453 protein-coding genes, 8 tRNA genes and 2 pseudogenes (2 of these 463 only partly in view) are annotated in these 441,978 nt (G+C 67.3%); 209 read left to right on the top strand and 254 right to left on the bottom strand.

The window, feature by feature from the left end:
* The 5 genes from NGM07_RS04315 to NGM07_RS04335 form a co-directional block, all read left to right on the top strand.
* Positions 1-164: the 3' portion of a putative glycosyltransferase family protein gene (locus NGM07_RS04315; RefSeq protein WP_253517611.1), read on the top strand. Its footprint begins 1,633 nt before the window's first position; the window shows 164 of its 1,797 coding nt (coding positions 1,634-1,797); the start codon falls outside the window, past its left edge; its stop codon occupies positions 162-164.
* 66 nt (positions 165-230) lie between these two features.
* On the top strand, positions 231-1,694 hold the full coding sequence (locus tag NGM07_RS04320) for an oligosaccharide flippase family protein (protein WP_253517613.1): 1,464 nt from the start codon (positions 231-233) through the stop codon (positions 1,692-1,694).
* Between the two features lie 570 nt (positions 1,695-2,264).
* The gene (locus tag NGM07_RS04325; protein WP_253517616.1) at positions 2,265-3,848 is read left to right on the top strand and encodes an alkaline phosphatase family protein; all 1,584 of its coding nucleotides are present in this window, start codon (positions 2,265-2,267) and stop codon (positions 3,846-3,848) included.
* A gap of 18 nt (positions 3,849-3,866) precedes the next feature.
* Positions 3,867-4,838 (top strand): NAD-dependent epimerase/dehydratase family protein, encoded by a 972-nt coding sequence (locus tag NGM07_RS04330; RefSeq protein WP_253517617.1) that lies wholly within the window; start codon positions 3,867-3,869, stop codon positions 4,836-4,838.
* Positions 4,839-4,910: 72 nt separating this feature from the next.
* A complete protein-coding gene (locus tag NGM07_RS04335) occupies positions 4,911-5,354 on the top strand; it encodes a hypothetical protein (RefSeq protein WP_253517619.1) in 444 nt (147 codons plus the stop codon).
* 133 nt (positions 5,355-5,487) lie between these two features.
* On the opposite strand, the gene NGM07_RS04340 is transcribed toward NGM07_RS04335, so the two are convergent.
* The 6 genes from NGM07_RS04340 to NGM07_RS04365 form a co-directional block, all read right to left on the bottom strand.
* Positions 5,488-6,354 carry a CheF family chemotaxis protein gene (locus tag NGM07_RS04340; RefSeq protein WP_253517621.1) on the bottom strand — a complete coding sequence of 289 codons (867 nt, stop codon included), beginning with the start codon at positions 6,352-6,354 and terminating at the stop codon, positions 5,488-5,490.
* 111 nt (positions 6,355-6,465) lie between these two features.
* Positions 6,466-8,223, bottom strand: a complete 1,758-nt coding sequence (locus NGM07_RS04345) for a methyl-accepting chemotaxis protein (RefSeq protein WP_253517623.1) — start codon at positions 8,221-8,223, stop codon at positions 6,466-6,468.
* 240 nt (positions 8,224-8,463) lie between these two features.
* Positions 8,464-9,684, bottom strand: a complete 1,221-nt coding sequence (locus NGM07_RS04350) for a HEAT repeat domain-containing protein (RefSeq protein WP_253517624.1) — start codon at positions 9,682-9,684, stop codon at positions 8,464-8,466.
* Positions 9,685-9,759: 75 nt separating this feature from the next.
* On the bottom strand, positions 9,760-10,434 hold the full coding sequence (locus NGM07_RS04355; RefSeq protein ID WP_253517626.1) for a flagellin: 675 nt from the start codon (positions 10,432-10,434) through the stop codon (positions 9,760-9,762).
* Between the two features lie 188 nt (positions 10,435-10,622).
* Positions 10,623-10,898, bottom strand: coding sequence for a DUF7521 family protein (locus tag NGM07_RS04360; RefSeq protein WP_253517628.1), 276 nt, complete (start codon positions 10,896-10,898; stop codon positions 10,623-10,625).
* An 81-nt stretch (positions 10,899-10,979) separates the two neighbouring features.
* Positions 10,980-11,321, bottom strand: a complete 342-nt coding sequence (locus NGM07_RS04365) for an ArsR/SmtB family transcription factor (protein WP_253517630.1) — start codon at positions 11,319-11,321, stop codon at positions 10,980-10,982.
* A gap of 221 nt (positions 11,322-11,542) precedes the next feature.
* Between NGM07_RS04365 and NGM07_RS04370 the strand changes: the two genes are divergently transcribed.
* Positions 11,543-11,956 carry a chemotaxis protein CheW gene (locus NGM07_RS04370; RefSeq protein ID WP_253517632.1) on the top strand — a complete coding sequence of 138 codons (414 nt, stop codon included), beginning with the start codon at positions 11,543-11,545 and terminating at the stop codon, positions 11,954-11,956.
* Between the two features lie 335 nt (positions 11,957-12,291).
* Here NGM07_RS04370 and glmU read toward each other — a convergent pair whose 3' ends face one another.
* Complete coding sequence (gene glmU / locus NGM07_RS04375) at positions 12,292-13,488, bottom strand: bifunctional sugar-1-phosphate nucleotidylyltransferase/acetyltransferase (RefSeq protein WP_253517634.1); 1,197 nt, start codon at positions 13,486-13,488, stop codon at positions 12,292-12,294.
* Positions 13,489-13,875: 387 nt separating this feature from the next.
* Between glmU and glmS (NGM07_RS04380) the strand changes: the two genes are divergently transcribed.
* On the top strand, positions 13,876-15,699 hold the full coding sequence (glmS, locus tag NGM07_RS04380) for a glutamine--fructose-6-phosphate transaminase (isomerizing) (RefSeq protein WP_253517636.1): 1,824 nt from the start codon (positions 13,876-13,878) through the stop codon (positions 15,697-15,699).
* A 78-nt stretch (positions 15,700-15,777) separates the two neighbouring features.
* Entirely contained in the window at positions 15,778-16,725 is a 948-nt protein-coding gene (locus NGM07_RS04385; RefSeq protein WP_253517638.1) for a polysaccharide deacetylase family protein, read from the top strand.
* 139 nt (positions 16,726-16,864) lie between these two features.
* Here the strand turns inward: NGM07_RS04385 and NGM07_RS04390 are convergent, their stop codons facing one another.
* From NGM07_RS04390 to NGM07_RS04405, 4 genes and pseudogenes are all read right to left on the bottom strand, one after another.
* Positions 16,865-17,359, bottom strand: a complete 495-nt coding sequence (locus NGM07_RS04390; protein ID WP_253517639.1) for a response regulator — start codon at positions 17,357-17,359, stop codon at positions 16,865-16,867.
* Positions 17,343-17,783 (bottom strand): annotated as a pseudogene (locus NGM07_RS04395) (ATPase domain-containing protein); the annotation flags it as partial. The gene NGM07_RS04390 and the pseudogene NGM07_RS04395, both read right to left, overlap by 17 nt.
* A gap of 143 nt (positions 17,784-17,926) precedes the next feature.
* Positions 17,927-20,224: a hybrid sensor histidine kinase/response regulator gene (locus NGM07_RS04400; RefSeq protein ID WP_253517642.1), complete on the bottom strand. Its 2,298-nt coding sequence runs from the start codon at positions 20,222-20,224 to the stop codon at positions 17,927-17,929.
* Positions 20,225-20,493: 269 nt separating this feature from the next.
* Positions 20,494-21,390: a CheF family chemotaxis protein gene (locus NGM07_RS04405; RefSeq protein ID WP_253517644.1), complete on the bottom strand. Its 897-nt coding sequence runs from the start codon at positions 21,388-21,390 to the stop codon at positions 20,494-20,496.
* A gap of 193 nt (positions 21,391-21,583) precedes the next feature.
* Between NGM07_RS04405 and NGM07_RS04410 the strand changes: the two genes are divergently transcribed.
* Positions 21,584-22,606 carry a lysylphosphatidylglycerol synthase transmembrane domain-containing protein gene (locus NGM07_RS04410; RefSeq protein ID WP_253517646.1) on the top strand — a complete coding sequence of 341 codons (1,023 nt, stop codon included), beginning with the start codon at positions 21,584-21,586 and terminating at the stop codon, positions 22,604-22,606.
* A gap of 351 nt (positions 22,607-22,957) precedes the next feature.
* Here NGM07_RS04410 and arlJ read toward each other — a convergent pair whose 3' ends face one another.
* From arlJ to NGM07_RS04485, 15 genes are all read right to left on the bottom strand, one after another.
* Positions 22,958-24,706: an archaellar assembly protein ArlJ/FlaJ gene (gene arlJ / locus NGM07_RS04415; RefSeq protein ID WP_253517648.1), complete on the bottom strand. Its 1,749-nt coding sequence runs from the start codon at positions 24,704-24,706 to the stop codon at positions 22,958-22,960.
* Positions 24,707-24,914: 208 nt separating this feature from the next.
* Positions 24,915-26,696 (bottom strand): archaellum flagellar ATPase motor FlaI, encoded by a 1,782-nt coding sequence (gene flaI / locus NGM07_RS04420; protein ID WP_253517649.1) that lies wholly within the window; start codon positions 26,694-26,696, stop codon positions 24,915-24,917.
* A gap of 12 nt (positions 26,697-26,708) precedes the next feature.
* Positions 26,709-27,476, bottom strand: coding sequence for an archaellum protein ArlH (gene arlH, locus NGM07_RS04425; protein ID WP_253517651.1), 768 nt, complete (start codon positions 27,474-27,476; stop codon positions 26,709-26,711).
* Positions 27,473-27,925, bottom strand: a complete 453-nt coding sequence (gene arlG / locus NGM07_RS04430) for an archaellum stator protein ArlG (protein WP_253517653.1) — start codon at positions 27,923-27,925, stop codon at positions 27,473-27,475. The genes arlH and arlG overlap by 4 nt, the downstream gene beginning before the upstream one ends.
* Positions 27,926-28,366: an archaellum stator protein ArlF gene (gene arlF, locus NGM07_RS04435; RefSeq protein WP_253517655.1), complete on the bottom strand. Its 441-nt coding sequence runs from the start codon at positions 28,364-28,366 to the stop codon at positions 27,926-27,928.
* A complete protein-coding gene (locus NGM07_RS04440; protein WP_253517657.1) occupies positions 28,350-29,717 on the bottom strand; it encodes a FlaD/FlaE family flagellar protein in 1,368 nt (455 codons plus the stop codon). Before NGM07_RS04440 ends, arlF begins: the two co-directional genes overlap by 17 nt.
* A gap of 131 nt (positions 29,718-29,848) precedes the next feature.
* Entirely contained in the window at positions 29,849-30,673 is an 825-nt protein-coding gene (locus NGM07_RS04445) for a CheR family methyltransferase (RefSeq protein WP_253517659.1), read from the bottom strand.
* Positions 30,670-31,176, bottom strand: coding sequence for a chemotaxis protein CheD (locus NGM07_RS04450; RefSeq protein ID WP_253517660.1), 507 nt, complete (start codon positions 31,174-31,176; stop codon positions 30,670-30,672). Before NGM07_RS04450 ends, NGM07_RS04445 begins: the two co-directional genes overlap by 4 nt.
* On the bottom strand, positions 31,173-32,387 hold the full coding sequence (locus tag NGM07_RS04455; protein ID WP_253517662.1) for a chemotaxis protein CheC: 1,215 nt from the start codon (positions 32,385-32,387) through the stop codon (positions 31,173-31,175). Before NGM07_RS04455 ends, NGM07_RS04450 begins: the two co-directional genes overlap by 4 nt.
* Positions 32,388-32,391: 4 nt before the next feature.
* A complete protein-coding gene (locus NGM07_RS04460) occupies positions 32,392-33,003 on the bottom strand; it encodes a chemotaxis protein CheC (RefSeq protein ID WP_253517664.1) in 612 nt (203 codons plus the stop codon).
* Entirely contained in the window at positions 33,000-35,096 is a 2,097-nt protein-coding gene (gene cheA / locus NGM07_RS04465; protein ID WP_253517665.1) for a chemotaxis protein CheA, read from the bottom strand. Before cheA ends, NGM07_RS04460 begins: the two co-directional genes overlap by 4 nt.
* A gap of 6 nt (positions 35,097-35,102) precedes the next feature.
* Positions 35,103-36,149, bottom strand: coding sequence for a chemotaxis-specific protein-glutamate methyltransferase CheB (gene cheB / locus NGM07_RS04470; RefSeq protein ID WP_253517667.1), 1,047 nt, complete (start codon positions 36,147-36,149; stop codon positions 35,103-35,105).
* Entirely contained in the window at positions 36,146-36,508 is a 363-nt protein-coding gene (gene cheY / locus NGM07_RS04475) for a chemotaxis protein CheY (protein ID WP_253517669.1), read from the bottom strand. Before cheY ends, cheB begins: the two co-directional genes overlap by 4 nt.
* Before the next feature lie 148 nt (positions 36,509-36,656).
* The gene (locus NGM07_RS04480) at positions 36,657-37,223 is read right to left on the bottom strand and encodes a chemotaxis protein CheW (protein WP_253517671.1); all 567 of its coding nucleotides are present in this window, start codon (positions 37,221-37,223) and stop codon (positions 36,657-36,659) included.
* Between the two features lie 107 nt (positions 37,224-37,330).
* A complete protein-coding gene (locus NGM07_RS04485) occupies positions 37,331-37,993 on the bottom strand; it encodes a DUF7500 family protein (protein WP_253517673.1) in 663 nt (220 codons plus the stop codon).
* Positions 37,994-38,383: 390 nt separating this feature from the next.
* Between NGM07_RS04485 and NGM07_RS04490 the strand changes: the two genes are divergently transcribed.
* The 3 genes from NGM07_RS04490 to NGM07_RS04500 all read left to right on the top strand — a co-directional run bounded on the left by NGM07_RS04490 (position 38,384) and on the right by NGM07_RS04500 (position 40,121).
* On the top strand, positions 38,384-38,614 hold the full coding sequence (locus NGM07_RS04490) for a TrmB family transcriptional regulator (protein ID WP_253517674.1): 231 nt from the start codon (positions 38,384-38,386) through the stop codon (positions 38,612-38,614).
* Between the two features lie 229 nt (positions 38,615-38,843).
* On the top strand, positions 38,844-39,704 hold the full coding sequence (locus NGM07_RS04495; protein ID WP_253517676.1) for a ubiquinol-cytochrome c reductase iron-sulfur subunit: 861 nt from the start codon (positions 38,844-38,846) through the stop codon (positions 39,702-39,704).
* 198 nt (positions 39,705-39,902) lie between these two features.
* Positions 39,903-40,121, top strand: a complete 219-nt coding sequence (locus NGM07_RS04500) for a hypothetical protein (protein ID WP_253517677.1) — start codon at positions 39,903-39,905, stop codon at positions 40,119-40,121.
* A gap of 228 nt (positions 40,122-40,349) precedes the next feature.
* Here NGM07_RS04500 and NGM07_RS04505 read toward each other — a convergent pair whose 3' ends face one another.
* From NGM07_RS04505 to NGM07_RS04520, 4 genes are all read right to left on the bottom strand, one after another.
* On the bottom strand, positions 40,350-40,856 hold the full coding sequence (locus NGM07_RS04505; protein WP_253517680.1) for a hypothetical protein: 507 nt from the start codon (positions 40,854-40,856) through the stop codon (positions 40,350-40,352).
* Between the two features lie 144 nt (positions 40,857-41,000).
* A tRNA-Thr gene (locus NGM07_RS04510) sits at positions 41,001-41,074 on the bottom strand.
* Positions 41,075-41,091: 17 nt separating this feature from the next.
* The gene (locus NGM07_RS04515; RefSeq protein WP_253517683.1) at positions 41,092-41,607 is read right to left on the bottom strand and encodes a GNAT family N-acetyltransferase; all 516 of its coding nucleotides are present in this window, start codon (positions 41,605-41,607) and stop codon (positions 41,092-41,094) included.
* Positions 41,608-42,831 (bottom strand): phosphoglycerate kinase, encoded by a 1,224-nt coding sequence (locus tag NGM07_RS04520; protein ID WP_253517686.1) that lies wholly within the window; start codon positions 42,829-42,831, stop codon positions 41,608-41,610.
* Between the two features lie 145 nt (positions 42,832-42,976).
* Here NGM07_RS04520 and NGM07_RS04525 point away from each other — a divergent pair, with 145 nt between their 5' ends.
* The 3 genes from NGM07_RS04525 to NGM07_RS04535 all read left to right on the top strand — a co-directional run bounded on the left by NGM07_RS04525 (position 42,977) and on the right by NGM07_RS04535 (position 46,106).
* Positions 42,977-44,239, top strand: coding sequence for an ABC transporter substrate-binding protein (locus tag NGM07_RS04525; RefSeq protein ID WP_253517688.1), 1,263 nt, complete (start codon positions 42,977-42,979; stop codon positions 44,237-44,239).
* Positions 44,240-44,370: 131 nt separating this feature from the next.
* Complete coding sequence (locus NGM07_RS04530) at positions 44,371-45,729, top strand: ABC transporter substrate-binding protein (RefSeq protein WP_253517691.1); 1,359 nt, start codon at positions 44,371-44,373, stop codon at positions 45,727-45,729.
* Positions 45,730-45,827: 98 nt separating this feature from the next.
* Positions 45,828-46,106, top strand: a complete 279-nt coding sequence (locus NGM07_RS04535; protein ID WP_253517694.1) for a hypothetical protein — start codon at positions 45,828-45,830, stop codon at positions 46,104-46,106.
* Positions 46,107-46,223: 117 nt separating this feature from the next.
* Here the strand turns inward: NGM07_RS04535 and NGM07_RS04540 are convergent, their stop codons facing one another.
* The 6 genes from NGM07_RS04540 to NGM07_RS04565 form a co-directional block, all read right to left on the bottom strand.
* On the bottom strand, positions 46,224-46,964 hold the full coding sequence (locus tag NGM07_RS04540) for an ABC transporter ATP-binding protein (protein WP_253517696.1): 741 nt from the start codon (positions 46,962-46,964) through the stop codon (positions 46,224-46,226).
* A gap of 3 nt (positions 46,965-46,967) precedes the next feature.
* Positions 46,968-48,008 (bottom strand): ABC transporter ATP-binding protein, encoded by a 1,041-nt coding sequence (locus NGM07_RS04545; RefSeq protein WP_382194677.1) that lies wholly within the window; start codon positions 48,006-48,008, stop codon positions 46,968-46,970.
* Positions 48,005-49,906 (bottom strand): branched-chain amino acid ABC transporter permease, encoded by a 1,902-nt coding sequence (locus NGM07_RS04550; RefSeq protein ID WP_253517698.1) that lies wholly within the window; start codon positions 49,904-49,906, stop codon positions 48,005-48,007. Before NGM07_RS04550 ends, NGM07_RS04545 begins: the two co-directional genes overlap by 4 nt.
* Position 49,907: 1 nt before the next feature.
* On the bottom strand, positions 49,908-51,314 hold the full coding sequence (locus tag NGM07_RS04555; protein WP_253517700.1) for a branched-chain amino acid ABC transporter permease: 1,407 nt from the start codon (positions 51,312-51,314) through the stop codon (positions 49,908-49,910).
* A gap of 174 nt (positions 51,315-51,488) precedes the next feature.
* Positions 51,489-52,124 (bottom strand): CBS domain-containing protein, encoded by a 636-nt coding sequence (locus NGM07_RS04560; RefSeq protein WP_253517702.1) that lies wholly within the window; start codon positions 52,122-52,124, stop codon positions 51,489-51,491.
* Between the two features lie 358 nt (positions 52,125-52,482).
* Positions 52,483-53,244, bottom strand: coding sequence for a GTP cyclohydrolase III (locus tag NGM07_RS04565; RefSeq protein ID WP_253517704.1), 762 nt, complete (start codon positions 53,242-53,244; stop codon positions 52,483-52,485).
* 292 nt (positions 53,245-53,536) lie between these two features.
* Here NGM07_RS04565 and NGM07_RS04570 point away from each other — a divergent pair, with 292 nt between their 5' ends.
* Positions 53,537-53,731 carry a cold-shock protein gene (locus tag NGM07_RS04570; protein WP_253517706.1) on the top strand — a complete coding sequence of 65 codons (195 nt, stop codon included), beginning with the start codon at positions 53,537-53,539 and terminating at the stop codon, positions 53,729-53,731.
* A 135-nt stretch (positions 53,732-53,866) separates the two neighbouring features.
* Positions 53,867-54,637 (top strand): uridine kinase, encoded by a 771-nt coding sequence (gene udk, locus NGM07_RS04575; RefSeq protein ID WP_253517707.1) that lies wholly within the window; start codon positions 53,867-53,869, stop codon positions 54,635-54,637.
* Between the two features lie 45 nt (positions 54,638-54,682).
* Here udk and NGM07_RS04580 read toward each other — a convergent pair whose 3' ends face one another.
* Entirely contained in the window at positions 54,683-55,003 is a 321-nt protein-coding gene (locus NGM07_RS04580; RefSeq protein ID WP_253517709.1) for a DUF5785 family protein, read from the bottom strand.
* 126 nt (positions 55,004-55,129) lie between these two features.
* Between NGM07_RS04580 and NGM07_RS04585 the strand changes: the two genes are divergently transcribed.
* Complete coding sequence (locus tag NGM07_RS04585) at positions 55,130-55,345, top strand: hypothetical protein (RefSeq protein ID WP_253517711.1); 216 nt, start codon at positions 55,130-55,132, stop codon at positions 55,343-55,345.
* A 472-nt stretch (positions 55,346-55,817) separates the two neighbouring features.
* Here NGM07_RS04585 and mct read toward each other — a convergent pair whose 3' ends face one another.
* Positions 55,818-56,996 carry a succinyl-CoA:mesaconate CoA-transferase gene (gene mct, locus NGM07_RS04590; protein ID WP_253517714.1) on the bottom strand — a complete coding sequence of 393 codons (1,179 nt, stop codon included), beginning with the start codon at positions 56,994-56,996 and terminating at the stop codon, positions 55,818-55,820.
* A gap of 151 nt (positions 56,997-57,147) precedes the next feature.
* Between mct and glmS (NGM07_RS04595) the strand changes: the two genes are divergently transcribed.
* The 8 genes from glmS (NGM07_RS04595) to sugE all read left to right on the top strand — a co-directional run bounded on the left by glmS (NGM07_RS04595) (position 57,148) and on the right by sugE (position 64,586).
* Positions 57,148-57,588, top strand: coding sequence for a methylaspartate mutase subunit S (glmS, locus tag NGM07_RS04595; protein WP_253517717.1), 441 nt, complete (start codon positions 57,148-57,150; stop codon positions 57,586-57,588).
* A gap of 17 nt (positions 57,589-57,605) precedes the next feature.
* The gene (locus NGM07_RS04600) at positions 57,606-59,039 is read left to right on the top strand and encodes a methylaspartate mutase subunit E (RefSeq protein ID WP_253517719.1); all 1,434 of its coding nucleotides are present in this window, start codon (positions 57,606-57,608) and stop codon (positions 59,037-59,039) included.
* Positions 59,036-60,412 carry a methylaspartate ammonia-lyase gene (locus tag NGM07_RS04605; protein WP_253517722.1) on the top strand — a complete coding sequence of 459 codons (1,377 nt, stop codon included), beginning with the start codon at positions 59,036-59,038 and terminating at the stop codon, positions 60,410-60,412. The genes NGM07_RS04600 and NGM07_RS04605 overlap by 4 nt, the downstream gene beginning before the upstream one ends.
* Complete coding sequence (mch, locus tag NGM07_RS04610) at positions 60,405-61,571, top strand: 2-methylfumaryl-CoA hydratase (protein WP_253517724.1); 1,167 nt, start codon at positions 60,405-60,407, stop codon at positions 61,569-61,571. Before NGM07_RS04605 ends, mch begins: the two co-directional genes overlap by 8 nt.
* A gap of 29 nt (positions 61,572-61,600) precedes the next feature.
* Positions 61,601-62,638, top strand: a complete 1,038-nt coding sequence (citE, locus tag NGM07_RS04615; protein WP_253517725.1) for an L-malyl-CoA/beta-methylmalyl-CoA lyase — start codon at positions 61,601-61,603, stop codon at positions 62,636-62,638.
* 67 nt (positions 62,639-62,705) lie between these two features.
* Complete coding sequence (locus NGM07_RS04620; protein WP_253517727.1) at positions 62,706-63,170, top strand: hypothetical protein; 465 nt, start codon at positions 62,706-62,708, stop codon at positions 63,168-63,170.
* Positions 63,171-63,251: 81 nt separating this feature from the next.
* The gene (locus NGM07_RS04625) at positions 63,252-64,184 is read left to right on the top strand and encodes a hypothetical protein (protein WP_253517728.1); all 933 of its coding nucleotides are present in this window, start codon (positions 63,252-63,254) and stop codon (positions 64,182-64,184) included.
* 81 nt (positions 64,185-64,265) lie between these two features.
* Positions 64,266-64,586: a quaternary ammonium compound efflux SMR transporter SugE gene (sugE, locus tag NGM07_RS04630; RefSeq protein ID WP_253517730.1), complete on the top strand. Its 321-nt coding sequence runs from the start codon at positions 64,266-64,268 to the stop codon at positions 64,584-64,586.
* A 33-nt stretch (positions 64,587-64,619) separates the two neighbouring features.
* Here the strand turns inward: sugE and NGM07_RS04635 are convergent.
* Positions 64,620-64,702 (bottom strand) — tRNA-Ser (locus NGM07_RS04635).
* Positions 64,703-64,837: 135 nt separating this feature from the next.
* Here NGM07_RS04635 and NGM07_RS04640 point away from each other — a divergent pair.
* Positions 64,838-65,341, top strand: a complete 504-nt coding sequence (locus NGM07_RS04640) for a hypothetical protein (protein ID WP_253517731.1) — start codon at positions 64,838-64,840, stop codon at positions 65,339-65,341.
* Here NGM07_RS04640 and NGM07_RS04645 read toward each other — a convergent pair whose 3' ends face one another.
* Both NGM07_RS04645 and NGM07_RS04650 read right to left on the bottom strand, forming a co-directional pair.
* Positions 65,342-66,343 (bottom strand): twin-arginine translocation signal domain-containing protein, encoded by a 1,002-nt coding sequence (locus NGM07_RS04645; protein WP_253517733.1) that lies wholly within the window; start codon positions 66,341-66,343, stop codon positions 65,342-65,344. It lies immediately after the preceding gene.
* 186 nt (positions 66,344-66,529) lie between these two features.
* Positions 66,530-67,285, bottom strand: a complete 756-nt coding sequence (locus NGM07_RS04650; protein WP_253517735.1) for a TIGR04282 family arsenosugar biosynthesis glycosyltransferase — start codon at positions 67,283-67,285, stop codon at positions 66,530-66,532.
* Between the two features lie 633 nt (positions 67,286-67,918).
* On the opposite strand from NGM07_RS04650, the gene NGM07_RS04655 reads away from it, so the two are divergent.
* On the top strand, positions 67,919-68,119 hold the full coding sequence (locus NGM07_RS04655; RefSeq protein WP_253517737.1) for a hypothetical protein: 201 nt from the start codon (positions 67,919-67,921) through the stop codon (positions 68,117-68,119).
* Between the two features lie 23 nt (positions 68,120-68,142).
* Here NGM07_RS04655 and NGM07_RS04660 read toward each other — a convergent pair whose 3' ends face one another.
* The 3 genes from NGM07_RS04660 to NGM07_RS04670 form a co-directional block, all read right to left on the bottom strand.
* Positions 68,143-68,775: a uracil-DNA glycosylase gene (locus NGM07_RS04660; protein WP_253517740.1), complete on the bottom strand. Its 633-nt coding sequence runs from the start codon at positions 68,773-68,775 to the stop codon at positions 68,143-68,145.
* A gap of 91 nt (positions 68,776-68,866) precedes the next feature.
* Complete coding sequence (locus NGM07_RS04665) at positions 68,867-69,796, bottom strand: DUF7504 family protein (RefSeq protein ID WP_253517742.1); 930 nt, start codon at positions 69,794-69,796, stop codon at positions 68,867-68,869.
* Between the two features lie 2 nt (positions 69,797-69,798).
* Positions 69,799-70,146 carry a HalOD1 output domain-containing protein gene (locus NGM07_RS04670; RefSeq protein WP_253517745.1) on the bottom strand — a complete coding sequence of 116 codons (348 nt, stop codon included), beginning with the start codon at positions 70,144-70,146 and terminating at the stop codon, positions 69,799-69,801.
* A gap of 233 nt (positions 70,147-70,379) precedes the next feature.
* On the opposite strand from NGM07_RS04670, the gene NGM07_RS25290 reads away from it, so the two are divergent.
* The gene (locus tag NGM07_RS25290) at positions 70,380-70,514 is read left to right on the top strand and encodes a DUF7503 family protein (protein ID WP_256524712.1); all 135 of its coding nucleotides are present in this window, start codon (positions 70,380-70,382) and stop codon (positions 70,512-70,514) included.
* Here the strand turns inward: NGM07_RS25290 and NGM07_RS04675 are convergent.
* Complete coding sequence (locus NGM07_RS04675; protein ID WP_253517748.1) at positions 70,511-72,709, bottom strand: hypothetical protein; 2,199 nt, start codon at positions 72,707-72,709, stop codon at positions 70,511-70,513. The two genes, NGM07_RS25290 and NGM07_RS04675, sit on opposite strands and share 4 nt — an antisense overlap.
* 296 nt (positions 72,710-73,005) lie before the next feature.
* On the opposite strand from NGM07_RS04675, the gene NGM07_RS04680 reads away from it, so the two are divergent.
* The 3 genes from NGM07_RS04680 to NGM07_RS04690 all read left to right on the top strand — a co-directional run bounded on the left by NGM07_RS04680 (position 73,006) and on the right by NGM07_RS04690 (position 76,470).
* A complete protein-coding gene (locus NGM07_RS04680; protein ID WP_253517750.1) occupies positions 73,006-73,620 on the top strand; it encodes a twin-arginine translocation signal domain-containing protein in 615 nt (204 codons plus the stop codon).
* A 118-nt stretch (positions 73,621-73,738) separates the two neighbouring features.
* Complete coding sequence (locus tag NGM07_RS04685) at positions 73,739-74,416, top strand: DUF7504 family protein (protein WP_253517753.1); 678 nt, start codon at positions 73,739-73,741, stop codon at positions 74,414-74,416.
* Between the two features lie 2 nt (positions 74,417-74,418).
* Positions 74,419-76,470, top strand: a complete 2,052-nt coding sequence (locus tag NGM07_RS04690) for a hypothetical protein (RefSeq protein WP_253517755.1) — start codon at positions 74,419-74,421, stop codon at positions 76,468-76,470.
* 1 nt (position 76,471) lies between these two features.
* Here NGM07_RS04690 and NGM07_RS25295 read toward each other — a convergent pair whose 3' ends face one another.
* The 7 genes from NGM07_RS25295 to NGM07_RS04720 all read right to left on the bottom strand — a co-directional run bounded on the left by NGM07_RS25295 (position 76,472) and on the right by NGM07_RS04720 (position 82,494).
* Complete coding sequence (locus tag NGM07_RS25295) at positions 76,472-76,606, bottom strand: hypothetical protein (RefSeq protein WP_256524715.1); 135 nt, start codon at positions 76,604-76,606, stop codon at positions 76,472-76,474.
* Positions 76,607-76,760: 154 nt separating this feature from the next.
* On the bottom strand, positions 76,761-77,912 hold the full coding sequence (gene aroC, locus NGM07_RS04695; protein WP_253517757.1) for a chorismate synthase: 1,152 nt from the start codon (positions 77,910-77,912) through the stop codon (positions 76,761-76,763).
* Between the two features lie 606 nt (positions 77,913-78,518).
* A complete protein-coding gene (locus tag NGM07_RS04700) occupies positions 78,519-79,820 on the bottom strand; it encodes an alkaline phosphatase family protein (protein ID WP_253517760.1) in 1,302 nt (433 codons plus the stop codon).
* An 84-nt stretch (positions 79,821-79,904) separates the two neighbouring features.
* Positions 79,905-81,206 carry a 3-phosphoshikimate 1-carboxyvinyltransferase gene (gene aroA / locus NGM07_RS04705; protein WP_253517762.1) on the bottom strand — a complete coding sequence of 434 codons (1,302 nt, stop codon included), beginning with the start codon at positions 81,204-81,206 and terminating at the stop codon, positions 79,905-79,907.
* Between the two features lie 92 nt (positions 81,207-81,298).
* Complete coding sequence (locus NGM07_RS04710) at positions 81,299-81,748, bottom strand: universal stress protein (protein ID WP_253517765.1); 450 nt, start codon at positions 81,746-81,748, stop codon at positions 81,299-81,301.
* A gap of 66 nt (positions 81,749-81,814) precedes the next feature.
* A complete protein-coding gene (locus NGM07_RS04715) occupies positions 81,815-82,201 on the bottom strand; it encodes a hypothetical protein (protein WP_253517766.1) in 387 nt (128 codons plus the stop codon).
* Positions 82,198-82,494 (bottom strand): DUF8066 domain-containing protein, encoded by a 297-nt coding sequence (locus tag NGM07_RS04720; RefSeq protein WP_253517769.1) that lies wholly within the window; start codon positions 82,492-82,494, stop codon positions 82,198-82,200. Before NGM07_RS04720 ends, NGM07_RS04715 begins: the two co-directional genes overlap by 4 nt.
* Positions 82,495-82,655: 161 nt before the next feature.
* Between NGM07_RS04720 and NGM07_RS04725 the strand changes: the two genes are divergently transcribed.
* Both NGM07_RS04725 and NGM07_RS04730 read left to right on the top strand, forming a co-directional pair.
* A complete protein-coding gene (locus NGM07_RS04725; RefSeq protein WP_253517771.1) occupies positions 82,656-83,834 on the top strand; it encodes a M24 family metallopeptidase in 1,179 nt (392 codons plus the stop codon).
* Between the two features lie 550 nt (positions 83,835-84,384).
* Positions 84,385-85,170 (top strand): aldo/keto reductase, encoded by a 786-nt coding sequence (locus NGM07_RS04730; RefSeq protein ID WP_253520153.1) that lies wholly within the window; start codon positions 84,385-84,387, stop codon positions 85,168-85,170.
* Positions 85,171-85,321: 151 nt separating this feature from the next.
* Here NGM07_RS04730 and NGM07_RS04735 read toward each other — a convergent pair whose 3' ends face one another.
* A complete protein-coding gene (locus NGM07_RS04735) occupies positions 85,322-86,380 on the bottom strand; it encodes a lipid II:glycine glycyltransferase FemX (RefSeq protein WP_253517774.1) in 1,059 nt (352 codons plus the stop codon).
* 243 nt (positions 86,381-86,623) lie between these two features.
* On the opposite strand from NGM07_RS04735, the gene NGM07_RS04740 reads away from it, so the two are divergent.
* From NGM07_RS04740 to NGM07_RS04760, 5 genes are all read left to right on the top strand, one after another.
* Entirely contained in the window at positions 86,624-87,010 is a 387-nt protein-coding gene (locus NGM07_RS04740; protein WP_253517776.1) for an SPW repeat domain-containing protein, read from the top strand.
* Positions 87,011-87,066: 56 nt separating this feature from the next.
* Positions 87,067-87,834, top strand: a complete 768-nt coding sequence (locus tag NGM07_RS04745) for a prephenate dehydrogenase/arogenate dehydrogenase family protein (protein WP_253517779.1) — start codon at positions 87,067-87,069, stop codon at positions 87,832-87,834.
* Positions 87,831-89,333 carry a small ribosomal subunit Rsm22 family protein gene (locus tag NGM07_RS04750; protein ID WP_253517781.1) on the top strand — a complete coding sequence of 501 codons (1,503 nt, stop codon included), beginning with the start codon at positions 87,831-87,833 and terminating at the stop codon, positions 89,331-89,333. Before NGM07_RS04745 ends, NGM07_RS04750 begins: the two co-directional genes overlap by 4 nt.
* 108 nt (positions 89,334-89,441) lie before the next feature.
* Positions 89,442-89,630 (top strand): M48 family metalloprotease, encoded by a 189-nt coding sequence (locus NGM07_RS04755; RefSeq protein WP_253517783.1) that lies wholly within the window; start codon positions 89,442-89,444, stop codon positions 89,628-89,630.
* Positions 89,631-89,763: 133 nt separating this feature from the next.
* A complete protein-coding gene (locus NGM07_RS04760) occupies positions 89,764-91,050 on the top strand; it encodes a carboxylate--amine ligase (protein WP_253517786.1) in 1,287 nt (428 codons plus the stop codon).
* 67 nt (positions 91,051-91,117) lie between these two features.
* On the opposite strand, the gene NGM07_RS04765 is transcribed toward NGM07_RS04760, so the two are convergent.
* Positions 91,118-91,813, bottom strand: coding sequence for a class I SAM-dependent methyltransferase (locus tag NGM07_RS04765; protein ID WP_253517788.1), 696 nt, complete (start codon positions 91,811-91,813; stop codon positions 91,118-91,120).
* A 197-nt stretch (positions 91,814-92,010) separates the two neighbouring features.
* Between NGM07_RS04765 and NGM07_RS04770 the strand changes: the two genes are divergently transcribed.
* The 4 genes from NGM07_RS04770 (at position 92,011) to NGM07_RS04785 (ending at position 96,379) form a co-directional block, all read left to right on the top strand.
* Positions 92,011-93,372, top strand: coding sequence for an LLM class flavin-dependent oxidoreductase (locus NGM07_RS04770; protein ID WP_253517790.1), 1,362 nt, complete (start codon positions 92,011-92,013; stop codon positions 93,370-93,372).
* Positions 93,373-93,453: 81 nt separating this feature from the next.
* Positions 93,454-94,785 (top strand): serpin family protein, encoded by a 1,332-nt coding sequence (locus tag NGM07_RS04775; protein ID WP_253517792.1) that lies wholly within the window; start codon positions 93,454-93,456, stop codon positions 94,783-94,785.
* A gap of 362 nt (positions 94,786-95,147) precedes the next feature.
* A complete protein-coding gene (gene surE / locus NGM07_RS04780; RefSeq protein WP_253517794.1) occupies positions 95,148-95,966 on the top strand; it encodes a 5'/3'-nucleotidase SurE in 819 nt (272 codons plus the stop codon).
* Between the two features lie 167 nt (positions 95,967-96,133).
* The gene (locus NGM07_RS04785) at positions 96,134-96,379 is read left to right on the top strand and encodes a DUF7127 family protein (RefSeq protein WP_253517796.1); all 246 of its coding nucleotides are present in this window, start codon (positions 96,134-96,136) and stop codon (positions 96,377-96,379) included.
* A gap of 114 nt (positions 96,380-96,493) precedes the next feature.
* On the opposite strand, the gene NGM07_RS04790 is transcribed toward NGM07_RS04785, so the two are convergent.
* From NGM07_RS04790 to NGM07_RS04810, 5 genes are all read right to left on the bottom strand, one after another.
* Positions 96,494-97,042 carry a DUF2238 domain-containing protein gene (locus NGM07_RS04790; protein ID WP_253517798.1) on the bottom strand — a complete coding sequence of 183 codons (549 nt, stop codon included), beginning with the start codon at positions 97,040-97,042 and terminating at the stop codon, positions 96,494-96,496.
* 183 nt (positions 97,043-97,225) lie between these two features.
* Positions 97,226-98,290 carry a sodium:calcium antiporter gene (locus tag NGM07_RS04795; RefSeq protein ID WP_253517799.1) on the bottom strand — a complete coding sequence of 355 codons (1,065 nt, stop codon included), beginning with the start codon at positions 98,288-98,290 and terminating at the stop codon, positions 97,226-97,228.
* Between the two features lie 183 nt (positions 98,291-98,473).
* Entirely contained in the window at positions 98,474-99,310 is an 837-nt protein-coding gene (locus NGM07_RS04800) for an alpha/beta fold hydrolase (protein WP_253517801.1), read from the bottom strand.
* A gap of 138 nt (positions 99,311-99,448) precedes the next feature.
* Positions 99,449-100,021 (bottom strand): putative glycolipid-binding domain-containing protein, encoded by a 573-nt coding sequence (locus NGM07_RS04805; protein ID WP_253517803.1) that lies wholly within the window; start codon positions 100,019-100,021, stop codon positions 99,449-99,451.
* A gap of 111 nt (positions 100,022-100,132) precedes the next feature.
* A complete protein-coding gene (locus tag NGM07_RS04810) occupies positions 100,133-100,771 on the bottom strand; it encodes an FkbM family methyltransferase (protein WP_253517804.1) in 639 nt (212 codons plus the stop codon).
* A gap of 152 nt (positions 100,772-100,923) precedes the next feature.
* Between NGM07_RS04810 and NGM07_RS04815 the strand changes: the two genes are divergently transcribed.
* Both NGM07_RS04815 and NGM07_RS04820 read left to right on the top strand, forming a co-directional pair.
* Complete coding sequence (locus NGM07_RS04815; protein ID WP_253517806.1) at positions 100,924-101,352, top strand: ester cyclase; 429 nt, start codon at positions 100,924-100,926, stop codon at positions 101,350-101,352.
* 122 nt (positions 101,353-101,474) lie between these two features.
* Positions 101,475-101,909, top strand: a complete 435-nt coding sequence (locus tag NGM07_RS04820; protein ID WP_253517808.1) for a GNAT family N-acetyltransferase — start codon at positions 101,475-101,477, stop codon at positions 101,907-101,909.
* A gap of 802 nt (positions 101,910-102,711) precedes the next feature.
* Here the strand turns inward: NGM07_RS04820 and NGM07_RS04825 are convergent.
* On the bottom strand, positions 102,712-103,035 hold the full coding sequence (locus tag NGM07_RS04825; RefSeq protein ID WP_253517810.1) for a hypothetical protein: 324 nt from the start codon (positions 103,033-103,035) through the stop codon (positions 102,712-102,714).
* A gap of 179 nt (positions 103,036-103,214) precedes the next feature.
* Positions 103,215-103,847, bottom strand: coding sequence for a LysE family translocator (locus NGM07_RS04830; protein ID WP_253517811.1), 633 nt, complete (start codon positions 103,845-103,847; stop codon positions 103,215-103,217).
* A gap of 280 nt (positions 103,848-104,127) precedes the next feature.
* On the opposite strand from NGM07_RS04830, the gene NGM07_RS04835 reads away from it, so the two are divergent.
* On the top strand, positions 104,128-104,790 hold the full coding sequence (locus NGM07_RS04835; protein ID WP_253517813.1) for an ATP-binding protein: 663 nt from the start codon (positions 104,128-104,130) through the stop codon (positions 104,788-104,790).
* A gap of 29 nt (positions 104,791-104,819) precedes the next feature.
* Here the strand turns inward: NGM07_RS04835 and NGM07_RS04840 are convergent, their stop codons facing one another.
* Both NGM07_RS04840 and NGM07_RS04845 read right to left on the bottom strand, forming a co-directional pair.
* Positions 104,820-105,125 (bottom strand): chorismate mutase, encoded by a 306-nt coding sequence (locus NGM07_RS04840; protein WP_253517814.1) that lies wholly within the window; start codon positions 105,123-105,125, stop codon positions 104,820-104,822.
* Positions 105,083-105,946: a shikimate kinase gene (locus NGM07_RS04845; protein WP_253517816.1), complete on the bottom strand. Its 864-nt coding sequence runs from the start codon at positions 105,944-105,946 to the stop codon at positions 105,083-105,085. The genes NGM07_RS04840 and NGM07_RS04845 overlap by 43 nt, the downstream gene beginning before the upstream one ends.
* A 118-nt stretch (positions 105,947-106,064) precedes the next feature.
* Between NGM07_RS04845 and NGM07_RS04850 the strand changes: the two genes are divergently transcribed.
* Together NGM07_RS04850 and NGM07_RS04855 are read left to right on the top strand one after the other, a co-directional pair.
* Entirely contained in the window at positions 106,065-106,493 is a 429-nt protein-coding gene (locus NGM07_RS04850) for a DUF5796 family protein (RefSeq protein WP_253517817.1), read from the top strand.
* Between the two features lie 11 nt (positions 106,494-106,504).
* Positions 106,505-106,753, top strand: coding sequence for a DUF7508 domain-containing protein (locus tag NGM07_RS04855; protein WP_253517819.1), 249 nt, complete (start codon positions 106,505-106,507; stop codon positions 106,751-106,753).
* A 75-nt stretch (positions 106,754-106,828) separates the two neighbouring features.
* Here the strand turns inward: NGM07_RS04855 and NGM07_RS25300 are convergent, their stop codons facing one another.
* Positions 106,829-106,963 carry a DUF7128 family protein gene (locus NGM07_RS25300; RefSeq protein WP_256524729.1) on the bottom strand — a complete coding sequence of 45 codons (135 nt, stop codon included), beginning with the start codon at positions 106,961-106,963 and terminating at the stop codon, positions 106,829-106,831.
* Between the two features lie 203 nt (positions 106,964-107,166).
* Between NGM07_RS25300 and NGM07_RS04860 the strand changes: the two genes are divergently transcribed.
* Together NGM07_RS04860 and NGM07_RS04865 are read left to right on the top strand one after the other, a co-directional pair.
* Positions 107,167-109,356, top strand: a complete 2,190-nt coding sequence (locus tag NGM07_RS04860) for a CDC48 family AAA ATPase (protein ID WP_253517822.1) — start codon at positions 107,167-107,169, stop codon at positions 109,354-109,356.
* 127 nt (positions 109,357-109,483) lie between these two features.
* Positions 109,484-110,716, top strand: coding sequence for a CBS domain-containing protein (locus NGM07_RS04865; RefSeq protein WP_253517824.1), 1,233 nt, complete (start codon positions 109,484-109,486; stop codon positions 110,714-110,716).
* Positions 110,717-110,775: 59 nt separating this feature from the next.
* Here NGM07_RS04865 and NGM07_RS04870 read toward each other — a convergent pair whose 3' ends face one another.
* From NGM07_RS04870 to NGM07_RS04880, 3 genes are all read right to left on the bottom strand, one after another.
* Positions 110,776-110,946, bottom strand: a complete 171-nt coding sequence (locus NGM07_RS04870) for a hypothetical protein (RefSeq protein ID WP_253517827.1) — start codon at positions 110,944-110,946, stop codon at positions 110,776-110,778.
* A gap of 196 nt (positions 110,947-111,142) precedes the next feature.
* Complete coding sequence (locus NGM07_RS04875) at positions 111,143-112,462, bottom strand: MFS transporter (protein ID WP_253517829.1); 1,320 nt, start codon at positions 112,460-112,462, stop codon at positions 111,143-111,145.
* Between the two features lie 103 nt (positions 112,463-112,565).
* The gene (locus NGM07_RS04880) at positions 112,566-112,802 is read right to left on the bottom strand and encodes an amphi-Trp domain-containing protein (RefSeq protein ID WP_253517832.1); all 237 of its coding nucleotides are present in this window, start codon (positions 112,800-112,802) and stop codon (positions 112,566-112,568) included.
* A gap of 324 nt (positions 112,803-113,126) precedes the next feature.
* Here NGM07_RS04880 and NGM07_RS04885 point away from each other — a divergent pair, with 324 nt between their 5' ends.
* Positions 113,127-114,131 carry a twin-arginine translocation signal domain-containing protein gene (locus NGM07_RS04885; RefSeq protein ID WP_253517834.1) on the top strand — a complete coding sequence of 335 codons (1,005 nt, stop codon included), beginning with the start codon at positions 113,127-113,129 and terminating at the stop codon, positions 114,129-114,131.
* A 12-nt stretch (positions 114,132-114,143) separates the two neighbouring features.
* Here the strand turns inward: NGM07_RS04885 and NGM07_RS04890 are convergent, their stop codons facing one another.
* The 6 genes from NGM07_RS04890 to NGM07_RS04915 form a co-directional block, all read right to left on the bottom strand.
* Positions 114,144-114,941, bottom strand: a complete 798-nt coding sequence (locus NGM07_RS04890; RefSeq protein ID WP_253517836.1) for a YihY/virulence factor BrkB family protein — start codon at positions 114,939-114,941, stop codon at positions 114,144-114,146.
* A 142-nt stretch (positions 114,942-115,083) separates the two neighbouring features.
* Positions 115,084-115,743 carry a hypothetical protein gene (locus NGM07_RS04895; protein ID WP_253517837.1) on the bottom strand — a complete coding sequence of 220 codons (660 nt, stop codon included), beginning with the start codon at positions 115,741-115,743 and terminating at the stop codon, positions 115,084-115,086.
* Positions 115,744-115,980: 237 nt separating this feature from the next.
* Positions 115,981-118,836, bottom strand: coding sequence for a DEAD/DEAH box helicase (locus NGM07_RS04900; RefSeq protein WP_253517839.1), 2,856 nt, complete (start codon positions 118,834-118,836; stop codon positions 115,981-115,983).
* Between the two features lie 94 nt (positions 118,837-118,930).
* Positions 118,931-119,581: a ribonuclease HI family protein gene (locus tag NGM07_RS04905; RefSeq protein WP_253517841.1), complete on the bottom strand. Its 651-nt coding sequence runs from the start codon at positions 119,579-119,581 to the stop codon at positions 118,931-118,933.
* Between the two features lie 270 nt (positions 119,582-119,851).
* On the bottom strand, positions 119,852-120,871 hold the full coding sequence (locus tag NGM07_RS04910; RefSeq protein ID WP_253517843.1) for a dienelactone hydrolase family protein: 1,020 nt from the start codon (positions 120,869-120,871) through the stop codon (positions 119,852-119,854).
* A gap of 275 nt (positions 120,872-121,146) precedes the next feature.
* Positions 121,147-121,347, bottom strand: a complete 201-nt coding sequence (locus NGM07_RS04915; RefSeq protein WP_253517845.1) for a hypothetical protein — start codon at positions 121,345-121,347, stop codon at positions 121,147-121,149.
* Between the two features lie 205 nt (positions 121,348-121,552).
* Here NGM07_RS04915 and NGM07_RS04920 point away from each other — a divergent pair, with 205 nt between their 5' ends.
* From NGM07_RS04920 to NGM07_RS04930, 3 genes are all read left to right on the top strand, one after another.
* The gene (locus NGM07_RS04920; protein ID WP_253517847.1) at positions 121,553-121,804 is read left to right on the top strand and encodes a hypothetical protein; all 252 of its coding nucleotides are present in this window, start codon (positions 121,553-121,555) and stop codon (positions 121,802-121,804) included.
* Between the two features lie 62 nt (positions 121,805-121,866).
* The gene (locus tag NGM07_RS04925; RefSeq protein WP_253517848.1) at positions 121,867-122,340 is read left to right on the top strand and encodes a DUF6141 family protein; all 474 of its coding nucleotides are present in this window, start codon (positions 121,867-121,869) and stop codon (positions 122,338-122,340) included.
* Positions 122,341-122,426: 86 nt separating this feature from the next.
* Entirely contained in the window at positions 122,427-122,771 is a 345-nt protein-coding gene (locus tag NGM07_RS04930; RefSeq protein ID WP_253517850.1) for a hypothetical protein, read from the top strand.
* Between the two features lie 19 nt (positions 122,772-122,790).
* On the opposite strand, the gene NGM07_RS04935 is transcribed toward NGM07_RS04930, so the two are convergent.
* From NGM07_RS04935 to NGM07_RS04950, 4 genes are read right to left on the bottom strand one after another with little or no spacing between them, the layout of a single operon-like run.
* Complete coding sequence (locus NGM07_RS04935; RefSeq protein WP_253517852.1) at positions 122,791-123,537, bottom strand: metallophosphoesterase; 747 nt, start codon at positions 123,535-123,537, stop codon at positions 122,791-122,793.
* Complete coding sequence (locus NGM07_RS04940; protein ID WP_253517853.1) at positions 123,537-125,513, bottom strand: hypothetical protein; 1,977 nt, start codon at positions 125,511-125,513, stop codon at positions 123,537-123,539. Before NGM07_RS04940 ends, NGM07_RS04935 begins: the two co-directional genes overlap by 1 nt.
* The gene (locus NGM07_RS04945; protein WP_253517855.1) at positions 125,510-126,775 is read right to left on the bottom strand and encodes a Single-stranded DNA binding protein; all 1,266 of its coding nucleotides are present in this window, start codon (positions 126,773-126,775) and stop codon (positions 125,510-125,512) included. The genes NGM07_RS04940 and NGM07_RS04945 overlap by 4 nt, the downstream gene beginning before the upstream one ends.
* A gap of 37 nt (positions 126,776-126,812) precedes the next feature.
* Positions 126,813-128,138: an arylsulfotransferase family protein gene (locus NGM07_RS04950; protein ID WP_253517857.1), complete on the bottom strand. Its 1,326-nt coding sequence runs from the start codon at positions 128,136-128,138 to the stop codon at positions 126,813-126,815.
* Between the two features lie 73 nt (positions 128,139-128,211).
* Between NGM07_RS04950 and NGM07_RS04955 the strand changes: the two genes are divergently transcribed.
* Positions 128,212-128,874, top strand: a complete 663-nt coding sequence (locus tag NGM07_RS04955) for a 2,5-diamino-6-(ribosylamino)-4(3H)-pyrimidinone 5'-phosphate reductase (protein ID WP_253517859.1) — start codon at positions 128,212-128,214, stop codon at positions 128,872-128,874.
* Positions 128,875-128,978: 104 nt separating this feature from the next.
* On the opposite strand, the gene NGM07_RS04960 is transcribed toward NGM07_RS04955, so the two are convergent.
* Positions 128,979-129,272 (bottom strand): DUF7545 family protein, encoded by a 294-nt coding sequence (locus NGM07_RS04960; RefSeq protein ID WP_253517861.1) that lies wholly within the window; start codon positions 129,270-129,272, stop codon positions 128,979-128,981.
* 54 nt (positions 129,273-129,326) lie between these two features.
* Here NGM07_RS04960 and NGM07_RS04965 point away from each other — a divergent pair, with 54 nt between their 5' ends.
* Positions 129,327-129,770 (top strand): DUF7979 domain-containing protein, encoded by a 444-nt coding sequence (locus NGM07_RS04965; protein ID WP_253517863.1) that lies wholly within the window; start codon positions 129,327-129,329, stop codon positions 129,768-129,770.
* On the opposite strand, the gene trxB is transcribed toward NGM07_RS04965, so the two are convergent.
* Positions 129,767-131,086: a thioredoxin-disulfide reductase gene (trxB, locus tag NGM07_RS04970; RefSeq protein WP_253517867.1), complete on the bottom strand. Its 1,320-nt coding sequence runs from the start codon at positions 131,084-131,086 to the stop codon at positions 129,767-129,769. The genes NGM07_RS04965 and trxB overlap by 4 nt on opposite strands.
* Positions 131,087-131,284: 198 nt before the next feature.
* Here trxB and NGM07_RS04975 point away from each other — a divergent pair, with 198 nt between their 5' ends.
* Entirely contained in the window at positions 131,285-131,569 is a 285-nt protein-coding gene (locus NGM07_RS04975; protein WP_253517870.1) for a DUF357 domain-containing protein, read from the top strand.
* A gap of 140 nt (positions 131,570-131,709) precedes the next feature.
* Here NGM07_RS04975 and NGM07_RS04980 read toward each other — a convergent pair whose 3' ends face one another.
* The gene (locus NGM07_RS04980) at positions 131,710-132,627 is read right to left on the bottom strand and encodes a hypothetical protein (protein WP_253517873.1); all 918 of its coding nucleotides are present in this window, start codon (positions 132,625-132,627) and stop codon (positions 131,710-131,712) included.
* A gap of 54 nt (positions 132,628-132,681) precedes the next feature.
* Complete coding sequence (locus NGM07_RS04985) at positions 132,682-133,887, bottom strand: putative manganese transporter (RefSeq protein WP_253517876.1); 1,206 nt, start codon at positions 133,885-133,887, stop codon at positions 132,682-132,684.
* Positions 133,888-134,072: 185 nt separating this feature from the next.
* On the opposite strand from NGM07_RS04985, the gene NGM07_RS04990 reads away from it, so the two are divergent.
* Entirely contained in the window at positions 134,073-134,252 is a 180-nt protein-coding gene (locus NGM07_RS04990) for a DUF7836 family putative zinc-binding protein (protein ID WP_253517879.1), read from the top strand.
* Here the strand turns inward: NGM07_RS04990 and NGM07_RS04995 are convergent, their stop codons facing one another.
* Positions 134,253-134,660: a translation initiation factor IF-2 subunit beta gene (locus tag NGM07_RS04995; RefSeq protein WP_253517882.1), complete on the bottom strand. Its 408-nt coding sequence runs from the start codon at positions 134,658-134,660 to the stop codon at positions 134,253-134,255. It lies immediately after the preceding gene.
* Positions 134,661-134,919: 259 nt separating this feature from the next.
* Here NGM07_RS04995 and NGM07_RS05000 point away from each other — a divergent pair, with 259 nt between their 5' ends.
* The gene (locus tag NGM07_RS05000; RefSeq protein ID WP_253517885.1) at positions 134,920-135,159 is read left to right on the top strand and encodes a UPF0058 family protein; all 240 of its coding nucleotides are present in this window, start codon (positions 134,920-134,922) and stop codon (positions 135,157-135,159) included.
* Positions 135,160-135,804: 645 nt separating this feature from the next.
* Here the strand turns inward: NGM07_RS05000 and NGM07_RS05005 are convergent.
* The gene (locus NGM07_RS05005; protein ID WP_253517887.1) at positions 135,805-136,248 is read right to left on the bottom strand and encodes a DUF555 domain-containing protein; all 444 of its coding nucleotides are present in this window, start codon (positions 136,246-136,248) and stop codon (positions 135,805-135,807) included.
* Positions 136,249-136,334: 86 nt separating this feature from the next.
* Between NGM07_RS05005 and NGM07_RS05010 the strand changes: the two genes are divergently transcribed.
* The 3 genes from NGM07_RS05010 (at position 136,335) to NGM07_RS05020 (ending at position 138,156) form a co-directional block, all read left to right on the top strand.
* Positions 136,335-137,219, top strand: a complete 885-nt coding sequence (locus NGM07_RS05010; protein WP_253517890.1) for a DNA-3-methyladenine glycosylase family protein — start codon at positions 136,335-136,337, stop codon at positions 137,217-137,219.
* Positions 137,220-137,321: 102 nt separating this feature from the next.
* The gene (locus NGM07_RS05015; protein WP_253517893.1) at positions 137,322-137,630 is read left to right on the top strand and encodes an acylphosphatase; all 309 of its coding nucleotides are present in this window, start codon (positions 137,322-137,324) and stop codon (positions 137,628-137,630) included.
* A 91-nt stretch (positions 137,631-137,721) separates the two neighbouring features.
* The gene (locus NGM07_RS05020; protein ID WP_253517896.1) at positions 137,722-138,156 is read left to right on the top strand and encodes a hypothetical protein; all 435 of its coding nucleotides are present in this window, start codon (positions 137,722-137,724) and stop codon (positions 138,154-138,156) included.
* Between the two features lie 133 nt (positions 138,157-138,289).
* On the opposite strand, the gene NGM07_RS05025 is transcribed toward NGM07_RS05020, so the two are convergent.
* Positions 138,290-139,654, bottom strand: coding sequence for a hypothetical protein (locus NGM07_RS05025; RefSeq protein ID WP_253517898.1), 1,365 nt, complete (start codon positions 139,652-139,654; stop codon positions 138,290-138,292).
* A 178-nt stretch (positions 139,655-139,832) separates the two neighbouring features.
* On the opposite strand from NGM07_RS05025, the gene NGM07_RS05030 reads away from it, so the two are divergent.
* The 3 genes from NGM07_RS05030 (at position 139,833) to NGM07_RS05040 (ending at position 142,273) form a co-directional block, all read left to right on the top strand.
* Positions 139,833-141,275 (top strand): NAD(P)H-hydrate epimerase, encoded by a 1,443-nt coding sequence (locus NGM07_RS05030; protein WP_253517901.1) that lies wholly within the window; start codon positions 139,833-139,835, stop codon positions 141,273-141,275.
* A complete protein-coding gene (gene moaC, locus NGM07_RS05035; RefSeq protein WP_253517904.1) occupies positions 141,268-141,810 on the top strand; it encodes a cyclic pyranopterin monophosphate synthase MoaC in 543 nt (180 codons plus the stop codon). The genes NGM07_RS05030 and moaC overlap by 8 nt, the downstream gene beginning before the upstream one ends.
* Positions 141,811-141,871: 61 nt before the next feature.
* Positions 141,872-142,273 (top strand): VOC family protein, encoded by a 402-nt coding sequence (locus tag NGM07_RS05040; protein WP_253517906.1) that lies wholly within the window; start codon positions 141,872-141,874, stop codon positions 142,271-142,273.
* A gap of 42 nt (positions 142,274-142,315) precedes the next feature.
* Here the strand turns inward: NGM07_RS05040 and hflX are convergent, their stop codons facing one another.
* A complete protein-coding gene (gene hflX / locus NGM07_RS05045; protein ID WP_253517909.1) occupies positions 142,316-143,611 on the bottom strand; it encodes a GTPase HflX in 1,296 nt (431 codons plus the stop codon).
* Positions 143,608-143,964 (bottom strand): DUF2209 family protein, encoded by a 357-nt coding sequence (locus tag NGM07_RS05050; protein ID WP_253517912.1) that lies wholly within the window; start codon positions 143,962-143,964, stop codon positions 143,608-143,610. Before NGM07_RS05050 ends, hflX begins: the two co-directional genes overlap by 4 nt.
* Before the next feature lie 234 nt (positions 143,965-144,198).
* Between NGM07_RS05050 and NGM07_RS05055 the strand changes: the two genes are divergently transcribed.
* Positions 144,199-144,519, top strand: coding sequence for an FUN14 domain-containing protein (locus NGM07_RS05055; RefSeq protein ID WP_253517915.1), 321 nt, complete (start codon positions 144,199-144,201; stop codon positions 144,517-144,519).
* A 90-nt stretch (positions 144,520-144,609) separates the two neighbouring features.
* Here the strand turns inward: NGM07_RS05055 and NGM07_RS25410 are convergent, their stop codons facing one another.
* The 3 genes from NGM07_RS25410 to gvpA are packed head-to-tail and all read right to left on the bottom strand — an operon-like array spanning position 144,610 to position 146,534.
* Positions 144,610-145,257, bottom strand: coding sequence for a gas vesicle protein GvpO (locus NGM07_RS25410; protein ID WP_303657242.1), 648 nt, complete (start codon positions 145,255-145,257; stop codon positions 144,610-144,612).
* A gap of 41 nt (positions 145,258-145,298) precedes the next feature.
* Positions 145,299-146,270: a gas vesicle protein GvpN gene (gene gvpN, locus NGM07_RS05070; protein ID WP_253517918.1), complete on the bottom strand. Its 972-nt coding sequence runs from the start codon at positions 146,268-146,270 to the stop codon at positions 145,299-145,301.
* Positions 146,271-146,534 carry a gas vesicle protein GvpA gene (gvpA, locus tag NGM07_RS05075; protein WP_253517921.1) on the bottom strand — a complete coding sequence of 88 codons (264 nt, stop codon included), beginning with the start codon at positions 146,532-146,534 and terminating at the stop codon, positions 146,271-146,273.
* 182 nt (positions 146,535-146,716) lie between these two features.
* Here gvpA and NGM07_RS05080 point away from each other — a divergent pair, with 182 nt between their 5' ends.
* Genes NGM07_RS05080 through gvpM form a run of 8 tightly spaced genes read left to right on the top strand, consistent with a single transcriptional unit; the run spans position 146,717 to position 150,967 of the window.
* Positions 146,717-147,358, top strand: coding sequence for a GvpL/GvpF family gas vesicle protein (locus tag NGM07_RS05080; protein WP_253517923.1), 642 nt, complete (start codon positions 146,717-146,719; stop codon positions 147,356-147,358).
* On the top strand, positions 147,358-147,612 hold the full coding sequence (gvpG, locus tag NGM07_RS05085) for a gas vesicle protein GvpG (RefSeq protein WP_253517926.1): 255 nt from the start codon (positions 147,358-147,360) through the stop codon (positions 147,610-147,612). Before NGM07_RS05080 ends, gvpG begins: the two co-directional genes overlap by 1 nt.
* Positions 147,612-148,250: a gas vesicle protein GvpH gene (gene gvpH / locus NGM07_RS05090; RefSeq protein WP_253517929.1), complete on the top strand. Its 639-nt coding sequence runs from the start codon at positions 147,612-147,614 to the stop codon at positions 148,248-148,250. The genes gvpG and gvpH overlap by 1 nt, the downstream gene beginning before the upstream one ends.
* Positions 148,247-149,125: a hypothetical protein gene (locus NGM07_RS05095; RefSeq protein ID WP_253517931.1), complete on the top strand. Its 879-nt coding sequence runs from the start codon at positions 148,247-148,249 to the stop codon at positions 149,123-149,125. The genes gvpH and NGM07_RS05095 overlap by 4 nt, the downstream gene beginning before the upstream one ends.
* 5 nt (positions 149,126-149,130) lie before the next feature.
* Entirely contained in the window at positions 149,131-149,463 is a 333-nt protein-coding gene (gene gvpJ, locus NGM07_RS05100) for a gas vesicle protein GvpJ (RefSeq protein WP_382194482.1), read from the top strand.
* Entirely contained in the window at positions 149,450-149,809 is a 360-nt protein-coding gene (gene gvpK, locus NGM07_RS05105; protein ID WP_253517934.1) for a gas vesicle protein GvpK, read from the top strand. Before gvpJ ends, gvpK begins: the two co-directional genes overlap by 14 nt.
* Positions 149,806-150,612 (top strand): gas vesicle protein GvpL, encoded by an 807-nt coding sequence (gene gvpL, locus NGM07_RS05110; protein ID WP_253517937.1) that lies wholly within the window; start codon positions 149,806-149,808, stop codon positions 150,610-150,612. The genes gvpK and gvpL overlap by 4 nt, the downstream gene beginning before the upstream one ends.
* A 16-nt stretch (positions 150,613-150,628) precedes the next feature.
* A complete protein-coding gene (gene gvpM / locus NGM07_RS05115) occupies positions 150,629-150,967 on the top strand; it encodes a gas vesicle protein GvpM (RefSeq protein WP_253517940.1) in 339 nt (112 codons plus the stop codon).
* 49 nt (positions 150,968-151,016) lie between these two features.
* Here the strand turns inward: gvpM and NGM07_RS05120 are convergent, their stop codons facing one another.
* The 4 genes from NGM07_RS05120 to NGM07_RS05135 form a co-directional block, all read right to left on the bottom strand.
* Positions 151,017-152,060: a DUF7972 family membrane protein gene (locus tag NGM07_RS05120; protein ID WP_253517943.1), complete on the bottom strand. Its 1,044-nt coding sequence runs from the start codon at positions 152,058-152,060 to the stop codon at positions 151,017-151,019.
* Between the two features lie 99 nt (positions 152,061-152,159).
* Positions 152,160-152,885 (bottom strand): ribosome assembly factor SBDS, encoded by a 726-nt coding sequence (locus NGM07_RS05125; RefSeq protein WP_253517945.1) that lies wholly within the window; start codon positions 152,883-152,885, stop codon positions 152,160-152,162.
* Positions 152,886-153,429: 544 nt separating this feature from the next.
* A complete protein-coding gene (locus NGM07_RS05130; RefSeq protein WP_253517948.1) occupies positions 153,430-153,879 on the bottom strand; it encodes a UPF0179 family protein in 450 nt (149 codons plus the stop codon).
* Positions 153,880-153,904: 25 nt separating this feature from the next.
* Positions 153,905-154,375, bottom strand: coding sequence for a DUF5820 family protein (locus NGM07_RS05135; protein WP_368410231.1), 471 nt, complete (start codon positions 154,373-154,375; stop codon positions 153,905-153,907).
* 682 nt (positions 154,376-155,057) lie between these two features.
* On the opposite strand from NGM07_RS05135, the gene NGM07_RS05140 reads away from it, so the two are divergent.
* From NGM07_RS05140 to NGM07_RS05160, 5 genes are all read left to right on the top strand, one after another.
* Complete coding sequence (locus NGM07_RS05140; RefSeq protein ID WP_253517950.1) at positions 155,058-157,121, top strand: PrkA family serine protein kinase; 2,064 nt, start codon at positions 155,058-155,060, stop codon at positions 157,119-157,121.
* A 2-nt stretch (positions 157,122-157,123) separates the two neighbouring features.
* Positions 157,124-159,418, top strand: coding sequence for a PrkA family serine protein kinase (locus NGM07_RS05145; RefSeq protein WP_253517952.1), 2,295 nt, complete (start codon positions 157,124-157,126; stop codon positions 159,416-159,418).
* Positions 159,419-159,494: 76 nt separating this feature from the next.
* Positions 159,495-160,805 carry a YeaH/YhbH family protein gene (locus NGM07_RS05150; protein ID WP_253517954.1) on the top strand — a complete coding sequence of 437 codons (1,311 nt, stop codon included), beginning with the start codon at positions 159,495-159,497 and terminating at the stop codon, positions 160,803-160,805.
* A 1-nt stretch (position 160,806) separates the two neighbouring features.
* Positions 160,807-162,801 (top strand): SpoVR family protein, encoded by a 1,995-nt coding sequence (locus tag NGM07_RS05155; RefSeq protein ID WP_253517955.1) that lies wholly within the window; start codon positions 160,807-160,809, stop codon positions 162,799-162,801.
* Positions 162,802-163,316: 515 nt separating this feature from the next.
* Positions 163,317-163,712 carry a secondary thiamine-phosphate synthase enzyme YjbQ gene (locus NGM07_RS05160; RefSeq protein ID WP_253517957.1) on the top strand — a complete coding sequence of 132 codons (396 nt, stop codon included), beginning with the start codon at positions 163,317-163,319 and terminating at the stop codon, positions 163,710-163,712.
* A 43-nt stretch (positions 163,713-163,755) separates the two neighbouring features.
* Here NGM07_RS05160 and NGM07_RS05165 read toward each other — a convergent pair whose 3' ends face one another.
* A complete protein-coding gene (locus NGM07_RS05165) occupies positions 163,756-165,258 on the bottom strand; it encodes a right-handed parallel beta-helix repeat-containing protein (RefSeq protein ID WP_253517959.1) in 1,503 nt (500 codons plus the stop codon).
* A gap of 237 nt (positions 165,259-165,495) precedes the next feature.
* On the opposite strand from NGM07_RS05165, the gene NGM07_RS05170 reads away from it, so the two are divergent.
* The 3 genes from NGM07_RS05170 to NGM07_RS05180 all read left to right on the top strand — a co-directional run bounded on the left by NGM07_RS05170 (position 165,496) and on the right by NGM07_RS05180 (position 166,819).
* Positions 165,496-165,753: a hypothetical protein gene (locus tag NGM07_RS05170; protein WP_253517961.1), complete on the top strand. Its 258-nt coding sequence runs from the start codon at positions 165,496-165,498 to the stop codon at positions 165,751-165,753.
* Positions 165,754-165,962: 209 nt separating this feature from the next.
* Complete coding sequence (locus tag NGM07_RS05175; RefSeq protein WP_253517962.1) at positions 165,963-166,334, top strand: DUF7344 domain-containing protein; 372 nt, start codon at positions 165,963-165,965, stop codon at positions 166,332-166,334.
* A 149-nt stretch (positions 166,335-166,483) separates the two neighbouring features.
* Positions 166,484-166,819 (top strand): DUF8070 family membrane protein, encoded by a 336-nt coding sequence (locus tag NGM07_RS05180; RefSeq protein ID WP_253517964.1) that lies wholly within the window; start codon positions 166,484-166,486, stop codon positions 166,817-166,819.
* 119 nt (positions 166,820-166,938) lie between these two features.
* Here the strand turns inward: NGM07_RS05180 and NGM07_RS05185 are convergent.
* Together NGM07_RS05185 and NGM07_RS05190 are read right to left on the bottom strand one after the other, a co-directional pair.
* A tRNA-Glu gene (locus NGM07_RS05185) sits at positions 166,939-167,013 on the bottom strand.
* A 116-nt stretch (positions 167,014-167,129) separates the two neighbouring features.
* Positions 167,130-169,109, bottom strand: coding sequence for a 3-hydroxyacyl-CoA dehydrogenase/enoyl-CoA hydratase family protein (locus NGM07_RS05190; RefSeq protein WP_253517965.1), 1,980 nt, complete (start codon positions 169,107-169,109; stop codon positions 167,130-167,132).
* A gap of 115 nt (positions 169,110-169,224) precedes the next feature.
* On the opposite strand from NGM07_RS05190, the gene NGM07_RS05195 reads away from it, so the two are divergent.
* From NGM07_RS05195 to NGM07_RS05210, 4 genes are all read left to right on the top strand, one after another.
* Complete coding sequence (locus NGM07_RS05195; protein WP_253517968.1) at positions 169,225-170,376, top strand: acyl-CoA dehydrogenase family protein; 1,152 nt, start codon at positions 169,225-169,227, stop codon at positions 170,374-170,376.
* Between the two features lie 438 nt (positions 170,377-170,814).
* Positions 170,815-172,335 carry a S8 family peptidase gene (locus NGM07_RS05200; protein WP_253517971.1) on the top strand — a complete coding sequence of 507 codons (1,521 nt, stop codon included), beginning with the start codon at positions 170,815-170,817 and terminating at the stop codon, positions 172,333-172,335.
* A 131-nt stretch (positions 172,336-172,466) separates the two neighbouring features.
* Complete coding sequence (locus NGM07_RS05205; RefSeq protein ID WP_253517973.1) at positions 172,467-173,456, top strand: WD40/YVTN/BNR-like repeat-containing protein; 990 nt, start codon at positions 172,467-172,469, stop codon at positions 173,454-173,456.
* Between the two features lie 190 nt (positions 173,457-173,646).
* Positions 173,647-174,315: a DNA methyltransferase gene (locus NGM07_RS05210; RefSeq protein WP_253517975.1), complete on the top strand. Its 669-nt coding sequence runs from the start codon at positions 173,647-173,649 to the stop codon at positions 174,313-174,315.
* Positions 174,316-174,334: 19 nt separating this feature from the next.
* Here the strand turns inward: NGM07_RS05210 and NGM07_RS05215 are convergent, their stop codons facing one another.
* Positions 174,335-175,705 carry an NAD(P)/FAD-dependent oxidoreductase gene (locus NGM07_RS05215; protein ID WP_253517977.1) on the bottom strand — a complete coding sequence of 457 codons (1,371 nt, stop codon included), beginning with the start codon at positions 175,703-175,705 and terminating at the stop codon, positions 174,335-174,337.
* A 181-nt stretch (positions 175,706-175,886) separates the two neighbouring features.
* Here NGM07_RS05215 and NGM07_RS05220 point away from each other — a divergent pair, with 181 nt between their 5' ends.
* From NGM07_RS05220 to NGM07_RS05230, 3 genes are all read left to right on the top strand, one after another.
* Positions 175,887-177,893 (top strand): serine hydrolase domain-containing protein, encoded by a 2,007-nt coding sequence (locus NGM07_RS05220; protein ID WP_253517979.1) that lies wholly within the window; start codon positions 175,887-175,889, stop codon positions 177,891-177,893.
* A gap of 90 nt (positions 177,894-177,983) precedes the next feature.
* A complete protein-coding gene (locus tag NGM07_RS05225; protein ID WP_253517981.1) occupies positions 177,984-178,778 on the top strand; it encodes an enoyl-CoA hydratase/isomerase family protein in 795 nt (264 codons plus the stop codon).
* Between the two features lie 70 nt (positions 178,779-178,848).
* Positions 178,849-179,811 (top strand): D-2-hydroxyacid dehydrogenase, encoded by a 963-nt coding sequence (locus NGM07_RS05230; RefSeq protein WP_253517982.1) that lies wholly within the window; start codon positions 178,849-178,851, stop codon positions 179,809-179,811.
* Between the two features lie 309 nt (positions 179,812-180,120).
* Here the strand turns inward: NGM07_RS05230 and asd are convergent, their stop codons facing one another.
* The 7 genes from asd to NGM07_RS05265 form a co-directional block, all read right to left on the bottom strand.
* Complete coding sequence (asd, locus tag NGM07_RS05235) at positions 180,121-181,155, bottom strand: aspartate-semialdehyde dehydrogenase (protein WP_253517984.1); 1,035 nt, start codon at positions 181,153-181,155, stop codon at positions 180,121-180,123.
* A gap of 536 nt (positions 181,156-181,691) precedes the next feature.
* Positions 181,692-181,865 (bottom strand): 30S ribosomal protein S17e, encoded by a 174-nt coding sequence (locus NGM07_RS05240; RefSeq protein WP_253517986.1) that lies wholly within the window; start codon positions 181,863-181,865, stop codon positions 181,692-181,694.
* 116 nt (positions 181,866-181,981) lie between these two features.
* A complete protein-coding gene (locus NGM07_RS05245) occupies positions 181,982-182,584 on the bottom strand; it encodes a DUF447 domain-containing protein (protein ID WP_253517988.1) in 603 nt (200 codons plus the stop codon).
* Positions 182,581-183,453 carry a triphosphoribosyl-dephospho-CoA synthase gene (locus NGM07_RS05250; RefSeq protein ID WP_253517990.1) on the bottom strand — a complete coding sequence of 291 codons (873 nt, stop codon included), beginning with the start codon at positions 183,451-183,453 and terminating at the stop codon, positions 182,581-182,583. Before NGM07_RS05250 ends, NGM07_RS05245 begins: the two co-directional genes overlap by 4 nt.
* A complete protein-coding gene (locus tag NGM07_RS05255; protein WP_253517993.1) occupies positions 183,450-184,211 on the bottom strand; it encodes a tRNA-dihydrouridine synthase in 762 nt (253 codons plus the stop codon). Before NGM07_RS05255 ends, NGM07_RS05250 begins: the two co-directional genes overlap by 4 nt.
* Complete coding sequence (cofD, locus tag NGM07_RS05260; RefSeq protein WP_253517996.1) at positions 184,212-185,204, bottom strand: 2-phospho-L-lactate transferase; 993 nt, start codon at positions 185,202-185,204, stop codon at positions 184,212-184,214.
* Positions 185,205-185,267: 63 nt separating this feature from the next.
* A complete protein-coding gene (locus tag NGM07_RS05265) occupies positions 185,268-186,491 on the bottom strand; it encodes a DUF7537 family lipoprotein (protein ID WP_253517999.1) in 1,224 nt (407 codons plus the stop codon).
* 131 nt (positions 186,492-186,622) lie between these two features.
* Between NGM07_RS05265 and NGM07_RS05270 the strand changes: the two genes are divergently transcribed.
* From NGM07_RS05270 to NGM07_RS05285, 4 genes are all read left to right on the top strand, one after another.
* Positions 186,623-187,846: an HD domain-containing protein gene (locus NGM07_RS05270; RefSeq protein ID WP_253518002.1), complete on the top strand. Its 1,224-nt coding sequence runs from the start codon at positions 186,623-186,625 to the stop codon at positions 187,844-187,846.
* A gap of 64 nt (positions 187,847-187,910) precedes the next feature.
* Entirely contained in the window at positions 187,911-188,675 is a 765-nt protein-coding gene (locus tag NGM07_RS05275) for an HpcH/HpaI aldolase family protein (protein ID WP_253518005.1), read from the top strand.
* Between the two features lie 292 nt (positions 188,676-188,967).
* On the top strand, positions 188,968-189,981 hold the full coding sequence (locus NGM07_RS05280; RefSeq protein ID WP_253518008.1) for an amidohydrolase family protein: 1,014 nt from the start codon (positions 188,968-188,970) through the stop codon (positions 189,979-189,981).
* Between the two features lie 74 nt (positions 189,982-190,055).
* Positions 190,056-190,550, top strand: a complete 495-nt coding sequence (locus NGM07_RS05285) for a universal stress protein (RefSeq protein WP_253518011.1) — start codon at positions 190,056-190,058, stop codon at positions 190,548-190,550.
* Between the two features lies 1 nt (position 190,551).
* Here NGM07_RS05285 and NGM07_RS05290 read toward each other — a convergent pair whose 3' ends face one another.
* The 3 genes from NGM07_RS05290 to NGM07_RS05300 form a co-directional block, all read right to left on the bottom strand.
* Positions 190,552-191,589, bottom strand: coding sequence for a biotin--[acetyl-CoA-carboxylase] ligase (locus tag NGM07_RS05290; protein WP_253518014.1), 1,038 nt, complete (start codon positions 191,587-191,589; stop codon positions 190,552-190,554).
* Between the two features lie 96 nt (positions 191,590-191,685).
* The gene (locus NGM07_RS05295; protein ID WP_253518017.1) at positions 191,686-192,045 is read right to left on the bottom strand and encodes a DUF7344 domain-containing protein; all 360 of its coding nucleotides are present in this window, start codon (positions 192,043-192,045) and stop codon (positions 191,686-191,688) included.
* 283 nt (positions 192,046-192,328) lie between these two features.
* Positions 192,329-194,167 carry an acetyl-CoA carboxylase biotin carboxylase subunit gene (locus NGM07_RS05300; RefSeq protein WP_253518019.1) on the bottom strand — a complete coding sequence of 613 codons (1,839 nt, stop codon included), beginning with the start codon at positions 194,165-194,167 and terminating at the stop codon, positions 192,329-192,331.
* Positions 194,168-194,432: 265 nt separating this feature from the next.
* On the opposite strand from NGM07_RS05300, the gene NGM07_RS05305 reads away from it, so the two are divergent.
* The 3 genes from NGM07_RS05305 (at position 194,433) to NGM07_RS05315 (ending at position 196,758) form a co-directional block, all read left to right on the top strand.
* Positions 194,433-194,990 (top strand): hypothetical protein, encoded by a 558-nt coding sequence (locus NGM07_RS05305; RefSeq protein ID WP_253518021.1) that lies wholly within the window; start codon positions 194,433-194,435, stop codon positions 194,988-194,990.
* A 164-nt stretch (positions 194,991-195,154) separates the two neighbouring features.
* Positions 195,155-195,688 (top strand): GNAT family N-acetyltransferase, encoded by a 534-nt coding sequence (locus NGM07_RS05310; RefSeq protein WP_253518023.1) that lies wholly within the window; start codon positions 195,155-195,157, stop codon positions 195,686-195,688.
* A gap of 248 nt (positions 195,689-195,936) precedes the next feature.
* Complete coding sequence (locus NGM07_RS05315) at positions 195,937-196,758, top strand: class I SAM-dependent methyltransferase (protein WP_253518025.1); 822 nt, start codon at positions 195,937-195,939, stop codon at positions 196,756-196,758.
* A gap of 60 nt (positions 196,759-196,818) precedes the next feature.
* Here the strand turns inward: NGM07_RS05315 and NGM07_RS05320 are convergent, their stop codons facing one another.
* From NGM07_RS05320 to NGM07_RS05330, 3 genes are all read right to left on the bottom strand, one after another.
* Positions 196,819-197,499, bottom strand: coding sequence for a PepSY domain-containing protein (locus NGM07_RS05320; RefSeq protein WP_253518027.1), 681 nt, complete (start codon positions 197,497-197,499; stop codon positions 196,819-196,821).
* 88 nt (positions 197,500-197,587) lie between these two features.
* Positions 197,588-198,649, bottom strand: coding sequence for a CDP-glycerol glycerophosphotransferase family protein (locus tag NGM07_RS05325; RefSeq protein WP_253518029.1), 1,062 nt, complete (start codon positions 198,647-198,649; stop codon positions 197,588-197,590).
* A 166-nt stretch (positions 198,650-198,815) separates the two neighbouring features.
* The gene (locus NGM07_RS05330) at positions 198,816-199,475 is read right to left on the bottom strand and encodes a helix-turn-helix domain-containing protein (RefSeq protein ID WP_253518031.1); all 660 of its coding nucleotides are present in this window, start codon (positions 199,473-199,475) and stop codon (positions 198,816-198,818) included.
* An 82-nt stretch (positions 199,476-199,557) separates the two neighbouring features.
* On the opposite strand from NGM07_RS05330, the gene NGM07_RS05335 reads away from it, so the two are divergent.
* On the top strand, positions 199,558-201,030 hold the full coding sequence (locus tag NGM07_RS05335) for a cytochrome P450 (protein WP_253518034.1): 1,473 nt from the start codon (positions 199,558-199,560) through the stop codon (positions 201,028-201,030).
* Positions 201,031-201,064: 34 nt separating this feature from the next.
* Here NGM07_RS05335 and NGM07_RS25435 read toward each other — a convergent pair whose 3' ends face one another.
* Positions 201,065-201,382: a DUF8022 family protein gene (locus NGM07_RS25435; protein WP_368410232.1), complete on the bottom strand. Its 318-nt coding sequence runs from the start codon at positions 201,380-201,382 to the stop codon at positions 201,065-201,067.
* A complete protein-coding gene (locus tag NGM07_RS05345) occupies positions 201,363-202,907 on the bottom strand; it encodes an acyl-CoA carboxylase subunit beta (protein WP_368410233.1) in 1,545 nt (514 codons plus the stop codon). Before NGM07_RS05345 ends, NGM07_RS25435 begins: the two co-directional genes overlap by 20 nt.
* A gap of 271 nt (positions 202,908-203,178) precedes the next feature.
* Between NGM07_RS05345 and NGM07_RS05350 the strand changes: the two genes are divergently transcribed.
* Entirely contained in the window at positions 203,179-204,096 is a 918-nt protein-coding gene (locus NGM07_RS05350; RefSeq protein WP_253518039.1) for a universal stress protein, read from the top strand.
* Between the two features lie 69 nt (positions 204,097-204,165).
* On the opposite strand, the gene NGM07_RS05355 is transcribed toward NGM07_RS05350, so the two are convergent.
* The 5 genes from NGM07_RS05355 to NGM07_RS05375 form a co-directional block, all read right to left on the bottom strand.
* Positions 204,166-205,503 (bottom strand): sodium-dependent transporter, encoded by a 1,338-nt coding sequence (locus tag NGM07_RS05355; RefSeq protein ID WP_253518041.1) that lies wholly within the window; start codon positions 205,501-205,503, stop codon positions 204,166-204,168.
* Positions 205,504-205,674: 171 nt separating this feature from the next.
* A complete protein-coding gene (locus NGM07_RS05360; RefSeq protein ID WP_253518044.1) occupies positions 205,675-207,012 on the bottom strand; it encodes a sodium-dependent transporter in 1,338 nt (445 codons plus the stop codon).
* Positions 207,013-207,253: 241 nt separating this feature from the next.
* Positions 207,254-208,006, bottom strand: coding sequence for an SDR family NAD(P)-dependent oxidoreductase (locus tag NGM07_RS05365; RefSeq protein WP_253518046.1), 753 nt, complete (start codon positions 208,004-208,006; stop codon positions 207,254-207,256).
* A gap of 84 nt (positions 208,007-208,090) precedes the next feature.
* The gene (locus NGM07_RS05370; RefSeq protein WP_253518049.1) at positions 208,091-209,023 is read right to left on the bottom strand and encodes a mechanosensitive ion channel family protein; all 933 of its coding nucleotides are present in this window, start codon (positions 209,021-209,023) and stop codon (positions 208,091-208,093) included.
* Positions 209,024-209,163: 140 nt separating this feature from the next.
* Positions 209,164-210,120 (bottom strand): NADPH:quinone reductase, encoded by a 957-nt coding sequence (locus NGM07_RS05375; protein WP_253518052.1) that lies wholly within the window; start codon positions 210,118-210,120, stop codon positions 209,164-209,166.
* Between the two features lie 221 nt (positions 210,121-210,341).
* Between NGM07_RS05375 and NGM07_RS05380 the strand changes: the two genes are divergently transcribed.
* Positions 210,342-213,047 (top strand): integrin alpha, encoded by a 2,706-nt coding sequence (locus NGM07_RS05380; RefSeq protein ID WP_253518055.1) that lies wholly within the window; start codon positions 210,342-210,344, stop codon positions 213,045-213,047.
* A gap of 19 nt (positions 213,048-213,066) precedes the next feature.
* Here NGM07_RS05380 and NGM07_RS05385 read toward each other — a convergent pair whose 3' ends face one another.
* From NGM07_RS05385 to NGM07_RS05395, 3 genes are all read right to left on the bottom strand, one after another.
* Positions 213,067-213,867, bottom strand: a complete 801-nt coding sequence (locus NGM07_RS05385) for a sugar phosphate isomerase/epimerase family protein (RefSeq protein ID WP_253518057.1) — start codon at positions 213,865-213,867, stop codon at positions 213,067-213,069.
* Complete coding sequence (locus NGM07_RS05390) at positions 213,864-215,480, bottom strand: HAD-IIA family hydrolase (protein ID WP_253518059.1); 1,617 nt, start codon at positions 215,478-215,480, stop codon at positions 213,864-213,866. Before NGM07_RS05390 ends, NGM07_RS05385 begins: the two co-directional genes overlap by 4 nt.
* A gap of 128 nt (positions 215,481-215,608) precedes the next feature.
* Complete coding sequence (locus tag NGM07_RS05395) at positions 215,609-216,508, bottom strand: glycerophosphodiester phosphodiesterase (protein WP_253518062.1); 900 nt, start codon at positions 216,506-216,508, stop codon at positions 215,609-215,611.
* 306 nt (positions 216,509-216,814) lie between these two features.
* Here NGM07_RS05395 and NGM07_RS05400 point away from each other — a divergent pair, with 306 nt between their 5' ends.
* Positions 216,815-217,483, top strand: a complete 669-nt coding sequence (locus tag NGM07_RS05400; RefSeq protein ID WP_253518064.1) for a hypothetical protein — start codon at positions 216,815-216,817, stop codon at positions 217,481-217,483.
* 39 nt (positions 217,484-217,522) lie between these two features.
* Here the strand turns inward: NGM07_RS05400 and NGM07_RS05405 are convergent, their stop codons facing one another.
* Complete coding sequence (locus NGM07_RS05405) at positions 217,523-218,800, bottom strand: CDP-glycerol glycerophosphotransferase family protein (protein ID WP_253518067.1); 1,278 nt, start codon at positions 218,798-218,800, stop codon at positions 217,523-217,525.
* 205 nt (positions 218,801-219,005) lie between these two features.
* On the opposite strand from NGM07_RS05405, the gene NGM07_RS05410 reads away from it, so the two are divergent.
* The 3 genes from NGM07_RS05410 (at position 219,006) to NGM07_RS05420 (ending at position 220,792) form a co-directional block, all read left to right on the top strand.
* Positions 219,006-220,199: a redox-regulated ATPase YchF gene (locus NGM07_RS05410; RefSeq protein ID WP_253518070.1), complete on the top strand. Its 1,194-nt coding sequence runs from the start codon at positions 219,006-219,008 to the stop codon at positions 220,197-220,199.
* A gap of 120 nt (positions 220,200-220,319) precedes the next feature.
* Positions 220,320-220,517, top strand: coding sequence for a hypothetical protein (locus tag NGM07_RS05415; RefSeq protein WP_253518072.1), 198 nt, complete (start codon positions 220,320-220,322; stop codon positions 220,515-220,517).
* 74 nt (positions 220,518-220,591) lie between these two features.
* Positions 220,592-220,792: a hypothetical protein gene (locus tag NGM07_RS05420; RefSeq protein ID WP_253518074.1), complete on the top strand. Its 201-nt coding sequence runs from the start codon at positions 220,592-220,594 to the stop codon at positions 220,790-220,792.
* Between the two features lie 161 nt (positions 220,793-220,953).
* On the opposite strand, the gene NGM07_RS05425 is transcribed toward NGM07_RS05420, so the two are convergent.
* Together NGM07_RS05425 and NGM07_RS05430 are read right to left on the bottom strand one after the other, a co-directional pair.
* Positions 220,954-221,337: a DUF7344 domain-containing protein gene (locus tag NGM07_RS05425; RefSeq protein WP_253518076.1), complete on the bottom strand. Its 384-nt coding sequence runs from the start codon at positions 221,335-221,337 to the stop codon at positions 220,954-220,956.
* Between the two features lie 94 nt (positions 221,338-221,431).
* The gene (locus NGM07_RS05430; protein WP_253518078.1) at positions 221,432-222,091 is read right to left on the bottom strand and encodes a helix-turn-helix domain-containing protein; all 660 of its coding nucleotides are present in this window, start codon (positions 222,089-222,091) and stop codon (positions 221,432-221,434) included.
* Between the two features lie 151 nt (positions 222,092-222,242).
* On the opposite strand from NGM07_RS05430, the gene NGM07_RS05435 reads away from it, so the two are divergent.
* The 5 genes from NGM07_RS05435 (at position 222,243) to sucD (ending at position 227,864) form a co-directional block, all read left to right on the top strand.
* Complete coding sequence (locus tag NGM07_RS05435) at positions 222,243-223,028, top strand: helix-turn-helix transcriptional regulator (protein ID WP_253518080.1); 786 nt, start codon at positions 222,243-222,245, stop codon at positions 223,026-223,028.
* A gap of 178 nt (positions 223,029-223,206) precedes the next feature.
* Positions 223,207-224,292, top strand: a complete 1,086-nt coding sequence (locus NGM07_RS05440; protein WP_253518082.1) for a class I SAM-dependent methyltransferase — start codon at positions 223,207-223,209, stop codon at positions 224,290-224,292.
* Between the two features lie 49 nt (positions 224,293-224,341).
* Entirely contained in the window at positions 224,342-225,688 is a 1,347-nt protein-coding gene (locus NGM07_RS05445) for an FAD-dependent oxidoreductase (RefSeq protein WP_253518083.1), read from the top strand.
* A gap of 164 nt (positions 225,689-225,852) precedes the next feature.
* Entirely contained in the window at positions 225,853-226,998 is a 1,146-nt protein-coding gene (gene sucC / locus NGM07_RS05450) for an ADP-forming succinate--CoA ligase subunit beta (RefSeq protein ID WP_253518085.1), read from the top strand.
* Positions 226,995-227,864 (top strand): succinate--CoA ligase subunit alpha, encoded by an 870-nt coding sequence (sucD, locus tag NGM07_RS05455; RefSeq protein ID WP_253518088.1) that lies wholly within the window; start codon positions 226,995-226,997, stop codon positions 227,862-227,864. The genes sucC and sucD overlap by 4 nt, the downstream gene beginning before the upstream one ends.
* Positions 227,865-227,977: 113 nt before the next feature.
* On the opposite strand, the gene NGM07_RS05460 is transcribed toward sucD, so the two are convergent.
* From NGM07_RS05460 to NGM07_RS05475, 4 genes are all read right to left on the bottom strand, one after another.
* Positions 227,978-228,280 (bottom strand): hypothetical protein, encoded by a 303-nt coding sequence (locus NGM07_RS05460; protein ID WP_253518089.1) that lies wholly within the window; start codon positions 228,278-228,280, stop codon positions 227,978-227,980.
* Positions 228,281-228,335: 55 nt separating this feature from the next.
* On the bottom strand, positions 228,336-228,743 hold the full coding sequence (locus NGM07_RS05465) for a hypothetical protein (RefSeq protein WP_253518092.1): 408 nt from the start codon (positions 228,741-228,743) through the stop codon (positions 228,336-228,338).
* Between the two features lie 138 nt (positions 228,744-228,881).
* The gene (locus tag NGM07_RS05470; protein ID WP_253518094.1) at positions 228,882-229,214 is read right to left on the bottom strand and encodes a DUF7344 domain-containing protein; all 333 of its coding nucleotides are present in this window, start codon (positions 229,212-229,214) and stop codon (positions 228,882-228,884) included.
* 340 nt (positions 229,215-229,554) lie between these two features.
* Positions 229,555-229,791 carry a DUF7511 domain-containing protein gene (locus tag NGM07_RS05475; protein ID WP_253518098.1) on the bottom strand — a complete coding sequence of 79 codons (237 nt, stop codon included), beginning with the start codon at positions 229,789-229,791 and terminating at the stop codon, positions 229,555-229,557.
* Positions 229,792-230,294: 503 nt separating this feature from the next.
* On the opposite strand from NGM07_RS05475, the gene NGM07_RS05480 reads away from it, so the two are divergent.
* The 3 genes from NGM07_RS05480 to NGM07_RS05490 all read left to right on the top strand — a co-directional run bounded on the left by NGM07_RS05480 (position 230,295) and on the right by NGM07_RS05490 (position 232,141).
* A complete protein-coding gene (locus NGM07_RS05480) occupies positions 230,295-231,182 on the top strand; it encodes a hypothetical protein (protein ID WP_253518101.1) in 888 nt (295 codons plus the stop codon).
* Between the two features lie 102 nt (positions 231,183-231,284).
* Positions 231,285-231,875: a mechanosensitive ion channel domain-containing protein gene (locus NGM07_RS05485; RefSeq protein ID WP_368410276.1), complete on the top strand. Its 591-nt coding sequence runs from the start codon at positions 231,285-231,287 to the stop codon at positions 231,873-231,875.
* Between the two features lie 101 nt (positions 231,876-231,976).
* Positions 231,977-232,141, top strand: a complete 165-nt coding sequence (locus tag NGM07_RS05490; protein WP_253518106.1) for a hypothetical protein — start codon at positions 231,977-231,979, stop codon at positions 232,139-232,141.
* A gap of 137 nt (positions 232,142-232,278) precedes the next feature.
* Here NGM07_RS05490 and NGM07_RS05495 read toward each other — a convergent pair whose 3' ends face one another.
* Complete coding sequence (locus tag NGM07_RS05495) at positions 232,279-233,037, bottom strand: hypothetical protein (protein WP_253518109.1); 759 nt, start codon at positions 233,035-233,037, stop codon at positions 232,279-232,281.
* Between the two features lie 218 nt (positions 233,038-233,255).
* Positions 233,256-233,402: a hypothetical protein gene (locus NGM07_RS05500; protein ID WP_253518112.1), complete on the bottom strand. Its 147-nt coding sequence runs from the start codon at positions 233,400-233,402 to the stop codon at positions 233,256-233,258.
* A gap of 223 nt (positions 233,403-233,625) precedes the next feature.
* Here NGM07_RS05500 and NGM07_RS05505 point away from each other — a divergent pair, with 223 nt between their 5' ends.
* Positions 233,626-233,772: a hypothetical protein gene (locus NGM07_RS05505; RefSeq protein ID WP_253518115.1), complete on the top strand. Its 147-nt coding sequence runs from the start codon at positions 233,626-233,628 to the stop codon at positions 233,770-233,772.
* 127 nt (positions 233,773-233,899) lie between these two features.
* Here NGM07_RS05505 and NGM07_RS05510 read toward each other — a convergent pair whose 3' ends face one another.
* Complete coding sequence (locus NGM07_RS05510; RefSeq protein WP_253518117.1) at positions 233,900-234,916, bottom strand: hypothetical protein; 1,017 nt, start codon at positions 234,914-234,916, stop codon at positions 233,900-233,902.
* A 580-nt stretch (positions 234,917-235,496) separates the two neighbouring features.
* Between NGM07_RS05510 and NGM07_RS05515 the strand changes: the two genes are divergently transcribed.
* Entirely contained in the window at positions 235,497-236,333 is an 837-nt protein-coding gene (locus NGM07_RS05515) for a hypothetical protein (protein ID WP_253518120.1), read from the top strand.
* A gap of 279 nt (positions 236,334-236,612) precedes the next feature.
* On the opposite strand, the gene NGM07_RS05520 is transcribed toward NGM07_RS05515, so the two are convergent.
* Together NGM07_RS05520 and NGM07_RS05525 are read right to left on the bottom strand one after the other, a co-directional pair.
* Positions 236,613-236,687 (bottom strand) — tRNA-Val (locus tag NGM07_RS05520).
* 75 nt (positions 236,688-236,762) lie between these two features.
* Positions 236,763-236,996, bottom strand: coding sequence for a DUF7553 family protein (locus tag NGM07_RS05525; protein ID WP_253518123.1), 234 nt, complete (start codon positions 236,994-236,996; stop codon positions 236,763-236,765).
* A 195-nt stretch (positions 236,997-237,191) separates the two neighbouring features.
* Between NGM07_RS05525 and NGM07_RS05530 the strand changes: the two genes are divergently transcribed.
* Positions 237,192-238,160, top strand: a complete 969-nt coding sequence (locus NGM07_RS05530; RefSeq protein WP_253518126.1) for an MBL fold metallo-hydrolase — start codon at positions 237,192-237,194, stop codon at positions 238,158-238,160.
* Positions 238,157-239,884: an adenine deaminase C-terminal domain-containing protein gene (locus NGM07_RS05535; RefSeq protein ID WP_253518129.1), complete on the top strand. Its 1,728-nt coding sequence runs from the start codon at positions 238,157-238,159 to the stop codon at positions 239,882-239,884. Before NGM07_RS05530 ends, NGM07_RS05535 begins: the two co-directional genes overlap by 4 nt.
* A 2-nt stretch (positions 239,885-239,886) precedes the next feature.
* Here NGM07_RS05535 and NGM07_RS05540 read toward each other — a convergent pair whose 3' ends face one another.
* The gene (locus tag NGM07_RS05540) at positions 239,887-240,219 is read right to left on the bottom strand and encodes a hypothetical protein (RefSeq protein WP_253518131.1); all 333 of its coding nucleotides are present in this window, start codon (positions 240,217-240,219) and stop codon (positions 239,887-239,889) included.
* Between the two features lie 140 nt (positions 240,220-240,359).
* Here NGM07_RS05540 and NGM07_RS05545 point away from each other — a divergent pair, with 140 nt between their 5' ends.
* Positions 240,360-241,220 (top strand): NmrA/HSCARG family protein, encoded by an 861-nt coding sequence (locus tag NGM07_RS05545; protein ID WP_253518134.1) that lies wholly within the window; start codon positions 240,360-240,362, stop codon positions 241,218-241,220.
* A 185-nt stretch (positions 241,221-241,405) separates the two neighbouring features.
* Here NGM07_RS05545 and NGM07_RS05550 read toward each other — a convergent pair whose 3' ends face one another.
* Positions 241,406-241,720 carry a hypothetical protein gene (locus NGM07_RS05550; RefSeq protein ID WP_253518137.1) on the bottom strand — a complete coding sequence of 105 codons (315 nt, stop codon included), beginning with the start codon at positions 241,718-241,720 and terminating at the stop codon, positions 241,406-241,408.
* Positions 241,721-241,890: 170 nt separating this feature from the next.
* Between NGM07_RS05550 and NGM07_RS05555 the strand changes: the two genes are divergently transcribed.
* Positions 241,891-242,961 carry a M20/M25/M40 family metallo-hydrolase gene (locus tag NGM07_RS05555; RefSeq protein WP_253518140.1) on the top strand — a complete coding sequence of 357 codons (1,071 nt, stop codon included), beginning with the start codon at positions 241,891-241,893 and terminating at the stop codon, positions 242,959-242,961.
* Between the two features lie 67 nt (positions 242,962-243,028).
* On the top strand, positions 243,029-244,267 hold the full coding sequence (locus NGM07_RS05560; RefSeq protein WP_253518143.1) for a lactate racemase domain-containing protein: 1,239 nt from the start codon (positions 243,029-243,031) through the stop codon (positions 244,265-244,267).
* 51 nt (positions 244,268-244,318) lie between these two features.
* Here NGM07_RS05560 and NGM07_RS05565 read toward each other — a convergent pair whose 3' ends face one another.
* The 3 genes from NGM07_RS05565 to NGM07_RS05575 form a co-directional block, all read right to left on the bottom strand.
* Positions 244,319-245,941, bottom strand: coding sequence for an SLC13 family permease (locus NGM07_RS05565; RefSeq protein WP_253518145.1), 1,623 nt, complete (start codon positions 245,939-245,941; stop codon positions 244,319-244,321).
* Between the two features lie 79 nt (positions 245,942-246,020).
* A complete protein-coding gene (locus NGM07_RS05570) occupies positions 246,021-246,266 on the bottom strand; it encodes a DUF8599 family protein (RefSeq protein ID WP_253518147.1) in 246 nt (81 codons plus the stop codon).
* Positions 246,267-246,330: 64 nt separating this feature from the next.
* Positions 246,331-249,099: an ATP-dependent helicase gene (locus NGM07_RS05575; protein ID WP_253518148.1), complete on the bottom strand. Its 2,769-nt coding sequence runs from the start codon at positions 249,097-249,099 to the stop codon at positions 246,331-246,333.
* Positions 249,100-249,664: 565 nt separating this feature from the next.
* Here NGM07_RS05575 and NGM07_RS05580 point away from each other — a divergent pair.
* The 4 genes from NGM07_RS05580 to NGM07_RS05595 all read left to right on the top strand — a co-directional run bounded on the left by NGM07_RS05580 (position 249,665) and on the right by NGM07_RS05595 (position 251,788).
* A complete protein-coding gene (locus NGM07_RS05580) occupies positions 249,665-250,408 on the top strand; it encodes an MBL fold metallo-hydrolase (protein WP_253518150.1) in 744 nt (247 codons plus the stop codon).
* 218 nt (positions 250,409-250,626) lie between these two features.
* On the top strand, positions 250,627-250,971 hold the full coding sequence (locus NGM07_RS05585) for an ArsR/SmtB family transcription factor (protein ID WP_253518152.1): 345 nt from the start codon (positions 250,627-250,629) through the stop codon (positions 250,969-250,971).
* Positions 250,968-251,276 (top strand): DUF7521 family protein, encoded by a 309-nt coding sequence (locus NGM07_RS05590; RefSeq protein WP_253518154.1) that lies wholly within the window; start codon positions 250,968-250,970, stop codon positions 251,274-251,276. The genes NGM07_RS05585 and NGM07_RS05590 overlap by 4 nt, the downstream gene beginning before the upstream one ends.
* Positions 251,277-251,494: 218 nt before the next feature.
* Positions 251,495-251,788 (top strand): helix-turn-helix transcriptional regulator, encoded by a 294-nt coding sequence (locus tag NGM07_RS05595; RefSeq protein WP_253518156.1) that lies wholly within the window; start codon positions 251,495-251,497, stop codon positions 251,786-251,788.
* 64 nt (positions 251,789-251,852) lie between these two features.
* Here NGM07_RS05595 and NGM07_RS05600 read toward each other — a convergent pair whose 3' ends face one another.
* Entirely contained in the window at positions 251,853-252,002 is a 150-nt protein-coding gene (locus tag NGM07_RS05600) for a hypothetical protein (protein WP_253518159.1), read from the bottom strand.
* Positions 252,003-252,131: 129 nt separating this feature from the next.
* On the opposite strand from NGM07_RS05600, the gene NGM07_RS05605 reads away from it, so the two are divergent.
* Both NGM07_RS05605 and NGM07_RS05610 read left to right on the top strand, forming a co-directional pair.
* The gene (locus NGM07_RS05605) at positions 252,132-252,425 is read left to right on the top strand and encodes a hypothetical protein (RefSeq protein ID WP_253518162.1); all 294 of its coding nucleotides are present in this window, start codon (positions 252,132-252,134) and stop codon (positions 252,423-252,425) included.
* Between the two features lie 4 nt (positions 252,426-252,429).
* Entirely contained in the window at positions 252,430-253,269 is an 840-nt protein-coding gene (locus NGM07_RS05610; protein ID WP_253518164.1) for a beta-keto acid cleavage family enzyme, read from the top strand.
* 22 nt (positions 253,270-253,291) lie between these two features.
* Here NGM07_RS05610 and NGM07_RS05615 read toward each other — a convergent pair whose 3' ends face one another.
* From NGM07_RS05615 to NGM07_RS05625, 3 genes are all read right to left on the bottom strand, one after another.
* Positions 253,292-253,903, bottom strand: a complete 612-nt coding sequence (locus tag NGM07_RS05615; protein ID WP_253518167.1) for a DUF8173 domain-containing protein — start codon at positions 253,901-253,903, stop codon at positions 253,292-253,294.
* 67 nt (positions 253,904-253,970) lie between these two features.
* Positions 253,971-254,396: a DUF8215 family protein gene (locus NGM07_RS05620; RefSeq protein WP_253518168.1), complete on the bottom strand. Its 426-nt coding sequence runs from the start codon at positions 254,394-254,396 to the stop codon at positions 253,971-253,973.
* Between the two features lie 6 nt (positions 254,397-254,402).
* The gene (locus NGM07_RS05625; protein WP_253518171.1) at positions 254,403-255,470 is read right to left on the bottom strand and encodes an mRNA surveillance protein pelota; all 1,068 of its coding nucleotides are present in this window, start codon (positions 255,468-255,470) and stop codon (positions 254,403-254,405) included.
* Between the two features lie 125 nt (positions 255,471-255,595).
* Here NGM07_RS05625 and NGM07_RS05630 point away from each other — a divergent pair, with 125 nt between their 5' ends.
* Positions 255,596-256,294: a DUF4013 domain-containing protein gene (locus tag NGM07_RS05630; RefSeq protein WP_253518172.1), complete on the top strand. Its 699-nt coding sequence runs from the start codon at positions 255,596-255,598 to the stop codon at positions 256,292-256,294.
* A gap of 130 nt (positions 256,295-256,424) precedes the next feature.
* Entirely contained in the window at positions 256,425-258,071 is a 1,647-nt protein-coding gene (locus NGM07_RS05635; RefSeq protein WP_253518175.1) for a methyl-accepting chemotaxis protein, read from the top strand.
* A gap of 49 nt (positions 258,072-258,120) precedes the next feature.
* Here the strand turns inward: NGM07_RS05635 and NGM07_RS05640 are convergent, their stop codons facing one another.
* The 12 genes from NGM07_RS05640 to NGM07_RS05695 form a co-directional block, all read right to left on the bottom strand.
* The gene (locus tag NGM07_RS05640; protein WP_253518178.1) at positions 258,121-258,846 is read right to left on the bottom strand and encodes a class I SAM-dependent methyltransferase; all 726 of its coding nucleotides are present in this window, start codon (positions 258,844-258,846) and stop codon (positions 258,121-258,123) included.
* Between the two features lie 49 nt (positions 258,847-258,895).
* Entirely contained in the window at positions 258,896-259,627 is a 732-nt protein-coding gene (locus NGM07_RS05645) for a DUF4013 domain-containing protein (protein WP_253518180.1), read from the bottom strand.
* Between the two features lie 395 nt (positions 259,628-260,022).
* Positions 260,023-260,712 carry a DUF4013 domain-containing protein gene (locus NGM07_RS05650; RefSeq protein ID WP_253518182.1) on the bottom strand — a complete coding sequence of 230 codons (690 nt, stop codon included), beginning with the start codon at positions 260,710-260,712 and terminating at the stop codon, positions 260,023-260,025.
* A gap of 122 nt (positions 260,713-260,834) precedes the next feature.
* Complete coding sequence (locus NGM07_RS05655; protein WP_253518185.1) at positions 260,835-261,869, bottom strand: sodium:calcium antiporter; 1,035 nt, start codon at positions 261,867-261,869, stop codon at positions 260,835-260,837.
* Between the two features lie 105 nt (positions 261,870-261,974).
* Positions 261,975-264,095, bottom strand: coding sequence for a ribosome rescue protein RqcH (gene rqcH / locus NGM07_RS05660; RefSeq protein WP_253518188.1), 2,121 nt, complete (start codon positions 264,093-264,095; stop codon positions 261,975-261,977).
* Positions 264,096-264,649: 554 nt separating this feature from the next.
* Entirely contained in the window at positions 264,650-265,519 is an 870-nt protein-coding gene (locus NGM07_RS05665; protein WP_253518190.1) for an MBL fold metallo-hydrolase, read from the bottom strand.
* A gap of 84 nt (positions 265,520-265,603) precedes the next feature.
* Positions 265,604-267,241, bottom strand: coding sequence for a Coenzyme F420 hydrogenase/dehydrogenase, beta subunit C-terminal domain (locus NGM07_RS05670; RefSeq protein ID WP_253518193.1), 1,638 nt, complete (start codon positions 267,239-267,241; stop codon positions 265,604-265,606).
* Complete coding sequence (locus tag NGM07_RS05675; protein ID WP_253518195.1) at positions 267,234-268,940, bottom strand: nitrite/sulfite reductase; 1,707 nt, start codon at positions 268,938-268,940, stop codon at positions 267,234-267,236. Before NGM07_RS05675 ends, NGM07_RS05670 begins: the two co-directional genes overlap by 8 nt.
* 316 nt (positions 268,941-269,256) lie before the next feature.
* Positions 269,257-269,613, bottom strand: coding sequence for a hypothetical protein (locus NGM07_RS05680; RefSeq protein ID WP_253518198.1), 357 nt, complete (start codon positions 269,611-269,613; stop codon positions 269,257-269,259).
* Between the two features lie 196 nt (positions 269,614-269,809).
* Positions 269,810-270,040, bottom strand: a complete 231-nt coding sequence (locus tag NGM07_RS05685) for a hypothetical protein (protein WP_253518201.1) — start codon at positions 270,038-270,040, stop codon at positions 269,810-269,812.
* A 95-nt stretch (positions 270,041-270,135) separates the two neighbouring features.
* Positions 270,136-271,791, bottom strand: coding sequence for a tRNA uridine(34) 5-carboxymethylaminomethyl modification radical SAM/GNAT enzyme Elp3 (locus NGM07_RS05690; RefSeq protein ID WP_253518203.1), 1,656 nt, complete (start codon positions 271,789-271,791; stop codon positions 270,136-270,138).
* A gap of 341 nt (positions 271,792-272,132) precedes the next feature.
* Complete coding sequence (locus NGM07_RS05695) at positions 272,133-272,771, bottom strand: phosphoesterase (protein WP_253518206.1); 639 nt, start codon at positions 272,769-272,771, stop codon at positions 272,133-272,135.
* A 146-nt stretch (positions 272,772-272,917) separates the two neighbouring features.
* Here NGM07_RS05695 and NGM07_RS05700 point away from each other — a divergent pair, with 146 nt between their 5' ends.
* The gene (locus tag NGM07_RS05700) at positions 272,918-274,213 is read left to right on the top strand and encodes an MFS transporter (RefSeq protein WP_253518209.1); all 1,296 of its coding nucleotides are present in this window, start codon (positions 272,918-272,920) and stop codon (positions 274,211-274,213) included.
* 98 nt (positions 274,214-274,311) lie between these two features.
* Here the strand turns inward: NGM07_RS05700 and NGM07_RS05705 are convergent, their stop codons facing one another.
* The 9 genes from NGM07_RS05705 to NGM07_RS05745 all read right to left on the bottom strand — a co-directional run bounded on the left by NGM07_RS05705 (position 274,312) and on the right by NGM07_RS05745 (position 282,737).
* A complete protein-coding gene (locus tag NGM07_RS05705) occupies positions 274,312-276,438 on the bottom strand; it encodes a DHH family phosphoesterase (RefSeq protein WP_253518212.1) in 2,127 nt (708 codons plus the stop codon).
* 238 nt (positions 276,439-276,676) lie between these two features.
* Positions 276,677-276,886, bottom strand: a complete 210-nt coding sequence (locus tag NGM07_RS05710) for a hypothetical protein (protein ID WP_253518215.1) — start codon at positions 276,884-276,886, stop codon at positions 276,677-276,679.
* 88 nt (positions 276,887-276,974) lie between these two features.
* Positions 276,975-277,238: a hypothetical protein gene (locus tag NGM07_RS05715; protein WP_253518218.1), complete on the bottom strand. Its 264-nt coding sequence runs from the start codon at positions 277,236-277,238 to the stop codon at positions 276,975-276,977.
* Between the two features lie 316 nt (positions 277,239-277,554).
* A complete protein-coding gene (locus NGM07_RS05720) occupies positions 277,555-278,175 on the bottom strand; it encodes a YIP1 family protein (protein ID WP_253518220.1) in 621 nt (206 codons plus the stop codon).
* 7 nt (positions 278,176-278,182) lie between these two features.
* Positions 278,183-278,767, bottom strand: a complete 585-nt coding sequence (locus NGM07_RS05725; protein ID WP_253518222.1) for a thymidine kinase — start codon at positions 278,765-278,767, stop codon at positions 278,183-278,185.
* A 438-nt stretch (positions 278,768-279,205) separates the two neighbouring features.
* Positions 279,206-279,823 (bottom strand): NADPH-dependent FMN reductase, encoded by a 618-nt coding sequence (locus NGM07_RS05730; RefSeq protein WP_253518224.1) that lies wholly within the window; start codon positions 279,821-279,823, stop codon positions 279,206-279,208.
* 174 nt (positions 279,824-279,997) lie between these two features.
* The gene (locus NGM07_RS05735) at positions 279,998-281,314 is read right to left on the bottom strand and encodes a hydroxyacid-oxoacid transhydrogenase (protein WP_253518227.1); all 1,317 of its coding nucleotides are present in this window, start codon (positions 281,312-281,314) and stop codon (positions 279,998-280,000) included.
* 135 nt (positions 281,315-281,449) lie between these two features.
* Positions 281,450-282,373 carry an HhH-GPD family protein gene (locus NGM07_RS05740; RefSeq protein ID WP_253518229.1) on the bottom strand — a complete coding sequence of 308 codons (924 nt, stop codon included), beginning with the start codon at positions 282,371-282,373 and terminating at the stop codon, positions 281,450-281,452.
* Between the two features lie 82 nt (positions 282,374-282,455).
* Complete coding sequence (locus NGM07_RS05745; protein WP_253518232.1) at positions 282,456-282,737, bottom strand: YgaP family membrane protein; 282 nt, start codon at positions 282,735-282,737, stop codon at positions 282,456-282,458.
* Positions 282,738-282,894: 157 nt separating this feature from the next.
* On the opposite strand from NGM07_RS05745, the gene NGM07_RS05750 reads away from it, so the two are divergent.
* Positions 282,895-283,143, top strand: coding sequence for a hypothetical protein (locus tag NGM07_RS05750; protein WP_253518234.1), 249 nt, complete (start codon positions 282,895-282,897; stop codon positions 283,141-283,143).
* 86 nt (positions 283,144-283,229) lie between these two features.
* Positions 283,230-283,559, top strand: a complete 330-nt coding sequence (locus NGM07_RS05755) for a ribbon-helix-helix protein (RefSeq protein ID WP_253518236.1) — start codon at positions 283,230-283,232, stop codon at positions 283,557-283,559.
* Between the two features lie 102 nt (positions 283,560-283,661).
* On the opposite strand, the gene NGM07_RS05760 is transcribed toward NGM07_RS05755, so the two are convergent.
* Entirely contained in the window at positions 283,662-283,904 is a 243-nt protein-coding gene (locus tag NGM07_RS05760) for a hypothetical protein (RefSeq protein WP_253518238.1), read from the bottom strand.
* A 153-nt stretch (positions 283,905-284,057) separates the two neighbouring features.
* Between NGM07_RS05760 and NGM07_RS05765 the strand changes: the two genes are divergently transcribed.
* The 3 genes from NGM07_RS05765 (at position 284,058) to NGM07_RS05775 (ending at position 286,519) form a co-directional block, all read left to right on the top strand.
* Entirely contained in the window at positions 284,058-284,768 is a 711-nt protein-coding gene (locus tag NGM07_RS05765) for an RNase P subunit p30 family protein (RefSeq protein WP_253518240.1), read from the top strand.
* Positions 284,752-285,363 (top strand): class I SAM-dependent methyltransferase, encoded by a 612-nt coding sequence (locus NGM07_RS05770; RefSeq protein ID WP_253518241.1) that lies wholly within the window; start codon positions 284,752-284,754, stop codon positions 285,361-285,363. Before NGM07_RS05765 ends, NGM07_RS05770 begins: the two co-directional genes overlap by 17 nt.
* Before the next feature lie 133 nt (positions 285,364-285,496).
* Positions 285,497-286,519, top strand: coding sequence for an NAD(P)/FAD-dependent oxidoreductase (locus tag NGM07_RS05775; protein WP_253518243.1), 1,023 nt, complete (start codon positions 285,497-285,499; stop codon positions 286,517-286,519).
* A 50-nt stretch (positions 286,520-286,569) separates the two neighbouring features.
* Here the strand turns inward: NGM07_RS05775 and NGM07_RS05780 are convergent, their stop codons facing one another.
* Positions 286,570-286,728 (bottom strand): ribbon-helix-helix protein, CopG family, encoded by a 159-nt coding sequence (locus NGM07_RS05780; RefSeq protein WP_253518245.1) that lies wholly within the window; start codon positions 286,726-286,728, stop codon positions 286,570-286,572.
* A gap of 420 nt (positions 286,729-287,148) precedes the next feature.
* Between NGM07_RS05780 and NGM07_RS05785 the strand changes: the two genes are divergently transcribed.
* Together NGM07_RS05785 and psmA (NGM07_RS05790) are read left to right on the top strand one after the other, a co-directional pair.
* Entirely contained in the window at positions 287,149-287,628 is a 480-nt protein-coding gene (locus NGM07_RS05785; protein WP_253518248.1) for an Rpp14/Pop5 family protein, read from the top strand.
* A 4-nt stretch (positions 287,629-287,632) separates the two neighbouring features.
* Positions 287,633-288,397, top strand: a complete 765-nt coding sequence (gene psmA / locus NGM07_RS05790; protein WP_253518251.1) for an archaeal proteasome endopeptidase complex subunit alpha — start codon at positions 287,633-287,635, stop codon at positions 288,395-288,397.
* Positions 288,398-288,588: 191 nt separating this feature from the next.
* Here psmA (NGM07_RS05790) and NGM07_RS05795 read toward each other — a convergent pair whose 3' ends face one another.
* The 3 genes from NGM07_RS05795 to NGM07_RS05805 all read right to left on the bottom strand — a co-directional run bounded on the left by NGM07_RS05795 (position 288,589) and on the right by NGM07_RS05805 (position 290,867).
* On the bottom strand, positions 288,589-289,386 hold the full coding sequence (locus NGM07_RS05795) for a M14 family metallopeptidase (RefSeq protein ID WP_253518254.1): 798 nt from the start codon (positions 289,384-289,386) through the stop codon (positions 288,589-288,591).
* Positions 289,387-289,463: 77 nt separating this feature from the next.
* The gene (locus NGM07_RS05800; RefSeq protein WP_253518257.1) at positions 289,464-290,147 is read right to left on the bottom strand and encodes a DUF7344 domain-containing protein; all 684 of its coding nucleotides are present in this window, start codon (positions 290,145-290,147) and stop codon (positions 289,464-289,466) included.
* A 234-nt stretch (positions 290,148-290,381) separates the two neighbouring features.
* Positions 290,382-290,867 (bottom strand): DUF309 domain-containing protein, encoded by a 486-nt coding sequence (locus tag NGM07_RS05805; protein WP_253518260.1) that lies wholly within the window; start codon positions 290,865-290,867, stop codon positions 290,382-290,384.
* A gap of 87 nt (positions 290,868-290,954) precedes the next feature.
* Here NGM07_RS05805 and NGM07_RS05810 point away from each other — a divergent pair, with 87 nt between their 5' ends.
* Positions 290,955-291,743, top strand: coding sequence for a PHP domain-containing protein (locus tag NGM07_RS05810; RefSeq protein WP_253518263.1), 789 nt, complete (start codon positions 290,955-290,957; stop codon positions 291,741-291,743).
* Between the two features lie 24 nt (positions 291,744-291,767).
* Here the strand turns inward: NGM07_RS05810 and NGM07_RS05815 are convergent, their stop codons facing one another.
* Together NGM07_RS05815 and NGM07_RS05820 are read right to left on the bottom strand one after the other, a co-directional pair.
* Positions 291,768-293,567, bottom strand: a complete 1,800-nt coding sequence (locus tag NGM07_RS05815) for a S9 family peptidase (RefSeq protein ID WP_253518265.1) — start codon at positions 293,565-293,567, stop codon at positions 291,768-291,770.
* A 199-nt stretch (positions 293,568-293,766) separates the two neighbouring features.
* A tRNA-Leu gene (locus NGM07_RS05820) sits at positions 293,767-293,850 on the bottom strand.
* 228 nt (positions 293,851-294,078) lie between these two features.
* On the opposite strand from NGM07_RS05820, the gene NGM07_RS05825 reads away from it, so the two are divergent.
* Entirely contained in the window at positions 294,079-295,713 is a 1,635-nt protein-coding gene (locus tag NGM07_RS05825) for a sensor histidine kinase (protein WP_253518267.1), read from the top strand.
* Between the two features lie 192 nt (positions 295,714-295,905).
* On the opposite strand, the gene NGM07_RS05830 is transcribed toward NGM07_RS05825, so the two are convergent.
* Positions 295,906-296,265: a HalOD1 output domain-containing protein gene (locus NGM07_RS05830; RefSeq protein WP_253518269.1), complete on the bottom strand. Its 360-nt coding sequence runs from the start codon at positions 296,263-296,265 to the stop codon at positions 295,906-295,908.
* A gap of 198 nt (positions 296,266-296,463) precedes the next feature.
* Here NGM07_RS05830 and NGM07_RS05835 point away from each other — a divergent pair, with 198 nt between their 5' ends.
* The 3 genes from NGM07_RS05835 to NGM07_RS05845 all read left to right on the top strand — a co-directional run bounded on the left by NGM07_RS05835 (position 296,464) and on the right by NGM07_RS05845 (position 299,132).
* Entirely contained in the window at positions 296,464-297,255 is a 792-nt protein-coding gene (locus tag NGM07_RS05835) for an inositol monophosphatase family protein (protein WP_253518271.1), read from the top strand.
* A 119-nt stretch (positions 297,256-297,374) separates the two neighbouring features.
* Positions 297,375-297,836, top strand: a complete 462-nt coding sequence (locus NGM07_RS05840; protein WP_253518273.1) for an Lrp/AsnC family transcriptional regulator — start codon at positions 297,375-297,377, stop codon at positions 297,834-297,836.
* Positions 297,837-298,001: 165 nt separating this feature from the next.
* Positions 298,002-299,132 (top strand): DUF63 family protein, encoded by a 1,131-nt coding sequence (locus tag NGM07_RS05845; RefSeq protein WP_253518274.1) that lies wholly within the window; start codon positions 298,002-298,004, stop codon positions 299,130-299,132.
* 14 nt (positions 299,133-299,146) lie between these two features.
* Here NGM07_RS05845 and NGM07_RS05850 read toward each other — a convergent pair whose 3' ends face one another.
* The 3 genes from NGM07_RS05850 to tbsP all read right to left on the bottom strand — a co-directional run bounded on the left by NGM07_RS05850 (position 299,147) and on the right by tbsP (position 302,287).
* Complete coding sequence (locus tag NGM07_RS05850) at positions 299,147-299,320, bottom strand: hypothetical protein (RefSeq protein ID WP_253518276.1); 174 nt, start codon at positions 299,318-299,320, stop codon at positions 299,147-299,149.
* Between the two features lie 207 nt (positions 299,321-299,527).
* On the bottom strand, positions 299,528-301,303 hold the full coding sequence (locus tag NGM07_RS05855) for a YcaO-like family protein (protein ID WP_253518278.1): 1,776 nt from the start codon (positions 301,301-301,303) through the stop codon (positions 299,528-299,530).
* 159 nt (positions 301,304-301,462) lie between these two features.
* A complete protein-coding gene (gene tbsP / locus NGM07_RS05860) occupies positions 301,463-302,287 on the bottom strand; it encodes a transcriptional regulator TbsP (RefSeq protein ID WP_253518279.1) in 825 nt (274 codons plus the stop codon).
* Positions 302,288-302,603: 316 nt separating this feature from the next.
* Here tbsP and NGM07_RS25305 point away from each other — a divergent pair, with 316 nt between their 5' ends.
* On the top strand, positions 302,604-302,738 hold the full coding sequence (locus NGM07_RS25305) for a hypothetical protein (RefSeq protein ID WP_256524825.1): 135 nt from the start codon (positions 302,604-302,606) through the stop codon (positions 302,736-302,738).
* 28 nt (positions 302,739-302,766) lie between these two features.
* On the opposite strand, the gene NGM07_RS05865 is transcribed toward NGM07_RS25305, so the two are convergent.
* Positions 302,767-304,878, bottom strand: a complete 2,112-nt coding sequence (locus NGM07_RS05865) for a hypothetical protein (protein WP_253518282.1) — start codon at positions 304,876-304,878, stop codon at positions 302,767-302,769.
* A 105-nt stretch (positions 304,879-304,983) separates the two neighbouring features.
* Here NGM07_RS05865 and glyA point away from each other — a divergent pair, with 105 nt between their 5' ends.
* A complete protein-coding gene (gene glyA, locus NGM07_RS05870) occupies positions 304,984-306,231 on the top strand; it encodes a serine hydroxymethyltransferase (RefSeq protein WP_253518285.1) in 1,248 nt (415 codons plus the stop codon).
* A gap of 205 nt (positions 306,232-306,436) precedes the next feature.
* Positions 306,437-307,330 carry a bifunctional methylenetetrahydrofolate dehydrogenase/methenyltetrahydrofolate cyclohydrolase gene (locus NGM07_RS05875; RefSeq protein WP_253518287.1) on the top strand — a complete coding sequence of 298 codons (894 nt, stop codon included), beginning with the start codon at positions 306,437-306,439 and terminating at the stop codon, positions 307,328-307,330.
* A gap of 19 nt (positions 307,331-307,349) precedes the next feature.
* Here the strand turns inward: NGM07_RS05875 and NGM07_RS05880 are convergent, their stop codons facing one another.
* Both NGM07_RS05880 and NGM07_RS05885 read right to left on the bottom strand, forming a co-directional pair.
* Positions 307,350-307,727, bottom strand: coding sequence for a hypothetical protein (locus tag NGM07_RS05880; protein ID WP_253518290.1), 378 nt, complete (start codon positions 307,725-307,727; stop codon positions 307,350-307,352).
* 60 nt (positions 307,728-307,787) lie between these two features.
* Entirely contained in the window at positions 307,788-308,507 is a 720-nt protein-coding gene (locus NGM07_RS05885; protein WP_253518293.1) for a DUF7117 family protein, read from the bottom strand.
* A 178-nt stretch (positions 308,508-308,685) separates the two neighbouring features.
* On the opposite strand from NGM07_RS05885, the gene NGM07_RS05890 reads away from it, so the two are divergent.
* The 4 genes from NGM07_RS05890 to NGM07_RS05905 all read left to right on the top strand — a co-directional run bounded on the left by NGM07_RS05890 (position 308,686) and on the right by NGM07_RS05905 (position 310,894).
* Positions 308,686-308,937 (top strand): hypothetical protein, encoded by a 252-nt coding sequence (locus NGM07_RS05890; RefSeq protein WP_253518295.1) that lies wholly within the window; start codon positions 308,686-308,688, stop codon positions 308,935-308,937.
* A gap of 236 nt (positions 308,938-309,173) precedes the next feature.
* On the top strand, positions 309,174-309,602 hold the full coding sequence (locus tag NGM07_RS05895; protein ID WP_253518298.1) for a DUF7528 family protein: 429 nt from the start codon (positions 309,174-309,176) through the stop codon (positions 309,600-309,602).
* Between the two features lie 46 nt (positions 309,603-309,648).
* A complete protein-coding gene (locus NGM07_RS05900; RefSeq protein ID WP_253518301.1) occupies positions 309,649-310,656 on the top strand; it encodes a DUF1028 domain-containing protein in 1,008 nt (335 codons plus the stop codon).
* A 91-nt stretch (positions 310,657-310,747) separates the two neighbouring features.
* A complete protein-coding gene (locus NGM07_RS05905) occupies positions 310,748-310,894 on the top strand; it encodes a DUF8555 family protein (protein WP_253518304.1) in 147 nt (48 codons plus the stop codon).
* Positions 310,895-311,249: 355 nt separating this feature from the next.
* Here the strand turns inward: NGM07_RS05905 and NGM07_RS05910 are convergent, their stop codons facing one another.
* The gene (locus NGM07_RS05910) at positions 311,250-311,543 is read right to left on the bottom strand and encodes an amphi-Trp domain-containing protein (protein ID WP_253518306.1); all 294 of its coding nucleotides are present in this window, start codon (positions 311,541-311,543) and stop codon (positions 311,250-311,252) included.
* A gap of 204 nt (positions 311,544-311,747) precedes the next feature.
* Here NGM07_RS05910 and NGM07_RS05915 point away from each other — a divergent pair, with 204 nt between their 5' ends.
* On the top strand, positions 311,748-312,035 hold the full coding sequence (locus NGM07_RS05915) for a helix-turn-helix transcriptional regulator (protein ID WP_253518309.1): 288 nt from the start codon (positions 311,748-311,750) through the stop codon (positions 312,033-312,035).
* Positions 312,036-312,356: 321 nt separating this feature from the next.
* Here NGM07_RS05915 and NGM07_RS05920 read toward each other — a convergent pair whose 3' ends face one another.
* Positions 312,357-313,616, bottom strand: a complete 1,260-nt coding sequence (locus NGM07_RS05920) for an AI-2E family transporter (protein ID WP_253518312.1) — start codon at positions 313,614-313,616, stop codon at positions 312,357-312,359.
* Positions 313,617-313,765: 149 nt separating this feature from the next.
* Between NGM07_RS05920 and NGM07_RS05925 the strand changes: the two genes are divergently transcribed.
* The 3 genes from NGM07_RS05925 (at position 313,766) to NGM07_RS05935 (ending at position 317,318) form a co-directional block, all read left to right on the top strand.
* Positions 313,766-315,031: an MgtC/SapB family protein gene (locus NGM07_RS05925; RefSeq protein WP_253518315.1), complete on the top strand. Its 1,266-nt coding sequence runs from the start codon at positions 313,766-313,768 to the stop codon at positions 315,029-315,031.
* A 157-nt stretch (positions 315,032-315,188) separates the two neighbouring features.
* Positions 315,189-316,520: a class-III pyridoxal-phosphate-dependent aminotransferase gene (locus NGM07_RS05930; RefSeq protein WP_253518318.1), complete on the top strand. Its 1,332-nt coding sequence runs from the start codon at positions 315,189-315,191 to the stop codon at positions 316,518-316,520.
* A gap of 345 nt (positions 316,521-316,865) precedes the next feature.
* Complete coding sequence (locus NGM07_RS05935; protein WP_253518321.1) at positions 316,866-317,318, top strand: hypothetical protein; 453 nt, start codon at positions 316,866-316,868, stop codon at positions 317,316-317,318.
* Between the two features lie 20 nt (positions 317,319-317,338).
* Here NGM07_RS05935 and NGM07_RS05940 read toward each other — a convergent pair whose 3' ends face one another.
* On the bottom strand, positions 317,339-317,893 hold the full coding sequence (locus NGM07_RS05940) for a GNAT family N-acetyltransferase (RefSeq protein ID WP_253518323.1): 555 nt from the start codon (positions 317,891-317,893) through the stop codon (positions 317,339-317,341).
* A 141-nt stretch (positions 317,894-318,034) separates the two neighbouring features.
* On the opposite strand from NGM07_RS05940, the gene NGM07_RS05945 reads away from it, so the two are divergent.
* From NGM07_RS05945 to NGM07_RS05960, 4 genes are all read left to right on the top strand, one after another.
* Entirely contained in the window at positions 318,035-319,231 is a 1,197-nt protein-coding gene (locus NGM07_RS05945) for an alanine--tRNA ligase-related protein (RefSeq protein ID WP_253518325.1), read from the top strand.
* A gap of 545 nt (positions 319,232-319,776) precedes the next feature.
* Positions 319,777-320,904: an acyl-CoA dehydrogenase family protein gene (locus NGM07_RS05950; RefSeq protein WP_253518327.1), complete on the top strand. Its 1,128-nt coding sequence runs from the start codon at positions 319,777-319,779 to the stop codon at positions 320,902-320,904.
* Positions 320,905-320,955: 51 nt separating this feature from the next.
* Complete coding sequence (locus tag NGM07_RS05955; RefSeq protein WP_253518329.1) at positions 320,956-321,360, top strand: hypothetical protein; 405 nt, start codon at positions 320,956-320,958, stop codon at positions 321,358-321,360.
* Between the two features lie 121 nt (positions 321,361-321,481).
* Positions 321,482-321,982, top strand: coding sequence for an HAD family hydrolase (locus NGM07_RS05960; RefSeq protein WP_253520157.1), 501 nt, complete (start codon positions 321,482-321,484; stop codon positions 321,980-321,982).
* Positions 321,983-322,057: 75 nt separating this feature from the next.
* Here NGM07_RS05960 and NGM07_RS05965 read toward each other — a convergent pair whose 3' ends face one another.
* Positions 322,058-322,231 (bottom strand): hypothetical protein, encoded by a 174-nt coding sequence (locus NGM07_RS05965; RefSeq protein ID WP_253518331.1) that lies wholly within the window; start codon positions 322,229-322,231, stop codon positions 322,058-322,060.
* Between the two features lie 90 nt (positions 322,232-322,321).
* On the bottom strand, positions 322,322-322,564 hold the full coding sequence (locus NGM07_RS05970) for a DUF5822 domain-containing protein (protein WP_253518333.1): 243 nt from the start codon (positions 322,562-322,564) through the stop codon (positions 322,322-322,324).
* A gap of 110 nt (positions 322,565-322,674) precedes the next feature.
* Here NGM07_RS05970 and panB point away from each other — a divergent pair, with 110 nt between their 5' ends.
* On the top strand, positions 322,675-323,490 hold the full coding sequence (gene panB, locus NGM07_RS05975) for a 3-methyl-2-oxobutanoate hydroxymethyltransferase (protein WP_253518335.1): 816 nt from the start codon (positions 322,675-322,677) through the stop codon (positions 323,488-323,490).
* A gap of 7 nt (positions 323,491-323,497) precedes the next feature.
* Here panB and NGM07_RS05980 read toward each other — a convergent pair.
* Positions 323,498-324,279: pseudogene (locus NGM07_RS05980) on the bottom strand (alpha/beta fold hydrolase).
* A 298-nt stretch (positions 324,280-324,577) separates the two neighbouring features.
* Here NGM07_RS05980 and NGM07_RS05985 point away from each other — a divergent pair.
* Both NGM07_RS05985 and NGM07_RS05990 read left to right on the top strand, forming a co-directional pair.
* On the top strand, positions 324,578-324,826 hold the full coding sequence (locus NGM07_RS05985) for a DUF7127 family protein (RefSeq protein ID WP_253518340.1): 249 nt from the start codon (positions 324,578-324,580) through the stop codon (positions 324,824-324,826).
* The gene (locus tag NGM07_RS05990; protein WP_253518343.1) at positions 324,823-327,087 is read left to right on the top strand and encodes a CDC48 family AAA ATPase; all 2,265 of its coding nucleotides are present in this window, start codon (positions 324,823-324,825) and stop codon (positions 327,085-327,087) included. Before NGM07_RS05985 ends, NGM07_RS05990 begins: the two co-directional genes overlap by 4 nt.
* 247 nt (positions 327,088-327,334) lie before the next feature.
* Here NGM07_RS05990 and NGM07_RS05995 read toward each other — a convergent pair whose 3' ends face one another.
* The 4 genes from NGM07_RS05995 to NGM07_RS06010 form a co-directional block, all read right to left on the bottom strand.
* Positions 327,335-328,306 carry a hypothetical protein gene (locus NGM07_RS05995; RefSeq protein ID WP_253518345.1) on the bottom strand — a complete coding sequence of 324 codons (972 nt, stop codon included), beginning with the start codon at positions 328,304-328,306 and terminating at the stop codon, positions 327,335-327,337.
* Between the two features lie 10 nt (positions 328,307-328,316).
* The gene (gene priS / locus NGM07_RS06000; protein ID WP_253518348.1) at positions 328,317-329,492 is read right to left on the bottom strand and encodes a DNA primase small subunit PriS; all 1,176 of its coding nucleotides are present in this window, start codon (positions 329,490-329,492) and stop codon (positions 328,317-328,319) included.
* 224 nt (positions 329,493-329,716) lie between these two features.
* On the bottom strand, positions 329,717-330,622 hold the full coding sequence (locus NGM07_RS06005) for a site-2 protease family protein (RefSeq protein WP_253518350.1): 906 nt from the start codon (positions 330,620-330,622) through the stop codon (positions 329,717-329,719).
* A 114-nt stretch (positions 330,623-330,736) separates the two neighbouring features.
* Positions 330,737-331,234 carry a GNAT family N-acetyltransferase gene (locus NGM07_RS06010; RefSeq protein WP_253518352.1) on the bottom strand — a complete coding sequence of 166 codons (498 nt, stop codon included), beginning with the start codon at positions 331,232-331,234 and terminating at the stop codon, positions 330,737-330,739.
* Positions 331,235-331,384: 150 nt separating this feature from the next.
* Here NGM07_RS06010 and NGM07_RS06015 point away from each other — a divergent pair, with 150 nt between their 5' ends.
* The 5 genes from NGM07_RS06015 to NGM07_RS06035 all read left to right on the top strand — a co-directional run bounded on the left by NGM07_RS06015 (position 331,385) and on the right by NGM07_RS06035 (position 335,042).
* Positions 331,385-331,795, top strand: coding sequence for an archease (locus tag NGM07_RS06015; RefSeq protein WP_253518353.1), 411 nt, complete (start codon positions 331,385-331,387; stop codon positions 331,793-331,795).
* A 661-nt stretch (positions 331,796-332,456) separates the two neighbouring features.
* Positions 332,457-333,914, top strand: coding sequence for an RtcB family protein (locus NGM07_RS06020; RefSeq protein WP_253518355.1), 1,458 nt, complete (start codon positions 332,457-332,459; stop codon positions 333,912-333,914).
* Positions 333,915-334,041: 127 nt separating this feature from the next.
* Positions 334,042-334,215 (top strand): hypothetical protein, encoded by a 174-nt coding sequence (locus tag NGM07_RS06025; RefSeq protein WP_253518357.1) that lies wholly within the window; start codon positions 334,042-334,044, stop codon positions 334,213-334,215.
* 240 nt (positions 334,216-334,455) lie between these two features.
* On the top strand, positions 334,456-334,716 hold the full coding sequence (locus NGM07_RS06030) for a hypothetical protein (RefSeq protein ID WP_253518359.1): 261 nt from the start codon (positions 334,456-334,458) through the stop codon (positions 334,714-334,716).
* Between the two features lie 131 nt (positions 334,717-334,847).
* Positions 334,848-335,042: a DUF8015 family protein gene (locus NGM07_RS06035; protein ID WP_253518362.1), complete on the top strand. Its 195-nt coding sequence runs from the start codon at positions 334,848-334,850 to the stop codon at positions 335,040-335,042.
* A gap of 182 nt (positions 335,043-335,224) precedes the next feature.
* Here NGM07_RS06035 and NGM07_RS06040 read toward each other — a convergent pair whose 3' ends face one another.
* Positions 335,225-335,572, bottom strand: a complete 348-nt coding sequence (locus NGM07_RS06040) for a DUF7969 family protein (protein ID WP_253518365.1) — start codon at positions 335,570-335,572, stop codon at positions 335,225-335,227.
* Between the two features lie 203 nt (positions 335,573-335,775).
* Here NGM07_RS06040 and NGM07_RS06045 point away from each other — a divergent pair, with 203 nt between their 5' ends.
* Positions 335,776-336,627: an eIF2B alpha/beta/delta subunit family protein gene (locus NGM07_RS06045; RefSeq protein ID WP_253518368.1), complete on the top strand. Its 852-nt coding sequence runs from the start codon at positions 335,776-335,778 to the stop codon at positions 336,625-336,627.
* Between the two features lie 64 nt (positions 336,628-336,691).
* Here the strand turns inward: NGM07_RS06045 and NGM07_RS06050 are convergent, their stop codons facing one another.
* Entirely contained in the window at positions 336,692-337,909 is a 1,218-nt protein-coding gene (locus NGM07_RS06050; protein WP_253518371.1) for an ABC transporter substrate-binding protein, read from the bottom strand.
* A 167-nt stretch (positions 337,910-338,076) separates the two neighbouring features.
* Between NGM07_RS06050 and NGM07_RS06055 the strand changes: the two genes are divergently transcribed.
* Complete coding sequence (locus NGM07_RS06055; RefSeq protein WP_253518374.1) at positions 338,077-338,535, top strand: hypothetical protein; 459 nt, start codon at positions 338,077-338,079, stop codon at positions 338,533-338,535.
* 65 nt (positions 338,536-338,600) lie between these two features.
* Here NGM07_RS06055 and NGM07_RS06060 read toward each other — a convergent pair whose 3' ends face one another.
* The 3 genes from NGM07_RS06060 to NGM07_RS06070 all read right to left on the bottom strand — a co-directional run bounded on the left by NGM07_RS06060 (position 338,601) and on the right by NGM07_RS06070 (position 340,536).
* Positions 338,601-338,822: a hypothetical protein gene (locus NGM07_RS06060; RefSeq protein WP_253518377.1), complete on the bottom strand. Its 222-nt coding sequence runs from the start codon at positions 338,820-338,822 to the stop codon at positions 338,601-338,603.
* A 106-nt stretch (positions 338,823-338,928) separates the two neighbouring features.
* Positions 338,929-340,032: a Gfo/Idh/MocA family protein gene (locus NGM07_RS06065; protein WP_253518379.1), complete on the bottom strand. Its 1,104-nt coding sequence runs from the start codon at positions 340,030-340,032 to the stop codon at positions 338,929-338,931.
* Positions 340,033-340,149: 117 nt separating this feature from the next.
* Positions 340,150-340,536, bottom strand: a complete 387-nt coding sequence (locus NGM07_RS06070; RefSeq protein ID WP_253518381.1) for a DUF7522 family protein — start codon at positions 340,534-340,536, stop codon at positions 340,150-340,152.
* Between the two features lie 150 nt (positions 340,537-340,686).
* On the opposite strand from NGM07_RS06070, the gene NGM07_RS06075 reads away from it, so the two are divergent.
* Entirely contained in the window at positions 340,687-341,118 is a 432-nt protein-coding gene (locus tag NGM07_RS06075; protein ID WP_253518383.1) for an NUDIX hydrolase, read from the top strand.
* A gap of 22 nt (positions 341,119-341,140) precedes the next feature.
* Here the strand turns inward: NGM07_RS06075 and NGM07_RS06080 are convergent, their stop codons facing one another.
* Together NGM07_RS06080 and NGM07_RS06085 are read right to left on the bottom strand one after the other, a co-directional pair.
* Entirely contained in the window at positions 341,141-342,109 is a 969-nt protein-coding gene (locus NGM07_RS06080) for a sugar phosphate isomerase/epimerase family protein (RefSeq protein ID WP_253518385.1), read from the bottom strand.
* Between the two features lie 105 nt (positions 342,110-342,214).
* Positions 342,215-342,712, bottom strand: coding sequence for a helix-turn-helix domain-containing protein (locus NGM07_RS06085; RefSeq protein WP_253518387.1), 498 nt, complete (start codon positions 342,710-342,712; stop codon positions 342,215-342,217).
* 167 nt (positions 342,713-342,879) lie between these two features.
* Here NGM07_RS06085 and NGM07_RS06090 point away from each other — a divergent pair, with 167 nt between their 5' ends.
* From NGM07_RS06090 to NGM07_RS06105, 4 genes are all read left to right on the top strand, one after another.
* Positions 342,880-343,386, top strand: a complete 507-nt coding sequence (locus NGM07_RS06090) for a DUF7344 domain-containing protein (protein ID WP_253518390.1) — start codon at positions 342,880-342,882, stop codon at positions 343,384-343,386.
* Positions 343,387-343,398: 12 nt separating this feature from the next.
* Entirely contained in the window at positions 343,399-344,100 is a 702-nt protein-coding gene (locus NGM07_RS06095; protein WP_253518392.1) for a DICT sensory domain-containing protein, read from the top strand.
* Positions 344,101-344,224: 124 nt separating this feature from the next.
* Complete coding sequence (locus NGM07_RS06100) at positions 344,225-344,626, top strand: acyl-CoA thioesterase (RefSeq protein ID WP_253518394.1); 402 nt, start codon at positions 344,225-344,227, stop codon at positions 344,624-344,626.
* Positions 344,627-344,761: 135 nt separating this feature from the next.
* Positions 344,762-345,061, top strand: coding sequence for a hypothetical protein (locus tag NGM07_RS06105; protein ID WP_253518396.1), 300 nt, complete (start codon positions 344,762-344,764; stop codon positions 345,059-345,061).
* A 142-nt stretch (positions 345,062-345,203) separates the two neighbouring features.
* Here NGM07_RS06105 and NGM07_RS06110 read toward each other — a convergent pair.
* A tRNA-Leu gene (locus tag NGM07_RS06110) sits at positions 345,204-345,288 on the bottom strand.
* Between the two features lie 205 nt (positions 345,289-345,493).
* Here NGM07_RS06110 and NGM07_RS06115 point away from each other — a divergent pair.
* A complete protein-coding gene (locus tag NGM07_RS06115) occupies positions 345,494-346,051 on the top strand; it encodes a DUF420 domain-containing protein (protein ID WP_253518397.1) in 558 nt (185 codons plus the stop codon).
* Positions 346,052-346,100: 49 nt separating this feature from the next.
* Here the strand turns inward: NGM07_RS06115 and NGM07_RS06120 are convergent, their stop codons facing one another.
* From NGM07_RS06120 to NGM07_RS06145, 6 genes are all read right to left on the bottom strand, one after another.
* Positions 346,101-346,319 (bottom strand): hypothetical protein, encoded by a 219-nt coding sequence (locus NGM07_RS06120; RefSeq protein WP_253518399.1) that lies wholly within the window; start codon positions 346,317-346,319, stop codon positions 346,101-346,103.
* 209 nt (positions 346,320-346,528) lie between these two features.
* Complete coding sequence (locus NGM07_RS06125) at positions 346,529-347,206, bottom strand: hypothetical protein (protein ID WP_253518401.1); 678 nt, start codon at positions 347,204-347,206, stop codon at positions 346,529-346,531.
* Between the two features lie 134 nt (positions 347,207-347,340).
* Positions 347,341-348,813, bottom strand: coding sequence for an amidophosphoribosyltransferase (gene purF, locus NGM07_RS06130; protein ID WP_253518402.1), 1,473 nt, complete (start codon positions 348,811-348,813; stop codon positions 347,341-347,343).
* A 437-nt stretch (positions 348,814-349,250) separates the two neighbouring features.
* A complete protein-coding gene (locus NGM07_RS06135; RefSeq protein ID WP_253518404.1) occupies positions 349,251-349,424 on the bottom strand; it encodes a 50S ribosomal protein L37e in 174 nt (57 codons plus the stop codon).
* The gene (locus NGM07_RS06140) at positions 349,421-349,612 is read right to left on the bottom strand and encodes an LSM domain-containing protein (protein ID WP_253518406.1); all 192 of its coding nucleotides are present in this window, start codon (positions 349,610-349,612) and stop codon (positions 349,421-349,423) included. Before NGM07_RS06140 ends, NGM07_RS06135 begins: the two co-directional genes overlap by 4 nt.
* 177 nt (positions 349,613-349,789) lie before the next feature.
* On the bottom strand, positions 349,790-352,435 hold the full coding sequence (locus tag NGM07_RS06145; protein WP_253518409.1) for an AAA domain-containing protein: 2,646 nt from the start codon (positions 352,433-352,435) through the stop codon (positions 349,790-349,792).
* A gap of 317 nt (positions 352,436-352,752) precedes the next feature.
* On the opposite strand from NGM07_RS06145, the gene NGM07_RS06150 reads away from it, so the two are divergent.
* Positions 352,753-352,899: a hypothetical protein gene (locus tag NGM07_RS06150; protein ID WP_253518412.1), complete on the top strand. Its 147-nt coding sequence runs from the start codon at positions 352,753-352,755 to the stop codon at positions 352,897-352,899.
* Here NGM07_RS06150 and NGM07_RS06155 read toward each other — a convergent pair.
* The gene (locus NGM07_RS06155) at positions 352,896-354,125 is read right to left on the bottom strand and encodes a Cdc6/Cdc18 family protein (RefSeq protein WP_253518415.1); all 1,230 of its coding nucleotides are present in this window, start codon (positions 354,123-354,125) and stop codon (positions 352,896-352,898) included. The two genes, NGM07_RS06150 and NGM07_RS06155, sit on opposite strands and share 4 nt — an antisense overlap.
* A gap of 997 nt (positions 354,126-355,122) precedes the next feature.
* Between NGM07_RS06155 and NGM07_RS06160 the strand changes: the two genes are divergently transcribed.
* Positions 355,123-356,076, top strand: a complete 954-nt coding sequence (locus NGM07_RS06160) for a zinc-dependent metalloprotease (protein ID WP_253518418.1) — start codon at positions 355,123-355,125, stop codon at positions 356,074-356,076.
* 134 nt (positions 356,077-356,210) lie between these two features.
* On the opposite strand, the gene NGM07_RS06165 is transcribed toward NGM07_RS06160, so the two are convergent.
* Entirely contained in the window at positions 356,211-356,396 is a 186-nt protein-coding gene (locus tag NGM07_RS06165; RefSeq protein WP_253518421.1) for a DUF8527 family protein, read from the bottom strand.
* A gap of 253 nt (positions 356,397-356,649) precedes the next feature.
* Between NGM07_RS06165 and NGM07_RS06170 the strand changes: the two genes are divergently transcribed.
* Positions 356,650-357,462, top strand: coding sequence for a hypothetical protein (locus tag NGM07_RS06170; protein ID WP_253518424.1), 813 nt, complete (start codon positions 356,650-356,652; stop codon positions 357,460-357,462).
* Positions 357,463-357,614: 152 nt separating this feature from the next.
* Here NGM07_RS06170 and NGM07_RS25310 read toward each other — a convergent pair whose 3' ends face one another.
* The 4 genes from NGM07_RS25310 to NGM07_RS06185 all read right to left on the bottom strand — a co-directional run bounded on the left by NGM07_RS25310 (position 357,615) and on the right by NGM07_RS06185 (position 359,348).
* Complete coding sequence (locus NGM07_RS25310; RefSeq protein WP_256524847.1) at positions 357,615-357,749, bottom strand: hypothetical protein; 135 nt, start codon at positions 357,747-357,749, stop codon at positions 357,615-357,617.
* 67 nt (positions 357,750-357,816) lie between these two features.
* A complete protein-coding gene (locus NGM07_RS06175) occupies positions 357,817-358,368 on the bottom strand; it encodes a hypothetical protein (RefSeq protein ID WP_253518427.1) in 552 nt (183 codons plus the stop codon).
* 126 nt (positions 358,369-358,494) lie between these two features.
* Positions 358,495-359,028 (bottom strand): cob(I)yrinic acid a,c-diamide adenosyltransferase, encoded by a 534-nt coding sequence (locus NGM07_RS06180; protein WP_253518430.1) that lies wholly within the window; start codon positions 359,026-359,028, stop codon positions 358,495-358,497.
* 74 nt (positions 359,029-359,102) lie between these two features.
* Complete coding sequence (locus tag NGM07_RS06185) at positions 359,103-359,348, bottom strand: glutaredoxin family protein (RefSeq protein ID WP_253518433.1); 246 nt, start codon at positions 359,346-359,348, stop codon at positions 359,103-359,105.
* A 300-nt stretch (positions 359,349-359,648) separates the two neighbouring features.
* On the opposite strand from NGM07_RS06185, the gene NGM07_RS06190 reads away from it, so the two are divergent.
* From NGM07_RS06190 to NGM07_RS06200, 3 genes are all read left to right on the top strand, one after another.
* Positions 359,649-359,816 (top strand): DUF7838 family putative zinc beta-ribbon protein, encoded by a 168-nt coding sequence (locus NGM07_RS06190; protein WP_253518435.1) that lies wholly within the window; start codon positions 359,649-359,651, stop codon positions 359,814-359,816.
* Between the two features lie 985 nt (positions 359,817-360,801).
* Positions 360,802-362,730 (top strand): threonine--tRNA ligase, encoded by a 1,929-nt coding sequence (gene thrS, locus NGM07_RS06195; protein WP_253518437.1) that lies wholly within the window; start codon positions 360,802-360,804, stop codon positions 362,728-362,730.
* Between the two features lie 139 nt (positions 362,731-362,869).
* Positions 362,870-363,226 (top strand): response regulator, encoded by a 357-nt coding sequence (locus NGM07_RS06200; protein WP_253518439.1) that lies wholly within the window; start codon positions 362,870-362,872, stop codon positions 363,224-363,226.
* A 76-nt stretch (positions 363,227-363,302) separates the two neighbouring features.
* On the opposite strand, the gene NGM07_RS06205 is transcribed toward NGM07_RS06200, so the two are convergent.
* The 6 genes from NGM07_RS06205 to NGM07_RS06230 all read right to left on the bottom strand — a co-directional run bounded on the left by NGM07_RS06205 (position 363,303) and on the right by NGM07_RS06230 (position 369,205).
* Complete coding sequence (locus tag NGM07_RS06205) at positions 363,303-364,151, bottom strand: class I SAM-dependent methyltransferase (protein WP_253518441.1); 849 nt, start codon at positions 364,149-364,151, stop codon at positions 363,303-363,305.
* 190 nt (positions 364,152-364,341) lie between these two features.
* Positions 364,342-365,796 carry an aminomethyl-transferring glycine dehydrogenase subunit GcvPB gene (gene gcvPB, locus NGM07_RS06210; RefSeq protein WP_253518443.1) on the bottom strand — a complete coding sequence of 485 codons (1,455 nt, stop codon included), beginning with the start codon at positions 365,794-365,796 and terminating at the stop codon, positions 364,342-364,344.
* Complete coding sequence (gcvPA, locus tag NGM07_RS06215) at positions 365,797-367,140, bottom strand: aminomethyl-transferring glycine dehydrogenase subunit GcvPA (protein ID WP_253518444.1); 1,344 nt, start codon at positions 367,138-367,140, stop codon at positions 365,797-365,799. It lies immediately after the preceding gene.
* A gap of 305 nt (positions 367,141-367,445) precedes the next feature.
* Positions 367,446-367,829, bottom strand: coding sequence for a glycine cleavage system protein GcvH (gene gcvH, locus NGM07_RS06220; RefSeq protein WP_253518446.1), 384 nt, complete (start codon positions 367,827-367,829; stop codon positions 367,446-367,448).
* A 2-nt stretch (positions 367,830-367,831) separates the two neighbouring features.
* Positions 367,832-368,923 (bottom strand): glycine cleavage system aminomethyltransferase GcvT, encoded by a 1,092-nt coding sequence (gcvT, locus tag NGM07_RS06225; protein WP_253518448.1) that lies wholly within the window; start codon positions 368,921-368,923, stop codon positions 367,832-367,834.
* A gap of 102 nt (positions 368,924-369,025) precedes the next feature.
* Positions 369,026-369,205 carry a hypothetical protein gene (locus tag NGM07_RS06230; RefSeq protein WP_253518450.1) on the bottom strand — a complete coding sequence of 60 codons (180 nt, stop codon included), beginning with the start codon at positions 369,203-369,205 and terminating at the stop codon, positions 369,026-369,028.
* 257 nt (positions 369,206-369,462) lie between these two features.
* On the opposite strand from NGM07_RS06230, the gene NGM07_RS06235 reads away from it, so the two are divergent.
* Positions 369,463-369,909, top strand: coding sequence for a hypothetical protein (locus tag NGM07_RS06235; protein ID WP_253518451.1), 447 nt, complete (start codon positions 369,463-369,465; stop codon positions 369,907-369,909).
* Here the strand turns inward: NGM07_RS06235 and NGM07_RS06240 are convergent.
* From NGM07_RS06240 to NGM07_RS06250, 3 genes are all read right to left on the bottom strand, one after another.
* Entirely contained in the window at positions 369,885-370,166 is a 282-nt protein-coding gene (locus NGM07_RS06240; protein WP_253518453.1) for a hypothetical protein, read from the bottom strand. The two genes, NGM07_RS06235 and NGM07_RS06240, sit on opposite strands and share 25 nt — an antisense overlap.
* 137 nt (positions 370,167-370,303) lie before the next feature.
* Positions 370,304-372,010, bottom strand: a complete 1,707-nt coding sequence (locus NGM07_RS06245) for a Na+/H+ antiporter (RefSeq protein WP_253518455.1) — start codon at positions 372,008-372,010, stop codon at positions 370,304-370,306.
* Between the two features lie 255 nt (positions 372,011-372,265).
* Positions 372,266-373,846 (bottom strand): S8 family peptidase, encoded by a 1,581-nt coding sequence (locus tag NGM07_RS06250; RefSeq protein ID WP_253518457.1) that lies wholly within the window; start codon positions 373,844-373,846, stop codon positions 372,266-372,268.
* A gap of 227 nt (positions 373,847-374,073) precedes the next feature.
* On the opposite strand from NGM07_RS06250, the gene NGM07_RS06255 reads away from it, so the two are divergent.
* On the top strand, positions 374,074-374,517 hold the full coding sequence (locus tag NGM07_RS06255; protein WP_253518459.1) for an NYN domain-containing protein: 444 nt from the start codon (positions 374,074-374,076) through the stop codon (positions 374,515-374,517).
* 36 nt (positions 374,518-374,553) lie between these two features.
* Here NGM07_RS06255 and NGM07_RS06260 read toward each other — a convergent pair whose 3' ends face one another.
* Positions 374,554-375,033 (bottom strand): DUF8009 family protein, encoded by a 480-nt coding sequence (locus tag NGM07_RS06260; protein WP_253518461.1) that lies wholly within the window; start codon positions 375,031-375,033, stop codon positions 374,554-374,556.
* Between the two features lie 361 nt (positions 375,034-375,394).
* Here NGM07_RS06260 and NGM07_RS06265 point away from each other — a divergent pair, with 361 nt between their 5' ends.
* The 6 genes from NGM07_RS06265 (at position 375,395) to NGM07_RS06290 (ending at position 383,674) form a co-directional block, all read left to right on the top strand.
* A complete protein-coding gene (locus tag NGM07_RS06265; RefSeq protein ID WP_253518463.1) occupies positions 375,395-376,639 on the top strand; it encodes a right-handed parallel beta-helix repeat-containing protein in 1,245 nt (414 codons plus the stop codon).
* A gap of 253 nt (positions 376,640-376,892) precedes the next feature.
* Entirely contained in the window at positions 376,893-377,744 is an 852-nt protein-coding gene (locus tag NGM07_RS06270; RefSeq protein WP_253518466.1) for a TatD family hydrolase, read from the top strand.
* Positions 377,745-377,804: 60 nt separating this feature from the next.
* Complete coding sequence (locus tag NGM07_RS06275) at positions 377,805-378,386, top strand: DUF2150 family protein (protein ID WP_253518469.1); 582 nt, start codon at positions 377,805-377,807, stop codon at positions 378,384-378,386.
* A gap of 65 nt (positions 378,387-378,451) precedes the next feature.
* A complete protein-coding gene (locus NGM07_RS06280) occupies positions 378,452-380,509 on the top strand; it encodes a hypothetical protein (protein WP_253518471.1) in 2,058 nt (685 codons plus the stop codon).
* Between the two features lie 75 nt (positions 380,510-380,584).
* Complete coding sequence (gene hmgB / locus NGM07_RS06285) at positions 380,585-381,922, top strand: hydroxymethylglutaryl-CoA synthase (protein ID WP_253518473.1); 1,338 nt, start codon at positions 380,585-380,587, stop codon at positions 381,920-381,922.
* A gap of 600 nt (positions 381,923-382,522) precedes the next feature.
* The gene (locus tag NGM07_RS06290) at positions 382,523-383,674 is read left to right on the top strand and encodes a DUF7351 domain-containing protein (RefSeq protein ID WP_253518476.1); all 1,152 of its coding nucleotides are present in this window, start codon (positions 382,523-382,525) and stop codon (positions 383,672-383,674) included.
* Between the two features lie 4 nt (positions 383,675-383,678).
* On the opposite strand, the gene psmA (NGM07_RS06295) is transcribed toward NGM07_RS06290, so the two are convergent.
* The 3 genes from psmA (NGM07_RS06295) to NGM07_RS06305 form a co-directional block, all read right to left on the bottom strand.
* Complete coding sequence (gene psmA / locus NGM07_RS06295; RefSeq protein ID WP_253518479.1) at positions 383,679-384,422, bottom strand: archaeal proteasome endopeptidase complex subunit alpha; 744 nt, start codon at positions 384,420-384,422, stop codon at positions 383,679-383,681.
* Positions 384,422-385,120 (bottom strand): Ntn hydrolase family protein, encoded by a 699-nt coding sequence (locus NGM07_RS06300; RefSeq protein WP_253518482.1) that lies wholly within the window; start codon positions 385,118-385,120, stop codon positions 384,422-384,424. Before NGM07_RS06300 ends, psmA (NGM07_RS06295) begins: the two co-directional genes overlap by 1 nt.
* A gap of 116 nt (positions 385,121-385,236) precedes the next feature.
* A complete protein-coding gene (locus tag NGM07_RS06305; RefSeq protein WP_253518485.1) occupies positions 385,237-385,950 on the bottom strand; it encodes a helix-turn-helix domain-containing protein in 714 nt (237 codons plus the stop codon).
* A gap of 106 nt (positions 385,951-386,056) precedes the next feature.
* On the opposite strand from NGM07_RS06305, the gene NGM07_RS06310 reads away from it, so the two are divergent.
* Together NGM07_RS06310 and NGM07_RS06315 are read left to right on the top strand one after the other, a co-directional pair.
* A complete protein-coding gene (locus tag NGM07_RS06310; RefSeq protein ID WP_253518488.1) occupies positions 386,057-386,767 on the top strand; it encodes a metal-dependent hydrolase in 711 nt (236 codons plus the stop codon).
* A 25-nt stretch (positions 386,768-386,792) separates the two neighbouring features.
* Positions 386,793-387,422, top strand: coding sequence for a GNAT family N-acetyltransferase (locus tag NGM07_RS06315; RefSeq protein WP_382195835.1), 630 nt, complete (start codon positions 386,793-386,795; stop codon positions 387,420-387,422).
* Here NGM07_RS06315 and NGM07_RS06320 read toward each other — a convergent pair.
* From NGM07_RS06320 to ppc, 4 genes are all read right to left on the bottom strand, one after another.
* Positions 387,401-387,610: a restriction endonuclease subunit S domain-containing protein gene (locus tag NGM07_RS06320; protein WP_253518491.1), complete on the bottom strand. Its 210-nt coding sequence runs from the start codon at positions 387,608-387,610 to the stop codon at positions 387,401-387,403. The genes NGM07_RS06315 and NGM07_RS06320 overlap by 22 nt on opposite strands.
* Before the next feature lie 262 nt (positions 387,611-387,872).
* Complete coding sequence (locus NGM07_RS06325) at positions 387,873-388,529, bottom strand: hypothetical protein (RefSeq protein ID WP_253518493.1); 657 nt, start codon at positions 388,527-388,529, stop codon at positions 387,873-387,875.
* Positions 388,530-388,606: 77 nt separating this feature from the next.
* Complete coding sequence (locus NGM07_RS06330) at positions 388,607-389,272, bottom strand: twin-arginine translocation signal domain-containing protein (protein WP_253518495.1); 666 nt, start codon at positions 389,270-389,272, stop codon at positions 388,607-388,609.
* Between the two features lie 113 nt (positions 389,273-389,385).
* Positions 389,386-392,079: a phosphoenolpyruvate carboxylase gene (gene ppc, locus NGM07_RS06335; protein WP_253518497.1), complete on the bottom strand. Its 2,694-nt coding sequence runs from the start codon at positions 392,077-392,079 to the stop codon at positions 389,386-389,388.
* 137 nt (positions 392,080-392,216) lie between these two features.
* Between ppc and NGM07_RS06340 the strand changes: the two genes are divergently transcribed.
* Positions 392,217-392,603 (top strand): DCC1-like thiol-disulfide oxidoreductase family protein, encoded by a 387-nt coding sequence (locus NGM07_RS06340; RefSeq protein WP_253518499.1) that lies wholly within the window; start codon positions 392,217-392,219, stop codon positions 392,601-392,603.
* A 9-nt stretch (positions 392,604-392,612) separates the two neighbouring features.
* Here the strand turns inward: NGM07_RS06340 and NGM07_RS06345 are convergent, their stop codons facing one another.
* The 5 genes from NGM07_RS06345 to NGM07_RS06365 form a co-directional block, all read right to left on the bottom strand.
* Positions 392,613-393,749: an MFS transporter gene (locus NGM07_RS06345; RefSeq protein WP_368410278.1), complete on the bottom strand. Its 1,137-nt coding sequence runs from the start codon at positions 393,747-393,749 to the stop codon at positions 392,613-392,615.
* Between the two features lie 247 nt (positions 393,750-393,996).
* A complete protein-coding gene (locus NGM07_RS06350; RefSeq protein WP_253518504.1) occupies positions 393,997-394,320 on the bottom strand; it encodes a transcription factor S in 324 nt (107 codons plus the stop codon).
* Between the two features lie 101 nt (positions 394,321-394,421).
* The gene (locus NGM07_RS06355) at positions 394,422-394,943 is read right to left on the bottom strand and encodes a DedA family protein (protein ID WP_253518507.1); all 522 of its coding nucleotides are present in this window, start codon (positions 394,941-394,943) and stop codon (positions 394,422-394,424) included.
* A gap of 82 nt (positions 394,944-395,025) precedes the next feature.
* Positions 395,026-395,601, bottom strand: coding sequence for a DUF8135 domain-containing protein (locus NGM07_RS06360; protein WP_253518509.1), 576 nt, complete (start codon positions 395,599-395,601; stop codon positions 395,026-395,028).
* A complete protein-coding gene (locus NGM07_RS06365) occupies positions 395,598-396,482 on the bottom strand; it encodes a hypothetical protein (protein ID WP_253518511.1) in 885 nt (294 codons plus the stop codon). Before NGM07_RS06365 ends, NGM07_RS06360 begins: the two co-directional genes overlap by 4 nt.
* A gap of 347 nt (positions 396,483-396,829) precedes the next feature.
* On the opposite strand from NGM07_RS06365, the gene NGM07_RS06370 reads away from it, so the two are divergent.
* Both NGM07_RS06370 and NGM07_RS06375 read left to right on the top strand, forming a co-directional pair.
* Positions 396,830-399,055: a CDC48 family AAA ATPase gene (locus NGM07_RS06370; protein WP_253518513.1), complete on the top strand. Its 2,226-nt coding sequence runs from the start codon at positions 396,830-396,832 to the stop codon at positions 399,053-399,055.
* Between the two features lie 207 nt (positions 399,056-399,262).
* On the top strand, positions 399,263-400,105 hold the full coding sequence (locus tag NGM07_RS06375) for a DUF502 domain-containing protein (RefSeq protein ID WP_253518515.1): 843 nt from the start codon (positions 399,263-399,265) through the stop codon (positions 400,103-400,105).
* Positions 400,106-400,322: 217 nt separating this feature from the next.
* Here NGM07_RS06375 and phoU (NGM07_RS06380) read toward each other — a convergent pair whose 3' ends face one another.
* The 6 genes from phoU (NGM07_RS06380) to NGM07_RS06405 all read right to left on the bottom strand — a co-directional run bounded on the left by phoU (NGM07_RS06380) (position 400,323) and on the right by NGM07_RS06405 (position 406,726).
* Positions 400,323-401,000 carry a phosphate signaling complex protein PhoU gene (phoU, locus tag NGM07_RS06380; protein WP_253518517.1) on the bottom strand — a complete coding sequence of 226 codons (678 nt, stop codon included), beginning with the start codon at positions 400,998-401,000 and terminating at the stop codon, positions 400,323-400,325.
* 71 nt (positions 401,001-401,071) lie between these two features.
* Complete coding sequence (gene phoU, locus NGM07_RS06385) at positions 401,072-401,752, bottom strand: phosphate signaling complex protein PhoU (RefSeq protein ID WP_253518519.1); 681 nt, start codon at positions 401,750-401,752, stop codon at positions 401,072-401,074.
* A gap of 267 nt (positions 401,753-402,019) precedes the next feature.
* A complete protein-coding gene (gene pstB / locus NGM07_RS06390) occupies positions 402,020-402,934 on the bottom strand; it encodes a phosphate ABC transporter ATP-binding protein PstB (protein WP_253518521.1) in 915 nt (304 codons plus the stop codon).
* Complete coding sequence (gene pstA / locus NGM07_RS06395; protein WP_253518524.1) at positions 402,931-404,553, bottom strand: phosphate ABC transporter permease PstA; 1,623 nt, start codon at positions 404,551-404,553, stop codon at positions 402,931-402,933. The genes pstB and pstA overlap by 4 nt, the downstream gene beginning before the upstream one ends.
* Positions 404,550-405,623 (bottom strand): phosphate ABC transporter permease subunit PstC, encoded by a 1,074-nt coding sequence (pstC, locus tag NGM07_RS06400; RefSeq protein ID WP_253518527.1) that lies wholly within the window; start codon positions 405,621-405,623, stop codon positions 404,550-404,552. Before pstC ends, pstA begins: the two co-directional genes overlap by 4 nt.
* The gene (locus NGM07_RS06405; protein WP_253518530.1) at positions 405,620-406,726 is read right to left on the bottom strand and encodes a PstS family phosphate ABC transporter substrate-binding protein; all 1,107 of its coding nucleotides are present in this window, start codon (positions 406,724-406,726) and stop codon (positions 405,620-405,622) included. The genes pstC and NGM07_RS06405 overlap by 4 nt, the downstream gene beginning before the upstream one ends.
* A gap of 269 nt (positions 406,727-406,995) precedes the next feature.
* Between NGM07_RS06405 and NGM07_RS06410 the strand changes: the two genes are divergently transcribed.
* Entirely contained in the window at positions 406,996-407,994 is a 999-nt protein-coding gene (locus NGM07_RS06410; RefSeq protein WP_253518533.1) for a phosphate uptake regulator PhoU, read from the top strand.
* A 63-nt stretch (positions 407,995-408,057) separates the two neighbouring features.
* Here the strand turns inward: NGM07_RS06410 and NGM07_RS06415 are convergent, their stop codons facing one another.
* Positions 408,058-409,200, bottom strand: a complete 1,143-nt coding sequence (locus NGM07_RS06415) for a CBS domain-containing protein (protein WP_253518536.1) — start codon at positions 409,198-409,200, stop codon at positions 408,058-408,060.
* Between the two features lie 107 nt (positions 409,201-409,307).
* On the opposite strand from NGM07_RS06415, the gene NGM07_RS06420 reads away from it, so the two are divergent.
* The 5 genes from NGM07_RS06420 (at position 409,308) to NGM07_RS06440 (ending at position 411,985) form a co-directional block, all read left to right on the top strand.
* Positions 409,308-409,643 (top strand): lycopene cyclase domain-containing protein, encoded by a 336-nt coding sequence (locus NGM07_RS06420; RefSeq protein WP_253518539.1) that lies wholly within the window; start codon positions 409,308-409,310, stop codon positions 409,641-409,643.
* A 160-nt stretch (positions 409,644-409,803) separates the two neighbouring features.
* Positions 409,804-410,472 carry a DUF7344 domain-containing protein gene (locus NGM07_RS06425; protein ID WP_253518541.1) on the top strand — a complete coding sequence of 223 codons (669 nt, stop codon included), beginning with the start codon at positions 409,804-409,806 and terminating at the stop codon, positions 410,470-410,472.
* A gap of 3 nt (positions 410,473-410,475) precedes the next feature.
* On the top strand, positions 410,476-411,096 hold the full coding sequence (locus NGM07_RS06430; protein WP_253518544.1) for a DUF7504 family protein: 621 nt from the start codon (positions 410,476-410,478) through the stop codon (positions 411,094-411,096).
* Between the two features lie 130 nt (positions 411,097-411,226).
* Positions 411,227-411,709: a hypothetical protein gene (locus NGM07_RS06435; RefSeq protein WP_253518546.1), complete on the top strand. Its 483-nt coding sequence runs from the start codon at positions 411,227-411,229 to the stop codon at positions 411,707-411,709.
* A gap of 105 nt (positions 411,710-411,814) precedes the next feature.
* A complete protein-coding gene (locus NGM07_RS06440; RefSeq protein ID WP_253518548.1) occupies positions 411,815-411,985 on the top strand; it encodes a hypothetical protein in 171 nt (56 codons plus the stop codon).
* A gap of 138 nt (positions 411,986-412,123) precedes the next feature.
* On the opposite strand, the gene NGM07_RS06445 is transcribed toward NGM07_RS06440, so the two are convergent.
* Positions 412,124-412,197, bottom strand: a tRNA-Val gene (locus NGM07_RS06445).
* A gap of 255 nt (positions 412,198-412,452) precedes the next feature.
* Here NGM07_RS06445 and trpD point away from each other — a divergent pair.
* From trpD to trpG, 4 genes are read left to right on the top strand one after another with little or no spacing between them, the layout of a single operon-like run.
* A complete protein-coding gene (trpD, locus tag NGM07_RS06450; RefSeq protein ID WP_253518550.1) occupies positions 412,453-413,457 on the top strand; it encodes an anthranilate phosphoribosyltransferase in 1,005 nt (334 codons plus the stop codon).
* On the top strand, positions 413,454-414,104 hold the full coding sequence (locus tag NGM07_RS06455) for a phosphoribosylanthranilate isomerase (RefSeq protein ID WP_253518552.1): 651 nt from the start codon (positions 413,454-413,456) through the stop codon (positions 414,102-414,104). Before trpD ends, NGM07_RS06455 begins: the two co-directional genes overlap by 4 nt.
* Positions 414,101-415,759 (top strand): anthranilate synthase component I, encoded by a 1,659-nt coding sequence (trpE, locus tag NGM07_RS06460; protein WP_253518554.1) that lies wholly within the window; start codon positions 414,101-414,103, stop codon positions 415,757-415,759. Before NGM07_RS06455 ends, trpE begins: the two co-directional genes overlap by 4 nt.
* Positions 415,756-416,337: an anthranilate synthase component II gene (gene trpG, locus NGM07_RS06465; RefSeq protein WP_253518556.1), complete on the top strand. Its 582-nt coding sequence runs from the start codon at positions 415,756-415,758 to the stop codon at positions 416,335-416,337. The genes trpE and trpG overlap by 4 nt, the downstream gene beginning before the upstream one ends.
* 130 nt (positions 416,338-416,467) lie before the next feature.
* On the opposite strand, the gene NGM07_RS06470 is transcribed toward trpG, so the two are convergent.
* The gene (locus tag NGM07_RS06470; protein ID WP_253518558.1) at positions 416,468-416,854 is read right to left on the bottom strand and encodes a hypothetical protein; all 387 of its coding nucleotides are present in this window, start codon (positions 416,852-416,854) and stop codon (positions 416,468-416,470) included.
* 41 nt (positions 416,855-416,895) lie between these two features.
* Positions 416,896-417,075 carry a DUF8029 family protein gene (locus NGM07_RS06475; RefSeq protein ID WP_253518560.1) on the bottom strand — a complete coding sequence of 60 codons (180 nt, stop codon included), beginning with the start codon at positions 417,073-417,075 and terminating at the stop codon, positions 416,896-416,898.
* A gap of 428 nt (positions 417,076-417,503) precedes the next feature.
* On the opposite strand from NGM07_RS06475, the gene NGM07_RS06480 reads away from it, so the two are divergent.
* The 3 genes from NGM07_RS06480 to NGM07_RS25440 all read left to right on the top strand — a co-directional run bounded on the left by NGM07_RS06480 (position 417,504) and on the right by NGM07_RS25440 (position 422,304).
* The gene (locus NGM07_RS06480) at positions 417,504-420,611 is read left to right on the top strand and encodes an adenosylcobalamin-dependent ribonucleoside-diphosphate reductase (RefSeq protein WP_253518561.1); all 3,108 of its coding nucleotides are present in this window, start codon (positions 417,504-417,506) and stop codon (positions 420,609-420,611) included.
* Between the two features lie 207 nt (positions 420,612-420,818).
* On the top strand, positions 420,819-422,099 hold the full coding sequence (locus NGM07_RS06485; RefSeq protein WP_253518563.1) for an aryl-sulfate sulfotransferase: 1,281 nt from the start codon (positions 420,819-420,821) through the stop codon (positions 422,097-422,099).
* 40 nt (positions 422,100-422,139) lie between these two features.
* On the top strand, positions 422,140-422,304 hold the full coding sequence (locus NGM07_RS25440; protein ID WP_253520260.1) for an HVO_2523 family zinc finger protein: 165 nt from the start codon (positions 422,140-422,142) through the stop codon (positions 422,302-422,304).
* Here NGM07_RS25440 and NGM07_RS06495 read toward each other — a convergent pair whose 3' ends face one another.
* The 6 genes from NGM07_RS06495 to NGM07_RS06520 form a co-directional block, all read right to left on the bottom strand.
* On the bottom strand, positions 422,305-422,592 hold the full coding sequence (locus tag NGM07_RS06495) for a DUF8036 family membrane protein (protein WP_253518565.1): 288 nt from the start codon (positions 422,590-422,592) through the stop codon (positions 422,305-422,307).
* Positions 422,589-422,732, bottom strand: a complete 144-nt coding sequence (locus NGM07_RS06500) for a hypothetical protein (protein WP_253518567.1) — start codon at positions 422,730-422,732, stop codon at positions 422,589-422,591. The genes NGM07_RS06495 and NGM07_RS06500 overlap by 4 nt, the downstream gene beginning before the upstream one ends.
* A complete protein-coding gene (locus NGM07_RS06505; RefSeq protein ID WP_253518569.1) occupies positions 422,729-423,004 on the bottom strand; it encodes an ArsR/SmtB family transcription factor in 276 nt (91 codons plus the stop codon). The genes NGM07_RS06500 and NGM07_RS06505 overlap by 4 nt, the downstream gene beginning before the upstream one ends.
* 41 nt (positions 423,005-423,045) lie before the next feature.
* On the bottom strand, positions 423,046-424,626 hold the full coding sequence (locus tag NGM07_RS06510) for a molybdopterin-dependent oxidoreductase (RefSeq protein ID WP_253518571.1): 1,581 nt from the start codon (positions 424,624-424,626) through the stop codon (positions 423,046-423,048).
* A 1-nt stretch (position 424,627) separates the two neighbouring features.
* Complete coding sequence (locus tag NGM07_RS06515) at positions 424,628-425,263, bottom strand: PGF-CTERM sorting domain-containing protein (protein WP_253518573.1); 636 nt, start codon at positions 425,261-425,263, stop codon at positions 424,628-424,630.
* 153 nt (positions 425,264-425,416) lie between these two features.
* Positions 425,417-426,073: a TVP38/TMEM64 family protein gene (locus NGM07_RS06520; RefSeq protein WP_253518574.1), complete on the bottom strand. Its 657-nt coding sequence runs from the start codon at positions 426,071-426,073 to the stop codon at positions 425,417-425,419.
* A 265-nt stretch (positions 426,074-426,338) separates the two neighbouring features.
* Here NGM07_RS06520 and NGM07_RS06525 point away from each other — a divergent pair, with 265 nt between their 5' ends.
* Positions 426,339-426,683, top strand: a complete 345-nt coding sequence (locus tag NGM07_RS06525) for a DUF5830 family protein (protein WP_253520159.1) — start codon at positions 426,339-426,341, stop codon at positions 426,681-426,683.
* A gap of 18 nt (positions 426,684-426,701) precedes the next feature.
* Here NGM07_RS06525 and NGM07_RS06530 read toward each other — a convergent pair whose 3' ends face one another.
* Positions 426,702-428,018: a DUF7115 domain-containing protein gene (locus tag NGM07_RS06530; RefSeq protein WP_253518576.1), complete on the bottom strand. Its 1,317-nt coding sequence runs from the start codon at positions 428,016-428,018 to the stop codon at positions 426,702-426,704.
* A gap of 171 nt (positions 428,019-428,189) precedes the next feature.
* On the opposite strand from NGM07_RS06530, the gene NGM07_RS06535 reads away from it, so the two are divergent.
* The 3 genes from NGM07_RS06535 to NGM07_RS06545 all read left to right on the top strand — a co-directional run bounded on the left by NGM07_RS06535 (position 428,190) and on the right by NGM07_RS06545 (position 430,296).
* Positions 428,190-428,340: transfer RNA gene (locus tag NGM07_RS06535), tRNA-Met, on the top strand.
* Between the two features lie 502 nt (positions 428,341-428,842).
* Positions 428,843-429,139, top strand: a complete 297-nt coding sequence (locus NGM07_RS06540) for a DUF8028 family protein (RefSeq protein ID WP_253518578.1) — start codon at positions 428,843-428,845, stop codon at positions 429,137-429,139.
* A gap of 188 nt (positions 429,140-429,327) precedes the next feature.
* A complete protein-coding gene (locus tag NGM07_RS06545; RefSeq protein ID WP_253518581.1) occupies positions 429,328-430,296 on the top strand; it encodes an aldo/keto reductase in 969 nt (322 codons plus the stop codon).
* A 315-nt stretch (positions 430,297-430,611) separates the two neighbouring features.
* Here the strand turns inward: NGM07_RS06545 and NGM07_RS06550 are convergent, their stop codons facing one another.
* The 4 genes from NGM07_RS06550 to NGM07_RS06565 form a co-directional block, all read right to left on the bottom strand.
* Positions 430,612-430,845 (bottom strand): hypothetical protein, encoded by a 234-nt coding sequence (locus tag NGM07_RS06550; protein WP_253518583.1) that lies wholly within the window; start codon positions 430,843-430,845, stop codon positions 430,612-430,614.
* 87 nt (positions 430,846-430,932) lie between these two features.
* Positions 430,933-431,859, bottom strand: a complete 927-nt coding sequence (locus NGM07_RS06555; protein WP_253518586.1) for a DMT family transporter — start codon at positions 431,857-431,859, stop codon at positions 430,933-430,935.
* 73 nt (positions 431,860-431,932) lie between these two features.
* Positions 431,933-432,439, bottom strand: coding sequence for a CBS domain-containing protein (locus tag NGM07_RS06560; protein ID WP_253518588.1), 507 nt, complete (start codon positions 432,437-432,439; stop codon positions 431,933-431,935).
* A gap of 310 nt (positions 432,440-432,749) precedes the next feature.
* Positions 432,750-433,382: a ribonuclease HI gene (locus tag NGM07_RS06565; RefSeq protein ID WP_253518590.1), complete on the bottom strand. Its 633-nt coding sequence runs from the start codon at positions 433,380-433,382 to the stop codon at positions 432,750-432,752.
* A 389-nt stretch (positions 433,383-433,771) separates the two neighbouring features.
* Here NGM07_RS06565 and NGM07_RS06570 point away from each other — a divergent pair, with 389 nt between their 5' ends.
* Positions 433,772-434,176: a DUF7344 domain-containing protein gene (locus NGM07_RS06570; RefSeq protein WP_253518592.1), complete on the top strand. Its 405-nt coding sequence runs from the start codon at positions 433,772-433,774 to the stop codon at positions 434,174-434,176.
* 161 nt (positions 434,177-434,337) lie between these two features.
* On the opposite strand, the gene NGM07_RS06575 is transcribed toward NGM07_RS06570, so the two are convergent.
* Positions 434,338-436,596: an NADP-dependent malic enzyme gene (locus tag NGM07_RS06575; protein WP_253518594.1), complete on the bottom strand. Its 2,259-nt coding sequence runs from the start codon at positions 436,594-436,596 to the stop codon at positions 434,338-434,340.
* Between the two features lie 160 nt (positions 436,597-436,756).
* Positions 436,757-437,863, bottom strand: coding sequence for a M24 family metallopeptidase (locus NGM07_RS06580; RefSeq protein ID WP_253518596.1), 1,107 nt, complete (start codon positions 437,861-437,863; stop codon positions 436,757-436,759).
* A 134-nt stretch (positions 437,864-437,997) separates the two neighbouring features.
* On the opposite strand from NGM07_RS06580, the gene larC reads away from it, so the two are divergent.
* On the top strand, positions 437,998-439,362 hold the full coding sequence (larC, locus tag NGM07_RS06585) for a nickel pincer cofactor biosynthesis protein LarC (protein WP_253518599.1): 1,365 nt from the start codon (positions 437,998-438,000) through the stop codon (positions 439,360-439,362).
* Here larC and NGM07_RS06590 read toward each other — a convergent pair.
* Positions 439,359-440,189, bottom strand: coding sequence for a hypothetical protein (locus tag NGM07_RS06590; protein ID WP_253518602.1), 831 nt, complete (start codon positions 440,187-440,189; stop codon positions 439,359-439,361). The genes larC and NGM07_RS06590 overlap by 4 nt on opposite strands.
* A 118-nt stretch (positions 440,190-440,307) precedes the next feature.
* Here NGM07_RS06590 and radB point away from each other — a divergent pair, with 118 nt between their 5' ends.
* Positions 440,308-441,003 (top strand): DNA repair and recombination protein RadB, encoded by a 696-nt coding sequence (gene radB, locus NGM07_RS06595; protein ID WP_253518605.1) that lies wholly within the window; start codon positions 440,308-440,310, stop codon positions 441,001-441,003.
* 30 nt (positions 441,004-441,033) lie between these two features.
* On the opposite strand, the gene NGM07_RS06600 is transcribed toward radB, so the two are convergent.
* Both NGM07_RS06600 and NGM07_RS06605 read right to left on the bottom strand, forming a co-directional pair.
* Entirely contained in the window at positions 441,034-441,405 is a 372-nt protein-coding gene (locus tag NGM07_RS06600) for a 30S ribosomal protein S8e (RefSeq protein WP_253518608.1), read from the bottom strand.
* Between the two features lie 446 nt (positions 441,406-441,851).
* Positions 441,852-441,978: the 3' end of a DUF7344 domain-containing protein gene (locus NGM07_RS06605; RefSeq protein ID WP_253518611.1), read on the bottom strand. The gene runs 287 nt beyond the window's last position; only the last 127 of its 414 coding nucleotides appear in the window; its start codon lies beyond the right edge, outside the window; the stop codon is at positions 441,852-441,854.

Below are 441,978 nucleotides of genomic sequence, written 5' to 3' on the forward strand. Positions count from 1 at the left end.
GGTACCTCGCGTACACCGACGCGACCCGCCAGCACGAAATCCAGGTGTACGAGGGCCTGCGGTTCCCGAAGTACGGCTTCCGATCGCTCGACGCGACGCCGGGGGTCAACCGGGTGCAGGCCAACCGGGGTTTCCAGCTGTACCGAATCAACCGAACGGCGTAACACCGACGACGTGACGACCGTAGACCGACGAAAAATGGACGAAAATCGACACACGGAGGACGAAACGTGGACGTAAAACGAATCTCGCGCGGACTCAAGGCGACGGTCGGGGCGCGGACGCTCCACATGGTCGCCAGCGGCCTGCTGACGCTGGTACTGACCAGGTTCCTGATCAGCCAGTCCGAGTACGGCCTGCTCGGGTCGGCCGTCGCGGTGCTCGGGGTCGCCCAGCTGTTCGGCGACCTCGGCATCGGGAAGGCGGCGGCCCGCTACGTCACCGAGTACCGCGAGAAGGACCCCGGACAGGTGCCCCACGTCCTGCGGGCCGCGGTGGCGTTCCGCGTCGTCGCGGTGGTGCTCGTCGGCGGGGCGTTCCTGGCGTTCGGCGATGCGATCGCCGAACTCGTCGGCCAGCCCGCGATCGCGCCGCTGCTCCGAATCGGTGCGGGCTACGTCGCGGTCCACTCGCTGTTCACCTTCTCGATGGTCCTGTTCCAGGGGTACAACCGGGTCGACTACAGCGCGGCCATCCGGGCGGTCGGCACCGTCGGCCGCCTCCTGCTGGCGGTCGCAGGAGTCTTCCTCCTCGGCGGCGCGGTGGGGGCGATGACCGGCTACGTGGTCGGCTACGGCGTCGGCGCGGCCGCCGGCCTCGGTCTGCTCTACGTCAAGTGCTACCGCGGAACCGAACGCGCCGACCGGGCCGAGGCGGGACTGGCCCGCCGCGTGTTGCGCTACAGCGTGCCGCTGACCGCGACCCGGGGTGCGAACGTCCTCGACAAGCGGGTCGACACCATCCTGGTCGGCTACTTCATGAACCCGGTCGCGGTCGGCTACTACTACCTCGCCAAGCAGGTCGTCGGGTTCATCCAGACGCCCGCGGCCTCGCTCGGGTTCACCATCTCGCCGACCTACGGCGAGGAGAAGGCCGGCGGCGACACCGAGCGGGCGGCCCGCCTCTACGAGACGACGCTCCGGCACGTCCTGTTGCTGTACGTGCCGGCGGGCGCGGGCATGGTGCTGACCGCCAAGCCCGCGCTCAGGCTCATCTTCGGCGAGCAGTGGGTGCCGGCCGCGCCCGTCCTCCAGGTGTTCGCGGGCTTCGTCGTCCTCCAGGCCATCGCGTACATCACCAGCGACGCGCTCGACTTCCTCGGCCGGGCGACCGAGCGCGCCTACGCGAAGGGCGCGACGTCGATAGCCAACTTCCTGCTGAACCTCGTGCTGATTCCGGAGTACGGCGTGGTCGGGGCGGCCGCCGCCACGGTGGTCACCTTCGGCGCCTACGTCGCGGTGAACCTCTGGGTCATCCACAGCGAACTCGACCTCTCGGTCGACCGCATCACCCGCCACCTCGGCGCCGTCGTCGCGGTCACCGCGGCGATGTCGGTGGCGGTGTGGGCCGCGCTCACCACCGCACCGAGTCCGGTCGCGGTCGTGCTGGCGATACCGCTCGGCATCGCGGTCTGGGCCGCCCTGTCGGTGTTCGGCGGCCTGCTCGACCCCGACCGCGTGTCGGCGATCCTCTGACCGGACGACCCTCGGCGTCGGCGTCCGCGACGTCGACACCGACACCTCTTCTCGCAACTCGCTTCGTAGCCACTGTACTCGGCCCGTCGCTTCGACGGTCGACTCCGCGACCAGCGCGCCGACAATCGACGACGACGGTGACGAGCGACTGCGACGCCGACAACGCAGTCCCCGGACACGCCGGTGAGAGAGACGACCGATATTCAGCGAGCGCGAGGACCGCGACCTCGCGTTGAGTCGGCCGAGGGCGCTCGTCCTGACGAGCGCCCTCGGCCGACCGTCGCGGTTCGGCGTCGAGTTCTCGGCCGGCCGAGACGCGGCGACCGCGCCGCGTGTACAACGTACATGCGGCACGGCACACCGAAAGCGGTGCCTAGCGACCGGCCGAGAGCGGACCGAGGGTCGGGACCGGCGCGGCCGCGCCGGTCCCGACCCGACACCGTGACAGCTTTTGGCGCACGATTTCGGCGGAAGGCGCGGCCTACGCCCCCGAAGACGGGCCATAACAAAGGACGACACCGCCCTCACGTCGAACAACGACGGACGGCACCGCCGTCCGTATGATACATCATGACGACGGAAACAACCGACGCAGACCGGGCGTTCGTTCTCGGACTCGACGGGGTACCGTGGTATCTCATCGAGGAGTGGGTGGAAGACGGAAAGCTACCGAACTTCTCCCGCCTCGTCGAAGAGGGCGCGGCCGGGCCGCTGGAGAGCACGATGCCGCCGACCACCGCGCTGGCGTGGCCGACCATCGCCACCGGCACCTGGGCCGACAAGCACGGCGTCTACTCCTTCCGGGACGTGCAGTCGGACTACACCAACCGGATGAACACCAGCAACGACCTCAAACAGCCCGAACTCTGGGACGTGCTCTCGCCCGCCGTCGTCGGCAACGTCCCGATGACCTACCCCGCCGACGAGATAGACGGCAAGATGGTGACGGGGATGATGACCCCCGAGATCGGCGAGGGGTTCACCCACCCGCCGGAACTCCGCGAGGAGATCGAGGAGAAGATTCCCAATTACGACGTCGGCCTGTCGTGGGACGAGTACCACGGCCGACAGGACGAGTTCCTCGCCGACCTCGCCGACCTGCTCACCGCCCGGCGCAAACTGCTCCGACAGTTGATGGAAACCGACGACTGGCGGCTCTTCTTCTTCGTGTTCACCGCCCCGGACCGCCTCCAACACCTCATCTGGGACGACGACGTGCTGCTGGGCCACTACCGCGAACTCGACGACATCCTCGGGGAGGTCCTCGACTACGTCGAGGAGCGGGACGCCAACCTCTTCGTCGTCTCGGACCACGGCTTCGGCCCGGTCGAAACCTACGTCCACACCAACACCTTCCTCGAACGCGAGGGCTTCCTCTCGCGGAAGGGCGGCTCCTCGCGCGGAGCCCTCGAAAAACTCGGCCTGACCAAGGACAAGGTCCGCGGCGCCATCAACGCGATGGGCATCAACGAGAAGGCGCTGTACGACCACCTGCCCGACTCCATCGTCGAGTCACTGGCCTCCTCGGTGCCCGGCACCCACGAACTCTTCGACGTCGACTTCGAGGAAACCGTCGCGTTCACCCACGGCTCCGGCGACCTCTACATCAACGACACCGAGCGCTTCGACAGCGGAATCGTCGAACCGGAGGACGTCCCCGAGGTCAAGGCCCGGGTGCGCGAGCGCCTCGAAGCGCTCCAGGACCCCCAGACCGGCGAAACCATCCTGAACGTCTACGACGGCGACGAACTCTTCGTGACCGACCCCGAGTCGCCCGACCTCGTGGTCCGGGCGGTCGACGGCTACCTCGTCGGCAACTCGCTCACCGACCGCGTGTTCCGCGACAGCGAGATGGACGCGACCCACCGTAGCGAGGGCGTCTTCTTCGCGTGGGGGCCGAACGTGGGCGCGGAGACGACCCCCGAAGACGCCACCGTCGCCGACGTCGCCCCGACCCTCCTCCACAGTCTCGGGGAGGCGGTTCCGGACCACGCCGACGGCCGGGTACTCTCGGAGGTGTTCGACGACGACTCGAAGGCCGCCCGCCGGGCGGTTTCGCGCCGGGCGTACGACACCGCCGGCCCGGAGGACGCGGTGGAAGCCGACTTCGACGACGTCGAGTCGCGCCTCCAAGGCCTGGGCTATATGGAGTGACCCCCCGAGATGGCTACCATGGAAGACGACCTTCGCCAGCGCGACCCGCCCGCCGTCGAGGCCATCGACCACGACGTCTCGAACCAGTCGGTCCTCGTCACGGGCGGTGCGGGGTTCGTCGGCAGCCACATCGCCCGGGCGCTGGTCGGCGATAACGAGGTCCGGGTGCTCGACGACTGCTCGGGCGGGGCGGCGGAGAACGTCCCCGACGACGCCGAACTCGTCGAGGGCGACGTCCGGAACCCCGAGACGGTCGCCGACGCGATGGACGGTGCGGACCTCGTCTTCCACGAGGCCGCGCTTGTCAGCGTCGAGGAGTCGGTGAACGACCCCCGAAAGAGCCACACCACCAACGCCACGGCGACGCTGGAGGTGCTCGAACGCGCTCGCGCCGAGGACGCCCGCGTCGTGCTGGCGTCCTCGGCGGCCGTCTACGGCCACCCCGAGTCGGTTCCCGTCGCCGAGGGCGACGCGAAGGAACCGACCTCGCCGTACGGCATCGACAAACTCGCGCTCGACCACTACGCCCGGCGGTACCACGACCTCTACGGACTGGAAACCGTTCCGCTTCGGTACTTCAACGTCTACGGTCCGGGCCAGAACCCCGAGTACAGCGCGGTCGTGAACGTCTTCTTCCGGCAGGCCGCCGAGGGCGGCCCGCTCACCATCGAGGGCGACGGCCAACAGACCCGCGACTTCGTCCACGTCAGCGACGTCGTCCGAGCGAACCTGCTCGCGGCGACCACCGACCGCGTGGGCGAACCGTTCAACGTCGGCACCGGGCACAGCGTCACCGTCGAGGAACTCGCCGAGACGGTGGTCGAGGTGACGAACTCGGACGCTGAGATAACCCACGTCGACCCCCGTCCGGGCGACATCGACCACAGCGAGGCCGACATCTCGAAGGCCGAAGATGCGCTCGGCTACGAACCGACGGTGTCGCTGGAGGCGGGACTGCGGGCGCTGGCCGAGGAGAAGGGTCTGCGGTAATCGGGGCGAGGAAGCCACGAGAATCGTTTCAGCCATCGAATAGCTTTTCTCGTTGCCGAAAGACGAGGCGGTATGAACCGCCGCGCCCTCCTTCGAGCCACCGCCGGAGCGTTTGGAGTCGCTCTCGCCGGATGCGCCGCGACCGGCGGCGACAGACCGACGCCGACGACGGTCGCACCGGTCGCCTCGGACCTCGTCCGCTCGGGGATCGGTCCGTTCCCTCACGGAATATCGGTTTCCAATCCCGGCGACGACTCGGTTTCGGTCACCGTTCGAGTCTCCCGCGACGACGACCTGCTCTACCGGAAGACCCACCGCGTCCCGCCGGGGGACACCGAACGGACGGTCGCCGGAATCACCGAAGGGAGTTTTCCGGAGGGAAATCGGACCGTCCGAATCGAATTCGCGTCGGGCGACCGGACGAGAGGGGTGACGGTCGAGGTGCACGACTGCTTGGGGGACGTAATCTGTTCGGTCGGGTCGGACGGACTCGACGTTATATACTCTATCTGTTGAAAACGGAACTCCGAAAACCGACGCCGAAGTCGGTTACTCGGGGGTTCCCTCTACTTTCGAAAACGCCGAGTCCGCGTTTCCTCCGTTCCGACGGAGGATGCGCAAGAAGCGCCCTCACGTTCCCCGGCGCAGGTCACTTCTCGTTGATGGACTCGCTGGCGATGTTGCGCCCGCGAGTCTTCAGACTCACTTCGCGGCGCTTTCGCACCTCTTCGAGGACGTCGACCTCGATGAGTCGCTCGAAGATGCTCTCGACTTCGTCGACGTCCATGCCGAGGAAGTCGGGAATCTCGAACGACGAAACCCCCGAGTACAGCGCCATCAGCACCTCCTTCTCGACCTCGCTCAGTTCGACGCCGCCCTTGCTCTTTCGCTCGCCCTTCCGGAGCAGCGTCTCCAGCAACGAACACCGCCGGGTCTGACCCGAGATGTACGTCTGGACGCTCGTGTCGCCCTGGGTGTGTTCGACCTCCAGGACGGTCCGCTGCTCGCCCTTGACCGTCCGGGTCCCCCGGTCGACCCCGCCGATGTCGTCGAGTTCGATGCCGACGAACGTGCCGCTGGCGATGGCGACGTTCACCATCCCCTCCGAGATCTTGATGCGCGCCTTCTCCCAGTCGGTGTTCTGCACCACGCCCCCTTCGACCGCCGGGTGCTTGGTGAGGATCATCTGCTGGTTGAGGAGCGCGCCGTAGACGTCGGTTTCGAACTCGTCGATGTCGACGCTCGTCGACAGCAGGACGACGTTGCGGCCGAACTCGATGCTCAGGTAGTCGGAGACGCTGGTGACCGCCTGGTTGACGTCGTACCGACCCTTGATGCCGTTGACGTCCGAGAGCGGAATCGACCGCTTGCCCTCGTTGCCCGCGAGCACGAGTCGCTTGTTCGACAGTAGAATGCGGCCGCTGGTCCAGTCGGGGTCGTTCAGCTTCCGGCCCTTCTTGACGACCTGCAGGAACTTTCCCTGCGTGTCAGTTATCTTGTACTCGCCTTCGCTCATGCGTAGTGTTCGTCGCCGGTCCCGTTCGGGCGACGGCGACGGTCGGATGGTAGTCTGTTCGAAACGGTCGTAGCGGGGAGGGACATGGCAGAGATTGGAGACGGTAGGTGGTCAGGCGTTGCGCATGTCGTCCACGCGGGACGACAGTTCGTCGATGGCCTCGGTCTGCTGGCGGGCCGCGTCCACGATGTCGGTCGTCGCCTCTTCGACCTCGCGGGTCCGGTCGCGGACGTCCTCGACGGTCGCCGTGACCTGCTCGACGTTCGCGGCCTGTTCGTCGTTGGCCTGCGCGACCTCTGTCACGCCGGTCGCGGCCTCCTCGACCGCGTCGGCGATCTCTTCGAGCGCCACCAGCGCGTCCTCGATCTCGTCGCCGGCGGTCTTGACCTGCTCGTTGGACTCCTCGACCGCGACGACCGTCTCGTTGGCCTGCGACTGGATGTCCTCGATGCGGGTCGCGATCTCCTCGGTGTGCTCGCGAGTCTCGTTCGCCAACTGCTTGACCTCGTCGGCGACGACCTCGAAGCCGCTGCCGGCCTCGCCCGCGCGGGCGGCCTCGATGTTGGCGTTGAGCGCGAGCAGATTCGTCTGGTCGGCGACCTCCGCGATGACCTCGACCACGTCCTCGATCTCGTTCATCTGGGACTCGAGTTCGGTCACGGTTCCCACCAGGTCCTCGCTCATCTCGATGACCTCGTCGGTCGCCTCGCGGGCGCCGGTGCTGGATTCGAGACCGCTGTCGGCCGACGCCTTGGCCTGCTCGGCCGCGGAGGCCACCTGGTCGGAACTGGCGGCGACCTCCTGCATGCTCGCCGAGAAGTTCTCCATCTGCGTGGCGACCTCCGACAGCTGATCGGTCTGTTCGTCCACGCGGCGTTCGATGACGCGGGCCGATTCGGCGGCGTTCTCCACCGAGCCTTCGAGGTTGTCGGTCTGGTCGGCGACGCGCTCGGTCAACCGCTCGAACCGCTCGCCCATGGCGTTCACCTGGTCGACGACTTCGACCAGCGAGTCGTCGACGACGCCGTACTCGTCGTCGTACGTCGCCCGTGCGGAGAGGTTGCCCGTCTCCATCGCGGTCAGCGTATCGATGAGTTCCTCGACGAGCGCGGTGACGCCCTCCTGCCGGCGCACGTCTTCGGTGCGGTCGCGGATGGTTTCGACGACGGCGACCAACTCGCCGCCGTCGTACACCGGCATCGCCGAGAAGTCGATTTCTCGCTCCTTGCCGTTGGCGTCGACCATCGTACTGCTGTCGACGTACAGCGTTCGGTCGGCGTCGGCGCGTTCGACGCCGAACTCGCGGTCTGCGGTTTCGGGCGCCTCCGCCACCTTGTCGGCGAGCGTCTGCACCCGACGACCGTCGGGGTAGAACGCCTCGCTGACGTGGGTCGTGCCCAGCGCATCCTCGGCGGGGACGCCGGTCAGCTCTTCGAGCGCGGCGTTCCACGCCGCGACCTCCTCTCGCTGGGTGTCGAGCATGAACACCGGGACGCCCACGCCGTCGAGCAACTCGTCGTCGTCGACGTTGAGTTCGCCCTCGTCGTCGCCGCCGACGCCGTACACGTCGAGACCCGCCTCCATGTCGGTGAACGTCGCCGACACCGACGACTGTAGCTCGCGTTCGGCGCGCTGGAGCTCCGACGCGACCGCATCGTTACCCGACCCGAGTCGGGCTTCGAGCTGTTCGAACGTCTCGGCGACGAGCGTCTGGACCCCCGCGCCGTAGGTGGCGGCGAACGTCGCCGGGGAGACGCCCGCGGTGGCGTGTCGCTTCCCGAGTTCCGGGGCGTCGGTGACCGCCTCATCCGGGTCGTTGACCGCGTGGCCGAGGTGGACCGCCTGCGCCTGCTGGAGGTCTTCGCTCACGTCGACTCCTCGATACGTTTCGGATAACATCGAAAGGGTGACGGTTCCGCTCGACGAGACGGATACCGTCTCTGTCTGCATACCGCCGTCGAACGTCACGCTCCGCTGGCGTTCGGCGTGACCGTCACCGGTTCGTAATCCGGATAGAACTTTCAGTAGCCTGTCCCTGACCATCTCTGCCGGAAAGAAACACTAACCCGATATAAAACTTTACGCGAATTTCACGCGCGATAACTCCGGTCAGTCGCGTCCACCGAGCTTCGAGAGCGCCGAAAACGCCCGCTTTCGCACCTGCTCGTCGTCGGTCCGATCGATGAGCGTACTGAGGCGATCGCGGGCGCGCTCCCCGCCCACCTTTCCGAGGGCGAACGCCGCCTTCGCCCGTGCGTCGGCGCTCACCTCGGGGTCGTCGAGCAGATCGAGCATGGCGTCCTCGGCCACCTCCCCGCCGACTTCGGTGATGCTCGTCGCGGCGAACTGGGCGGTCATCGCGTCGTCGTCGTCCAGCACCTCCGCGAGGGCACCGACCGCGGCCTCGCGGTTGCGCGCGCCGGCGACCCGTCCGAGTAGCCACGTCGCGTTGCGTCGCTGGTGAGGTTGACTGCCCTGTTCGAGGATGTCCACCAGTGAGTCGACCACGCTCCGGTGGTCGGTGTGGCTGAGCTTCTCGACCATCGTCTCTCGGAGCTTGTGGCTCGCCTCGGCCGGGGCGTTCGAGAGCAGTTCGATGAGTGAGAACACCGCCGCCCGACGGACCGCCTCGTTCGGGTCCGACAGTAGCGATATCAGCGCGTCCAACGGTTTGACGCTCCCGAAGTTACCTAGCGAGTTGGCGGCGATGCGCCGCACCGTCTCGCTGTCGTCGTCCAGTAGTCCCAGGAGCGCCGACAGCGCCTCGCCGCCGCCGATACGCCCGAGCGAGTCTGCCGCTTCCCGACGAACGTCGGCGCTGTCGTCGTTCAGTGCCCCCCGAAGTCCCGAGACGGCTCGCGGATCGCCGATGCGTCCGAGGGCGCGCGCCGCCCGCGCACGGACCCGAGGGTCCGGGTCGCCCAGTCGTTCGACCAGCGCCTTCGTCCCATTCTTGCTCCCGATGCGGCCGAGCGCGTTCGCCGACGCCATCCGGAGCTCCGGTCGGTCGGCGGTCAGCGACTCGACCAACGCTTCGGCCCGCGCCCACTCCGCTCCCTCCGTGGGAACCTCCTCGCCCGAAATCGCGCCGATGAGTTTCTCGACGGCGTGGCGCTGATCGAGCGCGTCTATCGCCGCGGCGCGCACCCCGTCGCTGTCGTCCTCGCGGGCGGCCGCGACCAGCGGGTCCAGAACGAGTTCGTCGGGCGCGTCGACGTCGCCGAGAATCTCGGCGGCGCGCCGTCGAACCGCCTCGTTGCTGCTATTCTTGAGCAGCGACGTCAACTCGTCGGCGTCGCCCGTCTTTTCGAGTTCGAACAGCGATGTCACTGCTACCCAATCGAAGCGGCCTCAGAAAAAGCGTTGTGGTCCCGATGAAGGGAAGGTCAGTCGGAATCTATCGCGTTAGACCGTGACGGCGCTCTCCTGAGAGAGCGACTGCGGGACGTTCACGCGGTAGATGGTGACCGCACCGTACTGGGTGGTCAACTTGAGTTCGACTTCCTCACCCTCGCCGAGACGGCTGTCAGTGATCGCAGTCGTGTTCAACGAAATCTTGAACCGGTCGTCCTGCTCGTCGAGCACCGGAACGGAATCAGACGGGTCCTTGATGGACGAGACGTTGAAGTAGTCGTACTTCCCAACATCTGCATCGGTCATCGTAGTCGGATTCTTCACCGCATCGCTTGTGAACTTGCCGTTATCGGAGTCCGCAGTTCCGTCCCTGTGGTTCGGAACCTGAGTAAGCGTGGTCGCACGATTCGGGCCGATCCACTCGATGGTGGCGGTCGAGAGGTTGATGTCGTCGGAACCGGACCCGCGCATCACGGTCAGGTTAATGTAGTCAACCCTCTCGTCATTCGCGACGTTACCGAAACCGGAGACGACCTGCACGCGGTTACTGACTTGCGCACTGCTCTCCTGACCGGTCTGCTCGCTCTTGGTCTGAAGGAAGCCGGCCGTGTTGATGAGGACGCCGGCGGCGATTGCCGCGACCAGCACCATCGCGATGAACACGATCAGCGTACCGATACCTACCTGACCTCTGTCGTTCAAGCGTTCTTTGAGTTTCTCTTTCATGTTTTCGCTCCTGTCCGACGGGCAACCTATCGTTGAGTCGGACGTTACCGGAACCGAATCAAAGCTATGTATTAAATCTACGGCCCTAATTATCGCTCGTGATACTACGTTCGTTGATATAAATAGTCGGAGACAGTTGGCGTTCAGTCTGTCGATTTCTCCGTCGACGAGAACGTCTATCGTTTCGACTACTCGGTGATACTGTAGATGACGAACAGGTAGCCGACGGTCGTGATGAGGTAGTTCACCGAGAGGAGCGTGCGCGTTTCGCCGAAGCCGGTCAGGAAGGCGCTGGCGGTGGTGGCGATGGCGGCCGCGACGATGAGCGTGAAGCCGATCGAGAGGTGAAGCATCTCGTCGCGGGAGGTGCGACTGTAGGCTCGCACGGCCAGCCCGACCATCGAGAGTCCGGCCGCCGCGAGGGTGAAACTGAACAGGACGTACAGCAGTTCTATCGTTCGCATGGGTTCGTCATTCGGAGACCGTTCTGGAGTTCGTTCGACTATTACGGGCTCGGGTCTTAACGTTGTCCTCGAGGTGTCCGGTCATCGTTCGGCTTTGAGGTCGCGCCAGACGTCTGCGAGCGAGTTCTCGACCTCCGGCCGGTCGTTCACGCCGACCTCGATGGCGCGATCTTGGAAGTCGATTTCGAGGGCGTCGACGCTCCGCCGGTACACCTTGGTTCGCCGTCCCTCGTCGGAGAACTCCCGGCCGGACAGCTCCAGCAGGTCGGCCTCCGTGAGTTCCTCGATGCGCCGGTAGCTCGTCGCTATCGGTATCTCGAGCTCGTCGCTTAGCTCCTGGGCCGATTTCGGTTCGCTCGCGGCCCGGAGTATCTCGGCGTTGTACTTGTTGCCGAGCACCCGGAGGAGTTCCACGGCCTCCATCAGTTATCGGGTTTGATAACAGGGGGATAAAAAGGTACCGTAGGGGACCAGTCACCCAACAGAAATTGACAGCTTTCGGAACGTCGGCAGCGACGGCGGACGCTACGAGAAGCCGCGTTTCGGCCCGCTTGACGACGAAATGTAGTGTAACGGCGCTCGCCGGTCGGGTTTCCGGGATAACAGGCGACAGTATAAAGTACCCCCCGCGGGACCGACCTACCATGTCAGAAACCGTTGGCGACGTGCAGGTTCTGGAATTCCGACTGGAGGACCGGAAGTACTGCATCGACATCGCGCACGTCGACGAGATCGTGGACAAGGACGACCTGACCCCGCTTCCGAACTCCGACCCTCGGGTCGAGGGCGTGATGGACCTCCGCGGGACGACGACGACGATCATCAACCCCAAGAAGGTCCTCGACATCGAGGAGACGCGGCCGGGCGAGCGGGTCGTGGTCCTGGAAACCGACGACGACGAGGGGAACGTGGGGTGGCTCATCGACGCGGTCGACCAGGTCGTGAGCATCGGGGACGCGACGGTCGACGAGTCCGTCGAGAGCGAGTCGGTGCGCGGCATCCTCCGGCAGGACGAGGGGTTCGTCGTCTGGGTGAAGCCAGAACAGATCAACGTCTGAATCGTTCCGCGAGCGTGTCGGGCGGGTTTTCGGTTGTACGTCTCTCTAACGAGTGTCTCCGTTTCGGACGCTCCCGCCAGCAGTAATCTCGGCGTGAGCGCGACTGCAACTGTCCCGGAAGCCCAACCTCGTCGCCTGTATCACCGAGCGCTTCCGTGAATCGTTCCACCGAACGTTCCAGCTGGAACGTTCGAGGTGGCACGCGCCGGCGCGTGATTCGTCTCGCTCTGCTGCGCGATAGACGACCGAGTATCCGAAGGGAACGACGGAGGCGGTCTTCGTCGAGTACGTCAAAAGATGATCAAAGGCCCGGGACAGCACTCACCGACCGGAGCCTACCGGTCGCGCGTCACGGTTTCGCCCGGCGGCACGCGCGCGCCGGCCGAGAGTTTGACGCCGGCGTTCAGACTGGTGTTGATACCGGTCTTCGCGCCGTCGCCCGCGACCACGCCGAACTTCCGGCGGCCGGTCGAGACGCGCTCGCCTTTCACCGTGAACTTCACCGCCTCGTCGTCGTGGCGGAGGTTCGCGACGTTCGTGCCCGCTCCGAAGTTGACCTCGCGGCCCAGCACACTGTCACCGACGTAGCTCAGGTGGCCCGCGGTGGCCCCGGCCATCAGGACGCTGTTCTTGACCTCGACACTGTGACCGACTTTCGCGTCCTCGTCGACGAGGGTAGCACCGCGAATGTAAGCGTTCGGCCCGACGCTCGCGCCCGACCGAATCAGCGCGGGACCCTCCACGACCACGCCGGCGTCGACCGTCGCGCCCTCTTCGACCACGACCGACCCTCGGAGGTCGGCGTCCTCGTGGACCTCGCCGCGAATCTCGCGGTCGAGTTCGCCCAACTTCCACTCGTTGGCCTCCAGCAGTTCCCACGGTCGCCCCACGTCGAGCCACCGGTCGAGTTCGACCGCGGTGACGTCGTACTCGTCGACGACGCGCGCGAGCACGTCGGTGATCTCGTGCTCGCCGCGCTCGCTCTCGGGAACGTCGAGCCACTCGCGGGCCGCCGCCGGGAAGTGGTACGCGCCGGTGTTGGCCAAGTCGGTCGGCGGGTCGGCGGGTTTCTCGACGATGTCGGTGACGGCGTCGCCGTCGGTCGAGAGCACGCCGTAGCTCGTCGGGTCGGCGACGCGGTGGGCGCCGACCGCCGGTCCGGCGTCGAACAGTTCGGCGACGCCGGCGGCGTCGTAGAGGTTGTCGCCGTTGAGCACGACGAACGACCCGTCTAGATGTTCGCGCGCGACGCGCACCGCGTCGGCGGTCCCCGCCTGCCGCTCCTGGACCGCGTACTTCACCGGCACGCCCGCGTACTCCTCGCCGAAGTACTCGCGCACGACGTCGGCCTCGTAGCCGACGACCAGTATCAGTTCGTCGGCGCCCGCCGCCGCCGCGGCGTCGGCCGCGTGGGCGGCCAACGGCCGGTCTGCGACCGGGAGCATCGGTTTCGGAAGCGACGCCGACAGCGGGCGAATGCGGGTCCCCTCGCCGGCGGCGAGGAGGACCGCCTGGGTCCTCTCGGCTGTCATTATCGGTGTAACCGCACGCCGGGACTTTGTTACCCCCTCCTTGTACCGTCCTAAGTGTGCGATACCGGAATCGTAGCCCCGGCCGTCGCAAACCGGCGCCGTCTTGCGACCTCGTTCTAGGTGCCACCTACGCGGCGAGTATTCCACCCTACCGGCGGGACAGCAAGTGTATAACAAAGGGGAGCGCCGGAAAAAGGTCGAATATCAGTCCCAGCCCGCCCCGTCGAGACGTCCGAGACGGTCCCAAGGTGTGATACACGTGAACGACAGAATCAATAGGCGACGGTTATTCGACTGCGCGCCAGAGTACGCCTCTGGACGAAACCGCGTACGGGTAGATTCGCATCGCGAGACGACGCTCTCGAACTATCAGGAGGTGAATGAATAATGTGTGGCATCATCGCTCGAATCGGCGACGAGGACGATAGCGCGGTGGACGAACTGCTGACCGGTCTGGAGAACCTCGAGTACCGCGGGTACGACTCCGCCGGCCTGGCTATCAAGAACGGCGGCGGCCCCGAGGTCTTCAAGCGCGAGGGCAAGATCTCCCGACTGAAGGAGGTGCTCTCCGACGAGGTCCCCGCCGGCGGACTCGGCATCGGCCACACGCGCTGGAGTACCCACGGCCCGCCGAGCGACGCCAACGCCCACCCGCACACCGACTGCACGGGCGAGGTCGCGGTCGTCCACAACGGCATCATCGAGAACTTCGACGAACTGAAGGCCGAACTGGCGGCCCGCGGCCACGAGTTCGAGAGCGAAACCGACACCGAGGTCATCCCGCACCTCGTCGAGGAGAAACTCGCGGCCGGCGCGAGCCCCGAGGAGGCGTTTCGGGAGACCATCGGCAAGCTCTCGGGTAGTTACGCGGTCGCCATGATCAGTAAGCGCGACCACGCGGTGTACGCGACCCGGCGCGGGTCGCCGCTCGTCCTGGGCGTCAGCGAGGGCGAGTACTTCCTCGCCAGCGACGTTCCCGCGTTCCTCGATTTCACCGACGACGTCATCTACCTCGACGACGGCGACGTGGTGGTCGTCGAACCCGACGACTACGCTATCACCACCCTCGACGGCGCGTCGGTGGAGCGCTCGGTCCAGACCGTCGACTGGGACCCCGAAGACGCCGGTAAGGGCGGCTACGAGCACTACATGCTCAAGGAGATCCACGAGCAGCCGACCGCGCTCCGCCAGACGCTCCGGGGTCGGGCCGACGCGACCACCGGCGATATCCAACTCGACGACTTCTCCGCGGGCACCTTCGAGGACGTCGGGCGCGTCCAGTTCGTCGCCTGCGGCACCAGCTACCACGCCGGACTGGTCGGCGCCGGCTTCCTCTCCGAAGGCGGCGTCCCCGCCCAGGCGTTCCTCGCCAGCGAGTACGCCACCAGCCAGCCCCCGGTCGACGACGACACCCTCGTGATCGGCGTCACCCAGAGCGGCGAAACCGCCGACACCCTCGCGGCGCTCCGGCAGGCCCAGCGCCGCGGGGCGCGGACGCTCGCGGTGACCAACGTGGTCGGGTCGACCGCGGCCCGCGAGTGCGGCGACGCGATGTTCATCCGTGCCGGCCCGGAAATCGGCGTGGCCGCGACCAAGACCTACTCCTCGCAGGTCGTCTCGCTGTCGCTGTTGTCCGAGCGAATCACCCGGGACGTGACCGGGACGCGGGCCGACGACGCCCGCGAACGGCTCGCGGCGCTGTCGGACCTGCCCGGCCACGTCCAGCAGATACTCGACTACACCAGCGCGCGACGGGTCGCCAAGCGGTACGCCGACAGCGACGCCTACTTCTTCATCGGCCGGGGGACCGTCCACCCGGTCGCGCTGGAGGGCGCGCTCAAGTTCAAGGAGATCTCCTACGAGCACGCCGAGGGCTTCGCCGCGGGCGAACTCAAACACGGACCGCTCGCGCTCGTCACGCCCGACACCCCCGTGTTCGCGGTGTTCACCGGGCGGAACGACGAGAAGACCCTGGGCAACGTCAAGGAGGCCGAGGCTCGGGGCGCGCCGGTGGTGGCCGTCGCCAGCGAGGCCAGCGAGGACGTCGAGCAGTACGCCGACGAGGTGCTCACGATTCCGGAGACCCACCCGGACGTGGCGGGCGTGCTCGCGAACGTCCAGTTGCAGTTGCTGTCGTACCACGCCGCCGACCTCCTCGACCGCGCCATCGACAAGCCCAGAAACCTCGCGAAGAGCGTGACGGTCGAGTAGAAACAGCCGATTACCGTGCAGAACGCACCTGAACGGTCGGCGCGATTTACTCGCCGACCCGCGCGTAGATACGATACGATGGGTTCTGTCGTACTCTCACTCGATGCGGAACTCGCCTGGGGGTTCCACGACCTCGAAGACCGGCGGGAAGAGCGCGTCTCGGCGGCCCGCGACTCGTGGGGCTACCTGCTGGAACTGTTCGACGAGTTCGAGGTTCCGGCGACGTGGGCGGTCGTCGGCCACCTCATGCAAGAAGCGTGCGACGGCAAACACGCGGACCACCCCACGCCGGACGGCTGGTTCGAACACGACCCGGGGACCCGGGAGTCGCGCGACGAACCGTGGTACGGCGCGTCGCTGGTCGACGCCGTCGAGGACGCGGACGTCGACCACGAACTCGGCTGTCACACCTACTCCCACGTCGAGTTCGCCCACACCAGCCGCGAGATCGCCTCGGCGGAGATGCGAAAGTGCGTCGAGGTCGCGGAGGACCGCGGCCTCTCGGTCGATTCGGTGGTGTTCCCGCGGAACTACGTCGGCCACCGCGACGTGCTGGCGGCCTACGGCGTGAAGTGCTACCGGGGAACCCAGCCCCGGCGCTGGTACGACCGGGGCCTGCTGGGGTCGGCGTCGAAGCTGTTGGGCTGGCCGACCGGACTGGTTTCGCCGACGCTGGTCACGCCGACCGTCGACGAGTTCGGCCTCGTCAACGTGCCGGCGTCGCTGTTCCTCTTCTGCTTCGAGGGGCGGGCGCGCACGATGGTCGAGCGCGTGACCGACGACCCCATCGTCTCGATGGCGAAGCGAGGCATCGACCGCGCCGCGGAGGAGGACGGCGTCTTCCACATGTGGCTCCACCCGAACAACCTCAAGGACGAGCGGGACTTCGCCCGGATGCGAGCCATCGTCGAACACGTCGCGCGCGTGCGCGACCGGCGCGGCCTCGCAGTGAAGACGATGGGTGAGGTCGCCGCCGACTTGCGCGACGACGAACCGCGCCCGCAGGAGCCCATCGGACCGCGTTGAACCGGGCCGGAGGACAGAATCGAGGTCGAAACCGATAATCGAACGGCCGAAGGCGGGCCGAGCGAGCACCGCTCGCTCGGCCCGCGACCGCGAAGTTCGTTCTTACGGAGCGCTCCAGCAACTCGTTCTCGTCGTGCGCTCAGTCGGCGTCGGTGGAGGGGTCCTCGGACTCGGAGGTCCGGGCCTCCGAGAACGCTTCGAGGTCGGTCGGCGACCCGTCGATGTACTTCACCAGTCCGCGAACCGACGCCCTGAGGTCGGCTTTCTCGACCGGTTTCTCCAGCAGGGTGTGGACGCCGTTGCTCATCGCCACCTCGCGCATCGCGGGCGGGATGGACGCCGCCAGCACCAGCATCGGGACGTCGCGGTCGTAGAGCTGTTCGCACCGTCGCCAGACGTCCTCGGTGAAGCCGTCGACGTCGAGGATGGCGAGCGAGACGTCGTCGCGGCGCTCCACCAACCGGTCGAACTCCGCCATCCCCCGGACGATTTCGACCCGGTACTCGTCGGCCAGCAGGTCCGACAGCAGTTGGAGGTTGCGCCGCCGCCGGCCGAGCGCGAGGACGACCGCGGCCTCGTCGCCGTCGTTCCCGTCCTCCTCGCGCTCGGTCGCGGGCTCACCGCCTTTCGTCATTCGATACCTCCGTTCCGCGCGGTTCCTCCGCGCCCGCCGAGAGTTCGGGCGTCCCGGTCAACAACCCCCGAAGCCCGGTCAGCGGTTCGCCGACCCGGACGCCGTTGGTCGTGATCTGGAACTCCCGGAGCGTCCGCTCGAAGTCGCTGGTCCGCTTTTTGAGGACACCGACGGCCTTGCGCATCTCACCGTCGACTTCGAGGTGGCGCAGGAAAAGGATGTTGTCGGCCAGGTAGCTCACGCCGGTTTCGGTCGCCTCGAACTCGCCGGTCACGCTCGCGGTTTCGTCGACCAGGATGACGGTCACGCCCACGTTCTTCAGGTAGCGACAGAGTCGGTGGAGTTTGCGCACCACCTCGCCGCGCTCGTGGTTGCGCAGCGAGAGCCGGTAGCCGTCGATGCCGTCTATCATCACGATTCGAGCGGGAGGCGACCGCCACCGTACGAGCTCCACCGTGCGGCGGTGCGGTCCCGCCGCGCAACTATTTCGTCGCGCGACGGGAGGGTCGCGCGAGGTAGGCCCAGACCGTTCGAACGGTCTGGGCCTGCCTCGCGATTTCCGGCCGGTCAGCGCTCTCGGACGGTGACGCCGGAGAACTCGAAGCGAGCGCCGGTTCCGTCGGCGCCGGACGTCCGGGCGGTCGACCGCCCGAGGCGCACGTTCCACCCGTGGGTGTCGGCGACGTCGGCGACGATGGCGAGGCCGAACCCCGTCCCCTCCTCGGCGGTCGTGAAGCCGTGGTCGAAGATGCGCCCGCGGTCGTCTTCGCGGACGCCCGGCCCGTCGTCTTCGACGTAGAAGCCGGCCGGCGGCGACTCGACCGAGTCGCCGCCGGCCGAGTCGCCGAGCGGGCCCACCTCGACCGTCGCGTCGGGACCGCCGTGTTGGACCGCGTTCCGAAACAGGTTCTCCAGCAACTGGCGCAGGCGTGGTTCGTCGGCCTCGACCGCGAAGTCGGTCCGGCAGTCCAGCGTCGCCGACCCCGTGTCGACGGTCGACCACGCCTCCTCGGCGACCGCACGGAGGTCGACCGCGTCGGGGTCCTCGACGACCGACCCGTACCGGGCGAGTTCGAGGAGGTTCTCGACCAGCGCGTCCATCCGGTCGAGCGCCCGGCGTAGCGGCGCGACGTGCGGGCTCTCCGTCCCCTCGGCGAGCATCTCGAAGCGACCCTGGGCGACGTTCAGCGGGTTGCGCAGATCGTGGGAAACCACGCTGGCGAACTCCTCCAGGCGTTCGTTCTGGCGTGCCAGCGTCCGCTCGCGTTCCTTCTGCTCGGTGATGTCGACGTAGACGGCGAACGCCTCGGTGTCGCCCTCCTGGACCGGCGCGGTGTGTAACAGGAAGTCCCGACCGCCGTCGCGGGTGGTTCGGTGGACCTCGACGCCTTCGATTCGTTCGCCCACCGTCACCCGGCGGTTGATCGACCGGCCCACGTCGCGGCGGTCGTCGGGCAGGATGAAGTCGTCGACCGACTCGCCGACGATCTCGTCCGCGCTCCAGCCGAACACCTCCTCGAACGCGGGGTTGACCGACGCCCCGATGGGGTCGTCGCCCCGGAGGTCGTACCGGACTGCCGCGTTCGGGAGGTTCTCGAACAGCGCGGCGAACCGGTCGCGCTCGGCGCGCAACTCGCGCTCCGACTCGACGCGGCTCAGCGCCTCGGCGAGGTGGGTGGTGAGCAACTCGGCCAGTTCCCGGTCGTCGGCGTCGAACGCGTCCGGTTCGTCCGACACCGCCTGGAACACGCCGGACGCGCCGAACGGAACCGTCAGCGCCGAGCGGTAGCCGGTTTCGGCGGGCACCAGGTCGGTGGCGCGCACGTCACGGACGACGACGCTCTCGCCGGTGCGGTACGCCCGCGCCGCGAGGTTGCGCTCGGCGTCGACGCTCGTGGTGGCGTAGTAGCCGTCGGTCGGCACGCCCTTCGAGACGGCCTGCGGGACGAGTTCGCCGTCCACCACCTCGTCGACCGCACAGAGGTCGAACGCGAGTATCTCTTCGGCCGCCTCCACCGCGAGGTCGTAGACGTCCTGGGCGGTCGCGCAGGCGACCGCGCGGGTGGCGACCTCGTGGAGCGCCTGGATCTTCCGTTTCGTCTCGCGCAGTTCCATCTGCGCTCGCTTGCGCTCGCTCACGTCCCGGAAGTACACCGACAGGCCGTCCTCGGAGGGGTACACCCGGACCTCCAGCCAGGTGTCGTCCTGTAACACCGACTCGCACTCGACGGTCACCGGCCGCTGGCTGTCGAAGGCGCGCTCGAACGACTCGTAGAACGTCTCGGCCTTCCGGTCGCCGAACACCGACCGGATGTCCCGGCCGACGAGTTCGCGCCTGTCGTAGTCGGTGAACGCCGCGGCCTGGCGGTTGACGTACGTTATCTCCCAGTCCTCGTCGAGCGCGTAGAAGGCGTCGGTGATGCGCTCGAAGATTCGACGGACCTGTTCGTTGGCCTCGGCGGCCTCCCGCTCGGCGCGGTGTTGGGCGACCGCGTTCTCGACGCGGTTGGCGAGCACCTCGTACTGGTCGGTGCCCGTCCCTTTCTGGAGGTAGTCGGTGACGCCCGCCGAGATGGCTTCGCTGGCGATCTCCTCGCTGCCCTTGCCCGTGAACAGCACGAACGGGAGGTCGGGTTCGACGTCCCGCACCGCGTCGAGAAACTCGAGACCGTTCGTCCGGGGCATGTCGTAGTCGCTCACCACGCAGTCGATTCGCTCGTCGCCGGTCACCCGGTCGAGTGCGTTCGAAGGAACGGTCTCGTAGACGGGTTCGATGTCGTCGGCGACTCGACGGAGGTACGTCGCCGTGAGTTCTGCGACCGACTCGTCGTCGTCGACCAGCAGAGCGCGGATGCGGTTCCCCATTACGCGAGACGTTACCAATTATTATATAAAAAATCTCAGGAACTTTACGCCCCAATAGGTCGGGGAATATTGTCTCGTGGCCGAATCGCCGGATTCGAGTCGAATCCGTCGGACTCCGTCGAATCGTAACGATTGCGATGGAACTCCGAGGAGAACGTCCGTCCCGATAGAACACCGCCGAACCGCTAAAACCGCGTCCGAATCGGGAAGTCACGCCCGAACCGCAGCCACGCTCGACCCGCGAACCACGCCCGAACCGCTGAGGACGCCTACGTGTTGACCGTCTCGATGCGGTCGCTGACCAGAAGTTGGCCCTGGGCCGTCAGCGAGAGGCCGCGCTCGCCCTCGTCGACGAGCCCCTTGTCGTGGAGGTCGTTCAACAGCATCGTCACGCGACTGGAGTCGACCCCCAGCATCCCCGCGAGGTTGGCGCTCGTCCCGCCGGAGTAGATGGCGACCAGCGCCTCCATCTCCTCCTCGGAGGCGTCGACGTCCTCGACCGACTGGGCGAGTTCGGTGTATTCGAGACGGAGGTAGCGCCCGAGGAGGTTGAGCCGTCGCTCGGTGTCGACGCCGAACTCCGAGGTCATCGTCTGGCCCTCTGCGGAGTGACGTATCGAAACCACCGGGCCGACTTCCCGGTTCTCCTTCTGGAAGTAGGTGACGTTGGCTAGCTCGACGGTGATGGTTTCGCCGGGCGCGCGGAACGCCACGGCCCCGGGTTCGACGCGGAGTTTCGCCGACCGGAACGACTGGTCGGTCACGCGACCGCCGACTCGCGCGGGGTGTCTGACCTTCGTGGGCGTGCCGTTGAGTTGGGCCTTGAACAGCACCGTCTTGAAGCGGCTGACCTCCTCGCTGCCGGCCTCGACGACCGCCACCCGCCGCCGGTCGCCGTCTTCGTAGGCGATGGTGACGGTGTCCTGGAAGAACCCTTCGAGTTCTCCGGGGACGTGTCCGACCGTGATGTCGAACACCGACGAGAGCGGGACGGTCGTCTTCTCGGAACCGGTCGCGAGGACGAGGCGTTTCTGACTGAGCACGATTCGACCGTCTACGGGTTCGGGGTCCGCGAACGAGTCGAGGCTGAATCGCGCCGTGAAGTCGGCGATGACCTTTTCGGACATGGTTACTGCGGGAACCGCGACGCTGACGTCAGCGCGCATCCCCGTCTTTCCAATGTCATTCTCGGAGGGTGTAAATATTTTTTCGGTCCTGAGAGGTCAACGCCCCGAGAACTGTCGCCGCGACGCGCGACCGGCTTCGCTCGTCGGCCGCGAGTGGAGTCCGGTCGCGCGTCGTCGCTCGGGGCCGCCGAGCCACGAAGCCTAACTGTTTCACTCACGTCGATTCCCACGGATGTCGACGGAATCCCCCGGAGCGGCGATGGACCGACGGACCACGCTGAAGGCCATCGCCGGATTCGCCGTGGCCGGCCTCCTGCTGTACTTCTTCGGTCGGGTCATCGGCTGGTCGGAGATACTCCGGACGCTCGGGAACGCGGACTACCGGTGGTTGGCCGTCGCCTGCGCCTCGACGGTCGTCTCGCTCGTCGTCTGGTCGAAGTCGTGGGACGTGATCCTCTCGGCCGTCGACGTCGAGGTGCCGTTCCGCAAGATCGTCGTCACGTACTTCGCCGCGACGTTCGCCGACTACGCGACCCCCTTCGGCAAGGCCGGCGGCGGGCCGTTCATCGCCTACGTGCTGGCGGCCGACACCGAGGCGAACTATCAGGACAGCCTCGCGAGCGTCGTGACGGCCGACCTGCTCAACCTCCTGCCGTTCTTCACGTTCGCGGGACTCGGCACCGTCGCGTTGCTCGTCCAGGGCGAGATTCCGCGCCAGGCCGAACTGCTCGTGGGCGGACTCGGCGCGCTCGCCATCCTGCTTCCGCTGGCCATCTACGGCGGGTGGAAGAAGCGAGGGTTCGTCGAGCGACTCGTCGTGAAGGTGTTGAGTCCCGTCGAACGACGCACCGACCGCGTGGACGCCGAGAGCGTCCGCCAACGCATCGACGAGTTCTACGAGGTGGTCGACCGCATCGCCGCCAACCGCGAGCGACTCGTCGAGACGCTCGCGTTCGCCTACGTCGGCTGGCTGTTCTTCGCGGTACCGCTGTACTTCGCGGGGCTGACGCTCGGTCGGCCCATCGACCCGGTGCTCGTGCTGTTCGTCGTCCCGGCGAGTTCGCTCGCCGGCGTCGTCCCCACGCCGGGCGGCGTCGGCGGCGTCGAGTTCGCGCTCGTCGGACTGCTGGTCGCGCTGACGAGCATCGGGCCGGGACTCGCCGCCAGCATCGCGCTGGTGTACCGACTGGCGAGTTACTGGTTCACGCTGGCCGTGGGCGGACTCGCGGCGTTCTACGTCATCCACCGGACCTAGGGCGTTTTCCGGTGAAACTCGCTAGTTCAAACGGCGAAGATTACCTTGAATAGTCCACTCGCGCGCGACGAACCGCCGAAATAACTGGAAAGACGACCGCCTCGAAAGCCCCCGCCCGCTCGCGGTCGCTGTGGGACACATCCGACTCGCGCCTGCGGCGCTCGTCAGATAGGGGTCCCACAGACGACCAAGCGATGCGCGAGCGGGCGGCCCCTTTCAGTCCCGCCCTGTCGGTAAGTCAGCCGGGCGCCTCCGGGGGGTTCGATTCGCCGAGCGCTTCCGGTTCTCGGCGCAATCGAGCGCACTCGGCGAAAAACCGACCATCGCGTCCGAACACCGCCGTCACGGGGCCTACACGTTCAGGAACGAGGCGACCACGATGCGGGTGAACACCGCGATGGCGCTCGAAATCCACGTCAGCAACACGAAGTGGAGGTAGGTGTTGACCTTGTGGCCCCCGTCGGCGATGCGGACCATCAGCGAGGAGAGCACGGCGTTGAGCAGGATGATGATTATCAGCAGGTACTCGATGGTCTGGATGTCGTAGACCTCGGTGTGGATGATGGTCCCGGCGTTGAACTGCCCGCTGTCGAGGCCCACCGACATGCCGGCCAGCACGTCGACGATTTCGAGGCCGATGAAGAACGCGAACGTCGAGGCGGCGGTGATACCGTAGAGGACGCCGATGAGCGTCACCGTCGACTGGGCGCGGCGCTCGCGGAGTTGGTTGACCTCGTTCATGTTGGCGGAGATGAGTTCGCCCAGTTTCTTCGGGTCGCCACCCATCTGACGACCGATGAGGTACATCTCGCTGAACTTCTGGATGAGGTAGGACCGCGAATCGGCGGTGAAGTGTCGCCACGCCGCCCGGGCCTCGATTCGCATGTTCAGCCGCTTATAGAGGTCGGTGACGTTCGGCGTGAGCGCGCCGAAGTCCTTGCCGCGCAGGGACTCGAGTACCTTGGTCGTGGTGCTCTGTTTGGCGCTCTCGGTCGCACCGAGCGCCCGGATGAAGTTCGTGAACTCGTCGTCGCGCTCTTTGATCTGTTCCTCCTCGCCGCGGATGGCGATGGCAGGGATCAACAGCGGCGTCGTCGGAATGGCCGCGTAGAACGGCAGCGGTATCGAGTCGGGGTCGATGGGCGTCTTGCCCATCAGAACGAGCAGGCACGCGAGCATCGTGGCGAAACTCAGCAGGACGCCGACCGCGACGGTGATGCGGATGCGCCACTCGATGGCGGTCGTCTGCTCGGGCGGGTGGTACCAGAGGGGGTCGTACGGCGCCGTCTGGCGAATCATCATGATGAACCCTGTCTGGACGAACGCGAACATCACGACGACTGCGCTCACCGTCATCGTGGGGTTCGTCCCCGTGAGGATGGGCAGGACCGTCGCGAACACGAGCGCGAACGTCGAGGACAGCACCATCGAGAGGTAGAGGTCCTTCATCACTTCGAGGTTCTCCAGCGACCCCTCGTAGATGGTGACGTAGTTCTGGATGACCGCGCCCTGCTCGCTCAGCAGGAAGTCCTCTATCTCCTGGCCGGCGTTGATGGTGTATGCCAGTCGGTCGAGGAAGTCGGCGAACGGCTTGCTCGGCGACTTATTCGCCCGAATTCGCAGGGCGTCGTCGAGGCTCTGGTTCCAGGTGTCGACGAGTTGGACGATGCGGCGCATCTCCTCGGCGAGCGCCTTGTACTCCTCTTCCTCTCCGAGCGTCCGGAACACCTCGATGCGGTCGATGTTCGCGGTCGAGAGGATGGTCATGTGGGTGATGAACAGGTGCAGGCGGTCCTCTATCTCCTTGCGCTTCTGGTCGCGCAGGAGCTTCGGGTAGATGACGGCGACGGTCAACCCCAACAGCCCCAACAGCGGGACCGGCAGCGAGACGAGCAGGTCCATCTCCGAGAGGAAGAGGACGTAGGTAGCGACGCTGACGAAGAAGAAGACGATGGCGGGAACGACGACCAGCGTGAGATACCGGGCGACCGGCGTCTCCATGTGCTGGTAGGACTCGACCGTCGAGGAGGCGAAGCCCTGGACTAGGTCCGAAACGTCCTTCCCCGGACTCTCCTCGGCGGTTTGTTCTTCGGTCGCCATCGTCAGTTAGCCTCGTCGCCGAACCGCGGTTCGACGCGTGTTCGCGGGATTTACGTCCCACCTTCTTAAATCTTGCAAGGCGAAAATTACCCGATTCGTCGGCGCTCCGTCGCCGCCGGAGAACGGCGACCCGGCCTCGCCCGCACAGGGTTGGACGCGAGCCCACCCCTGAAGTGCGCTCGCGCGGTCGTCGGCGTGCAAAACCTCCTCAGATGGAGCGGTGGATGTCGAACGGCAGGCCGTCGACGCCGTCGCGCTGGAACGAGGTGATCGCCTCGTTGACTTCGTGGTAGCCCAGCACGTTCTCCCCGATCATCCGCTCCATTATCTCGGCGCGGAAGTCGAGTTCGTTGTAGATGTCCCGCGTGTTCTCGTAGCCCAGCAGGGTCGCGATCTGCTCTTCGAGCACGTAGGAGTTGTTCATCCCCTGGAAGACGATCTCGTCCTCGACGGGGTCCCAGTAGAACGCCTGCCGGGTGACGACGCCGCCCATCTCCTTCGAGTAGCCCTCGATCTCCTGGACCGAGGTCACCCGCCGGAGCACGTCGTCGCCCTGCTTGACCCGGTTCTGGAACAGCGCCACGTCGGCGTTGTCCATGAACGTCTCGGGGATGTTGATGGGGTCGCCGGTGAACCGCTGGATCATCGAGACGATGTCGCTCGCGTGGAACGTCAGCATCACGGGGTGGCCGGTCTGGGCCGCCTGGAACGCCATCCGACCCTCTTCACCACGAACCTCACCCACGATGATGTAGTCGGGGCGCGAACGTAGCGCGGCCGCGACCAGGTCGAACATGTCGACGTCCGAGGAGTCCTCGCCGCCGCCCTCCCGAGTGAGGAGTTGTTGCCACGTGTCGTGGGGCGGCAGCACCTCGGCGGTGTCCTCCGCGGTGTAGATTTTGGCGTCCCGGGGGATGAACGACATGATACAGTTCAGCGTCGTGGTCTTGCCGGACGCCGTCTCCCCGACGACGAACACCGTCTGTTCGTTCTCCAGGCAGAGCCAGAGGTACGCCGCAAGCTTCGGCGATAGCGTGCCCCACTTGGTAATCTGGGCCACCGACAGCGGCGTCCCCTCGCCCTGACGGATGGTGAGGCTCGGCCCCTTCAGGCTCACGTCGTCGGAGTAGATGATGTTGATACGCGACCCGTCGGGCAGCGTCGAGTCGACGATGGGGTCGGAGTCGCTCACGGGGTCACCGATTCGCTCGCCCATGTTGCGAAGCCAGTTGTCGAACCGGGAGTTCGTCTCGAAGTCGACGCTCGTCCCGAGCATGCCGTACGTGCCGTGGTCGACGTACGTCTCGTGGGGACCGATGACGTGAATGTCCTCGTTCGCCGGGTCGCGCATGATGGGTTCGAGCGGTCCGAAGCCGACGATGTCGCGGTTCAGCCGGTACCGGATGTTCTCGTAGGTCTGTTCGGACACCTCGTAGGTGCCGATGTTCGTGACGTCCTTGACGACCCGGACGATGTCCTCGGTCGAGAACGTCCGGATGCCCTTCTTGAAATCGTTGTAGGAGACGTCCTTGAGCCACTGGACCAACTGCTGGGGCGAGAGGTTCTGGAGCCCTTTCTTTCCGGCGGGGTTGTTCCCGTCGTTGATGAGCACCGTGTCGTCGAGCAGTTCCTCGATGCGGTCGTCGTACTCCGACTCGTTCGTCGGCGCCGGCTTGAGGACGCTCTTTTCGAGAATCTGGCTCCGGACCTTGCCGAACAGTTCCTGTTCGGTGCCCGAGAGCTCGGGTTCGACCGCGTAGTACTCGGTGTCCTGACCCACATCGCCGTAGACGTGACAGTAGATGGGACCGCCCACCGGGTAGATGACGTTGGGCTTGTCGGCCTCCCATTCGCCGCTGGGTTCGTCGATGAGGCGGGGGAACTCCCCGGTGAACTGTTTGAATCGCTTCAGATAGTCCCGCAGGTGCGGCCGCCGCATGGCCACCTCCCGAAGGTCGTCTTGAATCTGAGCGGTCCCGTGTTCTGTCATGGTGGATGTCCGTTAGGCGACGCTACGGCTCTCGATGACGATACCGGCGTCGGCGCGGACGGAGTACCCGATAGTGTCGCCGACCTGCTCGCCCATCCCGGCGAACCGCTTGACGGAGATGTTGCGGCGAACGTCGTTGCCGACCTCGACCATCTGGAGTTCCATGAACACGTCGGCGATGGCCCGGAACGGGCCGATGGCCTCCTCGTCGACCGTCGAGGGGTCGACCGTGAGCACGATGACCTGGCCCTGCGAGACGAGGTCGCGGAAGAACGAGATGATCTCCAGGGCGGCCTGACGCTCCTCGTTCTGCCGGATGAGCGCCTCGAACATGGGGTCGTTTCGCAGGATGGCGTCGAAGGTGTCGATGATGATGGCGTCGGCCTGCCACATCACCTCGGCGTTCATCAGCCGGTTGAGCAGTTCCTTGCGGTTGCCCTCCTCCTCGGGGTCGTTGGGCGCGGTCAGCCGACCGCCGCCGGTGTCCACGTCGGCGTGGAGGAACAGTAAGTTCTCGTTCAACAGGTGGTCCTCGACGCCGTACGACAGCGAGTGCATCTGGTCGATGAAGCCGCCGATCGTCAGTTCGGTCGACAGCAGCGTGACCGAGTGGCCGGTTTCGCAGAGGCCGTAGCTGAATCGCTGGCTCATCGCCGACTTTCCGGCACCGTAGTCGCCCTCGATGAGGACGATGGAACCGCGGGGGATGCCGCCGCCCAGTTCGTTGTTGAGCCGGTCGTGGTCTTCGAGGCCGAGCGAGTAGAGGTTGTCGTGAGTCATGTTCTGAACCTGAGTATCTCCTGGTCTTCGTTCACCTGCACCGCAACGCGGTAGTCCTGGTTGGAATCGAGAGTCCCACCGTATTCGATGGTGATTCGAGCGACGTTGCCGACGGTCCACGCCGTGCCGTCGACTACTTCTATCTGCACGTTCGCCTGATACTGCCCGTTCACGAGCACGTCTATCTGGTCTGGCGCCGCTTCCAGGTCGCGCGACCCGGTATTCTTGACCAGCACGGTGATCGTGTCACTACCATCGTAAACCGCGCCGCTTCCGGGGTCGCTGATTATCGAAATGTCGGTACGAACGTCCCCGCTGATGTCGACGCTTCGCTCCCCCAACGCGGAGGAGAGTCGCTGGACCCCCTGCGTGAACGTCCCGGCGACGCTGGCCGCGATGAGGAGGCTGGCGATGAACAGGATGAGGTGGGAGGTCGAGACGCTCGCCATTTACTGCACCTCCGCCGACGCGGCAACGCCGTTCTCCGTCACGACCTTCACGCGCGAGGGTTCCCAATCGAGCGTGATGGTAAAGCGGAGGGTTTCGCCGGGGAGCCAGAGGTTGGTCTCTGCATTTCCACCGACAGTGAGCGGGTCCATCTTATCATGACCGGTGTAATTTCCATCTATAAGTATGTCGGTGTCATCGACCGACAGCGTCGTGGACCCGGTGTTGTTGACTTTCACGCTTAGAGTCTTAGAGTCCGATCCAGTGTTCGCGCTCGCGATGCTGATTGCCGTGTTCTGCGTAGTCAGCGCCTTGTCGGTGGTGTCCTCGTAGGCGGCGCCGACCATCTCGGCGCCGTTGTTCGCCGCCGTGTACGCAATGCCGAAGCAGGCGAATATCCCGAGGAACAGGATCACCGTCGCACCGCTAACGCTGAATCCCATCGCGCCCACCTCGGATCTGCGCGCAGTGTTCGACGATCTTCCGCTGGACGGCGTCGCCGGTCAGCTGGCTCAGGAAGGTGAGACTCTGGATGTGGTCGTCGATTTCGAGCGTCGCGGGTCCCGTCTCCTCGGCGTCGACCTCGTCCACGTCGGCGAACCCGCTCACGAACGCCAGCAGTTCCTCCTCGACCGAGTCGCTGATCCACCCGATGTCGCCGTAGTAGGTGATGGTCCGCACGGCGTCGTCGGCGCCGAACTCCGTGACCAAGAACTCCAGCCACTCCATCACGACGAGGTCCGAGACGTAGCCGCTCGGGAGCGCCACGAGGTACGGCTTGCTGTCCAGCCCCGAGGAGTTCGACTGCACGGGGGTCGCGGCTTCGGCCTCCGCGGGCTGTTCGAACTCGAACTCGCCGTCGTCGGGTTCGTCGTCCACCGCGACCGGGTCGGAGTCGATGTCCAGGTCGTCGTCGAGGTCGTCGTCCGGAGAGGCGTCACCCTCCCCGTCGGCCCAGTCGGCTTCGCCGGACTCGTACTCCTCCTTGAGTTCCTGGAACGTCGAGCCACCGGCCTGACCGCCGCCGGCGTCCTCGCCGTCGTCGGCCTCCGCGTCCAGGTCGTCCAGTTCCTCGTCTGGGCTGTCGAAGCCGAGGTCGTCTCCCGCGTCCATCTCGTCGAAGTCGTCGTCCTCGAGATCGTCGTCCTCGTCGAAGTCGTCGTCGAAGAAGCTCTCGGCTTCGGCGTTGGCGACGTCCGAGTCGAGGTCGCCGTCGTCTTCCTCCTCGGCGTCGCCGTCGAACAGCCCGAAGCTTCCACCGTCTCCGCCGAGGGCCCCGCCGCCGCCGAACTCGCCGCCCTGTACGTCGTCGACGAAGGGGTTGACGCCGCGGGTGACCATCTCGTAGATCTCCAACAGCTTCCGGACGTTCTCCTCCGTGTCGTCGACCTTCGAACTGATCTGTTCGTTCTCGCTCCTGACCGTCCCGACCGTCGAGGAGATCTCGGCGACCTCGTTTTCGAGGTCGTCGATGCGGTTCTCGAGTTCCTGGGTCGGGCCGCCACCGCCGCCCATGGCGAACTCGTCGTCGCCGCCGTCGGCCCAGTCGTCCATGCCGCCGTCCATGCCGCCACCCATGCCGTCGTCCATGCCGCCGAAGTCGTCCATCCCGTCGTCGATACCGTCGTCCATTCCGTCGCCCATACCGTCTCCGAACAGGTCGTCATCACTACCGCCGCCATCGGCGTCGGCGCTCTCACCTTCTTCCTCGTCCATGAAATCCATGATACCCATCGCGACCATCCCCGTTCCAAAGAGGTGAACGAACTGGTCGCTGAGACCGATAAGTTTCATTACCGACAACAGCGAACTTCCGCCACATTAATCTTCCCCCTGAGTTATCAGCTCTGATACTCCGCGTCTGACGGAGACATTCGGGGCGTAGAGGCCCCGTAAAGCTCGTTCTCACCGCCACCTATCGACTATCAGATGCTGTCCGTTTTCCTGTATATTCGGAGCCGACGGTCGACCGAGTCGAACGACGACTTCAGTTGGTCGGGGAGCGTCTCGGTCTTCCCGATGACGAGGTATCCCCCGTCGCGGAGCGAGCGGGTGACCGTCTGGAGGATGGGCTGTTTGTGTTCGGTGTCGATGTAGATGAAGAGGTTGCGACAGACGACGAGGTCGAAGTTCGACTTGGGCTCGCCGCTGATGAGGTCGTGGCGCTGGAACGTCACCAGGTCCTTCACGCGGTCGGCGACCGCGAAGCGGTCGCCCTCGCGCTCGATGAACCGGTCGTACTCCGACAGCGGCGCGAGCTGTTCGCCGACGTCGGTCGTCCGCGTACTCTCGTAGACGCCCTGGCGCGCGGCCGCGAGTATCTCCCGGTCGATGTCGGTCGCGGTGATTTCGATCCGGTCGGCGTCGATTTCGGGGTCGTCGAGCGCCAGCATCGCCATCGAGTACGGTTCGCGGCCGTCCGAACACGCCGCGCTCCAGAGCCGAATCCGCTCGTGACGACCGCTCTCATCGGAGAGCGCGCGAAGCACCGACCGCACCTCCTCCCAGACCTTCGGATTCCGGAAGAAGCTGGTGACGTTGACCGAGAACGCGTCGAGCAACGCCTCCTGCTCGTCGTGGTCCTCGGTCAACAGGTCGTGGTACGCCGCATAGTCCTCCGTGCCCGCGCGCCGCATCCGAGAGGAGATGCGCCGGTCGAGGTAGGAGTCGTCGTAGTAGCTGGTGACGAACCCCAGTTCCGCCTCGACGTACCGGACCAGTCGGTCGAAGGCGTCGGATTCGAGGCTCACAGTTCCACCACTCCCTCGTGAGCGCTCGTGACCGTGAGCGTCCACGCGCTCGGGTTCAGCACCAGCGACCGGCCGTGACTGCCGCCGACGTCCTCGGCGACGATCGGCACGTCGCCGTCTTCGAGCGCCTCGCGGGTGCGCTCGACGTTGCGCTCGCCGACCGCCTCGCCGACGCCCGAGAAGTCGAGCATCTGGCTCCCGCCGGCGAGCTTGGCCTCGAAGCGGGCTGGATGTCCGCCGGCTTCCTCGACGGCGTCGAGCAGTCGGGCGACGCCGGTCGGCACCGACTTCGCCGGTTTGGTCGGCGGTTCGGACCCCGACTCGACCGGGAGCATGACGTGGGCCAGTCCGGCGATCTTCGCCGGCGGGTCGGCCACGGCGATGCCGACGCAGGAGCCGAGTCCGCTGGTCGTCACGAGCGTGTCGCCGGCGGCGACCGCCAACTCCGCGACGCCGACCTTGACCCGGTCGGCGGCCGCGACCGATTGGTGTTCGGCGGTCATGGTTCGAGCCGCCCCGCGTTCGTCTTTCGCTCGGCGGTCGCGCCGGCTTCCAGATCGCCCAACAGCGACGAGAGTTCGCCCTGCTCGGGCAGGGCGTACACCCCGCAGTCGAACTCGCGGTCGGCCGCCCGGAGGGTGGCGTCGAACAGGAACGCGAACTCCTGTCGCTGGCCGAGGCGCGCGACCACGGAGTCGGCGACGGCCGACCCCATGTCGTGGACGAACTGCGGCGGGGAGATGTCGATGGTGGTGTCGAGCACGTTGGCCCACCCGTCGACGAAACTGCTGGTCATCACGTTGCCGATCTCCTGCATCGCGCTGCGCTCGACCCCCTCGAACGAGCAGACCTCGTCGGTGCCGGGGACCAGCGCCGCGACGACTTCGCGCGCGGAGGGCTCGTCGAACAGGATGAGTATGTAGCCACCGAGCGTCTCCTCGAAGGCGAGGACGACCCCGACGCACTGCCTGTCGGAGAGCTGTCGAGGGACGTTCTCGACCGGGACGAAGTCGAGCGTGGTGACCTCCACCTCGGTTTCGATTCCGGTCATCATGGTGACGGATTCGGAGGCGGTCGCCGCGCCGGACCGGGCCATCTCCCGAAGCGTCCGGAGTTTCTCGACGGGGACGGCGTCGCCGTCGGCCAGAATAGTCTCCATCGACTCGGCCTCGGGGAACATGTGAAACGCCACGTCCAGTTCCTCGCCGACCGCGCCGACGCGGCTCTCGAAGACCAGCGCCCGGTCGGGGTCGAATCCGGCGGCGTCGGCGAGTTCCTCCGGCGACCCCTCGACGTACTCGGGCGGAGAGATGTCGACGGTCGTCTCGAGTCGGTCGGCCCAGGCGTCGATGAACCCGCTGGTGACGACGTTGCCGACCTCGCAGATGGCGCTCTCGGAGAACTCCGCGCCGGCCAACAGCGCTTCGAGGAGCGTCTCGACGCTGTCGTGGCTGAACGAGAGCAACGACCCGCCGGAGATGCCGTCCTCGAAGTCGATGGCGACGCCGACTCGCTCGGCGTCGCGACCCGCGCGGTCGCCGCCGAACGCCCGGTCGCCCTCGGCAACTAACGGGTCGTTGCAGGCCAGCGAAACCTTCGTCACGTCCACGGCCGTCTCGATGCCCGTCATGCCGGTGAGGTTCGCGGCGGCGCGTTCGGCGCCCTCCTGGGCCGTCCGGTTGAACGTTCCGAGCGATTCGATGTTGACGTTCATGCCCTCATATCTCTATCCGCTGCATCAGTTGGACGAGTTCGGCCAGTTCCGGGAAGGTGTACACCTTCACCGCGACGTCGGCGTCGCGGGCGTGGACCTGCGAGTCGAACACGAGCGCCATGTCGTCGGGTCGCGACCCGACGAGGCTCCCGACCATCCGCGACCCCGCGCCGTAGGTGAACTTCGGCGTCGAGATGTCAATGGTGGTGTCGAGCACGTTGGCCCACCCGTCGATGAACCCGCTGGTCATGATATTGCCGATCTCCTGGACCGCCGAGCGCTCCATGTCAGAGAACCCCTTCGAGGACGACGACTCGCCGCCCAGCATGCCGGACGCGAGGTTCTTCGCGCTCTTGGCGCTGAACAGAAAGAGGATGTAGCCGTGGGGCGGTTCGACCAGTTCGATGTGGATGCCGACCTGCTTCTCGTGGCCGACGTGGGTCTTGATGTCCTCTATCGCGAGGAAGTTGATCTTCGTTATCTCCATCTCCGTCTCCATCCCCGTCATCTGGTTGAGGTGGGCCGCGACCGTGTTCGCGCCCTCCTTGGCCATCTGGTTGAAGAGATTCAGCTTCCGAATGTCGACTTTCAAATCCGTAGTTTCTCCTTGGCTCATAGCGTCTCAACGTCCAGTATCGTCACGACGTCTCCCTCGCCCAGCACCGCCGCGCCCGAGAGCCCTGGAATCCCCGAGAGGATACCCTCGAACGGCTTGACGACGACCTCCTCCTGTCGGCTCACCGCGTCGCAGTGGATGGCGACCTGGCGCTCGGACTCCTTGACCCGGACGAGCATCCCGTCGCCGTTCCGGGTTTCGCCGGGGACCCCCAGCGCATCGCCGAGTCGGATGAGCGGGTAGACCGTGTCGTCGTGGGTGATGACCTCCTCGCCTTCGACGGTCTTGACCGACTCCATCCGGCGAATCTCGTCGACGTTCTTGATGGGGATGCCGTACTCCTCGTCGCCCGACTGGACGAACAGCACCTTCACGATGGCGACGGTCACCGGCAGCGAGAGGCTGATGGTCGTGCCCTCGCCGGGTTCGCTGTCGACCTCGATGGCGCCGTCGAGTCGCGAGACGGTGTCCTGGACGACGTCCATGCCGACGCCCCGACCGCTCACGTCGGTGATCTCCTCAGTGGTCGAGAAGCCCGCGTGGAAGATGAGCATCTGGGCCTCCTCGTCCTCGAGTTCGTCGGCCTCCTCGCGGCTCATGATTCCCTTCTCGACGGCCTTCGCTCGGATGCCGTCGGGGTCGATGCCGCCGCCGTCGTCCTCGACCTCGATGGTCACGCGGTCGCGGTCGCGGAACCCTCGAAGTCGGACGGTGCCCTCGCGGGGCTTGTCCGCCGCCTCGCGCTCGTCGGGGGACTCGATGCCGTGGTCGACCGCGTTCCGGAGCAGGTGCATCAGCGGGTCGCTGATCTCGTCGAGGATGGTGCGGTCGAGTTCGATGTCGGTGCCCTCCATCTCGAAGTCGATGTCCTTCTCCTGGGAGCGCGCGAGGTCCCGAACCAGCCGCGGGAACTTGTTGACGACCTTCTTCAGCGGCACCAGCCGCATGTCCATCACGGTGTCCTGCAGGCTCGAGGTGATCTTGTCGAGTTCGTCGAGGTGGTCCTCGGCCGAACCCAGTTGGGCCTGCTCGACCGACCGCCGGAGCTTGATTCGGCTGGTCACGAGCTGTTCGACCTGTCCGTGGAGGTCGTCGAGTTGGTCGACGTCGACCCGAACCGACTGAATCTCCTCTATCTTGCCCTCCTTGTCGGAGTCGTCCGAGGGCGACTCGGCGTCGTCGGACGACGACGCCGAGTCGTTCGCGGCGGCTTCCTCGGCAGCGCGTTCGGCGGCAGCGTCGGTCGCAGCCGCGATGTCCTCGGCGGCGACCGGCGAGACGGTCCCCGACTCGATCTTGCCGACCGAGCCGACGACCGCCTCGACCTCGCCCGCGCTCTCGGTGGCAACGAACACGTCGAAGCCGTCGTCGTACTCGCCGTCGTTGACCGCGTCGACGTCGGGGACCGCGCCCAGCAGGTCGAGGTCGTCGCTCAACCCCTGGAGCGCGAACATGCCGTCGACGCCCTTCATCTGGCTGTCGCCCATGTCGACGGCGACGTGGAACACCGCCTCCTCGACGTCGGCGAGTCCGGCGGGGTCTTCGAACTCCGCGAGCGCGGCGGCGACGGCGTCGCCGTCGGCGCTCGCATCCGGGGCTTCGCCCGCGTCAGGGGCCGACGCGTCGACCTCCGAGGCCGCGTCGTCGGCGCCGGCGTCCGGAGCGTCGTCGCTCTCGTCGGACGACCCGGCCGAACCCTCGTCGGCCGACGTCGCGCCGCCCTGCTGGATGACGCCGCGTATCTCGGCGATGGTGGCGTCGTGTTCGGCCGTCGACTCGCCCTCGGCCTCGATCTCGTCGAGCGCGCTGTCGATGCGGTCGACGCCGCCGAACACCAGGTCCATCACTTCGGGGGACACCGCCATCCGGCCCTGCCGAATCTCGTCGAGCAGGTCCTCGATGGCGTGGGCGAGGTCGCTCTCGCTCTGGAACCCCATCGCGCCGAAGTTGCCCTTCAGCGTGTGCGCCGTGCGGAAGATGGAATCCATCGCCGCCTCGTCGCTCGGGTCGTCCTCGAGTTCGAGCAGCGAGTTGTTCAACTCAGTGATGTTCTCTTCGCTCTCTCGTATGAACTCCTGTAAATAGTCCTCCATGGTTGATTATCCGTCCTCGCTGATAGTCGTCAGAATCGCCTTGCTGATCTCGTCGGCCGGCAACACGCGGTCGACGCAGCCGGTTTCGATGGCTCGCGCCGGGATGCCGAACACGGAGCAGGTCTCCTCGTTCTGGGCGAGGGTCGCGCCGTCGACGGCCTTGATGGCCTCGATGCCCGCCGCGCCGTCGCCGCCCATGCCGGTCAGCACGACGCCGGTCAGGGGGTCCGAGATCTTCTCGGCGGCCGTCTCCATCGTCACGTCGATGGCGGGCCGCACCCCGTGCATCGGGTCGTCCTCCGTGAGCCGAAGGCGCAGGCGACCCCGACCGTAGCCGGCGACCGCCAGGTGGTAGCCGCCCTTGGCGACGACGGCCTCGCCGCCGCCGATTCGCATCCCGTCCTCGGCCTCCGAAACCGAGTACTCGCTCCGGCGGTCGAGTCGCGCCGCGAACCGCTCGGTGAAGCCGTCCGGCATGTGCTGGACGACGAGCACCCGGAGGTCGGCCTCGCGGGGGAGGTCGGAGACGACTCGCTCGACAACCCGCGGGCCGCCGGTCGACGCGCCGATGACCACGGTCGGGTTCTCGACGTAGCCGTGGTCGGGTTCGATGGTCCCCGGGGTCGGGTCGGCGTCGGCCGGTTCGGCGACCGACGAGAGGTCGGCGCGGGTCGCCGACCGGACCGTCTCCACCAGCGTCTCCCGGTGGGCCGAAATCTCGGTCGAGACTTCGCCGCCCGGCTTGGCGAGGAAGTCGACCGCGCCCTTCTCCAGCGCCTCGAAGGTGGCCTCCGCCCCGTCCTTCGTGTGGGCGCTCAGCATCACCACGGGCGTGGGGGTCGTCGCCATGATCTCCTCGACGGCCTCGATGCCGTTCATCCGGGGCATCTCGACGTCCATCGTCACCACGTCCGGTTCGTGGTCGGCCACCGCCGCCACGGCCCGTTCGCCGTCGCTGGCCTGCTCGACGACGTCGATGCCGCCGTCGTCCAGAATGTCGGAGATGACCGTCCGCATGAAGTGGGAGTCATCGACGACGACTGCCTTCGTCATGCGGAGATGACGTCGTTGATGGCGTCCATCACGCTGGGTTTCTGGAAGGGCTTCGTGATGTAGCCGTCCGCGCCCGCCTTGATCGCCTTCTTCATCTTCTCTTCCTGCCCGATGCTCGTACACATGATGACGTTCGAGTCGGGGTTGTTGTCCTTGATCTCGGTGGTGGCCTCGATGCCGTCGCGGATCGGCATCACGATGTCCATCATCACGAGGTTCGGCTGGGTCTCGTTGTACATCTCGACGGCCTCCACCCCGTTTTCTGCTTCTCCGGCTATCTCGAACTCCTCTTCGAGAATTTCCCGAAGGAGATTCCGCATAAATTCTGAGTCGTCAACGATTAGTACGTTCTTTGCCATGCGCAGTCACCAATTGGCTGATTTGAAAGGGGGTAAAATAAATGCTCCCCTGCAATTATCACGGCTGATGTTCGCCGATATCTCTCTTCACGGCGGCCGAAACGGCTGATTCGCCGAGGAGCGACGCGGCCGAAAATCCCGGTCGGTACTATTTCAGTTCGCCGATAATCACGTCGACGTCCACCCAGACGACCAGGTCGAGTTCGCCGTCGTCGTCGGGCTTGCGGATGATGCCCCGCGAGACTTGCTCTTCGATGCCGCGGGTGTCGAGGTTCGAGAGGTCGTCGTCGGTGTCGATCTGGTGTTCGGTGTAGGTCGCGACCTCCAGCACCTCGTCGACCCGGATGCCGATCTTCTGCTTGTCGTCGGGGCGGTCCAACACCAGGACGTTCTGCTCTTCGCTCGCGGGCGCCTCGCCGTCGACGCCGAGGAACGTCCGGGGGTTGATGATGGCGGTCGTCTCCCCGCGGAGGTCCATCACGCCGTCGATGGAGTCGGGCGTCCGGGGGATACGGGTCACCTTCTTTATCTCGACGATGCTGTCGACCTCGCCGATGTCGATCGCGCAGTAGTCCTCGCCGAGGCGAAACTCCACGACCTGCCGAGTTTCGACGGTGGCGTCGACGGGCGTCTCGGCGGCGGTCTCGCCCGCGTCGGGGTCCGTCTCCTGTGCCTCCATAATGCTCTCTGCTTGGTACATCGGAGCCCAGTACATAAAACCCGCGCCCCGTCTCTCGCAGGTGATAATCGGCGAAGCGGCACGACGACCGACCGGCCGCCCAGACGCGCAGACGCCCGGACGACCGCCGCCCGTATCGCGGTTCAGACGTCCTCGGGCGGAAACACCATTCCGCGGTCGTCCTGCACGGCGTCGTAGAGGTCGGCGATGGTGTCGTCGGGTCCGAGGTCGTAGGCTTCGAGGATGGCCCGCAGGCACGACAGCGTGTAGCGCACCCGGACGTCGGACTCGGTGAGTAGGATGCCGAGCACGTCCTCGACCGGGGTTTCGGTGGTCAACTGCTGGGCGTACCACCGGAGGAGGCCGTCGAACACCGTCGTCACGTCGTCGGAGAACAGCTGCTGGTGGGCAATCGAATCCTCGGCTTTCGCCGTGACGTGGAAGCCGTACCGGGCGCTCACGCTATCGAGGTCGTCCTCCAGCCATCGCTTAACCGACGCCGAGTCGACGGCCGCGTGCGCGTCGGCTCCGTTCGAACCGGGAGCGCCGGCGTCGCCGCCCGGAGAGCCATCCGAGGAGCCGCCTCCGCCGGCCCCGCCCTCGTTGGTCGCGCTTCCGGCGGATTCGGCGGCGCCCGAACCACCTCCGAGCGCTTCCGGCGAGACGGTAGGACGGTCGTCGGTGCCGATGACGTACCGGCCCTCATCTAGGGGGACGACGTTCTCCTCGTTCTCGATGTCGAGGTCGTCGGGCGAGAGCGGCCGCCGGTCATCGGGGTCCCGACCGTCGTCCGGCGTCGGACACATGGAGGTACGGTACCGACCGTCAATATATAAACCCTCCGTCCGGTCGCCGTTTCGGCCCGCGGTCGTGGCGGCCCGACGGCGACGATAGTGACGGTTACGCGAGTCGGTGGACGACGGCGGGTACCCGAGACGACGAGCGACCGCACCGCGAATCGAGACAGCGCGACCGGACTGGCTCACGGTCGAACGATGGTTGTCGGGCGCAAAAGGAGCGGCACAAGTACTGCGCCGCCCCATTCGGGCGCTCGTCGGGCCGTACGCTCGGCGTAATTCGGGTCGCACCGACAATTCTTGCCGCAGGACCGGTGTTCGTCGAAGATGCCGCCAGACTTTCGACAATCGTTGTAACGGAGATTTATTATCGTCGAAGGCGTCGCGTCGAACGACGAAATGAGCATTCAACGACCGACGACACCGACGCCGGAGTTGCCGAGTAACATACAATCACCGCGCGCGAAACTGGTCTACCTGTACCTGCACACGGCGACGACGGCGTCGATCGACGACCTCCAGGCGGCGCTCAACCTGCAGAAAATCACGCTGTACAGCATCCTTCGAACGCTACGCGAGCGCGAACTCGTGGAGAAGCGGGACGGGCGATTCGCGGTCGTCGAACGGTAGTTACTCTTCGTCTTCCTCTGGGCAGAGCTGTTCGGGCGTGCGCTCGTGGCGGGGTGTCGAGGCGAACTGGGCGATGCGCTCGCGCTCTTCGTCTGACAGAGACATACCCGACCAAACTCGTGGGAGAGGTAAAAAGTCAGCGGCAACTGTCAGCTAAACTTTCGTATTCGACGGTTACCCGAGCAACCGTTTTACGCCTCCCGGCCCTTCCTCGTTTGGGGGAAATATCATGGCAACGGAACCGGACGACGACAAGTATCCGCCCGAATCGGGTCGAAGGCGTTTCGTGAAAGGCGTCGTCGGCAGCGCAGCACTAGTCGGTATCGGGACGGCCGGGGCGGTGAGCGTCAACACCGCGACCTCGCCGACCGGCGCCGGCGGGGGTATCGTCCAGTACTACGGCGTCGAGAACGTCGCGGGGCCGGCCCCGCGCGGGATGCCCCAGATTCCCATCGAGATCGACTCGGAGGGGTATCTGAAGGGCGTCTGGCCCGAGGTGAAGGAGGTCGAAGAGCAGGGACAGACGGTCACGGTCGCGGAGATGAACCTGGGCGGCATCACCTACACGAGCGAGTGGTTCCAGTACTGCGGCGTCCAGACGTATCCCGGCGTCGACCCCGAGGCCGACCAGGACAACTTCTTCCGATACGCCGGGTCGGCGCCCTACGAGTGGCAACAGCAGGAGGTCGAACCGGGAGCGAAGGTTCACGTCGACGACTTCAGCGACTACGAGACGTGGGGTAACGGTATCGGCGTAAGCGGTATCGGCAAGCCCGCGCTCGCGACCTGGCGCTCCCAGGACGTGCCCGCGAGCGGGACGATGCCGGTCCAGATAATCCGGAGTACGAACGTCGAACAGTTGGCCGACCAGGGCGAACAGTGGTTGCAGGCGAGCACGGAGCAGGGGTTCGTCGCTAACCTCGACAAGTGTACACACTTCTGTTGCGTGCCCGCGTTCAAGGCCTACCGCGACAGTGCGAAGTTCGGCGCGGCCAACGAGATCTACTGTCAGTGCCACCAGTCGGTGTACGACCCGTTCAGCATCGTGCAACTGTCGTTCGTGGCGCTCCCTCGCCCCGAGGAGAACTGAGGCGTCGGTCGGTGCGAATCGGGGGACGAGAGCGGGGAGTCGGGGTGCGGTCGCTACCGACGGCATTATTTCCTGCATAAACGTCGAACCGTCGTCACGCCGCCGGAGTTGCGGTTCGTCGGAGCGCCGTCAGGTTACCGTCGGCCCGCGGTAATGCGACAACAAAGACTTTGTACTCACGGTAAGCAATCAAAACCATTGAGACGAAAGCTCTCCGCAGCGGTCGACCGAGTAAGACGACTGTTCGGTTCGACGGCTTCCGGTCCCGACGACGCCACCCTCTCGCGAGAGGACGAAGCCGACGACGGCCCCGACCTCTACGAGTGTTCGGGTTGCGGTTCGGTGTTCATCTCGCGGCCTAACCAGTGCTCTGAGTGCGGGGACGACGACTTCTCGAACGTCGGAAAGTTCAACTGAGCGGCGGTCGACCGCGACGCGTTCGACCGCGCGACGTAAGTCGTTGGAGAGCGTGCCGAGTCGGCGACGCCGGCGGTCACGAGGACGGGCGAACGGAGGGGTTTCGAGTGCGTACCGCGTCTCGGGCGGGCAGGTCGAAGCGGTCGCCGACGACGAAACGAAGGTCACCGTCGACGTCGTTCGGCTTGAAGCGCCGACTCCGAGCGCCTGACCGCGTCAATCAGACATTCATTCGAGGTGAAATCTGTGAACGAGCACTCCCAGCGGGGAGATTACGAACGCAAATCCAATCGCCGGACCGAGAAATACGATCTTGGATAGCTCGTGTGCGACGAAGGCACTCAACCCCAGTTCGTATCTGTACGGAATCGTTGGCCAGTTAAGATACAGACCGAACAGCGGTACTGCGAGAAGGAAAGACAGGAACAGGAGTGCGAACTGTCGTGGAATACGCTCGTACGGGGTGTTCCAAGCGGTTACCCCCATCACGAGTGCCGAACTCGTGCTTATCACCACGAAGCTTCCGACGCCGACGACGAGACCTCCGACAGTAACGACGGTCGAGGGGAGACTAGACTGCAATGCGGCCCACACAGATATAATCGAGATAAAGACTGGCCAGAGAACGACTCCAATTACGTAGCCGTAGGGTGGTTTGAGAAGACGGTGACGTAGCAGAGATTCCAGTCCGGAACCGGAGGTGTCCACCCACTTGTCGAACGTTTCTGTTCTCATACTGTTCGTGATATTTTTGCAACCTATTAAAAGGGTGTGGACGTGGAGAGCGCGATTACCTCGAAAAATCCCAATCTCGTGATTTCGATAGCCCGCGCTACGGTGCTGGGGGTAGTAACTGCAGGAGAGAAACGATTCGTAGAAAGCCAGGGGTGGGATTTGAACCCACGAACCCTCGATTACAAGTCGAGTGCTTGAACCGCCCAAGCTCCCCTGGCGCACCCGGTGGTTCGGGCTACCCCTTTGTGAGCGTATCGCTTTCGACCGGTTTTTCCAACTCGATTCGGTGCGGACGATAGCCCCGTCGCCGGTAGAATCGCCGGGCGGCTTCGTTGTCGGCCATCACTTCGAGCGCGACGATGTCGACGCCGCGGTCGGCGAGCGCCCGCTCGGCGGCCGCGAGCAGCGCCGTTCCGACCCCTCCCCCGCGGCGGTCGGGGTCGACGTGGATGTTCTGGACGACGCCGCGCGTTACGTCCTGGTCGTAGTAGCTCGACTCGACGGTGAACATGACGAAGCCGACGATGGCGTCCCCCGACGGCTCGGACGCCCCGGAGTCGGCCGATTCCTCGTCCCTGGCCACGAGGAGGTCGTCGCCGACGACGCTCCGGGCGAGGGCCGCCCGGACCTGCGAGCGGTTCGCCGCCGCCAGGAGGTGCGAGCCGAACGAGCGCTGGCCCTCGGCGAGTTCGACCCAGCGGTCGGCGAGGGCGTCCACGTCGCGGCTCGTCGCCGGTTCGACCGAAACCATTCAGTTCGTGATTGGTTCGACGGTGGCGGTTCGGAGCACCTCGACCGCCGGCAGGTCGTCGCCCGTGAGCATCCGGAGCGCCGCGCCGCCGCCCGTGCTCACGTGGTCGAAGCCCTCCAGTTCGAACCGCCGGATGGCCGCCGCGGTGTCGCCGCCGCCGACAATGCTGTAGTCGGCGGCCGCGGCGGCGCCGAATATCTCCCGCGTCCCGCGGGCGAACGTCTCGTCTTCGAAGACGCCCGCCGGCCCGTTGAGGACGACCGTTCCGGCTTCCCGGAAGCGTTCGGCGTACCGCTCGATGGTTTCGGACCCGACGTCCATCACGGCCTCCCCTTCGTTCGGCGGGAGTTCGTCGAGGCTCAGTTCGTGGCGCTCGCCGTCACGCTCGACGGCGACGTCGGCGGGCAGGAGGATGCGGTCGCCGTACTCGTCCAACAGGTCGCCGGCGCGGTCGATCTCGCTCTCGTACCCCCGGTCGTAGATGAACTCGGTGCTGGCCTCACCGAGGTCGACGTCGCGGGCCAGCAGGAAGACGTTGGCGACGACGCCGGTCGTCGCAACCCGGTCGGCGAGTCCGCGGTCGAGGACGCTCTCGGCGACCGCCATCGAGTCCGGGACCTTCGCCCCGCCGACGGCGTAGACCCGGGGTTCGGGCGTGCTCTCGATGTCGCCGAGCACGTCGAGTTCGCGCTCCATCACCCGGCCGGCGTAGCCCGGGAGCCGCTCGGGGAAGCCGACGATGGAGGGCTGAGAGCGGTGGGCGGCCGCGAACGCGTCGTTGACGTAGGCGTCGAGGACGGGCGCGAGGCCCTCGACGAGGTGAGTTTCGGCGGCGCGGTCGGGCGGGAACTCCATGTACTCCTCGCTGTAGAATCGGGTGTTCTCCAGTACGACCGCTTCGCCGTCGTCCAGCGCTTCGACCGCGCTGCGGGCGTCGGCCGAGAAGGTGGCGTCGGAGTAGCCGACGGGGGCGTCGAGCAGTTCGTCGAGGCGGTCGGCGTGGGGTCGGAGGGGACCGAACTGGTCGCCGCCGGGGCGACCCTGGTGGGCGAGGACGGCGACCCGGCCGCCCCGTTCTAAGAGTTCCGAGAGGGTGTCGACGTGTGCGCGGAGGCGGGCGTCGTCGGCGAGGTCACCGTCGTCGGCGAGCGGACTGTTGATGTCGATACGCACTCCGAGCGTGGTCCCTTGGACGGCGAGGTCGTCCAGGGTTTCTATCGCCATACACGTGAATCCGACAGCGGGCGGCATATATGTGTCGGGCGAGGTGACAAATCTGAATTCGAAATAGAGTTAGTTTTTCCGAGCGTGCGGGACGCTGACGTTTTGCAAATCTTTTTATACCACCTGTGAGACAATCTGGTAGACTATGACAGGCATGGACAAGTCGCGTCGCAAGTATCTGAAGATCACGGGCGCAGTCGGGGCGGCCGGACTCACCGGCCTCTCCGGTTGCATCAGTAGCATCTCCGGGAGCGGAGGCGGCGGACCCATCCACATGGGGTCCATCCTCCCCATCACCGGTGCGCTGAGCGCCTACGGCGGCGGCATGCAGGAGGCGGTCAACCTGGCGGCCAAGCACATCAACGACGCCGGCGGTCCGCTCGGACGTGAAATCAACCTCCACAACGAGGACAGCGAAACCAAGCCGAGCAAGGCGGCCCAGAAGTACAAGACCCTGGTCGAGGAGCAGAGCATCATCGGCTTCGTCGGCGCGGCCTCCAGCGGCGTGTCGACGACCATCGCGGAGAACATCGCCGCCGACCAGGTGATGCAGGTGAGCAACGCCTCGACCTCACCGGTGCTGGCGAACATGGGCTACAACGACGACAAGTCGGTGAAGTACTTCGGCCGCACCGCGCCCAACGACGGCCAGCAGGGCATCGTGATGGGCCGCATCCTCAACGACAAGAAGTACATCGGCGCGAAGAAGGCCGCCTTCCTCTACGTCAACAACGAGTACGGCCAGGGACTGGCGGAGAAGGCCAAGGCGGCGTTCCCCGGCGAGACGACCGCGATGGTCGGCTACGACAAGAAGTCCAGCGACTACACCTCCACGCTCGACGAAGTGTTCGCGGGCAATCCCGACGCGGTCGGCTTCGTCGGCTACCCCGGTAACGGGAAGACCATCCTCAAGCAGTGGTCGAACGGCGGCTACGGCGGCCAGTGGGTGCTCAGCGAGGGCCTGAACGACCCCGGCTTCTTCAGCGACCTCAAGGACATCACCGACGGGATGTACCTGGCGTCGCCGAACCCGGAGGCGACCGACGGCGCGTCGAAGTTCGAGAAGGAAATGGGTTCGAAGAACACCCTGTTCGCGGCCCACGCCTACGACGGCCTCGTGCTCCAGGCGCTCGCCATGCACAAGGCGGGCGAGGCGTCCGGGACCGCCATCGCCAAGAACTTCCGCTCGGTTTCCCGGGGCGGTCAGAAGGTCACGGTCGGCGAGTTCCAGAAGGCCAAGGACCTTCTCGACGACGGCACCGACATCAACTACCAGGGCGCGTCGAGTCCGGTCGACATGAACGAGTCGCTCGAACCGCTCAACCAGTTCGCCGTGATGCAGGTCAAGAGCGGGAAGGCCGAAGTGCTGGAGACGATTCCGCGCTCGTACTTCGAAGGAAAGCTGTAATCCCGGTCGAGGGCCGTCGACGAGCGGTTCTTTCTGTCTCTCGTTCACGTCCGGACGTTGAACTTTCCGCCGACCCACCGGTCCGATTACACAATCATTTATTATAATCCTCGTGGTGTGATACGGCGGAGATGTCAGAGAACTATCGAACGACGCGACGCGCGTACCTGAAAGCCACGACGGCCGCGGGGGTGGCCGGGTTGGTCGGACTGTCAACGTCGGCGAGTGGGCAGGGCGGACCCATCCCGATGGGGTCGATTCTCCCCATCACCGGCGATCTGAGCGCGTACGGAAGCGGGATGCAGAAGGCGGTCAACGTCGCCGTACAGGACGTCAACGACGCCGGCGGCCCGCTCGGACGCCAGATTCAGATGAACAACACCGACAGCCAGACCCAGCCCTCGCGGGCCATCCAGCAGTACCAGTCGCTGGTGAACGAACAGAACATCGTCGGGTTCGTCGGCGCGGCCTCCAGCGGCGTGTCGGTCCCGCTGGCCCAGAACGTCGCGGCCGACCAGGTGATGCAGATGAGCAACGCCTCGACCTCGCCCGCGCTGGCCGAGATCGGCTACAACGAGGACCAGTCGGTGAAGTACTTCGGCCGCACCGCGCCCAACGACGCCCAGCAGGGAATCGTGATGGGCCGCATCCTCAGCGACCAGCAGTACATCGGAGCACAGCGAGCCGCGTTCCTCTACGTCAACAACCCCTACGGCCAGGGGCTCGCCGAGAAAGCGCGCGCACAGTTCCAGGGCGAGACGACCGCGATGGTCGGCTACGACCAGCGGTCGACCGACTACACCTCGACGCTCGACCAGGTGTTCCAAGGCAACCCCGACGCGGTAGGGTTCATCGGCTATCCCGGCAACGGCCGGACCATCCTCCAGCAGTGGCAGAACGGCGGCTACGGCGGCGAGTGGGTGCTCAGCGAGGGGTTGAACTCGCCGGACTTCCTCAAGAGTCTGAGCAACATCACCAGCGGGATGTACGTCGCCTCGCCGAACCCCGAGCAGACCCGGGGTGCCACCCGATTCGAGCAGAAGATGGGCCAGCAGGCCAACACCCTGTTCGCGCCCCACGCCTACGACTGCCTGTTCCTGATGGCGCTGGGGATGCAGGCCGGCGGCGAGGTCTCCGGCACCGCCATCGCGAAGAACATCCAGTCGGTTTCGCGGCCCGAGGAGGGCGCCAGCCAGCAGACCGCCACGACCGCTGCGGGCAACCAGACGGCCGCCAACCAGACCGCGACCGGCACCGCGACGGGCGGCGGCCAGCCCGCCGGCGAGGTGGTGACCGTCGGGGAGTTCCAGAAGGCAAAGGACCTCCTGAGCAACGGCGCCGACATCAACTACCAGGGCGCATCGAGTCCCGTCAACCTCAACAACTCGCTCGAACCGCTCAACCAGTTCGCCATCCTGCAGGTCCAGCAGGACGGCTCGCTGAAGACCCTGGAGACGATTCCCCGGGAGTTCTTCAAGGGCAAACTGTAGTCCGCACCGCGCGGTCCTATTTTTCGGCGAACGGCGCCTGTGAGCGACCGGACCAGTCCGGGACAACCGTTAACAATTCGCATCGCGTAACGAGTGCGATGTCGAACCTGAACGACGAACTGGCCGACGCCCAGCGGGAGATTCAGGGGGTCAAGAACCTCCTCCGCGAGGAGGTGCCGAACCTCTTCGACTTCGACGTCGTGGTGGGGAACGTCAACTACAACGACACCAAGAACACCGCCTCCGTCACCGTCGAACCGAGTTCGGAGGCCCGGGGGCAGGTTTCAGAGCAACTCGGCGGCGTGAAGGTCCAGATAGACGGAACGATGGAGTTCGAGTTCGGCTTCGCCTCGGAGGAGGAGGAAAGTCGCCGGTAGCGGGAGCGTCGAGAGGAGCAGACGGGAACCGCACAATCGAGGAGAGAAAACCACCGAGCGGAAACGTCGGGCCACGACGCACCCCGACGTTTCCGCCTCCGGTGAGCGCCGGCGCGCTCAGTCGCCGCTCGCGGCCTCGCCGGCGTCGCCGCCACCGCCACCGAGGTAGAGGTCGATGACCTCCTCGTTCTCCAGCAGCGCCATGCCGGTGTCCTCGAAGCGGTTCTCGCCCATCTCCAGCACGTAGCCTCGGTCGGAGTTGCGCAGGGCCTTCCGGGCGTTCTGCTCGACCATCAGGATGGCCGTGCCCGACTCGTTGATCTCGATGATCTTCTCGAACACGTCGTCGACCAGGTCGGGCGCAAGCCCCGCCGAGGGCTCGTCGACCAGCATCAGGTCGGGGTCGACCATCAGGCCGCGACCCATCGCGAGCATCTGTTGCTGGCCGCCGCTCATCGTCCCGGCCTTCTGGTTCTGGCGCTCCTCCAGGATGGGGAAGCGCTCGAACACCTCGTCGAGCGCGCTATCGGGCACCTCGTCCAGAATGTACGCGCCCATCTCCAGATTCTCCCGAACCGTCAGCGTCGGGAAGACGTTCTCGACCTGCGGGACGTAACACATCCCCTCGCGGGTGATCTCGTCGGGTCGGAGGTCGGTGATGTCCTCGTCCGCGAACGTCACCGACCCCTCCCAGCAGTCGATGAGGCCGAAGACGGCCTTCATGAACGTCGACTTGCCCGCGCCGTTGGGCCCGATGATGCAGACGATTTCGTCGTCGGCGACGTCCATCGACACCCCGTGGAGGATCTGTGCGTCGCCGTAGCCCGATACTACGTCGCGGGCTTCGAGTAGCGCCATCCGTTATCCCCCCAGGTAGGCGTCGATGACTCGCTGGTCGCTCTGTACCTCCGCCGGCGTGCCTTCCATTAGCTTCTTGCCTTGGTCCATGACGATGATGGTGTCCGAGAGGTTCATGATGACCTCCATGTCGTGTTCGACGATGCAGAACGTGTAGCCTTCGTCCCGCAACTTCTCGATTCGCCGCAGTAACTTCTGCGTCAGCGCGGGGTTGACCCCCGCCACGGGTTCGTCCAGCAGGATGAGGTCGGGGTCGGTCATCAGCACCCGGCCCAGTTCGAGCAGTTTCCGCTGACCGCCCGAGAGGTTGCCCGCGTACTCGTTGGTGAGGTGGTCGAGTTCCAGCAGGTCGAGCATGTCGAGCGCGCGCTCGCGAATCTCGTCCTCCTCGGCCGCGACCGACCGCCGGCGGAACCAGGTGTTGGCGAGGTTCTCGCCGCGCTGGTCCTGGGGCGCGAGCATCAGGTTCTCCAGCACGGTCATCCCCTGGAGTTCGCGGGTGATCTGGAACGTCCGCGAGAGGCCGGCCTGCGACACCCGGAACGGTCGGCTGTGCTTGTAGTCGAGGTAGTCGTCCTTGACCCGTTCCTGGGCCTGGTAGAGGCCGGCGCCGACGCCCGCGCCGACGACCGCCGCGCCGCCGACCCCGACCGCGGTCATCCCGGCGGCGACCGCCGAGGCCAGGCCGATGCCGCCGAAGCTCAGCCCCGACGCGCCCATCCAGATGCCCTGTTCGGTTTCGCTCGGGCGCATGAGGTCCTGGAGGTCGGTACCGCGGTACTTCACCGACCCGCCGTCTGGCTTGTAGAAGCCGCTGATGAGGTTGAACGTCGTGGTCTTGCCGGCCCCGTTCGGGCCGATGAGTCCCGTGACGGTCCCCTCCTCAACTTCGAACGTCGCGCCGTCGACGGCGGTGATGCCGCCGAACGTCTTGCGCAGACCCTCGACTTCGAGTATCGCCTCGCCGGTTCCGTGGTCGGTTTCCGGTCGGTCGGTCGTGGATTGCCGGCTCTCGGTTCGTTCGGTTTCGGATCGTTGGCTCACGTGTCGGTCACCTCCTCGTTCTTCTGTTTCTCTCCCCACAGGCCCTCGGGACGGTAGTAGAGAATGATGATGAGCAGCGCGCCGATGAACGCGAGTCGGAGCGCCTGCACCGACGACCGCGCCGCCGTCGGGAAGAACCCGGCGATGTCGGCGGTCGCCTTCTGGAACGCCCAGTAGATGACCGACCCGAGAATCATCCCCTTGTTGTTCGCGGTCCCGCCGATGATGAGTACGAGGAACGCGATGAACGTCACGCGCGGCGCGAACATGGTGTGGACCAGGCTCTGGAAGTAGATGGCGGTCAGGCCGCCGGCGAATCCGGCGAGCGCCGACCCGAGCATCATGCCCTGGACCTTGTACGCGAAGGTGTTCTTGCCGAGCGACGTCGCCACGTCCTCGTCCTCGCGGATGGCCTTGAGCACCCGGCCGAACGGCGACTCGACCGTTATCTCCGAGAGGTAGTACACCAACGCCAGCGACGCCAGCGTCAGCACCAGCAGGAACCGCGAGTAGTCGAACTCGGCGCCGCTCGCGGTGAACTTCAACAGCCACGCGAGGTTCTGGAGCGTGTTGTTCACGACGCCGCCGACGCCGGCGCGCTTGAGCGGTTCGATGTTCGCCATCACGAAGTACCGGATGGCGAACAGCCAGATGGCCCCGACGCCGACGATGCGGACGAACTCGGTGCCGGAGCCGTACCGCTCCCAGCGCGACCCGACGTAGTAGACGCCGTAGAGGAACGCCGACAGCAGCGCCATCGTGAGGAACAGCCCGATGCTGCTGCTCTCGTCGCCGCCCCCGCCCATGACGATGAGCGGGACGAACGTCGCGACGAACACCACGGCCAGACCCAGCGCGAGCAGGAAGTCCCGTCGGTCGAGGTCGCTGTAGCGGCGGGCGACCGCGACGGCCCCGAACACCCACGTGAACAGCGAGAGGAGTCCGAGGAAGACGAACGTCACCATCGGCGACTCGCCGACGACGAAGGCGGCCGCGAACGCCACGGTCGCCGCGACCGCGCCAGCCAGGGGGACCCAGCGCTGGTCCGCGCCGTAGAATCCCGCGGCGAGCGCGGCGAAGACGACCGCGCCCAGCCACCACTCGAACGCGAGGCCGGTGACCGCGAACGCCGCCGCGCCGAACAGTACGCCCGCGCCGAGCAGGTAGCGCTGTTCGGTTTCGCTCGTCTCGGAACGCGCGCGCCGGGCGGCGACGTATCCGATACCGAGGGTCGTCACCGCGAGCAGTCCGTCGACGATCTTCCCGCCGATGCCGGGGCCCGAAATCGTCCGGCCCGCGGTGACGCCGCCGTCGGCCGCCGGGCCGGGTTCGGCGGGCTTCCCTCCATCGGCGGTGAGTTCAGAGTCGGGTCGGGTGCCGACCTGCGCGAGCAAGTAGGTCGCCACCGTCCAGAGGACGAGGACGACGAAGCCGAACAGCGCGGCCGCCGCCAGTCCCTCGCCGGGGAGCGGGAAGCCGTCCCGGAGCGGCTGTTCGAAGCCGCGGAGCGACCCGGGGCCGTTCGCCAGCCACCCCTCGACCTGGACGACCCGCTTCAGGATGACCGAGATGCCGAGCACCGCGATTGCCAGGTAGTCCTCCCGGAGCCGAATCGCCGGGAGCGCGACCAGCAGGCCCATGATTCCGGCCACGACGGTACCGACCGCGATGGCCGGGAGCCACGGCCAGTTCCACCCGAGGACGTAGGTCGCGAACTGCTGCTCGCTGGCGGGTGGTAAGACCAGCAAGGCGGTGACGTACGCGCCGACCAGATAGAACGCGACGTGCCCGATGTCGAGCAGGCCGGTGTAGCCGAACTTGATGTTCAGTCCGAGCGCGAGTATCGCGTAGATACCCACGATGATGCCGAGCGAGACGAGACTACTGGAAAGTGCCATCTCAGCTCCCTCCCGTGATGCCTTCCGGTTTGACGAGCAACACGATCAGCAGGATGACGAACGCGATGGGGATGCGGTAGACCGACGACTCGATGCCGGGGATGGCGAACAGTCCGACGTCCATCGAAAGGCCGACGATGTAGCTCCCCAGAATCGCGCCGTACACCGACTGTAAGCCGCCGAGGATGACGCCCGCGAACATCGGCAGCAACAGGAAGAATCCCATGTTGACCGTGAGCTGACTGAACAGGACTCCGAGCATCACGCCGCCGACGGCGGCGAACGCCCCTGCGATGATCCAGGTCGCCATCATCACCCGGTCGGTGTTGATGCCGGTGATCTTCGCGAGGTCGATGTTGTCGCTGGAGGCCCGCATCGCCTTGCCGAGCTTCGTCTCCTGAAGCAGGAAGTGCAGACCGCCCATCATCGCCAGCGCGATGAAGATGACCGACGCGCGCATCACCGACAGGCGCACGCGCGACGACCAGTCGGGACTGGCGGGGACCGACCCGCTCCCGCCGAGCACGAACAGGAGCGCGACGAACGAGACGGCGCCGACGACGGCCGCGCTGAGTTTCGGCCCGACGGTCTGACCGCCGTAGCCCTCGTCGCCCCGGCGGAAGCGGTAGGTCGCGGCCGCGAGGCCGAGCGTCACGACGACGAGCGCGACGAGCGCGAGCCACGAGTACGACAGCGTCGCCATGGTCTGGGGCGGGTTCGGCCCGCTGTCGATGACCTGCAGGACGAGGCCCGACCCGCTCGCGTAGAAGTCGAAGAACTTCGCGGCCGACAGGCCGACGTCGTAGCCGAACACGGTGCCGACCTGGGGCACCTGGTAGCTCCGGACCTGCCCGCCGTAGAACGCCTGGGTGCTGAACCGGAGCACGAACGAGAGGCCGAGGGTGACGATGAGCATCGTCGCCAGCGACGCCTCCTTCGCGCGGAACTTCCGGAAGATGACCTTCTCCAACAGCGGCGCGACCGCCGCCAGCACGATGGCCGACAGCAGCAGGCCGGCCCAGATGGACGGGAAGCCGACGACGACGACCCCGCCGAGCGCCGCGGCGGCCGCGAGGTGGACCGCCAGCGCCAGCGCCGGATTCGGATCGCCGGGCCACCACGACCCCTTCAACGCCGCCGCCCCGCCGAGCAGGTACACCGCGCCGAGCGCGGCGACCACCGTCAGCAGGAACAGCACGGCGAACCCGGCCGTGCTGAGGTCGCGGGCCGTCTCCGACAGCAGTTCGAACACCGGGACGGTCGCCGGCCGGTTGACGAACAGCGCCGCGTACGCCCCGAGCATCAGCAACTCGCCGTGGGCGAAGTTCGGCACCTCTGCGATGTTGTACACCAGCGCCAGTCCGATGGCGCCGAGCGCGACGATGCTCCCCGTGACGAGTCCGTTCATGACCGCGTTAATAAGACCCGTGCTAGGTGGCATCGTTTACCACCTCATGTGCCGACCTGTGACAACGTACCATACTACATATGTTCGCATGGGGGACCTATTTGTGTCTTGTGCTTTTTCGCACAACGGCGTCGGAAAACATGAGTCCGACCTCTGACGGCACAGTTACCGAATCTACACTTCTCTGCAGTTGGCGCAGATGAGTTGGCCGTTGACGTTCGAGAGTTCCCGACTCAGCGTGCCGCAGGTTTCGCAGATGCTCCGGTCGGAGTACTCCGCGCGCTCGTCGTTGCTAATCTCGCCGTTACCGACTGGATTGCTTCGAGCGTCCGGGCCGGAGCCGCCGCCCGCGTCGGTCCCCGGCCCCGAACCGGCGGCGAACTGCTCGGCGATCTCCCGGGAGTCGTCGTTCGGGGAGGGGACGCCCGAGAGCGACGCCGACGCCGAGATGACGTCGCGCTCGTCCACGACGCCGACGAGTTCGCCGTCGACGGTGACCAGGATGCGTCGGATGTCGTTTCTCGACATCGTTCCGGCGGCGTCCGACAGCCCTCTGTCGGCCTCCATCGAGATGACCGGTTCGGACATCACCTCGCCGACCGCCGTCGCGGCGGGATCGCCCCGGGCGGCGACGAGTTCGAGCACGTCGGATTCGGTCACGATGCCGACCGGGTCGCTTCCCCGGAGGACGACCACGCTCCCGACGCCCTCCTCGCACATGAGTTCGACCGTTCCGAGGACGCTGTCCCCCTCGTTGACCCCGACGTATTCGCGGGTCATGACGTCCCGGACTGTGACTTCGCGTTCCATGTGCGAACGTATCGCACGTTGGCGCTAAAAGGTATCCCCGGCAGTTTTAAGCCCGGAGCGGGCCTATGTAATAAGTTATCGGGAGACGAGGGCTCTCTGCCGGTTTCTCGACGCCCGGCGAACCTGCCGATGGGAGGTGCGCCGGGCGAATCGGGAGAGTCCCCGACCCACGCGGAATCCCTCGAACGAGCGTCGGATTCCGAGCGCGTCGGCCGATTCGGCCGAATCGGCCGACGCGCTCGGGGTCGTTCTCGCGACGCGATTCTGCTCGGACGGACGCCGTTTGAGGACGGTCGTCGCTCGGACGCTGTCGGCAACCGTCTTCGGAATCAGACGGCGAGAATGATGCGAACGCCGTTCAGACGTCGAGCACGATGCGGTCGTCGTCGTCTCGGCAGTCCTCCAGCGCGTGCTTGGCGGCCATGCCGGCCGACTGGGCGTTGTCGGCCTGGCCAACGCCGACCTTGAGTTCGACTTCGGCGGTCTCCTCGACGTGTTCGACGGCGTCGCGGTAGGCCGCCTCGTCGAGGTCGGGACACACCGCGATGACGTTGTCGCCGCCGACGAAGAACGAGAGGGCGTCGTGGGCCCGGCGCATGTACTGCATCAGTTCGGCGTAGCCCTGCTCGATGTGGATGAACGAGTCGAAGGCGTTCAGTTGGTCGGTGTACTTGCCGGTCGCGTCGTTGACGTCGAAGTGTGCGATCTGGACATCGTCGGCGGCGCGCTCGTCGGGGGCGAGCGGGCGACCCCGCAGAATCTCGGTCCGTTCGTGGTCCTGGGCGCTCCCGGCGTCCTGGAGGAGATCGGTCGCCTCCGCCAGCGCCGCGACCGGTCGGGGGTCGGCCGCCACGCCGAGGCTGACCGTCACGGGGTAGCGGTTGCCCACCGACTCCTGAACCAGCGCGTGGGCGTCTTCGTCCATCCCGTTGGTCACGGCGACCATGTTGTCGAATCGGGTGAAGAAGACGTAGCCCTCGCGGTTGCCGACCAGCTGTGAGAGGTCGGCGTAGAGGCGAGACTGGAGCGTCTGGAGGTCGACCTCCCGACGGGGTTCCGGCGTCACTGTCCACGGCCCGTAGTTGTCGATCTGAACGAGGGTGACCTGCGCGTTCGTCACAGTTACGCGAGAGTTTGCGTTTCGGGGTTATAAGTCGTCCTAATTCTGGTAGCGGTTCCAGAACTGTGGCGGCGACGACCGACTCGCCGAACCGGTTGACCGTTCGAACGACCGATGCGGACGGAACCTCGAGGGGAACTGCCGAATCGAACGGAATTTCGGGACGAAGTGCCGAGTCGGTCGAGTTCGTCAACTGAGAGGGCTATATAGAGAAATAATTTCAAATCAAGACCACTATCTCTGGACGAACTTCCAAATACTTATCCCTGGGAAGGACATTCGTCTACTCGCAATGGCAGAAGGCAACGTTGATTTCTTCAACGACACAGGCGGCTACGGTTTCATCTCGACGGACGACGCGGACGACGACGTGTTCTTCCACATGGAGGACGTTGGCGGCCCCGACCTCGAAGAGGGAACGGATATCGAGTTCAGTATCGAAAACGCCCCCAAGGGCCCGCGCGCGACGAACGTCACGCGTCTTTAAACAACGCTTTCAGGCCGCCTGACGGCGGATGAACGCGCTTTTCCGTACAACTACTTCACGCGAGCGACGGCGTCGTTCGACGCCGCGAGTTCCATTCCGGGAGATTCAAACCGGAGTCTCTCCTCCACCCTGCTAATGACCATCCCGTCGTTCGTGGTGGGAATCGCCGGTGGGACGGGGGCCGGAAAGACGACGGTGGCCCGCGAGATCACCGAGGAGGTCGAGGATTCGGTGACGCGAATCCCGATGGATAACTACTACAAGGACCTCTCGCACCTCGACTTCGAGGAGCGCACGGAGGTCAACTACGACCATCCGTCGGCGTTCGAGTGGGACCTCCTGCGCGAGCACCTCGACGCCCTGCTGGCGGGCCAGACCATCGAGATGCCCCAGTACGACTTCTCGGCTCACAACCGCAAGGACGAGACCGAAACCGTCGAACCGACCGACGTCATCGTCGTCGAGGGCATCTTCGCGCTGTACGACGAGGACGTCAACGAGATGATGGACCTCCACGTCTACGTCGAAACCGACGCCGACGTGCGCATCCTCCGGCGCATCGAGCGCGACGTGGTCGACCGGGGCCGCGACCTCGAGGGCGTCATCGACCAGTACCTCTCGACGGTCAAGCCGATGCACGAGCAGTTCGTCGAACCGTCGAAGAAGCGCGCCGACCTCATCATCCCCGAGGGCGCGAACGCCGTCGCCGTCGACCTCCTGGAGGAGAAGGTTCGGGCAGAAACCTACACCAACTCGGGGTCGGGGTGGACGCTCGGCGAGGACGGCGTCGAGCGCGAAGACCCCGAACGCTACGCGGTCGCCGGCACCGACGCGGGCGCTACGAACGCGGGTCCCGGCGGAAACGTCGGCGACGAAGAGAACGAAGGAGAGGAACTGCGTCGGTAGTTCGGGAGACGGACGCCGCCCCCGAACACCGATTTCGGACGGATTTCAGGCGCTCTTCTTCTCGGGGTCGGCGCCCTTCGGGTGGTAGTCCCAGAACCCGCCGCGGCGCATCGCGCGCCCGACCGCCTTGTGGAAGTCGACGATGTCCTCGTACTCGTCCTGGTCAATGTGCTCGAAGATGTCCTCGACGCTGACGACGCGCTTGTAGTTGATGCGAATCGGCTCGTCGGCGTGTTCCGCGACGAACTCCTCGCGGGTGAGCGGGAAGTCCTCGTCCTCGTCGAGTTTCTTGGCGAGAATCGCCATGCCGTACTTGCGCCCGCCTTCGCTGCCTTCCTCGCCGTCGGGGTCGTGCGGCCAGTCCATGTGTGGCACGTCGAACGGGGTACAAAAAGAGTTTACCGTTCGCCGCGGGCGCGAGTCGACTTACGGGCGCCGGCGTTTTCGCAGATGGACCCGAAAGCGTATCTAACGACGATGTGTTCGTCGTCCATGGACACGTCGAGGGTTCTGGTCGGAAGCGTCTGCGTTCTACTCGGACTCTCGTATCTCGTGTATCTCGATGCGAGGCGGAGAGGGAGCGAACACGCGCACCTCTACGGTATCGCGATGATACCGACGAACGTGGTCGGTCCCCTCGGATTTGTGCTCTACTTCTACTTCCGAAAGCGAATCGGAAACGAAGTGAATGAGCGGAGACATCCGTGACCGTCAGTCTCGATAGCACCGCTGTGCACTCGATACGAACCGCAGTAACCGAGACTCTGACCGCCTCGAAAGCCCCCGGGCGGTCACGCGAGCGAAGCGGGCGTGACGTTGTCGGAGCTTGTCTCCGACAGAACTCGCGGTCGCTGACGCAGGATATTCGCGGCGCGGCATCACCGCGCCGCGAATAGTGGCCTGCGCAGACGACCACGGGCCTGCGGCCCGCGAGCGCCCGACCCCTTTCAGTCCCGCCCGTCGGTTGGTCGGCCGGGCGCTTTCGCCGGTCGATTCACCGAGCGTTCCACGGTAATCGGTGACACCCCCGTCGCGTTTGTAAAACCGACCGCCTTCGCGGGATGTGGGTCGGTGCGCTTTAAGACCGGAAGGTCGGTCGAGCGTCCGGGCGCGTCCCCGCGCGATGCGCGGGGACGCGCCCTCGCGGAGAGAAGGGTCGATGTCGTCTCCGTCGGTCGCCTCAGTCGTCGTCGCTCGCTTCCGCGGCGTTCGTCTCGCGGTCGCCGAGCAGTTCCTCGCGGTGTTCGTCCAGCAGGGGTGCGCGCTCGCCGGGCTTGGTCGGCGTCTCGCTCAACTTGATGGGCGACCCGGCGATGGTGACCTCCTGGTCGGCGCCGGGTTGTTCGACGTCCACGAGCATGTTGCGCGCGTGGACGTGAGGGTCCGCGAAGATGTCTTCGACGTCCTGGACCGGCGCGCAGGGCACCGAACCTTCCAGCAGGTCGCAGATTTTGGCTTCTGGCAGGTCAGCGGTCCAGTCGGCGATTTCGGCTCGGAGGTGCTCGCGGTTCTCCAGTCGGTCGCCCGCGGTCGGGTAGTCGGCGGCGAGGTCCGGGCGGTCCATCGCCTCGCACAGCGCCCGCCAGTGGTTGTCGCCGAAGGCGGCGACGACGACGTAGCCGTCTTCGGCCTCGAAGGCGTTGTAGGGGAACAGCGTCGGGTGGGAGTTGCCGCGGCGCTTGGGCACTTCGCCGGTGTAGGAGTGCTGGTAGACCGCGCGCTCGCACATCGAAATCATCGAGTCGTACATCGCGGTGTCGACGAACTGGCCCTCGCCGGTCCGGTCGCGGTGGCGGAGCGCCGCGAGGATGCCCACGGCGTTCAGCGTCGCGGTGAACAGGTCGCCGATGCCCGGCCCGACCTTCGTCGGCGGGCCGTCCTCCTGACCGGTGATCTGCATCACGCCGCCCAGCGCCTGGGCGATGAGGTCGAACGAGGGCTGGCCTTGGCGGTCCGTCTCGCCCGTGCGCGGGTCGCCGAACCCCCGGATGGAGGCGTAGACCAGGCCGGGGTTCTCCTCGCGCAGGCGCTCGTACGCGAGGTCGAACTTCTCCATCGTCCCGGCTCGGAAGTTCTCGACGACCACGTCGGCGTCTTCCACGAGCGCGAGGAAGTCCTCGCGGTCACTCTCGTCGGTGAGGTCCATCTCCAGGCTCCGCTTGCCGCGGTTGACGCTCTGGAAGTAGCCGCCGTAGGCGTCGTCCTCGGTGACGAACGGCGGGTTCGGTCGGATGAGGTCGCCGCCGGGGCGCTCTATCTTCACCACGTCGGCCCCGAGGTCGGCGAGCAACATCGTACAGTAGGGTCCGGCGAGCACCTGCGTCAGGTCGAGTACGCGCACGTCGTCCAGCGCTGCCATGGTCTTGGCGTCGGGTGGCCGGCCCAAAAACCTTCGCAATAAATCATGCACTTTGTGTCGTAGGCACACACGGAGGCTGAAATGACCCTTAAGGACATTAATCATGAACAATGATTATCTTTAAGTATTGTTCATTGTAGTTCTACACGCGATGTCAGCGACAGTCATCCTCGGCGTCATCGGGTCCGACGCGCACGCCGTCGGGATCACGATACTCGAACAGGCGCTGGACGCGGCGGGTTTCGAGGTCGTCAACCTCGGGGTCCAGTCCAGCCAGCAGGAGTTCATCGACGCGGCGCAGGCACACGAGGGTGACGCGGTACTCGTCTCCTCGTTGTACGGCCACGCCGAGCAGGACTGCCGGGGATTCCACGAAGCCATCGAGGCCGCCGGAATCGACCCCGTCACCTACATCGGCGGCAACCTCGCGGTCGGCCAGGACGACTTCGCGGAAACCCGCGAGAAGTTCCGCGAGATGGGCTTCGACCGCGTCTTCGACTCGGAGACCAAGCCGATGGAGGCCATCGCCGCCCTGCGAAACGACATGAACCTCACGGAGTCCGACTCCGAACGGGTGAGACTCACCTCCTGAGCGGTTCGTTTTCCACGATGTTACGCGACCAACGACTATCGGCAGAGACGCTCACACGTATCGACGACGAGATTCGACGGGACTGGACGGTCGAGGACCTCGACTTCGAGGAGGCCGTCGACTACCACGACTCGCTACCCGCGGGCAAGCAGTTCGCCCGCGTCCTGGAGTCGGCCGACCGGCCGCTGCTCCAGCCGCGGGCCGGCGTCCCCCGACTTGACGACCAAATCACCGTGCTCGGCCACCTCCAGGACGCCGGCCGGGCCGACCTGCTCCCGACCACCATCGACTCATACACTCGGGACAACGAGTACGAGAAGGCCCAACAGGGCCTGGAGGAAGCCCGCGAGAGCGGCGAGGACACCCTCAACGGCTTTCCGGCGGTCAACCACGGGGTCGAGGGCTGTCGACAGCTCATCGAGGCGCTCGACGCTCCCATCGAGGTGCGCCACGGCACGCCCGACGCCCGCTTGCTGGCGGCGGTCACCTTCGCCGGCGGCTTCCAGAGCTTCGAGGGCGGCCCCATCTCGTACAACATCCCGTACACGAAGGAGCACGACCTCGCGGAGACCATCGAACATTGGCAGTACGTCGACCGACTCGCGGGCGCCTACACCGAACGGGGCGTCCGCATCAACCGTGAGCCGTTCGGCCCGCTGACCGGGACGCTGGTCCCCCCGAGCATCGCCATCGCCATCGGCCTGGTCGAGGGGATGCTCGCGGCCACCCAGGGGGTCAGGAGCGTCACGCTCGGCTACGGCCAGGTCGGCAACCTCGTCCAGGACATCGCCGCGCTCCGGGCGCTCCGGGCGCTCGGCGAGGAGTACCTCCCCGACGAGGTCACCGTCACCACCGTCTTCCACGAGTGGATGGGCGGCTTCCCGCCTGACGAGGCCCGGGCGAACGGCGTCATCGCGCTCGGGGCGGCCACCGCCGCCATCGCGGAACCGGACAAGGTCATCACCAAGTCACCCCAGGAGTTCGGCGGGGTCCCCACCAAGGAGGCCAACGCCGCGGGACTGCGAACCACCAGACAGCTCATCGATATGATGCGCGAACAGGACATCGACATCGACGGCGTCGACCGCGAACAGCAGTTCGTCGAGGAGTCGACTCGCTCGCTGATGGATACGATACTCGAACTCGGCGACGAGGACGTGGTCCAGGGAACCGTCCAGGCGTTCGAGACAGGCAAACTCGACGTGCCGTTCGCCCCCAGCCAGAGCGCCAAGAGCGCGGTGCTGCCGGCCCGCGACGACGACGGTCGAGTGCGCATCCTCCAGTTCGGCAATCTGGCGCTCGACCAGGATTTGAAGGACGTCCACGTTCAGCGACTCGACCAACGTGCCAGGAAGGAGAACCGCGACCGCTCGTTCCAGATGGTCGCCGACGACGTCGACGCCATCAGCGAGGGGCGGCTCATCGGCCGACCGGGAGGTGAGGGGGCGTGAGCCGCGACTCTGGGACCGGCGCGTCGTCGGACGACGCGCCGGTCGTCGAGTCCGTGAAAGCGGTCCCGTGCGCGTCGGGGTTCTTCTTCGACGACCAGCGCGCCATCAAGGCCGGAGCCGAGCAGGACGGCTTCGCCTACCGCGGCGACCCGGTGACCGAGGGCTTCGACCGCATCCGGCAGGCCGGCGAGGCGGTTAGCGTCGTTCTCGAACTCGGCGACGGCACGGTGGCGACCGGCGACTGCGCCGCCGTCCAGTACTCGGGCGCGGGCGGCCGGGACCCGCTGTTCCGGGCCGAGGAGTTCGCGCCGGTCGTCGAAGGGCCGGTCGCCGAAGCGCTGGCCGGGCGGGACGCCGCCGACTTCGGGACGAACGCGTCAATCGTCGAGGAACTGCGGCCCGGCGGCGACCGCCTCCACACCGCGATTCGCTATGGAGTCTCCCAGGCACTGCTCGACGCGGCCGCGAGCGCCCGGCGAGAGACGAAGACCGAGGTGCTCGCAGACGAGTTCGGCGTCGACCCCGCGACCCAACCGATACCCGTCTTCGGCCAGTCGGGCGACGACCGCCGGCTGAACGCCGAGAAGATGGCGCTGAAGGGCGTCCCCGTCCTGCCCCACGGCCTGTTCAACAGCGTCGAGAAGGTCGGCGAGGACGGCGGGCGACTCCGCGAGTACGTCGAGTGGCTCGCCTCGCGCGCGACCGAACTCGGTCCCGAGGGCTACGAACCACGCTTCCACGTGGACGTCTACGGCGTCCTCGGAGAGGTGTTCGGCCCGCCGTACGACCGCCCGAAGGTGACCGACTACTTCGCCGAGTTGGGCGAGGCCGCGGGACCCTATCCCCTCCAGGTCGAGGGACCGATGGACGAGGGCGGCCGAACCGAGCAGATCCGCGCGATGGCCGAACTCCGCGACGGCCTCGCCGACGCGGGCGTGAACGTCGACATCGTGGCCGACGAGTGGTGCAACACCTTCGACGACGTGCGGACGTTCGTCGACGCGGACGCGGCCGACCTCGTGCAGGTCAAGACCCCCGACCTCGGCGGAGTCCAGCGGAGCGCCGAGGCGGTGCTCTACTGCCGGGGCACCGACACCCGCGCGTATCTGGGCGGCACCTGCAACGAGACGGTCGAATCCGCGAGGGCCTGCGCCCACGTCGCGCTCGCCACGGACGCCGCCCAGGTGCTCGCCAAACCGGGCATGGGCTTCGACGAGGGCTACATGGTGATGGAGAACGAGATGCGCCGAGCGCTCGCGCTCGCGGAGTACGCCGACTATCCCGCACCCGGCGGCGACGGTCGTCCTTCGAGCGACGGCGACCGCTCGTCGGCCGCGCCCGCGGCCGACGGGCCGGAGGTGGCCGATGACTGACTGGACCGACCCCGACGCGTTCGAGGCGCTCCTCGGCCGCGCCGAAACCAAGGAGAAGGGCAGCTGCTTCGAGGACTTCGAGGAGGGCGAGGTCGTCGAGCACGACCCCGGACTGGTGCTCTCGCGGCGCGGGAGCGAGTTCTGGATGGGCCAGACGCTCAACTACGACCCGGCCTACTGGCGACCCTCGGTCGCGGCCGCGACCGAAGGTCGCCGGGGAACGTCGGGAAGCGCCGACCCGCCGGTCCACCCCGACTACCTGCTGGCCTGCGTGATGGGCGCGAGCGTCGAGGACCTGAGCGAGAAGGGCGGCTACTTCCTCGGCCGCGACGACCTGCGGTACCACGCCCCCGCGGTCGAACCGGGCGCGGAGCTCCGGGTCGAGTCCACCGTCGAGGCCAAGCGCGAGTCGAGTTCTCGGCCCGCGTTCGGCATCGTGACCTGGGAGACGACCGGCTACGACGCCGCGACCGGCGACCGCCTGCTGTCGTACACCCGGACGAACATGATTCCGCGCCGGGAGCCGATGGCGACCGACGGCGAGGGTGTGACCGACGGCGAGGGAGCGACGACCGGCGAGGAACCGCCCGAGTCGGACCTCCCCGACGAACTCCTCGCGCCCGAGGGCGAGTACTTCGAGGACTTCCGCGAGGCGCTCGACCGGGCGGAGGGTCGAGACGCCGCGGTCGCCTACCGCCACGAACGCGGCCGGACCATGGACGACACCACGGTCGCCGCGCTCCCGCTGGCCACGCTCAACACCGCGAAACAGCACCACAACGCCGACGCGATGGCCGACTCGCCGTCGGGCGAAATCGTCGCCTACGGCGACGTCACCCGATCGATCGCGCTCGCCCACGCCCGCTCGGACGAAGCGACCGTCTGCGAGGTCGGCTGCGACGATGAGCGGTTCCACGACTTCGTGACCGCGGGCGACACCGTCTACGGCTTCACGCGCGTCCTCGACGCGCGCGAAGCCGACGGCGACTACTTCGACGCCGGGACGGAGCACGGCGCCGGCGAGGGACGCGCCGCCGGGTCCGGCGCGCCGGACCCGGCGGAAGCCGGCGAGGTCACCTTCCGGCACTTCGCCTTCGACCAGGACGGTCGGCCGGTGTACTCCGGCACCCGAACCGCACTGATTCGCAAGCGAACCTGAACGACGATTCACCGACGACGATTCAATCCATGATGAACACTCGACTCTGCCGAACGTTCCAGACCGCGCCCGCTGGCGTCCCCCGCGACGACAGCGCGAAGTACCTCCGCTCGGGCCTCACGACCGAGGGGTTCCAGGCCCCCGACTGGCTGGTGCCCGACCTCGAAGACGGCACCGCCCCGGACATGAAAGACGAGGCGCTGGAGAACGTCCAAGGCCTTCTGCCGGAGTACGCCCCCGAGTTCGCGGGCGAAATCTGGCCCCGGGTCGAGTGGGCCTACGACGACGGGACCACCCGCGAGCGCGGCGAAGAGCAGATTCGAACGCTCGCCGAAGCGGTCGGCGAGCACTTGGACGGCGTGGTCGTCCCGAAGGTCGGCCGCCTCGACGACGTGCAGGCCGCCGAGTCGGCGGTCGCCGCGGCGGCCCGCGAAACCGGCGCCGACCTCGAACTGGCAGTCATCGTCGAGACCGCCCGCGCCCGGTCGGACCTCCGAGAAATCGCCCGGTTCGGCGGCGACTCGCGACTCGCCGCGCTCGTCTTCGGCCCGGTCGACTACACCGCCGAACTCGGGGGGCGCGAACTCGGCGGTGCGACCGGCGACGAGCGCCCGGCCTGGCCCAGCCTCTACGAGGCGATGTCGAACGAAGCCAGCGCCAACGATATCGCGGCCATCGGCGGCCCGTTCGACCGCCTCTTCCGCGAGCGAGCGGGTGTCACCTTCTACAACGGCGACGGCTACGCCGACCACGTCGAGCGAGAGGCCAGGGTCGGCCTCGACGGAAGCTGGTCGCTCCACCCCAACCAGACCGCACAGGCCAACCGCATCCACCTGCCGACAGACGAGGAACTCCGGACCGCCGTCCGGAAGATAGAGGCGTTCACCGAGGCGAAGGACACCGGCACGGGTGCGGTCGCCATCGACGGCCAGATGGTCGACGAGGCCACGCTCAAGAACTTCGAGAACACGGTGGCGACGGTCCGGGCGGTCCACGACGCCCGCGAGTCCCAGACGACCGAGTTCTACGACGAGGACCTGCTCGACCGCGCGCTCGCCGTGGCGTGAGTTCGAGGCGGAACCGCGCACCCTCGACCGGCTACTTTTTGTCGTCCGGCTAATAACTACGCGACCGATGGGCGAACTCCTCCGACGCCTCGTCTTCGGTCGCGAGACGAACCGCCGACGCCGCTGGAAACTGTTCGTCGGCGGGTACGCCGCCGTCGTCGCCGCCTTCTTCGCGCTGGTGCTCGTCGCCCGCGCCGTCGGCGCGGGCGACCTGGCGAACGTCCTTTACTACCGGGCGTTTCCGCTGGCGCTCTTCTACGCGCCCACGCTCGTCGCGGCCGTCGCGGCCTTCCGCGGCGGCGGCCTGCTCCTCTGTCTCGGAATCGGACTCGCCCCGGTCGCGGTCGTCGGGGTCACCTTCGTCGCCGTCGACCTCGCGGCGTGGCTTCGCGGCGCGGTTCCGCCGGGCGACGCGCCCGCGTGGGCGCTCGTGCTCGCGTACGCAGTCGCCTGTCTCACCTCGGCCGTCGCCGGATTCGTCGCCGGAACGGTCGCGCGGTTGACGATGCGGACCGTCGCCGACCGAAGGTGACCGATTCGAAGAGCCGGCCGACTCGTTCGACCGCCGAGTTGGTGACAAAAAATAAATAGCTAGCATCTGCACGGAGATACTATGTCACTCGAAAGCGGACGCGACGTCCGGTCGAACTTCCCGACTTCGGCCGAGTTGGCGGTCGTCACCGCGGCGCTGGTCGGAGTCTCGCTCTGGCGGCACGTCGTGGGCCTCGTCACGGACCCGCTGTCGGCGGTGGTCGAGTCGGTCTGGACGTCCGGCGGACTGGCGGTCGTCGGGCTGGTGACCGGCGGTCTGTTCGTCGCTGGACTCGCGCTGTTCGTCGGGGCGTACGCCCGCTTCCGGGGACTCTCGGTCGGACTGGCGGCTCCGTCCCGGCGCGACGTGAGACTGCTCGTACTGGCCGGCGTCGCCCCCGCGGCGTTCGTCGGAGTCACTGCGTTCGTCGGGTCGTTCACCGGCGTCCCTTACGGTTCGCTCACCAAGACGTACTACGCCGCTTCGGAACCGCTGGCCCCGATTCTGACGGTCGTCGGACTGAGCCTGCTGGTCGGGGTCCCGAGCCTCGTCCTCATCTGTCAGGTACTCGTCCAGGAGAGCTTCGCGGAGGTCGTCGGCGGGCGGCGGGCCGCCGTCCTGACGACGCTCGCCACGGGGTTCGTGATGACGAGCACGACCGGCGGGTTGGCGACGGTCCCCGACCGGGGGAAACTCGTCGGCGCGGCGCTGTTCGTCCTCGCGCTCGGGGTCGCGCTGTACGCGACTCGACGCACCGACAACGAACTGCTCCAGTACCTGGCCCACGCGCCCGCGTTGCTGTTCGTCGCGCTCGTGGTTTCGTCGGGCGTCCTCGGGACCGAGTCGCTCGCCGAAGGGCTGTTCGCCCTCTCGCACGTCGCGGTGCTGGGCGTCGCCGCCGACACCTACGACCGGAGCGATTCGCTCGTCGTGCCGGCGCTGGCGTACGCGAGTCTGATACTGACCAACAGCGCGGTCGTTCTCTTCTTCGAAACCGGCATCCAAAGCTGGTGACGCCCGCGGCGCGCGCCGATTCCCTCGAACGCAGGCCCCGGTTCGAAACGTATAGGCGGCAGACGCCCCGAGGGACAGAAGATGTCGTGGACGTATCTGCTGCTCGCGGCGGCGTTCGAAATCGGGTGGGCGGTCGGCCTCGAGTACACCGACGGGTTCACGAAGCTCTGGCCGAGCGTCGCCACCGTCGCCGCGATGGTCGTGAGCATGGCGCTGCTCTCCCAGGCCGTGAAGACTCTGCCCATCGGCACGGCCTACGCGGTCTGGACCGGCATCGGCGCGGTCGGCACCGCAATCGCCGGCGTCGTCCTGTTCGGCGAACCCCGGAGTGCGGCCCGGCTACTGTTCATCTGTTGCATCGTCGGCGGAGTGGCGGGGCTGAAGCTCACGGCCGGGCACTGATTACGTCCTTCGCCGTCAGTTCGTCGGAGAATGCGGTGGGAATGGGATTTGAACCCATGAGGCTTGACGCCACCTGCTTTCAAGGCAGGCGCAATAGGCCGCTCTGCCATCCCACCTCAATTTTTCTCAGTATCCCCATGCCTTAAGAGGTATCGATATATACGTGTTGGACGTCCCAGTTGGCGAGCTAAGTAGTACAGATAGTGGCAGTTACCACTATGTTTATTGCACCGAGATTCGTTTTGGACTCTATGCCCTCAAATCGAGAAACACGAAGGGGAGTACTGGTTGCAGCATGTGGCTTTTTCTTTGGAAGTGCCGGTTGCCTATCGACGTTCCGCTCAAGTAGGGAGTCGAACTCTGAAAGCGAATCAACTACAGCGAACTCTTCGAACCTAATTCTAGAATACGTTACGTTAAGTAATCACCACGAAAGTCCCCACGCCATAAGGCTGCAAATTAAGCGAGAATCGAATGTCGTTTTAAGGAAGAAATATCAAGTTGCTGCATTCGATGATGAGACAAACGTCGCGGGAACCGAACTCGTCAAGCCACCTGCTTTTCCTCGAGAGGAAGGAAATTGGACAGTCAGTGCAACCCTTGATTTTAAATCAGATCGAACGGAGCTCCAATTAAAAGAGTTGCCGTACGAAAAGGGATGCATTAACGTGACTATCCGAATCACTCCAGAAGGAACTCTCACAGCGCTTAATGACACGCCAGATTGCTCAACGACCGAAAAAGAAAAAGTGTAGTCAGTTTTCGAGTCCGATAGGAGCTTTGTGTGCGAAGTAAATCGGTTTGTCTGCTCGAATCCGGTCTTGTAATCGTGCCATCTGTTCTCGCCCGAAACCAAGGGCTCTACCTCTCGGTTCAATCTTGGCCGCAGGGATTTTTTCGACAAGCCACCCTTCTTTCGGCCGAAACAGCGTCGTACCGAAGTTAGTTTTCTTCGTCGTTGAGGTTGTGGAGAGCGTACCGATTGTTCCTTCCTCGGGAGCGTAGTAGTCAGTCAGTTTGAAGTTGAACGTCACGCTACAATCGCGATCAAGTTTACCCCATGATTCTGTACCGATATCAAATCGACCTTCATCCCGAGTGCAGGCTTCTATCCACCGAATGTGTGACGCATCGGCGTGGACCGTACTATAGTCCCACGTATCGTCGATTGCGTAACTACCGTTACTGTCGCCCCAGTTCGAGAGTTTGTTAATGGTCTGTGCTGCAGTCCAGGCAAAGTTCGTAATTGGATGAGCACTGACCATCGTGGTAATCGCGTTTTTCATCACTGCTTGGAGAAAGTCTTCATGGCTATGGTTATCTCCGTCGGGTGAGGGAGTCGCACCGTAGTACTCGGGCAGATACGACCCTTTGAGGTCGTCGAGAGTGCCTGCGGTAACCCACAGTCTGTGCTTCTGGATGGTAGGAACGTATTTCGAAGGGTCGTTGGTGTCCCGTCCCGATAACGTCGTTGCAACGCGGAAGTCATGGCACCAACCTTCTCGGTCGCCTTCGTAAGTTGCACCGTACCAGCCAACGGACGTAGTGTGGTACTGACCGAAGTCCCAAGTGTTAGCAATCTCTGACTTGTCGTGTTTCTCCCAGTGATCTTGCGGGTCGGAAACCGCAGAAGCAATCATTGCCTCCTTGGCCGTCACACCGAGTGAGAGCGCAGCACCACTTATACCGGTGGCGGCTGCCTTCTTGAGGAATGCTCTTCTATCTTTCTTAACCGACTTATTATTTTTACTCGACATGCGTCCGTAACTCCAACGGGCACGCTATAAATATTTCTGCTAGCAACAGGCATTTAATAAATCATTATTATGTGTATTATTGTCGCCCACATATACATAACCGATTTAATATGTAGCATCTTATCTGGTTTTGGGTGAGAATTACACGGTGTATTCGGCTTCACCCAAGTATTAGTGGATTAAGGTCTACGTCCGGACGAGAACGCGCTCGCCGTCCTCCTCGACCGCGCGCAGGCCCCACTCGTGGAGCAGCGTCGCGGTGAACTCCGGGACGATTCGCTCGGCCGCGATTCGGGCGTTCAGCATCGGGACGAGCGACGCCAGCGACTCGCCGTCCTCGACGCCGGGCATCGCTGGCAGGTAGTCGACCTCGTGGCCCGCGTCGACCGCCCGGTTCGTCAGCGTCTCCAGTTCCGGCGCGGCGTAGGCGTCCTCGAAGTCGATGGTTTCGGTGAACCCCGCGAAGAACACCCGACCGCGCTCGCCCGGCCCGAGCACCACGTCGTTGCGCCGGAGTTTCATCGCGGCGCTGTCGATCTCCTTGCGGGTGAGCGTCGGCGCGGTCCCCGGTACGACCGCGGCCGACTGCGCCTCTTCCCGTTCGAGGAGGTGGGTCACCGTGTTGCCCGCCCGCGCCGCGAACGAGGAGCCGACCTGCTTCTCGAAGCGCACGTCGTCGGTCGAGTCGAGGGCGTCGGTCGCCAGCGCGCGCAACTCCGCCTCGGCGCTCTGCTCGCCGGCGTGCTCGTCGGGCAGGTCGTCGTCGGTTCGGTAGTTGACGAGCAACTCCCCGCCGCTGTTGGCGGCGGCCCGGAAGGTGTCCTTGAGCGACGCGGCGTAGAGTTCGGTCGCTTCCGCGGCCGAGAGCGGACTGGACTCCGGGAGTCGGGGCAGAACGAGGCCCTCCCGCGGCGGGTCGGCAAAAACGGCGATGACTGTCATGGGTTCGTCTCGGTGGCCCGCGGCCTTGAAAGGCGTGTTTCGGACCTGGAACTCTGTGCGTGGTTGCTATCGTTCGACCGGCGTATTCTGCTCGCACTTTGAAGACGCACGTTGATTGACGGGCGATGCGTCCTGCTTAGCATTTCGGAGAGGGAGGACGATTGTCGAACGGAGTGTTCTGCTTACACGATACAACTGAGTAGCCGCACCGCCACTGCAACCACAGTCCTCCCCAACCGACTCCGTCGCGTCCCGTAGGGACGCTCAGTCGTCCCTCGCACGAATCGGTCGCGGCACGAGGCCGCGACCGCGCGCGCCACGCCGGCTAGGGAGATGCGCGAAATCGGCCTTTGGTCACGGCGCGCGCTGGCGCGAGCTCGTCTCGCGCCATCACGTGCGAGGGATGAGCGAGTGAGCGCACGCGAACGAGCGAATCGGCTGGGGAGGACTGTGGGCTGCGGTCGCGGTGCGGTACTCATGTGAATCGTGCGAGTGGCGGTGTGCGTTGCTGGAGTAGCGCCTATCGTCGATGCGTTACGAGTCGCGGTGTGCGTTGCTGTCGTCGTCCTGCAAGTACGGTGGCGTTCAGGGATACCACCGATTTATGTATCGTACCGACCAACACACGCGCACATGAACTGGTGGAAACCCCTCGCCGCGCTGGCGGTGGCGGCGCTGGCGTTCGTCGCCGTCGGCGGCCTCGTCGGCCTCGTCGTGGAAGTGCTCGGCAACGTCGCCGCGCTCGCGGTCACCGCGCTGGTCGCGCTCGCGGTCCTCGCGGCCGCCAAGTGGGGCGCCCACTCCCGGCGCTGGCGGACGAACCCCTACTGGTAGAATCGCCCGTTTCGGTTTCTTTCTCAGCGCCCGCGCCGTCCCTTCGTCTGGCGGTAGTCCGACCCCATCAGCGCCAGGAAGTGGTCGAGGAACGCTTCGCGTTGCTCGTCGGTCTGTTCGAGCGGGTCGACCATCGGCACGAGTTCGAAGCCCCGGCCGCGTATCGTGGTCGCGTGGGCCGCCTCCAAGTCGAACTCCTCGGCCGGCGTCGTAGTGTACTCCGCCGCGATGGCCTCGAGCGCGCGCTCGCCGACGGGGACGATGATCTCGGGGTTTATCATCCGAATCTCGGCGTTGAGGTAGGGTTCGCAGGTCCGAATCTCCTCGTCTGTCGGCGGGCGCTCGGGGTCCCGACACCGGGTGAGGTAGGTGAGGTAGACGTTCTCCAGTTCGGGGTCCTCGGCGGTCGGCAGGGAGTTGTTCAGCCCGAGGTGGCCCAGGACGTTCTGAAGGGCCTCGCCGCGCTCGTCGCCGGTGAACGGGACGCCGGTGCGGTCGGCCCCCTCGTCGGGCATCTCGCCGACGAACAGGAAGTCGGCGCCCACGTCGCCGTGACCGTGGACGACGGTCCGGCGCGTCTCGCACAGTTCGGGACAGTTGGTGCAGGTTTCGTCCATCCCGAACGGGTTCGACCGGCTCTGCTGGTTCGCGTCCATCGTCGTACACCTCGGAGTTCGGGCCGTAAAAACGGTCGGGAGCCGCGGTCGGTCGTCGACCGTCGTCGACGGTCGAGGGGAACTCGGCGGGCTACTCGCTCGCGACGTTCAGGTAGAGTTCGACGCGCTCGAAGTGCGGGCCGACGGTGAATCGCCCGCTCTCGTCCTCCGCGACGAGGCCGCGCTCGACGAGTTTCGGCAGGTGGACCTGGACCAGCGACGTCTCGACCCGCCGGCGGTCGGCCCCCTCGCGCTCGGCGATTGACTCGGCGAGGTCGCGGGACGAGAGGCCGCCGTCGGCCGACGCCAGCAGTGCCAGCGCGCGCCGTCGTCTGGCGTCGGCCACCGCGTCGAAGCAGTCGTCCTCGGACGGAGCGTCCGGAACCGCCGATTGAGTCTCCCGGGTCGCCGACGGGGCGTCCGAGGCGGTGGCCGCCTCGGACGCCCCGTCGGCGACGTACTCGACGACCGTGTCGAACAGTGAACAGACGTTCCGGACCGTCGCCTCGTCGTGATTCGACGGCGCGAAGCTGAAGTAGCCCTCGACGTCTCGCTCGGCGAGCGAGCGGGCGACGTCGCCGAGGAACGTCGTCGCGGCGTCGGCGTCGACCCGGTCGAACAGCGTCGACACCGAGTCGAAACAGACCACGGTCCGACCGTCCGCGGGCCACGAATCGAGGTAGCTCTCGACCGACCGGCGGATCGCCGGCGCGTCGGTCGGGTCCGAAACTCCGCGGACCAGGTTCCGGGCGTCGCCGCTCGCCGTCGCGGTGGCGCGCATGGTCGCGCCCACGCTGACGATACCCACGTTCCGCGGTCTGCGCCCGACGCGGTCGCGCCACGCGTCGAGGAAGCTTCGTGCGCCGCGGTAGGTCACCGCCAGCACGTCGTCGCACGGGGACCGCTCGCTCGTCACCAGCGACAGCGGGACGCCGGCGTCCGGCGTCCCGCGGAGGACGAGCGTGTTCGCGCCGCCGCCGACCCGCGCCCGCACCAGTTTCGTCTCTCTCGCACCCGCCATCCCTACCGGTCGTCCTCCGGTACCGGCGCGTTCCGAATCCGGACGTGGCCGTCGGCGTGCGCGACGACCTCCAGTCCGCACAGCGAGAGCCGTACCTGCGAGTAGCCCCCGGACGCGCCCCGCCCGTCGAACAGCGCGTCGAGCGCATCGGGGTCGACGTGTTCGGCCAGCGGGATGATCGTCGTCGTCGGGTCCACGTTCGCGACATCGGCGATGGCCTCGATGACCGTCTCGCTGAGCCCCGTCTCGCCCGACGGGTCATGGTACGCGTGGTACGTTCCGGTCTGGCCGCGAACGTCCGTCAGTCTGGAAGCGGTTCCGGCGTCGTCATTCGTATCGCTTTTGGACACTGTTCCCGACCTCACGTATTATTGCGATTGCATAGGTAAGAAATTTACGGCGATGAACGGATAAACGCGAGTCGTCCGGAACCAAATTCCACGGCAGTTCAAGGGTAGCATACCGCCGCGGAACCCCGTCGTACGGTCGTCGTAGGTCCGGATTTCCCTCGGTTAGGCACCACATGGCAAAATGGGGGACGGTCGTGGGTCAGACCGTCGGTCACGAACCGGCCACACGAACGATGACAGACACGACCCTTCGCGACCGGATCGCAGCGAATCCCCGGTTGGCCGGCGTCCTGCTCGCCGCGCTGGCGCTGCTCGCGCAAGCGGGGAGCGCCGCCGCGAGCGGCGTCGCGGTCATCTTCGGCCCCTAGCGGTCGAGGACGTCCGAACACCACCGGAGCGCACCGTCCTCTTTTATCGGATACCGATTGCGAGCGAGGTACTCCCGGAGTTCGTCCACGCGGGCCCGGAGCGGGCCGATGGTCCCCGGCGTGAGGTAGTAACGGTCCATCTCGGCGACTGTCGGTCGGGCGAGCGTTCCCAGGCCGCCCTCGCGCGGCGGATACGTGTAGAACGTCACGTCGCGGACGTCAGCGGCCGCGTCCGAGGAAGCCGACGAGTCGGCTTCCTCGGACACGAGTTCGCACAGCATCGACAGTCCGCCCTCCGCCTGGACGACCGAAACCCGGCCGTCGCCCACTACGGTGTAGTGACCGCCGACGAAGCTCTCCTCGCGGGCGATTTCGAGCGCCGGCCGGAGCGGGAATCCGCGGTCGAGGAGTCGCGCCATCGTCGCGCCGACGCGGACCGCGCCGCTGTCGACCACCTCGCTGAAGGTGACCACGCCGCCGACGCTCCCGGCCTCGACCAGCGCCATCCCCTGTTCGTAGGACCGACACGCGTTCAGCAGGAAGGCGTCGACGTCCACGACGTCGAGCGTCGTCGCGTCCAGCGACCCGTCGGCGCACGCGAAGCCGTCGGCGTCGATGTGGCCGACGTAGTGGAGGAAGTCGGCGCCCGCGGTGAGCGTCTCGCGGAGTTCGGCGGTGGTGAGGTCGCGGCGGACCGACACGTCGAACGGGAGGTCCTCGCGGGAGCCGTAGACGTCGCTCACCACGTCGTCCTCGACGCGCATCGATTCGTCGTTGCAGACGACGACGATGTCGATGTCGCCGTCGACCGAGTCGCGGTCGAACCAGTTCTCGAACGCCGTCGTCGTCGCCTTGCTCGCGTCCATCGGCACGCCGTCGCCGAACCACGCCACCTCCACGGCGTCGGTTTCGGGCGGGCGGACCATCCGGGGGAGCGGTGGGTTCTCCGCGTCGGGGTTCTCGCGGTCCTCCTCGTCGTCCGCGCCGCCGCCCGCTCTGGTCCGATGTCGGTCGCCGCCGCCCCGCGTTCCCGGCCGGTCCAGAAAGTCGTCGAGGACGGCCGCGCGAACCGCCTCCGGCGAAACCGGCTCTCCCTCGGCGGGTCGAACGACCGCCAGGTCGCCGACGACGTAGGGGAGCGCCTCCAGTCCCGCGGCCGTTGGTTCGACGAACGCGGCGACGTTCCACCGCGGCAGGTGGTCGGCGACCGCCTCGAACGGGACCGACAGGTACGTCTCCAACCGCGCGGCGAGCGGGCGGTCGTAGAGGGCGGCAAAGTCGAGTGCGAGTTCGGATTCGACCGCCTCGCGCTCGTGGAGCGCCACGCGGTAGTAGCCCTCGGTGCGGACCAGGCAGTCGAGGAAGAACGACTGTCTGAGGGCGCGCTCGACCGCCAGCGAGAACCCGTCGCCGTCGGCGGTCACCGCGGTCGACCGCGCGAACGACTCGGGGACCGAACGCTCGTCGAGGGGGAACTCGAACCCGTCGGCGAGGAGGCGCGGGTCCTCGCCCGGCCGCACGTCGGCGCCGAGGTAGAACGCCAGCGGCGCGGCGACGACCGCCGCCCGGTGGGTCGGCGGGACGACCAGTTCGACGCCCGTCTCGGGTTTCGACAGCGAGTCGGGCACCGCGAACTCCTCGCCCACCTCGAGGCGAGGCGGGTGGCCTCGTAAGGTGGGGTACGACCGCTCGGGCGAGGTGGTCTTGAGCGCCGACCCCAGGTACGACAGCGCCCGGAGCGCGTCCTCGGGGTCGGTCGACGTGGTGACGGTCGCGGCCGGGCGCTCGTGGTACGAGCGCGCGCCGACCAGCACCGTCTCGCCGCCGAAGGAGAACCGCGTTCGGTCGCCGTCCACGGTCGCGGCGAACTCGCCCTCGCCGCGGAGGTAGAGTTTCACCGGAACGTTGACCTCGACCTCGTATCGGTCGGCGGGTAGTTCCGTCGAGGCGTCCGACCCGACCGCCGCGACCATCTCGCCGTCCTCGCGTCGGACGTACCCCTCGGCGACGCCTTCGACCACGATAGCGCCCGCCGCGACTTCGACCGCGGCGTCGACGGGGAAGGAGAACCGGTCGGGCGAGACGGGCGTCGGTTCGACCGACCCGGCGGACTCGGGCACCGCGAGTCGGAGTCGCCGTCGCTCGATGGAGTCGACGATTTCGATGCCGTTCTTGTGCGCGTTGAACGATACCACCCGACCACCTCGAGTCGCTGCCGCGGGTTTACGTGGCCATAGTCTCGAATCATTAAAAAACCACCGAGTGGACAGGAACGAAGTCGGCGACCCCTCCGTCGTCGGGTTCGGTACGAGTTCAAGGAGTCGTTCCACTCGGTAACGGCTCGCTTCTCTCAGCGGAGGCGAGTTACTCGGCGATTCTTGCGGTTACGGTTCGTAAGGAACGGATTGATTCGTTCAGGCACCGTTCCGTCCGTCGAACGATGTTCGACCTTTAATCGCGTCTGGAGCCACGTTCTCGACGGAGAATCACAATGACACAGAACACGTCTCGTCGCCGATTCCTGAAGGCGGCGGCAGCGACGGGTGCAGTGGCCGGACTGAACGCGACGGTCCTCGCGCAGGGTCAGAACGAAGAGTACATCCTGCTCGGCGGCAAGACGGTCGGGTGGCAGGGCTTCCGCCTGCCCGGACAGGCGACGGCGAGCGCGTCGAAGAACCCGACGCTCAACCTCCAGCCGGGGACGACCTACACGCTCCTCTGGAGGAACATGGACGGCCAGCCGCACAACTTCGCGATCCAGGACTCCCAGGGGAACAACCTTCCGGCGCTCGAAACCTTGAGCGTCGACCAGTCGAGTCAAGCGTGGGAGACGCTGAACCAGACGAGCGGTAACCAGACCACCACGAACGTTAGCCTCGGGAACGCGACCGGCGGCAACCAGACTCAGACCCAGACGGGCGGCGACCAGCAGCTCGCCAACAAGACCGATATCGTCTCCGAGCAGGGTGCGGTACAGGGCGTCCGCTTCACCGCCTCCCAGAAGATGGACTCGTACATCTGTCTGGTCCACCCGAACACGATGGTCGGGGAGATTCAGGTCGGCGGCACCGGCGGTGGCAGCGGCAGTAACAACAGTTCGATGTAGCGAGGGTCCGAGCGACGCCGTTCGCGCCGCGACGAACCGAATCGCTCGTTTTCGCGGGTTTTCTGCGTTCCGGATGCGAGGGCGTGGAATTAAGTTGGTCGGGGTCGAACGTGCGGGTATGGCTGGTGGAACCCGGACACCGTCGTCCCGGAGCGAAGGCGCGGTGGTGGAGGGAGAGCAGTTCGCCCGACGGTTGCGCGAACTGAAACGGTCTGGAAGCGCCATCTTCGTCACGGGGAAGGTCCAGCACGACGCGTCGGCACACCACATGCGCCGTGCGCTCGGCGGGCCGGGCAACAAGCAGATTCTCGCCTCGACACACCCTCGGCCGGCGACCCTGCTGCCCGAGGCGGTGTCGCCCCACGACCCGACCGTCACGGTGGTGAGCCGAACCGAACACCAGCGGTCGGCCGCGGCCCGAGCGAGCGCGCCCGCCGAGTTCGACGACGACCTCGCCGACCTCCGCGAAGAAATCACCGACGCGGTCGCCGCGTTCGACCGCCGGAACGACCTCCAACCGAGCGAACTCCGAACGTCGGTCGACTCGGTCGGACGACTCCTCGACGAGGCCGGCGAACGGGCGGTCGAGCGGTTCGTACGAGACGTCTCCCGCACCGTCACCGGGACGAACGGCACCTGTTACTACCACCTCCGGCGCGCCGACGACTCGGCCGTCGTCCGGGAACTTTCCTCGCTGGTGGACGCCCGGATCGAACTCCGCCAGACCGTTGGCGGGGCCCAGCAGCGCTGGCACCTCCCCGACGAAGCCCTTACGACGGACTGGGTTCCACTGTAGGTATGCGCCCGACCGTCTCGACGCTCGCCGACGGCGAGGGACTCGAGATTCTCGACCCCATCGAGAACGCTCGGTTCGTCGTGCGAACGCCGACGGCGGTCGACCCGACGCCGGTTTCGGCCACGGACATCCACTTTCCCGTCGACGTGGTCGCGAGCGTCGAGACGCCCGCGTTCCGGGTTCCGGCGACGAGCATCTACGTCCACTCGCCGACCGAGGAGCGCCTCGTCGATACGTTCGACCCGACGGGCGATCCGCTCGCGTACGGCGGCCCGTGCGTCCTGGAGGTCAACGTCGCGCCGACGAAGCTGTTCGTCGCAACCGACGGCGGGGCGGCGATTCACCGCGAGGGCGAGGACGTCCGCATCGAGTTCTCCGGCGACGCGCCGGTGCAGGTCGGCGTCCGGTCGCTCCACGACAGACCCGCGGCGACGATCACGACGACGCCCGACCCGGAGGGCGCGATGGAAGCGCTGTCGTATCTGGGGTCGGCGCTCAAGACCACCTCGCCCGAACGGAGCTTTCCGACGTTGCGGGGCCATCCGCCGCTGGTCGAACTCGGTGAAGCGTTCGACGCGCCCGCGGAGTTGGAACCTCCCGACACCGACGTCCGACTCGAACTTCCCGCCGAGTACCAGTACGTCTACCCCGCGACCTCGCTGGCGTACTACCTCGGCGCCGAGGTGGTCCCGACAGCCGAACCGCGCCTCATCGCCGGGAACTTCGACTACGACCTCGCGAGCGCGGACGGGTACGAGTCGACGGTCGAGCGGATTCTCAGGCAGTCGTTCTTCCTCGACTGTCTGGTCCGCACCGAGGGGTTCTACCCCATCGACCTCCACGAGCGCGAGGCGGTCGAGTCCCGCGTCGACCTCGACTTCGCGGAACTGTACGACGCGTCGCTCGCCGACCGCCTCGAAGCGTACTTGTCGGTCCCCTACGAGGCGGTCGCCGACCACGTCCCGGAGTGGCCGCTGACCGTCGACGCCGACCCGAACGCCCAGAGCCTGGGCGCGATGCCGTTCGCGGCCAACGCCCTCGCGCTCGTGCGGCCGATCGACCGGCGGCGAGTCTCGGCGCTCGAACCCTCGGACCTGATTACGACGGCGATAGAGGACTTCCATCGCGCCGGCGGGTCGGTCGCCGACGTGGACGTGCTCACGCCGGAACCGGTCGAAACGACCGAACACGCCTGGATCGGTGAGGGCGTGCCGATAGACGCCAACAAGCTCACGGTCGATTCGCTCGTGCGGAGCCTCGACGTCGACCCCGACACCACCATCGACGTCCACGTGGTCTGCAACGACGAGCGGATGAAAGCCGAGGGCGTCGTCAACGAACACTACGGCGCGCGCGACCTCCCGCAGTTCGACGTGTCGCTCCACTACGACCTGACGACCGACGAACTCCGGAACCTGCTGGCCGAACCCACCGACTTCCTCCACTTCGTCAGCCACGTCAACGAGGCAGGGATGGCCTGCGCCGACGGCTACCTCGACGCCACGGAACTCGAATCGGTCGGCGCGAAGGCGTTCGCGCTGAACGCCTGCCAGTCCTACGAGCAGGGGATGGCGCTGGTCGAGGCCGGGAGCCTCGGCGGAGTCATCACGCTCGACGAGGTGGCCAACGCCGCGGCGACCCGGGTCGGCAACGCGCTGGCGCGGGCATTGGCCGCTGGATTCTCGCTTCGGCAGTCGGTGGGGATAGCTCGGCGGGCGACGATGTCGAGTTTCATGTGGACGACCGTGGGGAACGGCGGCATCACGCTGTGTCAGAGTAACGGCGGAAGCCCGATTTGCCTCGAAGTTCAGGAGCGTGGAGACGCTCGCTACCGGACGGAAATCCGTTCGTACGCGACTCGGGGATACGGCCTCGGAGGAACTATCAACATGTTTCTCGACCGTATCGATTGCCGGTATCTCGCCGGCGGTAAACTGGCTACTTTCGCACTCTCGGAATCGGAACTCAGAGGGATTCTACAGAACGAATTAGTGCCTATCGAATACGAACGGCAGCTCCACTGGAGCCCCGAGTTCGCCGATTCACACCTCTGAGCTACGGTCCCGGATGAGTGTCGTGGCTGAGCATAACGAGCAGTTCCATCGAGTTCGTCAAGACGACACTCGCGGTGAACAGTCCGCCGATAACTTTCGGGCGTTCGCGCAGTTCCCGGATGATTGTCTCTTTCATCGCACGCTACGAATGTTGCTCCTCGAAAGTATCTCTATCTAAAGTAATTCAACTTGAAAATAATTAGTGTAAGACAATTGCTACCCGAAGCAAGCGACGAGATCTCCTCAGCGCATCGCTTCGGCTCGCTCGAGCGAACAGAGCCGCCGGCCGCTCACTCGTTGGCCGGACTGCTCGGGTGGTAGTCGGTGTCGTACTCGCCGGGGCTGTCGTCCAGACGGTCGGGGTTGATTCGCCCGCCGAGGAGCATGAAGTCCACGAGCGTCAGCGCCAGCATCGCCTCGACGACCGGGACGCCTCGCGGGGGGAGGACGGGGTCGTGGCGGCCGATGACCTGCTCTTCCTTCTCCTCGCCCGTCTCCCAGTCGACCGTGGTCTGGGTCTTCGGAATCGAGGTGGGCGCGTGGAGCGTCACCTCGCCGTAGATGGGTTCGCCCGTGGTGATGCCGCCCTGGAGGCCGCCGTGGTCGTTCTCGACCGGTTTCGGGTCGCCGTCGGGGCCGAACTCCCAGTCGTCGTTGCGCTCCTTGCCGGCGTACTCGCGGGCCTCTCGACCCAGGCCGAACTCGAAGGCGGTGCTGGCGGGCACCGACAGCATCGCCTGGCCGAGGCGGGACTCGACGGAGTCGAACCGCGGCGCGCCGAGGCCGCGGGGCACCCCGCGAGCCTCGAAGTAGATTGACCCGCCGATGGAGTCGCCTTCCTCCTGGTACTCGTCGATGCGCTCGCGCATCTGCTCGGCGGTTTCGGGGTGGGCGCACCGCACCTCGTTCTCCTCGCTGTGCTCCAGTATCTCCTCGAAGGAAACCTCCGGGGCTTCGATGTCGCCGATCTGGTTGACGTGGGCCTTGAGTTCGACGCCCTCGCTGGCGAGAATCTTCTTCGCGATGGCGCCCGCGGCGACCCAGTTGACCGTCTCCCGGGCCGACGACCGGCCGCCGCCGCCCCAATTGCGCGTGCCGAACTTCGCCGAGTAGGTGAAGTCGCCGTGGCTCGGCCGCGGCGCGGTGATGAACGGTTCGTACTTCTCCGAGCGGGCGTCCTTGTTCTCGATGACCATCCCGATGGGCGTGCCGGTGGTGTAGCCGTCCTGAAGACCGGACTTGATGGACACCGCGTCGGGTTCGCCCCTGCTGGTCGTTATCATCGACTGGCCGGGTTTGCGCCGGTCCAAGTCGGCCTGCACGTCGTCCTCGTCGAGTTCGAGGCCCGCCGGGCACCCCGAGACGGTGACGCCCATCGCCTCGCCGTGGCTCTCGCCGAAGGTGGTGACCTGGAAGAGTCGTCCGAAGCTGTTGCCGTTCATTGCCGGAAGGTTGTCGGAGCGGGCATTTAGAGGTTGCAGAAAGGTGCAAGTTCCCCCTCCGGAGATTCCGCCTCGAAAGTCGGTCGGTCGCCGACCGAACGACGAGTACAGCATCGCGAACGTCTCCGCCACTCGCACGAAGATTACGAGTACCGGCATTTCTGGTAGGAATCGACAGCACCGCAGACCGCCACTTACACGATACAAGTGAGTACCGCACCGCGACGGCCACACGCCTCCCCAGCCGATTCGCTCACTCACGCCTGCGGCGCTCGTTCGCTCATCCCTCGCACGAAGAAGGCGCGAGATGAACTCGCACCAGCGCGCGCCATATCCAAGTCCAGAGCGCGCATCTCCACCACCGAACCGGCGCGCGCGGACGCGGTTTCGTGCCGCGACCGATTCGCGCGAGGGATGACCGAGTGAGCGACTGCAAAGGAGCGAACGACGGAATCGGTTGGGGAGGTGTGTGGCCGTGGCGGTGCGGTACTCATTTGTGGAGTGCGAGTAGCGGTCACAGTCCAGTCGTTCATCGGCGTCGTGTGAATTCGCTTCGAGTTGCAAACCGATTCACCCCCGACTACGAGCGACAGCCCGAAGTCACAATCACTGCAACTCGTCCAGCCGAACCGCACCGAAGGGCACCAGCATCTCCGTCGGATGCAGACCCCCGTGCATCCCGACGTGCTCGAAGTGGCCGTCGTCGTACCAGAGCATGCCGCGCTCGGGGACCGCCACGAGGTCCGGACGACGGCGCTCGAACGTCGCGGAGGGCTCGCGGTCGCCGAACAGCCCTCGGTCGCGGAGCGTCTCCGCGTCGAACGTCCGGACCGGCGCGGCCTCGGCGAGGCGTTCGGCCAGCGCCGCCGTCTCGCCCGGGCGAGTGTGAAACTGGAGGTTTCGCGGGCCGCCGACCGCCCGAATCGGTTCGCCGTCCGCGTCCCGGGCCAGGAACTCCTCGACGCCGAGTTCGCCGAGGTCGACGTTCTCCTCGGGGCTGGTATCGACTTGCCCGTGGTCGGCGGTGACGATGAGAAGCGTCTCTCGGGCCGTCTCGGGGTCGAGTCGCTCGACGAGTTCCCGCCGGAGGCAGTCGGCCACCATCCCGATCTGGGCGCGGTACTCCGGCGAGTCGTTGCCGTGGGCGTGGCCGGCGGCGTCGAGGTGGGGCACGTAGCCGTAGACGTAGGTCGGGTCGTCGGCGGCTTCGAGCGTCTGGCGCACCCGCAGGGCCATCTCGGCGACGTTCTCGTAGGGCGTCGTCGTCGCCCCGCGGAGCGACCGATTCGAGTACGCCCCGCCCTCGATGGCCGCGGGGTGGACGACGTGCGGGTCGACGCCCGACGCGGCGAGTCGCCGGTAGAGCGTGTCACCCTCGAAGATGCGCTCCGGGGAGGCGTCGCCGAACGCCTCGCCCACCGGTTCGTCGTCGAGAGTGGTGAACGGCAGGGTCTGGACCACCACGCCGTCGTCCGGGCCGCCGAGGTGCTGGAACCAGCCGAGGTTGCCGTGCTCGACCGGTTGGCGCCCGGTGTGCATCGTGGTTATCGCCGCCGCCGTCTCGGAGGGGTAGATGGACGTGAGCGGGGTGACGGTCCCGCGCTCGGTCAGGTCGGCGAGCAGGTCGTGGCGCTCGTGCCGGCGCTTCCAGTGGTCGTAGCCGAACCCGTCGAGCAGGACGACCGCGACGTTCCGGACGTCGGTGTCGACGCCGTCGAAGACCCGGGCCGGGAGTCGCGGTCGCGACTCCCGACTCACTTCGGCACTGACGGCGGTCGTATCGTCCCCGAGCACCGACGCCACGGCGTCCGGGACGTTGGCGAAACAGTAGTCCTCGTATGCCGGAAACAGCGTGTCGCCTTCGAGGTGGCGCTCGCGGAGCGTCCCCGCGACGTCGTCCTGAAGCATGCCTGCCGTATTCGCGACCGGCCGGGGCAAGTGAATTTCGGTATCGTGCGAACGGTTCTCATCCAGCGGGCGAATCCGGGTCGCCTACCGCTCGACCGTCGCGCCGAGGTCGTACAGCACGTCGAAGAAGGTCGGGAACGACACGTCGACGTGCTCGGCACCCGAAATCATCGTCGGCCCCGAACACGCCAGCGCCGCGACCGCCAGCGACATCACGATTCGGTGGTCGCCCCGGCCGTCGACGACGCCGCCGTCGAGGTCGGACTCGCCGCCCCGAATCACGAGGGTGTCCCGACTCTCCTCGGTCACCGCGCCGAGGGTCCGGAGTTCCTCGGCCATCGCGCTCACCCGGTCGGTCTCCTTGTACCGGACGTGCTCGCAGTTGACGATGCGCGTCTCGCCGTCGGCTATCGCCCCGAGCGCCGCGATGGTCGGCAGGAGGTCGGGCGTGTCGCCCACGTCGACCTCGACGCCCGAGAGGGCAGAGCGCCGGACCGTCACCGCGCCGTCGTCGCGGTTCCAGTCGACGTCGGCGCCCATCCGCCCGAGAACACCGACGATCTTGCTGTCGCCTTGGGCGCTCGGATACGCGCCCTCGACGAGGACCGACTCGCCGTCCTCGGCGGCGACCGCGCCCGCGGCGAGCAGGTAGGAGATGGAGGAGAAGTCGCCGGGGACGTGGTACTCGCCGTCCTCGGGTTCGTAGAACTGCCCGCCCTCGACCCGGTAGGTGCCGCCGTCGTCGAGGTCCTCCTTGCCGGCCTCGACGCCGAACTCGTCGAGGAGTTCGAGCGTGATGTCGACGTAGGGGGCCGACTTGAGTTCGGTCTCCAGTTCGACCGCGATGCCGTCGTCGGTGACGGCGCCGGCCATCAGCAGCGCCGAGACGAACTGCGAGGAGACGTCGCCCGGCATCGAGACGCTCCCGCCGGAGACGGGTCCCTTGATGGCCAGCGGCGCCTGGCCGTTGGCGCGGGTGCTCTCGGCGCGTCCGCCGAGGTCGTCGACCGCCGTCAGGAGCGGACCGTGGGGTCGCGACCGGAGCGAGTCGTCGCCCGTCAACACGGTGATGCCGTCGGCGAGGGCGGCCGCGGCCGTCACGAGGCGCATCGTCGTCCCGCTGTTGCCGCAGTCGACGATGTCACCGGGCACCTCGGGTCGGCCGTCGAAGCCGTCCACGTCGAGGTGGTCGTCGTGGCGCGTGACGTCGCCGCCGAAGGCGTCGACGGCGCGCATCGTCGCCTTCGTGTCGGCGCTGACCAGCGGGTCGTAGACGAGCGCCCCGCCGGCGTAGCCCGCCGCCAGAATCGCCCGGTGCGTGTAACTCTTCGAGGAGGGCGCGCGTGCGCTCCCCGAGAGCGTCGATGGCTCTATCTCCACGTCCATGGCTCACCCGACGACCCGGCCCGGTATCAGGGTACCGGAGTGGGCAGAACTCCCGACTCGGGGACGGTGCGGCGAATCGGCGTCTCGCTCGGTCAGCGCACGATGGTGACCGGCACCGTCGCCCGGCCCGCCACCTCCTTGGAGGTGCTCCCGAACAGGCCCTCGTACTCCTCGGAGAGGCCGCGGTGGCCCACGAAGATGGCGTCGAAGTCGTTGGCCTCGGCGTACTCGGTTATCTCCTCGACCGGTTCGCCCGACAGCAGGCCCGTCTCGAATTCGACGTCGGCGTCCTCGCCGATGGTCGCCACCTCGTCGAGCGCCGCTTGAGCGCGCTCCTCGGCGTCCTCGACGTCCTCGCTGAGGAGTTCTTCGTCGGCCTCGGTGTAGCTCATCGGCGGGTCGTCGCCGCCGGTGAAGTACTGGTCGGGCACGACCACGCTGACCGCGACGACCGAGGCGCCGGTCGCGGCGGCCTGCTCGACCGCGTACCGGACCGCCTCCACGCTGGGTTCGGAGCCGTCGACCGCGACGAGGTACTTCATGACGACAGAGGTACGGGTCGGGGGGTGATTTGGGTTGCGGCCGCGCAGGATTCGCGTCGGCCGATGTCACACCGGCGGCAACGAAAGGGCGGCGCTCACGACCTCGTCCGCGTAGCGCAGCAGTTCGTCCGAACACCGGAGGAGGTCGTCGGTTCGGACCAGCGCGTCGTCGACGTAGCACAACGCATCGTCGACGTAGCGCACGACCGTGTCTCCGTATCTGCTCGCCTCGTCGGCGGCGGCGCTGGCGTCGTCGGCGTACGGGACGGCCACCGGGAAGTCCGAGGGGTCGACCGCGCGGAAGTCGGTGCGTCCGCATTGGCCGCACTCGGGGTTACCGACGGGGTGAACGTCGTCGTTTCGGGTCTGGACACCGGGACGCGGGCGACCGCAGTGCTCGCAGACGAACAGCATGAGTCGTTGCGAGGTGAGAACGGTCTCGACGTTCTTCAATTCGTCCTTTCGAAGTCGGACGGGTTTCGACCGAGTTCGCCCGACTCTCGGCCGCGTGCTGCCGACCCTCGACTCCGCGCGTCCGTTGCGTCGGCGATTCGCTCGACCGCCCGGACGAACCGCGCCGCGAGGTGGAGGAACCGCAACGTGAGGTAGACGCCGGCCAGCAGTAGAACGACGAGGAGGCCGAGGAGCGGACGCTGGGCGATGAGGACGCTGTACAGGAACGCGATCACACCGAGCGTGCCGAGTGCGACCCGGGTGAACTCCGATTCAGATTTTTCGTCTGACACGTTTTGCGCGTCACAATCGAAGTAGATAAATCGTTCTGACCGGGCCGCGGAGTCGAAGGACGCTCGACGTTGGCGGAAGGGCCGTCCGTCGGCCATATCGGCCGACGGACGGCCCTTCCGCAATCCGTATCGTTTTGCCCCTCCGGCGACTTCCGACGGGTATGGACCCGGACCTCTCCGCGCTCGCCGACGCGCTCGACTCGGAAGGATACGACGGCTACCTCCTCGACGCCGACTCCTCCGACTCGAACCAACTGTACCTCTCGGGCTTCGACGCGCCCGACCCGTTCGTCACGCTCTACACCCCCGAAGGGCTCTCGCTACTCGTCTCCGGCCTGGAGTACGGCCGCGCGAAGTCGGAGGGCCGCGCCGACGACGTAGCTCGGCTCGCCGACTACGACTTCCCCCAGAAGGTCGGCGAGTACGGCGGCCGCGCCGCGGCCGAGCACGCCGTCATCGCCGAATTCCTCGCCGACAGGGACGTGGCGTCGGTCGCGACGCCCGAACGCTTCCCGCTGGGGACCGCCGACGACCTGCGCGACCACGGCGTCGAGGTCGAGGTTCTGGAAGGCGACGTGCTGGCCGAGATTCGGGCGACCAAGACGGACGAGGAGGTCGAACGCATCCGGACGGCCCAGAAGGCGAACGAGGCCGCGATGGCCGCGGCGGAGGACCTCATCTCGGCCGCGAGCGTCGAGGACGGGACGCTCCGCCACGACGGCGAGGTTCTGACAAGCGAGCGCGTCAAGGAGGAGATAGAGGTCACGCTCCTGCGCCACGGCTGTGCGCTCGACGAGACCATCGTCGCCTGCGGCGCCGACGGCGCCGACCCCCACAACCGTGGGAGCGGCCCGCTCGCCGCCGGCGAACCCGTCGTCATCGACATCTTCCCGCGGGACAAGGAGAGCAAGTACAACGGCGACATGACCCGGACGTTCTGCAAGGGCGACCCCTCCGAGGAGGTCCGGCGGCGCTACGACGACACCTACGAGGCCTTCGAGGCCGCACTCGACGTGCTCGAAGCCGGCGTCACGGGCAAGGAGGTCCACGACGCGGTCTGCGACGTGTACGAGGCGAAGGGCTACGACACCCTCCGTTCGGACCCCTCGGCCGAGACGGGGTTCATCCACAGCACCGGCCACGGCATCGGACTGGACGTCCACGAACTCCCCCGACTCGCACCCGACGGCGAGGAACTCGAACCCGGCCACGTCGTCACCGTCGAACCCGGACTCTACGACCCCGACTTCGGCGGCGTCCGCATCGAGGACCTCGTGGTCGTCACCGAGGACGGCTACGAGAACCTGACCGACTATCCCATCGGGCTTCGGGTGGAGTAGGACTTCTTTCTCGTTTTTCGTTCGGCGGCCAACCGGGGTTCCGCTCGAAAGCCACCCTCGACCCCGACGAAACGCGGTTCCGGTGCCACAACCACAAAGTGCGGAACGCTCGAACCGGAGGACAATGCTTCGAGGAAAGTCCGAATCCGAACAGAGGCAGGTAGCAGTCGAATCGAAGCGACGGAAGGGGTGGCTCCGGCGGGCGGTCCCGTACGCCGCCGCGCTGGTCGCGGGGTACGTGCTGGGCAAGCGCTCGCAGAACGGGTCGCTCCCCGGTCCGCTGTGCGACGGCCAGGACGGCGAGTGGGTCACGGCCGGCGAGGAGGCCGAGGTCGAAACCCAGACTCAAGCCGAAGGCGAAACCGCCGACCCCGACCAGCCGAGTACGATGGGGAGCGTCTCCGGCGAGGAGGTCCGCGACGAAGAGCGCGAGAACACCGATTCGGCGGTCGGGACCGGCGACGAACCGTCCGAGGGCGAAGCCGGAGGCGCGTCCGAGGCGGAACTCGACGAGCGGGCGGCCTCGCTCTCGGCGCCGACGACCCAGGGGATGCCGATGCTCGGCCTCGGGACATACCAGAACGACGACTACGACCAGTGCATGGAGAGCGTGACGACCGCCCTGGAGATGGGCTACCGCCACGTCGACACCGCCCAGATGTACGACAACGAGGAGGCGGTCGGCGACGCCATCGCCGAGTCCGACGTCGACCGCGAGGACCTGTACGTCGCCACCAAGGTCGAACCGGACAACTTAGCCTACGACCACGTCATCGAGAGCACCGAGGAGAGCCTGGAGAAACTCGGCCTCGACTACGTCGACCTGCTGTACGTCCACTGGCCGACCGGCGAGTACGACGCCGGCGACACCCTCGAAGCGTTCGGCGAACTCCTCGAAGAGGACAAGATCGGGGAGGTCGGCGTGAGCAACTTCGAACCCGAGCAGATCGCCGAGGCCATCGACGCCGTGGACGTCCCCCTGTTCGCCAACCAGGTCGAGATGCACCCGCTACTCCCGCAGACCGAGGTCCGGCAGGCCTGCGACGAGCACGAGATCGAGGTCGTCGCCTACTCGCCCATCGCCCGCGGCGACGTCGCGGACGTCGACGAGGTCGTCGAGGTCGCCGAGAAGCACGACGCCACGCCCGCCCAGGTCAGCCTCGCCTGGCTCCGCGAGAAAGAGGTCACCGCCATCCCGAAGGCGACCGGCCGCGAGCACATCCGCGAGAACTGGCTGAGCCTCGACGTCGAACTCGACGACGAGGACGTCGAGAAGATAGACGGCATCGACCGCGAGGAGCGACTGGTCGACCCCGACCGCGCACCGTGGAACTGACGAGATTCAGCCGACTCGCTCTGTGAGTCGGCTGGATTTCGAAGACGCGAGCGCCGAATAGCGAGATTCGGAGCGCGCCGGCGAACGAGAATCACGAAAACGTGAGCGTCGACAGCCACGAGTAGCGAGACGTGCCGAGGGAAACGGCGGCTCAGTACGTCACCCTCCGGTACATCGACCGCGCGGCCTTGAACGCCGGCCAGCCGACCGCCGACCGGCCGCGCTGCCACATCATCGACGGCCGTGGCTCGGCCCCGAACCGCCGCTTGAACTTGAACACGCCGTCGGTGAAGTCCGACCCCGTCGCCCCGAAGTCGTAGGTGTCGTAGCCGTGGTCCTGGCCCCACCGGATGGCCGAGGCGTGGAGCGCCTCCGAGGGATAGTAGTCGAGCGCGTCCTCGTCCGGAATCCCCGCGAAGTAGTAGTGGAGCGCCGACCGCTCGTCGTCGCGCAGGTGGAGGTACCGACCCAGTTCCTCGCCGTCGCGCTCGGCGACGAAGACGACGATGCGGTCCCGGAGGTGCTCGACCAGCCCGTCGAAGAACGCAAGCGGAAGTGCGTCGCCGCCGATTCGGGCGATGTTCGCGCTGTAAGCGTCGTAGGTGTCCCGGACGACCTCCCGCGTCGGGTCGAGCGCTCGCACCTCGACGCCGGCGTCCTCCGACCGCCGGAGGCCCTGTCGACGGCTCTTGTGCATGTTCTCCCGGGTGGCCTCCCAGTCGTCGTCGAGGTCGAGTACCAGACGGCAGTTGACCAGGTTGGCCTCGTAGCCCTCCCGGGCGAAGTGCTTGCCGTACTTGACGTACCCCGGTTCGCTGGTGATGACGCTGTGGTAGAGCGCCCGGCGGTCGCCCGCGTCCTCCAGCGCCGCGAACGCCAGGTCGAGACACTCCTCCTCGTCGCCGGTGACCACCGGACCGCCGGTACCGGGTTCGACCGACACCACCCGCCTGACCGGGAGGCGCTCGACGACGTCCGGCCAGCCCATGATTTGGACCGGTTTGACGAAGTTGGGGAACACCGCGACCGGGTTGTTCCCCTTCGAGACGACGACGTGACGTCCCTCCATGTCGAGGGCATCCTCGCACACCCGGAGCCACTCGTGGCGGTGGAACAGACAGCCGAGGTCCGACTGCTCGACCACGTTGTTCCACTGGTTCGCGTTCACCTCGGTCACCGCGTCGTGGACGTCCGCCTGAAGCTCCGCCATCACTCACCCGTCCCGCCGGTACGCTCGGCGTTCCTGTCCCTCGCGTTCGCCTGCCGCTTCGTTCTCATCGCCGGTTCTTGGCCCCGTTCGGCCTTTGTTATTCGCCGATAAAGGCGGAGTAAGCCGGCGAAAACAGGTGATTTCCGCCGCGAAGTGGGCGATTCCGCCGCGACCGACCCACCCAAGAAACTTCGGGCGGTCGACTTTTCCGCGGCGCGAACCAACGTCGGGGCGGGATCGAACATGTCCGAAACCGGCAGGTACGTCTCCGGACTCGCGGCGCTGCTCGGTGCGTGGCTGGTCGTCGGGGCGGTCGCGGTGTTCGAAACCGTCCCGGCGCACTTCTGGAACGACGTCATCGTCGGGGCCGCCATCTTCGCGGTTGCGGGGTACACCTTCGCGAGCGGCGGCGAGTACGAACCGGTGAACGCCGCGAGCGCGCTCCTGCTACCTCTGCTGGGCCTCTGGGAGATCATCGCGGCGTTGAACTTCCTGCGACTCGGCGGCGCGGTGTTCTGGAACGACGTGATCGTGGGCGCGCTCGTGGTCGTCCTCGGCATCTACGACGTGTACCTCGGTCGCGTGGTCACGCTCGAAGACGAGGCCGAGGAGGCCGACTACGCGGAGTGAGTCGACCGGCCCGGAGAGCGAACTCCTTTTGAAACCGGGGCGGCTATCCGCTATCGATGGAGGTACTGATAGTCGGCGCGGGCGCGATGGGCCGGTGGTTCGGGTCGATCCTCGACGCCGACGTCGCGTTCGCCGACGCCGACCCGGCGGTCGCCGAGGCCGCCGCCGACCGCGAGGACGACGCCCGAGCGGTCGCGCTCTCGACCGACGAGCGATTCGACGCGGTCTGCGTGGCCGTCCCGCTCTCGGCCGCCGCAGAGGCGGTCGACGAGCACGCGCCGAAGGCGACGCGGGCCGTCTTCGACGTGACCGGAACGATGGCCGGCCCGCTGGCCGCGATGGCCGAGGCCGCCCCGGACCGCGAGCGCGCGAGCTTCCACCCGCTGTTCGCGCCCGAGAACGCCCCGGGGAACGTCGCGGTGGCCGTCGAGGCCGGCGGGCCGGTCACCGACCGAATCCTCGACCGCCTGCGCGAGCGCGGCAACGACGTGGTCGAGACGACGCCCGAGGAGCACGACGAGGCGATGGAGACGGTGCAGGCGAGCGCCCACGCGGCCGTCCTGGCGTTCGCGCTCGCGGCCGAGGACGTCCCCGAGGGACTCTCGACGCCCGTCTCCGACGACCTCGCGGCGTTGGTCGAGCAGGTGGCCGGGGGAACACCCCGGGTGTACGCCGACATCCAGGACGCGTTCGACGGCGCCGACCGCGTCGCCGAGGCCGCGGCCCGCCTCGCCGACGCCGACCGCGAGGCGTTCGAGCGACTGTACCACGACGCGCGGGAAACGGCGGACGAAACGCAGGAGACGACGGAGGACGAGCGATGAACGCCGACCAGCGGGCGGGCGTCGTCGAGAACGCGAAGTACCTGCGGAACGTCCGGCCGATAGACCCCGAGGAGGTCAGCGAGTACGTCGAGGGGACGCCCCACCCCGCAGTGGTCCGGCAGGTCCTCCGGGAGGAGGCGGTTTCGCTCGGCCTCGTCGAACGCGACGACGGCACCTTCGAACCGGCCGAGGACGAACTGATACGCCCGACGTTCCGGGGCGTCGAGGCGTTCCCGGTCGAGTACGGCCGCCGACTCGAAGACCTGCTGGTCGGGCGCTTCGGCCCGAACTGGCACCGCGGCGAGTCGGGCGACGACCTCCGGGAGACGATTCGGCGACTCAAGGCCGACTACTTCGAGAACAACCCCGTGGAGTACGACGCGACCGCCGCGCTCGGCTACGCCATCTACCACCTGCCGGACAACTACGCCGCGGTCCAGTACGTCCTCGACGAACTCGGCGAGAAGGGACTGCTCGACCGCCGACTCCGGATTCTGGACGTGGGCGCCGGCGTCGGCGGCCCCGCGCTGGGCGTCCACGACTACCTGCCCGACGACTGTCTGGTGGAGTACGACGCGGTCGAACCGAGCGCCGCGGCCGACGCGTTCGAGCGACTGCTCGCCGACTCGAAGCCCAACTTCCACTGGTCGCTGACCCGCGAGACGGCCGAGGCGTTCGACCCGGCGGCCGCCGGGTCGAACGCCTCGGGGTTGGAGGACGACGAGTCGGAGGCCGACGAGTCGAACGCCCCGGAGGGTGATTCGACGGACGCCGCGGCGTCCGGCGAGTACGACTTGATTCTGTTCGCCAACGTGCTCAACGAACTCGACGACCCCGAAGCGGTCGTCCTCGACTACATCGACGCGCTGGCCGACGACGGCGCGTTGGTCGCGGTCGAACCCGCCGACCGCGAAACCAGCATCGGCCTCCGGGCGGTCGAACGGGCGGTCGCCGACGACCGGGGCGCGGCGACCGTCTACTCGCCGACGCTCCGACTCTGGCCCGGCGAGCGCCCGACCGACCGCGGGTGGTCGTTCGACGTGAAACCCGACATCGACGTGCCCGCCTTCCAGCGCAAACTGGACGAGGCGGCGGGCGCGGGCGGCGAGTTCGTCAACGTCGACGTCCAGTACTCCCACTCGATTCTGCGCCCCGACGGAAAGCGCCGAATCGAGTTCGTCCCCGACGAGGAACACCTGGCGAAGTTGGCCGACTCCGAGCGCCACGTCACCAAGCGCATCGACCTGGTCGCGGTCAAACTCAGCCACTCGCTGTCGGGCGAGGGTGCCAACCCGCTGTTCAAGGTCGGCGACGGGAGCGAGTCGGTCGACCACTTCGCGGTGCTGACCAAGGAGACGTCGCTCAACCGGGACCTCGCGAGCGCCGACTACGGCGACCTCCTCCACTTCGAGGGTGGCCTGCTACTCTGGAACGACGACGAGGAGGCCTACAACCTCGTCGTCGACGAAGAAACCGTCGTGGACCGGATTCCGGCCTGAACGGTCGAAGCGACGACTGGGTCGGGTCCGGTGCGTCGCTCCGTCGGCGGCGGCGTAATTTCAACTCCGGCCGTGAGATTCATTACTTCCTGACGGGATTCCGTAGTAATGGAGCGCACGCTCGACCTCTCCGGCGTGGAGGTACGCGACATCGAGATAGCCGAGGCGGAGTTCCCGAACGCCGTGACGTTCCGGCTCGAGGGCGTCTTGACCGACCTCGACGAGGACGAGATGGAGGCCGTCGTCGGCAAGGAGGTTCGCCCGAAGTCCATCGTCGTCGAGGAAGTCGACGGGTAACGCCGACGAGTCGGAACGGGCGAACTGGGGCGGGCGAATCGGGACGGCGAGCGAGGTTCGAACCGGCGTCACAGCGACCGGCGGGGTTTGCCGACTCGGACGACTTTTACTCCGCGAGCAGAGAAGGTCGGCCATGGCAGAGAGTTTTCGCTCGTTCGCGGGCCTGCGCGACGCGCTCGCGGACGCCGACTTCGACCGGCCGCCGGCCATCGTCTGCAACGCCCACGTCACCGGCTTGAGCGTGGCACGCGCGCTGAAAGCCCGCGACGTGCCCGTCATCGCCGTCGACCGGAACGGTCGCGGGGTCGCGCCCTACTCCGACGCCGTCGACTTCGCCGGACGAGTCACCTACCCCCTCGACGACGAGGACGGGTTCCGCGAGGACGTCGAGGCGCTCGCGGCCGAGACGGGCCACGAACCGGTCGCGTTCGGGTGCATGGACGAGTGGGTCCACGCCTTCTCGCGGACGGAACCCGAGGGCGTCCGACTGCCCTTCGCCGACCGCGCGGTCGTGAACCGGGTGCTCGACAAGGAGTCGCTGTACGACGTCGCCGAGCGACTGGGCGTCCCGTACCCCGAGACGTACCGCATCGCCGAAACCGACCCGGCCGAAACCGGCGGCGAGTCGGGACCGGTCGACGGGGGCCGGGATAGCGTCCCGGCCGCCGAGGCCGCCGACCGCCTCGGCTTCCCGTTCGTGGTCAAACCCGCGCTCAAGCGCAAGTTCGAGGAAGCCGTGGGAACCAACGTCGTCGAGGTCGCCGACGAGGCAGAGTTCGAGGACGTGGTGGCCGACGCCGTCGACGCGGGTATCCGGGTGATGGCCCAGGAGAAGGTGCCGGTCGCGCGCGGCGAGGACTGCTCGCTGGCCTCCTACGTCCCCGAGTCGGGCGACCCCGTGAGCTTCGTCGGCAACGCCGAGGTCCGGTATCCGCTGGGCTACGGCACCTCCTGCGTGGTCCGGCGGGCCGACGCGCCCGAGGTCGAGGAGAACGCGCTGGCGGTGCTGGAGGAGACGGGCTACCACGGCATCAGCGAGTCGGAGTTCGTCTACGATGCCGACCGCGAGGAGTACGTCCTGCTGGACGTGAACACCCGGCCGTGGAAGTGGATCTCCTTGCCCGTGCGGGCGGGCACGAACCTCCCGCTGGCGGCGTACTCCGACGCCGTGGACGAGTCATACGAACCCGACGAGATTCGGGACGCGACGTGGGTCTACCTCGCCGACTACCTGAAGGCGCTCCAGAACCCGGACTTCGCCGACGTGCTCGGACGGGACGACTGGCTCTCGCTCGCGTCCGGCGACTTCGAGGCGCGCGAGGACTTCACGACCGGCGTCTACCGGCCCTCGGACCCCGCGCCGGCGTACCGCCTGCTGGAGAACGAGGTCGGGACGCGGGACTACTACTGCTCCTGCTAGTCCGACTGGCCGGGGGAAACGGAGGGTTCCCCCGGCCAGTCGGTGCGTCGGTTCTCCGGCGAGGCGCTCACGCGTCCGACGGAGCGGCCTCGATGCCGGTGAAGATGCCGAGGAATCCGTCCCAGGACTCGCGGACGTCCAGTCCGGCCGCCGCGACCACGTCGAGCGGTTCCTGGTTCCAGCGACACCCGGCCGCGGCGAAGTGGGCGTCGGCCCGCCAGTCCTGGAACCGCGCGACGGGACCGACGGTGCTCCGCCCGTGTTCGAACAGCAGGATTCGACCGCCGGGGGCGCAGACCCGGCTCATCTCCCGGAGCGCCGCCTCGGGGTCGGGGAACGTGCACGTCGACAGCGACGAGACGACGGTGTCGAAGCTCGCGTCGGGGAACGACAGCGACGCGGCGTCCATCTCCCGGAGATCGGCGTCGATGCCGAGTTCGGCGGCCCGCTCGGCCGCGCTCGCCAACATCCCGGGGCTGATGTCGACGCCGACGACGTCGACATCAGCCGGGAGGTACGGGAAGTTCTCGCCCGTCCCGCACGCGACGTCGAGCACGCGACCCTCGGCCCCGGCGAGGACCCGCCTGCGGTAGCGGTCGGTTAGCAGGCGGTTCACCCGGTCGAATCGCTCGAACCGCGGCGCGAGGTCGTCGTACACCGCACGCAAGCGGTCGGGCGACATCGAGGGGCGCGAAGCGGAGTCGCCCGCGGGCGACCCCCGCAGGGCGTCGTCTTTCGAAGCATCGTCCTCGGAGGCGTTCATAGGGTACGAACGCCTTCCGACGATATAGCGATGCCCCGGCCGGCGACCGATGTCGGTCGCCGGCCGGGGACGAAACGGCGGTCGGAGGCGTAGCGCCGACCGGGGGCGAATCACCGGCGGTTCCCGCCGTCGGAGTTCGGCCTCACTTCTCGCCGGTATCCCCCGGCTTTTGCGGGCGGAAACGTAACGTACCGGCGATGAGCAGCGATTACGTCCACCTCAACCTCTTCACGATGAACTCCGTCGAGCACGTCACGGCGGGCAACTGGCGGACGCCGGGTGACCAGTCGGACCGGTACACCGACGCCGACTACTGGCGGGAGGTCGCCCGGACCGCCGAGCGCGGAGGCTTCGACGCGGTGTTCTTCGCCGACGTTCGCGGGGTCTACGACGTCTACGGGGGCGACCGAGAGGTCGCCATCGAGAACGCCATCCAGACGCCGTCGAACGACCCGGCCTACCTCGTGCCCGCGATGGCCGCGGAGACGGAGCATCTGGGCTTCGCGGTGACCAAATCGACCTCCTACAACCATCCGTACCAGCTCGCCCGGGAGTTCTCGACGCTCGACCACCTGACTGACGGCCGCGTGGCGTTCAACATCGTCACCTCCTACCTGGAGAGCGCCGCGCGGAACCTGGGCCTCGCCGAGCGGATGGAACACGACGAGCGCTACGACCGGGCCGACGAGTTCGTGGAGGTCTGCTACCGGCTCTGGGAGGATAGCTGGGACGACGACGCGGTGGTGGTCGACCGCGAGCGCGGCGTCTACACCGACCCCGAGAAAGTTCACTCGGTGGACTTCGAGGGCGAGTACTTCGACGTGCCCGGACCCCACGGCTCCGAACCCTCGCCCCAGCGGACCCCGGTGCTCTACCAGGCCGGGTCGTCGGACCGCAGCCGGGAGTTCGCCGCCGCGAACGCCGAGGCGGTGTTCGTCAGCCAGCCGACCGAGCGGGGCGTCCGGGACTACGTGGCCGACCTGCGCGAGCGCGCCGAGTCGAAGGGCCGGGACCCGAACGAACTCAAGTTCTTCCCGGGCATCGTCCCCGTCGTGGGCGAAACCGAGGCGATAGCCCGGGAGAAGTACGAGGCCTACGCCGAGAACGTCGACTACGAGGCGACGCTCGCGCTGCTCGCCGGGTTCACCGACATCGACTTCTCGGAGTTGGAGCCCGACCAGAAGGTCGAGCACATCGAGACGGAGGCCATCCAGGGCGTCATCAACGCCTTCACAAAGAACGACCCCGACCGCGAGTGGACGGTCCGGGAGGTCGCTGAGTTCGCGGGCCTGGGCACCACGTCGCCGGTCGTCGTCGGCGACCCCGAACAGGTCGCAGACGAACTCCAGCGCTGGTTCGAGGACGTCGGCGTCGACGGCTTCAACGTCAAGGAGATCGTGCGACCGGGCACCCTCCGGGACTTCGTGGACATGGTCGTGCCCGTCCTCCGCGAGCGCGGACTGGTGCGCGAGGGCTACGAGGGCGACACTCTGCGCGAGAACCTCTTCGAAGAGGAGGGCCGGACCCGACTCGCCGACGACCACCCGGCGCGGAACTGAGCGCCCGTCGCCGTCGCGGTAGGTGAAACGCCGGTTTGAGCTTCGAGAGAATACTTATCCCCCCAAGTCCTCCCGCCGCGTATGGACCGCCGCCACCTGCTCTCCGCGCTCGCCGGCATCGGTGCCTCCACCGCCGGTTGCCTCGCGCCGGGGGCGACCGTCGGACCCGTACCGGCACCCGCGAACGTTCCCGAGACGGACGTTCCCGAGAACGTGAACGCGCCGACCGACGGATACGTCGCCGGAAACGCCGACTTCGGCTTCGCGCTGCTCGAACGACTCGCCGACGACGCGCCGAGCGAGAACCGATTCGTCTCCCCGTACAGCCTGGGCGTCGCGCTCGCCATGACGTACGCCGGTGCCCGGGGACAGACCCGGACGAACGTGGCCGAGACGCTGCGTTTCCGTCCGACCGGCGAGGACCTCCACCGCTCGGTCGCCGCGCTTCGCTCGGCACTCCCGCTCGACGAGGCGGGCGAGTCCGACGCCAGGACGACCGCACGGAGCGGAAACCGCCGAGGCGGCGTCCCGCTCCGATTCGCCGGCGCGAACGCGCTCTGGGGACAAGTTGACTACCCTTTTGGCGAGGACTTCCTGAAGACGCTGAAGCGGTACTACGGCGCGGGCCTGGGTCGCGTGAACTTCGAGAGGGAACCCGACGCCGCGCGGCGGGCCATCAACGGCTGGGTCGCCGAGCGGACCCGCGGGAAAGTCCCCGAACTGTTCGGGGAGGACACCATCGACCGGCGGACGCGCCTCGTCCTCGCCAACGCGGTGTACTTCCGGGCGAACTGGGCCGACGCCTTCGACGAGGCGAACACCGAACGGAAGCCGTTCACCACCCTCGACGGGGCGACCGATGCGGTGGCGACGATGCACCAGAAGGCCGAGTTCCCGTTCGCCGAGGTCGAGGGCGTGAAGGTTCTCGAACTCCCCTACGCCGGCGAGAACGCCGACATGGCGCTCCTGCTCCCGCCACGCGACCGGTTCCGTGAGTTCGAGCGGGGTTTCGACGCCGAGCGCCTCTCGAAACTGCTCGGTGCGACCGAGGCTACCGAGGTGAAAGTCCGCCTGCCCAGATTCGAGTTCCGGTCGAGCCTCGAGCTGAGCAGGCGACTGGAAGCGATGGGGATGACGACCGCGTTCACGCCGAGCGCCGACTTCGGCGGGATGGCCGAGGGGTCGGCCGGCGAGTCCCTGCAACTCGGGTCGGTCGCCCACGAGGCGTACGTCAAGGTGGACGAGCGGGGAACCGAGGCGGCCGCCGCGACGGGCGTGGAGGTCACCGCCGTGAGTTACACGCCGGCGCGAGCGACGTTCGCCGCCGACCGTCCGTTCCTGTTCGTGATTCGACACCGCCCGACCGGCGCACCGCTGTTCCTCGGTCGGGTCGCGGACCCGGCGGCCGACTGAGCGGCGGGCCGGCGAGCGTCCGCGTCCGAAAACCGCTGGGCGCGAGACTGAGCCAAAGAGAGCAGCACGAATCGCCTCCTGGAGCGCGTTCCTGCGAGCGAGCCACCGAAGGGAGCGATGGCCCGTTACTCGGGTCAGCGAACGCCCGGAAAACAATTCATAGTGACCGGCAGTAGCTAGCGGTGTCGTCGTCCGTTGCGGCGCGGTGTGCGTCGTCGCAGTCGTCGCGGTTGCCGTACCGCCGCGGTCGTCGCCGGTATCGCAGTTCGAACAGGTGCGTCGCTCGGACGGACCTCCATCCTCGTCCCTCTCTCCCGTTAGCGAACAGCAACTTTTTGCTCCGTCGCTCCGACGCTCACCCAATGAGCGACGCCCTCGAAATCCTGCTCACGAACGACGACGGGATAGACAGCCCGGGGATTCGCGCCCTCTACGACGCCCTCTCGCCGGTCGGCAACGTCACGACCGTCGCGCCCGCCGACGACCAGAGCGCGGTCGGCCGCGCGATGTCCTACGAGGTCGACGTCGAGGACCACGAACTCGGCTACGCGGTCCACGGCACGCCCTCCGACTGCGTGGTCGCGGGCCTCGCCGAACTCGGCCCGTACCCCGACGTGGTCGTCTCGGGGTGCAACGAGGGCGCGAACCTCGGCGCGCACATCCTCGGGCGCTCGGGGACCGTCAGCGCCGCCGTCGAGGCCGCGTTCTTCGGCGTGCCGGCCATCGCGGCGTCGCTACACGTCCCGCAGGACCAGTGGGGTCGCGACACACACGTCGAGGAGTACGAGGAGGTCGCCGAAGCGGTGCGCTACCTGGTTGAGCGCGTGCCCGACTCGGGCGTCTTCGAGCAGGCGGAGTACCTCAACGTCAACGGACCGCTGCCGAGCGAGAGCGCGGTCGGTGGGGCGGCACGCGGCGGCGATGCGGCGCACGCCGCGGAGCGCCCGCCGATGGTCGTCACCCGGCCGTCGCACGTCTACGACATGGACGCGACCCGCGGCGACGACGGCACGGTCACGCTCCACGACAACACCTGGGACCAGATGGAGGAGGGCCTCCCGGACCCCGAGGGGACCGACCGCCGGGCGGTCTACGAGGGCAACATCAGCGTCTCGCCGCTGACCGCGCCTCACACGACCGAACGCCACGAGGCGCTCGACGAACTGGCCGAGCGGTACTGACCGCCGGACCGTCGAAGCACCCGCCGACGCCGAGTCCGGCGGACTCGGCGTCGGCGGGCGCGTTCGGCGTCGCGGGCGCGCTCGACATCGACGGGCGCGCCCGGCGTCGACCAACGGAGAGTCCAGTCGGGCATGAAGTTTACCCGCGGCGAAACCCAACTGGGACCATGGAGACACCACCCGAACTGGCGGCCGTCGCGGGGGACCAAGAGGGAATCTACATCACCGAGCGCGAAGTCGACGGCGAGACGGAGATAGCGGTCGACTTCGGTCCGCTCCCGGGGCGACCGACGCTCGACGTTGTGGGGGAGACGGCCATCGTCGTCGTCGGCGACCGGCAGTTCGAGTTCGAGGTTCCGGCGGACGCGACCGACGTCAGCGTCAACGACGACATCCTCACCATCAGAGGGTAGTCGGCACTTCGCGTTTCGACCGGCCCAGACCGTTTCTCGACGCGCCGCGAATTCGCGAGTAGATAGCCGTGGCGTTCCACGAGTGAATGGTCGAGACGTTCGCGTCGGCCGGGCTTACTCGCCGTCCGCGGCGAAGTCTCTGAGAAGGTGGTCGCCGAAGACCACGACGACGAGCGCGCCAACCAGGTCGAAGACGAGGTCCAGCATCGTGTCGGTCCGGCCGTAGGGGACCAACACCGGGTCGAAACCGAGGCGCTCGGCGACGGCGTGGATGGCGTGTTCCATCAGTTCCCAGAGGACGCCGACGCCGACGACCGTCCCGAGCACGCGTGGGCGAGGGTCGTGGCCCCGGCGGCGACTGACGGCGTGGACGAGGCCGGCGAGCAGGGTCGCCGAGTGGGTGTGGGTGAGGTGGTCCCACCACCAGGTGTCCTCGTAGGGGCCGAGCATCCCGACGGCGTGGGTGAGCATCGCGGCCTGGGTGTAGACCCGCTGCCACGGCCGAAACTCGACGTCGTAGCGCCGTTCGAACAGGTCGGGGAGGAAGGTGGCCGCGAGCGCGAGCGCGGCGTTGACGACCGCGCCCGGGTTCCGCTTGCGGACGCCCTCGACGAACACCGCGACCAGCGCGCACCGGATGCCGCGCTCGACGCCCCTGTCCACGGAGTTCCGCTTGTTTGCAATCACGAGTACCGTTCGGTACTAGAGACGTCGGGGTCGGGCAAATAGTTCACGCTCTGTCCGCCGACGTCACGTCCGTCCCGACGTCACGCCACGCCCGCCGGCCGCGAGTCGACCGACTCGCGGCCGGCGGGCGTTCGAGCGAGACGGGGTTCCCCGGCGGCATCAGACGTAGTTCGCGACCCAGTACAGTCCGTAGGCCCCCAGCAGGACGAGTCCGTTCGGGCGGGTGACCCGCCCGCGGTACAGCATGACCAGCACGGCGCCGAGGGCGACGAGGAGGAACGGGTACTGGAGCGTCCACGCGCTCGGAGCGAGTCGAAGCGGGCGAATCAGCGCGAGCGCGCCGGCGTTGGCCGTGACGAAGAACACCATACTGCCGACGACGTTCCCGGCGGCGACGGCGGGCCGACCGTTCCGCACCGGTTCGACGGTGAGCAGTATCTCTTCGAGGCTGGCGACGAAACTCAACACCGTCGCGCCGAAGGCGAGGCCGGAGATGTCCGTGACGGCGAGTAGTCCCCGGGTTCCCTGCACCGCGAGTTCCGAACCCAGGGTCATCCCGGCGATGGTCGCGAGCAGGACGCCGAGTCTGACCAGCGGGCGGTCGTCTTCGTCGTCATCGACTGCATCCTCGTCTTCGTCCGCGCCCTCGTCTTCGACCACGTCCCCGTCCGCATCCCCGTCTCTGGCCACGATTTCGCCGTCGCTCCGCTCTCGGAGTTCCTCGCGTATCTCGTCGTCCGGTTCGAGGTAGCCCCCGCCCGCCCGCTCCCAGCGGTACATCAGCCAGACCGCGGGCAGGAACGCCAGGACGAGCACCGCACCGTCGGTCCGGGAGAGCACCCCGTCGGCGCTCAGCGCGAGGAGGACGGCGGGCGAGACGGCCGTCAGCGCGAGGTACCGGGTCGGCGTCTCTATCTCGAAGGGGACGAGGACGCCGCCGAGGCCCACGGCCGCACAGAGGATGAACACCGCCTCGCCGAACACCGTCCCGAGTCCGACCCCCGGCAGGTCGCCGAACACGGCCGCGCTGCCGAGAATCACGTTCTCGACGTCCGTCCCTGCGAGCACGACGGTGAGGAAGAACGTCGAGACACCCAGCCCCACGGAGGTCGCCGCGACGCGCTCGACGAACTCCTCGACGCTCCAGACGACGAGGGCGACGCCGACGAGGAAGACGACCGCCGACAGTATCGGGGAACCGGCGACGAGGTTCGACGGTGCCATACGGCGGACTCACCGGACGGGTCGTGACTGGGCGGCGGTGACGGCGCGCTTCGACCGACCGCCCTCTCTGTCGGCGGATGGCTCGAACACGTTCGCACGAACCAGCGGAACGGTAATAAGCGTTGGTCGGCCGACGCGGCGCGTCCGGTCGCGCTTCGGCCCGTCTCGGTTACGGCGCCTCCGTCACCCCGCCGGTCCCCCGCCGCCGTGAACTCGTTCGAGGAACGACCGGACGGCGGCGGTGAAGTAGTCCGAGGCGTCGAGGTTCGAGGCGTGGCCGGCGTCCGGCACCTCGTCGACCTCGACGTCGGAAAGGCGGGCCGCCAGTTCCGCCGCGTGGCGCTTGACGAAGGGGAGTTCTCGTTCGCCGTACAGCACCAGCGTCGGGACCGCGATGGCCGAGAGGTCGACCGACTCCTCGTGGAACCTCGTCATCGCGAGAATCACCTTGGCGAACTCGTCGGTGGCCATCTTCGGGCCGGTTTCTCTGAGCCGTTCGACGTTCTCGTAGTCGCCGCCGGCCCCGGCGAAGAGTCGCTCGGTGAGCCACACGTTGGCTTTCTCGACCCGCTCGTACCCGACGAGTCGGACCGGCGGAATCAGCGCGTTCAGGACGATTCGGCGCAGGAACCACTCGCCCCGGGTGAGGATTCGGGGAGTGAACGTGTCCGCGAGTATCAGTCCGGCCACCCGGTCGGGGTACTTCGCCGCGTAGGTCTGGGCGACGAGGCCGCCCATCGAGAGGCCGCAGAGGACCGGTCGCCCGACTGCGAGCGTGTCGAGCAGCGCGTCGAGGTCCTCGGCGAACAGGTCAATCGAGTACGCGGGCACGGCCGAACCGGCGGTTCGGCCGTGCCCGCGGAGGTCGTAGACGAGCGTCTCGTAATTGTCGGCGAGCGCGGCCGCTTGCTCGTCCCACATCGAGTGGTCGAGGATGGAGGCGTGGACGAAGACGATCGGCGGCCCCTCGCCGCGCCGCTCGTAGTACGTCTCGACGTCACCCGTTCGAACCGTCGGCATGCGGTCGAGAGACGCGCTCGACGGACATTAACGTACGGCCGAGCGTTCGGTCCCCCGGTCCGCTACGTTCGCGAACGGCGATTTCCCGTCGCCCGAGTCGGAGCCGACCGCGACGAAACGGGAACGTTCCTCGCCCCGTCACGACGGGTCGAGACGCGAGAAGAGACCGGGGTACTCGACGACGAGTCCGTCCCCGTCGACCGCCAACTCGGCGGTGAAGTCGCCGTCGACGGCGTCGTATCGGAATCGTCCACCTTCCTCGTCGAGGGAGTCGAGGCAGGTGTATCGCTGGACGTCGGCCTCGATGCGCAGTTCCGGGACGCTGACGTAGGCGACCGTCAGTTCCGCGGACTCGCCGGCGTCGAGGTTCAGCCGTCGAATCGGCAGCAAGTTGGTGAACGGCCTCGCCGAAACGTCGACGTCTGTCGCTCCCGCCAGCGCCGGACGTTCCTCGCCCCGCCCGTCGAACCACGTTCCGTCGCCGTCGGCGCGGAGCGTCGTCGACGCCGCGGTGCGACCGAGCGTCGCGACGTGGACTCGCCTCGTGTGCCAGCGTCGGTCGCAGTCTATCTCGTAGTAGACGCGGAACGGACGGTCGTCGTTCGTTCCGACGACGACGCCGGTCGCGGCTACTCCCGCCTCGTCTTCGTCGAGTCGAAGGTGTTCGATTCCGGTTTCTTCGACCGGCGTCCAGAACGCGTCCCGGTGCATGCGCAGGCGATACTCCGGGCGGCGATAACCTTCTACCGCCCAGCGGCCGCCTCCGACGACGGCGCCGTCCTGGATGGAGTCGAACCGGCGGTCCTGCGTCCGACTCACCCCCTACGGACGTTCGTCGCCGCGAACCGCGACGTAGTTGACGATGTCGTCGCCGGGTCGTATCGGTTCCTTCTCCAGGACGTCGTAGCCGAGGTCGGTGAGTTCGGACTCGACCTCGTCGTGCGAACAGCCGAGGTGCGGGTGGACCTCGACGGTCACCAGTCGGGGTCGGAACCTGATTCCGCGGAGGATTTCGAGTTCGGCCCCCTCGCAGTCGAGGTCGAGGACGTCGCACTCGGGTAACTCCTCGGGCGGGAGCGCCTCGCCGTCGGCCGACCCGAAGATTCGCTCGCTGGTGTCGGAAACCGACCCGACCGCGGCGTGCTCGACCGTCACCACGTCGCCGACCCGGTTGGCGCGAATCGTCCGTCGAATCGTCTCCAGCATCTTCGAACTCGGCTCGAACGTCGTCACGTCGCCTTCGAAGTGGGTCATCCGCGCGGCGACGACCGTGGTCGTGCCCCAGCCGCCGCCCACCACGACGACGCGGTCGCCCCGGCGGACCCGACGGCGCAGCGCCGCGACGACGGTGTTCTCGTGGTCGGGGTGGTAGTCGTTCGCTTCGTCGAACTCGGTGCCGGGGACGGCGACGCCGTTCAGCACGCGGGTGCGGGGCGCGGGTTCCTCGGTTGCGTCTAACATGAACCGACCAACTCGGTGTCTGCTGGTAAAGTTTCCCGACGTGTAGTAACGCTTCGAATCGCTCGCCGAGTTCGGAACGCGACGCGGCGGGCCTCGCGCGGGAACGAGACTCGGCGAGAACGTTGATTAGCCGACCTGACGAAGGGACGGCGATGAGTTCCGCCGAACGGACCAAGGAAGTCGCCCGCAGGTACGTCGAGCGAGTGTGGAACGAGGGCGACATCGACGGGATGGGCGAGGTGCTCACGACGGACCAACTGTATCACGACCCGACGTTCGACGGTGCCGAGGACTTAGCGGAGTTCAAGGAGTTCGTCTGGAACTACCGCGAGGCGTTCCCCGACCTGCACTACGAGGTCGAGGAGTACATCGCCGAGGGGGACAAGGCCGCCTTCTGGGGGCGCGTGACGGGCACGCACGAAGGGGCGTTCATGGGACTCGAACCGACCGGAAACGAGATCGACATCATGGGTATCGGGGTCGTCAGAGTGGAAGACGGGAAGGTCGCGGAACGCTGGGCGAATTTCGATCTGTTCGGGATGTTCCGACAGCTCGGTATCGACCCCTCAGGGGAGGGGTAGGAGGCCGGTCGGCGCTCGGTCCGACGTTACGGATTTCGTCCGCTCTGCCGCTTTCTTGTCCTGTGGTTCCGAGGGCCACACGACCGAAACCGACTAGGGTGTTCTACGCATCGTTCGAAGAGATGACCGAGACGGATATCCACGAGCTAACGACGGAAGAGGAGTGGTTAGACGCGTTTCCGGTGATGGTCCAACTGCGAACCCATTTGAACGAGGACTCCTACCTCGACTACCTGCGCGAGATGACCGACGACGGGTATCGACTCTTCGCCGTCTCGGTGGACGGCGAAATCGTCTCGCTCGCCGGCGTTGGAATTCGGGTGAACATGTACTACGGTCGCCACGCGTGGGTCTACGAGTTAGTAACGGACGCCGACCACCGGTCGGAGGGGTACGGTTTCGAACTCCTCTCGTTCGTCGAAGACTGGGCCGAGGAGGAGAACTGCGAACTCGTCGCGCTCTCTTCGGGCCTCCAGCGCGAGGACGCCCACCGGTTCTACGAGGAACGGGCCGAGATGGAGCGGGCCAGCTACGTGTACAAACGGCCGCTGGAGTAGGACAGATACTCCGAACGCATCGGTACAGTTAAAGAACATTACGCGCAGGATTCAACGAGAATGGACACGCAGCAGGCGATCCTCGTGGAACTTTTCGCGATTCTCCTCGTCCTGTTCGCGGAGTCTACCTGCAAGACAGCCCCGGCGGTAGTTTCCTGCTCTTCGTCAATCTAGGGCTCCTCGTCGGTACCGTCGGTGTGTTAGGCGGATTTCTCGACGGAAGGATTCGCGGGTAGGTCGTTCGAGTCCCCTTCGTCCGCTTTGTCGCCGTTGGAACTGATTGAGAGGGATTTAGTAGTCGAAGCGAGGTGACGTCCGTCGTCGAAAGATTACATGGTTACTGTCGGATTACGAAACGTGTTTTGGCGGGCGGAGAATTCCTCTCGCGAGGGAAAGAGAGAGTAGGACGATAGCGAGTATTTCTGCCACAATAGCGGGCAGAACGCGCCAAAACGGCCCGTAACCGAAGCCAGACGACGGAGACAGTACCGCGTCTACGTAGCCGAACCGGAGAAGAGTGAACGAGAGGAGTACGGTTGCTCCAAGCAGTGCGACGCTGGCGGTGAGAGTTTCCAATCGTCTCGGTGGACTATCTCGCGTTCGGAGATACCACAGCGTCGCGACGGTGAGAGCCGTTCCCGAGAGAACGGAATCCAGCGTCGTGGAGGGTGGGAGCATACGTAAACGGAGCGCAAACGTCGTTGTCTACTTTCTGGGTTTTACAGCTACCAGATACACTCGCTGTGGGTACACTGTAATTACTCGGCTGTCGACAGGACGATTCAGAAGTTTTCCGGGAACGTCAGTTCGGTTCTACGAGCGCAATCCGCACCCAGTCACTTCCGACACTGATGATGACGACGTCCAACCCGTAGCCGTCGGCAATTCGCTGGATAGCATCAGGTGCGTACTCGGGGTCGGTCGGAACTGAGGAACCGAAGGGAAGCGCGTCGAGGAGTCTCCACGGGTAAGGAAGATTTTCTCGCTCTAGTCGACCTTCCCGCTCTATTTTGCCTGCGAGCCACGACCCGGACAGACCCGGTACGGTGGTTTCGCCGGAATCGAATTCGAAGTTCGAATAGCCCGCCTCATCGAGGTCGCGCTCGACCTGCTCCCAATCGACCATCGAAAGCCGATAGCATCGTATCAGTAAAAGTACTGTGTGGCCCGCGTCGATGGCTACCGACACTCACGTTGTTCCACTTTGTTCAGGTCTGGGAATGATGCTATAGATTTTACATACTTTGCCGCTTTCTCCCCAGCGTCCGAAGTGGCAGTGGGTAACGTAAGTATTTTCTCTGGAACCTAAGCAGAAATTCTTCGTTCGAGCGCCAGTTTAACCCCGAATCCGACGAGGACGCTTCCGCTGGCCACACGAAGGGCCTCTCTCACGAGTTCGCGTTCAGTAATCACTCGTCTTGCTCTCGCGGAGAACACCGCGAGCATCGCTTGATAAATGAATCCGAGACTCGCAAACAACACGCCGAGGGCGAAAATTTGGAGGGCGACAGAACTTCCCGGCTGAACGAACTGGGGGAGGAAAGCGAGGAAGAATACCGCCACTTTCGGATTCAAGACGTTAATCAGCAGGGCGCTTCGAAATGATTCGCGCGGGGTGTAGCTGGTACTATCCGGCGTAATTTCGAATTCTTCCGGCTTCCTGAACGTCTGAACGCCGAGATAAACGAGATACGCCGCACCGACGAATTTAACGACAGTGAACGCCAGCGCGGACGTTTGCATGATCGCCGAGAGTCCGAGTACGGCGGCGGTCGTGTGTACGATACTCCCCGTTGAAGACCCGAGCGCGGCCGTGACACCCGCAGTTCGCCCGTCGCTGATACTCCGCGTCAACGTGTAGATACTATCTGGGCCGGGTGAGACGATGAGAGCGATTGCGACCGGGATGAACGCAAGGACGACGCTTGGTTCTAACACGTACTAGCGGTCGAGAGTAGACGCCTTAAAATCGAATCACCGTCTCGCCCGCCTTGAACAAAGTTCGAGACGATTACTGCGTTAGTTAGACGTACTCTGACCGCCGTCGCGGTACTGTTCTGTCTATATTCAGGAATAGGTCGAACGAATTATTATATGCTACCGCCACTCGCGCTGCTCTACCTTGCTCAGGTCTGGGACTGACGTTACAGATTTTGTCCACTTTGCCGCTTCTCAAAAATACTAGCCGCTTTCACTCCTCGCTTCAAACGGTACCCTAGTGACGATTATCTCACTCGAAGGTGCGAGCGCGGTCGGAAAGACGACGACCGCCGAAGTCCTCTGCGACGAGTTCGACGCCTATCGTGTACCCGAAGTAAACGCGCTTTTCGATACCTCCAAAGAAGACTCGACGACGTGGTACTTCGAGCGCCAGTGTGACCGCTGGGAGATTGCCATTGACCGCGAGAAGGAACACGAGTTCGTGGTCTTGGACGGAGACGTACTTCAACCGCTCTGGTACAACTGGATTGCTCACCACTTGTCGGACGAGCTCGCCACTGTCGAGGAATTTGCTCCTCTCGACTCGATTTGTCACTTCTTCCGCGAGAAAGTGCAGGAACAGTCGATAGGGTTCCCAGACCGATATTTTCTGCTATTCACGGACGATAACACGCTGAAACAGCGAAAGGGCAACGACGAGAAGCGGACACGTCGGAACTTCGAGAGCCACCTCCAGTTCGCCACGCCCCAAAGACGCTATTTCGAGAAGCTCCAAACACTGTCCCCGAAGAAAGTTCGGTTCGTCCGCGCACAGAGTGTCAATACTAATCGTGATACGATTCGGGCCGAACTCCCGTCGTCAGACGACCGCACCGGTCGTTATTCACTGGACGTTCTTGACGCGATATTCGACTGGGCTGAAGAAACGAGTCCGTCTTGAATTAAGCTTAAAACTCGGCGTGGTACGTGCTACCGACGCTCACGTTGCTCTACCTTGTTCAGTTCGATGAGTAGCCTGAAGATGGCCTTCACCAGGTTGTCGTCCACGTCGAACTTCTTGGCGTTCTCGCCCGCCCGGTCCATCACGCGTTGCTCCTGACTCTCGTCGGTCGTGGGCATATCGCGCTCGTCCTTGACCCGCGCGACCGTCTCGGCCACGTAGGTCCGGCGGGCGATCAGTTCGACTATCTCGCGGTCGATGCTCTCTATCTCCTCGCGGAGCTCCGCGAGGCTCATGTCGTCCGGGTGCCGTCGTTGCGTGTCGTCGTCAGCCATGTGGTTCCCTCTCGTTCGTTCCACCGCGTCTCGACCGCCGCGAGCGCGTCGGGGTCGCCGACCGCCACGAAACTCGGGCCGGTGCCCGACAGCGAGACGCCCCGGACGTCCGGGAGCGCCTCGACCATCAGGTCGGCCGGAAAGCCCAGCGCCGCGCAGAACGCGAAGCCGTTAACGGTCATCGCGTCCTGATACCGGGCGTCGAGCGCGAGGTCGGCGACCAGTTCGGCGACCGGCGCGATTCGCTCACAGCGCGAGACGTCGGCGTCGGCGCTGTAGGCGCGCTCGGGCGGCGTCCAGACCAGCACGTCCCACTCGACCGGTTCGCGGGCGAGGAGTTCGTCGGCGCGGTTGTCGGTGACCGTGACCCCGCCGAGCATGCTCGCGCTGGCGTCGTCGAACGCGCCGGTCACCGTCACGCCCGTCTCTCGGGCGGCCCGGACGCCGACGCGGCAGGCGTCCTCGCGCGGGACGTTCCCGGCGAGTCCGAGCGCGTCGAGCGTCGCCATCACGGTCGCGTTGGCGGCCGCGCTCGAACTCTTGAGTCCGGCCGCCATCGGCACCTCGCTCTCGGTTCTGACCCGGCCGCCGACCGCGTCCGCCTCGCGGTCGCCGAATTCGGCGACCGCGAGTTCGACGCAGCGCTCGACGAGGGCGGTGTCGGCGTCGGCGTCCTCGGCGACCTCGCCGGTCACCTCGCCCGAGTCGTCCACCGTCACCTCGGCGGTGGTTTCGGCGTCGATGGCGAACGCCGAGCCTTTGCCGGTGGCTAGCGCGTTCAGGACCGTCCCCGCCGCCGGCGCCGTGGCCCGACCGTCCATGCCGCCTACTCTCTCGCGGGCCGTATTGACGCTGGTGGTTGGCGCAAAAGCGGGTCGGCGGAGGTCGGCGCGTCTCGGAAGCGCACCCCTTTTCCCGGTTCCCGCCGAAATCTCTCCCATGAGCGCGCGAAACGACGTGGCTCCCGACACCCTCGGCGTCGAACTGATCGAGGACGGCATCGTCGTGGAGTACACCGACGGCCGGGAGACGTACTACCGCGGAGTTCCCCAGAAGGTCGAGGGGACCCTGCGGACGCGCCCGGGGACGCTGACCCAGGTGCTGGTCACCGACCCCACCGAGACGGAAGGCGTGATGATGTACGTCAATGACCGCAACACCCACGACGAAATCCTCGAAGACACCGGCGTCGGCCGGGTGATGCTCGACCCCGGCGAGGAGGAGGAACTGTTCCCCGGCGTCACGGTCCGGATGGACGGCTACGCCGTCGAGGTCGACGCCGACCCCGAAGTCGCCCGCGGCCGGGTGTTCGTCTTCGAGGAGGACGAACTCGACGAGCAGTCCTACGAGATGGTCGACGAGGAGTGAGGAGACGCACCGTGCCACTCCGAAAGCGCTGGAAACCTCTGACGCGGAAGACCGTCGGGTCCGCCCCCGAGCGGTACGGCGTGTACGAACTCGGCGACGAGGACGGCGAGGTGCTGACCGTCGAGTGGGGCGTGCTCCGGGACGAACTCAAGGACGCGCTGGCGTACGGCCGGGGCGAGCAGGTCCGGTGGGAGGCCTGCCAGACGGAGGCGCAGGCGAAGGAACTCGCGGCCGAACACCGCGAGCGCGCCGACGCGTAACCGCCGGTCGAGAGAGAACGAGAGACTACCGGCCGAGAGAGAACGGAGGACGCCGTTGGGGGAGCGGGTCGGTCGCTACTGGATGTACGAGGGGTCCTCGTGGTCGCAGTTCTCCTCGTGCTTGCGGGCGTCCTCCTCGTTGTCGAACATCATCCCGCACCCCTCACACTGGTACCACGTCATGTCGTCGCGGTCGGTTTTGACGACCATATTTCGTCGTACACTGTCCGCGACCAAAGGGTTTGCTCCGAATCGGGGACGACGTCGGTCGGATCCACACCGTCGGCCGATTTAAACCGGCCGACGGGAGGTTCGAGGAATCGGAAACCAAAGAATCGAGGGCGCCCACTGGGGGCCAACGAGTCGAAACTCGTAGGGGAATTGTAAAGTCCGTAGAGCGTAGACACGCGAGCATGAGTGCGAAGGGAAGCGCGGCGGTGGAACTCACCGTGCAGGGCGCGGAGAAGCGCGACGCCGGCCGGGGAATCGCCCGTATCCCCGAGTCGGCCCGCTCCGCGCTCGGCGTCCTGAGCGGCGACACCGTGGTCATCGAAGGCGATCGCGACACCGTGGTGAAGGTGTGGCCCGCGGGAGGCGAGGTTCCCAGCGGCGTCGTCCAGATAGACGGCGAAACCCGGGCGAACGCCGGCGTCAGCATCGGCGACGGCGTGACCATCCGGAAGATTTCGGTCGAGGACGCCGCGTCGGTCACGCTCGCGCCGACCGCCGACTTCGACGCCGACGACCGCGACACGCTGGAGGCCGCGCTGAAGCGAACCCTCCGTGACCGCCCGGTCAAGGAGGGCGAGCGCGTCCGCATCGAGCGCCTCGGCGACGCCGGCACCTTCCACGTCGCGAGCACCGACCCCGACGGCGTGGTGCGCGTGACCGGCGGCACCCGCGTCACGGTCGCCATCGACTCCGAGCGCGAGTCGAAGTCCATCACCATCTCGGTCGACGACGGAGCCGGCGGCGAGAAGACGACCCAGACGCCGCCGAAACCGACCGGCGCGACCTACGAGGACATCGGCGGCCTGGAGGAGGAACTCCGGCGGGTCCGCGAGATGGTCGAACTCCCCCTCTCGAACCCGGCGCTGTTCCGGCGTCTGGGCATCGATCCGCCGAAGGGCGTGTTGCTCTACGGCCCGCCGGGCACCGGCAAGACGATGATCGCGAAGGCGGTCGCCAACGAGGTCGACGCCCACTTCATCACCGTCTCCGGCCCCGAGATAATGAGCAAGTACAAGGGCGAGAGCGAAGAGCGGGTCCGGGAGGTGTTCGAACGCGCCCGCGAGAACGCCCCGACCATCATCTTCTTCGACGAAATCGACGCCATCGCGGGCGAACGCGACGAGGACAGCGACGTGGAGAACCGCGTCGTCGCCCAACTGCTCTCGCTGATGGACGGCCTCGAATCCCGCGGGGAGGTGGTCGTCATCGGCGCGACCAACCGGGTCGACGCCATCGACCCGGCGCTCCGGCGCGGCGGCCGGTTCGACCGCGAAATCGAGATCGGCGCGCCCGGCGAGGCCGGCCGACGTGAGATTCTGGACGTCCACACCCGCGGGATGCCGCTGGCCGACGACGTCGACCTCGACAGACTCGCGGCCAGCACCCACGGTTTCGTCGGCGCCGACCTCCACGCGCTGGCGACCGAGGGAGCGATGGCCGCGCTCCGGCGCGCCCGCGACGCGGGCGCCGACGACGAGGAACTGATGAACGTCGAGGTCACCCGCGCCGACTTCGAGACCGCGATGGCCTCCGTCGACCCGTCGGCGATGCGGGAGTTCGTCGCCGAAGCGCCCGAAATCGATTACTCGGCGGTCGGGAACCTGGAGGAGGCGAAGCGGACGCTGACCGAGGCGGTCGAGTGGCCCCTGGCGTACCGCAACCTCTTCGAGGCGACCCGGACCGAACCCCCGGCGGGCATCCTGCTCCACGGCCCGCCGGGCACGGGTAAGACCCTGCTGGCGCGGGCGCTCGCGGGCGAAAGCGAGGTGAACTTCATCCACGTCGACGGGCCGGAACTGCTCGACCGCTACGTCGGCGAATCCGAGAAAGCCGTCAGGGAACTGTTCGAGCGCGCCCGGCAGGCCTCGCCCGCCATCATCTTCTTCGACGAGATAGACGCCGTCGCGGCCGAGCGCGGGAGCGGCCAGGGCGGCGGTGCAGAGGTCAGCGAGCGGGTCGTCTCCCAGTTGCTGACCGAGATGGACGGCCTGGCCGACAACCCCAACATCGTCGTGCTGGCGGCGACCAACCGCCGCGAGGCGCTCGACCGGGCGCTGCTGCGGCCCGGGCGACTCGAAGAGCACGTCGAGGTGCCCGCGCCCGACGAGGAGGGCCGCCGGGCGATTCTGGCGGTCCACGCGGGCGACAAGCCGCTGGGCGAGGACGTCGACCTCGAAGAACTCGCCGCCGACCTGGAGGGCTACACCGGTGCCGACCTCGAAGCCGTGGTCCGGGACGCCTCGATGCGGGCGATTCGGGAGGCCGCCGACGCCTGGGGCGTCGAGGAGGCCGACAGACACGCCGACGAGATAGAGATCCAGGGCAAGCACTTCGAGGCCGCCGTCGAGAAGGTGCGGCCGACGCTGGCCTGAGCCCCGGATTTCCTCGCCGACGTCAGCCTAATTTCTTCGCCGTTCCGTCGCGTTCGATAGTCACGTCACTCGCGGGACCTGAACAAGGCTCAAAGGTGAGAGTCGCGTAACGCGCCCGGGAAGCATCATGAACGTAGCCGACGCAGTCACGACCGAGTACGTGGACGTGAACCCGGGCACCAGGCTCGGAAAGATCAGGGGGCTGTTCGACGAAGACCGGAACCTGGAGGCGATACTCGTCCGGGGCGACGGCAAGTTCGACGGCCTCGTCACCCGCAAACAGCTGATCGCCTCCCACCACCAGCCGAACGAGAAGGTCGAGTCGGTCAAGCGGTCGGCGCCGAAAATCGAGCGCACCGAGGACGTCCGCGAAACCGCCCGACTGATGGTCGAGAACGAACTCAAACTCCTGCCCGTGTTCGAGGACGGTCGACTCGCGGGCGTCGTCACCGCGAGGGACCTCCTCTCGATGGTCCACGAGAACCTCGGGGCGCTCGACGTCTCGGACGTGTACACGCAGGACGTGGTGTCGGTCGCACCCGAGACGACCATCGGCGAGGTCATCCACACCGTCCGGACCCACCGGTTCACCCGCGTCCCGGTCGTGGACGACGAGGAGGCGGTCGGGATGATCAGCGTCTTCGACCTCATCGACTTCACGACCCGCCAGGTCGAGCGCGAGCAGGGCGGCAACAGCGACGCCTCGGATTCGCACGGCGGCGGGGTTTCCAAGAGCCAGGGTCGCACCCACGGCGGGTGGGGCGAACGCTCGGGCTTCGAGGCCCGACTGCTGAACGTCCCCGCCAGGGACGTGATGAGTTCGCCCGCCGCGACCGTGACGCCCGACGCCGGCCTCGACGAGGCGTTCTCGCAGATGCTGGAGAAGGATTACTCCTCGCTCGTGGTGGTTCCCGAGGAGTTCACCGCGCCGGCCGGCATCGTGACCGAAACCGACCTGCTCCGGGCGCTGACCTGGACCGAAGAGGAGCAGATGGACGTCCAGATATTCGGGGTCAGCTACATGGACGACCTCTCCCGGGAGTCGGTCGCCGACCGAATCGAGGGGATAGACGGCAAGTACGAGAAGATGGACGTGCTCGAAGCCAACGTGGTGTTCCACCGGCACAACGAGAAGCTACGCGGGACGCCGCTGCTGCAGTGTACGATTCGGCTGTTCACCGACGAGGGCCGGTTCGCGGGCACCGGCGAGGGGTACGGCGCGTCGGCCTCGTTCGACGAGGCGGCCGACAAACTCGAGCGGAACGTGCTCGACGACAAAGAGCGCAAGATGCCGATGAACCAGGTCCAACACGAGCGCGAGCGCACCGCGGAGCTACTGCAGTGGTGGCGCGAAACCTGAAATCGGGGTCGCCACACTCGCGAGTCTCGCGCTGAAATCGCGATTCGTCCGGCGCTCGGTCAGGATTCGGACTCGGCTTCCTTCCGCGCCTGGAGTTCCTCCAGGCGGTCGTACACCTCCTCCATGAGCGACGCGAAGCGGTCGCTCCGCCGTTTGCCCTCGCTCAGCGTCCGGAGTTCGTGTGCCAGTTCGTCCTCGGTCATCTCCTCCGGCGGGTCGTTCTCTATCATCGGTCGTCGCTCGCGGCGCGAGCGTCGAGGGTCCGACTCGCAGCGACCTAACCCTGTGGGCCGGGCCTCCGACCGCGACGTCGGGCCCGTGACTCGCACCGTTCCGTCGCGAGACGACGGGTGGAGTAATGGGAGCCGACGCGGTGAGTCGGTACCGAGGGGGCATCTCGCGGTGGGACGTCGCCTCACGTCCGGACTACGCGGCGTTCGACTCCCGCCCCGCGACGACGTCCCGGACCCGCGCGAGCAGCGCCAGAATCGGCACCAACAGCAGTCCGCCGACGACGAACGGCGCCCAGTAGGCGACGGCGGTGTAGAGCGCGCCCGCCAGCGCCGGCCCGAACGTCCGGGCGAGACTGCCGGCGCTCTGGGTGAGGCCGAACGCGCCGCCCTGCTCGTCGCCGCTCGCGCTCCGGGAGACGAGCGCGTTCAACGAGACGTTCGTCAGGGCGTTGCCGGTCGCCAGCGGCGTCACGACGACGAACAGCGCGAGGACGGCCGACGGGACCGCGGGGCCGAACCCAACGACCGGGCCGACCGCGGGGACGAACCGGGCGAGTTCGGGGGCGAACGGGACGAGCGCGAGCGTCACCACCTGGAGGGCCGTGCCGGCCAGCGCGAGGCGGAACTCGCCGAACCGGTCGGTCAGCGGCCCCACCAGACCGCCCTGAACCACCGCGATGACGACGCCGAAGTACGTCAGCAGGAAGGCGTTCTCGGTCGTGCCGTAGCCGTACCGGTCGTTGGTGAGGAAGATGAACTGGCTCTCCAGCGCCGAGAAGGCGAACGAGACGAGGAAGAACGAGACGACGAGCGCGCCCAGCCCCCGGGTTGCCAGCGCGTCCAGAAGGACGCGGACGCGGGACTCACGGGCGGTCGACTCGGCCGACCCGGTCCGCGCTTCCGGCGGCCGGGACTCGGGGAGGACGACCGCCGCGACGACGAGGTTGGCGGCCGTGATGGCGGCGGCGGCGAAACTGGGGAGCGTAAACTCCGAGACGGGGACGAACGCGGGCAGGACGTCCCGGGCGGCCGCGAGGACGGGTGCGCTGGCGGCAAACCCGCCGATGGCGGGGCCGAACACGAAGCCGATGCCGAACGCCGCGCCGAGCAGGCCGAGTCCCTTCGCGCGCTCCTCGGGCGGCGTGACGTCCGCGACGTACGCCTGGGCGGTGGCGATGTTGCCGCCCATCGCGCCCGCGAGCAGTCGGGCCGCGAACAGCACCGCGAGACTGCCCGCGAAGCCGAACAGCGTCCACGCGAGGACGCTCCCCGCCAGCGACAGCAGGAGGACCGGCCGGCGACCGTGCCGGTCGGAGAGCCGACCCAGGAGCGGCGCGAACAGGAACTGGGTCGCCGAGTAGGAGGCGATGAGCAGGCTCCCGACGAACTCGCTCGCACCGAAGTGGAGCGCGTACAGCGGGATGACCGGGATGAGGATACCGAAGCCGAGCAGATCCAGGAAGACGACGCCGAACACGACCGCGAGCGCCCGACCGCGGTTCTCGACCGTCATTGGCGAGTCGTCGGACGGGCGCGAGAAAACGACTCCGGTTCGCGGGCCGCGATCGGCGCTCGCGGCCCGCCGCCGTTTCGACGAACGGTTCTCGGACCCGGCGTTACTCCTCGGGCTTCCACTCCAGTTCGATCTCGACCGACTCGCGGCTCCCCCGGAGGAACGACGACTGCTCGGCCACGTCGATCTCGTACGACACCTGCTCGCTGGGCGAGAGTCGCACCGTCTTGTTGCCGACCTGGACCGCCGCCTCGCCCGACCGAATCTCCTGGGCGAGCGTCTGCAGGCGGTCGGCAGCCTCCTCTCGACTGAGTCGCTCCTGATGGCTGGTCTTGGACATGCCAACAGGGAGACGGCGGCCACCGGCATGGACGTTGTGGCGGGTTCGGTGGTGTTGTCGTGGCGGATTCGGTGAACCGGAACGCGGTGTATCGGAGCCGCCGCCGGGTCCCGAGAACCGTCACTCTCCGCGAACGTGCGGCGGTCACCTGCCGGAGACGACCGCGGCGACCGTCGAACGCGGCCGCGTTCGACGGTCGCCGAACCGGCACGGAGCCGACACGTTCGTCGGTCCGACACGTCCGTACAGCCGCCGAGAATGGTACAATCGACGTTTGAGTTTACGGAAGAACCTTTGAAGTGGCTCCGGAAGACGGGAGTGAACATGAATCGACGCGACTTCCTCCATCGCGCAGGTGCGACCGCCGCCGTCGCGGCGCTGGCCGGCTGCGTGGGCGGTGCCGACCCGGGTTCGTCGCCCGGCGGCGAGACGACGGACGCCGGGACGACGACCGGTTCTGGAACGACGACGAACCCCGGAACCACGACCGACGGCGCCGAGACGACCGTCGGCGACGCCAAAGCGTTCCGGACGATTACGCTCGGCGAGCGCGAGAACGTCGCGTTCCCGAAGCAGAACCGGCCCCGGACCCTCCGCGTCCGGAACGCCGCCGACTCCGCCCGGACGATTTCGGTGTCGGTCGCCCGCGCTGGCGAGCGTCTGCTCGACGAGCGAATCGAGTTCCCCGCCGACGGCCACCTCGCGGTGGTCCTGAACGAACCCGCCGACTACGCCGTCACGGTCGGCGTGCGGTCGGAGCGCCCCGCGACGTCGACCGCGAACGGGACGGCCACGTCGGGAGCGACGAGCGCCTCGGCGTCCAGCTCGGGCGCCAGCTTCCGGATTCCGCGGACGCTGTTCGACTGCAACCGGGGGACCGTCGACGTGGCAGTGACCCCCGACGGCGAGGTGAAGAAGACGGTCACGTCGACGAAGATGGCCTGCGGCGACTCCCCGAACGTCGCCGAGACGAGCATCGCGGTCGGCGAGGGCGAGTGCGGGACCGAGAACCGGGCGTCGGTCAGTTACGAGGGCGACCGCGTCCGGGTCGACGGCGTCGTCAGGGCGCCGACGCCCAACTCGAAGGTCGAACTCGCGGCCGCGAACTACGACGGACAGTCCGGCACCTTGACGGTGCGCGTCCGGGCGACGTCGGCCGACTCGGGCGAGGGCGCGAGCGTCCAGTGCGTCGGCGCGATTCCCTACGAGGCGACGGTGCGCTTTGAGCGCGCGCTTCCCGAGTCGGTGGTCGTCGTCCACGAGAGCAGCGGGCAGACCGTCGAGGTGACGACCTCAACGCGGGGCGGGAGCGAGACGACTACGAAGTGACAAGCGCCCGCGTCACATCGTCACGCGCTGGTAGCCGTTGCCCGCGCGGACAGCGTTGATGACGGCGCCGACGAGGACGACCACACCGGCGAAGTAGAGCCACGTCACGAACAGCAAGAGGGCGCCGATGACCCCGTAGGCCTGGTACTTGCTCGCGTTCGCGGTGTAGAGCTGAAACAGCGCCTGGAGGACGAGCCAACCCACGGCCGCGAAGGCGGCCCCGGGCAGCGCCTCCCGGACGGTGACGTCGACCGGCGGGAGCACGTAGTACAGCGGCAGGAACGCCACGGTGAGCCCCACGAGTAGCGCAATGCGGCCGACCACGTTGACGTAGGGTACTGTCTGAGCGACCGCGGGCGACCGAACCGCGTAACCGAGCGCGACGACCAGTCCGGCCGCCAGCACCACCAGCGCGACCGTCACCGCACCGTCGATTAACTGCTCTACCAGCGACGGCTCGCCGGCCGAGCCGTATATCTCCGAGAACGCCACGTCCAGCCCCCTGAACAGTCTGAGCGCGCTCCAGATCAGCGCGGCGACGCCGACCACGCCCGCGCCGGTTCGGCCCGCCGAGTTCGTCAGCGCCCGCCGCAGCACCTGCTGGCCCGACGACGAGAGCGCCGACGTGAACTGGTTCACCACGATGTCGGCGAAGGCCTGGCCCAGGAGGATGCTCCCGACGACGATTATCAGAAGCGCCAGCGGGATGAGCGAGACGAAGGCGTAGTAGGCGACGCTCGCCGCGAGGAAGGTGACGTTCCGGTCACGGACCACGTCGACGACCGACCGTGTTGTGCTTGCGACCCCCATAGCGAACGTGACGATACCACGGCCGGCGGTAAAACGCGTTTGGCGGCGTCGCGAGCGCAGTCGATCGGTTCCCGGTCGGCGTGCCGACCGGGAACCGGCCGGCCTCGGGCGGTCACGTCTCGGGCGGTCACATCTCAGGCGGTCACATCTCGGTCGTCGTTTCGTCCGCCACGGTTTCGGTGTCGCCAGCGCCTGCGCCCGCACCCTCGACGCCGGTCGCCGTCGTGCCGGTTTCGACCGCGGTCGTCTCGGGCGCCTGCGCTCGGGCGAGCGTCACCCGATTGAGGCCGTCGCAGGGTTCGGCGGCGGTCACCGTGTACCAGCGACGAAGCCGAATCTCGTTCACCCCGCCGCCGACCGCGGTCGTCTCGGTCCCCGCCGGCGTCTCGCCGGGTTCCGTCGTCCGGGGCGTCTCGGTTTCGACCACCGCCGGGCGGGCCAGCAGGCCGCGGAACCCGATGAGGTTCCCGTCGCGGTAAGCCCGGACGAGGTACAGTTGGAACTCCTCGGGACCCCCGCCGTCGAGGCAGGCCGCCGGCACCGTCTCGGTCGCGGGGTTGCCTTCCGGGTCCCGCGGGGCGAGTCGAACGCGGAACAGGTCGCCCTCCCGGAGGCTGTAGCTGAAGAACAGCGGTCCCTCGTCGGCCTGCGCCGTCGTCTGGCCCTCCGTCGCCGTCTCCTGTTCGGTCGTCGTCTCCTGGCCGCCCTCCGACCCCGCGCCGAGCGCGGTCCACCCGCCGAACGCGAGCGCGCCGGCGGCGGTTCCCCTGAGTATCGTGCGTCGAGTGTTCTCGTCGGACATCCCCGTAGCCGACGCCGTCGCCGGGTTTATACCGCGCCAGTCGTTCACGCGGTCCGGCCGACGTTTCGACGCGGTGTCGCTCGTTGCCCGGTCGCAACGCTCGTTACGACGGTCGGTGTCCCGAGCGGCGTTGAAGAAACGAAACCCCGGGACGGCGAAACGCCGTCGCAGGTCCCATCTCACCGGACGCGAGCGGGCGCGCCCGCTCGCGTCCGACGAGACGGCCGTCCACCGCTGTCAGTCCCAGAACGACTGGGTGCGGGCGTACTGGCGCTCCTGGGCCAGGATGTCCCGGTAGAAGTCGTCCTCGTCCTCCCGGAGTTTGGCGATGATGCGGGCGGCGTTCTGCGGGCCGACGCCGCGGGCCGCCAGCGCGACGACCGCCCGCTTGCCGTGGCTCTGGACGAGGTTGGCGGCCTTGTACGCCCGCTGGGTCATCCGCTCCTGCTCGTCGTCCTTCTCCTCGGCCCGGACCGCCTTCACCACCTCGTCGGCCCACGGGTTGAGCGCGGCGATGCGGGTCGACCCGCACTTCGGGCAGGTCGGCTCGTCAGGAATCTTCGACACCGTCTGCTTGCGCGTCCAGTCCCGACAGTGCAGGCAGAACTGGAGCATCTCGTCGCCCCGAATCCGCTCTTTGACGGTCTGGATGACGCTCGCGTCGGCGTTCTCCGGCGCGAGCAGTTCCCGGCCCGACGACCGGCCGCCCGACCCGACGGGGGTCCGGCCGCCGGTCGTGACGACCTCGATTTCGCCCGCGCGGACCCGCCGGAGGACTTCGGCGGCTTCCTCGACCGCGAGTTTGTCGTGGAACACCTCCCGGACCGCCTCGTCGTACATCGGCGTGTCTTCGAGCGCGCTCATCAGGCGACCGATGGAGGCCCGGTCGGCGCTCGCGCCCTCCCAGCGTCTGAGCGCGCCGAACTTCGCGGCGACCTGCGAGAGTTTGAACTTCAGCGTGTCGGAGTGTTTCAGGCTGAGTTCGATGATGGCCGCGACGTGGTCGGGGTCGGTTTCCTCGAGTACGTCGGCGACGTCCATGCCCGTCACCTTCGCCGGCACGTCGAGTTCGATGCGGTAGGGGTCGACCTCCAGTCCCACGGACGACCCGGTGCGCTGGCCGACCAGCGACGAGAGCACCCGTCCGAGCGTCTCGTTGACCTTGTGGCCGAAGCAGGCGTTGACCACGACCGTCCGGGCGGCGTGTTCGACCACAATACGGTCGGCGGTCGGCATCGGCGACTCGGTTTCGGCGTGGCGGTCGAGTTGGGAGAGCGCCTCGCTCGCGGTGTGGACGTCGGTCGGGTACCGACCGGCGAACTCCCGGGCGACGCCGTCACGCGGCGCGCCGCGCTCGAACTGCGGTCCCGCGACCGCCCGCATCTCGCCGACCTCCTGGGCCACCTCGAAGGGGACCGGAATCTCCTCGCCGACCCACGACGGAATCTCGCCGCCGGGGTCCTCAATGGGCGACACCCGCACTTTCTTCTCTTCGGTGTCGACCTCGCTGATGCGCCACATCTCCCCGCGCTGGATGAACACCTCGCCGGGTTGGGCGAAGTTGACGACGAACCGCTCGTCGAGCGTGCCGACCCGACTCCCGGAGGCGATGTCCTCGACGTCGAACTTCTCCTCGTCGGGGATCATCGAGAGGTTGGCGTAGAAGTACTGCCAGGTCTTGCCCGCCTTCGAGAGCGTGTCGGCCTCCTCGTCGACCCAGACGATGCGGTTACGCTTGAGTTCGCCCAGCACCTCCTTGAACTGGTTCTGGGTGAGGTCCCTGAAGGGGTAGGCCCGGGTCACGATGTCATAGGCCCGCATCGCCGAGAGGTCGCCGAAGTCCATCACGAGGCCCGCGACCTGGTTGGCGACAGTGTCGAGGCTCCCGTCGTGGATCGCCGCGGGTTCGACCTCGCCCGCCTTCGCGCGGCGGGCGATGGCGAGCGCTTCGAGGGTGTCGTCGGGGTGCTTGGTGACGATGGTCCCGTGCGACACCGCCTCCGAGCGGTGGCCCGACCGGCCGACCCGCTGGAGCAGGCGCGCGACCTCCCGGGGACTGGAGTACTGCACGACGTGGTCGATGCGGCCCACGTCGATGCCGAGTTCCATCGAGGAGGTACAGAGCAGGCCGTCGAGTTTCCCGGCCTTGAACCGATCCTCCACGTCGATGCGGGCCTCCTTCGACAGCGACCCGTGGTGGACGCCGACGTTGGCGTCGAGTTCCTTGAACCGCGAGCCGAGCGCTTCGGCGGTCTGGCGGGTGTTGACGAATATCAGCGTCGACTCGTGGGCCTCGACCAGTTCGAGGATGGTCCGGACGTGGCTGGCGATCGTCGCGTCGGTCATGAGTTCGCCCGCCAGTCGCTCGTCCTCGTCCGTTATCTCGGGTTCGCGGACCTCAAATTCGACCTTGCTTCCCACGTCGACCTCGATTATCTCGCAACCCCGGTCGCCGGTGAGGAACCGCCCGACCTCCACGGGGTCGCCGACGGTCGCCGACAGGCCGATGCGCTGGAAGTCGCCGGCGAGTTCCGCGAGGCGCTCCATCCCGATCGTCAGTTGGGCGCCCCGCTTGGCGCTGGCGAGTTCGTGGACCTCGTCGACGACCACGTGGTGGACGTCCTCGAGCGCCTTCCTGAGCTTCGACCCCGTCAGCATCGCCTGGAGCGTCTCGGGCGTCGTCACCAGCACGTCCGGCGGGTCGTTGGCCTGCTTCTGGCGCTGGTAGTCGGTGGTGTCGCCGTGGCGGACGTCGACGTCGAGGTCGAGTTCCTCGCCCCACCACTCCAGGCGCTGGCGCATGTCGCGGTTGAGCGCCCGGAGCGGCGTGATGTAGAGCGCCGAGATGCCGAACCGCGGCCCGTTCTCGGCCTGGTTCGTCGCGACGGCGTCCAGCACCGGCAACATCGCCGTCTCGGTCTTGCCGGTGCCGGTGGGCGCGACCACGAGGCCGTGCTCGCCCGCGGCCAGCGGCGGAATCGCCCGGCGCTGTGGCTCGGTCGGCGTCGTGAACCCCCGCTCTGAGAGCGCCGTTCGGACCGCCTCGCCGAACTGCGCGAAGACCGCAGAACCCGCGGTCCGTCCCTCACTCATCGCCCGTTTCTAGCGGGTAGAGCGGTATAAGCACGTTGCCTCGGGGAAAATCATCGGAGTCGAGATTGTGAATTCGAACGTCGTAACTCGACCGTCAAGGTCCGAAGGCAGCGATATCGGCTCCCACGGTCGCCAGTGCGTCGGCGGGGTTCGGGTCGCTGTCGGCCAGATGCGTGTACCGGTGGTCCGGAATGCTCGACAGCGCCGCCGCGACGGCCTCGCTGTACGTCTCGACGCCCGGTTCCGTCGGGTCGTCGCCGCCCCAGACGTCTCGGATGACCGTCATCGAATCGATGCGCACTTCTAGCCTGCGTGGCTCGTAGCGAGCCAACAGTTCGGAGAGTCCGAGTTGGAGGCCGACGTACTCGGCGGTGTTGTTCCCGGTCCGGGAGCCGACGGGTCGGCCGAGACGCGCGAGTTCGTCCTCCCCAGCGTCCAAGATGACGGCGCCAGCACCTGCGGGGCCGGGGTTGCCGCGCGAACTGCCGTCGACGTAGAGGACGAACGCGTCGCCCGTCGACTCGGGAACGGGTGGCCGGGTGAGTTCCGACGCCAACAGGCTTTCGAGCGCACGACGCAACTCGTCCGAGGTGGTTTCAGGGGCGAAGAGGCCGCCGTAGCCCGGGATTTCGTCGTCGATGATGTCGATGGCGGCCGCCACCTCGTAGCCGACGCCCGCGAGTACCTCGTCGACGAGCGCCGCGAGCGGCGAGAGGTGTTCGGCCGGGAGGGGGTCGTCGGTCACGCCACGTCCCCCTTCGGGGTTCGGCTTTTGGCCCGCACACCCTCCTCCCCGGACGATTTCGCTGGCTGGTCGCACCACTGCATAGAGTTCCTTGGTGGTCAAGCGGGATAATCTCTTCAGACGGCACCGGTGGTGGACAGGTTCGAATCGGTCGGCTCTGTGGAATTCTCGACGGTCGAGATAAACAGCCTGCCGAACAGAGAGGATGTGTTCATCAGTCCTCCCCCGGACGAGAACGGGCACAGTCGACGAGGGGAGAGAAATCGCGCTCTATCGAGGTTGTTCCCCGTCCTCCCGGAGGGTTTCGTTGAGGAAGCGCAACGTCTTCGCCCACGCATCTTTCGTCGCCTCCGGCTGGAAGCTCTCGCCACTGGGGTTGGCGAACGCGTGGTCGGCGCCCTCGTAGATGTAAATCTCTTTCTCGACGCCGAGGTCGGTCAAGGTTCGGTTGAACTCGCGGACGTTCTCGATGCCGACGACCTCGTCCTTGGCCCCGAAGATGCCCAGCACTGGAGCGTCTATGTCGCGGAGTTCAGACTCGTTGGTAGTCAGCGTCCCGTAGTAGATGACCGTCGCGTTCAAATCCGCTTCACTCAAACTGAGTTGGAGGCTTAGCCCGCCGCCGAAACACCAGCCCAAGCTTGCGACCTCCTCGGTCGTGTACGGGAGGGCACGGACGCCCGCCGTCGCGCGCTGCATCTTCGTCACCGCTTCGTCGGTGTTGTTCCGGACCTCGCTCGACAGTGCGGATGCGGTCGAGGAGTTCGTGGCCACCTGCCCCTCGTAGAGGTCGACGGCGAACACGACGTAGCCGTGGCCAGCGAGAATGTCGGCCATGTGTCGGATGTTCTCGTTGAGTCCCCACCATTCGTGAATCATGATCACGGACGGGTATTCCCCCTCGGCAGCAGGGCGGGCCAGGTAACCCGGCGTGCCGTTGATCGTCGTGTTCCTGGCCGTGATCGGCACCAGATTTTCGGCGCTGAAGATGTCAGCGTTCGACCCTGACGTGACGGGGTGGCACGTGCCGTTTTTCTCGATTGCACCCGGCTGACAGCCCATATGCGGAGTCTGCGTGTACGACGCCTCCGCCGTTCCGGTCTCGGACGGCGTTCGCGTACCGGTTTGCTCGTCGGTTTCGTTCTGTTCGACCGTAGTCGTCTCCTGTACTCCGACGGCGTTCGTCCCGACATCGGCCGACGTTCCTGCAAGCGACGTGGCCGTCCCACTAGCAATTACCAACACGACTACCGTGAACAGGACCGCTATCGTTCCGTCGTATCGAGTCATCTGTTAGCTCCTCCGAAGAGGAGCCGAGAAATAGAATAAACAAGGACGTTCGTTCACGCGTGTAAGGGGAAGTATCTCGCTTCACGGCCGGATTTTGCGAGAGTAATCCGGTGACCTTCTTTTCTAAGTCTCGGTTCCGAGCAACACGGTTTCCGGCCCGACGTTCCGGAAACGCTCGACTTCGGGCAGGGGAACTGAGAGATGTGCGCCGTGTATCTCGCAGCGAGCGAGTAATGCGTTCCTCGATCAGAATCCGAACCGCTTCGAGGTGTGGCTCAAGTGGAATATTCTCGAACTACGGATACGCCCAACAGGAGGAGAATCGCCAGCGCACCCGTTCCGGAGAGTATCCGAATTACGTTATCCAGATAGATTCCCGAGGTGGTCGTCGAGAACAGATAGACGTGAACCGCAAGAAGAAGAGAAACGAGCATGAGCCAACGTCGTATCGATTCCAGCGCCGTGTCGGAGTGCATTAAGAAGGAGAAGGAAGTTCAGTTTATAAAACATCCGCGATTACCCAACTCGTACCGACCCATTCGCGCTTCGTGTTCGGCGTACTCACCGAAACCGACCACCACTCGAGATTTCGATACGGCCGCGGAGTTCGAATCAGTGTGTTCGAACCGGAGGAACGACGGTGACAGGTAGGTTTTTGTCGGCGGGTGGCACATCCGAAATATGGACGCCGTGTCGAAGGTACTGCTGTACGCGCTGGTCGGCGTGACCGTGTTCTTCGGCGGACTGCTCCTGTTCGCCAGCGGGCCGGTAGGCTGGTTGGTAGCCGGACTCGTCGTCGTCGCGTGGATAGTGCGAAGTTCCGGCGAAAGGGAGGACGAGGCGGTACCCCGGAAGACGAACTGCCCGGAGTGCGGCGTGCCCAACGAGGACGAGCGAAACCGGTGTGAGTACTGCGACGCCGCGCTGCCCTGACCCCCGACGCCGACGCCGCGGGACCAACGCTTTTGCCCGCGGCCGTCGCACGGGAAACAACCGTGGCGACGAAGGTTCGCTTCCGCGAAGTTCAGCAGTACCGCCAGCCCTGGCTGTGGGCGCTCCTTTCCGTGCGGCCGCTCCTCGCGCTCGTCGGCCTGGCGCGGGGAACCCGCTCGAAGAGCGAAGTCGCCCGCGAGGTCGCGGCCACCGTCGGCGTCGGACTGCTGGTCTGGACCGCCCGACTGACGACCGAAGTGCGCGACGACGGGGTGTACGTCCGGTTCGAACCGTTCCACCGCGAGTTCAAGCGAATCCCCTTCGACGACATCGTCTCGTTCGAGGGCGCGGGGTACAGCCCGCTCCGGTTCGGCGGATGGGGCTACCGGTGGACGCCCAGTTCGACCGTCTACACCGTGAGCGGCCGGAGCGGCGTCAGCTTCGAGCGCGCGAGCGGCAAGTCGCTGTACGTCGGGTCGAACCGCCCGGACGAACTCATCGGGGCGGTCCAGGAGGCGACCGACCGCGAACTGTGAGCCGGACGGCCCGGCGAGCCGCCGTTCAGTTTCACTTTCGCTCCGGCTGGCTCACTTACTACGTCCGTCGGACGGTACTCCCCAATATGAGTTCGACCCGCGCGACCACCGCCACCCGGACCGACATCTTCGACGAAGTCTGCGAGGCCATCGCCCGCCGGCGCGGCGGTGCGGACGTCTACCTGAAGGCGTCCCACGTGCTCCGGCGCGACGTCGGGGGCTGTGCGCTCGTCGGCATCGAAGCCGGGGCCGAACGCGCCGTCTACCACTGGACGGTCGGCCAGGAGTTCGCGTCGGCCGCCGCGTTCGACGAGTCCGGCGTCGACGGGACGAACGCGGAGGTGCTCGTCCGCGGTCGGGACGCCGTTCCCGCGCTGGCGGACGTCGAGTACGAGTGGGTACATCCCGAGTATCGAGAACTAATCGACTGAGTCGTTCGGCGGTCCGCGGTCAGACATCGGCGTACCGTCCCAGCCGCGTCCCGTCCAGCAAGTAGGCTTCGCCGTCGGGGAGCGCCGCGGGCAGGAATGGCGCCAGGAACTCTTGGCCCGCGACGTTGACCCACGTTCCCCCGGCGAGGTCGTTGTACGCCGGGAACACCACCAGTTCCGCGCCGGTCGCGACCGGCGCGTCGAAGCGCTCCTCGAAGGGTTCGACCGAAAGCGACCCGCGGAGCCAGACGCGCTCGACGCGGCTCCCGCCGACCTCGTCCTCCAGTCGCACCGCGGGGTGTTCGTGGCCGACGCAGACGACGTCGGCTTCGAGCACCTCGCGGGCGGGCCACGTGTGGCCGTGCGCGAAGCCCACGTCGCCGAGGCGGACTCCGCGGCCGTCGGTCACCTCGCAGTCGACCCACGACTCGATGGCGCCGTCGTGGTTGCCCTTCACGAGCGTGACGCCGACGCCCCGGTCTTCGAGCGCCTCGACCAGCACCTCGATCTCGCCGCGCTCGGCGCCGCCCGGCCCGCCGATGGCGTGCATCAGGTCGCCCAGGAAGACGACGCGGTCGGGGTCCGTGCGCTCGACGAGCGCGAGTAGTCGCTCGCGACGTTCGGGCGCCTGGCTCGCGACGTCCATCCCGTCGGCCCGAAGGGCCTGTTCGATGCCCGCGTGGAAGTCGGCGACCACGAGCGCGCGCTCGGAATCGAGGTCGACGACGGCGGCGGGATGGCCGACCACCGGCTCGACCGCCGCCATCAGATGGGCTTGAGGGTTTCCTCGCCCGACTCGTAACAACGCCCGGCCATCAATGCGGCTTCGAGCGCGTCCTCGACGTCGGCCGGCGTCACGTCGTAGTTCTGCACGACCGCCGCCATCAGGGGTTCGCGGCCCACGCCGTCGCCGTCGTTGAGTTCCCGCATCGTCTCCATCACGGTGTCTTCGAGGTTATCGGGCTCCTGTTTGCCGCCCTCGTCGGCAGACTCGGATTCGGGTTCGGGTTCCGATTCGGCCGCCGGTTCCTCGGCGGTGTCGGGTTCGGTCGCCTCGGCCTCCGCCCCCGCTTCGTGGGCGGCCTCCTCGGCGCCCTCGGCGGGTTCGGCGGCACCGCCGGTTTCCTCGTCGGGGACCGCGTTGGGCGTCTCGGGGGCCTCCGAGGCGTCCTCGCCCGGCCCCTCGGGCGCCTTCGAGGAGGCGGTCGTCGCGTCGGTGGCCTCCTCGTGGGTCGGTTCGCCGGGTCCGGGTTCGTCGAGTTCGGACTGGCCGGGTTCGCCGACGTCGGCGCCCGAGGAGAACTCCAGGCCGTGTTCTTCCTCTATCTGCTGGCGCTCCTCCTCGTCGAACTCGTACATCTCGTCGCCCGCGCCGGCCGTCCCGAGGTCTTCGTCGGCCTCGGCGTCCTGTTCGGGTTCGAACGACTCGTCGGTCGTCGTCTCCTGTTCGGACTCGACGGCCGGCGGTTCGTCGTCGCCGATCTCCTCCTGAAGTTCGGCGGCCTCCTCGGCGTCCTCGACCTCAGGTGGCTCGTCCTCCTCGTCGGACGCGTCGACCGTACTGGTCGGTGCCGCGCCGAGGTCGTCGCCGGCCGCGGATTCGGATTCGGGTTCGGACTCAGGTTCGGTCGCCCCGGCCGACTCGGCCTCGACGGTCTCGGTCGGTTCCGGTTCGGAACTCCCCTCCGAGACCGCCTCGCTCTCGCCGACTTCCGTCCGGGATTCGGCGGGCGGCGTCTCGGCCTCGGGGCTCATCTCGTCCTCGCCGGCCGACTCGGACGCCGCGGCCGCGGCGTCCGAGTCGGCGGTGCCTGCGGCGCCAGTGGCGTCGGTGGCCTCGGCGGTGTCGGCGGTGTCGGCGGCGTCGGCAGTTTCCGCGTCGGCGGCCGACTCCGTCGCCGCGGTGTCGGTCGGCGACGCCGAGGCGTCGCCGCCCGCGCCCGCTTCGGCTTCGGTTTCGATGGCCGCGAGTTCCTCAGCGCCGGTTTCGGCGTCGCCGAACGAGTAGTCGAGTGCCGCGCTCACCGCGTCGCCGCCCTCGTCGGGCGCGATGTCGAGCGGCCCCACCTCGTCGGCGTCTATCTCGCCGGCGACCACGCGCGCGGCGTCTATCGAGAGGTCCCAGACCTCCGCGAGGTACTCCTTGGTCGTGCCGTAGTGGTCGACGGCCAGCGGGATGCCGGCGGCGAGGCCGGCGTCGACGCCGCCGGCTTCGAGCGCCGCGCGGAGTTCGTCGCCGCGCTTGCCCGAGTCGAGCGCGTCGGCGAACGTCGACACCCGGTCGAGGGTGTGCTGGGCGGTCTGGACCACCCAGCGGTCGCGGGTTTCGGCGTCGACGCGGTTGATGGACTCGGGGCGAATCGAGGTGAACACGCGGTCCGAATCCTCCGGCTGGAACGTCCGAGCCTTGCCGGTCACCGCGACGAACGCCGGCGGATTCGCGCTCTCCAGGAACGCCATTTCGTCGGGCTGATACTGGCCGGCGTAGACGACGAACGCGCCCGTCGGGTCGACGATGCGGCCACGGAGCACGTCGTCGCTGACCTGCTCGATCTGGGTCAGCACGCCGACGACGAACAGGCGGTTGACCCGCGCGCCGGTCGGCGTGACGACGTAGTTCGGCGCGCGCTCCTCGTCTGACTCCGAGTAGTCGAGGCTCGCGTCGTCGTACTCGGCGGCGAAGATTCGCCACGCGACCTCGCGGCGGCCCGCGCCGCCCTGGTCGTCGCCGTTCGAACTCATGCGCCCACCTCCGAGAGGAGGGACTTAGCACGGTCGCCGGGCGAGTCGTCGGTCTCCTCGAACTCGGTCACCTCGACGTTCGCGCCGTACTCGTCGACCGAGAGGTTTCCGCGCACGCGGAACTCCCGACCCACGATGGTGTCCCGAATCGTGTCGGCGACGACCTCCTTGTCCATCGCGTCGCGGGCCTGCGCTTTGGCGTCCTCAACGTCGCCGCCGTACACCTCCTCGGTGAGTTCGTCGTCCAGCACCGCGGTCACGGTGCCGGTGCCGTCGTCGAGGATGGCCTTCACGCGCAGGTCGTCGACGCCGTCGACGTCGCCGTGGCTCCGACACTGACCGTTCTGGGTCACCCGGCCGCACTCGGGACAGCGCTCGATGAGGCCCGAACCGTCCCGGACCGCGACGACGCTCCCGACGAGTTCGACGTCGTACGCGCCGCCGGTGCCGACCGCCTCGCTGACGGTCATCCGGGTCGCGGTGTCGTTCACGTCGAGGTCGCGGTCGAGCGCCGAAACCGTCGAGAACTCCGAGAGGTTCACCGAGGGAACGCCGCGGAACTCCCGGACGTACACGTCCTCGATGCGGAGCTTCGCGCCCTCCGAGATGCCCTCGCGGGCCTCCCAGTCGGTGAACGGCAGACGTGCCGTTTCGTCGGCGATGACGCCGCTCCAGATGTCGGTTTCGCCGTCGCGGCCGTCGATGGTCTTGCGTTCGAGGTCGACCACCTCGACCTCGACGTTGACGCCGCGGTCGCCGGGTTCGAGGTCGGCGAGGCCGGCGTCGCCGCCCACCTCGTAGGGAACCTCGATGTCGTCCTCGAACGCGACGTTGGTGCTCTCGCCGAGGTTGAGTTCGGGCCTGCCCTCCCACTCGCGGACGCCGGCGTTGCCCGCGGTGATGGTGTCGCCGGGCGAGAGGCCGAAGTCGGTCCACGCGGTGTAGGAGATGGTGTCGGTGTCGTCGGCGAGTTCGCCCTCGAAGATGACCTGCTCGTCGCCCTGGTAGCGAATCGAGCGCTTGCCGACCGTCAGCACCTTCGCGGTGACGGTGACGTTGCCGCTGTCGGTGGTCACGTCGGCGATGTCGGCCCGGGACGGTTCGCTCGACCCGCTGCCGCCGCCGTACTTCCGCCGGAGGCTCTGTTTGGCCTCCTCGACCGGAACGCTGTACTCGACGAGGTTCTTCAGATCCGCCTTGACCTCCTCCTTGTCGACGCCGAGGTCGGAGGCGAGGTCCTCGGCATGGTCGTCCAGACTCATCACCCTGACTTTACCCGGGGCGGATTAAAAGTGTTCGTTAGCGGGAGAACCGGAACGGCCAGCGGAGCGTCACCGCCGGGAGGAGCGCCCAGACCTCGAAGGCGGCCCACGCGAGCGCCGACAGCGCCATGACGCCGACCACGGCCGCGTCCCGCAGACCCATCCAGACCGGCAGCATGTACGACAGGCCGTTCAACAGCTTCAGCGGTTTGACCCCGGCCACGACCGTCGTCGTCTCGGACGCGCCGTCGCCCCCGCGGGATTCGAGTCCGGCCTGCTTCGCCGACGGCCCGCCCGCACTTTCGTCGCCGGTCCCCAGTCGTTCGACCTCGTAGGGCGAGTAGAAGTCGACGCTCCACACCACGTCGCCCTGCCGGTCGACCTCCAGCACCCGGTTGGCGTTGGTGTCGGCGACGAGCGTGTTGCCGTTGGGCAGGCGGTCGGCGTCGCGGGGCCACCGCATCTCGTCGTCGGCCCACGTCCAGGTCCGCTCCCACGAACCGTTTACGCGCTGGTACTCCACGAGACGGTGGTTCAGCGAGTCGGCGACCACCACCGCGGGACCGCCCTCAGACTTTGGAATGTAGTCGGGGTTGTGCTGTTCGTAGAGCACCGAGTAGTCGTCGTCGGCCCCGAGCGTCCAGTTCGACTGCATGCCGGTCGACCGGTTCAGGAACACCACCTGGTCCTGGTTTCGCAGGCTGACCATGTAGCGGCCGTCCGGCAGTCGTTCGACGTCGTTGAGGTGGGCCCAGTCGGCGGGGTACGGCCCGCCGCCGGAGATGGGGAACTCGGTCTGGGCCTCCCACTCCCACTCGGTCAGGCCGGTCGTGGTGTTGACGACGTACACCTCGTCCTTCCGGATGTCGCCGACGAGCAGTCGGTCCTCGCCGACCCGGTCGACGTCGTGCCAGTTCGCGCCGCGGTCGGCCGGGATGACCCGTTCGTAGACGCGCAAGAGTTCGCCGGTCGTGAGGTTGACCCGCTCGACGACCGAGAGGGTGCACTTCCCGTCGCAGGAACTACCCTCGTACGCCCGCTCGGCGACGTACTCGACGGTCGTCCTCGTCCCCTTCACGGGGTCAACGTCGAAGTAGCCGTGGAAGGTGTCGTTGTGGTAGCGGACCGTCCCGTTGGGGTTGAACGCGACCAGCGAGGCCGATTCGCCGTGCATGCCGTGGCCCGCGACGACGGTGATGCCCTCGCGCGGCGGGACGATCTCCGCGCGCTCGCCGGGGGCGAGCGTTGCCTGTCGCTCGTACTTCGAGACTGCGGCGCTGGCCGGCGAGGAGACGTAGCTGTAGGCGAGCGACGCGCTACAGACCAGCAGGAGGACGGCGAACACGGCGCGGTATCGGCGCATCGACGGAGGCTACGGCGACGACGACAAAAAGTTGACCGAAAGGGGTTTTCGCCGCCGGCGTCTATCCGGCGACATGCGCGTGGTCGTCAACGCCGCGATGAGCGCCGACGGGAAACTCTCGACCCGGCGTCGCGAGCAGGTCGCCATCAGCGGTCCGGCCGACTTCGACCGGATGGACGCCCTCCGAGCGGAGAGCGACGCCGTGATGGTCGGCGTCGGGACGGTGCTGGCCGACGACCCGCACCTCACGCTGGACGACCCCGAGCGCCAGTCGGCCCGCCGCGAGCGGGACGAGTCGGCCCACCCTGCTCGGGTCGTCGCCGATTCGCGGGCGCGAACCCCGACCGACGCCCGGATTCTGGACGACCTGGCGACCACCTACGTCCTCGTCTCGGAGGTCGCTTCCGCGGAGCGAACTGCGGCGCTGGAGTCGGCGGGCGCGCGGGTCGTCACCGCCGGCGACGACCGCGTCGACCTGGCCGCGGCGCTTCCGGCCCTAGAGCGCGAGGGCGTCGAGCGACTGATGGTCGAGGGCGGCGGCGAACTCATCTTCTCGCTGTTCGACGCGGGCTTGGTCGACGAACTTCGGGTGTACGTCGGGTCGACAGTCGTCGGCGGCCGCGACGCGCCGACCCTGGCCGACGGCGAGGGGTTCGTCGACGAGTTCACCGAGTTGACTCTCGAAGCCGTCGAGCGCATCGACGACGGGGTGCTGTTGCGCTACGCGGTGGAGTAACCGCACGTACCTTGGGCGCGTATCCTGGCTCAGCCCTCTCGGAAGTACTCGAATTCTCGCCAGTCGCGGTGGGCGCTGTGGGACATCGAAAGAAGCGGTCGCTCTCAGTGGGAGTGGCCGGTCATCTCGCCGAAGGTGACGCCGAAGCGCTCCTCGAAGAGATCCATTGCCGTCTCCTCGTACGCCTCGACCTCGGGGTCGGTGTCGCCGTGGCCGTGGTGGACGACGGCGTGGGCCTGCTGGGCCAGCGAGAGCATCGCCATGTCGCCCAGCACGTCGGCGCGGGTTTCGTCCTCCTCGCGGAGCATGTCAAGCAGGCCCGCCGGCACCGTGATGTCGTCCTCGTCGCCTTCCGGTCCTTCGATGCTGTAGGTCACCGTCTCGACTTCGTTAGCCATACCGCGTAGTTTCCGCGGCTAACGTAAAGAGGTGCGGGTGATGGTTTCGCGAGGATGCTGTTTGGGAACCGCGAGAACTCGGTGACGATGACCGCCTCGAAATCCCGCGCCGCTCAACGTCGCAGAAAGTACTTGTACATCAGAAATCACGTTTGTGAACGTAGTAAGGTGTCCCACGATTTCCAGAAAGCCGCCCTCGCCGCCCTAACGATTGGAATCGTCGCCTCGGTCGGTTGCCTCACCGTGCTAGGCTCGTCCACGGCGCACGACGAACGGGCCGCTCACCTCACCGCGACCGAGGTTCCGGCCGAGCGCGTCCAGAATGTCTCGGCCGAGCGACGAGCGACGTTCGAGTCACTTCCAGAGAAGAAGCGCACCGAATTCCGCGCGGCAGTGAACGGTAAGTCGGTAGAGCCAGTTGCCTGGAACAGGGGTAGGGATATCGAACTCGTGGAATACGACGGCCGCTGGTACGAGGTCGAAGTCCACCTCGTCTAGTCGTCGCTGGGAGCCGCTTCGGTCGCCACGTCCTGCGCCTCTTCGGTTTCGATGGTTTCGAGGTAGTCGTCGGCGTCGAGCGCGGCCTTACAGCCCATTCCCGCGGCGGTGACGGCCTGCTGGTAGTGGAAGTCGACCACGTCGCCCGCCCCGAAGAGCCCGGGGACGCCGGTCTTAGTCTGGCCGCCGCCCTTGCCACCCTTGGTCTTGATGTAGCCCGCGTCGTCCATCTCGACGCCCGTGCCTTCGAGGTAGCCGGTGTTGGGCGTGTGGCCGATGGCGACGAACAGCGCGCCGACGTCCATCTCGAATGCCTCGGTTTCGGGGTCGTCGAGTTTGTCGCCTGGGTAGCCCTCGGGGTTGCGCACGAGCGAGACGGTTTCGACGCCTCCCTCGGGCGAACCCTGGATTTCGGTCACCTCGGTGTTCCGGAGAATCTCTATCTCGCCGTCGTCGACCTTCTCCTGAACGCGGTCGATCCAGTAGTCCTCGGCGCGGAACTCCTCGCGACGGTGGACCAGGTAGACCTTCTCGGCGAACTTCGTGAGGAAGTTGGCCTCCTCGAACGCGGCGTCGCCCCCGCCCACGACGATCATCTCCTCGCCGCGGAAGAACGCGCCGTCGCAGGTCGCGCAGGTCGAGACGCCGTAGCCCATCATCTCGTCCTCGCCGGGGATGCCGAGCGTGCGGGCGCTCGCGCCCGAGGCGGCGATGAGCGCGTCGGCGGTGTAGACGTCGCCGTTGGCCATCTCGACCTGGAACGGCCGGCCGGAGGCGTCGACGTCCTCGATGACGCCGTTCTTGACCTCCGCGCCGAAGCGCTTGGCCTGCTCTTTCATGTTGTTGATGAGGTCGGGGCCGCTGATGCCCTCCGGGAAGCCGGGGTAGTTCTCGACGTCCGTGGTGAGGGTGAGCTGACCACCCGGCTCGTCGCCCTCCAGCACCAGCGGGTCGTTGTTCGACCGTGCGGCGTAGATGGCGGCGGTGAGTCCCGCGATGCCGCTGCCGGCGACGATGAGCTTCTTGTGCTCGGGGCCGCCGTCGGCCGCGACGATGCCCAGTTTCTCGTCGAGGTCGCCGGCCTCGTCCATCGCCTTCGTCTGGTCGTAGCCGCCGATGAGTTCGTCGTCGACGAACACCTCGGGCGCGGTCTTGCGACCGTCGGCGCGCTCGACCATCTCCTCGAACAGTTCCTCGTCGCCGGTCACGTTGTACGTCTCGTACTCGATCCCCTTCTCGTCGAAGAGGTCCTTCGCCCTGTCGCAGTAGGGGCAGTTCTCCTTCGTGTAGATTTCCACGCGAGGGTGTTCGCTCATGGTGCAATATTGTGAGCCGATGGGTATTTAGCTTGTGTTGTACCGGCGTCTTTCCGCTACCCGGGACGGGCGAGTCACCCCCGCCAATTGCTCGAAACGCGGCGCTTCGAACCGATTTGGGGCGTCGACCGCGATCGGTGCCGGCGACCGACGACGCCTCTCCGAAGCCTTACGTCGGCGCCGCGACTCCCTCCGAACATGCCCGCCGACCTCGAAGAGAAGACCGACCGATACGAGGGCCTGCTTGCGGAAGCGCTGGACGCCGCCGACGTGGCGCCCCCCGCGGACACCCCGATGGGCGAGGCCGCCGCCGAGTGTCTGGAGATGGCCGAGTCGTACCTGAGCGACGGCCGCCACTTCCGGGCCGAGGGCGACCTCGTGAACGCGCTGGCCTCCTTCTCCTACGGACACGCGTGGCTCGACGCCGGCGCGCGCGTCGGCCTGTTCGACGTGCCCCGCGAGGGGCACCTGTTTACCGTCTGACGGCGCTCTTCGGCCGAAGCCGGGTCGCGGAAAAGCGGTGGACGGTCGCCCGAGTCGCCGGCGACTGCCGGCGACTCGGGCGTGTCGCTTAGTTTCGGTTTCGAGGCGATTGGGGCGCGTCGTTCGGTTTCGAGTTCGGACTACCGCGTGCGCTCGTCCTCGCGGCGTTCGCTGCCGTGGCCGCGTCGACTGCCGTACCGGCGGTCGCTCGACTCGACGCCGCGCTCGCCGCCGGAGCGGTGTTCGTGGTGGCTCCCCGTGTCGCCGCCGAACTCTGAGTAACTCGGGTTGTCGTGGCGGTCGACGTCGCCGCGCTGGCCGCCTATGCGGCCAGCGAGGTCGTCGCCGCGGTCGCTGCCCCGCTGGCTCCCGGTTCGGGGGTTGCCCTCGCTGTGGCCGCTCTGGCCGCGCTGCTGGCGGCGGTCGCCGTGCTGGCGGTCGGCGTGGCGGCCGCCGTGTTCGCGGCCGCCCGCGCCCGACTCGCCGGTGTGGCCACCCCGGCGGCTTCCGTACCGGGTGTGGCCGTCGTCGCCGTCGTTCCGGCCGTGCTGTCGGTTCTGTCCGTGGTGCTCGTCTCGGCCGTGACGCTGGCGCTGGTCGCCGCTGGTGAAGTGCTGGTCGCCCTGGTCGCGCTGCTGGTACTGGTCCCGGGCGTGTTCGCGCTGCTCACGCTGCTGGTTGCCGTAGTGTCGGTTCTGCTGCTGGTCGCGCTGGTCGCCGGTTTGTGGGCCCCGGAACGATTCGTGACTGCTCGGGTCGCGGTCGCCTCGCTCCTCTCGCTGGCGGGCCCGTCGCTCCCGGTCCTGGTCGGCGGCGTTTCCGTATCGGTTCGTGTGGCGCTCGTCAGCCGGGTGGCGCTGGCCGTGCCTGTCGCCGCGGTCGCCCTGCTGGCTTCGGTTTCCTCGCTGGTCGTCGCGGCTTTGTCGCTGCTGGTCTCGGTCCTCGCCTCGGTCGAGTTCGGTCCAAGCCTGATGGCGGCTCTCTCGGCTCTCGTGCAGTTCGTCTTCGTCCGCTCGTTCGCGCCGATTGTGGTCTCCGTGTCGTTGTGGATTCGCCATCGTGAAACCCCCGCACGAAACTAACGGCAGGGATTTCTTAGGCGTGCTGGCTGTTCACGAAAGCACGCCGAAGCCGAACATCGGACCGAAGGCGAGGTGGAGCGCGACGCCGACGAGCAGCGCCGGAATCGTGGTGTAAATCGACGCGACCACCGCCGCCGTCTTGTCGACCGCCAGTAGGGGGAACAGGGCGTCGCCGTCCTGGCTGATGGCGTTGGCCGTCAGCGCCGAGAACGGAATCGCACCCTCGGCGTAGACGCCGGCCAAGACGATCTGGGGGCCACAGCCCGGAATCAGGCCGATGAGCGCACCCGCGACGGGCGCGAGCAGACCCGCGGCCGCGGCGACCGACCCGATGTCGACGCCCGTGAACAGGACGCCGTACTCGTAGAGGAGGTAGGCCGCCAGCACCCAGACGGTGACGAAACTGGTCTCCATCGCGGCGTGGACCAGCGTGTCGTAGGCGTCGGCGAACGACTCGCGGGCGCGGCCCACGTGGCCGTCGCCGAGGTAGCGCCGTCCCACGAAGTAGAGGTAGAACGACAGGGTCGTCCCCGCGATGCCGACGACGGTGAACAGCCCGGCGTAGCTCGCGCCGAGTTCGAGCGCGACGTCGGGAGCGCCCGCGAGCAGGTAGAGCACTCCGAGCACGAGCGCCGCGGCGGCGGCGACCCACCAGAGCGCGTGGGCGGCGTGGGAGATCGGCGTCAGCAGGGACGATTCACGTGTCGGGCCGGCCGTTTCGCAGCAGGCGTCGCCCTCGTAGTCGTGCGGGCCCGTGGCGACCGCCCCGGCGGTCACCGCGCCGCCGTCGGTGGCGGTGCCGTCGATGCGGCTGACGGCCGCGTCGACGCGACCGATGCCGAGGCCGAAGCGGTCGATGGCGTAGCCGAAGACGACCGCGGTGATGAACGCGATGGCGTAGGCGTAGAGCCCCGCCTCCGGGGCGAGCGCCAGGATGACGAACGCCGAGTCGCCGGCCGTGGCGACGAGGGTCGCCACCACGGTGCCGAAGCTGACCGTGCCCCGGACGTACAGCGGCATCATCACGATGGCACCGCCGCAGCCGGGGGTCAGTCCCATTGCCGCGCCGACCAGCGGTTGGGCGCGCTCGTTCTCGCGCAGTCGCTCGACGAGTGCACCGCCCGTCCGGTACTGGACGTAACTGAACGCCAGGACCGTCACGGCGACGAATGCGCTCACCTGGACGTAGCCGTCGCGGACCGACGTGAGCAGGACTTCGAGGAGGTCGGCGGGCACGCTACTCGACCTCCGCTATCGAATTCGCGGTGCAGGAGGGGACGAGTTCCCCTCCGAGGAGATTTTTAGACATATCTAAATCTGAATTTTCTTCCTTAGAATAAATAGTTTTCGGCGGCCGCGCCGCGCCGAACGGACGGCTCCGCGACAAGTTTTTTCTACCAGTCGCGCGCATGATTCGGTGTATGAACGAAACGTACGTGCGGCTGTTGTGTCCGGAGTGCGGCAAGGACTGGGAAGCGGGTCCCGACGAACTCCCGGCCCACGACGAGATGTTCCACTGTCCCAACTGCCACGCCTCGCGGCGGACCGCCGAGTTCACGCGGACCGAACGCGACCTGGAGACGCTAAAACAGTTCGAGTGATCAGTCGCTGGTCGCAGAGCGTGCGCCGCACGCTTCGCACCGGAGCAACAACGCACCCTGTTCTCGTTCGAGTTGCGTGTCCGGAAGTCCGCACTCCGGGCACAGGACGAACCGGTCGACGTACTCGTCGATGGCGTCGGCGATTCGGTCCGCGCCGAACGAACCGGTCAGTCGCGCGCGCCCGCTCTCGTCGATGTGCGCGCTGGTACCGAGTTCGTTCTGCAGGAATTTGAGGACGTGTTCGCCGTCGCGGTCGAGTCGGTCGAGCGTCGTCCGGAAGTTTTCGTAGACGGTGACGTTGCCCTCCTGGCGAACGTCCGGGTCGGGTACGTCGAAGCGTTCGGTGCTCCCCTCGATGTCGGGACTCCGTTCGAGCGCCCGGTCGAGTTGGTCGTCGTAACCCTCCATGGATAGCCCAAGGGACTCCGCCCGATAAAAACCTTTCAGCCTTTCGGGAGTTCCGCCCGAAACCGTTCGTAAGCCGGGCTTACGAACGATTTAAACGGAATCTGCCGTATCGAACGGAACGGAATGCAACCGTTTCACAACGGTGTATTACCGGGAATTTCGGGAGTAAACTGTTCCAGAAGGGAGAGGAAATCCCGTCCCCGTGTTAACGGGCCTCAAGATAATACTATAACCCTGCAACTGTTAGCCTCGTTTGCTCATGAAGAAGCAGGAACTCATTCACCTTCACGGCCTGCTCGCGGAGGTCGGGAACTACTACGAAGCCGAGTGTAACAGCGCCGTCAACCTCGACGAGTACGAGTCCCTTGGGGTACGACCAACGTCGATTCACAAATCGAAAACGGATCACAAGGCGGCTGTTTTTGCGATGGCGAAGGCGATTACATCTGAGATGAACGAAGTCGAGAGCAACGAAACCGTTGCTCCCAAAGCCGACTGAACCGCGCCAGCAGAAGTCGATTCCTCTCTGGTAACGAACCCTAACTCCGAGCGACGGCGCCGCGTCCCGCATCTCGCGGTTCTCCGACGCCGCGCCCGCTCGCGAAACCCGTCTTCGACCCTCTCTAACTGCTTTCGATTCCTCCGTTCGAGTTCGTAATCCTCCGTGGAAGCGACCGTCCGACGCCGGATGAATGACGGCGGTTCGCGAACGAATAGAACGCGAAAATTACGGCCGAACAATTCCAATTACCACGACCGAACGGTCGCCGGGCCGACCCTCGGACCGAACTCGGCTTTCTGCGGCGACCACCCCGCCGCGTCTCGCGCCGGGGCGGTCGCCGACGAGTAGTTAGAGTCGAACGCAAAGCGCGCGGAGCGCGGTGGCAAAGCACTGTTCTCCGCGAATCGGAGAGCACGTCCGGTTGAACTCGCGCGAACAACCACGAAAGAGGCCGAGCGCGGACTGCGCCGGCGCTACGCGGCTAGCGATTGGCGAAGAACGGAAGAGAAATCGGTCGTGAACTGGCAGAGAACTCGGTGGGCGTGCGACGACCGGCCGGACCGTCGCGGCCGGAGAGGTCCGGTCGGTCCCCGGTGGACCCCGGCGCGTCGCTGACTGCGGTGGAGACTCGGCGGAGCGAACTCACTCGATGAGGTCTTCGAACTCCGGGAGGACGTCGTCGTCCTCCCCGCTGTCGTCGTCCTCGTCGGTTTCGCTTTCGGTCGTGGATTCGTCGTCCTCGTCGTCGTCCTCGATGACCTCGACTTCGAGGACGGTCAGCGGGATATTCTCGAGACGCTGGCCGATCTCCTTGCGCGCGATGCGCGAGGCGTGTTCCTCGCGCTCGACGTTGAACACCGTCATCTCGAGTTCGAGGGCGACGAGGCTCTCGTCGGCCGCGATGAACGCAGGGTCGAGTTCCTCCCCGCAGTGGGGACAGGACCGCTCGCCCATGTTTATCTCGACGTAGTTGAGGTCCGGATTGAGCAACTCGCCCGTCTTAGAGATGGCAATCCGCACCGCCTCGTCCGACGTCTCCACGTCGTAGACCGGGACTGCGGCTTCCACGACAACTCTGCAGTTCATGGTCGCATAGCAGTTGCACGGCCAACAGTATGAAGGTTGGCCCGAAAACGAAACATTTCCACGGCTGTATCGCCTCGAATCCGACGATGGATTCGGGTTCGATTCCGGTTGCGGAACTCGACGGGGGGCTGGACCTACAGGCAACGCTTGAGAGCGGACAGACGTTCCTCTGGCGGCGCCCCGACGAGCGGATGTACGCGGACGCCGACCCCTCCGGCGGGTCGGCGTGGTACCACACGGTGGCCGACGGCGAGGTGGTGCGGGTCCGCCAACGCGACGGCCTGCTGGAGTGGGAGGCGACGACCGACGCCGAATCACTGCTGGTCGACCGCCTGCGCCTGGACGACGACCTCCCGGAAATCTTCGATCGAATCCCCGACGATCGACTGCTGGCGGAAGCCCGCGAGCGTTACCCCGGACTCCGCATCGTCAACGACCCCTTCTTCCCGTGTCTGGTTTCGTTCATCTGCTCGGCCCAGATGCGGGTCGAGCGCATCCACGAGATGCAGACAGCGCTCGCCCGGGAGTTCGGCGAAACCGTCGCGTTCGACGGTCGAACGTACCACCGGTTCCCGACGCCCGAGCGACTCGCGGCCACCACCGAGGCCGAACTCCGCGAGTTAGGATTGGGCTACCGCGCGCCCTACGTGCAACGCTCGGCGGAACTGCTGGCCACCGGCGAGGTCGACGAGTCGGACGTCCGCGACCTCCCCTACCAGGAGGCCCGCGAGGCGGTTCAGGCGTTCGTCGGCGTCGGCGACAAGGTGGCGGACTGCGTGCTGATGTTCTCGCTGGGCTACCTGGAGGCGGTGCCACTCGACACCTGGATTCGGACCGCCATCGAGGAGTACTACCCCCACTGCGAGAAGGGGTCGTACGCCGAAACCTCCGACGCGATTCGCGCGGAGTTCGGCGGCGAGTACGCGGGCTACGCCCAGACGTACGTCTTCCACTACCTCCGGAACCGATAGCCGTCCCGTCGAACCTTCGGAACCGATAACCGTCCCGGTCGACCGGACCCTGTTCCGACCGAACCCCTTTGGAAGGGGACGACGAACCCCGAAGGTGGAACCATGTCCGACGAAAGCGAACGCGCGACCGACGCCGACGACCGGACGAGAGCCCACGTCTTCGTCTCCGGGAAGGTCCAGGGCGTCTACTACCGGGCGAACACCCGCGATACGGCCCGGGAGAAGGGCGTCAACGGCTGGGTGCAGAACCTCTCGGACGGCCGGGTCGAAGCCGTCTTCGAAGGTCCCGAGGATGCGGTATCCGAGATGGTCGAGTGGTGCCACTCCGGCAGTCCCGCCGCCGACGTCGAGGACGTCGAGGTCGAGTACGGCGACCCCGAGGGCGAGGACGGCTTCCGGATTCGGCGGTAGGCCGGCCGATTCGGGGCCGGGGGACGACCCGGACGTCGGCCCCGGGCCAGCACGACTTTCCGCGTCAGTCACGAACTACCCCCGGTTAGCCATGCGCGAGAACACCCCAGAGCTCGGCGTCGAACTGCGAGGCACCGACACCGAACCCCTCCCGCAGGGGACCGGCGGCGAGGGAACGGACCCGGGCGAACAGACCGTCCTCCTGGTCGCCGTTCCGGTAGTGAACCCGCAGTCGAACACCCGCGACTCGGCGGTCGACGACGGCGACCTGGTCGGCCGGATTCCGGTGGCGAACGCCGACACGCCCTGCGCCGACGAACTGCTCGACGCGGCCGCCGTCACCGTGCTCGAAGAGCGCGTGACGGCGTACTACCCCCGCGGGGACGAGGTCACCGCGCTCGTGTGGGAGGCGTCGACCGACGAGTGGCGGTGCCAGGAGTGGGAGTCCGACGGCGACTTCGAGGTTCAGGCGGGCCGCCGCGACGACGACGAGGCGGTCCTGTGGGAGCGCGGCGAACCGGCCTAATTCGTCTGCGGGACTCGCAGACTCTTTTTCCGACCCGACGCCGCGTTACCGCGAGAAGGATGCCTGTCCGTTCGATGACGACGTGCGGTTCCGAAAAGAAGCGCGGAGTCCGTCGACTCGGAGTTTCTCGCCCTCAGTACTGGTTGTCGTGACGGCTTCCCTCGCTGTGGATGTTCTCCTCTCGGCCCTCGAACTGTCCGGGGCGGTCGCTCGGGTACATCGCGTTGTCGTCGATTTCGCCGCCCTGGGACCGTCGCGTCCCGACGTCCGGGGCGCGACGCTGTTCCTGCTGGGACATGCCGAAGTCCGGTTGCTGGGTGCCGACGTCGCGGCTCCGTGACTCGGCGTTCTGCCGGGACTGCTGGCCGCGGCCGCGGGACTGACGCTCGCCGTACTCGGGGCTCCCCCGGCCAGTTTGGCTCGTCTGGCCGGTCTGGAATCCCGACGGGCCGGCGCGTTCGACGCCGCCAGAGCGACCCTGCTCGCGTCGCTCGGACTGCCGGAACGAGTCCTGCGGCGTCGGCTCGGACTGGAACCGGCCCGCCGACTGCTCGTAGTCGGTCCGACCCTCGGTCGTCTGCCGGGACTGCTCCAACCGCCGGGAGTACGAGCGGTCCTCGGTCGGCTGCTGGTGTGGCTGTTTCGACGGGGTGGGCTGCCCGGCCTGCTGGTACTGCTGAGACTGGCCGGGCCGGACCTCGCCCGAGTGGGACCCTTCGAGGCGCGACTGCTCGGTCCGGGACTGTTCGGGACTGAACTGCGACCCCGCAGAACCCCCGCGAGAGCGCCCGGAGGTGTAACGGGACCCCGAACTCCGCCGGGACTGGTCCTGCTGGCGCTGCTGGCCGGACTGGCCCTGCTGGCCGTACTGGTTCGGCTGGCGCGAGGACGCCCGTTGCTCGGAAACGTGTTGCTGCTGGGGCGACGGCTGGGTCTGCCGGCCCTGTTGCTGGGACTCCTGCTGGCCGGACTGACCCTGTTGACCGTACTGATTCTGCCGGCCGTACTCCTCCTGCGGACCGTACTGGCCCTGAGAGCCGGTACCCTGCTGGGCGAACTGCTGGCGGTTCACGTCTGGCTGGCGGCGATGACCTTGGTCGTGACGGGATTCGCCGCCGTAGGCGTAGTTCTCCGCGCTCCCCTGGGGAACCTGCTGGCTCTGCTGGCCCTGCGGGCGTCCCTGCTGGGTCCCGGCGTCTCGCGGCTGTCGACCCTGCTGCTGTCGGTCGACCGCCTGCTGGCCCTGCGGTCGTCGGGCGTGGCTCTGTTCGTGGCGGGACTCCCCGCCGTATTCGAGGTTGTGTCGGCTCCCCTGCGGCGGTTGCTGGCCGCCTCCCGTCTGACCGCCGCCACCCTGCGGGCCGGCGGGAATCAACACTTCCTCGCCCTGCAGGCGCTCTTTGACTTCCTCCTCGACGTTCCGACCGCGTCGGTCGTCTCCGCGTCGGTTCTCTCGTCCGGGCTCTCGTCGGCCTGCTCGGTAACGGTCGTCGCTCATTGGTGAATCCCCCGCCGGGTACCAGGCCGCGGGCATCCTTATCCGTGCTGGCCAGTCGAATTCGGCGGGCGAATCGCCGTCGAGTTTCGAGGTAACGTCGCCGTCGGAGGCGATGTCACACCGACGCCGTCGGGGCCCGACGGCAGGCTTTAACGCGCTCCCGCTCGAACGCCCCGACATGATAACCGCAGAGCGGATGGCGCAGGTCGACCGGAACGCCGCCGCGCTCGGCGTCCCCCAGAAGCAGTTGATGGAGTCGAGCGGCAACGCCGTCGCCCGGGAGGTCCGGGCGGTCGCCGACCCCGGCGCGCGAGTCGCCATCGTCGCCGGGCGGGGCAACAACGGCGGCGACGGCTTCGTCGCCGCCCGGTTCCTCGAAGACTACGACGTCTCCGTCCACCTGCTGGGCCGCCCGGAGTCAATCGCGACCGACATCGCCCGCGAGAACTGGGACGCGCTCGGCGAGGCGGACTACGACCGCGAGGCGGTCGGCGACTCCCGGAGCTTCGACCTCCCCGACTGCGACGTGGTGGTCGACGCGATGCTCGGCACCGGAGTGACCGGCGCGCTCCGCGAACCCGAGGCCACCGCGGCCCAGGCGATGAACCAGTCGACGGCGACGGTGGTCGCCGTCGACGTCCCCTCGGGCGTGAACGCCGACACCGGCGAGGCAGAGGGCGTCGCGGTCGACGCCGACCGCGTGGTCACCTTCCACGATAACAAACCCGGACTCTCGGACCTCGACGCCGAGGTCACCGTGGCGGACATCGGCATCCCCGCGGCCGCCGAGCGCCGACTCGGACCGGGCGACCTCCGGCCGGTCCGGCAAGCCCACGAGGCCGAGGACTCCCGGGCTTACGTCGTCGGCGGCGGCCCCTTCACGGGCGCGCCCGCGCTGGCGGCCCAGGCGGCCCTGAGAGCCGGCGCGAACCTCTCGTTCGTCGCCGCACCCGAGACGGTCGCGGGCCGGATTCAGGGCTACGCCGAGGACCTCATCGTCCAGTCGTACGACGGCGACCGACTCACCCCCGACCGGGTCGACGACCTGGTCGACACCGCCGAGAGCTACGACGACGTGGTGGTGCTCGGGCCGGGCCTCGGCAACGCCGACGAGACGCTGGCGGCCGCCGAGCGGTTCCTCGAATCGTTCTCGGGTCGGGCGGTCGTCGACGCCGACGCGCTCGCGGTCATCCCCGACCTCGACACCGACGCCACGCTGGTCTGCACGCCCAACGTCAAGGAACTCGGCAAGATGGGCGGTCCCGAGATCGAGCGCGGCGAGGACCTCGCCGCGCACGCAGACGAGATAGAGTCGTTCGCGGCCGACCTCGGCCACGTCGTCGTCGCGAAGGCGAAGGCCGACGTGGTCTCGGACGGCGAGGAAACCCGCGTCTGCCACGCGGGGACGCCCGGGATGGCGGTCGGCGGCACCGGCGACCTGCTGGCGGGCACGACGGCGGGCCTGCTGGCGAGCCACGACCCCTTCGAGTCGGCGTGCATGGCCACCTACGCCAACGGTCGGGCGGCCGAACTGCTGGACGACGAGCGCCACGACGGCCTGCTCGCCTCGGACATGTTGGACGCGCTGCCGCGGGCGCTGTGGGGTGATTCCGATGAGTGAAGGCGGCGAGGACGGCGAGGCGGGCGAGGGAGACGAGTCGGCGGAACTCACCCACACCGACGAGGCGGGCGAGGTTCAGATGGTCGACGTGGGCGAGAAGCCCGACACCCGCCGGCGAGCGGTCGCGGCGGGCGAGATCAACCTCCAACCGGAAACCGTCGAGGCGATTCGGGACGACGCCCTCGGGAAGGGCGACGTGCTCGCGACCGCCCGGGTCGGCGCGGTCCAGGCGGTCAAGCACACCTGGGAGACCATCCCGATGTGCCACCAGATTCCCATCACCAACGTCGAAACCAGCTTTGACCTCTACGACGAGCGCGTCACCCTGGAGGTCGCGGTCGAAACCACCGGGAAGACGGGGTGCGAGATGGAGGCCCTGGAGGGCGTGACCACGGGCCTGAACGTGGTGTGGGACATGGTGAAGGCGGCCGAGAAGAACGACGACGGCCAGTACCCCGACACGTCCATCGACCGGGTTCGCGTGGTCGAGAAGACGAAGACCGTGGTGCGAGCGGAAACCGAGACGCCGCGATAGCGCGACGGCAGTTCCGCTCGGCGGCGAACGCTTATGCTCGCCGCGCGAGTGCGGGTCGGTGATGCCGGTCGAAATCGGACGAACGACCGTTCTGGTCGACGACTACGACGCGGCGATAGCGTTCTACACGGAGGTGCTCGGCTTAGAAGTGCTCGCCGACACCGAACTCGAAAACGGGTTCCGGGCCGTCCACGTCGGCGACCCCGCACAGGCGCCCGTCGGCCTCTGGCTGATGGAACCGCCGAGCGACCGCGAGCGCGACCGAATCGGCGACCAGACCGGCGACGCGCCCGCGCTGGTGTTCTACACCGACGATATTCGCGAAGAGTACGAAACCCTGCGAGCGCGCGGCGTCGAGTTCCGCGACGAACCCGAGTCAGGCGAGACGGGCACGAGCGCCCACTTCGAGGACTATGCGGGCAACCACTGCCTGCTCGTGGAGTTGCACGACGCCGACGACTGAGCGGCCCTGAAACTCACGTGGAGAAAAACGAGAACTATCTTCTCACGCCGACGGCGCGCTGGCGAGTTCGCCCGCCTTCGCCCGCGACTGCTGGACGATGGAGGGCCGGGCCTCGAAGTCGACCAGCACCTCGTCGTCGGCGTAGGTCACGTCCTCGACGCGGGCGTGGTCGTGAATCCACGACACCACGCTCATCGTGTCCTCGGTCATCGGCATGACGAGTCGCTCGCGCTCCCAGTCGGGGAGTTCGGCGTCGATTCTGGCCCGGAGTCCGTCGAGGTTGAGTTGCTGTTCACCGCTGACCGCGATAGGGTTCGGCGCGAGCGCGGACAGCGCCTCGGTCTTCTCGCGGAGTTCCTCGTCGGTCACGGCGTCTATCTTGTTCAACACCGTCACGATGGGCGCCTCGTTGCGCTCGTAGAGGGTGTCGTGGCTCGTGACGAGTTTCTCGCGAATCTCGTCGATGGGTTCGCTCACGTCCACGACGAGGAGGACGAGGTCGGCGTAGTACACCGCGTCGAGGGTCGACTGGAACGACTCAACCAGCCAGTGGGGCAGGTCGGAGATGAACCCGACCGTGTCGGTCAACAGCACGTCGCGGCGCTCCATGTCCATCTTCCGGGTCGTCGTTCCCAGCGTGGTGAACAGGCGGTCCTGGGCCTCGGCGGTCGTGTCGAGGTCCGGGTGGAGGTCGTCGTTCTGGCCGAGTTCGAGGTCGGCCGCCAGGCTCTGCATCAGCGTCGACTTCCCGGCGTTGGTGTAGCCCGCCATCGCCACCAGGTCGAAGCCCGACTCCCGGCGTCGGTCCCGGCGGTCGGCCTCGGTCCGAGCGATGCGGTCGAGTTCGCCCTTGATGTTGCTGATCTGGTCCTTGATGTCCTGCTCGCGGCTCTCGTCGTACTCGCCCAGTCCCATGAACCCCGGCCGCTCGTCGCGCTTGGCGAGGCTCGTCTTGGCCTCCGCCCGCGGGAGTTCGTAGCGCAGTTCCGCGAGTTCGACCTGGAGTTGGGCCTTCCGAGTCTGCGCCCGCTGGCCGAATATCTCGAGGATGAGCCGGAATCGGTCGACGACGCGGGTATCCTCGGGGAACTTCTGGCCGAGGTTGTACGTCTGGTACGGCCCGAGTTGGTTGTCGAAGATGACGATGCCGGCGCCCGTCTCGGCGACAGCGGCGGCTATCTCGTCGGCCTTGCCCTCCCCGACCTGGTGCGCGGCGTCCTCCTCGCGCGTCTGGGTGAACACGTCGGCGACCTCGTAACCCGCAGCGCGGGCGAGGTCGCAGATCTCTTCGGTGTCGGGCGTTCCGGAGTCGACTCGCTTGACGATTATCGCTTTCATAGGAGCAGTTTTCGGGCGGCGTACGCGGCGTGGTGTGCGACCTGCACTGTCTCGCGCTCGGCTATGCTCTCGACGTACTTGAACGTCGGGACGAGGAACTGTTCGACCCTGAGTTCGGGTTCTTCGTAGAACTCGCCGCGCTCGGCGACGACGGGACCCGACGGCGGTTCGGGGAGTTCCTCGACGGCCTCGGCGACGACGCCGGCGACATCCTCGAAGGTCGGCTCGCTTCGGCTGATGGAAAAGCCCATCCCCCTCACGCTCCGGAGGTGGGCGGTGCCGACGGCGGCGTGGACCGCAGAGGCGACCATGAGGTACTCGCCGTTCTCCTCGTGGCGACCGCTGATGTCCACGCCGACGACCTCAGCCTCGCCGGCCCTTCACCTCGATTCTGCCGGCCGCGTTGCCCATAGCCGCGGGTACGGTACCCTCCCATTTCAATCGCACGCGAACCGTCCGCCATCCGACAGGAAACGCGCGTTTCGGTCGACACGAGCCACGAGTCGAATCGAATCGTTGCGCGATTCGGTTTAACCCCCGGTCGAGCTACCACAAAAGTCTTAACGCTCTGATGTGGCAATTGGCTCATGGAAGCGGGATTAAACCCTCAACAACTCGGCCTGGAGTTCGGTTCGGGCGCGGTCGTCGGCGGCGTCGTCGGTTTCGCCGCCAAGAAGGTCGCGAAACTCATCGCCGTCATCGTCGGCATCGAACTGGCGCTGTTCAAATTCCTCGAATCGCGAGGCATACTCACCGTCGACTGGGACAAACTCACCGCCGGAATGCTGAAGGCGGGCGAAACCGCCCAGACCGGCGCGCCGCCGTCGTGGGTGATGACCATCCTCTCGACGCTCTCTATCGGCGCCGGCTTCACCGGCGGCTTTCTGCTCGGCTTCCGGAAAGGATAGTCCCCGTTCTCGCGGTCACGGCCGGCCGTCGGCGACGGTCCCCACTTTTTTGAGAATTTTCACGACGGAGAGCGTGGCGGCGGTCGAGGGTTACCCCGACATGTCGCCGCGCCGGTAGCGGTCCACCAGGCGGTACGCGGTGACAGACCCCGACTCGTCGAGGTCGATCTCGTACCGGCCGAGGATGTCCTGGGTGTCCGGCACCGCGCTCCGCTCGACCACCTCGACGACGGCGAACCAGCCGTCGCTCCCCTGCTCCACCTCGATGATGCCGTCGAACGGTTCGTCGATGAGCGTCTGCGCGACCTCCTCGGCGGTTTCACGGGCGCTCAAGATGTCGAGGTCGGCCGACTCCGAAACCGCCGCGCCGCCGTCGGCCGACACGTCTCCGTCGTCTTCGCCGGCACCGTTCGCGTCTGCACTCTCGTCTCCTTCGTCGTCCGTCTCGCGCCCGTCCGTCTCGTCGTCCATCTCGTCCTCGTCCGCCTCGACTTCGGATTCGTCGTCGCCGTCACCGTCGTTCTCGTCGGCGGCATCGCTCTCGTCGCCGAAACCCGCGAGGATTTCGGACGCCGCCGCCTCGCCGATGCCGTCGGCGGCGGTCAGGGCCTCGACGTCGGCGTCCCGCAGGTCGTCGACCGACTCGAATCCGGCCTCGCGGAGCGCGTCGGCTCGTTCGGGGCCGACGCCCCCGACGTCCTGTAGGTCGTCGCGCTCGCCGGATTCACTCTTCGCCACGTTCGACCCTCCGGTTCGCCGTCATGCTGTCGCGTTCGCTGTCATACCAGTTCATCGATTCGTTGGTGCAGATCCGACGCGTCGCCGGTGGTGACGTGCGAAGAGAGCACGTCCCGGCAGACGCCCGCGAGCGGTTCGTCGTCGGGGAACGCCGCCACGCCGTCGGCGACGGCGATGGCGGCGCGGGTGCTGACCGGGACGTCCAACTCCTCGCCGAGCACCCGGACCGCCGAGACGACGTCCTCGACGCGTTCGCGGTCCAAGTCCGAGCGAGCGGCGACGATTTCGACCTCGGTTTCGCGACCGTACCGGTCGAGGTGGACCGTGACCAGTCGGTCGAGCAGCGCGTCCTGGGGTTCGTGGACCCCGGCGTACTCCGCGGAGTTCGAGGTCAGGATCACCCGGAAGTCGGGGTGGACCTCGACCTGACGGTCCTCGCCGCGCTTGCCGGGGAGTTCGAGGACGCCCTCTTCGAGTACCGACAGCAGGACGTTGTTCGCCGCGGGTTTCGAGCGCGCGAACTCGTTGTAGACGAGCGTCGCGCCCTCTCGGACCGCGACCGTCAGCGGGTTGTCGACCCACCGGTCGCGGACGACCTCCTTCTTCTTCACCACGTCGTGGACGAAGGCGTCGCGCTCGGTGTACTGCTCCTTGCCGGCGTACTCGCCGACGAGGTCGGCGGTGTCGAGTTCGGCGTCGCCGTTCACCCAGACCGTCGGCGCGTCGCGGCCGCGGGCGACCGCGAGCGCGAGCGCGGTCTTGCCGACCCCGGACGGGCCGACGACGTGGACCGGTCGGTCGGCGTCCAGCCACCGCTCGACGCGCCGGCGGTACGCCGCGACCTCGTCGGTTTCGACGAACTCGCGGTCGGTCGAGTCGGCCGACTCGACCGACCGCGACCCTTCGCGCTCGTCGTCGCCGAGCGACTTCGACGTCTTCCGGGTCCGTTTGGACTCGCGGTCCGACCGAATCTTCGGTCCCCGGACCTTCCGCTCGCGGCCGGAGTCGCTCATCTACGCCGTCTGGGCCTCCGTTTCGACCTCCAGTTCCTCGAGGTCGTCCATGTCCCCGGAGGCGCTCGCTTGCTCTATCTTTGCTATCTCCTCGGCGTAGTGGAGGAAGGTGTCCACCGAGGCGGCGACGACCCGCGCCTCGACGGTGAGCAGTTCGATGCCGACGACCGACACTCTCGCCCAGACGTCGACGACGACGCCCTTGTCGAGGATGCGGTCGAGAACCTCCGCGAGGCTCGACGCGTTGGGTTGTGCTCGTGACATTAGGTACCAACCACGCTCCTCGAAATACCATTCGAGCACATAATAATGGTTCGGCCGTTCGAACGATAAAGGGCCTGATATTGGGGAAATTGCACATCTCGCGCGGTTGCAGTTATCCGGCACCCACTGGCCCCAGTTTATATGGCCGCTCGCAACGAATTCGGAGCAAACCGGTGGAGAGTGTGTCAGGAAATAAACTTTACGTTTATGGAGTGTTCGAGGACGACGGCGACGAGGAGTTCGAACTCTCGGTCGACGGCGTCGGCGGTGCCGACCGCGTACGGGCCGTCTCGTTCCGCAACCTCTCGGCGCTGGTGTCGGACATCGACACCACCGACCCGGAGGAGTCCGACGAGAACGCGCAGGCCCACGACGACGTGTTGCGCGCGGCGCTCGAACACGACCGCGAACCCACGGTCGTCCCGATGCAGTTCGGGATGGCCTTCGAGAGCGCACGCACGCTGAAGAACGTCCTCCGCGGGACCCGCCACTCGTTCACCAAGGCGCTCCGGGACGTCGAGGGGACCGTCGAACTCGGCGTGAAGGTCGTCAGCGAGGAGGACGCCGACCCCGACCCCGAGGCGGTCCGGGCGGCCGCCGACGACCACCTCGGCGCCGTCGCGGTCAACGACGCCGAGAACGACCGCTTCAGCGACCGCCTGCTGGTCAACCACGCCTACCTCGTGGAACGCGACCGGCGCGACGACTTCGACGAGGCGGTCGACGCCCTCCAGTCGGACCTCGAGGACGAAGCGATGGTCCAGTACACCGGCCCGTGGGCGCCGTACAACTTCGTGGACATCCACGTGGGGGCGAACCGCTGATGTTCGTGGTCGACGACCTGCTCGTCCGACCGTTCGTCGGCCTGCTCGACGTGTTGCACACGATGGCGCTCGACGAGATGTACGACGTCGAGTCGATCCGCGACGACGTCAAGGAGAACCGCCTGCTGTACGAACTCGGCGAGATACCCCGCGAGGAGTACGAGCGCCGAGACGAGGAACTTCGCGAGGAACTCGAGTTCGCCGAGCGCGTCCGTACGGAACTGGCCAGCGGGAAGATAGAGGTGAAACGCTGATGGGCGAGCGACCCGACGACGGCGACGACTCGGACGACCGACCCGAGGACCGCCGAGGCGACGGCGAGACGCCCGACCGCGACGAGGAGGCGACCGACAGGCGGCGACCGGCCGACGAGCACGGCCGAAACTCGGCGAAGCCGAGTTTCGGCCTGCGAGACGGGTTCGGCCTCCTGACCGACCTCCTGCGGGGACTCGACGCGAGCGACCGACGCCGCGAGTCCGGGCGGTTCGGCGGCGACCGGGCGAACGTCGACTACGACGTGAGCGTCGGCCTCGGCACCGGACCTGACAAGCGCGACGGCGACCGCGACCGCCGCGCGCGGCGGTCGCGGTCGCCCGCCGAGCGTCGCGTCGGCGAACGCTCGCGCACGTCCCGTCCCCGGAGCGGCGACTTCGGCGACTACCTGGTGACGAGTCGTCTCGAGGAAGACGGCCTGGTCGTGACCGCCGACCTGCCCGACGTGTCGGCCGAGGAACTGACCGTCGGGTTCGCCCGGGACCGCGAGGAACTCGTGGTGGGCGTCGGCGACGGCGTCGTCGAGCGCGTCGCGCTCCCGTGGCCCGCGAGCGCGACCAAGACGACGTTCAGGAACGGCGTGCTGGAGATACGGCTCCGGGAGGACGCCGACGCATGACCGAGGAGACGGACGGCCTCTCCGGACGGTTGGACGACCTCGCCTCGCGCGCCGAGGACGCGCTCGACGGGTTGGGCGAGTACGTCGAGGAACCCGACGCCGACCTGGCCGACGTCCGCGAGCGCGTGGGCGACGAGGACCGGTCGGTCGCGGAGGCCGGCGAACACCTCCGGGACCTCTGGGACGTCGCCGACGAAGTCGAGGACCTGCTCCAGACGGTCGACCTGTCGGACCTCCCCGAAGCGATAGACGTCTCGGAGCTCCCCTCCGCCGTCGAGGCCGGCGAGGTGCCGGACGCCGTCGCGAACGGCGACCCCGGCGACGCGGTCCGGTTCCGGAAGCTCCTGAAGGTCGTCAATCTCACCGAACTCTGGGACGCCACCGACGTGCGGGCGTTCTGGAAGCAGAAGCGCGAACTCGAAGCAGAGCTGTCGGAGTCGTTCGACGGCGAGGATACTGGTGAGAGCGGAAACACCGAGGTCGCCGGAGACGATGACGACGGGTGGCTCGACGCCGACCGCGACTGGTCGATTCCCGAAACGGACGGCCCCGGCGACTTCGACCCCGAGTCGATGGAGAACGCCGTCCAGTCGAAGATGATGGACGGCGTCGAGGAGTTCCGCGAGAGCCTGCTGGCGGCCCACGAGAAGCTGAAGGCGCTCCGCGAGGAGAACCGCGACCGGATGGCCGCACAGGACCGCTCGACCCACTCGCGCAACCCTACCGCACACTCGACGGTGCCCGGCGGCGACCGGCCGGCGGTCGGCAGTACGGCGCGGCACTCGACGGTTCCCCGGGAAACCCGCTACTCGACCGCCCCGAACAAAAAGCGGGTGTACGGCGACCGCTTCGACAACGAAACCGACGATAGCTGACAGCCATGGACGAAACCAGACCCACCAGACGACAGAGCGACCTCGCGGACGTGGTAGAGCTCCTGCTCGACAAGGGCGTGGTCATCAACGCCGACATCGCCGTGACGGTCGGCGAAACCGAGCTCCTGGGGGTGAAACTCCGGGCCGCCGTCGCGTCGTTCGAGACGGCCGCCCAGTACGGCATGGAGTTCCCCGACGGGACCGACGTCGACCGCGTCGAGCACGCCGCGGGGGTCGAACCGCTCGAGGACGGCCCGGGCGAGCAGGTCGAACTCGACGAACTCGAAGTCGAGAGTCCGGCAGCCGACGACCCGGAGGACGAACGTGACGACGATTGACCTGGACGACGACGGCGAGGGCGTCCGCTCGGGGCTGACCGCGCTGGTCGTGACCGTCGTCGACCTGCTGGTCGACGCGCTCGAACGCGAGGCAATCCGGCGGATGGAGGGCGAGAACCTGACCGACGAGGAGGTCGAGCGACTCGGTCGCCAACTCGCGCAGTTGGAGGACGAACTCGAGGACCTGAAGGAGCGGGAGGGCATCGACGCGGAGGTCGAGGACCTCCGGGGACAACTCGACGGCTTCGTCAGGGACGCCATCCAGGAGATAGACGCGGAGCCCCGGTCCGGCGGGCGAGCGCCCGAGACGAGTACCGCGACCCAAACGGAGGCCGGGCGACGATGAGCGTCGAGGACGCCGACGGCGACCGACCCGCGGATTTCGAAACCGGGCGCTACCTCTACTGCGTCGTCGCCGTCGGGGACGGCGACGACGCAGACGGTGAGTCCGCCGCGTCGGGCGACGCCCTCGCCTTCGACGCCGACGGCGTCGAAGGCGAGTCTGTCTACGCGATTCGGGCGGACGGGCTGGCCGCGCTCGTTCACGAAACCGACTCGCTGTACGACGCCGACGACATAACCCGCGTGCGCGAGTGGCTGCTGGACCACCAGTCGGTCGTCGACGAGGCGGGCGAGGCGTTCGGCACGCCGCTTCCCTTCCGCTTCGACACGGTCGTCACGGGCGACGACGAGGCGGTCCGCGAGTGGCTCCGAGACGCGAGCGACGACCTGCACGCCCACCTCGCCGACCTCGCGGGCCACTGGGAGTACCGCGTCGAGGTCGCCCGGACCGACGACCCCGAGTTCGAGGACGACCGTCTCGACGAACTGGCGGCCGAGATCGAGGCGGCCGACGAGGGCCGAGCCTTCCTGCTCGAAAAGCAGCGCGACCGCCGCCGGACCGAACTCCGGCGGGCGGCCGACGACGACGTCGCGGCCGACGCCCGCGAGCGCCTCCGACCGCTGGCCTGGGAGTTCGAGGAGAACGACGCCGCCGACGAGCACGTCGCGGCGTCGTTCTCGCTGCTAGCCCACGAGGACGACGAGGGAGCCATCGGCGAGCAACTGGACGCGGTGGCGGCCCGCGACGGCATCGAGGTCCGGTTCACCGGGCCGTGGCCGCCCTACTCGTTCGCGCCCGAGCTATGACCGGAGGAGACGCACGATGAAACCCACGAAGGACGACCACGCCGTCGTGGACCTCCTCGACGTGCTGCTCGAAGAGGGCGCGGTGTTGCAGGCGGACGTGCTGATAACCGTCGCCGACGTGCCGCTCGTCGGAGTGAACCTCCGGGCGGCGATAGCCGGGATGGCGACGATGCGCGAGTACGGCTTCTTCGAGGACTGGGACGGGACCGTGCGTGCGCGAGGCGGCGACGGGAAGACCGTCGAGTCGGGCGAGCGCCCCGAAACGAGCGAGAAGGTCGACCGGGCCGGCCTGGACCGCTCGGGCGAGCGCGCGAGTCGGGAGCGTCGCCGCGGACCGACGACCGACGAGCAGTAGCGCCGAGGGGTTTCGCCGACCGGCACCGGTCGGCGCGACCGGCCCGCGGTTACCGCTCGAACTGCTCCTCCGGCGGAACGAACGACCCGACCGAGACGGTGTATCGCGACACGGTGGCGACCCGGAGGATGTACGACACCAGCAGCGCCAGCGGGACGACGATGATCCCGAGCGCGAGGCTGACCGCGGGACGCAACACCGCGGGACTCACCACCGCGCCGGAACTCGACTTGTAGAACAGCGTCGCGACGAACGTGGTCGCCAGCGCCGCCACCCCCGAGTACGCGATGAGTCGCGAGAGGCGGGCGAGGTCCTGCTGGATGGCGACGGTCTTGAGGAACTGCCGGAAGATGGAGACACCCTTGAGCAGTTCGAGCGCGGCCTCCAGTTCGACCGCCCCGCCCTCGTCGGAGAGCCGATCGGCGTACTCCTCCTGCAACCGGGGAATCTTCGTCAGCCCGTACGCGTACTCCGGCCCGAGGATGGACGCCATCACGTCCATCGTGTTCGACTCGCCCTCTCGCGCGCCGCTCTCGATGGCGTCGGCCACCGAGTCGGCGTAGGCGATCAACTCCTCGGGGAGGTCGGCGAGTTCGTCGGGTGCGTCGGCGTCCAACCGGTTGGCGAGGCGCTCGCCGTGGTCCCGGAGCGCCTCCACCACCGCGAGCAGGAACGCCTTCGGGTCGTTCTGGGAGAGCGGCCGGTCGGCCGCGGTCGAGAGCCGCCCCCGGAAATCCTCGGTGCCGGCGAGTCGGTCGGATAGCTGGTCCGGCGAGCCGAACACGCGCGACAGCAGGAGCTGGTTGATCGACAGCGAGACGGTGACGAGCGTGAGCAGTCCGGAGATGACGCCGCTGGATAGTAGCGTCCGGACGTTGCTGCTCGGCCCGAGGGTGACGACGCCGGCGAGCGCGAGGCCGTAGATCAGGACCGCGACGCCGGCCGCGATGACGCCCGCGACGACGAAGCGGTTGCCTTCCAGCAACACCCAGTCGGCGATGCGCCCGCGAACGCCGGCCTCGTCGGGCTTCATCGACCGGGAGTCGTCGCGCCGGTCCGACCCGCTTGGCTTCGACTGAGACCCCGCTTCCATACGGTGGCCTACACTGACGATTCGAAAAGGCGTTCTGGGCGAATCGACCGTCGGCCCGTTCGCCGGGAGTGTCGAAATACTGTGAGTTCGGCGCGGGACTCAGCGCGTCTGGAGGTCGTCTTCGTCCTTGATGATCTGCGTCTCGGCCTCGCCGCTGGTGTGTTCGTTCACGAGGTCGTAGAACTCGTTCTGCATCCCGGCGGGGAAGGTGAGCACGCCGACCCACGACCCGTCGTTCTGCCACTCCTCGCGTTCGAGGTCGCCGAACTGCCGGATGCGCGCCTGGGCGCTCCCGGCGTAGTCGGCGGGTACCTGGACCGCGATGGTCACCTCGTCGAACCGGATGGGGATGACCGGCCGCAGCGCTTCGAGCGCCTCGTCGACCTGTTGCTCGACCGGTTCCATCGGGTCGACGCGGAAGTCGGTCTCCTCCAGGGCCGACTCGATGCGGTCGGGCGGGTGGGGCGCGTTGTCCATCTGGGGGTTGACCGCGTTGCGCGTGATGCGGTTGACCAACTGCTTGTGCTTCTGTTCCTGCATCTCGCGGCGCTGTTCGGCCGTGATCTGGATCTCACCGCGTTCGATGACCTCCGGGATGATCTCCAGCGGATCGGTGGTTCCGAACACCTCCTCCAAGTCCGTCTCGGCCGGTCGGTCGCCCCGACTCGCGTTCTCGAACACGTCCTCGGCCGCGATGACGTCGGTCAGGTCGCCCTCGAACTCCCCGCGCTTGATGGCGAGCGCCGCGTCCGGGTCGACCAGCACTTCGAATCGCTCGCCGTGGGACTCCAGACGAGCGGTCACCGCCTCTTCGAGTGGTATCATACGGTACGCTAATCCCCGCCAGTTAAAAGAAGTTATCCACCCACCTTTTGCTGCGCTCAGCGATGCGGCGAAGCCGCATCGCTTCGCTGGCAAAATCTGGACCAAAACCGCGGTGTCTCCGAAAATCGGAGATTTTCGGGATGACGAGAGAGCTTCGCTCTCTCGAACCACTCCTTCCACCCGGCCTCCGGCCGGGCGTCGGTCCGCGCCGCGTCCGCTCGCTCACTCCGTTCGCTCACGGCGGGAGACGGTGTACTACCGCACGAGGTCGATGGAGCTACGCGAGTGTGAGTTCGGGTTCGCGCATACTCTACTTCGGTCTGGCGCGCGCTGGCGGTTGCGACGGCGGTCCGCAGGGCGCGAAGCGCCCGCACGAGTGCAAGGGCGGAAATCGCACCAGCAGTATTAGATGCGACTGCGCCGAGACGCACCGCGTCTCGGCGCAGTCGCGTGTCCTTTTTTGGTCCAGATTTTTTCGAGGAGAGGTGGCTGACGCGCCGCAGGCGCGTCAGCGACCCGACGAAGAAAAAAGGTGGAGGAGGAGTTACTCCTCTTTCGGCGCGAACTGGACCATCGTCAGGTCCCGGTCGAGCATGCAGTGGTCGTGGGGCGGGTCGCCCAGAATCTCGGTGATCCGGTAGTCCTCGTCGAACTCCGCGCCGGTGGGTTCGCAGAGGCCGTGGCTCGGGCACTCGGTGTGGGGACACGGGCCGTCGAGTTTCGCCTTGCTCCCGGCGTAGGCGTTCTTCGCGGGGACGTTCGCCTTCGCCCCGACCGGTTCGACCTCGACTGCCGTGACTCCGTCGTCGTGGACGTTACAGTCGAGGGTCTGGGCGCCCTCGCGCACGTCCGAGACTTGGTAGCGCACACCCTCCGAGAGATTGAGACACTGGTCGCGATACGGACAGCCGTCACAGGCCGAGGCGGCCCCGCGGTAGACGAACTCCTCTCCCGTTTCGGCGAGGCGGGTTCCGACGAGCGTGATGGTGGACATGCGGGGTTCTATGGAAGCCGGTCGGTTAAGCGTCTCGCCCCGCCTGGTCGTCGTCGACGCTCCCGTCGCCGCGGTCGGTTTCGTCGACGTCGCTTCCCGCATCGCCCGCGCCGCGGCCGGTCAGTTCGTCCAGTCTGTCGAGGTACGCGTCCCGAGGCACCTGGTAGGCCCCGCGGTAGTCCAGTTCACCGCGCGCGAACGACGCGGCCAGTTCGCGGGCCGCCTCCACCGCCGCCTCCCGGGAGTCGTAGGTCCGCGGGCCGGTGAGTTGGACCTCGGGTTCGAGGAAGAACTCCACGCGCCAGACGTCCGGCGTGCCGATCTCGGCCTCGCCCACCGGTCGGTTCGGCGCGCCCGCGGCGACGTACAGCGTCGGCAGGCACGCCGCGGGGTAACGGTCGGCGTCGAACACGTCGGGGCGGTAGGCGAGGATTCGTCGCCCGCCCGGTTCGTCGTTCCAGACGGTCCACCCCTCCGGTAGTTCCTCGTCGGTCATACCCGCCGATTGGGGCGTTCGCGGGAAGGGTTTGCCGGTCGAGGGTCGCCGGGTCGACCGCGTCCGGACCGGTCGCGACCGGTCCGGACGCGGCCAGAATCCGCCGGCGGCGGTACGAACCTGCTGTGCGGTCGGGCGGCGACGGTCGATTCGGGCCGACGGCCACCGCCTATTTAAATGGCTCGTGCATTGAACTGTGCTACCGAAACGCGCGCACCGGCGACGTCCATCACTCGTCGCAGTAACCGGGGTTCAATAGAATAATATCATACTATAAGTCGTGCGAATCGGGCCAACAGTTATATATCGACTCATCCCATGTATTAAATAGTATCGGTGGTAGCGGCCCACGCGGTACGAGGTAACGTACACCATTCACCCGTTTGCCCTCGGTTGGTCCCGTCGTTCGTCGCCGTGACGTCGCCGCGAGCGGGGTGTGGGATGGCACGCACATGATAAGCCAGAAACGGAGCGCCCTGCCGGTGGGCAGGGCCGAACAGCGGTCCCGAAGTGGGGAGTGGCAGCGTCTGTACGACGCGGACGACGAGCGGCAGGTCCCCGCGTCGACCGCCGGAGCGTCGTGTGCTTCCGTCCACCGAATACTCCGACCCTCGGATTCGATCCGACGGGTCTGCCATCCGCGTTCTCTCCCGCCTGCCCCAACGAAACAACACGTGATACAATGAGCGAAACACTGGAAGAACTCAGCCAACGGTATCAGGAATCGATGCCAGAAGACCTCCGCGAAACCAAGTCCTTCGACTGGTACCTGGAGGAGGTGTACGCCGACCCGAAGGTCGCGCGCAACGCCCACCAGCGCGTCGCGGACATGTTCGACTACTACGGCACCGAGTACGACGAGGAGGCCGGCATGGTCGAGTACCGCCTCGCCTCGGAGGACCCCCTCCACGACGGCGAGAACACCTTCTACGGCCGCGAGATCCACCGGGCGATGCACGAATTCGTCAACAAGGTCAAGTCCGGCGCGCGCGGCCTCGGCCCCGAGAAGCGCATCAAACTCCTGCTGGGTCCGGTCGGCTCCGGTAAGTCCGACTTCGACCGGCAGGTTCGCAAGTACTTCGAGGACTACACCCTCCGGGAGGAGGGCCGGATGTACACCTTCCGGTGGACGAACCTCTGCGACGTCATCCACGACCAGGACCCCGCCGACGACACGGTCCGGTCGCCGATGAACCAGGACCCGCTCGTGCTCCTCCCGCTCGAACAGCGACAGCGGGTCATCGACGACCTGAACGAGGTGCTCGACGCGCCCTACACCATCCGGAACGAGCAGGCGCTCGACCCCGCCTCGGAGTTCTACATGGACGAACTGCTGGCGTACTACGACGACGACCTCCAGCAGGTGCTGGAGAACCACGTCGAGGTCATCCGGCTCACCGCCGACGAGAACAAGCGCCAGTGCGTCGAGACGTTCGAGCCCAAGGACAAGAAGAACCAGGACGAAACCGAGTTGACGGGCGACGTCAACTACAGTAAAATCGCCATCTACGGCGAGTCCGACCCGCGTGCGTTCGACTACTCGGGGGCGTTCTGTAACGCCAACCGCGGCATCTTCTCGGGCGAGGAGCTGTTGAAGCTCCAGCGGGAGTTCCTCTACGACTTCCTGCACGCCACCCAGGAACAGACCATCAAGCCGAAGAACAACCCCCGCATCGACATCGACCAGGTCATCGTCGGCCGGACGAACATGCCCGAGTACCGCGACAAGAAGGGCGACGAGAAGATGGAGGCGTTCAACGACCGCACCAAGCGCATCGACTTCCCGTACGTCCTCGAGTACGAGGAGGAAGCCGACATCTACCGGAAGATGATGGGCAACGCCGACGTGCCCGACATCCACATCGAACCCCACACCCTGGAGATGGCCGGCCTGTTCGGCGTGCTGACCCGCATCGAGGAACCGGACACCGAGACGGTCGACCTGATGCAGAAGGTCAAAGCCTACAACGGCGAAACCGAGGACGTCGACGACATCGACACCAAGAAGCTCCGCGAGGAGGGCGAGGAGAAGGCCGAGATCGGCGAGGGCATGGAGGGCGTCTCCGCCCGGTTCATCGGCGACGAGATCGCCGAGGCCATCATGAACTCCACCCACCGCGAGCGCGGGTTCCTCAGCCCGCTGTCGGTGTTCAACCACTTCGAGGAGAACCTCGAGAACCACGGCTCGATTCCCGAGGAGAACTTCGAGACGTACTACCGCTACCTCGAGATGGTCCGCGAGGAGTACAAGGACCGCGCCATCGAGGACGTCCGCCACGCGCTGGCCTACGACATCGAGGAGATCCAGCGCCAGGGCGAGAAGTACATGGACCACGTCATGGCGTACATCGACGACGACACCGTCGAGGACGAACTCACCGGCCGCGAACAGGAACCCGACGAGAGCTTCCTCCGGGCGGTCGAGGAGAAACTCGACATCCCGCGCGACCGGAAGAACGACTTCCGCCAGGAAGTGAGCAACTGGGTCTCCCGTCGCGCCCGCGAGGGGTCGCCGTTCGACCCGCAGGACAACGAGCGCCTGCGCCGCGCCCTCGAGCGCAAGCTCTGGGAGGACAAGAAGCACAACATCAACTTCTCGGCGCTGGTGTCGGCCAACGAGATGGACGACGACGAGCAGAACGCCTGGATAGACGCGCTGATGGACCAGGGCTACTCGCGCGATGGCGCCAAGGAGGTGCTCGAGTTCGCCGGAGCCGAGGTCGCTCGCGCGGAGATGGAGGACTGACCGTGTCGAGCGGCCGCGACTTCATCGAACGGGCCGACCGGGAACTCCGGGAGACGTACGAGGAGCCGATGAGCCTCGGGGAGTACGTCGAGGCTGCGTTCGAGAACCCGACCGTCGCCTCCCACGCCAGCAAGTACCTGCTTTCGGCCATCGAGTCGATGGGCACCCGCACCGTGGTCGAGGAGGGCGAAGAGAAGGAGCGCTACCGCTTCTTCGACGACCCCGCCAACGACGGTGAACACGCCATCCTCGGCAACACCGAGGTGCTCAACGCGTTCGTCGACGACCTGCGCTCTATCGCCGCCGAGCGCGGCAAGGGCGAGAAGATAATCTGGTTCGACGGGCCGACCGCGACCGGCAAGTCCGAACTCAAGCGGTGTCTGGTGAACGGACTCCGCGAGTTCTCGAAGACCGAGGAAGGACGCCGGTACACCGTCGAGTGGAACATCGCCACCGCGACCGACGCCCGGGGACTCTCCTACGGCGAGGACCCCGCGGCCGCCGACGAGGAGAACTGGTTCCCGAGTCCCGTCCAGGCCAACCCGCTGACGGTGTTCCCGCCGGCGGTCCGCGAGGACCTGCTGGCCGAACTCAACGAGGGAACCGACGACCACATCGACCTCCGGGTCGAGGGGAAACTCGACCCGTTCAGCCGCGAGGCCTACGACTACCTCGAAGAGCAGTACCGGCGCAACGGCGAGGACGACCTGTTCAGCGCCATCACCGACCCGACGCACCTGCGCGTGAAGAACTACGTCGTGGACATCGGGAAGGGTATCGGCGTCCTCCACTCGGAGGACGCCGGCCCGCCCAAGGAGCGACTCGTCGGGTCGTGGATGCGCGGGATGCTCCAGGAACTCGACTCGCGCGGGCGGAAGAACCCCCAGGCGTTCAGCTACGACGGTGTGCTCTCGCAGGGCAACGGCCTGCTGACCATCGTCGAGGACGCCGCCCAGCACGCCGACCTGCTCCAGAAACTGCTGAACGTCCCCGACGAGCAGACGGTGAAACTCGACAAGGGAATCGGGATGGACATCGACACCCAGTTGGTCATCATCTCGAACCCCGACCTCGAAGCCCAACTCAACCAGCACTCGGAGGCCGGCGGCCAGGACCCGCTGAAGGCGCTCAAGCGGCGACTCGACCGCAGACACTTCAAGTACCTCACCAACCTGAGCCTCGAAGCGGAACTCATCCGCCGGGAGCTGACCAACGAAACCGACGTCTGGAAGGCCGACAGCTACGACGAACTGGAGGCGCTCATCCGCGAACCGCTGACGGTGCGGGTGCGCAACGACGAGGACGGCGACGGGGTCGCCGAGCGCGAGGTCGCGCCGCACGCCGTCGAGGCCGCGGCGCTCTACAGCGTCGTCTCGCGACTCGACGGCGACGACGTGCCCGCGGGCCTCGACCTCGTGGACAAGGCGATGCTGTTCGACCGGGGCTACCTGCTCGACGGCGACGACCGCCTCGACAAGGAGGACTTCGAGTTCTCCGACGACGGCGACGACGGCGACCAGGGCATCCCGGTCACCTACACCCGCGACACCATCGCGGACCTGCTGAACGAGGAGAGCGAGCGCGCCCACCCCGAACACGACGTCGAGTCGGTCATCATGCCCCGGGACATCCTCAACGCGATGGCGGGCGGGCTCTCGGGCGCGCCCGTCTTCTCGACGGCCGAGCGCACCGAGTACGAGAACCGGCTGGTGCCGGTGAAGAACTACGTCTTCCAGCGCCAGGAGGAGGACGTCCTCGACGCGATGATGCGCGACAAGCGCGTCGACGAGGAAACCGTCGAGGAGTACATCGAGCACGTCTACGCGTGGGCGACCGACGAGGAGGTCCAGAACGAGCGGGGCGAGCGCATCGAACCGGACGCGCTCAAAATGAAGGTGTTCGAAACCGAGCACCTCGGGCGGTTCTCGCCCGAGAGCTACGGTGACGCCCACGAACCCGCGCCGGCGGTCGAGGAGTTCCGGCACAACAAGGTCATCACCGCGCTGAACCGCCACGCCTGGGAGAACCGCACCGACGACTTCGAGGTCAGCGATATCGACCCCAAGGAGATTCCCATCATCAAGACGGTACTCGCGAGTTACGACTGGGACGACGTGCGCCGGGTGTACGAGGACTTCGACCCCAACCAGTGGTCGGACCCGCCGAGCAACACCGAGACGGACGCCGTCAAGGAGGAGACGATAGCGAATATGGTCGAGATGTTCGGCTACACCGAGGCGTCGGCCGAACTGACCAGCCAACACGTCATGAGCCAGGTGAGCTACAAATGGGACTGAACGGAACGATGCCCGGAGAACGGCCGCGCGGACCGCCCGCGGGCGGTCCGCGCGGCGTCGAGCGAGGTGAACCGAGATGGGACTGAGAGAGGACCTCGAACGCTACCGCGAGGTGGGCGAGGCCAAGCGGCAGGACCTCGCCGACTTCATCCAGTACGGCGACCTGGGCCAGAGCCTGCCGAACGAGATCAACATCCCGATCAAGATCGTCGACCTGCCGGAGTTCGCCTACGACCGCCTCGACAAGGGTGGCATCGGCCAGGGCGAACCCGACGTGGGCGACCCCGTGGGCCAGCCACAGCCTCAGCCGGGCGACGACGGCGACGAGAGCGACGAACCTGGCGAGGAGGGCGGCGAGCACGACTACTACGAGATGGACCCCGAGGAGTTCGCCCAGGAACTCGACGACGAACTCGGCCTCGACCTCGAACCCAAAGGCAAGGAGGTCATCGAGGAGAAGGAGGGCGACTTCACCGACATGACCCGGTCGGGCCCCAACAGCACGCTCGACTTCGAGCGGATGTTCAAGGAAGGGTTGAAGCGTAAGCTGGCGATGGACTTCGACCCCGACTTCGTGAAGGAGGCGCTGAAGATCGACGGCTGGGGGCCCGACAGGGCGTTCGCGTGGGCCCGCGAGAACAACATCAACGTCTCGAAGCACTGGCTCGACGAGCAGTACGACGCGATTCCCGCCGGCGAGCGCACAAAGTGGTCGAGCCTCGAGGAGATGAAGGAGAACACCCGCCACCGGAGCGCCGCCCAGAAGATAAAGGAGGAGGGCATCCGCCACGTCCCCTTCCGGCGGGAGGACGAGCGCTACCGCTACCCCGAGATCATCGAGGAGCGCGAGAAGAACGTCGTGGTCGTCAACATCCGCGACGTCTCCGGGTCGATGCGCGAGAAGAAGCGCGAACTGGTCGAGCGGACGTTCACGCCGCTCGACTGGTACCTGACGGGCAAGTACGACCACGCCGAGTTCGTCTACATCGCCCACGACGCCGAGGCTTGGGAGGTCGAGCGCGAGGAGTTCTTCGGCATCCGGTCGGGCGGCGGGACCAAGATCTCCTCGGCGTACGAACTCGCCAAGGCGGTCCTCGAAGAGCGCTACCCGTGGACCGACTGGAACCGCTACGTGTTCGCCGCGGGCGACAGCGAGAACTCCCGCAACGACACGAGTGAGAACGTCGTCCCGCTGATGGAGGAGATTCCCGCGAACCTCCACGCCTACGTGGAGACTCAGCCCGACGGGAAGGCCATCAACGCGACCCACGCCGAGGAGGTCGAAGAGCACTTCGGCGACTCGAACGAGGTGGCGGTCAGCTACGTCAACGGTCCCGAGGACGTGACAGACGCCATCTACGAGATACTCAGCACGGAGGCCGAATAGCATGGACCACCGACCACACACCCGCAAAGCCGCCGAACAGCTCCACGAACCGGTCGAAGAGGCCAACCTGCTGGCCGAGAAGCTCGGCCTCGAACCCTACGACGTCAACTACTGGGTCGTCGACTACGACGAGATGAACGAGCTCATCGCCTACAACGGGTTCCAGGAGCGTTACCCCCACTGGCGGTGGGGGATGCAGTACGACCGCCAGCAGAAGCAGGGCCAGTACACCGGCGGGAAGGCGTTCGAGATCGTCATCAACGACGACCCCTCCCACGCGTTCCTCCAGGAGTCCAACAGTGTGGCCGACCAGAAGGCGGTCATCACCCACGTCGAGGCTCACGCCGACTTCTTCGCGAAGAACGAGTGGTACGGGATGTTCGCCGACGAACTCGACGCCGCCGCGATGCTCGAACGCCACGCCGGCCGCATCACCGACTACATGGCCGACCCGGAGGTCGACCGCGAGGCGGTCGAGCAGTGGATAGACAGCGTGCTCTGTCTGGAAGACAACATCGACCAGCACGAGCCGTTCAAGCGCCAGTACGAGCGCGACGTCGGCGACGACGACGAACCAGACCCCGAACTCGCCGAGAAACTGGAGGAGATGGACCTGAGCGACGAGGTGAAGCGCCAGGTGTTCGACGAGGAGTGGCTCGACGCCCAGGAGGAGGCCGCGACCGACCTCGAGGAGCCCGAGATGGACGTGCTGGCGTTCCTGCGCGACCACGGCAAGGCCTTCGACGACGAGTCGGGCAAGGCCGTCGAGATGGCCGAGTGGCAGAAGGAGGTCCTGGAGATGCTCCGGGCCGAGTCGTACTACTTCGCGGCCCAGAAGGTCACGAAGGTGATGAACGAGGGCTGGGCGGCCTACTGGGAGTCGATGATGATGGGCGAGGAGTCGTTCGCGGGCGACGACGAGTTCGTCCAGTACGCCGACCACCAGGCCCGGGTGCTCAACTCGCCCGGACTCAACCCCTACCAGCTCGGCAAGGAGCTGTGGGAGTACCTCGAGAACACCGAGAACCGCCGGGAGGTCGTCCGGAAACTGCTTCGGGTCGAGGGCGTCTCGTGGCGCAACTTCCACGACACCGTCGACTTTGACCGGGTCCAGGAGCTACTGGCGCCCGACCCGGCGCTCGACAGCGTCCGGCCCGACACCCTGGACCGGCTCGAAGCGTTCGCCGAGCGCGAACCCGAAAAGGTCGACGCGGAGGCACTCCGGCGGGCCAAAGAGGGCGAGGTCGACGTCGAGAAGTACCCCTGGAAGGTGCTGACCTACGAGGGGCTGGCCGAGCGCCACTTCTCGCTGTGTAAACCCCAGAACCGCGGGTTCCTGCGCTCGATCACGCAGACCGACCTCGAACAGTACGCCCGGTACATCATGGACGACACGCGGTACGCCTCCGTCGAGGAGGCGCTGGCCGACGTCGACTACACCGCCGGCTGGGAGAAGATGCGCGAGGTCCGGGAGAGTCACAACGACGTGACGTTCCTCGACAGCTTCCTCACACAGGAGTTCGTCACCGACAATCAGTACTTCACCTACGAGTTCAGCCAGACCACCGGCGACTACCGAGTCTCCAGCACGGACTACGAGGACGTGAAGAAGAAGCTGATGCTGCAGTTCACCAACTTCGGCAAGCCCACCATCGCGGTGTACGACGGCAACTACAACAACCGCAACGAACTGCTTCTGGGCCACCACTACAACGGCGTCATGCTCGACATCCAGCAGGCCAAGCGCACCCTCGAGCGGGTGTTCGACCTCTGGGGTCGCCCGGTGAACCTGAAGACCATCGTGAAGGAGGTCGACGACCGCGACGCCGAGATCGCCCGGCGGCGCGACAAGGAACCTGAACCGGAAGAGCAGGGCAAACTGCTCCGCTACGACGGCGAGGAGTTCACCATGGAGGACCTGGAGTGGTCGGAGGTCGAGGACATCGCGGCGACCGAGGTGGACTACGACACCAAACCCGACGACTGGCTGGCCTGATTTCTTCGGAATTTTCGGTTTTCTTGGCGGTCGCGCGGAAACGTTTCTGTGTGGCGTCGGGCGTTACGGCAGGACGAAAAGCGGAGAAGCTAGCTGCTGCCGTCGTGAACGGGTACTGCACCGCAGCCACCCGCCTCCCCAGCCGACTGCGGTCTTCGGCCTGACGGCCTCCGGTCCTCATCCTTCGCACGGAGACGGCGCGAGACGGAGCTCGCGCCAGCGCGCGCCGTGACCCAAGGTGAGTATCGCCGTTCACACGTTCGGCGTGGCGCGTGCGGTCGCGGCCCTGTGCCGCGACCAACCCGCGCGAGGGATGAGCGAACGAACGCCAGTGAGTGAGCGAATCGGCTGGGGAGGCGTGTGGTTTGCGGTGGCGGCGCGGTTCTCATTTGTGTCGGAGGTAGCTAGCGCCTCCGTTCCGTCGAGAAGTCGTAAAATCGCACGACAGACTCTAACCGTATTCCACGACACTGGAATCCCTTTCACTTACACGAACTCGCAACGCACGCTATCCCATGTTGGAAGTCGAAACGACCGACCGAACTCAGGTCGTCGACGTGACGGAGCGGGTCGCCGACGAACTCGAAAACAGTTCAGCGAACATCTCCGAAGGGCTCTGTACCGTCTTCGTCCGACACACCACCGCCGGAGTCGTCGTCCAAGAGGCCGAGTCGGGCCTCCTCGAAGACATCGAGGCCCACGTCGAGGGACTCGCACCGAGCGACGGCGACTACCGCCACGACCGCATCGACGACAACGCCGACGCCCACCTCCGGGCGACCGTGCTCGGCGAGTCGGTGAGCGTTCCCGTCCGGAACGGCGACCTCGCGCTCGGAACGTGGCAGCGCGTGCTGTTCGTCGAGTGCGACGGCCCGCGGACCCGGAACGTCGACGTGGTCGTGACCGAGTGAGTGCGGCCGAGCAGGGATGACAGAGCGACCGCAGTCGAATCGCTTACTCGCTCTCCTCGACGCGGACCGTCGCCGGACCGTCGAGCGTAAAGCCGGTGATGTCGCCGGAGTACCGGAAGGCGTCCTTGCCCCCGAAGACCCGGCCGGTGATCTTGCCGTCGCCAACCCGGTCGTAGGCGTTGACCGACCCGAGCGCCACGTTCTTCGCCGCCCGGCCGCTCACCGCGAACTCGTAGGTGCTCGCCTTCCGGGGTGAGCCGCTGCCGTCGATGACCAGCGTGTTGGGGAGGACGACGTCCGAGACGGCGACTTCGCTCCCACCGTAACGAAGCGTCCACTTGCTCTCGTCGAGGTCCATCGCGGTGATGGCACCGTCGACGAGGAACGAGTCGCCGTAGCCGTTGCCCGCTACGCCCGAGACGGTGACGGTGCCGTCGCCGTTCTTCGCGAACTTGTCGCCGGACTCGGCCGACACGTCGCCCGCCGACGTGCGCCGCTCGACGCTCCCGTCGACCGTGAACTCGTAGCGCTGGCCCGACGCGTTCGCCGAAGCGACCAGTTCGAGGACGGTCCCCTGCGAGTCGCTTCCGGTCGAGGAGTCGTCCGAACCGGACTCGGTCTCCGTCTGGGTTTCGGACTCGGCGCCGGAGTCGGAACCGCCGCTTCCGCCGCTCACTTGGCTCCACGTCGGACCGGTGGCGCTGGAGGTGCCGTTCTCCGCTTCCTGGGCGGTCATCGGCACGCCCTTCGGCGGGTCGATCTTGGGGTTCGACCCCGAGTTGTGGATCTTGATGTTGCCGTCGTGGGCTTCGACGTCGCCTTTCACCTGGGAGTTGTAGACGTTGACCGTCGGGATGTCCGAGCCGTAGTCGCCGTGCGCGCTCGTCGAACCCCGCGTCATGAGCGCGAGCGCGCTGCTGCCGTTCTGCGTGTTCGAGCCGTCCATCGCTATCTGGCAGTGACGCATCGTGATCTCGCCGTTGCCGGCGTAGTAGGAGTAGTAGCCCGCGCTGACGTACCCGTGCGAGGGGAAGTTGTTCCCCGTGTTGTGGATGTGGGTGTTCCGGACCTCGGTTCCGCCGTTGACCCGGAGGTTCCCCCGGGTGTTGTCGTGGAGGTAGCAGTCCTCGACGGTGACGGTCCCGCCGGACCCGTGGGGTTCGGCGTTCTCGGCGTAGATGGCGTTGTCGGCGTGACCCTCGATGTGGACGTTCTTGATGGTGAGGTGACCGACGTGGCGGTTCGGGTCGACCCAGATGGCGGGCTTGTCGCTGCTCGCGGTCGACTTGATGTAGACGTGCTCGATGACGCCCTGGCCGTTCGGGTCCGTGACGGCGCACCCGATGCCGAGTTGGTTCGAGCCGGTTTCGATGTAGCGGTTCTCGACCTGCCAGTTGGCGCTGACGGGGGCGGCTCGGGCGTTCGCGGTGACGCCAGCGCCGAGCGCCGTGACCGACGCCGCGGCCGCACCGGCGAGTCGGAGGTAGCCGCGTCGGTCGAGGGTGGACGGTTCGTCGATGTCGCGTGCCGATTCGTCGCGTGCCATGCCGGTTTCAATGCTATAGAGATAGCTTAAATAGACTCTGATTCTGACCGTCGGATTACTGCGGTTATACATTATCACAAGTCCAACGTTGAGAAACGGTAGCTTAGCCGGGCGTACTTCCGACGGTTCGTCGGAATCGCTTCGTCGTGCTCGCACCCTCGGCGGCGGGGACGCTCCGTCGAGCGATTTCCGTACCGCTCCGGTCGTTTTACATACACGTGCCACGAGGGTGTAGCCATGACGGGCGACGGTCCGACCGGACGGGATACGCTCCGCGACGCGTTCCGGGTCTGGGACGTGAACCGAGCGAATCAGGAGGCCGTCCTGGTGAGTTCGGACGACCAGCACTACGCGGTTCCGCTTCCGGACGAGCACGCCGACCTTCTCGAAGCGTTGGCGGAGTCCGGCGGGACGCTCGACGCGACGCTCGTCCCGTCCGACGGGCCGACGTCGTGGGCGGTCGACGCCGTCGACGGCGTCGACCGCACCGGATAGTCCGTCGGACTGTCGGACCCCGGTTCGCGTGGACGCCGATTCGCCATCGCCGGTCGGCGAGCGACTTCGCGGTGTAACCCCGCTCCGGCAGTGCGAATCCGAATCGGAAGTTGCGAATCTTGAATAATTTGAAGTATCCTTCTACCTCTCGAAGGGAGGATTGTAGTAAGCACAACTATTATTCGCCCGCCGTCCGATGGTGTACGTGAATGTCTAGCAATGGTTCGTCGGACGGCACGACGGTTCCGAAGTACGTCTCTCCCGACGGCGTTTTCGCCGACCTGTTCGACGCGCTCTCCCACCACCGGCGTCGGTTCGTCCTCCACGTCCTCCGAGACGGGAACGAACCGATGTCCCTGGAAACCCTGGGAGCGTACACCGCCGCGTGGGAACGCGACCAGTCGCCCGAGAACGTCGCCGACGAGCACGTCGAACGCGTCTCGGCGAGTCTCTACCACGCTCATCTGCCGAAACTCCGGGAGAAGAACCTCGTCGAGTTCGACCGGGCGGAGCGCGTGGTGTCGCTGGCCGACGGGGAAGCGACCGAGCAGTATCGGAACTTGACCGCGGCGCTGGCCTGAGTATCCGTCGAGGGAGTTTCTGATGGAGCGACGAACCCACCGTCCCCGGCGGTGGGTTCGTGAACGTCGACGGTCACCGACGGGGGTCCAACCGAACGTTTGAGGTAATCCGTCGATAATCTTCTCTAGATAACAGTAGCATAGCTATCATGAACTGGCGACCAGTCGCCGACGCGTTCGTCCGCTACAGCCTCGCGTACGCGGGCCTCACGGTCCTGTCCGTCGCGCTTCTCACGAGGAGGGAGGACGTAGTCGCCGCCCTCTTCTTCGCCGGGTTGATACTGCTGTTGTTCACGAAGGGCATGGGCGACGTTCGGGTGACCGAACCCACCGCGGGGGAGGCGCTGCACGCGACCGAGGACCAGCGAACGGTCATCGACGTCCACACCCGACTCCCCCTCGGCGGAGCGCTCTTCTTCTACGGCCTCGGCCTCGCCATCTTCGGCTTCGGCGGGATGGCGCTCGTCGGGAGTTTCATGGGCTGATTCCGGTGGTCGGCTCCATCGCTGGAGGCGTATTCTCCGGGTTGCCGTATCGGCCACGGACGCAGCTAGTAGTTCGGTCGGTTACGGCCGGTGAACTACGAGAAGGTAGTACAGTAGGATGCTCCGTCTGGGATTTGAACCCAGGTCATCGGCTCGAAAGGCCGAAATGATTGGCCGGACTACACCAACGGAGCGCATTCGAAGATTTTCGCGCTATTTGTTTAAACGTTCCGTTATCGCCCGAAGACGCGGGTGTGAGGTGGTCACACCCGACTCGGCGACTCGCGCCGAAACGGGTGTCGCAGTAAGCCTACTTCCCTTCGAAGTTCGGCTCACCGTCGCCCATGAACGCCGTGATGCCCTCCATCAGGTCGTCGGTGTTCATGAGGTGGCCGAACGCCTGAGACTCGACTTCGAGGCCGGCGTCGGTGTCGTCGCGGCCCGCCAGCATCGCGCGCTTGGTGAACTTCTGGGCGACCGGCGGCCCGGCCGCGAGGTCGGCAGCGAGTTCGAACGCGCGGTCCTCGAACTCGGAGACGTCGACGACCTCGTTGACGAAGCCGAACTCTTCCATCGTCTCGGCCTCGAAGCGGTCGGCGGTGAAGATGATCTCCTTCGCGCGGCCCTCGCCGACGATGTGCTTGAGTCGCTGGGTGCCGCCCCAGCCGGGCAGCAGTCCGAGGTCGTGCTCGGGTTGGCCGAACTCCGAACGGTCGGTGGCGATGCGCATGTCGGCGCAGGTCGCCAGTTCCATCCCGCCGCCGAGGCAGTAGCCGTCGATGGCCGCCAGCACCGGCATCGGGCAGGCTTCGAGTTTGCCGAAGGTGTCCTGGCCCTTCTTCGAGAGGTCGACCGCGTGGAGCGGGTCGGCCCCGCCCGCGGCCATGCTCTGGACGTCGGCGCCCGCCGAGAACGCCTTGTCGCCCTCGCCGACGAGCAGCAGGGCGCGAACCTCCTCGTCGTCGGCCAGCGCGTCGATAGCGTCGCCGAGTTCGTCGAGCAGTTCCTCGCTGATGGTGTTCATCCGGTGAGGTCGGTCGACCACGACCTTGCCGACCATCTCGCCGGGCTTCTCGACGCGGATGGTGTCGTAGTCGTACGCGCCCGACTCGGCGTCGCCGTCCTCGCCGCCGTAGAAGCCGCCCTGTTCGGCCGCCTCGTAGAGGTAGTCGGTCACGGCGTAGCGGGGTGCGCCGGTTTCCTCGTACAGCTCTTCGAGGGTCTCGACCAGCGTCGCCAGTCCGGCGTCGTCGGCTATCTTGGCGGGTCCGTCCGGGAAGCCCGCGCCGAGCATCGTCGCCTCGTCGATGGCGTCGGCGTCGGCCACGTCGTTCTCGATGAGTTTGGCGACCTCGTTGGCCATCACGGCCTGGAGGCGGTGGACCGCCGCCTCGCTGCCCGCGTCGGTGGGGATGTCGACGCCGCCGTCGTCGTAGTCGTAGAAGCCCTCGCCGGTCTTCTTGCCGAGTTTCTCCTCCTCGACTTTGCGGACGAGTAGCGGGCAGGGTTCGTAGGCGTCGCCGAGTACCTCGTGCATGTAGTCGAGCACGTGGTAGCCCACGTCGATGCCGACCTGGTCGGCGAGTTCGAACGACCCCATCGGCAGGCCCATGTCGAACTTCGAGGCGCTGTCGACTTCCGCGACGGTGTAGTCGCCGGATTCGACCATCCAGGCCGCCTCGTTCATCAGCGGGACGAGCACGCGGTTGACGATGAAGCCGGGGCTGTCCTTGTGGACGCGGACGGGCGTCTTGTCCATCGCCTCCGCGAGGTCCTCGGTCACTTCCAGCGTCTCCTCGGCGGTGTGGGCGCCCGAGATGACCTCGACCAACTGCATCCGGACCGGCGGGTTGAAGAAGTGCATCCCGCAGAACTGCTCGGGGCGCTCGGTGACCTCCGAGAGTTCGGTCACCGAGAGGCTGGACGTGTTGGTGGCGAAGATGGCCCGGTCGGGGGCGTACTCCTCGAGTTCGCCGTAGACGTCCTTCTTGATGTCCATCTTCTCGGGGACGGCCTCGACGACGAAGTCGGCGTCCGAGACGGCCTCCTCGAAGTCGACGATGGGCGTCACCCGCTCCAGGGCGGCCTCGGCCTCCTCCTCGGAAATCTGGTCCTTCTCCGCGAGTTTGTCCAGGCTCCACTCGATCTGGTCGTAGCCGTTCTGGACGAACTCCTCTTCGATGTCGCGCAGGTTGACCTCGAACCCGGCCAGCGCCGCGACTTCGGCGATGCCGTGGCCCATGTTGCCCGCGCCGAGAACCGCGACGGTGTTGATATCTTCGACCTCCATAGGCGTGGCGTCGGTTCCCGGCCGTTTCAACGTTTCCCTATCTCGGGTTTGAAACTTACTACGAGTTTACTTGCGGTTACAAAAGGATTTAGGGACGTCCCTGTAACGGGTGCGCATGGACTTCGGACTGTCAGACGAGCAGAAGGCCATCCGCGACGAGGTGCGGAAGTTCGCCGACAACGAGATTCGACCGATAGCCAAGGAGTACGACGTCGCCGAGGAGTACCCCTGGGAGATCATGGACAAGGCCGCCGAGATGGGACTGCTGGGCGCCCACATCCCGATGGAGTACGGCGGTGCGGGCTACAGCAACCTCGAATCGGCCATCATCACCGAGGAACTGTTCGCAGTCGACGCCGGCATCGGCCTCTGCATCACCTCCGCGGCGTTCGGCGCCGACGCCATCATGGGCTTCGGCTCCGACGAGCAGAAGGAGCGCTTCCTGACCCCGGTCGCCGAGGGCGAGGCCATCATGGGCGCGGCCATCTCCGAACCCGACACCGGCTCGGACGTCTCCAGCGTCTCGACCAGCGCCGAGAAGGACGGCGACGAGTGGGTCGTAAACGGCAACAAGATGTGGATCACGAACGGCTCGGTCGGCGACTACTACGTCGTGCTCTGCGAGACGGACCCCGACGCCGACGGCCGCTATAACGGCTTTTCCCAGATCGTCGTCGAGTCCGACCGCGACGGCTTCGAGGCCGACAAGATCACGGGTAAACTCGGCATCCGGTCGTCGGACACCGCCGAACTCATCCTCGACGACGTCCGGGTCCCCGAGGAGAACCTCGTCGGCACCCGCGGGATGGGCTTCCTCCAGCAGATGCAGTTCTTCGACGAGACGCGCACCGCGGTCGCCGCCCAAGGCGTCGGCATCGCGAAGGGCGCCAGCGAGGCCGCCCTGCAGTACGCCGAGGAGCGCGAGCAGTTCGGCCGACCTATCGGCGACTTCCAGGCCATCCAGCACAAACTCGCCGACATGCACACCCGGACCGAGGCCGCGCGCAACCTCACCTACAAGGCCGCCTGGAGCGTCGACCAGGGCGAGGACATCACGAAACTCGCCAGCATGGCCAAGGAGTACGCCTCGCGGGTGGCCGTCGACGTGGCCAACGAGGCGGTCCAGATTCACGGTGGCGCGGGCTACGTCAACGACTTCCCGGTCGAGCGGTTCTACCGCGACGCGAAGATCACCCAGATCTATGAGGGCACCACCGAGATTCAGAAGAACATCATCGCCCGCGAGCTGATGGGCAAGGGCTTCTAAGACCCCACCTTTTTTCTTCGTCGGGTAGCCGTGAGCGCCTGCGGCGCTCCGGCTACCGCTCCTCGAAAAAATCTGGACCAAAAAAGGCACGCGCTGAGGCCGAGTCGCCGCGGCGACTCGGCCTCAGCGCATCTTCCACTCGTTGGGCGACTTCCGCCCTGACACTGGTGCGGGCGCACCGGAAGACGGTCGTGCTCGCTTCGCTGCGCGCGCTGCGACTTCCGAGCCTCCGTTCGCTTCGCTCACGGAGACTTCGCGCCCTGCCGACCGCCACCGCACCGCAACTACGGCTCTCGCCTCCACTCTGTCCAATCTTCGTGCTTTTTCGTCGTCTCGGCATTCCCCGTTCTCGGTTCCGAGTCGAAGTTTACTCGTTGATGGTAACGCGTAACCATCTCCTCCATTAATTTTAAGTTAAGTGGTTATTTCTTACTCGGTGTGAAGGAGAAAACCAATCGTCGCCGGTTTCTGAAGGGAGCGGGTGCGATGCTCGGAGGACTGGCCCTCCCGACCGCGACCGTCTCCGCGAAGTCGGCCGAAAAGCGATACGTCGTCGACCTGAAGACCGCCGAACCCGGTGCGCTCGACGGACTCACCGTCGTTCACGACCTGAGTCAGATCGACATCGCGGTCGTCGAGGGCGACGCCAGCGCGGTCGAGGGAACGCGCCACTCGAAGGACGTCGAACTCCGGTACGAGGCCGAGAAGGAGTACGACGAGGACGAGGACGACGAGCGCGAGTACGGCAAGGACGACCCCGAGGACGGCCTCCCCGCGCGCTTCCAGATGCAGTGGGACAAGCACGCCCAGGAACTGCTGGAGGTCCACGAGGAAACCAGGGGCGAGGGGACCCGCGTGGCGGTCATCGACTCCGGGGCTATCCGCGACCACCCGGTCCTCGCCGGCCCGCTCAACACGGAACTCTCGAAGAACTTCACGGGCGACGGCGGCGACTTCACCCCGTTTATCAACGACCACGGCACCCACGTCTCGGGCATCATCGCCGCCGACGGATCGAACGAGAAGGGCGTGCTCGGGACGGCGCCCGAAACCGACCTCCTCGCGCTCCGGGTGTTCACCGGGCCGTTCGCGTTCTTCGGCGACATCATCGCGGCGATGGTCTACAGCGCCGACGTCGGTTCCGACGTGGCGAACATGAGCCTCGGCGCGTACCCCCTTCCCAAGGACGCCGACACCGCGACGCTCCGGGACTCCATCGAGCGCGCGTCGGGGTACGCCGACAAGAAGGGGACGCTGATGGTGGCGGCCGCCGGCAACGACGGGGTCAACCTCGACACAGACGGCGACGTCATCAGCCTCCCGAACGAGGCCGACAACGTGATGAGCATCAGCGCGACCGGCCCCATCGGCTACCGGTGGGACGACGGGACGGGCGACCGGAAGGAGAACGCCGAGGACTACCACGAAGGCGACGACAGGGACGACGAGGAGGAGGAGAACGACGACTTCGACGAACCGCTCGAAGCGCTGCGCGAGTCGACGTCGACGCCCGCAACGTACACGAACTACGGTCGCGACGCGGTCGACGTCAGCGCGCCCGGCGGCAACTACGTCGAGAGCCCGCCCGAGGGTTCGGATTGGCAGTACGACATGGTGCTTAGCACCGTCTTCGAGTTCGCCGACGACGGGAGCATGGCGCCCGCCTACGGGTGGAAGGCCGGCACCTCGATGGCCGCGCCGCAGGTCGCGGCGGCCGCCGCGCTCGTCAAGAGCCGGAACCCGGACGCGACGCCCGGCCTCGTCCGCCGTCACCTCGTAGCGACCGCGAAGGACCTCAACCAGCCGTCGTATCACGGCGAGGGACACCTCGACCTCGAAGAGGCGGTCGAGGAGGAGATCGACCGCGACGATTACCGGGACGACGAAGGCGGCGAAGACGGTGAAGGCGGTGAAGGCGGCGAAGACGGCGAAGACGACGAGGGCGGCGAGGACGACTGATTCGGCCTCTGGTCGAGAGCCAGTCGACCTTCGTCCCGGCCGGCGTCGCGCCACCGGGCAAGAAACGACAGCAATTCTTCAATAATACGTTTCAGCGAACCGTTATGTCGACGGACGCCGACGCTCCGCCCATGCTGCTAGCGGGAACCGGCGACGGTGCGTATCGCATCGACGAACTGCGCGCGACGACCGAAACCAGCGCGACGAAAGTGCTCGACGCCCCGAACGTCGAGCGCGTCCGGCAGTTCGACGGCGTGGACGGTGTCTTCGCTGCCACCGGCGCGGGACTGTACCACTCGTCGGACGGGACGGAGTGGACGAACCTGGACGTGCCCCGGGAGACGGTGTACGCGGTCGGCGCGAGTCCGTCTGGCGAGCGAATTTACGCGGGGACGCGTCCGACGCACGTGTTCGTCTCCGAACCCCTCCCGGCGGCGAGCGACGGGGGACTCGGACCGCTCGAGTGGCGAGAACTCGACGGGTTCACCGACCTGCCCTCCCGCGAGGAGTGGGGCGTCCCGCGTCACGACGACGTCGCTCAGGTCCGGAGTCTCTGCACCGACCCCGACGCTCCGAACCGCGTCGTCGCCGGGGTCGAACCCGGCGGCGTCCACGTCAGCGACGACGGCGGGGAGACGTGGGAGGAGCGGCGGGACGGCGTCCACGACGACATCCACGAACTCCACTGCGTGAGCGCCACGGAGTACGTCGCCGCGACCGGCGTCGGACTGTACCATACGGAGGACGCCGGTCGCTCGTGGAGGCGACTCGACGACGAGGTCCCCCAGCGGTACTTCCGAGCGTCGAGGCTCCACGACGGCGTGCTGTACACGTCGGCGGCGTGCGTGCCGCCCAACCGGTGGGAGAGCGACGAGGCGAACCCCGCGCTGTTCGAGTGTCGTGACGGTCGCACCCTGGAGGCGGTCGACTCCCCGACGCCCGACGAAGTCGTCGTCGGGTGGACGACCGTCGACGGCGACCTCGTCGGCGCGACCCACCGAGGGACCCTACACCGCCAGCAGTCGGGGGAGTGGCGCGCGGTGGGCGAGGTACCGAACCCGGACGAGACGCTCCACGGACGGTACGTCAACCTCACGTGGTACGACCCCGGGCGACGATAGCCCGACCGCACTCGAACCACCGACCGCGCTCGACGCGTGAGGACGGGAGTTCGAGAGGAGCGTCGAAATCGAGATTCGGGAGCGTCCTCCCGGCCCTCCCAGAGCGGCGCGACCGGGATTCCGGGGTCCTTACATCCGCGAGCAGGGTCCGGTCCCACCATTTATCACCGATACTGCGGAACCGTCGAGCGTGCAGACGTTCCTCACCCTCGCCCACGAGTACGAAACCGACCTCCCGGCGCCGTACGACGGCGGCGTCCGGACGCCGCCGTCGTACGTCGAACACTTTCTGCGAGAGTACTCAGAGGCGGGCGACACGGTGCTCGACCCCTTCGCCGGGTTCGGGACGACGCTGGTCGTCGCCGAGCGACTGGACCGGGAGGCCTGGGGCGTCGAGTTCGAACCGGACCGCGTCGACTACGTCCGCGGGCGGGTCGACAACCCCGAGCGCGTCGTCCACGGCGACGCACTCGACCTGTCGAGCGCCGACGTGCCGGCGTTCGACTGTTGTCTCACCTCGCCGCCGTTCATGGTCGCGGGGATGACCGAGAACCCCTTCGAGAACTACGCGGGCGAGAGCGACTACGCGACCTATCTCGACGACCTCGAAACCGTCTTCGGGCGACTCGCCGCGCTCGCGGCCGACGACGCCCGCCTGCTCGTCGACGTCTCGAACATGAAACACGAGGGCGGCGTGACGACGCTCGCCTGGGACGTCGCCGACGCCGCCAGGTCGCACTTCCGCTTCGAGGGTGAGGTCGTCGTCGGCTGGGAGGGCGACGGACGGGCCGAAACCGAGGGTTCCTACGGCTACGGCTACGACCACAGCTACTGTCTGGTGTTCGGCGCCGAGTCGTAGAACGAGATTCCGCCGTCGCTCAAACCTCGTACTCGTCCTCGCGGAACTGGACGTACTTGCTCTTGCGGTACTTGCGCTTGGTGTGCTTGTACTTGGTCACGAGTTTCGCGCCGCCCAGACCCGCCTTGACGTTCCACTTCAGCACGTTCTTCTCGCGCCTGCTGGCGAGGATGTCGGCGGCCATCTCGAACGTCCGGTCCCAGTCGTCGGGACCGTAGTCGGCGACGATGTCGGCGAACGAGACGTTCCGGACGATTTCGTCGCCGATGGCCGCCTTCCACTGGTCGTTGTAGGCGTCCAAGTTGCCGGTCGCCGCGAGGTCGCCGGCGATTTTGCCGGTCCGGGCCGCGACGTGGTAGCCGCCCTCGTGGAACGCCGAGGTGGTCCCCATCGCGCCGCCGACCACCGCGATGCCGGCCTTCGTCGGCGAGTCGATGGGGCGCGTCGAGGAGATGGGGTAAGTTTCGGTGCCCGCGCTCTTGCCGCGACCCTCGACCAGCGGGAAGTCCGAGAGGTCGTACTCGTCGCCGTAGAGGTGCTCCAGCAGGCGCTCGACGTACTCGCCGCCCCGCGGGATACGCTCGTCGTCGGGCCGGAGGAGCGCGTACTTCTCGCGGTCGGGAATCTCCGCGAGGTCCATCCCGATGGGCATCGTGAGGCCGACGCGGGCGACCCGACCGTCGTTCGGGAATATCCACGGGTAGGCGGTTTCGCCGGGCATCGCGCCCCACCAGAACTTCAGCGCGTGGGGGTCGAACAGTTCCTCGGGGAACTCCCGGTACTCCTGGTAGGCGATGTGGTTCGCCCGGTTCGGCGCCATGACCTCCGAAATCTTGCGGTCGTCCGGGGAGAACCGGTCGAGCACGCGCATGGTGACCTGGCGCTGGGGGCCGTCGGCCAGGACGAGGTACTCCGCCTCGACGTCCTCGCCGGACGACAGGATCAGCGTGTGGGTGTGTCCGCCCGAGAGGTCGGTTTCGACGTCGGTGACGCCGACGCCGACGCGGTACTCCGCGCCGGCGGCCTCAGCCTCCTCGCGGAGCCAGTCGTCCATCCGGGCGCGGTGGAAGGTGAACCCGAACTTGTCGTAGGACGACTCGATGCCGGTCGACTTCATCGTGAACGACTCGTTGGGACCGTAGAACTCGGTGCGGTCGAGTTCCCGGAGGACGACGTGGTCGGGAATCTCCTCGAAGGAGACGTCGAATATCTCCAGCCAGTAGTCGAGCATCCCGGCGGCGTCCGTCGAATCCGGTCCGAGTTCCTCGCGGTCGGCCCGGGGGACGCCCTTCTCCACGAGGAGCACGTCGGCTCCCCGTTCTGCGGCCTGCCGCGCGGCGGACATCCCGGCGGGCCCGCCGCCGACGACGGCAACGTCGACTCGCTTCATACCCCTACGCTTCCGCGCGGGCTAATAAATGCTTGACCTTCCGAATCCGTGATGAGACGAGGCGGATTTTTGAACGCCCGCGCCGGTATCGAACCGGAGCGGCGCCCCGGCGGACGGTTCGCGAGACGGGCTAACTTGCGCCGGTCGAAGCATAAGTGACGGGCCGGCGTAGTCGCGTTCCATGACGCGACGCCTACGAGTTGCGACCGTCGGCGCGGTCCTCCTCCTCGTCCTCCTCGCGCAGGTCGGCCCCACTCTCGCTGGCGGGCCGACCGTCGAAGCGAGGCCGTCCGGGAACGAAACGCCCGCCCAGCAGACCCCGGGCGTGGACTCGGTGGCCGAGGTCGAGGCGTTCGTCGACGCTCAGATGGCCCAGGACCTCCGAGAGCACCGCGTCTCGGGCGCGACCATCTCGGTGGTCAAGGACGGCGAACTCCTGTTCGCGGAGGGGTACGGCTACGCCGACCGGGCCAACCGGACGCCGGTGGTGGCGAACCGGACGCTGTTTCGAATCGGGTCGGTGTCGAAGCTGTTCGTCTGGACCGCCGCGATGCAACAGATTCAGCGCGGCAACATCGACCCGGACGCCGACGTGAACCGGTACCTCGACGACGTCCACATCCCCCGGACATACGGCGAACCGGTCACGATGGAACACCTCGCGACCCACACGCCCGGTTTCGAAGACCGGTTGGCCGGCGTCGCGGTCGAGTCGCCCGCCGACGTGAAACCGCTCGGCGAGGCGCTCGAAGACCCGCCCGCCCGCGTCCGCCCGCCGGGCGTCGTCACCTCCTACTCGAACTACGGCGCGGCGTTGGCCGGGCACGTCGTCGCCCGGCGAGCGAACACCACCTTCGACCGCTACATCGAGCGGCGCATCTTCCGCCCGCTGGAGATGCGCCACAGCACCTTCGAACAGCCGGTTCCTTCCGCCGTGCCGGGCACGCTCTCGAAGGGCTACAGCTACCGGAACGGCCGGTTCGTCGCCGAGGAGTTCGAAGCCGTCGGCATCCCGCCCGCAGGGTCGATGAGCGCGACCGCGACCGATGTCGCGAAGTTCATGACCGCCCACCTCCAGGGCGGCCGGTACGGCGACTCGCGTATCCTCTCCGAGTCCGCCGCCCGGCGGATGCACCGCCAGCACTTCGCCAACCACCCCGCGCTGAACGGCGTGGCCTTCGGCTTCTACGAGGAGAGCACCAACGGTGTGCGGATCATCGGCCACGGCGGCGACACCACGCAGTTCCACTCGGGGCTGTGGCTGTTCCCCGAGCGCGACCTCGGCGTGTTCGTCTCCTACAACAGTGTCGGCGGGGCCGCGGCGCGCCAGGACTTCTTCGAGAACTTCACCGACCGGTTCTTCCCGGCCGACGGGACCGCCAGTCCGCCGCCGGTCGAGGGCGACGCGGCCGCCGCCAACACGATCGCCCCGAACGCGGCCGCCGACGGCGGGCAGGCCGGACCGCCGCTGTCGGCCTTCGCCGGCACGTACCGCACGACCAGAATCCCGTACACGACCTTCGAGAAGGTGGTCGTGCTGAACCGCGACGTGAGCGTGCGCGCCGCCGGCAACGGAACCCTGGTCGCCGAGACGCCGCTCGGCGAGAGTAGGCGATTCCGGCGGGTCGCGCCGACGGTGTTCCAGGCCGTGGATGGCGACGCCCGAATCGCCTTCCGGGTCGAGGACGGCCGGGGGTCGTACCTCTTCTTCGACGCGGTGCCGGTCCAGAGCTTCGAGCGGGTCGCGTGGTGGGAGTCCACGCAGGTCCAGTTCGCGCTCCTTGGAGGGGCCGCCCTCCTATTGCTCACCGGCATCCTGGGCTGGCCGGTGCTGGCGGCCCGCCGGGCGTGGCACGGCGGACCCCCGCCGGCCGACGGTCCCCGGGCCGCCCGGTGGCTCTCCGGCACCGCCGGCCTCGTCGGCCTCGGCTTCGTCGTCGGCTTCGGCGCGCTGCTCGCGACCGACCCCACGAGCGTCCTCTTCCGCTCTGCGGTCGTCGAGGCGCTGTTCGTCGCGCCGGCCGTGGCCGCCGCGATGGCGGTTGGCGCGGTGGTGTTCGCGGCGCTAGCGTGGAAGAACCGCTACTGGGGGCTCGTCGGGCGACTCCACTACACGCTGCTGGCGGTGGTGCTCGTCGTCCTCTGCTGGCAGTTGTCGTACTGGAACCTGCTCGGCGCGGCGTTCTGAACCGAGTCACTTTTTCGACCCCGAAGCGCCGGTCGCAGAGATGCGCCGAAAACCGGGAAGGTTGAGGCCCCGGCGAGCGCACGTGACCCCATGTCCGACGCGGATACCGACGCGATAACCGTCGAACGAACCGACGGCGCGACCCGAATCGCCATCGAACGCGCCGACCGACACAACACGCTGGACCGCGCGACCGCCGCCGAGTTGCAGGCGGCCGTCGAGTCGGTCGTCGACGACCCCGAAGTCAGGTGTCTCGTGCTCACCGGCGCAGAGGGCGTCTTCTGCACCGGCGCCGACCTCGCGACGCTCGAAGGCAACCCCGAGGACGCCCGCCGCCTGCGAGGGATAGCGACCCGACTTCACGCCGCGGTGGACCACCTCGCGGGCGCGCGCAAACCGGTCGTCGCCGGGGTGAACGGCGTGGCCGCGGGCGGCGGACTCGGACTCGCGCTGTGCGCCGACGTGGTGGTCGCCGCCGAGTCGGCCCGCTTCGAGTTCGCCTACCCGCGCATCGGCCTCTCGGGCGACGGCGGGTCGACGTACTTCCTGCCCCGACTCGTCGGCCTCCGGAAGGCCAAGGAGATCGCGCTGCTCGACGAACCGATTCCTGCCGACGAGGCCGCGGAACTGGGATTGGCGACCGAGTGCGTGGCCGACGACGAGTTCGACGACCGCCTCGCCGAACTCGCGGCGACGCTCGCTGACGGGCCAACCCGCGCCCACGGCGCGACCAAGCGCCTGCTGGAGGCGAGCTTCGGCCGCCGGCTCTCGGCCCAACTCGCCGCCGAAACCGACGCCATCACGCGACTGGCGACGACCGACGACTTCGAGCGGGGCCTCGCGGCGTTCTTCGAGGACGGCGACCCGGAGTTCCGCGGGGAGTAGCCGCGGACGCCGGTCGTCCCGGCGGACACGCGCACGGTGATTTACTACCCCCGAACGAGAAGCGAGACGTATGAGCGACAACCAAGCGCCCGACGTCCTCGTTCTTCGCAAGAGCACCCACGGCATGCCGGTTTCGGCGTACGCCGACGAACTCCGCGAGCGACTCCCCGACAAGACCGTCTCGGTCGCCCGAACCCCGAGAGAGGAGCGCGAACTCGCCGCGGAGGCCTCGGTCGTCACCGGGATGGAGATAGACGACGAACTGCTGGCGACGCTGGAGAACGCGAGACTGTTCGCCTGCGCCTACGCCGGGACGGGCCACCTGCCCCTCGACGCGCTCGAGTCCCGGGGCATCGCGGTGACGAACGCCTCGGGCGTCCACGGGCCGAACATCGCCGAGCACGTCGTCGGCAACCTGCTGGTGTTCGCCCGGCGTCTCCACGAGGGGTGGCGCCGCCAGCAGCGCCGTGAGTGGCGCCACTTCCGGGCCCACGAACTCTCGGGCAAGACCGTCACCGTGGTCGGCCTGGGCGCCATCGGCCACTCCGTCGTCGAGCGCCTGAAGGGGTTCGACGTCGACACCATCGGCGTTCGCTACACGCCCAAGAAAGGCGGGCCAACCGACGAGGTGGTCGGTTTCGACGAGGACGACTTCCACGGCGCGCTCGCCCGGACGGACTACCTCGCGCTGGCCTGCCCGCTGACCGAAACCACTCGGGGGCTAGTCGGCGAGGCGGAACTCAAGACCCTGCCGCCCGAGGCCGTACTGGTCAACGTCGCCCGCGGACAGGTCGTCGACACCGATGCGCTGGTGTGGGCGCTCCGGGGCAACCAGCTCCGCGGGGCGGCGCTGGACGTGACCGACCCCGAACCGCTCCCGGAGGACCACCCGCTCTGGAACCTCGAGAACTGCCTCGTCACGCCCCACTGTTCGGGCCACACGCCCGAGTACTACGCCAGGCTGGCCGACATCGTCGCCGAGAACGTCCGGCGACTGGAGGACGGCGAGGAGTTGCAGAATCGAGTCGTCTGAGAGCAGACCGGGCTGGCTTCCCGATACCGTCTTCGAGTCACGGCGCGCGCTGGCGTGCCCTCGTGGCACGCCTTCTTCGTGCGAGGGATGATCGAGTGAGTGCCGGAGGCACGAACGAGAGAATCGGCTGGGGAGGCGTGTGGCCGTGGCGGTGCGGTAGTCACACCAGTAAGTCGAAGATGCGACCGAGGCGAGTCGCGACGCGACTTGCCTCGGTCGCGTGTCCTTTTTTGGTCCAGCTTTTTTCGAGGAGTGGTAGCTGAAGCGCCCAAAGGGCGCTTCAGCGATCCGACGACAAAAAAAGGTGGGCTAGATCCAGCCTTCGCTCTGGAGCAGTTCGCCGTTCAGCACCGCCGCGCCCGCCGCCCCGCGAATCGTGTTGTGCGCCAGGCAGTTGTACTGGACGCCCGCGGGCGTCTCTTGAACGCCGCCGGCCGCGACCGCCATTCCGCCGCCCAGCGTGCGGTCGAGTCGCGGCTGGGGTCGGCTCGGGTCCTCGAACACCTCGATGAGCGGGTCGGGCGAACTCGGCAGGTCGAGGCTCTCGACAGCGCCGAAGGCGTCCTCGACGTCGGCAGCGGTGACGTCGTCGCGCATCTCGGCCCAGACGTTCTCCAGGTGGCCGTCGATGGTCGGCACGCGGTTGCACGACGCCGACACCTCGGCGTCGTGGAGCGACAGTTCGGCGCCGTCGAACTGCCCGAGGAGTTTGCGGGACTCGGTCTCCATCTTCTCCTCCTCGCCGCCGATGTGCGGGATGACGTTGTCGATTATCTCCATCGAGGAGACGCCCGAATAGCCCGCGCCCGAGACCGCCTGGAGCGTCGAGACGTGGACGCGTTCCAGGCCGAACTGGTCGAGCGCGGCGAGGGTGGGCACCATCGTGATGGTCGAACAGTTGGGGTTCTTGACCACCGCGCCGTCCCACCCGCGCTCGTCGCGCTGGACTTCGAGCAGGTCGAGGTGGCCCGGATTTATCTCGGGGATGACGAGCGGGACGTCTTCGGCCATCCGGTCGTTCGAGGAGTTCGACGAGAGGACGTAACCCGCCTCCGCGAAGCCGGGTTCGACCTCGGCCGCGACGCCCGAGGGGAGCGAGGAGAACAGCAGGTCGACGTCGTCGGGCACCGACTCGGGGTCGGTCGCCCGCACCGTCAGGTCCGCCACCGAGGCCGGAATCGGAGCGTCGACCCGCCACTTGGCCGCCTCGCTGTACGGTTTGCCCTCGCTCTCCTCACTGGCGGTCACGGCCGCGAGTTCGAATTCGGGGTGTCCGTCGAGTAGTTGGATGCATCGCTGGCCTACTGCACCGGTCGCTCCGAGTACGCCGACACGTACGGTCATGGTACTCGGTGACTGGCCCTGCGGTAGCAAAACGGTTTGGATACCCCCATCTTTGTCCTCCACCTTTTGCTGCGGTCGAACTCGCGCCTGCGGCGCGAGTTCTCCCTGGCAAAATCTGGACCAAAACCGCGGTGCTCCCTCTGCGGGGCCGCTTCGCGGCCCCGCTTCGGTCCGCGCCGCGTCCGCTCGCTCACTGCGTTCGCTCGCGGCGCGACTGCTGGTACTCACCGCCGGGGGAAGCGACGCTTGCTGGAACTGAAGGCTGGACGCTTCCCGACGCTGTTCATCGAATTGGTCCGCCGATACCACCTTCTGTTTCGCCCGGCCGGCCTCGTGCGGTGGCACTCCGTTTCCCTCCGAGAGCGAACGCAGTGAGCGAGCGGGCCAAGGAACCACCTTCCGTCACGGGAGCGGCGGCTTTGCCGCCGCTCCCGTGACGGAAGGTGGTGACGCAGTGCTTTTGGTCCAGATTTTGTCAGCGAAACAACTCGGCCGCCGACGGCGGCCGAGTTGCTGAGCGCAGCAAAAGGTGGTTTCTACTTCTTGTGCGTGACGTAGCCCGCGATGCGGTTACGGACGCTCTTGGACTCGATGTTCGTCAGCTTCTGGACGCTGTCCTTGTTCTGCGTGAAGTCCTTCGTGAACGCGTCGGGGTATCGCTCCAGCAGGAGGTTACCCGTCTTCTTGACGTAGTCGGGTTTGATCGCCATGATGGACAGTTCCGGGTTGGCAGACTTAAAAGCATTCGTTCGCGCCGACGACGGGGCTCTCGCCGCGGATTCCGTGCGAACCGTAGACAGCCGACGACCCCCGGCGGGGGTTCGGCTCACTGCGAATCCCGTTCGATGTGGTCGCGGAGTCGCGCGAACGCCTCCTGTACGCGGTCGTCGCCGCACTTCCGTCCGACCGACTCGAAGTACGCCAGCCGTCGTTCCATCGTCTCGGTGTCGTACGCGTCCACGCCGAGGCGCGACGCCGCCACGGTCGCCTCTATCGCGGCGTTGAAGCCCCGATTTATCGTCGGCACGGCCTCGCGCTCGACGGTCGATTCGACCGGGGTAAGCGTCCACTCCTCCCACCGGGTCCCACCGTCCTCGCCCGCGTCCACCCGTTCGACCTCGACCTCGGCCCACGCCGCCGCGCTCTCCAGCACCGGCGCGTCGACTTCGTGAATCGAGAGCGCGCTGTCGACGAACGTCACTGGGTCGTCGACGAACTGGACGTAAGCGCCGCCCTGTCGACGGAAGTTGCGGCGCGTCCGGGTGTTGCCCCACGTCCGGGCGGTGACCGGGTCGCCGTCCCCGTCGGGTGCGTGGAGTCCGAGCGCCGCGGCGTTCCAGCGGTCGTTCGGCCCGAGCGTCGTCACCACCGACTCGGTGACGCCGGCCAGTTCGACCGGCCAGTCACTCCCCGACTCGCCCTCGCTCACACCGACACCTCCCCGCGTTCGAGCGCGACGAACAGCGCCGCCGCCGCGATGTCGGCGGTCGTCCCGGGATTGACGCCGTCGGCCACGAGCGAGTCGGCGAACGCCGCCAGCAGTTCGGCGTCGCCTTCGAGCGCCTCCTGGGCCCGGACCCGGACGCTCTCTGCGACCTTCTTGCCGTGCTGTTTCGCGACGAGAGTGTCGGGTTTCCGCGAGAGGAGTTCGAGGTAGACCCGGGCGCCGCGGGCCGACAGCGGACCGTCGAGGTCGGCGAGGCGGTCGACCGCCCAGAAGGTGCGCTCGAACCCGTTCGTCCACTCGGCCGCCACGTCGTCCTCGTCGGCGCCGAGCGCGAGCACGTCCGAGAGGGTGACGCCCCGCTCCTTGACCGCCGGAATCGCGTCGCTACCCCGGCGAACGTCGAGCGCCTCGGCGTCTTCCGGTGGGTCGTCGACGAACACGTTCACGCGGTCGAACGCCCGGTAGAAGTTCGCGGCGTCCTCGACGGTGGTGTCCTCGACCACCGCGGTCGCTGCTTTCGGAGTGAGTTTCTCGTCGCCGCTCGTGCGCGCCGCGGCGCGCACGAGCGGCACGAGCAGGAGGAGCGCGCCGAACTGGGTGTTGCCGCCCTCCTGACGGCTCATCCCGGCGACCGCGCGCTCGAAGGCCTCGCCGACCGACGCGCCCTCGGCGGCCGCCCGCAGGCCAGCGCCCGACCCGACCGAGCCAGCGAGGAAGTGCTCGAACCGGAGGTCGGGGAAGTCCCGCTCGCGGTCGACGTTGCCGGGTTTCGGCGTCCCGGCGACTTCGAGCAGGAGCGCTAGCTGGGCGTTCTCTGCGGGGCCGAAGTCGGCGTCTGCGGGCGGGTTCACGGCGACACCTCCGGTCGCTCGGCGGCGAACCAGTCCTCGGTCGCGTCCCGAACACGACCGAGGACCGCGGGGTCGTCGCTCGGGCGGCCGACGCTCACCGCGTCGGCGCCGTAGGCTAGATACTCCCGGACGGTCGCCTCGTCGCGGACGCCGTTGTTGGCGACGACGAAGAGGTCGGCCGCATCGGCGACCTCGGCCACGACTCCCTCGGAGTCCATCGCGTCGACGTGGAGCACCCGCCCGCCCGCGTCGGCGACGACGCGGGCGGTTTCGGCGAGGTCGACGCCCGGCACTTCGGCACGAACCTTCACGCTGACGTCGGCGCCTTCGTCGGCCGCGGCCCGGACTTGCTCGGCAAGGCGGTCGGAGTCCCGGAGAAGGCCCTCGCCGGCGCCCGCGGCGCACATCTCGTCCTGCCGGCAGTGGGCGTTTATCTCCAGGACTGCGCCACGTTCGGCGCAGACGCGGGCGACCTCGCGGACCGGCTCGGGTGAGGCCGCACGGACGTTGAACCCCGGCCGGAGGTCGACGTCGGCGTCGGCGAGCGCGGCGAGTTGGCGGTCGACGAACGCGACGGGGTCGGCGGGCAGGAACTCCTCGCGGTCCCGGTCGACCATCTCGCGAGCGGCCTCGCGGGTCGGTTCGTCGAGCGCGATGCCGCCGAGGAACGCCGCGCCGACGTGTTCGTCGGCCGCGGCGGCCCACTCGGCGTCCGACCGCCCGCTGAGGCTGGCGAGCGCGACTCTGGGTTCGAACACTCAGACCACCTCCAGGGCGTCGGCGACGGCGCGCGCGACCCGCTCGGCGTCGCCGATGTCGTTCATCTCGGTGTCGGTCCTGACGACCGGTCGGTCGAGGTCGGTGCCGTCGTCGTCGTCCAGCACGAAGGCGTCGGCGAAGGAGTAAGCCTCGGCGACGCCCGCGGTCGAGGGGTCGAGTCCGACGCCCTCCATCAGTTTCGCGGCCGGCCCGGAGAACACCCGGTCCTCGACGAACGGCGAGACGGCGACGACCGTCGCGGCGTCGAGGGCGTCCCGGAGGCCGTCGACCGCCAGCATCGGGCCGATGCTCGTCACGGGGTTCGAGGGGCCGACGACCACCGGCCCCTCGCGAATCGCCCCGACCGCGGCCGGCGATGGGTCGGCCGACTCGCCGCCGCGGAACTCCACGTCCTCGACGTCGGGTTCTCCGCGGCGGCCGACCCAGAACTCCTGGAAGTGCATCTCGCCCTCCGGCGTGTGGACGATGGACGCCACGGGGTCGTCGCTCATCGGCACCACGTCGACCGCGGCGTCGAAGGCGTCGGCGAGGAGGCGTGTGACCTCCGTGAGCGAGCGCCCCTCGTCGAGCAGGCCGGTCCGGGTGACGTGGACCGCTCGGTCGCGGTCGCCGATCTCCATGAACTCCGCCACGCCGGAGAAGCGACGCCACCGGGCGATGCGCCGGCCCGACACTTGGGCGTCTTCGGGGAGATAGCGCGGACCGGGGTCGAGGCCCGCCGCGTCGGCCAGGGCGGCGAGTTCGTCGTGGGTTTCGGTGGTGTCGTCGGCGATACCCCACCAGCGCTCGCGGTCGAGCAGGCCGCCCTGCTGGAAGAGGACGGTGTCGATGTCGGGGCAGACGAGCAGGCCGCCGAGTTCGACGTCGTCGCCCGTGTTTCCGACGACGGTGGTGTCGGCCGTGTCGAACGCCGCCGTCGCGCCCTCCAAGAGCTTGGGGGTGCCGGTGCCCCCGGAGAGAAACGTGACCATACGCCGAGGTGCGGGTTCCGCGGGGTAAATGCTTGCGTTACCCGACCCGATTTCGCGCTCGCGTTACGTCGACCGGTTTCGCCACGTCTCGGTGTGGAGGACGACGTACGCGCTCTCGGGGTCGACGCGGTAGACGTACGCGACGTTCCTGTCGAGGTTGACGGTCACCTCCATCCGCACCAGCGTCCCGTTGGCGGGGACGTACCGGTAGACGTCGAGGCCGGGTTCGTCGCCGTTCGGCACGGCCGACTCGTCGTACGACAGCGCCAGCGACCGGACCCGGAGTTCGTCGCCCGGCGGCCGAACCCCGACGACCGCCGACGCCCGGGCCTCGCGGAACCGCTCGGCGTTGGCGGCCGAAACGCCGGCGGTCCGGCGTTCGATTCGGAGGGCGTCGACGGCCGACTTCGGACCGGAGACGATCACGTCGACGCCAAGCGACTCGTTGCCCACCGTCTCGACCACGTGACGGGTCGGGTCGGCGGTCGTCGTCGGCCGCGATGCGAGCGCGTCCTTCGCCTCGCCGAGCCACGAGGGCGCTTGCACGTCGGTCGAACCGACGTCCTCGTAGGCGAATCGCACGGCGAACGTTCGGTTCACCCCGTCGACGTCGGCCTCGACGCGGTAGGTGAACTTCCGCACCAGCCCCGAACCGTCGACGTAGGCGCATGCGTCGAGCGCGGTGACGTCCTCGGGGTCGAACCGGGTGACGTTCGCGTCGGGGTGTCGGACCTGGCTCAGGGAGGTGGCGGCGTAGACGCGAACCCGTTCGCCGTCGAGCGTCGTCGCGCCGTCGGCTTCGAACTCGAACGCGTCGACCACCGTCTCGGCCGACCGGTTCCGGTAGGCCTCGACGGCGTAGTCGTCGCCGGGTCGGTGGTACTTCACGGTGTCCCGCCCCGAGAGTTCGGTCCGGCCGTAGCGGTCGCCGGACGGCGACACGTACCTCGTCTCCGTTATCGTGCCGGCCGTCGTTTCGCGGAGGAACAGTTCGCCGTCGGCGTCCACGCGCGCCGTCCGGTTCAACGACAGCGTCTCCGTGGTGCCGTCGACCGACGAGGACAGCGACGCCGACCACCGACGGGTGAAGCTCTCGGCCGCCGCGAGCGCGTCGGCGTGGTCGGCGGCCAGTCGCCGGCCCGACGCCGAACCGTTCGCTCGGACCGCGGTCGTCGCCGTCGACGACGGCGACGACCCGGCGGTTTCGACCGTCGGCGTCGCGGTCGTCGTGTCCGTCCGGCCCGTCCCGCCGGTGCACCCCGCGAGGACGAGGCAGACGACGAGCATCGGTACAAATCTGCGTCTCGGACTCATCGACCGATTCGTCTCGCCCGCCGGACAAGTAACCGCGGGGCGAGTATCACCGGCGAGAATCCCGCGTCCGTCGGTTTTTATACGAAGGCGACGAAAACTGTAACATGAAGACCATCAAGGACAGCGTCCACGACCACATCGAGGTCGACGGCGTCGCTCGCGCCTTGCTGGACGCCCCTGCGGTCCAGCGACTCCGCCGCATCAAGCAACTCGGCCCCGCCCACCTCGTCTACCCCTCCGCGAACCACACCCGGTTCGAACACAGCCTCGGCGTGTACCACCTCGCCTGCGAGGCGCTCGCCCACCTCGGCATCGAGGGCAAGCGCGCGAAACGCGTCAAGGCTGCCGCCATCCTCCACGACGTGGGCCACGCGCCCTACAGCCACTCCATCGAGGACGTCCTCCACCGACACACCGGCAAGTACCACGACGACGTCCACGACATCCTCGCCGGGCAGGCGGTCGGCGACGTACTCCGGGACCACGACCTCGACCCCGACAACGTCGCCGACCTCATCGCTGGAGAGGGGAAACTCGGCCAGGTCGTCGCGGGCGAACTCGACGTCGACCGGATGGACTACCTCGTCCGGGACGCCCACCACACCGGCGTTCCGTACGGCACCATCGACCACTCCCGACTGGTCCGGGAACTCACCCTCATCGACGGCGAACTCGTCCTAGCGGAGGGCAACGTCCCGACCGCAGAGAGTCTGCTGCTCGCCCGCGCGCTGATGAACCCCACCGTCTACAACCATCACGTCACCCGCATCGCCCGGAGCGTCCTCCAGCGGGCGAGCGAGCGCCTCATCGCCGACTCGGACGTGACCGCCGAGCAACTCCGGCGGATGGACGACCACGACATGTTCGCGGCGTTCCGCCGGACGCCCGAAACCGCCGAGTACGCCCGACGGCTGAGCGACCGCGACCTGTTCAAGCGGGCCGTCTGGGCGGAACTGGGCGACGTGCCCGAGGAGGTGCTGACCGCCGACCACGACGCGATTCGGGCCTTCGAGCGCGACGTCGCCGACCGGGCGGGCGTCGACGAGGCCGAAGTCGTCCTGGACGTGCTCGGCCGGCCGACCATGACCGAATCCTCGACCCGTGTCATCGTCAACGGCGAGATTCGGCGCCTCGACCAGCAGTCGGCGCTGGTTTCGGCGCTCCGGGCCGTCCAGCGCGAGCAGTGGCGACTCGGCGTCTACGCGCCCGCCGAGAAGACCGACGTCGTGGGCCACGCCGCCGAGGACGTGCTCGGACTGGCGACCGACGGCGCGCTGGTCAGCGAGATTCGCACCCCCGGCACCCGGACGACGCTCGACGAGTTCTAACCGGAGCCGTGACGTTCGCGACGGACCGAGCTTTTTGCCGAGCGCGAGCGCACGTTCTGCCGACATGGAGACGTTCCGCAACGACACGCTCGCGAAACTCGACGACGGCGAACCGGTCCGGGGCGCGTGGCTCGCCTCGATGAGTCCGCGGGTCGCGGAGGTGCTCGCGCGGACCGACCTCGACTGGGTCGGCCTCGACGCCGAACACACGCCCGCGTCGGCCGAACGCATCGAATCCGCCGTCCGGGCGATCGGCGACGCCGCCACGCCCGTCGTCCGACTCCCGTCGGTCGAGGCCGCGGTCGACGGCGTCTGTAAGCGCGCGCTCGACTCCGGCGTGCAGGGCGTGATGATACCCGACGTCCGAACGCCCGAGGACGTCGAGCGCGCCGTCGGGGCCGCAAAGTTCCCGCCGGCGGGCGAGCGGGGCGTCGCCGGCACGACCCGGGCCAACGGGTACGGCGCGGCGTTCGACGAGTACGTCGAGCGGGCGAACGACGAGACGTTGGTCGCGATACAACTCGAATCGCGGGAGGTGATAGAGCGCGCCGACGAGTTGCTCGCGGTCGAGGGCGTCGACGTCGCGTTCGTCGGCGAGAACGACCTCTCGGCGTCGCTCGGCCACCCCGGCGAAACCGACCGCTCCGACGTGGTCGAGGCGGTCGACGCGGTGTTCGAGGCAGCACAGACGAACGGCGTCCACCCCGGAATTGCGGGACGGACTCCCGAGGACATCGCCGAGCGCGCCGACCGTGGGTTCCGGTTCTTCCTGCTCGGTGCGGACGTGAAGTTCCTGCGGGACGGACTCGAACCCTTCTTCTCGGGGTGAACCGCTCCGGAGGAGTGGGAAGCGCGACCGCACGGTGTCGGCCGGTCGAAACGCACCTCACTTTCGGCAGGCGTCACTTTCCTCCTGCGGTGAGTACCAGCAGTTGCGCCGCGAGCGAACGCAGTGAGCGAGCGGGCCAAGGAACCGTCGAAGAGGACGCCGAAGGCGTCCGACGAGGCGGTGACGCGGTGCTTTTGGTCCAGCTTTTGCCAGGGAGGAAACGCCGCTCCGCGGCGTTTCCGACCGCAGCAAAAGGTGGGGGTTCAAGGAGGCCCGAGCGCATGCTGGACATATGATAGTCGAGGGCACCGTCGTCCGCGGCCCCGAGTTCGAACCGGTCGAGGGACGGGTCGTGGTCGAGGACGGCGAAATCGCCGCGGTCGAGGAGGCCTCGGTCGACTCCTCGAAGGTCGTCCTGCCGGCGTTCGTCAACGCGCACACCCACATCGGCGACTCCATCGCCAAGGAGGCCGGCGGCGGCCTGAGCCTGGACGAACTGGTCGCGCCGCCCGACGGCCTGAAACACCGACTCCTCCGGGCGGCCTCCCGCGAGGAGAAGGTCGAGGCGATGCGGCGGTCGGTGCGGTTCATGCGGACGACCGGAACGAGTTCGTTCATGGAGTTCCGCGAGGGCGGCGTCGAGGGCGTCTACGCGCTCCAGGAGGCGGTCGACGGACTCGACGTCGAACCGGTCGTCCTGGGCCGCGAGACGGTCGACGCGATGGAAGCGGGCGACGGCTTCGGCGCGAGCGGCGCGCGCGACGCCGAGTTCGGCCGGGAGCGAAACGCCACCGCGAAGGCGGACAAACTGTTCGGCATCCACGCCGGCGAGCGCGACCCGACCGACATCAACCCCGCGCTCGACCTGAATCCGGACTTCCTGGTCCACGTGGTCCACCCCGAACCGCTCCACCTCGAACGCATCGAGGACCGCAGCGTGCCGGTCGTGGTGTGCCCGCGCTCGAACCTGGTGACCGGAGTCGGCACGCCGCCTATCGCGGAACTGGTCGACCGAACCACCGTCGCGCTCGGCACCGACAACGTGATGCTGAACAGTCCGTCGATGTTCCGCGAGATGGAGTTCGCGTCGAAACTCGCCGACGTGTCGGCCCGCGAGGTGCTCCGGATGGCGACGTACAACGGCGCGCGCATCGCCGGACTGAACTGCGGCGTCGTCGAGGAGGGCATGGACGCGAAGCTCCTCGTGCTGGACGGCGACTCCGACAACCTCGCCGGCGCTCAGGACGTGGTCCGGGCGGTCGTCCGGCGGGCGGGCGCCAGCGACGTCGAAGACGTAATCCTGTAGGCTCGCCGTCGGCTTCCGGGTCGGCGCACGGCGAACAGTTAAGGTGCGCGATATGCTACTAGTTATCGAGCCACATGTACGACCGGATACTCGTGCCGACCGACGGTTCGGCCGAGACGGAGCGGGCGGTCGCCCACGCCGCCGACCTGGCCACCGCGCACGACGCGGAACTGCACGCCGTCTACGTCGTCGACGCCGCGACGTTCGCGGGCCTGCCGATGGAGGCCTCGTGGGACGGCATCACCGAGACGCTCCACGGGGAGGGCGAGGCGGCCCTCGAGCGGGTCGAATCGATCGCCGACGACCGCGGCGTCGCGGTCACCACCCACCTGTTGGAGGGGTCGCCGAGCAAACGCATCGTCCAGTGGGCCGAAGGCGAAGACTGCGACCTCGTGGTGATGGGCACCCACGGTCGCGGCGGCATCGACCGACTGCTCCTGGGGAGCGTCGCCGAGCGCGTCGTCCGGGCCTGCAAGGTCCCGGTGCTGACGGTCCGGGTCGGCGACGACGAGGAGACGCCGACGGCGAGCGAGGCGAGCGCCGAAACCGAATCCGCCGTCGTCGAGTGAGTCAGGCCGGGCGAAGGTGCTCGCAGTCGCCCGCGAGGACCCAAACCTCTTCTCCGTCGTCCGTCTCGACCACGAGCGCGCCCGGCGAAACCACGTCGACGGCCTCGCCGACGACCGCACCGTCGGCGGTTTCGACCCGCACGCGCTGGCCGAGCGTCGCCGACCGCTCTCGCCAGGCGTCCAGAATCGAATCGGGGTCGCCCCGGAGTTCGTCGAACCGCTCCAGCAGTCGCTGGACGAAGATTCGGCGGTCCACATCGTCTTCATGCTCTCCGTCGCTCTCGCTCCGAGCGGAGCGCCGCGCGCGGCGCTCCGCTCGGAGACTGGTCGCGCCATCGGGGAGTGCCTCGGCGTCCAGGTTGGCGTTGACGCCGATTCCGACGACGACCCACGAGACGCTGTCGGCCTCGCCCTCCATCTCGGTCAGGACGCCCGCGAGTTTTCGGCCGCCGCGCTCGCCGGTGTCACCCACTAGAACACCGTCGGACCGAAGGTCCGACGAGCCCTCGTTCGGTCCACTCACGAGAACGTCGTTCGGCCACTTGATTTCGGCGGGGACGCCCGCCTCCCGGGCGGCGTCGGCGACCGCGACGGCGGCCGCTAAGGTCAACAGTGGCACGCGGGCGGGCGGCAGGGCCGGCCGGAGGACGAGACTGCACCAGACGCCGCCGCGCGGCGACGACCACTCGCGGTCGAGTCGACCCCGGCCGCCGGTCTGCTCGTCGGCCAGCACGGCGACGTCGCCCGCGCTCGCGACCGCGAGTTCGCGAGCGCGGGCGTTCGTGCTGTCGACCGAGTCGTGGTATTCGACGTCGAACGGCGCGTCCAGACCGAACTCGACCGCCGCCTCGCCGTACTCCGGGACGGCCGCCAGCGCGTAGCCGTCGGCCCCGCTCTCGACCTCGAAGCCGGCGTTGCGGAGCGCCTCGACGTGCTTCCAGACCGCGTTACGCGAGATTCCGAGCCGGTCGGCGAGCGCCGGTCCGGTGACGGGACCGTCGGCCAGGGCGGCGAGGACGGCCCGGCGAGTGTCGTTCATGGCCGCGAGTACCACCGGTCGGAACAAGAATGGCTTGCTTCCGCCGCGCTCGCGGTGCGTCCGTCGGCGACGGTTCGTCCCCGGCCGCGGCCCTCGTCACCCGGGCATCTCGGCGGCCGCGTCGAGGAGGTCCTCGACCTCTCGCCGGTCGATTTCGAGTTCCGTGGTTTCGGTCTCCTCGTCGTAGGCGACGATGCCGGCGCTCGCCAGTTGCGGGAGGTGGACGTGGTACAGCGACGCGTGGGCCTTCTCGTACTCGCGTTCGGAGTCGTCGGGCGACGAGAGGTGGTCGGCGATGTCCGAGACGGAGGCCCGCCGGTCGCGTTCGAGCAGATAGTCGACCGTCTCGCGGCGGTCGGCCTCCGAGAGCGCGTGAAGCATCTCGTCGGTGATCGCGGTCGTCTGTGCGTCGGCTTCGGTCAGTCCGGTGTCGGCTATCGTGCGTTCGTCACTCATGGTATCGGGGAGCTGGTGTGTTCGTCGACGAGAGCGGTGGTCGAACGAGTGTACCCCAACCTCGCACGGAAGTCCAGTAAGGATTGAGCATGAATAAAGAGGCGATTTAAGTACCGACCGGGCGTCTCGGCGGGCGAGCGCCGACCGTCCCTTGACTACGAAAGCGACGTCGGCCGTACCGCCGTCGACGGCGGGTCGGCCGATTCGCGGCGGTTGGCCGCCAATCGGCCGGAACGGGAAATCGACAGATGAGAAAATCGACCGGGAAAGAGAGTCGGCCGAATCAGTCGATGACGATGAGCACGTCGCCCATGTCTACGCTGTCGCCCTCGGAAACCGCGACCTGGGTGACCGTGCCGCCGCGGTTGGCGACCACGTCGTTCTCCATCTTCATCGCCTCTAGCACGCAGACGACGTCCCCGGAGGCCACCTCGTCGCCCTCCTCGACCTTCACGTCGAGGATGGTGCCCTGCATCTCGGCGGTGACGCTCTCGCCTTCACCCTCGGCGGCGGCGGTCTCCTCGCTCCCGCCGTCGCCGCCCGCAGGCTGAGGCTTCTGGCCACCACTTGCGCCGGCGTCCCCGACGGGAATCGCGGCCGCGCCGCGCTCTTCGAGGTCGACCTCGAAGCGCTTGCCGTTGACCTCGACGGTGAACTCACGCTCGACGACCTCCTCGTCGTCGCCGGCCGTCGACTCGGTGTCGGTGCCCCACTTCTCCTGGGCCTCGTCGATGCGCTCGGGGTCGAGCGTGTGGTCGAGGTACTTCGTGGTGTGGGTGCCGGTCACGAACGCCTCGTCGGTCAGCATCAGGCGGTGGAACGGGACGATGGTCGGGATGCCCTGGATGTCGTACTCGGCGAGCGCACGCTTCGACCGGGCGATGCACTCCTCGCGGTCGGAGGCGTGAACGATGAGTTTCGCGATCATCGAGTCGTAGTCGGTCACGAGGTCGTCGCCCTGCCGGAGCGCGTCGTCGACGCGGACGCCGATGCCGCCCGGCGGGTCGTAGGTCGTGAGTTTGCCGCCGGTCGCGGGCGCGAAGTCCTCGGCGGCGTTCTCGGCGTTGATGCGGAACTCCATCGCGTGGCCCTCCAGTTCGACGTCGTCCTGGGCGAAGGCCAGTTCCTCGTCGGCGGCGACCCGGACCTGCCACTTCACGATGTCGATGCCGGTCAGCATCTCGGTGACGGTGTGCTCGACCTGGATGCGGGTGTTGACTTCGAGGAAGTAGAAGTTCGCGTCGGTCCCGAGGAGTTCGCCGTCCTCGCGGTCCGGGTCGTCCTCCACGAGGAACTCGAAGGTGCCGGCGTTGTAGTAGCCCGCGGCGTCGGCGCCCCGGCGGGCCGCCTCGCCGATCTGCTCGCGGAGTTCGTCGGTCAGTGCGGGCGACGGCCCCTCTTCGATGACCTTCTGGTGGCGGCGCTGGAGCGAGCAGTCCCGCTCACCGAGGTGGCGGACGTTGCCGTGGTGGTCGGCGATGATCTGGACCTCGATGTGGCGGGGGTTCTCGAGGTAGCGCTCGAGGTAGACGTTGGCGTTGTCGAAGTACGCCTCGCCCTCGCGCTTGGCGGATTCGAGTTGGTCCTCGGCCTCCTCGGGGCCGCGGACGACCTTCATGCCGCGGCCGCCGCCGCCGCCCTCGGCCTTGATGGCGACCGGGTAGCCGTGCTCGTCGCCGAACTCCTTGACTTCCTCGGGGTCCTCGACGGGGTCGGTCGTCCCCGGGACGATGGGCACGTCGGCCTCGCGCATCGTCTTACGGGCCTTGGTCTTCTCGCCGAGTTGCTCCATCGAATCGCTGGTCGGGCCGATCCACTGGACGCCGTCGGTCGCTTCGACGGCCGCGGCGAACTCGGCGTTCTCCGCGAGGAAGCCGTATCCGGGGTGGATGGCGTCGGCACCGGCCTTCTGGGCGGCCTCGATGACCGCGTCGTGGTCGAGGTACGAGTCGGCCGCGCGGGCCGGTCCGACGTTGTACGCCTCGTCGGCGTAGCGGACGTGTCCGGAGTCCTTGTCGGCCTCGCTGTAGACGGCGACGGTGTCGATGCCCAACTCCTCGCAGGCTCGCATGACGCGAACCGCGATTTCACCTCGGTTGGCGACCAGAACCTTGTCGAACATTCGTACGGGAACATATTCCAGAAGGCTACCTCATTCTGTCGGTTCACGCCAACTGAACCGAGACGTTCGTCCACTTCGAATTCGGAGTCGGTTGACCGGCCCGGAAAGCCCCGAGATGCGGGACGCGAAGCGCGGACTGTGAGGGCGTGAACGCGTGACGTGCGACGCCAAACCGCGACAGGGCGCGAGGAATCCGACGAGACCGAAACCCGGGACAAAGCACTTACCGGCCCGCCGAGGAGGTCGAACCAACGACGGTCAAACGATGACGAGACGACTCCGAATCGGCGGCGCCGGCGCGCTGAGTGGCGGCGCTCTGCTCGCACTCGTCCCCGCGCTGGACGGCGCGTACCCTGGATACGTCGCCGCCGTGGCGCTGGCGTCGCCGCTGTTGCTCGTCGGCGCGACGGCGCTCTACCTTGAACATCGAACCGTGCTGAGTCACCCCGAGGAGGTCGGTTTCGGCGCACTCGCGCTCGGTCTGCTCGTAGTGACCGCGGCGGCCGTCGTCTACGCGGCGGCCGGCGGCGGAAGCGTCGCGGTCGGTTTCGTCGTCGGACTCCCCGCCGTCGCCGGCGCGGCGGTCGCCGCGGTCGGGTCGGCCCTCTTCGCTCGCGGCCTCTCCCGGACGGGCGCGATTCCCCGGTGGCTCGCGCTCCTCGTCGCGCTCGCGCCGTTCGTCGACCCGGTGGCGAACGGACTGCTCGCGGCCGTCGTCCCGTTCGGTGTCTCGATTACGGGACTCGCGTGGGTCGCGCTCGGCGTCCACCGCTGGCAGGAGAGCGAATCGACTCGGCGCGCTCACGGCGCGCCGAGTCGGTGACCGGACGACCTTCCGCGTTCCATACGCTCCGGTCCCCCCTACCTCGGCGATGGCCGCGGCGCTTCGACCCGACGCGCCGACGGAGACGGGTCCGAAGGCCACGAACCGCCCTCGAAACCGACCGAACCGTCACCTCCAAGTCGGCGGTCCGTCGTCGGTATCGTATGGAACTCCGCCGTCTTCCCGCGACCGAGGACGCCGTCCGCCGCTACGTCGAACGGTTATGGCTGCCGTATCACCGCGACCTCGAAGCGACAGTCGAGGCTCACGCGCTCGCCGACGACGTCGACCTCGTCGCAGAGGAGGTTGAGTTTCGACTCGGCCGTCTCGAATCGGACGACTACCGGGCGTGGATCGCTGTCGACGCGACCGACGAGGACGTGGCCGAAGACGTCGATTTCGCCGACGTCGAAGCAGAGTTGGCGGGCTTCGTGACGACCGAACTCGACGAATCGCCGTCCGTCTTCGACCGACCCGACCGCCTGGTCGTCGGCGACATCTACGTCCGCGAATCCTACCGCGGAACGGGACTTGCCCGCCGTCTCGTGGACCGCGCCCGAGAACGGGCGCGATCCGCGGGGTGTTCGGAACTCGCGCTCGACGTCGACGTCGACAACGAACGCGCACTCGCCTTCTACGAGAAACTCGGCTTCGAGACGACCCGCCGCCGGATGACGGTCGCCGTCGACGGACCCTGAGTCGCCGGGGACCGTCGACGAAGGCGGAACGTCGGGGGATACGCGCCTGTGACCATCGAGTCGGAGTGTCACACCACGGACACCATTATACGCCGGACCTCCGATACCCCGAACGAAACGCGACGGACCGCCTCGTTCGCCGACGGCGCGAGCGAATCCGACTCCGAGAAGAACGACATGAGATTCCGAACCCAGTCCCGACGACGAACCGCCATCGAATCGACCGCGCGCACCGCGAGAGGGGCGCGATGACCGACATGGACCCCCGGCGGTACTACGACGAGTTCGCCGAAGGCGAGTGGGAGCGCCTGGACCGCGACCCCGTAACCCGGATGGAGTTCGAGAACACCGTCGACTACCTGGAGCAATTCCTGCCCGAGTCGGGACGCGTCCTCGACGCGGGCGGTGGCGCGGGCCGGTACACCGTCTGGCTGGCCGAGCGCGGCTACGACGTCGAACACCTCGACCTGAGCGTCGAACAGGTGCGCATCACCCGCGAGAAGGCCGACGAACGCGGCGTCGCCGAGCGCGTCGCGTGCCGGCATGGCGACCTGCGCGAGTTACCCTTCGCCGACGGGGAGTTCGACGCCGTCTGCTGTCTCGGCGGCCCCCTCAGCCACGTGGTCGACCCCGACGAGCGCGCCGCGGCGACGGCTGAATTGCGGCGGGTCGCCCGCGACGGAGTACCCGTCTTCGTCTCGGTCATCGGCCGCTTCGCCATGCTCCGAGACGTCCTCAAATTCTGCCTCGACGCGGAACACGGCCTACTCGCGCCCATCGCCGAGGACGGCGACTACACCGCCGAGCGCGCCGCGAAGTACGCCGACGGCGAGGGGTGGGCGGAGTGCCACGGCTTCCGCGTCGACGAGTTCGAAGCCGAACTGGAAGCCGCGAATCTGGGGGTCGAGCGACTGGTCGGATTAGAGAACGTCGCCAACCGGATGAAGCGCGAACTCGCCGAGGCCGACGAGGCGGCGGTCGAGTCGGTCCGCGATGTCGTCCGGGCGCTCCGGGAGGACCGTACCGCGGTCGACTTCTCCGAGCACATCCTCGCCGTCTGTCGCGCGTGAGCCACCCACCGGGAGGCCGTCGAAAATACGTGGAATCGCGATTCGCCGAGACGACGCGGGTCAGGACCCGGTCGCCGTGGTGTTGGTCGAGGCGGTCGCGTTCGTCGTCCGGATTCCGAGTATCGGCCCGGTCGTCGCGGTCACGAGCGCCGTGGTCCGTTGGCCCTCGGGCGTCCGGAGCGCGACGCCGTAGGTGAGTTCACCTCGGCGGAGTCCGGCGTTGATGACCGTTCCGTTCGTCCGATTCTCGACCAGGCGGATGGCCTCGTCGACCGGGCGGAGCGCGCCGTAGTCGAACGCCTGCCCGCCGAGGTACTCCCGACCGACGACCGTGACGTTGGAACGGACCGCTGTCACGCGCGGGGACGTCGCGTCGACCGTGACCTGCGTGATGCTCCGGTTCTGGTGGAGAATCGTCACGTTGAACGCGGGCGTCCCGTTCTGGCTCGCGAGCGCGACCACGATCGGCTTCCCGTTCGTTCGGTTCTGGGCGAGTCGTATCGCCTGGAGCGCCGAGACGTTGACCTCGCTCAGGTTGATGCCGCTCTGCTGGAGCGCGGCCCCGGTCCGGTCGCCCGGAAGCGCGGCGCGGTCCACCCCGGCGAGTCGTTCGGCTACTGCAGTCGTCTGTGACGCTGGCTGTGCTGCTGTCGTCGAGTGTCGTGCTGCAACCCCCACTCCGCTCGCGCTCCCCACCAGGAGGAGCGCGAGGCCGAGTGACGCGATCTCGTGGTACTCCACAGTCGTGAACCCGTGTTCGCTTCGGCGAACCTCCACAAGAGCGTGCCGGCCGTCGTCACCCCCGCCGAGGGTGCTCCGGGGGCGTCTCCTACCGGGCGCCCGCCGTTCCGGAGGCGGGAGCGCTCGGGCCGTTCGCGGCCGCCGGTTCCGCGGCGAACCCGGCGACGTCTCGCCATTCGGACGTCGCGGCGTCGACGCCCGCCCGGCCGTCCATCGGCACCCCGAGTTCCGACCGGAACGCCGCCTCGCGCCGCGCGATTCGGTCGGGGTAACCCTCCTCGTACAGTCGCTCGACGGTCCCGAGGTCGAGGTCGGCGGCGTTCGTCACGTAGCCGATCTTCGGGAGGTCGTTGTCATCGGCGGCGATGTCGGCGAACTGGACCAGCGGCCGGCCGGTGTGGAGCCACTCGGTCACGATGCCCGAGTAGTCCGACAGTAGCACGTCGGCGGCCAGCAGGCTCTGTCGGGGCGTCTCGTTCTCGTCGTAGATCACGTTCGGCAGGTCGGCGATTCGGTCGCGACACTCCGCGGTCAGCGACTTGCCCGGTTCCTCGTCGCGGTCGACGGGGTGGGGCCGGAACAGCAGTTCGAAGTCGCTCCCGGCGAACAGGTCGAGCACCTCGTGGGCGGTCTCGAGGTACGACCCGCCGCCGTAGTTGTGGTTGGTCGGCGCGTACAGCACCCGCCGCTCCCGGGGCGCCTCGGCGGCCACCAGGTCGTCGGCCTCGGGGACGCCGACGACAGACACGTCGACGTCGTCGGGGTAGAGTTCCTCGTACCGCTGCGCCCACCGCTCGCCGGGCGCGAGCGCGGCGTCAACCGCTCGCCGGGTCATCTCGGCCGTCTCCTCGATCTCGCCGCGACCGATGGACGCGCCGTGGCGGACGTGGACCAGCGGGTACTCCTCGTGGAAGTCGACGTCGTGGACGCGGTGGCGGTGGTTGTACACCACCACGTCGGGGTCGACCCGCCGGACCTGGCGGTCGATGGCTCCGACCTCGTCGACGTTCACCTCGGAGACGGCGTCGCTACAGCCCCGAGCGCCGACGTTCATCGGGACGTACGCCGACTCGGCGTCGACGTGTCTGTCTATCGCCTCGAACGTCTTGCGCATGAAAGCGTGTTGAATCGCGTATAGAACTTCGACCATCGTAGGTTCCCCCTCCGGTTGCTGTCCAGGCGAAAGGCCGACCGACCTGAAGAAACGAACCGCGCGTTCCGAACCGGCACTTACCATCCGTTAGGGGAGCTACGCACTTATCCCTGATTCCCAAAATTTCGATAGTCCGGGACGAATACGGCCGAGAGTCAGTTACTCACCGGACCAGCGCCGCGTCCACGAGCGCTCGCTGGGCCTTCCGGAGCAGCGTCGACGCCGTGCTCTCCGTGCAGTCGAGTTCGGCGGCCACGTCGGCCAGTTCGGCCGCTCGGGGCACGTCGAAGTAGCCGAGTTCGCGGGCGACCGCTATCGCCTCGAACTGTCGCGTCGTGAGGCGGCCGGCGAGCGACCCCGCGAGGTGGCGGTGTTCGCCCACGCGGTCGACCTCGACCGACACCTGTTCGGGGAAGTCGGCGACGACCTGGCGCAACTCCGCCGGGTCGCCGAGAATCGTCAGCGCGACGGCGCCGTCCGGCCCGAACACGATGGGCGGGACGACGACGATCTTCCGGCCGTCCAGCGCCCCGCGCCACGCGAGGTCCTCGGGCCGCAGTTCCATGGCGACGTAGGCGTAGAAGGTGTCGTCGTCCACCGGCGAGAGGTCGAACCACCGCACGACGTCGAGGGCCGAAAGCGCGTCGCGGATGGCGTCGACCTCGCCGACCACCAGCGAGAGGAAGTACTCGACGCCGTCGTCCTCGTGGGTGTGCCACGACAGCAACTCCTCGCGTTCGAAGGCGTCGCCGGGCGCGACCCGCTCGGGGACCGAGAGTCGCATCTCCGGCGGCAGTCGGATGGTCACGTCGAGGGACTTCACGCGCGGAAGTCACGCCTCGATATATAAAAAGACCAAGTGCTTCGGGGCAACCGGCAGGCCCCGTCCGGCCCAAGCATCATCCATGAGCGAACTCGACCGCCGCGAGAACGGCGTACGAGCGCGGGACCAGGACGCGGACCCGGCGGCGGCCGACCTTCCGCCCGGCCCGTCCGGATTACCGGTCGTCGGGTCGACCGTCGCGGCGTCCCGCGACGGCGTCGGCTTCGGCGAGCGACTGACGTCGTACGGCGACGTCGTCTCCTACAGCGCCTTCGGCCGAGACTTCGTCGCCGTCTTCGACCCCGCCGTCGTCGAGACGGTGCTCGTCTCGGCCAACGACGCCTTCGAGAAGGGCGAGTTCGAGACGGCGTTCGGCGATCTGGTCGCGCCCGAGGGGGTCGTCTTCGCCGAGGGCGAACGCTGGCGACGCCAGCGAACCGCGCTCCAGTCGGCGTTCACGCCCGAGCGGATTCGGCGCTACGCCGACGAGATGGTCGCCCACACCGCCGCGACGGCCGACGACTGGGACGACGGCGAGACGGTCGAACTCGGCGACGCCTTCGGCGCGCTGACGCTCCGCATCCTCACGCGGGCGCTGTTCGACCTCGACCTCGACGCCGAGCGCGGCGCGGTCGTCCGCGAGGCGGCCCGGGCCGTGCACGCGGTGGTCGACCAGTTCGGCCTGCTGTCGTTCCTGCCGGCGTGGGTGCCCACGCCGACCGACCGCCGCCACGAACGGGCGATGGCCGACCTCGACGCCCTCGTGGCCGAACTGGTCGAAGAGCGCCGGGAGGGCGTCGCGCGAAGCGCGACGGAACCGACGAGCGGTGACGAACCGCGAGTCGCCCCCGACCGCGACGACCTGCTCTCGCTGCTGGTCGCGGCCGCCGACGCCGACGAAACCGGGATGGAACCCGCGGCGATTCGCGACCAACTGGTCACCTTCCTGTTCGCGGGCCACGAGACGACCGCCACCGCGCTGACCTACGCCTGCTGGCTCCTCGCGGGGAACCCCGACGCCCGCGAGCGCCTCGACGCCGAACTCGACGCGGTGCTGGGCGACCGCGACCCGACGTTCGCCGACCTCCCCGACCTCGACTACGTTGAGGGAATCGCCCGAGAAGCCCTGCGACTCTACCCGCCAGTCTACTCGCTCTACCGCCAGCCGAAGGAGGACATCGTCCTCGGCGGCTACCGAATCCCCGCGGACGCGACGCTCCAACTCGCCACCTACAACGTCCAGCGCGACGACCGCTGGTGGGACGACCCCGAGCAGTTCCGGCCCGAACGGTGGACGGGGAGCGAGGCTCCAGAGACGTCTCGGCGGGGCGAGCGAGGGAGTCGCGAGCGACCCGAGTACGCCTACTTCCCGTTCGGCGGCGGTCCCCGCCACTGCATCGGAATGCGCTTCGCGATGACCGAGTTACAGTTGGCGCTGGCGACGCTCGCCCGGCGGGTCGAGTTCGAGCGCGTCACCGCCGAGTTGGACCTCTCGATGGGGCTGACGCTCGACCCCGGTCCGGTCGAGGTTCGAGTGCGGAAGAAGCGCGCGTAGCGAGTGCGGAAGAACGGGGAGCGAGAATTCGGATTCAGTACCGGTCGGTGCGGCCCGAGGCCGCCCACGCGTCAGTCGGCGCGCCGCGCGGCACGCGCGCGGCGCGCCCCTGCAGACCCCGGAGGCGACCCGCGAATCCCCACCGCTTGTCGTCCCACGTCTCCGCCTCCGCTTCCGCGGCGGCGGCCGCCGCGGCCTCCTGGGCGCGGAGGTGGGCGCCGATGGCCGCCGCGATGGCGGCGGCCTCCTCGTCGGTGGCGTCCTCCGGAACGTCGATGGTCACGTCGGAGCGCTCGGCGTCGGATTCGTCCGCCTCGCGACCCTCGGCGTCCTCAGAGCGGGATGTTGCCATGTTTCTTGTCGGGTTGCTCGTCGCGCTTGCTCGCGAGCATCTCGAGGTCGTCGATCAGGCGCGGACGAGTGTCGGCCGGTTCGAGCACGTCGTCGACGAAGCCGCGGTCGGCCGCGGTGTAGGGGTTGGCGAACTCCTCGCGGTACTCCGCGATGAGTTCCTCGCGGCGTGCGTCGGGGTCGTCGGCCTCCTCGAGTTCCTCGCTGTAGAGGATGTTGACCGCGCCCTGCGGGCCCATCACCGCGATTTCGGCGGTCGGCCAGGCGTAGTTGACGTCCGCGCCGATGTGCTTGGAGGCCATCACGTCGTAGGCGCCGCCGTAGGCCTTCCGGGTGATGACGGTCATCAGCGGGACCGTTGCCTCCGAGTAGGCGTACAGCAGTTTCGCGCCGTGGCGGATGATGCCGCCGTGCTCCTGGTCGGTGCCGGGCATGAAGCCGGGCACGTCGACGAACGTCAGGATGGGGATGTTGAACGAGTCGCAGAACCGCACGAACCGCGACCCCTTCTCGGAGGCCTCGATGTCGAGCGTGCCGGCGTTGACCCGGGGCTGGTTGGCGACGATGCCGACCGACCGGCCGTCGAGGCGGGCGAAGCCGATGACGATGTTCTTGGCGTAGCCCTCCTGGACCTCGAAGAACGAGTCCTCGTCGACGACGCCCCCGATGACCCGGGTCATGTCGTATGGCTTCTTTGGCTGGTCGGGAACCACGCTCTCTAGCTCCTCGTCGCGGCGCTCGGGGTCGTCCCACGGTTCGACCCGCGGCGGGTCCTCGACGTTGTTCTGCGGGACGTACGACAGCAACCGGCGGATGTCGTCGAGCGCCTCCTCCTCGGACTCCTCGGCGAAGTGCGCCACGCCCGAGGTCGACTCGTGGGTGGTCGCGCCGCCGAGTTCCTCGAAGGTGACCTCCTCGCCGGTGACCGTCTTGATGACCTCCGGGCCGGTGATGAACATGTGGCTCGTGTCCTTGACCATGAACACGAAGTCGGTGATGGCCGGCGAGTACACCGCGCCGCCCGCGCACGGCCCCATGATGGCCGATATCTGTGGGATGACCCCCGACGCTTCGGTGTTGCGCCGGAAGATTTCGGCGTAGCCCGCGAGCGACTCGACGCCCTCCTGGATGCGAGCGCCCGCCGAGTCGTTCAACCCGATGACCGGCGCGCCGACCTCCATCGCCTTGTCCATCACCTTGCAGACCTTCTCGGCGAACACCTCGCCGAGCGACCCGCCGAAGACGGTGAAGTCGTGGGCGAAGACGAACGTCTTGCGACCGTTGACCTCGCCGTAGCCGGTGACGACGCCGTCGCCGTACACCTGCTTTTCCTCCATGCCGAAGTTGTGGCTCTGGTGGGTCCGTAGCTGGTCGAACTCGTTGAAGGTGCCGTCGTCGAGGAAGTACTCGATGCGCTCGCGCGCGGTCATCTTGCCCTTGTCGTGCTGGGCCTCGATGCGGTCCTCGCCGCCGCCCTTCAGCGCCTCCCGGCGCTTCTCACGCAGTTCCTCGAGCTTCTCTTCCATCGTCATGGTCGTCGGTCCCTCCGATGGCGACTCATCGAGCGATTTGAGGACCACTGAGCGGAAAAGGTTTCCTAATGACGCATTCGAGGAGCGTCGAAACGCGGCGTCGGGCCCACCGGCGACCGGAACTGACGGCCGTCGATTTCCCCGGCGAGTCTGTCGAGGACGCTCGGGCGCTCGGCGGGCGCGGGATACGGTAATCGTGCCGACTATTTTTCGCGTTCGTCTCCTGAACTGAACACTTATTGCGGATAAGAAAATACAGAGCGCAATGAGTTTCGTATCGGTGTCCTCGCTCCTCTCCGGACCGAACGGCGACCCCCGGGGAGCCCCCGACCTCGAGGAACACCTCGACGGCGAGGACGTTCTCGTACCCCTGCTGGTTTCGGAGGCGTCGGCCGTAACCGACCAACTGCGCGTCGCGGCGTCGCTGGCGCGAACGACCGGGGGGTCGCTCACCGCCGTCGACCCGGTTGCGGTTTCCGGACGGACGCCGGTGGAGCAGTGCCGCGAACCGACCCCCGAGAACGAATCGGCCCTGATCGAGTGGGCGGTCGAGCGAGTCTCGAACGCCTCCTCGGGAACCGACGCGCGGTTCGCGTGCGCCCGCGGGTTCGTCGACGACGTCTCGGCGGCCGCGGCGACGGCCGACGTCGACGCGCTCGTCGTGCCGGGCGACCGTGCGGGCGGGTTACTCCGGGGGAGTTTCGCCGAGCGTCTCGCGCAGGCCGTCGACTGCGACGTCGTCACCGTGAACGGTCCAAGCGGATACGAGGGGGTGCCGTCGATTCTCCTGGCCGTCTCGGGCGGGCCCCATTCCGGCGTGGCTACGGACGTCGCGCGGCGGGTCGCGGCCGACTGCGACGCCTGGGTCGACGTCCTCCGTGTGGTCGAGGAGAACGCCTCCGAACGCGAGCGCCGGGAGGCCGAGGAACTGGTCGAGTCGGCCTACCGCCGACTCGACCGTCCCGAGTCGACCTCGAAGTGGATACTGGAAGCAGAGGACGCCACCGAGGCCATCGTCGAACAGTCGGCGTACTACGGGCTGACGGTCATCGGGGCGCCGACGAAAGGACGACTGCGCCGGTTCGTCTCCGGGTCGACGAGCAGGACCGTCCGCGACAACGCAGAGAGCGTCGTCCTCTCGGCGCACACCCGCCGAGAACCCAAGGCTCCGGGCGGGGACTGACGGGGCGAGACGGCCGGGACGTCGGCCGTTCGCCGGGTGTCGGTCCGGCGGGACGCCGTCTCGCCGGACTCAGAGGATGGAGACGCCGGCCAGCGCCAGCAGGTTCACCGCGAGCGTCCCCAGCAGGAACAGCGGTAAGATGGTCCGGACCGACCAGAGCCACGCCGGGCCGATGGACCGGGTTCCGGCGCCCGCGCCCGAGGAGAACTCCGCGAGCGCGTCCTTGCCGAGGACCCAGCCGACGAAGACGAGGAAGCCGGCGAGGCCGGCGGTCAGCATCAGGTTGACGAGGGTGTCGGCGACGAAGCCGAACAGCGAGGGGTTCAGCGCGTTGGCGGTGCCGGTCAACAGGACGAGTCCGGCGAGCGAGAGGGTGGCCGAGCGCCGGGAGACGCCGTGTTCGTCGACGAGGTACGCCACCGGAATCTCGAGCATGCTGATGGACGACGACAGCGCGGCGAGCGTGATGACGCCGAAGAACGTCACCGCGAGCCATCGACCGAGCGGGACCTGCGCGAACGCCCCCGCGAGGCTGACGAACAACGCGCCCGCTCCGCCGCCGGCGGCTGGGCCGGTGAGTTCGCCGAACGTCGCGAACAGCAGCGGGAAGACGACCAGGCCCGCGAGCACGCCGACGCCGGTGTTGAGCGTGGCGATGACGCCGCCGTCGAGCGCGAGGTTGTTGTCGTCGCCCAGGTACGAGGCGTAGGTTATCATCGTGCCGACGCCCAGCGAGAGCGTGAACAGCGCCTGGCCGGCGGCCGCCCCGAGCACGTCGAAGAAGTTCGCCGCGAGGTAGGCGGCGTCGAAGTCGAGGTAGAACGACAGGCCCGCGCCCGCGCCGGGCCGGGTGACCGCCCACCCCGCAAGCGCGACCAGCAGGACGACGATGGCGGGCATCATCACCTTGGTCGCCTTCTCGATGCCGTCGCGAACCCCGCCGACCACGATGAATGCGGTCAACGCGAGGAAGGCGACGTGGTAGGCGACCGCCGACGTTCCGAAGCTAATCTGGCCGAAGTAGGCGCCGGGCGAACCGAAGTACGACCCCGTGAAACTGGCGAGGAAGTACCGGAGAATCCAGCCGCCGACGACGCTGTAGAACGACAGCAGGACGAGGGCGGTCACGACGCCGAACAGGCCGACCAGGCCCCACGACGCCGACCCGGAGGAGAGTCGATACAGCGCGCCTGCGGGATTCCGCTGGGAACGCCGGCCGATGACGAACTCCGCCAGCAGGCCGGGAACGCCCACGAGCAGGACGATGGCGAGGTAGACGACGAGGAAGGCGCTGCCGCCGTTCTCGGCGGTCATCCACGGGAAGCGCCAGATGTTGCCGAGTCCGACGGCGCTCCCGACGGCGGCGAGGATGAAGCCGAGTCGCGTGCGCCACGATTCGCGTGTCATTGCTACGCAGTCGCGCCCCCCGCCCCAAGAGCGTTTCGAGATTGAAAACCGTCAAAATAGAAAAATCACGGTCTTTTAGCGCCGACTCCGGTGTCTTCTCTGCTGAACTGTGCAGAAAATAAGGTAGTTGCCTACGATTCGTCGGGACGAGAAGTCGCCCGGCGGGCCGGCCTAGAAGTAGGCCCCGGTGGTCAGGCCCTCGTAGAGCGACGTGACGCCGAGGTAGAGGGTGATGAGGACGACGGCGGGGACGACGGTCCGAATCCACCAGAGCCAGATGACCTTGAACGAGTCGCCGAGCGAACTCCCGCGGCCGAGTTCGTCCATCGACTCGAAGTCGGCGATCCAGCCGGCGAAGACGGCGAACAGCAGCACCGCGATTGGCAGGAGAATCTTGAACACGAAGTCGTTGTAGAAGCTGAGCCAGCTCGTACCGAACGTCGCCGGGACGCCGACGAGGCCGATGACGAGGCCCATCACGATGGCGGTCCCAGCGCGGCCGTAGCCGTAGTTCTCGGTGACGAACGACACCGGCACTTCCAGCAGGCTGATGGAACTGGAGAGGGCAGCGAACAGCAGGACGACGAAGAAGACGAAACCGATGATCTGACCCGCAGGGAGGTTACCGAACGCACCCGCGAGCGCGACGAACGCTGTCCCCGCACCGCCGCTGCCCGCGCTCTCGGCGCCGCCGGTGGCGAAGAGGATGGGGAAGACGACGAAGCCGGCCAGCAGCGCGACGATGGTGTTGACGACCACGATGGCGCCCCCGTCCGCGGGGAGGCTGTCGTCGCGGCCGAGGTAGGATGCGTAGGCGATCATGACGCTGAAACCGAGCGACAGCGTGAAGAACGCCTGGCCCATCGCCGGCGGGACGATGGAGCCGAAGTTGTTCGCGATGACCGAGAAGTCCGGCGAGAGGTAGTAGGCGTAGCCCGCGGCGGCGCCGTCGAGCGTGGTCGCCCAGACGGCGAGACCGACCAGCAGGACGAGGATGGCCGGAATCATGACCTTCGTCGCCCGCTCGATGCCGTCGGTGACGCCCGAGGCGACGATGGCGATGGTGATGGCCATGAAGACGGCGTGGGCCGCGATGGCGACGGGACCCGCCGACACCGTCCCGAAATACTTGCCGGCTTCGCCGAAGTACGCGCCCGTGGCGCTCCCGACGATGTAGCTCAGGACCCATCCGCCGACGACGCTGTAGAACGACAGTGTCACCAGCGAGGAGAACACCCCGAGTCCGCCGGTGAACGACCACTGGCCGTAGCCGATACTCTGGAACGCGGCGACCGGGTTTCGCTCGCCGCGCCGCCCGATGACGAACTCGATGAGCATCGTCGGGAAGCCGATGAGGAACACGGCCAGGAGGTAGACCACGAGGAACGCCGCCCCGCCGTTCGTCGCGGTCTGGAACGGGAACGACCAGATGTTCCCGAGTCCCACTGCGCTGCCGACCGCGGCGAAGATGAACCCGATTCTACTAGTCCAATGTTCACGTTCTGCCATAGCGTACCATAGGTTTTCCCAACAATAGCTTATAAAGTGACCGAAATCTGTTCACTCGTAGCGGAGGAGTGTCCCGGTTTTTGGACACGTGACAGAAACGTTTATGAGATAGGTTAACACCGTACACTGCCGCCGCGGGAAGACGAAAACCCGCATACGCGAGCGGTTTCTGGTCGTCGGAGCGGCCCGGAGCGTCACTCGAGGAGTCGCCGCCGGGCGGCCGTCAGGCGGCCGCCGGTCGTCACGCCTCGCCGTACACCGGCACCGCCGCGCCGCTGGTCACCGCCGTCGCGTCCGAGCAGAGGACCAGCATCGTCTCGGCGATTTCGGCCGGCGTGACCCACTCCTCGTGGTCGGCGTCGGGCATCATCTCGCGGTTGGCGGGCGTGTCGATGACGCTCGGCATCACCGCGTTCGCCCGGACCTCGCCCGCGTTCTCCTCGGCGAGCGTCTCGGTGAGGAGTCGAACCCCCGCCTTCGACGCCCGGTACGGCCCGTCGCCCTCGCCGCCCTTCAGCGACGACCGGGCGGACACCGAGACGATGGCGCCACCGGACCCCTCGCGTCCGGATTCGCCCTCTCCCCGGCCGCCGCTCCCCGCTCGGAGGTGGGGCAGGGCGTGCTTGCTGGCGAGGAACATCGTCTTGAGGTTCACGTCGAAGAGGAAATCGAACGTCTCGACGTCGGTCTCCTCGACGGGCGTCCCGCCGCGCCACGTCCCCGCGATGTTGGCGAGGTAGTCGATGCCGCCGTGGTCGTCGACGATTTCGTCGATAACCGACTCGACCGACGACTCGTCGGTGAAGTCGCCCTCGTAGAAGTGGACGTTCTCGCCCGCGTCGAGTTGTGCATCCTCGTCGTCGGGCGCGACCACGTCGGCGGCCGCGACGGTCGCGCCCGCGGAGGCGAACGCCTCGCAGACCGCGCTCCCGAGCGCGCCGCTCGCCCCGGTGACGAGCGCGACGGAGTCGGTGAAGTCGAAGCTGACGCTCATGGCGGAGCCACGACGGCGAGCAGGAAAAAACTCGGGTTCCGACCCCCGTGCTTCGCTCACCGCCGACGGGCTTCCCCGTCGGAGTCAGGCGGGGTCGGCCACCTCGATCCGGCCCTGGAGGTCGCGCTGGGAGGCCGGGCTGATGGTGATGTCGACGTCTTCGAACCGGCGTTTGACGGCCCGCGCGTAGGCGGACCGGATGCGAACGACGTCGCGGCGCTCGGGGTCCTCTATCCAGTAGTGGACGGCGACGACCACCGCGTCGTCGCCCAGTTCGTCCACGTACGCGTTCGGAGCGGGTTGGTCGAGAATCTCGTCGAACTCGTCGGCCACCGCCACGAGGTGTGAAATCGCCTCGTCGGCGTCGTCCTCGTACGCCAGGCCGATGTTCTCGACCACCCGGTAGTTCCCCCGGCCGAACGGCCTGGTGATGGACTGGCTCGTCAGCATCGTGTTCGGAATCGTCACGAGTTCGCCGTTCGGGGTCTGGACGCGGGTCACCCGGAGGGTGATGGTCCGGACGGTCCCCTCGCCCTCTTCCCACTCGATGTAGTTGCCGACGTTGAACTCCGGGTCGAGTACGAGCGCCATTCCGCTCACGAGCGAACCGATGACCTCCTGGCCGGCGACGCCCACCGCCAGCGTCGCGGCGCTCAGGATGAGCGCCGAGTTGCTGAGGAACCTACCGAACCCGGCGACGCCCGCACCGACGAACACCGCGACGACGAAGACGAGCACGTGAACGTACCGGAAGATGGCTTCGCGGAGCGTGGGGTTGTTGCGGTTCCGACGCCGGACGATGCGCCGGAGCGTCGGCTCGACGAGGAACCGACTGAGGACGACGACCGCGAGGAACCCCGCGACGAACCATCCCGTGCGGACGACGCCGGGCCAGTACTCGACGAGTTCGTCCGGCCCCACGCCAGAGTCGGGAGTGGTGGTCTGGAGCGCGACGAGAGCGACGACCGGCAGGGGCGCCCCCGCCCAGACGCCGCTCCCGGGGAGTCCGTTCGTCATGGACCCGAGGATTCGACCTCCGGAACCAAAGGCTTCCTGTCGGAACGGCGGGAAACCGTCGCGATTCGCGCCTGCGAGCGCGTCGGCGAGGGCGAGGGCGGGGTAAAGAGCAGGGGCGAAATCGGCGCGGCGACCGCCGGTTACGGCTCGACGACCAGTTTCCCGAGAATGCTGTCCTCCATCACCGCCCGCTGGGCCTCGTCGGCCTGCTCCAGGTCGTACGTCTCGGCGATTTCGACGCGGAGGTCGCCCGCCTCCATCAGCGCCGCCAGTTTCTCCAGGACGGCGGCGAAGTCGGGCGTGTTGAACATGCTCATCAGGTGGAGGGACATCTCCCTGCTCCGGGCGGCCGCGATGTTGTCGAAGCCTGCCTCCGGGACGGTGTTGCCGATGCCGGCGACCCGGACGCCCTTCGCGCCGACCTCGGCGTCGAAGTCGAGGTAGTCGTCGAGGCGGTGGTCGAGAATCGCGTCCGGGCGGCCGGCCTCGACGACGGCGTCGGCGAGGTCGTCGCGGCGGTAGTCGAACACCGCGTCGGCGCCGAGGTCGGCGAGTCGGTCGTGGTGCTCCTCGCTCGCGGTCGTGAGCACCGTCGCGCCGGAGGCGGCGGCCAGTTGGACCGCGACGTGGCCGACGCCGCCGCTCCCGCCGTGGACGAGGCAGGTTTCTGCCGGTTCCACGCCGGCGTGGTCGACCAGCGCGCGCCAGGCCGTGACGCCGACCAGCGCGACCGCCGCGCCCTCGTCGAAACTCACGTCCTCGGGCAGGCGGGCCGCGCAGTCGGTCGGCGCGGTGACGTACTCGGCGTAGGTGCCCTGGCGGTCGTTGCCGAGGCCAGTGCCGAAGACGCGGTCGCCTTCCGCGAACGCCGAGACGTCCTCGCCGACGGCGTCCACGACGCCCGCGAAGTCCGACCCCGGAATCATCGGGAGTTTTGGGGGTTCGTAGCTCCCCTCGCGGAAGTAGGTGTCCACCGGGTTGACGCCCGCGGCGCGAACCTCGACGCGAATCTCGTCGGGGGCCGGGTCGGGGCGGTCGAACTCGTCGACTTGCAACGTCTCGCGTCCGCCGTGCTCGTGGTATCGAACTGCTCGCATGCGTGGAGGGTCGTCGCTCCGGCGCATAAAGGTACGAGGAGTCGACCCGCCGGACGCCTCGAGTAGGCGGTACGTCGGCCAACGGCGTTCGCCGAACGCGCGTCCTGACGCGGCTTAACCCGGGAAACGCCGCGTTTCTCGGGACGCCGACCGTTAAGCGAATCCGACCTGTCGGATACTTCGTTCATAACAAAACCCGAATACGACGGACGTGGACCGGAATGCAGGGAGAGCGACCGGAGCAGTCGGTGGGGGAACAGGGGCAACGGACGGAACCAGACAGTCGACCGAATCGGGCGGGGCGACGGTTCGCCGGGCGGAGAGCCAGAGACGCCGTCCTCGCGGCGCTGATCGTCGTGAGTTCGATGGTGCTGTCGGGGGTCGGCGCCGGCGTCGTCGCGAACTCGGTCGACGGCCCGGGACCGGCGGGGTCGAACGCGAACCTGGACGCGCTCGCCGCCGACCGGAGCACCCCCGACTCCGGCGGAACGCTGTCGGGCGTCGTCGACCTCGAGAACGCCGACACGAAGGTCGTCGGCGAGAGCGACGGCGACCGCACGGGGTGGTCGCTCGACTACGTCGGCGACGTGAACGGCGACGGGCGCGCCGACGTCCTCGTCGGCGTGCCGCGCAACGACAGCGGGGCCAACAACTCCGGAGCCGCGTTCCTCTTCTACGGCCCCGTCGAGCGCGGCGACGTGCGACTGTCGGACGCCGACGCGATGTTCGTCGGCGCGTCGGCCCGCGACAGGGCCGGCTTCTCGGTCGCTGGCGGCGACCTCGACGGCGATGGCTACGCCGACGTGGTGGTCGGCGCGCCCTTCGACGACAGCGGCGGGGAGAACGCCGGCGCGGCGTACGTCTTCTACGGCGGCGAGTCGCTCCGCGGTACGCACTCCGTCTCGGACGCCGACGCCACGTTCGCGGGCGAGCGCGCCGACGACAAGGCCGGATGGTCGGTCGGCATCGCGCCGAGCGTCACCGGTTCCGGCGACGACGCCCTGCTCGTCGGTGCGCCCTACGAGGACGCGGCGGGTGCCGACGCCGGCGCGACGTACGTCGTCGCCGGCGACGCGCCGTCCGGGCACGTCGGCCTCGCCGACGCGGACGCGAAACTCGTCGGTGAACGTGCCCGCGACCGCGCCGGATGGTCGGTTTCGAACGCGGGCGACGTCGACGGCGGCGGTGCGAACGAGGTCGTCGTCGGCGCGCCGGGCGCGAACGCCGCGGCGGAGGACTCGGGTGCGGCGTACGTCGTCGCCGACCCCCTCGGACCCGGGGCGACCGACCCGGACTCGCCCACCGGCGCGAACCTCACCGACGTCGCCGCGCGACTCGCGGGGGTCGCGGCGGGCGACCAGGCGGGCTTCTCGGTTTCTGACGCCGGCGACGTGAACGACGACGGCCGCGCCGACGTGGTGGTCGGCGCACCCTACAGCGACGCCGGCGGCAACGACTCCGGCGCGGCCTACGTCGTCTACGGCGACCGGTCGCTCGACGACGCCAGCCTGGCCGACGCCGACCTCACGATGGTCGGCGAGGCCGAGAACGACCGGGCCGGCTGGTCGGTGTCCTCGGCCGGGTCGGGCGACGTGACCTGCGACGGAGTGGCCGACGTGCTGGTCGGCGCGCCGTTCCACGACGTCGGCGAGGCGGCGAACGCGGGCGCGGCCTACCTCGTCTACGGCGGAACCGACCGGCACGTCCTCGACCTCTCGAACGCCGACGCCACGCTGGTCGGCGAGTCGAAGAACGACCGGGCGGGCTACGCCGTCTCGGACGTCGGCGACATCAGCGGCGACGGTAACGAGGACCTGCTGGTCGGCGCGCCCTTCGACGACAGCGGCGGGGAGGACGCCGGCGCGGTCTACGCCGTCTACGGCGAGTGCCCTACGCAGGACCACCGCGAGGAGACGGAGACGGACGACCACGAGACGCCGACCGACGAAACCGCGACGGAAACCGAGGACGAACATCCGGCCGAAGAGACGACCGAGAAGACGACGAAGACGACCCACGAAACCCCCGAGACGACCGAAACCACGGAAACGACGAAGAAGACCGAAACCACGATAGAGACGACGACCGCCAAGCACACGACGGAAACCACCGAGACGACGGAGACGACCGAAACGACTACCGAGACGACGAAGACGACGGACATCACCACGGAAACCACCACCGAAACGACGGAAACGACGAAAATTACGGAGACGACCAGCACGACGACCGAAACCACAAAAACGACCACAGAAACCACAGGGACGACGCAAACGACCACCGAAACGACCAGCACGACGGAGACAACAACTGAGACGACCAAAACGACGACTGAAACGACCACTCAGACGACGACCGAAACGACGGACACTACGACGAAGACGACGGAAACCACCAGCACCACCGAAACGACGACCGAAACGACGGACACCACCACGGAAACAACGGAGACGACCACAGACACGACCACCACGACCACCGAAGACGACAAACGGGCCGCGATAAGCTTCGTCGCGTTCTGCGTCGACGACGGGGGGAAACGCACCGGCAACGACCCCTGTCCGTCCGGCGAGCGCCTGCTCGTCAAGTTCGAGTGGAACGGCAACGCCTTCGTCCCCGAGGGCGGCGACTCGAAGGGTGTGAGCGTGACGCCGACGCAGTTCAAGGACGGCGACCCGAGCGAACCGGTCGCGGCGACCTGGACCTCCCAGCAGGAAATCTCGACCGTGGTCGTGAAGTCCGGCGGAGAAACCTGCAACTACCCCGGCGGAACCGGCGGCACGGTCGAATCCTGCGACACGTCGTCGGGGCAGGCGAACTCGCGCGGAGTGGACCCCGGACTCGTGCTCGGCGGATGGTCGGGACTCGTCGTCGGCGGGTTCGCGTCAGGGACGGTCCTCGCCCGGCGACGTCGGAACTTCGACTGAAACCGAGCGGTCCTCGGTTTCAGAAGTAGCTCTCTAACTTCCGGGCGCTGAGTTCCAGGTAGTCGAAGTCGAAGGTGTAGACCTCCGCCGAGACGGTGCCCGCCCAATCCTCGCGGAGCGGCGCTAGCGCGGTTTCGAAGTCCAGGGTTCCCGACCCAGTCGGGACGTGTTCGTCGGCCGCGCTCCGGGCGTCGTTGACGTGGACGTGGCTCACGCGGTCGGCGTGAGTGTCGAGGAAGTCGGCGATGTCCTCGGCGTCCATCCCGTCGACGCGGGCGTGGCCCGTGTCGAAGGTCATCGCGGCGTCGGTTTCCGCGAACACGCGGTCGAAGTCGTGGACCGTGAACTGGATTCCCGGCAGGTTCTCGACGCAGATTTCGACGTCGCGCTCGGCGGCGTAGTCGTCGAGTTCGCGGACCGATTCCAGGAGCAAGGGCGCTATCTCCTCGTCGTCCCACTCGGGCGGACTCGCGTGGGAACTCGCGTGGAGGACGGCCTTCTCCGCGCCCATCGCGGCCGCGGCGTCGATGCAGGCCCGTTGCTCTTCGAGCGACCCCTCGCGAATCGGGTCGCGAGGCGACCCGATTTCGAGGTCGACGAACGGGAGGTGGACCAGCAGGTCGACGCCGGCGTCCGCGGCGGCGTCGCGGACGTCCTCTGGGTCGAACTTCCGGCGCTCGGTCGCGCCGTCCATGTAGAGTTCGGCGTAGTCGAAGCCGATTCGCGCGCCCTCCTCTATCGCTTCGCGCCACGTCACGTCGCCCGTGTGGGTCTGGGTGACGTAGCCGAACCGGACGTCGGTCGTCCCGCCGTCCGTCATCGCTCTTCGGGCGCGGTCGCGACGTTCTCGCTTTCGGAGTCGCCCTCGCTCGCGTTCTCGGGGACCGCACCGGTCGTCGGTTCGCCGTCGAGGAGTTGCGCGAGCGCGCCGACGCTCGGCGCGACCATCGAGGGTCGGACCTCGCTCTTCTCGACCGCGATGCGGGTCGCGTCGCCGGTGAGCACGCAGACCGACTCGCAACCGACGTTCTCGGCGAGTCGCACGTCCGTCTCCAGGCGGTCGCCGACGACGAACACGTCCGCGGGGTCGTAGCCCTTCGAGTCGAGGACGTGTTCGACCATCTCGGCGTTCGGCTTGCCGAAGACGTGGGCGGGCGACTGGTCGGTCGCGGTTTCGATCATCGCGCCGATGGCCCCGCAGTCGGGGACGAACCCCTCGGCGGTCGGACACACCGCGTCAGGGTGGGCCAGCAGGAAGGTCGCGCCGTTCCGAATCGCCAGCGTCGCCGTCCGGGCCTTCTCGTAGGTGAGTTCCGTATCGAAGCCGACGACGACCGCATCGGGGGCGTCGGCCGCGGCGGGGTCGTCGACCACGTCGATGCCGTGGCCGGCGACCGCCTCGCGCATCGTCTCGGTGCCGAGGACGTACACCTTCCCGGCGTCGGCCTCCCGGAGGTGTTCGATGACGCCGTCGGTCGAGAGCAACACGTCGCCGGGGTCGGTCGGGATGTCGAGATTCGAGAGCTTCGCGGCGTAGTCGTCCTTCCACTTCGAGGAGTTGTTCGTCAGGAAGTAGACGTCGACGCCCGCCTCCCGGAGGCGCGAGAGCACCCCCTTGGCGTCGTCGACCAGGTCGTCGTCGAGGTAGACGGTCCCGTCGAGGTCGAAGAACGCCGCCTCCTTCTCGCCGAGGTCCGACAGCGACGAGAACAGCAGGTCGGCGGTCTGGAGGTCGGCGGTGTCGTCGATCTCGACCCAGCGGTACTCGCCGACGTCGACCGGTTTGAGGTCGTGTTCGTGGTTGCGGACCACCCGGTCGATGGCGGCCTCGGTCCACCCGCCATACTCGCCGTCGCGTTCGATGGTCCGGGTCACGTCCTCGAACAGTTTGGCCGAGAACGACGCCGAGAAGCGGTAGACGTCGTTCGAGATGGCGTGAGCCACGTCCTCGGGGACGTCCTTGGCGATGTGGCTCACTCGGCCGCGGTCGTCGACGGTGACCTTCATCGCCTCCTCGGAGTAGGTTCGGGGGTCGCTGGCGATGGCGCTACCCGCGTCGTCGTCGACGAGGTCGGCGAGGAGGCCGGGGTCGAAGACGGCGTCGCCGTTGCTGAGGACGAACTCCTCGCCGGCGACCGCCTCGCGCGCGAGGTAGAGCGAGTACATGTTGTCCGTGTTGGCGTACACCTCGCTCTCGGTGACCGTCACGTCGAGTTCGGGGCGCTCGGCCGCCACCTCCTCGCACAGCGCCCGGGTATCGTCGGCGAGGTAGCCGGCGACGACGGTCACGTCGGTCACTCCCGCGTCGGCGTACGCGCGGAGTTGTCTGGCGAGTACGGGCGTCTCGCCGACGGTCACGCAACACTTCGGTTCGTAGAGCGTCAGGGGTCGCAGCCGAGAACCGATACCGGCCGCTAATATTACTCCCTTCATATCAATACCGAACCGTAACCCAACGTAGGGATGGATAACTATACTGGCCTCCGGTTTCCGCGACGACAAAACGAATCGGACAGGTCGGTTAAGGAGATTAAGTCGTCCGGAGAACGGAGTTCGGAAAACTAGTCGGCGCGACCGGCCCGCGGTTCGTCGTCGAACCGGGCCACACCGGGGTAGTCGGTGATGAGGCCGTCGATGCCCGCGGCCCGGAGGTGGGTCGCCTGGTACCAGCTCTCGACCGTCCAGACGTTGATAGCTCTGCCCTCCTGTCGGGCGACCTCCACGAGGTCGATTTCCTCGTACGGACCGAGCGATCCGTACTCCTCGTTGAACAGCGGCGTCCCAGCGATCATGTTCCACGGCGTGTGGATCGCCTCGGTGTCGTACCGGCGGGCAACCTCCATCCCGTCGGCGATGGAGTCGGCGAACACCGCCGCCAGCGGCACGGCGGGGTCGACCTCCCTGACCGCCGCGAGCGCGCCCTCGGCGAACGACGAAACCAGCACCTCGTGGTCGGTCGTCGCCAGCGTGGCGCAGACGTCCTCGGCGAAGTCGAGCCACAGTTCCTTCTGGGTTTCGCGGTCGGCCGGCGGGAGGTTCTCGCGCGGTCGGACGTCTCCCGACCCCGGGTTCTTGAACTCGACGTTCAGGCCGACCGACGGCGGAATCGCCTCCAGCACGGCCGAGAGCGTCGGCACGGCTTCGCCGGTGCCGAGGACGGTCAGTTCCGAGAGCGTCTCGGAGTCGGTCTCCCACACCTTCCGGTCGGCGACGCTCGCCGGCGCGTTCGTGACCCGCCCGAGCGTCGTGTCGTGGAAGACCACCACGTCGCCGTCGGCGGTCGGCATCACGTCGACCTCTATCATCTCGGGCGGTCCCGACCCGCCCGCGCCGGCGGCGGCCTGTTCGACGGCCGCCAGCGTGTTCTCGGGGTAGACGCCCGCGAAGCCGCGGTGGGCGATGATCGATGGCTCGGTTCGTCTCGGTGTCTCGTGCCCGGTCGTTCCGCTCGTGTCTGCCATGTGTGCCTGATGATGCGCGCCGGGGCCGACGGCCCCGGCGCGTCTCTGCCACCCTCGTCCCGGCCTTCGAACAAGCCAAACTTCAACGTTTCCATCCCGATATAAATACTCTTTAGAATATGGAGAAGACGATAGAGCGCTCGGTAGACTATTTATTTCCGACCGCTCGCCGTCGGGGCGGCGAAACCGAAGTTGGCCCGTCGTTGAGTGGATCATCCGATCTGATTAGTCGTATCCAACCGGTAGAGCGACGTCGCCCGCTCGGTCCCCTAAGTCTTTATAGACTACTGATAATAATCCCGGAATATGGCGTTTCTTGGCACTGAACGGCGACTCGCGCTGGAAGATTTGACCGGGAGACTGTTTCTCGTCGCCGGTGGGACGGCAATCGCGTTGGAAGTCGGCGATTCCGTCGGAGCGTTTGCGCTCGTTCCCGTCCCAGACGCTCTCGTAGCGCTCCCGCTAATCTGGATGGTCGAGTCGCTCCCCGTGTTGGTAAGTCTCCCACTCGCAGTCGCGTCCGTCCTCGTGTTGTATCCCGTGCTGGTCGACCGAACCTCGACGGTGGCCACGGGCAGTCTGCTTCTCGCCGGAGGACCGTGGGCCGTCTTCGTCGCAGTCATCGCGTGGGGACTCGCGAGCGTCGTGCTCCCGGCAGTACCGTTCTCGCCGGATGCGCTTTTGTCGGCTCACGTCGCCGGACTGGCGCTGTGGCTCGCTTTTTTCCTGGGCATCGGGCTCGTCGGCGTCTCTCTCTTGCGGACCAACCGGTATCGTCTCGCCGGCGGCGGCTTTTTGACGTTCATCTTGGCGTGGAACGGGCCGTTCCTGCTCGCGAAGGCGACCAGCTACCCACCGGACGGGCTGCTCCGGTTCTCCTCGGTCGGGACGGCGCTGGCGATGGTGGTGATCGGCTACTCGCTGTCGCTCGGGCAGGACTTCTCCGAGAGGAGTGCCCGAGACCGCGGTCCTTGACCGCGCCGTTGATGACGCGCTCCGTCGTTCCCAATGTCGCTACTCGTCGGGTTCGTCGTTTTCGCCTGTGAGCCGCCGCCGAATGGTGTCGTAGATGATTCGGGACCGCGATGCGCTTCCCGGCGAACCGTCCGAATTGCGGTCTAACAGCCGCTCGCGGAACGCGCGGCGGTCGTCGCCGTAGGGGTCGCCGTCGGTCAGCACGCCGTCGAGCGCCGCCAGCAGACCGTCGAACTCTCGCACCACCGGACCCGGCGTCACTTCGTCGTAGTCGAAGTAGAACCCCCGGCGGCGCCGGTAGCGCTCCAGGTCGTAGGGGTAGAAGACGACCGGGCGGTCGAGCGACAGGAAGTCGAAGTACGCCGACGAGTAGTCGGTGACCAGTGCGTCGGCGTAGCGCAACAGCGGGTAGACGTCGGTCGCGGCCGGCAGTTGGACGATTCGGTCGAGGTTCGGCGGGAGCGACACCTCCTCCTTCGGGTGGGTCTTGACGACGAGGTAGGCGTCGCGCTCGGCGAGGAACTCGTCGAGCGCACGCAGGTCGAGGTGGTCGGTCGGCGAGTCGGCGGCGTCGCTCCGGTACGTCGGCAGGTAACAGACCACCGGGTGGTCGGACGCGAGCGCCCGAACGCGGGCCAGCGCCCCCGCGTCGGTGCCAAGTTCCTCGCCCGGAATCGACCCGAACAGCGCGTCGTTTCGGGGGTAGCCCGTGATACCCATCCGGTCGCGAGAGATACGCAGGCCCGACTCGAAGACGTCGACCAGTTCCGCGCTCGGCACCGCGAGCAGGTCGATTTCCTCGGCCATGGCGGCGTGAATCGCCCGCACCTCGGGCGGTTCGTCGGGGAACTCGGCGTCCCACGAGATCGTCTTCAGTGGGACGCCGTGCCACAACAGCACCGTCAGTGCGCCCGCACAGGCGGGCATCGCGAGGTCCCGGTGGCCCTGCGTGAGGAAGGCGACGCCCGCCCGGAGGTTCAGAGCGAGTCCGCGGAGCGAGTAGCGGCGGTACGCCTCGTAGCCGTTCGCCTGCAACTCCGCGACCACGTCCGGGTCCTTCGCCAGCCAGACCGGACGAATCTCGGGGTGTTCGGCGGCGACGTGGAGGTAGAGGTACTTGGTGTTGTCCGCGAACGCCTCGCCGCCGCGCGCGCCGAACACCCACAGCGACTCCTCGCGCTCCCGGAAACCGTCGAGGAGCGCCACCGCGAGATAGCCCGCGTACTGGACGGAGTAGCGGAGTCGGCCGACGGCGTCGTCGAGTCGCTCCTTCGCGCGATTCGACCACCGCCTGACGCGGTCGGTCGCTCCCGTCACGCGAAACCACCTCCGTTTGTCCCAGCCACTCTCCCCGAACGCGACCGCGGTCGCAGAACCATCGCTTGCACCCACGACGCCCCGCGACAAAAATCCCGGTCGGAATCGGGCGAATAGAGACGTGCTAACTCGCCCCGTGAAAGCCGCTCGCGCCCGTCGTCGCCAGTAGGAGGCCTTTTACCTGCGCGTCGGCCAGACGAACCTAATGAGTTACAAAATCGGTCTCGTCGGCAAGCCCTCGGTGGGGAAGTCGACGTTCTTCAACGCCGCGACGATGAACGACGTGCCGGAGGGCGCGTACCCGTTCACGACCATCGACCCGTCGGTGGGCGAAGCCTACGTCCGGGTCGAGTGCGCCGCCCCCGAGTTCGACGAGGAGTGCACGCCGAACGTCGGCTTCTGCGAGGACGGCACCCGGTTCGTCCCGACGAAACTGGTCGACGTGGCGGGCCTGGTCCCCGGCGCCCACGAAGGTCGAGGGCTGGGCAACCAGTTCCTCACCGACCTCAACGAGGCCGACGTGCTGGTCCACGTCGTCGACTTCTCGGGCAAGACCGACATCGAGGGCGAACCGGTCGAGGACCACGACCCCCGCGAGGACATCGACTTCCTGGAGGAGGAACTCGACATGTGGTACCTCGAAATCCTCGGGAAGGGCATCTCGCGATACGAGAGCGGCTACGACGGCGAGGACGACGAGATCGAGGTCGAACTCGCCGAACAGATGAGCGCCTTCCGCATCAACAAGGACGAGATAAAGCGCGAGATACTCTCGCTCGACCTCGAACTCGACCCCGAGACGTGGGACGACGCCGACCGCGAGGCGCTGGCCCGCGAGATTCGCAAGGAAACCAAGCCGATGGTCGTCGCCGCGAACAAGATGGACACGCCCGAAGCCCAGGCCAACTTCGAGGAGATAACGAACGACCCCGACTACGACCACCTCACCTTCGTCCCCGCGAGCGCCCACGCCGAGAAGGCCCTGAAGAAGGCCGCCGAGCAGGGCGCGGTCGAGTACCGCCCCGGCGACTTGGCGTTCGACATCGTTGGCGACGTGTCGGGCGACCAACGCGCCGGCCTCGAAGCCATCGAGTCGTTCGTCGCCGAGTACGACGGGACCGGCGTCCAGCGGGCCTTGGAAACCGCGCTGTTCGAGGAACTGGGCGTCGTGCCCGTCTTCCCCGGCGGCGCGAACGGCCTCGGCAACGAGCGCGGGGAGGTCCTGCCGGACTGCTTCCTCCTGCCGGAGGGCGCGACCGCCGAGGACTTCGCGTACCACATCCACTCGGACCTCGGCGAGGGGTTCCTCCACGGCGTCGACTGCCGGAGCAAGCGCCAGGTCGGCGCCGACACCGTGCTGGACGACCGGGCCGTCATCGACATCGTCTCGACGAACTGACCCGCGACGGACCGCCCGGGCGGTCCGTCGCGGGTCGGCCGGAGAGCCGAACCGTCGCGCTCAGCCACGTCGAACCACGCGACCACCACGTTTTTTACGCCGTGACGGAACCGAAATCGTATGAGCCCGACGCGCCGGTGCCCCGACTGCGACGTCGCCCTCGAAGGCGTCCAGTACGACGCGAACCACCGCGGCAACAAGATTCGAATCTACGACGACGACGGCGGCATCCTGAGCAAACTCGGCCTCACGAGCAACACTTACGCGTACGGGTACGTCTGTCCCGAGTGCGGACTCGTCCGGTTCTACGCCGAGTGAGCGCCGACGTGTTAGGTGTCAGTTCGTTACCTACAACCGACATGTTTTTCGCGCCGGGCGAGAGACGAACGGACATGGCAACGGAGGGTCACTGTCCGGACTGCGACGTGACGCTGGAGGAGGCCGACCTCTTCACCGGAAAGGGAGAGTTTCGGGTCAGGACCGAGGCCGAGGGCGACGACGTGCTCGCGGCGGTCGGCGTCACGACGGCGCGGGACGTGACCCCGAAGCGATGCCCCGAGTGCGGACTGGTGCGACTGTACGCCGAGGAGTAAGGACGGGCGCCGGGGTGGTCGCACAGATTGAGGTTCGAGGGACCTGGTTCGGCACTGCACCGGGATGGGGCGTGTCGCCTCAGCGACGCGGTCGGGCATCGGCGGTACGCCGTGATTCTCGACGCGAATTCTGTCTGTCGCCGACGACTGCCAGAAGCGGCTTATTCGGAGTCCAGTTCCGCGCTCCGGCGCGACGGGTCGAGGAGTCCGCGGTCGGCCCGCGAATCGAGCGGAACGCTGGCGGCGCGCGGGGAGAGCGAGACGGTGCGAGTCGTCGACTCCAGTTCGACGAGGCCGGCGTCGAGCAGTTTCGGGAGGTGGACGTGGTGGAGGCCGACGAGAGACGCCGGGTTGCCGGCCGGAAGCGCCGGGTTGCCGACGGGGGCGTCGGCTTCGAACAGGTCGATTTCGGCGGCCAGGTCGGCGACCGGGACCCGGCCCGGGTGGCGGAGCAGGTACCGGAGGACGATTCTGCGGTGGGGGTGCGAGAGCGTGCTGTACAGGACGTCGAGGTAGCGTTCGTGTTCGGTGTTGTCGGAACTCATCGTGGCATACGCGAGAGTGGAGACACCGTGATGAGAAGGCCGTGTCTTTGAGCAATCAAGCCGTTCAAATAGACTCGCTTATTTATTTTGGTCCTCACCGCTCGTCGGGGTCGGGATGGAACAGGACGTGATGGAGGATGGTGTCGGCCGCCCGCCGAATCCGCTCGGAGACCGCCTGCTCGGACACGTCGAACTCCGCGGCGAGTTCGCCGAGGCTTATCTCGCGGGGAATCTTGAAGTAGCCGCCGCGGACCGCCGCGACCAGCGTCTCGTACTGGACGTCGGTCAAGCCGTGGGCGTCGTACTCCCGGGACTGGTCCGAGAGCGTGTAGACCCGGTTGAGGCGGTAGCTGATGCCGTGGTCGGTACAGTAGCTGTGGAACGCTGCGAGGCCGGAGTGGTCTTCGAACCGGATACGGAACGTCCACTCGTCGTCGCCGTACGCTTCGAGGATGGTGGCGTTGGTCTTCGTGATGCCGTATATCAGTTGTTCGGCGGGTTCCTCCCATTCTATCTTGTAGAGCGCGCTCTCCGGAAGTCGGTCGAGCACGGCGAACGATTTGATGTGCGGGTCGGACTCCAGGGTCGACTCGAACTCCGAGAGGTCGCCGCCGTGGCCCCAGACGTAGGGCATGATGCGCTTTTCGGCCGGGACGACACGTTCGAGTTCGACCGAGAGGTTCGGGTGGGACGCGATGAGTTGGCCGAGCAGGAACTCGTCGGCGTTGATGGTGAACTCCGCGACGACGCTCATAGTGATACGACTCGCTCGGGATGCAAAACCGCACCGCAACCTGCGTTCCGTCCGTCGATTCCCCGTCCGAAAGCGAGTCATGGGGCCTTCGAAGCCTGGTACCGACGGCGCTCGTCCCATACAAATTTAGCGTGGGATGCGAATTAGTACCATGGAAAGTGCGCGCGACGAGGTCGAGTTTCTCGTCCGCTCGGAGCACCGCGTCGAGGCGCTCGAGGCGCTGGCCGAGCGTCCGCGCGGTCGGTCGGAACTCCGACCGACCGGCGCCTCGTCGTCGACCGTCGGACGCACGCTACGCGAGTTCGAAACGAGGGGCTGGATCGTCCGGGACGGACACGAGTATCGACTGACTGCGGAGGGGGAGTTCGTCGCCGATGAGGTGACGAGCCTGCTCGACCGGATGGAAACCAGACAGAAGCTCAGGGAAGTCGCTCGGTGGCTGCCGACCGAGAAACTCGGTATCAGCATCGAGGCGTTCGCCGAGGCGGTCGTCACGGTCGTCGACGACGAGGAACCGTACCGGCCGGTTCGGCGCTACGACGAACTGATAGAGAACGCCGAGACGATGCGGGCGTTCGGGACGCCGACGCTCAAGTCGGCCAACGCCGGCACGCTCTTCCGGAACGTCCGGGCCGGCACGGACACCGAGATCATCTACCCGTCGCCGATCGTCGAGGCGGTGCTGGACTGGTCGCCCGAGGCGGCCGAGCGGGGACTCGCGAGCGGCAACCTCACCATCCTGCTCCACGACACCCTGCCGTGCGGGCTGACCATCTTCGACGACCGGGTCGCGCTCACCGGCTACGACCCCGACACCGGCATGCTACGGGCCATCGTCGACACCGACGCCGCAGAGGCCAGGGAGTGGGCGACTGCACTCTACGACGCCTACCGGGAGGAAGCCGAACCCCTCGACCTGGACGCGCCCGAAGCGTAACCGGACGGCGCGGCGACAGGAACGACACGGCGACAGGAACGACACCGCGGCGCGGCCGGTCGACGGGTCCACCGGTTGCATCCGTTTCACCACCCGGGTCGAACCCACGTAGTGACCGAATGTCACCGGATAGCTAGGTATCGGTCTGCCGCGTACTCGTTCGGGGAGCAGACCTACGATGACGACAGAGACTCGAACGGCGGAAGACCCGATGGACGAATCGAAACTGGACGAACTGATGGAGACGGCGCTGGTCGACTTCGGCGCGACGTTCCACGCCGCGCTGGTGGTCGTCGGCGACGAACTCGGCCTCTACGCGGCGCTGGCCGACGAGGGACCGCTCACGTCGAGCGAACTCGCCGAGGAAACCGACACCGCCGAGCGCTACGTCCGAGAGTGGCTACGCTCGCAGGCCGCCGGCGGATACGTGAGCTACGACCCTGACGAGGACCGCTATCACCTCTCGCCGGAACAGGCGTTCATCCTGGCCGACGAGGACAGTTCGGTATTCATCCCCGGGGCGTTCCAGACGAGCGCGGCGGCGATACAGAGCGAACCCAGACTCCTCGAGGCGTTCCGCACGGGCGAGGGCGTCGGCTGGCACGAACACGACGACGGCGTGTTCCACGGCGTCGAGCGCTTCTTCCGGCCGGGGTACGCGGCCGAACTCGTGGACAACTGGATTCCCGCGCTCGACGGCGTGGCGGAGACCCTGGAGGAGGGCGGGCGCGCGGTCGACGTCGGCTGTGGCCACGGCGCGCCGACCATCATCATGGCCGAGGCGTACCCGAACTCGACGTTCGTCGGCGTCGACTACCACGAGGCGTCGATAGACGTGGCGCGCGAGCGCGCGGAAGCCGCCGGCGTCGCCGACCGCGTCAGCTTCGAGGTGGCGACCGCCAAGGAGTACGACGGGACCGACTACGACTTCGCGACCGCGTTCGACTGCCTCCACGACATGGGCGACCCCGTCGGCGCGGCGGCCCACGTCGCCGAGACGCTCGCCGACGACGGCACCTGGATGGTCGTCGAACCCTACGCCGAGGACCGGGTCGAGGACAACCTCAACCCGCGGGGCCGGGCGTACTACTCGGCCTCGACGATGCTCTGCACGCCGAACTCGCTGAGCCAGGAGGTCGGCTACGGACTCGGGGCGCAGGCAGGTGAGGCGAAGATCCGCGAAGTCGTCACGGAGGGCGGGTTCTCGCGGTTCCGCCGGGCGACCGAGACACCGTTCGACATGGTGTTCGAGGCGAAGCCGTGACCGGGAGACGGCGTCCTCGGAACGACGGCGCGTCGACGGAACCGAAGCCGTGACCCTGGCGACCGTTCCCGGGTACGACCCCGAGGGACTCGAACCGAGCGGCGGCCACGCGGTGGTGGTCGGCGCGAGCGTCGCCGGACTCCTCGCGGCGCGCGTACTGGCCGACGGCTTCGAGGAGGTCACCGTACTCGACCGTGATTCGCTCGACGACGAGCCGACGCCTCGTCCTGGCGTGCCCCAGGCCCGCCAACCCCACGTGCTGTGGGAGGCCGGACGAGCGACGCTGGAGGACCTCTTCCCCGGCTACAGCGAGGAGTTGGTCGCGGCCGGCGGGGTCGAAATCGACGTCCGGCGCGACCTCGTCCAGTACAGCCAGGGGGACTTCCTCGCCAGATGCACGGAGCGCTTCCCGCAGTACCTGGCCACTCGGCCGCTGTACGAACAGCTAATCCGACGTCGCGTCGCGGCGCTCGAAGCGGTCCGCCTGCGACCGGAGTGCCGGTTCACGGACTACGTCACCGACGATGCGGGGGCCACCGTGGAGGGCGTCGCGGTGCGCGACCGGGCGGCCGGGCGGGACGAACTCGCGGCCGACCTCGTCGTCGACGCGACCGGCCGAACGAGTCGCACGCCGGCCTGGCTGGCCGACCGCGGCTACGAACCCCCGCCGGTCGACGAGGTCCGCATCGACGTCGGCTATGCTTCGACTTTCGTGGAACGGCCGGCGGGCGACCGCCGGACGGTCGTCGCGCCGGCCGAGGCCCCCCGGACGCGGGGCGGCCTCGTCACGCCCGTCGAAGGCGGGCGCTGGCTGGTGAACGTCCACGGCGTCCACGGCGACCACCCGCCGACGGACCCCGAGGCGTTCGCCGACTTCGCCGCCAGTCTGGCGGTCCCGCAGCCGAAGCGAGTGCTCGACGACCACCCGCGAGTCGGGGACGTCGAGAGCTACCCGTTCCCGAGCAACCGCCGCAACCGCTACGAGGACCTCCGCCGATTTCCGGCGGGGCTGGTCGTCGTGGGCGACGCGATAGCGAGCTTCAACCCCATCTACGGCCAGGGGATGTCCGTCGCCGCGCTCGAAGCCTTGTTGCTTCACCGCGCGCTCGCGACCGGCGGCCGCGAAGAGCTTCCGCTGCGCTTCTTCGACGGCGCCGCCGACGTCGTGGACGTGGCGTGGACGATGGCCGTCGGCGCGGACTTCGGGTTCCCGGAGACGCAGGGGCCGAAGCCGAGGGGGACGGCGTTCTCCAGTTGGTATCTGGGTCGACTGCTACGTGGCGCCCACGCGGACGGCGCGCTGACCGACGCGTTCGTGAGGGTCCTCGCGATGCAGGAGCCGCCGTCCTCGCTGCTGCGGCCGAACGTCGCGTGGCGCGTGCTGAAGCCGGTCTGAGCGCGCGTTCGGTCGGGTCCAGAACCCCGCTGTCGCGGCGCGATAGCGGGCGGACTGGGGTCGAGGCGGACCGCGGCGTGGACGCGACGGAGACGGTTCGTGCGTCACCCTCACGCACCCGAACCGTCGGGATTTAAGCGACCGGAACACGCGATTTCGAGTGCATGAAACTGCACGAGTATCAGGCGAAGAGCGTCTTCGCCGATGCAGGGATTCCGACGCCGGAGGCGACGCTGGCGTCGTCCGTAGACGAGGTCGTGGAGGCGGCCGAGGAGATCGGTTATCCGGTCGCCGTCAAGGCGCAGGTTCACGTCGGCGGCCGGGGCAAGGCCGGCGGCATCAAGCTCGCGGAGGACCGCGAGGAGGCCGAGGAGGCGGCCGACTCCATCCTCGGCATGGACCTCAAGGGCTACACCGTCGACCGCGTGCTCGTCGAGGAAGCGGTGAACTTCAAGAACGAACTCTACGTGGGCGTCACGATGGACCGCGGCGAGGGCGAACCCGTCGCCATGGTCTCCTCGAAGGGCGGCGTCAACATCGAGGAGGTCGCCGAGGAGGACCCCGAGGCCATCGCGCGCGAACACGTCGACCCCGCGTTCGGGATGCACCACTACCAGGCCCGCAAGGTCGTCTACGACGCGGGCGTTCCCCGCGAGGTCGCTTCGGACGTCGCATCCGTCCTGACCACGCTCTACCAGCTCTGGGACGACCGCGACGCCAGCGACATCGAGGTCAATCCGCTGATGATCACCGAGGACGACGAGGTCATCGCCGCGGACGCGGTCATGAACATCGACGACGACGCGCTGTTCCGCCAACCCGAACTCGCCGAGATGGAGGAAGAGGCCGCCGAGGACGACCTCGAGGCCAAGGCCAACGACTACGGCTTCGACTACGTCCGACTCTCGGGTAACGTCGGCATCATCGGCAACGGCGCGGGCCTCGTGATGACGACGCTGGACCTCGTCGACTACTACGGCGGCGAACCCGCCAACTTCCTCGACATCGGCGGCGGCGCGAAGGCCGAACGGGTGGCCAACGCGCTCGACATGGTGTTCTCCGACGAGAACGTCGACTCGGTCGTGTTCAACATCTTCGGCGGCATCACCCGCGGCGACGAGGTCGCCAAGGGCATCAACGACGCCCTCGGGCAGTTCGACGAGATTCCCAAGCCCGTGGTCGTCCGCCTCGCCGGCACCAACGCCGAGGAGGGCCGCGAGATTCTGAACGACGAACTCGTGCAGGTCGAGGAGACGCTCGAAGACGCGGTACAGCGTGCGGTCGAAAACGCGGAGGAGGAAGCACAATGAGCGTACTAGTCGACGAAGACACTCGCGTCATCGTACAGGGCATCACCGGCGGTGAGGGTAAGTTCCACACCGAGCAGATGATGGACTACGGCACCAACGTCGTCGCCGGCGCGGTGCCGGGCAAGGGCGGCCAGGAGGTCGCCGGCGTCCCCGTCTACGACACGGTCGAAGAGGCCGCCCGCGAGGAGGACGCCGACGCCTCGGTCGTGTTCGTCCCGCCGGCGTTCGCGGCGGACGCCGTCTTCGAGGCGCTGGACTCGCCGCTCGACCTCGTCGTCGCCATCACCGAGGGCATCCCGACCCAGGACATGGCGAAGGTCAACAAGCGCCTCTCGGAGGTCGACACCCGCCTCATCGGCCCGAACTGTCCGGGCATCATCACCCCCGGCGAGTCGAAACTCGGTATCCTGCCGGGCAACATCTTCGAGTCGGGCAACGTGGGCCTGGTTTCGCGGTCGGGCACCCTCACCTACCAGGTCGTCGACAATCTCACCTCCCGGGGCATCGGTCAGACCACCGCCATCGGTATCGGCGGTGACCCCATCATCGGCACCGACTTCATCGACGCGCTCGAACTGTTCGAGCAGGACCAAGACACCGAAGCGGTCGTCATGTGCGGCGAAATCGGCGGCGAGGACGAGGAGGAGGCCGCCCGCTACATCGCCGAGAACATGGACACGCCGGTCGCCGGCTTCATCGCGGGACGGACCGCCCCGCCGGGCAAGCGCATGGGCCACGCCGGCGCCATCGTCTCCGGCAGCGGCACCGGCACCGCCGAGAGCAAGATTCAGGCGCTCAACGACGCGGGCGTCCCGGTGGGCGACACGCCGAACGAGGTCGCCGACCACATCGAGGACTTCCTGTAGCGCCGTTCGGTCGGTTCTTTTTTCGATTCGGGGCTGTCACGGCGGCGTTTTGACCGGTCGTCGGACTGCTCGTCGTCGGTCCTCCGCACCGCAGAAATAGTGTGCCCGCGCCGTCACATCAGCCAGTCGACGATCCACGCCACCACCGCCGTCCCGATGAGGAACATCCCGACCGCCGACGTGAACGGTTCGGGGAAGAAGAACAGGACGACGCCGGCGATCAGGAGCAGTCCGATCGCGCCCTCGTCCCACCAACTCCCATCGTCTTCGTCGTCTTCGGCGTACGCGGTCTCCTCGTCGTACGTATCGTACTCGTCGTCGTAGGTGCCGTACTCGTCATCGTCGTACGTATCGTACTCGTCGTCGCTGTACGCTTCGTCGTAGGTATCGTCGGCGTAGGAGTCGTCTCTGGACACGTAGGGTCACACGGCTGCGAGCGGGTTATTCCTTGTGGCGGGGCGAGCGGCCGAGTCAGTCGCCGAGGCGGGTCAGACACTCCCCGCAGAAAGTCGCCCAATCTTCGTTCGATTCGCCGCAGGTCGAACACCGGACGAACTCCCCGGAGCGGCGCGACCGGCCGCTCCGGATGGGGCCGACCGAGAGCATTCCGGCGGCCGCGTCGGTGACGCCGCGGGAGCGAGACTCCGACCGACCGGAGTCGCGGGAGGCGGTTTCGACCGAGCGGGTCGCGGAAACCGTTCGGGTGACTTCTGTCGGTATCGCGTTCCGTACTTCCGGCGGTAAGTCCTCCCGCGCCGCGAGTCGGGCGAGCATCGCGTCGTCCCGCAGCACGTTCAGACCCCGCATGAGTCCGACGAACAGCAGCGTCGGTGCCACCGTCAACACGGCGGCGAGCGCCAGGCGGAGGGCGAGGTCCATGTGCGAGGCAGTAGAGTCGACATAAATTAACGTACCGAATTGAAGCCTCTTCGGTAGTGCCTCTCTATTCTCGCCGGCTGAGAGGTCCGAGCTCGCGATGTACGGTCGCCGCAATTTGTTCGCCGGTCGCTCGACGCCTCACCGCTCGTCGAGCACGCGTTCGACGTGTTGGCGGGCGTCGTCGGAGAGGTCGGCGAGCGCCACGCGCTTGTCGCGTTCGTCGTACTCGACCAATCCGGACGCGGCCAGCACCGGGAGGTGGTGGCGAGCGAACGAGAGTCGGAGCGTCTCGGCCTGCGCGTCGGCGTCGGCGGCGGCGAGGTCGTCGGCCAGTTCGGAGAGCGTCGCCGAGTCGCGCGACCGCAGGTACGCCAGCGCGGCGCGGCGGCGGTCGTCGGTCAGCGCCCAGTGGAGCGCGTCCGAGACGGCGGTCGGGCCGTCGGCGTTTGCAGTTCGCGGCGGGTCGTCCATGGGTATCGTCGCAGACGACGCGCCTGCACATCAAACTGTTCGCCGTACTGATACGTTCCCGCCCGGACCCGAACCGGTGTGAACGTATGCCAACCCATCCGACGGTTAGCCGGCGACCGTCCAGTTTCCCCGGAGAGAGCGACGGCAGGAACGAGGTGGCAGGAACGGAAATGGAAGAAGCGGGACGACAGAAGTGAGGCGGCAGACGACGGAGGTGGGGCGCGTGCCGCCGGAGAGACTCCGACCAGCGACGGGGCGTAACGGAGACGGGCGGCGGCGAAAGGAAAGGGCAGACGGCGGTCGCACCGAGGCGAGTCGTCGAGCGTCCGGCCGAACGGTATCAGCGCGCTTCGTCGAGGTCGACGAACGCGTCGTCGTCGGCGGTGAGCCAGGTGGACATTCGCTCGACGGTGGGGAGGCCTTCGGGGTAGACGGTTCGCCTGTCGGGGCGATCCTCGTAGTTGACGACGACCGACCGGAGTTCGGCGAGCGGATGGTCGGCGTTCAGTTCCGTATCGAAAGGTGCGGGGTGGTCGGGGTCGGTCCTGCCGTCGGCGGTGTCGGGGTTACTGCTCATGGTGTTCCGACCGCGTTCGACGCTGGAACGCCGACGGATTAAGTATTTTCTATGACGGATATATAGTCGTTCGGTGCGAAGGGGAGCGGTTCCCCGGACGACTTTCGTCCGGTTCGACGACGCGCCGACTTGACTGCGATTTGATTCCGTCGCGGGTAACTGTCTTCACACAATACTGTTCGCGCCGAAGTCCGGTTTTCGCCGAACCGCCGGTACGACGCTGTGGAGCATATTTTTCGACGCTGATTTCTCGGCCACCAACCCAATACGGTAACGGCTATCACAATTTTTATATTCCCCTCCGATAGAAACCGGTACGACACGCGCAACGCGGGCGTCTGACGGACCGCCCGCGCGACGAACGCAGTGCGCCGAGTCCCGCGAGAGCGAGCGGGACCCGACGACACCGTCGAGGAGGAACGAGACGTGATGCAACCGAAACCGACGACGCGCGGCCGCCCGCCGGCGAGCGTCGGCCGCGCCCGACGCGGAGGCGCCTGCCGATGACGGACTCCAGCGGTCCGTTCGGCCAGGCCGAGTACCTCTGTTACCGACTCCTCGTCCGCCTCGACGACTCCCGAAGCACCGCCACCTCGCGGTCGAAGTTCAACAAACTCAGCTGTATCGCCGACCGGTACCTCCAGTCGGAACTCGGCCACGACATCGAGTTCCCGCGCTACTGGTACGTCTACGGCGAAGTGGTCGACGAACCGTCGCTCGACCGTTCGTTCTACAACGCGCCCGCCGCGAAGTTCTGGTCGGGCCAGCAGTACTTCCCGGCCGACGACGTCAGCGACTGGGATTTCGCGGTCGAAGACCGCGAGAAGCGGTACATCGACGAGGCCGTCCGCTGGACGGTCGGGAAGTTCGAGCGCCAGAACACCGACCAGATAAAGCGCTACCAGTACCGCGAGTTCGTCCCGAACCGGTTCATCCGGGCGTACAGCGAACTCCGGTCGCAACTCAAGCGGGTGGACCTGGACGAACAGCGCACGCTCGGCGACTTCCAGGCCGCCGACCGGTCGCGCCGGGAGTCGGTGGTCGCGGCGCTCGACGAGATGGCGACCACCTACCCCCGGGAGGACTACCCCGAGGCCTTCGAACTCTTCCGGTCGTGGAACGACACCGTCAGACTCCTGCTCGACGACGACCCCAACTACGCCGTCGTCGAGGCGTTCCTCGACTCGTTCATCACCACGCTCAGCAAGGTCGAGTTGCGGTTCCACCACCGCCGGAACATCCCCGACGCCCGCATCAAGGCCTGGGAGGACGAACGACTCGAAGTGAAGGAGGCGTTCCGGTCGAACCTGGCCGAGAAGCGCCGGGAGTTGCTCGCCGCCAGGCGCGACTCGGCGGTACGGGCGCTCTCGGACTACGGTCCGGAGGTCTGAGGCGACGACTCGCCGACCGCGCTTCGCGGCCGCGCGCCGAATCCCGGATACTCTCCGCCGGAAAAATCTTGTCGGTTCGGAGACTGTGACGGTTCAATGAGGGTGACTCAGACCGGGTCGGGATGGTCGCTCGACCGAATCGTCGAGGCGGTGCTCGCCGAACTCCGGGCCGCGCTCGTCGAGACGCTCCCCCAGTTGCTGACCGCGCTAATCTTCTTCGTCGTGGCGTACGTCGCCATCAGGGCGATTCTACGACTCGTCAGACCGGTGTTCGAGGCGGTGTACGACGACCTCGTGGCCGACCTCTTCACCACCGTGGTCGCCGTCTTCCTCTGGTTCGGCGCGGCGCTCGCGCTGTTGAAGCTCCTCGGCATGGGCGAGATCGCCGCCAGCCTCGGCACCGCGACGGGGTTCGTCGCGCTCGGGGTGAGCTACGCGCTTTCGGACATGATCGCCGACACGGTCGCGGGGGTGTACCTCCTGAAGGACCCTGACTTCAACCCCGGCGACGAGGTGGTCGCCGCCGACGTGACCGGAACCGTCCAGTCCATCGAACTCCGGAAGACGCGACTGACCGCCGACGGCGGCGACGTGGTGGTGCTGGCCAACAGCAAGGTCGAAGCCGAGTGGACCAAGAAGTCGTCGTCCGGGTCCGCCGTCGGGGCGGCGGACCCGGACGACGAGCGGGCGTGATGGGTCAGACGAACGCGACAGACGGACGCGACGGGCGGGCGTGACACGGTCGGGACCGAACCGGCGCGCGTTTTATTCCGTCCCGGCGACTACCGTGGTCCATGTCGAACGCGACCCACCGGTGTACGTGTGGGGCGAAACTGGAGTACAAACAGGACCTCACGAAGGAATCCTCGGGGGTGTATCCGACCTGGAAGTGCCGGGACTGCGGCACGCCGGTTCCCGGACAGGTCGCCGAGAAGCTTCGACACCAGCACCCCTCGTAGTCGGACGAGGGCGGTTCGAGGCGGCGTGACGGGTTCGACGGCGGGCGAGAGGGTCCCGTCGCTTGCGAGGGGACACTCTCGCAGAAAAGCGGTGATTTCGGGTCAGTACCGCGAGGGACGTCGAGAGGCCGACGGTGTCACTGCTCGGGCGAGTACTCGACGGTGACCTTCTGGACGCCGTAGATGTCGTCCCACTCGCTGTCCTCGTCCAGCAGTATCACCGTGAGTTCGACGTTCCCCTTCTCGACGCCGGCCCGTTCGAGGGCTTCGGGCTGGATTTCGACGGTGTACGTGCCGTTCGCGTTCTGCTCGACCGACGACCGCGCGAGGAGGTCGCCGCTGAGGTACGTGAACCGGCCGCCGTCCTCGAACGAGGCGTGGGCGTAGACGACGAAGTACGGTTCGCCGCGCACGGTGCCGTGGTCGGCGGGGTCGACGCGGGACATCGACGTGTTGGCGCCGATCCGCAGGTCGAAGTCCGAGTAACCGCTACCGCTCGCCTGGGTCTTCTGGACGACGGTGACGCCCCGGATGCGGTCGCCGACGCTCGACTCGTTGCGCTTGTCCTGGAGCGGCTTGTTCGGCGACTTCGGCTTCGACCACGAGGCGGTGGTCGTGGTCGCCGTCGTCGCGGTCGTACCGGTTCGCTCGGTCGTACTCGTCTGTTCGCCCGCGGACGTCTCCGCGGTCGTGGTGGACGTCGCCTGCGTGTCCGTGGTGGTGTCCGCGGTCGCGGTGGTCGTCGTTGCCGCGGTGGTGGTGGCCGTGGTTGTATCTGCGGGTTCCATGGTCGTCGATTCCGTCGTCGTGTCGCTTCCGGACGGTCCGAAGCCCGCACAGCCTGCGAGCACGACGGCGAAGACGAGTCCTACTGCGATCAGTGGTCGGCGCTTCATGGCTCGGGGTTCTCGCCTCGCCGAGTTTATTATGCGGGCGGTAACGCAGCGGTTATACGCACCGAAAGTCCGGGAACCGTCGAAACGTCCCGAAAGCGTTCCCGCTCGCCCGCCGGGAGGCCCGAGACGACTCGTGTTCGCTTGCCCCGCCGGGACCCGCGGCTACGGGCGTCGGTCGGCGTAAATCGAATCCTTATGGTCCGTTTAACGTCCGAGAATCAGTCGCCGGCCGACCGCTCGGCGACCTCGTCGCGGACGGCGTCGGTGATGACGTCCATGCCGACCGCCGCCTGGTCCTCGGTCAGCACCAGCGGGGGCAGGAGTCGGAGCACGTTGCCGTACTGGCCGGCCTTCCAAACCAGCACGCCGTTCTCGAAGCACCGTCGTCTGACATCGTCACGTTCCGATTCGCTCTCGCGGAGAGTGTCGACGAGTAGCGCCTCCGACCGGGACGCGGCCGGTATCCGTTTCGAGACGGACGGAGACACCGGGGGCGGACGAACGGTCGGGGACGAACCTCCCAGTCGGCGCTAGTGTTACTCGTGTACTCTCACAACGACTAAGTAGCGAGGGTGGAATCGGCCGAGTATGGGGGAAACCATGAACGTTTCGGCAGAACACGACAGCGCGGTCCACCACCTGACGAGGGCGTTGGAAACCGACGACGAGGGCGAAAAGCAGTTCCACGTCCGGCAGGCGTTGCAGTTACTCGGCGTGGCCGCCGTCGAGTCCTGAACGGCGCGTCAGACGAGCGGACTCGCGTTGGTCGGGGAGCGCAGTCCGTTCTTCGCACGGGAGCGGCGAACGCGAGCGACCGCCGAACGCGGGCGACCACTGAACGAGAACCTGGCCGGAGGCCACGCTACCGACACGGATTGGGTTGGTCGATGTAGATCCGCGCCGGTCCATCCACGGCGAGAAACGTGACTTCGCCAGCGTAGTACGCCGACGCCTCGCCACGGGTTTTCGGAACGGTGAACTTCACGGCGTTGGGTCGCGGTCCGCCGGACTCGCGTTGGATTCCGGCCGTGGTTCCGAACACGACCGTAACCGGATGACGAGTCTGGGATTCGATAGAGAGTACGTTGTCGAACGGACAAAATCCTTCCGCGCCGCCTGCCGGCACCGTCTCCACGTCGGTCGGGATGTCGGGGGAACACGCGGTCTGCTGGAGGAGCGTCGCGTGACCGGCGCCGGAGAGTCGGAGCGAGTCCACCTCGCCGGCGAACATCATCGAGTCACCGCCCCGGTTTCTTACGGTCCCTGATGCCTCTTGGACGCGCCGACCGCTGGGGAGTTCGATGCCCTCGTTCGTCGTGAACTGGTACTCGAACGTGGATTTCGGTTCGGCCCCGAACGACGCGTCGTTCGTGTACGGACAGAACTTCTCGCCGTCGTTCGACTCCGGTGGCGTATCAGCGCCGCCACCGTCGCCAGTATCGTCGCCGGTACCACCCGCACACTGCACTTCGTCGGGTTTCCGCCCGGTCCACAGGTCGTTCGGATGCACGGACTCACCGTCGAAGTACACGTTGTACTCCTCGACCCACTGGTCGGGCAAGTCGAAGGCGAGCAGGTCGCCCGAAAAGCGATAGCAGTCCCACCCTCCGCGGGTGTAGCCTCGGACCACACAGCCGTCGGGGTCGTCTTCGACGTCGACGGTCACGACGTCCGAGTCGATGGGAGCCTGCGCCGGGTCGTCGACCTTCTCGACGCTACCGTCGACGGCGAACGCGTACGGATACGACCGGTCGCTCGGTGCGTTGATGCAGAGTTCGTGTCCGCTCCCCTGAGCCAGTACCGTCGTACTACCGAAACCGAAAGCGGTACTCGCCGCCCCGAGTCGCCGTAACACCGTTCGTCGCGTCGAATCTGTCATTGTGTGTCCCCCATCTCTGAATTGCACCCATTGGCCTTCGGTCGCTCTCGCGTCTCTCGAAACGTCGACGCAAGCCGTACGACCAACTCCCTAATAAATCGCCGTTCTGACCTCTGGGCAGAGACGAAAACTCTCCTCTATGGTGTGCTGTGTCTACCTAAACACGAATCTCACTCACCGCGTTGCGACTACGGTTCTTCGACCTAACGAGTAACCGGGAGTAGGATTCGAAAAATCCGCGCGGGCCGGTGCGGGGAGTGAAAAACCGCCCGCGCGGAGTTGAATTGGGACCTGCTGAAGTGAAACGCTACGAACGTTTCGGGAAGGGCTCGACGTTAGCCCTTAAACAGGCAGAGTACCCCCCAGTATTAGAGTCTTCCGACGGGCGCGAGTCGTTGCTGACGACGAAACATGGGCGCCCGGCAGGGACGAACCCCCGACAGCACATCAACGAACTCACGCGGCCCTGCCACTACACGGGCGAGTGACCGCACGAACGTGAAATTAAGGAGTGTCCACTAGTGCTAAAGGTATCCAATATAATGTGGATTTATACGAACACTCTCAGTCCTGTAACCACATGGAAAAGATTCCTCCCTCGGAAGTCTTCCAGCTCGATGAGGAATCCTCAGTCGCCTTTGAGATAGCGTTCAGTGCACTCATAGCAACTGCAGTTCTCAGCTTTCCAAGACCCGGTATGGCTTATACAGGCCTAAAACTATTTGCTATTGGGTTCCTTGCAGTAACCCTCGCCCGGTGGATGGCTGTTTTTGGCCGTTACGCTAACTCTTCGCTTGTACTGGACCAAACAACCCACTATATTGTGTTCGTCACCTATGTCTCTCTCCTCTATCTCTTTGATGTGCTTGCTGACTGGTTGACCCTGCAACTCCCCCTTCCATTACCATCTGCGTTTTATCTCGGACTGATACTAGTCGTATTTCTGTTTGCGTTCGTTGCAGTACAAGAATTGGTGTTCAAAGATCTCCTTCTTTACGCGGCTATGCTTGGCTATAATGGTTTTCAGGATAGCGATATTGCCAGTTACCGTAAGCGGTTCGCTCAGTTTGGAAAACGGGCGATAAGTATGTCCCAAGCCGATAACCTACCGGCTAGTCTGAATTGGCTTCAATACGCCGAGATTAAAGGTGAAGTGACTACCACCTCTGTTGGGGTATTTTATCTTTCATTTGGTCTGCTGGTCGGGTTTTTTGTAGGATTGTGGGCGGTAGTTACCGTAGCTGTGAGTGGGCGCGTAGCTACTGCAGTAGTCCTACTTGGAGCTATCATTCTCCGAATTCCGGTCAATTTCTTCTATTCACGATACGGCCTTAATCTGTTTGAGACGGAGCTTTCTACGAAATCGCAACTAGCGACTCTTATATTCGCCTTCATATATGCGCGCATTTTGGTGTGAAAAACGAGATTTTAGGGGGAGAGTTCAGAATAAGTTAAAAATGACCCAATAAAACCGCACATCCACTGAGTCAAGGAAGGGCTGACACACGAGAGTCCTGCGAACGCTAACAAATACGGAGATATAAAAGACACTGCGTACTCCTTCAACATAATCCCGGGACGTGGAAGGTGCACGTCAGCTAACCTGATGACTTCAAATCCGAAAACAGGACTCACAAAACCAACACTGTACAGCCATCTTGCGATTATTTGTCCTTTGAAAACGGAAACGAGCGAGTGGGTCGGGGCGGATTCGAACCGCCGACCTGCTCCGTGTGAAGGAGCTGTCATAACCGGACTAGACTACCGACCCGAACAGTTCACCGTTCCCCCTTGCCGGACTTAAGACTTACTTTACACCGCGAAAGAAATCGGCGTCGGCGGCGACTTACACTCGTTCTCGGGCGCGGCGCATCGCGCGTCGGGCGCGGCGCTGGGCTTCCCACTCTGCCTCGCGGAGTTCCGCGCGCCACTTCTCGGTTCGGGTCGGCGTCTCCTTCTCGTAGCCGGTGGCGCGTCGGATGCGGTACTCGACGGGCGCGAGTTCTTCGCGGAGGCCTCGGTAGAGGTGTCGTCCCGCTCGTCGTGCGTAGTACGTCGTGTCTTCGAAGTGTTTGTTCATCGTTCGCACACCATTCTGTTTCTATGCGAAGGTCAAATATATGCTTTGCGCCGACCGTGCTGGTGCGTCTCGCAGGCGACCCCGAACGGAAGACGCCCGATGGAAGCCAACGCCGTCCCGGGGAAGGCACCACGGGACGAAACTGGCAGACGGTGTCAAAAACGGTTTATCGGCAGGCGGCCTCGGTACGGGTGTATGTTCACGCGGCTCTCGATACCGACGCCGTTCCAGATCGGCCCGGTGAACGCCTACCTCGCCGGGCGGACGCTGGTCGACCCCGGACCGGGAAGCGAAGAGGCGTGGGCGGCCCTGCTCGACGGCCTCGAAGCCCGCGAGCTCGGCCCGACCGACGTGACCCAGGTGCTGGTCACCCATCCCCACCCGGACCACTTCGGGTTGGCGGCGCGCCTGCGCGAACACGGCGCGCGCGTCGTCGCCAGCCCGACCGCGGCGCGGATCATCGAGGACTTCGAGGCTCGCCTCGACTACGAGCAGTCGTACTTCGCCGACTTCTTCGAGCGCCACGGCATGGCGCGCTCCACCGCCGAACTGGTCACCGACCTCCCCGAGTCGTTCCTCCAGGCCGCCCCCAGCGTCGAGACGGACCTCGTCCTCGACGACGGCGAGACGGTCGAGGTCCACGACACCACCCTCACCGCCGAGGCGGTCCAGGGCCACGCCCCCGGCGAAACCATCTTCACCTACGAGACGGAGGGCGACGACGGCGAGCCGAGTCGGCGCGCGCTCGTCGGCGACCAGGTGCTTCTCGACATCACGCCCAACCCCCTGCTCCAGCCCCCCGAGGAGGAGGGCGGCGAGCGACCGCGAGTGCTCCCGGCGTTCAACCGCTCGCTCGCCGACCTCCGCGAACGGGAGTTCGATCTGCTGCTCCCCGGTCACCGCGAGGTGATAGAGAACCCGCGCGAGCGCATCACCGAGATCCTCAACGCCCACGAGGAGCGGACCGCGAACGTCAAGTCTATCGTCGACGGGCCGACAACCGCGGTCGAGGTGATGGAGGCGCTGTTCGACGACCTGCCGGCGACCGAGTACTTCTCGGGGATGAGCGAGGCGGTCGGCCACCTCGACGTGCTCGAAGCCCGCGGGGAAGTCGAACCCCGCGAGCGCGGCGGCGTCGTCGTCTACGAGGAGGTGGCGTCGTGAACGAACTCCAGCCGGTCGCGCTCGGCGAGGAGCCGGCCGACCTGGTGGTCACCGGAGGCCGGGTCTGCCTCCCCGAAAAGGGAGAGTTCCAGGCACGCGACGTCGCGGTGAAGAACGGACGGGTCGCCGCGCTCCCCGAGGACGCCGAGTCCGTCATCGGCGAGGAGACCCGGGTCGTCAACGCCAGCGGTCGCGTCGTCGCGCCCGGGTTCGTCGACGCCCACACCCACCTAGACCTCCACCAGACGTTCGAGAGCGCCTACCACTACGTCGTCGAGAGCGGGACGACCACGGTCGTCTCCGAGGCGGCCAGCTACGGTTCGGCGTTCGGCGCGGAGGGCGTCGAGCAGTTGCTCGCGGCCACCTCCTACCTGCCGGTCCGCGTGCGCGTGACCGTCCCGCCACAACCGCTGGTCGACACCTTCGAACCCCGGCGGGCAAGCGACGAGGAGGCCGAGGAACTCTCCGACCTGCTGGCCGACGACCGGGTCGTCGGCGTCGGAGAAACCGACTGGATTCACGCCGTCGGCCGGGACACGCCGGTCGAACTGCTCTACGAGCGCGCCCGCGCCGAGGGCAAGACCGTCTCGGGCCACGGCGCAGGCTGTTCGGGCGAGAAGTTCGCGGCGTTCGCCACGATAATCGACGACGACCACGAGTCCATCTCGGGCGCCGACATCGTCGAGCGCATCGAGAACGGCGTCCACGCCATCGGCCGGTACGGCTCCATCCGCGACGACATGGCCGCCGTCGGCGAGGCCTACCCCGAGGTCGGCGCGGCCGACCTCTCGCTGTCAACCGACGGCATGTGGCCCCGCGAACTCATCGACGAAGGCTACATGGACGTGGTCGTCCGGCGGGCCATCGAGGAGGGCGTCGCACCCGCGGACGCCATCCGGATGGCCACGCTCAACCCCGCCCGCCACTTCGGGCTCTCGGACGTGGGGTCGCTCGCGCCCGGTAACGCCGCCGACGTCATCCTCATCGACGACCTGGACGAAGTGAACGTCTCGACGGTCATCAGCGGCGGCGAGGTCGTCTACAACAAGGGCGAGTCGAAGGTCGCCCCGCGGACCCACGAGTACCCCGAGCGCTTCTACGACTCGGTGGACGTCGCGACCGACCCCGCTGAGTTCCGGGTGTCGGCCGACGCCGCCGTCGACGGCGAGGTTCGGGCCATCGAGTACCGCGGCGGCCTGCTGTCGGGCGAGACGACGGTTTCGCCACCCGTGGAGGACGGCGAACTCCGTGCCGACCCGGACGCCGACGTGCTGAAGGTGACGCTGCTCGACCGCCACCCGAATGGCGACGGCACCGGATTTACGGGCTTTTTGACCGGCCTTGGCCTCGACAGCGGCGCGGTCGCGACCAGCGGCACGTGGGAAACCCCCGGCGTGGTCGCGGTCGGCACCAACGACGACGACCACCGGGCGGCCGTCGCCCACGTCGCGGAGATGGGCGGCGGGTGGGCCGTCGTCGAGGACGGCGACGTCGTCGCGGAGCTTCCCACGCGGGTCGCGGGCGCCTGTTCGGACCTCGAAGTCGAGGAAACCGCCAAACTCTACGGCGCGGTCGAGAGCGCGCTCCGCCGACTCGGCGCCGACGTCGAGCGCCCGATGCTGGCGGTCCAGACGCTCACCTTCCCCGGCGTGCCGACGCTGAGGCTGTCGTTCTCAGGCTACGCCGACGTGCTGAACCGCGAAGTCGTCGGACTGTCGCCCTGAATCTACTCCTCGAGCATATCCTCTTCGGCCCCCTCGTCCTCCCCGCCGGAGTCGCCGGTTTCGGCCGGCGACCCTGCGCCGACCTCCCGGCCGGCCGATTCGGCGTCGGCGTCGGCCTCGTCGTCCTCGCTCACCGCGGGGTGTTCGCGGATGGTTCGAATCTGCTCGTACGGGAAGAAGTTCCGACCCTGTTCGCGGGTCAGCCAGACGCCCGAATCGTAGAAGTCCAGTTCGTACCCCTCGACCGGCGAGGTCACCTCGCGCTCGCCGCCCCGGACCCTGTTGCCCTGCTCGCCGGTTCGGACGAGGTACACGTGATAGACTGTCTCTGTCATGTCGGGGGAAGCCTTCGGTGTCCCCGGCGAAAAGGATGACGGGCGGTCGGCGGCGCGTTCCGACGACCGAACGGGACCGTCACGGCACGGGGGTCGCGGCCGTGCAATTTATTCACACGGTCGGCGTCCACGCGGTGACGATGACCGATACCGTACTGGTGACCGGCGCGACCGGGACGCAGGGACGAGCGGTCGTCGACCACCTGCTGTCGGGCGACCACGGCGACTTCGCGGTCCACGCGATGACCCGCCACCCCGAGAGCGCCCGGGCCCACGAACTGGGCGAGCGCGGCGCGGAGGTGGTGCAGGGGGACCTCGCTGAGAAGAACACCCTGCGACCGCTCGTCGAGGCGGTCGACGCCGTCTACGCGGTGACGAACTTCTGGGAGGCTGGCTACGAGGACGAGATCGAGCAGGGCACCAACCTCGCGGAGGTCGCGGCCGAGGTGGGCGTCGACCACTACGTGTTCAGTTCGGTCGGCGGGGCCGAACGCGACTCCGGCGTCTCGCACTTCGACTCGAAGTGGAAGATAGAGCAGCGCGTCCGCGAACTCGACCTGACCGCGACCGTGGTCCGGCCGGTGTTCTTCATGCAGAACTTCGAGGGAATGCGCGAGGACGTCGAGGGCGGAACGCTGGCGATGGGTCTGGCGGAGGGCGTCTCGCTCCAGATGGTGGACGCCGACGACGTCGGCGCGTTCGTCGCCGAGGCGTTCGCCGACCCCGACCGTTACGTCGGACGGGCCGACGAACTCGCCGGCGACGAACACACGTTGGAGAGCGCCGCCACGGTGTTCTCGGAGGTCCTCGACAGGGAGGTCGAACCCGTCCACGTCCCCCTCGACGACCTCCGCGAGCAGATGGGCGAGGAGTACGCGGTCATGTTCGAGTGGTTCAACGAGCACGGCTACGAGGCCGACATCGACGCGCTCCGGGCCGACCACGACGTGGATTTCGCGGACCTGGAGACGTACCTCCGCGAACACGACTGGGGTTCGTAACCGGGAAACGCCGGCGGGGTGCTCCACCGGACGCCGTCAGCGCCGGCGCTCGCGGCGTCCGGAGGCAGCGTCCGGTCGCGGCGTCCGAACTCGATTCGCCAGCACCGGGTGGCCGAAATCGGCCACCCGGTGCTGGCGAGTGGCCCGAGGTCGGAGGTGCGACCCCGGCACGGACCCGCCGCCGGCTACTTCGACCGCGGCGAAAGTCGACGTCGTAGCGACCCGGACTCGGCCTCCGCCCGTTTCTGCGCCCGGCGAGCCTTCAGGCGGTTGTACGCCATCGCCCCGCCGACGAGCAGCGCGAGCGCCCCGATCGACTTGAGTTTCGGCGCCATCGACGGCGGACCGTCGGTGCCGCCGCGGGACCGACTTCGGCCGCCGCTCGGGTTTCCGCTCTTGGCGCCCGTCCCGAGCGAGAACGACCGCCCCTCGCCGGTTTCGCCGCCGCCGACGTTCCAGGTCAACTGCGAGTCGTGGAAGTGTAACTCCAGGATTCCCATGGCCGTTCTTCCTTCGCCGAGAGCGTCCTTATCGGTTGGGGCGGACCGTCCGTCGCGCGGTCCCACGACACCGCGTCGGGACGCGAAACGAGACGGCCGTAGACGAAACGACCGTGGACGAGATATCCGCATTCGTGACGTTCATAAGCGGCGCGTCGCTCGGTTGGAACATGAACGGCACGTCGCGGGAGTTCCTCGAACGCCTGCTCACGACGCCGAGTCCGTCCGGGTTCGAAGTCGAGGGTCAGCGGGTCTGGGTCGACTACGTCTCCGAGTTCGCCGACGAGGTGCGCACCGACGCCTACGGCAACGCCGTCGCCGTCCTGGAGGGCGGCGACCCCACCGTCGCGTTCGCGGGCCACGCCGACGAGATCGGACTGATGGTCAACAGCATCGACGACGACGGCTTCGTCCACCCCTCGCGTATCGGCGGGTCCGACGCCACCGTGTCGAAGGGCCAGCACGTCGAGATCCACACCGACGACGGTCCGGTCCACGGCGTCGTCGGCCAGACCGCCATCCACCTCCGGGACTCCGACGACGACGCGGACGAACCCGAACCCATCGCCGAACAGCACGTCGACATCGGCGCCGAGAGCGAGGACGAGGCCCGCGAACTCGTCGACGTCGGCGACCCCATCACCTTCGTGTCGCCCGTGGCCGACCTCTGGGGGACCCGGATGGCGGCCGCCGGGATGGACAACCGCGTCGGCACCTGGGCCGCCGCCGAGGGCCTGCGCCGGGCGGCCGAGGCCGACGTCGACGCGACCGTCTACGCGGTCAGCACCGTCCAGGAGGAACTCGGCCTCCGGGGCGCGGAGATGGTCGGCTTCGACGTGGACGCCGACGCCGTGCTCGCGGTGGACGTGGCCCACGCCGTCGACAGTCCCGACCTCGCCGACCAGGAGGACGAACACGGCGAGGTCGAACTCGGCGGCGGACCGGTCGTCGCCCGCGGGTCGGCCAACCACCCAGTAGTCGTCCGGGCGGCCCGCGAGGCCGCCGCCGACGCCGAGATTCCGGTGCAGTTGCAGGCCGCGGGCCGCGCGACCGGCACCGACGCCGACGCCTTCTACACCGCCCAGGGCGGCATCCCGTCGCTGAACGTCGGCATCCCGAACCGCTACATGCACACCCCGGCGGAAGTCGTCGACACCGACGACCTGGAGGCGGTCGCCGACTTGCTGGCGGCGTTCGCCGAGCGTAGCGCCGGGCGCGAAGACTTCGCCGTCGACATCTGACGCGACGTCGACGGCCGACGTTCGAGCAGCGGCGCTTTGACGCCCCTTCGAATCGAACCCACGACCGATGCAGATTCCCTACGCCGATGCGACCATCGGATTCTCCCTGCCCGAGTGCGACGTGACGGTCGCCGAACCGCCCGGCGGCGACCCGGTCGACCCCCGCGAGGCCGCGGAGGCCGCGGTCGAGAACCCCCACGGTCCGCGACTGCGCGACAGGGTCGACCCCGACGACGAGGTGGCGGTCGTCGTGACCGACGTGACGCGCGCGACCCCCGACGACGTGCTCGCCGACGTCCTCCTCGCGGAACTGCGGGCCGGCGGCGTCGACCGCGAGCAGGTCCGAATCGTCGTCGGACTCGGCCTCCACCGACCGATGAGCGACGAGGAACTCCGCGAGGCGCTCGGCGAACACGCCGACCTCGCGGAGAACCACGACGCCGAGGCCGCCCGCGAAGTCGGCACCGTCGAAGGGCCGGACGGCGAGTCGGTGGCGATCGAACTCAATCCGACCGTCGCCGACGCCGACCGCGTCGTCTCGACCGGGATGGTCGAACCCCACCAGTACGCCGGCTTCTCCGGCGGGGCGAAGACCCCCGCCATCGGCGCGGGCGGCGAGTCGCTCATCCGGTACACCCACGGCCCGGCGATGCTCTCGAACGAGGGCGTCAGACTCGGCCGGACCGAGGGTAACCCGTTCCGGGAAACGCTGAACCGGGCGGGCGACGTAATCGACCTGGACTTCTGTCTGAACGTCACCCACGCGCCGGCGGGCATCCTCGACGCGAGCGCGGGCGACCACCGCGCCGTCGTGGCCGACCTCGCCGAGACGGCGCGGTCGGCCCTCTCGGTGCCGGTGTCGGGGAGCTACGACGCGGTCGTCGCGGGCGTCGGTGCGCCCAAGGACGCCAACCTCTACCAGACGACCCGGGCGGCGACCTACGTCGCCCTGGGCGATTACGACCCTCTCCGGGAAGGTGGCCGCATCGTCGTCCCCGCGCGCCTCCAGGAGGGCGCGGGCGAGGGCACCGGCGAGAAGCGTTTCTACGACCGCCTCAGCGGGGCCGAAAGCGCGTCGGCGCTCTACGAGGAGATGCGCCGCGGCTACGACCCCGGCGCACAGCGGGCGTTCGTCGTCGCGCGAGTCCTCCGGGAGTACGACCTGTACGTCACCAACAGCAAGACGCCTCAGGTCGTCGGGGACTGCCTGATGCACGCCAGCGACTCGGTCGAAGACGCCGTCGAACCGGGCAGCGACGTGCTCGTGGTACCCGACGCCCTGGACACGCTCCTCGTCAGGGCGTGAGAGGAGACGAAGGCGGTGTCTCGACGTTCGAGACGCTCCGTCGGGGCCGAACTACCAGAGGAGGTGCGGCCAGACGAACTGGAACAGCAGCCAGATGAGGGCGGTGAGTATCGCCGTCATCAGGACGTTGAGCACGATTCCGGCGCGCATCATCTGGCTCTGTTTGAGGTAGCCGCTCCCGAAGACGATGGCGTTGGGCGGAGTCGCGACCGGAAGCGCGAACGCGAAACTCGCGGCGATAGCGCCGGACACCGACAGGAACACCGCCGCGGCCACGTCGGTCAGGCCGAGCGTCGCCGCGAAGACGCCGCCGATGCTGATGAGGATGGGGACGATGATGGTCGCGGTGGCCGTGTTCGAGGTCATCTCGGTCAGGAAGATGACCAGCAGCACGACGACGGCGACCACCAGAACGATGGGTGCGCCCGTGAGCGACCCGAAGACGGTGTCGGCGATCCACTTGGTCGTGCCCGTCTTCGCCAGCGCGTCGGCCAGCGCGATGCCGCCGCCGAACAGCAGGATGGTCCCCCAGTCGATGTCGGCGAGTTCGTCCCACTCCATCGTGTCGGCCAGCACCAGCGCCGGAATCGCCATCAGGCCGACCACGACGTAGTAGAGCATCCCCTGGTGGCCGTCGAGACCGAAGACGCTCGCACCCTCGCCGCCGAACAGCGTGACCGCGACCGGACCGGGCAGGTGCGGACCGAGGAAGTCGCCGAGACCGCCGACGACCCACAGCAGCGCCGTCGCGGCGAAGATGACCGCGACGCGCTTGCCGCGAGCGTCGAGCGACCCCTCCTCGGCGAGGTACCTGCGGGCCTGTTCGCGGGCCTCGCTCACGTCGTCAACCTGCGGCGGGTAGAGGACGGACGTGAGCAGGTACCAGATTATTGGAAGAGTGACGACGACGATGGGGAGTCCGATGAACAACCACTGCGCGAACCCGATCTCGTAGCCCAGCATCTGGTTGAGCTGCGAGGCGAGCACCGCGTTCGGCGGCGTCCCGATGAGCGTCCCGACGCCGCCGACACTCGCGGCGTAGGCGGTGCCCAACAGCATCGAAACCTGGATGTTACGGAACTCGTCGTCGGTCGACGGGTCGGCGATCGCGCCGCCGTCGGAGGCGACCTCCGAGTCCACCGGGGCGGCCGACGCGTCGGCCGCCGCAACACCCTCGCGACCGATGACCTGCGTGAGGACCCCGAGCGCGATGGGCGTCATCATCGCGGTCGTCGCGGTGTTCGACACCCACATCGAGAGAAACGCGGTGGCGAGCATGACCGCCAACACTAGGCGGCGGGGCGACGACCCCATCGCCGCCATCATCCAGAGCGCGATCCGACGGTCGATGTCGTACTTCTGGAGGGCGTTGGCCAGCATGAACCCCGCGATGAACAGGAAGATGAGGTGGTCGGCGAAGCCGACCAGCGCGTCGTCGAGGTCGGCGTACACGCCGAAGATGGTCAACACGACGGGGATCGACAGCGCGGTGACGGCGAGCGGGAACGCCCCCGTCACCCAGAGGAAACCCGCGAAGAACATCGTCGCGAGCGCGAACTGTCCGCGAACCGAGAGTCCGTTCGGGTTCGGCGCGCCCGCGATGACGGCCGTTCCTAACAGTGCAAGCACGAAGACGACGATGCGTCCGCGCGGAGATGACGGTCGTGGTATCATTGATACACGCCAACAAAGCAGTTTGTTACGATTAATAACTTTCGATAGGGCAAAAAGTAGCGGAAAAAATACGAACCGATTAGAAGTTCTCCGCGATTGCACGAATCTGCTCGGCCGTGAGTTCGGCCGAGTAGAGGTCGAACAGCGTGCGGCGGCGCGACGGTGAGAGCGCGCGGGTTCCGGATTCGAGCATCGAGACGTGGGCCTGCATGAGGTCGTCGAGTTCACGTTCGACGGCGCGCTGTTCGAACCCCGCGGCGACCCGGAGCAGACGCCACGCGAGCGGCGATAGGTCGGTCACGTCGGCGCCGTCTCCCTCCGTCATCGGGCGTAGCTATGCGAGGTTCGGCCCATAAACGTCGGGGTCGTCGGCCCGCCGGCCGGCGGACTCACCGCACCGGCGACGCGCTCGACCCCGTCACGGCGTCGTACCCGTCGCCGATTTCGTCCAGGACGCGCTCGTGGAACTCCTGGAGGACCGCGCTCTCGTCCTCGGCGAGAACCACGTCGCTGGCCATCAGCGTCGCCAGGCCGAACGCCTTCGGCGTAGGGGTGTCGACGCGGTTCTGGACCACCTCGACCGCGCCCGACTCCATGTCGGCCATCACCTCCTCGACGGCCGACACCGCGAGTTTGTCTTCGATAATCTCGCGGTAGGTTTCCTCGACGACCGCGAAGTCTTCGAGGTCCTCCGCGAACCCGAGCAACATCTCGCTCGAAACCTGCTGTTCGCTCGCCGACTTCTCGTAGCCCTTGTAGCGCTTGAGGATCATCAGCGACCGGGTGGCGTTGATGCGGAAGTACCGCTGGAGGAGTTCGGTGCCTGCCAGCGCGGACCGGAGGTCGCTTCGCACGTCCTCAGGGTCGATGTCCCGCAGGATTTCGGCCACGTCGACCTTCCGGTTCAGCGGCATCGAGACCGTGAACCCGTGGTCGGCGACCGCGACCGAGACGTTGGTGTTGGCGGCGTTCGCACACCGGTAGGCCACGACGCGCGAGAGGCCGTCGTTGAACTTCCGGCCGTAGTTCGAGTGGACGTAGTAGTGGCGCTCGTACTCCTGGCGGTCGAGTTCGATCTCGACCGCGAGGCGTTCGTCGGTGCTGACGCTGCCCGGCCCGGCGTACCGGACCTGTTCGTCGAACATCCGGGCGATGGCCCGGACGCTGTTCTCGTCGAGCGGGAACTCCCTGAGCCACACCCGGACCGCGGGCCGCCCGCGCTTTTCGAAGCGGGAGAGGAGTTCGCCCTGAAACTCGAGGATGGAGCGGCCGAGGTCGTAGGACAGCGGCAGGCGCTCGGAGAACCACGAGGGAACCGTGGGTCGGGCGCGGGTGGGGTCGGCGTACACCTTCGACCCCCGCCGGTACTTGAACTCGAAGTTCCGGCCGCCGAGGACGAACACGTCGCCCTTCTCCAGGGTGTCGAGGTAGCTCTCGTCCAGATTGCCGACCCACTCGCTGTCGGCGCGGGTGTACACATCGCAGGTGAACGAGTCGGGAATCGTCCCGATGTTGGTCATGTAGATGACCCGCGCGAGTCGACCCCGCTTGCCGATTAGCGGTTCGCCCACGGGGTACTCGGGGTAGTGGTACTCGCCGTCGGGCGGGTCGTTCTCGTCGCGCCATATCTTCGCGTAGACGTGCTTGTCCTCCAGGCCCTCGTAGTCGGAGGTGAGATACCGGAAGAGAGTCTCGAACTGCTCGTCGGTGAAGTTCCGGTAGGGGTAGGCCCGCCGGACGACCTCCTTGATTTCGGACTCGGGTCTGACCTCGTTGATGGCCATGCCGTAGACGTGCTGGGCCGCCACGTCGTAGGCCTCCTCGGGGACGAACACCCGGTCGACGAACCCCTCTTCGGCCTTCTTCAGCATCACCGCGCACTCGACGAGTTCGTCGCGGTCGAGCGCGACCACCCGGCCGGTGACGGTCTGGCCGAGCTGGTGGCCCGCCCGCCCCACGCGCTGGAGTAGCGACGCGACCGACTTCGGCGACCCGACCTGGACCACGAGGTCGATGTGGGGCATGTCGATGCCGAGTTCGAGGCTGGTGGAGGTCGTCACCACGTCGAGGCTTCCCTCCTTGAGCGCGCCTTCGATGGACTGGCGGGCGTCCTTCGAGAGACTGCCGTGGTGACAGCCCGAGTTCTCCTCGTCGTAGACGTCGAAGCGCTCCCGGAGGTTGTGCAACACGCGCTCGGCGCCCGAGCGCGTGTTGGTGAACACCAGCGTGTTGGTGTGGTCGGAAATGAGTTCGTGGAGGTCGTCGTAGAACCGCTCCTGAACCACCTCGCGGGGCGTGTGGATGAGGTCGTCGGCGGGACACTGGAGTTCGACGTCGAACTCCCGGACGAACCGGGTGTCGACGATCTCGCAGTCGCGGATGCGGGGTTCTTCGTCGTCGTCGCTCCCCGACTCGCATCCGACCAGGAACTCGGCGATGTCGGAGAGCGGTTCGACCGTCGCCGAACAGCCGATGCGGGTCGGCGATGTCTCGGTCAACTGTTCGAGTCGTTCCAGGCTCAACGAGAGGTGGGTGCCGCGCTTGCCGTCGGCGAGGCTGTGAATCTCGTCGACCACGACGTACTCCACCGTCTCCAACTTCCGCTTGAACTTCGGCGAGTTGAGCAGGATGGCCAGCGTCTCCGGCGTGGTGTTGAGGATGTGGGGCGTCTCGTCCAGCATCTTCCGGCGCTCGTTGCTGTCGGTGTCGCCGTGGCGAATCGCGTGGCGGACGTTCACCTTGCCGTCCATCCGTTCGCTGATACCTTCCAGTGGCACCTCCAAGTTCCGGTGGATGTCGTTGGCCAGCGACTTCAGCGGCGAGACGTACAGACAGTAGACCGAGTTGTCGAGTCCGTCCTCGGCCTCGCGCTCCTTGCGGAACAGTTCGTTCAGAATCGCGGTGAACGCGGACAGCGTCTTGCCGCTCCCGGTGGGCGACGCCACCAGCGCGTTGCGTCGCTCGTGGACGAGCGGAATCGCCTCGCGCTGGGGCGGCGTGAAGAACCCCCCGTTGTCGGGGACGTACTCGCCGAACTCGTCGACCCACCACTCCCTGACCGCCGGTTCCAGCAACTCGAAGGCGTCTCGGTCCTCGATCTCGACCGCGTCGGCGTCGAAATCGTAACCCCCACGCGCCAGCAACTCGCGCGCTCCCATTTGACGGACCTTGGGACCGTGCGCATAAGACGGTTTGGCTCGCGGAGCGGAAGTGAAATCCGCGGGTACTCGCCACCTCCTCCGGCGATTCGCGGGGCCGGAGTGCGAGAAAGTCCACGCCGACAGTCCGACCGCATCAGTACCGGCAGTCTGACTCCGACGCCAGTACGGCGGACTCTCGCCGACGCCGAGTCCCACGACGGCCGCCGTCGCGGGACTCGGGGCCTGCTTCGGACACCTTCGAGCGCCTCGGCCGAGCGAGGGATTCGACCGTCGAGGGTATTCATAGCTGTTTGGTACACGGCGGAGGTGTAATCGTCGTTTTCGGGGACACTCCGCCGTATCTTCGACACCGAGCGGAGAACTCGCACAGTATAAACAAAATCACATCGAGGAGCGTCGGACGAGAGGCGGGCGACCGAGAAGCGAGAGACAGGAGTGGACTTCGAGGCCGAACGGTCGACGCGTCGGTGCGCGCCTTCGGACCCAGGTTCGGCCCTGGCGACGCGCTACCGTCCCGCACTTTCGCCCAAACGTTATTGCGGTTCGGTCCCGGTTTTCGGATATGCGCGTCACCTTTCTCGGAACCGGCAGCGCGATGCCGACGGGCGAGCGCTACCAGACCGGCGTCCTCGTCGAGGACGTCGAGGCCGACCGCCGGGTGCTGGTCGACTGCGGGAGCGGCGTCCTCCACCGACTCCAGCAGTCGGGCGTCGGCTACGAGAACGTCTCGTCGGTGCTGCTCACGCACCACCACCTCGACCATGTCTCGGACCTGCTCCCCCTGCTGAAAGCCAGGTGGCTGGCCGGCGAGGAGTACCTCGAAGTCGTCGGCCCCGTCGGGACGAAGGACCTGCTCGATGGCCTGCTGGACGTCTACGACTACCTCGCAGAGAAGGTCGACCTCCGGGTACGCGAAATCGCCGAACAGGAGTTCGAGGTCGGCGGATTCGACGTCGAAGCCTACGAGACGCGCCACTCGATACCGTGTTTCGCCTACCGGTTCGGCGACCGGTTCACCTTCAGCGGCGACAGCGAGGCGTTCGAGGGACTGGCGAACTTCGCCGACGGGTGCGAGATGCTGGCCCACGACTGCTCGTTCCCCGACGACGTCGACGTCGATAACCACCCGACGCCCACCCAACTCGGCCGGGCGCTCGCCGACTCGGGCGCCGACGTCGGCCGGGTGTTCCTCACGCACCTCTACCCCCACACCCAGGGTCGCCACGAGGAGATGATGTCGTCCATCGAGGCGTTGTACGACGGCGACGTGCGATTCGCCGACGACCTTCGAACCGTCGAGCTGTAGCCTCGACGTCCCGCAGAGGTCGGCGGCGCGGGACGGCTTTCGTACCGTCGGGCTTCGAGAGGACCGGGTTCGCTCGATCAGCCTCGTCGAACTCCGCGTCACCCGATCAACTGCAACCGACCGCGAGTGAAATCGAATCGTTCGCGAATCGGTGCGGGTCTTTCTGACTCTGAAACTTCGCATCACCTTTTATACTGTCGTCTTCGGAACACGATAATGTGAGCGAGGACCCTGACCCCGCGACGCTGTTCGCCCTCTTCGACGACGAGTACGCGCGACGCATCCTCGCTCACCTCACCGACAGACCTATGTCAGCGACCGAACTGAGCGAGCGGTGCGACGCATCACCGCCCACGATCTACCGGCGTATCGACCGGCTGAAATCCTGTGACCTCCTCGTGGAGGAGACGAAACTGGACGAGAACGGGAATCACTACGCCGTCTACGAGTCGCGCTTTGACTCGCTCTCGGTGACGGTGGACGACGGTACGTTCGCCGTCGATCTTTCACGGCGCGATGACCCGGCCGACCGCCTGACGAACATGTGGGAGGAGATTCGATGAGCGCCCTCCCCTCGGCGATGGATCTCCACGGTCCGTGGCTGGCGGCGAACTTCGTCCTCCTGTTCGTCCTGGGCTTCCTCATCGTCTACCAAGCGATCCGCGGCTACCGGCGCAACGGCGGTCGTCCGATGCTGTTTCTGGCGCTCGGCATCGTCCTGCTCACGATCGTCCCGACCGTCATCATCCACGTCGGCGCACGGTGGTACAGCATGCGGACGGTCGGACTGGTCATCTCGCCGCTGGCGAACAGCGTCAAGGTGGTTGGCCTGGCGAGCATCGTCTATTCGCTTTACGGGCGGCGCTAAGTGCTGGTCGTACGACGTAACTGAAGCTTCGACGGGCTCTCTCGACTCGGACGTTCTCCGGCCGAAACTGTGAACGTACTCTCGCCCGTTCGAACCGTACCTACCGGACGGCGGACCGTTGTATGACGCTCTTTTCAATTATATTTCTGCGGATAATTCTATTGATTCTGGATACCTTTAAGTTGGTGTGTCTCTATTGAAGGAACGGGGAACTCACCATGCACGATTTAACCGGATTCCAGCGCGACCTCCTGTACGTCGTCGACGGATTGGACGAGCCACACGGCCTCGCCATCAAGGACGAACTCGAAGATTACTACGAGAAGGAGATTCACCACGGTCGCCTCTATCCGAATCTGGACACGCTGGTCGACAAGGGGATGGTCGAGAAGGGCCAGCGCGACCGCCGGACCAACTTCTACACGCTGACGACTCGCGGGCAGCGCGAGATAAAGGCCCGTCGCGAGTGGGAAGCCCAGTACACGTCCGGAGAGGCCGAAGCGACGTCGTAGGCGTCGTCCGGAACCGAAGAATCGGGGCGGTACGAAGAATCACGTTTTCTGAGTGCTCGGAGTATCAGCGACCGTCTCCGAAGCAGCGTTCGCAGACGGCGACCCGCGCCTGCATCGGTTCGTCGGTCGGATTCGGGGGAATCGTGACGTGCGTTACCGGTACGTACGCACGACAGTACGTACACCGCTCGATTGCGGTCACCTCGTCGGCCATACGACTCTCTCCACCCTTCCCCTATTCAAATGTTCCGCCGGTCGTCGGGCGGCGGCGGGATGGAGCGGAGTGGCGGCACCGCGTGCCGCGCCGCGAACGACTTTATCCCGGGGTGCCGTTCCGTCGGCCATGTCCGACGTCTGTCCGTACCTGGAGTATCGGCGGTTGGCCGACGACGGCCGGGACGACGCCGAACCCCGCGCCTACTGCGCCGCGGCCGAGGAGTTCGTCCAACCGATGCGCGCCGACATCTGCAACGGTCGCTACGGCCTGGACCACGAAACCGACTGCGAGATCTACCGCGCCCGCGAGGGACTGCCCGAGGGCGTCGACGGCGAAGGCGCCGACGGTGAGATGGCCGAAGGTGAGGACGTCGAGGGCGAGAGGACGGACGACGGGAACGCCGACGCGGGAGGCGATTGAACCGATGGGCTACGAGGACTACCTCGCCGGCGAGAAAGTCATCGTGACGGCCGCGCTGACCGGCGGCGTCCACGGAAAGGAGGCCAACCCGAACCTCCCCGAGACGCCCGAGGAGATCGGCCGCGCGGCCGCCGAGTGCGAGCGGGCGGGGGCGGCCGTCGTCCACCTCCACGCCCGGCGACCCAACGGCGAGCGGTCGTTCAGCACCGAGCGGTTTCAGGAGATAGACGACGAGGTGCGGGCGCGCTCGGACGTGGTGATTCAGCACTCGACCGGCGGGACCGCCGCGCCGCTCGAAGCGCGCCGCCAACCGCTCCGGACCGACCCGGCGCCCGAGATGGCGAGCCTCGACATGGGGCCGCTGAACCGCTACCGCCACCTCACCAGCGAGAACACCCGCGCGACCGTCGACGCGCTCTACGACGAGATGGTCGACCGGGGCATCAAACCCGAACTGGAGGTGTTCAACGACGGCCACCGAAACGAGGTCCGCCAGTTGCTGGAGCGCCGGGACCTCGACGACCCGGTGTACGCCACGCTGCTGTTCGGGTCGGGGACGCTCACCCGGCCGACACCCCGGAACTTCCTGACCGCCATCGACGACCTACCCGAGGACGCGCTGTTCAACACCATCGGCTTCGGACGCCACCAGCTCCCGTTCGCGACGATGGGCGTGCTGTTCGGCGGCCACGTCCGGGTGGGTCTGGAGGACAACGTGTACTACCGACGGGGCGAGTTGGCCGAGAGCAACGCCCAACTCGTCCGCCGGGTCGTCGACGTGGCCGAGACGCTCGGCCGGGAGGCGGCGACGCCCGACGAGGCGCGCGACATTCTGGGGCTGTAAGAGAACGGTCGGCGTCGACGGTTCAGTACCAGTAGTTTCGGAACATGGCTCCGGTCCCGGTACTGGCGACCAGCAGTTCCGCGACCGTTCCGAGCGGCGGCACCACCAGGAAGACCGCACCGACGACGGCCGTCAAACCCAGGGCGAGCCACCGACGGTCCACCAGCCAACCGAACAGGACGAGATACGCGACGACCCGTCCGACGACGGCGACCAGGACGAATCCGAGGAGGAGAGCGGTGAAGACGAGTCGACCGATGCCGCCGAGAAAGAGCGTGAGAAGAACGCCCACCCCGAGGGTGGTGACGAGGACGCCCAACCCCCAAAGGAACGACGAGCCCGGCGCAAGACGGAGGTGGTCGCGAACACTGTCGAAGTAGTTGTGCCCCAGCGTGAGTACGGCCCCACCGACGAAGAGGGTGAACACGAAATTGGCGGCGGCTCGTTCGAACGGGGAGAGATAGAAATCTGTGGCGCCGAACGGCTCTTGGGCGACGGCGACGCCAGCGAACGCGAGCGAGGCACCGAACACGCCGAAAAGAGCGAGCTGACGACTGACCGCCATAGCAAACGTACTGCAACTAAACATAAATTCGTTGTTGCTATCGGCGGTGGTGAGGAACCGCCACCGCACGTGAATGAGGTCGGCGAAATCGGTCGGAGGAGCGAACCGCACGGAAGGTGCGCATTTCCGAGTGCCGTCAGAACCGCACCGACACCAACCGCTTTCCGACGCTCCGCATGCCGCCGACCACCGGCGGAAGCGCCGTCATCGACGCGGCGCAGACGACCGCCGCCGCCGCGATTCCCGCGGCAGGGACGCCGGTTTCGACGTTGGCGAACGCGCCGACGTAGGCCGCAATCGCGACGGTCGCGCTGTAGTAGGCCGACCGCACCGGCAGAGTGTAGGGGTCGCCCGGCCGGGGCCACTCGCCGACCCCGAGGTCCACCCAACCGCCACGGAACAGCGCGGCCGCCAGCGTCGAGGCGACGATGGCTGTCAGCCCCGCGAGCGCGACCGGCCCCTTCGGTTCGGCGTACAGCAGGGCGTAGAGCGCGGGAACCGACAGAATCGAGATTTCGAGGCCCGCGAAGAACACGTAGTCGAGGAAGCGTTCGAAGTCCATGGCGAGTCAGTCGAGGCGGTAGCGCAGGAGCGCGGCGATGCCGCCGAAGCCCGCCAGTTGGTCGCCCGGGGCGAACTCGCTGGAGAAGACCGTCACGTCGGCGCCCTTGCGCTCGACGTCCGTGATGAGGTCGTTGACGTCGATGTCCCACTCGCCCTCGCGGCCGCGCTCCTCGCGGAGGCGCTCGTCGAGGAGGAGTAGGTGTTCGATGGCCCCGAAGTCGGCGGCCTTCTGGACCTGCTCGACGCCGTAGGCGACCTTCGCGCCCTCGCCGATGCGCTTGGTGAGTTCGTCGATGAGTTCTGCCTCCTCGGCGATGCGAGTCTCCTTCTGGACGTCCTCGACCGCGCCGCGTTTCAACACTTCATGGACGCCCCGGTCGCCGACCGCGCTGGTGTCGACCATCGTCATCTTCTCGGCGACCTCCGGGGCGTTGTCCTCGATGTAGTCGGCGGCGTCCTGCTTGGTGAACCCCGGCCCGGCGAGGATGACCGCGTCGACGTCCATCCGGGCGAGCGCCTTCGTCAGTTCGGCGAACAGTTCGTCGCGGTCGCGGGCGTACTCACCCTTGCCGGTCGTGCCCGTGAAGGTGCCCAGTTCCTCAGTGCCGTACTGGGCGACGGTGTGGAGGTGAGCCTCGCCCTCCTCGACCGTGGCGATGGCGACGTCGGGGTTCTCGCTGGCCTCCTCGGCCTCTTCGAGGCGGTCCAACTGGTCGCGCTTCCAGACCTTCTCGATGGTGAGTTCCTTGGTTTCCTCGACGTTGAGCGTGTGGTGCATGCCGAGTTGGTCCTCGCGCGAGGTGTCCTCGATGGTGCCGCCGATGCGCAGGCGGTTAGCGAACTTGTGGAACTCCACCGACTCGACCTCGATGGTGACGTACATGTGTTCGCGCTCGCCGCCCGTGTCGCGCATCTGGTCGTCGTTGCGCTGGATGCGCCGGGTGGTGTCGCCCGACACGAGGTCGCCGGGTTCGAGGACGTAGGTGAGGTGCCAGAGGTCGTCGAGGCTCTCGGGGACGACCACGATGCGCTCGCGGCCCCCCTCGACCGACTGGCGACTCTTTATCTGCATACCGACGAGTCCGTTCCGATGCGGTAAGTGCCCTGCTATTTTTCGTCCGTTCGCTCGGTGGTTCGCGATTCCGTCGGTCCCGTGTAACAACATTTAAGGATACTCGATATTTCCTTAACTTTGATATGTTTGAAGACGCACTTTCGTACCCGACGAACGGCGAGAGCGGAGTTGCCCGAATACTCATCGGAGGGGTGCTCGGCATCCTCGCCATCCTCATCATTCCGTCATTCATCCTGTACGGCTACATGGTTCAGGCGATGACCGCAGTTTCGCGCGGCGAAGACGAACCGCCCGCGTTCGAAGAGTGGGGCGACCTCCTCGTCGACGGCGTCAAGGCGGTCGTCATCGGCATCGCGTACTCGTTCGTTCCGTTCGTGCTGATGGTGATGGTGTTCGTGGCGATGATCGGTGGTTCGAGTGCGGGCGGCGACACCGCGGGCGTCGCCGCCGGCCTGGGACTCGTCGGCATGCTCGTCGCACTGGTGCTGTCGTTCGCCATCCAGTACGTGCTCCCGGCGGCCTTGACGAACTTCGGTCGCGAAGGGTCCATCGGAGCCGCGTTCGACTTCGACGAACTGAAACCGGTGTTGCTAAGCGGCGACTACCTCAAGGCGGTCGTCCTGACGTTCGGCATCGCGCTGGTCGGCGGCGTCGGGTTCCTCGTCTTCGCGCTCGTCACGCTTGGCATCGGGTACATCTTGGCGCCGTTCTTCTACTTCTGGCTCTACCTGGCGGGGAGTTACATGTTCGGCACGGCCTACGCTAACGTCTCGCCGGTCGAACCCCCGAGTTCGACCGAGCAGGTTCACTTCGGCGACTGAACCGGAATTCGCGAACAGTTTCTTTTTCGCCACTAACTCGACTTTGCGGAAACCGTGAGTCTCGAACGTGGTTCTCAAAACGTATAATCGGAGATACCTTTATGCCAACGCCCGCGACGATGAAACGCATATGTTGAACGCACTCGCCGGGGTCCTCGGAGCGGCCACGCCCGACGCCGAAACCGAGGACGACCACGCGACGACGGCGACCTCCGACGGCCGGACCGGAGGTGAGAACGCCTCGGACGCGGCGCGCGCGGGAACCCTGACTGCCAAGTCGGTGGTCCAGAGCGTCCTCGACGGACTCTGCTACCCGATATTCACCGTCGACGCGGCGGGGAACATCGACCGCATCAACGACGAGGCGCTCGACCTCTTCGAGAAGACCCGGGAGGGCCTCATCGGCGTGAACCTCTTCGAACTCGACGAGGCCGACAACACCGTGATGCGCGAGGTGCTCGACACCGGCGAACCGGTCCAAAACATGGAGGACACCATCGTGGTCGACAGCGGCGAGGTGCCGGTAAGCAGGAGCCTGATGGCCATCCGCGACGACGCGGGCGAGATCGTCGGCGCGCTGGAGATCAACCGCGACATCACCGAGCGCGTCGAACTCCGCGAGCGCGAAGAGCAGTTGGAGTCCTACCAGGAGACGGTCGTCGCCGAACTCCAGACGAGTCTCGCGCGCCTGAGCGAGGGCGACCTCACGGTCGAACCCACGGTCCCCGAACCCCCGGTCCGGTTCCCGGCCATCGACAACGTCTACCGGCAGTACGACGCGATGGCCGAGGACCTCCGGTTCGCGGTCCACTCGCTCCGCGACGTCCTCGCGGCCGCCCGGGAGCAGTCCGACGAACTGTCGACCATCGGCGGGGAGATGCGGACCGCGAGCGACGAGGCGACCGACGCCATCGCCGACATCAACCGCGCCAGCGACGGGGTCGCCGACGGCGCCAGCCAGCAGGCCGAACGGGCGAGCGAGGCCGAACAGAACGTCTCGAACCTCTCGGCGTCCATCGAGGAGATCACCGCGACCGTCCAGCAGATCGACGCGCGGGCGGCCGAGGCCGCCGACCGGGCGAGCGAGGGCACCCAGACCGCCCACACCGCCATCGACACCATCGACGACGCCAGCGAGGCCAGCGCGCGCAACATCGAGATGATGGCGTCGCTCGAAGACCAGATGGAGACCATCAACGCGATGACCGACATGATCTCGGACATCGCCGACCAGACCAACCTGCTCGCGCTCAACGCCAACATCGAGGCCGCCCGCGCCGGCGGCAACGGTGCGGGCTTCCAGGTCGTCGCCAACGAGGTGAAGGCGCTCGCCGAGGAGTCGAAGGACGCCGTCGAGGAGATCTCGGACTCGCTGGAGGAACTCAAGGCCGGCATCGGCGACACCGCCGAAACCATCGAGCAGAGCAACCGCCAGGTCGAAACCGGCGTGGACGCGGTCAGGGACGTGGTGGAGTACATCGAAACCGTCGAGGAGGCCGTCCGGGAGACGAGCGACGGCATCGAGGAGATTCGGCGCGCGACCGGCGACCAGGCGGCCGACGCCGAGGAGGTCGCCCACCTCGTCGAGGGCGTCTCGGTCGCGAGCCAGCAGGTCAGCGCCCAACTCCAGGAGGTCGCGGCGGGCCTCGACCAGCAGACCGAAACCGCCGAGGAGGTTTCGGCGGTCGCAGAGGACGTCTCGGACGTCTCCGAGGAGATGGGCGGGATGCTCGCCGACTTCCGCCTGCGCGAGGACGAAACCGCCTCGCTGGACTGACAACTTCGCTAGACTGACCGCTTCGCCAGACCGACCACCTCGAAGACGCTTACTCCCGTTTCACCGCCCGGACGCAGAGGAACACCGGTCGCTTGGACTCCGTCTCGTATCGCTCGGGCCACCGCTCGCGGAACGTCTCGGTCGGGGTCGGCTCGACCACTTCGTCCATTCGAAAGCCCGCATCGAGGAGCGGACCGAGGATTTCGGAGAGCGACCGGCGGTAGTACGGCACCTCGACCGCCCAGTCGGCCACTCGGCGCTCGACCTCGAAGTAGTTCGCCTCGTCGTCGAGTTCGTCCAAGGGATGCCGGACCGAGAACACCAGAAAGCCGCCGGGCGCGAGGACGCGGGCGAACTCCGCGAACGTCGGCCGCCAGTCGGCGACGTAATCGAGCGCGAGCGAACTCACGACGCCGTCGAACTCGCCGTCGGCCGCGAAATCGAGCGGTTCCGCGAGGTTCGCCTCGCGGAGTTCCGCCCGCTCGCCGACTCGCTCGGCGGCGCGTTCGAGCATCGCCTCGCTCGCGTCGACGCCCACCACCTCCGTGCCCTCGTCGAGCAACCATTCGGCGTACCGGCCGGCCCCGCAACCGGCGTCCAGCACCCGCGTTCCGGCCGCATCAGGGACGAGCGCGGTCGTCGCCGGAAACTCCAGTTCGGCGTTGTAGAGGTTCGACTCGATTTCCCGAACGTACTCGGCGGCCAGTTCGTCGTAGGCGGCCGCCGCCGTCGGTTCCTCGCCCGAAGTAGTGCCCGGTTCCTCGCCCGAGGTCATACCGTAGCCGTGCGCGCCGGACTCACTTACGGCTTTGCCGGCGCGTCGGTCATCCCGCCGCCCGCCCGAGGAGCCTCGCGACGACGACCAGCGCGTAGAACGACAGCGCGAGCGCCGCGACCTCCCCGGGTCGACCGAGCGCCGCGAGCACCGCCAGCGCGCTCGCGGTCACGGCCGCGACGCCGAACGCGGCGAACCAGCCGACGAAGTAACCCGCGTCGACCGCGGTGCGCCGCAGCGCGCCGCGGTCGAGTGCCGCCCGGACGGACCCCCGGTCGGCGACCCCGACCAGCGCGGCCGGCAGGAGGTAGGCCGCCCCGGCCGCCAACACCAGCGCGACGGTCCCTGCGCCGTACACCGAGAGCGTCCGGACGAAACCCGGCGTTCCCGCTCCTGCCTGCGTGGCACCGACGGTGATTAGCAGGACCACGAGCGGCCCGGCGAGGTAGCCCGCCGAGACGGCGAGCGCTCGCAGGCCGTCGGCCGCGAGCGCGCCGAAGTCGGCGAACGCCGGGAGCGATGCGGTGCTTCCGGCTTCTGAGTCGAGGCCTCCGGAGTCCGGAGGGTCGGCGTCGGCGCGTTCCGCGCGGGCCGCGGCCGCACCGGCCCGGAGGACCGCCATCGCGTAGCCCGCCAGGAGGACCGCCGGGACGAGCGCGAGAATCGCCAGGAAACCGAGGCGGGCGAGGATGCCGGCCGCGAGCGCGAGGACGGTCCCCACGAGCAACGCCTCCTCGCGGCGCTGACCTCGCAGCAGGTAGCTTACGGCCTCGCGGAGCATGCCCGACGGTTCGAGCGAGGGAGGATAGGTCTGGCGTCTCGACGGTGATGGGAGTAAGTGGTTGCCGGGAATCCGTCCGCGAACACTACGTTTGTAGAAACCGCGGTGATGACCGCCTCGAAAGCCCCCGCCCGCTACGCTCCCGCGGCTCACTGCGGTCCTCAGCACTCACTTCGTTCATGCCTGCGGTCCTTTCGTCGCCGGGGTTCGCGTAGCGGGCGGCCCCTTTCAGTCCCGCCCCGGAGGAAGGTGTCGCCGGGCGTTCCCGTCGGTTGGTCGGCCGGGCGCTTTCAGGGGTCGGTGTGGCTGAGCGCTCCTCAGCAGTCGCGCTCAGAGCTATCGCTCGGTGGAACGATGTAAAACGTCGCAAAAGGTCGTCTCGGTCGAAATCGGATTCAGATTGCGGGCCGGGTGGCCTCGACGCCGGGATCCCGGCCTTCGATGTCGAGCGCCTCGCCGTAGGCCCGACCGTAGATGGCCGCGGCGATGACGTTCACGGGGAACGCCACGAACGGGGCCGCGAGCCACCCGAGGACGGGCACCGCGGCGAGGCCGCCGACGATGGCGCCGCCGACCAGCGAGACGACGAGCGCCACCAGCCACCCGGTCGCGTACTTCCCGCTTCGGAGCACCGGCGAGAGTTCGCCGAACTCGAAGGCCGCGCCGACGCGCTTATCGGTCGCCAGGCGGACCAGCGCGGCGGGCAGGACGTACCAGACCGCCAGCGAGGTCACGACGGTGACGACGACGCCGACGAACAGCGTCAGTCCGCCGGTCACGTTGCGCCCGGAGGCGAGCGCGGCCGCCCCGCCGAGGAACAGCAGAACGGCCAGGACGGCCGGGATGAGGCCGTAGACGAGCGTCACGGCGATGGCCTTCAGGCCGTCGACGGACAGTTCGCCCCAGTCATCGAAGGCCAGGACGGTTTCGCCATCGCTGGTCCGGTCGAGGACGCCGAGTAGGTAGCCCGCCACGGGCACCAGCGGGAGCACGAGGAAGCCGAACAGGGTGAGCAGACCGCCTAACAGCAGGGTCCGGGTCGCGTCGTCACTGTCGGTCACGGAGTCGATTGCGTCTTGGAACATGATGAACACCGAGCGGTCGGGCTTCGAGAAGTCGCGGCTCGCTCGGGAATAGAGACGCTCTTCGAGGGCTTAAGCGTATCGTGAGCCGTGCTACGCCGAGTTTCTCCCGGCGGTCGCCCGGGTCAGACGCCCCGAATCACGCCGGTGACGCCGACCGTCTCGGCGATCACCCACGCGACAAATCCGAGGTAGGCGGCCAGCAGGACGTACGACTCAACGTCGGACAGCGAGAGGTCGGTCCGCAGGAACGTGAACAGCAGGACGGTCGCGACGGTCAGCACGCCCAGCATCGGCACGGCCACGGCGAAGTCGACGGGTGCGCTCCCGACGATGAGCACCCCAAGCGGAATCGCGACCAGCAGGTCGAACGTGTTCGACCCCAGCACGTTCCCGAGGCTGGTGACGCCCTTGCCCTTGCGCGCGGCCCGGACGCTGACCAGCGAGTCCGGCAGGCTGGTCGCCGCGGCGAGGATGGTGACGCCCGCGAGGAACTCGGGGATGCCGAACGTGTGGTTCAGGCTCTCGATCGAGCCGACCATCTGCTCGACGGCGACCAGGATGACGACCAGTCCGACGACGAGCATCCCCCACTGCCGGGAGACGTCGACGTCGCCGACGTCCTCGCCCTCGTGGTCGCTCACGTCCTGCCACTGGATGAAGAGGTAGAGGACGTACAGCAGGAGGGGGATGACCGCGAGCGGTCGCGTGACGCTTCCGCCGAGCACCGCGCCGCCGGACGTCGGGTAGTAGATGACCGCCAGCGCGAGCGTGACGACCAGCGCGGCGACCGATATCATGTAGAACTGCGCCTCCTTGTAGACGATGGTCCGACTGGAGGCGACCGGCTTCTCGGTCGCGATACCCGACAGCGCCGGAATCACGAGGATGTTGAAGATGGCCGACCCGACGATGGCGCCGACGCCCATGTCGAACGCGCCCGCGAGCGCGGTGAAGACGACGCTCGCCAGTTCGGGGAAACTCGACCCGACCGCGACCACGACCGAGCCCTGAATCACGTCGGGGAGTCCGTAGTGGGCCGAGAGACGCTCGGCCGACGATTCGAGCCAGCCGCTTCCGAACCAGATGAGCCCCGTGGCGACGACGAGGACGGCCACGTGCGCGAGCGGCGTGTCGGGGAGGACGCCGAAGAGTGACATCACGTCGAAACGACCGACTCGGACACCAAATGCGTTGTGTTCGGCCGCGTGGAGAGGTATATCGGGGGACGAGCGCGGCGTCCCTCGGGTGACAATTCCGCCGTCTTACTCGTCTTTCATCCGACTTCCGCCGGGCGGGAGGAACTCCTGGATGAGGTCCGGGCTGGCGACCTTCCGGACGAAGGAGGTGTCGGCGAACCGCTCGCGGAACACCCGGTAGACGCGCTTCGCGACGTCGCCCTGGGCGTACCGACCGGGTTCGACCTCGACGTGGGTTTCGACCTGCGGGACGACGGCCTCGGGCGGCCCGCCGAGGACGCGGGTGTGCGGTTCGCAGGCGATGCCGACCGCGACGCCGACCGGCACGTCCCGGAAGTAGGTGCGGTCGCCCCGGATGGCGAACCCGCCCTTCTCCAGGTACTCGCCGCTCTCGGGCGTCTTGCTCACCTGGTCGGGCGTGACCATGTAGGCGTCGCCGGCGAACCGACTGTCCTTCCAGACCGACGAGTAGGAGACGGCGAACTGCGCCGCCTGCTGCTTGCTCTCCTCGGGCACGTCGACGTCGCGGGAGGGTTCGCTCGGGTCGGAGGTCTTGAGGATAGTGACGGGCCCGCCGTGGGCCTGAGCGTGGAAGAACAGGTCGTTGCCGTCCATGTACTTCTGGACGAGTTCCTCGTTCTGGTCGGCGTTCCGGCCGCCGATGACCAGGAAGCCGTCGCTCGTGCGGAACCACCGGAACCGCTCGTACCACTGCTCGTTCTTCCGAATCGGAATCGACGGCGCCGACAGCCAGTCGGTCTCCTCGTCCTCGGCTTCCGCCTCGCCCTCCTCGCCGTCGGCACCCTCGTCGGGTTCGGCCTCCCACTCGTCGCGTCGGCGCTCGACCTCTTCGAGGTCCTCGCGGGTGTCTTCGATGGCCGCGAGCGCGCCCTCCTTCTTCTCCTCGATGCGCTTGGCCTCGGTGTAGAGGCGGTCGGCGTTCTTCTCGACGCCGGTCGAGGCGTCGAGTTCGACGTTTGTCCCGTCGATTTCGACCGTGATGGTCCCCTCCCGGCCGTTCACGCCCTGGACGGCCTCGGCGGCGTCGATGCCCCGCTCGGCCCCCTCGGCGAACGTCGCCTCGATATCGTCCCACGACCGGCCCTCGTCCAGCGCGTTCCGGACGGTGGTGAGAATCTCGTCGGCCAGGCCGTAGTGGCCGTAGAGCAGTTCGGCCTGCTCGCGGACCGCCTCGGCCTCCTGCTCGAAGCCCTCGATGGCGCCCTCCTGCTGTTCGATGATTCGCTTTTGCTTCTCGATCTCGGCCTCGAAGTCGGGGCGCTGGCTCCCCGCGCCGGCGTCGGCCGGCTCGTCGTCGCCCGTCAGGTCGACGTTCGCGTAGTAGAAGTCGACCGCGGCGTTGAACGTGTCGAACGCTTCGGCGTCGAGGTCGGCGTACTCCTCCAGCGCGAACGGCGTCACGTCGACCAGGCGGTCGTCCTCGCGGTAGACCCGCGGGTCGAACTGGCCGGTCCGGAGCGGTTCGGCCAGGCGCTCGATGGCGTCGAAGACCGCCCGGTAGTCGTCGTCGGTGGCGTCGTCGATGTCGGTGGCCTTCTCGACGCCCGCTCGGGTGCAGACCTCCTCGGCGTAGAGGCCGCCGAAGTTGAGTTGGGTGGCGAGCGTCCGCACGATGTCCGTGTCCGACCGCTCCATCTCGGCGACGAACGACTCGTAGTCCACCTCGAAGGGGTTGACCCGCTCGTCGGGGAACTCGTACTGACTGCCCGGCGCGACGGTCCGGGACTTCAGCCGAACGGTGTCGAGGCTGTCGACGACGATGTTGTCCTCGTCGAGCACCGCGACGTTGCCCTGGCCGAACAGTTCGGCGACGATGGTGGTGTCCTCGTCGCCGCGCTCGAAGCGGAACATGAGGATGCGGTCGAAGCCGTACTGCTCGACGCCCGCGAAGTCGGCGCCCGACAGGCGATTGCGGAGCATCATCGCGAAGTTCGGCGGCCGGCCCGGCGCGTCGGGGACGTTCTCGGGCGCCGAGACGTGGGCCCGCTTGTCGTCGCCCACCTCGATCAGGAGTTCGACCCGCCCGCGGTCGAAGTCGCGCATCTTGAACCGCAGGAGGTCGTCGCCGTAGAGGTACGCCTTGTCGAGTTTCGACCCCTCGTAGGCCCCCAGCTCCGCGACGACCGCGGCGAGGTCGATGCTCGACAGTTCCCGCTTCTGGTCCATACCCCGTGATTGCTCGTTACACCGGAAAGGCCTATCGTTACGACGTGTTGTGAGGACGTCGGTGTAGAACCGAGTAGAGGTGTTCAGGGAGATGACGGAAAGTCCGTACTCGAAAGACGGCACGAACGGAGACAGGACGGAAAATGACGGACGGAGAGATGGAGCGAGCACGTACGAAAACGGGACGAAAGGAAACGGGAAGCTAGCTAGCTACTCCCGACTCCTATGAGAAACCGCACCACTTCCTCCCCAGCCGACTCCCTCACTCGCACCTTCGGCGCTCGTTCGGTCGTCCCTCGCGCGAGCGACGCAGGCTTCGCCTGCGACGCCGCGCGCCACGTCTTTTAGCCGGTATCGCGCATCTCCACGGTCGGCGCGGCGCGCGGGAATCGCGGCCACTGAGTGGCCGCGATTTCTCGTGCGAGGGATGAGCGAACGAAGTGAGCGAATCGGCTGGGGAGGGTGTGGTTGCGGCCCTCATTTGTACCGGGAGTAGCTAGCTTCCTTGATTTTGCGGTGCGGTCACCAGTCGACGTAACGACGAGATTCGTCCTTCACACCTCTAGCTCCATCCCGTCGTAGCCGAACTCGAGATTCAGGTCCTCGTACCGCGACTCCAGTTCCTCGTACTCGTCTGGGCGTCGCCGATATATCTCCTCGATCTCGGTCAGCACCGTCCGGTCCGGCTTCACGGTCCGGACCTGCTCTATCGTCTGGTCGAAGGTGGTCTGGTGTTCGCGCTCCTCGGCCCAGAGTTCGTCGGTCATGATAGGTTCGCCGTCGCCGGTTTCCCGGAAGAAGCCACACTCCCTGACCCAGAGGTCGAGGTCGCGGGGAACCTTGTCGAGGTCGAGAAACGTCGTCTCGTCGGGGAATATCAGCGCCGATTCGTCGTCCTCCTCGAACAGGTAGCCCATCGCGGCGTCCTCCGAATCCCCGGGGTCCATCGGCGCGCCGACGGCCGTCACTTCGATGCCGCCGCCGAGGTCCATCGACTCGCCGTCGTCCAGCAGTTCGAACTCGGCGTATCCCAGGTCGTCGTATTGGGCTTCGAGGTCGAGGGAGTCGGCCAGGCGGTCGTAGGTCGTCTCGCTCATCACCACCGTCGCGGGGTCCTCGTTGTCCCAGTTCTCGATGGGGTACTGCGGTCGCCCGATGGCCTGGACGACCCGCAGGCCGCCGACGTGGTCGATGTGGTGGTGCGAGAGGAAGATGTACTCGACGTCCATTACCTCTTCGCGGTTCAGCATCGCCCAGATGCTCTCGGGCGCGTCCACCACCGCGTTCGCCTCCTGGACGTAGGTGGAGTTGCCGAGCCTCGCGTGGGGCGACCCCTCCCGTCTCGCGGGTTCGCAGACCCGGCAGTCGCAGGTCGGCATCGGCGTCTGGGAGTCGCCGCCCGACCCGAGGAGCGTGAGATTCATGGACGAACTACCGGCGCGCGACCCAAAGACTCTGCGGCAGGCGACCCGGCGGCCCGTCGGGGCGGCCGCCTGAGCGGTCGGCTGTCAGTGGTCGGCCTCGTGGGGGTTCGGTTCGGTGCCGTAGTTCTCGGCGTGGTCGGCGTAGTCGATGAACCGCGGGGCGTCCGGGTCGAACGGTCGTTCGAGCGACTCGAACGCCCGTTTCTTGTCCCAGCTCTGCAGGCCGCCGACCGCGCCCCGGTCCTCGAGGTCGTGGTAGTCGAGGTCGGGTTCCGCGAGTTCCCACGCCTCCAGTCCGGTTTCGGTGCGGACGATGACCGACGAATACTCGTCGGACGACCCCACCGAACCGACCGTGAGGTCGGCGCAGTAGCCGGTGAAGTCGGCGCACTCGTCGCAACCCTTCAGCGCGGCGCCGTGGAACGCCTCGATGTCCTCGGCCAGGATTCGCTCGCCGTCGCGGTCGTACACCCGCATCTCGCCGTCGAGCACGTCGAGTTTCCCGATCTCTTCGGGGGAGATACCCCGCTTCGCTTCGAGTTGCTCGCCGACGAGCCGGTGGTAGTTGAAGTTCTTGGTGCACATCAGCGCGACGGTGTACTCGACCGCCCGAACCATCGCGTTCTGGGAGCCGTACTCCCACTCGAAGTCCTGTAAGGCCCGTATCCCCTCGATTTCGCAGGGCGTCCCCACGAGCGCGAGGCTGAGGTCCTCGGGGTCCTTCCCGGGGAGTTTGTGCTCCCACCGCGAGAGGTCGAGGTTGCCCAGCGCCATCGTCTGGTTGTAGAAGCTCCCGGCGTTCTCTATCAGTTCCTCCCGCGTGGTCGCGAGGAAGCTCTCGGCCTTCCAGGGCTCGTCGTCGCTCTCGGTGGCGATTAGCGCGCCGTCTATCTTCCCCGCCTCCAGCAGGTGGCTCAGCACCGACGTGACGACGCCGCCGTCCTGGGCGTTCTCACGCCACTCCTCGGTCACCCGCGCCGAGAACTCCGTGATGGGGTCGCCCGCGCCCTTCACGTTCTCCTCGCCGCCGGTTATCTTCCACTGGCGCTCGTAGCGGAGGCCGCCCCGCGGGCAGAAGTCCCAGCAGAGCGAACAGCCGGTGCACATCTTCACCAGTTCCGGCAGGTCGTCGTCGCCGATGCCGATGGAGTCCGACGGGCAGGCCGCCACGCACGTGCCGCACTGGATGCAACGACCCTCGTCGATGACCGCCTCGTCGAGTTCCATGAACCACGTCTTCTCGTCGGGCGTCTCGATGTCGTTCATCTCGCGCCGAATCGAGTAGCCCGGCGTCTCCAGGTCGACCCCCTCCGGGACGTTCACGCGCTCGTTGGGCGGGCCGTCCGAGAGGTCCTGGCTCGCGTCGGCCGCAGGTTCGGTGAACTCCAGGTCGGCGAGATTACCGTCGGCGTCAACGTTGGCCGGGGTCGTCCCACCGTCAGAGGCGAACTCCGACGAGCCTCCGGTCGCTTCGCTCCCGGAGACGCCGTCGGCGACCGGTTCCGTCTCCTCACCGACGTCGCCACTCGCGCCGGTCGCGTAGGGCCGCGACTCGTCGGTCGGTCCGATGCGGTCGCCCGGAATCGTCCCGTGCTCGGTCGCGGGTCGGTGGGTCCGGACACCGTCCGCGCGGGGGACCGTCCGCTCGTCACCCCTGTCGTCGGCGTCCGGAACGCCCGGCAACGGGTCGTCCGGCCGGCCGTCCTCGCGCTCGTCAGTCATCGGTCGCCACCCCCTTCGAGACGGGGGCGTCGGCCCGCCGCATCACCGACCGCAGGCGGTCGTTGCCGACCCGGCGAGTCCACTCGTAGAAGCGCTCGCCGTCGGCGCGCTCGTCGGCGTAAGCCGCGAACAGCGCTTCGAGCGCCGGAATCACGGCGTCCGCCGGAACCGCCGTCTCGACCCAGTTGAGGAAGGCGTTGTCGGTTCCGAGGCTCCCGCCGAGACCGAAGTCCATCCCCTCGACCACCGCGTCGCCCTCGTCGTTCGTGCTGTCCGGCGAGTCCTCGACCTTCACGGTTTCGCCGCGGAATCCGATGTCGGCTATCTGTGGCTGGGCGCACGAGGCCGAACAGCCCGACATGTGCATCCGGACCACGTCGAGGTCGTCGGGGGTGTCGATTCGGGCGTCGAGTTCTCGCGCCCACCGCTTGACTCGTTTCTTGGTCTCGATGATGCCGTAGTTGCAGAACTCGCTGCCGGTACAGCCGACCGCACCGCGCGAGAACGGTCCGGGATTCGGCTGGTAGTCGGCGGCGAAGGGTTCGGCGAGCAAATCGTCGACGCGTTCCTCGGGGACGTGGGTGACCAGGAAGTTCTGGTCGGTCGCGAGTCGGACCGACGCCTCCTCGGTGCCGTACTCCCCGGCGGCCCGGGCGGCCGCCGCGAACTCGTCGCCGCCGATGCGGCCCGCGACCACGTTGAAGCCGACGTATCGAAGGCCGTCCTGCTTCTGCTCGCGGACGCCGACGTGGTCGCCGGTGTACCCCTCGGTGCAGTCCTCGCCGGCCGACGGGAGGTCGACCGTATACCGGTCCCGCACCGCCTCCTCGAACGTCTCGGGACCCAACTGCTCGACGAGATAGCGCATCCGACAGACCCCGCGGTTGTTCCGGTCGCCCAGTTCCTTGAACGTCTGGGCGACCGCCCGGCAGAACTCGACGGCGTCCTCGGGCGGGACGAACGCGTCGAGTCGGGAGGCCATCCGCGGGCCGTCCGAGAGGCCGCCGCCGACCCGGGCGTGGAAGCCGTAGTACCACTCGCCGTCGATTCGCTTTCTCGCGGGTGTCAGCCCCACGTCGTTGATCTGGGACTGGGCGCAGTCCTCGCGACAGCCGGTGACGGTCAGCTTGAACTTCCGCGGGAGGTTGGCGTACTCGCGGTTGCCCGTGAAGAACTCCGAGATAGCGTCCACTACCGGCTGGGCGTCGAAGCACTCGTGGTCTGTGAGCCCGGCCGCGGGACAGCCCAGCACGTTCCGGGCCGAGTCGCCACAGCCCTGCACGGTCGTCAGCCCCACTTCGTCGTATCGGTCCCAGATCTCGGGGACGTCCTTGATCTCGATCCAGTGCATCTGGACGTCCTGTCTGGTCGTGATGTCGAGGTAGGCGTCGCCCCAGAGTTCGTTCTGTTCGGCCCCGCCGTACTCCTCGGGCGCGGTGGCGAACTCCTCGGCCACCTCGCCGACGACCTCGGCCTGTTCGGGTGTGAGTCGCCCGCCGGGCACCTTGGTCCTGAGCATGAAGTACCCCCGGTGGGTGCCGTGGGCGTACAGGCCCGCCCACTTCAGGCGCTCCCACTCGCCGTCGCCCGCTCGCGCCTCTATCTCGTCGAACGACAGCCCTTCCTCGGCGTACCGCTCGACGTCGTCGAGCACGTCCAGCGGGTGTTTCTCCTGTTTGTACTCCTCGACGGTGTTCATCGGGAGCGGACCTCCGGTTCGAACGCCGAGTGCGGTTCGTTATCAGTGGCCACGGTCGTTCGTCACGAAGGGGAGACGCGAACTACTACCATCGCATTACGGCGAAAACTGGCGGTGGACGCGAATACCGGCAAACAATTCCGGTATCGGCGTCGGCCCCGAACGGGAGTCGGTGACGGGGATGACCCCCGAACGATGGCCGTCTGAGGTTCCGGAAAGCTTCGCCTCGACTCTCGACGGACGGGGCCGACCGGTCGCGCCGCTCGCGGCCCGCGGCGGCGCGACCGGTTCGGTAGTTCGGATTTGGATTCGACGCTCAGGATTCCGAGTCGACGCTCAGACCGACCGCGTTCTCGTCGGCGTCTTCGGCTTCCGCAAACACGTAGACCACGAAGAGGTCCTCGCCGTCGTCGTCGGTGGCGGTGAACCGCACGGTTTCGCGGTCGTCGGTTTCGAACTCGTAGGTATCCGGCTGGACCACGATGTGGTCGAGTTCCGCGTCGCCTGGCGTGTAGACCGTCTGGTCGTCGGCTCCGATGGCGCTCTCGACGGTGTAGGTCAGGGTCAGCTCCTGGTCGTCGAGCGCGCCGGTGAACGTCGCTTCGTACTGGTCGACGCTTTCGAGTTCGTCGAACGTCACCTCGGCGAGCGATGGCTCCGAAGAGGCGGTCATGGACGGTGATACGGGGTCGACACACTTCACCCGAGTGGCCGTTCTCGCGGTGTCGCCGGCGCGACCACGGCTCCGCATCTTGGCGTGACTTTGTGTCGCGCCGGCAGCCGCGACTCCTGTCGCTTCTCGGTGGTGCGTGATTCGTCCGTCGAGGACCGATGTAATCGAGTGCGTCCGAGTAATTCGGTCGTCACGATCACGCGGCAACCGACATCGCCAAGGCGAGAAGACTCAAAGCGAGTCCGATTGCGGCGAACACTCGACTGTCGCGGACCGCCTTCGGCGAGGGTTCGAGCTGTTTGTTGTGGGGGTACGCGGTACTGGCCCGCGTCCGGAGGAAGAATCGCGTCGTCTCGTACGGATACAGCACGCCCGCTGCGGAGACGGCGACGAGTCCGAGACTGACGACGAAGAAGCCCCAGTCCATGGTATGCTACGAACCCTACACCTACGTAACATAAGTGTTCCCTCGCGCCGAGGAGGGCTTCGTTCGACTCGCCGACTGCGGTTCGGCGCCGGTCGCTACAACCGCTTGCTGACGTACGGGCCGTCCTGGTGGTAGCCCAGTTTGGTCCGGTAGTACTCCCGGGCGCCGATGCCCGAGATGACGCTGACCTTCTCGTACCCGGCGTCGGCCGCCATCGCCTCGGCCTTCCGGAGGAGCTTCTTGCCGTAGCCCTTGTGCTGCCAGTCGTGGGACTCGCCGCCGACTTCCACCATCGGGCCGTAAACGTGGAGTTCCCGGACCAGCGCGGCGTTTTCGAGCTCCCGCCGGACGGGGGCGCCGGGGAAGCGCAGTCGGCAGAACCCGACCAGGAGGTCCTTGTCGGGGTCCTCGTAGCTGATGAAGTGTTCGGTGCCGCCAGCGGCCTCGTAGGTCAGCACGTCGAGTTCGACGTTCTCGGGGTCCTCGTCGTTCATTCCGACTTCCCGGCACCGGATGCAGTCGCAGGTCCAGCCGTGCTCGTCCATCTTCTGGCGGGCGAGTTGGCGGAGGTTCGACTTCCAGACGCCCGCGTCGATGAAGTCGGCGGGGATGTCGCGCTGGACGCGCTGGAGTCGGGTGTACTTCGGGATCATCGACTTGATCTCGGCGACGAGTTCGGCGGCCTCCTCGTTTCTGAGGGGCTGGTACTCGTCGCGGTGCCACCAGTCGTAGGTCGCGGTGCCCCGCACCACGAGCGTCGGGTAGATCTTGAGGTAGTCGGGCTTCCACTTCTCGTCCTCAAACAGCCGGCGGAAGTCCTCGATGCACATCTCCTTGGTCATGCCGGGCTGGCCGGGCATCATGTGGAAGCCGACCTTGAACGCCGCGTCGCGCAGGCGTCGGTTGGCGTCGATGGACGCCTGGGCGCCGTGGCCCCGGTGCATCTCCCGGTTGATGCGCTCGTAGGTGGTCTGGACGCCCACCTCGACCTTTGTCCCGCCCAGATCGAGCATCCGGTCTATCTGCTCGGGGTCGCACCAGTCGGGCTTGGTTTCGAACGTCGTCCCGATGTTGCGGATGTCGCCCGTCTCGTTCTCGGCGATGACGTCTTCGAGATACCGGAACTCGTACTCGTCGAACTCTTGGGCGAAGCTCTCGCCCTCCGCGGGTTGGGGTTCGGCGTCCACGTCGTAGTCGTTCATCGCTTCGAGCGCGCGCTTGACGAACCACTCCTGGTAGTCGTGGCTCCGGGCGGTCATCGTCCCGCCCATCAGGATGAGTTCGACCTTGTCGACGGGGTGGCCGATCTCCCGAAGCTGGTGGAGCCGCAGGGTGACCTGGCCGTAGGGGTCGTAGTCGTTCTGTACCCCGCGCGCGGCGGCGGGTTCGTGGCCGGTGTAGCTCTGGGAGGAGGAGAACTCCGAGCCGGGACCGCCCGGACAGTAGAGGCACTTGCCGTGGGGACACTGGTGCGGGCTGGTCATGATGGCGACCGGCGAGACGCCCGACGCCGTCCGGACGGGCTTGCGCTGGAGCACCTCCTGGAGGTCCTCGCGGCGCTCCTCTGGCGCGTGGTCCAGCAACTCGGAATTCTTGGGAACCTTCGGCGAGGAGAACTCCGAGCAGACGTCGAGCTTCTCGCTTTCGAGGTCGTCGCGCTCCACGTCGCCCGCGAGGATGCGCTCGACGAGCTCCTCGCAGACGCGCTCGAACGCCTCGGTTTCGGTGGCGTCCGGCGTCTCGGTACTCATTACGTGCTATTTGGTTGGTTGGGGTGGATAAGGGTGTCGTCTACGGGTGCATTCTAGTTCTGGGTGGAGGTGAATGGCCGGTGAACCAGACAGCCAAGGTGGGACGTTCTACGTCTGCATCGACCCGACGGTGACCGCAGTGACCGCTTCGAAAGCCCCCGCCTGCTCCGCTCCCGCGGCTCGCTGCGCGCTTCAGTCGCTCACTGCGTTCGCTCCTTCCAGTGCTTACTTCGCCGGGGTTCGCGGAGCAGGCGGCCCCTTTCAGTCCCACCTGTCGGTTGTTCGGCAGGGCGTCTCCGGTGGTTAGTGTAGATTTACGAGACGATTCCGCGGTTAAGCGTTCACGAAAGCGCTGACTCCGGCGCCGAGCGCAAACTGCCGCCCGTCTGGTACCAGTAGGCGCCGACGACCAGCACCGTCGTGATGGCGAACGCACCCAGCACCTGCGCCCAGGTGTGGGCGTCGAGGTAAATGCGGTTCGGGACCATCACCACCGGAATCGCCAGCGTGGGCCAGAACTTCCGGTCGACGAGCGTCAGGTAGAGCGTCGGCATCAGCGCGATGGTGACGTGACCCGAGACGTTCCAGACCGGCGAGAGCGCCAGGTAGGGCAGGGACACCAGCGCGAGCGCCTCCATCCACCCGGGGACGAGTCGCCCCCAGTCGAAGTATCGCCAGAGGAGCCACGACGCGCCGGCGGCGACGAAGACGCCGCCGGCGACCAGCGCGTCGGTCTGCCAAGCGTTGCCCTTCGTGACCTGGAAGACGCCCTTCCCCGTGACGAGGACGTACGCCAGCGTCGGGGCCAGCGAGAGTAGACCCGCCCCGAGAAAGCCCGCGACCCGCCGCCAGAGCGCCGAGCGGTCGGCGTCCTGGCGCGCCCACTCGTGGTGGACGAGGACGAGCGTTCCGACGCCGAGCACCATGATCGGGTGGAAGACGTACGGGTAGTACTCCATCGCCGTATCGAGTACGCCCATAACGGCCCCGACTACGACGCCGAGCGGGAAAACGGCCGGGGCCATTTCGTCGAGAACCGTCTCGAAGAGGACACGCCGCGCCCGGTATGCGATGAGATAACATCTCGAAGAAGCTTCAACTTCCGGTGTGACAATTGTCACACCACATGGTCGGAGACGCCGACACGCCGTCCGACGACCGGCCCCCCTCTCGCGGGCGACTTCCGTGGCGAGCGCGTCTCCCGTCCCGCGCCGTCGCGACCTACTACGCCTACGTCCTCTCGCGGTCGCTCGCATTCACGATGCCCATCTACGTCGTCTTCTTCCGGTCGCGGGGACTCTCGCTCGCGCAGTTCGGCCTGCTCGAAGCGACGTACACGCTGGCGGTGCTGGGCCTGGAGTTCCCCACGGGCTACGTCGCCGACCGACTCGGCCGGCGGAACGGCCTGCTGGCGTCCAACGCGCTGAGCGCGCTCGGGGCGGTCGGCTACGCACTCGCCCACTCGTTTCCGGCGTTCCTGGCCGCGATGGTCCTCCGGGCGGCCGGCGCGACCTTCTCGTCGGGGACCTCCGCGGCGTGGCTCTACGAGGCGCTGGCCGACGACGACGAGGAAGGCGACTTCGCCCGCGTCGACGGTCGCGCCAGGGCGCTCGGCCTGGCCGGCCAGAGCGCCGCGGCAGTCGCGGGCGCGTGGGCCTACTCTGCCAGCCACCTCCTGCCGTGGGCGCTCGACGTGGCCGCGCTCGCGGCGGGCGGGGCGGTCCTGCTCGCGGTGCCCGCTCGTGAGGATGCCCCGACGGCGACGGACGACGACTCGGAGCGCCTGACGCCAGCGGAGACAGTGACGGTCGTCCGAACCGCGCTCGCACAATCCGGCCTGCGCACCTTCGTCGCCTACACCTCGCTCTTCCTGGGCGTCGTCGGGGCCGCGCTGTTGTTCGTCCAGCCGGTGAGCGTCGACGTCCTCGGCGTCGCCCCGGCGCACCTGGGCTACCTCTACGCGGGCCTGACGCTCCTGTCGGCCGCCGCCGCGGCGCTCGCGGGGCGAGTCCGCGACCGGGTCGGCGTCGACCGGTGGTTCGGGGTCGTCCCGTTCCTCGCGGCCGCGGGACTGCTCGCGGTGCTCGCGGTCCCGTGGCTCGCGCTCGCGCTGTTCTTCGTCCTCCGGGCGGCCGGGGCCGTCTCGCGGCCTCTGGCCGACCAGCGAATCAACGACGGCGTCCGGTCGCGGGGCCGAGCGACGACGCTCAGCGCAGTGTCGATGCTCCGGTCGGTCGCGGTCGCCCCGCTCAAACTGCTGGCCGGCGCCGTCGCGGCCGCCGCCCTCCCGGCGGTGCTCTCGGCGCTCGGCGCGGTGTTGCTGGTCGGCGCGGTCGGCCTGTGGCTGCGTGGGAGACTGCTCGGCGAATCGCGTTCGAACGAATGCGATTCGCCGGGCGTCGACGCTCCCGAGCGTCGATGACGGATGCGGTTCGGAACGCGACGGAGAAAGCGGAAAAGCAGAAAGAGCAGAGAACGCGGGAAGAACGGAGAGGCGAACGGCGACGAAAACCGAGTCGCTTACAGCTGATCGCCGATGGCCTCGACGACCGCGTCAAGGACGTCGTCGCGCTCGCCGCTCAGGAACTCGATGGTGCCGTTGCGGGTGCCGCGGGCGACGATGCCCGCCTCGGGGGCGTCCTCGCGGGCCTGGGCCGCGACCTCGCGGACGTCGAGGGGTTCGTCGCTCCGGATGTGGAGTTCGTCCTCGCCGGCGCCCAGCGTGACGTGGTAGTCGCCGGGGGCGTTCTTCGCGCCGAGCTTCTCGCGGTGAATCTCGTCGAGCAGCAGCGTCGTCGGCGGGAAGTCGAAGCGGTGGGTGAACGCGTCGGCGTCGAGCACGGTGAACGAGACGTCGCCGGTGCCCCGAATCGCGAGGTTCGGCTCGACCGTGTCGAGTTCAGTCTGGAGCTTCTCGCGGAACTGGCCGCTGACGTGTTCGGCGAGGTCGCGCTTCTCGTGTTCGAACAGGAGGTCGGTGATGAGTTCGCGCTTGTCCTCGTAGGACTGGTAGTAGGCCTCCAGCGCGACCGCCTCGCGGAGCGCGGTGGTGTGGTCGGCGTCGTAACCCTCCTCGTCGGCGAGTTCAGTGTACGCCTCGGGGGTGTCCTCCCAGTAACTCACCGCGGGCAGGTGGCTCAGTTCCTCGCGCACGTCGGGGTTGACGTGGGCCGCGAGGTTCGCACCGAGGACACCGGTCGTGACGTCGGTGCCGTCGGCGTCGGCGAGGAAGGGGTTGACCGCCACGTCGACGAGGTCGGCGGCCGCGTCGTCGGGGTACTGGTGGTCGACGACCACGCGGGGCGCGTCGTAGATGTCGAGCAGTTCGAGGCCGTCCTCGGATTCGGCGGTGCTGCCGGCGTCGACGACCACGAACAGCGGAAGCTTCTCGTCGTGGCGCTCGCGGTTGTCGAGCATCTGGGTCGCGTCCTTCGTCGCGTCGCCCATGTCGTAGTGGCCGTCTTCGAGCGGGCGGCGGTCGAAGAAGTGGTACTCGGCGTCGCTCTTGGCGTGCTCGTCGCGCACGAGCGGCAGGACGGCGCGCTCGATGGCCGCGCCGGCGACGTAGCCGTCTGCGGTGGCGTTGTGGCGGACGATGACCGGGCGCGACTCCATGACTGCCCGCCGGACGGCCTCGGCGGCGTCGCGAATCTGCTCGTGGACCGCGTTCACGGCGTCGTGGTCGGCCAGCAGGTCGACGTCGTCGGGACGGGCCTCGGCGCGGAGCGCGTCTTCGAGGCGCTGTTCGACGGTTTCGCGCTCGTCGCCGTCGAGTTTCTCCAGGTCTTCGGTTTCGACCTGAAGTTCGTTGTTGCGGAGTTCGACCTCACCGTCGAGGCGGACGAAGTCGCCCGTCTCGGCCTCGGGGTAGGCGCGAACGCCCGCCTCCACGAACGCCGCACAGTCGACGGTCGCGGTTTCGTCGCGGACCTCGAAGATGGTCGGCCCGCTGGTCTGGCGCGCGCCGACGATTTCGCCCTCGATTCGGACGTCCTCGCCCACGCGGTCGCCGAGCGTCTCGATCTGGACGCGCTCCAGTTCGCGGTCCGAATCGGCGTCGGCGTCCGACGCCGATTCGGTCCCGGACGAGGACGAGGATGACGAGGACGACGAAGACGACGAGGACGACGAAGACGACGAGGACTGGGACCGCGTCGACTGAGAGCCTCCGGCGCTTGCGCCGGCGCCGGCCCCGTCGGTCGTGGCCTGCTGGTTCTCGTCCTGCTGGTTCTCGTTGGTGCGGTCAGTTTCGTCCTCCTCCGTCTCCTCGGGGAGGACGGCCCCGCGCTCGGGGTCGTCGACGAGTTTGCCGCGGAACTCGCGTTCGGACTGGCGAATCGACCAGCCGAGGTCGACGTTGCCGTTGTTCTGTACGTCGGTCACCTGGACGAACACCTCGTCGCCCTCGTCCCAGTCGAGACTGTCGAGGCGGCGGTCGAGTTCGCTCTCGTGGAGCAGACCCGTCACGTGGTCGCCGATGTTGACGAAGACGCCGAAGTCGGCGAAGCCGTCGACGGTGCCGCGGTAGTATCGACCGGATGTGAGTTGATTCGGTGAATTGCCGGTGAACTCGAAGAGGACGTCCTGCTCGTGGCTTTGACAGATAGCCCCGTCGGCAGGCGTCCCGCAGATTATACACGAACCCATCTTATACGCGGGAGAAATAGCCCCGGCCTAAAACTGTTGTCGAAACTGGCGCGTCGGTCTATCGCCCGCGGTGGGCGTCGGACGTTCGCCTGTGGTGGCAGTCACGGGCGAACGACCGGCGACCGTCAGTCTCCCGCTTGCGGGGGTACGCCGACCGCTTGCGGGGGTACGCCGACCGCTCGCGGGAGTACGCCGACCGCTCGCGGGAGTACGCCGACCGCTCGCCGCGGCCCGCCGACTAATCCCCTTCGTAGGCTTCGACCCCCGGCAGGTCCGCGACGCCCTCGTGTTCGCCGACGAACTCGGCGTCGGCGACCGCCCGCCGGAAGTCCTCGACGCTGGAGTACTCCCGGGTCGTCAGCACGCGGCCGTCTTCGACCGCGAAGACGATTTCGTCGGTGCCGTCGTCGTGTCGGTAGTGGTCGGCCTTCGTCGGCTCCGTTGCCATACCGAAATGGGGGACGCCGAGGTCCTTCAAGCTTGAGTCGGTAGGTGTCACCTATCCCGAGTCGAAACGGCTCGAAACCGAACAGCGGTCACTCGAAGACGGGGCTGTCGTCCTCAAGCGCCTCGATGTCGGCGGCGATCTCCCGGACCTGCTCGGGAAAGAGCGCGACCTGGACCTCGTTGCCTTCGTCGTCCTCGCAGACGATTTTGACGCGCTTGTCGCCGAACTCCCTGGCCTCGGCGGTTTCGACGTCGAACAGTTTCGCTGTGGCGGTCTTGTTCGCGGGACCGACGTTCTTGATGGCGCCGTCCTTGAGTTCGACCATGAAGTCCTCGACGATGAGATTGAGCATGCGGGGGTAGCTTTGCGGGGTACGGTAATATAGGTGGGACTTCGGGGGTGCGGGGCGATTTCGAATGAGATTGGCCGTGTTCGCTTGCCTCGTACCGCCGGGAACAGCGTGACTGCAACCGTCTCGAAAGCCCCCGACCGCTCGCGGTCGCTCAGCGACATATCCGGGTCGGGCCTACGGCCCTCCCCGAACAGGGGTCGCTGAGACGACCACGGCCTTCGGCCGCGAGCGGGCGGCCCCTTTCAGTCCCACCTTGCCAGTAGGTTCGCCGAGTACTTTCGGAGGAAAATCGCACCGAGCGCTTCCAGAAAAACAGTCAGCCGAGCACGGCCGGCAGTTCGAGTCCGTATTCGGCCCCGAGTGTCGCGAGCGCCGCGAATCCGCGGAAGGCGTAGCCGAACACCAGCGCGGCCGGAATCGCGCCGGCGAGTAGCGCACGTATCGGGGAGGTGTCGTGGACGATTCGCAGGCCGCCGAGGAACAGCACCGCGCCGTAGACGGCGCAGGCGGCCCGAATCCAGGGACTCGGGATTCCGGCGAACACGCACGGGGCGGTGGCGTAAGCGATGACCTGCACCGTCTCGCTGATGCCGGCGCGCTCGCGGACGAACGGCATCAGCAGGAGCGTCTGGACCGCGGCGGTCAGGTGGAGCACCGCGGGGGCGACGAACAGCGCCGCCAGCAGGAGTCCGAACACCGCCGCGAGCGTCGGGTGGGTCCCGAGCGTCGGCGCGGCACCGTCGACCAGCGCGAACCGCGTGGCCTCCTCTAGCAGGACGACGACCACGGCGAAGACCAGGCCGGGGGCCTGGTCGCCGGGCGCGACGCCGCGCTCGAAGAACCGGCGGGGGTTGACCAGCACTTCCGCCCACGCGCGGGCGAGGCCGGCGGGGCCGCGCTCGCGTCCGCCCGTGGGGTTCTCGACCCACTGCGTCACGGCTAGACTAATCGGTTCGGAGGGTATGACAGTTCCGACATCGCGCCTCGTAGGACTCCTCGGCGCCGACCACGATGGTCGGGTCCTCGGCGTGGGCGGGTTCGCCGTCGACGAGTCGCTGGTTGCGGGTCGCGGGTTCGCCGCACTGCGCGCAGATGGCCTGGTACTTGTCGACGTACTCGGCGAGCGACACCAGCCGAGGCACCGGTTCGAACGGTTCGCCCCGGAACGTCTGGTCGGTGCCCGAGACGATGACCCGGCGGTCGTCGTCGGCGAGGTGTTCGCAGACGCCCACCAGTTCGTCGGTGAAGAAGTTGGCCTCGTCGACGGCGACGACCTGCTCGCCGTTCAGGACATCGGGGATGTCCCAGACGCCCGTCTCGGGGTCGACGACCGTCGCCTCCCACTGGCGGCCGTTGTGCGACCCGACGGTGTCCTCGCCGTAGCGGTCGTCGAGGGCGGGCTTGAACACCGCGACCTCCTGGCCGGCGATCTCGGCCCGGCGAAGCCGCCGGAGGAGTTCCTCGGTCTTGCCCGAGAACATACAGCCGGTGATGACCTCGACCCACCCGCTGTTGGTTATCTTGTGCATGTCCGTTGGCGCTCACACGAGGGTCAAAAGGATTGCCGATTTGCGCGGCCGGATGGCCGACAGGGCGACGGACTCGGCGTCGCCGACAGGGCGACGGTACTATCGTCGCTAACGGGGCGACGGTTTCAGTGTCGCTAACGGGGAGACGGGCTCGGCGTCGCGGCCGTTTAGCCGCGACGCCGAGTAGCGCGAAACCGCCTCACGCCACCGTCGGCGACGGCCCGTCGCGGTCCAGTATCTTCTCGACTATCTCGTCGAAGTTAGGTGCCTCTCGGTCGTCTCGCGGTTCGTCCGATGGATAGTGCGGTACTACCGGCACGGTCGCTCACCCCTTCGGTAGACGGTAACCGTCTCGACCGAAAAATCGTTTACTATCTCTTTCGTTATGGGATGGCCGCGAACCGCCGGCCGCGCCATCTCCTCGGGTACGTCGACGCGCTACTCCACCGCGCCGACGTTCTCCTCGCTCTCGGGCGTCGGAGGACACGGTTTGATGTAGGCGTAGTCGACGATCTCCGTGCCGAGTTCGGCCACCCGCATCTCCAGTCGCTCGTCGGTGAACCGGCCGTCCCGGACCGAACTGTGCGAGCGCGGGACCGCCGCCTGGTGGGGGAGCACCCAGGCGTCGAGGGCGCGACAGACTGACCGGAGGTGTTCGAGCGCCGTGATGGGGAAGTTGCCGCCCGAAACCGCGAGCAGGCCGACCGTCTTGTGTTCGAACTCGTCGAAACCGCAGTAGTCGAGCGCGGTCTTCAGCACCGACGAGTACGACCCGTGGTACATCGGGGTCCCGAGCAGGACGGCGTCGGCCTCGCGGATCTCGCGGGTGAACTCGGCCGCGTCGCCCGCTTCAGCGTCGTCGACGTCGGGGTCGAACGCCGGCAGGTCGTAGTCCCGGAGGTCGAGCAGTTCCGCGTCGCCGCCCGCGGCCTCGACGGCCTCCAGGGCGCGGTCCAGCGCGGCCCGCGTGACGCTCTCGTCGCGGAGGCTTCCGGATACCGCCGCGACCTGCGGCGGCCCCGAGCGCGATTCGTCGAGCGGTGATGGGTTCGACATACGCCCTAGTCGGGTCCGAACCGCAAATATAGCTTCGACCGGTCGAGCGGTCGGCCCTCGCCGCGACGCGGCGAGAGGCCGACTCGGGGCGGCCGACCCGGCCCGGCCAACTCGGGGCGGCCAATCCGGAGCGACCGACGCGGCGCCGGTACGAACTCGCCCGCGGCAGTCTCGCTACTCCTCCCAGTTGTACAGCGCGTCCAAGAACATATCGCGGACATCGTCCTCGGTCACCGGCCTGGGATTGGTGCGCAGGAGGCGCTGCTGGGTTTCGACCGTCTGTTTCGCGAGCCAGTCGACGTCGTCTTCGCCGACGTCCGCCAACTCGGCCAGGCCGCTCGGCAGGACGTTCAGGTCGCGCTGTAGTTGGACGTACTGCGCTTTGAGCGCGTCGGCCGCCGCGCGGTCGGTCATCCCCGCAGTGTCCACGCCGAACGTCTCCGCGAGGTCGGCGAACCGCGGCGGGTCGCTCGCGGCGTTGTAGTCGATGGTGCTCGCAGGCGTGAGCACCGCGATGGTCTCGCCGTGCTTCGTGTGGTAGCGGTTGCCGACCGGGTAGGCCATCGCGTGACAGAGGCTGGCGCCCGCCGTGAGGCCCGCGATGGCCCCGAACAGCGCGCCCTGGAGCATGTTCTCGCGGGCTTCGAGGTCGTCGCCGTTGTGGACCGCCCGCCGGACGTTCGAGGAGAGCAGTTCGATGGCCTTCTCCGAGAATATCTCCGTCAGCGGCGTCCGACCGGCGTACACCGGTCGCTCGGCGGGGTCGGCCGCCCGGAGCAGCGAGTCGTATTCGTGGGTGGTGTAGCCCTCGATGGCGTGGCCGAGCGCGTCCATCGCGGTCTTCGCGGTGAGGTCGGCGGGCAGCGTCGTCGTCAGCGTCGGGTCGAGCACCGCGGCGTCGGCCCGGAGGTGGTTGCTGGAGATGCCCTCCTTCGTCTGCTTCTCCGGCACCGAGAGGATGGCGACCGGCGATATCTCCGCGCCGGTCCCCGCGGTGGTCGGGACCAGCACCAGCGGTTCGCCAGACGTTTCGAGCGGTCGGCCCGCGCCGGTCGGTTCGGCGACGTAGTCGAGCGGTCCGCCGCCGTTGGCGACGACCGCCCGCGTCACCTTCGCGGTGTCCATGCAACTGCCGCCGCCCAGGCCGACGTAGAAGTCGTAGCCCGCCTCTCCCGCCTCGTCGCGGACGAACGCGATGCAGTCCTCGGCGGCCTCGACCGACGGTTCGCGCTCGGAGTCGTCGTAGACGTCGACGGCGAACCCGGCGTCCGCGAGGTGGCTCTCGACCCGGCCGGCGTGACCGAGGTCGACGAGGTTCCGGTCGGTCACGACGAGGCCGCGGTCGTCGTCGTCGACGCCCAGGTCCCGCAACTGGAAGGCGAGTTCGTCGGTCGCGTTCCGGCCGAATCGAATCTCGGGCAACCGGACGTTCCAGACGGTTTCGGGTTCGAGTTCGCGGGTCGACGAGGAAACCGAGCGGTCGTAGCTCATCGACGACCACCGGTCCAAGCACGGTCGGACGTCGTTCCCACACCCACTGTGCTATCGAGTAGCAGACTAACCATGGCGGGTACTCGGTACACACCAACATCAACGTTCCGAGAGTGTCGGAATTATTTCATCTGGTCAGCGCCGGAGTCGCGCGACGGTCTCACCGTCGCGCTCCTCGACGTCGACCAGGCCGTCGTCGTCAAGGTCCGAGAGGAGGCCTTCGAGCCACTCGCGGCCGTGGGTTCCCTCCGGAGCGTAGTCCACCCGAATCCGGGGGCCGAGCTTCGACAGCGGGAGTTCGTCGTACTCCTTCAGCGTCGAGACGACGCGACCGCGGAACTGCCGCCTGCTCCCCTCGAAACTCGGCTGGGTGGGCACGTCCGGCGCGGTGAAGTCGCCGGTTTCGTAGGCGTGGCACCACTCGCGCCACGGACAGCCCGCGGCGTCGCACTTCGGCGACTTCTCGCAGGCCACGCCGCCGAGTTCCATCACGGCGTTGTTCCAGACCCGAGACTCGCCCTCGGGCATCATCTCGGCGGCCGCCGCCTCGAACGCCGCGTCGTCGTCGGGGACGTCGAACGCACGGTGGAGCACGCGCTTGACGTTGGTGTCGACCACGGCGTCGCCGGCGTTGAACGCGAAGGAGGCGACGGCGTTGGCGGTGTAGGGACCGACGCCCATCAGCTCCTGGAGTTCGTCCGGCGTCTCGGGGAACTCACCGCCGTACTCGGTTTCGACCTGCTTGGCGGCCTCGTGGAGGTACTTCGCGCGGTTGTTGTAGCCGAGGCTGTGGTCGGTCCAGAAGCCGACGACGTCAGCGCGGTCCGCCGCCGCCAGGTCGGCGACGGTCGGCCAGCGTTCGAGGAACGCGTTCCAGGCCTCGACCACCCGGCCGAGTTGGGTCTGCTGGCTCATCACCTCCGAGACGAGGATCTCGTAGGCGTCGTCGGTCTCGCGCCACGGGAACGGCCGGTGGTCGTCCTCGTACCACGAGACGAGGGCGTCCCGGACGTCGGGGAGGTCTGCGGGGAGCGAGTACTCTGACTCGGCGTCGCTCATCGCCCGGAGGTAAGAACGAGACGGGTAAAGGGACCGCGGTTCGGACCGCCCGGTTCGCGACTCGCGTTATCGCTCGACTCGGTCAGCCGAGCGCGCGCTCCCGGACCAGTCGGGCCGCCTCGCCGTCGTCGTCTTCGAGGTCTGCTTCGACGAGCCGGTACGTGTCCCTGCCGAGCGCGGCGTTCGCAGGACACCGGCCCATCAGCCCGGTCACGGTGAGTATCGCGCCGACGGCGGCCGCCAGCGCCATGAGGCCCGGCCGGAGCCGAATCCGCCCGCGGAGTGACAACACCGCGACGAACAGCAGTATCGGCCCGAGCGTGATTCTGATTCCCTCGTCGAGTCCGCCGACGTTCCGTTTCATGCGTGGCCTCCCATGGTCTCCTCCGGACCACGAGACGACGCCGCAACACTTGAACGTGGGTGGCGCCGTGGGACGGGTTCGACGCCGCCCGCCGGCCCGGGACAAACGGTGAGGCGAACCCCGCACGTTTATCGGGTGGCCTGCGAATCCACGGGCGATGAGTAGTCTCGCCCGCTCGGCGTTCCTGGTCGGCGTCACGCTCGTCGTCGCCGCGTCCGCACTGGCGATGTTCGGCGTCTTCGGACTGTTCGTCCTCGGCGCGGTGCTGACCGTCGGCGGCGGCGTCGCCTCGGCGGTCGAGTACCTCGGTAGCGACGATAACTACAGAGTCGAGTGTCCCGATTGCGGGGCCGACAACTGGGCCGAACGAACCCGTTGTCGGGAGTGCGACGGGCGACTACCCTGACCTCCGCTTTCGGGACGGCGGCCGCGACTGCCGGTTGCGGCCGCCGTCCCGAAAGCGGTTTCCCGCCCGCGCCCGACCACCCGGGCATGAGTCTGGACGACCTTCGCGACGACGTCGAGCGGGAGTACTCGGACCTCGGCGAGGAACTTTCGGTGTCGCTCGACCGCCAAACCAGAAACGAACTGGCGATACTGAACGCCGCGTTCGGGCCGGACGGTACCGACGAGACGGTCCGCCGGGCGATACACACGCTCTTTCAGGCGACCGTCGAGAGAGGAAACCTCGACTTCCACCTCCGGAGTTCCTACGACGTAACCTACGACGAGTTCCTCTCGGGGATGACCTACGAGGAGATGACCGGCGGCCAACAGTTCCCCCAGCAGCGACAAGACGACGACCGCCGATACCAGTTCTAAGCGTCGTTCGGTGGAGTCCCGGCGACCGGGCACGGAAAACGAAGAGAGTCCGGCAGGTCGCGTGACGCCGGCGGCCGGCGTCACGCGACCGGCGACGGGCGCTCAGTCGCCGCCCGCGTTGACCCGCTTTATCATCTCGATGGCCGAGGACGTGCCTTTGCTCTCGTCCTTCGCGTCCCGTTTCCGGTCGGTTCGCCGGCCCTCGGACGCGGAGTCGGTCGAGTCTCCGTCGACCGATTCCGCGGGGCCGTCCCGACACGACTCGCACCGCGTCTCGTCCTCGTGGATGTAGTAGCGTTCGCCGCAGTCGCCGCACTTCCGGTAGGTGTAGCCGTCGATGTCCATTACCCACCCCCGAAGAGCGGTTCGCCGAGTATCTTCTGGTATCCGATTCGCGGGAGCGCGGTCGGGGTTCTACGACTCGGGCGCTCCGCCGCGACCGAAGGACAACGCACAAACCCCGCGCCTGCGAAGACGGCGGTAACGTCACCCGTTCAGATGACACGCTACGAGGGCGTCCACGCCCATCCCGACGGCGACAGCACCGTCGCGCGCATGGCCGCCACCGCCGCCGACCAGGGGTACGACGGCGTGGTGGTGCGCAACCACAGCGGCGCGACCGCCGAGTACAATGCCGAACGCGTCGCCGAGGCCTACGACGTGGACGTGGTCGACGCCATCGAGATTCGGGCCGACGACCCCCAGCAGGCGAGCGGGCACGTCGGCAACTACCGGCCCAAGTGCACCCTGCTGGTGCTCCACGGCGGGACGAACGAGCTGAACCGCTTCGCGGTCGAGCAGGAGCGAATCGACGTGCTGGCCCACCCGATGCGGGGCCGCGGGGACTTCAACCACGTGCTGGCGAAGGCGGCGGCCGAGAACGGCGTGCGGGTGGAGTTCAACCTCGCGCGGGTGCTCCGGAACGACGGCGGCCCCCGGGTCCAGGCGCTCTCGGACCTCCGAAAGCTCCGCGAAATCGTCGAGCAGTACGACGCGCCGTTCGTCGTCAGCGGCGACCCCCGAAGTCATCTCGAACTGCGCGCACCGCGGGAACTGACGGCGGTCGGGGAGGCCATCGGGTTCGAACCGGACCGGATTCGGGAGGGCCTGGCCGAGTGGGGTCGACTCGCCGAGCGCAACCGCGAACGCGCCTCCGACGATTTCATAGCGCCGGGGGTCAAACGCGGCAAGTATGAAGAAGACGCTTGACGAGCACGCTTCTCGCTTCGACGACATCGCCGGCGAGTACGACGACACCCAGAACGACACCGACGAGTACCGCGCGAGCGTCTCGCTGGTGGTCGAGCATGCAAATCCCGGCCCCGAGGACACCGTCGTCGACCTCGGCACCGGGACGGGCGCCATCGCGCTGGCGCTCGCCGAGGACGCCGGAACCGTCGTCGGTCGGGACATCAGCGAGGGAATGATGGACCGCGCACGCGAGAAGGCGGCCGAGCAGGGCTTCGAGAACGTCGAGTTCGGCGAGGGTCGCTTCCGGGACCCCGGCGTCGAGAGCGCCGACGTCGTCGTCTCGAACTTCGCCATGCACCACCTGAGCGACGAAGAGAAGGTCGAAGCCATCGAAGCCATCGCCGAACTCGGCCCGCGGAAGTTCGTGCTCGGCGACGTGATGTTCTTCGGGACGCCCGACCCCGACGAACCGTTCTACAGCCCCGAGGTCGACGACCCCTCGACGGTGGGCCACCTGGCCGACGCGCTGACCGACGCCGGGTTCGCGCTGACGGCGGTCGAGCGCGTCCACGAGCAGGTCGGCGTGCTGGTGGCCGAACGCGGCGAAGAGTAGTACGGTCGGAACGTCGGCGAGGACCGGTCGCCGCGCGGTCCGCGTGGCGACCGGTCCTCGTCAGCGAACGGGAGCGGAACGGACCGCCGCGGGCGTTCTCCTTAACTCTCCGCGGTGAGAAGTGACGGCCAGCATGTCGGATACGGATTACGAGGAGTACGACGTGGTGGTCGTCGGCGGCGGACCGGGCGGCCTGACCGCGGCGCTGTACACCACGCGCCTCGGTCACGACACGGCGGTTATCGACCGGGGCGGCGGCCGGGCGGCGATGATGGCCGACACGCACAACGTCGTCGGCGTCACCGAGGACGTCTCGGGCGTCGAGTTTCTTGAAACCGCCCGCAAGCAGGTCGAATCGTACGGCGCCACCGTCATCTCGGAACTCGTCGAGGCGGCCGAACGACTCGACGACGGCCGGTTCCGCCTCGCGGCGGGCGACGGCGAGTACGTCGCCGAGCGGGTCGTCCTCGCCACCGGATTCACCGACGAACGCCCGGACCCGCCGCTTCCCCGAACCGGTCGAGGCCTCCACTACTGTCTGCACTGCGACGCCTACATGTTCATCGACAAGCCGGTGTACGTGATGGGGACCGGCGAGAGCGCCGCCTACGTGGCGATGATCATGCTCAACTTCACCGACGAGGTCGACCTGCTCCTGCGGGGCGACGACCCCGAGTGGAGCGACGAGACGGACGAACTGCTCCGGGCACACCCCGTCGACGTCATCGAGGCCGAAATCGCGGAGGCCAACACCGGCGACGACGGCTGGCTCGAGAGCTTCGCGTTCGAGGACGGGACCGTCCGCGAGTACCGCGGCGGTTTCCCGATGCACGGGGCGGACTACAACAGCGACCTCGCCGAACAACTCGGCTGCGACCTGAACGACGACGGGACCGTCGCGGTCGACGAGGACGGCGAAACCAGCGTCGAGGGCGTCTACGCCGTCGGCGACCTCACCCCCGGCCACAACCAGATTCCGGTCGCGATGGGCCAGGGCGCCGACGCCGGCATCGCGATCCACATGGACATCCGCGAGTACCCCAAGACGCTCGAAGAACTCGACGCCGAAGGGTCGGTCGACCCGGAGGCGGTGCCCGCGGTCTCCGAACATATCAGGGAGGCGGCCGCGACGTTCGCCGTCGGCGAAGAGGACTGAGCCGAGGCGGGCGCCGCGTGCCGAGCGGCGAACCGCGCAGAATCCGGGCGTCAGTCGTCGCGCTGGCTCAGCCACTCGGCGAGCAGCGTCCGAATCGCCGCCTCGCGGTTGTCGCGATGGTCCGCGAACGCGATGTCGTCGACGGCGTCGAGTTCCTCGTCCTCGAGTTCGATAGTAACTTCCTCCATGTCGAGGTGGTCGAGATGCATCTTGGACAGTCTGCGAACGGCAAGCACATATACGTTCGTCAGACGGACGTTTGACGGGGCGCGAACCGACGGGGAATCGGACGAAGGCGCCGCTCGCCGGCGGTCGGCGCTTGTGCTGGTACTCGACGCTGACTGCGCGGTCGGAGTCGGGACGATGCGCGGTCGGGGCCGGGACGACCGCCCGAACATCCGGGACTGTCACCGCAGAAGTTCAGTTTGGGGGTAGTGGTAGCGGGATACCAGCCCGGGATGACAGTCACTGGAAGCGGCCAGTTTCCGTCGTTTGGACATCACCATCCAGAATGTTAAGCGTTCTCACCGAACAGATTCGAACTGGTAGATTCGGCGCGGGTTTCGGACTCGAATCCACAGCGGACCTTTCAAGCCGACGGCCGACCAACGTCCGGCGACGGACCGACGATGAAACATCTCCCCAAGCACCTCCGACCGCGCTGGCGCTACCTCGCCGTCGAACTCGAAACGTGGCCCGACGCCTCGGTCGGGCGCCGGGACTTCCAGCGGAGCGTCTGGTTCGCGGCCCAGAACCTGCTGGGCGACGTCGGGAGCGCCGACGCCGACCTGAAGGTCCTCCAGTTCGAGTTCTCGGAGGGCGCCGGCGAAGCCGTGGTTCGCGCCCGCCACGGCCACGTCGAGGAGGCCCGCGCGGTGCTGGCCTGCGTCCACGAAATCCGCGGCGACCCCGTGGGCCTGCGAGTCGCCGGTATAAGCGGTACGGTACGTGCCTGTGAAGAAAAGTATTTAGGAGCAGACGCCGAATTTTCGGGCGAGAGAAAAGTCGTGTTCGAGGACGCCCACCGTTCCGCCGTCGTTCGGAACGGACTCCTCGACGTGCGGATGGATGGTGCGTTCGCGGGCGCGACGGAACTCGATTTCGAGTGATACTATGCAGGGACAAGCCCAACAGCAGGCCTACGACCGTGGGATTACGATTTTCTCCCCGGACGGACGGCTCTACCAGGTCGAGTACGCCCGCGAAGCCGTCAAGCGCGGCACGGCGAGCATCGGCGTCCGCACCGAAGGCGGCGTCGTGCTCGCGGTGGACAAACGCATCCGTTCGGAGTTGATGGAGCGGACGAGCGTCGAGAAGATTCACAAGGCCGACGACCACATCGGCATCGCCTCGGCGGGCCACGTCGCCGACGCCCGCCAGCTCATCGACTTCGCCCGGCGGCAGGCGCAGGTCAACCACCTCCGCTACGGCGAACCCATCGGCGTCGAGACGCTGACCAAGGAGGTCACCGACCACATCCAGCAGTACACCCAGGTCGGCGGCGCGCGCCCGTTCGGCGTCGCGCTCATTATCGGCGGCATCGAGGACGGCGAACCCCGCCTCTACGAGACGGACCCGTCGGGGACGCCCTACGAGTGGAAGGCGCTGGCGGTCGGCGCCGACCGCGGCGAGATTCAGGACTATCTCGAGGAGAACTACAACGAGAACGCCGACCTCGACGGCGGCATCGAACTGGCGCTCCGCGCGCTGGGCACCGTCAACGACGACGAACTCTCGCCGGAGGGCGTCGGCATCGCAACCATCGACGCCGAGTCCGAGCAGTTCGTCGAACTCACCGACGAGGAGATTGAGGAGTATCTCGGCGAACTCGAACTGCTCGGCGAGGGCGGCGGCGACGAGTCCGAACCCGAAGAGTAACGAGTTCGAAGCCACCGACGCCGCATCGTCGGCAATCGACCCTTCTCCCGCGGTTTCACCCGACCACCGGCGGGGCTCGCGATTCGGTGAGCGACGCGACCGACGAGACGCGACGAGCGACCACGGGCGACCGGCGACTGACGACCGGTCGGTAGCCTGAATCGGAGCGGCGACAGACCCCGGTCGGAGCGTCAGGATTCGAGGACGCCGATTCGTTCGCCGCGGTAGCCGAACACGGTCTGGTAGCCGTACGCCGACATCAGTACGGGCCAGAACGCCGCCTCGGCGACCAGTTCGTCGCCGTCGGCCGCCGCGAACGCCTCGCCCGCCGCGACCTGCTGGAAGTTCTCGGCGAACACCTCGTACTCGTCTGCCGGGGGCTTGGGGACCGGATTGCCGAGGCCGAACACCGTCACGTCGTCGCGGGCGGCGCCGACGACCGGTTCGTCGTCGGCGAGTACGCCGGTCGCTTCGAGGAAGCCGTAGACGAGTTCGACCGCGTTCTCGGCCGCCCGCTCGGAGCCCTGATAGCCGCACTCGACTTCGAGCGTGTGGGGGTACGAGATGAGTCGGCCCTCGCTCTCCTCGCCGGTTTGGACCAGCACCGAGACGGGGAGGAACGGACACAGCGACCGGGCGACCGCGCCGACCGTGTCCACGAGCGCGAACGGTTCGCCGTACGACTGGGTGGAGTGGAGCGACAGCGTGGTGCAGTCCCGGAGTTCGCTCGCGAGCGCCGACGCCAGTCGCCCCTCGTGGGTGTCGGCGTTCGGGTCGCCGGGGAACGCTCGGTTCAGGTCCTCCTCGACGTACCGAACGCCCTTCTCCAGCGCCTCCTCGTTCGCCACGACGAGTTTCACCGGGCGCTCGACGTCGGGGGCGTCGGAGAGCAGACGTTCGACCGCGCGGACGCCGCAGGGTTCGTCGCCGTGTATCGCCGCGACGACCGCCACTTCGGGCGTGCCGTCGCCCAACTGCTCGATTCGCATGGCCAAAATTGCGGGCCAGGCGAGCCTTGAGCGTTTCGGCTCCGGCGGCGCTCGGGGGACGAAGAATGGCGACCGAGTTACAGTTCGCAGAGCGTTTCGATGCGGGTGGCGAGCGCCTCGCCGCTCTCGGTCGCGGCGACGAGGTCGTGTTCCTGCTCGTAGGCCGCGAGGTCGGCGTCGGTGAGTCGCGGGACGTGGGTGTGGTACAGCGAGAGGTAGATTCCCAGCACGGTTTCGGGGTCGATCTCCGACAGGGGCTTCCCGCGCTCCTCGACCGCGACCTCGTCGGCGAGGTCCGGGAGCGTCAACTCCCGGTGGGTCAACAGCGTCCGGAGCGCACACCGCCGGCGCTCGTCGGCGAGCACGTCCAGCAGGGTCCCCGCGGAGACGGCGAGGTCGGCGGCGTCGATCTCGTCGACCGCGGCCAGCGACCGTTCGAGGAGGTCGTCGGCCTCGTACCGGACCGTCCCGCGGTCGACGTCGCGGTCGGCGTAGCCGACGTCGGCGAGTCGGGGGAGCACCGAGTGGTGGAGCAACGTCGTCGCGCGGTCGGCGTCGAGCGAGTCGTCGGCGGCCGCCAGGCCCGCCGCGAGGTCGTCGACGGTGACCGTCCGACTCCCCGCCTTCGCGAGGTGGCGGACGACGGTCCGACAGCGGGGGTCGGCGAGCACCGCGAAGACGGTTCCGCGGTCGTCCCTGCCGGGACCCTGCCGGGCCGCGTCGGTCCGGGGGAGGTCGTGTGTGTTGTCGGTCGAGGTCATTGTCGTCTCCGTTTCGGCGTCGAGCGGGCCGGGCCGGGCGCCGCGTCGACGGTCGAGCGAGCCGGCCCGACCCCCGAACCGGCCGATTTCCTGGGGGAGTCCGGCCGCGTCGCCGGTTCGCGACGACGACCGCGGTGGGGGCTACGGCGGCTTCGTACCCGATACGTGTGCCCCGAGGCAGTATATAAGTTCTTTATTCCGCTTGAGTTCAGACTCGATAACACGCATCACGCGTCAGTCCAGCGACTCCGCGTACGCGAAGTCCGAGTCGTCGGCCGTCGGCCGCGCGCCGTCGAGTTCGATGCGCCACCCCGCCAGCACCTCCGGGTCGTCCAGCGCGTCGGTCATCGTCGCCCGCACGTCCGGCAGGTCAACGCCGTAGAAGTCGTCGGGGACGCCGTGGAGGTACTGGAGCGCGGTTTCGAACAGCGAGCGCATCCCGCCGTCGTCCTCGAAGTCGAAGTGCTTGTACGCGCCCGCCGCGACCTGCACCATCCCGTGGAGGAACTTCGACTCGGTGGTTCCGCTGCCGTAGTTGTACCACTCGTCCTCGAAGCAGTCGTGGGACTCGTGGAACTCCCCCGAGTTGAACAGGCGGACGCCGTGGACCGTCGCGCGCCGGAGGGTTCCGTGCTCCCAGATGCCGGTGTGGGGGTTCCATCCCGTCGGCGTCCCCGATGTCGGCGGCGGGACGTCCGGCGCGTGGGTGTGGTCGTCCATGCCCGACCGTTTGGAGTTCCGGCCGGGTAACTCCTCGGAACGGTCGCGACCCAAACAGCTACCGGGCCGAGTGGCGAACGTCCCTCCGTGTCGGTCACCCACGATTACCACGTCCACTCGAACTACTCCGACGGAACGCAGATGCCCCGGATGCTCGCCGCCGCCGAGGAGGCCGGCCTCGACGCGGTGGGCTTCGCCGACCACTGCAACGTCTCCGAGCGCGATTGGCTCCGGCGGGGCAAGCGCGAGCACGGCATCAACCTCGACCGAACCTACGACCTTCGTCGCGGGGCCATCGAGTCGCTCCGCGAGCGGTACGACCTGGAGATCTACGACGCGGTGGAACTCGACTACGACCCGCGCGACGAAGTGGCGATAGAGGCGTTCCTCGCCGAGGCCGACTTCGACTACGCCATCGGAAGCGTCCACCGGGTCGACGGCACCAACGTCCAGCGCAGTGGTCCCTTCGAGGAGATGTCCGAGCGCGACCGCCGGGCGTTCGTCGACGACTACTACGACCGACTGGTTTCGCTGGTCGAGTCCGAACTGTTCGAGATCGCGGCCCACGCCGACCTGGTCCAGCGGACCTCCGCGCTCCGGGGGTTCGCCACCGACGACCACTACGAGATGGCGGCCGACGCCTTCGCCCGGTCGCGGACGGTCCCGGAACTCAACGCCGGGCGGGCGCTCCGAGAGTCCTACGGCGAGTTCCACCCCGAACCGGCGTTCGCGGAACGCCTCCGCGAGCGCGGCGTCGCGTTCGTCGCCGGGTCGGATTCGCACGCCCCCGGGGAACTGCCCGAGCGCGTCGACGCGCTCGGGCGGGCGTTCGACGAGTGGGAGACGGAGCCGATTCGGCTGGACGTGACGCGATAACGGAACTCCGGGGCGAGAAGTCGGCTACAGTCGCCGGTCGAGGTAGTCCTCGACCAGTCGGAACGTCCGAATCTTCTGGTCGATGTCGGTGCTGCCGTGGCCCTCCTCGCCGAGTTCCTCGTACTCGAAGTCGCCGTCCTCGCCCTCGGTCCATCCGCGTTCTTCGAGCGCGTCCCGGAATCGTCGCGCCTGCGAAACCGGACACCGCGGGTCGTTGACGCCGTGAATCATCTGGATGGGTCGCCCCATCGCCTCGACGTGCGTGATGGGACTTCGCTCGCGCCACAGGTCGGCGTCGTCCTCGGGGTCACCCATCTGTTCCTCCAGTATCGACCGGAAGTGGGGCATCGAGTCCTCGTAGAGGGCGTGGAGGTCGGTGATGCCCACCGACGCGATGCCGGTCGTCCAGAGGTCGGGGCGGGTCGTCAACTGCACGTAGACGCTGTACCCGCCGAAGGACCCGCCGTACACCGCGATTCGCTCGTCGTCTGTCCACTCCTTGCGCTTCAGCCACCTCGCACCCGCCGCGACGTCCTCCTGTTCGCGGCCGCCCCAGTCGCCGTGGATGCGGTTCTTGAACTCCCGGCCGCGACCGGTCGACCCCCGATAGTTCGGCATCAGGACGCTGTAGCCGCGGCTCACGAGGAACTGGGCGTAGGGGTCGAAGCGCTTCTGGAACTGGGCGTGGGGGCCGCCGTGGACCCGGACGACCGCAGGCGACGGTCGCTCGCCCGAGTCGTACAGGAGCGCGCCGATTTCGAGTCCGTCGGGCGACTCGTAGGTGACGTACTCGGCCGACGCGAAGTCCGCGGGGTCGAGGTCGCCGTAGTCGGCTTCGAGCAGCACCTCGCGCTCGTCGGTCGAGAGGTCGTAGCGATACAACTGCTTTCGCGAGTCGGTGGCGGTGTGGCTGACGACGAACGCGTCGTCAGAGACGAACACGCCCCTGTCGGAGTGGGGGAGCGACGCGACGCCCTCGGGGAAGTCGAGTTCGCGCGAATCGCCGTCGAGGCCGTAGAAGACTGGGACGACGCCCGCCTCGCGCGTCCGGGTGGCGAGGAACCCCGACCCGTCGGGCCGGAACGCGACCGGCGCCTCCTCGAACTCACCGGTACCGTACCACGTCACTTCGTCCTTCGCGAGGTCGTAGACGCCGCAGCGCGAGAGGTCCTCGGTGTCGTCGGCGAGCAGGAGGCGGTCGCCGGCGGGACCGAACGCGACTGGGTAGGTTTCGGCGCCGTCCTCGCCGACCGGGAGTCGGCGGGCGTTGCCGCCGTCGGCGTCGGCGACGTAGGCGTCCCGGTTCTCGAGGTCGTCGGACTCGTTGGTCGCGTACGCGATTCGCTCCCCGTCAGGGGCAACCGGGGCGTACCACACCGGCAGGTCGTAGTCGGTCAGTTTCTCGACGTCGCTCCCGTCGAGCGCGCACCGGTAGAGGTTCATCTGCTCGCCCGCGTCGCTGCCGAACACGAGGGAGTCGTCGGTCACGCTCTGGAGGACGCACTGACCGTCGAGCGAGACGACGCGCTCGGCGTCGCCGTCGAGCGAGACGGCCCATAGGTCGTTCTGTTCGTCGCCGTCGTCGTCGAGGTGGAAGAAGACCTGCTCGCCGTCGGGACCCCAGTGGACCGGCCACCGGGCGCTCCGGGGAACTTCGCCGTCGGTGAGGCGGGTCATCTCGTCCGTCTCGGCGTCTATCACGTGGAGTTCGTTCCGTCCGGTGCCGTCCCAGTAGACGGCGACGTGCTCACCGTCGGGCGAGGCGACCGGGTGGTAGAACTCGGGGAGACCGGCCAGTTCGGCCAGGGGAAGGCGGTCGGGCATGCCAGTACGTGGAAACCGTTAGTTAGTCAACGTTTCGGTGGTCGGGCGAGGCCCGTCTCTCGAAGCGGTCCGGACGGGTCGTCCGACGCGACGGCCGCCGCTGGCGGCGTCGCGTCGGTAGAAGTTTGCGAGGGCCCGCGGTGGGCCGATTGTTGCGAGGGAAGAACGCTCCGAAGCGGTCTTCCGGCACTCTTGCGAGTGCGAGGGAAGGGATTTGAACCCTTGGACCCCTACGGGAGCGGATCTTGAGTCCGCCGCCGTTTCCAGGCTTGGCTACCCTCGCACACAGTACCGCGTACGTGCTTTCCGGATTATAATCTCACGGTTTCGATTCGGCTGTCACTTCGACGGCTGGGACGGCGCTCCCGGGACTCGAAACCTCCGGCGTACCGTGGGTGGCGAACGCGGTTTCGAAACCGAGACGGGGGGTTTCTGGGTCGAGGACAGCATTTATCCAATCGACGTGCATAGGAAGCGTCGAAAGCGGTCCACCTCCAAGGGTACTTCATTAATGTCACACCGAGAACACAGAGACGCCGGTCGACACCAGTCGGACGGACTCTCCCAACACCAGCGATATCTCAACGACCTCTACCAAATCACGTCCGACACCACCCTCTCGTTCGAGGAGAAAGTCGAGCAGTTGCTGACGGTGGGATGCGACTACTTCGACGTCGGCATCGGCATGTTGACCCACGAGCGGAAGGACTGCTTCGAAATCGAACAGATGGTGGGCTCGCACCCCGTCATCGGGGAGGGAACGCTCACCCCGCCGATGACGGACAACTACTGCCGGCACGTCGTCGAAAGCGGCGAAACCACGTGCGTGCACGACGCCGGCGACGCCGGTTGGGAAGACGACGCCCTCTATCACGAGTTCGACTTGCAGTGCTACGCCGGCGTGAAGGTCACCGCCAGAAACGAGACGTACGGGACGTTCGCCTTCTCGGACCTGTCGCCGCGCGACCGCGCGTTCACCTCGGCCGACCAAACGTTCCTCGAACTGATGGGCCAGTGCGTGAACTACGAACTCGAACGGAAACAGCGGGTTGACTACCTGACGGCGCTCAACGCGCTGTCGCGCGAACTGATGGGCGTCAAGACGACCGCCGACGTGAGCGAACGCGTGGTCGAAGCCGCGAGCACCACGCTCGACCTGCCGGTCACGGCCATCGCGCTCTACGACGACCGCGACCGGTTGCAGTCGGTGGCCCGGACCGACGCCGCCGAGGAAGTGCTCGACGGAAATTCGCTGTTCGGCGGCGAAGACGGGGCCTGCTGGGAGGCGTACGTCGACGGAGCCTCACGCCGCGTATCCGGTTCGCTCGACGGATTGGACGCGGCGGCCCACCCGTCGGTTTCCGAACTCGCCGTCTTCCCGCTGGGCGACCACGGGGTGTTCGTCACCGGTTCGAGCGCGTCCGACGGCTTTCGGTCGTCCGACTTCGACTTCGTCGAAACGGTCGCCGCGAACACGAAGGCCGCGCTCGATAGGGCCGAACGCGAGCGAGCGCTCGAACGCCAGAACAGTCGGCTCGAGAGCTTCGCGAGCATGCTGGCCCACGAACTGCGCAACCCGCTCTCCATCGCGCAGATATATCACCGCCAGGCGGTCGAGGGAGACGGAGACGCCGCCGCCGAGGTGACGGCCGCGCTGGACCGTATCGAGGAGATGATCGACGTGCTACTGGTCACGGCGAGGAAGGGCGAGTCCGTCATCGACTGGGAGGACGTGTCGCTCGCCGAGGCCGCCGCCGACGCGTGGTCGGACGCCTCCACGGAGTCGGCCGACCTCCTCGTCGAAACCGATCGGACGGTCCGGAGCGACCCCGTCCACCTCCACCACATGCTCGAGAACCTGTTCCAGAACAGCGTCGAACACAGCGAGACGACCGTCACCGTCCGCATCGGCGACCTTCCAGGCGGATTCTACGTCGAGGACGACGGGCCGGGCATCGCGACCGACGAGAGCGAGACGGTGTTCGAGGCCGGACACACGACGGAGACGAACGGATTCGGCCTCGGACTGACGTTCGTCAAGCAACTCGCGGACGTCTACGGTTGGGACTGCACCTTGACCGAGAGCGAGTCGGGCGGCGCCCGGTTCGAGTTCACCGACGTCGACGTTAGCTCATCGGCGGAGTAGTGCTCGGCCCGGGGCCGGGCGTCCGTCTCTCGATGCGCTCGCCGACGGAGGCGCGTCGCACCTCGTTCGCGTGGCGGCGGGTCGCGCGTCGCGGTTCACGGTTTCTGTCTCGGAGATGCCGCTCGCGTCCGGTCGGACCGGACGCCGTTCGCCGGGCGTCGGGTCGCACGAACGAGTCGCGGCCGATTACCGTCACTCCTCGCGGCGGTTTCGTCGACGCGCCCCGTCGGGCGGCCGAATCTCGACGACGCCGTCCCAGTAGACGGTCACGTCGCAGTCGTCGACCCGGAAGCTGATGCAACCGCCCTCCCGACGGAGTTCGCCGGCGTGGGTCGGTTCGTAGACGGCGTTCAGCGCGTCGGGGTTGACGCTCTCGTACAGCGGGTCGATTTCGGTCGAAGGCGTGTTCGTCACCGCCGCGACGGCGTCGATGACCGTCGCCGTCAGCGACCGGTCGTCCCGCCAATCGTGCATGAGTCTGTACGTCTCCGTCTTCGAATCGAACTCGACCGCCGCGGCGGCGTCGTTCGAGCCCATCGAGTCCCCCACCATTGAGCATCAATAGCACACTACCGCCCATAAAAATTGTTGGCGAAGATGAACAAATAGCGCGAGACACGTTTCGTTCGTTATGATTGAGGGTGTTCGATTATCGACGGTCGGCCGCACGAGGTAGACCCAACGCCGCCTCGGGCCGCCTCCGAGCGCGAACCGACAGCCCTTTTCGCTTCAGAGCCGACGGATTCGGTCATGACGGACCACGAGGACCGACTCGCGGTGGCCGAGCGCGCGGCGACCGCGGGAAGCGAAGTCGCCGCAGAGGGGTTCCGGGCCGGCCTCGACATCGAAACCAAGGCCGGCAAGACCGACGTGGTGACCGAGGCCGACCGGAACGCCCAGCGCCGGGTCATCGAGGTCATCCGCGAGGAGTTCCCCGACGACGCCATCGTCGGCGAGGAGGAAGACGAACTGAAGGAGGTGCCCGAGACGGGCGACGCGTGGGTCGTCGACCCCATCGACGGCACCAACAACTACGTCCGCGAGATACCCGTCTGGACGACGAGCGTGGCGGCGGTCCGGGACGGCGAACCGGTCGCGGCGGTCAACGCCGCGCCGGCGCTCGGCGACACCTACGTCGCCGACGCCGACGGCGTTCGGGTCGACGGCGAGTCGGTGTCGGTCAGCGAGCGCACGGACCCCGAGACGTTCGCGGTCGCGCCGACCATCTGGTGGGACTTCGACCGGCGCGACGAGTACGCCGGCATCTGCCGGGGAATCGTCGAGCGGTTCGGCGACATGCGGCGGTTCGGTTCCGCCCAGCTCACGCTGGCGATGGTCGCCCGCGGGTCGCTGGAGGGGACGGTCACGAACCTCGCGGCGAACCCGTGGGACACCGTCGCGGGCGTCCACATGGTCCGGCGGGCCGGCGGCACCGTCACCGACCTCGACGGCGACCGGTGGCGCCACGACAGCGTCGGACTGGTCGCCTCGAACGGCGAGGCCCACGACGAACTCCTGGCGGCCGCCAGGAGCGTTGCGTAACCCCGCGGGATGGACCAACGGTGAGCGCGTCGTTGATTCGAGGCCGAGGCGGGAAACACACCTCTCGGCGTCGAGGAGAATTCTAAGGTTATATAGTGTGAAAGAATTTGGTGTAAGGTATGGAACTCGATGATACCGACCGCGCCATCCTCCAGGCGCTACAGGAGAACGCTCGAACGCCGTTCAGCGAGATAGCGAGGCGAATCGATATGTCGAGTGCGACCGTCCACGACCGCGTCAACCGGATGGAGGAGGCGGGCGTCATCGAGGGGTACCACGCGAAGGTCGACCCGAAGGCGCTCGACTACGGCATCTCCGCCATCGTCGGCCTCCAGGTGGAGCAGGGCCAGGAGGAGGACACCCTCGGCCGCCTCGACGACATCGACGGCGTCCAGGAGGTCCACCTCACGACCGGTTCGTGGGACGTCCTGATGCGGGTGTACGCCCGGGACGCCGACAACCTCCGGGAACTCATGTTCGACAACATCGCCCAGATGGAGGGGTTCGCCCGCTCGCAGACGATGGTCATCCTGGGGACGCCCTACGAGAGCGACGAACTCCCCATCGAAGTCGAAGAGTGAACCGGCGCGGTCGGCGCCGCGGCGAGGCGGTTCGCCGACGGACCGCTCCGTGATGGTCGCGAGACACCGCCGCACGGTCGGGAACGGCGGCCGACGGCTCGACTCCCGGCGTCGCCGGGAGTCGAGACCGGAACCGTAAAACGGGCGGATTGCGGCTTGGACGATATGGGCACCGCTATCGACGGAACCGACAACGAACGCCTGTGGGGCGGGACGGTCCTCGCGCTGCTGGTCGCGCTGGTCGGCGGCGCGCTGGCGTTCCCCAAACGGGTGTACGACGGGTTCATCTGGCACTACTTCTGGGGGCCGGTGCTGGCCGACGCCAAGAGCGCCCAGTGTGCGGTGCGGAGCGGCGGGTCGACCCGCTACCTCTACGACGCCGCGGCCTGCCGGGCGGCGGCCGAACCGGTCGCCGTGCCGGGCTACACGCTCGTCTCGGAGGTCGGTTACGCGGTGACGATGCTGCTGGCGCTGGTCGGGGTCGTCTTCCTGCTCCGGCGACTCGGCATCGGCCAGGACCGCGCGCTGTTCTACTCGCTGTTCCCCTACATGCTGTTCGGCGGGGCGCTCCGCGTGGTCGAGGACGCCAACGACGCCGTTCCCCAGGGCGTCGAGTCGGCCGTCCCGTTCCCGTGGAACACCCTCATCATCAGTCCGGTCATCTACTTCACGATGTTCGCGCTCACGCTGGTCGCGTTGCTGGTCAGCGTCGAACTCGACGAACACGACGTCGTCGGCGACTACGGCCGCCCGCTCGCGGGCATCGGTACGGCCCTGCTGGTCGGGTCGCTCGGCTACCTAACGTTGCTGGCGTTCACGACCGACTACGTCTCTTTCTACCCCCAGATCACCGTCATCGTCTTGGTCGGCGCCACGCTCGTCACCGCCGTCGTCTGGTGGGCGCTCGAACGGTACGCGCCGTACATCAACGCCGGCACGCGCAGGATGGGTCTGGTCGTCATCTGGGCGCACGCGGTCGACGGCGTCGCCAACGTCGTCGGCATCGACTGGGCGCGCGAACTCGGCCTGCCCGCCGATCTGGTGCCCAAACATCCGGTCAACCGCGCGCTCATCGGCGTCGGCGAGCAGTTCCCCCAACCGGTCGTGGACCTGATCGGGACCGCGTGGCCGTTCCTGTTGGTCAAGATCGTCGCGGCGGTGTTCGTCGTCTGGGTGTTCGACGAGGAGATATTCGAGGAGAGTCCGCGCTACGCCATCCTCCTGATGGTGGCCATCGTCGCGGTCGGCCTCGGGCCGGGCACGCGCGACATGCTCCGGGCGACGTTCGGCATCTGAGAAAAGGCGGTTTTTCAGGTTCCGAGGCGCTGGAGCGTCGACTCCGGGAAGTACCGCTCCCCGCAGTCTTGGCACTCCGCGATTTCGACCTCGGCCGGCGACCCGAACCCGAGCGCCTCGGCGGTGATCTCCCTGCGAGCGAGCGGGGACCCGCAGGTCGCACAGTCCAGTTCGAACTCGGTCGTCACGGCAGCGACACCCCCGACAGACCGAACTCGTTCGTGACAAATAATGACATACCCTAGCACGTACTCCGGCCGGTGACTTAAATCCCGGCGGTGGTAGTGAACGTCCGGCGAGTCGCGGTGACCGCTCGGAACGCCGGGCGCGTTTCCGTCGTCCGTACCCCCGGTCGCGGCTCGCGATTTAGGCTCGACCCCGACGCCGTGCCGCCTTCAGGGGTACGGATGCGGCTCGCGGTCCGGTCGGAACTCGAAGCCGAGTTCGGCCGGGACGGTCCGGGCGCGCTCGCCGAAGAAGGAGTCGCCGGTGAACAGCGGTTGGGCGTCGGGGACCAGCACCCGGACCGCCTCAAAGCCGAGCGACGCGAGGTCTCTGGTCGTCAGGCGGGCGGCGAACGCCGTGAGGTCGGCGTCGGCGAGGCGGTCGAGGACCGCGTCGAGTTCGGCGGTCCCCTCCGGCGGTTCCGACGGGCCGACGCTCGCGCTCGGAATCGCCGTCTCCGCGTCGACGAACTCGCGGGCCGGGTCGGGGAAGTCGGCGTACCGACCGATGGCGCCGTCGGCGTCGGCGGCGTCCTCGCGGCCCATCGAGCGGAGTTCGGTCCAGTTCTGGAGCGCCTCGGCCAACGCCGACGCCGCCGCGGCGTCCGGGTCGAGGTCGGCATCGGAGCCGACCGCGAACCTCGGCCACTCGTCTTCGCGGTGGACCGCGACGGCGACCACCGGCACGTCGACGTCGCCCGTGACGAGCAGCGGCGTCACCGAGAGGTCCTCGGCGCGCGCCCGGCGGGCGAGCGTCTCGAACCGCTCGTCGGCGACGGTCAGTTCCAGCGGTTCGAACGTCGAATACCAGGCCACCATCGTCGCGTCACGCTCGATTACCTCGTAGAGGCCCGACAGCACCGCCTGCGCGGGCGAATTACCCAGACCCAAACCGGTCGTTATCGAGGGCTTGTGGCGGGCGGCGGGCGGCGGAAAGTGGACGAACTCCGCCGGCAGGTGGACCGACGACCCGGTGTGAAGGTCACGACCCCGGACCCACGGGAGCGCCTCGCCGGGGTCGAAGTCGGGATAGTCGTCGGGCCGGACGAACGCGGACGGCGCGACCGCCGAATCGAGATCGCCCGCGCGGGCGACCTCGAAGGCCGACTCCCGGTAGACGCCCGCGGCGTACCGCTCCAGCGCCTCGCCCAGCGCCTTCATCAGCGCCTCGTTCCAGTCGGCCGCCACGCCCGCGGCCTGCTCGGCGGCCTGCGCGTCGCTGAACCCGGTCGTATCGCCGATCTCAGCGAGGTAGTAGGGAACGGGGAACGACTCGGCCTCGCCGACCGACCGGACGACGCCCACGCGGTCGTCGACGGTCAGTTCCGCTCGCGAGAACGCGTCGTCGAGAGTCGTTTCGTCGTACTGGAGGGCCCGCCAGCGGTCGTGGCCGGCGACGCCCGTCGAGTCGGCGTCGGGCGCCGACGCCGACTCGTCGCACTCGCAGTTCGGCGCGGGCAGGAGGCGTCGTTCGGCGTGCGGAACTTCGACGACCCCGCCGAGAATCGTCGACTCGCCGCCCGACAGCAGGCGCGCCGCCTCGCGCCCGGCGATCGCGCCCGCGAAGCGGGCGGTCGCCGGGTCGTACTCGGGGTCGGCTTCGTCCGTCTCATCGTCGGTCGCATTGGCGGCGACCCGTGTCCGCAGGCACTCGTAGCAGGCCGTCTCGGGGGCGAACCCCGAGACGGCGGCGTCGGCGGTCACCCGGTGGCGACCGCCGACGCCGCCGAGTTCGACGGCGAGCCACGGCGTCCCGCTCTCCCTAGCGATTCGGTTCGCGCGCTCGAACTCGCGTCGGCCGACTTCGCCGACGACGACGGCGAAGTCGGCCGACGCGACGCCGTCTACGTCGGTTCCGGTCGCGCGTGCGCTCGCGTCGGCGAGCGCCGCGCGAACCGCCTCGGCGGCCGGCCCCGCTCCGACGAGCGCGACTGTCGGCGTGTCCATGGCTCGACGGTCGGAGCCGAGGGGTAAAAACGCGATGTTACCGGTCCCGCGAAGACGGCGATAACGACGAAACCGTGAGGGTGCGACACGGCGACCGAATTCGACACCGCGAGAGTGCTACCGCTGGCGGGTCGAGGGCGCGAAAAAGCGTGAATCCACTCAGTTGAGCATGCTCTGGGCGACGCCCGCGAGCTGGTCCGTGTCGGCGTTCCGCAGGTCATCGTTGGCGAGCTTCAGGCGGAGACGGGGTCGGCCCACGTCGATGGGCACCTTCTCCGTGCCGATGAGGCCCATGTCCTCGAGCTTCGTCTTCGTCCGCGAGAACGTCGCCTTGCTGGCGATGCCGACGTCCTCGCCCCACTTGCTGATGTCGTACAGCAGGGCTTCGTTCTTCGCGGCCACGAGCAGGCTGATGGTGACCTCGTCCAGACCGTCGCCGTCGCCGCGAGCGGTCTCCATCGAGGCGAGCACCTCGTCGAAGTCCTCCTGGGCGTCGGGGCTGATCTCCTCGCCGAGCGTCTCGCGGACCCGCGTGATCGGGGGCGTGCGGAGCGAGAACTCGTCGGCGCTCTCCCACTGGTCGTTGTAGGACTCGTAGGCCTCCGAGACGAACGTCCCGTTGGCGGCGGTGAGGCCGCCGACGTGGTCGGCGGCGGTCACGAGCGCGACGACGACCTCGTCGGTGACGAGCAGCGAGTTGCTCGGTACCTCGCTGGTCGTGCGAAGCGAGAGGTTACCCGCGTCGATGAGGTCGGCCGCGTTGCTCGCGACGATGAAGTCCTCCATGACGTCCTTGAGCGTCCCCTCCTGTGCGAGCATGCGCAGGGACGGGAGGTCGCCGTCGTACGCGGTGGCGACGTTGATTAGCTCTTCGATGGTGTCCCTCGACGGGTTGACGACCAGCAGCGTCTCCGGAGCGTCGTCGATGACGCTCCGAAGGATCTCGCCGATCTCCTTGTCGAGCAGGTTCGATTCCGTGTCCATGCGGCGACAAACGTTTTACCCCTACTTAATTTTAACGTTAGTAATGGCAGGAAATCACGGATTATACGGGCAGATGAATCGGTAAGCTCCGTAATTCTAACCGAACTCCCCCGCGGGATTTCGGTTTCACACGAACTATCGGTTGTATTATGTGACGTCCGAGAGCGGGCGACGGCGACGCCAGCGTTCGTCTCATTGCTTCTACGAGAGGTATCGTAGTTTCAACGGCGTCTTTCCAAATGTTATTCTCGCTATAACTAATTGATGAAAGGTACGAAAGAATGAAGTGAGATAAGCGGGTATGGGAGGATACGCCATGCGTGACAAAGTTCGACAATGGTTCGTACGGCACCCGCGAGCGATGAACGGCGCGTACACGCTGATGCTGGCCGGCGGGTACATGATGGAAATCGGGCTTCTGGACGCGACCGGCGGCACGAACGGTCCGTAAACACCGGTCGACACGTCCGCAACCCCGATCAGTTCGTCAACTTTTCGCGCAGTTCGTCCGACCAGTAGAACGTCCCGTCGTAGACCAGCGGCATCTTGGCGCGTTCGAGGAACGTGAGCAGTTCTTCCTGGGAGAAGACCGACTCGGTCGTCGCGCCGTTGAGGTAGAGTTCGTCGTGCCTGTCGTCGTAGATCTGGAAGCAACCGCCGGGGCTACTCAGCGGGAGATTCCGTAGCGAGACAGTGAACTGCCGCCCGTCGATTCGCTCGAGCGTCGCGAACACCGGAAACCGGTTGTCGCACTGCGTGAGCTGGCGGGAGCCGTCGCCGACGACGGCGTAATCCTTCCCCGTCATGATGCGGCGCCGGGCGAGGTGGAGCGCGTGGGCGATGCTGTAGCCGTTGATGAGCAGTCGAGCGAACGCCACGCCGACTTTCACGGCCTGCTTGTTCAACACCTTCGTGAACGTCACCGCGCCCGCGACGCTCCCCCGTCGGACGAGGTCCCGGCCCTCGTAGTACGACCCGCAGGCGTTCAGGAAGAACGTCTGGACGTTGCTCTCCTCGATGTCCGAAACCGGGAGGTGACCGTTCGAACACCGCAGACCGTCGGCCTCGCAGTGCCCGATGTAGTGGACGAAGTCGTGTCGCGATTCGAGGACGTCGGCGAGTTCGTCCTTCCGGAGGTACTCGTGGACGGTCACGTCGATGGGGAGGTCCTTCGCGCGCTCGCGGTAGATGTTGGCGACCTCCTCGTGTTCGTCGGCCATCTCCTCGTCGTTGAGGATGACCGTCACGTCGATGTCGCCGCCGGTCTGGTCGAGGTACTTGAATCGGTTCTCGTAGGCCTCGGGGACGACCTTGAACACGTCTATCGGCACGCCCTCGGCGAGCCAGCCGTGAACGCGGCCCTCGTGGAGGACGGGGTCGCGCCTGTCGACCGACTTGACCGGGCCGGACGACCCCCGTGCCACCTCGGCGGTGGCCGTCTCCGGCGTCCCCGCGTCGGGGGCGGGTCGCTTGGCGCGGTAGAAGTCGTCGATGGATCGATTGAGGAGTTCGTTCTTCTCGAGGTCCGACGATTCGGGCAGGTAGACCAGGCTGAGACTATCGAGGAAGTACGGGAGCATCGTCGCGTTGCCCGGGACGGGGTCGACGTACATCGAGAGGTGCCACTCGGGCAGGTCGTCGTCGATGCGTTCGTAGGCGGCGTCGAGGTACGTCGCCAGTCGCTCGGCCGGACTCGCCCGGTAGGTCGACTCGGCGTCGACGTCCAACCGGTCGAGCAGCGGCAGTTCCGCCAGTTCCCAGCTGTACTCGCCGGCGTTCCGGACGAGGCAGTCGAGGAAGAACACCCGCCGAAGCAGGTCGGCGACCTCGTGCTGGAAGCACGGAAGCGGCGCGAACGCGCGGTCGACGTCGCCCTCCGGGGCGCGTAACACCGGCGCCCCGCGGTCGGCGACGCGGAGTCGCGCCTGCAGGTAGTACGCGAGCGGCGCCGCGACGAAGACGTACCGGAGGTCGTCTGGCACCACGAGTTCGATGCCGGTTTCGAAGCGCTCGCGGCGGACCCGCTCGGGAATCTCGGTCCGCTCGCCGAGTTCGACCTTCGGCGGGTGGCCCCGGAGGTTGGGGTACGAACGTTCGGGGCCGGACACCTTGTGCGAGGAGGGGAGGTGCGTCACGGCCTCGGCCACGCCCGACGGCGTGGGCGCGACGGTGATGGTGTCGACCGGTTCCTCGTGGTGACTCCGGAAGCCGAAGGTCAGGAGCGTCGGTTCGGGGAACCGGAGGTAGAGGTCGTTGAAGTCGTCGCTCTTCCAGACCGTCGCCCGGCCCGAGAATCGGAGGTACGTCTTGATGTTGAGACTCACGTCGAGCAGGTAGTCGTCGTCGGGGAGTTCCAGCGGGGTGGTGTCGCCGCCGTGCTGGTACTCCTCGCCGGATTCGAGGCCCAGTACCCGGACCACCGCCGCGGGGAGGCGGAGTTCGGAGACGAAACCGGAGACGGTCGCGTCGACCGGACGGTCGATGTCGTGGCGCTCGTCGGTTCGTTCCCATCCGCGAGCGTCGATAGGCACCTCCGTCTTGGTTCGGTCGTAGACCCGCAACCCGGTCTCCGTCTCCTCCCACTCGATCATGTCGGCGTCACACAAGGTGTCTCACCCCGTCTTTATATTTCTGTCGGCACTGCAAGGAGTCCCGCTAAGGGTACACTTATGCCCCGGGACGCACCGATTTTCCCTATGGAGTACGACCGCGTCCGGGCAGTCGACCCGCAGGTCGCAGACGCCCTCGAATCGGAAGTCGAGCGCCAGCGCGAAACCCTGGCGATGATCGCGAGCGAGAACCACGTCAGCGAAGCGGTCCTGCAAGCCCAGGGGAGCGTCCTCACCAACAAGTACGCCGAGGGCTACCCCGGGTCGCGGTACTACGCGGGTTGCGAGAACGCCGACGAGATAGAGAACCTCGCCGTCGAGCGCGCCAAGGAGTTGTGGGGCGCCGAACACGTCAACGTCCAGCCCCACTCGGGGACCCAGGCGAACATGGGCGTCTACCTCGCCATGCTCGAACCCGGCGACAAAATCCTCTCGCTCGACCTGACCCACGGCGGCCACCTGAGCCACGGTCACCCCGCGAACTTCACCGGAAAGCTCTACGACGTCGAACAGTACGAGGTCGACGCCGAGACGGGCTACATCGACTACGACCAACTCGCCGAGAAGGCCGAGTCGTTCGACCCCGACATCGTCGTCTCCGGCTACTCGGCGTACCCCCGCGCCGTCGAGTGGGAGACCATCCAGGAGGTCGCCGACTCGGTCGACGCCTACCACCTCGCCGACATCGCCCACATCACCGGCCTGGTCGCCGCCGGCGTCCACCCCTCGCCGGTCGGCATCGCCGACTTCGTCACCGGGTCGACCCACAAGACCATCCGGGCCGGCCGGGGCGGCATCATCATGACGAAAGAGGAGTACGCCGACGACGTCGACAGCGCCGTCTTCCCCGGGGCGCAGGGCGGCCCGCTCATGCACAACATCGCGGGCAAGGCCGTCGGCTTCAAGGAGGCGCTCGAACCCGAGTTCGAAGCGTACGCTCAGCAGGTCGTCGACAACGCCAAGGCGCTCGCCGACACGTTCCAGGAGCAGGGCCTCGGCGTCGTCTCCGGCGGGACCGACACCCACCTCGTGCTGGTGGACCTCCGGGAGTCCCACCCGGACCTCACGGGCGGCGACGCCGAAGACGCGCTCGAATCGACGGGCATCGTTCTCAACGCCAACACCGTCCCCGGCGAAACCCGCTCGGCGTTCAACCCCAGCGGCATCCGCGCGGGCACGCCCGCGCTCACGACCCGCGGGTTCGACGAGGAGGATACGCGCTACGTCGGCGAACTCATCGCCGACGTCGTCGACAATCCCGACGACGAGGACGTGAAGGCCGAAGTGGCCGAGGAAGTGCTCGACCTCTGCGAGCAGAACCCGCTGTACGAGTAACCGAACCCGGTTCTTTTTCGGCTTCACCGGTTCGAGTCGGCGTCGGAGTTCCCTCTTGTCGTTCACCGCCAAGACAGAACGCTCGGCCGGCGTACCGACGCCAGTCCGAATTTCGTTGCACGTTCGTGCCTATTTGGAGTCCAGAAACACCCAAGATGAGCACGAACCCGAGAGTTCAAGGGCGTCGGCGTCCCACTGACCGACAATGACCGAGATAATCGACGGCAACGCCGTCGCCGAGGACGTACGCGAGGGCCTGCAGGGCAGCATCGAGACGCTCGCCGACGCGGGCGTCCGCCCCGGACTCGCGACCGTCCTGATGAGCGACGACCCCGCGAGCGAGACGTACGTCTCGATGAAACAGCGCGACTGCGAGGAGGTCGGCATCGAGGGCATCCACGTCGAACTCGACGAGGACGCGCCCGCGCAGGACCTCTACGACACCGTCGACGACCTCAACGCCGACCCCGAGGTCCACGGCATCCTGGTCCAGATGCCGGTGGTCGACCAAGTCGATACCCGCCGCGTGCTCCGGTCGGTCGACCCCGCGAAGGACGTCGACGGCTTCCACCCCGAGAACGTCGGCCGACTCGTCGCCGGGAACGCCCGCTTCAAGCCCTGTACGCCCCACGGCATCCAGAAGCTCCTCGAAGCCGCGGACGTCGAAACCGAGGGTGCGGAGGCGGTCGTGGTCGGGCGCTCGGACATCGTCGGCAAGCCGATGGCGAACCTCCTCGTCCAGAAGGCGCCGTTCGGCAACGCGACCACGACGGTCTGTCACTCGCGCACGGAGGACCTCGCGGCCCACACCCGCGAGGCCGACGTCGTCGTCGCGGCCGCGGGCGTCCCCGAGATGATAGACGGGTCGATGCTGAAGGAGGGTTCGACGGTCATCGACGTCGGCATCAACCGCGTCGACGCCGACACCGAGAAGGGCTACGAACTCGTCGGCGACGTCGACTTCGAATCCGCGAAGGAGGTCGCTGGCGCCATCACGCCCGTCCCCGGCGGCGTCGGGCCGATGACCCGCGCGATGCTGCTCTACAACACCGTGAAGGCCGCCGGCGAACAGGAAGGCGTCGAAGTCGACCTGCCGTAACTCGTTCTCCTCGCCGTACTCACCGCCGCCGATTCGCCTCGCGGTCGGCTTCCGCGAGACGCTCGGCCTCGGTTTTCAGCCGGTCGCTCTCCTTGGCGGCGTCGGCTCCGCTGTTGTAGACGTAACGGATGTACTCCTCGCCCGACCCCTCGACTTCCCGGTCGGTCGACTCGTCACCGCCGGCGTTCCGCCGTCGGACGTACCACGCGACCACGACGACCAGCAGAGTTGTGAAACCGACGAGTCGAACGACCGAGCCGTCTCCGAAGAACGCCGCGACGCCCGTGGCGCGCGCGAGGTCGGCGTCGACCCACGCCCAGAGCACCCCGGCGAGCAGAACGAACGCCAACAGCAGTTCGGCCGCGCGGTGGCGGAGAGAGCCGTCGTCCGTCGCCATGGTCGGAGAGTCGAGTTCCCTCGCTAAAAATGTTGGTCCCCCAATGTAAACGGCGCCGCGTCACTCCGCCAGTCGTTCGAAGCGGTCGCGCGCGCTGACCAGCGCGTCCTCGTCGTCGTCACGCAGGTACGCGGCCACGTCGCGGGCCGCCGCCGCGAGTCGTTCGGCCGCCTCGGGGTCGACGTCGCCGTCGAGCGCGAGGACGCGCCTGGCGTGGTCGCCGAGCGTCTCCAGGGCGTCGCGGCCTAACTCGTCGGCGCCGTACTCGTCGGCCCAGTCGGCCATCTCGCCGCGGTACTCCCGGACCGCCTCGCCGTACGCGAGGCCGCGGAGCGTCCGAAACGACGACGGGACCTCGCCGGGCGCGGGCCGTTCGTCCCGGTCGGCACACCGGAGGAGTTCGAGGAAGTACCACTCCTCGTCGTCGCTGACGTCCATCGCGCGACCGACCTCGGCGGCGACGTGACGGAGTTCCCGGGCCAACAGGTAGGTGTCGTCGAGTTCGACCAGGTCGCCGCCGCGGACGAACCCGCGCCGGCGGACGTACGACCGGGCCGCCTCCTCAGCGAGTTCCGCGACCCGGCGAAGCGGTTCGGCGTCGACGGCGTCGCGCGCCGCGGTCAGGTCGAGTTCGCCGGGGTCGTCGGTGTGGAGTTCGCGCGAGTCCTCGACGCCGACGCTGTGGAGACTTCCGCAGGATGGACACTCGACGCTCCCCGTCTCGTAGTAGGACCACCGCGTCCCGCAGTCCTTGCAATCGCGCTCGCCGCGGACCTTCATGGGGGTTGCTTGGGCGGCCGAACACAAAATCTCCGCGAAAGTTCTGACCCGGCGTCTCGGGTGGCCGAATTCGTGCCGTCGCCGGCCGAACGCCGGTCGCCGCCGCTCGGCCACCACGATGGCACCGGAAACCCCGACATGCCTCAACGCTTATACTTCGGGTCTACGAACTCGGCGCATGGAACGGGACGCCGAAGGGAAGCTGCTCCGGTTCAGGACGCCCGTGGGAGAGCGGTTCTGGCGGGAGTACGGCGTCCCGCTGGGGTTCGTGCTGACGGCCCTGCTCTGCCTGGCGCTCCTGGTCGGCGGGTTCTCGACCGACTCGCTGGTGGTCGCGGCGCTGTTCGTCGGCCTGTCGGCCGGGGCGGTGCTGGCCGGACTCGCCGTCTACAACGTCGTGGTCGTCGCACTGCTGCTGTCGCGACGGTGAGACGGCGGTCGCCGACCGCCGTCTCACCGCGACTAGCGACGTCACCGCCGCAAGCGAGTTCGCCACCACGACCACCGCACCTTTTATCAGGTAGCTCCCGCTACGGTATTGTACTATGTCGAGTCACGGCCTCGCCACCGAGGCTACCGAGGATAGAGTAAGTCGCCAGTCGGCGGCTGGTCGAGAAATTCTCGGCCGAGCCAACCGCTACTTCTGAGTCCGAAGACGGCGTCGCGGTGACCGTCGCGGGACGAACCCACGAACTCACCAGAGCCGAGGCCGACCAGTTACGCGCGGCGCTCGGCGACGCGCTGACCGAGCGCCGAGAGTTCTTCCGAACGGTCGGCGAACACCGCGAGAACGGGAGTTACGTCGTCGCGCGCAGGCGTGCGAACTCCTCGGGCCACCGGAAGGTGTTCGAGAGCTTCGACGCGCTGCGTCGGCTCTACGACCGCCTCCCGCGGGAGTTCGCCGCCGAGGACGTCGGGCGGACCGGCCTCACCGGCGGTCGCCGCCACGTGCTGGTCCACCACTTCGCCGAACATCCGGCCTTCGACTGCGAGTTGGTCAAGCGCCAACCCTTGACCGCCCGCAAGCGGTCGGACGAAGGTCCGGAGGACGAAGAACGCCGCGGAGACGGGAACGGAGGTGACACCGGAGACTGACGCCGCCGACCGAACGCTTTTCGCCGACGCCTCCGATGCGTGTCGCATGACCCGAACGCGACCATCGACGTTCTCCATCGTCGCGCGCGACCCCGAAACCGAGGCGGTCGGCGTCGCCGTCCAGTCGAAGTTCGTCAGCGTCGGGTCGGTCGTCCCCTTCGCGGCGGCCGACGCGGGCGCGATAGCCACCCAGAGCTTCGCCAACGTCGCCTACGGCCCGGACGGACTCGACCTCCTTCGGGCGGGGAAGTCGGCCGAGGCGATCGTCGCGGAACTGACCGACGACGACCCCGAATCGGCCAGCCGACAGGTCGGCGTCGTCGGCAGCGACGGCTCCGTGGCGGCGTTCACGGGCGCGGAGTGCTTTGAGTTCGCCGACGACTCGCAGGGCGAGAACTACACGGTCCAGGGCAACATCCTCGAGAATCGCGAAACCCTGGAGGCGATGGAAGCCGCCTTCGAGGAAACCGAAGGCGGCCTCCCCGAGCGACTCATCGCGGCCCTGCACGCGGGCAACGACGCGGGCGGCGACAAGCGCGGCGAGCAGAGCGCGGCGCTCTACGTCGTCAAGCCTGAGGGCGGCTACGACGGCAAGAACGACCGGTGGATAGACGTGCGAGTCGACGACCACGAGACGCCCATTGAGGAACTGGAGCGGGTGTTCAAGATCTACGACGTGACCTTGCTCGAACGCGAGGAACCCGACGAGTGCCGGGAACTGTCGGGCGAAACCGCCGCGGCAGTTCGGGAGACGCTGGCCGACCTCGGGATGTACGACGAGACGCAGGACGGAAGCGGGCACGGAGCCACGGACGACGACGGAGACGGCGAAATCGCCCCCGACTCGCCGAACGCGCCCGACGCGTCGGGCGCGTTCGGCGAGTCGGACCGCGACGCCCTGGAGGCGTTTCGCGGGATGAACAACTTCGAGAACCACGACCTCGCGGTGCTGGAGGACGCGCTGGCCCGCGGGTGGGACGACGCCAAGGGGTCGGGCGAGGAGCGACTGGTCGACGCCATCTGGCACGGCCTCTCGCGACTCGACCGGAAGTGAGGGCGGTCGGCGCGCGGCGACGCGCTTCGCGTCGCCGCGCGCCGACATCGGTCCCACCGGACTCATTATTCGCGGCCCCGAAGACCGAAGTATGCGAGACGAGGAAGAGATCCGCGAGCAGTACGAGTTCCTCAGCGAGCACCTCGACAGCGACGAGATGCGCCACGAGGGCGTCAGGCAGATGTTCACGTACTACAAGCGGGCACTCGGATGGGTGCTCGAAGAGGAGCACATGTGAACCGGCGACTCCGCTGACGAATTTTTACCGTACGATCCTCTAGGTGTCGTTTCTGTCGGATATCCGGCACGGATCTCCGTCGCCGGTAGCTTTAAGGTGTTATGGTGACATGGTGTAATTGACGCTTCGCTTGGAGGGCCGAAGCGTCAGCGGGGACCAATTCAGGGCGGCAAGCGGTTCGCGGGGCTTTTTCACCCCCGCGTGTTCCGCTTCCTTTTGACGCAAACTACGTTCGCGAGCGAAGCGCTCGTCGCGCGCTCGAACGACGGTCGCCGAACTACTCGCCGGAGCAAGTTCTACGGATTAGCCGATATAGCTCGGAAAACACGACCGCCGAGCGACGGCTGGCGCTCGACTACTCGATCTGGAGCGTCCCGTCCGACGCAGACCCGCCCGAGGCGTCGCCCTCGTCCCACTCCAGTTCGAACTCCACGCTGAGTTCGGCCGGCCCGCCGCCGCCCGACGTCTCGCGTTCCGCCTTCACCTCGAAGGTAGGTTCCGCGGGTGGTGCGAGCGTCACCGACTGGTCGCCGGCCGAGAGGGTGATGTCCCCGCCCGATTCCAGTTTCTCCGCGACGGCTCGCAGGTACGCGGCGACTTCGCTCCGGGACTGGCGGTGCTCCGTCTTGAACAGCACTTCCTCTGGCATGAGCAAAGAGATGCTTCGTAGACCCTTAAGGACGCCGCCACCTCCGCCCCGACCGCGCGTCGCCTCGCCACGACGTGACGTCGGCCGGAAAGGACGCGAGGGGGACTTACGAATCGCGGCGAGACGGCGGAAAGACGCTCGAAGACGGAAAGACGATGGGCCGTTATCTTCAATTCGATAGAAAATGTACCTCGTACGTCACCGATGCACGACCTGACAGGATTCCAGCGCGACCTGCTGTACGTCATCGCGGGGTTGGACGAACCGCACGGACTCGCCATCAAAGACGAACTGGAGTCGTACTACGAGAAAGAAATCCACCACGGCCGCCTCTACCCCAACCTCGACACCCTCGTCGACAAAGGCCTCATCGAGAAGGGCCAGCGCGACCGCCGGACCAACTACTACACGCTGACCCGGCGAGGGACGCGCGAAATCGAGGCCCGCCGCGAGTGGGAGGCACAGTACGTCGATTTGAGCGTCGAGGCCTGAGGACGCCTTCGGTCGGATGGTGAGTTCCCGGACCGCGACGGCGCTGGTCGGAGCGGCGGTAAGCCTCGCGGTTACGTTCGTCGCGTGGTACTATTTTGGCACGCCGTTCGTGTTCTTCGTCGTCCCGTTCGTCCCCTTCCTGTTCCGGCGTCGAACCCGGAGCGACCGACGGCGAGCGGACGGGCGCGACGGGGCGCGGTCCGGCGCGCCCGGGGCGGAAAGCGCGGGCGTGCGGGAGTGTCCTCGGTGCGGATTTCGGACGCGAAACGAGGAGTACACGCACTGTCCGCGCGACGGAACGGCGCTGCGTTCGGCGGATTCCTAGCGCTCCGGCGGCTCCGTCGGCACCCCGTCGTCCTCGCCCGTCCCTCCGTCTCTCCCGCCGCCGTCGACCTCCCGACCGCCGTCGGGGGCGCTGTCGACCCCGCCCGGCGCTGTCGTCGCGTCCTCCGCGTCCGCGGGCGCGTCCACGACCGGTTGCGGGTCGCTGAAGAGGTACGTCGGGTCGACCGCCCACGGCCGGATGGGTTCGCCCGCGACGAGTTCGGGCAGCACGATGCGGACGAAGTGGACGACCAGCACGAGCACCATCGGTCCGAGGAAGATGCCGTACCAGCCGAACAGGAGCGGACCGAAGATGTACGCCAGCATCACGAGGCCGACGTGGAGGTCCCGGCCCGAGACGTAGGGGCGCAACACGAGGTCCGGAATCGTGTCCACGACGACGAACGAGACGGCGGCGAACAGCGCCGGGAACCACAGCAGTTCCGGCGCGCCGAGCGTGGATTCGACGCCCAGATACGCCGCGACCGGGACGTAGACCAGTTTCATCCCGACGATGGGGATGAGGCTGGCCGCGCCCGCGAGCAGGCCGAGGAGCGTCGGATACGGGATGGCGATTCCCGGCGGCGCGACGAGGTTGAGCGTGTTGTACGCGGCCGCGCCGATGGTCCCCGTCATCAGCGCGTTCAGGATGTTGCCGAAGAAGATGCTGTTGAAGTCGCGGTCGACCGACCGGGCGTACGCGCCCACGACGCCGCCGTCGTCGGCGAACTGCCGGCGGAAGAACCGCGAGAGCTTGTGGTCGTCCCGGAGGAGGTAGAACGCGATGGCGATCATCACGAACAGGTGGAGCGCGCCGGTCCCGATGAGACCGAGGTACTGGAGCGCCGACTCGCCGATGCTCCGAATCACCGCCGGGTCGGGGTTGGCGATCAGTTCCTCGGGGCTCTTGGCGAGTTCCGAGACGTCGACGTACGGTTGAATCGCAGCCTGGAGTCCGTTGATGTCGGTGTGCTTGGCGACCTTGCTGAACTCTTGGAGCGCGATGGCGCCGGTGTAGGTCATCAACAGCAACACCGGGAGCGCCAGCACCAGCAGCGCCGTGGCGGCCGCGACGCTCGGCGGCCCGACCCGGCGGCGCAACCGCCGGTACACCGGGCGGGTCGAGTAGTAGATGAAGACCCCGAAGACGAAGGTGCCGACGAACGAGTAGACGACGAACAGCACCGCCGCTCCCAGAACGGCGCCGAAGAGCCACCAGGCGATGCGCGAGCGGTCTACGTCCCAGCCGGCGACCATACGCCGAGACTGTATGCCCGGGACAAAAAGGTTCGTACACTGATGTCATTCGGGGCGGGCGGAGAGCGGCGCGAAAGCGGTGCCAGCGGCGAGCTACTTGCCGCTTGCGGGGTGGGATATTTAGTCTACGCACCCCTATCGTACGGATAGTGCAGGGAATCGCCGACTCGTTGGCCGCCGCGCCGCTGAACCACCAGGTCGTTCGCGTCGCCCTAGCGGGTGCGCTGGGACTGTTCCTCGGTCTCGAGCGCGAGTGGTCGCACAAGCCCGCCGGCATCCGAACGTTCACGCTCATCAGCCTGCTCGGTGCGATATTCACCATCCTCGACCGGGACGTGATGCTGCTGCTCGGTGGCCTGCTGGTCATCGTCCAGGGCATCCTGCTGGCGGTCCAGGGGCTGACCGCCGAGGACGAGGAGGAGGAGGGCCTGGCGCTCACGACATCGGTGTCGATGCTCGTTGCGTTCGGCGTCGGCGCGCTCGTCATGGAGGGCCACACCCTCGTCGGCGTCACCGTGGCGGTGCTGTCGTCGCTGCTGCTCGTGTTGAAACGCGAGCTACACAGCCTCGCGTGGGGGATGTCGCGCCAGGAACTCCGGTCGGCCGTGGAGTTCGCCATCCTCGCGTTCGTCATCTACCCGCTGTTGCCGAACGAGAAGCTCGCGTTCGGCATCGAACCGCGGGTCGTCTGGCTGATGGTGGTGACCGTCGCCGGCATCGGCATCGTCAACTACGCGGTCGTCGAATCCTACGGCGGCCGGGGCATCGCGGTCACGGGCTTCTTCGGCGGCCTGGCGTCCTCGACGGCGGTGGTCGGGACGATGCTCGACCACGTCCGCCAGCGCCCGGAGGCCGCCTCCTACGGCGTGGCGGCCATCCTGTTGGCCGACGCCGCGATGGCAGTCCGGAACCTCGGCATCGCGCTGGCGTTTACGTTCGGTAGCGACGTCCCCCTCCTCTGGGGTGCGCTGCTCCCACTTGGCGCGGTCATCCTCGGGAGCGTCGCCATCGCGGCCTACACCGCCGACTGGTCCCAGAACCTCGACATCGACCTCGAAAGTCCGTTCTCGCTTCGGAACGCCCTGGGCTTCGGCGCCATCTTCCTGCTGGTCATCGCGGGCGGCGCCTTCGCCCAGCAGCAGTTCGGTTCGGCGGGCTTCTACGTAAGTTCGCTGCTGTCGGGGCTGGTTTCGAGCGCGGGCACGACCTCCTCTGCGGTCCTGCTCTACCGGGGCGGAACCATCGACCAGCAGACCGCGGTCGTCGGCATCCTGCTGGCGACCGCCTCCTCCATCGCGGTGAAGGCGGCGCTCACCCTGTCGGCGTCGAATCGTCAGTTCTCCTACCGGGTCGCCGCGTGGAGCGTCGTGCTGTTAGCCGGGTCGGGCATCGCCGCGGTGCTCGCGGCGGTGTGACGGCGAAGGGCGATGCTCGGAGAACCGAGGAGGACGGTACTACCGGGGTCCGGCGCGCCGCGCGCCGGACCTCGGGCGCCGACGCCGACCGGGCGCTCGCAGGTATTGCCCGAACCACAACGAACGGTTTAAAACGCGAGTTTACATATCGGAATTCATGGACAGGGACACCGCGGAACCCACCGTGGAGGAGATGCCGGGGAAACGAGCGCGAGAGTGGTCCGACTATCACCACCAGTTCTCCGCGCCGAGCACCTACGTCTACGACTTCGTCTGGGACTACCTCGAGGAGGCGGAGGGACCGTTCTGCAAGGACGTCGACGGCAACGTCCTCTTGGACTTCACCAGTTACGTCGCGGCCGCCCCGCTGGGGTACAACAACCCCAAGATTATGGACAAACTGGCCGAATTCGACGCGGTCGACCCGACCAAGATCGCGGGCCAGGACTTCTACGCCGCCGGGGGCTGGCCGCCCGAGGACCCCGAGTTCCCCGGTCCCAGCCAGTTGATGGACCGACTGACCGACCTCACCGACCATTACGACATGGACACCGTCTTCCTCTGTAACTCGGGCGCGGAGGCGGTCGAGAACGCCATCAAGATCTGCTACGCGAGCGGCGGCCACCGCGCGTTCACCTTCGACGGCGCGTTCCACGGCCGCACCCTCGGCGCGCTCTCGCTCAACCGCTCGAAGCGGGTCCACCGCCAGGGTTACCCCGAAATCGGCGGCGTCGTCTCGCTGCCGTACCCCTCGACCGCCGAGGAGTACGAGGACAAGTGGCGGACCGACGGGCCGGGCGGCAACGTGCTGGCCGACAAGTTCGACAGCAGTCGGGGCATCCTCGACCCCGAGGAGGTCGCCTACGTCATCCTCGAACCGGTCCAGGGCGAAGGTGGCTACCGAACGCCCTACGACGGGTTCGTCGACGACCTCGCCGAAATCCGCGAGCAGTACGGCGTGAAGGTCATCAGCGACGAGATTCAGGCCGGACTCGGCCGGACCGGCGAGATGTGGGGCGTCGACCACCTCGACCTCGACCCCGACGTCATCACCGCCGCGAAGGGCCTGCGCGTCGGTGCGACCATCTCGCGGCGGGACGTCTTCCCCGAGGAGAAGGGCCGACTTTCCTCGACGTGGGGCGCGGGCGACGTCTTCGCCTCGCTCCAGGGCGCGCTCACCATCGACGCCATCGAAGAGTACGACCTGCTCGACAACGCCATCGAGCGCGGCCGCCAGATGACCGAACTCCTGGAGGACGCCGACCTCCCGAACGTCGAGGACGTCCGGGGTCGCGGCCTGATGCTCGCCGTGGAGTTCGACACCAAGGAACGCCGCGAGGCCGCGATGGAGGCCGCCAAGAAGCGCGGCCTGCTCACCCTCGGCTGCGGCTACAAGACGCTGCGCCTGCTCCCGCCGCTCGACGTGACCGAGCGCGAGATCGAGCTCGGCTTCTCGGTGTTCGCCGACGCCGTGGAAGACGTGGCGTAAGGGAGGTCCCGCGACGATTCGACCGCCGCACCGGGCGGTTCCTCGAATTTCACCGTCCGGCGAGACGGCGTGCGACGGACCACCTGAAGCGCTCGACCACCCCAACCACCGGGAGCGCCCGGTGAGACGAACTACCGGAAGCGCCCGGTGACACGGATACTTCGCATCGGCAGTAGCTAGCTTCTCGTGACTCACCTCGTGTCGAACGGTTCGGTCACTTCCGTACTCTCGGAGCGTTCAGTCACCGCCACGCTCTCGAACGGTTCCGTCGCTCGCTCACCGCTCTCCGCAGAAACACCTCGGAACCCCAAGAGATTGATAAAAGGCCGGGACGACTCTCGGCGTATGCCCTACGAACTCAGCGACTCGCTCGCCGAGGACCCCTCGCCGGTCGCCCGACTGCTCTCCGTCGTCCGAACCCCGTACGCCGGCGCGCTGGGCATCCTGACCGTCCTCGCGGTGGTCGCGCTTCCCCACCCGCTTCCCGACTACCCGACCGCGGCGTACGCCGCGGTCGGGGTCGCGGAGGGCGTCGGGTTGGCCGTCGCGGCCGAGAACCTGGTCTTCAGGCCGACGCGCCGGTTCGACCTCCGGCGGGCGGTCAGGAAGACGGCCGCCGTCGCGGCCGCGACGGCGGCGTTCGTCGGCGCCATGGTCGCGCTCGGCGTCGAACTCGGTATCCGGGACTGGACGTTGCTAGGCGGGTTCGCGGTGTCGGTGCCTGCGGCGCTGGCCGGCATCGACTACCTGAAGGCGCGCGTCCGGCGGAACCTCCGGGTACGCGAATCGTCGACGTAGCTCCGCGCGCCGAGCCGACGTCAATCTCTTTCGCGCCACTCCTCGCGGAGAAGTCCGTACTGGACCATGTCGCGGTGTTCGCCGTCGACGAACATGTACTTGCGCCGCCGGCCCTCCTCGACGAATCCGAGCGACTCCAGCAGACCGCGCGACGCGTCGTTGAAGTCGTACGCCTCCGCGCCCACGGCGGGAGTGTCGTACTCCCGGAAGGCGTAGTCGACCGCGAGCGAGACGGCCTCTGCGCCGTAGCCCTCGCCGTGAACGTCCGGAACGAGCCAGTAGCCGAGTTCGGGACGTTTGTAGTCGGCGTCGTCGACGTTCACCTGGCCGATTCGAGTCACGTCCTCCTCGGCGGGTCGGCCGGGACCGACGTCGTCGGCTTCGAGGCAGACGAGGAACCGGTCGTCGTCCGACTCCTCGCGGTGGCGCTCCAGTTCTGCTCGGCTCATCACCGGGTTGCCCATCGGGTAGCGAACGTCGGGGTTCGCCAGCGCGCGCTGGACGAACGAGTCGTCCTCGCTCTCGACCGTCCGGAGCGAGACTCGCTCGCCGCGCGCGACACGTGCTCCTGGCATCGTCGTAGTCGGAGTGTGGGCGGACTCGACAAGACGTTTTCCCCCGAGCCGCCGGAGCGTTCTGGCGAACGGCCGACGGGGTGCTCCGGCGGTATCTCCGGTAGCGTGACCCTTTAGTCGGCGCGCGACTCCCCTCACGGTATGAGTCAACTCGCGGCACGCGAACCCGAGGTGCGGAGCTTCGAGGCGACCGTCGCCGACATCGACGGCCGCGCGGTCACCCTGGACGAGTCGTACTTCTACGCCGAGAGCGGCGGGCAACCCGCCGACCGCGGCAACCTCGGCGGCGTGGCGGTCGAGCACGTCGAGAAGGGCGACGACGGCGAGGTCGTCCACCACCTCGCCGCCGACCCCGACTTCGAGGCGGGCGAGACGGTCCGGGCGCAAATCGACGACGACTTCCGAACTTACACGATGCGGGCCCACACCGCCAGCCACGTCCTCTACGGAGCGGGGCGGAAGCTCCTGGACGACCTCGGCTACGGCGGGTTCGGCATCGACGAGCGGAAGGTCCGGGTCGACTTCACCACCACGACCGACATCGACGACGAGACGCTCGTGGAACTCGAACGCCTCGTCAACCGGGCGGTCTGGGACTCGCTGGACGTGACCTGGGAGGACGTTTCCGAGCAGGAAGCCCGCGAGCGCGAGGAGGTCGCGTTCAACACCAAGACCGAGGAGGGCGTGATGAGCGAGTCCGACGCGGTCCGAGTCGTCACCGTCGACGACTGGGACTGGGCGGCCTGCGGGGGAACTCATGTCTCGAACACCAGCGAAATCGGCCCCGTGACGGTTCTGGACCGCTCGAACCCCGGCGAGGGGATGACCCGCGTCGAGTTCGCGGTCGGCCCGGCGGCCATCCGTCGGCGGGCCGCCGACGCCAGAGCCGCCCGCGAGGCTGCCAGAACGCTCGACGTGGGCGTGGCCGACCTTCCCGAGGCCGCCGACCGCGTCAGCGCCGACGTCGAGGAACTCCAGTCGGACCTCGCCGACGCCAAGGAGGAGGTGCTCGCGGCCCGCCTCGCCGACCTGGGCGACGACCCCGTCGAACGCGACGGCGGCGAGTGGTTGGTCGGAACCGTCTTGGGGTTCGGGCCGAACGAGGTCGCCGACCGCGCCAGAGAACTCGCTGGCGACGCGGCCGACGCGGTGGTGCTGGCCGGCGAGGACGGTGCGACCTTCGTGGTCGCCGCTACGTCTGGGACGCCCGAGGCGGGCGAGGTCGTCGACGAGGTGACCGACGCCTTCGGCGGTGGCGGCGGCGGGTCCCCGACGTTCGCCCAAGGTGGGGGCCTGAACGCCGCGCCGGAGGAGGTCGTGGCTTTCTTGCGAGAGTAGAGGGTCTGTAGTTTCTGCGTTTTCGACGAACTACTGGAACCGACAACGATCAAAGCGATAACCGCCTCAAAATCCCCCGTCCTCTCACTACTCGCGACAGCACCGACAGCGAGGGAGAACGTCTCGAAAGCCCCACCCTGTCGGTTGCTTGACCGAGCGTTTCCGATAGATTGGCACGTCGGCCGTTCCTGTCCGAATTCAACCTCCGGCGCGCGCAGGCGCGACCTCGTGTCGCGCCCTTCCGTGCGAGGGATGACTGAGCGCCTGGAAGGCGCGAAGGAGTCGGTTGGGGAGGTGTGTGGCCTGCGTCTGCGCGAGCGGAGCGAGTGCAGGCTCGTCGGACCTTCGGTCCGACGGCGGTCGCGGTGCGGTTCCTCATTTGTGGAGTGTAAGTGGCGGTCGCAGTCGCAGTCGCGTTCTCATCGTCATTGCGCGAGTGACGGCCACAGTCGCAACCATACGAACGATTTCCGCAAACGGTACCCCCACCGCCGAACCCGAAAGAGGCAACTTTTTCCACCCAGTCGCCGAATTTCCGGGCAAGCATGAACCTCTCCGACGAGCAGCGAGCCATTCGGGACGTGGTCCGGGAGTTCGCCGTCAACGAGATTCGGCCGACCGCCGAGGACGCCGACCGCGAGCAGTCGTTCCCCGAGGAGGTGTGGGACGGCCTCGCCGAACTCGACATGACCAGCCTCACGGTGCCCGAGGAGTACGGCGGCCTCGACGTCGACCGACTGACTTACAGCATCGTCAACGAGGAGGTCGCCTACGGGATGCTCTCCGTGGCGACCGCGATGTCGGTCCACTCGCTGGCGACCTCCTGCATCGCGGAGTTCGGCGACGACGACCAGAAGGAGCGCTGGCTCCCCGACATGGCCGAGGGTCGGCCGGTCGGCGCGTTCGCGCTCTCGGAACCCCAGGCCGGGTCGAACCCCGCCGAGATGACCACCGAGGCCCGCCGGGAGGGCGACGAGTACGTGATAAACGGCAAGAAGCAGTGGATCACCAACGGCCAGCGCGCCGGCGTCGTGGTGCTGTTCGCCAAGACCGACCGCGAGGACCCCCGCTCCATCACCCAGTTCGTCGTCCCGAAGGACGTCGATGGATTGGAGGTCGGCAAGAAGGAGGCCAAACTCGGCCTGCGCGCGAGCGACACTACCTCGCTCATCTTCGACGACGTGCGCATCCCCGTCGAGAACCGCCTCACCGAGGAGGGCAAGGGACTTTCGGCGGCGTTCCACATCCTGACCGGCGGGCGCATCGGCATCGCCTCCCAGTCGGTGGGCCTCGCCCAGTCGGCGCTCGACGAGGCCCTGGCGTACGCCCAGGACCGCGAGCAGTTCGACAAGCCCATCTCGGAGATCCAGACCATCCGGCACAAACTCGCCGACATGCAGACCCAGACCCAGGCCGCCCGCCTGCTGACCCGCGACGCCGCTCGGAAGGACGACGAGGGCGGTGACGTCGAACTCGCCGCGAGCACCGCGAAGTACTTCGCCAGCGAGGCCGCGGTCGACGTGACCAACGAGGCGGTCCAGATCCACGGCGGCTACGGCTACACCACCGACTTCGACGTCGAGCGGATGTACCGCGACTCGAAGATCACCACCATCTACGAGGGGACCAGCGAGATACAGAAGAAGGTCATCGCGCGGAACCTGTTGGAGTAGTTCGATTTATCACCACGTTTATCTCAGCCGCCCGAATAGAAGCGACCAGCGATGGCCGTATCCGAATCCGCGAGACTCGTCGCGTTCGACGCCGATTCGGCGCTCGCGGCGGTCCGCGAGGTGACCGACGACGCGGTCCTGCTATCTGTCGAGTACACGCCCGAGGAGTTCCACGTCCTCCACGCCGACGAGGTGACCCTCTCGCTGTACGCCGACCGCGAGGCGATGGAAGACCACTTCTCGGAGGTCCACTCGTACGTTCACGTCGACTTCACCGAGAAGGGACTGTTCGAGGAACTGTTCCGGGGCGCGGGCGAGGTCCGCTCGTTCGTCACCGTGATGGAGCACGTGATTTTGGTTCGGGTGCTGGTCGACGGCGAGGGCATCTTCTTCACGCTCGCGCCGGACGCCGACGTCACCGCCACGGTGGAAGCCGTCGAGGCCGAACTCCGGTGAGGCCACCGACACGCCTAATTTGGCGCTCCGCATACCGCCGAGCGTGACCCGAGACGACGCCGCCGGAGGCGACGCCGCAACGACGCCGAACTCGACGACCGCAGACGATTCTCTCGCGGCCGTGGTGTACGACCTCGACGGGACCGTGGTCCGCCTCGCGGTCGACTGGAACGACGTCGAGCGTAGACTGGCCGCGCTGCTTGACGAGGAGGGCGTGGACGCCGGCCCGCTGGACGCGTGGGAGTTGCTGAGTGCCGCCGAGGAGGCCGGCGTCGGCGACGAGGCCGACGAACTCATCGCCGCCGCGGAGCGGGACGGCGCGCGGGCCTCCGAGCGCCTCCCGTTGGCCGACGAACTGCTCGCCCGCGAGGTGCCGGTCGGCGTCTGCTCGCTCAACCACGAGGACGCGGTCCACATCGCGCTCCAAGAACACGGCCTCACCGGCGCGGTCGACAGCGTCGTCGGCCGGGGAACCGTCCCCGAGCGGAAACCCCACCCGCGGGCGCTACTGGCGGCGGTCGAGGAACTCGGCGTCGACCCCCAGGACGTGCTCTTCGTCGGCGATTCGGCGAGTGACGAGGAGACGGCCGACCGGGCGGGAACGCGGTTCGAGTGGGTCTGAGCGCCCGCACGGCCGACTCGCGGGTCGGCCGTGCGGGCGAACGCCGACTCCGTTCGTCCGACGCGTTTTCGACGCCTACCGCAGACCCAGCACCGTCCCGAACGTCCCCACGAACAGCGCGAGGAACATGATGGGAATCCCCAGGTCGAACAGGCCGCCCCACGACTCCTGGACCGCCGCGGAGAGTTCCAGCACGCCGCCGAAGAGCATGAGGAGCAGTGCGAAGCGTTGGAGGGCGCCGGCGTCCATCGTTACGGTTGAAGTTCCTGACGGCGAACTAAACCGTTTCGTTTTAACTCGCCAACAGGAATTCGGGCGAGCGCACACCGCTCCGCTTCGCTACTCCGCCTGGTGGCGACGCGCGTAGAGGAACACCGAGACGGCGACGACGAACCAGACGAGCGCGCCGACCCGCACCGCGAACGAAACCCGCGACTCCCAGGTCGGGAGCGGGACGCCCGTGGCCCACGCTATCGCGGCGACGACGGGCGCGCCGACGAGGATGGTGACGACGAACGTGACCTGCATCACCCACCCGTAGTCGACGCCCTCGGGGTCGTGCGTCTCGACCGGCTGTGGCACGTCTCGAAGGGTGGCCCCGCGGGGCTTAAGCCTTGTAGATTCGACGTGCGTCGAACGTTGGTGCGTCGAAAACCGAACACGTTTACTTGCCCGCGGGACCGAACTATCGTATGGCAACGACTGTCCAGGACCTCGCGGAGATGGCCGGCGAGGAGCGCATCACGATGCTGACCGCCTACGACGCGCCGACGGCCGAAATCGTCGACGAGGCGGGCGTGGACGTCATTCTGGTCGGCGACAGCATGGGCAACGCCGTGCTGGGCTACGACTCGACGCTCCCGGTGACGGTCGAGGAGATGCGGAGCCGGACCGCGGCGGTCGCCCGCGCGACCGACGACGCGCTGGTCGTCGCCGACATGCCCTTCCTGAGTTACGGTGCCGACCCGGACGAGGCCGTCGAGAACTGCGGGAAGATGCTGAAGGAGGCCGAGGCGAACGCCATCAAACTGGAGAGCGGGCCCCACACCGTCGACCTCACCGACCGTCTGGTCGACATCGGCGTGCCGGTGATAGCCCACCTCGGACTCACGCCCCAGCGGTACAACCAACTCGGCGGCTACTTCCGGCAGGGCACCGACGAAGAGAGCGCGAGCGAGATGCTCGAGCTCGCGAAAGCCCACGAGGAAGCCGGGGCGTTCGCGCTCGTGCTCGAACACGTCCCCTCGAACGTCGCCGCCCAGATCACCGACGCCATCGACATCCCGACCATCGGCATCGGCGCGGGGCCGGACACCGACGGTCAGGTGCTCGTGCTCAACGACGTGTTCGGGCTGAGCGACCGGAGCCCGTACTTCTCCGAGCAGTTCGGCGACGTGAGAGCCGAGATGGAACGAGCCGTTTCGGGATACCTGGAGGCGGTCGAGGACGGCGAATTCCCGGCCGAGGAACACAGCTACAGCGAAGACGAGATAGACGACATCTACTGAGCGGCGCTCAGACTCCTTTTTCGTCCAGGAACGAACGCACCGCGTCGTTGAACGCCTCGGGCGTTTCGAGCATGGCGAGGTGGGCGGCGTCCGGAATCTCGCGATACTCGCAGTCCGGAATCTCCTCGGCCAGGTACTCGTGGTACTCCGGCGGGGTGAGTCGGTCGTGCTCGCCGGCGAGAGCGAGCGTCGGCACCGAAATCCGGTCGAGGCGGTCGCGGAGGTCGAACTCGTGGCAGGTCCGGAAGTCCCGGGAGGTGACCCGGCGGCCGACCCGCTCCATCGCCGCCATCGAGAGCCGTCGGTAGCGCGGGTCGGCGTCGTGGAACAGCCGGTCGGGTTCGTGGAGGAACTCGACCGCCCGGTCGAAGTCCCCGTCCAGCCACTCCAGCAGGTCGGCCAGCACCGGGAGTTTCGCGCCCGTGCCGGCCAGCACGAGGCCGTCGAGGTCGTGGTCGCGCTCGGCGGCCAGTCGCATGGCGACCGCACCGCCCAGCGAGTTGCCCACGAGGACGCCCGCGTCGGTTTCCCGGGCGACCGCCAGCACGTCGTCGGCGTAGGCCGAAATCGACTCCCACCCGGCGTCGGCGTCGAAGTCCTCGGAGTCGCCGTGACCGCTCAGGTCGAGCGCGGCGACCGGGCGGCGGCTCGCCAGGCGGCCGAGTTGGGCCTTCCAGACCTCGTGGGTTCCCCCCCGACCCGTGGACGCAGAGCAGCGGTCGCCCCCTCGCCGCCGCGGTCGGCGACCCTGTAGGCTGTCGTCCGACCGTGATGTGTCACCATCTCCATATCCTACGCGTTCGCGTGCGCGGAGTAACAAACCTCCGGTGCTCGTCGGTGCTCGGACTGCTCCGGTGCGCTTCGGTGTTCGGAAGGCCGAATCGGCGGCGGGCGACGCTCCGCGAGCGTCGCCCGCCGAGTTCTCCCACGGAGTTCCGCCCACGGAGTTCCGCCCGCCGACTGTCAAAGTCGGCGACGGGAGCCCGGGACCGCAATTCAGCCGTTCGAATAGCACCCCGACGCCGTATAGCGATTGTTCGTAGGAAGATTTAAATAGTAGTGTGCCTAACGTAGAGTTAGTATCAAAATGTCGCTCAAACGAGTTTCCGAGCGCGAAGACATCTTCGCGCGCCACTACCAGTACGACGACGAGGAACTGCTCGTCGCCGACCTAGGCGTCGCCGACGAGGACGCCAGCGTCGACGTGCTCGACGACGTCGCCATCGTCGTGGTCGACGACGAGGACGAACCTCGCCAGCTCGAGCTGGAGCTGCCCGACGGAGGGGCGGAAGCGTTTATCACGAACGGCGTGCTCACTATTGGGGTGAGACGATGAAGCTAACTGTCAAGCCGTTAAAACAGAAGGACGCGGGTCGCGGACTCGCCGCCGTCGACCGCCGGTCGATGCAAGAACTCGGCGTCGAGAACGGCGACTACATCGTCATCGAGGGGAGAGAGCAGGGCCGAGCCGTCGCGCGGGTCTGGCCCGGCTACCCCGAGGACGAGGGCCACGGCGTCGTCCGCATCGACGGCCAACTCCGCCAGGAGGCCGGCGTGGGCATCGACGACAAGGTCACCATCGAGAAGGCCGACGTCAAGCCCGCCAACTCCGTGACCATTGCGCTCCCGCAGAACCTCCAGATTCGCGGGAACATCGCGCCCCACGTCCGCGACAAGCTCAGCGGACAGGCCATCACCCAGGGCCAGAACGTCCCGTTCGGCTTCGGGCTGATGGGGATGGGTTCGGGGCAGTCGATTCCCCTGAAGATCGCCAACACCGACCCCAGCGGGACGGTCGTCGTGACCGACTCGACCAACATCGACATCAGCGAGCGCCCCGCCGAGGAGATCGCCTCGGGCGGCGCCAGCGGCGGCGAAGGCGCGCCGAGCGTGACCTACGAGGACATCGGCGGCCTCGAAGGGGAACTCGAACAGGTCCGGGAGATGATCGAGCTCCCGATGCGCCACCCCGAGCTCTTCAGCCGGTTGGGCATCGACCCGCCGAAGGGCGTGATGCTCCACGGACCGCCGGGCACGGGTAAGACCCTGATGGCGAAGGCCGTCGCCAACGAGATCGACGCCCACTTCCAGACCATCTCGGGCCCCGAGATCATGTCGAAGTACTACGGGGAGTCCGAAGAGCAGCTCCGGGAGGTGTTCGAGGAGGCCGAGCAGAACGCGCCGGCTATCGTCTTCATCGACGAACTCGACTCCATCGCGCCCAAGCGCGAGGAGGCCGGCGGCGACGTGGAACGCCGCGTCGTGGCCCAGTTGCTCTCGTTGATGGACGGTCTCGAAGAGCGCGGCGAAGTCACCGTCATCGCCGCCACGAACCGGGTCGACGCGGTCGACCCCGCGCTCCGGCGACCCGGCCGCTTCGACCGCGAGATCGAGATCGGCGTCCCGGACCGGGACGGTCGCCTCGAGATCATGCAGGTCCACACCCGCGGCATGCCGCTGGCCGACGGCATCGACCTCGAGGAGTACGCCGACAACACCCACGGCTTCGTCGGCGCCGACCTGGAGAACCTCGCCAAGGAGGCGGCGATGAACGCGCTCCGGCGCATCCGGCCCGAAATCGACCTCGAATCCGAGGAGATTCCGGCCGACGTGCTCGACCAACTCCAGGTCACCGAGGGCGACTTCAAGGACGCGCTGAAGGGCATCGAACCCTCCGCGCTCCGCGAGGTGTTCGTCGAAGTCCCCGACGTCACCTGGGAACAGGTCGGCGGATTGGAGGACACCAAAGAGCGCCTGCGCGAGACCATCCAGTGGCCCCTGGAGTACCCCGAGGTGTTCGACGCGCTGGACATGCAGGCCGCCAAGGGCGTGCTGCTGTACGGCCCGCCCGGCACGGGCAAGACCCTGATGGCGAAGGCCGTCGCCAACGAGAGCGACAGCAACTTCATCTCCATCAAGGGTCCCGAACTGCTGAGCAAGTGGGTCGGCGAGTCCGAGAAGGGCGTCCGCGAGGTGTTCAGCAAGGCCCGGGAGAACGCCCCGACCGTGGTGTTCTTCGACGAGATCGACTCCATCGCCACCGAGCGCGGAAGCGGCCAGGGCGGCGGCTCGCAGGTCAGCGAGCGCGTCGTCTCGCAGCTGCTGACCGAACTCGACGGGCTGGAGGAACTCGAAGACGTGGTCGTCATCGCCACCTCGAACCGGCCCGACCTCATCGACAACGCGCTACTGCGCCCGGGTCGGCTGGACCGCCACGTCCACGTGCCGGTGCCCGACGAGGACGCTCGGCGCGCCATCTTCGAGGTCCACACCCGAAACAAGCCGGTGGCCGACGACGTCGACCTCGACTGGCTCGCCAGCGAAACCCAGGGCTACGTCGGCGCCGACATCGAGGCGGTCACCCGCGAGGCCTCGATGGCCGCCAGCCGGGAGTTCATCCACAGCGTGGACTCCGAGGAGATCGGCGATAGCGTCGGGAACGTCCGCATCAGCCGGGAGCACTTCGAGCACGCGCTCGAAGAGATCACCCCGAGCGTGACCGAGCAGGTCCGCGAGCGCTACGACGAGATCGAAGAGCGCTTCGACACGGCCGAACCCGAGGCCGAACAGGACCAACTCGGCCGGACGTTCCAATAGAACCTTTTCCTGCGCTCGGAAACGCGGCGAAGCCGCGTTTCCTCGCTGGGAAAACGTTCATGAAAAGCACGTCGTCACCACCTACCGTCACGGGAAGGCGGCTTCGCCGCCTTCCCATTCCGTCGGTGGTTCCTCGGCCCGCTCGCTTCGCTCGCGGGAGGACTGCGAGTGCGTGACCGCAGGATGAAGGCGTCACTCTTCGTCGCGGTTATTTTTCGTACAAAGTCGTAAAAGGGTACTGTGCCGTCTACTCCAATTTCTCGGCCGCGCCGCGCTCGACCAGCGGCGCGGCGTTCTCCGAGGGCAGGGTCACCACGTCCTCGGTTTCGAGGTCGTAGGTGCGTTCGTCGACCCCGAAGATCTCGCCGACGTCGTGGGTGATGCGGACCGTCGTGCGCTCGGCGAGGCCGGCGGTCGGGTCCGAGGCGGCCGACGCCGACTCGTCGGCCGCCATCTCGTCAGCCGCGCCCGCGGCGCTTCCGCCGGACGCCTCGTCGTTACCGGCGTCGGAGTCACCGGCGATGGCGGCGGCTTCGTCGGTCGGGCGGTCGTCGTCGCTGTCCCGACCGCCCGCGACCGATTCGGCCTCGGCGGCGGACGCACCCGCGCCGTGCGCGGACACCTCTCCCGGCGAGTCGGCCGGCGACGCGTCGCCGGCCGACTCGTCTCCGCCACCCATCACGTCGGCGGCGCTCACGCCGTCGGACTGTGGGTTCGACGCGCCCGCGGGGTCGGCCCCTTCGGCGTTCGCCTCGTTCGCCGACGCGTCGGGCGTCGGCGTGGGCGCGCCGCCGGGGTCCGAGGGGACGCGCCCGGTTCCGGCCCCGCCGTCCTCGCCGGACAGCACCGCCAGCACGTCCTCCTTGTTCGACTCGATGCGCGCGACCAGTTCGTTGAACAGTTCCTGCTCCTCGTTGGTCAGGCCCTCCTCGTCGGCGGGCATCCCGGCCGCCGCGAGGCTGGCGCGCTTGACCACCTTGCCGACCCGGCGCTCGTACACCGCCTCGACGACCTCCTCGGCCGTGTTTATCTCGTCGGTCAGGCGGTTGACCTCGGGGTCGTCGAAGGGGTTGTCGGACTGTTCGGCGGCGTACTCGCGCTGGTCCTTCAGCGACGCGATGTACTTGCCAACGTCTGCGTAGAACGACTCCCGCAGGTGCTGGAGGCTGTCCTTCGACCGCTCCTTGCTCTGTACCGTGCGGAGTTCGTCCAGATTCATGCTACGACTCTCATTCTCTGCCCTTCTCGGCCCGGCCGCGCGCCATCAGGAACGCGGCCACGTATTCAGGAACTGAAACGTCACCCTCCGGAACGGTAAATGTTTCGTCGTTCAACTCAACCACTCCGGGTTCCGATACTTCGACCGTGACGTCGTGGCCCACGAACGTCTCGGGCACCGCGTCGACCAGCGGGTCGAAGTCGTCCAACTCGTCGCGCGCGACGTGGCACACCTCCAGTGCGGTGCCGCCGTGGAGGCTCCCTGGCAGGCGGATGAGCCGGTGGGTGTCGGTCGTGACCGGTTCGTCGATGGCGGCCGCCTCCGCTTCGAGCGCCACGGTCAGGAAGCGTTCGAACACGTCCCGGCCGGCGCTCCCGCCGACTTCGAGGTTGCCGTTCTCCAGGGCCTCGTATCGGTCGCGGGCCGCCCCGAGCATCGTCGCCGACTTCTTCGGCCCGAACCCCTCGAACTCCTGGAGTCGTTCGAGCGCGTCCTCTTCGTCCATCGCCAGCAGTTCGTCGACGAACGCCATCGCGCGGCGGTGGGCGCGGGCGCCCCATCCGCCGTCGGTCTGCAAGCGGCGCTTCTCGACGGGGTTCTTCAGACCCATGCCGTCGACCAGTTCACTGTCGGCGAGTTGGTCGAGTTCCACGCCCGACCCGAGGACGTAGTCGACGATCTCGCGGCGCTCGTCGCGGTCGAGGTGCAGGACGCCTTCGTCGCGGACGTGGACGTGGTAGCCCCGGCCGCCCGAGAAGACGACGGTGAGGTCCTCGAAGCCGAAGTCGTCTTCGAGGAACGAGAGCAGTTTCCGGAGTTCGTCCTTGCAGTCGGCGAGCATCTCGGCGTAGGAGTCGCCCTCGGGGTCGACGCCCGGCAGGTGGTCGGCGTCGAGGTCGAAGACGAGGTCGGAGTTTCGCCACCCCTTCGAGTCCATGTCGTCGGCGCCGGGGTCGTCGTAGCGCCCGGCCGAGAAGTAGACGTGGCGCGGACGCTCGCGCTGGAGGAAGTCGGATACCTCCCCGAGTTCCAACAGCGACTGGTGGCGGACCATCGTCGTCGGTCCGCTCGTCCAGGGGATGTAGCCCCACTCGCGCGCCTCGGGGTCCGGCGGCGGCGTCGGGTCCGTGCGACGGTAGTGGTCGCGAAAGCGGCCCCGGAGGTAGGCGCGAGTACGTTCTTCCATGCTGTCTCGGGTATGTTCGGGCTGCGTCTTTAAGATTATCTATCGACGCGTCGGCGGTGGTGGGACGATGCTTCGAAGGAATCACCAGTCGAGTCGGCCGTCGGAACCTCCTCGCTCGACACTGCAGTTGGTGCCGTTACTCCGACCGTTTCGAAAGTCCCATCCTGCCGGTGGATCAGTTTGCCATCGCTCACCAGGAAGCCGGGCCTGGCGCATTCGCGGTTTCAAATCGGCAACGCCGGACCGACGACGGCGACTACGACGAGTCCCAGCGCGAGGACCGACGCGCCGTTCACGACCGCCGACTCGGCGACCGGCGGTAGCGTCACGCCGACGCGGGCAGTCGACTCCCGGAGCGCCAGCGTCAGCGCGCGACCGCCGTCGAAGGCCGAAACAGGGAGGGCGTTCAGCACGGCGAAGTTGGCGTTCAGCAGCGCCAGCCAGAAACAGCAGTTGGTCAACGCGCCGAGCGCGCCGACCGTCGCCGCGGTCGGCGGCGTTCCGCCGACCAGCGCCCACCCGAAGCACGTCAGGTAGGCCTCGCCGGGCGACGCCGCAAACGGGGAGTAGAGGACCGCGAGCGCGGCGATGGCCACCAGGAGGTTGTGGAAGACGCCGACCGCGTACATCCGCAACCGGTCGCGCACCGAGGCGTCGTCGATGGCCTCGTCGGGCAGGACGTACGCCGCGAGCGGGACGACGCCCAGCAGGAGCGCGACGCCCCACTCCTCGACGTCAACGTCGGCCCGCAGACACGCGACGGCGTGGCCCACCTCGTGGACGACGGTGGCGACGACCAGTCCTACCACGACGTAGGGCGCGGCCGCGAGGGGCATGAAGTCGTTGAGGCCCGGCACCGCCACGGCGTTCACGGGGTCGTTCAGCGCGGTGGCGCGGGTCCGGCCGAGCGCCGACCACGCCGCGAACGAGATCAGCGCCATCCCGCCGACTTGCAACGCGAACAGGGAGGCGACGCCGGCATCGGTCCAGCGGTCCCACGCCGAGTGGCTCGCCGCCGCGTCGAGGCGGTCGGCGGTCGTCGTCGAGAAGAGATAGAGGGTCAGAAAGCCCACCTTCAGGGGACCGGGGAGCGCCTCGTTGAGGCGCGTCTCGACCGCGTCGAAACGCATCTCGATTGCACGGAGTAGGTTTCGTACGCTCGGCGACACGACCGAGATAGCTCACGGCTCACACAAAACTGTTCTGGGCTGTTCTGGGAGGTCGGCGCGAACCGGTCGCCCGCCTCACCCGCGCATGAAGTCCGAGAGCTTCTTGGTGATGCCGCCGTCGTCGCCCAGTCGGAGGTAGTAGGCGTCGCCGCCGTCCTCGTAGTAGTTGTCGATGCGGCGCTCGATCTCGAAGCCGAGGTGCTCGTAGAAACCCATCGCGTTCTCGTTGGTCGCGCGGGCGTGGCAGGTGACCGAGTCGTGGTCCTCGGCGACCCGGCCCACGAGTCGCGCGCCGACGCCCTCGCCGCGGAACTCGGGCGAAACCGCCAGAAAGAGGATGTAACCGTCTCGTCGGACCGCCGCGAACCCCATCAGTCGCTGGTCGGCCGCGTCGCCGGTGTCGTCGGCCACGAGGAGGTGGACCGTCGAGCGCCGGTAGGCGTCGACGAAGAACCCGCGGCGCTGTTTCAACACATTCTCCTCGCGCCGGATGCGCTCTTTGAGTTGCCACGCCGCGTCGACGTAGCTCTCGTCCCCGGGGAGCGCGATTTCGGTTTCGACCTTGACGCTCACTACGCGTCCGTATGTGCGTGGTGAATATAACTCCACCGCCATACGTTGGCACACGTGCAGGCGGCGCGGCGGTCCCGGGGACAGCGGCGTCGTCGACGACCCGCCGACCGATAGTAAAGCGCTTTCCCGCACCGCCGCGTCGTCCCGGACGTGAGCTACGAACTCCGCAACCACACCGCCGACATCGCCGTCGCGGCGTCCGGCCCGACCCTCGACGCGGCGTTCGCCGCCGTCGCCGACGGCCTGGCCGCGGCGATGTGCGACGAGATTCCGGCGACCGGCGAGCGGTTCGACCTCGAAGTGCAGGCCGAGAGTCGCGAGGCGCTGTTGTTCGACTACCTCGACGAACTCATCTACGAGCGCGACGTTCGCGGCGTGCTTCCGGTGGACCACCGGGTTGAGGTTCGCGAAAAAGACGGCGAGTGGTCGCTGTCGGCGAGCGCCCGCGGCGTTCCGCTCGCGGGCCTCGGCGCGCGGGAAGTCAAGGCCGTGACCTACTCCGAGATGGAAGTGGCGGAAACTGCGGACGGGTGGCGGGCGTACGTGGTCTTCGACGTTTGAGACGGCGTTTCTGCTGGTTTTCGTCGGCGGGCGAGCGGAGTAACGACCGCCCGTTCGCCACGAACAACTGCATCAACAGATAACGAGAACAGCCAGAAAGCCCCCCGCCCGCTCGCGGTCGCTCAGCGATATATTCGGCTCGCGCCTGCCGGCGCTCGCTAATAGGGGTCGCTGAGACGACCACGCCCTTCGGGCGCGAGCGGGCGGCCCCTTTCATCCACCCAAACCGCAACTCTACCACGAACCTCCCCAACCGATTCGCTCACTCCTTGCGGTCGCTCGCTCATCCCTCGTGTGACCTTGTCGCCGCATGAAGCGCCGACTGCGCGCCGCGTCGGCTGTGAAGATGCACGAACCGACGCTTGAAGCATGGCGCGCGCTGGTGCGACTTCGTGTCGCACCCAATCCGCGCGAGGGACGACTGAGCGCCCCGCAGGGGCGTGAAGGAGTCGGCTGGGGAGGTAGGTGGCTCGCGGTTGCGGTGCGGTTTACTCGTTTGAATCGTGTGAGTGGCAGTCTGTGGTGCGGTGCTCGTCGTGGTGCACGAACGATGGCCGGCTCTCGTCTGCAGTTCCATCCTCAGTCTGCTCTACTTCCACCAACTGCCGAAGGCTCGAAGCAGTGCGAAACGTATTCCGGCGCGAACCCCGAACTCCCGAACATGGACACCTACGAGGTCGGCGACGTCACGCTCCGGAAGGTGCGGGAGTACGTCTGGGAGATTCCGCGCGAGGGCGACATGCGCGTCCCCGGGCGGGTGCTCGCCAGCGAACCTCTTCTCGACCAGATCGCCGACGACAAGACGCTCGAACAGCTCAGAAACTCGACCCACCTGCCGGGGGTCCAGAAGTACAACGTCTGCATGCCCGACGGCCACCAGGGCTACGGCTTCCCGGTCGGCGGCGTGGCCGGCATCGACACCGAGGAGGGCTGCATCTCGCCGGGCGCCGTGGGCTACGACATCAACTGCGGCGTCAGGATGATGCGGACGAACCTGACCTACGACGACGTGCGGGGCCGCGAGGAGGAACTCGTCGACGCCCTGTTCGCCAACGTCCCGTCGGGACTCGGCGGCGGCGGCGTGGTCGAGGGCGACATCGACACCGTCGAGGCCATCCTCGACCGCGGGATGGAGTGGGCCCTCGAAGAGGGTTGGGCCGTCCCGGAGGACCTCGCCCACTGCGAGGACGAGGGCGTCCGCCACGACAGCGACCCCGCGAAGGTGTCCCAGAAGGCCAAGGACCGCGGGAAGAACCAGATCGGAAGCCTCGGGTCGGGCAATCACTTCCTCGAAGTCCAGCGCGTGACCGACACCTACCTCGACGACGTGGCCGACGCCTACGGCCTCGAGGAGGACCAGATCGTCGTGCTCATCCACTGCGGCAGTCGGGGGCTGGGCCACCAGGTCTGCACCGACTACCTCCGGGACATCGAGAAGTCTCACTCGGACCTGCTCGCGAAGTTGCCCGACAAGGAACTCGCGGCCGCGCCCGCCGGAAGCCGACTCGCCGAGGACTACTACGACGCGATGTGCGCGGCCATCAACTTCGCGTGGGTGAACCGACAGCTCATCATGCACCGGGTCCGGCAGGTGTTCGAGAAGGTGTTCGGCCGCGACTGGGAGTCGATGGAGATGGACCTGCTGTACGACGTGGCCCACAACATCGCCAAGAAGGAAACCCACGACGTGGACGGCGAGGAGCGAGAACTCTACGTCCACCGGAAGGGCGCGACGCGGGCGTTCCCCGCCGGCCACCCCGAGGTGCCCGGCGCGTACCTCGACGTGGGCCAGCCCATCATCATCCCCGGAAGTATGGGCGCGGGGAGCTACGTCCTCCGGGGCGGCGAGGCGTCGATGGACCTCACCTTCGGCTCGACCGCCCACGGCGCGGGGCGGGTCATGAGCCGAACCCAGGCCAAGCAGGACTTCTGGGGCGGCGACGTCCAGGACGAACTCGAACAGCAACACATCTACGTCAAGGCCCAGAGCGGCGCGACCGTCGCCGAGGAAGCGCCGGGAGTCTACAAGGACGTCGACGAGGTCGTGAAGGTTTCCGACGCGCTCGGTATCGGCGACAAGGTAGCCCGAACCTACCCCGTCTGCAACATCAAGGGGTAGTGCGGCGGGCGGACTCGGCGTTTTCGAGCAGCGGCCGGTGCTCGAAGTAGAAGAAACGGAGTTCGGTCGGTCACGGCGGGTCCGGCGAAACGGTTAGTTTTTTATCCTGTTCCGAGAGGAATTAGGCATGCAACTTCGAAATCCCGCCCTCAGATGGGGAATCGGCCTGTCCAGCGGAACCGTCCTCGCCGCCGTCGCGCTCCTCTTTCTGGAGGGCACGCTCCAACTGCTCGTCCTCGGAATAGCCGTCCTCGACGCGGTGTTCGTCCAGTGGTTCCTGGGGCAAGCCGCCGAGAACTGACCGAGTCCCTCCTCACGGAGTCGATACGGGTGTCCGGGTCGGGCGTAGCCTGACCGAATCGGTCGGGTCAGACCGACGGTCGTCGGTCTGACCCGACCGAGGACGGACGACGAACCGGACTTCGCCGACGGGACTGCCGGTGACGCGGACGGCGTGCGGGTGGAGCGCCGGACGGGGTAACTCCCCGGAAGTGACCCCCGACGATAGCTTGAAGCGATTCTTCGACCTATCCGAACGCGGATGAGTCTCTTCACCGCCGTCGTCGTGTTCGTCGTCGGCCTGGTCTCCGGCACCGTCGTCCGGTGGTTCGCCGGCCTGGCCGCCGTCGTCGCACTCGTGCTGGTGCTGTTCGGCATCACGAACGTCGACGTCGGACTGGTGAACTACGTCGTCGAACGCTACTATCTGGGCAACGAACTCCTCTTCCTGTCGGGGTTCCTGTTCGGCATCGACGCCGCGCAGACAAAATCGGTCGTCGACCGGCGTTCTTCGGGCGATTGAGTCCTTCTCGTTCCCGAATTCTCCGCTCTTCGACCGCCGAGGAGTACGTACTCGCCCCATAACTTATGCGTACGATTTCTATATTCTACCCCATAGATTCATATACCCACGGGTCGTAGTACAGAGTACGCATGAATTACTACGACCTCGTTCTCGCTCTGATTCCGCTCGCACTGCTCGGCCTCACCGCCGTCCTGACCACCGTCGGCGTCGGACTCACGGCGGCCGTCCCGATGGCCGGCGTCGTCTCGGTCGGCGTCATCGGCCACGCCATGTTCGTTCGGACGCCGACCGACGCCGGCCCCGCGCCGGTCGCCTCGAAGTAGAAACCGAATCTCCGTCTACGACGTCTCTACTGACTCTTTCCTGCTAACTCTTCTCCGCTCTTTTCGCATCGAACTCTCCGCTATCCAGTGTTCCGTCCGGCAGATCTTTGAGTTCGAGCGGTCGGGCGGCCCTTTGGCCGCCCGACCGCTCTGACCGCTCCGTTCGCCGGCGACGTCCGAACCTACGGCCGGAAGTCGAACCGCGGACCGTCGTCGTCCGAGTCGTCGGACGGTATCGACGGTCCGTCGACGGTCGGCGGGACGAACGAGCGCTCGGCCGGGTCGACCTCGTCGCCGTCCTCGTACTTCACGAAGCTAAGGTAGTAGACGTCGCCGCACCCTTCGCCCTCGGTTTCGCTGGCCCCGCAGACGATTTCGACGCCGTCGGCCCGCTCGTACTCCTCGTAGACCGCCGCGTACTCCCAGCCCTCGAGGGGCGTCGGCGTCACACACTTGTCGGCGAGGTAGGCGTCTCGGTCGAGCGTGGCGACGGACCCGCACCGCGGGCAGTAGTACCGAACCCCAGTCATCGACGGACGTACGCGACCCACGCCCTTAATCGCGGTGGGGGACGGGGGTCGCCGGACGAAGCGGCGGTTTGGTCGGTCGAAGGGTAGACTGACGAAAAGTAAAGCGTGGGAGACGGCCGCCGAGGCGGCGAAACCGGGCGAGTCGAAGCGACGCCGACGGCCGATGAGCAAGACATTTGGCCCGGCCGGGAGAGCGTTGACGTATGATAGACGAGACGGTCGAGGAGATCAGGGAGATGAAGACCCACAGCTCCTCCGTCGTCGCCGTGAAGGCCGCCCGCGCGCTCCGGGAGTTGCTCGACCGGGAGTTCGCCTCGGTCGAGGAGTTCGAACGCGCGCTCGAACGCAACTCCTCGGCGCTCCGGCGGGCCAACCCCTCCCACGCCTCGCTGGTGACGACCCAGCGCGCCATCGTCTCGATGGTCACCGACGCCGAGGCCGACTCGGTCGACGCGGCCAAAGCGAAACTCGAAGACGCCGTCACGGAGGTGAGCGAGCAGGTCGAAACCGCCAAGCGACGGGCGGCCGGCAACGCCGCGGAGTTCTTCGAGGACGGCATGACGGTGCTGACCCACGACTACTCCTCGACCGTCCTGGAGGCCATCGAGCGCGTCGTCTCGGAGGGCTACTACCTCGACGTGTACGTCACCGAGGCCCGGCCGCGCTACCTCGGGCGCAAGACCGCCCGGACGCTCGCCGGGATGGACCGGGTGACCACCCACCTGGTCGTCGACGGCGCGTGCGGCCACTACCTGCCCGACTGCGACCGCGTGTTCCTCGGCATGGACTGCATCGTCGACGACACCCTCTACAACCGCGTCGGCACGTTCCCGCTGGCGGCGACCGCCGCCGAGGTCGGCGTCCCGGTCACCGTCGTCGGGTCGTCGGCGAAACTGGTCGGCGAGGGGTTCCGCTTCGAGAACGACTACCGGTCGCCCAGCGAGGTCCTGCTCGAACCCTCCGAGGGATTCGAGGTCGAGAACCCGGCCTACGACGCCACGCCGACCCGACTGCTCGACACCGTGGTCACCGACGAGGGCGTCCGAGAGTACTGACGAGGGCGGCCGAACCGGCGAGATTCGGCCGCCGGTCACCGGTCGCGTCTGCCCATGGCGGGCGTCAGAATTCCCCGCGGATGACGTCGGCGACGTGGGCGTGGTCGAACAGTTGCTCGCCTTTCGCCGCCAGCGTCTCCAGGCCCCGCCACTCGCCGAAGACGTCGGGATAGAACTGCTTGGCGGCGGCTTCCGTCTGCAGGAGGTTGAGCACCGGTCCCTGGTAGGAACTGCCGCCGCGGTAGAGTCGGTCGTTCTGGACCGCGGACAGTTGGCTCCCGATAGGGTGGTCGGCCATCAGTTCGATCTTCTCGTCGAACTCCGCGCGGGTCGCGTGCGAGAACCCGTAGGAGAACACCAGAATCTCGGGGTCGACCTCCAGCAGCGCCTCGTAGTCCCACTCCGCGTACCCGCCGTCGATGTGCGGTCCGAACGCGTCGCGGACGCCGAGGTCCTGGTACTGCTTCTTGCCGTTGCCCGTGCCGATGGGGTAGGCGTAGAACGACCCCTTCTCGAACTGGGAGTTGATCGAGAGCAGGCCTATCTCCGGTCGCTCGGACATCGGGGGAAGTTTCGACTCGAGGTTTCCGACGAACTCGTCGTGGACCGCCGCCAGCGCCTCGTAACGCTCGCGCTCCTGGAAGACGGCCGCGACCTTCTCGAAGGCCTCGTACAGCGAGTAGTACCGGTAGTCGTGCCACGGCTCGTCGTCGCGCCGGATGTAGTTGCCGACGATGGGTCCGACGTTGGTCGAGATCTCCGCGAAGTCGCTCCGGGACCACGAGTCGTCGAGTCGGGCGATGAAGTTGGGGTCCATCAGATGGACGTCGCAGTCGAGTTCGTAGAACGCCTCCTTGGCGATGCCGCCCTCGGCGTGCAACTGGCAGACGCCGTCGAACGAGACGTCGACGCCCGGCAGGGAGTCGTAGAACTGCAGCGGCCAGTTCTCGGTGAATATCAGTCCCTGCAGACCGTCGAGTTGACCGAGCGCGATACCCATGTCGCCGTAGGTGCTGAAGTACGCCATCCACGTCTCGGGCACCGACTCGAACTCGACGTCGCCCATCGGCGCCATCGTCACCGTGTACGGGCCCGAATCGGCGGTCGTGGTGGCCGCATCGGCGGTCGTCCCCGCCGCGTCGTCGGCGGTCGCCTCCGTCGTCGCTTCGGTCGTCGTCCGGTCGGCGTTCCCGGTACAGCCCGCGAGTCCGAGCGCCGCGATGCCCGCGCCGGCCGCGAGGAACCGGCGACGCGTCGAACGCTCGTCGTTCGTCCGCCCCATGAATTTAGGCTGGCCTAAAAGTATATGGCTCCTCCGGTTTTACGTCGTCTCGGTCCTCCTGACGCCTCTGTCGCGGGGTGGGTGCGGTCGCGGCCGGCGACGGGCGGGAAGAAGGGTTTCGACGGTGAGCCGCTAAGCCGAAGGGAGCGGGCGACGTACCGCCGACGATGGACCCCCGAGAGGAACTCGCGGAGAACTGCGTCGCCGAGACGAAGGCGTACGGCTACACGCTGACCATCTGGGGGGCCGGCGCGCTGCTGTTGACGACGTACGGCACGCCGACCGCCGTCGAGATATTCGCCTACGTCACGGGCGCGGTGCTGGGGTTCGCCGCGCTGGCGGTCGCCGCGTTCGGGCAACTGTTCACGAACGCGACGCCCGAAACCGACCAGCACCTCATCGTCGCGTCGATGGTCCACGTCAGTTCGACGCTCGGCAACCTTCTGGTGGCGTTCCTGCTCATCAGGGCCGCGGCCGGCGCAGGGGTGACGGCGTTCGTCGCGTTCGGCGTCGTCGGCTTCCAGGCGACGATCACGTACAACGTCCTGTTGCTGTTCGAGCACGCCATCTCGCGGATAATCCTCAAATTCGCGCCCGAGGAGCGGACCGACGAGCAGTTGGGCTGAACGCCACACCGGGCGACCGCGCGACGACGTGGTCGTCACGCGGTCGCGAACCGTCGCGTGATCGTTCAATCGCCGCGCGGTCGCTCGTGGTACGCCCGCGCCTCCTCCCGCGTCACGTTCTGCCACTCGCCGTCGACGCGCACCTGCACCATCCCGTCGGGAATCTCGGCGTCAACCGTCGAGACGTGTTCGTCCTTCAGGTGTTCGAGGTACCGGTCCTCGGCCGCCGCCTCGGAGGGCGCGACGGCGGTCCAGCCGCATCCCGGCACGTCACAGCGCAACGGCATTCTCGTTCGCCGGAAACCAGCACCGACTGATAAAGATTGCCAAACGTGGCGAAAAAGTCGTCGCGACGGCGAGCCTACTGCGCTACTTCGCGCCCTTCAGACTGCGCTACTCCACGTCGGCCCACTCGCCGCGCTCGTCGCTCTCCTCGACGGCCGAGAGGACGCGCTGGACCGCCAGGCCGTCCTCGAAGTCGGGGTGGTAGTCGTCGCGGTCGCCCGAAACGGTACGGAGGAACTCGTAGTTCTCGTGGACGAAGGTGTGCTCCCACCCGATGACGTGGCCCGGGGGCCACCAGTGATCGACGTAGGGGTCCGACTCATCTGTCACGAGCACCGTCTCGTAGCCCCGGTCGTCGCCCCGGAGCACTTCGAGTTCGTTCAGCCGTTCGAGCGAGAACTTCAGGCTCCCCTCCGAGCCGTGTATCTCGACGGTGTGGTCGTTCTTGTGCCCGTTGGCGAACCGCGAGGCCTCGAAGGTGGCCATCACGCCGTCTTCCATCTCGGCCTGCGCAGAGTAGGCGTCGTCGACGGTGACGGGGCGAGTCTCGTCGCTTCCTTCCACCGGACGCTCGTCGACGAACGTCCGGAGGTGTCCGGAGACGCGTTCGACGTCGCCGACGAGGAAGCGCGCGAGGTCGATGGTGTGGGCGCCCAAGTCGCCGAGCGCGCCGCTGCCGGCCAGGTCCTCGTCGTTGCGCCACGACCACGGCGCCTCGGGGTCGACCAGCCAGTCCTGGAGGTAGCGCCCGCGGAAGTGGTGAATCTCGCCGAGTTCGCCGTCCTCGATCAGGTTCTTCGCGTACTGGATGGCCGGTACGAACCGGTAGTTGAACGCGGTGGCGGTGGGCACGCCCGCGTCGGCGGCGGCGTCGGCCATCCGCTCGGCGCTCTCGACGTCGTTGGCCAGCGGTTTCTCGCAGAGGACCGGCACGCCCGCCTTCAGCGCCGCGATGGAGGGTTCCTCGTGGACGTGGTTCGGTCCGAGATTGTAGAAGACGTCGACTTCCTCGATGGCCTCGTCCCAGTCGGTCGCGGTGGTCGCGAAGCCGAGGCGGTCGGCCGCCTCCGCCAGGGCCTCCTCGTCCCGGCCGACGAGGACGTGGCGCTCGACGTCCGGAGCGTCGGGGAAGAACATCGGGAGTCGAGCCATCGCGTTCGCGTGGGCCTTGCCCATGAACCGGTAGCCGAGTACTCCGACCTTGAGGGTCATGTCGTGGTCGTACTCCGGCGAGGGGCTTAGTATTTCATGACCGAGTAAAAGCGGCAACTCCGCGTCGGGCGGGGTTGGATGGGGTCGGCGCTCGTCGCGTCCTTGGCGCTCGCCCGGTCAGCCCTCGACGTCCTCTTCGGCGAGCACCGATTCGACGGCGGAAGCGAGTTCCTTGAACAGGTCCATCTCCATCTCGTCGGTCGTCACGAACGCGCCGTGGTCGCCGACGATGACCCGAGTGAGGTAGCCGCGGTCGAACACGCGGATGATGAACCGGTAGTCGCCGAGTTCGGTGTCGCTGTAGACCTGCTGGGTTTGGAAGCCCAGTCGCTCGTTGTCGGCGAACCCGACCACGTCGGCGCCGGCTTCGAGGTCGTCGCGGAGGTACAGCTGTTCGGCCTCGTCGGCGGTGAAGTAGGTGATACTCCGGAGTTCGTCCCCGACGCTGGTCCGGCAGACGCTGACGAGCTGGTCGGTGAGGTCGTCGGGTTCGTTGTCGGGCATGTTTCCCCGTTCGTCGTACAGCCGAAAAGGACTATTGGCGACGAAAGAGAACGAACGCCGATTTCGGCGGGTCGCCTGCTCTCGGACCGTCGCCGAGTCGAATTCGCGACCGACGCGCTTTTGACTCGGCCGGCCATCTCTCCCGAATCTATGACCGACCGCCGCATCCGAGTCGTCGCGCGTGGCCTCGTCCGTCGCGGCGAGGAACTCCTCGTCGCCCGCGAACGCGACTCGGCCGGCGGCGACCCGTTCTACTACCTCCTCGGCGGCGGGGTCGAGTTCGGCGAACGCAGCGAGGACGCCTTCCGCCGGGAGTTCGACGAGGAACTCGGCGTCGAACTGGAGAACGTCTCGCCGCTCGGGACGTACGAGGACGTGTTCGCCTTCGAGGGCGAAACCCGCCACGAGGTCTGGCGGGTGTACGAGGCCGACATCGTCGAAGACTGGCCCTACGAGCGCGACGAGTTCGACGCCCACGAACCGGAACTGGCCGAGAAGATAGAGTGCGTCTGGAAGCGTCAGTCCGCGTTCGCCGAGGAGGACGAGACGCTCTATCCCGAGAATCTGGTCCGGGAGCTGTGAGCGGACGGTCGGGGCCGCCGGGTCAGGCCCAGTAGGCCTCGCCTGGTTGGTCGCGGAACACCGCGCGCTGGAGCATCGACACCGCCTTCTCCAAGCCCTCGTTCGAACTCGTCAGCGAGTCCTCGTGTTCGATGGAGAGCGCGCCGTCGTAATCAACCATCCGGAGCGTGCTCACGATGTCCTTCCAGTGATCCTCGCCGTGGCCGTACCCCACCGAGCGGAACAGCCACGAGCGGTCGGGTTCCTCGTCGTACGGCGTGGTGTCCAGCACACCCTTGTAGCGGGCGTTGGCGTCGTAGACCTTCGTGTCCTTGGCGTGGAAGTGGTGGATGGCGTCGTGTTCGCCGAGGAACCGGATGGCGTCGGTGACGTCGATGTCCTGCCAGTAGAGGTGGCTCGGGTCGAAGTTCGCGCCGACGAACTCGTTGGTCGCCTCGCGCAGTCGGAGCATCCCCGAGGGCTCGTAGACCAGCATGTTCGGGTGCATCTCGATGGCTATCTCGACGCCGTGGTCGGCCGCGTGTTCCGCGATTTCGGACCAGTAGGGGATGGCTACCTCTTCCCACTGGTAGCGGTGGGCGTCGGCGTGGACGTCGGGCCACGGCGCGGTAATCCAGTTAGGCGTCTCGTCGTTCGGACTTCCCGCCGGCAGCCCCGAGAAGCACGTGACCGTGTTCACGTCGAGTTGGTCGGCCAGTTCGATGGCCTCCCGGAGTTCGGTGTCGGCCTCGTCGGCTTTCTCGTCGTCGGGGTGGATGGGGTTGTTGTGCGTCGCCAGCGCCGAGATACGCATCTCGTACTCGTCGAGCAGGTCGTGGAGTTCCCGCTGAGCCTCCTCGTCGTCGAGGTACTCGTCTCGGGGCAGGTGGGTGTCTCCGGGATGGCCGCCGACGCCGGGTTCGATGGCGTCGACGCCGATGCCGTGGAGATACGCCAGCGCGTCTTCGAGCGACTCGCCGTACAACGGTGGAGTGTGAACGCCGATGTCCATACAGTGTCACGCACCACGGGTGCAGTGAAAGGAATTACGGGACTCGTCGAACTCGCGACCGTCCCGGCGCTCGCCGAGCGCCGGGACGGTCGCGCCGGAGGCGTCTCAGCTCTCGACGAGTCTCACGTCGAGTTCGTCTTCGAGGTTGCGGATGAGCGACCCGCCGACGCCGGCCTGGTTCGCGCGGCTCTGCTCGACCGCCAGCAGGTCCGTCTCGGACACGTCGAGTCGCTCGGCCAGTTCCTCGCGCCGGAGGCCGGCGTCCTGCCGGGCGGCCTCGACAGTGTCGCCGTAGTCCGACACTAGGTACGGCAACGGGTCGTCGTCGTAGTTCGTTCCTTCCTCCTCCCAGTGGGACGAGTCGTCGTTGTAGACGCCGCTGGCCTTCGCGGTGTTCTGGGCCGCCCGGCGTCTGCGCTCGCGCTCCTCGGCGTTCTCGTCGGTCGTCTTCGCGTTGTCGTTGTGCGACGCGCAGTCCGAGCAGACCGCCAGTTCAGCGCCGGCGACGCTCGCCTGCGTCAGCGAGTCGCTCGACTTCCCGCAGAGTTCGCACGCGCCGCTCCCGCTCCCGCCGGAGGAGCCGCCAGTGGAGTACTTAGCCATGCACCCACGTACGGGCAGGATGCATTTCAATACCGCGTTCCGCATCGGTAACGTCGACACCACGGGCGGTCCGCGAACGCCCGTTCGACCGTCGGCGGCCGACGGTCGAACGGGCGCGGAAGTAAGTGCCAAATAACCTTCCCTGCCGACCCGCTTTGGTATAGGGGATGACGACCGATGAGCCAACGGACGACGGAGGGGACGACCCGCCGGACGACCGCGAGGACTGTCACTCCGAGGCCGACGGCGTCCGGGAAGCGAAGTCGAGCGCGTCCCCGGAAGCCGTCGAGACGGCGGAAGCGGCCGCGAGCCGCATGTTCGCGGCGCTGGCCGACGACCGCCGCCGGTTCGCGCTTTACTACCTCCGCGAGGCCGGGTCGGCCACCGTCGAGGAGTTGGCGACCGTCCTCGTCGGCTGGCTGGGCGCCCGCGAGGAGCCGACGACCGTGACGACGCCCGGCGACCGTCGGTCGGTCCAAGTCTCGCTCGTCCACGCCCACCTGCCGAAACTCGCCGAGGCAGGGCTGGTCGACTACGACGAGGAGTCCGGAACGGTCACGCTCGAACCCCTCGCCGACTCCGTCGAGCGGACCCTCGACCGCTCGTTCGCGCTCGAACGGGTTCCCGACTCGGAGTCGGCAGAGAACCGCTCTGACGAGCGTCGAAACCGGTGACCCCGGACAGCCGTGACACTCCGCGAGTTCCTCGATTCGGCCGCGACGCGGCGCAAGACCCTCACGGTGTTCTCGCCCGACCGGTACGAGACGCTCGCCGAGCACTTCGAGACGCGGAACGTCGCGGTCGAATACGCCGACCTCCCCGACGACGGTTCGGGCGGGTTCGTCGTCGTGAGCGAGAGCGGCGAGTTCGTCGGGAGCGTCGGCGAGGCCGCGATTCGCGAACTCGTCGGGCCGGCGACCGCGTTCGGGACCGCGCCGACCGACGCTACTCGCGCACTGCTGTCGCTGCTCGCCGACACGACGTTCGTCTCGTTCGACAAGCGCCAGATGCTGGCGGCCGCCCGCGAGATAGAGGACCGGGCGTACCGACGCGGCCTCGGGACGCTCCGGACCGGCTTCCAGCGCCTCTCGGCGCTCCGCCATCAGGAGCGCGTCTACGAGGCGCTGGCGGCCGAAACCGACCTCGATGTCCACGTCTACGGCCGCCCCGACTGGGACCCGGAGGTCGCCGGCGCGACGGTCCACGAGGCCGACGACGGCGAAATCGGCGCGTTCTGGTTCGTCGTCTTCGACGGCGGCGGCGACGACGAACGGGCCTGCGCGCTGGTCGCCGAGGAGCGCGACGCCGGCGGATTCCACGGGTTCTGGACGTACGACCCCGAGACGGTCGGAGCCATCGACGCCCACCTCGAAGCGACCTACGGGTGAGTCCCCGCCGCCGGGTCGACCCAATCGGGACGGGTCCACGGCGGCCAATCCGTCGGCGCACGGCGGGAGGAACGACCGAGGGCGAAGCGACAGAGCGAACTACCGGGAGTCGAACGTACGACCGATGACGGAATACTCGGTCACCACCGAGGTCGACGTCCGGTTCCGCGACCTCGACCCGATGGGACACGTCAACAACGCCGTCTACGCCACGTACCTCGAGGAGGGCCGGACCGCCTACTTCCGCCGCGTGCTGGACGCGTCGCTCGCAGAGGTCGATACGGTCCTGGCGAGCGTCGAACTCGACTTCCTGCGGTCGGTCGAGTTGGGCGACGAGGTGACGGTGGCGGCCCGCGTGCCCGAACTCGGCGAGTCGTCGATTCCGATGGAGTACGAGGTCCGGATCGGCGAGGAGGTGGCCGCGACCGGGCGGGCGGTCCAGGTCGTCTACGACAGCGAGGCCGGCCGACCCCGGCCGATTCCCACCGAGTGGCGCGAGGCCATTCGGGAGTACGAGGGGTTTTAATCGCGGATTTCTCCGGGGCGTGAACGGTTTTTCGAGCGACCGTGAGCGTTCGTTAGTCGTTCGTTTCGCGGTTCGAGCGTTCGCGGACTGAACCGTCGTCGTCGTTTATTCGCTCGCGGCGACACCGTCGACCCAGTGACGCCACTCGACGAGCGGCCCGACCGACTCACGCACGACCGGGGCGACGAAACCGACCTCCGCGGACTGCTGGCACGCGAGCACTGCCGGGTCGGCGCGACCGTCGAGTTCCGTCCGGGCGAAACCGGCGGACGACGGATGTATCAAGCGGTCCCGGTGTGCGTAGACGGCGAACCCGCGCAGTTGCTCGTGGGACCGTGGCGGTCGTTCCTCTCCGGAGAACGTGGACGAATCGTCTCGGTAACCGGCGACGAATTCGACGGCCGACTCCTGACCGTCACGGTCGCTCGTGAGTGAAGGCGTCGGGGAGCGAGCGAAGCAGTCGCTCGGAAGTTAGCGTCCGAAGGATTGTGCGTGGGTGCAGTCCCAAGGGACTCCACCTGCATCGTCCTCGGCGGCGTGGCCGCCTCGGTGTAAGGTGGCAAAGCCACCCGTGCGATGCGTGGGACCGGATTTGAACCGGCGGACCCCTACGGGACAGCGCCCTCAACGCTGCGCCGTTGGCCTAGCTTGGCTACCCACGCTCGCGGTGTCTTTCCTGCACTCGTTGGTAGACAGCGGCCGAATAAAAGGGCTTTCATTTATTGCGGCCGCGCCACCGCCCCGCAGGGGTCACAGTCCCACGGACGCGCCGACCCGGCCAGGGATTGCGGCGCCCTGCGCCGAAGTCCCCGGTCACCGGCGACCGACAGGGCAAGCCATTTCGTCGCGGACTCCCAACCGTCGTCCATGCAGAGCTTCCTGAAGCGCAACGTGCCGGCGGTGACGGGGGTCCTGAGCGTCGTCTCGCTGGCGCTGGTGTTCGCCGTGGCGCTGGAGGTGGTGCCGGCCGACGCGCTCCCGCGCGCGCCCGACCCGATCGTCGCCGCGATTCCGCACGTCAACGCCGCCATCAGCGTCGCGGCGTTCGGCGTTGTCGCGGCGTCGTGGCGCGCGATTCGCCGCGGTGCGGTCGGGCGCCACCGCAAGGGAATGCTCGCGGGGGTCGTCCTGTTCGTCGCGTTCCTCGCGCTGTACCTCTATCGCGTCGCGCTGGTAGGACCGACCCACTACCAGGGCCCGGCGGTCGTCGAGCAGTTCGTCTACTACCCGTTGCTGGCGATTCACATCCTGCTGGCGGTGATCTGTATCCCACTGCTGTACTACGTCCTGCTGCTCGCGCTGACCCGCCCCATCTCCGAACTCCCGGCGACGGCCCACCCCCGCGTCGGCCGAGTCGCGGCCTCGCTGTGGCTGACCTCGTTCGCGCTCGGCGTGGTGGTGTATCTGATGTTGTACGTGTTCTAAAACCCGACACGAAGTTCGTCTCCGCCCGGTGCCCCGTCATCCGGCCCGCTTACTCGTTTCCAACTTCCCCTTCGTACGTCTCCAGCAGTATCTCCCAGGAGTCGTACCCCGCGTGGTAGTGACTCGCCAGCACCCGACCGTTTCGGCCGAGTTCGATGGCTTCCCGGGGTGCGCGGAGCTGGACCCACCGGAGTTCGGGGTGCGGTCGCGACTCGGCCTCCTCGCGGCGCGCCTCTCGCTCGCCGCGGACGGGGTCGTCGCCACTCATTGCCTCCGGTTGACGAGTCGCCGAGCGTTAACGATTTCGGCCGCGACGCCGAGTACCGACGCCAGCGGTCCGAGCGCCGAGGGCGAAGTCGCCTGTCGAACTCTCAGCTTCGCAACCGTCGCTTCCGACCAGTGCCGATGCCAAGTCTGCGACCGCCGGACGGGTCCCGTCCGGCGGTCGCGTCCGGGTAACGATAGGACGAGCGCGGCTCACTCGATCTGGATGTGTTCGCGGGCGCAGTCGGCGAAGTAGAGGTGATCGCGCTGCTCGTACCCCTCCTTTCTCGGGTCGTTCTTCTCGCCGCAGAGGTTCGTCCCGCCGCCGCCGTGACCCATCGGCGTTCGGTTCCACGACTTCGTCTCCTCGTCTATCCACGTTCGGCCCCAGGCGTGCTCGTGGCCGCCGTCGTGGAGGTTGTGGCCGAGTTCGTGGAGCGCGCCGTAGACGCAGTGGCGGGGGTCGTCGGGGGTCACCCACTCGGCGAGGTCGGCGTCCTCCGTGAGCGTCCCGCCGGGCGCGATGGCGGCCTTCTTGCCGGCGTAGGAGATGCCACCGCCTGCCCGGTCGGTGAGCAGGAGGTTCGAGTCCTTCCGGACGTGGGGCTGTTTCCCCTCCTTGATGTGCTCGGACCACTTCTTCAACTGGCGTTGTTTCGCCTCCTTGCCCTTCGCCGTCGGCGGCACGTCCTGGACCGGCGGCAGGTCCCACACCACCCTGTAGGGGAGGTCGAGGCGGTCGAGCGCGCGCTCGACGTACTTCGCCACCTGCTCTTCGGGGTGGCCTTTCGTCCGTCGCGAGAGGTGGCCAGTCTGGCGCACCGACACCTCGACGGTCGGCCGGTCGACGTCGGTCAGTCGGTCGACGTTCGAGAGTTCTTTGACCCGCATCGTCCCCACTCCGGGAGACGCGGGCTTAACCGCTCTGGCGGACGGAGGCGACGCGAAAACGGACAGAGGACGGATACAGGATGGACGGAGAACGGACGCAAAAGGACGGAGAACCGAAGCGAACGAAGGGCGCGTCAGTCGTCGGCGCTGGCGGCCTCGCCGACGTCCGGCCGCGAAACTTCGCGGTCGGTTTCCTCGCCGTCGATGTCGTAGGGGTACTCGCCGGTGACACACCCCATGCAGAGGTCGATGCGGTCGCTGTCGAGCGCCTCGGCGACCGCGTCCTTCGAGAGGTACGCGAGGCTGTCGGCCTCGATCTGGTCGCGAATCTCCTCGACCGACCTGTCGGCGGCGATGAGTTCCTCGCGGGTCGCCATGTTGATGCCCATGTAGCAGGGCGCGACGATGGGCGGCGCGCCGATGCGCATGTGGACCTCCGCGGCGCCGCAGTCTTTGAGCAGGGCGACGAGTTGGTTCGAGGTGGTCCCCCGGACGATGCTGTCGTCGATGAGCGTCACCGTCTTGCCCTCGACGGTCGACTTGATGGGGTTGAGCTTCAGCCGAACGGCGCGTTCGCGCTCGTCCTGGGTCGGCATGATGAACGTCCGGCCGACGTAGCGGTTCTTCATCAGACCCTCGGCGAACTCGACGCCCGCGCCGTCCTCCTGGGCCGCTTCTGCGTAGCCGCCGGCGAAGGCGCGGCCGGAGTCGGGCACCGGCATCACCACGTCGGTGTCGATACCGCTCTCCGCCCAGAGTTTGCGGCCCAGTTCCCGCCGGACCTCGTAGACGAGGCTGCCGTCGATGACGCTGTCGGGCCGGGCGAAGTAGACGTGCTCGAAGAAGCAGTGGGCGGTGTGCTCGCGCTCGAACAACTGGTAGGAGTCGAAGCCCTCGCCGTCGGGCGAGAGGACGACGAGTTCGCCGGGCCGGACGTCCCGGACGAGTTCGCCGTCCAGCGTGTCGATGGCCGCCGACTCGCTGGCGACTACGTAGCCGTCCTCGAGTTTTCCGATGCACAGCGGGCGATTGCCCTCGGGGTCCCGGACCCCGAGGACGGTGTCGTCGTGCATGATGGTCAGCGAGTACGAGCCGTGGATGCGGCCCATCGTCCGCTTGACCGCGCGCACAAGGTCGGCCTCCAGCAGGTTGCGCGCCAGGTCGTGGGCGATGACCTCGGTGTCGCCGTCGGAAGTGAACGCGTGGCCGAGCGCCGCGAGTTCGTCGCGGACGTCGTCGGCGTTGACGAGGTTGCCGTTGTGGCTGAGTCCGAGTGCGCCGCTCTTGAACGACACCGTGAACGGCTGGGCGCAGGACTTGTCGACGCTCCCGGCGGTCGGGTAACGGACGTGGCCGATGCCCGCGCTCCCGCGCAGACCCTCAATGTCGTCCTCGCCGAAGGCGTCGCCGACGAGGCCCATCTCGACGTGGCTGTGCTGCTGGAAGCCGTCGTGGGTCACGATGCCCGCCGACTCCTGTCCGCGGTGTTGGAGGGCGTACAGCGAGTAGTACAGGGGACGCGCGGCGTCGCGGTCCGTGAGCGAGACGCCGACCACGCCGCACTTCTCGGTCGGCCCGTCGTCGACCGGGTCCCGGCCTTCTGGCATAGGGGCAGGTAGCGCGCCACGGTAGTAAAAACTCTCGCTATCGTGCCGAAATTCTCCTCCCGGCGGAGAGGATGTATGCGAGTTCGTGCATATTCGCGTGTGTACGCTGGCGGCCGGCGTCCACGGTTGAGGACCAGGGATTTCGGTCGGGTAGCGTCTTCGGGAGAAGAGTGGGTGTCGTCAGTATCGTCAGTCCAGTAACGTGCTCGGATGATGGCCGGGACCGCCGGACCGGTGGCGCCACCGAACTGACGACCTGCGCGGGTGGCGCGCAGAACTGCGCGCCACCCGCGATTCGTGGCGGAAGCGATTGGCGGTTCGCCGCGGAAGCGGTTGGCGATTCGACTGGGGAGAAGCGATGCGTTCGCGAAGTCGGTGCCGCCGCTGTTCGACGTGTGGAGAGAGAAGAAAAGCCCCGGAAGACGGGGTGGTCGACGTTACTCGCCGGCTTTACTCTGCCACTCGTAGTCGCGGCGCTTCTTCGACTTGCCGAAGCCGCAGGACGAGCACTCTTTCTTCTTGACGTGGTACGATTTCTCGCCGCAGCGACGACACTTGACGTGCGTCGTCTTGTTCTTCTTCCCCTGGCTCGGGGTTCCTGCTCCGGTCATGGGTTAATCGACACGAGGTTGTCGCCGCGTATAATGGTTGTGTCTTCCGCTTCCGTGTCCTCCAGCACTAGGTTCATGTGCTGGTCGTAGCCGGTAAGCGTGCCCACATACTCCTCGCCGCCTTTCAGGCGCACCGTTACCTCCTGGTCGAGGGAGGCTTCCAGTACGTCGAGCGGTCGTCCACTCATATCATTAATCCGCACCCGTCGAACTCTTAAACGTACCGGAAGATAGGCCCCGGAAGTAGATTTTGGCCGATTTACGGCCAGGAAGCTGACAGTAGCGCGGGCGGAGAACGGGACGGCTTCGGCCGGCACACAGTTTTCGTTCCCAACACCTCCGGCGTCGGACCGCCCGCGACGGCCTCAGTTAGCCCACTGGACCATCCGCGAGTAGAGGTCGTCGGTCCGGAGCGCCTCCTCGTCGCCGACCAGCACGAGCGACTTCTTCGCCCGCGTCAGTGCCACGTTCACCCGGCGGTAGTCCTCGAAGATGGGGCTCTCTAGGTCGCCCGTGGCGACGAACGACACCACGAGGACCTCCTTGCTCGACCCCTGGAAGCGGTCGACGGTGTCGACCGCGACGCCGTCGGGCACTCGTCGGCCGATTTCCGCGACCTGCGCCCGGAACGGCGCGATGACGCCGACCTCCTCGGGCGCGAGTCCCGCGGCCAGGAAGTCGCCGACGATTTCGGCGACGCGCTCGGCCTCGACGGGGTTGGTGTTCCCGTCGGTCCTGCCGTCGGGGTCGACGAACGAGACGCCGCCGCGGAGTTCCTCGGGGACGCTCGTCTCGGCGACCTCGGGGAGGTCCGCGAGTCGCTGGGCGGCGACTTCGCCGGCGGCGGGCCGGAGCTGGCCGTCGTAGAACTCCCGGGAGGAGAACGCCTGGATGCGCTGGCTCATCCGGTACTGGCGGTCGAGCATCACGCCCGCCTCGGGGTACGTCTCGATGAGCCGTTCGAACAGCGAGGTCGCGAGGTCGTTCTCGGTGCGGACGACCGGCGGGAGTTGCTGGTGGTCGCCGACCAGCACGAAGCGGTCGGCGAGGTTCACCGCGGCGAGCGTCGCGGGTTCGGTGAGCTGAGAGGCCTCGTCGACCAGCGCGGCGTCGAAGTGCTGTTCGCGCATGATTCGCGAACCGCACGTGGCGGTGGTGGCGGCGACCACGCTCGCGACCCGGAGTTCGGCGACGCGCTCGCCGGGGTCGCCAGCGCGTTCGAGCCGAAGGTCCTGCATGTCCTCGCGGACGCCGTTCTCGGTGCCGACGCGCACGATGTCCTCGAATCCCTGGTCGCGCAGGGCTTCGAGCGCGTTGTCGACCGCGCGGTTAGTGAACGCCGACAGCAGGACGCGTTCGCCCTGCTCGACCATCGCCCGGATGGTCCGCGCGATGGTGTAGGTCTTGCCCGTGCCCGGAGGGCCGTGGACCAGCGCGAAGTCCTCGGCGTTGGTCGCGAGATTCACGGCGGCGTTCTGGGCCTCGTTGTTGTCGATGTAGATCGTCTCGCCGTCCCCGAACTCGGGGTCGGCGCGCTCGAACAGCACGTCCTTGCGCCGCTGGTCGCCCTTGAGCAGGAAGTCGTGGAGCGCGGTGAGCATCCGGTCGGCCGAGAGCTCAGAGGGGTAGACGTCGAGTCGCCGGAGTTCGACCGGTTCGTCGGCCGTGACGACCACCTCGTCGCCCAGCTTTCGGACGCGGGCCATCTCGGCGTGGCCCCCGATGGGGTCGCCGTCGCTCGCCAGCACCACGTCGCCCTCCCGAATCTTCGAAACCGCTTCGTCGGTCCGGTTGGCACGTAGCTCCCAGCGACCGCCTTCGATCTGGCGTTGGCCCGCGGGTTCGAGTCCGATGAGCGCTCGGTCGTCGTCGGCACGCTCGGCGGCGGTCTGCTCCCAGAGTTTGGCGTACTCCTTGTGGGTCGCCCCGCGCTCCTCCTCGATGGCGCGGTAGATGCGGTCGAAGTACTCGCGTTCTTCCTCGGGAATCGCCTCGCCGATCTGGCCGGCCTTCGACTCCTGATCGAGGCGCCCCGAGACGACCATGCAGGTGTCCTGCTCGAAGCAGTACTCGCAGGTGGCGTCGGCCTCGTAGCCCGTCGGAATCCCGGAGTCGAACTCCATCGCGGCGATCTCGTTTCTGGTCCGCACCACGAACTTCAGCAGGCCGTCGCCCATCGAGAACTCCTTGGCCGGCGAGAGGTCGCCGCTCTCCTCGGTCCGGTCGAGCGCGGAGTTCTTGGTGTACAGCAGGGTGCCGGTATCGACCGGAACGCCGCGTTCGCGGAGGAGTAACCCGTAACACGCCGCCTGAATCTTGTCCTGGAACCGGGGGTCGCGCTTGAGATTCTTGCCAGTCTTGAGTTCGACGGGCATCCCGCGCCGGAGCGCGTCGGCCCGGCCCTTGATGCCGAACGTCTCGCTGATGAGCAGTTGCTCGCTCCGCCAGTCGTCCTCCTCGGTGAGCGCGCCCTGCTGGAGCCACCCCTCGATGGCCTTTGCGTTCTGGCGCACCTCGTCGGCGACGTCGTCGCGCTCGCGGCCCAGCAAGCCGAGTTGGAGGCCGGCCTCCTCGACGCGCTCGTCGATGCTCTCGTCGATGTCGCGGTCCCGGAGCAGGTCGCCGAACACCTCGTGGACGATGGTCCCCTTGACCACCGGGTACTCCAGCGGAATGCCGGAAAGCTTGTTGAGGTAGTACATCCGCGGGCATTGGACCCACGACCGGATGTCGGTCACGTCCACCAGGAAGGAGGGTTCGACGACGACGTACGACTCCTTGCCGGTCGAGTAGGTCGTCTCGCCGCGGTACTCGCCCTCGTCGACGTCGGTGACCAGCAGTTCCATTCCGTCTTCGAGGAGTTCGGCCGACTCGGTCCACTTGCCCCACAGCGTCACCCGCTTGGGGCCGTCGTCCTCGCGGACCGTGACTTCGGCGAGGTCGCTCTCGCCGTACTGCGTGCTGACCGTCCGCGTCTCGGGTTCCCCGACGACCGTACCCCGTACGTTCACGAGAGGGTGGTAGCCGCCCCCGGTAGAAAAACCCTCGCGGTCGCGGGTGAAAGTGAAACGTGCAGAGAGAACCCGAAGCAACTCGACCTCGAAAGCGACGCGCTGACGCGGCGTGCCGCGTCAGCGCGGGGCGCAAGGTGACACCCACCACCAGAGACTGCCAGTGCCACGTTCCACCGGTAAGCTCGGTGAGACGTTCAGCAGCGAGCGCCCTTCCGACTAACTGACGGGTGGGACTGAAAGGGGCCGCCCGCTCGCGTTTACCGTGGTCGCCTCAGTGACCTCTATTCGAGGAGGGCCGGAGGCCCGACTGGAATATGTCGCTGAGCGACCGCGAGCGGGCAGGGGCTTTCGAGGCGGTCAGAGTCTTAGTTACGGTAATCATCGCAGTTCGTGATGGCGTGAGGGACGTGTTCGGGACTACATCGAATCGAGAGGGAGGAGGAGAACAGAAAATCTCCTAAATCCCTAGGTCCGCAATCCGAGAGTCCCGGTTCAGCACCTTCTTGACGATTTCGGGCTCTTCGAGCAGGCGGTGCATCGTGTGTACCCCGCGTCCTCGGCCCCGACCCCGCGTCTCGGAGTTGATGACGTTGAGGAAGTCCTGCTCTTGAAGAATCTCCTGGACGCGGCGCTCCGAGAGGGCGTCCATGTCGAGTTCGCGGGCGATGGTCTGGTACTGCTTGTATATCTGCTGGGTCGGGAACTGCTCCTGATGGCGGTTCTCGGTGAGTACCGTGAGCGCCAGCAGGATGGCCTTCGCCTGGGTCGGCGCGCCCTCGATTAGTTCGGCGAAGCGGTCGGCCTCGGTCTTCTCCTTGGCGGCGTAGACGTGGTGTTCGGTTACCTCGGTGTCGTCGTCCTTGGTCGCGATGCGGCCCGCGTTCCGGAGGATGTCGATGGCCTTGCGGGCGTCGCCGTGTTCCTGGGCGGCGAGCGCGGCGGTGAGCGGGATGGCGTCGTCCGAGAGCACGCCGTCGCGGAAGGCGTCGGCGCGGTTCTGGAGGATGTCGATGAGTTGGTGGGCGTCGTAGGGCGGGAAGACCAGTTCGTCGTGGGCGAAACTCGACTTGACGCGCTCGTTGAGTTCGTCGGGGAAGTCTATCTTGTTCGAGATGCCGACGATGCCGATAGTCGAGTCGGTGATGCGGCGATTCTCGCCGGCCCGTGAGAGTTTCCGGAGCACCTCGTCGTCCTCCAGCATGTCTATCTCGTCGAGGATGACGATGGTGACGTCGCTGGAGGTGTCGATGATGCGCCAGAGGCGGTCGTAGTAGTCGCCCGTGCCGAGGCCGCGCTGGGGGACCGTGATGCCCGTCTCGTTCGAGTCGTTTAGTTGGCGGCCGATCGTCTTGATGACCGACGCCTCGGTGGTCTGTTCGCCGCAGTCGATGAAGGCGGTCCGGACCCGGACGTCCTCGCGGCGGGCCTCGTCCTCGACGCGCCGGGAGACGCTTCGGGAGATGAGCGACTTGCCGGTGCCGGTCTTGCCGAAGATGAACAGGTGGGTCGGCTCTTGGCCGAAGATGGCGGGGTTCAGCGCCTCGGCGACCTTCTGCATGTGCTCGTCGCGGCCCACGATTCGGTTCGGGCCGGGCAAGTGGGAGATGCGCAGCAGGTCCTCGTCCGCGAAGATCGGTTCGTCGTAGCGAAAGAGAGGGTCGCGTTCGACTGTCTCGTCGGAAACCATCGGTCGCCCGAGTTTTCGCGCTCCCGGATATAAAGGTAGGGGGGACCGTCGCGGATGTATCTCGGTACCGAATCGATACTGGACGCGGTATCCGGCGCGTCTGGGTGAGTCGGGCGCTTGGACCACCGTCGCGGATGTTCTGGCCGGACCCGGGGCAGCGGTGTTCCCGGGGACGGACACCAATGTCGCGTATGTAAGGGGACTCGCCGTGGGTGAGTCCGAGGCGAGGGTAGTAAGCGAGTTAGAGGGAAATGATTGGGAGTAGAGACGGTGAATAGAAACTGTGACTGGAGAGACTAGTGGTTAACGAGTATAGGTTGACGAGTAGAGATAGTAAGTGAAGACTATCGAAACGAGAAAAGGAGGGAAAGACGAGTGAGAAGAGGAAAGAATGAAGAAAACGATGAAAAGAGTGAAATCAGATGTAGTCGAGGGTGGCGGACACACACCACTGTCGCGTCTGTAAGACAGAAGGAGGCTAGCTAGTCGTCGTCCACACACCAGTCTCGCGGTTGTAAATCTCGTCTTTTCCCCGGTTTTGGACGGTGCTCGTCCGATTTCACTTCTATCACCCGCGAACCGGACGCTTGACGACTCGTTCTAGGTCGATTACGCTTACATCCGCGATGGTGGTGTCCCCGCGAGAGAGACGCCGATTACCTCGCGAAGCTCCGTAGAACCGGATTTCGACTGCGTACCACCCCGTTCGTCCGGCTATCTTTCGGGAGCGGCGCTACGAATCTATCGTCGGAGACGTTCGGTCACCCCTCCCGGGGGTACCGTCTCGGCTTACATCCGCGACGGTGGTGTGTCCCCGCGAGCGGGCGTCCCAGAACACTCGTCCCCGAAGAGTCACGGAACACTATCTGCGAAGGACCACGAGACAACCAACCCCGGAAGACGAAGTCCAAACCGAACGCCCATCGACCGGAAACGGGCCGCGCCGAGGAACGCCGCCGGCAGAAAGATTTTGTCGGCACGGACCCAACTTCGAGGAGTGAGCCTCTACCGTAGCGTCCGGGCGATCGCCGAGTCCTCGGGCACCGGCCCCATCGACTGGACGGCCGTGGCCGAGGCCGCCAAGGCGTCGACCGACCCCGGGTCCCTGGAGTTGACGGCGGCCGAACGCGACGGGTACGCCTCCGATGTCCGGGACGCTCGTGCCCGCGTTCGCGAGGTTTCCGGCGCGGAGTTCGACGTCCCGAACACCATCGAGGTCCAGAATCGCCACCACTGGATAGACGCCAACATCGACACCTTCCGGCGGGTGATGACCCCGCTCGAAGAGCACGGCCCGCCGGTTCTGCCGGGCGTCTCGCGCACCATCAACACCGGCACGATGTCGGTGATGCTGTCGGTGCTGGCCAAGAACGTCCTCGGCCAGTACGATCCGCTTCTGCTCGCGGAGGGCGACGAGCACGCGCTGTACTTCGTCCGGCCGAACATCCAGCGCATCGCCGACGCGCTGGCGGTCGACTACGACCGCTTCCGGCGGTGGATCGCGTTCCACGAGGTCACCCACGCCGCAGAGTTCGGCGCGGCCCCGTGGCTCTCCAAACACCTCGAATCGCGCATGGAGGCGGGCATCGAGGCGCTGGCCCACGGCGGCATCGACCGCAAGGCGTTCCGCGAACTCGACGCCGCCATGACCGCCGTCGAGGGGTACGCCGAACTGCTGATGGACGGTGCGTTCGACGACGAGTACGCCGACCTCCGCGAGAAGATGGAAGAGCGCCGGCGGTCTCAGGACCCCCTCTCGAAACTTCTCCGGCGGATGCTCGGCCTGGGCCTCAAGCGCCGCCAGTACGAGCGCGGCAAGGCGTTCTTCGACGCGGTGGCGGCCGAGCGCGGCATCGAGGGTGCGAGTCGAGTCTGGGACCGCCCGGAGAACCTGCCGACCGACGCAGAGCTAGACGAACCCCGGCGATGGCTCGCGCGAGTGAGTCCGTAAGGTTCGTTTCGCCACGTTCTCGGGCCGCAAAGCCCTCACACTGCAACCCTCCCACCGCCAAGCCCTCCACCGTCACGTTTTGATACCTCGTCTACCGTTTTCGGGCGAACCACGGTTATACGAGCCGAATCAGACTACAGAATCCAGGAGAGGTAGGCAAGGAGTATCGCCCCGACGACCAACCCGGCGACGGCCGCGCCCGCGACCTCCAGCAGCGACCCGCCCCCGGACAGGGTGATGAGTGCCGCCGACGCGCCGACCAGCAGGACGACGGCCGCCTTCAGTCGGTTCATCGCGGCGGTTTTGTCCTCGTCGGACATCGGCCCGACCATGCTTAGCGCTCTGTGGGGACGTCGTGCGGCTCCGGTCCCGCGGCCATCTCCGTCTCGCCGTCCTCGACTCCGCCGGGTGCGCTCATGAGTATGGGGTGTGGAGCGACTCGCTTAAGTTTACTCTTGTCGAGGGTGGGCGTCCGCGGAGGGTCGATACCCCATCGGTTGCGACGACGCTGAGCTCTACAGTACGGGTTTCGGTCCCTGAAAGCATTTACCGTCGGCTGCGGTGAACACGACCGTGCCCCGTACACTCCCGCTCGCTCTCGCGTTGGCCGCCCTCCTCGCCCTCGCCGGCTGTCTCGGGGCGTCGGGCGAACCACCGGAAGCGACTTCGCCCGACGTCTCGTCCGAAACCGACGCGCCGACGGATTCGGTTTCGACGACCACCCGGACCACCGCGTCGGCTCTCGACTGTCCCGACGGGTACGACCGGTACCGCGACATCGCCAGAGCGCACGTCGCCGACGAAACCGGCAGTGATCCGGCGAACGTGACGGTCAGAAAGGAATCGATGGTAGACTACCCGGTCCTCGGCGAGTGCTACTACCACGCGAAAGTACAGAACACCAGAACCGGCGAACTCCACGGCGCGTTCGTCGCCGAGAACGGGACCGTCGTCGACTACGACGCGGTCGAAGCCAGGGCAGAGCGCGCCTACGAGCGACGCTACGGGAATCTTAGCCGAGAGCTCTACCGCCGCGTCGGGACGGCCGACGCCGACGAACGCCTCCCGGTCACGGTCCACGTCGCCGGGATAAACGAGAGCGCGATCGAGCGGACGCTCGACCGAGAAACGCTCACAGACGCCGAGTACAAGGAGGCGCTCTCGGCCGAACGAGAGCGCCGCGCCGAGAACAAGACGGCGGCGGTCGTCGCCGACATCCGGACGGTCGAAGGCGCGACCGTCGAAGGCCAAGGGTCGCTCCGCGTCGACGTCACCGCGACGCCGACCGCGATCGAGGAGATTCAGCGCCTCGAAAACGTGACGTGGGTCACACTCCGTCGAGAGACGGCAACGACGACGTACGTGAGTAACGACGGGCGTCAGTAACCACAGAGAAAGGAACGTGGGACGGCGGTTATCGGCGGAACGCAAGACGATGATTACCAGTCAAACGGAGACGGTCGCGCCGGCCGAGGGGCGTTGAGGGCCGGCGACCGGCGGTCGCCGGCCCTCAACGCCCCTCGGCGGTGCTCACGGACTTAACCACTGAGGAGGTGTTCGACCGTAGACGGACCTGCGAACGCGATCAAGGTCACGAGACAGCCGAAGACGAACACGAGGACGGCGAGCGCCTTGAGGACACCTTGCCAGTCTTCCCCCAGATTTTCTGCCATATTCTCTCGTTACGAGTCGCCTATCAGAAATAAAGCTTCGGAGCGCGACCCGCGAGAAGCCACCGTCTCACTGGAACCCGCGACCGACCTCGTCCTCGTCGATGAGGTCGTCGAGTTCGGCGTTCAGCAGGTCCTCGGCCTCCTCGAACCGCTCGGAGAGGTCCTCGACGTTGTCCGGACGGTCGGCGAAGTCGTAGTCGATGGGGCCGAACGCCGGACTGTCGAGGGCCTCCATCAGGTCGTCGAAGAAGTCGTTGGGCGTGGTCGGCGCGTCGGCGTGGGCCTTCACGACCTCCGAGAGGTGGCGGGCCTTCCGCTCGGCGTCCTCCTCACCCTCCGGAGGACGCTGGACCGCGAAGCGGGCCTCTCGGTCCTTCTCGGGAAGGAACGTCCCGATCTCGTCGTCGAGTTTGCGCGCGACCCGCGCGCCGACGCCCCGCACGTCGTAGGGGTTCTTCGCGTAGGTCTTCAGCAAGTAGAGTCCCCCGCGCGGGTGACCGAGGTAGAGGTCCTCGCCGACGCCACCCGACCGGGTGCCGCCGACCGCGCGCCAGCCTTCGGGGTCGACTCGCTCGTCGGTCACGTCGTCGACGATGTCCTGCCACTCGCGTATCCGCATGCCTATCGGTCAGGTACGGGCGTGACCGGATTAACGTATCGGTCGCGCGAACGCTCGGAAAGTCGGCGCCTCGTTCCGGACCGATTCGGTGCTTCGGTCCTTCGGCGATTCGACCCTTCGACGCTCTCAGTACGTCGGCGACTCCTCGGGGACGCCCTCGCGCTGGTTCACCACGCGCGCGAAGACGAACAGCGCGTCCGAGAGGCGATTGAGGTAGGTGACCGCCTCGTCGTTGACGTCCTCGTCACTTTGGAGCGCGACGGCGCGGCGCTCGGCCCGGCGACAGACCGTCCGGGCGTGGTGGAGGTCCGCGCCGGACTCGCTCCCGCCCGGCAGGATGAACGACTGGAGGGGTTCGAGTTCCTCGTCGTACCCGTCCATCCAGTCCTCCAACTGCTCGACGTGTTCGGTGCCGACCGCAGGGTCGTCCTCGTCGGGGTCGGGATTGGCGAAGTCGGCCTGGACGACGTGGAGATGGTTCTGGACCTCGCGAAGGTGGTCGTCGACGTCGTCGTGACCGGTCGGCCGCGTCCGGCCGACGAGGGCGTTGAGTTCGTCCACCGTGCCGTAGGCTTCGATTCGCGGACTCGTCTTCGAGACGCGCGACATGTCCCGGAGGTCGGTCTGTCCCTCGTCGCCGCGACCGGTGTAGACTTTCATGACGGCGTGAAGTTGCGCCCGGCCCTACTTAACTCTCCGCGAGCCCCGTGCCGCGTCGGCGACGGGCGACCGCCTCACGCGTTAGCGAGCGACCGTTCGACGTATTCGAGGACGTTGTCGCTCTCGTTCATCGTCACGCCAGCCTCTTCGTGGACCAGCACCGGCACGGCGCGCTGGCCGCTGATTCGCTTGACTTCGTCGCGTTCGGAGTGGAGCGCCTCGACCCACCGCGTCTCGTACTCGACGCCGGCGTCTTCCAGCGCGTCGTGGACCTTCTCGCAGTACGGACAGCCGTCGAGCGCGTACAGTATCACGGACATGGGGCTTGGTTCGAGTCTCCGGGTCAAGAAGTTTGGTGCCCGCGGCCGCGCCGACGAGCCATCACGTCCGGGACGACCCCGATCTAATCGGCGCCCCGAGGCAGGCTGTGTCTCGACGCCATTCGAGTGAATTGGTATCGCGATAACCAATTTATGCTCCTGCAAACGCCGTCGAGCGGGGGCTAGCCCGTCGGCCATCCCCCGCTCGCTGGTTTCTCTCCAGAACGCCTCCGACGAGGTCGACGACCGCCGACGCGAGAAACCAGTATCTTAAATTGTTCCGCGACCCGACGTAGGAGTATGGCTCAGGAGCTCGACCACGACTGTCCCCAGTGTGGGACCGAGCGGACCTTCTACCGCACCGCGAGCACGAATCTCCACCTCGGACTCAAGACCAAGTGGGGCTGTCCGGAGTGCGACTACCGGTTCGTCCGGATCGACGGCGAAATCGACTCGTCCGAGGCGTAGTCCGGCCCCCTCGGCGCCGTCCACATCGAACCGCATCCACGCCCATCGGTCGCGGTCCGAAAACTGCGACCGACGGCCGATTCTTCGGAACCGCCGAGTCGGCGACCGCCTGGAGAGGGCAAACTCCCCCGTTTCGGCCGTCGAAACGGAGTCGCCGGACCGCCCTTTCTGGCCAGTGCGTCACCGTTTCTGCGCGTGCCGCCGGTTCCGACGGCTAAACTCGCGTTCCCCGTACGTCCTCATCGAGCCCTTCGCGTAGTACCGTCCCCAGAACTCGCAGCGGGGTAATTTCGTCCTCGCTGAGAAGCACATCGTTCTCAGAGGCCGAGGCGGCGGCCCCGATATCCGTGGGGGACCGCCCCGAAAACGGCGATTCCCCCGGCCGTTTCTGCGCCGGCGTTCTCCAGTCGTCGCACGACAGTGCAAGTGTTTCTCCGCGCACGCGACGATTCGCCGAAATGCGTGGCGCTCCGCCCGGCGACGTAGTCGCCGACCTTCTGGCGAGTCATCGGACGAGTGCGTCTCCCGGTTCTCCGTTCGACCTTGCGACGTTCGATGGACGCTCGGTTCACACCGGCCGCCCGTCTTGCGCCGTACCGTCCCGGTCGTTCACCTGCGCCGGCAGAGCTTCACCGAGAGGTCTCCGTCGGCGGTCGTCGAGGTTCGCGGTCGAATCGGTAACCTCGCCGAGCGCCATCCCCGCAACAACCCCGATATCCGCCGCGAACGAACGCTCTTCCCGGAATATCGGTCGATGCAGTCGAAACTAATAAATCAGATTTCGAGATACAAAATCACCCAATCGGCGGCTCGGAAGCCCCCTCTGGAAGTGTCCTCACCGCCACGAAGGTCGGACCCGAAACGAGTTCGAGAGCCCACCGTTTCGCCGCGACACCGCCGCGAACCGCCGCTCGCTCGCCGTCGCCGACCGCCGGAAAGCCGGCGCTTAGAAAGCGTTATCCGACCGACCGACCGAAAACGTAGTATGAGTCAAGTCACGGTTACCCTCCCCGACGGCTCGACGTTGGAGCTGTCGGAGGGGGCGACGGTCGAGGACGTCGCGTACGAAATCGGACCCGGACTCGGGCGGGACACCGTCGCGGGGGTCGTCGACGGCGACCTCGTCGACAAGGCGACCGAACTCCACGAGGACGTCGCCATCGAGATCGTCACCGACCAGAGCGACGAGTACCTCGACGTGCTCCGCCACTCGGCGGCCCACGTCTTCGCCCAGGCCCTCCAGCGCCTCTACCCCGACGCGAAGTTGACCATCGGCCCGTGGACCGACGACGGCTTCTACTACGACATCTACGGCGTCGAACTCGACGAGGAGGACCTCCGGGCTATCGAGGAGGAGGCCTACGACATCATCGAGGAGGACCTCGCCATCGAGCGGTTCGAGCGCTCCCGCGAGGAGGCCTTCGAGGTCTACGAGGACAACGAGTTCAAGCGCGAGATTCTGGAAACCGAGGCGGCCGGCGACGAGTCGGTTTCCTTCTACGAGCAGGGCGAGTTCGAGGACCTCTGTCGCGGACCGCACGTCGAGTCGACCGGCGAAATCGGCGGTTTCGCGCTGCTGTCCATCTCGGGGGCCTACTGGCGCGGCGACGAAGAGAACGAGATGCTGACCCGGGTCTACGGCACCGCCTTCGAGAGCGAGGCGGAACTGGAGGAGTTTCTGGAGCGCCGCGAGGAGGCCGAGGAGCGCGACCACCGAAAGATCGGCCGGGAGATGGACCTCTTTTCCATCCCCGAACACTCGCCCGGATGCGCCCACTACCACCCCAACGGGATGACCATCCGGCGGGAACTGGAGGATTACATCCGAGCCAAGAACGACGAACTCGGCTACGACGAGGTCTGGACGCCCGAACTCAACAAGGCCGAACTCTGGAAGCCCACGGGTCACTACGACAACTTCAAGGAGGAGGGCGAGATGTTCGCGTGGGAGCAGGACGACACCGAGTACGGCCTGAAGCCGATGAACTGCGCGAACCACGCCCACATCTACGACAGCCACACCTACTCCTACCGCGACCTGCCGGTCCGGTTCTCGGAGTTCGGGACGGTCTACCGCAACGAGCAGTCGGGCGAACTCTCCGGCCTCCTGCGGGTCCGCGGGCTGACCCAGGACGACGGCCACGCCTTCATCCGGAAGGACCAGATCCGCGAGGAGATTACCCGGACGCTCGGCATCATCGAGGATATCTACGGCCACTTCGATCTCGAGGTCAAGTACAAACTCGAGACGAAGGGCGACAACGCGGTCGGCAGCGACGAGATCTGGTCGGAGGCCACCGACGCGCTGAAGGCCGCCCTCGAATCCGAGGGCCTCGACTACGACGTCGAAGAGGGCGAAGCCGCCTTCTACGGCCCGAAGATTGGCCTCGACGCCGTCGACGCTATCGGCCGGGAGTGGACCATCGGCACGGTCCAACTCGACTTCAACATCCCCGAGCGCCTCGACCTGACCTACACCGGCGAGGATAACGAACCCCATCGCCCGGTGATGGTCCACCGCGCGTTGCTCGGGTCGTTCGAGCGCTTCATGGGCGTGATGATCGAGCACTTCAAGGGCAACTTCCCGACCTGGCTCGCCCCCGAGCAGGTCCGCATCCTGCCCGTGAGCGACGACAACATCGGCTACGCCAAACAGCTCCAGAACCGCTACCTCGGCGACTTCCGGGTCGAAATCGAGGACCGGTCGTGGACGGTCGGCAAGAAGATCCAGCAGGCCCACGACGACAACGTCCCCTACATGCTCGTCGTCGGCGACAACGAGGAGGAGGCCGGCACCATCTCGGTGCGCGACCGACTGGAGCGCGAGCGCGACGACGTCAGCGTCGAGGCGTTCGCCGACCACCTCGCCGAAGAGGTCGAGGGCAAGGCGACGACGCCGACGTTCTTGGAGTAAGCGACGCCCGAGTCACACGGAACTGCCCGTCGGTTTTTCGCGGTCGGAGCGTCCGGAGGTCATCGCGTCCGGACCGCGACTCGCAGTGTCACCAAGGGGAGGTTTTATCTGGGTGCCCTCCGCGCGACCCACGTAACGAATGCCCCCAGCGTTGATGATAGTGGACGACAGCGACTTCCAGCGGACGATGATTCGCCAGGCGGTCGAGGGCGAGTTCGACGTCGTCGCGGAAGCCGGCACCGGCGCCGAGGCGGTCGAGCAGTTCGAACGTCACGCCCCCGACGCGATAACGATGGACATCATGATGCCCGAGATGGACGGGGTGGAGGCGACCTCGGAGATCAAATCGCGGGCCGACCCGCCGGTCGTCGTGATGGTCACCAGCGTCGACCAGGAGAGCAAGATGAAACAGGCCGTCAGGGCCGGCGCCGACAGCTACGTGACCAAGCCGTTCGACCCCGAGGACGTACTCGCCGAACTCGACTCCTTCGTCTGAGCGGCCGCCGGTCTGGTCGTCCGTGCGCGCCGGCACGGTTCCTCGGCACAGTTCCTCGGCAGGGTTCCCCCGCCGTTCAGGCGGGCTTCCACCGAATCTCCGAGAGCGGGTGGAGCGGATTGCCGCCGACCACGTCGTAGGTCGTCTCGGTCACCTCGAAGCGGTCGGCGTCGCGGAGCGACGACAGTAAGTCGTCGTTGTAGCCCCGGCGGGCGACGTAGCTCCGCCGGAGTTGGCCGAGTAGCGTGTCCGCGGGGTGGAGTTCGGCTACGTGTTCGAGGTGGACGCCGACCCGGATTCGGTCGCGGTACGTCGCCAGCGGGCCGGTCACGATTTTCCGAACGCTCGGTATCGCGGTCAGCGACCCCTGCGTGAACAGGACGACCTCCTCCTCGTCGGGGAGGGCCTCCAGCGGGTCCCACCGGTCGTCGCGGAAGTCGAACGACTCGACGGCGATTCGGTCGCGGTCGCCCAGCAGTTCGCGGGCGAGCGCCACGCCGCTCGCCGCGGATTCGCCGCCGACGAACTCGCAGTCGGGGTAGGCCTCGGCCAGCACGCCGAGTTCGTGGCCCCACCCGCAGCCGAGCGCGACCACCGTCTCGCCGCCCGCGAGCACGCCGTCGAGGGCGGCGACCAGCGCCTCGTCCTGGAGTTCCTGTTTCTCGTCGACGTCGGCGAGGTAGAGCGTCTCGCCCCGGGAGACGGCGACCGGACTCTCCTCGGCGTAGTGGTTGGCGGATCGCTTCACGTCCCGGAAGTCCATCTCGGGGTTCTCGCGTGCGAGGTCGAGCAGTTGCTCGTAGATGGACTCGTAGGCCGCCACTCCGGTGCCGCCTGGGCCGTCGCCGTCCCGGTCGTCGAGGTCGAGTAGTCTCGACGGCCACGGCGAGTGCTTCGGCAGGTCGTCGAGCGGGAGTTCGCGCATGGACTTCGTTCGGACTCACGTCGAGAAGATAAGCGTTCCGTGCGCGGCGGGTCGAACGAGTGGGTCAGTTCGAGCGAGTCGCACGGTTCGAGCGATTCGGACGATTCGAACGAGTCGGTCGTTCGGCGCCACCGGGCGGCGCCAAACGACCGGCGTTTCGCGTGATTCGTCCGTCGTTCCGCGGTCCGACCTATTCCTCGGAGTCGTCAGCGCCGAGCGCCCGCCACGACAGCCGCAGGTCGCGGGCCGCGCTCGTCTGGTCGATGCGCCGAGCGGTGGTGCGCTCGGGCGCGGCCGAGAGCGTCTCGTCGTCCTCGTCGTGGACCGCGTCGAACGCCGCCGCGAGTTGGTCGAGCGTCTCCTTCGTCTCTATCTCGGTCGGCTCGGTCATCAGCGCCTCGGGGACGATCTCGGGCCACTTGGTCGTCGGCGGGTGGACGCCGTAGTCGAGCATCCGCTTGGCCACGTCGGCGGCGTCCTGGTCGCCCGCACTGGCGACGAACTCGTGGTGGAACGGCCCGAACGGAATCTCGTACTCTATCTGGCTGGCGAGGTAGTTGGCGTTCAACACCGCCTTCGCGGAGGCGTCTTCGAGGCCCACGTCGCCGAGGCGGGCGATGTAGGCGTAGGCTTTCACGAGGACAAGCCAGTTGCCTTCGAAGCCGTGGACCTTGCCGACGGTCGACTCGGGGTCGAAGCGCTCGTAGGCACCCGAGTCGGTTTCGCGGACCCGCGGCGCGGGCAGGAACTCCGCGAGGTCGGAAACCACGCCGACCGGGCCGGCGCCGGGGCCGCCGCCGCCGTGGGGCGTGGCGAACGTCTTGTGGACGTTGTAGTGCATGATGTCGAAGCCCATGTCGCCCGGTCGGGCCTGGCCCAGCAGGGCGTTGAGGTTCGCACCGTCGTAGTAGAGCAGGCCGCCGGCGTCGTGGACGATTTCGGCGATCTCCTCGATGTTCCGCTCGAACAGTCCGAGCGTGTTCGGATTCGTCAGCATGAACAGCGCGGTCCGGTCGCCGGCGGCGGCCTCCAGCGCTTCGAGGTCGACCCGGCCGTCGTCGCCCGAGGGGAGTTCGACCACGTCGTAGCCGGCCAGCGCCGCGCTGGCGAAGTTGGTGCCGTGGGCGCTGTCGGGGACGATGATCTCGTCGCGAGTCTCGCCGTCGCCCTCGGCCTCGTGGTACGCCTTGGCGACGAGGATGCCTGCGAATTCGCCGGCCGCGCCGGCAGGAGGCTGGAGGCTCACCGCGTCCATCCCGCCGATGCGTGCGAGGTAGTCCTGGAGGCCGTGCATCAGCGCCAGGGTCCCCTGGAGGCTCCGGTCCGAGCGGTCGTGGTGGACCGCCGCGCTCGGGAGCGCCGCCACGTCCTCGGTGAACTTCGGGTTGTACTTCATCGTGCAACTGCCCAGCGGGTACGGCCCGGAGTCGACGCCGTAGTTCATCTGGGAGAGCCGGGTGTAGTGGCGCGCGAGTTCGGGTTCCGAGAGGCCGGGCAGTTCCACGGTGTCGCGAGTCAGTTCGTCGGGGAGCGGCGACTCGACCTCGACCTCCTCGGTGTTCTTCTCCGAGAGTAGCGGTTCGTACTGGTCGTCGGTCGATTCGCCGTTCTTGTCGTGGGTCCACCGGGCTTGGTCGTAGCGCATCTAGGCCACCTCCTCGAAGGCCGCGACCAGTCGGTCGACGGCGTGCTCGTTCGCGTCGGTCACGCAGACCTGCACCTCGTGTTCGCCGACCGCGTGGACCGCGAAGCCCTCGGCTTCGAGGTCCGAGGCGATGGCGGCGGCGGGCTGGTCGGTGTGGGCGACGAACTCCCGGAAGTGGTGGCGGTCGTGGACCGGCGCCTGCAGGCCGCTCACGTCGTCGAGTCGGTCGGCGAGGTCGGCCGCGAGGGTCACGCAGTCGTTGGCGAGGTCGACCAGTCCGGCGGGGCCGAGGTAGGCGGCGTGGATGGCGGTCCGGAGTGCGACCCACGCCTGGTTCGTGCAGATGTTGCTCGTCGCGCGCTCGCGGCGGATGTGCTGTTCGCGCGTCTGGAGCGTCAGCGTGTAGGTCCGGCGGTCGGCGGCGTCCTCACTGGCGCCGACGAGTCGGCCCGGCACCTGCCGGACGAACTCCTCGCGCGTGGCGAACAGACCCAGTCCCATGCCGTAGGCCGTGGGCAGTCCGAGCGCGGCCGCGTCGCCGACCACCACGTCGGCGCCGACCGACGCGGGTTCCTGGAGCACCGCGAGCGCGACGGGGTCGGTGCCGAGGCAGAACAGCGCACCGTGGTCGTCGGCCAGGTCGCCGACGTCCGCGAGGTGCTCCTCTATCGTCCCGCGCGTGGTGGGGTTCTCCGCGTACACCATCAGGACGTCGTCGTCGAGGGCCTCGGCCAGCGCGTCGACGTCGACGTTCCCGTCGTCGGTGCCGTAGGTTTCCACGGCGAGGCCCGCGCCGTCGGTGTAGTTTTCGAGGATGTCCCGACGCTCGGCCAGCAGGTACTCGGGCACCAGCACCCGGTCGCCGTCGGTCGAGCGCACCCGGGCGGCGAGCAGGGCCGCCTCCGCCAGCGCGGAGGCGTGGTCGTACATCGAGGCGTTGACTATTTCGAGGCCCGTCAGCTCCACCAGCATCGACTGGTACTCGAACAGCGCCTGGAGGAACCCCTGGGTGATCTCCGGCTGGTACTGGGTGTAGGAGGTCAAAAACTCCGAGCGCTGCGAGAGGTGGTCGACCAGCGAGGGGACGTAGTGCTCGTAGTGGCCCCGCCCCAGGAACTCGGTCAGGTCGTCGTTGCGCGACAGTAGCCCCCAGACGTGGCGCTCGGCGTCGCGTTCGGTCCGGGCCTCGATGCCGAAGTCGCCGTCGAACGCGACCGACTCGGGGATGTCGAAGAGGTCGGTCACGTCGTCGGCGTCCACGGCGTCGAGCATCGCCTCCGTCTCGGCGGCGGTGTGTGGGGCGTACGGGCTTCCCCGCTCCCCGCGCTCGTTTCGTCCGCTCATGTGTGCGAGGCTACGGAGTCGACCGTTTTAAGCGAGTGGTATTCGGTTTCGGCCTCGATGCACGTTCGTGTAACAGATGGCGTCCGAGGTGGGTGGGGAAGGGGTCGACCGTGAACAGAACTGGCCGAAAACCGCCGCATCTGTTCGTCGGGAGCGACGGTGGCTCTCGGCAGGTGCGCGTGACGACGGTTCTCGCTTCCGGTGCGCTCGACCGGAGCGTGCGAGGGCCTTCGATGCTGTCACGGTTTCAGTCGCCACTTCCGAGCCACTGTCGGCCGCCGGAAAATCGCAGTCCCGACCCGAACCTACTCGATCTGCTCGCGGTACTCGTCGGCCGACAGCAGGTCGTCCATCCCGCTGTCGTCGTCGAGTTCGACCTCCAGCATCCAGCCGTCGCCGAAGGGGTCGTCGTTGACCAGTTCGGGCTGGTCGGCCAGCGCCTCGTTGACGGCGACGACGGTGCCGTTCACCGGCGAGTAGAGGTCCGAGACGGCCTTGATGGACTCGACCACGCCGAACTCCTCGTCCTTGGTGAGGTCGTCGCCCTCGTCGGGGAGTTCGACGAACACCACGTCGCCCAGTTCGTCCTGGGCGAAGTCGGTGATGCCGACCTTCGCGGTATCGTCGGCGTCCGTTACCCACTCGTGCGATTCCATGTACTTCCGGTCTGCTGGTACGTCGAAACTCATTGTCAGTCACTCAGAAATGGCGTGTTCGCGATCTTTGCTTTTTTCGACTGGCCGCGGACGACCACGTTGACGACCGCCCCGGGGTCGGCGTACTCGGTCGGGACGTACCCCAGCGCGATGGGTTCGCCGAGCGTCGGACTCATCGTCCCGCTGGTCACCTGCCCGATTATCACGTCGTCGGTGTTGGTGACGTCGTAGCCGTGGCGCGGCACGCCGCGGTCGACGAGTTTGATGCCGACGAACTCCTCCTCGACGCCCTCCGCCTCGACGCGTTCGAGGGCGTCCCGGCCGACGAACTCGGTATCGAGTTTGACGGTCCAGCCGACGCCCGCCTCGTAGGGGTTGCGGGGGTCGTCCTCGTGGTCGAAGTCCTGGCCCGAGAGTAGAAAGCCCATCTCCAGTCGGAGGGTGTCTCGAGCGCCGAGGCCGCAGGGCTGGCAGTCAAGCGCCTCCCAGACGGTCTCGGCCTCCGCGGCGGGCAGGACGAGTTCGAAGCCGTCCTCGCCGGTGTAGCCGGTGCGAGCGGTCCAGCACTCGACGCCCGCGACGGTGGCGTACTTGGCCTCGAACTTCTGGAGGTCAAGAATCGATTCCTCGGCGACCTCCCCGAGCAGTTCGGGGGCGTCGGGGCCCTGGAGCGCGAACATCGCGTACTCGTCGGTCGCGTTCGAAACCGTCGCGTCGAGGTCCCACTCGTTGCGGTGAGCGGTCCAGTGCTCGTGCATCTGCTCGTCGTGACCCGCGTTCGGGACGAACAGGAACTCCGCCTCGTCGCCCTCGGGGAGCCGGTAGACCACCGTGTCGTCGACGATGACGCCGTCCTCGTCGGTGATCATCGAGTAGTGGGAGTCGCCCGGGTCGAGGGCGGTGACGTCGTTGGTCGTGAGCCGCTGCATCAGCGCTTCCGCGTCCGGCCCGGCGACCTCTATCTCGCCCATGTGGGAGACGTCGAAGATGCCGACCTCCTCCCTGACCGCGCGGTGTTCGTCCGTTATCGACTCGAACTCGACGGGCATGTCCCACCCGCCGAACTCCGTGAACGTCGCTCCGCGCGCGTCGTGGACGTCGCGCAGTGGCGGCTTCCGAAGGGCCATACTCCAACGGTCGACCCCCCACAAGTAATGTTTTGTTTTCCCGTCCGGCGATCCGTACCGCCGCTCGGCCGCCGACGGCTCCGTCGCAGGCGCCAACCCTGCTCAGGCGGGTTCGACGACGATCTGCCCGTCGCGGAGTTTGTACACCAGCCTGTCGCCCTCCTCGACGTCGACGCCGTCTTCGGCGAACTCCTCGCGGACGGCCTTGATGAGGCTGATTCGCCAGCGCTGGGTCACGGTCGTCGTCCCGAGTATCTTCTCGTCGCTGTCGTCTGAACTCATCTACGGCCGTCTTGGCTATCGGTACTGTTATGGACTCTTAGCTATTTCGACTATCTCGGTACTTTCGCCTACCGCGTCGAAGACTCGACGTTCGCACCCGCGGTTCGCCGACGACTTTCAACCGAACGCCGAGAGACGACGTCAGGCCAGTTCCCTCCGGGCCGCGGCGCGTCGACGCGACCCCCAACTTCCGCCACCGGTACCGTTATGCGTCCGTAGCTATATCGACTACCTAGACGAATATGACTAATACGACGATGAATAAACTCGCTTCGCGGCTGGAGCAAACCGGAGCGGGCGCGGTGCTCGTCCGGGGAACGCGCGCGCCGATGCGGCCAAGTCGCACGGTGACGGTTTCGCCCGGCGTGTTGGCGACCGTGGACGCCGACCGGCGGTACGCGTCGCTGTACGTCTCGGCCGACGCCGGAACCGGGAGGGCGGTCCGGCAGTTCGGCTACGACGAGGTTCCCGCGGCCGCCGACTGCGCGACCCGGTTCGTCGCCGAGCGGAACGCGGCGGCGCTGTGGCTGTGCGGGCGCGACCGATTCGCCGGGTGGTGGTCGGAGTCGACCGTCCGCGGCGTCGAGCGCCGCCTCGACGAGGCGGCGCGTCGGGCAGAAGTTCCGCTGGTCGTCTGGACCGACGACGCCGACCGCGACGCGGGGGCGAACGCAGACCGCTACGACGACGTGTTCGAGGCGTAGCGCGCGAGCAACGTCGCCGCCGAGACGCCGACGTCGGTGCTGTCGCAGGCAGGACACTGGACGGCGAGCGAAACCGCCTCCTTGACGGAGCGACCGGCCGACCCCGACGCGTCGGGGTCGGCCGGGTCGGGAGAGACGGTGGAGTCGGTAGAGTCGGCGGAGTCGGCCGACCCGGAAGGGTCGGCCGGAATCGACAGCGCGAGGTCGACGAGCAACACGAACGAACCGGAGTGACCGCAGTTGTGACAGTGCGTCATGGATGTCGGGCCGGCAGGTGAGTTCCGCGCGCCGGCGACCGCGAACTTGCCCCGTCTCGGTACTTGAACGTTCGCGTCGGGGGAACGTGCCGCCCCGGCGGCACGTTCCCCCGACCGACTCCGGTCGCCCCGACGTCTCAGTCGTCGCCGGGTTTCGGTCGCGGTTCCATGTCGAGTCCGTACTCGGCGGCGCGCGCCCGCCAGAACTCCTGGAAGCCCTCCTCCTCGGGGTCGTGGGTGACGGTGCTCTCGCCCGTCTGGACCCGGTCGAGTTTGAGGTCGAGTTCTTCGAGCAGGCGGTGGCCCACGTCGTCGCTGATGGTCCCGTTCCGCATCGCGTCCATGACCGCGCTCTTCTCGCGCTTGAGCACGCGGCGCTCGCCGACCAGCAGTTCCTCCTCGCGGAGTTCGGGATTGCTCGTCAGCAACTGGGAGATGGCACCGCTCAGGTCGTCCTTCTCGCGCTGGTACTCCGCGCGGAAATCCTCGTAGACCGAGTTCGAGAGGTCGCCCGTCCGGTGGAGTCGTTCGGCGGCGTCGAGCGCGGCGTCGACCGACCGCGCGCGACCCACGAGCAGTTCGTAGAGTTCCTCGGCGTCCGAGCGGGTGACGATGTCGAACGCGTCCATCACGCGCTCCATCGACAGCCCCTGGCCGATGAGGCTGAACGCCGCGACCCCGAACACCATCGCGCGAAGCTCCTCCCGGTGGGGGAACTGGGGCGGCAGGCCGAGCACGAGCGCGATGGGGATGGAGCCGTGGAGTCCGCCCCACACCATCACGTGCTGGTACGACAGCGGTATCGACGCCGGGATGAACCGGTTCGAGAGGGCCGTGAGCGGGTAGACGACCAGCGCGCGGGCCGCCACCACCAGCGGAATCGCCAGCAGAATGAGCTTGCCGTGGGTGAGAATCTGGGCGATGGGGGTCTTGGCCCCGATGAGTAGGAAGATGAGCGTGTTGACGAGGAAGGCGGCGGTGTCCCAGGTGTTGAACACAGAGATCTTGGTCTGGGCGCTCATCGCGTACTCCGCGCCCGCGTTGCCGATGAACAGCCCCGCCGTCACCGTGGCGATGACGCCGCTGACGTGGAGATAGTGTTCGGCCAGCAGGAAGCTCCCGTAGGCCAAAATCATCGTGAGCACGATCTCGGTCATGTGCTCGTCGAGTCGGTACATCACCTGGTACACCGCGAGGCCGGCGACCAACCCGACCAGGAAGCCGCCGCCGCTGGCGACGAGGACGTCGACCGACGCCTGTCCGATGGTGCCGGGGGTGACCAGTTCCGCGAGTTCCGTCCCGGCCTGCTGGGACTCGACGACCAGCGCGAACAGCGTCGAGAAGATGACGACGCCGACGCCGTCGTTGACCAGGCTCTCGCCCTCGACCAGCACCGAGAGTCGCTCGGGCGCGCCGAGTTCCTCGAACAGCGCCAGCACCGACACCGGGTCGGTCGGCAGTATCATCGCGGCGAACAGCAACGAGATGAGCAGGGGGAAGCCGAAGACGTAGCTGCCGGCCACCCCGAGTGCGAGGATCGAGACTATCAGACCGACGACCGCGAGCACGATTATCGGGAGCAAGTTCGCCCGGAACCGTTCGAGGTCCGTCGTGGCCGCTCCCTCGAACAACAGTGGCGGGAGGAACACGAGGAGGATGAGATCGTGAGACAGTTCGATGTCGATCGTGATGCCGAGGACGGACACCGCGAACCCCGCGAGCAACAGCGCGATGGTGTACGGAAATTTACCGACCTTGGCGACGAAGATGCCGACGCCCGCCGCGATGACGAACACCGCGAGCAGGTCGATGAGTTCGGCGGCGATACCAGTCTCTGCGACCATGGGGAGTCGTTAGGCCCGGCGGCAATTAAAGGAAAAGGCCCTCTCGGCTCGAGGCCGCCCGGAGACGAGGCGCGACGTGACTCGCGGCCCGAGGTGTCCGGGGGCCGGTCGGCGAGGGTCGATTCCGCCGCGCGACGGAGACGTCTCTTCAGCTTCTCGGCGTCCGGCGACATTCACCGCCGGACGCCGCACGAAGCCGTCGCTGGACCGAAACGCGACCGAGCGGAAAAAGGAGTAACGCCGCGAACCGAGCGACTACTGGTACTCGGTGATGGTGAGGTCGTAGCTACCCGACCCGCTGTAGGAGTCGACGTCGATCTGGAGCGCCGTCGACGTGTCGGGGCTGTCGATGGTGATGGACTCCTGGCTGTTCGTGCTGATCGAGCGGTAGTCGTAGTTGCTCGGACTCGCGGCCGTCGTCGTGCCCTCGTTGATGTAGAGGTCGAAGTCGGCGTCGCTCGGACCGGCGAGTTCCACGACGATCTGGCTCGGACTGCTGTACTCCCAGCTCCACGTATAGTCGTCGTAGTCGCTCGACCCCGACAGCGAGTCGCTGACGGTCGAGGAGGTCGAACCGTCGCCACCGCCACCGCCGCCACCGCTGTTCGACGGATCGGTGGTGACCGCCGCGTAGGCGTCGACCTGACCGCTGCCCTGCTTGTCCGAGGAGAGGCCGATGTCCTCGGCCGTGTTCTTGAGGTGGGCGCGGAGTTCGGAGTTGGTGAGGCTCGACCACTTGGCGAGGGTCAGTCCGGCGACGCCGGACGTGACGGGGGTCGCCATCGAGGTCCCCGAGAGCTTCTCGTAGGAGCCGCGAGTCTCGGTGGTGGTCGAGAGGATGTCGACGCCGGGGGCGCAGAGTTCGACGTCGCTACCGTACTGGGAGAACGACGCGAGTTGCTCGTTGCTGTCGACCGCCGAGACGGCCACGCACTCGCTGTAGGCCGCGGGGTAGGAGACGCTGCTCGACCCGTCGTTACCCGCCGCGCAGATGACGAGCGAGCCGTTGCTGGTCGCGTAGCTGACGGCGTTCTTCATCGTCGAAGTGTAGCCGCCACCGCCGAGGGACATGTTGATGATGTCGGCGCCCTGGTCAGCCGCCCATCGGACCGCGTCGGCGATGTCGGAGGTGGAACCGCTACCGCTCTCGTCGAGCGCCCGGCCGTTGATGAGCGAGGAGTTGCCCTGGCCGGCGACGCCGGTGCCGTTGTCGACGACGGCCGCCGCACAGCCCGAGACGTGCGTGCCGTGGTACTCGTCCTGGGGGACGTCGGGCGCCGGGTCCGAGTCCGAGTCCACGAAGTCCTTGCCGGGGTCGGACTTGTAGTTGGCCGCGAGGTCCGGGTGGTCGTACTGGGCGCCGGTGTCGACGACCGCGATGGTGACGTCCGACGAACCCGTGGTCGTGTCCCACGCCTGGTCGGACTTGACCTGCTGGGGCGCGTACTGGTCGCCGAAACGGGGGTCGTTCGGCGTCATCTGGGTCTCGTACGTCGCGTTCGGCTCGGCGTACTTGATGCCCTCCTTCTTCGTGATGGCGTCGATGAAGTTCTGACGAGCGACGTCGGGAGCCTCGCTCGGGAACTTGACGGCGACGTACCGGAGTTTCTCGTTCTTGTGGACGACCTCGGCGTTGCCGGGGACGTGCTGTGTGACCGCCTGCTCGACGTCTCCCGCACCTGCGGAGACGCCGACCAGGATCTCGTCCTCCTTCGGACCGGGTTCGCGCCCGGGGGTCGCGGCAGTGATGCCACCCATGGCGGCCGCGGCACCGACCGCGCCCGTTGCCTTCAGGAAACTACGTCGATCGAAACGCTGCGTGCCTTCATCTGACATACGCAACTGTCACAACGAACCGTATTAATTTAAATTTGTCCGTAAAAGAGAATTAATTATTGTCTCAGTATAGTTATTTTACGTACTGGTTTTTCAAATATATACAGCGTTTGAAGTGGGCGGTTCGTCGCCGACCGTCTCGCACGGCAGCGCTCGGCGAGGAACCGGCGAGCCACCGGGACGCCGGGACCGCCACCGCTATAGCCGACCGACGGGTATCGGCGACCATGAAGCCGTTGCGCTCGCTCCTCTCGGGGGAGACGTCCGTCGCGCTGTTCGTCGACGGACCGAACGTCCTCCGCGAGGAGTTCGACGTGGACTTGGACGACGTTCGCGATGCCGCCTCCGAACTGGGCCAACTGGTAGTGACCAGACTCTACCTCGACGAACACGCGACACCCGGGCTTATCCAGGCGGCCGAAGCCCGCGGCTACGAGGTCACGGTGACCAGCGGGGACGTCGACGTGAAACTCGCGGTCGACGCCACCGAGTTCGCGCTGACCGACGGACTGGACGTGCTGGCCATCGCCTCGCGGGACACCGATTTCAAGCCGGTGCTGGAGAAGGCCGCCCGCAACGGCGTCCGAACCGTCGCCATCGCCCCCGGCGAACACGGCCGCTCCGACGCGCTTCGCAACGCCGCCCACGAGGCGTACGTGCTGGAGGAATGACGCGCCTCGACGACCGAGAATCGGAGTCTCGGCCGCTCACCCCAGTTTCTTGACGGCGACGCGGTGGCGTCCGTCGGCCGCCGATTCGCTCCCGCCGGTCCGCAGTTCGAGCGTCTCCACGACGGCGGCCGCGACCGACTCGCGCCACGCCTCGACCGCCTCGGCGTGGCGCTCGTGGTGGCGTTCGACCGAGAACTCCTCGTCGGGGTCCTCGCGGAGTCGGTCCTCCGTGTCGTCGGGGTGCGGGAACGCTTCGACCGCGTCCTCGTCGACGAGTCGGTCAGGGTGGAGGTGGATGGCGCCGGTCTGCGGGTCCACGTTGGCGGTTCGTCCGTCTTCGTCGGCCTCGTCGACGACGTGAAGGCGCGCCCGCATCCGGCCGCTGAACGGCGGCGTCGCCCGCAAAACGGTTCGGCGCGACGGCGTGCGCCGTCGCGCCTCGTAGGCCGCGACGACGTCGTCGGTCGTCACGACGACGGTGTGGACGACCCCCGGGTCTGTCCCGTCGGCGTTCATGCCCGTCGCTCGGGTCCCGAGGCCCTTGAGTATTCACTCGGAGACGCGGAGGGCCGGTTCCTCTCCACCGTAGTATAAAAGTTTCCGTTCCGCCTAGCGATGTGACAAAATGGCACGCTATCACGACCCAGTGCCTGTCAGAGCGCGCTCACGTCCCGCGATTTCGACGCGAAGACGCGCCCCCACCTAATAGGTGTCCAGATGAAGCGAACCGACCTTGGAATCACCGTTCGGTCGATTTTGTGTGCAGAACGCAGACGATAAAGCTAACGGCCGAACGGTTGGCAGGCGGGAAAATGATGTCTCTGATGACACTACGGCTTCGACTGACAGTAGCGGTTCTACCGAGGTGGGACTCGACGTGACGCGACGCGGTCTCTTCGCGCTGGCGGGGATCGCGGGACTCGGACTGGCGACGTCCGGGACCGCCGCGGCCCACGACGACGGAGGCGCGACGGGATTCGACGCGCTCGACTCGGTCCACATCGTCGGCGACGGGCCGGGCCAGTACGACACGATTCAGGAGGCCCACGACGACATCCCGGGTGCGGGCGCGGAGGGCAACGGAGCCATCCTCATCGCCGACAGCTACGACCCGAGCAACGAGGTCTTCCCCATCGTGGTCGATAAGTACGCCGACATCCGGGGGCTGTCGAGCACCGGCGTCTCCATCAACAATCGCTCGTCGGCGAACACGTTCGTCTTCAAGGCGACCGAACAGCACAACACCGAGTCGCCCAAACTCAGCAACGTCCGACTCATCGGCGGCGAACACGCCATCGTTATCGAGGGCCACGTCGGCATGACCGTCGAGGGCGTGACCATCTGGGACTGTGCGGGCGACGGCATCCGCATCAAGGACAACTCCTACTCGAGCACCTGCTACGACAACTACTTCCGGAACATCTGCATCGCGGGTCCCGGAAGCGACGGCGTCTACGTCGCCAACGGGAGCGCCCCGCACTCGCTGGTGTTCGACAACGTCAACGTCTACCGGGCCGGCAACTACGGCTACCAGTTCCGCCAGGCCGGCGCGGGCACCACGGTCCAGAACTCCACGATACAGCACTGCGAGAACTGGGGGATGCTGGTCGAACGGAGCGCCTGCTTCACGGCCCGCGACTGCTACTTCGAGCGCAACGGCGAGAAGTACGCCACGGGGTCGGGCGCGAAGATCGACATCTGCTTCCACAACAACGGCGAGAACGACAACTTCCTCGTCGAGGGCTGTTACTTCAACGGGATGGGCGAGGGCGTCAACGCCATCCACCTCAACTCCGGCGAGTGCGGCGAACTCCGCAACTGCCACTTCAACGGCTACGACGGCGGTTACATCGTCCAGGACGCGGGCCACCGCGACCTGAACGTCGCGCGCTCGACCATCTGCACCGACGGGTCGGAAACCAACTTCTACGGCGACGGCGACCCGCTCGGGACGCGCACTCGCGAAGACGGTATCGTGACCCGACAGGACCTCTCGAACACCGAGGGCTGCCACGAGGGCGACAAGGGCATCCACGACGGGTCGGGGAGCGCGCCCGAAGGGTTCGCGCTCTGGCTCGACGGCCGGTGGGTGAGCCAGGTCAACGGCGAGGTCATCTCGTAAGTCGGGCAGAGACTCGCGAGGCGGCGCGTCGGCGTTCGACGCCGACGCGCCCGCCGCAAAAACGACGCCAATGCACACTCGACGGGTCGAAGCGACACGCGGTCGGGGGACCGCGTATCGCCGGAGGGGACGGTCGGCCGCCGGACGCGTCCGGCGGCCGACCGTCCCGAACCTCGGACCGTCGAACCGGGTATCGCCGCCGAACTGGGTACGAATCACCGCAGTTTTCCTTTCTCGCGCCGACGTCCCGTACATGAGCGAGGACCTCGGAACGCCGGTGTTGGACGACCACCTGCACCTCGACCCCGACCACGGCCGGGGCATCGAGGCCGTGAAGGACTTTGCGCGCAGCGGCGGCACCCACCTGCTCGTGGTGAACAAACCCTCGTGGCTCCTCGGGGTCGAACCCGAAACCGGCGAGGAGTTCCGCCCCGTCTTCGAGCGCACCCTCGACGTCGTCGCCGACGCGACCGACGAACTCGACGGCCGGGCGTGGCCCGTCCTCGGCGTCCACCCCGGACTCGTCTCGAAACTGGTCGACGACCGGGGCTTCGCGCCCGAGGAGGCGCGCGACCTGATGTGCGCCGGTCTGGACCTCGCGGCCGAGTACGTCGCCGACGGGGAGGCGGTCGCGCTCAAGACCGGCCGGCCCCACTACGACACCGCCGAGGCCGTCTGGGAGGCGTCGAACGAGGTGCTCAGACACGGCCTCGCGCTCGGCGCGGAGCGCGACTGTGCGGTCCAGTTGCACACCGAGGCCAGCGAGGACCTCACCGAAATCGCGGAGTGGGCCGAGGACGCCGGCCTCTCACGCGAGCGCGTGGTGAAACACTACGCCGAGGGGAAACTCGCGGGACCGACTCCGAGCGTGATGAGCGAGAAGGAACGCTTGGAAGTCGCCGCCGAGCGCGGCGACCCGTTCCTGATGGAAACCGACTTCGTCGACGACCCCGACCGACCGGGCGCGGTCATGGGTCCCAAGACGGTGCCCCGGCGGGTCCGGTGGATGCGCGAAGAAGGGTACGACGACGCGATACGCAACGCCCACGTCGAAACGCCGAAGCGGGTGTACGGGTTGGACACGCAAGAAACGCTCGGCCGTTGACTCCCGTTAGTCGAACGACAAGGAGAAAGGCATATGAGTCGCGCGGGGCACGAACAGGATATGAGCGCGCCCCCGGAGGAGTTCTACTCCGACGAACGCTGGCAGAACTGGCTCGACCGCATCCGCGAAGAGGACATCGACCCCGAGAACGAGGACTCGGCGCGACTGCTGTTGAACCTCCAGGACGACGTGGCCATCGCCATCGCCAAGATCGTCACCGCCTACGACGACGACGCCATCGGCGAGGAGGAGGCCATGGACGAACTCGGCGACATCCGTGAGGTCGTTCTCGACGAGGTCGACTTCGACGACGAGGAGAAGGCCATGCTCATCGACGGCGTCCAGACCAGCCTGGTCTGCGTCTTCTACGCGGCCGAGCAGTACGTCGCCGACGGGGCGGCCGAGGAGGGGAGCGTCGAGGAGTACGTCCTCGAAGCGGGCCGGGCCGAGGAGGCCGAGGACCTGGACTCCGCGCTGGGACTCGTGGCGGCCGCCGGGACGCGCATCATCGACGGCGAGGAACTCGACATGGCCGTGACCGAGGACCTGGAGTACGGCCTGGTCACCGAGTGGGTCAACGGACTCGACAGCCTCCAGAGCGCGATGAGCGACCCCGAAGTGGTCGAGGAAGAGGACGAGTAGGCCGGCGGCGAGCGAACCGGCGAACAGACGCTATTTTTATCTGTCTCGCCTGAAAGAAGTCGGTCGTGCGACTGCTGGCCGACGACCGCGGGGTGACGGTGCAGGTCGGAGCGGTGTTGCTGTTCGCCGTCCTCATCATCCTGCTCTCGACCTACCAGGCCCAGGTGGTGCCCCAGCAGAACGAGCGGGTGGAGTTCAACCACAACCAGCGGGTCCAGAGCCAGCTACAGGAGCTTCGGGACGAACTCGTTCGGGCGGGCGAAACCGGCCGCGGCGGGTCGGCGTCGGTGGCGCTCGGCATCCGGTATCCCGGCCGGGCGTTCTTCGTCAATCCGCCCCCGCCCTCGGGCACGCTCCGGACGACGCCGCCGGCGAACGCGACCGTCGAGAACGCCACGGCGCGCGGCGAAACCGGCGATTACTGGGACGGTAGCGACCGCAACTTCTCGACCCGGGGACTGGTGTACCGACCGAACTACCACGTCTACGGCAACCCGCCGACGACCGGCTACGGGGCGAGCGTGCTCTACAACCGCTTCGCGGAGACGACCCGGCCGATATCGGGCCAGCGACTGGTCGACGGCAACCGCATCACGCTCGTGGCCCTGAACGGGAGCCTCTCGGAGTCGAGCAGCGCCACCGTCAGCGTCGACCCGCGGGCGGTCAGCGCGGCGACGCGCTCGGTGACGGTGCGCAACGCGAGCGCCGACCAGAACGTCTCGCTGGTCGTGCCGACCGAACTCGACGCCGCCGCGTGGCGCGACCTGCTCGCGGACCAGATGAGCGAGGGCGACGGCGACGACCGGCACGTGCTCGCGGTGAAACCCGGAGCCCGCGAGGGCACCGTCCGCGTCGTGCTCGAACCCGCCACCTACGTCCTCCGACTCGCGAAGGTCGGCGTCGGTTCCGACGTGAGCGGCGTCGACGCCCACTACGTGACCGACGTCCGCGGCGACGACGACAGCGCGCCCGAGGACAGTCCGCACGAACTCGTCGTGGAGGTCCGGGACCGCTACGACAACCCGGTCGCGGGCGCGACGGTGAACGCCACGCTCGTCGGCGACCTCGCGGGCGACGCCATCTCGGCGGGCGGGTCGTCGGGCGAGACGCTCACCGGCCTGGAAACCGACGGCGAGGGGCGGGTCCGGATTCGCTACCGTGCTCCGAACTTCGACGGTGAGAACCGCGACGTCGAAGTTCGGGTGAGTTCGACCCGCGTCCCCGCGACCGGCCCCGAGTTCGACCCCGGCGCGCGCACGAATCTCAGCTTCGACCTCACCGCGGTCAACACCGACGGGAGCGGCCTCGGCGGGGGCGGAGGATCCTACGACGTGAACTGGACGGACGCCTCGGGCGGCGACCTCTCCTGTGACGCCGCGCTGACTCGCTGCACCTTGAACACGGATTCCGGAACGACGGTATCGCTCACGGCGACGGTGACCGCGGACGGCGACCCGCTCTCGCAGGCGACCGTCGACTACGCGGTCAACGACAGCACGATGGGCACCGTCTCCCCGGACGCCGGCGTCACCGACGAGGACGGCCGAGACAGTACCACGGTCGACGTGACGCCGACGGACGGCGTGATGACGGTGTACGCCGGGAGCGGCGGCGACGCCGACCCGCTTCGGATTCGCGTCGAGAGCGGCGACGGCGGTTCGACCGATATCGTCTACAACGACGACGGAACTGCGACCCGCGGGAACCGCGACGGCGGGAAGATGTCCGGCCTGCGCTTCAGCGTCACCAACCGGTACGCCGAACCGGTGACGGTGACGGGCGTTCGGATTCGGCCGACGGACGCGTCGATAGACGAACTGAGCGACCCGTCGTACTGGTTCGGTCGGTACCGGAGCGAACTGTACGTCGAGTCGGCGACGGACGGCCGCGCCGACATCGCCGACGGCACGTCGCTCCCGACGACCATCGACATCGCCGACGACGCCCAGTTCGGCGGTGGCGAACCCACCATCGACGGTAACGGCGGCGTCGCGACGTTCTACCTCTACGAGTTCTTCGCCGACGGTCGCCGCGTGAACATGAACGACGAGCGGGTCGCGATAACGCTGTACTTCCGGAACCACAATTCGGTGACGTTCACCGTGCGCGGGAACGACGGGTGACGTCGGAGCCGGGTTTCGACGCACGTCGAATCAACTATCGACAAAATCTTATAGCCCCTTCCCGCACGAACGTACATGACAGCGGTCGGCATCGACGCCATCGAAATCTGGACGGGGAAGCTCGAGCTCGACCTGCCGGGGACGTTCGCGCCCGAGATGGGCGAGGACCCCGAGAAGTACACCAAGGGCCTGGGCCTGCACGCGAGTTCGTTCCCTGACGCCCACGAGGACATCGTGACGATGGGGGCGAACGCCGCCAAGCGACTGATGGAGCGCAAGGGGCTGACCCCCGACGACATCGGCCGCATCGACGTGGCGACCGAGTCGGCGTTCGACAACTCCAAGCCCGTCTCGACGTACATCGCGGGCTGTCTGGAGCAGGTGTACGACGAGGACTTCCACCACGCCAACAAGGGCGAGCGCAAGTTCGCCTGCATCGCGGGGACCCAAAGCCTCGACGACGCGTACAACTGGATCAAGGCGGGTCGCAACCGCGGCCGCGCGGCGCTGGTCGTGGCGACCGACACCGCCCTCTACGAACGGGGCGACCCCGGCGAGGCGACCCAGGGCGCTGGCGCGGTGGCGATGCTCATCGACGAGGACCCGAACCTCGTGGAACTCTCGACCGAGCAGGGCTACGGTTCGGCCGACGAAACCGACTTCCTCAAGCCCAACCAGCAGTTCCCGAGCGTCGACGGCAAGCGTTCGATGCAGGTGTACCTCGCCCGGATGCGCGAGGCGCTGGAGGACTTCGAGAGCATCTCGGGCGACACTCACCCCGACGACTTCGCGTACATCCCGTTTCACACGCCGTTCCCCGGGATGGTCCGGCGGGCCGGCCTGCTCGGCTACCGCCACATGATTCGGGACACCCCCGTCGAGGAGGCGCTCGCCGAGGAGATCGGCTTCCAGCCCCGCGAGGAGGACTTCGAGGACCGCGACTCCTACGAGGAGGCCATCCGCGAGCACATGGACGAACTGAAGGCCACCGAGCGCTACCGCGACTGGTACGCCGACACCATCGAGCCGACGCTCGCCATCTCCCGGCAGGTCGGCAACTGGTACACTGGTTCGGTCCACATCGCCCGCGCCAGCGCGCTCAAGACCGCCGCCGAGGAGGGCCGCGACCTCGCGGGCCAGAGCCTCCTGGTCGGCTCCTACGGGTCGGGAGCGCAGGCCGAAATCCACGCCGAAAAGGTTCAGGACGGCTGGAAAGAGGAGATCGAGGCGCTCAACATCGACGCGCAGAACGACGACCGCTACGACCTCAGCTTCGAGGAGTACGAGAAGGTCCACGACCGCCACAACCACGACAAGACCATCGAACTCGAGGACTTCACGGTGCCCGACGGCGAGTTCGTCTTCACGGGGAGAGGCCGGATGAACGAGCGTATCTACGACTACGTGGAGTAGTTCTCGGTCGTTCGGTTTCTGCGTCTTCCATTTTCGTTTCTGCGACCGAGACGTCGTGGAGTAATTCGCCGGTGTCTGCTGACCGGAACGCTTCGAAAACATCTGCTCGCTACGTGAACCGGCAGCGGATACAACGAGAACTTCCAGAAAGCCCCCGCCCGCTCGCGGTCGCTCTGCAGAATATCCACGCCTCGCTGACGCTCGGCGAGAATAGTTGCCTGCAGAGATGACCAAGCCCTACGGGCGCGAGCGGGCGGCCCCTTTCATCCACCCCACCGCAACCGCACCGCGACCGCCACACCCCTCCCCAGCCGATTCCTTCGTGCCCCGGAGGGGCACTCAGTCATCCCTCGCACGAAGATGGCGCGACCCAACACCGCCGGGTCACGCCAGCGCGCGCCGGGAGGCCGGGTTAGAAGCGCTCGGTGAAACAGACCACCGAAACGCCCGGTCGACCAACCGGCAGGGCGGGACTGAAAGGGGGCTTTCGCTTGGTCAGTTGTCGTGGTGGTAAAGGTTCTCGGCAAAATTCCTTTCCGACCAGAAACACCCCTCTCTCCGTCCGAGTCCTTATAAACGAAGCCGCCCGACTATAGTGATATGAGCGACGTTGGCACGGAGGACGCGGGCGAAACCGTCGACCCGCGTCCTTCGGCCGAGGACCCCCACGAGGCTGGAGAGTCCCCCAAGTCCGAGGAGCGTCCCGACCAGGATTCGACCGACCCCGAGGTCGAGTCGATGCCGGCCAGCGACGCCTTCGAAGCGCTCGGCAACGAGGTCCGGATGGCCATCCTGCGGGCGCTGGTCGACGCCCCCGAAGACGACGCGGGCGGGGAAGCGAGCGAGGACGCGGCCGACGACCCCGAACGCGTCTCCGGCCGGACCGCGACCTTCTCGGAACTGTTCGAGGCCAGTTCCGTCGACACCACCGCCGGGTTCGCCTACCACCTCCGCCAGTTGACCGGCCAGTTCCTCCGCAAGACCGGCGAAGACGACGACCGGTACGCGGTGACCTACGCGGGTCTGCAGGTCGCGCGCGCCATCGTCGCGGGCACCTACACCGACCGGGTGTCGTTCGGTCCGGTCGAGACGGGCGACGACTGCCCGCTCTGCGAGTCGGGCGGCCTCGCGGCGACCTGCGAGGCCAACTACGTCACCGTCGCGTGCGACGCCGGGGAACGGACGAGCGAGGGAGAGCGCGAGGGCTGCGGCCGGACGATACTCACGCTCCCGTTCCCGCCGGGCGCGCGCCGGAACCGCGACTCCGACCCCGGCACCGACTCGGACGCCGACCGCCTGCTGGCGGCGTTCGACCGCCACCACCGCCGCCGACTCTCGGCGATGTCCGACGGAGTCTGCCCGGAGTGCGCCGCGACGATGGACGCCGCGCTCGCGCTCGCCGACGGCGAATCCGCCGAACGAGCATCGGAATCCGATTCCGACGCCGACCCCGAACGCGCGCAGGTCCGCCTCGACTGCCGGCAGTGCGGGTGTCGACTCCACTGCCCGGTGACGCTCGCGGTTCTCGAACACCCCGCGGTCATCGCGTTCTACCACGACCACGGTGAGAACGTCCGCGACAGGCCCATCTGGAACGTCGGGCCGGAGTGGCGCGAGACGGTCGTCTCGACCGACCCCTGGTGCGTCCGGGTCACCGCGCGACTCGACGGCGAGGCGCTGGACCTGTTCGTCGCCCGCGACCTCGACGTCGCCGGAACTCGGCGACGCCGCGAAACCGAGCGGGCGTCCTGACGATTCAGGACGCCCGCCGACCGTCGCCGAGGAGGTCGAGGTCGTCGAGCGCGTCGCGGCGCTCCTCGACAGGGAGCGTCCGGTACGACTCGCCGACCGCGACGGTCGAAACCGCCACGTCCTCGGGCGCGAATCCCTCGTCGTCGGCGGGCGACGCGAGCGCCGCCAGCGCGAGGTCCACGCCGGATTCGAGGTCGAGAGTCGCGTCGTACTCGGCTTCGAGGAACCGCCGGATGTCGGCGCTGTCGCGGCCGACCGCGGCCGCCCGCCACGACGACGGCGTCCCGCTCGGGTCGGTCTCGTAGAGGGCGGCCTCGCCGTCCGAGACGCCGCCGACGAGTAGCGCCGTCCCGAACGGGCGCGCGCCGCCCGACTGGGTGTACTCCTGGACGTGGTCGCCGACCGCCTTCGTCAGCGTCTCGGCGTCGACGGGTTCGTCGTAGCGCAGGCGGTCGCGCTGGGCGGTCCGCCGGGCGAACTCCACGAGTTGGCGGGCGTCGGCCGCGTTGCCCGCGCTGGCGACGCCGAGGTGGTCGTCGACCTGGTGGAGTTTCTCGACGCTCTCGGGGTCCATTAGTGGCGAGCGAATCCGCCGCCGGGCGGCCAGCACCACGCCGTCGTCGGTGCGGACGCCGACGCTCGCGCTCCCGCGCTCGACCGCCTTCCGGGCGTACTCGACCTGGTAGAGCCGACCGTCCGGCGAGAAGATGCTGGTCCCGCGGTCGTAGGCGCGCTGGTCGCCCTGCATCAGGCCACCTCCTCCGACGCGTCGTCGGTGTCGGTTTCCAACTCCCGCCGGACGTCTCGGGGGTCGTCGTAGGTCCGGAAGTCGACGCCGTCGGCGGTCACCTCGGCGACGGTGACGCCGTTACCGCTGGCGGTGTCGCGCTCGATGGCGCTCTCGACGGCGCGGGCGGCGACCGCCCGCGCCTCGTCGGTCGAGAGGTCGGGCCGGTAGTCGCGTTCGAGGACGCCGAGCGCGAACTGGGTGCCGCTCCCGTTCGCGGCGTAGGGCGCTTCGAGGACCGCTCCGCCCGCATCGAGGTCGTAGACGTGCGAACCGTCGGCGTCGACGCCGCCGAGCGTCGACTGGACCGCGCGGTAGGGTCCGTTGCGAAGCAGGTTGCCCGCGAAGGTGGCGAACGCGTGCATGCTCGGCGGGTCGCCGCGGCGAATCGCGTAGCGGTCGGCTTCCGCCTCGAGGCGGCGGGTGTAGTCCTGGAGACTGCCCACCGCGCCCGCGATGGTCACCCCCGCGGTCGGGTGGACGGCCTCGACCTTCTGGGTGTCCTTGCTGGTCACGAAGTGGCCGCCGGCGCTCGCGCGCCGGTCGGCCGCCAGCACCACCGAGTCGGGCGTCGACACCGCGACGGTCGTCGTTCCGGTCTTCGTCAGTTCGGCGTCCGGGGCGGCCCCGGGTACCGCGTGGGGGTCTGTCTGGGGCATCGGCAGTGGGTAGTGGCCCGCCGCGCAAAAGTGTTAGCTAAAATATATTTTAGCCGGGTCGCGGAGGAAACGTCGGACGACGAGGAGGATGGAAAACGGGCGAGGAGCGAGGCGACTCAGGGGAACTCCCGGAGCGCCTCCAGCACGTCGTCGAGCGGCGCGTCGGTGACCGCGAGCGAGAAACCGTCGAGTTGGGCCATCTTCGGGGCGTACTCCCAGAGGTCCTCGCGGTCGAGGCCGTGGAGCACCACCGCGTTCGGCGTCGGGTTGACGACGCGCATCGCGACCAGCGGCGACTCGCCGCGGGTGACGTTGGTGAACATCAACGCCCTGCTCGTGCTCTGGCCGTAGAGGCGGTAGAACTCCTCGCTGGAGAGTCTGGTTATGGCCTGGATGCTGTCGATGACGGTGTGGCCGGTCACGTGGTCGTAGTCGCCGTCGGTGAGTTCGGTCGCGCCCACGGCGTCGTAGAATCGCGAGAGTTGGACCGTCGTCGGGTACTCCCGGAGGTCGCTCACGATGTCGCTCTCGAACCCGGCCGAGAGCACCCGGGCGTACTGGCGGATGCGGTCGCCGCCCCGGCGCTCGTCGATGTCGAGCAGCGCGGTCACGATACGGGCGACGACGCCGATGCCGGGACTCTCCCGGCGGCCGCTCTCGTAGTCGCTGATGACCGACGACGACACGTCGAGGTGGTCGGCGAGGTCGGTCTGGGAAACCCCGAAGTCGGTGCGCCACTTCCGGAGCGTGGCCCCGGGGTCGTCGCTGAGAGTTATCTCGCCCGCGATGCGCTCGGCGAGGTGCTCGCGGGGGTCGTCGGGTGCTGTCACGTACCGGAGTGGGCGAGTCGCCGGGAAAAGCGTATCGAAGTCGGGGTTCGACGTTCGCCGAAACGACCGGAACACTGATAGTGCGTACGACTGCCACACCAACTAGATGCCATCGACGGTCGTCCACGTGGCGCTCGCGGGACTGATCGGCGCGGCCCTGCTCGCCGAGCACTTCGACGGGAAGGCGGTGCTGGTGGTGATGGCGGCCGTCGCGCTCGTCGACTTCGACGTGTTCGTCGGCTTCTGGATCGAGGGCGCCCACCGGGCGGCGTTCCACACCGTGCTGCTCCCGCTGGCGCTCGGGGTGTTGCTGGCGTACGACCTGCGCGTCCGAGAGCGGTCGCTGGTGCGCTCGCGGTGGGACGCCCGCGGCGTCCGAATCGCGTGGGTCACCCTCGTCGCGGTGACGTTCGCCGGCATCGGCCTCGACGCGTTCTTCAACGGCGTGAACCTGTTCTACCCGGTCCACGACCGCTTCTACAAGATCACCGGGAAGATGTTCTACTCGACGAAAGAGGGGTTCGTCCAGACGCTCGTGGACGTGAACCTCGACGCGCTGAGAGAGGCGGTCGCCCCCGAGTCGGGGGCCGAACCGAGCGGTCCGGGCGGAAGTGGTGGGGCCGGCGGCGACGCCGAGAAGGTCCGCACGACGAAGAACACCCACTACCGCACGGGCATCGACCCCTCGAAGGGCGCCGAGGAGCGGAACGTCGAGCGCATCTTCCCCATCGCATACACCGGCGAACGCGCGCTGTTGGCGCTGACCGGCTATACCGTGGTCGGCCTCCGGGTGTGGCTCGAACGTCGGAACCGCTAACACCCTCGTCGGCCAATCGCGGGGCATGGACGAGTCGGACACCGGCGGACGCGAGGCGGACGCCGACGCGGGCGAGTCGGACGCAGACGCGGACGTGCGCGTGCGCAACTACGACCCCGACCGAGACGCCGAGGCGCTCTGGGAACTCAAGCGCGGATTCGAACTGGGACTCGGGGACGGAACGGGCGGCGACGAAAAGCGCGAGCGGTACGAGGCGAAACTGAGCGACGACTACCGGCGGCGCTACCTCGATTGGGTTCGCTGGTGCGCGACCCACGACCCCCGGTGCGTGACGGTCGCCGAGGCGTCGTCGGAGTCCGACGACGCCTCGGCGACCGACGGCGAGAGCAGGGTCGACCTCGTCGGCTACGTCTTTGTCCTCCCCCAGCAGTTGGCGATGATCTGGGACGCGGCCGTGCTGAACGAGATATACGTCGCTCCGGAGCGCCGAGGGAGCGGCGTCGCCGACGACCTGATGGCCGCCGCGGTCGAACTCGCCCGCGACCAGGACCTGCCCCTCGGCCGACTCGTACTGGACGTCGACCGCGAGAACGAACGCGCCGGGGCGTTCTACGCGCGCCACGGCTTCGAACACTGGGGCGAGATGGTCGCCCGCGAACTGGAGAGCGACGGTCAGGAGACGTCGAGCCAGTAGAGGATGCTCACGAGCGCGTAGGCTACCACGATGAGGGCCGCGAGGACGAGGTTCGAAATCCCGGCGACGGGCGCGACGTCGAACACCGCGAGGGCGAGCACCCCGACGCCGACCGCCGTGACGATGAGAAACACTACCGGCCAGTTCACCGTCGTCTCCGAACCACCGTCGGTCAGTGCGATTGGCATCCGTCCCCCCTCGCGCTCGCGTCGGCGGTCGCGTCCGCTCGCCGGCGAGTGTTGTCTTCCGGTTCCCGCACCTTTGTTATAGGCTCTGGAACCGGACGGGCCGTTCGACCGACGGCGGTTACCGACCGGATGAACCGTCGTCACGCACGATACCGACCTTCAACGGGTGATCGGCCGGACGTAACGCCCGATGCGCCGACGACTGCGGAGCGTCGGAGCGCTCCGCGAGGGCCGCCCGCCGTCGACGGTGAGGGTCTCGAACTCAGTCCGTGGCCTCGCCGGTGCTCTCGCCCGGACCGGTGACGATTCTGACGCCCGGGACCTTCCGCGCGGTCACGCCGACGAGGTCGCCGGGACAGTCGATCGCGTTGTTGACGATGAACGTCGTCCCCAGCGGGATGTCCTGGGGTTGCGGTTCGACGAAGATGGTGTTGCGCTCGACCAGTTCGGTGGCGCGCACCCGCGGGTTCGCGCCGAAGAAGCCGGCCGACCCCAGCGCGTTCCGCCAGTCGACGACGATGCCCTCCCAGACGTTGAAGTTCTGGGGCGGCCAGTCGCCGCTGAACTGACAGCCGTTCAGGTTCTCCTGTTGGACGTCCCCGAGCTGGTCGGGTCGGGTGTCCTTCCGGTCGGTCATGATGATGAGCTTCTGCACGAGGTCCGTGCTCGGGTCGAACTGCGGCGACGAGCCGAGTTCGTCGGGGTACGGAAACACCATCCGGCGGACGTACAGCGGCCGGTCGCCTGCGCCGCCGTCGCCGCCGTCCGGCCCGTCCTGCGCGAGGGAAGCGTCCCGGCCGTCCGCTCGGCGGTCGGTCGCTCCCCGTCCCGCCAGGCCACCCAGTCCCAGCGGGAGCGCGGCCGCACTCTTCTTGAGAACGCTTCGCCTGTCGAGTTTCGTGTCGTCGGAGTCCCCCATTGCCACCGGACGAACGGTATCGACGTCCGTAATGGTTGTCGCCGTCCGCCGGCGCTGTCGGTTCGCCGGGAGCGACGCTACCCGCTCGTGGTGTCGCCGGTGCTCACGCCCGAACCGGTCTTGACCTCGACGCCGGGAATCTTCGTGGCCTCGACGCCGACGAGGTCGCCCGGGCACTTGTCGACGCTGCTGACGACGAACGGCGTCCCCAGCGGAACGTCCGACGGTTGTCCTTCAACGAAGATGGTGTTGCGCTCGACCAGTTGGGTGGCCCGCACCGTCGGATTCGGCCCGAAGAAGCCCCGCAACTGGTCGGAGTTCTGCGCGTCGACCAGCAACCCCTCCCAGACGTTGAGGTTCTTCGGCGGCCACTGGCCGTCGAAGGTGCACTCGCCGACCGCCTTCTGGTCGACGCCCTTCAACTGGTCGGGGCGCTGGTCCTTGCGGTCGGTCACGATGATGATCTTCTGGCGGAGGTCGTCGCCGAGTCGTTCGGGGTACGGAAACACCATCCGCCGGAGGAACAGCGGTCTGTCGCCCGCGTTGCCGTCGCCGCCGTCGGGGCCGTCCGTAGTGGTACCCCCACCGCCGGCCCCGGCGGTCGTGGTCGGCGTCGAACCGCCCGTCGTCTCCCGTCCGCCGTCCTGACCCTGACTCCCGGTACACCCTGCAATCGCCGCCGCGACCGTCACTGCGCCGGCCGATTCGAGGAACGACCGACGCGAGAAGCTATCGCGGGACACGTCCCTTACGACAAGGAAGACGCCGATAAGATTGGTGGCACCGCCGACCGTATTCGCCGGAAGGCGAGCGCGCAGACCGCCCGCGTCCGGCGGAGATGTTCGCCGTGCGGCCCTCACCCGGTGTTCTTCATCCCGGCGGCGATGCCCTTCACCGTCAACCGGAGGGTGCGCCGTTCGTCCTCGGTGAGGTGGGTCTGGGCGAGCAGGTGGGTCTGGAGCAGGTTCAGCGGGTCGACGTAGGGGTTCCGGCGGGTCAGGCTCTCTTCGAGCCACTCGCGGGAGAGCAGCGAGTCCCGCCCCGAGATGTCGGTCACGAGGTCGACCGCGCGGACGTACTCCGACTCGACGATCGGGAAGAACCGCTCGCGGAGGTCGGCGTCGGCCAACCCGGCGTACTCGGCGGCGATCTCTAGGTCGGTGCGCGCAAGCGCGAGCGCGGCGTTGTCGAGGGTCGTCCGGAAGAACGGCCACTCGTCGTACATCTGCCGGAGGGTTTCGAGGTCGCCGCCGGAGTCTAAATAGGCGTCCAGCCCCGCCGCGAGCGAGTACCACCCCGGCAGGATGCACCGCGCCTGGGTCCACGAGAACACCCACGGAATCGCCCGGAGGTCCTCGACGGTGCGCTCGCCCGACCGCGAGGCGGGCCGCGACCCGAGGTTGAGTTCCTCGATGACCGTGATGGGCGTCGCCTGCTCGAAGTACGAGACGAAGCCGTCGGTGTCGAGCAGGTCGCGGTAGGTTTCGCGGGCGGCGTCGGCCGCGGTCTCCATCGCGGCGAACCACTCCTCGGGCACGTCTTCGGTGGGTTCGCGGATGGCTTCGTGGCGGGCGCGCAGTTGGGCGTCGAGCATCTGTTCGAGATTGCGCTCGGCGATGCGGGGGTTGGCGTACTTCTCGGCGATGGCCTCGCCCTGCTCGGTGAACTTGACCTGACCGGTGACCGTCTCGTTCGGCAGCGCCAACAGCGCGTCGTTCATCGGGCCGCCGCCCCGCGAGATGGAGCCGCCCCGGCCGTGGAACAGCCGGAGGTTCACGTCGTAGTCGTCGCAGATGGCCGCGAGTCGCTTCTGGTTACGGTAGAGGCTCCAGTTGGCGGCGAGGAAGCCGTTCTCCTTGTTGGAGTCCGAGTAGCCGAGCATCACCTCTTGCGTGCCGCCGCGGGCTTCGAGCGCCGCCGAGTAGGCCTCGTTCTCGAACAGCGTGCCCATGATTCGCCGGGCGCCCGAGAGCGCCGACTCGGTTTCGAGCAGCGGCACCACGTCGATTCCGGCGTAGCCCGGCAGGTCGACGATGTCGGCCTGGTCGGCCAGGAACAGCACTTCGAGGACGTGGCTCGGCTCCTCGGTCATGCTGATGCAGTAGGTGTCGATGGCGTGGGTGCCGTACTCGGCCTGCCAGTCGGCGGTCCGGGCGAAGAGGGTGAGTACGCGCGCCGCGGTCTCCGAGAGGTCGGCGGTGTCCTCGACGTCCACGACGGGGTCGTCCTCCAGCATCGCCTCGGTCAGCACCTCGACGCGCTCGTCCTCGTCCATCGCCTCGTAGTCGATGCCCTCGCGGGCCAGCGCCTCGGAGACCGCGGTCGTGTGGTTCTCCTGGTGGTCTCGGAGGTCGAGGCTGGCCAGCGACAGGCCGAAGGTCGCGACCTTCCGGCGGAGCGGGTCGACCTTGGTGTCCGCGACGGTTTCGGCGCCGCTCTCCCGCAGGCTCTCGCCGATGGCGTCGAGGTCGGTCAGCAGGTCCTCGGCGTCCTCGTACTCGCCGGGCCGGACTCCGCCCACGCGGTCGAGGCGCTCGCGCATCAGCTTCAGTTTCTGTCGGTAGGGTTCGTCGGGGTAGCGCTCCTCGGCCTCCGCCGCCACGCCCGGCAGGCGCTCGCGGTCGGCGTCGAGGCGTTCGCGGAGGCGGTCGCCGACGGCGACGCTCCGGTCGTCCTGGCTCAGCACGCCCGAGAGGCGCTTGAGTTCCTCGCGGTAGCGCGCGACCACGACCTCGCGCTGGCGTTCGAGCGTCTCGGCGGTCACCTCGGGGGTGACGTAGGGGTTGCCGTCGCGGTCGCTGCCGGCCCACGACCGGAACTCGAACAGTTTCGGCACGTCGAGGCCATCGAAGCGCTCGCCGAGTTCCCGCTCCAGTTCGTCGTACACCTCGCCGACCACGTCGAAGAGCGTGTTCTCGAGGTACCACTGGACGTTCAGCGCCTCGTCGGTGACCTCAGGGCGTCGGCGCCGGACCTGCGGGGTCTGCCAGAGGCTGGTCACCTCGGCTTCGAGGTCGCGCTCGACGCGGTCCTCCTCGCGGTCGGTGAGCCGCCGCTCGTCGAGGGTTTCGAGGTCGTCGGCGACCGACCGGAGTTTGGCCTTCACCGTCTTCCGGCGGGCCTCGGTCGGGTGGGCGGTGAACGTCGGTTCGATGAGCACGTCGTCGAGCACCCGCTGGACGGTCGTTTCGTCCGCACCCTGCTCGGCGAGCGTCTCCGCGGCGGCCGCGACGCTGTCGGCCAGCGTCCCCTCCTGGTTCCCCCTTCGAACCGCCCGCACCCGCTCGCGCTCCTCGGCGAGGTTGATGAGTTCGAAGTAGGTGGTGAACGCTCGGGCGACGACGCCCTCCTGGTCGGCCGGGAGGTCCCGGAGTTTCTCGCGGAGGTCCTCGCGCGAGGCGACCTCCCCGCGGCGGTAGTCGATGGCGGCGGTCCGGACCGCCTCGACGAGGTCGAACGCCTCGGCGGAGGTCTGGTCCTCCAGCACGTCACCGAGCAACGCCCCGAGTTCGCGCACGTCCCGACGAACGTCCCTGGCGTGTAAGTCCATACCACGACGTACGACGGCCAACGGCTAAAACGTCGGGACGACGCGAAAATTGCCACTCGGAATCGAGTAAATGATTATTCCGGCAGGTTCGGTGCGCGTCCGCCAGAGATTAGTCGCCACCCGCGCTCGAATCGGACGTGAACGACGCGACGCTCGTCTACGACGACGACTGCGGTTTCTGCGCGTGGTGGGCCGACTACGTCGCGGCCGACGCCGGCGTCGAGGTCGTGGGCTTCGCCGAACTGACGCCCGACCTCCGCGACCACCTACCCGACGACTACGAGGAGTGTTCGCACCTGCTCGTCGACGGCGAACGCTACTCCTGTGGCGCGTCGATTGAAGAGGCGCTCACCCGCACCTCGCTCGGCGCGGACCTCCGGCCGGCGGTCGAGTTCCTGCGGAACTTCGAGGATTACGAGCGACTTCGGGAGTCGGCGTACCGGTGGGTGGCGGAGAACCGGGGGTTGCTGGGGCAGTTCCTCTCGAAGGAGTTGTCGGCGGGAACGGAGTCTGACCGCGGGTAGCGAGACGAATTACGCCGCCGTCTCGCGCCGAACCGCCACCAGCAGGAGCGCCCCCGCCGCCGACAGCGCCGCCAGCGCGGTCCACCCGGCCCCGTAGCCGAGGGTGTCGGCGAGGTAGCCGAACGCGGGCGGGGCCAGCAGGCCGCCGACGTTGATGGCGGTCTGGCCGCCCGCGGTCGCGGTCCCGACCTCGTCGCCGGCGACGAGGTCGCCCAGACAGGAGTAGTAGACCCCCGTCGAGCCGAGCACGGTGAATCCGAGCGCGCCGAAGACGGCCGCGATTTCCGCGAGCGTCCCGACCCCGACCGCCAGCAGTGCGAACAGTCCGGCCGCGGCCGCCAACTGGCCGAGCGCGATGGTCGCCGCGCCGCGGGCGCCGCCGAAGCGGTCGGCCAGCGACCCCGCGCCGACCCGGCCGAGACTGCCGGTCCCCTGCGCAAGCGCGAGCACGACCCCGGCCGCGGCCGGACCCGCGTCGCCGACGTCGGTCGCGTAGAGGACGACGTACCCGATGGTCGAGAAGAGGGTCGCGCCGACGAACAGCCCCGCCGCCACCAGGAGCAGGTACGCCCGGTCGGCCCGGAGTTCCGAGAATCTCGGCAGTTCCAGCGACCCCGACCCCGCGGTTCCGTCGTAGCTGAGCGCGAAGACGGCGGCGTACGCGACGGCGACGACGGCGATGGCCCGAAAGCCGGCCCGCCACGCGAACACCGCCGCGACGCCGGTAACGACCAGCGACGCCGCGCCGCTACCCGCGGTGACGCCGACCTGCTTGATTCCCATCGCGAGGTTCTCGCGGCCTCGGGGCGCCGACGCGAGGATGCCCTTGTTCGAGGCCGGCATCGCGACGGCGTAGGCGCCGCCGAGCACCACGCCCGCCCCGAGCAGGGTGAGGTACGTCGGCGCGAGCGAGACGGCGACCGCCCCGCCGGCGAGCGCGAGCAGGCCCACGACCATCGCGGGGCGCTCACCGAACCCGTCGACGACGGCGCCGCTCGGGAAGAGGTTCAGCGTGTAACCGACCATCGCCGCCGTCAGGAACACCCCGACGAGCGTCCGCGAGACGTCGAAGTCCTCGCGGACAAACGCGGTGGCGGCGAAGATGCTGTAGTAACAGAGGCTCGCGGCGGTCTGCCAGCCCGCGATGACGAGGACCGACCGCCAGCCCCGACAGTCCGTAGACTGCGAACCGCCGGGGCTGGCGGTCGTCGAACCGTCGGGGTCGGTCGACGACCGTCGCGAGCCTGCTCCGTCGTCGACCTCCGAGCCGCGTTCGTCGGCTCTCACTCTCCCAAAACGGGTCCGCCGCCCACCTCGTCATCCACTGCCAGCTGAACAGTGGCGGTGGACGATGCGCTCGACACTCCTGCGTCCGGCGAGTGCGCGACTCGGTTCAACTGTATTCCCGCCAGCGGTGGCCGCACTCCTGGCACTTGAAGAAACGCGTCGGCGGTTCGTCGGCCGACGCGGTCTGCTTGATGGTGTACCACGCCGTCCCGTGGCCGCACTCGTCGCAGTGGACGTCGTTCGCGGTGGGCTTGCCCTCGAAGTCGGCACCCTCCTCGGTTTCGATCACCTCTGAGTCGCCCTGCTTCTCGGTGCTGACGAACTGCGCGGCCTTCTCCTCGTCCTTCTCGACGGTGTGCTCGCAGTTCGAACACACCATCTTCGACCCCATCGACTTCATCATGGAGCCGCACTCGTCGCAGAATTGCATGCCCGCGAGTAGCGGCGGCGGCCCCATAAGCGCCACGCTACCCGGTCGAGTCGGGGCCGGCGTTCCGAGGCGCGCGACCGACCGAACGCGGGAGTGCGGCGCTACGGCGACGGAATCCCCGCCAGCGACATCCCGGTCCGGACCAGCAGGGTGATGGCGACGCCGAACGCCGCGGCGCCGACCGCCGAGTAGAGCGTGAACTTCCAGCGAGCCATCCCGGAGAAGCCGGCGGGAATCGAGATGACCGACCGCAGGACCGGCAGGAGTCGGCCCCACAGCACCGAACTCTCGCCCCACCGCTGGAACCACTCGCGGCTCCGCTCGACCTTCGACTCCGAGACGTTCACCCACCCGCCGCGACCCTCCACGGCGGCGTGGCCCTTCCTGCCGAACACCCAGTAGGCGAACAGGCTCCCGGTGGTCGTCCCGACGACGATGGCCGCTACGAACAGCGCGAACGACACCGGCCCGCGCACTCGAAGCGCCGCCGCGCCGGGGACGACGACCTCGCTCGGCAGGAGCGGAAATAGCATCGACGCCTCGAGGAAAGTGAACACCGCGACGGCTACGAACCCGTACTTCGAGACGAAGCCGAGCGCGGTCTGACCGAGCCCTTCGAACACGGTCGAAAGGAGGGGTTCCGACCCTATAACCCAGTCGGCCGCACCGGCGGCGGCGCCGGGAGCGATTTCCGTCGCCGCATCACTACTCCGGCGCCTCGGGGTCGGCGGCGTCGACGCCGCCGACCCCGTCGACGACCACCGGGCAGTCGGCGACCCGGAAGCGGTCGGCTTCGACGAGTTCGAGGATTTCGGTCCCCTCGTGGGTGCAAGCGACGTCGGGCGGCGCGGCGAAGTGCGGACAGCCGTGGCAGGTCGTCTTCGGGACGGTTCGCACGTCGCGGTCGTCGGTCGACTCCGCCGCGGGCGCATCGGCGCCGACGCCGACGGTCGAACCGTCGGCGTCGGCCAGTCGCGCCCAGAGTTCCTCGCCGTCGATGTCGCCGACCTCGACCGCCTCGAAGACGCCCGAATCGTCGCCGGACGAACGCCGGCGGCGTTCGTCCACCTCCGCGGCGAGCCCCGAGAGCGGGCCGGTACGCTCGGGGGCGTCGTCGGCTTTTGGCCGGTCGTCGCGCCGTCGCGTGCGGACCTCGCGTGCGAGGTCGTCCAGCGGTTCGCGGCGCTCGGCGTCCGGTTCGGGTCGGTCGGCGGCTTCCGTGTCGGCGTCGGGAAGGTCGGTGTCGTCGCCGTTCGAACCCCGTTCTCGGTCGTCGCTCATTCGTCCTCACCGTCGTCAAGCAGGTCGTCCAGCACGCCCTCGGGGTCGACCGACTCAGCGTCCGTCACGGAGCCCACCGCCCACTCCGCCCGTTCGCCCTCCAGCGCGGGCGGGTCGCCGACAACGAGCCGAGCCGACCCGAAGAACCCCCGCTTGGGTTCGACGTCACTGAACGTGCTCGCGCAGTGGGGACACCGGGGCGCGGCCAGCAGGCCGACGTGGACCGACTCGCCGCAGTGGCCGCACTTCCCGCGCTCGACGCCCCGGCGGTTGGCGAGGTGTGCGAGTTCGTCGGCGGCCGACCGGGCGGCGTGGCGGGCCGCCAGCGTCTTCGTCTGTTCGCGCAGGGCCACGGTCACCTCCGCGAGCGTCCGGAGCTTCGCGTCGAGGTCGTCGGTCGCCTCCGTCAGGAACTCCAGGACGTCCTCGTAGTTGTCGAAGCCGGCGTCGACCGTCGCTTCGAGATTCTCGACCGACGCCGAGAGCGACGCGAGTTCCTCGGCGAGTCGGTCGGCGCGCTCGGCGGCGTCTTCGCTCTGTTCGCGCAGGTCCGGGTGGTCGTGGTCGCCCGGCGCCTTCTCGTCGGTTTCGCGCTTGACCTGGATCACCCGGTCGCGGACGTCGTCTATCTTCTCGTCGAACTCCTCGCGGGCGGCGTCGACTTCGGATTCGAGGTCGTCGCGGGTCGCGTCGAGGCGGTCGTCGAACTCGCGGGCGAGCGCGAGGAACTCCTCTTCGATCGCCGACGCGTCGACGTCGCCCCCGAGGCGTTCGAGCAGTCGACGGCGGCTCACGCCAAGTTCCTCCGCCTTCTCGTCGACCCACTCGTCGAGCGAGTCGTCGCCGTCGATCACCGACCCGCCGACATCTTCCCCGGCCATTCGGTTGCAGTTATCACAGGGGTGACTTAATGGTTGGCCTCCGGTCGCCGGGCGAGTCGCGGCGCTTTCCGGACCGTCCGCGACGACGACATCGCTCGCGACCGACGAGTTAAAACGCCGTCGTCGGACGCCGACGGACGACGATTCGGGCGTCTCTCTCCGAAACCTGTAACCACAACAGTCAATCAGGGTACCAAATTGCTATGTAGCCCCAAGCCGTACGAAGAGACGAAGCATGAGCCCGCAGTCCGGACGCAATCGGCCGGTTCGAAATCCGAAATCCCCGGTAGCAAAGGACTTATCCCGCGCGGGTCCCCACCGACAAATAATCCCCGTATTCGCTAATCATGAATGAAGTTCAACTAGAGGTGGCGAAGGCGTACCCGAACGACTCGGGGCGCGGCATCGCCCGCCTCGACCCCGATACGCTGCTTCACCTGAAGCTCAGCCCGGGCGATATCATCGAGATCGAGGGCGGTGACACCACCGCCGCGAAGGTGTGGCGCGCAGACCGGCAGGACTGGAACACCGACACCGTCCGCATCGACGGTTTCACGCGTCAGAACGCGGACGTCGGCATCGGCGAGCGCGTCGAGATCCGGAAGGCCGACGCTGAGAAGGCCGACAAACTCGTCCTCGCGCCGCCCGAGGAGGCCAGCGTCCAGTTCGGCTCCGACGCCGCGGGCATGGTCAAGCGCCAGATTCTCAAGCGCCCCGTGGTCGAGCGCGACATCGTTCCCGTGATGTCGAGCACGAACCACCCGTTCATGCGCTCGCCCGGCCAGGCGATTCCGCTCATCGCGGTCGAAACCGAGCCGGACGGCGTCTGCCTCATCACCGAGGACACCGAGGTCGAACTGCGCGAGGAGCCCATCTCGGGCTTCGAGAAGACCGGCGGCGGCATCACCTACGAGGACATCGGCGGCCTCGAGAACGAGATTCAGCGCGTCCGGGAGATGGTCGAACTCCCGATGAAGCACCCCCAGATATTCAAGAAACTGGGCATCGAGCCGCCACAGGGCGTGCTGCTCCACGGCCCGCCCGGCACGGGTAAGACGCTGCTCGCCAAGGCGGTCGCCAACGAGACCTCCGCGAGTTTCTTCTCCATCGCGGGGCCCGAGATCATCTCGAAGTACTACGGCGAGTCCGAACAACAACTCCGTGAGATATTCGAGGACGCCAGCGAGGAGTCGCCGGCCATCATCTTCATCGACGAACTCGACTCCATCGCGCCCAAGCGCGAGGACGTGACCGGCGAGGTCGAACGTCGCGTCGTCGCCCAGTTGCTGACGATGATGGACGGCCTGGAGGCTCGCGGGCAGGTCATCGTCATCGCGGCGACGAACCGGGTCGACTCGGTCGACCCCGCGCTCCGGCGACCCGGCCGCTTCGACCGCGAGATCGAAATCGGCGTCCCGGACGAGACGGGCCGCGAGGAGATACTCCAGATTCACACCCGCGGGATGCCGCTGTCGGACGACGTGGCGCTGGACTCGCTGGCCAACGACACCCACGGCTTCGTCGGCGCCGACATCGAGAGCCTGACCAAGGAGGCGGCGATGAAGGCGCTCCGGCGCTACCTCCCCGAGATCGACCTCGACGAGGAGGACATCCCGCCGAGCCTCATCGACCGGATGATCGTCAAGCGCGAGGACTTCAACGGCGCGCTCAACGAGGTCGAACCCTCGGCGATGCGCGAGGTCCTCGTCGAACTCCCGAAGATATCCTGGGACGACGTCGGCGGCCTCGAACAGGCCCAACAGGAGGTCAAAGAGAGCGTCGAGTGGCCCCTCTCCTCGCCCGAGAAGTTCCGGCGGATGGGCATCAACCCGCCGAGCGGCGTGCTGCTGTACGGCCCGCCCGGCACGGGCAAGACCCTGATGGCGAAGGCGGTGGCCAACGAAACCAACGCCAACTTCATCAGCGTTCGCGGCCCGCAACTGCTGTCGAAGTGGGTCGGCGAGTCCGAGAAGGCCATCCGCCAGACGTTCCGGAAGGCCCGCCAGGTCTCCCCGACCATCATCTTCTTCGACGAACTGGACAGTCTCGCGCCGTCCCGGAGCCAGGAGGTCGGCTCGAACGTCTCCGAGCGCGTGGTCAACCAGTTACTGACCGAACTCGACGGTCTGGAGGAGAAGGGCGACGTGATGGTCATCGGCGCGACCAACCGCCCGGACATGATCGACCCCGCGCTCATCCGCTCGGGCCGGTTCGACCGCCTCGTGATGATCGGCCAGCCAGACCAGGAGGGCCGCGAGCAGATCCTGAAGATTCACACCGACGACACGCCGCTGTCGGCCGACGTGAGCCTGCGGGAACTGTCCGAGGTCACCGACGGCTACGTCGGTAGCGACCTCGAGTCCATCGCGCGGGAGGCCGCCATCGAGGCGCTCCGCGAGGACGACGACGCCACGGAGGTCGAGATGCGCCACTTCCGCCAGGCGATGGAGAACGTCCGACCGACCATCACCGAGGACCTGATGGACTACTACGAGCAGATGAAAGACGAGTTCAAGGGCGGCACGTCCAGCCCCGACCAGGGTCGCCGCGGCGGCCGTATCGGTTTCCAGTAGCGACTCCGCCGCGGTCTTCCGTCTTCGGTCTGATTTCTGCGGCCGGGCGTCTCCGACGCGTCGGAGACGCCCGGCCGGCGTCGTGCGTCGAACGTCGATGCCACACTCGTCCGGGCGGCTTGATAACGAAAACTAGGTCGCAGGGAGCTTTCGGCCGACGACTGGTCGGCAATAACACCTTTCTTTCCGTCTACCCTCGTCTCCCGTGTGGCCACTCCAGACGCTTCAGCCGACGGGCCGCCCGCCGACGAAACCCTCTGGGAGGAGATGCTCGACGTGTTGATGACGGGCATCGCCATCATCGTCCCGCTCGTCGTCACCATCTATCTCATCGAGATGGGACTGGACTTCGTCACCGACGCGCTCCAGCCGTTCATCCGCCTGCTCGAGTGGGCGGGCATCATCCAACAGTTCGAGCGTGTCGAACTCATCTCCGCCCTCATCGAACTCGGCATCTACCGGCACGTCATCGACTTCCTGACCGAGATAATCGCGGTGTTCATCCTGCTCGGCGGCGTCGTGCTCGTCGGGTCGGTCGGCCAGCACCACTACGGCCAGCGGGTCATCGGCTTCTTCGACATGGCCATCTCGTCGATTCCGGGCATCGGCACCGTCTACAAGAGTTTCCGGCGGATGGGCGACGTGATGCTCGACGAGGGCGCGGAGAACTTCAAGGAGATCAAACTGGTCCAGAGCCTCGACGACGACATGTACCTGCTGGCGTTCGAGACGGCCAGTTCGCCCGCCACCGTCGAGGAGGCGACGGGCCACGAGGAGATGGTGACGCTGTTCATCCCGATGGCGCCGAACCCGGTCACCGGCGGGTTCCTCACCCACGTTCCCGAGCACAAGGTGTACGACGTGGACATGACCATCGAGGAGGGCGTCCGAAGCATCCTCACCAGCGGTATCGCCGCCGGCGACGGGCCCGGGAAACAGCAGTTGACGATGGGCGACCTCGACCAGTTGACCGACATCGACCTCCAGGAAGCTATCACGGTCGAGGACCCGGGACTGGTTCACAGCGATGACGACGAGAAGTCGGAGTGAGCGGCGTATTCCGGAGTGAAAGCGCGCTAGACCCCTACAGTCCACCGACGCAGGGCGCGAAGCGCCCGCGCCAGCGGTTGAAGATGCGACCGAGATGACCGCGCGGCGCGCGGTCATCTCGGTCGCGTGCCCTTTTTTGGCCCAGATTTTTTCGAGGAGCGGTGGCCGGGCAGGCCGTCGGCCTGCCCGGCGACCCGACGAAGAAAAAAGGTGGGGTCTAGTAAATGAGTTCGTCGTCGTTCTCGACCATGTAGAGGGTGCGGGCGGCGATGTTGACCGCGTGGTCGCCGACGCGTTCGAGGTCCCGAACCGTCAGCAGCAGTCTGGAGACGTCCTTGAGGAGCGTCTCGACTTCCTCTTCGGTGTTGTCCTCCAGTTCGGTTTCGATGAGGTCGCGAACGACGATTTCGCTGGCGCGCTCGCAGAGCGCGTCGAGGTCGTCGTCGCGGTCGGCGATCTCGTAACAGCCGTCGGTGTTCTCCTCGGCGTAGGCGTCCATCGCGTCCTCGATCATGTCGAGGGTGAGCGCGCCGAGTTCCTGGACGTCGACGTCGGGGAACACGTCGCGTTCGGCTTCGAGGGTGTACTCGCCGAGGTTGGTCGCCAGGTCGCCGACGCGTTCGAGGTCGGTGATGATCTTGAACGTGGCGGCGACGAACCGGAGGTCGCTGGCGACCGGTTGCTGGAGCGCCAGCAGGTCGATGCAGTTCTGTTCGAGTTCGAGATAGAGTTCGTTGACCTCCTCATCGCCGTTGATGACCTCCCAAGCCAAGTCCTCGTCCTTCTGTTCGAGCGCGTCGAGACCCATCCGGAGTCGCTCCATGACGACCTCGCTCATGTAGAGGACGTTCTCGCGGAGGTCCTCCAACTGCTGTTGATAGTCTTTACGCGGCATGGTTACTGGTGAGATGCCCGCAGTGTTGTACTTTTCCTTCGAATACGTTTTTCTCGGAGCGATGCGTCTCGCTACCGAATCAGCGCGTCGTCGCTCTCGACCATGTAGAGGGTGCGGGCGGCGACGTTGACTGCGTGGTCGCCCACCCGTTCCAGGTCACGAATCGTCAGCAGCAGTCTGGAAACGTCTTGGAGCAAGAATTCGACCTCCTCGTCGTCGGCGTCCGCCGGGAGCTCGGTTTCGATGAGGTCGCGGACGACCGTCTCGCTGGCGCGCTCGCAGAGCGCGTCGAGGTCGTCGTCGCGGTCGGCCAGCGCGAGGCAGGCGTCGGGGTCGGCGGCGTCGAACGCCAACAGAGCGTCCTCGACCATCTCGACCGCTCGCTCACCGATTTCGCGGACGTCGACGGTCGAGAACACCTCGCGGTCGGCGTACAGCGCGTGCTCGCCGAGGTTGGCCGCCAGGTCGCCGACGCGTTCGAGGTCGGTGAGTATCTTGAACGCCGCGACGACGAGGCGGAGGTCGCCCGCGACCGGTTGCTGGAGCGCCAGCAGGTCGATGCACTCCCGTTCGAGGTCGAGGTAGAGTTCGTTGACGTCTTCGTCGCCGTCGATGACGCGCCACGCGAGGTCGTGGTCCTGGCGGTCGAGCGCCTCCAGCGCGGTGCGGAGTCGCCTGACGACGACGTCGCCCATCCGAAGTAGCTCCTCGCTGAGCGTTTCGAGCTGGCGTCTGTAACCTGTTCGGGGCATTCGAATCGGGTTTCAGTGTGGTTGGTTCGCGAGCGGGATGAGTCTGTCGCGGGTGGCGTCGCTCGGCGAGCGGAGCGGCGGTTGCGGTGAGTGTAATTCAACTTTACTGCGAGCGAACGCAGTGAGCGAGCAGGCCGAGGAACCCCTGACAGCGCGTCCGAACGAAGTGAGGACCGACGAAAGGGGTGACGAAGGCTTTTGGTCCAGCTTTTACCAGCCGAGGACCGCGGCAACGCCGCGGTCCTCGGCGCAGTAAAAGGTGGAGGTCTATCCGAACTTGCCGGTGATGTAGTCCTCGACGCGCTGGCTGTTGGGGTTCTCGAATATTTGGTCGGTCTCGCCGTACTCGGCGAGTTCGCCACCGGTGAGGAAGACGGCGGTCTGGTCGGAGATGCGGGCGGCCTGCTGCATGTTGTGGGTGACGACGACCACGGTGTAGTCCTCGGCGAGGTCCTCGATGAGGTCCTCGATCTTGGCGGTGGCGATGGGGTCGAGCGCCGAGGCGGGTTCGTCCATCAGGATGACCTCTGGGTCGACGGCGAGACAGCGGGCGATGCAGAGCCGCTGTTGCTGACCGCCGGACAGGCCCAGCGCGTTGTCGTCGAGTCGGTCGTCGACCTCGTCCCAGATGGCGGCCTGCTTCAGCGAGCGCTCGACGATCTCGTCTTCCTTCTCCTGGTTCGACCGGCCGAGCAGTTTCGCGAGCAGGCCGGTGTCGATGTCGCCGTGCTTGCGCGGCCCGTAGGCGATGTTGTCCCGGATGGACTTCGGGAAGGGGTTGGGCGCCTGGAACACCATGCCGACCCGCTTGCGAAGTTCGACGAGGTTGACGCCGTCCTGGTAGATCTCGTCGCCGTCGAGTTCGACCGACCCGTCGATGGTGGCGGCCTTGATGCGGTCGTTCATCCGGTTGAGACACCGCAGGAACGTCGACTTCCCACAGCCCGACGGACCGATGAGCGCGGTGACGCTGTTCTCGGGGATATCCATCGATACCGACTTGAGCGCGTGGTCGTTGCCGTAGTAGACGTCGAGGTCCGACACCGACAGCTTCGGCGCGCCCTCGAACTCGTACTGGGTCCACTCGTCGCGAATCTTCTCCTGGGTTTCCCCGCTGACCGTGGTCCGTTCGTCGGCCTGTTCCTCGCGCCGCTCTCCCGCCTTGAATTCTGCGTTGCTCATTGTTGTAGCTTCCTCCGGAAGTATATTCGAGAGACGATGCCGACGGCGTAGAACGACAGCACCACCATCAACAGCACCAGCGCCGTCGCCCAGCCGAACCGGGGTTCGCTGCTGACGACGCCCGCCGCGATAGCTCCGTAGAGCTTGTAGGGGAGGGCGGGCGGGGCGTTCATCAGCGCCGCGTTCGTGATGAACGGCGGGCTCGCCGTGAACTGGAACGACCCCAGCACGTCGATGGGCTCCATGGCCTGGAGGGGGCCGCCCATCACGAGGATGAGCGGCGCCGTCTCGCCCGCGATACGGCCGACGCCCAGGATGACGCCCGTGATGACGCCGGGCATCGCCGCGGGGAGGACGACGCTCTTTATCGTCTCCCACTGGCTCACCCCGAGCGCGGCGCTCGCGTCGCGGTACTCGTCGGGCACGGTCTTGATGGCCTCCCGACTGGTGATGAGCACCAGCGGCAGGAGCATGAACCCGAGCACCAACTGGCCGGCCAGCAGCGAGTCGGTGTTGCCCAACCGCGGGATGAGGAACGCGAAGCCGAACAGCCCGTAAACGATGCTCGGCGTACTCCACAGCCCGTTGGTGGCGATCTCGACCACGCGGGTGAACGCGCCCTGTTCGGCGTACTCGGTGAGGAACACCGCCGCGCCGACGCCCAGCGGGACCGCAAACAGCACCGCGCCGAACACGACCCAGAACGTCCCGACGATGGCGGGCAGGACGCCGTTGATGGTTTCGCTCGACAGCGAGTAGCCGTTCATCGTGAACGGCCAGTAGAACCACACGCCCGGTATCTCGAAGATGAGGTACTGGTCGAGGACGGGCACGCGGAACCAGAAGGCGGGCTCGCTGAACAGGCCGAACTTGATACCCTGAAGCATGTACCCGGCGCCCTTCTTGGCGACGAAGAGCACCAGCAACAGCAGGACCCCGAGCATGCCGAAGGCGTTGAGACCGACGAGCATGTACGCGCCGGCCTGTCGGCCGCGGGTGCCGAACCCTTCGTGGGCCTTCGCGGCCGCCCACGAGATGATGAGGCCGGCGAACACGGCGAGCGCCGGCACGACGACCGGGGCGGCGAACTCGCCTGAGAGCCCTTCGGGGTCCCACTCCCACTCGACGGTGATGACGTTGGCCAGCAGCAGCGCGCCGACGGTGATTCCGAGCGCGCCCGCCGGGAGCGTCGACCCGACATCCTCACGAGTCAGGACGGTCACGGCCACGACGCCGCCGCCGACGAGCAGTCCGCCGACGAGCCACCCGGCCAGGCCGAGGCCGAGCGTCTGCGAGGCGAGGAGGCCGCCGGTAACGAAACCGATGAGGCCGAACAGAGTCCCCGTGAGGAGCCCGGCCGAGCGGTCGGGCGCGGTTTCTATCGCGCCGGCGCGCGAGGCCGCGCCGAGCGCGATCACGCCCAGGCCGGCGACCGCCAGTATCACGCCGAACAGGTCGAAGACCGCGACGCCGAACATCGTCCCTTCCACGTCGGTCCACTGGAACAGCGATGCGAAGCCGAACACGACCGTCAGGATGCCGAGGCCGACGATGCCCGCGGCAACCTTCTCGGCGGCCGACGACTCGTCGGCGACCAGCGTCCGTTCCTCGTAGCTCATCGTTCACCTCCGAGTTTGCGCTGCATGTGGTCCTCGACGAGTTGCGAGGCGACGCTGAGTCCGAGGACGGTCACGAACAGCACGACGCCGGCCGCGAACAGCGCCGCCATCTGGTTGCCGCTGGCGACGCCGTACTGGCTGGCGATGAGGCTGGTCAGCGTCTCGGTGCCCGCGAACACGTCGTACAGCGGGTCGGGCAGCACCTGCGAGTGGGGCAGCATCACCGTCACGGCCATCGTCTCGCCGACCGCGCGGCCGACGCCCAGCAGGACGGCGGCCGACACGCCCGAGAACGATGCCGGGATGGTGACGCTCTTTACGGTCTGCCAGTCGGTCGCGCCGAGCGCCAGCGACCCGCTCTTCATCGCCTCGGGCACGCTGCCGATGGCGTCCTCGGCGACCGACACCACGGTCGGAAGCGCCATCAGGCCGATCATCAGCCCGGCCGCCAACAGGCTCCCGAAGTTGGCCAGGCCGAACTCGTTCATCATGTAGGTGTTGATGATGACGTAGCCGATGTAACCGTAGACGATGGAGGGGACGCCGGCCATGATCTCGATGCCGGGCTTGACGATTTCCCGGAGCCATCCGGGTGCGATTTCGCTGATGAACAGCGCGCCCGCGACCCCCAGCGGCGCGGCGATGCTCATCGCGAGTATCGTGGTCACGAGCGTCCCCCACATCATCGGCACCAGCGAGTACACCTCTTCGCTCGTACTCCACAGCGGCTGTTGGACGCGCGTCACGATGTCCAGGCCCATCAGTTCGAACGCCGGGATCGACCGGACGAGGAGGTAGACGGTGATGAGACCGAGGATGACGACCGTCGACGCCGTCATCAGGAACATCAGCAGTTTCGCGGTGTTGGCCTGGTGGGCGACCCACCCGTACGCGGTCACCACGAGGAACGCGAGTATCGGGAAGACGGTCAGGTCCGCGGCGAACAGGAACGCGAACAGCGCCGCCACCACCGACACGAGCGCCACGGCGTCGACGAACTGCGCGCCCCGGTCCATGTCCTCGACGGTCGCGCGGGCCGACCGCATCTGCGCGTCGATGCTTCCGATCATTGGGTGTCCGGGAGTTTCCCTAACTCCTCCTTGCGGCGCGCCTTGGTGAGGGTGGCGTAGCCCGCCGACTTGACGTAGTTCTCCTGGCCGAACTCGCTGATAATCATCCGGAGGAAGGCGGCCTCCTTCTTCGAGGTGCCGTCGTAAGTGTAACAGTGGAGGTCCCGCGACAGCGGGTAGCCCTTCTCCGCGAGGTTCTTGCCGGGTTCGTACACCTTCCCGTTGAACTCCAGTTTGATGGCGGGCGTCTCGCTCGTGACGAACGCGAGGGCCATGTAGGCGATGGCGTTGTTGGACTTGCTGACCAGCGTCTTGACCTGCTGGTTCTGGCCCTTCCGGACGTCGACGCCCGGCATCTTCGCGTTCGCGTCGCCGAGCATGTGGAGCCGGAAGGCGGTGTCAGTGCCCGAGCCTTCGGCCCGGCCGACCGCCTGAATCTCCTTGTCCTCGCCGTTGTACGACGGAATCGCCGACCAGTTCTTGATCTTGCCCGTGTAGATCTTCCGGACCTGCTCGGCGGTCAGCTTCTTGACGCCCGCCTCGTAAATCTCCTTACTGACGACGATGGGCTGGGCGTCGACGCCCACGACGTGGTTCGTGAACTTGTTCAGTTCCTCCTTGCTCAGTTCGGGGAGTTCTGCCTTGACGGGTGCGCTGGCGTTGCCGATGTCGAGCAGGCCCTTCTTGAGCTTCTCCAAACCGGTGCCCGAGTGGCTGAGTTTCACCGTGATGTTGAACGGCGGCGACGCCCCCGACCCGTCGAAACCGTAGAGGCCGGCCCAGTAGTTCGCCAGCCGTTTGTCGGTCTGGATGCCGTAGTTGCTCGGTCCCCAGTACTCCTCGTCGGAGGGTTTGGGGTTCGAGTTCCACACCGACGCCGCGGTGCTCGTTATCGGATACACCGTCGAGGAACCGCCGGACGACAGAGGACTGCTCCCCGACCCTCCGGAGCTTCCCGACCGTGTCGTTCCCCCGGAATCCGTGGACTCCCCACCTCCGCCGGGAGGAGTTGAACTGGTACTCACGCAGCCAGCCAGCGATGCCACGGCGGTGCTCCCTCCGAGGAGAACTGTTCTACGGCTTAGAGAGGGATGGTCCCGCATTGGGAGTGATTTGCCGAAGACGAAGTAAATACCCTACTATGATTTCTATATAGATGTATTTATGCGTCTGTACTAGCCGCGTGGCAGTTTCTCATTCGACTCCGAACCGGCCCGATTCGCCGGGGAAACCGGTTCCACGCTGATTCATTTCTTGCGAAGACTCCGACGTTCTCGCGGCCGGTCATAAATTTCCGGCGTCCGACGGCGAATTAGAGCGGACGTATATAGACTTGAATAGATTTATTGTGGAGTGGCAATCACCTCCATACATGGAGACCCGAAAGGTGCAGGTCACCGGCGGTTCGACGTTCACGGTTTCGATTCCGAAGGGTTGGGCGACCGAGAACGGCATCGAGGCTGGCAACCGAGTCGAGTTCCACCCCGAGGGCGACTCGCTCCTCCTGTCGCCTCGGGCGACCGAAGACACCGTCGAAGGCTCCGTGGAGATCACCGACCTCGAAGGACCGGAACTCACCCGAACGGTGTTCACGCTCTACGTCAGCGGGTTCGACGTCATCAACCTCGAAGCGACGCGGGTGACCCCCGACCAGCGCCGGACGGTCCGGGACGCCACCCAGGGCCTGGTTGGCCTCGAAGTCATCGAGGAGACCAGCGACAGGGTGGTGCTCCAGGACCTGCTCGACTCCTCGGAACTGTCGATTCACAACGCCATCACCCGGATGCGACTCGTCGCCGTGACGATGCTCGACGACGCGGTGACCGCGATAACCGACGACGACACCGACCTCGCCACCGACGTCATCGAGCGCGACGACGACGTCGACCGCCTCTGGTTCATGATCTCGCGGGTGTTCCGCTCGGCGCTCCGCAATCCCAGCACCGCCGCCGACATCGGCCTGCCCCGCGAGACGTGTTTCGACTACCACTCCAGCGCCCGACAGCTCGAACGCATCGCCGACCACGCCTCGAAGATCGGACGGCTCACGCTCGAACTGGACGACGTGCCCGAGGACGTCGCCGACGCGCTCGCCGAACTCCACGACGAGGCGTCGGCCATCGTGGAGATGGCGATGGACGCCCTGCTGGAGGACGACGGCACCGAGGCGACCGAACTCGCCAACGAGGCCCGCGAGCGCGTCCGGAACATCGACCGGTACACCCGGAAAGTCGACGACCGCATCCGCGAGATGGACGCCCAGCGCGCCCAGAACCTGAGCCTCATCGTCGACTCGCTCTCCCGGAGCGCCGACTACGGCGGCAACATCGCCGAAACTGCACTTCAGAAGGCCGCACCTCGACCGGAGTAAGAGAAATCGCCGGGCGTTCCGCCCGACCTATCGCGCTCTTTTCGCGCTGTCCTGTCCCTACGTTCAGAGTTCGCCGAGCTTCCGCAGGAGTTGGCCCTCGTACTCGCGGTCGCTCTGAACGCCTTTGAGTTCGAGGACGTTGCGTTCGAGTTTGTCGCGCGCGACGCTGAACGCCTGCTCGGCGCCGTACCCCTCACCGGTGCCGGCGACCTGCCCGCGGTTCGTCCGGAGGCGGATCTTACACTGGACCAGCGGCGTCCCGCGGAGCTTCTCCTTGTGCTCGTGGAAGCGCACGTGGGCGTGGCGCACGCGCATGTCCTGGTACTTCTCCGAGATCTCCTCGATGCTCGCGCGGATATCCTCGCGGCCGATGGTGTCGAGGAGGCTGACGTTGGTCACCTGGACGTCCATCACGTCCTCCTCGGTGTACGACAGCGCCCGGAGCACGTCGGTCTTGGTGACGACGCCGCCCACGACGCGGTCGTCGTCCTCGGGCGTGACGATGAGGCCGGCGTAGTCCTTCTCGAACATCTTCTCGACCGCCTCCTCGACCGTGTTGCCGAGCGAGATGGTTTCGGCGGGACTCGACATCACGTCGTACACCGGCAGGTCGAGCATCCGCTCGCCCTCGCCCGAGCGGTCGCCCCGGGTCGCCTTCTGCATGTTCCGGGTCGCGAAGTCCACCACGTCCTGGGTCGTGACGACGCCGGTGAGGAAGCCGTCGTCGTCGACGACCGGGAGCCGCGAGATGCCGTGTTCGCGCAGGAGGTTGATGGCCTGCCCGAGCGTGGCGTCCTCCGGGATGGAGATGGGGTCCTCCGAGAAAATGTCCTGGACGGTGATGGAGTCCAGATTCTCGAGGACGGCTTCGAGGATGAGGTCCTCGTCGACGATGCCCCACAGCTTGTCGGATTCGAACACCGGCGCGACCTTCGTGCCGCCCTCGACCAGCGCCCGGGCCACGTCCCGGACGTCGTCGGTCCGTTCGACCTTCGGCGCGGGTTTGGTCAGGGTTTCGACCTTCGTGTGGTCCTCGATGTGCGAGCGGAGCAGTTGCTTCTGAGTAATGACACCCTCGTAGGACCCCGCTCGCGTCACGATGAGTCCCTTCGGGTTCTCCTCCTCGAAGACCGCGCGAGCCTTTCCGACGTTCGACTCGGCTTCGAGTTCGATGTAATCCGTAGTTGCGATCTCGGAGATGTCCATCGTCGTTCGAAATGACACGGGCGACGCTCTTGAAACTTACCGCGCCGGAACGGGCGATTGGGCGTCCGAGGCGGGGACTTTTGACATCGCCGACCGTAGAACGCGAGGTGATACCGGACATCGGCGCCGTTTTCGGGGCGTACACCTACCTTGCGACCGAAGTATTGTGGGGTTCGATAGCGGTAGGACTCCTCTATCGTGCCCGGGCGTTCGCGGTGGCGGCCCGTACCGTCGCGATACTCTACCCCGTCGCGTACGTCTGGGACTGGTACACGCTCCATATCGGCGTGTTTGCCATTCCGTTACGGACCGGCGTGGAGTTTCTGGGTATCCCAATCGAGGAACATATCTTCATAGTTGTAGTTCCGGCGCTCGTCCTCGGTATCCACGAGAATCTCCGTCTGACCGACCTTCGGGGTGATTCGGCCGAAAACTCGGCCTAAGGAGGGGCTAACGCCAGACGGCGCGGGGTTGTCCCGCTCGCGGAACGGAGCGAAACGGTAAGTAAGGGGTAGTTTCCGGGGGGTAAACGGTGAATAACAAAGGCTAATCCCGGCGATGTGTCTAATCCATGCTGGGTTACGAGCAAGGGGTGGCACTTTAATGAGCGCCATTGGTGATTCATCGGGTGCCGGAAGCAGTGATTCCGACGAAACTACCGGACAACAGGGCAACACTGTTGCGACGAAACAGGTCGCCGACGTCACCGACGCCGAGTCGGAAACCGAGGAAGTCGCCGACCTCTCGCGCGACCTCGTGTTCGACGTCCTGAAGAACCGGCGCCGGCGCTACGCCCTCCACTACCTCCGACGAGCAGAAGAGACGGTCCAACTATCCGAACTCGCAGAACAGGTCGCGGCGTGGGAGAACGACACCACGATCGACGCCATCTCCGCGGCCGAGCGCAAGCGCGTCTACACCGCGCTCTACCAGTCGCACCTCCCGAAACTCGACGACGCTGGCATCGTCGACTACAACCAGAACCGCGGTATCGTCGAACTCTCCGGCGCGGCCGAGCAGCTCGATGTCTACCTCGACCTCGACGCCAAGCCCGACATCGCCTGGAGTAACTGGTATCTCGGTCTCGCGGTGGGCGGCATCGGCCTGCTCTCGGCCGCGTGGCTCGGGCTTCCGCCCGCCGCGCTGATGGGCGACGTACTCGTCGCGGCCCTCATCGTCGTCGCCTACGCGGCGGTGGCGGTCGCGCACACGTACTACTCGCGCCATGCGTCCACGTCGGCCGAGGCGCCGCCGGAGATTCAGGAGTCCTGACGGATGGAGCGGTCGGCACCCTCGGGTGACCGACCCGTCGGACCGGGTGCGCCGACGGGCGGTGACGGGACGACGAGCGACGGGTCGACGGGCGGGCGCGGGGCGTTCACGGGCGAACGCCTCGCGACGCCGGGCGTCCAGTCGCTCGTCCGAACTCCCTCGGGCGCCGACCCGCTGTCGGCGCTCCCCGAGCGTGCCTACGACAACCTCCTCGTGGTCGCGACGCGCGACCATCCGAACAAGATAGAACATCGCCTCGAACGGGCGGGCCTGGACGGCGCCGGCGTCGGCGTCGTGCCGGCGATTCCCGCAGCGACGGAGTATCGGGGCGACCTCTGGACGACCGATCCGGTCCGACCCGACGACCTGACCGGCATCGGAATGCGGTTCTCGGACGCCGTGCGCCACGTCGAGGAGGACGCCGGCTGGGTCTTCGTGGACTCGCTGGGGGTCCTCCTGATGTACGCCGACGACGACCGGGTGTGTCGCTTCTTTCAGACGCTCGTCGGCCGCGTCCGGGCGCGAGGTGCCCGCGGCGTCTACTGCGTCGACCCCGCGGCGGTCGCAGACGAAACCTACGAGCGACTGCGGGGACTCTGCGACGCCGAGTGCGAACTCGCGTAGCGGCTCGGTTGGGAGCCGCTGAAACGCTTCAGGGACGACCTGAACGCGTTCCGGCGTCCGTTTTGCACCGTTTCACGGGGAGCTATCGCTTTCGTCGGGGATTATGGTGGCGGCGCGCCGACCGGAGCGTATGCCCTCCGCGAACCGCCGTCTCCTCCTCACCTCGCTCGGGTCGGTCGCCGTCGGAAGTCTAGCTGGATGCACCGGCGTCACGTCCGACGAACTACCCGCGGGAAGTCTCCGGTTCGAGAACGAACACGAACTCCCCCACGTAATCGCGATGCGGGTCACCGACATCGGTTCCGGACCCGGCGACGGTCCCGGCGCGGTGGTCGGTCACCCGAGCGTCGTCCCTGCCCAACGAAACCTGAGCGCGTCGGCGTCCGTCGAACCCGGCGAGAGCAAGACCTACGAGGGCGTGTTCACCGAACCCGTCTGGTACGCCGTCCAGTTCACCGTCGACGGTCGGAAACCCCACGAAGAGACGTGCGCGACGGTGTTCCATCCCGCTCCCGCAAACGAGAAGGACGGGACCTTTCTGTCGGGGAAGGTCTACGACTCGGGCGAGTTCTCGTGGGTCGTTAGTAGCACCGAGAACGAGGGTTCGTTTTGACTCGGCCGCTCGACTGTCTGTCTCGCGTATGCGCCGTGTCGGCCGGATGTGTTCCGCACCGGCCCGGAACAAGAGTTATGTGACCGCTCTGACAGCGTAACACGTATGGCTCGAATGGAGGTAATCTTGACGAACAACTCGCGCATCGGCGCCATCGCGAAAGTCGAGGAGGGGGAGAACGGCATCTTCCTCCACCGCGACACCGGCAACGTCATCGAGAAGGTCGGATACGTCCCGTACAGTTCCCTCTCGCACGTCCGTCCGGTCGAAGGATAGCGCTAGAATCTGCAGTTCGCTCACTCTCCGTTCTGCGGGTAGCGGTATACGGATTTTGACCGTCAGAAGAGTTCGACTCGACCAAAATTGGGTGCAAACGAAGCGACGCTCGCCGTGAAATCTCGCGGAAAATCGTAGTGGGTTTGGGCAGATTTGAACTGCCGGCCTCCTCCATGTCAAGGAGGTGTCATAACCAACTAGACCACAAACCCGTGCTGTTGCGGTCCTCCTCGGACGCATTTCATCGTTGACCGCGGGTGTAATTGAAGCTTTCGAATTCGAGTGCAGTCCGGCGGTTTGGCGGTCGACCGACCCCGAAAGCACCGCTCGGTCGCTCTCGACGCCCGGACGCCGGTCTTGCGCTCGTGGCCGACCCACCGTCCGAATATCCACGTTGGCGGCGACACCCTTAAGTTGATGTACGGATGTGTTCATTGTAATACGAAGAAGTACACTGGTGACTTCAAATGCAGGAACACATCGAACGCGTCTCCGACGGACGAAACCTCTCGCTCGAATCGGCCCGAGACGCCGCCACGGCCGTCTTCGAGGACGCAACCGAGGCCCAGATCGGCGCACTGCTCGCCGCCCTCCGCGCGAAGGGCGAGACCGAAACCGAAATCGCGGGCTTTGCGCAGGGGATGCGCGACGCCGCACGGACCATCGACCCGGACCGCGCGCCCCTGGTCGACACCTGCGGCACCGGCGGCGACGACTACGACACCATCAACGTCTCGACGACCAGCGCCATCGTCGCCAGCGGCGCGGGCGTCCCGGTCGCCAAGCACGGCAACTACTCGGTGTCGTCCTCCTCGGGGAGCGCCGACGTGCTCGAGGAACTCGGCGTCGAGGTCGACGCCGAACCGCCGGCGGTCGAAACCGCCATCGAGGAGGACGGCATCGGCTTCATGCTCGCGCCCGTCTTCCACCCCGCGATGAAGGCGGTCATCGGTCCCCGGAAGGAACTCGGCATGCGGACCGTGTTCAACGTCCTCGGCCCGCTGACGAACCCGGCGGGCGCCGACGCCCAGATCGTCGGCGTCTACGACCCCGACCTCGTGCCCGTCCTCGCCCGGGCGCTCGCCCACATGCCGGTCGAGAACGCGCTGGTCGTCCACGGCTCCGGCATGGACGAGATCACCGTCCACGACGAAACCGCCGTCGCGGAAGTGCGCGGCGACGACGTCGAAGAGTACGTCATCGCGCCCGAGGACCTCGGCGTCGGTCGCCACGACATTGCCGACGTGGCGGGCGGGACGCCCGCGGAGAACGCGAAGGACCTCCGGGGCATCGTCGGGGGCGACGTCCGCGGCGCGAAGCGCGACATCATCCTCGCCAACGCCGGCGCGGCCGTCTACGTCGCCGGGGAGGCCGACTCCCTCGAAGACGGCGCCGAGCGCGCGGCGAAGGCCATCGACGACGGCTTGGCCGCCGACCGACTCGCCGAACTCCGACGGACCGTGACGGCATGACGCGGGTGAAGATCTGCGGCATCACGAGCCGCGAGGACTTGCAGGTCGCCGTCGACGCCGGCGCCGACGCGGTCGGCCTGCTCGTGGACGTGCCGGTCGAGACGCCGCGGGAGATCTCGCCCCGTCGGGCGGCCGACCTCGCGGCCGAGGTGCCGCCGTTCGTCTCGACGGTGCTAGTGACGATGCCGGGGACGCCCGACCGCGCGGCCGAACTGGTCCGCGCGGTCAACCCCGACACGGTTCAGGTTCACGGCGACCTCGGCCCCGGCGACCTCGCGTACCTCACCGCGAGCGTCGAGGCCAGCGTCGTCAAGACCGTCGACGCGACCGAACTCGACCGCGCCCGCCGTTACGACGACATCGCCGACGCCCTGCTGGTCGATTCGGTCGACGATGACGGCGCGGGCGGAACCGGCCGCACCCACGACTGGGAGCGGACTCGCGCCCGGACCGCCGACCTCGACTCGCCGGTCGTGCTTGCGGGGGGCCTCGTCCCCGAGAACGTCGCCGAGGCCGTCGAGGCGGTCGACCCCTTCGCCGTGGACGTCGCCAGCGGCGTCGAATCGACCGGCGGTCGCAAGGACGCCGACGCGGTCGCGGCCTTCGTCGAGAACGCGAAGCGCGCTCGCCGCACTCCGACGCCATGACCGGTTCCGATTCCCACGGCGACGCCGACGCGACCTCGGCGGGCGACGCGACGCCGGGTCGCGAGCGCTTCGTCTCGTACTGCGAGGACGACGAGGCGGTCGTCGTCCGAACCGCCGTCGAACTCGACGTCGAGACGACGCCGCTGTCGGCCTACGCGGCGCTCACCGGACGGTCGAGCCCCGCCGACGCCGCCGAGTACGCGTTCCTGCTGGAGAGCGCCGAGAAGACCGCCTCCAGCGACCCCGACGGCGCGTTCGAACCCGGCGCCTCGGGCGACCGCCACGCCCGGTACTCCTACGTCGGCTACGACCCCGACGCCGTCGTCACGGCCGACCCCGGCGACATGCACGTAGAGTCGCTCGGCGGCCGGAACGCCGAGTACGTCGACGCCGAGCGCGACGGCGACTGCCTCGACGCGCTCCGGACTGCACTGCCGGACGCCGAGCGCCGGGGATTCCCCGAGATGGACCGCCAGCACTTCGAGGGCGGCCTGGTGGGCTTTCTGGCCTACGAGGCGGTCTACGACCTCTGGCTCGACGAGGTCGGCCTCGACCACCCCGACTCGCGGTTCCCGGACGCTCAGTTCGTGCTCAACACGAAGACCCTGGCGTTCGACCACGTCGAGGAAACCGTCTCGCTGGTGTTCACGCCGGTCGTCGGCCCGGACGACGACCCCGAAGCGGTGTACGACCGACTCCGCACGGAGGCCGACCGCGTGGCCGACCTGCTCGCCGCCGCCGACCCGCCCGAGACGGGCGGGTTCGTCCGGGAGCGCGAGACGGCCGGGCCGCGAGCAGACTACGAGGAGGCGGTCCGCCGCGCCAAGGAGTGCGTCCTCGACGGCGAAATTTACCAGGGCGTCGTCTCGCGCAAGCGCGAACTCGAGGGCGACCTCGACCCGCTGGGGCTCTACGAGTCGCTCCGGGCGGTCAACCCCTCGCCGTACATGTACCTGCTCGGCTACGACGACCTGACGGTGGTCGGCGCGAGTCCCGAGACGCTCGCGTCGGTCCGGGGCCGGGAAGTCGTCTCGAACCCCATCGCGGGCACCTGCTCGCGCGGGGCAAGTCCGGTCGAGGACCGCCGACTCGCCGGCGAGATGCTCGCCGACGGGAAGGAGCGGGCAGAACACACGATGCTGGTCGACCTCGCCCGCAACGACGTCCGGCAGGTCAGCGAGTCCGGCAGCGTCTCGGTCGAGGAGTTCATGAACGTCCTCAAGTACAGCCACGTCCAGCACATCGAGAGCACCGTGACCGGGCGACTCGCCGAGGGGTACGACGCCTTCGACGCGACCCGAGCGGCGTTCCCCGCCGGCACCCTCTCGGGCGCGCCGAAGATCCGGGCGATGGAGATAATCGACGACCTCGAACCGTCGCCTCGCGGCCTCTACGGCGGCGGAGTTGGCTACTACTCCTGGACCGGCGACGCCGACTTCGCCATCGTCATCCGGACCGCGGTGGTCGAGCACCTGCGCCGGCGCTCGGACGACGACTCGGGACCGACCGACCACGTGACCGTCCAGGCCGGCGCGGGCATCGTCGCCGACAGCGACCCCGGCGCGGAGTACGAGGAAACCGAGAAGAAGATGGGCGGCGTGCTCGCGGCGCTGGAGGCCATCGAGGAACCGCCCGCGCCGGAGGTGAGACGATGACCCGCGTGCTGTTCGTGGACAACTTCGACTCGTTCACGTACAACTTAGTCGAGTACACCAGCGAGTTCGCCGACACCGAGGTCCTCCGCAACACTGCGAGCCTCGCCGACGTGCGCGAGGCCGACCCGGACGCCGTCGTCGTCTCGCCCGGCCCCGGCCACCCCGAGAACGACCGCGACGTGGGCGTCACCCTCGACGTGTTCCGGGAGGTGAGCCCGGACGTCCCGACGCTCGGGGTCTGTCTCGGCCTGGAGGCCGCCGTCTACGCCTACGGCGGGTCGGTCGGCCGCGCCCCCGAACCGGTCCACGGGAAGGCGTTCCCCGTGGACCACGACGGCGAGGGCGTCTACGCGGGCCTCGACCAGGGGTTCCGGGCCGGGCGCTACCACTCGCTGGTGGCGACGGAGGTCCCCGACTGCTTCGACGTGACCGCGACCACCGAACACGGGGACGACGAACTCGTGATGGGCGTGCGCCACCGCGAGTACCCCATCGAGTGCGTCCAGTTCCACCCCGAGAGCGTCCTGACGGCGGTGGGTCACGACGTGCTCGAAAACTTCCTCGACGGCGTCGCGTAACTCGCTACTTCTACAGTAGAGAGGAGCATGGTTCCCTCGTTCAGTTTACGGAGTGAACGACGTGGTAGGTACAGAGCGTATGTTCCTCAACGGGCATGGTGAGCCTCTAACTGCTGATCGCCACTACGGGCTAATCACATGCACTGTCCTGATAATCGATTGCCTTTGGTCCATAGATGATGATGATGTGAAGAGGGGCGTCCGGACAACTCCCTCCGGTCCAACTATATGGACGGGAGTAAGCCGAACCGAGTTTGGTGGTGATCGAGAACGTACCCGAAGCAGATAGTTCAAACGTCCTGGCTGAACCGGATTCTAGCTCGAATGGCTCGTTTATCAATCTCTTCTCGGAGTCCTCTTTCGAAACCGTGAGGACCACACTATGTCGGTTCTCTCCGGCGTTGTGGACTTTGAGAGTTTTCGGTCCGTCGCTACCGATGAGGCCTCGTGCGCCACACCCGGCTAATAGGGTGCTAAAACCACCAGCGGTAGCCGTCAGGAACTTACGGCGCTTCATATTGTACGCGGGTTAACGTTTCGGCATAAGCCTTGAGGACGTCACAGGACGACGACGAAGACGTACAGCGCGCCGACGACGAGGACGGCGACCGACAGCAGTCGCCACGCGAGGCGCAGGAGCAGTCGCCCGACGAACACGAAGACGAACAGTGTCACCAGCGCGACCAGTAGCTGGCCGGTCGCCGTCTCGGTAAGGGTCGCGAGCGGGGAGAGCGCCATACCCGGACCATGACGGAACGGGGGCGTAAACGTGTCGGCCGTGGGAGGAGACGTGTCGGGAGGGAGACGAACGTCAGACGCCGAGAAACCGCCGGACAAGACGGGTTTAAGCGCCGGTTACTCAAGTGTCGGACAGCGAGCTGACCACTTTCGGTTCGGTCTACATACTCTTATTACCCTCCGGGCCTAACCTACGGAACAACCACGGAGAGTCGCGAATCCGCCCGTTCGTCTCGGTCGGGGGAACGTTCGCGACCGACGATAATTTTGAGAAGAGGCATCACAATTCAACTAAAGTTGCAGTAGTGCAACTCGGTCAGCAAAGACTATAATGGAGGCTTCAGAATGAACTCGCCGTCACGAATGAATCGCGCCACACCAGTTGCAGGACCGGAAATCGACGGACAGACGGGCGAGGTGACTCGCGCATGAGCGGCGCGGGCGAACTCACCGCCGACGACCTCACGCTCCCCATCAAGCGCACCGAGGGCGAGACGCTGGAGGAGCGGCTCACCGGCAACGCCTACCACAACATCCTCCCGGCTCGGTACCTCCGGAAGAACGCTGACGGGAATCTCATCGAGGAACAGGAGGACCTGTTCCCGCGGGTCGCGAAGAACATCGCGCTAGCCGAGGCCGTCTACGAGGCCGACCAGCGCGACGCGGAGATCACGGTCACGCCCGACCAGCTCAAGCCCGACCACCCCCGGCGAGACGAACTCGCCGCCGAAGTGTTCGGCAAGGGGACCACCACCGACGACGACGCCGAGGCGACGCTGTCGGTCTACAACGTCAACAAGTTCTCCTACGAGACGGTCGTCCCCGAACTCCCCGAGGATATTCGGTCCCACGTCGAGGACGTCCGCGAGGAGTTCGAGGAGATGATGTCGGACCTCTCGTTCATGCCGAACTCGCCCACCCTGATGAACGCGGGTGACGAGCTCCAGCAGCTCTCTGCCTGTTTCGTCGACTCGCCGGGCGACGACATCACCGACATCCACCAGACCGCCAAGGAAGCCGCCGAGGTCTTCCAGTCGGGCGGCGGCATGGGCTACGCCTTCTGGAAGCTCCGCCCCTACGGCGACGCGGTGGGTAGCACCGGCGGCATCGCTTCGGGCCCCATCACGTTCATGCGGACCTACGACCAAATGTGCGAAACCATCGCGCAGGGCGGCGCCCGGCGCGGCGCCCAGATGGGCGTCATGCGAGTCTCCCACCCCGACGTCATCCAGTTCATCCACGCCAAGAACAAGGACGTCAGCCTCGCACACACCCTGAAGCTCAACGACCCCGACGACTACACCCACAACTCGTTCAAGGAGGCCCTCGAAGAGGCCCGCGAACTCATCGACGAGGAAGGTCGGGTTCCCAAGCACCTCCGGAACGCCGCCGAGGGCCACCTCTCGAACTTCAACATCTCCGTGGGCGTCACCGACGACTTCATGGACGCACTGAAGAACGGCGAGGAGTTCACCTTCACCAACCCCCGCACGGAGGAGCCCCACGTCGCCACCGAACACACCAAGGAGATGTACGAGATGTTCGGTCTCGGCGACCACGTCGAGGTCGGCGAGGAGCTGTCGATCCGGGCCGACCTCATCTGGGACCGAATCATCGAGGGCGCCTACGAGAACGGCGAACCCGGCGTCATCTACCTCGAGCGGGTCAACAAGGAACACTCCTTCGACGTCGAGGAGCACCCCGACCACCGCATCCTCGCGACCAACCCCTGCGGCGAGCAGCCCCTCGAGGAGTACGAGGCCTGCAACCTCGGGCACATCAACCTCTCGACGCTCGCGGCGACCGACGCGCCCGACTGGCGTGTCTGGTACGACGAGCACGGCGACGAGTACGACGACTTCGGCCAGGCCGTCGACGCCTTCCTCTCGGAGGCGATGGACTGGGGCGAGTTCGACCACCGCATCGAGTACGGCACTCGCTTCCTCGAGAACGTCGTCACGATGTCGGACTTCCCGGTCGAGAAGATCGAACAGAAGGTCCGGGAGATGCGCAAAATCGGCCTCGGCATCATGGGGCTGGCCCAACTGTACATCCAACTCGGCGTCGAGTACGGTAGCGAGGCCGGCAACGAGATCGCCGGTCAGCTGATGGAGTACATCAACCACGAGTCGAAGTGGGCCTCCCACGAACTCGCCGAGGAGCGCGGGTCGTTCGACGACTGGGAGGACAGCAAGTACGCCAACCCGACCGAGTACCGCGAGTGGTTCGAGAAGCAGACCGGCCTCAACGCCGACAAGTGGAAGGAGGGCTTCTCGGTCCGGAACCACAACACGACCACCATCGCGCCCACCGGCACCACCTCGATGGTCGGCAACACCACGGGCGGCTGCGAGCCCATCTACAACGTCGCCTACTACAAGAACGTCTCCGACGACGTCCAGGGCGACGAGATGCTCGTCGAGTTCGACGACTACTTCCTGCGCGTCCTGGAGGCCAACGACATCGACGTCGAGGAGGTCAAGCGCGAGGCCCAGGACCAGATGGCGAACAACGAGTTCGACGGCGTCGAGGGCCTGGAAACCGTCCCGGACGCCATCGGCGAACTATTCGTGGTCACGGCCGACCTCACCGGCAAGGAGCACGCCGCGGTCCAGTGCGCCTGCCAGCAGGGCGTCGACTCGGCCATCAGCAAGACCTGCAACTTCCCGAACGACGCCAGCAAGGAGGACATGGCCGAGGTCTACGAGTACATCTACGACAACGGCGGCAAGGGCGTCACCGTCTACCGCGACGGCACCCGGAGCAAGCAGGTGCTGACCACCCGCGCCGACAACAAGGACTTCGCCGACGAGGGCGAGGCCGCCGCCGCGCTGGTCGAGCAGATCGACGAGGTGTTCGGCGGCTTCGAGAGCTTCCTCGACAACGAGGAGGTCCGCGCGGCGTTCGACGCCGAGATAGAGAGCCTGCTCGCGGCCGCCGACGGCGAAACCGACCTCGGCAAGAAGCGCCCGCGGCCCGACGTGCTCCACGGCATCACCCAGCGCATCGACACCGGCTACGGCAAGCTCTACGTCAACATCAACGAGGACGACGCCGGCCGGCCGTTCGAACTGTTCGCGAACATCGGCAACTCCGGCGGCTTCACCGCGTCGTTCACCGAGGCGCTCGCCAAGACCATCTCGACGGCGCTGCGCTCGGGCGTCGACCCCGAGGAGATCGCCGACGAACTCCAGGGCATCCGGAGCCCGAAGGTCGCCTGGGACAAGGGCGAGCAGATCAACTCCATCCCGGACGCCATCGGCACCGCGATGCGCCGGTACCTCGACGGCGACGTGAACAAGGCCTACCCCCAGCAGCAGAACCTCACCGAAGTCGAGGAGGAGGTCGGGGAACCCGCGACCGACCCGAACCGCGAAACCGACGGCGGGAGCGCCGCAGCCGACGGCAAGGAGGCCGACCAGCAGGACATCATCGCCTCCGGCGAGAGCCCCGAGTGCCCGAGCTGCGGGTCGCTGTCGCTGTACTACTCCGAGGGTTGCAAGACCTGCGAATCGTGCGGCTGGTCCGAGTGCTGAACGGTCGTATCGCGGCCTGAACCGATTTCCGTCTTCTTCTCTCTTCGCCTTCTTCTCGTCTTCTGGTCAACCGCCGCGACGCTCCGTCGGCCGGAGATATTAGGTCGGTCGATAGCATACACCACGGTCGATTATGCAACCGAATGGGGGAACTGACGTCGTGGGTCGTTCGACTCGAACCGCCGAGGAGCCGTTCGCGTGGTGGGGATGAGCCGACGGGTTCGACGTGGATTCGTGCTCGTCGTCGCGGGACTGGTCCTCGTCTCGGTCGCCTTCGGCGTGAGTTGGGCGGTCGCGCCCGACGCCAACAGGGTTTCGCAGGCGGCGAATCCGAACAACACGAGCGTGCTGGTCGGCGTCCAGGGGCCGGGACCTAACGGGAACGTGACCGCGCTCGACGGGTACGGGAACGTCCAGTGGAGCATCGGTAACATCATCAGCTACCAGAGCGTCGAGCGCCTCGACAACGGCTCGGTGCTCGCGTCGTTCGCCGCGGGCGACTACCAGAACTGCGGGCCGTACGAGTCGCCGTGCAAGCGCACCGGCATCCGAATCATCGACCCCAATCCACAACCCCGCGTGGTCTACCAGTGGAGCTACGCGGTCCGGACCCGCGAGGACAGCGAGGTACACGACGCCGAGATGCTCCCGTCGGGTAACGTGCTCGTGGCCGACATGGAGTACGAGAGCATCTTCGTGCTGAACCCGAAGACCCGCGAGCGCGTCTGGACGTGGAACGCGAGCCAGCACTACGACGCCCCGGCCGACCCGACCAAGCACGACTGGCTCCACCTGAACGACGTCGACCGCATCGGCGAGGGGCGCTACCTCGTCTCGATTCGCAACAAGAACCAGCTCCTGATCGTCGAACGCGGCAAGGGCGTGACCGAGGTCATCAACGAGAACAGCGACCCGGGCGTCCTCGACAAGCAACACAACCCCCACTGGCTCGGCGAGGGCGCGGTGCTAGTCGCCGACTCCGAGAACCACCGCATCGTCGAACTCCACGAGAACGAATCGACCGGAAAGTGGGAAGTGTCGTGGGCCGTCTCGAAGGTCGGCGGCCTCCACTTCGACTGGCCGCGGGACGCCGACCGCCTGCCGAACGGTCACACCTTCGTCACCGACAGCCGGAACAACCGCGTGGTCGAGATTACCCGCAACGGGAGCGTCGTGGCGAGCTACACCGTTCCCTCGCTCCCCTACGAGGCCGACCGGCTCCCGTACGGCGAGAGCGCCAGCGGGAACGTCGCCGCGTACGCGAACCCCCGGTCGACCGCCTCCGCCCCGCTCGGCGGCCAGGTCCCGGTGCTCTCGACGCTCCTCGCCGGCGCTCGCCACGTCGTCGCGCTCCCGTTCTGGGTGTCCGAGATCCACGTCGCGGCCGTCGGCGTCGCGGCCCTGCTGTGGCTCTGGGGCGGGTTCCTGCTCGTGCAGGAGGGCGTCCAGCGAGCGTCCGGCGGTCCGGGCGTCGCGGGGGAACGATAATCGAGAAAGAGTGATGACGCTCGCGCGGCGTGGTGAGCACATGGGCGACGAAACGGACGGTCGGCGCGGGGACGAGGACCGCGGCCGAACCGAGGCCAGCGGTCGGCCCTGTCCTCTCTGCGAAGAGCCGATGTACCACCGCCATTGCAAGTACGTCTGCCCGCAACACGGCGTGGTCTACGATTGCTCGGACACCTTCTACTGACTACTTCATCGTCACCCACGTCAGGAACGCGAGCGCGACGAGTTGCATTCCCCGGAGCACCAGCACCGCCCACTGGACCGTCGGGTCGCCGGAGTACAGCATCTTCATGCTGAAGAAGAAGTAGAGGGCAGTGACGTTCTCCGCCAGCATGACCACCGCGAACGCCAGGAGGCCGGCCACGAGCGACGAACGGAACTTCCGGTAGTTGCGGACCCAGACGGCCGTCAGCAGCCCCAGCAGGACGATGTTGACCACCGCGAGGCCGCTCGCGAGTTGTATCGAACTCATCGGTGCACCTCCGGGCGCATCTCGGTCGTTCCGGCGTTCGTCCCGGTCGTTCTCGCGTCGGCGAGTCTCTCGGTGCCGGCGACTCTCTCCGTGGCGGTGGCGCTGTCGTGCGTGCGGTGCTGGGCGCGTGGGTCGGTCATTCTATTTGCTCCATTATTTCCTCGAAGGCGTCGCGGTGCTGTTCGAACTGGTCGGTGAGGAAGTAGAGTTTCCCGTAGGAGTTCTCGCCCGGTTCGACCACGCCGTGGTCGGCGAGCATGTCGAGGTGGTGGCGAACCGTCTTGTACCGGACGTCGAGCGTTTCGGCGAGTTGATTCGCGTTTTGCGGGCGCTCGGAGAGGGCTCGAATGATTCGCGCGCGGTTCTCGCCGCCGCGGGTCGCCGTGAGCAGGTACCAGAGCGCCTTGTCCATCGGGCGTTCACTCGTGTCTGTGACATGGAGGGTTGATATAACTACGGCTCGACGCGCCGACTGACCCAGCCGGTCGGCCCGCTGGGGAACGCCTGCCGGCGTTTCTTCGGCTGGAGCGTCCCAGTGCCGTCGGTGGCCCGGACTACGACCTCGTGGGAGTCGCTGGCCTCGTAGGTGTGCTCCCACTGGCGCCAGACGTCGTTGTCAGACTGCGTCTGGCCGCTCGTCGAGCTTCGCTCGGCGGTGTTGCCCGGAAGCGGTTCCGAAAGGTTCGCCTCCGTCCACGAGTCGCCGCCGTCGGTCGAGACTTCCACCTTCCGGATGCCCCGCGTGCCCGCGTAGGCGTGGCCGCCCACCTGGACTTTGCCCGCCTCGGGGCGGTTGATGGCGTGGAGCTTCGCCACCGTGTTGACCGGGCCGGTGCCGTGCCAACCCCGCTTCTCCCAGTAGCCCTTCTGCTCCTGTTCTAAGACCTCTATCTTGTCGACCCACTTGACGTTGATCTCGCCCCAGTGGCCCGGCACCAGCAGTCGCACCGGCGCGCCGTGGCCCCGCGGGAGCGGGTCGCCGTTCATCTCGTAGGCCAGCAGGGCGTCTTCGAGCGCCGCCAGCGGGAACTCCTCGAAGTAGTCGTCGACCGCCCGGACCATCACGCAACACTGGTCGGGGAGTTCCTCCCACTCCAGGAGGTCGGTCACGGGCACGCCGGTCCAGAGCGCGGTGTCCATCTTCTTGCCGTTCAGCCCCTCGCCGACGCACCGGAGGGTCATGAACCGCCGCTCGGCGGCCATCCCGGTGAGGTCGTCGTAGTCGAACTCCCGTTGCTCGGGCACGGCGCCGGTCAGCGCGAGCGTCCAGTCGTCGGGGTCGACGACCGGGTTGACGCTGTTAATGTCGACCTGGTAGAAGTTCCCGCTCACGAGCCCTTCGAGGCCGTCGACCGCGAGCGACTTCGACTCGGCCTCCGAGAGCAGGCCCGCGACGTCGGGTGAAGCGGTCCCGGGTTCGGCGTTCGAGTCCCGACTCGCGCTCGGGGCCTCCGTGGCCGGGGCGCGCCGGCGACCGAGGACGACGCCGAGGCTGCCGATGCCGAGCGCGGCGGCCACGGCCCCCAGGACGCGCCGTCTGGCGGGCGAGGACGACGCGTCGTCCTCGCCCGCCCCGCCGCTCTCGCCGGTCCAGCTATCGCTTAGTCCACCAGCGAGTCGAGCGAGTCCGACGACGACGCCCGCGGCCACCCCGGCGACGACGCCGGGGACGGCCGCGCCGGTCAGCGCGAGCGCCACCGCGAGGCCGGCCATCGCCGCGACCGGCGCGGCCGGGACCGCGGCGCGGTCGGCCAGTTCGACGGCGACGAGCGCCGCGACGCCGAACAGTCCGGCCGTGAGCACGAGCGCCAGCAGGAAGCTCAACTGGTGACCAAGGTCGCCGAGTACGCGAATCGACCAGGCGACCACCGCGCCCGGGGTGAGTCGGACGACGAGGGCGCTGACCGGCGCGGCGGCGAACGCCGGGGTGAACCCGGCCGCCGCGTACGACCCGGCGACGGACGCGACGCCCGCCGCGAGCGCGACGACGCCCTCGCCGACCGTCGGCCGGCCGCGTCCGTCGTCGCGGGTCACGTCACGACCTCCGTCGGACCACCAGGACGGCCCCCAGTAGCGCGACCACCGCGGCGCCGACGCCGAATCCGGGCGCGAACGCGCTCGCGCCGCCCTCACCGTCGGTCGTCTCGTCGGCCATCGCGGCCTCGCTCGTGGCGTCGTCCATCATCTCGGTCGTCCCGTCCGACATCCCGTCGGTGGTCGACCCGTCGGACATCCCGCCGTCCGGGCACGCAGTGGTCGTGGCCATCCCGTCGTCCATCGTGGTTTCGGTCCCCATCATCGTCTCGTTGCCCATCGACTCGTTGCTCATGGACTCGTTCATCGAATGGGTGGTCGTTCCGCTCATCGACCCGTTGGCCATCGACTCGTTGTTCATCGACTCGCTCATCGTGGTCTCGTTGGCCATCATCGTCTCGTTGCCCATCGTCTCGTTCCCCATCCCGTCCATCGTGGTCGTCTCGCCGGCCATCTCGTCCATCGTGGTCGTCTCGCCGGCCATCTCGTCCATCGTGGTCGTCTCGCCGGCCATCTCGTCCATCGTCGTCTGGCATTGGACGGTCGCCTGGTCCGCCGCGCCGCCCGCCGCGGCGAGCGGTGCGAGACTGACCGTCAACACGACCATCGCGACCGTAATCGGAGTTGCTGAGCGCATACGTCTACCGGCGACGGACGACGTAAAAGGGATTTTTCGAACTCTCGCCCACTTCGTTCCGACTCGGACCCACTCCGTTCCAAATCTCTTCCAGTATCGTGACGCTCCCCGAAAACGGAATCTAGTGGTCGAAGATGCGCCGACGGTCGGCGACTACCCGCCTCGCTCGGGCGCGGTCATCGCCCGGTAGGCGGGGCCGACGAGCAACGCGACGGCCACCGCGCCCGCGGCCGCGATGAGCTCCCACCCGACCGCGTCCAGCCCCGAGACGGTCAGGTTCTCCAACGAACTCCCGGCCAGCACGGCCGCGACCGTCCAGGGCACCTCGCCCAGCGCGGTGCCCGCGACGAACGCAGGCGTCGAGACGCCGGAGAGCCCCGCGGCGGCCGACACCGGGTCGGAGGGCGCGGGGGCGAGTCGCGAGGCGACCATCCCCCGCAGGTCGCCGGTCGCCGCGAAGAATCGCTCGCCGGTCGCCGCGAGGCGGGCGACGGGTCCGGTACCGCTCCCGAACCGGCGCGCAAATAGGAACGGCAGGAGCGCGCTCGCGGTCGTTCCGGCGAGCGCGACCGGGAAGCCGACCGTCGGCCCGTAGCCGTATCCGGCCACGACGGCCACGAGCGTCGTCGGCCACGCCAGCAGGGGTCGGACGAGGTAGACTCCGGCGAGCAGCGCGCCGAAGACGAACGGTCTGTCGGCGACCGCTCGAACCGTCCCGAGGAGGAAGTCGGGCGAGGCCAGCAGGCTCGCCGCCGCCACGACCGCCAGCAGGGCGAGTCCGCCGACCTGCCGGCGCACAAAGTCGGTCATCGGCGGCGGTTCGCCCGCCCCCGTTAACTCGCTTTTGGGTCGGCGCGCAACCTTTAATCCGCTCGGCCGTCCACTTCGACCGATGGCCGACGACGGCGACGCCGGCGAGCAGGGCGACCTCTCGGAGTTCGTCGCGACGAGCGAGGAGTCCGACGACTCTCGAGACGCAGACGACGCGAGCGGAACGCCGCCGGACACGGGCGACGCAAACACGACTTCTCCCGACGCGGTCGGGTCGGCCGCGGCCGACCCTGACCCCGACCCCGTGGAACTCGGCGTCGAACTCCTCTCGAAGCTCGAACACGAGGAGCTGTCGGTCGCCGACGCGGTCGATCGCATCGAGACGGTGACGACCCACCCGTCGACCACCCGGACGATACTCGACGAGGCCGAGAAGCGCGGCCTCGTCGAACGCGAAAACGGCATCATCAGACCGACCGGTGGCGGCGGGTTCGTCAGCTTCCAGAGCGAGGTCGTCACCAAGGAGGGCGAGTTCTCGTGTCGGCGCTGCGGCGCGAGCATCTCGACGGGCTACTTCATGAAACTCGACGCCGGCGAACACGGACCGTTCGGCCCCGAGTGCATCCGGAAGGTCACCGGGCGGGACTGAGCGCGGTCCGCTCCGCGTTCACCGACCGCGCCGGAGTTCGTCCACCAGCGTTTCGAGCGTCTCCTGCTGGCGAGCGAGCAGTTCGTTATGGCGCTCGACCGCCTCGGCCAGCGCGTCGAGTCGGGCCTCGGTGTCGCCGTCGTCGAAGTCCGAACTCGCGGGCTCGAACCCCGAGTCGGCGAAGCCGCCGGTTCCGTCGGCCGACTCTCCGGGGTCGGCAGCCTCGCTCGCGTCGGACTCGCCGTTCACCTCGGCCGTCTCGGTCGCCGCGGTCGTTTCGGTCGCTTCGACCGTCTCCGTCGCCGAGACGGGCGAATCGGCGGCGGCTGCCGACTCACCGGCCGCGGATCGCGGGTCGGTTTCCCCGGAGTCGGCTTCGGTCGCGGCCGTTCCGCGATCTGCGCCGGCCGAACTACCTGCGGCGTCGGACCCCGCGGCGTCCGAGTGCGCGCTCGACGCGGGTGCGCTCGCCGAATCGGCCGACTCCGCGCCGGTCGACGCTTCGGCTCCCGCTTCCGCGTTTGCGTCGACGGCGCGCTCGCCGGTCGTCACGCTCACATCGTCCTCGATGATGGCTCCGCTCTCGTCGAGTTCGGGCGGGTTGGCCTCGATGGGGTCGACTCCACCCGCGAGCGGGTCGTTCTCGTTCGGAACGTCGGCGTCGGCCTCGCGCTCGGCTTCGGCGTGGTCCTCGGGGTCGGCGTGTTCGCGCGCGAACTCCTCGTAACTGGCCATGCCGTGGTGGGCCAGTAAGGCGCGCTCGATGCGCTCGCGGACCTCGCGGGTCTGGTCGCTCGGCGTCTTGATGCGCTGGGGCCGCCCGTCGACCTCGATGATGATCTGGGAGGAGACGCTCCCCTCCTCGACGTCGAGGGCCGTCACGTCGGCGAACGGGAACTCCTCGTAGTCCTGGTCCCAGACGGCCGCGCCCACGTGCTTGACGACGCGCTCGCTGGTGATGACCAGCGTGAGTTCACTAAACTGGTAGGTCTGCTTGACCGTCTCGTCCGACCCGGTGACGTCGGCGGCGTTCAACACGCCCGCCAGCACCGGGTGGAGCGCCTCGTAGAGGCGGTTCGTGGGAATCTTGAACTTCTGACTGCCGTCGATGCCGTAGTCGAGGGCGATGGCCGACTTGCGCCGACCCTCCGAAACCTCGATTCGCTCGGCGTCGTGGGCGTACGATTCGACCGACTCGTCGCTCAACAAGCCGTCCGCGCGGTAGATGAGGGTGCGGGTCGGCGTCACGAAGAGGGCGTCTTCGCCGCCCAACGAAACCTGCGCCGCGACCTGTTCGCCGTCGAGCCGGGACTGTACGATACCGGGAACGCTCATGTGCAGGTATCCTGACCCCCCCGGCTTAAAACCGCCGGGTGGTCGGTCGCCCCGCAGACAGGTACGTCCGAGGTCACGTCGCGTTCGGGCCGGCGAAAACCCGTGCGTCCCGGTGGCGTACCCGGGGAAGATGAGAACTTTAAAGGGTACTACCCGCTTACGACGAACTGAGCCCGGGTGGCTTAGCTGGACATAGCGCCGCACTCATAGGGTTACTGAGATTCGGTGCTCAGGCCTTGGAAGCCTCCCCATGTCCGCGAGGCCCGCCGAGCCTCTAACCTGGGACATGCGGAGATCGAGGGTTCGGAGCCCTCCCCGGGCATGTTCTTCCGACGCTTCGACCTAGAGAGCCTCGCTCCTCTTCGGTCGAGATTCTCCGCCCCGACATCCGTCGAAATGCCACCGTCCCGTAGCCTTCGGTATCGATATCGCCGTCTCGACTCACTCGGTCGCGTCTCGACGTTTGAGTTCGTCACGCGCGTACGATGGTGGTTCGGCCGTCGCTCGACGGACGTTCATTAGTGGTGGACGGTCGACAGTTGTGACAGGTACCGCCAGAAATTAATGCTCAGTTCTGACAGTTTCGGTAGGCAACGGTTGATTACCGAGTTCGAAACCGAATTACGGCCTCGTTTCGGCGGTCGCGGCTCGACGGAGAAAAACGATTAGATGCCGTTTTAAATTTTAAAACGCCTTCTCGACGCTTCGTGAAAGGTTACGGTTCGTGAGAGTTTTCGGTGAACTGAAGTGAACTCTCGCTAACGCTCGGCCCATTATATGGTGTCGGGGGTCTAAGATGCTATCGAGGCCGAGGTGTCCTCCCAATGACCGAATCCCTCCAAAACGAAAACAAGTCCGCTATCGGTTCCCCTGCTGACGCCGGTGAAGCGACCGCAGGGCGTCACAAGCTCTCGCAGCTGTTCGACCGCTACCACGAGCACTCGCTCACGACCCCGCTGGAAGTCGCCGGCTTCTGGACGGCGGTCGTCCTCCCGTTCCTCTACATGCCGATGCTCCTCACCGGTATCGACGCCGGGAGCGGCGAACTGCTCACCTTCTTCGGCCTGCTCGCCCTCAACCTCGCCGCGCTGATGGTCGGCCACGGCCACAAGCGCGACTGACCCCTCGTTCGACTCTCCACCGCCGTCACTCCGGTCCCCGACGGCCCTCCATCCCGCCGCCCGTCTCCGCCCGCTCGGTCCGGCGATTCTCCCGCTTTCGCTTCTGCACTCGTCCTTCCGACGGACTCCATCGCTGCGCCCGCGTCCGAATGAGTGCGTTTAATTCGACGCCCCGACGACGAGACGGTATGGACCTGGACGTAGTGTCGCTCGGCCGAACCGGCACGAAGGTCAGCGAGATCGCGTTCGGCACGTGGCGCTTCGGCCGAGCGAACGACGAGGGCGATATCGAGATCGGCGAAGCGCGCGCCCACGACCTCCTCGACGCCTACGCCGACGCCGGCGGCAACTTCATCGACACCGCCGACATGTACGGCGACGGCCGGAGCGAGGAGTACATCGGCGACTGGCTGGCCGAGCGCGACCGCGAGGAGTTCGTGGTCGCCTCGAAGATCTACTGGCCGACCGCCGACCACCCGAACGGCCGCGGACTGTCTCGCAAACACCTCCGGAACAACGTCGACGAGATCTTAGAGCGGTTGGGCACCGACTACGTCGACGTCCTCTACGTCCACCGCTGGGACGACGACACGCCGGCCGAGGAGTTCGTGCGCACGCTCGACGAGTTCGTCCGCGACGGCAAGGTCAACTATCTGGGCACCTCGACGCTCGAACCCAACGCCTGGAAGGTCGCGAAGGCCAACGAGATCGCCGACAGACGGGGCTACGAGCCGTTCAAACTCGCCCAGCCCCGCTACAACCTCGCGAACCGCGAGATAGAGGGCAACTACCTCGAGATGTGCGCCGACTACGACGTCGGCGTCGTGCCGTGGAGCCCGCTGGCCGGCGGATTCCTGACCGGCAAGTACGAACGGAGCGAGCAACCGCGACCCGGCACCCGCGGCGCGACCGACCAGCAGTTCCGCGACTCCTATCTCACCGACGAGAACTTCGACGTGATGGAGGCGGTCGAGGCGGTCGCCCGGGAGGTCGGCGCATCGCCGGCCCAAGTAAGCCTCGCCTGGCTCATCCAGCACGACAAGGTCACCGCGCCCATCGTCGGCGCGCGCACGGTCGACCAACTGGAGGAGAACCTCGCGGCCGCCGACGTCGACCTCACGCGCGACCAGTTCGAACGGCTGGCGAACGCGAAGTAGCGGACCGTTTGTCGTTCTCGAGCAACCGAAGCGGTCGACCGCACCGCCGACGGCGGCGGGACGACGACAGCACCGCAGACCGAGACTCACACGATACAACTGAGTACTGACCTGACAGCGTGCGCCGTGGCTCGGCGGAGGAGTTCGCGCATCCTCACAGCCGGCGCGGCGCGTGCGGTCGCGGCGCAGTGACTCGGTCGAATCATGCAAGTAGCGGTTGCTGTCGCGGTTACAGTACCCTCAGTCGCGTCGTCTACGTAGCGGAGACGTCCAAAGTCGTCAAACGGGTACTGGACTCGTCAGAACAATTTCGTCTCACCGCTCGTCCAGATACAGGGGCAACAACAACGCGAGCGAGGCGACCGAAACGAGCGGATTCGATAGCGCGTCGACGCCGAAGAAGTACAGCGCGGCGTTGAGCGCGGCGACCGCGAGGCCGACGACGAACAGCACGATCGCGGCGCGACGTTTGAGTTCCGCCGCGAACGTCGGCGCGGGGTCTGACGCGGCGGTTCTCCCGTCGGTCGTGGCGGTCGTCCGGTCTGGCATCGACTCGTCGTGTTCGGCCGGAGGTCATAGTCCTTGCGGAGACGGAAGGCGCCGTCCGTCGGGTTCACCGTCGTCGGTCGTCCGGCGTCACCGGTCGGCGACCGCCGCCCGAAGCCGCGGGAGTTCGCGGGCGAGCGCCCGCCGCTTCAGCAGGCAGAAGCCCGCGAAGATGACGAGGAAGCCCGCGACCGTCGACGGCGTAATCGGTTCCTCCAGATACCACAGTCCCGCGAGCGCAGCGAAGATGGGCGCGACGTACGAGACGAGGTTGATCTCGATGGGGCCGAGTCGCTCCAGGAGGTCGAAGTAGATGAGGAAGCCGAGCGCGCTGGCGACGACGGCGAGGTACGCGAGCGCGCCGACGGCCTCGGCCGTCCACTCTATCGCGGCGAACGACTCGCTCGGCCGGGCCAGACTCACCGCGTGCATCAGGAGCGCGCCCAGCAGCATCGACCACGCCTCCATCGTCTCGATGGGGAGTTCGGCGTCGATGCGCCGGGTGAGGACGCTCCCGAGCGCGAACGACGCGGCGGCGGCGAACACCAGCAGTTGGCCGACGACGCCGTCGGTGAGGAGGTTGTTCGGGTCGGGATCGCTCAGAATGACGACGCCAACGAGTCCCAGCAGGAGGCCCGCGACGCCCGCCGGGGTCAGACGCTCGCTGGGCAGGAACACCCGCGCGAACCCCGTGGTCAGCACGGGGCTCAAACTGACGATGACCGCGGCGACGGCGCTCGTGGTGTGCTGCTCGCCGACGAAGAGGAAGGCGTGGTAGGCGGCGATCATCAGCGCACCGCCGACGCCGACCAGCGTCCACTCGCTCCGGCCGCGGGGTCGCCACCGGTCGGTCGCGTAGACGGCGTAGCCGAGCATCAGGACGCCGGCGACGTCGTAGCGGACGGCCGCGAACAGCACCGGCGGAAAGTAGTCGAGTCCGGCCTTGATGGCCATGAACGCCGACCCCCACGCCGCCGCCAGCGCGATGAACAATCCGAAGTTCCGGTATCGGCTCACTGTGGCCTTTCGACGCCGGCAGGGGGTGAAGGTTTCGAAAGCGGAGATTCGGGGACGGTTCGGAGACGCCTGCCTACGGGCGGCCCGCGGCGCTCCGGCGCTGGTCGCGGATCGCCCGGAGCAGGTCCTGGCGCGCGACGATGCCGACCAGTCGGCCGTCTTCGAGCACTGGCAGGCGGTTGATGTCCTGCTCGTCGTCGACCAGCAGGTCGAGCATCTCGTCCATGCTGGCGTCGGGCGAGACGGTGACGACGTCCTCGGTCATGATGGTGCTGACCGGCTTGCCCGCGTGTTTCAACAGGTCGAGTTCGGTGTCGAGGTCGTCCCACGAGAGGTCGATGGCGTACTCCAGGGTTTCCAGGAACGGCGGGAAGCCGACCGGAATCCACAGCGTCCGGTCGCTCGGCTGGAAGAGGTGGACCAGGTCGTGCTGGGTGACGATGCCGACCAGCGTCCCGTCGTCGTCGACCACCGGGTAGCCGTTGAAGTCCTCCTGGGCGAGTTCGGTCAGCACCTCGCTGATCTCGTCGTCCGGATGGACCGTCTCGACGTCGGTCGTCATCAGGTCGCGGGCGTTCATGCCGGGAACGAGGAGCGCGCGGCCCGTATCGTTTCCGGTCGTCGGACGGGGTCGGCGGCGGTCCTGCCCGCAGGACCGCCGCGCCGACACTCCTCCCGCCGACCCGTCCGACGAAGACTTACGGCCGCGGCGAACGTAGCGCGGTCCATGGAGGAGCGATACGTATGCGAAGCCTGCGGTCGGGAGTTCGACACCGAGCGCGAACTCAGAGAACACCTCTACTCGGTGGGGTTGGTCGACTGAGACGCCGGCGGGCCTGCCCGACCGGGCAGGCCCGCCGGCGAAGAGCGCGTGGTCGCGCGACCGTCGGTCAGTCGCTGGCGCGTCGGTCGCGCCGCGACGGCGGCGGAATCTGGGCCTCGCTCGACCCGGGGCTGTCGGGGAGCAGACACCGGTCGCGCTCGCGGTTGACGTGTTCGTACTCGTCGGGGGCGTTCGCCAGGAAGTGAGCAGGGTTCTGGTCACTGTCGACGACGGCCGCCCGAACTTCGCCGAACCCGCAGATGCGGGCGCGGATGCCCCGCCAGTGGTGGCGACCGGCGTGCGGAACCGCCAGTTTCCGCGGCGGGGTGCGGTCGGTTCGGCGTGTCGCCAACGCCGCGCTGTTGACGTTCGCCGCTAGGTCGTCGTGGTCGACGAGGACGCCGACGCGCGCGTCTCGCGGCGCGCGCGCGGCGAGCACGTCGAGGCCGAGGTGGAGCGCCCGGTACTCCGCGACGTTGTTGTCGGTCACCTGGTCGGGCATCGCGAGGCGCGCGACACGCTCGCCGTCTCGCGTCTCGATGATGACGCCGAGTCCACCGTCGTCGCTGTCGAGTTTGTACGAACCGTCGGTGGCGACGTAGAAGTCCCGGAGGTGAGTCCGCGGCGGATGGGCGATGTGCGGCGTTGGTGATTCGTCGAACAGTGCCCGCAACTGGGAGGGACGGCCGTGAACGGCCATATTTCCCGCTTCGGTACCGTTCTACTTAAGCTTACGGCCTGTCATCGACAGGGCGGAACAGGGCCGCCCTCCATCGGAAATATCGGACCGTCGGCGCGCGGTATTTATAAGCCGAGGTGAGACGCGAGGGTTTCGCGCACCAACCGTTCGCGAACTCGCGGTTCGGTCCCGACCGACGGCGGTGTGACTTCCGGTTATCGCCGGACGACGCCGCCGCCATTTCGTTACCGTCGGCGGTAACCTGAATTGTCCGGCACTATCCTTATCGGCGTCAGCGTGTTCGTGTGTGAGACGGGACGACAGATTGTGCGTCCGTCTCCGTCCGCGGGGAGGGGCGACGGCCGGAGGCCGTTCGCGCGACGCGCAGTTCGCACTCGTTCCGACCAATCATGAGTCACAACGACAAGGGTGAGACCGACGTTTCCCCACCGCACGTCTCGAAGCAGGACGTACTGCCGGTCGAAAGCGAGAGCGAGACGCTCGACTCTGTGTTCCGGGCGCTCGCCGACCATCGGCGTCGCTGCATCTGTCACTACCTGGCGCGACGGTCCGAGCCGATACCGGTCGACGAACTCGCGGAACTGGTCGCCGCCTCGATGAGCGAGAAGACCCGTGCGGTGCTCACGTCGGCGGAGATCGAACAGACTCGCGCCGAACTCCACCAGATGCACCTGCCGAAACTCCAGGAGGCGGGCGTGGTGGAGTACGACGCCGACGACGGCGTCGTCCGACTGGTCGAATCGCCGGGGGTGACCGACTGTTTGCGGGCGGCCGAAGTGGTCGACTTCGAGTGACGCTCTTTTGACGGCCATCGCGGACTGCGAAACCGCGGTCGGTGTGCGAACAGCGGAAAACGTGAGAGGAACGAGCGGCAAGCACGGCGTGTCAGCGACCGCGAGGGCCGATGGCCCTCGCGGTCGCTCCGTGCGGAGTCGGCTCCGGGGCGAGCGTCGGGTTACTCCTTCTGCTGAGCGTCGACGACCGCCACGCCCGCGAGGTTCACGATGTCCTTGACCTCGTCGCCGCGCTGGAGGACGTGGACCGGCTGGTCCATCCCGACCAGCATCGGGCCGGTCGCCTCCGCGCCGCCGAGGCGCTGGAGGAGCTTGTAGCCGATGTTGCCGGCTTCGAGGTTCGGGAAGACCAAGACGTTCGCGGGTTCCTCCAGTTCCGAGAACTCGTAGGTGCCCTGGAGAATCTCCTCGACCACGGCGGTGTCGGCCTGCATCTCGCCGTCGACCGGGAAGTCGGCCGCGGGGTCCTCCCGGAGCATCTCGGCGGCCCGGCGGGGCTTGCGCGTGCCTTCGTTCTCGACGCTGCCGAAGTTCGAGTACGACAGCATCGCCGCGCGCGGTTCGACGTTGAACCGGCGGGCGAGTTCGGCGGTGTGCTTGGTGACCTCCGCGAGGACGTCCTCGTCGGGCGCCTGGTTGACCGTAGTGTCGGCGCAGAAGATGACGCGGTTCTTGAACGTCAGCATGTACACCCCGGCGGCGTAGTCGGCGTCCTCGGCGGTGCCGATGACCTGGAGCGGCGGTCGGAGCGCCGAGGGGTAGTGGTGGGTCAGCCCCGCCAGCATCGCGTCGGCGTCGCCTCGCTCGACCATCACGCTGCCGAAGTAGTTGCTGTCCTTGCGCACGAGGTCGTCGGCCTCGCTCCGGGTGATGCCCTTGCGCTTGCGGAGTTCGTAGAGCCGGTCGGCGTACTCGTCGTAGTCGCCGTTGAGCGGGTCGGCGATCTCGGGCGAGAAGTCGAGGCCGAGTCGGTTCGCAGTCGTCTCGATGGTGTCGCGGTCGCCGATGAGCACCGGTTCGGCGATGCCCTCCTCCTGAAGCTGGTAGGCCGCCCGGACCATCTTCTCGTCGTCGCCCTCCGCGAGCGCGACCCGCTTGGGGTCGGACTTCGCCTTGTTGAGGACGACCCGCATCATCTCGCGGGACTTGCCGAGCCGGGCCTCCAGAGTCTCGACGTACTCGTCGGTGTCGAGGTCGCTCCGGGCGACCCCGCTGTCCGTCGCGGCCTCCGCGACGGCGGGCGCGACCTCGAACAGCACGCGGGGGTCGAGCGGCTTGGGGATGATGTACTCCGGACCGAACTGGAGCGGTTGGTCGCCGTAGGCCTTCACGACCGCGTCGGGCACGTCCTGCTTGGCGAGGTCCGCGAGCGCCCGGGCGGCGGCGATCTTCATCTCCTCGTTGATCTCGGTCGCGCGCACGTCGAGCGCGCCACGGAAGATGAACGGGAACCCGAGCACGTTGTTGACCATATTGGGGTAGTCGGAGCGCCCGGTCGCCATGATGACCGTGTCGTCGCGGGCCGCCTTGGCCTCCTCGTAGCCGATCTCTGGATCGGGGTTCGCCATCGCGAAGATGATGGGGTCGTCTGCCATCGACCGGACCATCTCCTCGTCGACGATGCCGCCGATGGAGAGGCCGACGAACATGTCGGCGCCCTCCATCGCCTCGGCGAGGTCGCCCTCGGGCACGTCGCGGGCGAACTCCTGCTTGAACTCGTTCAACTCGCCGTGTTCGGCGCGGTTCTCGGTGATGATGCCCGAGGAGTCGCACATGATGATGTTCTCCTTGCGCGCGCCGAGCGAGACGTAGAAGCGCGCGGAGGCGATGGCCGACGCACCGGCGCCCGAGAAGACGATCTTTAGTTCCGAGAGGTCCTTACCGTTGAGTTCGGTGGCGTTGAGCAGCGCGGCACCGCTGATGATGGCGGTGCCGTGCTGGTCGTCGTGGAAGACGGGGACATCCATCTCCTCGCGGAGCGTCTCCTCGATCTCGAAACACTCCGGGGCCTTGATGTCTTCAAGGTTGACGCCGCCGAACGTCGGCTCCATCGCCTTGACGCTCCGGATGATGTCCTTCGGGTCCTCCTGGTCGAGTTCGATGTCGAAGACGTCGATGTCGGCGAACCGCTTGAACAGCACGCCCTTGCCCTCCATGACCGGCTTGGACGCCTGGGCGCCGATGTCGCCGAGTCCCAGCACCGCGGAGCCGTTCGAGACGACGCCGACGAGGTTCCCCTTCGCGGTATAGGAGTAGGCGTCGTCGGGGTTGTCGGCGATTTCGCGACACGGCGCGGCCACGCCGGGCGAGTACGCCAGGCTGAGGTCGCGCTGCGTGTTGGTCGGTTTGGTGGTCGAGATCTCCAGTTTCCCCGGCGGATCTCGCCGGTGGTAATCGAGTGAATCCTCGTCTAATCCCATGGTGCGAGAAATCGCGCCCGGCCGTATAAAGCTAACCGAAGGCGTCGAATACTACATTCGACGTTCGTCGAAAACGATGGGCGGTCGGCGGTCGGAACCGTCGGCATCGGCCGACGGCTCCGACCGCCGACGGTACTGACCGCCGACCGCTCCGACATCCTCACCAGTCGCCGTCCTTTACCAGCACGTCCGGGCGCTCGACGACGGCGTCGTAATCGTATGCGTCCACGGGCGTGGTCGGCCACTGGCCGGTGTCGGTCAACACCTCGAAGCCGTCGTCGGTGACCAGGACCGTGTCCTCGCTCTTGGCACCCTGGACGGTCGGGTTCCAGGCGTAGGCCATCGGCGTCGTGACCGCGGCGTCGAGGTCCAGCGTGGCGATCCACTCGCGGCCCGCGTAGCCCGCCGCGCCGCCCTGGTGGTGTCTCCGCCACTCGTCGGCGTGGCCGACGTGTTCGTAGGCGGCCTGGATGCCCTGGAAGACGCTGGCCGCGTCGCCGTCCAGCCTCGCGACGGCCTGGGTCGCGCCGAGCGCCGTCACCTCGACGATTCGGGCGGCGTGGTGCCTGTCGCCCAGTTCGTTCAGCGCGGGGTCGTCCTCGTCGCCGAACGCCACGGTCCGGGTCGTGCTGGCGTGGAGGCCGTCCCGCTCGGCGGTCACCGACACCAGCGCGTAGTCGCCGATCTCTTGCTGGGTGGGCGTGTAGTGGCGGTACCGCTTGGCGCGCTCGGCCCCGCCGACCAGCGCGACCGGCGCCTCGATGTCCCGCGCGGAGAGCGCGACCCGGAGCGCGGAGGCGACCTCGTGTTCGACGTCGCCGGGCCGGAGTTCGCGGCAGACCGCCTCGACCGCCTCGGCGGTTTCGCGGCCGAGTTCGCGGTACTTCTCGACGTCCTCGTCGGTCAGCGGTTGGCGGAGCGGCGAGGCGTCGACCGACTCGAAGCCGGGGACGTCGAAGTCTGCCGCGGCGGGGTCGGGGCTGTGGTCGGCGACCGCCTCGGCGAGCGACCCGTCGTACCACTCGAACTCGGTCACGGGCACGTCGTCTTCGAGTTCCTCGTCGCGGAGTCGGTCGGCCTCGATGTCGTTCGTCACGACTTCGAGGCCGTCACCGTCGTAACCGACCGCGGCGACGCCGACGTCGCCCTCGCGGTCTACGACGTTGTCGCCGCCGGTCAGCCACGCGAAGGCGTTGGGGCGGGCGAACCAGACGGCTTCGAGGTCCCGGTCGTCGAGGTAGGCGTCGAGGCGGTCCTGTTTGGTCATACTGGTCGCTTGTGGCCCACCGCCTTGAAGCAGGCGACTTCGGTATCTTTCGCGCGGGTGAGAGGCCCGGCGACGAGGCGACGACGGACCCGACAACCACCGGCTTTTTCGGCGCGCGACTCCCTCTCCCGAACATGAAGACGCTGGCATTCGACGGCCGGATGGGCGCGAGCGGCGACATGCTACTCGCCGCGCTCCTCGCGGCCGGGGCCGACCGCGACGCGCTCTCGCCCGTCGAGGACGCCCTGCCGATACGCTACGAGGTCGGCACCGCCGACAAAAACGGCATCTCGGCGACGACGGTCGACGTGTTGTTGACCGACGACGAAGGTGACCGCGACGACGAAAACGAACCGGGTCACGACCACGGTCACTCCCACGACGGGGACGTACACGACCACTCCCACGAGGAACACGGTCACGGTCATTCCCACGACGGCCACTCTCACACCCACGACCACTCGCACGACCACGCGGAGGGGTCCGGCCCACTCAGAACCTACCCCGAGGTCGTCGAAATCGTCGAGTCGATGGCACTCCCCACGGGCGTCGAAGACGATGCGCTCGCCGTCTTCGAACGCCTCGGCGAGGCCGAGGCCGCCGTCCACGGTACCGACCTCGACGCGACACACTTCCACGAGGTCGGCGCCGACGACGCCATCGCCGACGTGGTCGGGGCGGCGCTCCTCGTGGCCGACCTCGACCCCGAGCGAATCGTCACCGGGCCGCTGGCCGCGGGCGGCGGCGAGGTCGAGATGAGCCACGGCGTCTACCCGGTGCCGACGCCCGCCGTGGTCGAGATCGCCGAGCGCGCCGACTGGCATCTCCGGGGCGGCCTGGTCGAGGCCGAATTGCTGACCCCGACCGGCGCGGCCATTCTCGCCCACTTCGCGGAAGGCGTCGATTCGCTTCCGCCACTGAAGGTGACGGCCTCCGGATACGGCGCCGGCGGGTACGACTTCCCCGACCACCCCAACGTCCTGCGAGCGCTCGTCGGCGAGGGGGTCGAGGGCGAAGACGCGGGAGCGTCGGCGGCAGGCGGCCTGGTCCCCGACGACGTCGCGGTCCTGGAGACGAACCTCGACGACGCGCCGCCCGAGGTGCTCGGCGGCCTCCACGAGTCGCTCGCCGAGGTCGGCGCGCGCGACGTGTCGGTCGTCCCGCTCACGATGAAGAAATCCCGGCCGGGCCACCTCGTGAAGGTGGTCTGCAAGCCCGACGACGCCGAGCGGGTCGCCCGACGACTCGCCGAGGAAACCGGCACGCTCGGGATTCGCGAAGGCGGCGCGCGCCACCGCTGGATAGCGAACCGCGAGTTCGAGACGGTCACCGTGGAAATCGAGGGCGACAGCTACGAGGTGAGCGTGAAACTGGCCAGCGACGACGCCGGCGAGGTTTACGACGTCAGCGCCGAGTACGACGACTGCGCCGCGGTCGCGCGCGAAGCGGGCGTGCCCGTGCGCGAGGTGATGCGCCTGGCCGAGTCGGCGGTCCGTTAATCCTCGGCGTCCGTCTCGGCGGTGGGGTCGTCGCCCTCGCCGCCGCACCGCGTTCCGTTCTCGTCCCCGGCCGATTCGGACTCCGGGCCGTTCCGGTGTTCGTCCATCGCTTCCTCGAGGGTCAGCCGACCGGTGGCGACCCGCCGGGCCAACTCCTCGTCTATCTCGCGGTTGTCGGCCGACCGCTCGCGGGAGCGACTCTTGATGACCTGTAGCTCCCCGGCGGTCGGTTCGATAGTTCGGCCCTCGACGCGCTCGCCCGACAGTCGCGCGATGTTGACCGCCGCGAGCACGTCGCCCATCCCCCGCGCGCCGGTTCCGAGGTAGGGCGTGGTCCCCGTCTCGTCGACGAGTTCGACCGGCACGTCGTCGAGTTCGCGGACGATCTTCGCGCCCTGGAGGCGGGCGCCGTCGCCGACCCGGACGACGGGGTCGACGGCGTCCTCGACCTCGCTCCGGACGACCTCGGCCACGTCGGCCAGCGGGACGTGGAACGCTGCGACCACGAGGTCGCCCGACAGCACCGCGACCCCGGGGCGGGTGCCGGGGTCGACGCCGACCACGGTCCGTCCCTCGCTCCCCCGGAGGAGCGAAAGCGCCTCCTCGACGGCCAGCCGGGGGTTCTCGGGGTCGGCGACGACCGTCTTCACGTCCGTTCTTTCTTCGCCCACGTCGACCTCGTCGTCGGCCGCCCGGACGACGACGCGCGTCCGCTCCGGTAGGTCGTCGCCGGGTTCGACCGTGGTAAAGGTCACGCCGCGGTCGCGTAGCTCGTTCACTACGCCGTGGTACAGCTCGAAGTCCTCGGTGGCGACGACGACGGTCACTTTTCCCGGCTTGGACGCCGAGCGTAAAAACTCGTTCCATCGGGGAAGCTCGACCCGCCGAACCCGCTCGTCGGAACGAATCCGGAGGCTTTTGGCCGGGGAGAGCCAAGCGACCGGCGTGAACGACGAGTACATCTCGACCGGCTGTGGCCCCCTCGACGAACTCCTCGGCGGCGGATTCGAGCGCGGCACGGTCACGCAGGTCTACGGCGCGCCCGCGGCGGGCAAGACCAACGTCGCGCTGGGGGCGGCGGTCGAAGTCGCCGCGGAAGGCGGCACCGCGGTCTACATCGACACCGAGGGGCTGTCGCTCTCGCGGTTCGAGCAGGTCGCGCGCGCCCGGAGCGACGACGTGGAGGACCTGACCTCCCGCATCATCATCAAGGAGGCCTACGACTTCGACGAACAGGAGGAGGCGGTCAAGGACACCGCCGAACTCGCCGAGCGCGCCGACGTGGTGGCCCTCGACAGCGCGACGGGGTTCTACCGACTGAGGCGCAACGAGGACACCGAGGGCGGCGAGGCGCTCCGGGACGTCGCCCGGCAAGTCACCCACCTGCTGTCGCTCGCGCGCAAGTACGACCTCGCGGTCGTGCTGACCAACCAGGTCTACACCGACCCCGACAGCGACCGGACGCGACCGCTCGGAGGCCACACCCTCGAACACTGGACGGGGACGGTGCTCCGCATCGACCGCTTCCGCGGGGGCAACCGTCGCGCCACCCTCGAGAAACACCGCGCCAAGCCCGCCGGCGGGAAGGCCCAGTTCCGTATCACGGACGCGGGGCTGGAAGGCGTCGACGATACGCCCTGAAAAAACGGAATCGCGAACGTCGCTTTCGGATTACTCTTCGAGGACCGCGTTCACGTTGCCGGTCTGGCCGGGCCGGGACGTGACGCGGGCCGTGCCCTCGCTGGTCTCGATGACCGCGCCCTTGGTGATGATGTTCCGCCGGACGTAGTTGGGGTTGGCGCCGTTCTCGGTCACGTCCTGAATCTCGGCCTGGACCGTCTCGTCGCCGGTGGCGACGTTGGCGACGTTCGTCGAGAGCGCGCGGGTCTTCTTCGTGTTACCGCGGGTGTCGATGACGCGGAACTTCGGCTCGCCGAGTCGCGTCTCGGTCGGCTGTCGGCCGAGTTCGTACTTCTTCTTCTTGTGCTGGGGTCGGAGGCGTCCGCCCGTGCGCTTGCGCGTGGAGCGTCCCTGGTCTTTCATACCCTCCAAATTGCTCACGCGACACTTATATGCCTCGTTTCAGCTCCATCGTTTCCTTCGTCGGGTGCTAGCAATGCTCGAATCTCGTTCGGACTGACTGGCAGTCGTGACGATAGATGCGTGGTGGGATCTTGCAAGAACTCACTGAGACTCGTACTATAACGCTGTGGTTCGTCCAACTGTACACGATGAACCACGACGCCTCGACGGGAGTCAGTCGTCGTATGCCAGAGTATCAACTGGTTGGTGGTCGACGATGTCGGAACACCGGCCACAGATAGTCAACCCCAGTTGTTCCGCCGACTTTCGAGATAACACCTCCGCAATGTCGGACGCGAACTGGCTTTCTTCGTTTATTGACCCGCAGCGACTCGCGGTATCTCCATCACTCAAGAAGTGATAATGACCGGAGTATCCCGCCGTGGTTTCGTGCGCAACAACGACCTTCATAGTCTCTCCTGTGTTGCTGGCGTCCAGAACAGCGACCGAAGTAGGGGCAGTTCGTTTTGGTTGTCCTGTGCCCACTCCATCAGGGACGGTTCGCTCCAGTTTCGAATGGTTTGACTGCGAGCG

Source organism: Halorussus vallis (assembly GCF_024138165.1).
Lineage (GTDB): Archaea > Halobacteriota > Halobacteria > Halobacteriales > Haladaptataceae > Halorussus > Halorussus vallis.

Excerpts from the sequence above, each read along its gene's own strand:
- NGM07_RS04325 (WP_253517616.1), top strand. The coding sequence starts at position 2,265 with ATGACGACGGAAACAACCGACGCAGACCGGGCGTTCGTTCTCGGACTC.
- NGM07_RS04330 (WP_253517617.1), top strand. The coding sequence starts at position 3,867 with ATGGAAGACGACCTTCGCCAGCGCGACCCGCCCGCCGTCGAGGCCATC.
- NGM07_RS04335 (WP_253517619.1), top strand. The coding sequence starts at position 4,911 with ATGAACCGCCGCGCCCTCCTTCGAGCCACCGCCGGAGCGTTTGGAGTC.
- NGM07_RS04340 (WP_253517621.1), bottom strand. The coding sequence starts at position 6,354 with ATGAGCGAAGGCGAGTACAAGATAACTGACACGCAGGGAAAGTTCCTG.
- NGM07_RS04355 (WP_253517626.1), bottom strand. The coding sequence starts at position 10,434 with ATGAAAGAGAAACTCAAAGAACGCTTGAACGACAGAGGTCAGGTAGGT.
- NGM07_RS04360 (WP_253517628.1), bottom strand. The coding sequence starts at position 10,898 with ATGCGAACGATAGAACTGCTGTACGTCCTGTTCAGTTTCACCCTCGCG.
- NGM07_RS04365 (WP_253517630.1), bottom strand. The coding sequence starts at position 11,321 with ATGGAGGCCGTGGAACTCCTCCGGGTGCTCGGCAACAAGTACAACGCC.
- NGM07_RS04370 (WP_253517632.1), top strand. The coding sequence starts at position 11,543 with ATGTCAGAAACCGTTGGCGACGTGCAGGTTCTGGAATTCCGACTGGAG.
- glmU (WP_253517634.1), bottom strand. The coding sequence starts at position 13,488 with ATGACAGCCGAGAGGACCCAGGCGGTCCTCCTCGCCGCCGGCGAGGGG.
- glmS (WP_253517636.1), top strand. The coding sequence starts at position 13,876 with ATGTGTGGCATCATCGCTCGAATCGGCGACGAGGACGATAGCGCGGTG.
- NGM07_RS04385 (WP_253517638.1), top strand. The coding sequence starts at position 15,778 with ATGGGTTCTGTCGTACTCTCACTCGATGCGGAACTCGCCTGGGGGTTC.
- NGM07_RS04390 (WP_253517639.1), bottom strand. The coding sequence starts at position 17,359 with ATGACGAAAGGCGGTGAGCCCGCGACCGAGCGCGAGGAGGACGGGAAC.
- NGM07_RS04400 (WP_253517642.1), bottom strand. The coding sequence starts at position 20,224 with ATGGGGAACCGCATCCGCGCTCTGCTGGTCGACGACGACGAGTCGGTC.
- NGM07_RS04405 (WP_253517644.1), bottom strand. The coding sequence starts at position 21,390 with ATGCGCGCTGACGTCAGCGTCGCGGTTCCCGCAGTAACCATGTCCGAA.
- NGM07_RS04410 (WP_253517646.1), top strand. The coding sequence starts at position 21,584 with ATGTCGACGGAATCCCCCGGAGCGGCGATGGACCGACGGACCACGCTG.
- arlJ (WP_253517648.1), bottom strand. The coding sequence starts at position 24,706 with ATGGCGACCGAAGAACAAACCGCCGAGGAGAGTCCGGGGAAGGACGTT.
- flaI (WP_253517649.1), bottom strand. The coding sequence starts at position 26,696 with ATGACAGAACACGGGACCGCTCAGATTCAAGACGACCTTCGGGAGGTG.
- arlH (WP_253517651.1), bottom strand. The coding sequence starts at position 27,476 with ATGACTCACGACAACCTCTACTCGCTCGGCCTCGAAGACCACGACCGG.
- arlG (WP_253517653.1), bottom strand. The coding sequence starts at position 27,925 with ATGGCGAGCGTCTCGACCTCCCACCTCATCCTGTTCATCGCCAGCCTC.
- arlF (WP_253517655.1), bottom strand. The coding sequence starts at position 28,366 with ATGGGATTCAGCGTTAGCGGTGCGACGGTGATCCTGTTCCTCGGGATA.
- NGM07_RS04440 (WP_253517657.1), bottom strand. The coding sequence starts at position 29,717 with ATGAAACTTATCGGTCTCAGCGACCAGTTCGTTCACCTCTTTGGAACG.
- NGM07_RS04450 (WP_253517660.1), bottom strand. The coding sequence starts at position 31,176 with ATGACCGCCGAACACCAATCGGTCGCGGCCGCCGACCGGGTCAAGGTC.
- NGM07_RS04455 (WP_253517662.1), bottom strand. The coding sequence starts at position 32,387 with ATGAACGTCAACATCGAATCGCTCGGAACGTTCAACCGGACGGCCCAG.
- NGM07_RS04460 (WP_253517664.1), bottom strand. The coding sequence starts at position 33,003 with ATGAGCCAAGGAGAAACTACGGATTTGAAAGTCGACATTCGGAAGCTG.
- cheA (WP_253517665.1), bottom strand. The coding sequence starts at position 35,096 with ATGGAGGACTATTTACAGGAGTTCATACGAGAGAGCGAAGAGAACATC.
- cheB (WP_253517667.1), bottom strand. The coding sequence starts at position 36,149 with ATGACGAAGGCAGTCGTCGTCGATGACTCCCACTTCATGCGGACGGTC.
- cheY (WP_253517669.1), bottom strand. The coding sequence starts at position 36,508 with ATGGCAAAGAACGTACTAATCGTTGACGACTCAGAATTTATGCGGAAT.
- NGM07_RS04480 (WP_253517671.1), bottom strand. The coding sequence starts at position 37,223 with ATGTACTGGGCTCCGATGTACCAAGCAGAGAGCATTATGGAGGCACAG.
- NGM07_RS04485 (WP_253517673.1), bottom strand. The coding sequence starts at position 37,993 with ATGTGTCCGACGCCGGACGACGGTCGGGACCCCGATGACCGGCGGCCG.
- NGM07_RS04490 (WP_253517674.1), top strand. The coding sequence starts at position 38,384 with ATGAGCATTCAACGACCGACGACACCGACGCCGGAGTTGCCGAGTAAC.
- NGM07_RS04495 (WP_253517676.1), top strand. The coding sequence starts at position 38,844 with ATGGCAACGGAACCGGACGACGACAAGTATCCGCCCGAATCGGGTCGA.
- NGM07_RS04505 (WP_253517680.1), bottom strand. The coding sequence starts at position 40,856 with ATGAGAACAGAAACGTTCGACAAGTGGGTGGACACCTCCGGTTCCGGA.
- NGM07_RS04515 (WP_253517683.1), bottom strand. The coding sequence starts at position 41,607 with ATGGTTTCGGTCGAACCGGCGACGAGCCGCGACGTGGACGCCCTCGCC.
- NGM07_RS04520 (WP_253517686.1), bottom strand. The coding sequence starts at position 42,831 with ATGGCGATAGAAACCCTGGACGACCTCGCCGTCCAAGGGACCACGCTC.
- NGM07_RS04525 (WP_253517688.1), top strand. The coding sequence starts at position 42,977 with ATGACAGGCATGGACAAGTCGCGTCGCAAGTATCTGAAGATCACGGGC.
- NGM07_RS04530 (WP_253517691.1), top strand. The coding sequence starts at position 44,371 with ATGTCAGAGAACTATCGAACGACGCGACGCGCGTACCTGAAAGCCACG.
- NGM07_RS04535 (WP_253517694.1), top strand. The coding sequence starts at position 45,828 with ATGTCGAACCTGAACGACGAACTGGCCGACGCCCAGCGGGAGATTCAG.
- NGM07_RS04540 (WP_253517696.1), bottom strand. The coding sequence starts at position 46,964 with ATGGCGCTACTCGAAGCCCGCGACGTAGTATCGGGCTACGGCGACGCA.
- NGM07_RS04550 (WP_253517698.1), bottom strand. The coding sequence starts at position 49,906 with ATGGCACTTTCCAGTAGTCTCGTCTCGCTCGGCATCATCGTGGGTATC.
- NGM07_RS04555 (WP_253517700.1), bottom strand. The coding sequence starts at position 51,314 with ATGAACGGACTCGTCACGGGGAGCATCGTCGCGCTCGGCGCCATCGGA.
- NGM07_RS04560 (WP_253517702.1), bottom strand. The coding sequence starts at position 52,124 with ATGGAACGCGAAGTCACAGTCCGGGACGTCATGACCCGCGAATACGTC.
- NGM07_RS04570 (WP_253517706.1), top strand. The coding sequence starts at position 53,537 with ATGGCAGAAGGCAACGTTGATTTCTTCAACGACACAGGCGGCTACGGT.
- udk (WP_253517707.1), top strand. The coding sequence starts at position 53,867 with ATGACCATCCCGTCGTTCGTGGTGGGAATCGCCGGTGGGACGGGGGCC.
- NGM07_RS04580 (WP_253517709.1), bottom strand. The coding sequence starts at position 55,003 with ATGGACTGGCCGCACGACCCCGACGGCGAGGAAGGCAGCGAAGGCGGG.
- NGM07_RS04585 (WP_253517711.1), top strand. The coding sequence starts at position 55,130 with ATGGACACGTCGAGGGTTCTGGTCGGAAGCGTCTGCGTTCTACTCGGA.
- mct (WP_253517714.1), bottom strand. The coding sequence starts at position 56,996 with ATGGCAGCGCTGGACGACGTGCGCGTACTCGACCTGACGCAGGTGCTC.
- glmS (WP_253517717.1), top strand. The coding sequence starts at position 57,148 with ATGTCAGCGACAGTCATCCTCGGCGTCATCGGGTCCGACGCGCACGCC.
- NGM07_RS04600 (WP_253517719.1), top strand. The coding sequence starts at position 57,606 with ATGTTACGCGACCAACGACTATCGGCAGAGACGCTCACACGTATCGAC.
- mch (WP_253517724.1), top strand. The coding sequence starts at position 60,405 with ATGACTGACTGGACCGACCCCGACGCGTTCGAGGCGCTCCTCGGCCGC.
- citE (WP_253517725.1), top strand. The coding sequence starts at position 61,601 with ATGATGAACACTCGACTCTGCCGAACGTTCCAGACCGCGCCCGCTGGC.
- NGM07_RS04620 (WP_253517727.1), top strand. The coding sequence starts at position 62,706 with ATGGGCGAACTCCTCCGACGCCTCGTCTTCGGTCGCGAGACGAACCGC.
- NGM07_RS04625 (WP_253517728.1), top strand. The coding sequence starts at position 63,252 with ATGTCACTCGAAAGCGGACGCGACGTCCGGTCGAACTTCCCGACTTCG.
- sugE (WP_253517730.1), top strand. The coding sequence starts at position 64,266 with ATGTCGTGGACGTATCTGCTGCTCGCGGCGGCGTTCGAAATCGGGTGG.
- NGM07_RS04640 (WP_253517731.1), top strand. The coding sequence starts at position 64,838 with ATGCCCTCAAATCGAGAAACACGAAGGGGAGTACTGGTTGCAGCATGT.
- NGM07_RS04645 (WP_253517733.1), bottom strand. The coding sequence starts at position 66,343 with ATGTCGAGTAAAAATAATAAGTCGGTTAAGAAAGATAGAAGAGCATTC.
- NGM07_RS04650 (WP_253517735.1), bottom strand. The coding sequence starts at position 67,285 with ATGACAGTCATCGCCGTTTTTGCCGACCCGCCGCGGGAGGGCCTCGTT.
- NGM07_RS04655 (WP_253517737.1), top strand. The coding sequence starts at position 67,919 with ATGAACTGGTGGAAACCCCTCGCCGCGCTGGCGGTGGCGGCGCTGGCG.
- NGM07_RS04660 (WP_253517740.1), bottom strand. The coding sequence starts at position 68,775 with ATGGACGCGAACCAGCAGAGCCGGTCGAACCCGTTCGGGATGGACGAA.
- NGM07_RS04665 (WP_253517742.1), bottom strand. The coding sequence starts at position 69,796 with ATGGCGGGTGCGAGAGAGACGAAACTGGTGCGGGCGCGGGTCGGCGGC.
- NGM07_RS25290 (WP_256524712.1), top strand. The coding sequence starts at position 70,380 with ATGACAGACACGACCCTTCGCGACCGGATCGCAGCGAATCCCCGGTTG.
- NGM07_RS04680 (WP_253517750.1), top strand. The coding sequence starts at position 73,006 with ATGACACAGAACACGTCTCGTCGCCGATTCCTGAAGGCGGCGGCAGCG.
- NGM07_RS04685 (WP_253517753.1), top strand. The coding sequence starts at position 73,739 with ATGGCTGGTGGAACCCGGACACCGTCGTCCCGGAGCGAAGGCGCGGTG.
- NGM07_RS04690 (WP_253517755.1), top strand. The coding sequence starts at position 74,419 with ATGCGCCCGACCGTCTCGACGCTCGCCGACGGCGAGGGACTCGAGATT.
- NGM07_RS25295 (WP_256524715.1), bottom strand. The coding sequence starts at position 76,606 with ATGAAAGAGACAATCATCCGGGAACTGCGCGAACGCCCGAAAGTTATC.
- aroC (WP_253517757.1), bottom strand. The coding sequence starts at position 77,912 with ATGAACGGCAACAGCTTCGGACGACTCTTCCAGGTCACCACCTTCGGC.
- NGM07_RS04700 (WP_253517760.1), bottom strand. The coding sequence starts at position 79,820 with ATGCTTCAGGACGACGTCGCGGGGACGCTCCGCGAGCGCCACCTCGAA.
- aroA (WP_253517762.1), bottom strand. The coding sequence starts at position 81,206 with ATGGACGTGGAGATAGAGCCATCGACGCTCTCGGGGAGCGCACGCGCG.
- NGM07_RS04710 (WP_253517765.1), bottom strand. The coding sequence starts at position 81,748 with ATGAAGTACCTCGTCGCGGTCGACGGCTCCGAACCCAGCGTGGAGGCG.
- NGM07_RS04725 (WP_253517771.1), top strand. The coding sequence starts at position 82,656 with ATGGACCCGGACCTCTCCGCGCTCGCCGACGCGCTCGACTCGGAAGGA.
- NGM07_RS04730 (WP_253520153.1), top strand. The coding sequence starts at position 84,385 with ATGCCGATGCTCGGCCTCGGGACATACCAGAACGACGACTACGACCAG.
- NGM07_RS04735 (WP_253517774.1), bottom strand. The coding sequence starts at position 86,380 with ATGGCGGAGCTTCAGGCGGACGTCCACGACGCGGTGACCGAGGTGAAC.
- NGM07_RS04740 (WP_253517776.1), top strand. The coding sequence starts at position 86,624 with ATGTCCGAAACCGGCAGGTACGTCTCCGGACTCGCGGCGCTGCTCGGT.
- NGM07_RS04745 (WP_253517779.1), top strand. The coding sequence starts at position 87,067 with ATGGAGGTACTGATAGTCGGCGCGGGCGCGATGGGCCGGTGGTTCGGG.
- NGM07_RS04750 (WP_253517781.1), top strand. The coding sequence starts at position 87,831 with ATGAACGCCGACCAGCGGGCGGGCGTCGTCGAGAACGCGAAGTACCTG.
- NGM07_RS04755 (WP_253517783.1), top strand. The coding sequence starts at position 89,442 with ATGGAGCGCACGCTCGACCTCTCCGGCGTGGAGGTACGCGACATCGAG.
- NGM07_RS04760 (WP_253517786.1), top strand. The coding sequence starts at position 89,764 with ATGGCAGAGAGTTTTCGCTCGTTCGCGGGCCTGCGCGACGCGCTCGCG.
- NGM07_RS04765 (WP_253517788.1), bottom strand. The coding sequence starts at position 91,813 with ATGAACGCCTCCGAGGACGATGCTTCGAAAGACGACGCCCTGCGGGGG.
- NGM07_RS04770 (WP_253517790.1), top strand. The coding sequence starts at position 92,011 with ATGAGCAGCGATTACGTCCACCTCAACCTCTTCACGATGAACTCCGTC.
- NGM07_RS04775 (WP_253517792.1), top strand. The coding sequence starts at position 93,454 with ATGGACCGCCGCCACCTGCTCTCCGCGCTCGCCGGCATCGGTGCCTCC.
- surE (WP_253517794.1), top strand. The coding sequence starts at position 95,148 with ATGAGCGACGCCCTCGAAATCCTGCTCACGAACGACGACGGGATAGAC.
- NGM07_RS04785 (WP_253517796.1), top strand. The coding sequence starts at position 96,134 with ATGGAGACACCACCCGAACTGGCGGCCGTCGCGGGGGACCAAGAGGGA.
- NGM07_RS04795 (WP_253517799.1), bottom strand. The coding sequence starts at position 98,290 with ATGGCACCGTCGAACCTCGTCGCCGGTTCCCCGATACTGTCGGCGGTC.
- NGM07_RS04800 (WP_253517801.1), bottom strand. The coding sequence starts at position 99,310 with ATGCCGACGGTTCGAACGGGTGACGTCGAGACGTACTACGAGCGGCGC.
- NGM07_RS04805 (WP_253517803.1), bottom strand. The coding sequence starts at position 100,021 with ATGCACCGGGACGCGTTCTGGACGCCGGTCGAAGAAACCGGAATCGAA.
- NGM07_RS04810 (WP_253517804.1), bottom strand. The coding sequence starts at position 100,771 with ATGTTAGACGCAACCGAGGAACCCGCGCCCCGCACCCGCGTGCTGAAC.
- NGM07_RS04815 (WP_253517806.1), top strand. The coding sequence starts at position 100,924 with ATGAGTTCCGCCGAACGGACCAAGGAAGTCGCCCGCAGGTACGTCGAG.
- NGM07_RS04820 (WP_253517808.1), top strand. The coding sequence starts at position 101,475 with ATGACCGAGACGGATATCCACGAGCTAACGACGGAAGAGGAGTGGTTA.
- NGM07_RS04825 (WP_253517810.1), bottom strand. The coding sequence starts at position 103,035 with ATGGTCGATTGGGAGCAGGTCGAGCGCGACCTCGATGAGGCGGGCTAT.
- NGM07_RS04840 (WP_253517814.1), bottom strand. The coding sequence starts at position 105,125 with ATGGCTGACGACGACACGCAACGACGGCACCCGGACGACATGAGCCTC.
- NGM07_RS04845 (WP_253517816.1), bottom strand. The coding sequence starts at position 105,946 with ATGGACGGTCGGGCCACGGCGCCGGCGGCGGGGACGGTCCTGAACGCG.
- NGM07_RS04850 (WP_253517817.1), top strand. The coding sequence starts at position 106,065 with ATGAGCGCGCGAAACGACGTGGCTCCCGACACCCTCGGCGTCGAACTG.
- NGM07_RS25300 (WP_256524729.1), bottom strand. The coding sequence starts at position 106,963 with ATGGTCGTCAAAACCGACCGCGACGACATGACGTGGTACCAGTGTGAG.
- NGM07_RS04860 (WP_253517822.1), top strand. The coding sequence starts at position 107,167 with ATGAGTGCGAAGGGAAGCGCGGCGGTGGAACTCACCGTGCAGGGCGCG.
- NGM07_RS04865 (WP_253517824.1), top strand. The coding sequence starts at position 109,484 with ATGAACGTAGCCGACGCAGTCACGACCGAGTACGTGGACGTGAACCCG.
- NGM07_RS04870 (WP_253517827.1), bottom strand. The coding sequence starts at position 110,946 with ATGATAGAGAACGACCCGCCGGAGGAGATGACCGAGGACGAACTGGCA.
- NGM07_RS04875 (WP_253517829.1), bottom strand. The coding sequence starts at position 112,462 with ATGACGGTCGAGAACCGCGGTCGGGCGCTCGCGGTCGTGTTCGGCGTC.
- NGM07_RS04880 (WP_253517832.1), bottom strand. The coding sequence starts at position 112,802 with ATGTCCAAGACCAGCCATCAGGAGCGACTCAGTCGAGAGGAGGCTGCC.
- NGM07_RS04885 (WP_253517834.1), top strand. The coding sequence starts at position 113,127 with ATGAATCGACGCGACTTCCTCCATCGCGCAGGTGCGACCGCCGCCGTC.
- NGM07_RS04890 (WP_253517836.1), bottom strand. The coding sequence starts at position 114,941 with ATGGGGGTCGCAAGCACAACACGGTCGGTCGTCGACGTGGTCCGTGAC.
- NGM07_RS04895 (WP_253517837.1), bottom strand. The coding sequence starts at position 115,743 with ATGTCCGACGAGAACACTCGACGCACGATACTCAGGGGAACCGCCGCC.
- NGM07_RS04900 (WP_253517839.1), bottom strand. The coding sequence starts at position 118,836 with ATGAGTGAGGGACGGACCGCGGGTTCTGCGGTCTTCGCGCAGTTCGGC.
- NGM07_RS04910 (WP_253517843.1), bottom strand. The coding sequence starts at position 120,871 with ATGACTCGATACGACGGAACGATAGCGGTCCTGTTCACGGTAGTCGTG.
- NGM07_RS04915 (WP_253517845.1), bottom strand. The coding sequence starts at position 121,347 with ATGCACTCCGACACGGCGCTGGAATCGATACGACGTTGGCTCATGCTC.
- NGM07_RS04920 (WP_253517847.1), top strand. The coding sequence starts at position 121,553 with ATGGACGCCGTGTCGAAGGTACTGCTGTACGCGCTGGTCGGCGTGACC.
- NGM07_RS04930 (WP_253517850.1), top strand. The coding sequence starts at position 122,427 with ATGAGTTCGACCCGCGCGACCACCGCCACCCGGACCGACATCTTCGAC.
- NGM07_RS04935 (WP_253517852.1), bottom strand. The coding sequence starts at position 123,537 with ATGGCGGCGGTCGAGCCGGTGGTCGGCCATCCCGCCGCCGTCGTCGAC.
- NGM07_RS04940 (WP_253517853.1), bottom strand. The coding sequence starts at position 125,513 with ATGAGTTCGAACGGCGACGACCAGGGCGGCGCGGGCCGCCGCGAGGTC.
- NGM07_RS04945 (WP_253517855.1), bottom strand. The coding sequence starts at position 126,775 with ATGAGTCTGGACGACCATGCCGAGGACCTCGCCTCCGACCTCGGCGTC.
- NGM07_RS04950 (WP_253517857.1), bottom strand. The coding sequence starts at position 128,138 with ATGCGCCGATACCGCGCCGTGTTCGCCGTCCTCCTGCTGGTCTGTAGC.
- NGM07_RS04955 (WP_253517859.1), top strand. The coding sequence starts at position 128,212 with ATGCGCGTGGTCGTCAACGCCGCGATGAGCGCCGACGGGAAACTCTCG.
- NGM07_RS04960 (WP_253517861.1), bottom strand. The coding sequence starts at position 129,272 with ATGGCTAACGAAGTCGAGACGGTGACCTACAGCATCGAAGGACCGGAA.
- NGM07_RS04965 (WP_253517863.1), top strand. The coding sequence starts at position 129,327 with ATGCTGTTTGGGAACCGCGAGAACTCGGTGACGATGACCGCCTCGAAA.
- trxB (WP_253517867.1), bottom strand. The coding sequence starts at position 131,086 with ATGAGCGAACACCCTCGCGTGGAAATCTACACGAAGGAGAACTGCCCC.
- NGM07_RS04975 (WP_253517870.1), top strand. The coding sequence starts at position 131,285 with ATGCCCGCCGACCTCGAAGAGAAGACCGACCGATACGAGGGCCTGCTT.
- NGM07_RS04980 (WP_253517873.1), bottom strand. The coding sequence starts at position 132,627 with ATGGCGAATCCACAACGACACGGAGACCACAATCGGCGCGAACGAGCG.
- NGM07_RS04990 (WP_253517879.1), top strand. The coding sequence starts at position 134,073 with ATGAACGAAACGTACGTGCGGCTGTTGTGTCCGGAGTGCGGCAAGGAC.
- NGM07_RS04995 (WP_253517882.1), bottom strand. The coding sequence starts at position 134,660 with ATGGAGGGTTACGACGACCAACTCGACCGGGCGCTCGAACGGAGTCCC.
- NGM07_RS05000 (WP_253517885.1), top strand. The coding sequence starts at position 134,920 with ATGAAGAAGCAGGAACTCATTCACCTTCACGGCCTGCTCGCGGAGGTC.
- NGM07_RS05005 (WP_253517887.1), bottom strand. The coding sequence starts at position 136,248 with ATGAACTGCAGAGTTGTCGTGGAAGCCGCAGTCCCGGTCTACGACGTG.
- NGM07_RS05010 (WP_253517890.1), top strand. The coding sequence starts at position 136,335 with ATGGATTCGGGTTCGATTCCGGTTGCGGAACTCGACGGGGGGCTGGAC.
- NGM07_RS05015 (WP_253517893.1), top strand. The coding sequence starts at position 137,322 with ATGTCCGACGAAAGCGAACGCGCGACCGACGCCGACGACCGGACGAGA.
- NGM07_RS05020 (WP_253517896.1), top strand. The coding sequence starts at position 137,722 with ATGCGCGAGAACACCCCAGAGCTCGGCGTCGAACTGCGAGGCACCGAC.
- NGM07_RS05025 (WP_253517898.1), bottom strand. The coding sequence starts at position 139,654 with ATGAGCGACGACCGTTACCGAGCAGGCCGACGAGAGCCCGGACGAGAG.
- NGM07_RS05030 (WP_253517901.1), top strand. The coding sequence starts at position 139,833 with ATGATAACCGCAGAGCGGATGGCGCAGGTCGACCGGAACGCCGCCGCG.
- moaC (WP_253517904.1), top strand. The coding sequence starts at position 141,268 with ATGAGTGAAGGCGGCGAGGACGGCGAGGCGGGCGAGGGAGACGAGTCG.
- NGM07_RS05040 (WP_253517906.1), top strand. The coding sequence starts at position 141,872 with ATGCCGGTCGAAATCGGACGAACGACCGTTCTGGTCGACGACTACGAC.
- hflX (WP_253517909.1), bottom strand. The coding sequence starts at position 143,611 with ATGAAAGCGATAATCGTCAAGCGAGTCGACTCCGGAACGCCCGACACC.
- NGM07_RS05055 (WP_253517915.1), top strand. The coding sequence starts at position 144,199 with ATGGAAGCGGGATTAAACCCTCAACAACTCGGCCTGGAGTTCGGTTCG.
- gvpN (WP_253517918.1), bottom strand. The coding sequence starts at position 146,270 with ATGAGCGACTCCGGCCGCGAGCGGAAGGTCCGGGGACCGAAGATTCGG.
- gvpA (WP_253517921.1), bottom strand. The coding sequence starts at position 146,534 with ATGTCACGAGCACAACCCAACGCGTCGAGCCTCGCGGAGGTTCTCGAC.
- gvpG (WP_253517926.1), top strand. The coding sequence starts at position 147,358 with ATGTTCGTGGTCGACGACCTGCTCGTCCGACCGTTCGTCGGCCTGCTC.
- gvpH (WP_253517929.1), top strand. The coding sequence starts at position 147,612 with ATGGGCGAGCGACCCGACGACGGCGACGACTCGGACGACCGACCCGAG.
- NGM07_RS05095 (WP_253517931.1), top strand. The coding sequence starts at position 148,247 with ATGACCGAGGAGACGGACGGCCTCTCCGGACGGTTGGACGACCTCGCC.
- gvpJ (WP_382194482.1), top strand. The coding sequence starts at position 149,131 with ATGGACGAAACCAGACCCACCAGACGACAGAGCGACCTCGCGGACGTG.
- gvpL (WP_253517937.1), top strand. The coding sequence starts at position 149,806 with ATGAGCGTCGAGGACGCCGACGGCGACCGACCCGCGGATTTCGAAACC.
- gvpM (WP_253517940.1), top strand. The coding sequence starts at position 150,629 with ATGAAACCCACGAAGGACGACCACGCCGTCGTGGACCTCCTCGACGTG.
- NGM07_RS05120 (WP_253517943.1), bottom strand. The coding sequence starts at position 152,060 with ATGGAAGCGGGGTCTCAGTCGAAGCCAAGCGGGTCGGACCGGCGCGAC.
- NGM07_RS05125 (WP_253517945.1), bottom strand. The coding sequence starts at position 152,885 with ATGATACCACTCGAAGAGGCGGTGACCGCTCGTCTGGAGTCCCACGGC.
- NGM07_RS05130 (WP_253517948.1), bottom strand. The coding sequence starts at position 153,879 with ATGTCCACCATCACGCTCGTCGGAACCCGCCTCGCCGAAACGGGAGAG.
- NGM07_RS05135 (WP_368410231.1), bottom strand. The coding sequence starts at position 154,375 with ATGACCGACGAGGAACTACCGGAGGGGTGGACCGTCTGGAACGACGAA.
- NGM07_RS05140 (WP_253517950.1), top strand. The coding sequence starts at position 155,058 with ATGAGCGAAACACTGGAAGAACTCAGCCAACGGTATCAGGAATCGATG.
- NGM07_RS05150 (WP_253517954.1), top strand. The coding sequence starts at position 159,495 with ATGGGACTGAGAGAGGACCTCGAACGCTACCGCGAGGTGGGCGAGGCC.
- NGM07_RS05155 (WP_253517955.1), top strand. The coding sequence starts at position 160,807 with ATGGACCACCGACCACACACCCGCAAAGCCGCCGAACAGCTCCACGAA.
- NGM07_RS05160 (WP_253517957.1), top strand. The coding sequence starts at position 163,317 with ATGTTGGAAGTCGAAACGACCGACCGAACTCAGGTCGTCGACGTGACG.
- NGM07_RS05165 (WP_253517959.1), bottom strand. The coding sequence starts at position 165,258 with ATGGCACGCGACGAATCGGCACGCGACATCGACGAACCGTCCACCCTC.
- NGM07_RS05170 (WP_253517961.1), top strand. The coding sequence starts at position 165,496 with ATGACGGGCGACGGTCCGACCGGACGGGATACGCTCCGCGACGCGTTC.
- NGM07_RS05175 (WP_253517962.1), top strand. The coding sequence starts at position 165,963 with ATGTCTAGCAATGGTTCGTCGGACGGCACGACGGTTCCGAAGTACGTC.
- NGM07_RS05180 (WP_253517964.1), top strand. The coding sequence starts at position 166,484 with ATGAACTGGCGACCAGTCGCCGACGCGTTCGTCCGCTACAGCCTCGCG.
- NGM07_RS05190 (WP_253517965.1), bottom strand. The coding sequence starts at position 169,109 with ATGGAGGTCGAAGATATCAACACCGTCGCGGTTCTCGGCGCGGGCAAC.
- NGM07_RS05195 (WP_253517968.1), top strand. The coding sequence starts at position 169,225 with ATGGACTTCGGACTGTCAGACGAGCAGAAGGCCATCCGCGACGAGGTG.
- NGM07_RS05205 (WP_253517973.1), top strand. The coding sequence starts at position 172,467 with ATGCTGCTAGCGGGAACCGGCGACGGTGCGTATCGCATCGACGAACTG.
- NGM07_RS05215 (WP_253517977.1), bottom strand. The coding sequence starts at position 175,705 with ATGAAGCGAGTCGACGTTGCCGTCGTCGGCGGCGGGCCCGCCGGGATG.
- NGM07_RS05220 (WP_253517979.1), top strand. The coding sequence starts at position 175,887 with ATGACGCGACGCCTACGAGTTGCGACCGTCGGCGCGGTCCTCCTCCTC.
- NGM07_RS05225 (WP_253517981.1), top strand. The coding sequence starts at position 177,984 with ATGTCCGACGCGGATACCGACGCGATAACCGTCGAACGAACCGACGGC.
- NGM07_RS05230 (WP_253517982.1), top strand. The coding sequence starts at position 178,849 with ATGAGCGACAACCAAGCGCCCGACGTCCTCGTTCTTCGCAAGAGCACC.
- asd (WP_253517984.1), bottom strand. The coding sequence starts at position 181,155 with ATGACCGTACGTGTCGGCGTACTCGGAGCGACCGGTGCAGTAGGCCAG.
- NGM07_RS05240 (WP_253517986.1), bottom strand. The coding sequence starts at position 181,865 with ATGGCGATCAAACCCGACTACGTCAAGAAGACGGGTAACCTCCTGCTG.
- cofD (WP_253517996.1), bottom strand. The coding sequence starts at position 185,204 with ATGGTCACGTTTCTCTCCGGGGGCACCGGCACCCCCAAGCTCTTGGAG.
- NGM07_RS05265 (WP_253517999.1), bottom strand. The coding sequence starts at position 186,491 with ATGCTCGTCGTCTGCCTCGTCCTCGCGGGGTGCACCGGCGGGACGGGC.
- NGM07_RS05270 (WP_253518002.1), top strand. The coding sequence starts at position 186,623 with ATGAAGACCATCAAGGACAGCGTCCACGACCACATCGAGGTCGACGGC.
- NGM07_RS05275 (WP_253518005.1), top strand. The coding sequence starts at position 187,911 with ATGGAGACGTTCCGCAACGACACGCTCGCGAAACTCGACGACGGCGAA.
- NGM07_RS05280 (WP_253518008.1), top strand. The coding sequence starts at position 188,968 with ATGATAGTCGAGGGCACCGTCGTCCGCGGCCCCGAGTTCGAACCGGTC.
- NGM07_RS05285 (WP_253518011.1), top strand. The coding sequence starts at position 190,056 with ATGTACGACCGGATACTCGTGCCGACCGACGGTTCGGCCGAGACGGAG.
- NGM07_RS05290 (WP_253518014.1), bottom strand. The coding sequence starts at position 191,589 with ATGAACGACACTCGCCGGGCCGTCCTCGCCGCCCTGGCCGACGGTCCC.
- NGM07_RS05295 (WP_253518017.1), bottom strand. The coding sequence starts at position 192,045 with ATGAGTGACGAACGCACGATAGCCGACACCGGACTGACCGAAGCCGAC.
- NGM07_RS05300 (WP_253518019.1), bottom strand. The coding sequence starts at position 194,167 with ATGTTCGACAAGGTTCTGGTCGCCAACCGAGGTGAAATCGCGGTTCGC.
- NGM07_RS05305 (WP_253518021.1), top strand. The coding sequence starts at position 194,433 with ATGACGAGACGACTCCGAATCGGCGGCGCCGGCGCGCTGAGTGGCGGC.
- NGM07_RS05310 (WP_253518023.1), top strand. The coding sequence starts at position 195,155 with ATGGAACTCCGCCGTCTTCCCGCGACCGAGGACGCCGTCCGCCGCTAC.
- NGM07_RS05315 (WP_253518025.1), top strand. The coding sequence starts at position 195,937 with ATGACCGACATGGACCCCCGGCGGTACTACGACGAGTTCGCCGAAGGC.
- NGM07_RS05325 (WP_253518029.1), bottom strand. The coding sequence starts at position 198,649 with ATGGTCGAAGTTCTATACGCGATTCAACACGCTTTCATGCGCAAGACG.
- NGM07_RS05335 (WP_253518034.1), top strand. The coding sequence starts at position 199,558 with ATGAGCGAACTCGACCGCCGCGAGAACGGCGTACGAGCGCGGGACCAG.
- NGM07_RS25435 (WP_368410232.1), bottom strand. The coding sequence starts at position 201,382 with ATGGCAACATCCCGCTCTGAGGACGCCGAGGGTCGCGAGGCGGACGAA.
- NGM07_RS05345 (WP_368410233.1), bottom strand. The coding sequence starts at position 202,907 with ATGGAAGAGAAGCTCGAGGAACTGCGTGAGAAGCGCCGGGAGGCGCTG.
- NGM07_RS05350 (WP_253518039.1), top strand. The coding sequence starts at position 203,179 with ATGAGTTTCGTATCGGTGTCCTCGCTCCTCTCCGGACCGAACGGCGAC.
- NGM07_RS05355 (WP_253518041.1), bottom strand. The coding sequence starts at position 205,503 with ATGACACGCGAATCGTGGCGCACGCGACTCGGCTTCATCCTCGCCGCC.
- NGM07_RS05360 (WP_253518044.1), bottom strand. The coding sequence starts at position 207,012 with ATGGCAGAACGTGAACATTGGACTAGTAGAATCGGGTTCATCTTCGCC.
- NGM07_RS05365 (WP_253518046.1), bottom strand. The coding sequence starts at position 208,006 with ATGAGCGTCAGCTTCGACTTCACCGACTCCGTCGCGCTCGTCACCGGG.
- NGM07_RS05370 (WP_253518049.1), bottom strand. The coding sequence starts at position 209,023 with ATGACGAACGGACTCCCCGGGAGCGGCGTCTGGGCGGGGGCGCCCCTG.
- NGM07_RS05375 (WP_253518052.1), bottom strand. The coding sequence starts at position 210,120 with ATGCGAGCAGTTCGATACCACGAGCACGGCGGACGCGAGACGTTGCAA.
- NGM07_RS05380 (WP_253518055.1), top strand. The coding sequence starts at position 210,342 with ATGCAGGGAGAGCGACCGGAGCAGTCGGTGGGGGAACAGGGGCAACGG.
- NGM07_RS05385 (WP_253518057.1), bottom strand. The coding sequence starts at position 213,867 with ATGACGGACGGCGGGACGACCGACGTCCGGTTCGGCTACGTCACCCAG.
- NGM07_RS05390 (WP_253518059.1), bottom strand. The coding sequence starts at position 215,480 with ATGAAGGGAGTAATATTAGCGGCCGGTATCGGTTCTCGGCTGCGACCC.
- NGM07_RS05395 (WP_253518062.1), bottom strand. The coding sequence starts at position 216,508 with ATGGCAGACACGAGCGGAACGACCGGGCACGAGACACCGAGACGAACC.
- NGM07_RS05400 (WP_253518064.1), top strand. The coding sequence starts at position 216,815 with ATGGCGTTTCTTGGCACTGAACGGCGACTCGCGCTGGAAGATTTGACC.
- NGM07_RS05410 (WP_253518070.1), top strand. The coding sequence starts at position 219,006 with ATGAGTTACAAAATCGGTCTCGTCGGCAAGCCCTCGGTGGGGAAGTCG.
- NGM07_RS05415 (WP_253518072.1), top strand. The coding sequence starts at position 220,320 with ATGAGCCCGACGCGCCGGTGCCCCGACTGCGACGTCGCCCTCGAAGGC.
- NGM07_RS05420 (WP_253518074.1), top strand. The coding sequence starts at position 220,592 with ATGGCAACGGAGGGTCACTGTCCGGACTGCGACGTGACGCTGGAGGAG.
- NGM07_RS05425 (WP_253518076.1), bottom strand. The coding sequence starts at position 221,337 with ATGAGTTCCGACAACACCGAACACGAACGCTACCTCGACGTCCTGTAC.
- NGM07_RS05430 (WP_253518078.1), bottom strand. The coding sequence starts at position 222,091 with ATGAGCGTCGTCGCGGAGTTCACCATCAACGCCGACGAGTTCCTGCTC.
- NGM07_RS05435 (WP_253518080.1), top strand. The coding sequence starts at position 222,243 with ATGGAAAGTGCGCGCGACGAGGTCGAGTTTCTCGTCCGCTCGGAGCAC.
- NGM07_RS05440 (WP_253518082.1), top strand. The coding sequence starts at position 223,207 with ATGACGACAGAGACTCGAACGGCGGAAGACCCGATGGACGAATCGAAA.
- sucC (WP_253518085.1), top strand. The coding sequence starts at position 225,853 with ATGAAACTGCACGAGTATCAGGCGAAGAGCGTCTTCGCCGATGCAGGG.
- sucD (WP_253518088.1), top strand. The coding sequence starts at position 226,995 with ATGAGCGTACTAGTCGACGAAGACACTCGCGTCATCGTACAGGGCATC.
- NGM07_RS05465 (WP_253518092.1), bottom strand. The coding sequence starts at position 228,743 with ATGGACCTCGCCCTCCGCCTGGCGCTCGCCGCCGTGTTGACGGTGGCA.
- NGM07_RS05470 (WP_253518094.1), bottom strand. The coding sequence starts at position 229,214 with ATGGACGACCCGCCGCGAACTGCAAACGCCGACGGCCCGACCGCCGTC.
- NGM07_RS05475 (WP_253518098.1), bottom strand. The coding sequence starts at position 229,791 with ATGAGCAGTAACCCCGACACCGCCGACGGCAGGACCGACCCCGACCAC.
- NGM07_RS05480 (WP_253518101.1), top strand. The coding sequence starts at position 230,295 with ATGACGGACTCCAGCGGTCCGTTCGGCCAGGCCGAGTACCTCTGTTAC.
- NGM07_RS05490 (WP_253518106.1), top strand. The coding sequence starts at position 231,977 with ATGTCGAACGCGACCCACCGGTGTACGTGTGGGGCGAAACTGGAGTAC.
- NGM07_RS05495 (WP_253518109.1), bottom strand. The coding sequence starts at position 233,037 with ATGAAGCGCCGACCACTGATCGCAGTAGGACTCGTCTTCGCCGTCGTG.
- NGM07_RS05505 (WP_253518115.1), top strand. The coding sequence starts at position 233,626 with ATGGGGGAAACCATGAACGTTTCGGCAGAACACGACAGCGCGGTCCAC.
- NGM07_RS05510 (WP_253518117.1), bottom strand. The coding sequence starts at position 234,916 with ATGACAGATTCGACGCGACGAACGGTGTTACGGCGACTCGGGGCGGCG.
- NGM07_RS05515 (WP_253518120.1), top strand. The coding sequence starts at position 235,497 with ATGGAAAAGATTCCTCCCTCGGAAGTCTTCCAGCTCGATGAGGAATCC.
- NGM07_RS05525 (WP_253518123.1), bottom strand. The coding sequence starts at position 236,996 with ATGAACAAACACTTCGAAGACACGACGTACTACGCACGACGAGCGGGA.
- NGM07_RS05530 (WP_253518126.1), top strand. The coding sequence starts at position 237,192 with ATGTTCACGCGGCTCTCGATACCGACGCCGTTCCAGATCGGCCCGGTG.
- NGM07_RS05540 (WP_253518131.1), bottom strand. The coding sequence starts at position 240,219 with ATGACAGAGACAGTCTATCACGTGTACCTCGTCCGAACCGGCGAGCAG.
- NGM07_RS05545 (WP_253518134.1), top strand. The coding sequence starts at position 240,360 with ATGACCGATACCGTACTGGTGACCGGCGCGACCGGGACGCAGGGACGA.
- NGM07_RS05550 (WP_253518137.1), bottom strand. The coding sequence starts at position 241,720 with ATGGGAATCCTGGAGTTACACTTCCACGACTCGCAGTTGACCTGGAAC.
- NGM07_RS05555 (WP_253518140.1), top strand. The coding sequence starts at position 241,891 with ATGAACGGCACGTCGCGGGAGTTCCTCGAACGCCTGCTCACGACGCCG.
- NGM07_RS05560 (WP_253518143.1), top strand. The coding sequence starts at position 243,029 with ATGCAGATTCCCTACGCCGATGCGACCATCGGATTCTCCCTGCCCGAG.
- NGM07_RS05565 (WP_253518145.1), bottom strand. The coding sequence starts at position 245,941 with ATGATACCACGACCGTCATCTCCGCGCGGACGCATCGTCGTCTTCGTG.
- NGM07_RS05570 (WP_253518147.1), bottom strand. The coding sequence starts at position 246,266 with ATGACGGAGGGAGACGGCGCCGACGTGACCGACCTATCGCCGCTCGCG.
- NGM07_RS05575 (WP_253518148.1), bottom strand. The coding sequence starts at position 249,099 with ATGGGAGCGCGCGAGTTGCTGGCGCGTGGGGGTTACGATTTCGACGCC.
- NGM07_RS05580 (WP_253518150.1), top strand. The coding sequence starts at position 249,665 with ATGCGCGTCACCTTTCTCGGAACCGGCAGCGCGATGCCGACGGGCGAG.
- NGM07_RS05590 (WP_253518154.1), top strand. The coding sequence starts at position 250,968 with ATGAGCGCCCTCCCCTCGGCGATGGATCTCCACGGTCCGTGGCTGGCG.
- NGM07_RS05595 (WP_253518156.1), top strand. The coding sequence starts at position 251,495 with ATGCACGATTTAACCGGATTCCAGCGCGACCTCCTGTACGTCGTCGAC.
- NGM07_RS05600 (WP_253518159.1), bottom strand. The coding sequence starts at position 252,002 with ATGGCCGACGAGGTGACCGCAATCGAGCGGTGTACGTACTGTCGTGCG.
- NGM07_RS05605 (WP_253518162.1), top strand. The coding sequence starts at position 252,132 with ATGTCCGACGTCTGTCCGTACCTGGAGTATCGGCGGTTGGCCGACGAC.
- NGM07_RS05610 (WP_253518164.1), top strand. The coding sequence starts at position 252,430 with ATGGGCTACGAGGACTACCTCGCCGGCGAGAAAGTCATCGTGACGGCC.
- NGM07_RS05620 (WP_253518168.1), bottom strand. The coding sequence starts at position 254,396 with ATGGACTTCGAACGCTTCCTCGACTACGTGTTCTTCGCGGGCCTCGAA.
- NGM07_RS05625 (WP_253518171.1), bottom strand. The coding sequence starts at position 255,470 with ATGCAGATAAAGAGTCGCCAGTCGGTCGAGGGGGGCCGCGAGCGCATC.
- NGM07_RS05630 (WP_253518172.1), top strand. The coding sequence starts at position 255,596 with ATGTTTGAAGACGCACTTTCGTACCCGACGAACGGCGAGAGCGGAGTT.
- NGM07_RS05635 (WP_253518175.1), top strand. The coding sequence starts at position 256,425 with ATGTTGAACGCACTCGCCGGGGTCCTCGGAGCGGCCACGCCCGACGCC.
- NGM07_RS05640 (WP_253518178.1), bottom strand. The coding sequence starts at position 258,846 with ATGACCTCGGGCGAGGAACCGGGCACTACTTCGGGCGAGGAACCGACG.
- NGM07_RS05645 (WP_253518180.1), bottom strand. The coding sequence starts at position 259,627 with ATGCTCCGCGAGGCCGTAAGCTACCTGCTGCGAGGTCAGCGCCGCGAG.
- NGM07_RS05650 (WP_253518182.1), bottom strand. The coding sequence starts at position 260,712 with ATGTTCCAAGACGCAATCGACTCCGTGACCGACAGTGACGACGCGACC.
- NGM07_RS05655 (WP_253518185.1), bottom strand. The coding sequence starts at position 261,869 with ATGTCACTCTTCGGCGTCCTCCCCGACACGCCGCTCGCGCACGTGGCC.
- rqcH (WP_253518188.1), bottom strand. The coding sequence starts at position 264,095 with ATGGACCAGAAGCGGGAACTGTCGAGCATCGACCTCGCCGCGGTCGTC.
- NGM07_RS05665 (WP_253518190.1), bottom strand. The coding sequence starts at position 265,519 with ATGAATCTCACGCTCCTCGGGTCGGGCGGCGACTCCCAGACGCCGATG.
- NGM07_RS05670 (WP_253518193.1), bottom strand. The coding sequence starts at position 267,241 with ATGACTGACGAGCGCGAGGACGGCCGGCCGGACGACCCGTTGCCGGGC.
- NGM07_RS05675 (WP_253518195.1), bottom strand. The coding sequence starts at position 268,940 with ATGAACACCGTCGAGGAGTACAAACAGGAGAAACACCCGCTGGACGTG.
- NGM07_RS05680 (WP_253518198.1), bottom strand. The coding sequence starts at position 269,613 with ATGACCGCCTCTTCGGAGCCATCGCTCGCCGAGGTGACGTTCGACGAA.
- NGM07_RS05685 (WP_253518201.1), bottom strand. The coding sequence starts at position 270,040 with ATGGACTGGGGCTTCTTCGTCGTCAGTCTCGGACTCGTCGCCGTCTCC.
- NGM07_RS05690 (WP_253518203.1), bottom strand. The coding sequence starts at position 271,791 with ATGAGTACCGAGACGCCGGACGCCACCGAAACCGAGGCGTTCGAGCGC.
- NGM07_RS05695 (WP_253518206.1), bottom strand. The coding sequence starts at position 272,771 with ATGGGCGTACTCGATACGGCGATGGAGTACTACCCGTACGTCTTCCAC.
- NGM07_RS05700 (WP_253518209.1), top strand. The coding sequence starts at position 272,918 with ATGGTCGGAGACGCCGACACGCCGTCCGACGACCGGCCCCCCTCTCGC.
- NGM07_RS05705 (WP_253518212.1), bottom strand. The coding sequence starts at position 276,438 with ATGGGTTCGTGTATAATCTGCGGGACGCCTGCCGACGGGGCTATCTGT.
- NGM07_RS05710 (WP_253518215.1), bottom strand. The coding sequence starts at position 276,886 with ATGGCAACGGAGCCGACGAAGGCCGACCACTACCGACACGACGACGGC.
- NGM07_RS05715 (WP_253518218.1), bottom strand. The coding sequence starts at position 277,238 with ATGCTCAATCTCATCGTCGAGGACTTCATGGTCGAACTCAAGGACGGC.
- NGM07_RS05725 (WP_253518222.1), bottom strand. The coding sequence starts at position 278,767 with ATGCACAAGATAACCAACAGCGGGTGGGTCGAGGTCATCACCGGCTGT.
- NGM07_RS05730 (WP_253518224.1), bottom strand. The coding sequence starts at position 279,823 with ATGTCGAACCCATCACCGCTCGACGAATCGCGCTCGGGGCCGCCGCAG.
- NGM07_RS05735 (WP_253518227.1), bottom strand. The coding sequence starts at position 281,314 with ATGAGCTACGACCGCTCGGTTTCCTCGTCGACCCGCGAACTCGAACCC.
- NGM07_RS05740 (WP_253518229.1), bottom strand. The coding sequence starts at position 282,373 with ATGAGCGACGCCGAGTCAGAGTACTCGCTCCCCGCAGACCTCCCCGAC.
- NGM07_RS05745 (WP_253518232.1), bottom strand. The coding sequence starts at position 282,737 with ATGAAACGGAACGTCGGCGGACTCGACGAGGGAATCAGAATCACGCTC.
- NGM07_RS05750 (WP_253518234.1), top strand. The coding sequence starts at position 282,895 with ATGAGTAGTCTCGCCCGCTCGGCGTTCCTGGTCGGCGTCACGCTCGTC.
- NGM07_RS05755 (WP_253518236.1), top strand. The coding sequence starts at position 283,230 with ATGAGTCTGGACGACCTTCGCGACGACGTCGAGCGGGAGTACTCGGAC.
- NGM07_RS05760 (WP_253518238.1), bottom strand. The coding sequence starts at position 283,904 with ATGGACATCGACGGCTACACCTACCGGAAGTGCGGCGACTGCGGCGAA.
- NGM07_RS05765 (WP_253518240.1), top strand. The coding sequence starts at position 284,058 with ATGACACGCTACGAGGGCGTCCACGCCCATCCCGACGGCGACAGCACC.
- NGM07_RS05770 (WP_253518241.1), top strand. The coding sequence starts at position 284,752 with ATGAAGAAGACGCTTGACGAGCACGCTTCTCGCTTCGACGACATCGCC.
- NGM07_RS05775 (WP_253518243.1), top strand. The coding sequence starts at position 285,497 with ATGTCGGATACGGATTACGAGGAGTACGACGTGGTGGTCGTCGGCGGC.
- NGM07_RS05780 (WP_253518245.1), bottom strand. The coding sequence starts at position 286,728 with ATGCATCTCGACCACCTCGACATGGAGGAAGTTACTATCGAACTCGAG.
- NGM07_RS05785 (WP_253518248.1), top strand. The coding sequence starts at position 287,149 with ATGAAACATCTCCCCAAGCACCTCCGACCGCGCTGGCGCTACCTCGCC.
- psmA (WP_253518251.1), top strand. The coding sequence starts at position 287,633 with ATGCAGGGACAAGCCCAACAGCAGGCCTACGACCGTGGGATTACGATT.
- NGM07_RS05795 (WP_253518254.1), bottom strand. The coding sequence starts at position 289,386 with ATGCGAATCGAGCAGTTGGGCGACGGCACGCCCGAAGTGGCGGTCGTC.
- NGM07_RS05800 (WP_253518257.1), bottom strand. The coding sequence starts at position 290,147 with ATGACCTCGACCGACAACACACACGACCTCCCCCGGACCGACGCGGCC.
- NGM07_RS05805 (WP_253518260.1), bottom strand. The coding sequence starts at position 290,867 with ATGGACGACCACACCCACGCGCCGGACGTCCCGCCGCCGACATCGGGG.
- NGM07_RS05815 (WP_253518265.1), bottom strand. The coding sequence starts at position 293,567 with ATGCCCGACCGCCTTCCCCTGGCCGAACTGGCCGGTCTCCCCGAGTTC.
- NGM07_RS05825 (WP_253518267.1), top strand. The coding sequence starts at position 294,079 with ATGTCACACCGAGAACACAGAGACGCCGGTCGACACCAGTCGGACGGA.
- NGM07_RS05830 (WP_253518269.1), bottom strand. The coding sequence starts at position 296,265 with ATGGTGGGGGACTCGATGGGCTCGAACGACGCCGCCGCGGCGGTCGAG.
- NGM07_RS05835 (WP_253518271.1), top strand. The coding sequence starts at position 296,464 with ATGACGGACCACGAGGACCGACTCGCGGTGGCCGAGCGCGCGGCGACC.
- NGM07_RS05840 (WP_253518273.1), top strand. The coding sequence starts at position 297,375 with ATGGAACTCGATGATACCGACCGCGCCATCCTCCAGGCGCTACAGGAG.
- NGM07_RS05845 (WP_253518274.1), top strand. The coding sequence starts at position 298,002 with ATGGGCACCGCTATCGACGGAACCGACAACGAACGCCTGTGGGGCGGG.
- NGM07_RS05855 (WP_253518278.1), bottom strand. The coding sequence starts at position 301,303 with ATGGACACGCCGACAGTCGCGCTCGTCGGAGCGGGGCCGGCCGCCGAG.
- tbsP (WP_253518279.1), bottom strand. The coding sequence starts at position 302,287 with ATGGACACGGAATCGAACCTGCTCGACAAGGAGATCGGCGAGATCCTT.
- NGM07_RS25305 (WP_256524825.1), top strand. The coding sequence starts at position 302,604 with ATGCGTGACAAAGTTCGACAATGGTTCGTACGGCACCCGCGAGCGATG.
- NGM07_RS05865 (WP_253518282.1), bottom strand. The coding sequence starts at position 304,878 with ATGATCGAGTGGGAGGAGACGGAGACCGGGTTGCGGGTCTACGACCGA.
- glyA (WP_253518285.1), top strand. The coding sequence starts at position 304,984 with ATGGAGTACGACCGCGTCCGGGCAGTCGACCCGCAGGTCGCAGACGCC.
- NGM07_RS05875 (WP_253518287.1), top strand. The coding sequence starts at position 306,437 with ATGACCGAGATAATCGACGGCAACGCCGTCGCCGAGGACGTACGCGAG.
- NGM07_RS05880 (WP_253518290.1), bottom strand. The coding sequence starts at position 307,727 with ATGGCGACGGACGACGGCTCTCTCCGCCACCGCGCGGCCGAACTGCTG.
- NGM07_RS05885 (WP_253518293.1), bottom strand. The coding sequence starts at position 308,507 with ATGAAGGTCCGCGGCGAGCGCGATTGCAAGGACTGCGGGACGCGGTGG.
- NGM07_RS05890 (WP_253518295.1), top strand. The coding sequence starts at position 308,686 with ATGGAACGGGACGCCGAAGGGAAGCTGCTCCGGTTCAGGACGCCCGTG.
- NGM07_RS05900 (WP_253518301.1), top strand. The coding sequence starts at position 309,649 with ATGACCCGAACGCGACCATCGACGTTCTCCATCGTCGCGCGCGACCCC.
- NGM07_RS05905 (WP_253518304.1), top strand. The coding sequence starts at position 310,748 with ATGCGAGACGAGGAAGAGATCCGCGAGCAGTACGAGTTCCTCAGCGAG.
- NGM07_RS05910 (WP_253518306.1), bottom strand. The coding sequence starts at position 311,543 with ATGCCAGAGGAAGTGCTGTTCAAGACGGAGCACCGCCAGTCCCGGAGC.
- NGM07_RS05915 (WP_253518309.1), top strand. The coding sequence starts at position 311,748 with ATGCACGACCTGACAGGATTCCAGCGCGACCTGCTGTACGTCATCGCG.
- NGM07_RS05920 (WP_253518312.1), bottom strand. The coding sequence starts at position 313,616 with ATGGTCGCCGGCTGGGACGTAGACCGCTCGCGCATCGCCTGGTGGCTC.
- NGM07_RS05930 (WP_253518318.1), top strand. The coding sequence starts at position 315,189 with ATGGACAGGGACACCGCGGAACCCACCGTGGAGGAGATGCCGGGGAAA.
- NGM07_RS05935 (WP_253518321.1), top strand. The coding sequence starts at position 316,866 with ATGCCCTACGAACTCAGCGACTCGCTCGCCGAGGACCCCTCGCCGGTC.
- NGM07_RS05940 (WP_253518323.1), bottom strand. The coding sequence starts at position 317,893 with ATGCCAGGAGCACGTGTCGCGCGCGGCGAGCGAGTCTCGCTCCGGACG.
- NGM07_RS05945 (WP_253518325.1), top strand. The coding sequence starts at position 318,035 with ATGAGTCAACTCGCGGCACGCGAACCCGAGGTGCGGAGCTTCGAGGCG.
- NGM07_RS05950 (WP_253518327.1), top strand. The coding sequence starts at position 319,777 with ATGAACCTCTCCGACGAGCAGCGAGCCATTCGGGACGTGGTCCGGGAG.
- NGM07_RS05955 (WP_253518329.1), top strand. The coding sequence starts at position 320,956 with ATGGCCGTATCCGAATCCGCGAGACTCGTCGCGTTCGACGCCGATTCG.
- NGM07_RS05965 (WP_253518331.1), bottom strand. The coding sequence starts at position 322,231 with ATGGACGCCGGCGCCCTCCAACGCTTCGCACTGCTCCTCATGCTCTTC.
- panB (WP_253518335.1), top strand. The coding sequence starts at position 322,675 with ATGGCAACGACTGTCCAGGACCTCGCGGAGATGGCCGGCGAGGAGCGC.
- NGM07_RS05985 (WP_253518340.1), top strand. The coding sequence starts at position 324,578 with ATGTCGCTCAAACGAGTTTCCGAGCGCGAAGACATCTTCGCGCGCCAC.
- NGM07_RS05990 (WP_253518343.1), top strand. The coding sequence starts at position 324,823 with ATGAAGCTAACTGTCAAGCCGTTAAAACAGAAGGACGCGGGTCGCGGA.
- NGM07_RS05995 (WP_253518345.1), bottom strand. The coding sequence starts at position 328,306 with ATGAATCTGGACGAACTCCGCACGGTACAGAGCAAGGAGCGGTCGAAG.
- priS (WP_253518348.1), bottom strand. The coding sequence starts at position 329,492 with ATGGAAGAACGTACTCGCGCCTACCTCCGGGGCCGCTTTCGCGACCAC.
- NGM07_RS06005 (WP_253518350.1), bottom strand. The coding sequence starts at position 330,622 with ATGCGTTTCGACGCGGTCGAGACGCGCCTCAACGAGGCGCTCCCCGGT.
- NGM07_RS06020 (WP_253518355.1), top strand. The coding sequence starts at position 332,457 with ATGGACACCTACGAGGTCGGCGACGTCACGCTCCGGAAGGTGCGGGAG.
- NGM07_RS06025 (WP_253518357.1), top strand. The coding sequence starts at position 334,042 with ATGCAACTTCGAAATCCCGCCCTCAGATGGGGAATCGGCCTGTCCAGC.
- NGM07_RS06030 (WP_253518359.1), top strand. The coding sequence starts at position 334,456 with ATGAGTCTCTTCACCGCCGTCGTCGTGTTCGTCGTCGGCCTGGTCTCC.
- NGM07_RS06035 (WP_253518362.1), top strand. The coding sequence starts at position 334,848 with ATGAATTACTACGACCTCGTTCTCGCTCTGATTCCGCTCGCACTGCTC.
- NGM07_RS06040 (WP_253518365.1), bottom strand. The coding sequence starts at position 335,572 with ATGACTGGGGTTCGGTACTACTGCCCGCGGTGCGGGTCCGTCGCCACG.
- NGM07_RS06045 (WP_253518368.1), top strand. The coding sequence starts at position 335,776 with ATGATAGACGAGACGGTCGAGGAGATCAGGGAGATGAAGACCCACAGC.
- NGM07_RS06050 (WP_253518371.1), bottom strand. The coding sequence starts at position 337,909 with ATGGGGCGGACGAACGACGAGCGTTCGACGCGTCGCCGGTTCCTCGCG.
- NGM07_RS06055 (WP_253518374.1), top strand. The coding sequence starts at position 338,077 with ATGGACCCCCGAGAGGAACTCGCGGAGAACTGCGTCGCCGAGACGAAG.
- NGM07_RS06060 (WP_253518377.1), bottom strand. The coding sequence starts at position 338,822 with ATGCCGTTGCGCTGTGACGTGCCGGGATGCGGCTGGACCGCCGTCGCG.
- NGM07_RS06065 (WP_253518379.1), bottom strand. The coding sequence starts at position 340,032 with ATGACCCTCAAGGTCGGAGTACTCGGCTACCGGTTCATGGGCAAGGCC.
- NGM07_RS06070 (WP_253518381.1), bottom strand. The coding sequence starts at position 340,536 with ATGCCCGACAACGAACCCGACGACCTCACCGACCAGCTCGTCAGCGTC.
- NGM07_RS06075 (WP_253518383.1), top strand. The coding sequence starts at position 340,687 with ATGACCGACCGCCGCATCCGAGTCGTCGCGCGTGGCCTCGTCCGTCGC.
- NGM07_RS06080 (WP_253518385.1), bottom strand. The coding sequence starts at position 342,109 with ATGGACATCGGCGTTCACACTCCACCGTTGTACGGCGAGTCGCTCGAA.
- NGM07_RS06085 (WP_253518387.1), bottom strand. The coding sequence starts at position 342,712 with ATGGCTAAGTACTCCACTGGCGGCTCCTCCGGCGGGAGCGGGAGCGGC.
- NGM07_RS06090 (WP_253518390.1), top strand. The coding sequence starts at position 342,880 with ATGACGACCGATGAGCCAACGGACGACGGAGGGGACGACCCGCCGGAC.
- NGM07_RS06100 (WP_253518394.1), top strand. The coding sequence starts at position 344,225 with ATGACGGAATACTCGGTCACCACCGAGGTCGACGTCCGGTTCCGCGAC.
- NGM07_RS06115 (WP_253518397.1), top strand. The coding sequence starts at position 345,494 with ATGCAGAGCTTCCTGAAGCGCAACGTGCCGGCGGTGACGGGGGTCCTG.
- NGM07_RS06120 (WP_253518399.1), bottom strand. The coding sequence starts at position 346,319 with ATGAGTGGCGACGACCCCGTCCGCGGCGAGCGAGAGGCGCGCCGCGAG.
- NGM07_RS06125 (WP_253518401.1), bottom strand. The coding sequence starts at position 347,206 with ATGCGGGTCAAAGAACTCTCGAACGTCGACCGACTGACCGACGTCGAC.
- purF (WP_253518402.1), bottom strand. The coding sequence starts at position 348,813 with ATGCCAGAAGGCCGGGACCCGGTCGACGACGGGCCGACCGAGAAGTGC.
- NGM07_RS06135 (WP_253518404.1), bottom strand. The coding sequence starts at position 349,424 with ATGACCGGAGCAGGAACCCCGAGCCAGGGGAAGAAGAACAAGACGACG.
- NGM07_RS06140 (WP_253518406.1), bottom strand. The coding sequence starts at position 349,612 with ATGAGTGGACGACCGCTCGACGTACTGGAAGCCTCCCTCGACCAGGAG.
- NGM07_RS06150 (WP_253518412.1), top strand. The coding sequence starts at position 352,753 with ATGTCGCTGAGCGACCGCGAGCGGGCAGGGGCTTTCGAGGCGGTCAGA.
- NGM07_RS06155 (WP_253518415.1), bottom strand. The coding sequence starts at position 354,125 with ATGGTTTCCGACGAGACAGTCGAACGCGACCCTCTCTTTCGCTACGAC.
- NGM07_RS06165 (WP_253518421.1), bottom strand. The coding sequence starts at position 356,396 with ATGTCCGACGAGGACAAAACCGCCGCGATGAACCGACTGAAGGCGGCC.
- NGM07_RS25310 (WP_256524847.1), bottom strand. The coding sequence starts at position 357,749 with ATGGCAGAAAATCTGGGGGAAGACTGGCAAGGTGTCCTCAAGGCGCTC.
- NGM07_RS06175 (WP_253518427.1), bottom strand. The coding sequence starts at position 358,368 with ATGCGGATACGCGAGTGGCAGGACATCGTCGACGACGTGACCGACGAG.
- NGM07_RS06180 (WP_253518430.1), bottom strand. The coding sequence starts at position 359,028 with ATGAAAGTCTACACCGGTCGCGGCGACGAGGGACAGACCGACCTCCGG.
- NGM07_RS06185 (WP_253518433.1), bottom strand. The coding sequence starts at position 359,348 with ATGTCCGTGATACTGTACGCGCTCGACGGCTGTCCGTACTGCGAGAAG.
- NGM07_RS06190 (WP_253518435.1), top strand. The coding sequence starts at position 359,649 with ATGGCTCAGGAGCTCGACCACGACTGTCCCCAGTGTGGGACCGAGCGG.
- thrS (WP_253518437.1), top strand. The coding sequence starts at position 360,802 with ATGAGTCAAGTCACGGTTACCCTCCCCGACGGCTCGACGTTGGAGCTG.
- NGM07_RS06200 (WP_253518439.1), top strand. The coding sequence starts at position 362,870 with ATGCCCCCAGCGTTGATGATAGTGGACGACAGCGACTTCCAGCGGACG.
- NGM07_RS06205 (WP_253518441.1), bottom strand. The coding sequence starts at position 364,151 with ATGCGCGAACTCCCGCTCGACGACCTGCCGAAGCACTCGCCGTGGCCG.
- gcvPB (WP_253518443.1), bottom strand. The coding sequence starts at position 365,796 with ATGCGCTACGACCAAGCCCGGTGGACCCACGACAAGAACGGCGAATCG.
- gcvPA (WP_253518444.1), bottom strand. The coding sequence starts at position 367,140 with ATGAGCGGACGAAACGAGCGCGGGGAGCGGGGAAGCCCGTACGCCCCA.
- gcvH (WP_253518446.1), bottom strand. The coding sequence starts at position 367,829 with ATGAGTTTCGACGTACCAGCAGACCGGAAGTACATGGAATCGCACGAG.
- gcvT (WP_253518448.1), bottom strand. The coding sequence starts at position 368,923 with ATGGCCCTTCGGAAGCCGCCACTGCGCGACGTCCACGACGCGCGCGGA.
- NGM07_RS06230 (WP_253518450.1), bottom strand. The coding sequence starts at position 369,205 with ATGAGTTCAGACGACAGCGACGAGAAGATACTCGGGACGACGACCGTG.
- NGM07_RS06235 (WP_253518451.1), top strand. The coding sequence starts at position 369,463 with ATGAATAAACTCGCTTCGCGGCTGGAGCAAACCGGAGCGGGCGCGGTG.
- NGM07_RS06240 (WP_253518453.1), bottom strand. The coding sequence starts at position 370,166 with ATGACGCACTGTCACAACTGCGGTCACTCCGGTTCGTTCGTGTTGCTC.
- NGM07_RS06245 (WP_253518455.1), bottom strand. The coding sequence starts at position 372,010 with ATGGTCGCAGAGACTGGTATCGCCGCCGAACTCATCGACCTGCTCGCG.
- NGM07_RS06250 (WP_253518457.1), bottom strand. The coding sequence starts at position 373,846 with ATGTCAGATGAAGGCACGCAGCGTTTCGATCGACGTAGTTTCCTGAAG.
- NGM07_RS06255 (WP_253518459.1), top strand. The coding sequence starts at position 374,074 with ATGAAGCCGTTGCGCTCGCTCCTCTCGGGGGAGACGTCCGTCGCGCTG.
- NGM07_RS06260 (WP_253518461.1), bottom strand. The coding sequence starts at position 375,033 with ATGAACGCCGACGGGACAGACCCGGGGGTCGTCCACACCGTCGTCGTG.
- NGM07_RS06270 (WP_253518466.1), top strand. The coding sequence starts at position 376,893 with ATGAGCGAGGACCTCGGAACGCCGGTGTTGGACGACCACCTGCACCTC.
- NGM07_RS06275 (WP_253518469.1), top strand. The coding sequence starts at position 377,805 with ATGAGCGCGCCCCCGGAGGAGTTCTACTCCGACGAACGCTGGCAGAAC.
- hmgB (WP_253518473.1), top strand. The coding sequence starts at position 380,585 with ATGACAGCGGTCGGCATCGACGCCATCGAAATCTGGACGGGGAAGCTC.
- NGM07_RS06290 (WP_253518476.1), top strand. The coding sequence starts at position 382,523 with ATGAGCGACGTTGGCACGGAGGACGCGGGCGAAACCGTCGACCCGCGT.
- psmA (WP_253518479.1), bottom strand. The coding sequence starts at position 384,422 with ATGCAGGGCGACCAGCGCGCCTACGACCGCGGGACCAGCATCTTCTCG.
- NGM07_RS06300 (WP_253518482.1), bottom strand. The coding sequence starts at position 385,120 with ATGCCCCAGACAGACCCCCACGCGGTACCCGGGGCCGCCCCGGACGCC.
- NGM07_RS06310 (WP_253518488.1), top strand. The coding sequence starts at position 386,057 with ATGCCATCGACGGTCGTCCACGTGGCGCTCGCGGGACTGATCGGCGCG.
- NGM07_RS06315 (WP_382195835.1), top strand. The coding sequence starts at position 386,793 with ATGGACGAGTCGGACACCGGCGGACGCGAGGCGGACGCCGACGCGGGC.
- NGM07_RS06320 (WP_253518491.1), bottom strand. The coding sequence starts at position 387,610 with ATGCCAATCGCACTGACCGACGGTGGTTCGGAGACGACGGTGAACTGG.
- NGM07_RS06325 (WP_253518493.1), bottom strand. The coding sequence starts at position 388,529 with ATGGGGGACTCCGACGACACGAAACTCGACAGGCGAAGCGTTCTCAAG.
- ppc (WP_253518497.1), bottom strand. The coding sequence starts at position 392,079 with ATGGACTTACACGCCAGGGACGTTCGTCGGGACGTGCGCGAACTCGGG.
- NGM07_RS06350 (WP_253518504.1), bottom strand. The coding sequence starts at position 394,320 with ATGCAATTCTGCGACGAGTGCGGCTCCATGATGAAGTCGATGGGGTCG.
- NGM07_RS06360 (WP_253518509.1), bottom strand. The coding sequence starts at position 395,601 with ATGAGCGACGACCGAGAACGGGGTTCGAACGGCGACGACACCGACCTT.
- NGM07_RS06365 (WP_253518511.1), bottom strand. The coding sequence starts at position 396,482 with ATGGCCGGGGAAGATGTCGGCGGGTCGGTGATCGACGGCGACGACTCG.
- NGM07_RS06370 (WP_253518513.1), top strand. The coding sequence starts at position 396,830 with ATGAATGAAGTTCAACTAGAGGTGGCGAAGGCGTACCCGAACGACTCG.
- phoU (WP_253518517.1), bottom strand. The coding sequence starts at position 401,000 with ATGCCGCGTAAAGACTATCAACAGCAGTTGGAGGACCTCCGCGAGAAC.
- phoU (WP_253518519.1), bottom strand. The coding sequence starts at position 401,752 with ATGCCCCGAACAGGTTACAGACGCCAGCTCGAAACGCTCAGCGAGGAG.
- pstB (WP_253518521.1), bottom strand. The coding sequence starts at position 402,934 with ATGAGCAACGCAGAATTCAAGGCGGGAGAGCGGCGCGAGGAACAGGCC.
- pstA (WP_253518524.1), bottom strand. The coding sequence starts at position 404,553 with ATGAGCTACGAGGAACGGACGCTGGTCGCCGACGAGTCGTCGGCCGCC.
- pstC (WP_253518527.1), bottom strand. The coding sequence starts at position 405,623 with ATGATCGGAAGCATCGACGCGCAGATGCGGTCGGCCCGCGCGACCGTC.
- NGM07_RS06405 (WP_253518530.1), bottom strand. The coding sequence starts at position 406,726 with ATGCGGGACCATCCCTCTCTAAGCCGTAGAACAGTTCTCCTCGGAGGG.
- NGM07_RS06410 (WP_253518533.1), top strand. The coding sequence starts at position 406,996 with ATGGAGACCCGAAAGGTGCAGGTCACCGGCGGTTCGACGTTCACGGTT.
- NGM07_RS06415 (WP_253518536.1), bottom strand. The coding sequence starts at position 409,200 with ATGGACATCTCCGAGATCGCAACTACGGATTACATCGAACTCGAAGCC.
- NGM07_RS06425 (WP_253518541.1), top strand. The coding sequence starts at position 409,804 with ATGAGCGCCATTGGTGATTCATCGGGTGCCGGAAGCAGTGATTCCGAC.
- NGM07_RS06430 (WP_253518544.1), top strand. The coding sequence starts at position 410,476 with ATGGAGCGGTCGGCACCCTCGGGTGACCGACCCGTCGGACCGGGTGCG.
- NGM07_RS06435 (WP_253518546.1), top strand. The coding sequence starts at position 411,227 with ATGCCCTCCGCGAACCGCCGTCTCCTCCTCACCTCGCTCGGGTCGGTC.
- NGM07_RS06440 (WP_253518548.1), top strand. The coding sequence starts at position 411,815 with ATGGCTCGAATGGAGGTAATCTTGACGAACAACTCGCGCATCGGCGCC.
- trpD (WP_253518550.1), top strand. The coding sequence starts at position 412,453 with ATGCAGGAACACATCGAACGCGTCTCCGACGGACGAAACCTCTCGCTC.
- NGM07_RS06455 (WP_253518552.1), top strand. The coding sequence starts at position 413,454 with ATGACGCGGGTGAAGATCTGCGGCATCACGAGCCGCGAGGACTTGCAG.
- trpE (WP_253518554.1), top strand. The coding sequence starts at position 414,101 with ATGACCGGTTCCGATTCCCACGGCGACGCCGACGCGACCTCGGCGGGC.
- trpG (WP_253518556.1), top strand. The coding sequence starts at position 415,756 with ATGACCCGCGTGCTGTTCGTGGACAACTTCGACTCGTTCACGTACAAC.
- NGM07_RS06470 (WP_253518558.1), bottom strand. The coding sequence starts at position 416,854 with ATGAAGCGCCGTAAGTTCCTGACGGCTACCGCTGGTGGTTTTAGCACC.
- NGM07_RS06475 (WP_253518560.1), bottom strand. The coding sequence starts at position 417,075 with ATGGCGCTCTCCCCGCTCGCGACCCTTACCGAGACGGCGACCGGCCAG.
- NGM07_RS06480 (WP_253518561.1), top strand. The coding sequence starts at position 417,504 with ATGAGCGGCGCGGGCGAACTCACCGCCGACGACCTCACGCTCCCCATC.
- NGM07_RS06485 (WP_253518563.1), top strand. The coding sequence starts at position 420,819 with ATGAGCCGACGGGTTCGACGTGGATTCGTGCTCGTCGTCGCGGGACTG.
- NGM07_RS25440 (WP_253520260.1), top strand. The coding sequence starts at position 422,140 with ATGGGCGACGAAACGGACGGTCGGCGCGGGGACGAGGACCGCGGCCGA.
- NGM07_RS06495 (WP_253518565.1), bottom strand. The coding sequence starts at position 422,592 with ATGAGTTCGATACAACTCGCGAGCGGCCTCGCGGTGGTCAACATCGTC.
- NGM07_RS06500 (WP_253518567.1), bottom strand. The coding sequence starts at position 422,732 with ATGACCGACCCACGCGCCCAGCACCGCACGCACGACAGCGCCACCGCC.
- NGM07_RS06505 (WP_253518569.1), bottom strand. The coding sequence starts at position 423,004 with ATGGACAAGGCGCTCTGGTACCTGCTCACGGCGACCCGCGGCGGCGAG.
- NGM07_RS06515 (WP_253518573.1), bottom strand. The coding sequence starts at position 425,263 with ATGCGCTCAGCAACTCCGATTACGGTCGCGATGGTCGTGTTGACGGTC.
- NGM07_RS06520 (WP_253518574.1), bottom strand. The coding sequence starts at position 426,073 with ATGACCGACTTTGTGCGCCGGCAGGTCGGCGGACTCGCCCTGCTGGCG.
- NGM07_RS06530 (WP_253518576.1), bottom strand. The coding sequence starts at position 428,018 with ATGAGCGTTCCCGGTATCGTACAGTCCCGGCTCGACGGCGAACAGGTC.
- NGM07_RS06540 (WP_253518578.1), top strand. The coding sequence starts at position 428,843 with ATGACCGAATCCCTCCAAAACGAAAACAAGTCCGCTATCGGTTCCCCT.
- NGM07_RS06545 (WP_253518581.1), top strand. The coding sequence starts at position 429,328 with ATGGACCTGGACGTAGTGTCGCTCGGCCGAACCGGCACGAAGGTCAGC.
- NGM07_RS06550 (WP_253518583.1), bottom strand. The coding sequence starts at position 430,845 with ATGCCAGACCGGACGACCGCCACGACCGACGGGAGAACCGCCGCGTCA.
- NGM07_RS06560 (WP_253518588.1), bottom strand. The coding sequence starts at position 432,439 with ATGAACGCCCGCGACCTGATGACGACCGACGTCGAGACGGTCCATCCG.
- NGM07_RS06565 (WP_253518590.1), bottom strand. The coding sequence starts at position 433,382 with ATGGCCGTTCACGGCCGTCCCTCCCAGTTGCGGGCACTGTTCGACGAA.
- NGM07_RS06570 (WP_253518592.1), top strand. The coding sequence starts at position 433,772 with ATGAGTCACAACGACAAGGGTGAGACCGACGTTTCCCCACCGCACGTC.
- NGM07_RS06575 (WP_253518594.1), bottom strand. The coding sequence starts at position 436,596 with ATGGGATTAGACGAGGATTCACTCGATTACCACCGGCGAGATCCGCCG.
- NGM07_RS06580 (WP_253518596.1), bottom strand. The coding sequence starts at position 437,863 with ATGACCAAACAGGACCGCCTCGACGCCTACCTCGACGACCGGGACCTC.
- larC (WP_253518599.1), top strand. The coding sequence starts at position 437,998 with ATGAAGACGCTGGCATTCGACGGCCGGATGGGCGCGAGCGGCGACATG.
- NGM07_RS06600 (WP_253518608.1), bottom strand. The coding sequence starts at position 441,405 with ATGAAAGACCAGGGACGCTCCACGCGCAAGCGCACGGGCGGACGCCTC.